This is a genomic window from Myxococcales bacterium (assembly GCA_016706225.1).
Lineage (GTDB): Bacteria > Myxococcota_A > Polyangia > Polyangiales > Polyangiaceae > JADJKB01.
Genome location: JADJKB010000022.1, coordinates 288,358 through 749,730, shown reverse-complemented (window position 1 = coordinate 749,730; position 461,373 = coordinate 288,358). Strand labels below are relative to the sequence as shown.

Sequence of the window (461,373 nt, the reverse complement as noted above, 5' to 3'; positions counted from 1 at the left end):
GACGGCGGTCACGGCGGCTGGCGCACACGTCGGCTTCTTGCACCTGGTGCGAGCCGATCTCGGCGCAACGGTCGCGACCTTTGCCCACGGTCCCGATGCGGAGATCTTGCTGGGGGAGCGCCTCGCGAACAACGACCCGGTGCTCCTGGCAGCGCAGGCCGGACACACCGTTCTCGGTGAGCCGCGCCTTGGCGAAGCGGGGCGATACATCGCCGGGCGCATGACACGCTGCCTGCCCGGTCCGCGAGGCGTGGCAATGGTGCCGGTCATGGTCGAGGGTCACATGTTCGCGATGATCGAGGTTGGCCGTGCGTCGCGCCCCTTCCGCGCTACCGAGATGGCCCGCGTCGAAGAGGTGACCGAGGCGCTCTCCCGGCGCATCGTCGCCCTCGGCCTCAACTGACGCGGCGCCCGGGAATGCTCGCGAACGCGAGCATGGTGTCGGCGAGCCCTGATTGGTAGTCGGGCCGGCCAGCGGCAGAGAAGCGACGCGTTCTTGATCTGTTGAGCTGTGGTTGGCGAGGGCAACCGGGGAGAGCGCAAAGTCGAGAGTTGGGCACGACCGAGGTGCCCCCGCCTCGCCCGGCCCTCGGCCGCTGTCGCGGTCTCGTGGCGGTCGTTCCCCCCCAAGCGTCGGTCCTCGGCCGCTGTCGCGGCCTGCGGGTCGCCGCGGGGGGGAAGGCGTCTGTGAGCGCTGGAAGGTCAGCGCCGAGGACCGCGCGGTCGGCGAAGGCAGCGGCGGAGAGAGGCGCAAGGAAGGAGGGAGAAGCCGGTCTCCCGCGGCGCAGGGATGGGGTGCGCGGGCCGCGAGGAGAGCAGCGTGCTGGCGTGAGCGCGCCGGGTGCCGTCAGCGCATGCGAGCGACCGCGCGTCGTTACCGTGTGCGTCGCGCACTGCCGGCGCATGCGCGGAACCGCCAGCGATTCACACCCAGCGCGCACCGCGCGCTCCCTTCGGGCACCGAAGCGGTTCGCACTCCGCGCGAGCGCGCGAGCTCGAGGACGCTGCCGCTGCCAAGACCACCGAGGGGCAATCCGGGCACCCCTCTTGTTCGAGGGGTGCGAGAGGCGTGGTTCCGAGCTCTGCGCCGCGCCGAAGCGCGTGCTTGAAAAGAGCATGTCGAGCGCGACGCGAGCACGATTCTTCTTGAGATCTAACCGGCCAATCTCGGATTGCCGCCGAGTTGGCCCGTGTCGGATCGGATCGCGATGATCGCGGCGGAAGAAAGTAAGAGGGCCCGGACAATCACTCCGAGCCCTCGGGTCGTCGCGGTGGGCGCGTTCGACGGCGCTACGTTCGCACGCCATCCCTTGCTGCGGCCAGCTTTCTGCTGTCGCGACGGTGGTCGTTCTCCAGCAGGTGAAGTGCTCTCGGGATGAGTGCCCCGACGTGCTCGACGTAGGGGCGTCGATGCTCAGAAATTAGACCGTCCGGCCGGGCCGGAGGAGCTCCGTTTGCGGGTGCCCACGGTCGCGAAGCGCCAACTGGATGCGGGGCGCTGAACGCGAGTGAGTTCCTGACCATCGAGCACATCGTTCCTTTCGCGAAGGGCGGACCGACCACCGTGGACAACTGCTGCCTGCTCTGCTCGGCTCACAACTCGTACCGAGCGCGACAGGTGTTCGGCGACGAGCACATCGTGAACGAGATCGCCGGGGCTCGAGCTCGCCGCGAAGCGAACCGCACGCCTGATGTGCCGTCCGCGCCGCCAGCACCGCCGGTGCCTGCGGTCGCGGCCGCGCCCGAGCCCGAAGTGTTCGAGAAGGTGCGCTCGGCGCTGGTGCTCTCGGGCTTCAAGCGGGCCCAGGCACGGCACGCTGTCGAACAGGTGCGACTGCGCGGGGTCGAGCCTCGGGCCGAACCCCTGCTTCGCGCCGCGATCGCCGTGCTCACACCCTGAGACGGTCCGGGCACACCCCCACAAAGGGTGTGCCGGCAGGTGCTCGTGGTCTCGGCAGTGGCAGCGTCGTGGGCACGAACGCGAGCGAGGAGAGAGGAGCGCATCATGAGTCGAAGGGGACGCACCAGGCAGAGGCTCATCGGCTTGCGCGCGACCGGCGCGGCTGCCGGCGGGAGCAGAGCGCGCGCTTGGCCAGCGCGCTGCTCGGGCTGGTCGCGGACCACCGCCCGCGCCGTGACTCGCTGGCGCGTGCGCTCTGTGCGGCCAGCAAGCGCTTCCGCCGCCTCGGCTCGGGCCGCCGCCCCGAGCGGATGGTGGACGCTCACGCTCGGCCCGGCGAGAACCGATCAGGAGCGTGGTGTCGGCGAGAGCACTGGAACCGTCGGGTCGAGCCGCGTAGAGTCCCCGCGATGGCGAGGTTCGCGGTCAGGTTCGTCGGGGCGCTGCTCGCGGGCAGCGTCGTCGGTCTGGCGCTCGCGTCCTCGACCGGTGCGTGCAGCGCGCCCTGTGAGACCGCTGACACGAGCCCGGTTCGGTACAAACAGGGCAGTGTCAGCCCGGACGGCACGACCTACGCATCTTCGCCCTGGGAGGGGCCGTATCTGCACTTCCCCGGCGGCCGTCGTTACCAGCTGGAGCACGGACTTGGTGTCACTCCGCCCGCGGTCTTCACCTATCTCGCGTTCGATGAGCGCCCGCTGCCGAACGGCAACACCGCGGAGAGCGCGGGCAACCAGGTGGTAATCGAGCGCGTCGACGATCAGATCATCCAAGTGCGCAACGACACCTGCGCCGAGTTCTGGCTGCGCGTGGTGGCAATGGCGGGCCCGAGCGCGGGTCCTGCCGACGCCGGCGGCGACTAGCGCTGGGGCAGGTGCACCCTCGTGTCTCACTCCGCAGCGTGCTGCTCCGAGCGCGCGAACTGAAGCTCATGCAGTCTCGCGTACAGGCCGCCTTGTTCCAGCAGCTCTTCGTGGTTGCCTTGCTCCACCACGCGCCCTTTGTGAAATACGACGATGCGGTCCGCACGGCGGATCGTCGACAACCGGTGGGCGATGATGATTGCGGTGCGGTTGGCGAGCAGGGCCTCTAGAGCGCGCTGCACCCGCGCTTCCGTGTCGCTGTCGATGTTCGCCGTCGCTTCGTCCAAGATCAGGATCGGTGCGTCGCGGTACAGCGCCCGCGCGAACGCGATGAGCTGTCGCTCGCCGGCGCTGAAATTCGCGCCATGTTCGTCCACAATCGCGTCGATGCCCCCAGGCCGGCTCTCGAACACGTCCAGCGCGCCGATCCGCTCCAGCGCCTGACGCACCCGCTCGCGGTCGGGCTCTTCCCCAGCCGCGATGTTGGTGCAGACCGAACCCGGAAACAGGTACACGTCCTGCGGAACCACCGCAAAACGCCGCCGCAGCTCCTCGCGCTCGAGCCCGCGCACGTCGTCACCATCCACACGCACCACCCCGCCCTCGAGCTCGTACAAACGCAACAAGAGCTGGGTCACGGTGCTCTTGCCCGCACCCGTCGGCCCCACCAGCGCGAGCTTCTCCCCGCGACGCGCTGCAAAACTCACCTCGCTGAGCACCGGAACGCCCTTCTTGTACGCGAACGTCACGTCCTCGAAAGCGAAGGCAAAGGCCTTGTCCCCCGGCGGCGCCGCTTCGGTCGGTACGGCGTCCTGCTCGCCCACCGGTGTCCCGTCGACCAAGCCGAACACTCGCTCCGCCCCCGCCATTGCGCTCTGCAGCAGCGTGTAGCGCATCGCCAGTGCACTGATGGGCTCGAAGAACTGCACCACGTAGGCGTTGAACGCCACGATCGTGCCAAAGCTCACGCTGTGGTAGCCGAACGACACCACGATGGACGCCAGGCAGATCGCGGTCACCATTTCGATCGCCGCGTCCTGCATGGCCTCGAACTTGATGCTCGCGATGTTGGCGTCGCGGTACGAGCGATTGATCGAGTCGAACTCCTCTGCCGCCTGCTCTTCGCGGCGGTAGGCCTGTACGACTCCCATGCCCGAGACCTGCTCGTTCATGGTCGCGCTCATACGGGCGGTCTTGGCGCGGATCTCCCGGAACGCCTCCCGCATGCGGCCCCGGACGCTGATCACCAGGAGGATCACCAGCGGCGTCGTGCTGAAGGTGATCAGCGACAGTTTGAAGTCGAGGATCACCATCAAGATCACGATGCCGACCAGACGCACGAGGTCACCCGCCGCCGCCAGCGCACCCGACGAGAACAGCTCCAAGATGGCGTCGATGTCGTTGGTCACGCGGGTGACGAGTCGCCCAACCGGTTGCCGATCGAAGAAGCCGATCCGCAGCCGGTGCAGGAACACGAACACGTCGCGTCGCAGGTCGGAGGTTGCCCGGGCGCCGAGGACCTGCGTGGCGTAGACCTGAACGTACAGGAGCACCTGTTCGAGCAACACGATGCTCGCCAGCGCGAGGCCGGAGCGGAGCAGAACGCCCGAGTCGCCGACCAGCACACCCTTGTCGAAGGCGTGCAGCATGATCAGCGGTCGGAACAGCGAGGTGAGCGCCGTCACCAGCACGCTCACCAGCGACACACCCAGCAATCTGCGATGCGGCCGCAGGTAGGGCCACAACCGAGCGATCAGCCGGCGGTCGTACGCCTTGCCCATCGCGCTCTCTTCGTGGAACGCCTTGAGCAGCTCCTCGGTCCGAGCTTCGGCCCCGTCCCCGGCCTTCGCCGGAGCGTCGCTGGTGGATGCGCGCGCGCCGGTCACGGTGCCTCGGCTCCGCGACTCGAGGGCACGATGTCCTCGGCGCCGAGCCGCTCCAGCTCCCGCTCGATCCGCTGTTCTTCGGCAAAAGTCGCGTAAAGGCCGGCGTTTTCTACGAGCTCGTCATGCGTCCCGCGCTCGACGATGCAGCCTTCGTCGAGCACGACGATCTGATCACAGCGAGAGGCCGCAGCCACCCGGTGGGTGATCAAGATCAGTCCACGCTTCTCTTTCTGTCGTTCGATGGCCTCCAGGATCGCCTTCTCGGTCCGAGCGTCGACCGCGGACAGCGGATCGTCGAGCACGAGCACGCGCGGATCACTCACGAACGCCCGGGCCAGCGCGACGCGCTGTTTCTGCCCGCCCGAGAGCTGCACGCCGCGCTCGCCGACGACGGTGTCGAAGCCGTCCGGTAGCCCCAGCACCTCGTCCAGGATGTTGGCTTCACGAGCCGCCTCGCGCACGGTCAAGAGCCCGGCCTCGGTGTCCGGCTCGTCGAGTGCGTAGCCGATGTTGCGACCCACCGTGGTCGAGAACAAGAACGCCGTCTGCTGTGCGTATCCGACGGCGCTGCGCACCGTCTCGAGCGGCAGCTCACACACGTCCTTGCCGTCGAGGAAGATCGTGCCCTTCGGTGTCGGTTGCAGCCGCGGCAGGAGCACGGCGAGGGTGCTCTTGCCGCTGCCCGTCCGCCCGACGATGGCCAGGGACTTGCCCGCCGGTAGCTGAAAGCTCACGTCGCGGAGCACGCTACGTTCGCCGTGAGCGAAGCTGAGCCCGCGCACCTCGAGCTCCCCTCTGACCGCTTCCGGGGCCGCAGCCTCGCCGTCCAAGATGTCCGGGACCGCTTCGAAGATCTCCTTCAAGCGTGAGTACGAGGCGCGTCCGCGCTGGACCAAGCTCACCAGGAAGCCGAGGGCGATGAGCGGCCAGGTCAGGCGGGCCAGCGCGCGATAAAAACCCAGGAATCCGCCGGGGCTCAGCTCTCCCTTCAGCATCAGGTGTCCGCCGTACCAGAACACCACCAGCATGCCGAAGGTGGTGATGGCGCTCATGATCGGGCCCATGGCTCCGCGCAGCCGGGCCAGCGCCAGGGTCTTGTCGAAGTAGTGTCGGTTTTCTTTCTCGAAGCGCTGAAGCTCGCTCTGCTCCAGCGAAAATGATCGGACCACGCGCATGCCCGCGATGCTCGACTGCACCATGCCGCTCATCGTGCCGAGTGCGTCCTGGTAGTCTCTCTGCCGGGTGAAGATCTGCTTCGAGAAGTAGCGTGTTACCATCAGCAAGAGGGGTAGGGCCGAGAGTGATGCGAGGGTGAGCTTCCACGACATCCCGAGGGTCACCGTCAGCGCGCTCACCAGCGCGAACAGCGTGTTGATCACGTTGAGAACCCCGAAACCGAGCAGCAGTCGGACCTGAGCCAGGTCATTGGTGATGCGGCTCATGATCTCACCCGTGCTCATACGTCGGTAGAAAGCCGGACCGAGCTTCTGCAGCCGGTCGAGCATCGCGCGGCGGAGCTCGTACTCTGCGATGCGCCCGCCATTGAAGACGGCCACTCGTGACAGCACTCGGATCACGAACGAGCCGAGCGCGACGGCGATCAAGAACACGCCGAGGGTCGTGGCCGCCGAGTACTCCGTGCCCACGGCCAGGTCGATGGCTCGCATCAGCCGGGTGTCGAACCAGTACTGCGCGGTCTGATACACCGCGAGCAGCACGAGCCCCACGCCGTAGCGAGGCAGCTGGCGCACGAACTGAGCACCCAGCGTGACCGGGATCTCCGACGGGGCTGGGCTCTTCTTCTGCATGGGAACGGGCGGACGAGACAACGACGCAGCGGAGACCGATCCTTGTACCAGGGGCCGACACCGCCAGGGACGTCCGAAACTCTCGGGTTTTTCGCCGGGCGCCTCGGGTTCTGCCACGCGGCCGCCGATCCACGCGGATTCGACCTCGTCGTCCGCGCGCCCGGGCTCGTGCGAAGAACGGCTCGGCTCAGGTCTTCGTGCTGACCAAGCCCAGGGTGATGGCGGCCTTGGTCAGCGCGGCGGTGCCCTGCACGTTGAGCTTGCGCATCAGGCGTTCGCGGTGCGTCTCGACGGTCCGCACGCTGATGCCGAGCTCGTCTGCGATCTGTTTGTTGGTGAAGCCGTCGGCGATCAACGTCAGCACCTGAAGCTCGCGGCGAGACAGTGAACCGCTGCCCGAGCTGGGCGGAGGCACCGACTCGCCGGTGGCGAAGATTCGACGTGAGCCGGACTGGCCGTCGTTGCGCAAGGCTTGAAGGGCTCCCAGCACGACCTCACGTCCAGAGCCCTTGCCCAAGAAAGCGCTGACACCCGCGGCGGCGAGCTCCCCCTCGCTGGCAACGCTCTCGTTCAGTCCGAGGACAACCACAGCGACGGCTGGGAACGCACCTTTGAGCTGGCGGGCCGCTTCCAAGGGTGCCGCTGCGGGGCCGGCCAGCGCCACCAGGAACACGTCGGCCTGCAACGGACCGGCGCGTCGCGCCGCGTCCTCGACGTTGGTGGCGGAGCCGACCACTTCGACCTCCTGTGCGTCACGCAGGAAGCTCTTGAGTCCAGCCAGGACGACCGGGTGATCGTCGACCAACAGGATTCTCAGCCGGTCTTGACGTGGTTTGTGGGTCGCGGCTTGCATCGAGTGGTCAGGTCGCGCTGCGAAGCGCCGTGATCGATCAACCAAACCTTCCTCCTCCGGCGCGCCGCGGTCAAGCCACGGCGCCGCCGTGATCTGCGCAGAAAGTGGCGTCTGCGGAACGAGTGCTCCTATCCGGAGCAGCTCGACCCCGCCCGCGAACCGCCGCTGGGGCGCCGCTCAGTCCGCCGCGGACAGCCTCTCGGGTTCTTCGTGCGACTCGGCAGGCTCCGGTCGGGCCTCGGCCGGGCGAAGGCTGCGCGGTGAGAGCTCCCCGCGCAGCACCGGCAAGCAGATCTTTACCGCCAGGGTCAGGACCATCAGACCAAAGGCCCAGATCCCCGCGGCGATCTTCCACTCGGCCAGCGTGGGCATGTACTCGATGAGCTCGTGCAGGGTGCTCGGAATGAAGCCCGGAACGATCAGGCCCATGCCCTTCTCGATCCAGACGCCGGTGAACCCCGCAAGGCAGGCGAGGTTGAGCATCCACGTCGCCTGCTGGCGATTCGGGGCGAGCAGGAGCACGGCAGAGACCAGGTTGAGGGCCACGGCCGTCCAGATCCACGGCACCAAGGCGGCTTTGTCGTGAAGCCCGAAGAACAGATACCGGACGGAAGCGGCGTGGGTGCCACCGGCGTAGAGAGAGGTGAACAGCTCCGACGCGAGCATGAACAGGTTCACCAGCACGGTGATGCGCAAGATGGCGCGCAGTGTGCCGATCGGGCCTTCTCCGATCTTCAGCCCGGCCACCTTGCGCAGGATCTGAAGCAGCAGCACCACGAAGGCCGGGCCGCTGACGAAAGCCGAAGCAATGAAGCGCGGGGCGAGCAACGCCGAGTTCCACATTGGTCGGCCGCCGAGCCCGCTGTAGAGGAAGGCGGTGACGGTGTGAATCGACACCGCCCAGGCGATGCTGAGGAAGACGAACGGCAGGTACCAGCGCCTGGCCGGTCGGCGTCCCAGGAAACGCATGTAGGTCAGGTAGCCCGCGATGTGCAGGTTGATCAGCAGGTAGCCGCCGAGCACCAGCACGTCCCAGGTCAGCATGGAGATTGGCCAGTTGAAGCGGCCCAGCCCCGGCATGATGTGCCAGAAGCGATCCGGGCGTCCCATGTCGACGACCACGAACGCAAGGCACACGACGATCGAAGCAATGCTCAAGAGCTCGCCCACCAGCACGACGTCGTGCATTTCGTGGTCGTCGTACAGGTACGCCGGGATCACCATCATGACGGCGCCGGCAGCGAGCCCGACGCCGAACGTGAAGTTGGCAATGTAGAGACCCCACGACACGTGATCGGTCATGCCCGTCAGCTGCATGCCCTGCACGACCTGATGGGCCCAGGTGTTGGCACCAACGAGCGCGATGGCGGTGAGAGCGATCATCCACACGTAAAAGCGCGCCGGACCGTCCGTGCTCATCTTGAGCGCGGTCCACAAGAAGCGCGGGTAAGTGACGAGGTGTGTGTCGCGGTTCATCGTGAGCTGCGGGGGGGGCGTGGTTATTTGTCGAAGTAGTAATAAAAACGAGGTTGGGTCCCGAGCTCTTCCTTGAGCACGTAGACCCGCTTGTTCTCGAGCACCCAGCGGATTTCGCTGTCTGGATCGAGCAGGTTGCCAAAGACCCGCGCGCCGGTTGGGCAGGCCTCGAGGCAGGCAGGCAGGCGTCCTTCACGGGTGCGGTGCAAACAGAAGTGACACTTCTCGACCACGCCCTGCGGTCGGATGCGGTTCGAGAGGTAGGACTGCTCCGGATTGATCTCGTCAGCCGGAACCTCGGGTTTGGTCCAGTTGAAACGCCGCGCGTGATAGGGGCACGCGGCCTCGCAGTAACGACAGCCGATGCACCAGTTGTAATCGACGACGACGATGCCGTCCTTCTCCTTCCAGGTCGCTTGCACGGGGCAGACCTTGACGCACGGCGGATTGTCACACTGCTGGCACTGCACTGGCAGGTAGTACTTGCCCGGCGCCGGCACCGCGTGATCGTAGTCGGCCGTGCCCTTCTCCATGTCGAAGCTGCCCTGCTCCATCTCCAGCACGCGGATGTACGAGTTGTTGGTGCTCCTATCGTGGTTGTTCTCTTTGTGACACGCCTCGGCGCACTTGCGGCAGCCGATGCAGACCGAGAGGTTCAGTGCGTAGGCGAACTGCACGCCATCTTCGGGTCGTACGTCGCCGATCGAGACCTTGCGGCCGTACCGCTGTTCGGTCTCCCGCTCCAGTCGCGCCAGGACTTGCTCCAGGTCCGCACGGCTGAGCTCGCGGTAGTGTCTCTGCAAGAACTCGCTCAGGCTGGTCGTCTGCGAGAGCTTCTCGAGGGGCGACAGCGCCTGCGCGAACGCTGCGGTGCCGACGGTGGCGCCGACAACCTTGAGCGCCACGCGGCGAGTGACTGGCTCAGCCATGGGGAGCTCCCTTGGCTGCCGCGCCCGAGCGCTGGTTTTCGAGCCCGCGGTCCCGGGGCAAGAGCACGGGTTGTCCGGGCTGATACCGAGGCAGATGCGGGTCGTGGCAATCTACGCAGTTGTTGCGAGTCCGGCCGCCGCGGGTGCGATCCCAGTAGCCCTGCATGCCGCCATGGGCGCCCTTGCCGTAGTCGCGGTACTGCGGGCCGTGGCACTGCCCGCACAAGAGCATCACCTCGGTCATCGGGATCTTGCGGCCGTCCGCCAGGTGCAACGAAGTTGCGTCGCCCGCCTGATGACACTGGGCGCAGGTCAGCGTGCCGTGCTCGAAGCTCAGGCTCTGATGAAACTCCTTCAGCTCGGATGCGGACGCAGGCAGCGTGTCGTGCTTGCGCTGCGAGTGACAGCTCGCGCACGAGACACGAATGGGCCGCCCGAGTGGGTCGAGCTCGTCCGTCTCGATCGAGGTCAGCTTCTCCGGGCTGCGAATGAGCACGGGCGCCGGCGCTGCCGAAGCGCGCGGCGCGCTCGCGCCGAAGCGGGGATTGTCGGGGCGATTGCAGGCGACCGCTCCGAGCACGAGCGCGCTGATCAGGATGGCATCGAACGGAGGCTGCCCAGGCACGGCGGCGTCAAAAGAGCACTTGCCGTGCCAGCTGCTGGAACTCGCTGAAAACTAGCGGATTGGGCGCGGCCTCCACGCGGGGACTTCGATGCTTTGCGCACTCGTTGCGCAATCAATCGACCTTGCTGTCCAGTTTGCGCGGAGGCTCTTCGCACAGTCCCCGTCGGCGCTCAGCCTCGGCCCCGATTAATGGCTCAATCGCGGGAAAGCCGACGCGTGGTCCGCGCTGGCCCGTCCGTTGCTTGGCACTACAGCTTGCCATGCCGGTGAGTGCTCTGGTGCTGACCCTCGACCCCGGGGAGCGGGAGAAACGTGGGGTGAAGTACGTCCTGTCTCGCGACCCACGGGTAACGCTGGGTGACCTGGTCGATGACTGTCTTCCGGTCGTGACCACAACCGATTCCCTCGAAGAGGCCGAAGATCTCGCCGAGCAGCTGCTCGGTATTCCGGGGGTCCGTTTCCTGGACGTCGTCAGCGTCGACTTCAGCGACGTGGAGGAGATCGCCAGTGGTTCTGCGGGGCGCTCGCCGCGCCGCGCCCGGCGAGCTCATCAGCAGAACCCAGCCAAGGAAGGGCAGTGAAAGTGGAGCGCCGAGACTTCATCAAGGCCACGGCCATGGCCAGTGCAACGGTCGCTGCCAGTCGCTTGGCCAAGGGCCAGGACCCGCCGGCCGTGGACCCGAACGTGCTCGCGAAGAGCGACAAGGACGTGAAGTGGCACAAGGCGCCGTGTCGTTTCTGCGGCACGGGCTGTCACGTTCAGGTGGGCGTCAAAGCCGGCAAGGTCGTCGCCATCGCGGGCGATCAAAAGGCCGAGGTGAACCGCGGCCTCTTGTGCGTGAAGGGTTATCACGTCGGTCTCGCGCTCTACGGCAAAGACAGGCTCACGAAGCCCCTGTTGCGCAAGAACGGCAAACTCACACCCATCTCCTGGGACGAGGCGCTCGAGGTGATTGCCGCCCGCGTGCTGATGGACCCCAAGGGTTTTGCCATCTACGGCAGCGGACAGTGGACCATCCCCGAGGGGTATCTCGCGCAGAAGATCTCGAAGGGTGGCATCGCGAACAACCAGATCGATCCCAACGCTCGCTTGTGCATGGCGTCAGCAGTGACGGGATTTCTCGCTACCTACGGGGCGGACGAACCAGCGGGTGCCTACGACGATCTGGACCGTGCCAACGTCGTCATCTTCTGGGGCAACAACCCCGCCGAAATGCACCCGGTGCTGTTCTCCCGCATCCTCGAGCGGCGCACCCGCGGCGAGAAGATCACGCTGATTGACCTGAGCACGCGGCGCACCCGCACCAGTGGTCATTGCCAGCACGTCTTCACCTTCAAACCTCAGACCGATCTCGCCGTTGCCAACGGCATTGCCAACCTGCTGATCCAGCGGGGCAACTACGATCGCGAGTTCGTCGAGCGGTTCTGCAACTTCCGGGCGGACGCAACCCCCGGCACCCTCGATGGCGTTGCGATCAGCTTCGACGAGTACAAGAAACGCGTCGCGGAATACACACCGGAGAAGGTGCAAGAGATCTCGGGTGTGCCTGCCGACGGCATCCGGCTGATGGCGGATCTCTTCGGGCGGCGCGACCTGCGCATCGTGAGCCTGTGGTGCATGGGCATGAACCAGCACACGCGGGGAACCGCGATCAACTCGCTGGTGCACGCAGTGCACTTGCTCAGCGGGCACTTCGGCCGCCCCGGTGACGCGCCGACCAGCTTGACGGGGCAGCCCTCGGCCTGCGGGACCGTGCGCGAGGTCGGCACGCTGGCCCATGCCCTGCCCGGTGGACGTGTGCTCGCGAAGCCCGAGCACCGTGAGTTCACCGAGAAGACCTGGAACGTGCCGGCGGGACGCATCAAAGAAAAACCCGGCTATCACACCGTGGAAATGTGGCGGAAGTTCTCCACGCCCAAGGACAAGGGCGGAGACATTCACACCATCTGGGTGCAGGTGACGAATCCGGCGCAGTCGCTGCCGAACACACATGCCCTGGTGGACCCGAGCCGGAAGGACCCGGACAAATTCCTGATCGTGTCCGACGTGTATCCGACGGCCACCACCGAGATCGCCGATCTCGTCTTGCCAAGCGCGCTCTGGGTGGAAAAAAACGGCATGTTCGGCAACTCCGAGCGGCGTACGCAGCAGTGGTTCCGCATGGTCAAGCCGCCCGGCGAGGCCCGCGACGACGTGTGGCAGATGCTGGCGGTCATGCGGAAGCTCTGGGAGAAGAACTTCGAAGGCATGAAGGACAAAGACGGGGCCTACCTGTTCGCCATCAAGAAGAACGGCAAAGAGCTGCCGGTCTGGGAGTGGGCACACTTCTACGATGTCAACGTGGACGAGGCGCTGTTCACGGAATACCGACAGTTCTCGAAATGGAAGCATTACGATCTCGCCCCGTACTCCGAGTACGTCAAAGCGCGCGGCCTGCGCTGGCCGGTCGTGGAACAACCGGACGGAACCTGGCGCGAGACACGCTGGCGCTTCGCCGGGTTCGACGACCCTTTCGTGAAGAAAGGGCAAGAGTTCGATTTCTACTGGTCGACGACCAAGGACGGCAAAGCGCAGATCTGGGCGCGTCCTTACGAACCTCCGCCGGAGTCTCCCGACAAAGACTACCCGCTGTGGTTGTGTACTGGTCGCGTCATCGAGCACTGGCACACGGGCACCATGACGATGCGCATCCCGCAGTTGCAGGCCGCGATGCCGCAGGCCTACGTCGAGATGAATCGAGACGACGCCCGCCGCCTCGGCATCTCGAACGGTGAGATCGTCACGCTCGAGACCCGTCGCGGCGCGCTCGACTTGCCGGTGTGGATCGACGGGCGCGGGGAGCCGCCGCCGGGCTCGGTGTTCGTGCCGTTCTTCGACGAAACGCGGCTGATCAACCAGCTGACCTTGGATGCGTTCGATCCGTTCAGCAAACAACCCGACTACAAGAAGTGCGCGGCACGCGTGGTCAAGAAGCGCCCGGAGCAGAAGCCCGCATGACCGAGGCGCCGCGCTCCGAAGTGGGCGGCGATCGCAGCGCCGCGCTCACCCGCCTCTGGTACGTCGCGGCAGTAGGTGTGGTGACCACGGCGTTCGGCGGTTACCTCACGGCGACGCACCACCCACCGACGGCTGCCAAGGCCACTCCAGTACCCAGCGCCGAGCCCGCGGAGAGCATGCCGAGCTACGAGAACATGGGCGCGCGGCGCCGCGGACCGAACGCGGGCATGTACACCGGCGCGTTCGACGAGATGAACGCGGACAAGCCGGGTCTGCGCGACCCGGTCGTGCAGACGGACGCCGAGCGGCAGAGTGTGGTCACTGCGCGCGCCGGGCGCCGGGCTTATGACGGCGCTCCCCCCACGATTCCCCACGAGGTGAAACAAACAGGCTTCCCGGATTGCCTCAGCTGTCACGGCGAGGGCGCCAAGGTTGCCGGCACTGGCAAACGTGCACCCCGCATGAGCCACGAACGCATGGATAGCTGCACGCAGTGTCACGTCCCGACCAGCGCGCCGACGCCGCTACGTCCGCCCGAGAACCCGGTGGAGAACGACTTCGCGGGGCTGGCCGCCCCACAGAAGGGAACACGCGCGTGGCCCGGTGCGCCGCCGACCATTCCTCACCGCACGCTCATGCGCTCGGAGTGCTCGAGCTGTCATGGCGTCACCGGTGTGAACGGCATCCGCAGCTCGCACCCCTATCGCGTGAGCTGCACTCAGTGTCACGTCGGCAGCGCGGCGCTCGATCAACGCGCGCCGGGCGAGTCCCCGCCGCCATGGCAGGTTACTCCTCCCGCCACACCGTGACCTTGCCCCGCGCCCACGCAAGGTGAGCACGCGGGCGCCCGTCACTCGGCGATGGTCTGGTAGAAAAGATCAGCGAGGGCGGCGTGGCCCTCGTTGTTCGGGTGAATGCACGTCAGGTCGAACCAGAGCGGCTGGTTGGGCCCGCGGTAGCACGGTGAGGTCGGGTCGTTGCGCTTGTAGCCGTGCCCGCAGAAGCTCTCGAGCATGAAGATCATGTCCGACTGCGTATCGACGGCGATCTTCGCGTACTGCTCGTTGGCCCAGATCACCATGTCGGCTTGAGCTTTTTTGTCCTGCCAGGGCTGGATGCCGCCGAGCTGCACGCCGGGACACGCGGCGACGTCGCCGGTGCCGTCGGTGAACTCGTAGTTGTCGCCGAACACGACATCAACGCCGCCCGGCACATTGACCGGGTTTTTCAGCCATTCGACCGTTGACCGCAGCAGCGCGACGAAGTCCTTCGTGTCCTGCCACAGCTGGGGAAGCGTCTTCTTGGGACTGGTGCCGCCGCCGTCCTGGGTGATCGCGCTGATGTCGTTGCCGCCCACCGTCATGATCACCAGGTGATGCAGGTTGCGTTTGTCGACCGGGATACAGGTCTCGACCTGTTTGCTGTCCTTCATCAAGTCGTCGGTGCGCGCGCCCCACTTCGCACAACTCACGAAGGCGCCGGACTCGGACGGCAGGGCCACCCCGTTGATCGGATCGGCTGCGCCCCAGCCAAAACCCGGGGCCGCGATGTTGAAGTGCGTGGCGAGCTTCTGCGACAGGATCGCCCGGTAGACCGCCGCCGGGTTCAAATTGGTCGGAGGCGTCCCGACGGTGACGGAGTCACCGAGAAACACGACCCGTTGCACACCCTTGATGTCCTGATGGTTCGTGCCCTTGCAGTGCTTGCCGACCGTTGGACCAAACTGGTCGTAGTCGAGGGAGACGGTGGGCGGGTTGACGAACTGACTCTGAAAACACTTGGCCGCGGGGCCCGCGTCGCTCGTGATCACGTCGGCTGCCGCGTCCGGCACCCCACCACTGCCGCCGCCTGCGTCGACGCCCGCGCTGCCGCCACCATCCGGCGTCGTGCCCCCGCTGCCGCCGCTCGGCATGCCGGCCACGCCCGCGCTGCCGCCGCTCGCGCCACCGCCGCCGCTGCTCGCTCCGCCGGTCGTCGCGGAGCCCGCCGCGCCGCCCGTCGAGCTCTTGCTGCTCTCGCCGCTCTCGGAACCACACGCGACCAGGGCCGCGAAGCCCGCGCCCAACACCAATCCGGCTGCTCGACTCACGGGCAGGAAAGTACACGGACCGGCCGGCCGGCTCAAGCGTCATTCTCGGTCCGGACAGCGTCCACGCGAGTTCCGGACTGCGCGGCGGCTCGAGGCCAAATGCCGGGCTTTTGACCCCCATTTTGCAGGCTCTCCAGGTGGCACGTCGAGTGCTCTAGCAGTCAGAGATGAGCCCCCGACGTTTGTTTCTCGGTCTCCTGCTGCTCGCCGCTCCGGCGTGTTCGTCCGCCACGGGAGGTTCCCCGGACCCCGCCGAAGCGACGACCCGGGTCGGAGATCGAGTGAAACAGGTCAAGAGCGCCTACTGCAGCATCACGGTCAAGGGAGTCGGGGCACGCGCCACCGAGCTCGACTACCTGCCGCACGTGCTCGCGTGTGAGAACTTCAGCGCTGGGCTGGAGGCTCTCAAGGCGCTGGCCATCGCTGCGCGTTCAATCGCGTACTACAGCATGTCGAGCTCGGGTTCGATCTGCGACGGACAGACCTGCCAGGTCTACAGCTGCAAGAACAAACCAGGGCCGCTTCACTTTCAAGCCGTCAAGGAGACGGCCCAACAATACCTGAGCTACGACGGGATGGTCACCTACGCCTTCTACGTATCGGGTGACTCCGGTGTTTCTGGGCCGAGCTGCATCGACACGACGGGGTCGATGGTCAAGTACGTCACGTTCAACGACGGCAAGACGGGCAACAGCGTCAGTCAGTCCAAGCTCGGATTCATCGGCCCGCCTGGCTTCGGTCAGAATCGCGGGTGCATGAGTCAGAACGGCTCTCGCTGTCTCGAAGAGAACGGGCGCGACGCCGTCGGCATCCTGCATTTTTACTACGGTGATGACATCGAGGTCCTCGATGCGCCGGGGGCTTGTTCGGTGCCGAGCGGCGCAGCCGACGAGCCCAGCGCCCCGCCCGCGGAAGAGCCACCACCGGCGGGGACGGACGAGCCCGCCGCAGACCCACCCGCCGCAGACCCACCGCCGCCGGCCGCCGCCTCGTGTCAGGGGTTCTGCGGGTCTTCGGATCCCGCCCCGGGTTCGAGCCCGGCCTGTTACTGCGACGACCTCTGTAGCTCGCTCGGCGATTGCTGCGGCGACTTCAGCTCGAGCTGCAACTGAGCGTTCAGGCCTCGAACCGGCGCCTGAAGAGCTCGCCGCCCACGGCTGCGAACAGGCCCAGAAGCCCAAAAAACAACAAGCCGCCCGCCCAGGGTGTGGCGCGGCTCTGGCCGAGCACGAGCACACCCGCTGGCTCCGTCGGCAGGCTGGCCGTGAAGCTCTGGCAGGTCTTGCTTGGGCATTGGTAGATCTCACCAAAGAGCGTCTCGTCTGCCCCCGGTTGTCTACCCGTGGCAATCGCGAAAAACCGCCCTTGTGTGCCGGCGAGGCGTGCGACGGTGTACTTCTGCTGCGCACCGCCGCTCTTGATCGACACGATGGCGACGGCGTTGTCAGGCACGTGACTCCTCAGCTTGGGTGCACGCGAAGAGCTCTCCGGGTTTCGAATGTCGTCCAGATCCACGTTGTCTGCCAAAAGCTGGAGGACGCCGCTATGACGGCTTCGCTCGACCCACTGCTTGACCTCGGGATCGTCGAAGGTCGATGCCTTGACGTTGGGTGAGATGGCCCAGACCGTGTTGTCCAGCGTCAACGGCAAGTAGACCCGAGTCACGCCAGGCAACTCTTCGCGCTGTCCGTCGCGCCCGACGCGATACTGTTTGTACATGTACGCGCCGAGGGGTTCGGCGTTCACACTGACCAAGCGCCCGGAGAGCTCCTTCGAGCGATCGCGAAGCTCGGCCGCGCTCGCGAGCTCGATTGGACTCTCGGGATCGACGACGTTGGCGCTCGCCCACTCTGCCACCCGTCCACGAGCTCGATCCGGCGCCCGTCGTTGAGCTCTGCGAGTCCGCTGACCTCGACCTTGCTGTAACCAAACACGAGCCGTAGCCCCAAGTAGAGGAGCAATGCCGCGGCGGCGGCCGTGACCCCGAGAGCCGTGACGATGCGGGTCAGTACTGGGCCCGTCAGCCCCGACGCCAGGGGTGACCGTTGCTGCCAGTTGCGCAGCGGTGGCACCGGCGGCGGTGCGAGCGACGCGATCACGCGAGCCGCCTGGGCGGGCGCCTCTGGGGTCTCGCCGCGGCGGGCGGCGGCGGCCTCTTCCCAGGCTTCCCAGCCAAGTTGTGCGACGGGTGTCGAGTCGGGCGGGGGCTCGTCGGATTCGGAGAGGTCGCCTGCGCTTCGTGAGTCGTGCCCCGAGTGCGGGGCGGCGTGACTCGCATCCGCGTGCGGAGCCGTGTGCGGCTCTCGTCTGGAGTCGAGCTCCAGATCGAACGCCTTGATGGGGTGGTGAGCCGGCAGCGCACCGAGATCGAGATCGGGGACGTCCAGCTCCGGGCGCGGAGTCTTGGCTGGGGTGAGCTCACCGAGCTCCGGTGATGGTTCCGGTGCAGGCACTACAGGAGCCTGGTGAGCGTCCACGCCGTCGACGTCGAAGAGCCCCGCCAGCCCCGCGGCTTCGCTGGTTCGTGCCGGAGCCGCTTCGGCGCTGTGCTCGTGCTCGGCATCGAAGAACCCCACCAGCTCCGCGACTTCCCCGGTTCCCCTTGGCTCACGCCGTTCCTCCGGCGCCGGGCGCGCACGAGTTGGATCGCGAGTTCCCGCTGGCGCACCGCAGGCGGGGCAGCGGTCGAACGCCAATGCGTAAGGCCGCTTGCAGGCGCCGCAGTGCTGTCTCACGAATCCTCCACGTAGTCGAGGTTCTTGCCGTGGGTCTCTTCCAGAAAGAAGAGCGCGACGACTGCGAAGAGCAGCGTGACCACCCCGACGCTGAGCGCGCTGCCGACGACGCCGAGCGTGCCCTTCAGGTGCTTGAACGCAAATGTCACCGGCACCACCGCTCCGCGCACGAAGTTGGGCGCGGTGGTGGTCACCGTTGCGCGGATGTTGGTGCCGAACAGCTCGGACGCCATGGTGACGAACACGGCCCAGTAACCGGTGGCAAAACCCAGCGCCAAACACACGGCGTAGAACGCATCCAGGGAGCGCCTGGCGACGGTGAAATACGCGCCCACCGTCAGGAACGTGAGCCCCAGAAATAGTGCCAGGACGCGCTTTCTGCTCCTCAACACCTGAGACAGCGCGCCGCTCGCGAGGTCGCCGGCGGCCAAGCCGATGTAGGTCATCATCACGGCGCGACCGGCGGCCGGAGCTTCACTCATGCCCAGGGCCTTGCCGGTCTCCGGCGCGAACGTGATCAGAATTGCGACGACGTACCAGATGGGAACGCCGACCAGGATGATCGCCAGGTACTTCTTCGCGCGCGCCATCGACGAGAACAGCATGCTGAAGCTGCCCAGCTTTGCGCCCGCCGCTTTCACTCCCGCGAACATGCCCGACTCGTAGAGGCCGACGCGCAAGAAGAGCAGTATCAGGCCCATGCCACCGCCCACGAAGTACGCCGTGCGCCAGTTGAAGAAATCGCCGACCAGCGCCGCCACGATGGCGCCCAAGATCCCGATCGTTGCCACGATGGTCGTGCCGTAGCCGCGCGACTCCTTGTGCATGATCTCGCTGACGAGGGTGATTCTCGCGTCTAGCTCTCCGGCGAGGCCGATGTTGGCCAACAAGCGCAGCACCGCATACTGGGGCACGGTCTGCACGAAGCCGTTGGCGATGTTCGCCACCGAGTACATGACGATGGAACCGAACAGCACCGAGAGTCGGCCGCGCTTGTCGCCGAGCACTCCCCAGAGGATGCCCCCGATGAGCATGCCGCCCATCTGCATGTCGAGCAGCAACACTCCCTTGTCGAGCAAGGCCTCCTTCGGGACTCCGATGGCCGCCAGGCTCTTGACCCGGACGATGCTGAACAAGATCAGGTCGTAGATGTCGACGAAGTAGCCCAGCGCCGCCACCGCCACGGTGAGGGCCACGGGGGCCTTCGCCTCGGAGCTCTTTCCGCCCTCCATCGCACCGTGCAAGGTAGCCCAGACGGAGGGATTGGGCGGATTTCCCGGGTTAGTGCTCTCCAGTGGAGCCGGCAGATAAATCGCTCCCGCCCCATTGACGGGGCATGCGGCTCGACTAAATGAGTGAGTACTCACAAATGGCGAGGCCGGCAGTCATACAAGACTCGGCGATTCTGGACGCCGCGCGCGAGGTGTTCTTGAGCCGCGGCTTTCGAGCGACGACTGCTGAAGTGGCAGCCCGCGCCGGGATCTCCGAAGGCTCCATCTTCAAGCGCTTCCGCAGCAAGGCGGAGCTGTTTCAGGCAGCCATGGGGTCTCTCGACGAGCTGCCACCCTTCGCTGGCGAGCTCGGCGCAAGAGTCGGCGTCGGGGACATCCGTGAGCATCTGGTCGAGATCGGAGCTGCGCTGGCCGCTCATCTCCGCCGCGTGGTGCCGTTGCACCTGATGGCGTGGTCGAACCCCGAGCCGGAGGGCGGCCTGACACCCGCCTGTCTGCAGAACCAAGCCCCGATCCGGATGCTCAAGGCGTTGTCCGGATACTTCGAGGGTGAGATGCGCGCCGGCCGACTTGCGCGCCACGATCCCGAGATCGTCGCGCGCGCGTTCGTCGGCGCCGTGCACAACTTCGTCGTGTTCGATCTGTTATTTCAGGCGCAGGACTCGTTGCCCATGCCGGAGGAGACGTTCCTCCGGGGTGTAACCGAGCTGTTGTTTCGCGGCGTCGACCCGATGAACGGGAGCGGCACCTTCAGTGTGGCGGGGGGAAGATCATGAGGCAGAGGACCCGCATGCGCATTCCCATCATATTGGCCGCCACCGCGGCGATCTTCGCCACCGCGGCTTGCAAGAAGAACGCATCGACGCGAACGGAGGCAGAGCCCGCCGGCAGCGCCGCGGTCGAACAGGCAATTTCAGTGCGCTTCGCCAAGGCGGAGAGCCGCATGCTGCCGCCGTCACTCGAGATCAGCGGCACGCTCGATCCCGACGAAAAGAGCGAGGTCGCGGCGCAGTTTGGCGGCGCGGTGAAGGCCGTGAAGTTCGATGTCGGCTCGCGTGTGAAGAAGGGCGACGTGCTGGTGGTGCTGGACGCGAGCGAGGCGGCGCTGCGGCTCTCGGCTGCGAAGTCGTCGGCGGACCAGCAGCGCGCCCGCTTGGGACTGAAGTCCGGCGGAGGCTTCGATGCCGAAACGGTCCCCGATGTGCGGGCTGCCAAGGAGGCCCGAGATCTGGCAGTGCTCGAGGCGAAACGTGCGGACCAGCTGGTGAAGGAAGGCGCGGTCGCCCAGTCCGTTGCCGACCAAGCGAAGACCAACTCGGAGCGCGCGCAGGCGGCCTACGAAGCGGCGCGCAACGGCGCACAACAGGGGTTCGCCGCGCTGAGGACCGCGGAGGCGCAGGCCGGTCTGAGCGGTAAGAACCTGAAAGACACCAAGGTGCTCGCACCGTTCGACGGCGCGGTGCAGGAGCGGCGCGTGACCGCCGGCGAGTTCGCGATGGTCGGCAAGGTGGTCATGGTGGTCGTGAAGGACAACCCGCTGCGGCTCAAGATCGACGTGCCCGAGTCCGAGGTCGCGGGTCTCGTTGCGGAAGCGGCAGTCACGTTGCGCGTATCGGCCTACCCGGGGCGGGACTTCAACGCGACGGTGAAACGCATCGGCACGAGCATCAACTCGTACTCGCGGACACTGCCCATCGAAGCCGAGGTGCCCAACGACGACGGGACGCTGAAACCCGGGTTCTTCGTGCGAGCGCAGGTGGCTCTCAAGGGTGAGCCGGCCAGGGTGCTGCTCGTGCCCGAAGCGGCGGTGGGCTCCACTGGTTCGAACGCGCGGGTCTTCGTGCGCAGCGGCAGCCGTGTGCTCGAGAAGCTGGTGGCCCCCGGGCGCCACGTCGGGGATCTGGTGGAGATCCGCGGCGCGGTTCAGCCCGGCGACGAGGTCGCGGTCGACCAGGTCGACGAGCTCGCGGACTCGCGGGAGGTCGCGCCTCGCTGAGGCGCGGACTCATTCATGCAGTGGCTCGCGGCGATCTGTGTGCGCCGTCCCGTGTTTGCGACGGTGATCGTGCTGGTGCTCTCGGTCGTCGGAATTTTCAGCTATTTCGAGCTGGGCGTCGATCGCTTTCCCAAGGTCGAGTTCCCCGTCGTGGTGGCCGTGACCGTCGTCCCGGGTGCATCGCCCGAGCAGGTCGAGACGGAGGTCACCGACAAGATCGAGTCGGCGGTCAATACCATCAGCGGCATCGACGAGCTGCGCAGTGTATCCGTCGAAGGAGTGAGCCAGGTCATCGTGACCTTCGTGCTCGAGAAGGACATCAACGTTGCTGCCGCGGAGGTACGCGAAAAGGTCAGCGGCATCATGGCGGAGCTCCCCACCGGCATCGATCCCCCGGTGGTCGCCAAGATGGATCCGGACGCGACGCCGATCCTTACCCTTGCGCTGTCCGGCATCGGTAGCCCGCGCGACATCACCGAGCTCGCTGACAAGGTCGTGCGGAGAGAGCTCGAGTCACTGAACGGCGTGGGGCAGGTGACCATCGTCGGCGGACGGGCGCGTCAGGTGAACGTGTGGGTCGATCCGGCCAAGCTCGAGAAGTACGATATGTCCGGCGCGGAGCTGGAGCGGTCGCTGCGCACTCAGAACATCGAACTACCCAGCGGCCGTGTCGAAAAAGGCGAGACGCAGCTGACGCTGCGCACCTTGGGTCGTGTGCAGAGCGTCGAGCAGATGGCCGACATCGTGGTGGCCAACCGCGCGGGCCAGCCAATCCGCCTGGGTGACGTGGCGCAGGTCGAGGACGGCATGGCCGAGGCCGAGAGCGCCGGCTTTCGCGGCGGGCGCGCGACGGTGCTGCTCAACGTGCGCAAACAGAGCGGCACCAACACCGTCGCGGTCACTGACCGGGTAAAGGAAAAGATCAAAGAGCTCGGGCCGCGTTTGCCCAAGGGCACCAGCATCGAGAACGCTCGCGATCAGAGCGAGTTCATCGGCAACGCCATTGCGACCGTCAAGGAGCACTTGGTGCTGGGCGCGCTGCTCGCGTCCGTGGTCGTGTTCCTGTTCCTGCGCAATTGGCGCTCGACCATCATCGCGTCGATCGCGATCCCCATCAGCATCATCAGCACCTTCGCGCTGATGCGGTACGCCGGCTTCACGCTGAACGTCATCACCATGCTCGGCCTCACCCTCGCGGTAGGTATCGTGATCGACGACGCCATCGTCGTGCTCGAGAACATCTACCGACACATCGAGGAGAAGGGGGCGGATCCCTACGACGCTGCCATCAACGCCACCAAGGAGATTGGCCTCGCCGTCCTGGCAACGACGATCTCGCTCGTGGCGGTATTCCTGCCGGTCGCGTTCATGGCCGGTATCGTCGGCCGCTTCATGAACTCGTTCGGCCTGACCATGGCGTTCTCCATTTTGATCTCGCTTCTGGTGAGCTTCGTGCTCACCCCGATGCTGAGCGCGCGCTGGCTCAAGGCTCCGCCAAAGTCCGAAGCGGGGCACGCGGGCTCGGGCTCGAAGTCGTCACGGTTTTACGCGGCAATCGAGGCCGGCTACATGCGCATGCTGCGCTTCTCGCTGAACCGCCGCTGGGTGATCGTATTGGCTTGCGTCGCGGCGCTGTTCTCGATTCCAGTGCTCGGCAAAGCAGCGAACAAGAACTTCCTGCCCGACGAGGACGAGTCGCAGTTCCTGGCCAGCATTCGTGTGCCCGAAGGCACGAGCCTGGACGCGACCCGGATCATCGCCACGCGCCTTGCCGTCGAGATCGAGAAGCTTCCCGGCGTCAAATACGCCGTCACGACCATCGGGGACGACGCTCAGAAGACGCCGAACCTGGCGAGTGTGTACGCCAAGCTCGTTCCGCCCAAGGAGCGGAAGCTGAATCAGCAGGAGCTGATCGCAAAAGCGCGCCAGGCGCTGGCAGCCCAGCCCGGAACCGACAAGTACCGCATCGCCGTGGGGCAGGTGCCGACGTTCTCCGGAGGCATGCCGAACTACCCGGTCGTCTACCAGCTGCAGGGCCCGGAGCTCTCGAAGCTTCAGGCCTATTCGACGGCCTTGGCCGCTCGGCTCAAGAAGCAGCCTGGTGTCGTCGATCCCGATACGTCGATGATCACCGGAAAGCCCGAGCTCCGGGTGCACATTGATCGGAAGAAGGCGGCCGATCTCGGGGTCGGGGTGGCCGATGTTGCCGGGGCTCTGCGGCTCCTGGTCGGTGGTTACGAGGTCAGCACGTTCAACGACAAGGGTGAACAATACGAGGTCCACGTCCGCTCCCTCGGCGAGGCCCGTAACGACGTCTCCAGGCTGAAGCGCATCAGTGTGCCGAGCGCCAAGCTCGGAACCGTGACCCTCGACAACGTCGTGGTGTTCGACGAGGGCACGGGGCCCAGTCGCATCGACCGCTTCAACCGTAAGAAGACGGTGACGGTCATGGCCAACCTGGCGCCCGGCTTCTCCGAGGGCGCGGTGCTCGACGAGCTGGCGAGCGGCGTGGAGGAGCTGAAGATGGACCCGAGCTACAGCGGCGGCCCGAGTGGTCGGTCGAAGGAGCTGGGCCGTGCGTTCAAGAACTTCGCCCTCGCGTTCTTGCTCTCGTTCATCTTCATGTACCTGGTGCTCGCGGCTCAGTTCGAGTCCTGGCTGCACCCCATCACCATCTTGCTGTCGTTGCCGCTGACCGTGCCGTTCGCGTTGATCAGTGTGATCATCTTTGGTCAGTCGCTGAACATCTTCAGCATGCTGGGGATCTTGGTGTTGTTCGGGATCGTGAAGAAGAACTCCATCTTGCAGATCGATCACACCATCAAGCTCAGAGCCAGCGGAATGCCAAAAGTGCAGGCGATTCTGGAGGCTAATCGGGACCGCCTGCGGCCGATCTTGATGACCACCGCGGCCTTCGTCGCGGGCATGTTACCGCTCGTGGTCTCGAGTGGTGCCGGTGCGGGCACGAACCGCGCTACGGGTTTCGTGATCATCGGCGGGCAGACGCTGGCGCTGCTCTTGACCTTGCTGGCCACCCCGGTTGCCTACTCGCTGTTCGACGATCTCTCGGTGAAGCTCCAGCGTATCTTCCGGCGAAACCCCGCCCAGACCGGCGCCGTACCGAACCCCGCGGAGTGAGTCGCAGCGCAGTGCGAAACCGCTGAGCGCGCACTGGTGGCCCTGATTGGTAGTCGGGCCGGCCAGCAGCAAAGAAGCGACCCGTCTTCGATCTGTTGAGCCGTGGTTGGCGAGGGCGAGCGGGGAGAGCGCAAATTCGAGAGCTGGGCACGACCGAGGTGCCCCCGCCTCGCCCGGCCCTCGGCCGCTGTCGCGGCCTCGTGGCGGTCGTTCCCCCCCAAGCGTCGGTCCTCGGCCGCTGTCGCGGCCTGCGGGTCGCCGCGGGGGGGAAGGCGTCTGTGAGCGCTGGAAGGTCAGCGCCGAGGACCGAGCGGTCGGCGAAGGCAGCGGCGCAGAGAGGAGCGCAAGGAAGAGAGAGAGAAGCCGGTCTCCCGCGGCGCAGGGCGAGTTGATGCCCGCGTGGAGGTCGCGTCTCGTTGCCTGGGAGCAGCGGTCCCAACGCGCACCGTGTGCCCCGCTCGGGCTCGGTCGCGTTGCTTTGCTGCGCGAGCGGGCGAGCCCATGCCGCTGCCGCTGCCGAGACCACCGAGGGCAATCCGTGCACCCCTCTTTGTTCGAGGTGTGCGAGCGGCGTGGTTCCGAGCTCTGCGCTCTGTCGAAGCGCGTGCTTGAAAAGAGCATGTCGAGCGCGACACGAGCATGATTCTTCTTGATCGGTTTCCGGGCGCGCAGCGCGCGCTTACGACGAGTCACGAGAAAACCCTCGCGCGCTGCCACGAGGATGAGCGCTGTGCGCGCCTCGCGCATCGCGGTGACGTTCGAAGCGTTCCACGTCGTGAGCGTCGCGCCTGGTGGCAGCCTCGACGAGCTCGCGTCCGGCAACGTGCACCTGACCGGGCTGTTCCTTCTCTCCAGGCACCTCACGGAGGACAACGTCGAGCAGCTCCTCGCCGAGGCTCGAGGGAAGTCGAAGCGTCAGCTCGAAGAGCTCATCGCCCGCTGGTCTCCGCAGCCGGACGTGCCGACCACCTTGACCACGATGGCGCCCGAGCCCGCGCAGCCGGAGTTATCAACAGTGTCCGGGGCAGGTAACTCTGTGCCACCGCCTCGGCCCTCGATGCATCGTGCTCGTCTCGAGCCCCTCTCGCCGACGACTGTTCGGCTGGAGCTCACCGCCCGCGTCGAGCTCCGCGACAAGCTCGAGCAAGCCCGCAACCTGCTCAGCCACGAGATCCCCAGCGGCGACCTGGCGACGCTCCTCGAGCTCGGCCTCGACCTGCTGATCGCGGCCGCGATCCAACGTCGCTCGGGCGCGGGCAAGCCGCGCAAGCGCCGCGAGACGAAGCCGGGCTCGCGGCACGTGCCCGTCGACGTCCAGCGCGCCGTCCGGGAGCGGGACGCTGACCAGTGCACCTTCACCGATGCTGCCGGTCGCAGATGCTCAGAGACCCGTTTCCTGACCATCGAGCACATCGTTCCCTTCGCGAAGGGCGGACCGACCACCGTGGACAACTGCTGCCTGCTCTGCTCGGCTCACAACTCGTACCGAGCGCGGCAGGTGTTCGGCGAAGAGCACATCCAGAACGAGATCGCGGGGGCCCGCGCTCGCCGCAAGGAGAACAGCACGCCCGCGAAGCCGGCACTCGCGCCAGCGCCAGCACCTGCCGTCGCGCCCGAGCCCGAAGTGTTCGAGAAGGTGCGCTCGGCGCTGGTGCTCTCGGGGTTCAAGCGGGCCCAGGCACGGCACGCTGTCGAGCACGTGCGACTGCGCGGGATCGAGCCTCGGGTCGAACCCCTGCTTCGCGCCGCGATCGCCGTGCTCACAGCCTGAGACGGTCCGGGCACACCCCCACAAAGGGTGTGCCGGCAGGTGCTCGTGGTCTCGGCAGCGGCAGCGTCGTGGGCACGAATGCGAGCGAGAGAGAGGAGCGCATCATGACTCGAAGGGGACGCACCCGGCAGCAGCGGGGGCGGCTGTGACCTCGTGTGTGACGGAGCGTCCACCTGCGCAATCGACTGCACCGGCGCGGCGACTGTTTGCACCATCGACTGTCAGAACGGCGCGAAGGCGACTTGCACCGGCAATTGTTCAGCGCCCAGCTGCTGAGCCGCTGGCCGTCGTCGCTGGCGGTACGGTCAACCCGCGCTCGGCAGCGCGTCGTGCACCACCGGGTCGCCCAGCGTGAGCTCGATCACGCGGTTGGCCTCGACATTCTGCCAGCTCTCGATGGTTCGCGCCTGATTCGGCCAGCGCACCTCGATGGAGTCGACGCTGTTGCAGCCGCCGAGCCCGAAGAACAGCACGTTGTCTTGCTGTGAAGCGCCGTGGCCATAAGCGCCTTGCACGACCTTGGTGAGCTTCTCGCCGCCCGCCTGCACCACGACCCGCGCGCCGATGGCCATGCGGTTCGCGCTGACCCCGTCGGCGACGAGGCGCACAGCGAGCCAGCGCCCGACCGTGCTCGCGTCGTTCTCGTAAAAACGGATCTCGTTGCGTGGCCACGCCTTCGCGCACCACTCGCGCATGCGGCTCGAAGCCAGCACCACGTCGAGATCACCGTCTCGGTCGAAGTCGGCGATGATGGGGGACGCCGCGCAGGGGTGGTCGATGCCCGCGCTCTTGGCAAGCTCGTCGAAGCGACCGTCGGAGAGCTGACGGAAGAGCAGCGCGTACTGATCGTTGTAGTCGCTGCGCCCGACGAGCACGTCTTCGCGCCCATCGTTGTCGAGGTCACCCGCCGCCGCGTCGATGCCACCCTCGTCCCACGAGACCCCGACGTGCTCCCATTGCATGCCGGTGTCGGCGCGACCTGGGCGTGTGAACTTCGCCTCGCCGGTGTTGACGAGCAGTGCCGACGGATCGGCGGCCTGTCCGGCCCACCAGTGCTGGATCTCGGCGTTGTAGATGTCGAGCTTGCCGTCGCCGGTGATGTCCGAGCAGACACTGGTGAAGGTGTTGCCGCCCAGCGCTTCCGGCTGGTCGCTCGCGCCCGGCGACCACTTGGGCACGCCGGAACACTGAACCATTGGCGCTGCGGCGTTGGCACAGCCTTCCGCGCCAGAGTTCTCGGCGCAGTAACAAAGGAAGGCCTGGTCGTCCTGGTAATTTCGGTTGTCGTCGTAGGCGAAGCCAGCGTCGACCGCGGTGTCGGTGAAGACGTTGGTGCCGTCGTTCCGCAGCATCAAGTTGGGCATGCGCCCGTACGCACTCAGCAGAATCTCCGGCATGCCGTCGTCATCGACGTCACACGCCGTCACGCCGCAGCCGGCGCGTTTCAGGTACGGGTCGGTGAGCCCAGCTTCTGCGCTGATGTCCACGAAGTTGCCCAGGCCGTCGCCCTTGAACAGCTGCTGCTCACTCGTGTACCCGCTCGCCGTCAGCCAGTTCGCGAAGAAGGCGTCCAGGCGGCCATCCAGGTCGAAGTCGGTCAGGGTGGCGCTCCAGACTGGCATCGCGTCGTCGCCGCGAACTCCCGCGTCCTTCGCCAGTGACAGCTGGCCTGTGCCGTCATTGAGCAAGAGCTCGGTTCGATCCAGATCGGCGGCGGTGGGAGGGTCCGCTGGAGTGCCGGAGCCGGTCAGGCTGAGCACGTCGACGTCGCCGTCGTTGTCGACGTCCCCAAACACGGCGCCGGTCGCGACGCGCAGCTCGCCGGCCGCACCGTCGCGAGTCACTCCATAGTTGCTCTCGAGCGTGCGGTCGACGAAGCGCCGGCCCCCGCCCGCCTTCGCTTCGTTGAGCAAGACCGTGTAGTATTTCTTCCCCCCCGTCGTGCCGCGAACGTTGCCAGCGGGCACGTGACCAATCAGGTCGAGGAATCCGTCCCCGTTCAGGTCGACGCTGGTCAGGGTCCAGGCCTCCGCTTCCGGTGCGCTCAGGCCCCAATCGGCGGAGCGATCGCTGAAGTGAGCGGAGCCCGTGAGCGCGTGCACGTCGCAGACGCTGGGTTCGGGACTCGGCTCGCCGTCCTTTTTTGGCTCGCCATCAGCGGGCGCGCCCGAACAACCAAGAGCGAACAGGCCGAGGGCGATACCGGAAAACAGAGCACGTTGGTGCACGAGGACTCTCCTTCCGCTTGGGGTTACGCCCCGGCGCTGGTGGTGACCCGTGAAAGAAAATGAAAAATGGCCGGGCCCGGCTCACGTCGCGCGGTCGACGACGAATTCCGCCCTTGGATCCAGCAGATAACCGTCGTCTCGGCTGACGATCACACTCCTCAGCCCGAGCTTTCGCAGTGTCGAGAGGGCGTTGTAGACGCGCAACGAGCCGGCTTCGTGCCGCACTTTTTCGCCAGGCCAGCCGGCTTCGAGCAGCTGATCCTGGGCCAGCGCGACAGCGGGGGAGTCGACGCGCTGGCGGACCAACGCCTCGAGGATCAAGCGCAACGCCCTGCGGCGCTGAAGGCTGACGCGCTCCGCGCCTGGGATCTCGAACCAGCGCCCGCCCTCGCCGATCGAGATGACCCCCATGCGTGGTGCGAGCGACGCCGGACTGTTCGAGGTTGGCGGCACACTCCGTCGGTCGCTGCGAGCTCCGGTGAGTGCGTCGCTCACCGTGCGGCGTCGCTGCGCCAGCGCCCGCCCACACGAGACCTCCACGAGCGCGGCGACCTCGGGCTCTCGCGCGCGCTCGCCGGCGCGCTCTGCCCACGCTTCCAGCGCTTCAGCGAAGACCAGCGCGTCCGGAAATCTCTGCTCGGGTTCATACGACAGGGCTCGCTCGATGATCGAGCTGAGCTCGGCGTGCACGCTAGCCTCGACCGCGGCGGGTGCAGGGTAGTGACCGTGGCCGATTTGCGCGACGACGGTGATGTCGCTGTCCCCATCGAATAGCCGTCGGCCAGTGAGCAGCTCCCACGCCACGACACCCAGTGCAAAGACATCGACGCGGCGGTCCGCGACCTCGCCTCGCGCTTGCTCCGGTGCCATGTAACGCAGCTTGCCCTTGGCGCCTCCGGGCTCGGGGCCGCCGCCTTTCTTGCGAACCTGAGCGATGCCGAAATCGGTCAGGCGCACGGAGCCGTCCGCGCCCAAGAGAATGTTGTGCGGCGTGGCGTCGCGGTGAACGATCCCGAGGGGTGCCCCGTCGACGTCCCGTTGGGAGTGCGCAGCGTGCAGCCCCCGGAGTGCTTGGGCCACCACGTACATGCCCACCCCGGGAGAAATGGGTTGTTTTGCCTTCGATGCGGCCAGCATCACCTCCGAGAGCGACGCGCCGTCGACGTAGTCCATGATCAACAGACGCTCGCCGCGAAACTCGTACACGTCGTGCACACTCACCACGTTCGGGTGGCGCACGAGCGAGGCGATGCGCGCCTCGTCCATGAACGCCGCGGTGAGCTCGGGCAGCGCCGTCAAGTGTCGGTGCATGCGTTTGATGGCCACCAAACGATCGAATCCGCCCGCACCGCGCTGCCGCCCGACCAAGACCGTCGCCATTCCGCCTGACGCGATCTCGGTCAAGAGCTCGTAGCGTCCAAGGTCGTCTGCGTTCTGTGTTGCGGTGGGGGTGAGCTCACGGCTCGGCGGAGGTGCACCGCCGTCGAACGCCCGTGCGAGCAAACGCTGGGCGAGCCGCTCGGTTGCCGGACGCGTTGTCAGGGGGGCGCCGAGCTGGGTGGCTCGAAAGCGCGCGCGCAGCTCTGACTCGAGTTCGGCTGCACGTTCGTGATCGGTGACGCCTGCAGCTTCGACCAGTGCGAGCTGGATGCGCTCCAGCTCCACGACTCGCAACAAGCTCGCGTCACCGAGCTCTCGGGCGACCGCTTCGGCATCGTCCAGCAGCTCACGGGCCGCGTCCGGGTGACCGAGCGCCGCTTCCGTGCCGGCCAGGCAAACGACGATTCTGGCTCGAGCGACCCGGTCGCCGAGCTCGCTCGCGACTCTGAGCGCGCGTCCGTACAGCCGTTTTGCGTTCCCCAGCTGACCTCGTTCGCGTTCGAGATCCGCGAGTGTGGCCATGGCGGTCACGTGGAAATGCCGGCTACCCATCTCCCGATGTTGCTGCTGTGCCCGTGCGAGACACGCCTCGGCTTCGGCGAATCGGCCCTGTTCTTGGTGCAAGACGCCCAGCTCGGTCAAGGCCATGCCTTCGTGGCGGCGCTCGCCGAACTCGCGATAACCGTCGATCGCGGCCTCCAGATCCGCTCGGGCCGCCTCCGCCCTGCCGCGTGCCCGATTGAGCTCGCCACGCGCTGCGAGTGCCGCGGCCGCGGCATATCGGTTGCCGACCTCGCCGTCGATGACGAGCGCTTCGTCGAACGCGTGCGCCGCTTCATCCAGGCGCCCGAGGCGCACGTAGAGCGAACCAATGCCAGCCTGGAGCATGCCCTCGCTCCGCCGGTCCCCGGCATCCCGCGCCGCGTCGAGGGCCTGGCTGAAGCAGGCCAGCGCTCGTTCGTCGGCGGACGACAGCATGTGACAGAAGGCCAGGTGACCGCGCACGCGCGCCTCGGTCGACCGATCTCGGGTGTCGATTGTGAGCTGAAGCGCACGCTCGAGCGCCTCCTGGCTCTCGGTGACTTGCCCGAGATCACGCAGGGCGCGACCGCGGGCCTTCAGCCCGAGAGCGACCCAGCGTGGGTCGACCCCATCGAGCACGTGCTCGAACACCCGGTCCACCATCGCCAGACACGGCGCGGTCGGACCGCGCATGTAGAACACGTGCTCGAGCGCCAACGTGACCAGGAGCGCATCGGTGAGCCGAGCGTCGCTCGGCGTCTCGTCTGCCAGCGAACGCCGGTGCACTGCCATCAGATTGGGAAGCGCGATTGCCAGGCGCCGCAGGTTTTCCGGCCCGTCGGAGCGCTCGACGCGACTTGCCCAGCTCGTGGCGGCGTCGACGAAAAAACGCGCGTGGCGCGCCAGGGTCGCATCGGCTTTGCCCGCGGAGAGCAGCTGTTCTTCTGCGTACCGGCGCACGATGTCGAGCAGCCCGAAGCGGACTTCGCCCGGCAAATCGGCCACCGAGGAGCTCTTGAGCAACGAGCTCTTGCGCAGCGATTCCAGCACGTCGAGCAAATCGGGTGGTTGTCGGTGCGAGCTGAGATCGACGACCGCCTCGGCGGCCTCCAGGGAAAAGCCGCCGCGAAATGCCGAGAGCTGAGCGAGTGTGTCCTGTTCGTGCGGAGACAACAGGTCCCAGGACCAATCGAGAGCGGCGCGCAGTGTTCGAGCGCGACCGCTGCCGCCCCGTAGAAAGTCGAGGCTCTTCTGCAGCCGCTCCAGCAGCTGTCTTGGGCCAAGGACTCCCATGCGCGCCCCAGCCAGCTCGATGGCGAGCGGCAGACCGTCGAGCAGTGTCACGACCTCGGCGACGATCGCGCGTTCGTCGTCGACGAGGACGAAGTCGGAACGAGCGGCGCGCGCGCGATCCACGAACAGGCGCACGGCGTCGCTGTCGATGCCGCGCACGGGATCCGGGAGCTCGAGCCCGTCAATCTCGTGAACGACCTCACCGGCGATGTCGAGCTTGGTGCGCGAGGTGACCAGCACACACAACTCGGGTGCGTGTCGGAGCAAGCGTTCGAGCGGTCTTACCGCGACGGGAATGAGCTGCTCGAAGTTGTCCAGGATGAGCAGCGTCGGACCGCGGCCGGCCAGCGCAGCAGTGAGGCGCGCTTGGGCACTCTCTTCGGTGTGTTCGCTACCGAGAGGCAGGTCCACGGCCTCGGCGATGGCGTGAAAGAGGTCGTCGAGGCAGCGCGCCTCGGCCAGATCACAGAACCATACGCCTCCCGCACCCTCGGCCGTGAAGGCGTTGCCGTGACGGAGTGCGTACTCGGTCGCCAACCGCGTCTTGCCTGCCCCCGGTGGGCCGAGGAGGCTGATCAGCCGGGCGCGGCGCAGGTGATCGTGAAGGTCCGCGAAGTCGTGCTCCCGACCGATGAAGCGTGTCGGCAGCGCTGCGAGGTTGCTCTTGTGCAGCGGGCCAGACACGGATTCAGACTAAATCACTGTCGTCGGCGCCGCGGCAAGGCAGGGACTGGCGCGGGGGGAGGGGGGCCAGTCCGGGGACAATCCGCGCGCAAAACCCGGGCTGGTCGGCCTTGCGCGGACCCATTGCGGTATTCTAGACAGGAACGAGACGCACGTGGGACGATCACGACGATGGCGCGAGCTCTCGTGCGAGTTGGTGTGTGTCTGCTGCTTTGGTCCGGTGTCGGACTCTGGTCGCTCTCCGCTGCGGCGCAGGCCGGGGGGGAGATCATCGACGACGAATCGGAGTCGGAAGACGGCCAGCAAGATCGGGCAGCGGAGGAACCGGCGACCGAAGACGACGCGGGTGACGGCGACTGGAGCGAAGGCGGGAGCGCAGCCAGTGAGAGCGGCTTTCACTTTGGCCTGAGGCTTGGCTACGGCTTTGCTCTCGGCAAGGCTACCGGTGCCGCCTCGAGCAGCAACAGCTCGAGCGGCGGAACCACGACGACGTCGTTCGGTTCAGGCGCGATGTCCGACAACATAGCGGGTCAGATCCCGCTCTGGGTCGATGCCGGCTGGCAGTTCACGCCGTCCTTCATGCTCGGCGCCTACTTCTCGTACGGCTTCGTCCTTCCGTCGGGCGATCTGGCCGATGCCTGTGACTCTGCCCGCGCAAGTTGCACGCTCAATGACATTCGACTGGGTGTGCAAGCCCAGCTCTCGTTCGCGCCGGGACGACCGACGGAGCCGTGGCTGGGCGTGGGGGCGGGTTACGAGTGGTTCTCGTTGAACGTGAACGACGCGACGTTCCGCCTGCATGGTTTCGAGTTGCTGATGCTCCAGGGCGGCATCGATTTTGGGGGCGATTCCGGCGGCTCCAGCATTGGCCCATTTGCCGCCTTCACGTTCGGGCAGTTCTCCCGCGCGAAGATCAAGTTCGGCAGCATCGACGAGACCGTGGACGTCGATGAAAAGGCCACGCACAACTGGCTGTTTGTCGGGATCCGCGGCGTCGTGAAGTGACTTCGTCTGCCTACCAAGTTCCACCGAACGGGTAGTACGGCAGCGCGTACTCGAGACTGCAGCCTTCACCCGAAGGACCGATCACCCGCGCTGCGTCTTCGCGCGCACGTCCTGTCACGGCCGAGAGCACGTGCTGGCACTGGTCTCGCGAGTAGGTAGGCTTGATTCCGGCCTGCCGGCACTCGGCGAGAGTCGAGTCACAGAGCGCCGTGGTCGCGGCGTCGATCGGAGCGCGGAGCACCGCATCCCGCACACACTTCCCCATGGCCGGCGCCCGGCACTTGGGCGGCGACAAGTTCGCGACCCAGCAGGTCGCGATTTCCTCTGCGATGCGCGGTCGATATCCCGGTGAGAAACCTTCGGCGCCCGGATCGCCGAAACCAGCCAGGCCGCGACACTCTTCGATCAATCCCTCGCAGCTCGGGCTCAGGTTCGCGCACTGAGTGAGATCGGCGCGCCCCTCGCCGTTGGCCACCTCCGGTGGAGCAGGCTCGCTTGGGCCGTTCCCCACGGCGACCAGGGTCGCCGGAGGCTGAACGCTCGGCTCCGGGGGCGGCTCCGCCGTGTAGATTGGCGAGGAGGCCGGCGGGCGATCACAGGCGGCGGCGGCCAGCGTCAACGTGAGCTGAGCGAAGACTGCGAAGTCGATCTTCATGGGTTCCGAGCTTCGGCTTGATCATCGACGGCGGCGGGTCGGCGGCAAGCCCCACGCTCGACTACCCCGATGCTATCTTGGAGCCGCTTGGCAAGCTGGCGGTATTTGGGCTGCGCGGTCCTGGCGATGAGCACGGGCTGTTCGTCGGGTGACGACTCCGGCGGCGGCGGCGCGTCGAGCGGCGGAGTCGGTGGGGGAACGGGGGGTGCGGCGGGTGCGGCGGGTGTTGCGGGCGCTGCAGGCGTGGCGGGCAGCGCGGTCGGCGGCTTTGCGGGTCTCGACTTCGCTTGTGGCAGTGCCGAGCCGGTCGCGGACGAGCGCCCGTTGCCCAAAGACGTCGTGGCTGCCGAACCGACACTGGCGTTGCACGCGACATCACGGCGGTTGGAGGTCTGGACGCCGGCCGCTTCGACCCTGCCGGACGCGGACGTGCTCGCGTTCGGGAAGAGCGCGTGTGGCGCACTGCTGTTCGACCTGGGCAGCTTCGCCGTGTCGGAAGCTGCACCCGAGATGGCTCCCCGCGTGCGCGTCGTGCTGGTCGATCCTCAGACCTTCGCCGTGGCGACGGGCGCCCCGGGTGCTTACGGGGTCTCCTTCGCCCAGACGAAGAGCGCCAGCGATGCGGTCATCTTGCCGGACGACGCGTTCTCGAACGTCGTCGAGCTGGACGACACCCTCGCCCACGAGCTGTCGCACATCATTGGAGGCAGGCACGCGCCGTACGATGGCTGGATCCCTTGGTGGATGATCGAGGGCACGGCGGTGATGCACGGCTCGTACTGGGGCAAGAAGCTGCACGATCAGCCGACGAGCTTCGCGAAAGACTGGATCGACGTGGCAACCGGCGCTGATGCCACGCTCACCTTCGATCGCTATGGGCTCGAGGACAAAACGCTAGACCTCTCCGAGACGGGTCACGATCAGGCATTGAGCGGCTTTTTCATCGAGTTCTTGCGGGTCAAAGCCGCGTCGTCGGGCGGCGGGAAGGGTTTCCCGGACATCGAGGCGCGTTTGCTGGTCCTGATGAAGCGGGTCAGCGACGGCGAAGATTTCGCGGCGACGTTCGCGGATCAGCTTGGTGGGCTGGCGCTGACGACCGCGCAGGCGGACTACGTGAAGTTCCTCGACGACACCAGCGGCGACCTGACGGCGCGCTACGCAGGAACGGTGTTCGAGTAGGGGCGCATGAGACGTGGGCTGTGGTAGTTTGCGAGGACCGTGCGGCCTTTCTCCGAGATCAAGAGCTGTCTCGACGTCACCGACGACGACATCAAGACCGCGCTGGCTCCGGCCCGCACGTTGATCGAGCCCGGCCCGCGTGAGCGAAGTCTAGCGCTGGTCACACACATGGCGAAGGTCGTGACCCCCTGGAATGGGTCGCCCAAGATCCTATTGGTGCTGGCCCACATCGCGACGCGTGACTGGTTGGAAGGAGAGCTGATCGTCAAGATCATCGGAGACGACGAGGTGTGTGTGCTGGAGCTCTTCGTGGACGACGGGCTCACGCGCACGCGCCTGCTGGGCCCGCTCAAGATGGACACCGCGTTCCGTGAGTTTCGCGCCGCACTCGCGCTGCACCCCAACCTGCTCTTGCCGCTCGCCGTCGACGGTGCGGTCGAGGAACGCCGGGTCGAGCTGAGGACCACGAGCGCGCTCCGACGCAGCAGCATGCCGCCTTCATTTTCGGCGGTCTCCGCCAGCCTGCTGCCGATGGTCGGCGGTACCGCTCGCGTCTTGCCGAGCATCATCTCGCGGCCGCCGCCTTCGGATCCGACCTTGGCTTCGCTGGACGGGCTCGATGGCGTGATCCCGAAGCACGTCGAGATCGGGGAAATGGGTGAGCTGGGTGAGCTGGGTGAGCTGGGTGAGCTCCGCGTCACCGAGGACGGCGACGAGCGGCGTCCACGTCCCAAGTTCAAAGCTTTCTCCCTCCCGCCTCACATGAAAGAGGCGCTCGCTCCCAACAAGAAGAAATGAGGCGTGCGTCGGGTGGCTGGCTGGGGACTCCCCGTTCAGAACAGACCGATGCTGAAGTGGAACGCCCCGAGTGGCTCCCAGAAACGCTGCTCGGTGCGGCCCGGGTCCAGGTCGTCCAGGATCCGCTCCACGTTGAATCCGTAGTCGAAGACCAGCGGGCCGATCGGCGTGCCGATACGAAGACCGCTGCCGACGGAGTAACGCAGGCGCAGCGGGTTCACCTTCGTGGGATCGCGCCAGAGGTTGCCCGAATCGACGAACAACCCGGTCTGCACGCTGCCCGAGAGGGGAATGCGCAGCTCGAGGCGGGGATTCACGAAAGCATCACCACCGCGGATCACGACCTGGTCGAGCGTCAATCCGCTGTTGGGGTCGAGCAGCTGTTGCGCGATGTCCTCGGGGATCATCGAGTCTTGCAAGAACCCGCGCACGGAGTCCACGCCGCCCAGGAAGAACAGGCGATCGGGATACGTGCGTGAGTCACTGCGGAGCTGCTGGTTCATGCCCCAGCGCAAGCTGCCCGCGAGCGCGAAGCCCTTGTCGCTCAGCCGAACGTAACCCGCAATCCGCTGGGTCAAGCGCAGGAACTGGCTGACCTTCGGTGGGTCGAAGACGCCGTCGCCGCCCTCTTTGTCGGGAGTAGCCCGCACGTGTTCGACGCTCGAGCTGAGCAGGGTGCCCTTGGTGGCGCCGAGGGGATTGTCGCGGCGGTCCCACGAGAATCCGACGCGTTCGGCGACCGCGAGGGTGGTGCCTTCAGGCACGCGGAACAGACCGGCACTCCGCGGGTTGTTCTTCACGTAGTCTTCGAGTGCACCCTTCTGCTCGGAGCCGAAGATCGAGGCGTTGTTGAGCTCGAGGGAGCCGCCGACGAAGGCCGAGAACTGGCGCACGGGTCGATAGGTCAAGGTGACGATGCCGGCGTCCTTGGTCAGGCCGAAGTCCCGCGCGTTGTCCCGCACGTCGAGCCCTTCGACGCCCAGACGAAAGAGCGGACCGAGGCCGACGTCCGGGAACTCGATGAGTGCGCTGTTTCGCCGCTCGAGTCGCTGCCCCACGTCGAGCTCGTCGTACTTCTTGCGCACGTCCTCTTCCAGAATCAGCTCGTTCGGCAGATAACCGAGCTGCACGCGCAAGGTGAGCTGGATGGCCTCGCCACCCAGGTTTCGGTGGCCGTATTCGAAGGTGATGCGGAAGCCCTCGCCCGTGGAAAAACCCGGACGAATGTCGAGGTACTGGGGTTTGCGCTCCTGCACCGTGATCACGACTGCCTTCTCCTTGGCGGGCACGTACGGATCCTCGAGGCCGACGGTGATGGTTGAAAACACCCCAAGTGACGCCAGGCGTTCCTCGGTCTTGCGGATGTCGCTGCGCCGGTAGGGCTGCCCCACGCTGAGCGCGATGCGACTGCGGATCAGCCGCTCGTTGGTGCTGCGCGCGCCCACGATGACGATGCGCGACACCTTGACCCGCTCCCGCTCGCTGATCGTGAACACGGCGCGCGCGCGCGTCCGGTCAGGTGAGAGCTCGAGGTTGGCGTCGACCTCTGCAAACGCAAAACCCTCTTCGGCGTAGGCATCCAGCAGCCGCCGCCGCGCCTTTTCCAGCTCGACCTGCGACGCGGGTTTTCCCAGCTCGAGCTCGCTGAGCTCTGCCAGGTGTTTTTCGATCAGGACCTTGTTGCCCTGGAAACCGAGGTCGTACAGGTAGCTTCGCGGGCCGAGTTTGATCGGCACATGCAGGACCGCGTCGGCCTCACACAGCACGCCCTTTTTGGGGTCCGGCACGCAGGCAAACGCCGGGTCAGGCGCCGGCTCCTCGAGCGGCAATCCAATTTCGTCATGGGAGCAGGCAAGCTTGGGACTCTTCCGCGAGCCGAGCGGAACACATCGCCCCGGTGGTGAGTGAGGATCACATCGCCGGCGCAGGAGGTGGGCTGGCCCGACCGTCGCCGAGAGATAACCCTCGGAGCGATACAGGTCTTGCACATGTTTCATCGCCCGCTCGTAGACCTCCGGGACGAAGGTCATCCACGGGTTCGGCTCGAAAGGCACCGGGCGCGCGCCCGTCGTGCCGAGTGGGCCAAAACTCTGATCGACGACCCGCGGGTCGACGGAGGAGAAGATGCCGCTGCCGGGCAGCTCTTCACTGAGGAAGCTGTCCATTTCGCTGCCCACGTCCCGGGCCCGTCGTGACCCGGTCAGGCAGGGGTACTCGCGGCCAACGATCCGCAGCTGACTGCGTTCGCGCACTTTGAACACCAGGTCGTGGATCGGTTCATTGCTGCCGCCGCGTTCGGTGAAGCCGACGTCGACATCGAGGAAACCACGCTCGATGTAGAACTTCCTGATGCGTTCGGCCAACGACGACGGAGCTCGATCATCCGTGTCGTCGAGCTCGAGCGTGCGCTCGATCTGACTAGAGTCGAAATGCTGGATGCCCTCGAATTTCAGCCGCACGAGCGGTCCCGCTTTGACGTCGAGCACGACCTCCGTCAGTCCGCTTGCGGGCTTGAGAGAGTGGGATACGACCGCCCGATGCCAGCCGCGAATGCGCAGGTTTTTCTCCAGCTCGTGGTCGGCGGCGGCAAGCTCGTCCTCGTCCGCGCGGTCCCCAACCGACACACCGTAGGCGCTCAACAGCTCGGGCAGACCGTCCACCTTCGGGCTGGGCCAGACCATGAAACGCCGTGAGTCGATCCGCCGCGGCTCGCCGGGGACGATGTCGAGGTCGAGCACGACCCGCATCGGATCGTCGGTGTCGATGGCGTCGATGCGCACCGCGACGCGCGGGTACCCGCTGCGCACGTAGGCTATCTCGACACGCCGCGCGATGGCCGCGAGCTCCGCAGCCGTGAGCTCCGAGCCCGTTCGCACGCGGGCCGCGCGCAGAGTCTCGTCCGCGTCCAGCACGCCGCCGCTGATGCGGATGCTGGCCACCAATCGGCGCGGCACGACCTTGATGCGCAACAGCACACCGTCGCCGTCCGCTTCGGCCTCGGCGCTGACGTTGGCGAAGCGACCGGTGTCCGTCAGCTCGAGCATGGCGCGTCGCGCGAGCTCGCTCGTCAGGGTGTCGCCCGGGCTGACGAAGCGAGGTTTGGGTTGCTCCTCCCAGCGCCCTCCGACGGCCAACACCTCGATGCGCGTGATGCTGCGTCCCGCAAACCCGCCGAGCGACGGAGCGGGCGACAGATCCGGGATGGCACCAACGCTTGGTTCGTCCGACGGTCGGGCCTTCCGGTCCGGTGCTTGGGCCCGAGTGGGCGCAGCTGCACCCGTCGCGGTGGGCTCGCTCGGGCGTGGTCGTTCGTCGTCCGCGCGACCATCACGAGTTGCCGCGAGTTGCCCGAGGACCACGGCCAAAGCCGGGGCGTGGCGGAGGATCCCTCGGAACATCGCGCCACCTTCTTAACTCAGATCGCACCTCTCGCGCGCGGGCGGTGCGCCACAAATGGGCGCTTTGTCCCGTTCGTGGCTACGATCGGCGCGGTCATGGGTAGCCCGGAGAAAGCCGCTCGAAAATCCAGGACGAAGGGTCGGCTACGGCGGATCCTCATGACATTGGGGTTGCTGTTGCCCGTGTCGGTGATCGCGTTGTGGATTGCGGTCCACAAGATCCCCTGGATGGGGCCGCTCGTCGCCAACAGCCTGCGGGCGGTGCTCGGCACCGACAACGTCGCCAAGCTCGAAGACGCGGCCTACGGCGTGGAAGATCGTTTCAATCGCTGGTATCGCAAGGACGAGAAGCCCAAGGCCTACTGGGAGATCCCCCCAGCCGAACCGCAGCCGGCCACCTCCTCGAGCGGGACGGACGTAAAAAAGAAACCCGATTGGCACCTGGCAGACGTGGGTCCGGTACACGAAAAGTGGTCGGCGCCGGGCGACGGGGTCTGGGTGAAGCTCGGGGATCCGCGCCGTCCCGACGAGGCTGCCTACCTGGAGAAGACGCTGCTGCATCCGGACAAGAACCGCTCGTGGGCCGAATTGTTCGTCGTTGCGGTGGACATGAAGCGGGCGCGGCTGCAGGCCGTGGCAGGTTACCGCGAGCCCCAGAGCATCGAGAAGGAAGCGAAACATCTGGTGCGCAAGGCGCGCATCCCCGATGAAGACCACGAGCAATTGCTGGGTGCGTTCAACGGCGGGTTCATGACCGAGCACGGGTGGTTCGGCATGAAGGTGGACGGGGTCACTCTGGTCAAGCCGCGCGAGACCGCGTGCACACTTGCGGAGCTCGACGACGGGACGCTCGTGCTCGGCACCTGGAAGAAGCTCGCGAGCTCCGAGAGCAAGATGATCTGGTCGCGGCAGATGCCGGGTTGCATGTACGAGGATGACAAGGTCCACCCGGGGCTGGCAGATCCGGACACCCGACTCTGGGGCGCCACGCTGGATGGTGAGACGGTCATCCGACGCTCGGCAGTGGGGCTGAATGCGGCTCGCGACGTGCTGTATGTGGGCATCAGCAATCACACGACCGCCAAGGCCATCGCCGACGGCATGCGCCACGCCGGGGCGGCGACGGTGGGACAGCTGGACGTGAACTGGAGTTATCCGAAGTTCGTCTTGTACGAGCAGAAGGAGGCTGGTGGCCCGCGCAAAGCGGTCGCCCTGGCGCCAGGTTTCGAGTTCGACGAGGACGAGTACATCCGCAAGCGCTCGCTGAGAGACTTCTTCTACCTGGTACGTCGGGACACCGAGGTCACGGCGCAGAACTGAGGGTCGAGGTGTCATTCTTGGCAGCTCGACCGCGATTCGGCATCTGATAGCGTTCGCTCGTGCCCGAGCTGCCGGAGGTCGAAGTCACTCGCCGCGCGGTGCTGCCGCTGCTCGTCGGGCGCCGAGTGACGCGCGTCGTCACGACGGAGAAGAGCTACTTCTTTCTTACGCCGCCCGCGACGCTGCGCAAACGCCTCGTGGGCCGAAGCGTGGTGAGCCTCGACCGCCATGGGAAGTACCTGGTTGCGCGGCTCGATGACGCGTCGAGTCTGCTCCTGCACCTGGGCATGACGGGCCAGCTGTTCTCGTCAGCGGCGCTGAGCCCGCGGCTTCTGTCGGCGGAGGCCCGCGGAGCGCTGACGCGGCAGGCGCAGCGGCGCTTCGCCGCTGACGAGCACACTCACATGGTGCTCGGGTTTTCCGACAGGGGTCCGGAGGTGATGTTCCGGGACGTGAGGAAGTTCGGCAAGGTGAGGTGGCTTGCGCCGGGGAAGCTCGACCCGCGGCTCGAGAAGCTCGGTGTCGATGCGCTCGAGGTGACGGGTGAGCAGCTCTTCGACGCCTCGCGTCGTCGCAGAGTACCCATCAAGAGTCTGCTCCTCGATCAGTCCGTGCTCGCCGGAGTCGGAAACATCTATGCCGATGAGGCGCTGTTTCTCGCTGGGGTCCGCCCCACGCGTCCGGCGCGGGCGCTTCGCCGGGCCGAGAGTGACGCGCTGGCGGCCGCCGTCGTTCGTGTGCTCGAGAGCGGGATCGAGGCTGGAGGCTCCAGCATCGATGACTTCGTGAGACCTGACGGCACGGACGGAGGTTATCAGCGCGAACACCGCGCTTATGGCCGCGCCGGCCAGCCGTGCACCCGCTGTGGCACTCCCATGAAACGGAAAGTCATCGGCCAGCGCGCGAGCTGTTTTTGCCCGGGCTGTCAGCGTTGAGACACCCGCAGACCCGATGGGTGCGCGGGATCTCGAGCCCGGGGCGCCGCGATGAACGCCGGGTCGCCGCGTGCGTCGCCATGGTCTATGCTCAGCGCGTGAAGCTCACCGCGCTCTTCGTGCCGCTGCTCTTCTGTACCACCCTGGCCGCGTCGGCGTCCGCCGACATCCCTCCGGGGCCTGGACCCGGACCCGAGTGCACCGCACAGTCCGTGGCTCGTCCCGGGGATCAGTGCATCGATTGCCGCGGCTCGTACGAACAGCCGAACAAGTGTCAGGAGCTTGGCGCGCAAGGCTATCAACAGGCGTGTCGCGCGCCCGGCGCCTCGGTGTGGAACGAGGTCTGGTGCCGCGGTGGAGGTGGCCCGCAGCCCGAGCAGCGACGCGGCTGCGGTTCGTGCAATGTTGGTGAAGAGCGTACGACTTCGTTCGCGGCTCTCGGCCTGCTTGCCCTGGGCGCACTGGCCTTCGCGTCGCGACGGCGTTGAGGTTTTACGGCTCCCGCATGATGTGTGCGGCGAAACCGAGCGTGCGTGCGTTCTTGAGTGCGGACCCTGAGGAGTTGCCATCGGTTGTCGAAGCGGCGTAACGGTGTCGCATGCGAGGTATCTCGATATTTCTCATTCTTGCCGGATTTCTCCAGCTGTGGGCGGGTGTTGCCGCCGCCGTGCGCAAAGGTGAGCTCAAAACCACTCAGGGGCGTCAACTCGAAGCGGCGCTCGGCAGAAAGGGAACCGTTGCCTTCTTCTTGGTGCTCGGAGCGCTGCTCACCAGCGGCGGACTGTTCCTGCTGATTCGATCGACGCTCTGAGGGACAGCGCCGCCGCGCCGACTGCGACGTGCAAAGCGCGTCGGCGTTGCGACCGCCGGGCCCATGTGCTGAGCTGCCGCCGTGACCTCGCGGTCGTCGCTCGCTCTGGTGCTCGCCGCCGTCATCGCGTTGCCACTTGCGTGCGGCAAAGAATCGAAGACCGAGCCGGTCGCGAGCGCGAGCGCGAGCGCGTCGGAGCCGCCGGAGCCGGAAGCTCCGCCACCTGCGGCGAGCTCGTCCGCCTCCGCAGCACCGGCGCCTTCGGGCTCGGCTGCGGCAGCGGAGAAACGCAGCCCGGTCCAGCGCCGTGGCACCGCCGGGGCGCTCTTCAGTCGTGTGCGCGCCCTGGAGCTCTCGGACGAGCAAACGAGCAAACTCGACGCCATCGACGAGCGCCTGTGGGGAGCTGCCCAGGACGAGGACGACACGAAGGTCGCACTGAAGGAGTTCTTCGCGGCGCTCCTGGATGGCGTCAAGACGGGTCACATCGTCGAAGCCAAGCTCGCGCCCCACTACGCGACGCTCGAGCGTGTGGCGAAGGCGCGTCACGAGGCCGAGGCTGCCGCACTGAGCGAGCTGCACGGTCTGCTCGAAGACGACCAGCGCAAGGAGCTCGTCGAAGCGCTGCGCAAGAAGTACCCGAGCGCAGCCGAGAAGGCCGCAAAGGCAGCGAGCGCTGCCAAGTCAGCCAAGCCGGCCAAGCCGGCGACGCCTGCCGACAAGGCGCGCGTCGCCGACCGCGCCAAGCGGCGTCTCACCCGCGTTGCGACCCTGCTCGGGCTCGACGAGTTGCAGCAGAAACGGGTGGCGCCGGTGCTCGCACGCTTCGAGGTGGGCTCACGCAACAAGGCGCTGCGCGAGGCACAAGAGAAGCGCATGCGTGCGCTGCTCGCCGTGTTCGAGAAGGACGAGTTCGACGCGACCAAGCTCGACCTGGGCAAGGGACCGAAGGCGCGCATGGTCGACCGCGTGGCTTACATCACCTCGCTCCTGGCCATCCTGAAGGTCGACCAGCGCGACAAGCTAGCGCGGACGCTGCAACGCCCAGGTTCGCGGCACTGGGGCGCGGCGGTCGTCGGGGATGTCGCGCCGGTCGAAGACGAGTGAGCGCGCGCGGTCTCGGACCCCCGGCGCGGTCCGCGTGACTGCCGTGCCCACGCGGACCGCCCTCGCTCGTCAGTTACACAGGAAGAGTACTTGGTTCGTGATGTAGTCGGCGATGGCTGGCACGCGGCTCTCGTCCGGGTTCTTTCCGGGCCAGCCGACGATGCCCTGCTTCTTGCACGTCTTGCCCGGCGCCATGGCTTTGACCACGTAGTTGCCTGGGGGCAGATTGCCGATGCCCGCCCAGCCGAAGCTGGTCGTTGCGGTGCCCGCGGGGTCGGGAAACTGACTCGCGTTGACGTAGACCGGACCGACCCCCGACGCGGGAACGATACTGAACGTCGCGCCGGCCAGGCCGGAAGTCTGCGTCAACGTGCCACCATCGGGTGTACCGGCGTCAACGGTCACGGTAGTGTTGGCGAACGGGATCACGATGGCCTTGCCCGCCAATGGCCATTGGAACTGCGCTGCCGCGGCAAAAAGACCGGCGAGCACCTCCGTCGGCATCGAAGCGTTGATAAAGAAGTCCTTGGCCGGAAACGTGGCAGCGATGGCGGTGTTCGCAACGCCGGTCTTGCTGAAGAGCAACGCGGACTCGAGCAGAGACGGGACGCTCAGTTTGTACTCGCCTTTTGCATCCGTGGTCGTGCAGTTGGTGGTGTCCATCAGACACACCTTGACGTCGGCGATGACCGGGGCGGTCCCGCCGTCCAACGGCGTCTGTTGGAATTCGAACACCGTTCCGGTGACATTGACGTTGGCGCCGCCATCCGGACCGCCGCCGCCGACACCACCCGCGTCAGCGCCCGCAGCGCCCGCAGCGCCGCCCGTCGCGCCGGTGCCGCCACCTGCGCCTGCGCCACCTGCGGCGCCCGTCCCGCCCGTTCCGCCAGAGCCGGTGCCTCCGGTCGCTCCGGTACCTCCGGTCGCTCCCGTGCCGCTCCCTCCGCCCGAGCCTCCTCCGGATTCGTCGTCCCCACACGCGACCATGCCCGCCAACGCCAACGCAGCGCACGGCGCTAGCACCAAGATTCGATTCATGTTGCCCTCTTCGAGTTCTTCCCGCACGGAATTCCGAGCGTGCGCCATCAGGCGGGTTAAGGAACGAAGAGTCAAGTCAGCGAGAGCACGCGCCGAGCGTCGCGTTGATCACATTCAGCGCGAAGCTGCCGATTCACAGGCGGAATGGCCCGGAGAGAGCGGCGTGCTCTATTTCGATATTTCTGATCAGGGCGCGCAGTACGAAGGCTTGACCAGCCACCAGCCTCGGCGTGCACCCGGGTTCCACACGACCTTGGGACCACCGTAGTTGCAGACGTGGTACCCGTACCACTTGCCGCTGCAGCCGGTGTTGCTGACTGCGATCTCGTCGGTGGAACCGACCGCATGTTGTCCTGCGCAGTAACCCTGGGCGCGCAGCTCCTTGGTCACCGCCGCGAAGAAGCTCTGACAGATCTCGTCGGCGTTGGTCCCTGCAAAACCGGTGAGCGGGCAGTCGCTCTGCACACCGCAGCCGGTGAGCGTGACCATGACGCTGTTCACCGCCGCGTCCACCTTGGGATCGGTGTCTTGGTACGAGCTCGCGTTGCAGGTGAAGTCAGGATCGGGCACGCCTTGTGGGAACTCGCAGGGCCCGCCGCTGCCGCCAGTGCCGGGAGTGCATCCGGGCGCAACGCCGCCGCTGCCACCTTGTGAGGTTCCGGCAGCGCCGCCTCCCGCGCCACCCGCTCCGCCCGTCGGGCTTCCGCCGGCACCACCACCTCCCGCGCCTCCACCGCTTCCAGTGCCTCCGGTGCCGCTGCCGCCACCGGGCCAGCTTGAGCCAGAGCCCAGACTGCCGCCGACACCCGCCTCGACGCCGGCCGAACCCCTGACGCGCTCGGTCCGGCGACCGACGACGTGTCATCCCCACAGCCGGCGCTCGCGCCCAGAGCCGAGAGAACAATTGCGACGAGTTGACTGGCGCGGTGGCGCATCGAGCCTCCGATGCCGAATGTAGCACGGGCAACCGCGACCCCAACCGTCCTGACCGTGGTTGGGCTGTTCATGCGCTGACGTTGAGGAGCTCCGCGCAGTACATGGCGGCAGCGCGAATCGGGATCCACTGTCCTCGTTGTGACCTTCGGCCCGTCTTGGCTAGCGCCGAGCTCGTAGAAGCACGAGGCGGGGACGGTCGCTCTTCGCGTCGATCTCGGCGGTGCACGCAGCCAGACCGCGCGTGAGATCGCGACAGATCTGTGGGCGCGTTGCATAGGCCGAGCAAACGAACTCCCCCGAGCTCGCCTGCACCCTGAGGTCCGCGCAATGTCCCTCGGCCATGCGCATGTAGGCGCGGTTGTGCGGAATGTCGCGACAAGCTCACTGTCAGGGCCCCACCTAATCACTCGAACCGGATCCGTGCGTCGATGCCGGACCGGACGCGAGCCCCGATGCCGAGCCGGATGCGCTGGACGCGCAGCCTGAGGCCAGCAGCCCGTGTCCGCCGACCGAGCCGGCACCCGGCAAGGAGACGTGCGCGACCGAGCACAAGACCGTCAGCTGCACCTATGCGTCGTGCAACAAGCTCACCTGCGACGGCGTGTACTGGCAGAGCGACGGGTACTCGTGCCCGGACGGAGGCTGACGCGCTCGGTGTGCTGAGCCGCGACGCGGCGGCCGGGCGCCTCCGCACTCACCTCCGCTTTGCAGCGGAATCCTGCGCCTAGTCTTCTCGGATGCGGAACAGCCGGAGCTCCGAGTGCTGGGCGATGTGCTCGAAGTCGCGGTCCGCCGTGAACAGGCGGCCACGGTGCTCGATGGTCTGCGCTGCGATCAGCGCGTCGACGACCGAAACCGTGACGCCGCGCCTTCGACACGCATTCGCGACTTGCGCGGCACGGACGTGGTGGGAGCGGTCCGCCAACAAGACCGGAAGCGGCGCCAGCAGGCCGGCGAGGCGGTCGAACTGCGCGGGAGCGCGTACGCCGGACAGCACCTCTTGGACGACGATTCCGGGCACCGCGAGCAAGTCGCCGACTTCAATCAGCGCCGCCAGCGCGCCCACGCGAGGGTCGACGCGCGCACCAGCGGCGCGCCGCCGAAACGCGAGCGACAGCACCGACGTGTCGAGGACGATCACCGCTTCTTGCGATCCTTCTTGTAGTCCCACGTCGGATCGAAATCGATGGTCCCGAACGCTTCGAGCAGCGCAAGCTGCCGGTGGCGTCGGATGTACTCCCTCAGCGCGAAGTTGACCGTCTCACGCTTGGTCCGATGCCCGCCCACCTTCTTGGCGGTTTCAAGCAAGTCGTCGTCGATGGCGAGGTTGGTGGGCACGCTCGCAATCTTACACATGGCGTTGTGTGACGCAAGAAGGCGACCCCGCAGTGTTCGAAAACCCACACCGTGCCCTCGGGTACTGGCAGCTGGCGCGCGTGCACCGTGTCGGTGCGCTCGAGGCGGCCGTCAAGCGGCACCGCCAGGCGGCGCTCGATGAGCTGGCGATCCGCGACCAGCCAGTGCTGGAAGGTCCAGCCGCGCGCGGTCTGTGAGGCCAGCTCGGGCTGGATCAGGCGCGCGAAGCGCTCGCGCAGCCGCTCGACCTCGGCCCGGTGGCGGTCGTCCAGATCGTGCCACGGCATGTGCTCGAACGACTCCAGCGCCAGCTCGCCGTTTAGGCTGAGCGTGGTCCAGTCGTTGCCATCGCCGGCGTAGGCCCGCGCGCGGTCGCGAGCCTCGAGTCCCGCGGGCGGATCGGCCGCCGCGACGGCCTGTAGCCGCGCGATGGTGTGCGCCAGCAGCAAGGGGTGACCCTGCCCGGCCGGCCTCAGCACCAGCGCCACCGAGCGGGCCGGCGGCGGCACCGCGGTGGTCGCCAGCAGCACGGCGTGGTGCGCGAAGTAGGGCTGACGAGCTGTTCGATCTCGAGATCTTCGAGGCCGGGCTCGAAGTCGGGGCGCTCCGCCACGATGGCCTGGTTGATGGCCTCCAGGGCCGCGGCGTCCCCGCGGAAAGGCTCGCGGCGCAGCGCGCTCACTTCAGGAACTCCTTCGAGTCGTCACGCCCGAGCTTGGTGACCCACGCCGGCTTGTCCAGCGTAGGCTGGTAGTCCTGGTCGATGCGCCGCTCGGCGCCATCGTCACCGATCAGGCGCACCTCGTGGCCGTAGCCCCACTGCAGGCGCAGGTGCTTCTCGGCTGCGGCCTCGTCGAAGAAGACATAGACGACGTGGTCGATCGGCTTGTCGGCGCCGAACGGCTGCAGCTTGCGCGCGGCGGCGGCGTCACGCATCTCGATCGGCTCGACGCTGCGCCCCTTGATCACGAAGATGAGGGCGCGCTGCTTGTTCGAGTACAGCGCCTCGAGGTCGGTCTTGTAGACGTAGTTGGCCTGCAGGTAGCCGCCCTGCGGGTCGATGCCCATGGTGCGGTGCCCCGGCTTGGCCTGCGTGAGCGCGGCCGACTCACTTGCGGCGAGATCGTGAAACTCCACCAGTGTGAGATCGTCCGAGCCGCGCAGCACCCGCCAGGGCCCGGTGCCCAGCCAGCGCCGCGACACCAGCCGGTCGTGTCCCGCGCCCTTGAACGCGCACGCCCAGCCGTGGGGATCGTGGCCGCGCCCAAAGCTGGGGCCGTCGTAGCCATCCCAGGGATGAATCCCGAACGAGGCCACCGTGAAGGGCACCTTGCTGAGCACGGCCAGGACCTTGTCGGCGCTCAGCGCGACCCCGGGTCGCTCCCCCGTCACCAGCCCCGCGCCGTTCACCGCCAGCTTGGTGGTCCGATCCATCCAGATCGCGGAGACGTCGCGCGATGCGAGCGCGCGCTCGACCCAGTCGTCACCGGTCTCGGCCTCCTCGTGATTGAGCCACAGGTTCTCCGGCGGCTGTTCGTTGATCCAGCCCGCCGCGGTCAGCGCCCGCACGACTGAACCGGTATCGCTGGTCGTGAATCCGAAGATCAAGTTGGACTCGCCCACACGTCCTCCTTCACTCGTGTTTTCGTTGGGACGGCCGCCAGCTCGTCGAAGCCCTCGAGCGCGTGAGCCTGCATGGTGTAGTCCTCTGCGCGGGTACCTGCACCCTAGACTAGCAGAACGACTCAGCGAATCCTGGTAGGCTCCATCGGTGGTCGAGCTGACATGAGCGGCGCGCCGCGATCCCTGCCGTGCTCCCGATGTGGCGCGCCGGCGACGCTCTCGCTCGCGACGGACGGCCAACGCTGCGCGAGCTGTCAGGAGCCCCTGGTGCTGTCGGTCGAGGTCCGTGCGCACCTCGCGACGACCATCGCCCTCATCGGAGACAAGCTCGCCGCGGGTCGGCGCCTCGACGAGGCCCGGGTGAAGATGCTCGGCGACGAGCGCTTCGCGCTGGGCTTCGCCGTGTGGCTCGTGCTCCTCTCTTGCGGGGGGCTCTACACGTTCAGTGGCGTCTGGGCCGTCGTGGACAAGGGGTTCGACGCGGCGTTCCCCGGCCGTGTCGTTCCAGCACTGGGTGGCCTCTTCACCAGCAGCGGCATCGCCTTGGTCGCCGCGCTCGTGCACCGAAGCGTGCGCGGGCGACTGCAGCGGACCTTCGCGGCACTGCCGGCGGAGAGTGGGGCGCAACACGGGGCCTGCCATCTCTGCGGCGGCCCGTTGCCGGCGCGCGAGGTCGGCGGCCAGGGCTCGGTGCGCTGCGACTACTGCGGCACCGACAACCTGCTCGGGAGAGGGCGCGTGAGCGCGCTCGGCGCAGACCTGGCGAATCGGCTGGCCGCTCATGCCAGCGACATGCGGAGCGCGATTCGATGGATGCGCGTCACGACTCAGCTCGTCGGCCTCTCGGCGCTCGTCGTGCTTCCGCTCGCCTCCATCGCCGTTGCGATCGTGCTGAGCAAGCTGATCGAATGAAGGGGATTCGACGAGGTGTGCCCTGATCCGGAAGCTGAGCGACTGCTTCGACAGCGACGACATGGGCTGCACCGCCCACGGGATTGCCCGACCCGCGTGATTCGGCGCAGGTGGCGCAGTGTGTACCATCGCATGTGAGTGCGCGTTCGCAATCACCCTCGCGCTCGCACGGCGCGCCATGGCCGCGACCGCAACCAGTCACCACGCTCACCAACCCAATTTCACGCATGTGTGGTTCATACGCTTCCCGAGCCAACGAACCGGCCCTGCGCGGATGGATCAAGCTGGCTACCGTAGTGTCGAGGAGTACGGAGCTCACTTCGACTGCCGCTGATCGACCGCCGCGGTGCGACGCAAGACGCGGTGCTTCGCGAGGAAGGCGTCCAGCTCGTCTGGGTCGTCATCGACAGGCCAAAGCGCGCTAACGGTGTCGAGGTCCTGCACCGGTATCACGCCCTGCTGCGCGGCCAGGCCGGCTCATCCCACCTGCGCGGCCGCGGCCACGCTTTCCCGCACGCCCGCCGCGCCAGCATGGGCGCTCTGCAAATGAAATGGACACGTTACAGGAGACCTGTTAGCGCTCCGAGAATGAGATATCCCTATTCTGCTGTGGTTGCGGCGTTCACTCTGCTCGCGTGCGGCGGAGACGATGGAGGCGGCGGAAGCGGCGGAAGCAGTGGGAAGGGCGGCACCGCGGGCAGCGGCGCGAGCGGGGGCACCTCCGGCTCGGGCGGGGCGTCCGGGTCGAGTGGAAACGGCGGTTCTTCCGGAAGTGGCGGCGCAAGCGGTAGCGGGGGCGCTGGGGGAGGCGGCGGCGTGAGCGGAAGCACTGGTGGCGGTGGCAGCGGCGGCGCAAGCGGAAGTGCTGGTGCCGGTGGCAGCGGTGGTTCAGCCGGCAGTGGCGGCACGAGCGGCGGCGGCGGATCGGGTGGAAGCCAAGGCACGACCTGCGAGAACTTCGTCGGGAGTTGCATGCTCGTGCCGGGCCAGTGCCGCGACGTAGGGGCACGGCCACGACCTCGCTGTTTCTGCAGAATGGCTGCAAGGCCCCAAGCGTGTATTCGACGAGCCCGTGCCCGAACAAGGACAAGGTGGGGGGCTGCCAGAGCACCGGAGCGGCGGCCACCTTCTACTACCAACAGGCCACTTGCATGATCAACTGGTTCTACCCGCCGAGCACGGCGCCCATCCCTGCCTACCTATGCACAGGTGGCACCATCATCCCGCCCTGAGGGGACGAGAGTTGATCGGTGGACGGCGACTCGCTGCACTCGCCGCCGGGACGCTGGAAGTGGCGCGCGCCGCCGCGAGTCACGGTCACGCGACGACACCATCCATCCGAGGGCAAGAGCTTCGATGTCGTCTTGGGCGGGCGGAATACTCTTGTGGTCCGTCTGGACGATGAGTCGAAGATGCGCATTCCGCGTTCTTGGACGGACGCGGACGGCATTCGCGCGGGGACGGGCGCGACGGAGCGTGTTTTCACGGCCGGAGGTGTGTGTCGGGTGGGCTTGGCGAGGGTGATCGAGCTCGGCAGAGGACCCGGCGAGCCCAATCGGCGCCGGGGGTCGGGGTGCGGGAGGTGATCTCGACCCGAAGCCGTCGAGCGCGTACTCTCGGCTTGGTGGGTTTTGGCAGTTCAAATGCCCTATGCGCGCATCGAGCACGGGGTGATTGACGGCGTGAAGAGGTTGGGCTTCGGTGGCTCATGGGCGGACTGAGCACGGGGTGATTGACGGGCACGGGGTGATTGACGGCGTGAAGAGGTTGGGCTTCGGTGGCTCATGGGCGGACTGAGCGTGGAGGTGGAGGTCCTTCCAGGCCCCGACGCCGCCCCCGACGCGGTCACGAAGGTCCATGAGCTGTTGATCGAGACGATCGGGCTCTGGATGCCGTTGAATCTCGGTGAGTCGGGCGTGCGCGTCCGGAGCGAATACTACCCGTCCGCAGTCGAGTACGCGACACAGCGCGGGCTCTGGGGCCCCGCCTCCGACCGGCCAGGGGCCATCGAGTACTTCTTCACCGACTTTGCCGGGCTCGAGTCGCTGGGCGCGCGCACCATGAGCCACTGGTTCGAGATCGCCATTTCACTCTTCGTCGAGCCGATGGAGCCCCTGCTCCACGAGCTCGGCGTCTCGCTGACGGCCCGGCCGGTCGCTCTCGACCGCTTCGTGACCCGCGCCGCGGCGTCTCCCCTAGTGGAGCTGGGAGCGTTCGAGACGGAGATCTATTTGCTCGATTGGCCGAACGAGGGGCGCCCCGACGAAACCGCTGAGGTGCTCGTGTCGAGCGAAAGCGTCCCCCGCCGCTCGCTCGCGTCGCTCCCGAAACGCGAACGAGAGGCGGTGGAGCGCACGGCGCTGCTTCGGCAGTGCATGTGCCGGCCGTGCGGCGCGCTTCGCCGGTGGTTCTGGCAAGGTGTCGACCCCTGGGGTCGAGAATACGATTTTGGTTGGGACGAGGGCGTGTCGCGCTTCGAGCAAGGCGACTTCCACGGTTCGCGTGGCGCTTTTCTCGGGGGATTCTTGCGCGGCGCGCCGTTCGCTCAAGAAGGCTACGGCGTGTGGATCGCGAGCACGCTGGCCCGCGAGGGTGACCACGACCGCGCGCTGACGTGGCTACGGCAGGCGGTGCGCGACGGCTGGACCAAGCTGGAGGAGCTGCGCGAGGATCCGGATCTTGCGGGCGTTCGCGGCCCCGCGCTCGATGCGCTGATCGCGCACGGAGCGCGCCGACGCCCCAGCAAGGATGCAGGGAGCCCCAGCAACGTGCTGCCCGCATGGGAGCTGCTTGGTGAACCGGAGCTGGCCCGGCTCGCCAGGGAGCTCGACGCACGGCTCGGTCGCACGGGTGCGTACCCAGACCCGCCGCCCGACGAGCTCGCAGCGTTCCTCGTCCGCCTCGAGGAGAGGGGCGCGCGACCTCCCCCCGAGTCATTGGTCGCGCTGTGCCAGCGCGTCGCGGAACAGTCCGCGTAGGCAAAACGCCCGTCGGTCGGCGAACGCTACCCGACCGGGACCCAGCGTCCGTCGCGGAGGTCCCACACGTTGCCCTCGGGCACCGGGAGCTGACGGACGTGGACTCGATCGGCGCGCTCCAAGCGTCCGTCCGGTGGCACGCTCAAACGTCGCTCGATGAGCTGGCGGTCGGCCACCAGCCACGAGTGAAAGGTCCAACCGTTCGCCGTCCGCAGGGCGACCTCGGGCTGGATCGTTGGCGCGAAGCGCTCGCTCAGGCGTGCGACCTCGACCCTGCCGGCCTCGTCGAGCTCGTGCCACGGGATGTGGTCGAACGACGCCAGCGCCAGCTCGCCGTTCAAGCTGGGCGTGGTCCAGTCGTTGCCATGGCCGGCATAGTCTCGGGCTCGGCCGCGCTCTTCGAGGCCGCTCGGCGGTTCAGCGGCGGCAACAGCCTGCAGCCGCGCGAGGTTGTGGGAGAGCAGCAGTGGGCGTCCTTCTCCGGCCGGCCCGAGCGCCAATACGACGGAACGCGCCGGAAAGGGCACACCACAGGTCGCCACCAGCAGCGTGTGAGCGGAGAAGTAGGGCTGCACGAGCCGATCGAGCTCGATGTCGTCGAGGCCGGGCTCGAGATCGGGGCGCTCGTCGATGATGGCCTGGTCGATGGCTTGCAGAGTGGCGCCATCCAGTTGGACGGGCTCGCGCTCGAGGATGCTCACGCGCAAATCTCCCGTGCGTCGTCGCGTCCGAGCCGCTGCACCCACGTGGGTACCTCCGCCGTGCTGAGCCCGAACTTTGGCGTGACGTTGCTCACAGCCGCTCCTCTGATGCCATCGTACTCGTGGTGGTCGCGCCCAATCTAGCGTTTGCTGCCTCCCCTCGCGTCGCTTCGCTCCGCGGCTCGAGGTGCAGCGTGCCCTCGCGACCTTGGCCCGGCTCGCTCGGCGCCTCGCAAGCGGGAGCCGCGTCCTTCAGCTTGACGCCCTCGAGAGCTGGACCGACATCGGTGGTGAGCAAGGAGCGGGCTGGTCGCGATGTGGTATGGATGGCCGGGCAACGGAGGCGACGCGACATGGCGAGCGGCGTAATCATGGCGATGACGCTGAGTGGTGACTCGGTGGCCGACATCCTGCTCGGCCTCCGGGCGAGCGGCGTGTTCCCGGCAGGCAAGCCAGACACCATCGAGCAAGGCGTCAAGACCCTGACCGCGGGTGACGACTGGTTCCAGGTCGCCCAGACGCACGCCGGCACCTTCACGTTCGGGGAGGGCCACACCTTCCTGTTCGTCCGTCAGCCCGACCTGGTCAAGATCAGCCTCGAGGGGCAGCTCATCGAGCCGGTCGCGCTGCTCGGCAAGCTGGCCCAAGTGCCCTTCGACCTGGCAGCGTTTACCAGCTTCCACCACGACTGGGCTTCGGGCCGGATGGACGAGGTCTACCGCGGCCCGAGCTTCGGCAAGCTGCATTCGCCACTGGGCTGGGGCTGCGCTTTTCGTGGCCAGGGGCACCAGCGGATGCTGTCGCGCCGCTGGCTGGAGTTCGGTCCCTGGCGCATACTCCACGCCGACCCCGACACCACGCTGCTGCAGTTCTTCGACCTGACCGCCGACGCCAGCGCGGCCCTGGCCCAGGCGCGCATCGGCCACGAGCGCTTGATCGCGGGCTTTCTGCCCGAGGCCGACCCCGAGGACATCGACTTGCAGGGGCTGTACTCCAGGCATCAGCGCAAGCTCATCATCACCGTCAAGGCGCGTACCATCAGCGCCAAGGAGCTGCGCGAGGCGGCTATCGTGCGGCGCTTCCAGTCGTTCGGCGAGGACAAGCCGATCGACAACATCGTGTACGTCTTCGTCGACGAGGCCGAGGCCATGCAGCACCTGGAGGCGATGTGGTTCCACGGCTTCGAGGTGCGGCTGATCGGCGACGACGGTCAGGAGCGCCGCATCGACGAGGGCTTCGAGCCGCGCGTGCAGCGGCCGGCCTGGGTGCCCGCCTCGGGCTGACGGCGCGACACAAGGTCACGACGTGGTTCGAGGGCCGTCACCTTGGCCAGACCTTCCACTGGACACCGGGTCGGGTGCAATTCGCGGTCTCGGCCGGCGGGGCTCAAATCGAGCGAGGCGTCCCGACGCGCTTCGTTCACGCTTGGGACGAGTCGCCGTTCGTGCGCATCAACGCAAAGCGAAAGGCCCTCGTCGGGCGCGATTTCATGCGCGCGCGTGGCCTTCGCCTCCGGCTTTCGACTCCAGGGTTGGCCACGTCGATCGAATCGGGGGAGTGACGGGCCTTCGCGGCCGTCGGCCTCCCGCACGCCATCCCCGGAGCCGCGTCACTCCGCGCACCCCAACCCCAACGGCCCGGCCGTCAGCAGATACTTCGGGCTCGGGCACTCTTCCTGCCTCCCCTCGTCTCGCTTCGCTCGCCGGTCCCCTCCTTAGCCGGTGAGCGCGAGCAGCTCGCGCTCACGCGGCTGGAGGGGACGCGTCGTGCCGAATTGGCGGCGCCATCGCTTCGCTGGCGACTGCCCCTCAGATGCACTCGCACGCGCAGCCGGTGGCAGGGCAGGGGTCACTGCAGCCGTTGACGGCACAAGCGGTGTTGCCGCAGGCGGAGTACGAGCAGCTGCACAGCATGCCGAAGCTGGCGCAAAAGGCGCTGCAATCCACCGCGGTTAGGCTGGGCTCGCACATGGTGCACTTGCCCGCGGTGCATTTCCCGCACGCCTTGCAGTCGGCGCAGGCTGCACAAGACAGCTCGAGCGATTGCTCCACCGACGCGCTCCTCTGGGTCGTGTCCGTGAACTCGATCAGGACGGTCCTGGTAGTCTTGGCGCCCACGCCCAGAACGACCGGTTCGGAGTCGTTCAGCTCGAGCCAGCTCACGCTCTTTGTGAACGTCCCGCCGCTGACCTGGTTGAACGCGCCGAGGAACTTCGCCTTGTCCTTGCTGAAGAGCTTCCCTCCCACGATGTCGACCAGTCCGTCCGGGTCGTTGACATCCACGGTCAACGTCACGCTCCGGTCGTCGTAGTCGAGCCCGCCGCTGACCAGCACGCTCGCGATGACCGGGGCGCCGTCGCTGCCGCCGGCTCCCGCATTGCCGCCGGCCGACGCTCCCGCCGCCCCTGCCGCGCCGCCGCTGCTCGCTGGCTCGGATTGCGTCTCAGAGCAGGCGAGGACGAAGATTGCCGTGAGACCCCAGACCACCCTCATCTCCAGGCCAGGTTACACCCGCCGCGCGCCGCGCAGCAGCGTCAATACGTCTGCTGGGAAGGCTCACTTCAGGACCGAAGTCGCCCACCAAGCAAATGGAGGAAGGCCGTCGTAACCCCCGTACTCGAACGACCGAACGTTCTTGACCGTCCAGGACTGTCCGCCGAGCTCTGCCTTGTCAGTGAGCGACTGCGGAACGACCGTTTCGGTGCCGCCGGGCTCGGAAAAGATCAGCTCATGCAGCTTACCCGTATCGCCGGGCACGCAATCGACGGGCGCGGAGCTCACCTGGACCTTCACGACCATGTTCCCACCGCTCAGGCACACGGCTCCGGAGTCACCGCCGGTGCCGCCGGTGCCGTCATTCGGTTGTGAGTCGCTGCCGCACGACATGAGCAGAACGAGAGCTGCAAGCGCGCCGGCGGTCACTTGCAGTCGCATTGCTCATCCCACTGCGTTCTTCCGATGAGTCTCCCTCGCCGCCTTCGTCTACTCCGAGCACCCGAGCCCCAGCGGCCCCGCCGTCAGCAGATACTTCGGGCTCGGGCACGACTTCACACACACACCCAGATTGCAGCCGCCCACGCCCTTGGGCACGGAGTACGTGCAGCCGCCCGCGCCGCAGTTGTGTTGCACGCCGGTGGATGCGTCCTGGCCGAAGCCAGCCTTGGGCGCGGTCACACAGAAACCAAACAGGTTCACCTTGCCGGCGGGGCACTGGCTCTGCTGCTGGGCCACGGGGCAGGTGTTGAAGTGGCGCGGGCTGCCGTCGGGGCAGGCGGGCATGCAGATCGGAATGCCGCTGTCGGGCACCATGCCGGCGGGGCAATTGCCCGGGTTCGGCACCGGCGGCGTGGGCTCGCCGGGTTTGTTCGGTTTGTTGCCGCCGCTCGGCGTGCTGACGTCCACCAGGTACGCGTAGCGAAGGTTCGTCGCCAGCGTCTTCTCGTGGATCCAGGCGTAACCGCCGTCACCCCACTTCGTGCCCCAGCTGTTGTGGATCAGGTAGTACGTCCCGTTGGCCTGCGTCTTGTAACCGGCGAGCACCATCGCGTGGCCTGCGCCGCCCGATTTGAAGTTGCCGTCGGGCACGACCGCCGGTGAGCCCTTCACCTGCTGAAACACGTTGTCGACCCACATCGCGAACCACACGTCCTGGCCCTTCGCGATCGTCGCCTTGATCTCGTTCAAGTCACCGTCCGGCAAGCGCGTCACGTTGGTGACCTTCACCGACTCCGCAGCGTCCATCTGTCCCATCTTGGCGCTGTCGACGGGCTGATTACACGAGACGTCGAGCATCGAGCCACAATCACAACCGGGACCACTCCAGATCTTGCACGCTGCGACCTTGTCGTACGGCCACGCGCTCTCGACGCCCAGTGACTTGCCCTTGTTGCCGTCCACCGTGTCTTCCATGGTCGGATAGTGGTAGCGCGACCAGACCTGCATCACGCTGACGTTGCCGGGTGAACCGCTGCTCGTCGCCAGCGCGTGATCGATCGCGGCCGCGAATGAAAAACCGGTACACGCACCGACCGGGCCTTGATTGCGCACGGGCCCTTCGGTGCCGGCCGAACGATGGTCGACGCTGGCGGGCAAAGGATCCGCGCCTTCGTGCGCAGGGCTCAGGTTGAACGCCTGGCGCCGCACGACGTACTGACTGGCCTTGCCGATCAGCGCGTACTGCGGCGTCATGCAGTCGAGCAGGAACTGCTCGCCAGCAACGTTCGCGACACCACAGCCCTTGAGACCCTGAGCTGCGGGAGGGGGAGTCTGACCGCCAGCCGGCGGCGGGTTCGTGGGCATGCCAGGCAGCCCGGGAATGGGAGGGATCGGAATGCCACCGAGGCTGCCCCAGCCTTGGGGAGGTGGAGGCATCTGAAACGCCGAAGCCGGCAGCGGCGGTGGCAGCGCCGGCAGAGCAAAACCCCAGAACGGAACGGGTCGCGCGGCGGGCGGTGGCGGGGCAGCCGGCGGGGGTGGGTTCTGAGCCACCGCATAGCCCCCGGAGTACATGGGCGGGTTGTTGGCGCGTCGGCCGCTCGAAGTCTCGCAACCCTGAACCACGCCGAGCGCCACGACGCCCAGGGAAAACACACGCAGAGATGGGATGAGTTTACGCACTTTGGTGTTGTTTCATCATACGCCAGCTGGGAGCCCGTGCTTCCGCAGGTTGGACGTCGCGGGGGCACAAACTGAGCAGCTTCTTGCAGGGGCTTGTGCGCGAATGTGCGCAGCTTGACGCATTCTGCGGGCGGATGCTGTGCTCCGCGCGCATGACCCAGGACGAGGCCAAGCGGCTGGCTGCACAGGGTGCCCTCGCGCTCTTGCCCGAGGCGGGAACGATCGGGCTCGGCTCGGGCTCTACCGCCAAACTCTTCATCGACGGAGTCGGGGAGCTCGTGCGGGCCGGGCGGAAGCTCGTTGGGGTCGCCACCAGCGTCGCGAGTCGAATCCAGGCCGAGGCGCTCGGAATTCCGCTCCTGTCCGACGACGGACCCTGGGACATCGCCCTCACCGTCGATGGTGCCGACGAGGTGAACGCCCGGCTGGACTTGATCAAAGGGGGTGGCGGCTGTCACGCGCGAGAGAAGATCGTCAACTTCGCCTCGCGCGTGAACGTGATCATCGTCGACGAATCGAAGCTGAGCGAACGCCTCGGTGAGAAGTGGCCGGTCCCCGTCGAGGTCCTCGCATTTGGACGCGGTGCAACGTTCAACGCGCTCGGGGTTTTTGGGCGCGTGGCGCTGCGCGAGCGGGGGGGCGCACCCTGGCTGACGGACGCCGGCAACTTCATCTACGACGTTCATATCGGGCCCATCAACGACCCTGCCCAGCTCGAGCGCGAGCTTCGGGCCGTGACGGGGGTTGTCGAGACGGGGCTGTTCGTCGGCCGCGCCAATCGGGTGATCGTCGCCGGCGAGAGCGGCGTGCGTGAGCTTTTCCCCAGCCAATGAGCGGAAGCCCGAGCTCGTGTCTGCGTCGCTTGGACGCGCTCCAATCGGCGCTATGCTTGCCGCCGTGAAAACCCGACGCCCCCTCGGTGCCCTCGCAAGTCTCGCTCTTGGTGCCTCGCTCTTGACTGGCGCGGGCAGTGCGTCGGCGCAGGCCACACCCACCTGGCCGGTTCGCCCGGCGCCCGCTGACGCGCCGTCGCCGAAGGAGTTGACGGTCGCCTCGGGGTCCGCGTTGCCGGGGGCCGAAGCGAGCGGGAAAAATCAGGTCGATCCGAGCGAGACCCCCCTGGCGCGGGCGCGCCGCCAGGTCGTCGTTTTGTTGCGCGCCGGCAAGGCAATCGCGATGGGTGTCGTGCTGTCGGGGGACGGGCGCATCCTCACGGCGCTCTCACCTCTCGGTCACGGAAACGACATCGAGGCGCGCTTCGCCGAGGGCAAGCCGACCAAGGTGCGGGTCATTCACAGCGATAGGGCTTGGGATCTGGCGCTGGTTGCCCCCGCGGTTGGGCGCAACGAGCCGGGGCTGCGTGCGTCTCGCGCCACGCTCGATCCCAAAGCAGCAAAGCTGATTTCGTTCGCACCGGGAGCGAAGGACCTCGCGACCGTGAACGTGCGGCTTGGTGCCGAGCGTTCCTTCACGGGTGGCGACGCGACCGAGCTCGCACACGCTCACGCGTTGGAGTCGAAGCACAAGAGCAGCGAGCTCGGCTCCCCAGTCATCGACGAGCGCGGCGACGTGGTCGCGATCATCGCGCAAGCCTGTGCGGCCCCCGCGGACAAACCTTGCAGCTTGGCCCCGTACGCAGCCCCAGTCCCCGCCATCAAGGCGTTCTTGCGCGGAGTCCCATCCGGGAGCTCGCCGCCGCCGCCACCCTTCGGCATTCGAGGTGTGGCGTACGACGCGGGCGCGGTGAAAGGTGTGCGGGTGGTGTCGCTTGCCCGTCGGAGTGCCGCGGCGCGCGCCGGGCTGCGCAGTGGTGTCGACACGATCATTGCGGTCAATGGCCGACCGGTGACCAGCCCCGAGGGCCTGAGCGCGGCGCTCGAGGCTCGGGGCGGACGCGGCGCGGAGCTGCTCGTGTTTGGTGGAGGCCGTTATCGGCAGATCCGCCTCGGGGCCGGCCCGCCGGAGCGCCGGCAGGGGTTCCGCCGGCTCGATCCCTGGAAGCGCCCTCCTGGCGCCCAGCGTCGATCCCGCCGCCCAGGACCCCGTTGATCGAGAGCGGGACTGGCAAAACCGCGCGCTTTTCGGACGCGTTTTGCTTCTCTCACGCTTCCTGCTCGACCCCCCTAGGCTGCGCCCTGGCAGGCTGGTAAAAGGATTTTGCGGAAACCCAGAAGGCTTCCGCTGAATTACCTGTGAGTCGGCCCCTGCGCATCGAGGTTGCTGGCCAGACCGATGTCGGTCGGAAGCGCAACCATAACGAGGACAACTTCGCGATCTTCGCGGAGTACGGTCTGTATGTCGTTGCCGACGGCATGGGCGGGCACGCATCCGGTGAGGTTGCGTCGAAGATGGCCGTCGACACGCTGCAAGAGTTCTTTGCAGCGACAGCGGACGACCCCGAGCGCACCTGGCCCTACAAGATGGACCGGACCAAGGGGTACGAAGAGAACCGCTTGGTCACCGGCATCAAGCTCTGCAACCTCCGCATCTACGAGCAGGCCCAGCGCAACGCCAAACAGCGCGGCATGGGTACGACGTTGGTCGCGCTGTTCGCCGTCGAGGACGGCATCTACATCGCGCACGTCGGGGACAGCCGCATCTATCGCGTGCGCGACGAGAAGATCGAGGCGCTCACCGAGGACCACTCGCTCCTCAACGATTACAAAAAGATGAAGCGCCTCACCGAGGAAGAGATCGCGAACTTCCCGCACAAGAACGTGATCGTTCGCGCCCTCGGTATGAAAGACACCGTCAAGGTCGACACGCGCTTCGAGGCGCCCCGCGCCGGAGACACCGTGTTGCTCTGCACCGACGGGCTATCGGGCCCGGTCACCGACGAAAAGATCCAGGAGATCGTCCTGAACGCGCCGGACCTGCCGACGGCTACCAGTCGGCTGATCGAGGCTGCGAACGAGAACGGCGGTCCCGACAACGTCACCTGCATCCTCGCGCGCTGGATCGAGTGACACCGGGAGGCGCGCGCGCCTCGTTTCCGTGTCAATCGGGCTCGCTGGCGCCGAGGCCCAGGGTGATGGACAGCCCAATGGCCGTGTAAGTCTTGCCGTCCTTCTGTTCGGCCGCCTCGACGCGCGGCATGCGTCCGACCGCGCCGTACAGCGCCAGGCGCCCGCCGTGCATGATGCCGTGCAGGCGCCGGGCGAAGTCGAGGGCAATGGCGCCGGACGCAGACGAGTAGAAACCCGACGCCTTGGCGTGACTCAGCACGAACGGTGGGTCGCCGCAGTCGACACCGAAGCGCCCGTTGGCGTCGAGGCAGTAGTCGCCGTTGGCGTCGAGACCGGTCAGGCCCAGGCTGCCCGCAAAGTGAACTTCAAGGTACTTGCTGGGCGGCGACATGAGCACGTCCACACCAACCTCGGCACCAACCCGGGTTGCCTCGTACGAAGCTCCGTTGTTGGAGCCGTGACCGTAACCACCGAAGGCGAGGGCGCCGACGGAGAACACCTGTTTGTCGTCCAGCCCCGTGCGATAGCGGAGCATCGGCTCCGGGTAGCCGCCGCTGTCCTTCTTGCCGACGTAGCGCCCGCCGATCGCGAGCCCCGGCGCGCCGATCAGCTCACCCGGTTCGAACATCACCGCCGCCTGACCGATCGTGGCGCCGCGCGGATTCTCCTGCACTGACTCGGACAGGTAATAACCCGGTACCCCCGCGATCTGGGCCTCGACTCCGGTCCTCGGCGTCGGCACCACGGACTGCGCGGTGATGGCCGGCATTGGCCCCAGGGTCGTGCAGGCCGAGCCAAAGACCAACAGGAGCGGCAGTGCAATGCTTCGCTGCATGGCCGATTACGTTAGCAGCCTGCGTGCCAGGCGAAACGTCCACGAATCTTGGGGGTGTGTGTCGGTCACGCGCGTGCGCATGCCGCCTCAGGTGTGATTGGGCTGCCGCAGCGCGAAGCCGAGTTCTCACGGAAATTGGTGGGCTATCGCCAGCCCGTAGTGGTCGCGGCGGTTGTAATACTTGAAGTCTTGCCAGCTCCGTTGCCACTCGGCGCGCAACATCAGCCCATCGACGACCCGCACACTCAGGCCGACGGGGATGAAAAACGCCAGGTCGAAACCCCAGGTGCCCAACCGGGGCGCGGTGTAGAGCCAGGTCTCGTCCACTAGCCTGAGCGCCATTGGCGTCGAGAGCCCGAACCAGGCGTAACCAAGCTCCTGCTCCACACCTGCGGCGAGGCGATCGAAGCGGAGCGGCGTGAAACGGAGCGCTCCACCCGCGGCGACCGCGTCATCGTCGAACGCATAGATCCCCGTGACGTCGAAGCGGCGGCCCGCAGCTCCGCTGATCCACGCTTGACTCGCGCTGGCGGAGGGCTCCGTGACGTACGGGCGCGGGGTGACCTGTGCCATGCCGAGCCCGAGCTCGGTTCGGCGATCGGACATCAGGCCCGACGCTGGGCGGAAACTGGCAACGGGCGAACAGCCCATCGCGAGCGCAAACAAGAGCAACGAGGTCGCGCTCGCGCTGAGCTGACGCCGCGGCACGCGTTGCATTTTCGGTGATCGATACAAACGACGTGCCGGCCGAAGCGAGAGATTTGGCCCCGATTTGGCGCCAGTCCTGCGCCGGAGCGTCGAGCTTGCGCAGGCGTTGCTGGTAGCAATGTGCGCTCTGCGCTGATCTGCGTGGCACGACGGATGCAGCCAAGAGGGGTCGTGGCGTCGCCATGGCTCGCCTCCTACCCATCCTCGTCGCTGTGTCGATCTTCGGATCGACCTTCGGGCAAACGGCAACGGCGCTAGCGCAGACTCAATTGCCCGAACCTCCGGCCGTCGAGCTGATCCGTCCAGACGAAGGCTGGTGGATCGATCGCAGCGGTCGAGTCCGCCCGTTCGAGCGCACCTACTCCGACTGGTCACCCGAGCGCTACGAGGCACATCCCTGGCGCGCCGCCGCCGAGATGCTCGGCATCCTGGCCATTGGCACGGCCTGGTACTGGATCAAGGCCGAGGACAACCGCGAGGACTGGGACTTTCCGTCGCTCAACCAGCGGCTGCTCACCTTCGAGGCGCTGACGTTCGACAACAATCGCTTCATCACCAACCACGTCTTGCACCCGGCGGCGGGCAGCGCGTACTACGGCTTCTCACGAGTGAATGGCCTCGGGCCCTACGCCTCGATTGGTTACTCGATGGCGTCGAGCGCGTTCTTCGAGTGGGGTCTCGAGATCCTGGAGAAGGTCAGCATCAACGATCTGCTCTTCACGCCGCTCGGCGCCTGGGCATCGGGAGAATGGTTCTTCCAGCTGGGCGACTACCTGAACAGCGCACCTCGCAGGTCGGCTGTGGGGACTCGGGTGGCAAAGTACACGCTGGGTGCTCCGCGCTACTTGCACGATCTCTGGGACGACGTCCCGCCGCCGCCGGAGCTGCCGGCGGACAACCTGGGATTTTCCACGGCGTTCTGGCACCGGTTCGGCCTCGACTATGGACTCGCCGCCGTGGACAACAACCGGGGTTCGAGCAAGCTGGCCCACGACGTAGTGCTCTCGGGCGAGCTCATTCGCATGCCGGGTTTCCTGCGACCGGGGCACTTCGAGCGTGGCTTCGGCGAGGGAAACTTCGTGGACATGCGCACCCGCATGACCTTCGATGACACCGGCTGGGCAGACATCGACATCTGGTTCTCCGCCGACATCACCGGCTACTTCCACCAGGACTTCGAGCATGCCCCCGGTGGTGTGCGGGGACAGGCGTGGTCTGGTGCGCTCAACACGGCCGGGCGCTTCACCGACCGCTGGTTGCTTCAGCGTCGCGACGGTGTCGCGGTGGCGCACCTGCCCGGCCCCGCGATCCGCGGTTGGATCGCCGATGGCGCGCTCCTGTTTCGGGTCAGCGCCGCAGCGCACCTGGATTTCGCGGCCATCTATGCCCTGCCGTACGAACGCTGGATCGAACGCTATGGCTCGGCGGGCACCAAGTCCGTGCTGCAGAAACACTCGTACTACTACGCGCACGGCGGCTCGGCGGTTGGCTCGGCGTCGCTCGCGTACGAGGGCACCGAGCTCGGGGTGCGGGCGAGCTTCGGGCACTACGAGTCCATCGAGGGGTTCGATCGCGAGCAGACCTCGGTCCTCCGCGACGTGCACAACGCCGACGAGATCATCGAGGGTGCGCTGTGGCTCGGCCACACCACGCCGGGTGCGCCGCTTCATATCGGGATCAGCGCCGAGGAGACTTACCGCGTCAGCCGCATGCCACCCCTCGACGAGGTGCGCTGGGATCGGCGCATCGCCATCAACCTGGGCCTGGGCTTCTGATTATCAGGGGCCGGTCTGCCAGTCGTACGCCGCTTCGAGGTGGGCAACGACGGGCAGGTGATCGGAGCCGCCGGTGTAGCTCACCCAGGCATTCAGCGGTTCGAAGGCCTTGTCGAACAGCACGTGGTCCAGTGTCTCCGTGAACTGATTCGCGATGGAGTTGCCGCGCCACGTGGGCTGGCCGGGGTGGTAGAGCGGTAACACGTTTCGGTAGCCGCGATCCTCGAGGTACTCGACGGCGGAGCCGGACACGCCTTCGTTGAAATCGCCCACGACCAGAGTCGGCAGACCATTCGAGCACTGCTCGATGAACTGTTTGATCTCGAACACGTGGTCGTCGCTCGAGCTAATGTACGAGCTGACCGCGTTGCCAGCGCCGTTGAGCTTCGAGCGCAGGTGCACGTTCAAGATTTGCAGCTTGCCCGTGGGTGTCTCGACGAGCACGTGCCAGGCCGGGTGCCAACCGTTGGGTCCGGGGTGCCAACCGCTGTCGGACACGGGGAATTTGGACAAGACGGCGAGCCCCGCCGCGCCGGGGTCGGGCTGGTTGTGCTGGTAGAGCTGGTATGGATACTCGTCGCCGTAGCGCAGTCTGAGCACGGTCTCGAACTCGGGCGTCGACTCTTGCAGACAGATGATGTCCGCGTGGTTCTTGCCGATGGCGGCGACGGTGCTCGGATCGTCGTGGTCGCCTGCCTCCACGTTGTACGACTGGATCTCGTAGTGCGGAACGCCCGGTGTCGGGTCGCGGGGCTCGAGTGGACGCTCGCCGCATCCGAGCGCGCCGAGCGCCAGAAGGACAGACAGCTGGCACGGGCAAGGGCGACGCATGCGGTTCTCCGAGTGTGTCATCCGATCTGCGGCGGTCAAGCAGACGAGCCGACGCAACCGTTGCGCCGGCGTCAGCGGTCCTTGGGAAAGATGATCTGAACCGGCACGGGCGCGGGCTGATTCTCGACCTCGGCGGCTTCGCCCACCAGCGAGGTCAAGGTCGCGTACACGGCCAGCACGATCGCGAGCATGAGCACGCTCGTCCACAGATACGTGTAGGTCGGTGGGTGCCGCGCGGTGCTCCAGCCCTCGTCGTAGAACTTTCCGCCGCTGCGATCGCGGAGGCGCTTCTGCACACCGCGCAAGAACTCGCTCTCCGGCGGCGGTTCTTCCTTTGCGTCCCCGAGCGAGCCGCGCAACAGATCGCGCAGCTTCGATTCGGCCGCCTCGTCGAGCTCCGGACTCTCGTCGTCGTTTTCGGCCGCGTCCGGCGCGCTGGTGTCTTCGCCCGCCGCTTCCGCGCGCTCGTCTTCGCCCGCCGCTTCCGCGCTCGGCCGCTCGTCTTCGTCGCGGTCGCTCATCGAATCTTCTCCCCCAAGGCGCGCTCCACCTTGGTCTTCAGCATGCCACGGGCGCGATGGATGCGGCTCTTCACCGTGCCGTCCGCCAGCCCCGTGATTTCGGCGATCTCTTGGTAAGCCAGGTCCTCGACGTCAGCGAGAATCAGAACCTCGCGGAAGTCCGGATCCAGCTCCGCGATGCAGGCGTGTACGATCTTTTCGAGCTGGTAGCCCTCGACCATGTGGTCCGGTCGCGCCACGTCGCCGAAGGTCACCCCCTTGGCCTCGCTCAAAGGAGCGCGCTCCGCGACGGGCTCGAGCTCCTGCTTGGTGTCGTCGTGGCGGCGCGCCAGGTACTTGATCCGGTTTTTGCAGAGGTTCACCGCAATGCGATAGACCCACGTGCTCAGCTTGCTGTCGCCGCGAAAAGTGCCGATCGCCTTGAACACCTGCACGAAGACCTCTTGGGCCATGTCTTCGGCTTCGTCACGCCGTCCAAGCATGCGAAACACGAGTCGGAAGACTCGTTGTTCGTAGGTTGAGACCAACTCGTTGAACGCACGCTCGTCATGCCGGCGCAGGCGCTCGATGAATTTGAGCTCACTCTCGTCGACAGCGTCGGACACGTCCCACCAAAGTTCGTGATCACGGTACTCGGAAAGGCGCGGGGCGTCGTCATCCGATGCGTTCCCGAGCAGAATTGCCGGGTCGCTCGGCAGACGCATCCGCGAGGTTGCCACGCCGGAGCGACATCTGATTCCGACGCCAGTTCCGGCGAAATGCCCGGGTCATTCACCCGGGAACTTCCCGAATTGTGCGCTGTCCGAGCGTTCCGAGGCGCGGGCCCACGACGGCCGCCAGGCTGTTGGTTCCGACGCATGGATTCGAACCATGATTCAGGGATTCAAAGTCCCTTGTCCTGCCTTTGGACGACGTCGGAAGAGCTTTGCCGGCGAGTCTTAGCAAAAGCTGGCGGGCCGGGAAACCGCCGAGAGTCACTTGATGCTGGGGGGGATCGGGACCTGGCAGTTGTTGGCGGGGGTCAGCCACTTGATGGCGTTCACCCAAAAAAGCTCGATCTGGTACTCCGGGTGGCCGCTCCACTCGCTGTCGAAGGTGAGCCACTCGTCTCCCCACATCACGACCTTGCCCGCGGCAACCTCCTGCACGCGCAAGAGGTTCCAGCTCTGCTCCGTCGCGAGCACCAGCCCGGCGCCGTTGACCGGGTAGCCGTTGTCGACGCCGATCTTCGAGACCCCGTTCGTCACGGGGTGCTGCACCCAGTTGGTCACCGGGATCGTGTTCGAGCCCGACTTCTGCAGGATCTGCTCCGGGCCGTAGCTCATGCCGTAGGGGGCGAGCAGTTTGTTCACGTTCTGGATTTCACTCGGGCCGGCATAGCCGATGAGGGTCATCAGCCCGCCGCCGCTCTTGATCCAGGCTTCGAGCGCGCTGACCTCCGCGGCCGAGTAGCTGTGGTTGTTGCTCACGTTCTGACTGACGATGACCTGATACTGTTTGAGCAGTTCGGGTGTGAGCGTTTGATCCTTGAGCTGGGTCGTGCCGTAGGTGCTGCGCGCCGCGAGCCAGGCGTCGAAGACATTGGGTTGTCCGACGGTGCCTGGTTCGCCCAGGGTTGCGATGCGCAGGCAGTCGCAGATGCCATCCTTGCCCTTGTCCACGTCGTCGATGATGCCGTTGTTGTCGTTGTCGATGCCGTCGCAGATGTCTTCGTTCCCGGTTACGACGACGCCGCCATCGCCGGCGCCGCCTCCACCACTGCCGCCCAGGTTGAGCCCACCGCTACCGCCGGCACCCGAGCCGGCACCGTTGCCGCCCGCACCCGACTTGCCGCCGCCGCCGGATTTGCCACCCTCGGCGACACCCGTGCCGTCATCCGAGCTGCAGCTCGGCAAACCGAGCGTCGCAAAGGCGACCAGGAAGCCGACCCCCAGAGAAATTCGTCGCGGCATGGTCGTGCCAGCTTAACTCAGTGCTCGGCGGCCCGCTCACGCGCGGCCGAGCGGGCGCCTTTTTCAGCTGGTGGCCAGGCGTTCGTCGATCACCCGCTGCGCGACCGCGCGTGCCTGTCGCACGCAGTCCGGGATCCCCACGCCATCGTACGCGGCTCCGGCGACGTAGAGGCCCGGAAGCTTGGCGAGCTCCGCCTCGATGCGCGCCAGGCGCGCGCCGTGCCCGACGATCGGCTGGGGATTTGCGTCGATGTAACGGAAGATCCGCGTCAGGGTCGGTGTGCCGAGCCCACCCAAGAGCTGTTCGAGTCCGCGCTTCGCCGCGTCGAGCAGCTCGTCATCACTCGCCTTCGCGACGTCGACCTTGGCGCGCGCGCCACCCAGGAACGCGCGCACGAGCACGTGGTCCGCTGGTGCACGCCCATCCCACTTGCTGGAGACCCAGGTGCCCGCGATGAGCTCGGCTTCGCCCTTCGGCGCGACAAAACCCACGCCGTCGAGCGGACGCTCGAGGCCTGCGCGTGGGAGCGCGAAGAACACGGTTGCAGTCGACAGGTAAGGAATGGCGGCGAGCTCGCGCCCGACCTTCTCTTCCGGGACGAGCTTCTGGGTTGCGTGAGCCGGGCAGGCAAACACGACCGCGTCGGCGTCGAGGGTCTCCCCGCCGTCGAGGTGCACGGTCCAGCGCTCGCCCGTGCGTTCGACCGAGAGCACCGCCCGCCCGAGTCGCCGCGCATCGGCAGGAAGTTTGTCGGCGAGCGCCGTCACCAGGCTCCCCATGCCCCCCTTCAATGACATGAATGGGCTCGGGGGCGGACCTTTGGGCTTGGCTCCGCCATTGGCCTTTGCGCGCGCCAGCTGCAGCGCGAGCAGGCCGCGCGCGAGGCTGCCGTGTTTCTTCTCGACGTCGACGAGCTGCGGAAACGTGGACAGCACGGACAGCTGGCCGATGTCACCGGCGTAGATGCCGCCGAGCAGCGGAGCGGCGAGCCGACGCGCGGCCTCGCGACCGAAGCGCCGCGCGATGAAATCTTCGATGCTCTCGTCGCCTTCGTCGCTGCGGCGCGGCAGCACCAGATCTCCCAGCATGCGCAGCTTGGCCCCGAAGCTGACGAGCGGCGTGCTCAGCATGGGGCCAATCTTGGTGGGGATCGCCAGCGCCATGCCTCCGGGCATGGGCTCGAGGCGCCCGCGGTGCACCATGTAGACCTTCGAGGCCTCGGGTCGCGGCACGATCAGATCGTCCCCGAGCCCCAGCTCTCTGCACAGCTCGGCGCCCTCGCGCTTGGTGCTGAGGAACGAGTCCGGCCCGCCATCGAGCAGGAAACCGTCGCGGCTCTCGGTCTCGATGTTGCCGCCGAGACGCTCGCGGCGTTCCACCAGCGTGACGCGTACCCGTGGCTGGTGCAGTGACAGGAAATACGCGGTTGCGAGGCCGGTGATGCCGGCGCCGACGACCACGACGTGCGCCGCTTCGTTCATCTTGCGGCGAGCTGAGCCGAGCGCTCGTGCACCAGATCTGCCACGAAGCGCACGGCGTCGGGGGGTGTCTCCGGCAAGATCCCGTGCCCCAGATTGAAGATGTGCCCCGGCTTGCCGCCCGCCGCCTGGAGCACCTCCACCACACGACGCTCCAGGATCTCCCGCGGCGCCGACAGCAGCAGCGGGTCGAGGTTGCCCTGCACCGCCACGCCATCACCCAGGAGCTTGCGCGCGCCGCCGAGCGGCGTACGCCAGTCGACGCCGATCACGGTCCCGCCCGCTTCCTTCTGCAGCTCGAGCAGGCTGGCGGTGCCGGTGCCGAAGTGAATCACCGGGACGCCGGTCGTCTCCACGTCCTTCAGGATGTGAGCGACGTGGGGCGAGATGAACTCTCGATAGTCAGTGGGTGACAGGGCGCCGATCCACGAGTCGAAGAGCTGCACCGTCTGGGCGCCCGCCTCGATCTGCGCTCGCAGATAACGCCGAACCACTTCCGAGAGCTTCTTCATGAGGGTGTGCCAGAGCTCCGGCTCGGCATACATCATGTGTTTGGTCTTGGCGTAGTGAGAGCTCTTGCCACCTTCGATCAGGTAACTGGCGAGCGTGAACGGCGCGCCGGCAAAACCTATCAGCGGAGTCTTGCCGTCGAGCTCCTTGCGGATCAGGCGCAGGGCCTCGAGCACGTAGCCCAGGCCCTCCTCCGGATCGATCATGCGGAGCGCCTCCACGTCGGCGGCCGTCCGGATCGGGTGAGAGAACACTGGGCCTTCACCCGCGGCGAACTCGAAGGGCGCTCCCATTGGCTCGAGTGGCAGCAAGATGTCGGCGAACAGGATGGCCGCGTCCACGCCCATGGCGCGAACCGGCTGCAACGTCACCTCACACGCCAGCTCGGGCTGCTTGCAGATCTCGAGCAGCGTGTATTTCTCGCGAATGGCTCGGTACTCGGCCATGTAACGTCCGGCCTGGCGCATGAACCACACCGGTGTCGCGTCTACGGGCTCGCGCCGACAGGCGCGCAGGAAGCGATCCCACATCGATTTTTCGTTCCTTCGCTCAGCGCCGCTCGTTTTGTGCGGCGGCTGGGAGCACCTGCTCGTGCGGCGTCTTCTCGCCCTTCTGAGCGCGGTCCTTCATTTCGTACTTGGACGGGCACTTGGCCATGATCTGATTCGCCTCGAAGTACCCCTCGTCGTTCAGCTTGCCCTCGGCCGTGACCTCGACGTCCATGCCGGGAACGTCACGGAAGGTGTCGGGCACCACACATTGCGCGTAGCGAACGTCCAGGGTCTTCTCGTTCTTGACGATGGTGAAACGGTACTCACACGGCTCGTCGCGCTTCTTGAGTGTCCCTTTGACCAAGTTGCCGGCGACGCGCACGTTGCGACTGCCGAGCGTGGCTTTTTCCGCAACCAGCTCGTCGACACCCTTCGAGTAGATGGCCGACTGCTCGAAGCTGGTGAGCACCAGGGTCAAGATGCCGCCGCCCATTACCAACAGGGCCGTGAGCAGGCCCACGTTCTGTAGTCGCTTCTTGCGGCTTGCATCGGCGGTGGGGGCGGCCTTCGCGGCTGCCACCGGTCGCTCGGACACGGGAGAGTTCTCCTCGGAAGTCGTGACGGCGTCCGCCAACTCCTGGTCGAGCTTGCTCATTGACCGAAGCGTAGTCGTGTGCACCCTTCGGGTCCACCGACCGCGGGTTTCAGCGGGCGAAAATCGTGCGTTCCCGCCTCACGGGCCCGGGCGCCGCCGGCGCCCGACGCGGGCGCCCAGGGCCGCCGATACGGCCGCCAAGACGCCGAGCACGACCAGTGTGGTCGCCGCGACCGGCCACGGGCTCAGCGAACCGCCCGAGACGGACATGAGCCACGCCACCAGCGCGGCCAGCGTGCACCCGGACACGGCCTCGCGTGCGCCGGCGCGTCCGCCGAACCGACCGACCGTGAGGCCCACTGCGCCGCAGGCCAGCGCGAGCGACGCCAGCGCGGGCACAATCAGGGACGCAGCCAGCGCGATCCTGACCGGTCCCGGGGGCGTGGCCGCAGTGCCGGGCAACTGCGACACGTCGTCGACTCCCGCAATGCGAGCGGCAAGCGCACGGCCCAACGCCAGCGCCAGCACGACGAGCGGCACCCAGAGTGCGATCGTGAGCGCGGCCGCGATCGCCACCCACTGCACGGGCGAACGCGCCGGACCTTCGTCGGACGAGTTGTCTTGGATCACGGGCAAGCGCCGCGGCACGATGAACATGTAGTGTCGTGAGTCCGCAATTCGCAAACGAATTGCGGATGCGCTCCGCGCGGCGCTGCTATCGCAGCGCGGACACTCCCTTCTCGAAGGGGTGCCGCGCGCCCCTCGCCCCTCGGAATTCGCTTCTCGAATTCGCTGGTGGCCCGAAGTGACATTGTCCCCGATTGGCGGACCCGGCACACTCGTTTGCCGAAAGCACACAACCATCGCCCGAGGGCGCTCGAACCGGTGTAGCCTCACGGCTCGCCAATGCGCTCTGTTTTGCTTGGAATCACCGCGGTCTTGCTGACCGTTACCCGCCTCGGGTTCGGGGCGGAGTCCGAGCCAATGACCGAGCCTGCACCCGTTCAGCCTGCGCCGGGCCCTGCCGCTCCTCCTCCCTATTCTGCGTGGCAGGGCACCGAGTATGGCGGACCCGTCGCTGGACCGCCGGTGCTTGCGCCGCCGCCGTCCCCCGGATCGCCGGAGTATTCACGACGTCCGGTCGAGCTGATCCCATCGCTTGCGCTGGCGTTGCCCAACTGCCGCGCGGGCAGTGCATCGAACCAGCGCTGTGACGGCGTGACCACCGGAGCCGGCATCGGCTTCACTGGACTCTGGCGGGTGACTCCCTACTTTGCCTGGGGTGGCGGGTTGGAGCTCTCCGGTTTCCGCTACGACCCGCCGGAAGCAATCGGTCTGACCAACACCAGCGCCGCTGCGGTCTGGCTCGGCTTGATCGGCCGGGTCTACTTCAACGACGAGGGCTCTCTGGACCCCTACGTACAGCTCGGCTTGGGCGTTGGCGCGCTCGGCACGACCGGAACCGACACGAGCGGTGCGACCTGGGAGGAAACGGGTGCGGGGCCCGCCGGGCAGCTCGGCGGCGGTCTAGATTTTTTCTTGGGACGCTCGATCAAGCTCGGACCGTCCATCGCTTACACCCGGGTGTTCGTGGACAAGATCCGTCGCTGCCAGGCCTCGGGGGACGGAAACTGCGTCGACGTCTCCAAAGACGAGAACGGTCACCTCAACGGTTACTTCTCGGTCGGCGCAAAGCTGTCCATCCTCTTGGGGGGTGAGCTCTGAAGTGGAAGAGCTCGACCTGCTCCGCCTCGATCGCCAGCTGGGTCGTGCCGTCGTCGACTGGGCGCGCTGGCGGCGTCGGCTCCGGCGCGGTGCCGCGCTGGAACAGGATCCGTTCGCCACCTACGCGTTCATCTCTCGCCTGGGCTACGAGAGTGTACGCGACCTGCCCGAGCACGATCCGCTGCGTGCTCCCATGCTGCGCTGGCTCTATCGGCTGGTCGACGACCGAGCCAATCTGTCCGGGCTGGTCGCCGTTGCTAGTGCGCGGGCGGTAGACCGCCACCCGGTCGATAGCCCCGAACACGCAACCCTCACCTTGGCGGAGATCCTCCAGCGTGTGCTGCGTGATCGCGATGTCCCTCGTTCTGCCGAGTGGCTCGCACGGTATCTGGAGCTGGCCGGCGGTGTCGCCGAGCTCGAGCGTCGGATCTCGGAGCGGCGCTCACAGATTGCGGAGCAGCTGAAGCTCGAGCCGGACGAGGTCGAGCTCCCGACCGGCGGCCTCTACGAGGTGGCCGAACACTGGTTGGCGGCAACCGATGACCGTGCCTCCGAGTTCCAGACCTCGGGTCTGCACGCATACGTCGAGCTCTCGCTCGGGCTCGACGCCCCTGATGGCTGGCCGGCGCGGCTCAGCGCCGAGTCCCTGGCCGGCCTGTTTCGCGACACCCGCCTGCTCCAGGGCCTGCCGCTCGAGCCCGGGCCCCTGCCTGCCGCCCTGGCCCCGGCGAGCTTCGCCCGCGCGCTCAGCCGTCTGGGGGCGGCTTTCGCCGACGCCCTTGCGCCGCGCGACCAACCCTTCGTGGTGGCCCACGACGCCTTCGGGCTTCGGCGCCTGGCCCACGGGGCGCTGCTCGGAGGGTTGGTGATCGAGCGGGCGTTCCTGACGCGCGCGCTGGGCCTCGGCTCGGCGCGTGCCGCCGATGCCCAGCGGGTGATGGCTCGGGTGATCTTGCTCGAGACCCGCGCGCGTGCGCTGCGCTTGCTACTGCGCCGCGCGGCACAGCGTGGCGAGCGCGCGCATCGAACCGAGTTCGAGGAGTTGACGGCGCGCGTGCTCAGCTTCCCTCTCCGTTCCGACCTCGCTGGTGCGGTGTTCGTCCCGCGCCGCGACGAAGGCCAGCGCTTCGCCGCACCGTTGCTCGCTGCCTCCCACACGCGAGCCTTGATCGAGGACCACGAGCGAGACTGGTATCGAAATCCGCGCGCAGTGGAGCAGCTGCGCGCCGAGGCCTCACTGCCCCCGCTGATGCGAGCGCCACGCGCCGCTCTCGACGAAGGCAGCAACGAGCTCAGGCGAACGTTGTTCGAGCTGCTCGGTTAGCGCTCTTCAGAACCCGTCGGGCGAAGGCGTCAGCCCGGTCGCTTCCAGGTGATAGGTGAAGCCGAAGAAGATCGCGGTCGCCCCGGGGTCCGAGACAATGCGGCGCACGGCAGCCTCCGCCGAGAACGCGCGGTCGACGTAGCCGGCTCCCACGCTCACCGCGTGGCTGCGCTCGCCGTCGTCATAACGATACCCGCCGCGGATCGCGTAGTGGTCCGCCAGCAGGATCTCGAGTCCGGCCATGGTGCGCACCTTGGTCGTGTCCCAGGTCGTGAAGTCGGACACGATGTCGCCCTCGAGCGTCAGATCCTTGGTGCCAATGCCAACGCCGCCGCCCATGCTGGTCGGCTGGAAGCCGTGGCCGGGGTTGTTCAGGTTGTTACCTACCAGAGAGATGGCGAAAAAATCTGTCGGCTTCAGCGTTGCACCGGCGTCGAAGGCAAAACCGCGCACGATGTTCTCGTCCTTGGCTCCGCCGGACGCGAGGCTGTCGCCGAGCGGCCCGAGTCCGTTCTGTTTCAGCCACAAATAACGGCCGCCGATGCCCAGCGAGAACTGGTCCGAGAACGGCATGGCCAGCGCGAAACGCAGGTCGGTCGCGCGTCGGTCGATGCCGTCGGGATCTTGCAGTGTCCACGAACCACCGAAGCCGCCGGCAAGGCGCGAGCTCGATACGATGGAGTCGACCGCGCCGCCTCCGTAACTCTGGCGGTTGGCCTCGGGCCAGATCTGCGCCAGCGCACCCAGGTGATAGATCCGCGACGCTGCCATGTTGGCCGGGTTGATGAACAGTGCCGCCACGGAGTTGCTGTAGGCGCGCAGCGCGCCGCCCATCGCCGCCGTCCGTGGGGTCTCGATCTCGCCGTAGTTCCAGCCGATGGCGGGGTCCAGATTGCTCGAGTCGGCTCGGGACTCGGGCGCCGCTAGCAGGCACGCCGTGACGGCGCCGGCGCCGGCGAGGGCGCGGATCAGTGAAGCTCGGGTACCGCCCGTTCGTCGCTCGGACTTCGACACTGTGCCGACAGCTACTCTCCCGCGCCTCGCCCGGGCAAAAAAAGCGATCGTTTCGAGAACGAGTGACCCAATGGAGTCAAGATTTCTGCGCACCCCCGGGTAAGATCTCTGCACCGCAGGAGATGTGCATCATCCTCGTGTCAGTAGACGCTTGACTCTGAGAGTGACTGATTTCCAGCTGCGAGCATCCGCGCTCGCTCGGGCGGCGACGGAATGTCAGTTGTCCATGCATGGTTACGAGTGTGCGTTTTCAACCCGGCACGACAAATCGTGTGCGCGAAAAATCACGCAGCTGGGAAAGGGCGGAATTTCTCGGAGATCGTCAGCACGCAAAATCGACGATTGAACTCCGAGGACGACCGGTGCTAGCTCGACGCTCGTCTCTGACGGTGATTCCGGTCGTGTCGACCCGATCGCCAATCAGAACGAATTCGGAAGCGAGCAATCGCCCTCCGGTCGATGATGGAAGAGTCAGAGCGTGCTCTAGGGAGTGCGGGCCTCGTGAGTGATCGCGGGTCCCGGCGCTCAAACGAGCTTGGGTCCACCAACAGACCCAAACTATGAGGCGGGGTTTCAGGCTGTCCACACCCTGTGGACAACTTGGGGGGAGCTATCTCCGTGGTTTTTGAAGCAATTGTCGAGAGAGTTCAGACCTCAGTTCAACCGAAGATGCCTAGCCCGTCGATCGACTCACCGGACTGGACCCAAGCGTGGACCCACGCGCTGGAGCGCACGCGCTCGCGTTCCCCCGCGACCTTCGAACAGTGGTTTTCGAGTGTTCAGGTCGACGGCCTGCAGCAAGGGGTGCTCTGCCTCACTGCGCGCGACGAGTTCGTGCGTGACTGGGTGAAGGCGCACTTCCTGCCCGACCTGTTGGAGCAGCTCGAGCGGGCGACCGGCGGTGACATTCGGGTGGAGTGGCGGGTCTCGAACCAGCTCGAGAGCCCCGTGTGTGAGCCGAAGTCCCCAGCTCAACGCCGCCCGCTGGCAAACGTGGGCGACAGGCCAGCCAGCTCCGAACGGGTCCCGGCCTCGGCACCCAAGAGCGACCGCTCCGGCGCCGGGCGATCTGCGCTCTCCGCCAGCCTCAATCCGAAGCACACCTTCAAGAACTTCGTCGTCGGCCCGTCCAACGAGCTGGCCTATGCAGCGGCGCTGGCCTCCGGCGGCGGCGGCGGACCCCGTTACAACCCGTTGTTCATCGCCGGCGGTACGGGTCTCGGCAAGACCCACTTGATGCACGCCATCGCGCATCGGGCGCTGGAGAACAACCCGCGCGCGCGCGTCATCTACACCTCGGCGGAGCACTTCACCAACGAGTTCATTCAGTCGCTCCAGCACAAGAACATGGACGAGTTCCGGGCACGCTACCGCACGGAGTGTGATCTGCTGCTACTCGACGACATTCAGTTCCTGGCGGGACGCGAGCAGACCCAGGAAGAGTTCTTCCACACCTTCAATGCGCTGCGCGACGCTGACAAACCCATCGTGGTCACGAGCGACAAGTATCCGCAGCAGCTACAGCGCATGCCGGAACGCTTGGTGTCACGCTTCACGTCGGGGCTGGTCGCCGACATTCAGGTTCCGCAGCTCGAGACGCGCGTTGCCATCGTGCGCAAGAAGGCGGAGCTCGAGTCGATTCCACTCGATGACGACGTTGCGGTGCTGCTGGCACAGACCGTGAAGAGCAACGTGCGCGAGCTCGAAGGTGCGCTGATTCGGCTGGCGGCCAAGTCATCGCTCACTGGCCGGCCGATCGACGTGGCGTTTGCCGAGGCGGAGCTGGCTCGAGTGGCTCCCCGACGCCCCGACATGATGAGTGTCGAGGACATCCAGCGGGCGGTCTGCAGTCATTTCCGACTGTCGAACGCCGACCTGCTCAGCAAGGACCGCCACAAGAGCGTGGCCTTCGCGCGTCAGGTGGCGATGTATCTCTGCCGCCAGCGCCTCAAGTGCAGCTTCCCGGAGCTCGGCCGGGCGTTTGGCAACCGCGATCACACGACGGTGATGAGCGCGGTCCGCCGGGTCGAAGAGCTGCGAGCAAAAGATCCGCAGGTCAACGCTCACCTCGAGGCCATCGAGCAGCGCTTGGCGTCGTCCGAGGGCTGACAGGCCGCCGGCCCAAGGGCTCGGAAGAGCGGCCCCGTTCGCCGCGACGCCGCCACCGCGGGCAGAACAACCGGGTGACTCGGTCGCGTTTCGGGCAGCTGACCGAGAACCTCGGCGATGTGCAGCACGATGGCATCGATCACCTCGCCCGCGCCGGTCCCGAGCGTTCGACCGTAGGGGAAGTCGCCGCGCGAGGAAGAAGCGACACTCTCTCCCGCCATCGGGATCCCGTCACGCACGAGCTGCCAGGTGCCTTGGCCCCTTGCGCCCCAGCCTGGCCCGTCGGCGTCTGCGGCCTGGGAGTCGATGTGGAGACGCACGTGCAAGACGTAGTCACCCGGTCGAATGTCGTCCCCCTTCCGTTTCACCAAAACCCCAGGAAAGCTCGGCCACAGCGTGCGCTCGATTGAGCCCCCGATTGCTTCGCGCACTCGGGCAAAACACAGGGGCCGCTCAGTCGGTGTGCGTTCGCACTGTTTGTCGGGGGTGCCCTCCAGCTCGACCCACAGACGATTGGTGTGCTGCACCATCGGCACTGGCGGGGGGGCGAACAAGGCGGACTCTACCGGCGCGTTGTGGTGGTGAGTGCACGCGACCAGTAGCCCGACGACGGGCAGAAGAAACAAACCGCGCATGCCCGTACGATAACGAGTGGCTTGCGGGTTGGCCCAGTTCGATGCCGTCGCTAACTCGCTGGAATTACCGCGAGTTGGCCCACCCCGGGGCAGGCCGCGGTCTTGCTCGTCGGCAAAAATGCCCCAGAAATCTGACACGTCGGAGCCCGGAATCTATATTCCAACCCATGGCAACCATTCGGCACATCCATCAGTACATGACGGATCGCCGCCGAGTGCTGCTCGAAGACGGCCGTGTCGGAAAGATTGTTCGAATCGACACGGACTTCCCCCAATGCAGCACGACGGTGTCCGTTTGGACCGGTGAAGGCCCTGGTGTCGCCAAAGTAGACATCGGAGCGGTCGTCGGTCCCGCGCCGCACGCGAAGAAAATTGCGTGACGCGCGCCTCGGCGCCCCGGAATCGACACCCGTCGGTTCGGGGCGCCAGCGGCCCGGAGATCAGAGTGGCCAGTTGACCTGGGGGATGGGGTACGCGGGCTTCGCGAGCAGGTAGCCTTGTGCGAAGTCGACGCCACAGTCCCGCACCGCCTTGAGCTCGTCGAGCGTCTCGATGCCCTCGGCCACCACGGTGGCGCCGAGCTCTCGGCAGAGCCCCGTCACTGCGCGGACCAAGATCTGCTGCCGCCGGCTCTTGTCGAGCTCGATGATCAGCTCGCGATCGAGCTTGACGACGTCCGGCTCGAGATCGAGCACCCGCTTCAGATTGCTGTGGCCGGCGCCCAGATCGTCGACCACCAAATGGACCTGGGCGCGGGAGCACAGCTCCTTGAGCACGCCCTTGCAGAGATCGAAGTACTCGAAGGCAGCGGACTCGGTGATCTCCAAGAAGACCTCCGAGTCGTGATAGTTCAGCGGGTCGTCCGGGCGGACCAACCAGCGCGAGCTCAGCTCGTCCGGGTGTACGTTCACGAACAGCCGATGGCCGGCGCCGCGTGAGAACGCAACATCTCGAATCGGGCGCCCCAGTCGCCCCGTGGACTTCTCTTCCACCGCGCGGTGGAACAAGTGGGTCGGATTTCGGTACTCCGGGACCTTGCAGCGCACCAAGGCCTCTTGGGCGAAGACCTGCCCCGTCTTGATCGAGACGATCGGCTGAAAATGCACGTCCAGATCGTCAGCGGTCAAAAAGCGCGTGCTCTTGGTTGCACCGGCCACCGCTTTTGCGATCTCTGCATCGCTTGCAGTCCAGTTGAGTTGCCGACGATCGGTCATGAGCGACGCACCCCCGCAGGGAGCTTTCAGCGTAACACGAATTGGTCCGTCACTTCTCGCGGCTTCCGGACGAGAAAGTGAGCCCTCGGATCCGCACGCCCGGGGCTGCGACCGAGCCGCCGGCCGACCACCAGTTCGGAACCAAGACGCGGTCGGCGGTCATGCCATCGGCCCGTTCCAGCGCCTCGAGCAGGCTGTCGGTGAAGCGCATGCTCTCTACGGCCCCGACGATCTTGCCGTGCTCCACCAGAAACGTCCCGTCCCGGGTCAGTCCGGTCATCACGGCGCGTCGGGGTTCCAGGTAGCCGTTCACGTAGTGCAGCCGTCGCACATAAAGTCCGCGCCCGAGACCACCGATCAGCTCGTCGAGGCTGGCGGCCTCTCCGCCCTCGACGACCAACGACGATGGGGTCGGGCCTCCGGAGGCAAACCCACCCGGCGGGCAAGCGTTGCCGGTCGAACTAATGCCGGCGCGGGCGGCGGTGGCGCGATCGTGCACGACCGCTTGGGCCACGCCCCGGCGGAGCAACGGGACCTGGCGGCGAGCCACCCCTTCGCGATCGAACGGAGCAGAGAACGCGTGGGGGCCGAGCGGATCTTCGAACACGGATAACAACTCGCCGGTGATGCGCTCACCCATACGGCCGGAGAGCGGGCTCATGCCTTGTTCGAGCTCTCGCGCACCGAGGCCAATCATACCCAGCCACTCGATCAGTTCGGCGAACGCCAGGGGACCGAGCACAGCGTCGTAGGCGCCGGCGGGCAGCGAGCCGGGATTCTTCCCGCGCTCGGCGTCGGTCACGGCCCGCTCTGTCTCGGCTTCGAGCGAGAGCTGTGTCACGTCGGTGTGAGCGCACATGCCGTGCCCGGCAGCCCCGCCGCCGCCGGCGCTCTCCAGCGCCCAGACCTTGAACGACGCGAGTGTGCTCTGGTACGAACGCAGGAGCCCGTGGCTCGTGGCAACGGCTTCGATTCGCGAGGTCGTGTCGAGCACACCGGTTGCGATCAACCCTGCGCGCTCGATGCGGCGAAATACCGGCTCGAGCAGCGTGACTCGCTCGTCTGCGCTCGCCTCCGCCGTGCTCCGGGCGAAGCGCGCGACGGGCGGCGGAGCCGGCTCGTCCGCGCCGGCGAAGCCCGGGAAACTCTCGTCGCGCGGCACACTCGGGGCGGCTCGCGCCGCGTCCTTCAGAGCGTTCACGATCGCGGCTTCGTCGAGCTCTGCGACGCTGGCCTCGACCACCCGCCGATCCCGCGCCACCCGCACGACCACCGACGGCTCCTCGAGCTGCATGTGCTGTCCGAGGTCACCGACGGCGAAGCGAGCGAAGCCACGCCGGGCGAAGCTCGCGTAGGCTTCAGCCTCGGGCTCTCCGGCGCGGTCGAGCGCACGCTTCAGCAACTCGGTGAGCTCGTCGGCCTTCATGTATGCCCGATCTCGACCTGGCGGAAGCGCGCTGGCGCTGCAGCGTGCGCCACGGCCATCGTCTGCATCGGGTCGCCCTTGCCACACAGCATGAGCCCCCAGATCCGGGACTCCGCGGCGCCACAGATTGCGTCGCAGCTCTGCCAGAACTTCGGAGTGATGCCGGTGTAGCGCGAGTCCCGGAGCAAGCGCACGCGCTTGCCGCGTTTGATCTCCCAGCCCAGCTCGCACGAAAACTGAAAGTTCAACCTCAGGTCGTCGATGCTCCAGCTCTGATTGACGTCGAGCAGGATGCCATCTGCCGTGTCGGCGATGAGATCTTCCAGGCTGCCACTCCGCGGTTCCAGCGAGACGTTGACCATGCGGATCATGGGCACGCGGTTCCAGCTCTCGGCGCGCACCGTTGCGGTCGACTCACGACCGAGCGCAGCGGCGGTCTCGCGAGAAGAGAGGTAGTCGACGAAGATCCCCTCGCGGACCAGCGGTGCCTTGGTGGCCGGGGTGCCCTCGTCGTCCCAGCCAAAGGTGCCCAGCCCGCCTGGCTCGGTCGAGTCGGCGGTCAGGGTCACGATGTCCGAGCCGTAGCGCAGCTTGCCCAGGTCTTTGGGCTGGAGGAAGGAGCCGCCGGCCAGGGAAATCTCGGCGCCGAGGGCGCGATCGAGCTCCGTTGGGTGCCCACACGACTCGTGGACCTGCAACGCCATCTGATTGCTGCCGAGGATCAGGTCCCGCGTTCCCTCGGGGCAGGGGTCGGCGCTCAGCAAGTCGATGGCTTCGCTGCGCACTCGCGCGGCGGCTCCCATCAGATCAGTGAGGGCGACGATTTCATAGCCGCCTTGCAGGCCCTCGGAGCCGGGAAAGCCCGGATACGATCGACGCTGCATGCGTCCATCGCTACCCACCGCGATGGCCATCATTCCGATGCCGCCATAGACGAAGCGCTGCGCGACGTCGGTGCCCTCGCTGGTCAGGAGAAGTTTATCGACCTCCGTCCAGTGCATCCAGGCTTCGGCGCTGTGGATGGGGGAACCGCCGCGTCTCAGCTCCGCCTCGGGCCCGGTGAGATCCCCGAGTTTCTGCTCGAGGCTGATGCCAAATGGATCAATCTGCACTGGGCAGCTGTAGTTGCCCCGCTCGCCTCTGCGCTCGGGAAAGCTCACGGGTCTCGCGGCGAGCCTCGCACTGGCGCGCGCGACGGCGACCGCCTCGTCGACCATGCGTGCGAGGTCGGCGTCCGTAGCCGCCTGGGTGCAAGCGAACCCCCACGCGCCTCTTGCGATCAAGCGCGCGGAGAAACCGGCTGCGCTGTTCTTCGAAATGCCCTCGGGCGCGCCGTCGCGCACGCGCAGGCGTTCACCACGCTCACGCACCCAGCGGATCTCGACGTGGGATACGTCGGCGTGCTTCTTGGCTCGCCCGAGCGCCGTCGCGCAGAGCTCACGAGCCGGCGAATCGGCGGGCATGGACTGGCAGTCTACTCCCGGAGCCCGGACCCAGAGCCCGGAATCTGCGCCGGTTGTCCTTCACGCCCCGTGCCCACGTCGACGCTCGTGCTGGCGGCGCAATAGATTGTAAAACAGTGTCACGGGCGCTTTCGTGCGCGCCTTCACGCTGCACACTAAGAGCATGAGGATCCGTCGTGTGCTCGCCTTGGCGCTGGCGCTGCTCGCCCTCTTCGCCCTCTGTCACGCGCCCGGCAGCCGCTTCTGGCGGGCCGGGCGCCTGCTGCTCGCGCTGTCGACTCCGCCAGCTGCGGCGGCGGCGGTAATCGAGACGGAGCTGACGCTGCCGGGCCGTGATGGTCCGATCCGCGCGCGCTTGTACCAGCGGGCTGACGCGCCGCGCGCCCCGGGTTTGGTGATTGGGCATGGCGTGCACTTCAAGGGCATCAACGAGGGCAGGCTGGTGCCGTTTGCGCGGGAGCTGGCCCGGGCCGGACGCACCGTGCTCACGCCGGAGCTCCGGGATCTGACCGAGTACCGCATCACCCAGCAAGGGGAGCGGATCCTCGTCGACTCGGTGAGCTACCTCTCCGCGAAGAGTGAGTGGGTGAGCGGACCGCGGGTTGGCTTGCTCGGTTTCAGTTTCGCTGGCGGTCTGTCCCTCGTTGCCGCCGGCCGTCCAGAGCTCGAAGGCAAGCTCGACTACGTGACCAGTGTCGGTGGACATCACGACATGGCCCGCGTGCTTCGCTTTCTGATCAGCCATCAGATCGAGACACCGCACGGCGTCCGCGCGATGAAAGCTCACGACTACGGCCTGGTGGTCGTGGTCCTGGACAACATCGAGCACTTCGTGGACGAGGCCGACCAGAGCACGCTCGCTCGAGCGCTGCGGCTGTGGCTCCACGACGATCGTGCGTCAGCTAGGGCGCTCGCGTCCGAGCGTACGACGGCATCGGGGGAGCGCCTGTTCGGGCTGCTCGAGGCCGGCCGACTGGCGGAGCTCGGTCCGAAGCTATCCGAGCTGGTGTCGTCGAAGCAGAGCGCGCTCGCGGAGCTCTCCCCGGGCGGGCGCCTGAAGGACATCGGAGTCCCGGTCTATCTGCTGCACGGCTCCCACGACTCGGTCATCCCAGCGAGTGAAGTCGAGTGGGCCGACCTGGAGCTTGGGTCGGCACCGCATCAGGCGCTGATCTCGCCGCTTTTGCGGCACGTCGAGGTCGACAAGTCCGGGAGCATCGGGGAAGAGCTGGCGTTGGTCGACCTGATGGCGAAGATGCTCTAGCCAGACCCCGGCAAGAGCAGGCAATACTTTCGCCATGGACGCCGAAGAAGAGTCGCCGGTTCTGCTTCAGACCGAGCGTCTGGTGCTCACGCTTCTTCCGCCGTCGGCGGCCAAACGTGTGCTCGGTTTCCAGGCCGACAATCGCGCGCACCTGTCAGGCTGGTCTCCGCCGTTTCCTCCCGGCTACTTCAACGAAGAGTACTGGATCTGGCGGCTCGATCAGAACCGAGCCGAGTACTTGGAGGATCGGTCGTGTCGGCTGCAAATCACGAGCGCCGATCAACCCGACGGTCCCGTCATCGGGCAGATCAGCTTCACTCAGTACTCGCGCGGTCCGCACCAGAGCTGCAACCTCGGCTACAGCATCGATCATCGCCATCAGGGACGCGGGCTGATGAAAGAAGGACTCACCGCTGCCCTCGAGCTCGCGTTCGGGCGGTTGGCTTTCCACCGTGTCGCCGCCAACTACATGCCAACCAACGAGCGCTCCGGCAGGTTGCTACGTAGTCTGGGCTTCGTCGTCGAGGGGTACGCGCGCGACTACCTCTACCTGGCCGGTGCCTGGCGTGACCACGTGCTCACGTCCTTGCACAACCCCGATCCGTCGCCGCCGGGAGTGCGGGCCTTCGCGACGCCGGGCGTTCAGCGCTGAGCGCGTCGCCGCCCGAGCAGCGCGAGCGCGCCGAGCGCAAGGCCGAGCCCGAAGCCGGCGGGCACGCTGCCCCGCGGAGTGCTGCAGCCTCCGAGCGGATGGAGCTCCTCGTCGGTCGCTGGAGCGCCGCCTGTGCCGAGGGGATTACCGCCGATTCCCCCGCCGCCGAACCCGCCGACGGCGCCGCCACCGGTTCCGCCGGTTCCGCCGGTGGCGCTGGTCTTCTGCAGCACTTCGATCGCCTGGTAGAGGCCCTGTTCGTCGCCCTTGTTCACGATCATGACCCACACGTCCGTCGCATCTTTGGGGACGTCGACGCTTGCGGATTTTCTGCCGAAGTTCTCGGTCTCGAACAGCCCGTCAGCGGTCGACGACAGAACACCGGCGTCGAACGAGAAGGTGATCGGCTCCTTTGCAAAGCGCACCAGTACGGCCGGTGTGTACGGATCGGCGTCCGGTCCGAGGCTGTACTGGTTGCCGAGCTGGATGTTCACCCACTGGATCTTGAGCGTGTCGGTTCCGGGCTTCAGCGCCGTGTGGACCTGAATCAAGCCGGGCGCGTAGGCGGCGGTCTGTTCCAGCCCGACGTAGGGCTTGCCGGCCGCGAAGAAGCCGTTGGCGAGCTTCCACGAGGAGCCGGATAGCGGTTGCCCCTTGTACTCGAGCACGCGTTTGCAGACCGGAAACACACCCCGCTTCTCGAGCTCGGTCGCCAGGGCGTCCGCGGCCGGCTTACCGAGCGTCGATGCCTCGACCGAGGCACGGAAGAGCTCGCCGAGATCCGCGTAACCGAGCTCACCGGTCGGCGCGCCGAGCATCGCGGTGACCAACGCCGTGTCGAAGGTGTTGCGGTCGCCGGCGGGCAGCGCTTGACGCACGCTCCACAGCGCGCCCGAGAAGAGCGTCGAGTCGATGTGAACTTCGCCGACGATGTTCTTCGGACAGGAATCGTCGTTCTCCAGGTCGCGAATCACCTTGTCGCCGAGCTGGAACGAGGTGTTCTTGGCGGCGTACTCACCAACCTGGCCGTCGCCGGTCAGTGCGCTCGAGAAGTAGTCAGCGAGCGCTTCGTTCATGGCCCCCGCGGCGGGTGACGCACCCTGTTCGTCGAGCAACCAGAACCCGGCGAGGTTGACGGTCCGGTCGACCAGCGCATGCCCGAGCTCGTGGTAGACGACGTCCCCGTCGTAGGCGAAGTCGGCGGAGGTGCCCTGGCCGAAGTAGAGTCCGCTGTCGATGCCCTTGAACAGACCGGGGTAGGGGCTCTGGGGGGAAAAAAACGCGTTGTCGTAGGGCTCGAGCGGGGCGGTCGTATCCTTCATCAGTGAGACGTTGAAGCTGTCCCATCCCTTCGGAAAGCGCAGGTTCGCCACCGTGGTCAGCGGTTTCTTCTCGAGCTCCGGCATGCCGAGCGACTCGTAGAAGGCGTAGGCCTTGGCGGTGTGAAAGTACATGCTGAGCTCCGCGAACTCGTCCTCAGGCGCGGTGTCGCTGCTGTACGCGTAGGGGAAATCCCCGTTGGCATCGGCCTTTGCCTTGGGCACGAGCTCACACATGTGAATCCCGTATTTCCCGACCAGCGTCTGGGTGTCGATGCAGTTGACGGAACGGATGCGCGAGTCCTCGAGAGTCGTGGCGCCCGCCGAGAGTGTGCTGAGTGTCACCGCCGTTGCGGTCGGGGTCGAGACCGGGTTCTGCTCGTAGAGCGTTGCAGCGCGATCGAAGCGTGTTGCGTCGTATGCGAGGACGACGTTTCCGCTCACGGCGTCGACGACGACCACCGGTGAATACGGCGTGCCGGGTGTCAGACCGCGGTAGAGGACCCAGACCAGTCGCGCCTGGCTTCGGTCCTGGGCGAGCCATGCGAGCTTCGCGTCGTTGGCATCGAAGTTCGCGCCGCGGCTCGTGCCCCTCGCGCGCTCGGTGGCGAAGCCACGGCTGACGACCGGCGTAGATGATGACGGGAAGCTCTCGGCCAGCTTCGCGGTCGCGAACCGCGTCGGGTTGCCTTTGACGTCGAGCAACACACTGGCGCCGCGCGACAGCACCGGGATACCGGCCTGGAGTTGGCGGAAGCGCTCCAGGGTTTGCCCACCCGGACGAGAGATGCTGGCGACGTGGGTGAGAGTGACTCGAGAAGCGACTGGCGCGCGCGCCGCGAGCACTTGATGGGCGCGCTCAGCGCGGTTTGCGCTCGCGAGTTTGACGGGGATGTCGGCGAGTACGAGCGGCGTCTGCCCGAGGGCGGCGCCAGTCGTGAGCAGAGCTGCCAGAAACGGGCAAAACCGAGCCGTGAGGGGTGTGCGCACACTGCCTCCGTATGTAGTCCGCGCGTGGGGGTCGGATCCTTGGCAGGCAGCCCGGCTGGCGGCAAGCCCGGCGAGTTTTTGGGCCTCGAGTGCCCGAATGCCGGGCAGGCCTGGCAGATCCAGAGGGTTCTGCCGCGGCAATTGCGCCCTTCGAAAAAAGTTTGGAACCCCGGGGCCTCCCCGCCTGTCAATCCCAGCGAGACACGACGCGCGAACGCAGATGGGTGGCCCTCCCGCAATGATGCGGGACGAAGCCCCGCCGACCTGACGAGCCGTCGACTTCCCGAGGTGAGATATCCGTCATGGCCCAGTCCAATTCCATCAACCCGTTTCTCTCCAACCTGACCGACTTCAACGCGCGCGCTGCGTTTGGGCTCGAGAAAGCCCCGGCGTTGGTGAACGACGATGGACCGATGGGATACGCCATGGTGCAGAGCGGCCCCGCCGTGAGCGCGGGCGAGTGCGAGAACGTCGCCGCGCGCGCCGTCGAAGTGACGGTGCTCTGGGGCACCAACATCATCCACGTCGCGCACCTCGACCCGCCGCGCGCGTTTGCCGTCGGCGAACGCTCGACCAAGGACGCGCCCTGTCAGGTGACGATGCCCAGCGAGAAGCTCGGCACGGACCGACTCGAGATTGTCAGTTTGATCGGCGGTGAGCCGAGTGTGACGATCCCCGCCGGTGCCAACGCCAAGAAGACCCAGGGCACGAACGCCGAGGCGGTTGCAGCCGGCACCACGATTGCGCTGGCGCTCGGTACGCGGGTCGACCTCTCTTTCGGTGACCTGAAGGTCCAGGTCGCGGGGGTTCACCCCGGCCGGCGCACCAAGCGCGCGTACTTCGCTCAGGACGACTCGGCGGCCGCGGGATTCTTCGGTCTCTCCGCCTGCATCGCGGCGGCCTTCATCGGCGCCATGGCGTTCTTCGTTCCTGCGATGGGGCTCACCGACGACGAGACGGGCAACAACGATCGCCTGGTGTTGATTCAGCAGTACCTGGCGGCGAACGCCGAGCGCAACCGTGAGCTCGACGAGCAGACGGCCGACAACACCGACCCGCTGAAGGGCGGCGGTGAGCGGGCCGAGGCCGCCCGGGGCGACTCCGGCGCGCTGGGCAAACCCACCGCCAAGCTGGCCAACAAGCGCGCGGGGGTGGCAGGGCCCAAGGACAACATCGACCCCCACATGGCGCGTGAACGCGCGCTGAGCGAAGCCAAGACCTTCGGTTTGATCGGGCTCCTGAACTCGATCAACGGCGGCGACCCGAATGCGCCGACCTCTCCCTTCGGTCGCGACTCTTCCTCGGGCACGGACGACAAGAGCGCGCAGGGCAACATGTGGGGCGACGAGATCGGTGACTCGTGGGGCTCGAATGGGCTCGGCCTCACCGGCATCGGCGAAGGCGCCGGCGGCAAGGGTGTCGGGATCGGCATCAACGGCATCGGTACCTGTGGCGGCACCGTGTGCTCGGGTCTCGAGGGTGGCTTCGGCCAGTCGGTGGGCCGCAACGTTCCGGGTCACAAGACGCGCGTCCCGCGCATGACTCCCGACGGCAACACGGTGGTGTCCGGCCACCTGCCCGCCGAGGTCGTGCAGCGCATCGTGCGCCAGAACTACGGTCGCTTCCGCATGTGTTACGAGCAGGGACTGAACAGGAACCCGAACCTCGCAGGTCGCGTAGCCGCTCGCTTCGTCATCGGTCGGGACGGAGCCGTGAGCAACGTGCAGAACGCGGGTAGCGACATGCCCGACAGTGGGGTCGTCTCGTGTGTGGTTGGCGCCTTCTACGGTCTGTCGTTCCCGGCGCCCGAGAACGGTATCGTCACGGTGAGCTACCCGATCATGTTCACGCCTGGCTGAGCGCCTCCCCGCATCGAACCCCAGCTAACCAGGCGAGGGCCGCGTCGAAAGACGCGGCCCTTTTTCTTGTGCGCCCAGCATGGGCGCTGTCTTGCGGGTGCAAGTCCCGCCGGAAGGAGGTCATCCCGATCGAAGCGAACCGCAACTGCGGAAGGGCGACCGACCGTGGGAAGGAAGCGGGGAGCGAAACCGCAGGCCGATGTACAAGAACCGGATCCGAGGCGACGCCGAGCGGGGCGAGCGAGCAAGTGACCGCGAAGCTCCGATGACCAAGCTCAGGCGGCGTAAATCCGGCGGTCGTGCGGTGAAGGACAGCGTTCTTACCTGGGGAGATCTCGCCTCACGCTCGAAAGGGTGACGCAGCAGCGGCGCGAGAAGTCAGCCGAGGTCGTAGTAGCCGGCGGCGGCCAAGGACCGAACGAAGAGGAGGCAGAAACGACCGTGGGTCTCGAAGGCAAACGGCCTCAGATGTCCAGGCAACTGGAGCTGCCGCTGGTGGGTAGGGGTGAAGCCCCGAGAGGAAAGCGGAGCGAGGAAGCGCCGACGGCGACGTACGGAGACGAGCGCTCGGGAACGAGTGACTTGATGGAACGGGTGGTCAGCCGCCGGAACCTTCAAGCCGCGCTGAAGCGAGTGAGGAAGAACAAGGGTAGTCCCGGCATCGATGGGATGACGGTCGATGAGCTGCCCAACCATCTGCGCGCCCACTGGGCCGAGCTTCGCGAGCATTTGCTTTCGGGGACGTACCAGCCCGCGCCGGTGAGGCAGCGGCTCATCGAGAAACGAGGCGGTGGGGTGCGCGAGCTTGGCATCCCGACCGTGCTCGACCGATTCATTCAGCAAGCCCTGTTGCAGGTCTTGCGTTTACGTGCGGTCCAAGCGTGCGGGCGAGCGCGTAATGGGGCTGCTACAGCGGCTCTACGCGAAGCTCCGACTCCAAATCAACGAGTCGAAGAGCGCCGTGGCGCGGGTGTGGAACCGCAAACTGCTCGGCTACTCCCTCTGGGTGGCGCCGGGTGGCGTGGTGAAGCACCGGGTTGCGGACAAAGCCCTGACGACGATGAAGGAACGGGTACGGCTCATCACGAGACGAACTCGTGGGCGGAGCATCGAGCAGGTCGTGGCCGAGCTGCGAGGTTACCTGGTCGGGTGGAAGGGGTACTTCTGCCTTGCCAATACGCCCCGCATCTTCAACGACCTCGACGAATGGATCCGCCATCGCCTGCGAGCGATCCACCTCAAGCAATGGAAGCGAGGGCGTACCATCTACCGCGAGCTGCGTCTCCGAGGTCTCTCGGAACGCGCCGCGGCCCAGGTGGCCGCCAACGGCCGGCGCTGGTGGAGAAACTCGGCCATGGCGATCCACATCGCACTTCCCAACGAGCTTTTCGACGCGCTGGGTGTGCCCCGGCTCGCCGCGTAGCCTCAACTCTTCGAACCGCCCGGTGCGGACCCGCATGCCGGGTGGTGTGGGAGGGGTCCCCGAGGCAAACTCTCGGGGCCCCTATCCCGATGCCGAGCCCACGCTACTCGCGGGTTCCGTTGAACTGGCACTGCCCCGCGTCGTTGGTGCAAGTGCCGGTGAGCCCGTTGCCGGCGGTGGCGATCACACACGTCACACTCGAGCTGTCGAAGGTGACGTCTTTGTTCGAAGCCGTTCCGGTCGCCGTGATCACGGGCCCCAGGAACGGGTCGCAGTTGAACGTCACGTCACAGCCGGATTGCGCGATCGTGCAGGTCTTGATCAGGCAGGCGTTGATCTTCCAGACGCCCGAGTAGTCTTCACACGCCGCGGCGTCGTTCTTCGGCGCCTCCGTGGTGTTCTCCGAGCTGCAGGCGAACAAACTCGACGTCACGCCGAGCACGAGAGTGAGGCCAATGAGCGGGCGTTGAAGCATGGCGGCATCTTACACCGCGCAAACAGCGCGGTCGCGTTCGCTGTGGGAGCACGAACCTCGCCTGGCTCAGCGAACCACCCGCCCGATTGCCATCGGCGTGTGCAGCATCCAGGCGGACCTCAGGCCGACCCAGCCGTACGCAATCGGTGCATCCGTCTCCGGGTCGGCCATGACCAAGATGGTGCCGCCTCCGAAACCGGTGCGGTCACTCCCCTCTCGGGTGTCGTGGTCGTGCCGGTAGCTCGAGGCATCGGCGATCCTGACGAGGTAGGCGTGGGGCACGTCGGACACGGGCTCAGGTTTTGCGAGCAGGAACGCGACGTGTCCGGTGTTGGGCGAGCGGATCTCCTTGGGTCGCAGCCAGGCGATCACGTCGCCCGGCGCCGCGTCCGTCACGCGCCCCACGCGTGACCAACCGTAGCGCGCGCGGCCGATGCGGGTGGCGGCGATCTGCCGATAGTAGTCGCTGGCGAGGGCGCGACCGCCCTTCGACCGATAGGCCACGGCGCTCTGCGCTACGGGTGAAGCCCGCCGGAGCACCCAGGCGGCCATGCCCGAGCAGTCGAACTCGTAGCGCCCCGTGCGCTCGTCCACCCGCGTCGCATGGGTGTAGCGTGACTGCTGCAGATTTCCTTCGATGCGGCTCAGCGTCGCGAGAACGGTCTGTGGAGCGTTGGGTTCAGCCGATGCGGGCGAGACCGTCAGCGTGACGGCGGCCGCTCCGACCGAAAACAGTGGTCCCCGCATCCCGACGACTCTGGACCAGGGGCGGCGCCCCGGCAACCCGGTCACACTCCGAAGGCCTGGGAAGATTGCCAGGCTGCGTTTGGGTCAGGCAACCAAGCCGCGCCGAGGGTGCGGGGTCGGAGGTTCGATGAAAAATGGATCGAGGGTTCCAAGGGTTTACCGTGTTGGATCGTTGATGCTCGCCGTCGGGGTCCTGGGGTTCTCGATGTTTCGCGCGAGCGCGGGCTGCACCCGCTCCGACACGGCGCTCGAACCCGAGGCTCCGACACGGGCCCCGGCCACCGCCGCAGCGCCTGGCATCGCCTCCGATCCGGCGCCGGCTGCGCCGCCGATCGAGTCGGAGCGTCCGACAGCCGTGCCGCCGGTGAAACCTGGGGGCAAAGCCGTGCGCCCGCCGAGTGAGTTCTTTCCGGGCACGAAATCGGGTTCGGTGCATTTGCACGAAGAGAACGACGACCCACCACCGTCGCAGGCGGCACCGCAGAAATGATCCGCCTCTTGCTCGACACCGCCGCGAGCTTCGTGCTGCTCGCGGTCGTCTTCGGTGCGCTGGAGCGATCATTCCCCGCGCGGCCCGAGCAGCGCTTCTTGCGACCGAAGTTCGGCACCGATGTCTGGTTCTTTGCGGGGCAGTACCTGGTGTTCTCCGGGCTGATCACCGGTGGCTTGTCGCTCTTGGCTCAATCGCTCGCCGCGCGCGGCCTCTCGCTCGCAAGCTGGTCCGATCACCACCCGCTCTGGCTGCGCGTGATCATGGCGCTCATGATTGGCGACGTCGTCGTGTACTGGTTTCACCGCGCCTGCCATCACTTCGATTTTCTCTGGCGGTTCCACGCGGTCCACCACAGCGTCGAGCACCTCGACTGGCTCGCCGCGCACCGCGAGCATCCGGTCGATGGTTTGTTCACCCAGCTCTGCCTCAACCTGCCGGCGATCGTGCTCGGGCTGCCCTTCGAAGCGCTGGGTGCGCTGATCGTTCTGCGTGGGATGTGGGCGATCTTCATTCATTCCAACGTGCGTCTGCCTCTCGGGCCGCTCGCCTTCGTGCTCGGCGCTCCCGAGCTGCACCACTTTCATCACGCTCGTGTGGCTCGCACCCAGCACAACTTTGCCAACGTCGCGCCCTGGGTCGATCTCGTGTTCGGGACCTTCCGCTGGCCGGCCGCGGACGAGAGTTACGCCCTCGGTTTGGTGCAACCTGGGCCGCGCGGTTACCTGGCCAGCCTGCTCGCACCGCTCGGGCTCGCCGGCGCCCACGCTCGCGGGGTGGAACTCCTCAGCCGCCGCCGCGGCCGAAGCGCGCGCGCAGGCGCCGGTGCCGCCAGCGAAACACCGCGCTGACACTGGCGGAGACCAGCGCGGCCGGCGCGAACCGGGGCACGATGTGCAGCCGGTCGCGCACGCGTGTCCCGCCGGCGCTCGGCTCGACCCAGCGCTCGTGCTCCCAGACCCGCTGCAAGAGGGAGGTGGACCGTTCGAGGAAGTGGCCATTGCCGGCCGCCATCAGGCGTAGCTGGTGGCGATCGAACGGCACCAGCCCGAACGCCAGAAGGTACGAGGCGAACAGCGGCTGATCCAAGCGCGCTTCCTCGAGGCTGCGGGTGATGGCGTCGCGCGGGGCGGTCATGCGCACCCACGGAGCCAGCTCGCGGTTCACTCCCTCCAAAGTACGAACCGCCGCCCAGACCGCGTCGGGTGACGCGGCTAGCTCGGACTCGAAACTGAGCTCGATGGGCTTCTCACTGCTCATCGTGTCCTTCCAAGCGGAGATCGTTCATTTCAGGCACGCGCAGCAGTTCCCCGGATCCGTGCTTTTGTCGACGGCGCAGTACCCTTCGGCGTAGCCGGCGTTCTGGCACGCGGCGTCGCAGTCCGGGAAACCGCCCAGGCATTGCGAGCAATCCTTGGCGGCGGCGCACGCGCAGCAGTTGCCCGGGTCCGTGCTGTTCGGGACCGCGCAGCTCCCACCCGGGCGATCCGCGATCTTCTGGCAGGCGATGTTGCAGTCAGCGTGGCCGCCCAGGCAACCAACACAAGGCTTGCACGCAGGATCATTCGGGTTGCCATTGGGAGCGCAGCTCAGAGTGCCGGCGCTGCACGTAGTGGCCCCGCCGGCGCACGGCCCTGCAAGCCCCGTGGCACACGCCCCGCCTCCCTCCGGATTGCCCTCGTCCGTCTGACCGTCGCAGTCGTCGTCCTTGCCGTTACATAGCTCGTCTTGCGGCAACACACTGCCTTCACAGCTCGGCGACCACACGCCTGCGACGCAGATTTGTTTTCCGTTCTTGCATATGCCTTTGTTCTCCGACCCGAGCGGCCCCGCGTAACACGGCTGCGTTTGTCCGGAAGTGCACGAGCAGCCCTCGTCGGGTGAGCCGTCGCAGTCGTCGTCGAGACCGTCGCCGCAGGACTCGGTGCTCGGCAGAACACTGCCGACACAAACGCCCCAGCCGCTCTTGTCGCAGGTCTGCTCGCCGAGCTTGCACACACCAACGCCCGCGGCAGCAACCGGACCAGCGTAACAGGGCTGTTTTGCGGCCACGGGGCTGCACGGGGACCCAGCCGTCGCCCCACCCGGCCCCCACCCGCCGCCGCCGTCGATGGTGTGGACACCGCCGGTTCCACCTGCCGGCGATGCCCCGCCGCTCGCGCTCGGATCGCTTGAAGACTCACCGGAGCAACCGGTGTCGAGTGCGGCCGCGATCAAACACGCCGCCAGCGCGAAGAAGCTGCCCCGCCGAGCCATGCCTCCAGGCTACGGCGCGGGGTAGGTCCCGTCCTGTTCTTTTTTTCACGCCCCGAGCGATGACGTTGGGGCCCATGCCGCATAAGCTCGCGCCCCGTGATTGCTCCTCGCATTGGCTCTCGGTTGGCGCTCGGCTTGGCTCTTCTTTCCGTCGTCGCGGCCGGCTGCGGCGCTCACTCCGGTGCACCCGGCAAGACCTCAGCCGACAAACCAGCTCCGGCCGATGCGGGCAAACCTCCCTCCAAACGCCAGCAGCTGGTGCGTGTCCTTCGGTCTCTCGATCGCTCGAGCGCCGTGCTCGACGCGCTGCCGCCGGCGGTCCAGACCGAGCTCCAGAACTTCGTGCAGCAACTCGGTCAAGCCGAGCGTCGAGAGCTCGCAAAGCGCGAGAGTCCGCTGGTGCGCGAACGACCGCTCCTGCACCTGGCCGTCGGCGGCTCGTCCCCCGACGCGCTGTTCGAGCTCGGAACCAGCCAGCGTCTGGCTCAGGACCTGATCACCGTGCGCGCGGTGTCGGGCAACACCAGCTATGAAGATCTGCCGGGGGCCGTACGCGCCGTTGCCACGCGCGCCGCCTCGACCTGGTTGCGCGACCGCGCGGCCGAGGCAGCATCACCGACGGCGTTCACGCCCGAGCTGGCCGATCGCATCGACAGTGCAGCTCAGACCCTCGGGCGCTGGGACATCGTGCGTTTGGCGCGGGAAATTTCCGTCGAGCTGATCCCCAACGACGGCGGGCGCTGGGCGTCGCTGGCCCGCGCGACGGCGCACGAGCTCGACCTCGCGGCGACCGAGAGCGCTCTGACAGAAGCCAAGAAGTATCCACCGCAGAACCGCGTGCAAGCTGGACGCGTCGAGCGGGCGGAGCGGGCCGCGCGCGCCGCTCAGAGCATCAAGCGACTGCAGAAGTCAGCGACCGATCTGCCGAGCCAGCTCGATCTCGCTCGAGCGTTGCTCGACGTACGGCGACTCGACGACGCAAAGAAGGTCTTGCTGCCGCACAGGGCACAGGCAGCCAAACATCTCGGAGTCGCCGCGGCGCTGGCGGAGGCTGAGCTCGACAACGGACTGTGTCCGGGTCTTCCACTCGGAATGGGCAGCACGTTCTTGTGTTCCATTGCCTGGAAGCAGGACCCTCGCACCGCCAAGATGAGCAGCGAGCTGGAGAGCGCCTGGAAGAGCGGGGGCGGGCGGGATGTCCGCGGCATCGAGGGGTACCTCGCCATCGTGCAGATCGCTCCCTGGATGTACGGCACCATGGCTTCGCCGGGCACTTCACAGGAGGAGCTGGGACGGCGGTTTCTCGAGCGCCTCACCTCGATGCGCGAAGCCGCGAAGGAAGCCGCGACCTCTGCGCCGCATTTCGCGGGAGCCGTGCTGTTCGCCGACACGATCGCCATCGGCTACGACGCCGTGTCCAAGAACGAGTCGAAAGTGGCTGCCGTGGCGCGCGAGCTCCTGAGCCAGCGGGCGACGGAAGTGATCAAGGCAGCGCCACACGACCCCTTGGCCAGTGCAGCGACGCTGGCCGTGGCCGCGCTCTCGTTTCGCGATCAGGACGTGCAGCCGCTCCTGGACCTGCTGCCGCGCGATGTCGATGCCTCGAACTACTTCGCCTATCAGGTGCTGCGGCTCTGGTCCGGAACCGTGCGGCAGAATCAGGAGACCACGCGCGCTGCTGCCAACGAGCTCGCCGCGCTGTTGCCCGAGTACGGGCCCGACTCTCTGGATCGCGCTCGCCTGATCTTGATGCTGGCGGAGAGTGATGCCGCTCTGCAGCGCACACCAAAAGCTTATGCTGTGCTCGAGCAAGTAGCAAAACCCCTGACGCTCGAAGGTGTGCCGCTCGATCTTCGACTGCGAGCCGCGATCGACTACGCCGGGGCACGGGCGCTGTCGGGCAGCCCGGAAGACGGCGCCAAGCTCCTGGAGGGACTCGTGGCGACGGCACCGATCGCGCACCCGGAGGTCAAGACCTTGGGCCTGATCGCGTCGAGCTACTTGTTCGTGCTCCGCGCGCGAACCAGCAAGGCCGCCGAGCGCGCGGAGTACCGCGACAAGTTCGCGAAGCTCGCGACGGAACCGGCGTTCGCTGGGTCGTCGGGCGCGACCGAGCTGTGGCGCGAGTTATGGCAGAAGGAGCTGGACTACCTGGTCGAGCTCGATCGCTGCGGTGCACTCAAGGTGTGCACGGAGCGCGCTCGCAAGAAGCGCGTCTTGCCGGCGGGCGCGCTGGATGAAAAAGCGGGACCCGAAGTTGCGAAGCTGGTCCGGCGGGGCACGCTGCCCTCCGGAAGCTTGAACCTGACGTTTGCGTTCGGCGCCGCAGGCCTGGAGGGGATCGTGCAGGTCAGCCCGGCCCTGCTCATGCTCGAAGCGCCCGGCGAGTAGGCTTACCCCCCAGAATTGCAGTCGATGAGAATTTGCTTGCAAGAAACCACCTTGTCCTACATTGTGCGCTTATGACGCACAGTCGCCGACACCTCCGTCACCCGGTTCGGTTCCCTGTCGCCATCGAGAGCCCTGCCAAACCCGGCCGAGTTGGCGTCGTACGCAACGTGAGCCAGTGCGGTGTGCTGATGGGCACTCCCAGCCGGTACACGGTGGGTCAGCGTGTTCGGCTGCGCTTCAGGACACGCGGTGACGGTCCGCAGTTCGAGCTGCCGGCTACGGTCGTGCGCATCGATCGCGATCCGACCGGAGACTGGTTGTCCCGGCTGATCGCCGTCGAGTTCGATCGCGAGGTCAGCGAGCGCCGACTGGTCGAGTTGCGTGAGACCTATCAGCTCTTCACCGCAGCGTGACTTTGCGGCCGCAGGCGGCGTCAGTATTCGAACCCGCTGCCACCGATGAACTCCCTCAGAATGGAGGTCGGCGGGACGTGGTCCGGGTAGATCGTCACGAAGCGGTCGAGTAACCCGAGCAGCCGAAAGGCGGTCGTGTACGCCTGATCCGACTGGGGAACCTCCAGCAGGTAACGCTCGGCGAAGACCTTGAGCACGCTGAGCTCGTACACCAGAGACGAATCGAAGACCGAGTCTGCGTGGTGCTGGAAGGGGAAGATGTGTTTGCGCTCACCGGCGCGCACGCTCGGCCAGCGCATGATGTTCATGGCGGCGGTGGCGCCCCGCGAGTGACGATCGCGCACGATGCGACGCAGCAGGCGCACGTCGCTCGCGTGCACCCGCGTGAGCCGATCAAAGGGCAGCTGGACCAGCGGGCAGGCGAACACACGGTAGACGCTGCTGGCGGGAAGCCGGGACAAAAGCTGCGGATTTAGCCCGTGAATGCCCTCCAGCATCAGGATGTCGCGTTCACCCAAGGTGATCGGTGCGCCGCCCTCCGGCTGGCTGACCCCGGTCGCGAACTCGTAGTGCGCCGTGCGCACGGTGTCGCCGTTCAAGAGGCGCGCGGTGTGCTCCCCGAGCAAGTCCACGCGCAGCGCTTCGAAGGCTTCGTAGTCGTAGTCGCCCTTTTCGTCCTTCGGCGTGTCCTCGCGGTCGACGTAGTAGTCGTCGAGGGACACCCCGACCGGGTTGATCCCGTTGACCTGGAGCTGCACCTTCAGCCGCTTGATGAAGGTGGTCTTTCCGGACGAAGACGGCCCAGCAATACACACCACCTTGACGTCGCGACCCCGAGCCAGGATGTCGTCAGCGACGCGACCGATGCGTTTCTCTTGAAAGCCCTCGCTCACACGAATGAGCTGTGAGACGTCGCCGCGAATACATGCGCCGTTGAAGGCCCCAATGCTGGTGATGCCCAGCGTCTCGAGCCAGCGATCCTGATCGCGGGTCATGGTGCTGGCCTGCTGAGAGACCGCCCGGGCCTGTTCGACCAGCGACGCCGAGAAACGCAAGCGGGAGCCAGCCGAGGCCCCCGGTGGCGCGAGCTCGCCGGGCCCCGCGGGTGTGCCGTAGACCATGAGCAGCCCGCCGTCGTCGTTGAGCACACGGAAGTCCGAAGACAGCTTGCCGGTCGACGGCAGCATGGCGCCGAGCCGCACCGCGTAGGCCTTGCCCCAGCTCACCAGAGGCACTGCGGGCTCTCGCCAGGTATCCAGCAGGTTCGCCAGGTCGGTCCAGCCAACGGCCGCGAAATGCGCCTTGGCTTCGTCGACCGTCCACCACTCTTCGCGCAACGGCGCGTCCTCCGCGACCAGCTCGCGCATGTGGTCCTCGAGCTGTTGCGCCAGCTCGGGCAGGTTCGTCGTCTTCGCCCCAGAGGCGGTGACCCGCTGCGCGAACCCCACCGAGTGCCCCATGCGCAGGTCGAGATCCGGGCTGATTCGACGCGCCGCTTCGAGCAACACCAGGGCCTGGCTGCGGCGATAGATGCTCTGCCCCTCCCAGTGATCCACCGTGAGCGGCTCCAGGCTGCAGTCGGACGAGAGCGGGCTGGTCAGCGAGCTTGCCTTGCGATCCACCAGCGCCGCCACCACCAGTCGGCCGTCGATGGTCTCGGGCAACAGCTTGCCGAGTGGTGTGCCGGTCGGGGCGCGCCGGGTCTCGCCGTGGAGCTTCACTTCCACGCTGAGCCTTCGAGGCAGTGAGCGTTCGTGGAGCAGGAGCCCGACGCTGTCCGTCACTTCGAGCAGGCGTGCGGCGACACCCCCGACCAGGGCGTGAACGACCCTGAGGGCGAGCTCCGGGAATTTCGCCGTGAAGTCCCGGTAGTGGTCGTAGGTCAGCATGGCCAGCTGCAGCCGGGATGCCGCGGTGATGGTCGCGGCCCGCGGCCGATCGGCGATCAGCGCGAGCTCGCCGAAGTGCCCACCCTGCCCGGTCTCTCCGAGGTCGAGCCCACCGCGGCTGATACGAGCCGTGCCGTGCAGTACGAAGTACATGGCGCGATCCCGCTCGCCCTCGCGTACGATCAACGTGCCTGGGTCGACCCAGAGCTCCTCGAGGAATGGCGCGAAGCAGTCGCGGTCGAGCGCTGACAGCTCGGCCAAGATCGGGTTGCCGCTCGAACCGAGCTCGGAGGACGATGGGGGGACGCTGGTCTTGGGCCTGATTGACATGCGCGGTTCGCTCTTATCCGCGTGGTAGGTTCGCGCACGTGACGGCGGAGGAAAAGGGCGTTTTCATCTGGAGGCGCATTGGCCTTGGCGTGGGCCCGCTCGCGTTTTTGCTGATCGCCTTTGTGCCGTCGGGACTGCATCGGATCCCCGGACTCGGGCATCGGCCAGCCTACGCGGCGGCCGTCGCCGCGCTAATGGCTCTGTGGTGGTTCACCGAGGCCGTGCCGATCGCGGCCACCGCCTGCTTGCCGCTGCTTCTCTACCCGATCTTCGGGGTCTTCGGGCTTGGTCCGGTCGGGGACACACTCGGCGCGGCCGAACCCTTCACCGACGCCTACATCCTTCTGTTCCTCGGCGGCATGATCATCGGGGCAGCGATGGAGCAGTGGGGGCTGCATCGGCGGGTCGCGCTGCACATCATGCGCGCGATTGGCACCGAGCCGAGGCGCTTGCTGCTTGGTATGTTGGTGGCGACGGCGAGCGTGTCGCTCTGGATCTCGAACACGGCGACGGCTGTCATGATGGTGCCGATCGGCATGGCGCTCTTGCGGCAGCTCGAGCAGGCCCACGAAGGCAGGCGCCTCGGTGACTTCGGAGCCAGCTTGATGCTGTCGATTGCCTATGCTGCCAACGTTGGTGGTATCGGCACCAAGATCGGGACCGGCACCAACTCGATCTTCGCCGGGTTCCTGTCGGAGAAGCTCGGGATCGAGATCAGCTTTCTGCAATACATGTTGGTGGGGTTGCCGTTCACCGTGTTGTTCATTCCCATCATCTGGTGGGTGCTCTGGCTGAACGCTCGGGGACACGTGCCCGAAAAATCCCAGGGGCGCGAGGTGCTGGAGCGGGAAATCGCCGGGCTCGGCCCGTGGTCCAAACAGGAGAAGCTGGTAGCGACCGTGTTCGTCGCGGCGGCGCTCCTGTGGATGTTCGGAGACCCACTGCGGGGCTGGCTCTTCCCGGTTTTTTCCCGGTTTTTCCCGGGCTTCAAGCTGCTCGGCAAACACTACGAGGCCGCCGTGGCGATGACCGCCGCCCTGGTGCTGGTGGGGAGTCGCAGCGTCTCTCGAGCGGGGCTCGCTCGGGTGCCGTGGGGGACATTGTTGCTGCTCGGCGGCAGTTTTGCGATGGCCGCCGGGATCGAGGGCAGCGGCCTCTCCGACTACATCACTCTGCAGCTCGAGCCCATCGCGCGGTTGCCGCTGCTCGCGCAGCTTGGCCTGGCCAGCACCGTGACGATCGCGCTCTCGGCCGTTGCCTCGAACACCGCAACCGTAAACCTGCTCCTGAACGTGCTCCCGCGCTCGCTGCCCGTGCTCTCGGTATGTGCGCTGGCGGCCTCGTGTGATTTCGCGCTGCCCGCCGGCACACCGCCGAATGCCATCGTCTTCGGGAGTGGATACGTGCGCCTGCCCCAGATGATGCGCACGGGCCTCGTGCTCGACGTGCTCGCCGCGATTACCCTCACGGCATACGGGTATTTCTACCTGCGCTTCGTGATCTGACTCGTGTTTCTCCCGAATGGGCGAACTACGAACGCTTCAGCTGGGTGAGCCGGGCGCCTTCTTCAGCTCTTCGACCAGCGAGAGCCCCTCTTCGAGGCGCGCCTTCTGGCGCTCGAGCGCGGCGAGCTGCTCGCGGGCCTCCACCACGACCTCCGGCGGCGCGTTGTCGAGGAACTTCTTGTTCTCCAGGCGTTTGGCCAGTGACTCGATGTCCTTCACGAGCTTCTTGGTCGAGCGCGCGATGCGATCGCGCTCGTGCTCGGCGTCGACCAGACCCAGAAGCCCCACCAGCACTTCCACCTCACCCGCAACCGTGAGCACCGAGCCGCTTGGGCGCGGGGAGCCCAGCGGTTCGATCACCGGCGGCCCCTCGGTCTTGACCAGGAACGTGATCAGGCGTTGCTCCGAGGACAGCAGCTCGCCCAGGGCAGGGGCTGCACCGAGTCGCAACGGGACCGCCGCGCCGGGATGGACTTCATGCTCACTGCGCACGGCGCGCGCGGCGCCGATGGCACGCATGACGGCGGCGAACGAGCGTTCGGCCTCGGCGTCGGGGCGCCCGTCCTTCGCGCTCGGGTAAGGAGCGAGGGCAATGGATCTGGGTCGGCTTCCGGGTCGCGGCACGCGCTGCCACAGCTCTTCGGTCACGAACGGTGCGTACGGATGCAGCGCGCGCAGCACGGTCTCGATGGTGTGGGCGAGGACCTGACGGGTCTCGGTCTGTTCGTCTTCGCTGCCCGAGAGGAAGACCGGCTTGCACGCCTCGAGGAACCAAGCGCAGAGCTCGTCCCACACGAAGCGGTAGAGGGCGCTCGAACCCTCGTCGAGACGAAAGTCTACGATGCCTCTATCGCTACTCTCGACGGCCTCCGCCAGGCGCGACAAGATCCAGCGGTTCATCAACAGCTTCGGCGCGGGCACTGCTTCAGCAAGCTCGACGAGCTCGATGTTCGGCAGCGAGAAGCGCACGGCGTTGTAGAGTTTGTTGCAGAAATTCCGGTAACCCTCGATGCGCTTGGGGGAGAGGGCGATGCGTTTGGCCTGGGGTGAGTAGCTGCACAAGGTCAGGCGGAGCGCGTCGGTGCCGTACGCCGGGAAACCCTGGGTCATCTGCGCCGTGGACGGATAGGCCCTGCGGAACTTGGCCAGGGCCTCGGCCACCGGCGCTCCGGGCAGCGCCTTTTGCACCACGTTCTCGAACGCGGAGCCGTGGATCAGATCGAGTGGGTCGATGGTGTTGCCCTTGACCTTGCTCATCTTGTCGCCGGTCTCGTCGACGACGAGCCCGTGCAAGAGCACACGCCGGAAGGGCACCTCTTTCATGAAGTAGAGCCCCATCATCATCATGCGGGCCACCCAGAAGAACAGGATGTCGTAGCCCGTTTCCATGTCGCTCGATGGGTAGAAGCGGCGGACGGCGAGCGTGTCTTCGGGCCAGCCGAGGGTGGAGAAAGGCCACAGCGCGCTGGAGAACCAGGTGTCGAGCACATCGGCGTCGCGAGTTGGGTCGGCCTTGCCACACGCGGGGCACGCCGCCGGGTGTTCGTCTCGCGTCACCAGCACGTGGCCGCACTCGCAGTGGAACGCGGGGATCTGATGCCCCCACCAGAGCTGGCGCGAGATGCACCAGTCTTGGATGTTCTCGAGCCAGTGGAAGTAGGTCTTTGCCCACTCCTCCGGGATGATCTGAGTGCGCCCGTCCCTCACCGCAGCGACGGCCGGGTCCGCCAATGGCTTCGTCTTCACGAACCACTGCGTGCTGATCATCGGCTCGACCACGGTGTTGCAGCGCTGGCAGCGGGGCAGCATCAGCGCGTGGGGCTTCGTGCCGCGCTCGAGTCCCTTTTCCGCGAGGGCGGCCTTCACCGCCTTGCGCGACACCTTCACCGTCTGCCCCTGGAACGCGCCCGCTTCTGCGTTGAGCGTGCCGTCCAGGTTCAGGATGCTGATCTCCGAAAGCCCATGGCGTTTGCCGGTGGCGAAATCGTTGAAGTCGTGCGCCGGCGTGACCTTCACGGCGCCGGTGCCGAAGGCCATGTCGACCAGAATGGCGTCGGTGATGACCGGGATCTCGCGCTCCACGAACGGGTGTTTCAGCTGCTTGCCGTGCAGGTGTTTGTAGCGTGGGTCGTCCGGGTGAACCGCGACGGCGGTGTCGCCCAGCATCGTCTCGGGGCGCGTCGTGGCAACCACCAGCTCGGTCACCCCAGCGGCGGGATCCGCGTCGGCCACCGGATACGCAAACTCGTAAAGCTCGCCCGTTGCCTCCTCGTTCTCCACCTCCAGATCGCTGAGCGCGGTGCGGCAATCACTGCACCAGTTGATGAGCCGCGTGGCGCGGTAGATGAGCCCGTCCTCGTACAGCCGGACGAAGCTCTCCTTGACGGCCCGGCTCATGTCCGGGTCCATCGTGAACTTGCTGCGCTCCCAGTCCGCCGAGCAGCCCAGCGCGCGCATCTGTTCGACGATGCGACCGCCGCTCTGTTCTTTCCACTGCCACACACGCTCGACGAACTTCTCGCGACCCAGGTCGTGCCGGCTCAGGTTCTCGCGGCGCAGCTGGCGCTCCACGACCGTCTGAGTGGCGATGCCCGCGTGGTCGATGCCCGGTTGCCAGAGGGTGTTCTTGCCGAGCATGCGCTGGTGGCGGATCAGCGCATCTTCGAGCGTGCCCATCAGCGCGTGGCCCATGTGCAGCGAGCCCGTGACGTTGGGCGGAGGCAGCGCAATCACGTAGGTCGGCCGTTCGTCCTTCGGATCGACGCTCGCGCGGAAGACACCTTCTTCTTGCCAGAATGCGTACCAGCGCGGTTCCACGTCCGCAGGTTCGTAGGCCTTGGGCAGCTCGCTCATGGGGATCGGAGTATTAGCCGAGCGAGGGAGGCTGTTCCAGGTTTAGCGGGTCTCTGACTCACCTCGGTCACCCGGACCAGCGGGCTGGCCCAAGAGCGCCGACAGCGCCGCGAGCTTCGCCTGGATCAGATCTCGGGCGGTGCGGAAGCGCGTCAGCATTTCGTCCCGAGAAAGTCGGGGATCCGAGCTGGCGGGATCCTCGACGGGCCAGTGCAGGCGCTGTGCCTCGCCGAGGAACGCGGGGCACACCTCCTCGGCGCAGAGCGTGATGACCACACCGACCGTGGTCGGATCGACGCTCTCGACCGATTTCGAGGTGTGGGTTCCGAGGTCGACTCCGACCTCGTGCATGACCTCGATGGCGTAGGGGTTGACCCGGGAAGGAGCGCTGCCCGCGCTCGCTACGGCGACGGAAGAACCAAAGTGTTTGCGCGCGAGACCCTCGGCCATCTGGCTGCGAGCGGAGTTGGCGACACACAAGAACAGGACGACTTGGCCCGGCTTCATGCGGCTCCGGGAACGTTGGTGTCTCCGGTCGGCGGCGTCGCCTCGGGATAAAAGCGGCGCTGCGCCCAGAGCGCGACGTTCACGAGGCCGATCAGCGCCGGAACTTCGACCAGCGGCCCGATGACCGCGGCGAAGGCCGCGCCGCTGTGGATCCCGAAGCTGGCGATGGCGACCGCGATGGACAGCTCGAAGTTGTTCGAGGCGGCGGTGAACGACAGCGTCGCCGACTGCGGATAGTTGGCTCCCAGGCGTTTGCTCATGAAAAACGAGAGCGCGAACATCACCACGAAGTAGATGAGCAGCGGCGCCGCGATGCGCAGCACGTCGAAGGGCAGCTGCACGATGGTCTCGCCCTTCAGTGAGAACATCACGACGATGGTGAAGAGCAGGGAGACCAAGGTCAGCGGGCTGATCTTCGGCACGAAGCGTTCCTCGTACCAGTCGCGCCCCTTGGCTCCGATCAGCAGGCGACGCGTGGCGAATCCGGCGGCGAACGGCACGCCCAGGTAGATGCCGACGCTCTTTGCGATGTCTGCGATGCTGATGTTGACGACGGCGCCCTCTAGACCGAGCCAGGTCGGCAACAGCGTGGCGAAGAAGTAGGCGTAGACCGAGAAGAACAGCACCTGGAAGATCGAGTTGAAGGCGACCAGGCCCGCGCAGTATTCGGTGTCGCCCTTCGCCAGCTCGTTCCAGACGATCACCATCGCGATGCAACGTGCGAGGCCGATCAGGATCAGGCCCAGCATGTATTCGGGTTTGTCGCGCAGGAACACGACGGCGAGGCCGAACATCAGCACCGGTCCGATGAGCCAGTTCTGGATCAGCGACAACCCGAGCACGCGCTTGTTGCGGAAGACCTGCCCCAGCTCCTCGTAACGGACCTTCGCCAGGGGTGGGTACATCATCAAGATGAGGCCCGCCGCGATGGGGAGCGACGTCGTCCCCACGCTCAGCCGATCGAGGGCGGCGGTGAATCCGGGCGCGAGGAAGCCCAGGCCCACTCCCACGGCCATCGCGGCGAAGATCCAGAGGGTCAGAAAGCGGTCGAGGACCGACAGCTTCCTGGCCACGCCGGCCACGGAGTTCGTCATGGGCCCTCCCTGTACGCGAGGCCCCGGGCGGAGTCAGGGGAAAACTGCGCGCAGCGTCTGAGCGCGATGGTCACTCCGCCGTGAGTCGGCGGATCTCTTCCTTGATCAAGGTCTCGGCGAGCTGCGGGACGACCTCCCACACCACCTGCTCGACGACCTCACGCGAGAGCGCGAGCACACCGTCGACTTGATCTTTGCTGAGTCCGAGTCCGGCCAGACGCTCAGCGAACTCTCCGTTGCCGGAGGTCGCCACGGCTGCGGCGGTTGCCGCCGGCGGGGGTGCCGCGGCGGGCGCAGGTGCGGGCGCCGCGCCGGGTGCGGCCGCCTGACCGCCGATCAAAGTCTGCACGTGGGGGCGGGGCGCTCCAAGACCAATGGCGGGCGCTGCCGGTCGTGCCTGCACCATGGGCGGACGCGGCGACGGGGTCGGCGCTACCGGAACTACAGGCGCCTGCGCGGCGGGCGCAGAGCGGGCGGCCGCGGGCGGTGCGTCGGCAAGACGCCGAGCCAAAGCGCCAGCTTTGTCGACCATCTGCTGTGTGTCGAACGGCTTGTCCATGAACTCGTCGGCGCCCGCGGAGGCGCCCCGAGTCTTGTCGTAGGGCTGCTGCTTGCTCGACAGGATCAGCACGCCGACCCCAGGGGCCTCGCGCTTGATCTGCCCGCACAGCTCGTAGCCCCCGCCGGCTGTGCCGAGGTTTGCGTCAATCAGCGCGAGGGTCGGCCGCTCGGACCGGATCTTCTCCAAAGCTTGCTGCGCGTTCTCCGCGAGCAGAACCTTGAATGTGTCGCCCGAGAATGTGATCTCGAGCACCTTGCGCATTGTCTTGCTGTCGTCGACGGCCAGCACCGTGGTGGTCAAAGGCGTCCTCCCGCGGCCGAGGATTCGACCGGTATGGGATCAAACCGCACCGACCCGAAAAGTGTCAAGGATTTCGCTGCCACAGGGGCCGGCTTTCTTGCCGGACTTCGGCAACCGCCGGGGTTTTGCCGGGCTTTTTCCTTGCCGGGGATTTGACGGGCCGGCGCCAGCGAAGAAACTTCTCGGTCGGTGGCCCAGCCCCTCGCCAAACGCGCCCGCTCCATCTTGTACTCCGTGGTCACGGAGTTCATCGCCACGGGCGAACCGGTGGGCAGCCGGACGCTGGTGAAGAAGTACGGCTTCGACCTGTCGGCCGCCACCATACGCAACGTGCTCGCCGACCTCGAAGACGCCGGATATCTGTCGCAGCCTCACACTTCGGCGGGTCGGGTCCCGACCGAGAAGGCCTTTCGGCTGTTCATCGACGCACTGATGCGGGTCCGCCAGTTGTCTCCCGAAGAGGCCCACCGGATCGAGGAGCTGCTCACCGATCCCCATTCGGGCGGGGATCTGTTGCGCCAGACGGGCCGTCTCCTGTCCGACCTCACCGGGGCGGCGGCCATCTTGGTACGGCCGCGCATCGAGACGCGCACGGTGCTGAAGGTGCGTTTCATCCCGACCCGCGCCACGGAGCTCCTGACCGTGATCGTATTTTCCGACGGCACGGTGGAGAACCGGTTCATCAGCATCGAGCACCCGATCCTCGAGAGTGATCTCGAGCGCATTCACAATGCGCTCGAAGAGGGCATAGGCGGGCGGAACCTGGCCGACGTTCGCGACCACTTCGCGCGAGCCCTGGCCGACGGGCGTGACGAGCTGATGGAGCTGAGGAAGCTCGGTCTGTCGCTGGTCAATGCGGCCATCGAGGGTGCCGGTCGTGCGGTCGACATCGTGATCGAAGGGCAGGCGCGGTTGCTGCAACGTCCGGACTTCGGTAGCGCAGAAGAGCTGCGCGACCTGATGCGGGCCCTCGAGGACCGCGAGCGTCTGGTGATGTTGCTCGATCGCGCGTTGTCGGCCGAGCAGGTGCAGGTCTTCCTCGGACAGGAGACCAGCGAAGCGGTTGGGTACCCCGTGAGCTTGGTAGCCGCGCCGATTCACGAAGACGGCCGCCCCGGCGGCGCCGTGGGTGTCATCGGGCCGACGCGCATGGATTACGCAAGCGTCGTCCCGCTCGTGGCAAAGACCGCCAACGCAGTCAGCGCGGCGCTGTCACGCTCGCGCGCTCACTCTCCGCCCGCGACCGAGGCCGAGGTCGATGGCGACGAGTCGGAAGACTGATGGGGCGACTGAACCAAACTCAGCCACCCGGACTGAACGGGCGTCCCTAGAGCGCCGAACAGGTTGAACGTCGTTTGTTTTCAGCGAGCCGCTTCCGGACCCCGCTTTGGTTCGTGGTAGGCTGCACTCGATATGACCGCGCCGCCGCGCCTGCCGGGCACGCCGCAAGGGGACAGCCCCGCTGATCGGGCCCTGGCATTGTCCCTGGCTGACGAGCTCGACCCGGCATTGCGCTGGGGTGCGGCGTTGGTGAAGAGCGAACCGGCCGGTCCGCTTGGCCTGCTGGTCACCGCGCGCTTACTGGCGGCTGCGGGTCGGCGAGAGGTTGCAATCGAAGGACTCGAGGTGGCCGTTGCGCGGGCGGTCGATCACGGCAACCTGCCGCTCGCTCTCGCGGCGTGTTGCGATCTGAAGACGCTGCGACACGATCCCGGCAAACACCTGGACGCCATCGCCGCCACGTTTTGTCAGGGTTCGTCGCGGCTCTTGACCAAGGGTGCATCCCCGCCGGAGTTACCGCGGTCCGCCGAGGCGTTCCAGCCGTTGCCCGCCGCGCTATCGGGCAAAGCCCTGGTCGGAAAGGCTCAAGAATTGATCCACGCGGCGCGCCAGCTGCTCGGCACCGAGCTGGCGGCGCAGCCGATCCGCCCCAAGGTCGTCTCCCCTCCGCTCTTCGGCGCCCTCGGCAAGGCCGATCTCCGGGCGATGCTCGATGTCTTCGAGGTGAATACCGTCGGCGCGGGCGCGGTCTTGATCGAGGAAGGCACCTCCGGCGCCGAAGCGTACATCCTCGCGCGCGGCGAGCTCGAAGTGCGCCGCAGCGCCGAGCAAGGCGAGTCACTGCTCTTGGCCCGACTGGGTAATGGCACGCTGTTCGGAGAGATGGCGCTGCTCTCCCGCGCACCCCGCGCCGCGAGTGTCACTGCGGCACGGCCGAGCATCATCCTGGTGGCGCGCAAGACCGCGCTCGACGTGATTGCCGAACGGCAACCCGCCGTAGCGGCGGTGTTCGCCGACCACTGCCGGCGGCGCATGGTCGAGAACCTGGTGCGCACGAGCACGATTCTGAGTGCCGTCAAACCTCAGGAGCGCCCCGCGCTCGTCGAACGCTTCGTGACCCGCACCTACGAGGACGGCGAGGTACTCATCAACCAGGGCCACGCCTCGGAGGGCCTGCACCTGATCGCTTCCGGTGAGGTCGCCGTCATGCACCACGACGGCGACGACACCACGCTGATCGCGAAGTTGGGTGTGGGGGAGGTCGTGGGAGAGGTTGCCCTCGTGCTCCGCCGGCCCTCCACGGCCGACGTCATTGCAGGCTGCCCCACCGTCACTTTGCACCTGCCCCGGGAGCGCTTTTTGGAGCTGATCAAGGAGCACCCCGCAATCCTCGGAGAGCTCTATGAGCTTGCCATCAAGCGCGACGAAGAAACGAGTAGTATCGTGGCGCAAGAGGCCGCGGACGCCGACGACTTCGTGCTGCTCTGAGCCGCGTGGGGTGGTGGCGGCAGGCCCCGCCCGTCGCTGTTCGCTTCTTGACCCGGGCCCGGCCGTTTCGTATGCCCCCGGCCATGCTCCGTCATTCGACCCGCCTCCTCGCCGGCATCACCCTCGGCCTCGCCACCCTCGGCCTGTCTTCCGCCGCGCTCGCGGAGAGCAAGATCGCCGTCATCGACACCCAGCGTGCGATCATGGAGACGGAGGACGGTCTCCGCGCTCAGGCAACGCTGAAGAAGTTGTTCGACAAGCGTCAGCACGAGCTCGACAAGAAGCAGACCGATCTTCAGAAAGAGCGCGAGGACATCGAGAAGCAGCAGAACGTGCTCAGCAAGGCCGCTCTGCAGAAGCGCGTCGAGAAGTGGCAGCGCGAAATGATGCAGCTCCAGACCGTGTTCGTCGAATACAACAAAGAGCTGCAGAAGAAGCAGGGTGAGCTCACTCAGCCGATCTTCCAGAAGGCGATGGGCATCATTCGTCGCATGGCTTCGAACGACGGCTACGACATGGTTCTGGACAAGCAAGCCGTGCCGTACGTGCGAAGCGACCTCGATCTGACCGATCGCATCATTCAGCAGTACAACCAGGGTGGCGGCGGAGCCGCCGACAAACCCGACCCCAAGGGCGGTGCCAAGCCGCCGACGATGCCGGCGCCGGCGCCGGCAGTCGGTCCGGCCGTGCCGCCGAAGCCGTGAGCCTCGGGCTCGGGCAAGGGATCCCGCTCGCACGTGCCGAGCGCCTGAACGAGCTTCGGAACCGTTTTGGGGGTGAGCTCGACGAGCCGCACTCCACACGCAGCGTGCGGCGCATCGTCGCGCCGCCGCAGGCCACCGAGGAGACGGACCTGTCTCCGCTTTTTGCGGCGCGCTCGCTCAAAGATGCGGCCGTCGCCGCGGGTGTCGTGCTCTGCGCGCCGAGCTTGGCGGCGAAGATCCCGCACGGAAGCCGCTGGCTTCACCCACACCCCGAGTGGGTGCTTGCCCAGCTACTCGAGCTCGCCGCCGCGCGTGGGCAGACCGAGCCGGAACGCGCAGCGAGCGCCGTCGTCGAGGCCGGGGCGGAGCTCGGGCCCGGGGTGAGACTCGGGCCCGGCGCCGTGGTGATGAGTGGCGCTCGTGTCGGCGCCGGCTCGAGCATCGGTCCGAACGCGGTGATCTTCGGCAACGTCTGGCTCGGAGAGCGGGTGAGTGTGGGTGCATCCGCGGTCATCGGTCGAGCGGGCTTTGGCTGGGTCACCGGACCCGGCGGAGAGCGCCGCCGCATGCCGCAGCCCGGCGGCGTGATCGTCGAAGACGACGTCGAGATCGGCGCTCTCTCGAGCATCGACTCGGGCACGCTCATGCCGACGCGAGTTGGTGCTGGCACCAAGCTCGACGCTCAGGTGCACGTGGGACACAACGTGAGCTTGGGGCCCGGATGTATCGTCGCCGCGCAGTCCGGCTTCGCGGGCTCGGCCATTCTCGGAGCCGGCGTGCTCGTTGGTGGGCAGGTCGGTGTGAAGGATCACGTCGTAGTTGGTGATGGCGCGCGCCTCGCGGCCAAGAGCGGGGTCATCTCCGACGTTGCACCCGGCGCCACGGTCGCTGGGTTCCCGGCCGTTCCGCGCCTCCGCTGGCTGCGCGCGATGGCGAAGTTGCTCGCGCGTCCGCCCCACGCCTGAGCTGGGCGGCGGAAATCCCAAGCTCCGACTCCCGTCCGGGCGCGGTTCGCTCCACGCGGGATGACCGCTCGCCGCCGCCATGGCAGGCTCCCCGCTCCGATGACCCGCGCTACGAGCCTGGACATCCAGAAGATCCTGGAAATCCTGCCGCACCGTTACCCGTTCGTGTTGGTCGATCGTGTGACGGAGATCGAGCCAGGCAAGCACATCGCCGGTCACAAGAACGTCAGTTACAACGAGCCCTGGGTGACGGGACATTTTCCGGGTCGTCCCATCATGCCCGGCGTGCTGATCATCGAGGCGCTGGCGCAGATTGGCGGCATCTTGGCCTACGCGTCCGAGCCCTTCGATGCCACGAGCAGTCTCATGTATTTTCTCGGCATCGACAAAGCGAAGTTCCGCCACACCGTCACGCCGGGTGACCGACTCGATCTTCGGGTCGAGGTGATGCAGCACCGCACCAACGTCTGGAAGCTCCGCGGGGAGGCTACGGTCGAAGGTACACTCTGCGCTCAAGGGGAGCTCTTGGCCTCCATCGTGGATCGTTCGGGCTGACCCGTGGCGAGCGTGCACGCGTCCGCAGTGGTCGAGCCCGGCGCCGAGCTCGCCGCTGACGTCCGGGTGGGCCCGTTCTGTTACGTGGCCGCCGGCGTCCGAGTCGGCGCGGGCAGTGAGCTGCTCGCGCACGTCTCGTTGCTCGGCGAGAGGACGCGCCTCGGCCAACGAAATCGTGTGTTTCCGTATGCGGTGCTCGGCGCACCACCCCAAGATCGCTCTCACAAGGGTGAACCAACGACCCTCGAGATCGGTGACGACAACGAGATCCGCGAACAGGTCACCGTACACACCGGCACCGTGAAGGGCGGGGGAGTCACGCGCATTGGCTCACGTTGTTTGTTGATGGTGGGGGCGCACGTCGCGCACGACTGCGCCGTGGGCGACGACGTGATCCTCACCAACCTCGCCACCCTGGGCGGGCACGTCACGGTCGAACCGCACGTCGTGTGTGGCGGGCACGTCGCCGTGCAGCCCTTCGTGCGGCTCGGGCGCGGGTCGTTCCTGGCCGGCGGCGCGCGCGTCGAAGAGGACGTGCCCCCGTTCGTGATTGCCGCCGGAGATCGCGCGCGGATCCGCGCGCTGAATCAGGTCGGGCTCGAACGCATGGCGGTCCCGGCGGTCTCGAGGCGCGGCCTGGAGCAGGCCTTCCGCATGATCTGGCGGAAGGGTCAGCCCATCTCGCAAGGTGTGGCTCGAGCTCGCGTCGAGCTGGGCTCGGACGTATGGGTGCTCGAGTTGTTGTCCGCCCTCGAGCGACGTTCCGCCCGCCGCTGACCGCGTCGACTCAACCCTTCGACTCGAACAGATCGTCGAACACCCGGTCGAAGTCCTCTTCCTCGTTCACAGAGCGAGTGCCGGACGCTGGGCGCGCGCCGGGCTGCAGCGCCGCGATACGATCAGTGACGCCGCGGTAGCGTGGGTCCTTCTTGGCGACCTTCTCGAAATAATAGAGCGCGTCCTTGGCGACGCCCTTCATCTCGTGGACGTTGCCGAGGTCGTAGTGCAACGCCATCTCCTGATCCGGGGTCTTCTGCGCCGCTTCGAGGCCGCGCAGGTAGGCCTTGGCCGACAGGTCGAGCTCGCCGCGCTCCAGGCGAATCATGCCGATCATCGCGTAGCACATGCACTCGCGGCTCGGGTCACGCGCAGCCAACCCGAACTCGTTGATGGCGTCGGCGAGCAGCCCCATCTCCTTGTACGCGACGCCGAGGTCGTAGTGGGTCGCGCTGTCGTTCTCGCTGACCTGTGCGCGAATGCCCGCCTTGAACTTCTCGAAGACCTGATCGACGTCTTGATCGGAGAGGTTGCTCGGCGCGGCCGCGGGCGGGGCCGAGGGTTCGAGGCTGTCGAGGGCCTCGAGGGATGCTGCGATGTCGAAGGAGCGGTCCTCGGGCTCGGAGTGCACGACACCGGGTGCGGCGACGGACACACGAGCGACCGCGACCTGTTCGCTGCCGCCGCCGAGGAACTCCTCGATTTCGGTCATGCGCTCGACCAACAGCGGGTGGCCGGGCGCGCGTACGAGCTGGTCGGCGATGATGGTGCGGGCGTCGTCGTAGAGGCCACGGGATGCAAAGAACTCGGCCTCCTCCAGCGCCTCTTCGATGGCCTCGTGGTTGAGGGGACCGTCGCCCGCCGCCGTGGGGTAGGCGTCGTCGAACACGCCGCCGTCCGTCTCGGCCTCGGCGCCGACGTACGCGTCATCGGGCTCGGGATCGATGTACTCCGGCTCGTCGATGTAGGCGGCTTCTTCTTCTGCGCTGAGCAGGTCGTCTTCATTGCCAAGCGGAAAGCTGGGAAGCGGCGCGGTGGCATCCGGCGCGCTCTGAACCGCAAATGGATCGTCCATCGTGAACGCGTCGTTCGGGTCCGGCAGCGAGTGCGGGCTACCCATCACGCTCGACGCGCTGACCTCCTCGAGGTCGTACGACGGCAGCGGACCGCGTGACGGGTATTCTTCCCAGGCTGCTGCAGCTACCTGACCCACCTCGACGCTGGCTTGTTCCTCGGAGTAGTCGATGTTCACCGTCTCCGTCGGGCTGTCCGCGGACCATGCCTGTTGCGGGCTGCCGCCACTCTGAAGCTGCGCCAGCAGCTCGAGCGCAACGGGGTGTTGTGGCTCCGAGTCGAGGACGTCGTAGAGCAGCATCTCGGCGCGCTCGAGGTCGTTGCGCTCGAGATAGATGGCGGCCAGCGTCACGGATTCGCCGATGGCCGCGTCTCGGTCACCCGACTCGAGCAGGAGCTCGCGCAGCTTTTCCCTGACGTCGATGCTGCTCGGGTTGACCTCGATGGCAATCTGGAGCGTCTCGAGCGCCTTGCTGTAGAGGCGCAGCTTGCGGAACGCCTCGGAGTCGACGAGCGCCTTCTTGACGTGGGCCTCCGCGTCGAACTCGGCCCCGGAGTAGCGGTCGGAGATCTCGAGATCACTTTCCGCTACCATCACGTCCGGGGCGCTGCCCATGAACGGGCGGCCTGCCGGCGGGCGACTCTGTCGCTGGAGCGCGAAAGGAGCCTCGGAAGACGCGTCCTCGTCGGGCTCGATCTCCTCGATCGCCTCCTCTTCTTGGTGATCTTCGGCGATGATTTCGACATCTTCGTCGTCCACGTGGACCGACGACGGCTCGTGTCCTTCCGGCGGTATCGACGGCGCGAGGGCCAAGAGCGCCCTCACGCCTTCGTCGTCTGGCGCCACCGCTTGGAGATGTGCGACCAGTTGGTCGAACAGGTCCTGGCGATCGCTCTCGCGAGCGATACGCGCCATCTCCTTGTAGACCTCGATGGCCTTGTCCGCCTGCCCGATCAGGGTGAACGCTTGCGCCAAGAGGCCCAGCGTGTCCAAGTCCCGTGGGTCGACCTGGAACGCGATCTGCAGCTTGGCCAGGGCCTGCAGCCCGTCTTCGCGCCGCCCTTTTTGCAGGTAGAGCTGCGCGGCCATGCGCGCGTATTTCGGCTCGGCCTTGAAATGCAGAATGCGCTCGATGACCTTCAGCGCGTCTTCGCGGCGTTCGAGCTGCAGGAGCAGCTCGGCGGCGGTCCAGAAGGCCTCGATCGCCTCCTCGAGGTCCTGGACTCGACAGCAGGCCTCCGCGAGCCGCAGGTAGGGCAGCGGGTTGGTCGAATCGAGGGAGACCATCTTCTGGAACACCTCGATGGCGTCCCGGTCCAGGTTGCCGCGCTGGTATCGGGCTGCGACCTCGTCCCACGCGGCGAGCGCGTCACTGGTCAGACCAAGCTGGGTGTAGATCTCCGCCAGCTTCGGCACGATGTACGCGTAGCGATCCGTCAGCTGCGGCGAGTGTTTGCGAATGACCTCGCGGATCTGTTTGTAGACGGCGATGGCCTTGAGCGCGAAGCCCTGCTCCGCGTAGAACTGCCCCACGCGGTCGTAGGTCGCGATGGCCTGGTCGTAGGCCTGGATGCGCGTCTGGAGGTCGCCGACCTTCAGCAGCGTGCGCATGTCTTTCGGGTCGAGCTGGACGACTTTCAGGTAGTCGTCGACAGCTCGGTCGTACCGCTTCTTGTCGACCCACTTCTGGGCGCTCTGCAGTAGTTTCTCGCGATCGGACACTTGGGGCCTTCTGCCGGAGCCGGCGGCGCTCGGGCAGGGGGGATGGAGGCGCCAAATCGTACGCGATGGCCCGGGTCACCGTCAAATTGACTTGAGATTTCGGGCGGGTGGGGAGGAGTCTTGGGGGTTCTAACTGCGCTTCTCGCCAGCGGTTGCGGCTCGGGGCGAGTCGCTTCATCGTCTCGCCCGATGATCGCAGAGAGCAGCTACCGGGCCCCGTTTGCGTCCGGCGGACCCTTCGCCGTCGACGCCGAGATCTGCAGGAAGCTCCTGGGCATCGCCCTCGGGCGGGGCGGCGACTACGCCGATTTGTTCTTCGAGTACCGCGCCGGCGGCGGCCTCGTGTTCGAGGAGGGCATCACGAAGAGCGCGTCTCGAGGCGTGAGCATGGGCCTTGGCGTGCGGGTGCAGCGCGGCGATGCGACCGGTTATGCGCACACCGAGGACCTCACCTGGGAGTCCATGAAACGCGCGGCCGAGACCGCCCAGCGCATCGCCAATGAAGGGGGCAAGGCCCCCCCGGCCCGGCTCGAATCACTCTCGTTGCCCGGTCGTTACGACCTGCCCGTGGCGACCATCGACGTTGCCGGGACGGAGAAGCGGGCGATGCTCGAGCGAGCCAGCAAGGCCGGGCACGCCTTCGACCCGCGCATTCTGAAGGTCGAGGCGAGCTTCGCCGAGGAGATCCGCGAGATCCTCATCGCAACGAGCGACGGGCGCCTCGCCCACGATGTGCAACCGCTGATGCGCTTCAGCGTCCGCGCCATCGCCGAGGAGAACGGCAAGCGTGAGTCGGGCTCGAGCGGCGGCGGCGGGCGGATGACGCTCCACTACTTCGACGACAAGACGCCCGAGTGGCACGCCGAGCGAGCCGCGCGCCAAGCCCTCACCCTGCTCGGCGCGAAACAAGCGCCCGCCGGCCAGATGGAGGTAGTGCTCGCTCCCGGTGACAGCGGCATCTTGTTGCACGAGGCGGTCGGCCACGGGCTCGAGGCCGACTTCAATCGCAAGGGCACCAGCAACTACACCGGCATGGTCGGCAAGCCGGTCGCGAGTGAGCTGTGCACGGTGGTGGACGATCCGACGTTCCTCCAGAGCCGGGGTTCCATCAACGTCGACGACGAGGGCGTCGAGCCGGAGAAGAGCGTGCTGATCGAGAACGGCGTCTTGCGCGGTTACATGCAAGATCGGCTGTCCGCGCGGCATTTCAAGGTGTCTCCGCGTGGCAATGGGCGGCGCGAGAGTTTTGCTTGTGTGCCCATGCCGCGCATGACGAACACGGTGCTCTTGGCGGGTCCACACGACCCGGAGGAGATCATCAAGAGCGTCAAGCGGGGCATCTTTGCCAAGACCTTCGGTGGAGGTCAGGTCGACATTTCGAACGGTGACTTCGTGTTCTCGCTGACCGAGAGTTACCTGATCGAAGATGGCAAGCTCACGGCTCCGCTCAAGGGTGTGAACCTGATCGGCAATGGTCCCGAGACACTCCGCGACGTGAGCATGCTCGGCAACGACGTCGAGGTCTCGGACGGCATTTGGACCTGCGGCAAGGATGGCCAGAGTGTCCCGGTCGGCGTTGGTTGCCCAACCATCAAGATCCAGAAAATCACCGTAGGTGGCACCGAGATCGGTTGAACCACGCGGCGGGCGCTCTCGCACGTTCGTGGGGGTGATCGGCCACGGTCCGCTGCTAGAGCGGGAAGACGGAGCTGCGTCCACGCTGCGGCAGCTCGGGGCAGACGTGCGCACCCTGGACCTGTGGGACGATCCGTTGAACCTGGTCGAGGACGACGACGAGGCGCGCGGGGTCCGTGCGCGCGCGTTCGTGTTCGAAGCGCTGGACCGCCCGGACCTGGCGATCGCGGCGCTGCGGGCCGTGCGCAAGGAGAGTTCGTTCGACGGAGTTGGCGCGCTGATCGCGCTGACCGTGGGGCAGCTGGCACGGGTGGAGCCATCGAGCGGCTTCGACGATTTTGTGCTTCACCCCTACGTGCCGGAGGAGCTGTATGCGCGCATTCGAGCCATCGAGTGGCGGCGCAGTGAGTTCTCGACGGACGAGCATCTCAAAGTGGGCGCACTGGTGGTCGACAAGGCCGCACACGTCGTGAGTGCGCACGGTCGGATCGTGACCCTCACCGCAAAAGAGTTCTCGCTGCTCGCGTATTTGTGCGAACGCCGCGGCCGAGTTCACAGCCGAGAGCACCTTTTGGCGCGGGTTTGGGGCAATCGTTACGAAGGTGGCCCGCGCACGGTCGACATTCACGTGCGGCGCCTGCGCGCCAAGCTCGGGGATGCGCTGCCGCTCGAGACGGTGCGTGGCGCGGGTTACAAGTTGCGCGCTCCGGCGGGTCTGACCGCAAAGGCGAGCACGAGTGGTGATTCAGAGCTGCCGCCGCCGCCTTCCGAACCACCAAGCTCGGAGGTGCGACCGTGATCATCGTCAGCACCGGCTGTCCCGCCGGCATTGGTCCCGAGGTGTCGGTGGCAGCCGCGGCGAAGCTCGGCGCGCCGTGCGTGCTCGTGGGCGATTTTCGCTGCCTCGTCTTGGCTGCGGAGCGCATGCGGGTCGACCCGGCGCGTCTCGTGCCCTTCGCCCACGACGCGCGCAAGAACCAGGTGCGGGTGTTGCACGTCGGTCCGCCCCTCGCGGCGCGGGATCGGCGTCCGGGGCGACCAACATCAGCGAGCGGAGTCGCTGCGCTGGCGTACATCGACATCGCATTCGATCTGGTTCGCGCTGGCGTCGGGAGTGCCCTCGTCACTGGGCCCGTCAGCAAGCTGGCGATTGCGGGCTCAGGGGCGCCGGGTGCAAGCCGCTTTCGTGGCCACACGGAGCACCTGGCGGAGCGCGACGGGGCGAAAGCGGTCGTGATGTGTTTCGCTTCACCGAAGCTCACGACCAGCTTGGTCACGACACACCTGCCGCTCTCGCGGGTGCCGCGCGCGATCACACCTCGGGCAGTGAAAGCTGCCATCGTGGCGCTGGCCGAGCTCTTGTGGCGTCAGGGTCGACGACGCTCCACGCTGGCGGTGTGTTCGCTGAATCCCCACGCGGGAGAAGGCGAGCTGCTCGGAGCGGAAGAACGCACGGCGATCCTGCCCGGCATGCGCGCCGCCCAGCGCGCGCTCGGAACGCGGGTGGCCGTCGTGGGTCCAGTCGGTGCCGAGACGGCCTACCGTCGGGCGCTCGCACGCGAGTACGACGGGGTCGTGGCCATGTACCACGATCAGGCGACGATTCCCCTCAAGCTCGTTGCCTTCGGTGACGCCGTGAACGTGACCATGGGCCTGAGCGTCGTGCGCACGAGCGTGGATCACGGCACCGGCTACGACATTGCCTGGAAGGGAGTCGCCGATCCCGGTGGCATGCTCGCAGCGATGAAGCTGGCCGCCAAGCTCGTGGGTTAGCTGGCGGATCGCTGCATCGGTGCTCCGTTCGCGGAACTCAGCCAGCACGCGCGGGCTATCCATCCGCAGTCCGCTCGCCTAGGCTTCACGTCCGTGGGCACGCTGAAGACTTCGAGCGGGCTTGGGGCGCTCGCAGCTCGCTCTTTGGCTGAGCTTGCAGCCGACGTCTCACCCGAGGTTCGGCGTCGCACCGTGGTGTGTCTGGCAGCGCGTGCTCTGGCAGAGCAGCGTGGGCTCGAGCCAACGCTCCTTCGGAGGCTCAGGATCTTCGAGGCTGAGGTCGTGCCAGCCACGGGGCCCGGCCTCGATGCGCTGCGCCTCCACTTCGCGACGGCGGAGGTCGACGAGCTCGGGCAGCTGTACGAGCTCACGCTCGAGGTGCACGGTCGCAAGCGCAGCGGCAGTTACTACACACCGCAGACGCTCACGCGCGCGGTGACGACCGCTGCGTTCGCCGCGGCCGGGGGGCCGCGGGTCGGGCTTCGCATCTGTGACCCTGCGCTGGGCGGCGGGGCGTTCTTGCTGGAAGCCGCGCGTCAGCTCGCCGCGCCTGCGCCCGCCGACCGCGCGCTGCGGCGCTCGGTGCTCGAGCGCAGTCTGTATGGCGCGGACATCAGCCCGCTCGCAGTGGCGGTGGCGGAGGCTGTGCTGTGGCTCTGGTGCAATGACGGCACGCTCGACCCGCGGGTGCTCCGGCGACGCCTCGTGGTGCAGGACGCGCTCGAGCGCGGCTGGGAGCACGAGCTCGACGGCGACACGGCCGCGGGCTTCGATGTGGTGCTGGGCAATCCGCCGTGGGTTGCGTTCGCGGGGCGCGCGGCGCAACCGCTCGAGCGTCAGGAGCGTCGCCGATTGAGCGAGGCCTTCTCTGCATTCCGCGGTTACCCGACGTTGCACGGTCTGTTCGTGGAGCGTGCAACGGAGCTGGCGAAGACCGGCATCATCGCGTTGGTCGTTCCCAGCCCCCTCGCCGATCTCGAGGGTTACCGGCCGGTGCGTCGTGCACTCGGCGTTTCTCACGCACCGGTCGAGCCGCTGCTCGAGTTCGGACAGGATGCCTTCGAAGGGGTCACGCAGCCCTGTTTTGCGTTGATCGCGGCGCCCGGGAGCGGCGCCGAGGACGGGCGGCCCTTTCGCCTCGTCGAGCGGCAGCGCGCGGGCGCGCTCGCGGCCGAGATCGCGGTTCCGGAGGTGCTCTCGCGTATGTCGAGCCTGCCGAGTTTGCCGCGGGAGCTGTTCGGTGAGCTGGGGTTCCAGAGCGCGGGTGAGGTCGCGAGCTCGCTGTTCTTGTGGGCTGATGCTCCCGACGAGCGGCACACGGTGCCGCTGCTCGAAGGCAAACGAGTCTCCGAGTTTCACGTCGGCGCGCCACGCTTGTTCCTGTGGCCAGAGCCCAGCGTGCTCGCGCGCTCGCGTTGTCGACTGCGCCCGCCGGAGCACTTCGCGCGGGCGCGCTTCGTGGTGCGCCAAACCGCAAAGTTCCCCATCGCCGCGCTGCACACGGGCCTGCCATTTCGCAACACCCTCCTGGCGGGTTTTCAGCACGAGGACATCTCGCCGGCGTTCGCCGTCGCACTTCTCAACAGCTCGCTCTATCGCGCGCTGCACCTGGCTGCGCGCCGCGACGCACGCCAGGCGGTGTTCCCGCAGGTCAAAGTGGCGCACCTCCGGGCGTTGCCCGCACCGCCGCACCACCCGGAGAAGCGCCACGAGATCAGTCAGCTCACGCACCAGGCAACGAATTCGGGAACGAGCCAGGAGCTCCGGTCACGGCTCGACGAGCTGATCTTCGACCTGTTCTCGCTCCGAACGGAGGAGCGAGCCGCGGTGCTGTCGTTCCTCGCGGACCGAGCGCCGCGAAGTTGAGGGCGGGCGAAGCCGAAGACCCTGCGTCCGGGCCCGCCGCAAGCTCGAGCGCCTCAACCTCCTCGAGGTCGCGGAGGTCGGTTCGAATTCATTGCTTTGGTGGAGCCGTGGGGGATCGAACCCCAGACCTCCTGGATGCCATCCAGGCGCTCTCCCAGCTGAGCTACGACCCCGAAACGGGACGCGGGATATTGCATGGGATGCCGACAAAGGCGAGCGTTTTCTGCGTCGCGCGTGCTGCACGGGTGCGGCCCGGTTCGTGTGTTCCGGTCCCGGCTTCTCCAGTTTTCTACTCTTGCCCGCCGACCGGCGGGCTCAGCTGCCTCAACCGCCTTGCTTCGGTGGTTGTCCACCGGGCGCGGGCATGGGCATGGCGGGCGCTGCGGGCGCCGGTGGCGGTGCGGCCTTGGCCTTGGCCTCTTCGGCCGCGGCTCGGGCTGCGCTCTGCAACTCTTCCGAGGTCTTGCCGGGGGGCTGGGTTGCGACGAAGAAGATCGCAGCTGCCAGAAACAGCGTGCCTCCGAGCAGGGGCATCCAGCCGGGCGTGCGCGGTTCGTCCGCAGCGAGCTCGTCGGGTTCTTCCGTCAGATGCGAGACGACGACGCCCTCGGTCTCGTCGTGAGAGTGCTCGGTCATGTGCCGGTTCATAGCACACCTTTGGCTGTGGCACCGAGCGGGTGACTTTCGCCGTCGTCCGGGGCATAGACTCGACCGCGGGTGTCAGCTCTCACATTTGCCATCGTTTCCGGCGAGGTTCCGAGCGCAGAGGCCTTGGCTCGCTTCTGCGCGAAGCTCACCCAGGTCACGGGACTTGCCATCGAACCGCGGGTCTTTGGCACCTACCCCGAGATGGTCGAGGAGTCGCGCGCCCGGCACCTCGACTTGATCTGGGCCCCGCCGTTGGTGGCGATCGATCTCGAGGACAGCGGTGCCGCCACCAGCGCCGTCGTCGTCCATCGCTCGGCGCGGGCCGGCTACTACAGTGCCCTCTTCGCCAAGGCCGACAGTCCGATCCACAAACCCGAAGAGCTACGCCAGGCCAGAGTCGCATGGGTGTCGAAAGAGAGTGCTTCCGGCTACTTCGTCCCGCGCTGGCACCTGCGTTCGATGGGTGTGGCCCTGACGGAGGCCTTCGCCGAGGAGCTCTTGCTCGACACCCACGAGGCCGTGACCCGGGCGGTCCTGGAAGGTCGCGTCGACCTCGGCGCCACACACGTGGGCCTCGACCCGGTGACCGGCAAGCTGGGTTCGGCACCGTGGTTGTCCCTGGGCGGGCCTTCGGTCGCCAAGGTGCTGCTCTTGGTGGGGCCGATCCCCGGCGACGTGATTGCCGTGAGCCGCCGGGTTGACCCCGCCGTGCGCCGGCAGCTCGTAGCCGCGCTCGTGGCCATGCGTGAAGACGAGGCGAGCCGCGCGCTGTTCGAGGCGAGTCAGTTCGATCCAGTACCCGATGGTCACCTCGACCTCCTGCGTCGTTTGGCCCGGTTCAGCGAAACGAAAGCCTGAGTCGTCGGTGTCCGGAGCGCCGCTCGGTGTGTCGATTCGATGTTGCGCTTTGGGTAAAATCAGCAAAGATCCTCGTTCTTGACCCCCGCTCCTGCGGGCGCCTAGGCTGCCTTTCGCGCTTGGATTTCCGCGTCTCCGTCCTCGACGCTGCGCACCGCGATGGCCCAGCAACAACGATATAGAGTCCTCGAAAAGATCGCTTCGGGTGGCATGGCCGAAGTGTTCCGCGCGGAGAGCGCGGGTCTCGAGGGCTTCAAGAAGACGGTTGCGATCAAACGCGTCCTCCCGCACCTGTCGGAGAAGAAGCAGTTCATCGGAATGTTCCTCGACGAGGCGCGCCTGTCGGCGCACCTGTCGCACTCGAACTGCGTCCAGGTCTTCGACATTGGTGTCGGCGACAACACCTACTTCATCGTCATGGAGTACGTGGATGGCGCCGATCTCAAGGCCATCATCGATCAAGCGCGCCGCGGCGGGCGGCCGTTTCCCCTCGAGCTGGCCGCGCTGATCTGTCTGCGCATTTGCGAGGGCCTCTCGTACGCACATGAAGCCGTGGATGGTCGCGGGGTCAGCCTCGGCATCGTGCACCGCGACATGTCGCCGCCGAACGTGCTGATCACGCGCCACGGCGAGGTCAAGATTGTGGACTTTGGTCTGGCCAAGGCCAACAGCCAGCTCGAAAAGAGTGAGCCCGGGATCATCAAGGGCAAGTTCAGCTACCTCTCACCCGAGGCGGCGTTGGGTCAGCGCATCGACCACCGCACTGACATCTTCGCGGTCGGCATCATCTTGTGGGAGATGCTGGCCGGTCGGCGGCTGTTCCTGGGTGACAGCGATCTCGATACGGTCCGGCAGGTTCAGAGCGCTCGCATCCCGCCGATCCAGCAGTTTCATCCTCACGCGACGCCGGAGCTGGAGCGCGTGCTGGCCAAGGCTCTCGCTCGGGATCCGGCCCAGCGTTACAACACCGCGCGGGACCTAGGCCGCGACCTCAACAATCTGCTCTTTCACGCCGGCAATCCGGTGTCTTCCTTCGACATCGCGGAGCTGGTCGAACCCATCGTCCGCAGCCGCGAGGACGTCAAGCAGCGCGAGAGGGCGGACAAACGCTCCATCATCGGCTCGCTGATCGAAGAGGCGCTGTTCGAGTTCACCTCGTTGCAAGGTGGTGACAGTGGCGATCGCTCGAGCGCGGAGCTCGGTGCCGCGCCGCTCAATCTGGGTTCGTTCAACGAGGGACAAGACTGGGGCGAAGCGCTCGGCGCGGCGCCGCTGTCCGTCTCCGAGCCGGGGCCGTCGCCAGCGTCATTCGAGCTCGGCAACCTCGCCGCGCTCGAAGACGATACCCTCTCGGGTCGCCACCGCGGTCCGTCGACTCGCCCGCCCGCCCAGTCGGGTCGGCCGCCCGCGGTCGTCGCCAACTCGCCGCCGTCGGGTCCGCTGCCCAGCGTCGGGCCAATGTCGGTCGCACCGCCTCCGCCGAAGTCGGGTGGCAAGGGCGGATTGATCGCGTTCTTCCTGGTGCTCGTGCTGATTGGCGGAGTGCTCGGCGCTTATTTCGCCGGTGTGCTCCCGCCCAGCATCATGGGTCTGATCAAGCGCTGAGCGCGGAGCTGCCATCAGGCAGCGCGCCGACGCGACCGTGGCGCCTCTCGGCGCCACGGGATCTCATCACTCGTCGCTGCCCCCGTCGTTGTCGTTGCCGTCGCCGTCGCCGCCGTCATCGTCGTCGTCGTCGTCGTCGTCGTCGTCATCGTCGTCGGGCTCGTGAAGCTCTTCTTCGAGCTCCTCCTCGGGCGCGGCGTTGAAGGGTTCACTGCGCCCCTCTTCGCGGGCTTTCTCCCGGTCCTTCTCTCGCTGCGCGCGCTCCTGAGCGACTCGCTGCATCACCTGCGGCTTGGGGGAGACGACCGCTGCCATCGCCCGGCCTTCCATCATCGCGTGCTGCTCGAGGTTGCACAGATCCTCGACCTGCTTGAGCAAGTGCTCGAGCTGCCGCCTCGCGACCTCGGGATGGGTGATCTCACGACCGCGGAAGCGAACCGTGAACTTCACCTTGTTGCCCGCCTCCGCGAACTTGCGCGCGGCTCGCACCTTGACGGCCATGTCGTGATCGTCGGTCTTCGGGCGGAGTTTGATCTCCTTGACCTCTACGACGGTCTGCTTGCGCTTGGTCTCGCGCTGTTTCTTCTTCTCCTCGTACTTGTACTTGCCAAAATCGAGGATCTTGCAAACCGGCGGCGTGCCCTTGGGGTTGACCTCGACCAAGTCGAGGCCCGCCTCCTGCGCGCGCCGAATGGCGTCACCGGTGGCCAAGACACCCAGGTTCGAGCCGTCTTCTCCGACGACGCGCACCTCCGGTACTCGGATGCGGTGGTTGATGCGAATCTGAGGGGTCCGCGGATCACGGCTGAATCTTCGTCCGTTGGACATGTGCTGGGGGTCAATTCCTGTTCTCGCGGGCTAACCGCGCAAGGTCTACGAACTCTGAGTAAGTCGCGGGGGAGCCGCTTCGGCAAGCACACGCTCCGCGAATGCGGAGACGGACATGCTGCCGAGGTCGCCCTGTTCCCGCGAGCGGGGGGTGACGGTGCCAGCTTGGACTTCATCGTCGCCGAGCACCACCAGATAGGGATGGCGCATCATGCGCGCATTCCGGATTTTTGCGCCCAGCTTGTCGGCGCTCACGTCGACAATCACACGCAGGCCTCGGGCGGCGAGCTGCGCCTGAACCCCGAGGGCGTAGTCGGTCTGTCGCTCGCTCACCGTCAACAAGATGATCTGCTCGGGCGCGAGCCAGACCGGGAACTTTCCAGCGCAGTGCTCCAGGTAGACCCCGTAGAACCGCTCGAGTGACCCCAAGATGGCGCGATGGAGCATCACCGGTCGGTGCGCGGCGCCATCGCTGCCGATGTATTCGAGGCCGAAACGCTCGGGCATCGAATAGTCCACCTGGATGGTTCCGAGCTGCCAGCTCCGGCCAATGGCGTCGGTGACGTGGAACTCGAGCTTCGGACCGTAGAACGCACCTTCGCCGTCCAGCTTCTCGAAGGGCAGCTTGGCCTCGATCAAGACCTGCTCCAGGGCAGCCTCCGCCCGGTCCCACATGTCGTCGCTGCCCACACGTTTCTCCGGGCGCAGCGCCAGCTTGATCGAGACCTTGTCGAAGGCGAACGCGTTGTAGACCTCGAACAGCAGCCGATTGAAGCGGCTGATCTCGTCCACCATCTGCTCCGGGGTGCAGAAGATGTGCGCGTCGTCCTGGCAGAAGGTGCGAACCCGTGCGAGGCCGTGCACGACACCGCCGCGCTCGTAGCGGTGCAGCCGGCCGAAGTCCGCCACTCGCCAGGGTAGCTCGCGGTAGCTGCGCTTGCGCTGGCCGAAGATCAAGCAATGACTCGGGCAGTTCATCGGCTTCAGTCCGGTGCGGACCGCACCCTCGACCCAAGCCTGGAACCACTCGCGGTTGCCCTTGCCCTCGATCGCCGCGAGGGCCTCCGGGTTGCCCGACACGATGTCCAGGTAAGCGTCGCGCGTGACACTCATGAACATGTTGTCTTGGTAGTTGTCCCAGTGCCCGCTGGTCTCGAACAGTTTCTTGTCGAAGACCTGCGGAGTGATGACCTCGTCGTAGCCGTACTCGACGTAGAGCGCGCGCACGTACTCGATCAGGCGGTGGTAGACACTGGCGCCGCGCGGCAGGAAGAACGGCATTGCCGGCGCGTACTCGTGGAACATCGTCAGCTCTAGCTCTTTACCGAGCTTGCGATGATCGCGCGCCTTCGCCTCCTTGAGCTGCTCGAGGTAGGCGTCGAGGTCGGCCTGGGAAGGGAACGCCGTGCCGTAGATGCGCTGCAGCATCGGGTTGCGCTCGTCGCCGCGCCAGTATGCGCCCGCGACGGTCGTGAGTTTCACCGCACCGAGGTGACCGGTGTGTGGCACGTGCGGGCCGGCGCAGACGTCGACCCAGGTGCCCTCTTTTCGGCCCGGGCTGCCATGGCGGTACACGCTGATGCGCTCACCGCGAGCGGCGATCGCGTCGATGATCTCGCACTTGTACTGCTCACCCATCGACGAGAACATCGTGCGCACCTCTTCGTGCGAGAGCTCTTCGCGGAAGAAGGGCTTCTTGCCGGAGATGATCTTTCGCATCTCCTTCTCGATGCGATCGAGATCCTTGTCGGTGAACGCGCCGTCCGGTCGATCGAAGTCGTAATAGAATCCGTTGTCGATCGACGGGCCGATCGTCACCTGTGTGCCGGGAAACAGCCGCTGAACGGCGTCGGCCATCACGTGCGCCGCCGAGTGCCGGATCACCTGCAGGGCCTGAGCGCTCCCCACGCGAACTGGCTCGAGCGCCGCGCCCTCGCCGACCGGCGTATGGAGATCCATGAGCTCGCCGCCGACCAGCACGGCGACGATGTCGTCTGCGAGCTCCCCGCGGGCCTCCAAGAGCTCGCGCGGCGTGCGAAGCACGTCCGCCATTTCGCTCAAACGGTCCCGGTCATCATGAAGGAAGTCGTAGGCGCGGGCAGGATTGAACTGCCGACCCCTACCGTGTCAAGGTAGTGCTCTACCACTGAGCTACGCGCCTGGAGGATAAAACCCTGGGAAACCAGGGGGAACCCAACTACCTCCCGGTCCTGCCAGTGTCAAGGTGACGCGATGAGCCTCGCACCGGGTCCTGCACCGACGTTTAGGGCTGCCTCGACCGCCCCCTGGTGTGTGGGTCGTGTCCTTGCGGACCCCCGACAAACTGGGTATGAGCCGGCGGCTTCGGCGTTTGGAGGGCTCCCGCCACTCCGCCGGGGAGGTGCCTGCCGCGGCCGACTGCGGGGCGCCCGAGGACTCTCGCCGACCCCAACTGCCCCCCAGCTTCGCACCGCCGTTCAGGAGACATCAGGTTGACCTCTTTCTTCCAGGCCGTTCCACCCGCCCCCGGGCGCCCGGAGTCACCCGGCGCGCCGCCGGCACAGCCGGCCCAGCCGGCGCCCGCTGGTACGCAGCAGCCCCCGCCGGGCGGACCCGCGGAACCGGGTGGCCTCTCGATGTTGTTCCCGATTCTGCTGCTGGTGCCCCTGCTCTTCATCATGTTCTGGTCGTCGCGCTCGCAACAAAAGAAACAGGCGGCGGCGATTTCGGAATTGAAGAAGGGTGACCGCGTGCTTACCCAATCCGGACTCGTGGGAAAGCTCGTCGAGGTCGGAGATCGCTACGCCAAGCTCGAGGTTTCGCCCGGCGTGAAGATCGAGCTCTTGAAATCCGGTCTCCTCGGCAAAGACACCGGCGACGTGCAGCCCGCTAAGAAAGACTGAAGTAGTGCTCGCGCAAATCAACCCTTTGGTCTTCGTCTACGGCGCGTTTACGCTGCTGTGTCTGGTGCTTGGCTTCATCAAGCGCCTTCACCGGGTCTCGCTGTGGTTCGCCGCGCTGCTTGCGGCTTCCGGTGGCGGCGCGGCATACTTCAACGCCTTCTGGCCGATGATCATGTTCGGCGTCGGCGCGGTGTGGAGCGCCTTCATCGCCGTCGAGCTCATCGACACCGCCTGGCGCGTGCGCGCTGGGCTCGTTTTCAGCCTGTTTGCCACGGGTTTTTTCGTGCTGTGGCCGTCCCTCGAGAAGCTGAGCGGAGGCAAATTCCCCTGCCCCCAGTACGTCGAGGAGCACAACAAGTTCCGGCTGGTTGCGGGCCTGGATCTCCGCGGTGGGCTCCGCCTCGTCTACACCGTGGACGTCGACGAGGCCATCAAGGACAAGCGCGATCGTTACTACGAGCAGATGCGCTCCGAGCTGTCGCGGATCTACGGCCTCCACACCGGGGACGAGCTGCCCAGCGAAGAGACGCTGGTCAAGCTCCGCGAGAAGGTCGTGGTCGAGGCGCCGCGTCGCCCCGCCAACGAGATCCGGTTCGAGGTCAAGGACGACCCGGCCAAGATCGACGAACGCTTCCTGGAAAAGTTCCGCGGTGACCTCACGTTCACCCAGAGTCCCGATCAGCGCAAATGGGTGTTCCGTGTTCGCGAGGTCGCCGAGAGCGGCATTCGCGATCGCGCCGTGGCCCAGGCCAAGGACATCATCCTCAGGCGTGTCGACGACCTCGGTCTGCGTGAAGCAAGTGTCTCGACCCGCAACGAGGACATCATCGTCGAGGTGCCGGGTGAGGACGAGGCGAGCTTCGCCAACATCCGGGACATCATCAGCCAAACGGCGCGGCTCGAGTTCAAGCTGCTCGACGACGAGACGGACTACCTGGCGGAGGTCGCCAAGACGGCCACCAAGGAAAACCTGCCTGAAGGCCTGGAGTTCGCCCGGGAAACCGCGCCCATCGGCCTCGACGAGAACGGTGATCAGAAGAGCAAACAGATCACCTACGCGTACCTGAAGAAGAAGCCCGAAGAGAAGAACAAGGAGGCGCTCTCGCGCTTCAAGGAGTGGGGCGCCACCCTCACTCCACCGCCGGACCGCGAGCTGGGTTTCGAGGTCGTCTACGAGACGAACCCCGACACGCTCAAGCAGACCGAGTCTGGCTGGCGGACCTACCTGTTGAAGTCCCGCGCGGAGCTCACCGGTGCTCAGGTCTCGGAGGCGCAAGCCCAGCCGGACCAACAGGGTGGCAAGACGATGGGCGGCTGGCACGTGGCGCTCACCTTCACCGAGTCCGGCGGACGCGGGTTCGAGAAGATCACCGGCGCCAACGTGAAGAAGCGCTTTGCCATCATGCTCGATGGGCGCGTCGAGAGCACTCCGGTCATTTTGAACCGCATCGCGGGCGGCCATGCCCAGATCACCATGGGCGCTCAGGACCCGGACATTCAGCTGCGCGATGCGCGAAAGCTGGAGCTGGTGCTGCGATCCGGCGCCTTGCCCGCACCCATCTCGCCTTCGAACGAACAACGCATCGGTCCCTCGCTCGGGCGTGACGCCATCAACCTGGCCGTGCGCGGCTCCGGACTCGGTAGCGGCATCGTGCTGATCTTGATGCTGTTCTACTACAAGCGGGGCGGGCTCATCGCGGACGCCGCGGTGGTGATCAACGTCTTCCTGCAGCTGTCGACCCTGGCCATGTTCGGCGCGTCGATGACCTTGCCTGGCATCGCCGGCATCGCGCTCACGATCGGTATGGGTGTCGACGGCAACGTGCTGATCAACGAACGCATACGAGAAGAGCAGAGGGCCGGGAAGACCGCCCGGGCCGCCATCGACATTGGCTTCAATCGAGCGCTGTCGGCCATCATCGACGGTCACGTGACGACCTTGATCTCCGGTATCGTGCTGGCGCAGTACGGCTCCGGGCCAATCAAGGGGTTCGCCATCACGCTGATCGTCGGCGTCGTCATCAACATCTTCACAGCGGTCGTGGTGAACCGCATGTTCTTCGAGCTCTGGGCGCGCGGCTTCGGTCGCAAGACTCACCTCGACATCGGGTAACCCCATGAACCTAATTCCGCTCGGTCGCGTTTACGATTTCATGGGGCAGCGGCGCACCTTCATGGTGATTTCGCTGGCCGCTTTCCTTGCGGCTCTCGTCGGCATCTTCGCCCCTGGTCTCGGCCTCAAGCTCGGTACCGACTTCAAGGGTGGCACCGAGATCGAAGTGGCGTTCTCCGGCGAGGTCTCTTCGGGTGAGATCAGCGACGCGGTCGTCGCCGCGGGTTTCTCACATCCGGACGTGATCCGCGTCGCGGATACCGGCAACCCGAACCACTTCATCATTCGCGTCCAGGAGGTCTCGACCATCTCCGCCGAGAAGCAGACTGAGGTCGAGCGGGCCCTGTGTGCCGGTGAAGGCCAGCCAGCGGACGTGTGCACTCCGAACCGCACTGCGACCGAGGTGAAGTTCAGCCCGGGTGGCGACAAGATCACCGTGCGCTTCCGCGATCGCCCCGACATGGCGTTCATCAAGGAGCGCGTGGAAGCTGTGGGTGGCCTTGCCCTACGGCCGGGTGCCAACAACCCGTCGCTCCAGAGCGAACGGGACAACAAGGTCGAGATTCAGCTCATGAGCAAGGGCGACCAGCTCATGGGTGGGCTCCGCGACAAGCTCGGCCTGGACAAGGTCCCGGGCGAGCCGCTGCGGTCGGAGTGGGTCGGGCCGAAAGCCGGCGCGCAGCTCCGAGACGCCGCGCTCAAGGCCATCGCCATCTCGATCGTCTTCATCATGGCCTACATCGCGTTCCGTTTCGACCTGCGCTTCGCGCCGGGCGCGGTGTTCGCGATGCTGCACGACGCTGTGACGGTGCTCGGGTTCTTGGTCCTCGCGCGCCGCGAGGTGAACCTGACGACGGTCGCCGCCGTCCTGACCATCGTTGGTTATTCGGTGAACGACACGGTGATTGTCTACGATCGTGTGCGGGAGAATTTGACGCGTCTCAGAGGGCGGACCTTCAATAGCCTGATCAATCACAGCATCTCCGAGATGCTGAACCGCACACTTTTGGCCAGCGCGACGACCGTGACCAGCTTGGCCGGGTTGTTCTTTTTTGGCACCGGCACGCTCAAGGACTTCGCCCTCACCCTGATCGTGGGTGTGACGCTGGGCACCTATTCGTCGATCTACGTGGCGTTGCCGCTCACCGACTGGTTCGATCACACCCTTTTCGCGAAGGTCGGCAAGAAGAAGAAGATCGGCGAGGGCCGCAAGGCCGTGCCGGCAGTCTGAGTCGTGTTTCGCCCGAAGGGCGAAGGGCGCGTCAGAGCGCGACGCGGATGCGTCTCAGCTCTGCGCCCGTGCAGAAGTAGACGTGGGTGCCGGTGCTGGCGAGCCCGATTGCGTCGATGGAGTCGTTGCTCCAGAGGATGAGTGCAGCGTCCGAACGGTCGACTCGGCGGCGCATCAGCCGGCCGGTGGCGCCGGGCACCCGCAGCGTCCAGTAGGCGTAGTCGCCGACGATGGCCACATCGCCGCCACGAAATGCGGTGGTGCCGGGCGGCGCTAGATCGGCCATTTTGAGCAGCGTCCAGATCCCAGCCTGGAGCTCCAGCAGGTCTGCACCGTTCTTCCGCGCGACGACCAGGTGCACATCGCCCGAGGCGCTGCTCGCGTCGATCCCGTAGGGTTGGCTCATCCCCGACCAGATCTTCGTTTGGCTCTTGGTCGTGGTGTCGACCTCCCAGAGGTCGCCGGCTGCGTCGTCGGTCACGTAGGCCTTGCTGCCGGCCAGCGCGAGATGCCGGGGCGACGCGCTGGCAAACGTGACGACGACCTCGGGAGCGGTCCCGCCGTTGACGGCTCGGCGATGGATGGTGTGGGCCGTGGTGCCCGTCCAGTACACGTCGTTGCCACCCACGGCCACGTCCCAGGGGCCGAGACCGTTGCTTTGCAGGACCGACGTCGTGTTCGACGCCGCGTACTGCCACACCCCGTCGACTTCGTGCGTAGCGAAGAATACTGCGCCGGCGGCGTAGGCCAGATACGACGCGCCCCAGTACTTGGTGCCGACCGCCGCCGGCGTGGCGCCCACGGGCAGCGTCGGTGCGCCGCCAAGGTCCGCGAGGTAGAGCCCCGCATCGGCGTGTGTGCCGGAGCCGTAGCGGGTCATGTAGATCTCGGAACCGTTGACGGCGACTCCGTGGCACGAGGTCGACACTACTGATTCGGTACCGCAGACACCGTTCTTGCAGGTCGTCGCTCCACACGCAAAGCCACACACTCCGCAGTTGTTCGGATCCGTAGCGGTCGTCACACACTTGCCGCCGCAGTCGGTCTCGCCCGGGTCGCAGCTGACTCCTCCCCCGCTGCCTCCCGCGCCTCCGCTTGCGCCACTGCCGGCTACGCCCGCCGACCCTCCCGAGCTTCCGGCGGCCCCGCCTGTGCTCGCGCCGCTCTGCCCGCCAGAGCCCCCTTGGGCTCCTACTCCGCTCGAGCCGCCCGCGGCGGCGTCGGCCTCGCCTGCGAGCGAGTCCAGCTCGTTGGTGAGCGAGCATCCGGCGGCCAACACCAGCGCGGCGGCCCCGACGGTGAGCTGTGATGGCGGAGTCGCAGACACGATCACCGAGCATTGTCGCGCGGCTCGCGGCAAATGTCTCCCATCTTGCGGCGTGCTCTGCGCGAGAAGGTCGGGCACAATGCGCTGAAAGGTCCACGATTTGAGCCCCAGGTTTCTCGAATGGATTGGCCTGACGGTGCTCGTCGCCGCGTGTGCGACGACGCCCGCCGTCGGACGCAGCGAAGCGCCAGGCGCCGAGGGCACCGAGCGGGGGCTCGGTGATCCAGCAGCTGACGCCGAGGCTCCGCGCCGGCCAGCAACCTGGGCAGCACGGCTCGACAGGCCGGGATTGCCCAACCTGCACCGCGTCAATGACGGCTACTACCGCGGGGCGCAGCCCACGGCGGAGGGTATGGCAGAGCTTTCGAGGCTCGGCATCAAGACGGTGATCAACCTGCGCGCGGTGACCTCGGACCGATCGAAGCTCGGCACACTGCCGCTCGGCTACGAACACATCAGCTTCAAGGCCTGGCACGCCGAGGACGAGGACGTCGTGAGATTTCTGAAGCTGGCGACCGATCCCGAAAAACAACCGATCTTCGTGCATTGCCAGCACGGTGCGGATCGAACGGGGACGATGACGGCGGTCTATCGCATCGTGGTCCAGGGCTGGAGCAAAGACGAAGCCATCGCCGAGATGACGGGAGGAGGTTTCGGCTTCCACGCGATCTGGAAGAACCTGATCACTTACGTTCGGGAGCTGGACGTCGAAAAGATCCGGAGCGCAGCTGGACTGCCGCCAGCGAATCCCCGTGGGCCGGGGCGACGTCAGTAACCGAAGTCGTTGCCTTGAGGTTTCGGGGGAGGTTTGGGCGGCTTCGGCGCAACGGGTGGCGGAGGTGGGGTTGGCGGCGGGGGTGGCGCTTCGGCAACGGGTGCGGGTGTTGGTGTCGCTGCCGGGGGCGGCGCTGCCGCGACGCTGACGCTCGGTGGTGCGACGCCCTGACCGGTCTTCGGCAGCGTCGGGAGGTGTGGAAATGGTGGAGGAGTCGGCAGGGCGACGTTGGTCGGCGCTGCGGGGACGGAGGTCGTATCCGCAACGACCGTCGGCACTTCCGGCACTGGAGGAACTTCAGGATTCGCGGCTTGTGCGGCCGACTCGGCGGCTTCTGGCGCATCCACCGCAGCGGCGGCGGGTTTGTAGCCGCCGCGCGCGATCACGACTACGGCAACGACGCCGAGCAGCGCCACCAGGGCCCCACCACCGAGGACGAACGGGAGCACCGCCTTCTTCTGGGTCGGCGGCGCGAAGGACTGCGACTGCGCCCACGTGCTCGCGGCGGACGTGTCGTTGCCCGCCGTCACTCCGGCCACCGGAGAGTTTTCCTGGAGCAGCGTCGGCGCAACGATGCCGGCGAGGGCAGGATTGATGTGCGATTTGGGCGCCACGTGCACGGACTTGCCGCTCGCGATCCATTCGTTGAGTGCGCCGATGAACTCGTCAGCACTCTGGAAGCGGTGCTCGGGATCCCGTGACATCGCCTTCAAGATGATGGTGACGAAACCGTCATCCAGCTCGGGGCTCAACGTCTTCGGGTGCGGCGGCTCCCCGAGCACGATCTGGAACAAGAGCTGCTGGAACGAGTCGGACTCGAAGGGGCGCCGGCCGGTGGCGGCCTCGTACAGGATCACACCGAGGGCATACAGATCAGTCGTTGCGTTCACCGCTTGTGAACCGGCGGCCTGCTCCGGTGACATGTAATACGGCGTCCCGAGCACCGCCCCCGTGTGGGTCATTTGCATGCCCTCGGGTCCGCCCTTCTGGAACTTGGAGATGCCGAAATCGATCAGCTTGATGAAATCGCGCCGGCCCGCCTTTTCCTTCAAGATGTAGATGTTGTCGGGCTTGAGGTCACGATGAACGATGCCCGCGCGGTGGGCCGCGGCGAGACCCTCGAGCGCCTGCAGCATCAGGTCTGCCAGTGGTCGCGCCGGGATCTTCCCTTGCGCCTCGATGCGCGCCGAGAGCGGCTCCCCGTCCAGGTACTCCATCGCGATGTAGCGCGAGCCATCGGGGAGGATGCCGAGGTCCAACACCTCCAGGATGTGATCGTTGCCGATCTGACCGGCGGCTTGCGCCTCGCGCTCGAAGCGTTGAACGGCAGACCCCATTTCGGCGACCGCGGGGTGAAGCAGCTTGATCGCGACCCGGCGGCGGATGCGGACGTTCTCGGCCTCGAAGACCGCGCCCATGCCGCCCTCACCGAGCAGTCGCTCGATGCGGTACTTGCCGTCGATCACCTCTCCGAGCTCTACCGACACGACATCCCCAGTCGGCGAGAGTGTAGCGGAGCCGGACAGCAGAGTCCTCCATTCGGCGAATTTGTCGGCGGCGATCGTGCCGGCCTCCGATGTCGTCTCAGGTGGGACCGGTCCGGATGAGGCGAGACGGGGCGTCTGGACGCGGCCCAACCATTTGGTGAAATCGCGGGCAATCTCGGCGGGCCACCGTTGGTATGCGGCTTGCGAGGTTCGACCCCGGAGGGCCCTGATGTTTTCGACCCGCTCGATGACTCCCCTCGCGATTAAGGTCACCGTGGCTTGCGATTTTCCGTTTCCCACGGCGCCAGCCGGGGAGACGCTCGACCCGAACACGATTCAGATCGAGTACACGAAGGGCACCGGGGCTCGGATCTGTATCATTAGGTGAAGATGTTCGTCGAGTGTGACGCTGGGGCGTTCTACGTGGAGAACGACGATATGTACTTGTGCCCGGGCGCCTGCGCGGCGGTGCAAGCGGACTCGCAGGCGTCCATCGACATCAAGTTCGGGTGCGACGTCGGCTTCGTGAAGTGATGCTCAGAACTGCCCCGGGCACAGCAGGCGCACACCCTGGTTTTCGTCCAGCTTCCGATACTCGCCGTGGTTGCAGGGCGCCGGGATCACCCGATCTTCCATGCTCTCGTCGGGCGTGATGGCGTTCTTGGTCGGAGTTGCTCGCGTCGGTGTCGCAACCCGTGCACCAGTCTGCATTGGTGCCGTGACACGTTCGACCGTCTTGGCGGTCTCAGCCTTCAGCTCGTCCGTGGCGACCGTCGCCGCTGGAACCGGCTCGGGCTCGACGATGACTGCGACCGGTGGCAGGCCGATCGGGGCTGCGCGCGGTGCATACGGCACGTCGATGCGTTGTGTGCCACTGGTGAAGAGCATCGGGTCGTGTTGGATGCCGACGGTGATGGCGACGGCGCCCGCTCCCAGACCCAGCGACACCACGGCCGCGACTGCCTTGAGGGTTGCGATGGAGTACATGAGTACCTCCTTGCTCGGGCCCCCTCGGTTGGGGTCAGGGGGTGGTGCATTGCGCGTGCCCAAGTGCAGGGCTGCTCACTCTCTCGCCGTCGGCGGCCGAGATCGTTGAGTTTGTCTGCGCGATGGACGGGCGGCGCTTGGGCGCCCGACCGGCATTTCCTGCGAAGGCCGTAGGGGATCCGGCATTTCCGTCGCGCTTCGCGGGGTCGCCGACGAACACGAATGCGCGCCGCGGGATGTGGGCCGGGGCGGGCACTTTTCAGAGCTCGAGGGACGCGAGCAGAGCGAGGTCAGCGTCGGGCAGAGGTTCGCAGGCGGCTCGTCGGCCGAAGTGCGCGGTGTATGTGCATCGGGTGAATGCACCGAGAGTGGGCGGCATCGGAGACCGCCGAGCTGATTCACACCACCGCGCGACGTGCGAGCAGGTGCCGTCGTGCGCGTTGGAAGGAGTGCTTTCGATGATCGGGAGGGATTTGCCTCGTGCCGGGTGGGCTTTGTCATTCTTGCTGTGGGTCGGCTGCGCCGTCCCCGTGACTGACGTTGGTGGCGCAACGGGCGGCGGCGCCGGGGCTGGCGGCGTGAGTGGCGGTTCGTGTCACGCGCCGACCTGCGGTGCGTGTTCGACTTGCAAGGACATGTGTCTGTGCTCCGGGTCGTCGCTCGCGCAGTGCCAGGTGGTGTGCGGTAGCGGCTCCGGCGGAAAGGCCGGCAGCGGCGGCGCGGGCGGTGGCGCAGGCTACGGCGCGACCGGAGGCTACGGCGCAACGGGAGGCGGCGCAGGTTACGGCGCGACCGGAGGTTACGGCGCGACCGGAGGCTACGGCGCAACGGGAGGTTATGGCGCGACCGGTGGTGCCGCCGGCACGTGCTCTGTGCAACTCGGTGACCCGACTTGTGACGCGTGTCTCGCGAGCCAGTGCTGCACCGAGGCCGAAGCGTGTGCGTACAACGCGAGCTGCGGAGGGTTGATGAACTGTCTCTCGTCAGCGCCGGAGTGCCAGTCCGCCTTCAGCTTGGGTGAGCTGTTGACCTGTGCGGACACCGCCTGCCCGAGTTATGCGGGGGGAAAGCCCGCGTTCTCCGGCTACCTGAGCTGCATCTCGACGCGCTGCGCTCTCGAGTGCGGCTCGTGACGTCAGGCGTCAGGCGAGCTCGATCAACCCCGCGGCGCCCATGCCGCCACCGATGCACATGCTGACGATGCCGCGCTTTTTGCCGCGGCGCTCGAGCTCACGGATGATCGTTGCGACGAGCTTGGCGCCGGTGCACCCGAGCGGGTGACCGAGCGCGATGGCTCCGCCGCAAGGATTCAGCTTGTCGTCCGGGATGCCGAGCTCGCGCTGCACGTACACCGCCTGCGCCGCAAAGGCTTCGTTCAGCTCGATGACGTCGATGTCCTTCATCGACAGCCCGGTCTTCTTGAACAGCTTCTTCACGGCAGGCACGGGCCCGATGCCCATGATGGCCGGGTCCACACCCGCGGTGGTGAACGCGCGGAACCAGGCCTTCGGTTTCAGGCCGAGCTCGGCGGCTTTTTCCTTCGACATGATCAGCGCTGCGGCCGCTCCGTCCGACAACGGGGATGCGTTCCCGGGCGTCACACTGCCACCGAGCATGAAACTCGCCTTGAGCTGGCCGAGCGCCTCCAGCGTCACACCTTCGCGGATCAGCTCGTCGTTGCGGAAGTCCCGCTTCGTGCGCTGACCGTTCGCGAACTCGATGGCCTGCACCGTCACGATCTCGTCCTCGAACTTGCCGGCCTTGCGCGCCGCGGCGGCCTTCTCTTGGCTCTTCACCGCGAACTCGTCCTGCACGGTGCGGCTGACCTCGAACTGTTTGGCCACGTTCTCCGCCGTGATGCCCATCGGAGTGTAGGCACTCGGCATCAGCTCCATGAGCTCCGGGCTTGCGCTGATCTTGTTGCCGGTCATCGGCACGGTGCTCATGCTCTCGACGCCGCCCGCGATCACGATGTCGTGATGGCCCAAGGCCACCGCTCCCGCTGCGAGGGCGATGGCCTGTAGCCCGCTCGAACAGAAGCGGTTGATGGTCATCGCGCTCGCCTCGACCGGGAGGCCCCCCAAGATGGCGGCCAGCCGTGCCACGTTGAGCCCCTGCTCACCTTCGGGCATGGCGCAGCCGAGCACGACGTCGTCGATCTGCGCCGGTGACACGGCCGGGACTCGGGCCAGAAGCCCGCGAATCACGTCTCCCGCGAGCTCGTCGGGGCGCTTGAGGGCGAGCGAGCCCTTGTGGGCGCGACCTACGGCTGAACGGACGGCTTCGATGATGGCGATGTCGGTCATGCGGAGCTCCTATCGGCCTCGGCTTTACGCCGGCCCACCCCGGCGAGCAAGGCGGTATCATCCGCCGATGAAGTCCGACGCAGAGATTTCCGGCGAGGTCACACCGCGCCCCATCAGTGAGATCGCCGCACGGCTGGGCATCGACCCCGACCGCCTTCTGCCCTACGGGCGGGACAAGGCGAAGGTCGAGCTCTCGGTCCTGTCCGAGCCGCGCAAACGGGCGAAGCCCGCGAAGCTCGTGCTGGTGTCGGCCATCACTCCGACGCCTGCCGGCGAGGGCAAGACCACAACCACGATCGGTCTGGGACAGGCGCTGTCGAAGCTCGGTGAGTCGGTGTGCCTCGCGTTGCGCGAGCCGTCACTCGGACCCTGCATGGGCATGAAGGGTGGCGCGACGGGAGGCGGTTACAGCCAGGTGATGCCCGCGGAGTCGATCAACCTGCATTTCACCGGAGATTTTCACGCGGTGACGGCCGCGCACAACCTCTTGGCCGCGGTGCTCGACAATCACATCCACTTCTCGTCAGGTGTCGAGATCAACCCGAGACGCGTGCTCTGGCGGCGCGTCATCGACATGAACGACCGTGCGTTGCGGAGCGTGATCATCGGCCTCGGCGGCGTGATGCAAGGCGTTCCGCGGGAGACGGGCTTCGACATCACCGCCGCCTCCGAGATCATGGCCATGCTGTGTCTCGCCGAGAGTTACGAAGATCTCCGGCGCCGGCTCGATCGCACACTCGTGGCGTTCACCTTCGAGGGGCGTCCCGTCACCGCGGGGGAGCTGAAGGCGACGGGCGCCGTGCTGGCGCTCCTGAAAGAAGCGCTCCTGCCCAACCTGGTCCAGACACTGGAAGGAACTCCGTGTTTTGTCCACGGCGGGCCGTTTGCGAACATCGCTCACGGCTGCAACAGCGTGCTGGCGACGCGTATGGCGCTGCACCACGCGGATTGGGCGGTCACCGAGGCTGGTTTTGGTTTCGACCTCGGGGCGGAGAAGTTCTTCGACATCAAGTGTGTGGGCGCCGGGCTCGATCCTGCAGCGGTGGTCCTGGTGGCCACGGTGCGGGCGCTCAAGATGCACGGCGGAGTGAAGAAGGACGAGCTCGGCGCGGTGAACGCGGTGGCCGTCGAGGCCGGGCTGCCAAACCTAGCGAAACACGTCGAGAACATCCGCGGCTTCGGCAAGATCCCGATCGTCGCGCTCAACCGCTTCGGCACCGACACCGATCCGGAGATCGAGGTCGTGCGGCGTTACTGCGAGCAGACGGAGACCCCGTTTGCGCTGACGGATCACCACGCACGCGGAGGTGTTGGTGCGCTCGAGCTGGCGCGCACCTTGATTGCCCATACCCAGGGAGAGCTTCCGCCGTTCAAGCCGCTCTACGATTGGAACGCACCCGTTGCCGAGAAGATCAGGACCATCTGCCAGAAGATCTACGGAGCGACCGACGTGCAGATCCTCCCCGCAGCAGCGCGGGACATCGAGGACATCAATCGACTCGGGTACGCCGGCCTGCCCATCTGCATGGCAAAGACGCAGAACTCACTCTCCGACGATCCGAACCGCCGCGGTCGCCCGACGGACTTCGATGTGTCGGTGCGCAACATCCAGATCAACGCGGGCGCAGGCTTCCTGGTGGCGCTGACCGGGGACATCATGCGCATGCCGGGGCTGCCGAAGGTTCCGGCTTCGGAGAAGATCGACGTGGTGGACGGCCGCATCGTCGGGCTCCGGTGAGGCGCTTGGGGGGGCGCTGGCCCGACCGCGGGTTCTCTGCCAGCATGGCGTCCGTGGTCGCTGTGCGCGTGCGAAGAACCGCGTTGTTCGGGCTGCTCGTCCTCGCCTCGGGCTGTCAAGGGCAGACGGTGGGTGATGGCAACACCGACGCTGGCGGCGGCGGTACGAGCGCGGCGGGAGGCAGCGCGGGCAGCGGAAGCAGCGGCGGCTCGGGGTCGACCGGTGGAGCGGCGGGCAGCGGTGGGACTGCGGGCAGCGGTGTCGGAGGTGGCTCGGGCGGTGGCGCAGGCATCGGCGGCTCGGGCGGAGGCACCGGCGTCGGCCCCGGTCCACACGGGTCGCTGCCCACGGGTTACTGCTGCACGAGTGACTCCGAGTGTCGTTATCGCACTTGCCTCGAGTTCGGCGGAGGGAAGATGTGCAGCGACCCGTGCTCACAAGACACCACCTGCAACAGCGCGCCGAACATGCAGTGCAACAAGTCGGCGGGTCAGTGCGAGCCCGTCGGAGTGCCCCAATGCATCCCTGCCAACCAGTGGAAGCTCGGCCCGAACGAGGTCGGCGCGTGTTGTGTGGCGACCGGGGACGGCCATGCGGGTGAGGAGTGCGAAGGCAACCTGTGTTTTGCCTTTGGTCCAGTGTCGAACCCGTTCATCTGCACGCGAGCCTGCGACAAACCGGCCGACTGCCCGCCGAAGTACGAGTGCAACTCGTTCGGCAAGTTCTGCTTACCGCTCGCGACCACCTACGATTGTCAGTGAGTCATTCTCGCCACGCACCGCGCGCTGCCGACCAGAAGAGTCGCCCGCGCTCGAACTGCATGCTCTGAGGCGTGCTGGGATCTTCCGGCACCTCCTGATCGGAGATCGGCGAGCCGAGATCGCTGGTCAGGCCGCCCAGCGCTTGCCAGTGGGTGAACAGTGAGCCGAACAGGGCATACACGTCCGCGGCGCCGCGATCGAACAGCAACCCCCGGGTGCACCAGAGCAGTCGCCCGAGCGAAGCGAGCTGCACCGGCGCGATCGGCCAACCGAGCGGAGAGCGGCCCGCACCCAGCTCGACCCAGCGGCCAAGAGCGCGCTCTTCCTCGGTGATGGCAAAGGGCTTCGCGCGCGGGCTGTCTCTCGGAGGGTCCCAGGCAAACACGGCGCCTTTTTCGAAGCGCACCACACTGCCCGCCCAGCCGCCGTCCTGCATGCGCATCGACTCCGACATCGGCGCGCCGAGGCTGCCAGTTCTGCCGCCGTTCTCTCGCCAGACCTCCGCGATCGCGTTCGGCATGCGCGTGACGAAGTCCGCGTGTGTTGCAGGTGGGGTGGGCGTGGGTTCCTTCACGGGCACGCCGGTCGGTCGCCACGGCACGACGGCCGGTGGCGGCGCGAAGCCACCGACGCCAGGGGCAACCGCGACTCCGACGGGCACGGCTGCGACTGCGATGGGGGCGATGACCGCCGCGATGGGTCCGAGGTTGGTCGCGTCGCCGGCAATGGTGTTCGGGCCGGCCCCCGCCTCGTCGCGCGCGCTCGTCGCGGGACGCACGTGGGGCGGCTGGGCGCGGCCCGCTACCCGCATCCCGGCCGCCTCTTCGTCGAGACCGTCGTCCCACGGCATGCGCCGCGCCGAAGGTGGCGGCGCTCCACCGGCGCGGAGCTGCGACAGGATCTCGTCGCTCCGATCACGATCGACGTACGCGCCCCGGTCGCGACCCCGCACGACCCGCGCGATGCCTGGCGTCAGTCCCGCGATCAGTCCACCCGCGAGACCCCCGAGCAAGCGGCTGCCCGTGATGGCGCCGACCGCGACCTGGGCGCCCATGTTGGCGACCATCGCGACGCCACCCGCACTGCCGCCCCCACCGGGCGGCGCTCTCGGCGCGGTGACCACGTTCACGGCGGGCGGCTCCCGGGGGTCGAAGGCGTCGCGGGTCGTGAGCCGGATCGCCCAGCCCGTCTGGGTCCAGTCTGGATTGAGCACGTAGTCGTAGGGCATGTAGACGTAGCCGCGGTCACCCCAGTCGTCGCCCCACGAGTTCTTCACGATGAACACCCGTCGTGCGTCGTCGTAGCCGACACACAGCAGCGCGTGACGTCCGTGTTTTTTGTCGTCGGCGCCGCTGGGCAAACCGCACTCACCGCTGCGCGACGTCTTCACGAACGACTCCGTCACGCGTGTCCCGAACGCAATGGGGAACCCCGCCGCCAGACAGCCGCGCATTGCGTCGCCGTTCACGGGCACACTCCACCAGTCCAGCGCGCGGTGCTGGGTGGCCTCGCGATACACGGCCTCGGCGGGCTGCACGGCAAAGAGATCGGGTTGATAGGGCCAGCTCAGCTCGCGGCAGATCCCGAGCCGGGTGAGCACACGAATGGCACTCACGAGCGACGCTCCGGTGTCCTCCCGCACCCGGTCGTCCCACAGCCGTTGGTTGAAATAGAGAAACAGACGCGAGAGATCGACGTGCGCGCGGCGCTCGCGGAAAATCAGATACTCGAGCGCCGCGGCCACGGCGTTGGCCGTACAGCTGCCGATCGAACCCTGCTCCTCCACCGGGGTCATCCAGGGCCGAAGATCGATCGCGCGCGGCAGCTGACTCGTGGGGATCAGCTCCCGGAACGGGCGGCGTTCGATGTCGTCGTCGTTGTCGTCGTGGCACGCGCCGAGGGCGATCTGCCGGCCGAGGTACTCACCAAAACGGAGTCCGACGACCTGGCCGATGTAACCGCTGCCAAGCATCTGGCCAGAGCCTAGCAGGGGCAGGCTGGCTCGGGGAGCTTGGCTCTCGCTTCACGCCGCGCGCGCGCACTCCGGGCAGCAACAGAGAACACCCAGGTAGCGAGCGCGATGGTGGTCGAAGCGTTCGCTCCAGATGGCCTCGTAGAAAGCGGGCGACGCGGGCTCGGAGCTGCCGTGCGCGCGAGCCGCGAGCCAGTGGCGCGCGACGACCGGAGCGAGGCGCTTGGCCAGGCCCAAGTCCACGGCCTCGAGGGAGCGCGCCGCGCGTGTGTCGCCCTGGATCATGGACAACGCCCAGAGCAGCTCTCGGCGGGCGTGGGGATCATCGGCCAGGCGCTCGAACGTGAGCACGTCGAGAGCGTCGGTCGGATTCGGATCAACGGAATTGGGTACGAGCATGCGAGCCTCCGCATGGGCTCGAGCAAGCTGCGGGCCAGCGAGACGGCCCGCGAAATTCGGCGATTGTGACCCGGTCTGCGCGGCGACGGCCGCGTTCGCCGGCGGCCATCGCCACCCGACGACCTCGCGCCGCGCGCGCTCGAGCGCCTAACCGCTCTGGTCCGCCTGCCGCGCGTTGCCCGGAAGCGCCAGTGACACGTGACCGATCCCCTCACCGATCAACGGCTGCGACCAGAGCAAGTCTCCACTCGTCGTGTAGCACGTGATCTCGCCGGCCCGCGCGACGAAGATCTGTGACCCGTCGATCAGCATGATCGCTCGCGTCGGAAACTCTCCGACCAGATCGACAATCCGCAGCGGCCGGCCCGTCGCGTATTCGAGGAACGCAAGCTGCTTCGAGGCACACGCCACCACCACGCCGGCGCCCACGGCGAGCTCGACCTCCCCGCCGATGCGTCCCGGGAACTTCCAGCGGATCTGTCCGGTGGAGCGCTCGATGCCAAAAACCTTGCCGTTGAACGCGCTCACCAGGATCGAGCGGTCTTCGTCTGCGGATTGCCGATACATTGGCCCAGACTATACGCCGGTCGCGCCTCCGCGCGGACCCGTGCCTACAGCGTGTCCCAGAAATCACACGCCGCGGACTTCAGCCCGGTGCCTGCTTTGATCTCCAGGTCGAGCCCGAGGTGCGAGTCGCTGGCGGCTTCGTACTTCGGCCAGCTCACGGCGCTGCCTCCGTTTGGATCGCCGGTGCTGCCCATGCGTGTCCAGTACTCGAGCATGCTCTTCGACAGAGCCAGGCCGGGGCCCGTGGGTTTGTTCTCCAGGAACGTCGTGCCAAACACGTACGCGAGCTCCGCGCTGTGCATCGAGTGGGTCGCGCCCAGCACCGTGATGGGTTGTGAGAAGTGGTACAGGAACGTCTGGGTTCCGCTCTTCGACAGGTTGCGAGCGAGGCCCCGGGTGCTGCACACGAAACCGTCGGTGATGACCGTGGTGAGCGCTGCGGTTGGTGATGCGTAGCTCGCGGCGGGGTACTCGGCGAGCACCTTGGCCGCGTCGAACCCCAGGGTCTTGCCCAGGGACGCGAGCTGGGTCTGATACCCCGCCTCGTCGATGCCAGCGACGCCGCCGAACAGCGTGAACGCTTCCCCCTCTTCCGAGTTGGCGCCGAGCAGCACCGGAACCTTGGCGGCCTTGCCAGCGGCGAAGCTCGCGCTCGGCGACTCCGTGAAGACGAAGCCGTCCACGTTCGGCGTCCAGTTCACGCCGTTGCCGAAGAACAGAACCTTCTTGAGCGGAAGTGCCTTCAGCAGCTCTTCCTGGCTCTTGCCACGCAGGCACGCGATGTCAGTGCACGCGAGCGCCTTGGCGAGCTCGCCGCCTTGCGCCTCGGTCGTGGAGAGTGACGGCCAGATCCCCTTGATGAACGGTCCGCTCTGGATGATCGCACGCACGAACTTGCCCGCGCTGCCCGGAGCAACCAGGTGAGCGCCGACACTGAGGGCTCCGGCAGACTGACCGAAGATCGTGACCTGCTCTGGATCACCACCAAACGCCAGGATGTTCTCCTTCACCCAGCTGAGCGCGGCCTGTTGGTCTTCGAAGCCGTAGTTGCCCGAGCTTGGGTGTTTGCCGTCCTCGGCGGTGAGCTCCGGGTGAGACAGGAAGCCAAGCGGGCCGAGCCGGTAGTTGATGTTGACCTGCACCACGTCGCCCGCGGTGACGATGTTCTGGCCGTCGTAGGTGTCATTCGTGCCCGAGCCTGAGATGAAACCGCCGCCGTGGATCCAGACCATCACGGGGCGCGGTGTGGTGGGCGCAGGATCGGGTGTCCAGACGTCGAGGGTCAGGCAGTCCTCCTGTCCTTCGAGCGCGAGGCCGAGGATGTCGAACTGTGCGCACTTCGCCGCGACCTTCTTGGCGTCGCGCACTCCACTCCAGGGCTGTTTCTTCTGCGGCGGTTTCCAGCGCAGCGGACCGACCGGCGGTTCGGCGTAGGGAATGCCGCGGAACACCCGCACGCCGCCGACGCTCGTGCCGGCGAGCTGACCGCTCGGGAGAGTCACGTCGAGCCCGGACTGAATGCCGCCGCCCGCGCCCGCGGCACCGCCCGTGCCCGCGGCACCGCCGCTGCCAATGGCGCCGCCCGTGCCGCCGGTATTGGCATTGGGTGAAGGCTCGTCGTCGGAGCCGCAGGCGGTGAGGAGCAGAGAAAGGAGGAGGGCGGAAGCTCGCATCGCCGGAAGATAGCAGCGTTCGGCTCGCTTCACGGCAAGAACAAATCGCGCACGAGCGACCGCTCTTCGCTGCGCTTCTGTTCGCCGCGCGCGAGACCGAGTGCCCGACTGAAGCGCCCTTGCTACGGTCCGCCCGGTGAACGAAGCCCGGTCCAGCGATCGCAGGCGACGCCTCCTCTTCGGCGGAGTGGCGCTTTCGTTCGTCGCGGCGCTGGCGTTCTACTTCTACCCGCGCCGCGACAGCCCAGGACCGGTGCCAGCGGAGGAGTACGCCCACCAAGAAAAACCGGCTCGCCCCGTCGAGCTCTTCCGTGCGCCCGACTTTTCGTTCAGGGACCAGCACGGCCGTCCGGTGACGCAGGCCTCCCTCGCGGGTCAGCCCTTCGTGGCGAACTTCATCTTCACGACCTGCCGTACCATTTGCCCGATGCTCACCGCGAAGATGGTGCGGTTGCAGCGCGACCTGCCGCGCTTGCCGGTGCGCTTCGTGAGCTTCTCCGTCGATCCCGAGAACGATACGGTCGAGGCGCTCGCTGCGTACGCCAAGGGCTGGAGTCCGAACGAGACGCGCTGGCTCCTGCTCGAGACCAATCCAGCTGGTCTAGCCGAGCTGGCCAGGGGTTTTCACATCAGCGTGGAGCGTTCGGACGGTGGTGTGGATGCCGTCTTGCACAGCTCGGTCTTCGTGCTCGTCGATCAGCACGGCGTCGTGCGAGGCATGTTCGACTCGGAGGACTCCGGGGACTTCAAGGCGCTCGCGCGCAGCGTGCGCGCGCTCTTGGGCGGCGATCCGGCGCCACCGCCTGTCGAGGTGCGCAGCGGCGAGGTGCTGTTCCACGAGCTTTCGTGCGCCAACTGCCACTCCTACCCCGAGCTGGCGCCGCCGCTGGGCGGGCTCATCGGAAAGCAGCGAGAGCTCGAGACGCGCATGCTGCTCACCGCCGACGAGGCGTACGTCAGGGAGTCCATCGTCTCGCCTGCGGCCAAGCGTGTGCTCGGGTACCCGCTGATGATGCCCTCTTACGCCGGCAGCGTGTCGGCGGACGAGCTGGACCGCCTGGCGAAGTACATCCTGTCGCTGCCGCCGCCATTGGAGCCCGCGGATGAAGGCAAGCTCGCGATCGATCCCGTCTGTCACATGAAGGTGCGGGTGACGCCGAATTCACTGCGCATCGAGCTAGATGCCGGTGAGCCCGCGCACTTCTGTTCCGAGTGGTGCAAGAAGCGCTTCAGCGAAAATCCGAGTGCCTACCCGCGTTGACTGAGAGGCGGGGCCGTTCTTCAGCGCCCGCGTGACCTCGTCGACCCGCTCCAGACGACTGACTTCCTGGTACAGCGCCTCGGCCTCGACGAACGTACGTCGCAGGTGGGCCAGCCATTGTTTGAGGCGACCCGGTGCGTGGCGTGGCTCGACGCGATCTTGCACCGCCTGCCAGTAATCCGAGAGGAGCGGCGCGAGCTCGAGCCAGTCCGCCGTGCGCTCGGTGCTGAGCGCATGGCCGGCGGCGAACGCGCGAATTCGCCGCGCGAGGAACGGATCCGCGACCGCTCCGCGCCCCAGCATCACGTCGTCCGCTCCGCTCACCGATCTGCAGCGGGCGTGGTCGGAAACCGACCACACCTCGCCATTGGCGGCCACCGGCATGCGGACGACGTCACGGATCCGTGCGACCCACTCCCAGTGCGCCGGGGGTTTGTAACCGTCGGCTTTGGTTCGGGCATGCACGACGAGCGACGCTGCGCCGCCGGCCTCGAGCGCCGCCGCACAGTCGAGCGCTGTGTCGTGGTCAGCTACGCCGAGTCGCATCTTGGCAGTCACCGGAAGCGCTGCAGGCACCGCCCTGCGGACGGCGAGCACGATCTGGAACAGCAGCTCGGGCGTGGCCAGGAGCATTGCGCCGCCGCCGTGACGGTTCACAGTCCTGGCGGGGCAGCCGAAATTCAGATCGATGCCGGTCGGCGCGAGCTCGGCAAGGCGCGCTGCGTTCTCCGCCATGCAGCTTGGATCACTGCCGAGCAGCTGGACGATCACGGGAGTGCCGGCGCGAGTGCGACTGTGATGGGACAGCTCCGGGCAAGCGCGGAGAAAGGTCCGCGCCGGCAAGAGCGATCCCGACACCCGCACGAACTCCGTCACCGCCGCGTCGAAGCCGCCGACCCGCGTCAGCACGCTGCGCAGGTCGTAGTCGGCGAGGCCCTCCATCGGGGCGAGCAGCAGTTTTGCCATCGGTCACCTGATGCCGAGGTGCGCAAATCCCGGCATGACCAGGTTCGCGATCGCGTCTGCTACCACACTCTCGAGATCCGCTCGAGACAGGCTGCCGTGGCCTCGCGGGCGATCGGGCGGAGTCTCGGTGGCGAGCCAGGCGTCGCGGCCAGTGCGAATCAACGCGGGAATCGCGCGACCGACCTCGCGCTTCTCCTCTTCCGCCAGGGTCGCGAGGTACGCCCAGCCGAGCCGCGCATGCCCGATCTCGTCCTCGAGGATCGAGCGCAGCGACGAGCGCACGGAGGCGCTCTCGGCCTGCTCCAAACACACCCGCAAGAAGGCGGTGGCGATGCTCTCGCTGATGCACGAGCTCAGCACCACGTGGAGCGTGGTGGTCAGCTCCTGCGCGGCGACACCAAAGCTGGGTTCGTCCGGTTTGTTGGGCGACAGCGCCGGAGCCGCTTTTCCCAGATAACTCGCGGCCAGCTCGAGGCAGAGCTCGGAGTGACGCAGCTCTTCGCCGACCGCGCGCCGCGCCATCGAGACGATCTCGACCGGTGCCGCGCGCTGCTCCAGCCGGCGCGCCATGATTTCGAACTGCCCGCTCGCGTCCAGCTCGGCCCGAGCACGGGCGAGCCACCACGCACCGAGGCTGCGCCGCTCCGCGGCGTTCATTTGGTGATGATCGAGAAGCATTTGCAGCCGATGGGCGGTGAGTAGGAGTGACAGGTCCACTGCCCGGTGCCGGGGCAGTCTGCCGCGCTGGCAGGCACGCCCTTGAAGCAGTAACAGTCCGACCACGGCGGACCCCACTGGTTGCAGAAGAACTCCGCGGTGGACGCGCATGCGTCGGGGCCGGAGGGTTTGTTGGGATCGCACTTGCACGTGAGAATCGAGCTCGCCGCGAGATACGGTGAGCACAAGCAGATCCCACCCGGCGGGCAGCTGCACCACTCGCAGACGAACTGCGAGGAGTGCTCGCAGTTGCTCGGCTGAGCGATGGCCGTCGTGTCGCACTGGCAATTGACGTGTGGGAAATACGACTCGCACTTGAACTGCGCCGGCAGGTCGCAGTCGCTCGGATCCGGGCCGCCTGCGTCGAGCGCGCCTCCGACACCGCCGACGCCGCCCACACCGCTCGACCCGCCGTTGCCGGCGTCCGTGCCTGACGAGTCACTCTCTGATCTTCCGCCGCAGGCACTCGCGCCGAGGGCCGCGCCCATCACGACGATGGCGTGAAAGAGACGAGCGCTGCTCCCCGGCGTGGTCATCGACGCGGCCCTCGGCAATGCTCGCACATCTCGGGTACGAGCGCTGCCGTGTGCGCCAGGGGGGAACGCTTCGTTCGCGCCCCTGGCTCAATTCCTGAGCGGTTTGTTGTTCATCAGCATGTGCTGCATGCGGTCGAGGGTGCGCTGCTCGCCGCACAGCGACAGGAACGTCTCGCGCTCGAGATCGAGGATGCGCTGCTCCGACACCGGGCCCGCGCCCCCCGCGGCGCCGCCGCACAGGATGCGGGCGAGTTTGCGCGCGATGACGCCGTCGTACTCGGTGGCGAAACCGCCTGCCACCAGCGTGTCGACCAGCATCGAGATGGTCGCGACACCACTCTCACCCGGCAGCACGTAGCTGTGCGGGGTTGGCGGGTGGTAACCGGATTCGGCCATGCCGATGGCGCGCGCCTTGGCATCGCTGGCGACGCGCGCCTTGTCGAAGCTGATGCCGTCGCTCTTCCGGAAGTAGCCGAGCTCCTGCGCCATCAGCGCGCTGGTGGCGACGTTGGCCATGGCGATGTTCTTGAACACCTGCGCAACGAGCGTCTGCACGATCACGTCCGCGCCCTCGGGCACACCTTCGAGCGCACGCCAGAGCAGGTTCAGACAACCGCCGCCGGCCGGGACCAGTCCCACGCCGACCTCGACCAACCCCGCGTAGGTCTCCGCCGCCGCCTGGATCGAATCCGCCGCCAGACACACCTCGAGGCCGCCACCGACGGCCATGCCGTAGGGCGCTGCCACGACGGGGACCTTCGCGTATTTCATCTTCTGACACGCCTGTTGCAGCGCGTTCACCATCTTGTCGAGCTCGTCCCACTGCTTCTGCTGCGCGGCGACGACGACACCGAACAGGTTCGCCCCCACGCTGAAGTGCTCGCCCTCGTTGGCGATGATGAGGGCGCGGAAGTCTTGCTCCGCGCGCTCCGTCGCCTGGTGCAGCATCGCGATCACGTCGGGATCGAGGCTGTTGGCCTTGCTGCGATAGGTGACCGACAAGACTCCGTCGCCGACGTCCCAGGCCTCGGCGCTCGAGGTCGCGAGCACGGGTTTGTCGCCCTTGCGCAGCTGGGCAATCGGCAAGCTCTTGGGGTCGATCTGCTGGGCGACGTAGGCGCCCTTGCCAAGATCGAAGATCTGGCCGTCCTTGTAGAAGGCGGTGGCCCCGGCGGCCTTCATCTTCTTCACGTTGTCCGGGATGCTGAGGCCGTCCTTCTCCATGCGCTCGAGGGCGCGAGCAAAACCGATGGCGTCCCAGGACTCGAAGGGGCCGAGCTCCCAGCCGTAACCCCAGCGCATGGCGTCGTCGATGGCGGCGACGCTGTCGGTGATTTCACCGATCATCTTGGCCGCGTAGAGCAGCGCTCGGCCCGTCAGCTTCCAGCCGAAGGTGCCCGCGGGGCCGGTGTCCTCGAACAACTTCCGGACACGCGCCCGCGGATCCTCCTCGCTCGCGATCTCCTTGCACTTGGCGCGGATGTCCTTGTTGCCACCCCGGGGCCGATACGTCTTTTCGTACGGGTCGAAGGTCTGGATGTCCGCGCCGGCCTTCTTGTAGAAGCCCGCCTTGCTCTTGTTGCCGAGGAAGCCGGACTTGACCATCTCGCGGATGTACTCCGGCAGCTGAAACACCTCGCGCTCGGGATCGGCGGTGAGGGCCTGGTAACAGTTGTCGGCCACGTGCACGACGGTGTCGAGGCCGACCAGATCCGCGGTGCGGAAGCTGGCGCTCTTCGGGTGGGCCATCGGCTCACCGGTGATGGCGTCGAGATCTTCCGGCGCGAGTTTGTCGGCGAGCATCTCGCGGATGCCGAACAGCATGGCGTGGGTGCCGATGCGGTTACCGACGAAGTTGGGGGTGTCCTTGGCCCAGACGATGCCCTTGCCCAGCACCTCGCGGCCGAAGTGCTCCACGCGATCGCGAACGGCCGGGGTGGTCTCCGGTCCGGCGACGAGCTCGAGCAGCTTCATGTATCGCACGGGGTTGAAGAAGTGCATCACCAGGAAGCGCTGTTTGAAGCTCGCGCTGCGGCCTTCGAGCATGTCTTGAATGCGCAAGCCCGACGTGTTGGAGGCGATGACCGCGTCCGGCCCCAGGGTCTTCTCCAGGCGCTCGAACAGGGCGCGCTTCACGTCGAGCCGCTCGACGACGGCCTCGATCACGAGATCACAACCGGCGAGGGACGCAAAATCGTCTTCGAGGTTGCCGGTGCCGACGAGGGAGGCGCGGCTCTTGTGGAAGAAGGCCGCGGGTCGCGACTTGATGGCCTTGTCGAGGCCGCCTTCCGAAAAACGACTGCGCGCGCGGGGGTCCTTCTTCTCCGCATCGCTCAGGTTCGGGGGAACGATGTCGAGCAGCAGGACCTCGACGGAGGCATTGGCAAAGTGTGCAGCGATGCCGGCGCCCATCACGCCAGCTCCGATGACGCCGACGCGCCGAATGGGAGTAGTCATCCTCGTGCCTTTCGGGTGTGCAACCCACGCCCGAGGCGCGAGTCGTGCGGCGGGAACCGTGTGACACCTTGCGTGCGAGTTCAAGGGCGAGGATGTGGCTGGCCGGGCAAAAGCTGCGTGCCGGAGGGCGGGGCCGAGCGGGCGCGGAGATTTGCGGCCTACCGGAGCGCTGTCTCGGCATGGAACCGGATCTGCTACGCTCAACGCGAACCATGAGTCGTCCAGAAGGCGCTGCGTTCCAGCGCAGCTTGGCGCTGCATCGCGCGGTCGTGCAGCAGGTCGTTCGCGAACCGAAGCTCCTCGAGCGGGCCAGTCGGCGGGTCGCGGACTGGCGCGCGAGCGGCGCGGTGGCGCTGCCGTATGTGGAAGCGTGGGAGCGGATCCTGTCGCTTCCAATCGGCGCGCTCACGGCCGAGCTGCTCGAAGAGAGCGAAGCGGGGCATGATCGCCGGCAAGTCAGCCCCTTCGCGGGTGTGCTCGATCCGCGCGAGCGCTGGCAAATCCTTCGCCAGCTCGGGAGCAACCCCCACCGTGCGACGGGTTGACCTCGAGCACATCATCCGCGCTGCAGCGCAGATCGCGGACGACGACGAGATCATCGTGATCGGCAGTCAAGCTGTGCTCGGCCAGTTCCCAGAAGCGCCGGCGGAGCTCCTGGTGTCGACCGAGGCCGATGTCTATCCGAAGAACCACCCGGAGCGGTGGGAGCTGATCGACGGGTCCATCGGGGAGCTGTCTCCTTTCCACGATACCTTTGGTTATTACGCGCAGGGTGTGGAGCTCGGGACCGCCACTCTGCCCGATGGATGGGAAGCGCGGCTGGTTCCGATCTGCAACCCAAATACGCGTGGCGCGACGGGTCTCTGTCTCGAGATCCATGACCTGCTCTTGTCGAAGTACGTTGCTGGTCGGGACAAAGACGGGCGCTTCATCCGGGCTGCGATTGGCTCGGGCCTTGCGGACCGAGAAGAGCTGGAAAGGCGCCTCGTGACCTTGCCCGTCGACGAGGGGGCTCGTGAGCGGATCCGAGCCGCCGTCGGCGCGGATTTCGCCGCGGTGCAGTGACCTATCGCGGTCCGTGTTAGAAATCGGGTCCGAGGAAGCCAGGCACTCTCGACCGCGCGCCGCTGGCCCGGGAAGGTACGAACGAACATGCGACGTCAGGCGAACGTTCTCGGAGGGATGGGGCTCGTGTTTCTCTCAGCCTGCGGCGGCGCGACCCCGCCCGCGGCCGCGCCCGCAAGCGACGCACCGACCTCGCCGTCGTCGGCGCCAGCAGCCGACGCAAAGCCAAATGAACCCTCCGAGGCCGAGCCCGCCATCCCTCGCGCAAAGATCGTCGAGGTCTTGCCCGGCAAGGACAGCCCGGACGATCGGCGGGTGAAGATCATGTTCAACAACCCGACCAAGAGCTCGTGCACCTTCACGAGCTACACGCTGGTGTGGTCGAGCGGCAGGAAGACCATCGAGGAGAAACCGTTCGAGATCCCTCCGGGCGGCAGCCGCCAGCGCGCGCTCGTGATTCACCCGAATGACGGCGACATCGCGAAGCTGAAGGTCGAAGGCTCCGACGTCGAGGTCAACGCGGGCTGCGCCAAGCCCTGACCTGCCAGCTGCACGACCGCACCGCCGCGTGAAACCTGGCAGGCCTCGAGGGATCGCTCAGCTGTCGAGCGGGTGGGGTCGCGATCGCGGCGCGCGTCCGCGGGGCCCTCTCGCCTCGGGAACGCCTCGAGTCCCTGGACGCGGGCCGCCGCACGACCTTGGAGCTCGCCGGCGATGCGTACCGCGACTGACTCGGTCGCGTTGTTGCGGACGCTCCATCGTGCGGGCCAATCTGTGCCACGAGAAGGGTACATTCCTTGCTGAGCTGTCGAGCATGAGGCGCGCATTCTGGTTGATTGCGTTGTTGGTGGCCGGTTGTGGTGGGTCCAGCATAGCCGGTGAGTCGGCCACGGGTGGCGCCGCGGGTGCCGCGGGCGGAGGGGCGACGGGCACTGGCGCAACAGCAGGAGCTGCAGGCACTGGCGGGGTGGCGGGGGCTGCAGGCACTGGCGCACAAGCGGGAGCTGCGGGCATGGGCGGAGTCGCGGGAAGTGCAGGCGCTGGCGGCGCGAGCTGCGCCGAGCTCACTGCAAAGTACACCGAGCTGGTACCCCAAGCGCTGAGCTGTCCACTCGGCTCGACCGGCGAGACCTGCAACGTCTGGGTCGACACGCACGTTGACGGCTGCGGATACTTCAAATGGGGCGACGCCAGCAACGCGGTAGCTCTTGGCGAGCTGAAGAAGCTTCGGGACGACTTCAAGACGAGCTGTCCTCCAGCGACCTGTCCGTTGGGCGGCTTTCCCCCGACCCTGCCAGCCAAGTGCGTGGACGCGGGGCAGGGCGGCACGACGGGCACGTGTATGTAGTTGCCAGAGGCCGCTCACGCGCGCGTTCGGCTCCGGTCGAGGCGCGCCCGCACACGGTCGCAGACCTCCTGTGGAGTGAAGGGCTTCTGTAACAGATCGGCGTCGGCATCCAGGACACCCCGGTTCGCGAACGCATTCGCGGTGTAGCCCGACATGAACAGCACGGCCGTCTCCGGACGGGAGACCCGGAGTTCGTCCGCCAGCTCCTTCCCGCTCATCCTGGGCATCACCATGTCGGTCAGCAAGAGGTCGATCCGATCGGGGCACTCGCGCGCGATGGTCAGCGCCGAGTCCGCGTCGGTTGCAATCAGCACCACATATCCGGCCTGCGACAACGTCCGGGTCAAGACGTCGCGCACCTGGCTGTCGTCCTCTGCGACGAGGATCGTCTCGCCGCCCCCACGTGAGGCTGTCTGCGTGTCGGGCGCGCGCGCGACCGCCGCCAGACAACGTGGCAGGTAAATCTTGAAGGTCGTGCCACAGCCGACCTCGGAGTAGACCCACAGGTAGCCGCCCGCCTGACCGATGATGCCATGGCAGGTCGCAAGCCCGAGTCCGGTCCCCGACTCCTTGGTGGTGAAGAAAGGCTCGAAGATCTGCGCTCGGGTCTCCTCGTCCATGCCCTCACCGCTGTCGGTGACGGAGATCACCACGTACTCACCCACCGGGATCTCGTTGCCCTTGCCCTCGACGTAAGCGCTGTCGAGGGTCGTGTTGGTCGCCTCGAGCGTCAGCACGCCGCCCCCGGGCATGGCGTCCCGGCCGTTGACCGCCAGGTTCACCAGCACCTGCTCGAGGGCGCCCGCGTCCATGCGCACGTTCCAGAGTGCGGGGGCGAGCGCCAGATGCAGCGAGACGGTCTCCCCCAGCATACGCCGCAGCATGCGATCGACCCCCGACACCAGCGCCTTGATGTCCACCACGGTGGGTTGCATCGGGCGCCGTCGCGAGAACGCCAGGAGCTGGGCAGTCAGGTGTCGGGCACGCTCGGCGGCGCCCAACACCTCCTGCATGTCCGCCTGCGCAGTCGACCCGTCCTCCAGCTCTTCGAGCACGAACCCACCGAAGCTGAAGATCGCCGTCAGCAGGTTGTTGAAGTCATGCGCCACGCCGCCGGCGAGGCGACCAATGGCGTGCAGCTTCTGCGAGTGGCGCAGCTGCTGCTCGAGCTCGACCTGCTGCGTCAGATCTCGAAAGGCTGCGATCGCGAATTCGACGCGGCCGTCGCTGCCGTGAATCGGCGCCGCCGTCATCTCGACCGCGGTGCGTTTGTCGCCGCGGCGCAGCTCGATGTCCGCAACGCTGGAGCGCTCGCCGGCGAGCGCGCGCATGATTGGCAGCCGCGCCAGCGGATATCGCTCACCCTTGTCGCGCACGAACGCGTTGTAGGCGGACGAGAGGTTCTCGGCGCGCGCCTGCTCGCAGACCTCCGCGCCGAGCATCGCCTTGGCCCTGCGATTTGCGTAGTAACTCCGTCCGGCCGCGTCCAGCACGTGAACTCCGACCGGCAGCGACTCGAGGAACTCGAACAGTTGGCTCTCGTGGGCCCGAAGCTCTTGTCGCGCCTGTTTGAGCTCGCGCAGATCGACGATGCTGACGATGACGTACTTGTGGTCGGTATGTTTCATCGGGCTCAGCCCGATGGACACGGAGATCGGGGCCCCGTTCCGGTGGCGTCCGAACAGCTCGCTTCGGTCGTGCATCTTGCGCTTCGCCGGCTGGCTCATGAAGCCCGCGCGGGTGGCCGCGTGGCCGCCGCGCAGCTCCTCGGGCACGAGCACGTCGACCGATTGTCCGACGAGCTCGCTTGGCCCGTAACCGAACAGCTCCGCCACCGCGAGGTTGGCCTGGACGATGCGACCGGTGTCGTTCACCAGCAGCATGCCATTCGGGGCCGCATCCAGTGCGGAGCGGAACAAACGCTCGGCTCCATCGCGCTCGACGGCGTGTCGGATCGCACGCTTGAGCAGGTGCGCGCTCAGCCCCTCCTTGGCGAGCCAGTCCTGAGCGCCGCTCTGCATCGCGAGGGGCTCGAAGGCGTCGTGCTCTTGCCCGGTCAAGAACACGACCGGCAGCCCCCGCGCGCGCAGCGCGGGCAACAGCGACAGCCCGTCGCGGTCTGGCAGGCACTGATCGAGCAGCACACAGTCGAAGGCAGCGCCGTCGGCAGCCCGCAGGCCCTCCTCGGCGCAGGCGGCCTCGACGAGCGTGACCTCACTCTGGAGCCAGCCCCGCACCCGATCGCGGTCAGCGGCGTTGTCTTCGATCAGGAGTACTGCTTGACGGCGCGGCTGAGCGAGATCGGCGTCGGTCACACTGCTTCTCCCCCCGAGAGATGTACTGATTCGGTACATCTAATCACAAGTCGGCCACGCTACCGAACATTCCCTGACGTAACATCCCGTACAGCGCCCATCTTGCAGCGCGCCGCGTCATGAGACGTGCCGTTGGGGCTGGCCGCTGCCCTCGCTCGGAGACGAGCCGGCGTTGCCGCGAGGCGGAAGGTCGAAGTCGCCGACGTCGAGGTCGAGGCGAGTCGTGCGAAGCTGGAGCCGAATGCTCCGAAAATCACTGCTGGTCGCTGCACTGCTGATCACTTGCGGTTGCAGTGACTCCGAGAGCTCTCCCGGCGCTTCGGCGAAGGGGCCCACGCTCTCGCTCGAGAAGTCTCATGAAGGTGCCGGCACCGTCACGGGCGGCGCGATCGCGTGTGACACGACGTGCAAACGCGCGAGCCAATCCGTCGCAGTGGGAACCGAGCTCACCCTGACGGCCTCACCGAGCGACGACTCCGTTTTTCTGAACTGGGGTGGAGCGTGCTCGGGCTCGTCGCCCACCTGCACCGTCACCGTGAGTGCGGACATGGTCGTGAACGCCCTCTTTCAGACGAAGGCCGCCATGGCGGGGCCCACTGCAAACGGGGTGCTCGAGCCGGGTGAAGCCTGCGATGGCTCGGACCTCGGCGGCATGACGGCGTTGATGGTACCTGGCTACAAGTCGGGCAAACTCGCGTGCAAGGCGGATCGCTCCGGCTACGATCTCTCCGGCCTCACAGCTGGCAACACCATTCAGGCGGCGAGCTGCTCCAGCGCCGACGTGCAGACGGCCATCGATCAAGCCGAAGACGGCGACACGGTCCAGGTCCCGGCCGGCACTTGTTCCTGGACGACGTCGGTGACGATCGGAAACAAGGACTCGACCACCAAGCCGGCCACCGGCAAGGCGCTCACCCTCGCGGGGGCGGGCAGCGACGCCACGATCATCAAGTATCAGCTGACCGCAGGGTATGCCCTCGGGGTCGCGGTACCCGCCGGGAAAGCGGTTCGCGTGACTGGCTTCACCTTTGACGGTGCCGACAACACGACTCCGGCGACCGGTGCGGTGAGCATCGGAGGTGATGTCGGCGCCTTCGCCCGCGTCGACCACTCGAAGTTCATCAACCTCAACGCGTACGGGATGAACGTCTACGCGGTCTACGGGCTCATCGACCACGACTACTTCTCGAAGTCGCCCACCGCCGGCCCGGTCACGCTGGTCGCGCTCGTCGGGGACACCAGCGAAAGAACCGGGAGCCCCGACGATTCGTGGGCACGACCGCCGAGCATGGGCACGGCCCGAGCGATCTTCCTCGAAGACGACAGCTTCGACCTGCCCAACGTCGCCAACGGTCCGGAAGACGCCTACGAAGGCGCTCGCTTCGTGTTTCGCAAGAACCAGGTCTACGGCGAGAACCTGGGCTGGCATGGCTTCGACAGCAGCATTCGCGGCACGATGCAGTTCGAGATCTACGACAACTCGATGACGAACGCGTCACCGACCGGAGAGACCGACCCCAACTACCCACACGGCCTGTTGTGCGAGTCCCGATCGGGGACGGGCGTCGTGTACAACAACACCGTGACCAACGGCCCGGGCGCGACACCGCAGTTCGGCACCTACGACGGTTTCCTGGAGCTCAGGAACTACCGCAGCAGCGACGGGTTCTTCGGCGCCGACGCCGACACCGGCAACAGCTCGTTCTGCAACGGTCGGCCGCACAAGGATGGTCCGATTGACGGCAACTTTGCCGGCATGCAGGGCTACCCCTGCAAGGACCAAACAGGTCGAACGACGAATCAAGAGCTGTCGCCGACCTACTCCTGGGACAACAATTTTCTTGGAACGGTCGGAGGGCATCTCTTCGTTGGTGGTTACGGGACGCTGCCCGCGGGCGGTGAAGACCGGACCACACTGCACCTCGTCGAAGGGCGGGACTTCTACAACGGTCAGCCGAAACCAGGCTACGTCGCGTACGTGTACCCACACCCGCTTGCGCTGTAGCGCGCCGCTGGAACTGTGACTGACGCTCGCCTTCAGAATGTCCCAGCCAACGCCAGCCGCACGAACGGTCCGCTCAGCGACACCTCACCCAGATCGAGCGCTGCCGTCCTGGCCGGGGCGCCCGAGCCGGCGTCGGGCTCGAGCACGAGGTCGCTGGACTGCGTGAAACCGTAGCCGCCATCGGCGACCAGCCAGAACATCAGGTCGGTCTTCTTGCTGCGCATGTCCCAGAACGACCAGGCCGCGCCGGCGCTGCCGTCGATGGCAAGCACCCACGCGCGCGCGGTCAGCGTGGTTCCGGTCGAGCCTTCCTCCAGCGTCGCGACGTTGCGCTGCACCCCGGCGGTCGGCCGCACGAACGCGTAGAGCTCGGGCAAGAAGTGATACCGCGCCTCTGGACCCGCCGTCAGGCGATACGACTCGAGCGCCGTCGCCTCTCCACGCACGTCGGCGCGCTTGGCTCCAAAGTCGAAGGTCATGGCTGCCGCGAACGAGAGCGGTTTCGACAGGTACAGGCTGCGGGACACACCAACGCTGCCCAGCGTGAACACGTCGTTCGTCGCGAACGGGTCGAAGCCCTTGCTGGTGATGAACGAGTTGCGCACGCCGACCCAGGCTTGCCACGCCGGGGGACCTGCAGGCGGCATCGGCTCCTTGGGTTCGCTGTCGACGGCAGGCGTCGCGGGTGCCGCGGTGGCTCCCGGTGGAGCCGCCATCCACGGGTTGTAGGGAGCGGGGGCGGGAGCGGGAGCCGGAGCGGCCGCGGGCGCGGGCGCCGCTGCGGTAGCAGGTGCAGTCTCGGGGGCGGGAGCGGCGGCGGGCGGAGCTTCTTCCGCTGCGGCGGCAGGGGGAGCTGGGACCTGCGCGTGGGCCGAAGTCGCCAGCGCAACCACGAAGGAACAGGTCAGAGTGGTGATCGACGAGCGCATCATTTCGGCAGCCCTCCCATGAGAAGCCCCGGAAAGAATTTCGACTTGGCCGTGTCCGGGTCGAGGCCATCGAGCACCGTGGCGCCGAGGGCAACGACGCCGGCCTTTTCGTTCACGTTGAGCGCGATGGCCGCGCGCCCGCCGTCCCTGCGCGCGATGTCGTAGACAGCGCTCACGTCCCGCTCGATTTGGATCGAGGTCGGATGCAGGTTCGCGAAATCGATGCTGGCAAAATCCGGTGTGCCGGGACGCAGCGCCCAAGCTCGTTCTCCGTCCGGAGAGACACTGAGCTGGAATCCCGAAGCGTTGGTCAACATCGGGAAGCTCTGGCGTTTGTCGAGATCGAGCACATAAAACTCTGCGGCGCTCGTGCTCTGCAGCACCTTGAGGTGGGAGTACTTGTCGCCGGGCACGCTGCGGACGTTCGAGACGCTGATGCCGATGTCGTAGTCGTCGACGCTGCGGAACGGAGTGCCGCTGGTCTTGCCCAGCGACCAGAAAGCGATGCCCGTCGCCGAGTCACTCCAGAGTAGCGCGACGTCGCTCTTGGCGGGTTTGTCGGACACGTCGTCGGTCACCCGGGTGATGCGCGAGAACGGCTTGGGAAAGTCGACGGTCTCGGGAGACGTGGTCGCGGGATCGATCAGCGTCGCACCCTTGATCGAGGGAACCAGGGCCGCGAGTCGCAGACCTCCGTCCGTCTGCACGAACGCGATGCTGCTCGGCACGCCACCCACGTGCGCGACGTTGATGGTCGCCTTGAAGGGTTTGTCGCTGCCCGCCGCCGGCGCTGCGAGATCGACCAGCATGACGTTGGGATCATTGGCCAGGCGCACGGCGATGCGCGCGTCCGTCGGGTCGTCGACAGCCCCATCGTGGAACGCGACCTCGAGGGGTTTGCCGGTCGCGCCGGTGGCGGTCTTCGGCAAGATCAGCGTGACCTCGTCCCGCGCCAGATCGGCCAGATCGACCAGCGAGACGTCCTGGCCCGTCTCCACGATCAAGAACCGCCGCGGCGCGCCGTTGGGGAGCGTCAGCTCACTGGTGAAGGTCAGACGTTCGGGCCGTCCGCCGAAGCTGCGCAGGGTCTTGGAGACGGGCTCGGCCCCCGCGTCACCGAGCTTGACGAAGATCAGCTCGTTCGGGTTCACGACGATGCCGCCGGCGTCGTAGACGACGGCCCACTCCCCTTGTGGGTCGATGGCAATGCCTCGCAGTGGATCCGTCAGGGTGTAGCGCGCGTTGACCTTGGGCTCGGTTCCGGCGTCGATGACGGTGAGGGTGGGGCGTTCGTCGTCGGGGTTCAGCCGCGGCTGCACTCCCGCCGAGAGCACGAAGAACGAGGCTTGGTCCCTGGAGACCTCCGTGGCGACGATGTTCTTGCCGACGCGGAGCGGCGTAGAAGAAAGGGATCGATCCGACGATGCCGTGAACATCAGCACCCGGTCGAGCGATGCATCGACGACGGCGACCGAGCCGGTGAGCCCTGCGCTCTGGAGCGGGAGCTTGGCGCGGTCGTCCCACTCGGCGGGGCGATCGCCACAACCTGCGAGCCCGACCAGGAGCACTACGCTGAAGGTGAGTCGTTTCATCTCTGTTCCTCTCACTCGACGACCTTCGCTCCGAGCTCGAAACCGGTGAGGGTGCGGACCTCTCCGGTGCCGAAGTCGACGAAGGTGATGCGGCCCTCGGGGTGCAGCTGGGCGATGAAACCTTTGTTGGCGGCGCCGACCACACCCGTGGAGAGCGGCGGGCTCGCCAGCTTCACGTAGTCGACCTGGAGCGTCGCGAGCTTGATGCGATAGGCGCCGAACACCTTCTTCTGGTCGTCGCGGATGCTGACCAGCGCGTGTTCACTCTTCGGGCCCGGCTGAATGGCGACCGCGTTCGGTGGCGCGTCGGTGCCCAAGATCTTCGGCGACAGCTGCGCCGCGGTGGAGACCACGCTGAACGCGCCGGCCTTGGTGCTTCCGGCCAGGGTCTTCTGCAACACGATGGCGTGCAGCGCGTCCGCCGCTGGAAAGACCGCGCTGACCGGGGCTTTGAGCGCGACGGTCCGGTGGGTCAGGTAGTCCGGGCCGGGGCCGAGTTGCATGATCGACAGGTGATCGCTGTCGATGGCGTTGGTGTAGAGCAGCGCCACGCTGGCATCACTCGAGAGGGCGACGCTGCCGAAGAACTCCCCGCTGACCACCTTCGAGTCGATGAGCTTCGGGTCGGTGGCTGCACCCGGAACGGGCAGTACGAAGACCTCGGAGTTGTCGCGCACCACCGCGACGGCACGCAGGCCGTCCTCGCTGAGATCGAGATCCGTGACGTTGCCCGAGAGAGTGACGTCGTTTCGTGTGCCGCTGTCGAGGGACACAAAAGAGACGGCGCTGCTGCCATCGCGTCGCACGAGGGCCAGACTGCCGTCCGGTGTGATGGTCACGTCGCGCGAGGCGGGGTTCTCGAGCGGGTTGTCGGTGACCTGAATGAGCGCGCTGATTTTTGGCGCGGACTCGCTCAGCTCGAGCACCGACACCCCCGGCTCCGTCACCGCGAAGGCCCGCGCTTCACTCTTTGCAAAACCAATGCGCGTGGGGCGGTACCCCACGTTCAGGATGGTGGCGCTCTCCTTGCCGAGCGTCAGGTCGATGACCGTCACGTCCTGGAAGCCGTCGGTCGGATCGGGGTTTTCGAGCTGACTCGCGTCGGTCCAGGCGATGGCCCAGTGACCGCCGGGGCTGAGGGCCCAGGCGTTGGCCCCGGTGTGAGTCTTCAGGTTCTTCTGCGAGAACGTGCCGTCCTCGGCGACGCGGAACAGCGTGGCGTCGTGGCTCTTCACGTTGAGCACGATGGCGGCGTTTTCTGCCGGATTCTTCGGGTTGGGGACCGCCGCAAGGAAGGTGGGGCCGTTGCCGGCCTCGGCGATCCTCACGTCGTAGGTCTTGGCGTCGACCAGCGCGACGCGCCCGCTGTCGGGGTTCGCCGCCCACACGAACTTGCCCGTGGCGACCGGTGAGCGGAACGAGCTCTCGAGCTCCTGCTCCGGCGGAGGAGGAGTGCCGCCATCGACGGAGGTCCCGCCGCCCGTTCCGCTGTTCGCATTACCGGCGCCGCCGGCTCCCGCCGACGAGGTTCCGCCTGCGCCCCCTGCAGGTGCGCCGGCGCTGCCGCTGTCATCGCTGCCGCCGCAGTTGAGCAGGAACGCCGCGAAGGCTCCGCCAATCACGACGAACGCAGCGAGTGAGCGCGCGCTTCTCATCATTTGCTCCCGTCCACGACCTTGGCACCGAGTTCGAAGCCGGTGAGGGTGCGTGCCTTGCCATCGGCGAGGGTCACGAACGTAATGCGACCTTCCGGGTGCTCCTGGGCGATGTAGCCCGCGTTGGCTGACTTCACGATGCCGGTTGCGAGGGGCGGGCTCGCGAGCTTGAAGGGATCGACCTGGAGCTCGGGCATGCGCACGAGATAGGTGAAGAAAATCTTCTTGGTGTCGTCGCGCACGGTGACCAGCGCGCGCGAGGTCGTAGCGCTGAGCATCGCCACGCCGACGGGTGGTGCGTCGGTGCCCTGGATCTTCGGTGGCAGCTCGGCGGACACCGGAATGACGCTGAACGCACCGGCCTTGCTGCTACCCGCGGTCGGCGAGAGCAGCGCAATGGCGTGGGAGCCGTCGGTCGCAGAAAACACGGCTTTCACCGGGGCTTTCAGCGCAACGGTGCGGTGTTTCAGGTAACCAGAGCCCGCCGCGGTCGTCAGCAGCGTCAGGTGATCGTTCGGCGTTGCGTTGGTGTAGAGCAGCGCCACGCCGCCGCTCGCGCTGACTACCACGCTGCCCACCGACTCGCCCGTGATCGTCACCTGATCGAACTCGGCGGGTTTGGTGAAGATGCCGGGGATCGGCAAGAGCGCAACGTCGGAGTTCTTCGGTGGCGGTGGTGGCGCGTCGGGGATGGTGCCCGCGTCGCTGGCGGCGTCGTCGACACCCGCCTCCGCGAGGCCGGTGTCGCTTCCGTCGTCGGCTGCGGCATCGCTGGCGGCGTCGTCATCGGTCGCGTCCGCGCCAGCGTCGCCGGTCCCCGCGTCGCCCACCGCAGCGCCGCCCGGCTCCCGCACTATCGCGATGGCGCGCTTGCCATCGTCGGTGAGATCGAGATCCGTGACTGGTCCGGAGAGCAGCACGCTGACGCGCTTGCCGTCGGCGAGAGCGACGATTGACACCTCCGAGCTGCCGTCGCGCCGCACCAGTGCGTAGGCACCGTCGGGGGTGACCGAGACATCGCGTGACGCGGGGTTGTCGAGCGGGTTGTCGGTGACCGGCAGATCCTTGCTCACGTAGGGCCCGAGACCTTCGTCGAGCTCGATCACGGAGATCCCCGGTTCCGTGATCACGAACGCACGCTTTTCGTTGGCCGCAATGAACACCCGAGTCGGGCGATACCCGACGCTCAGGCGGGTGGACTTGGGCTCTTTTCCAGCCAGATCGAGCACCGTCACGTCCTGGAAACCCTGGGTTGGATCGGCGTTCGGGATCTGTACCGCATCGGTCCATGCGATGGCGTAGCGGCCCTTCGAGCTGACGGCCCAGGCGTTGGCGTCTTCGTGTACCTCGGCCGTGCTCGTCGTGACCTTCCCCTGCGCGTCGGCGACGAGCACGGTGGCGTCGTGGCTCTTCACGTTGAGCACGATGGCGCGTGCTGCATCCGGTTGGTTGGGATCGGTGAGCGCGGCCAGGTGGGTTGGGCCGTTGCCGGCTTCGACGGTCACGACCTCGAGGGTCGTGGCGTTGATCAGCGCAACCCTCCCGCTCTCGGGATTCGCAGCCCACACGTAGTTTCCCGTGGCCACCGGGGAGCGGAACGAGCTCTCGAGCTCTTGTTCCGGAGGTGGGCCGCTGCCTGCCGCGCCGCCCAGGGACCCGCCGCCGGAGCCTCCCGAACCACCGCAGGCTGCGCCGATGCACACCCCGCTGTCAGCCCCGCCTTTTCCGTCGCTGCTGCTCTCGTTCGCATCACTGGCGGCGCAGTGTGCCACTGCGGCGACGAGGGCGGGGATCGCCAGCAGCGACAGCCGCAGGATTTTCGGGCTCAAACGTCGATCTTGTGCCTGATGTGTTGTCCCGCTCACGGCGTGGAAGCCAAATGCAATCCACGAGCCACACACTCGACGATGAATTATTCACGTTGGATCTGCGTCGCCCGTGGGGGCCTTGGTTTCTGCGGCATGACAAACTTGTCGCGCGGCGATCGAGCGTCCTGGTTCGCATCGCGCCCGCGCGAATCGCCTGCGCGCCGGGGGGACTACGGCGACCTGCTCGAGGCCAGGCCGGTGGGTGTTCCCAATTGCGCGCCCCGCTTCTCAGCGCGGCCAACCCGTGCTTGGCGTCCGTGGTCGTCGCAGGGCAAATTCCGCGAGATTGCTGGGTCTGGACCGAGTCGATTCGCGGGCATCGATATTGCTGAGTCTTCGCACATGCGCTCGCTCCTGCTCACGTTCCTCGTTCTCGGTTGTGCGGCGACGGCGCGGCCCGAGCCCATGGACGAGCTCCTGCTCGCACACCCTGACGAGACCGGAGTGCTCCGCAGCGGGTTACTGGTGTCGGACCCCGAACACCCCGCGGTGGTCGAGTTCGAACAGGTGGGTGACGATCGGATTCTGGACGGCGACATCCTGCTCGGGCCGGAGCAGCTCATCCCGCTGGACGACCCGAACGCTCCGCTCGACTCGATTCAGCAACCGATAGCCGCGGTGAAGAAGGAGTACCGCTGGCCGAATGGACGGGTGCCGTACACCATCGACCCGAACCTACCCGCCAAGAACCGTGTGCGCGCCGCCATCGAACACTGGGAGGCGAAGACCAACGTCCGCTTCGTGAAACGCACCGACCAGGCTGACTACGTGTTCTTCACCAAGGGCCCCGGTTGTGCGGCCCAGCTCGGGCGAACCGGCGGTCGGCAGTGGGTGAAGCTCGCTTCGATGTGCGGGACTGGCGCAGTGGTGCACGAGATTGGTCACAGCGTTGGTCTGTGGCACGAGCAGTCTCGCGCCGACCGCAACCAGTACGTGGACATTCGCTGGAAGAACGTGCGCGACGGCATGGCGTACAACTTCCAGACCTACGTCCAGCAAGGCTTCGGCGGCGTCGATCTCGGGCCGTACAACTACGGCTCGATCATGCACTACGACTCCTACTCGTTCAGCAAGAACGGCAAAGCCACCATCGTCAAGAAAGATGGCGGGATCATCACCGCCAATCGCAGCGTGCTCAACGCGAAAGACATCGCGGGGATCGCAAAACTCTATCCGGCGAGCGGCTGAACGCCGCGCTCTAACGCTGGCGCAGCGCCCTCGGTCGACTAGGCTGAGCCTCGTGGTTCAACGTGGCGCGCCACCGGGTCTGGCGCTGGCCTTGCTCCCGCTCCTGCTTGCAGCCTGTGGCTCCCAGGAGTCTCGAGCTTCGTCCGGCAGCGGAAGCTCACCCGTCGAGGTGCAGCCCGGCTGGTACCACTCGCTCGACGAGCCCATTCGTTTGCTGATCGATGGCGGACCTCTGCCCATCCGGCAGGCCCCGCAGGGCGGCCAGTGGGCGTTCGTCAGCGCTCGCGTGCGCGGCATCAGCGGGCCCGAGATGCAGATCGGGGCGCAGTTCTTCGAAGCCGACTCCGGCGCTCTGTTGTTCGCGGAACGACGGGCGGGCAGCGTCGTTCCGAGCGCCGCCGATCCCGCGTTCGTCGAGCCTGCCATCGATTCGCGTGGGGCCATCGTCCACCTTCCGGTGTGCCCCATCGAGCAGCCACCGGGTTTCTACCAACGCGTGCTGCGAATCGAGCTCGAGGTCACCAGCGTGGGACCGGACCAGAAGTCTGGGCACGCTTCCGTGATCGTCACCCCGGATTGCGCCGACGGCACCGATGGCGAAAAGACCGTGTGTGTGTGCGAGTGTTCGCCGGACTACGATCCGGGCAAGTGTTACTGACGCCGGGGAGCGAGCTCACTTCGGGCGAAGCTGGAGGAAGGTCCCATTCGGCAACGCGAGTCGCTTTGCGGCGGGGACGTTCCAGCCTGCGCTCGCAGGCAGCTCAGCCTTCCACTGCTCGAGTGAGAGCACCTCGACCTTTTCGACGGAGACGTCGTGGATGACCAGTCCCATGGCGCCGAGCAGCTCCGCAAACCGCGTCAGCGCGTCGGACTCTTTCATGTGGCGGGCCAGCTTCTTGTAGTACGCCGCCTCGCCCTGCCCAGCGGTCGCCTTCTGCAGCTCGGGGGTCTCCGCCTGATGACGGAACCAAGCCTCGACGCTCGCCTCGTCCGCTCGAAAATCGATGCCCAGCCCCAGCTTTTCCGGAAACGGCGCGTCGCGGCGGGCTCGCTCGGAAAGCGCGACCCACGCGGACTTCAGCGCCGGCGCGAGCACGACACACGTGGGTTTGTGTTCTGCCGAGCTCGCCTCCGCGCGCCAGTCCATGCGCGCTTTTTCGATGCTCAAGCTCAACCTGCAATTGTCGACCTGCGCGCTGAGGAGTGTTCGGCCGACACCGGCGTCGGCTTGCTCGATCACCAGCTCTGCTAGTGGTGAGGTTGCCGCGTCGGCAGGGTCGCCTTTCGGCTCGCTGTTCGTGTCAGGCGCAGCCGTCGCTGGTGTCGCCGGCGTTGGGCTCTCGGGCGGTGAGGCTGACGGAGGCTGGCCACAAGCGATGCACACCACGCAGAGCAGCACCGCGTATCGGGATGAGACAGGTGGGTTCAGCACGACTCGACCCTATCAGCTCGAGCATCGCGAGTCAGCGCAGCCCGCCGATGCCCCGGACGTTCTGCTGCCTGATGCTCACTCGCAGCGAGAGTAGCCGCGCACCTGATCGACGCTTCGACCAGGTTAGTCTGGATAGCCCGAGAGTTCTACTGCCTGCGCGACCCTCAAACCCCGAGGGCGTCGAGCACCTGCTTCGCACGCTCGGCCACGATGGCTCGCGCGTCGAGGAAGCGAGGGTCATCGCGCAACGGCGCAAGCACCGGGCACAGGTCGAGCCACGCGAGGTCGATCAGACCGGCGGCCACGGCTCGGTCGAGGTGCCCACGCGCGCCGTCGATGTCGCCGAAGTGCGCCAGCATCTCCGCGGCGAGTTGGTTCATCATCGTCTCGAAGCGGGCGTTCTTGCCAGGGCTCTCCACGAAGCGCCGGAACGCCGTCAGCGCCGGCGAGTCGGCGCCACCGGCCAACAAGGTTTGGATGCTGCGCACCACCTGCCAAGCTGACTGCGGATCATATTCGTCCGGGATACGGACACTCGCCGCCGACGCGGCAATCAATGGGCTCCAGAGCGCGAGCCGAAGCCGCAGCACCGCGCGGGAGTGTGCCAGCTCCGTGGCAATTGGCGCATCGAGCTCTTCGAGCACACGCTGGTACTGACCAATGAGCGCAAGCGCGCGGACGAAGTCGTCGTTGGCACTCGGCAGACTCGGCTCCAGCGCTCGCGCTCGTTCGAGCACGCCAATGGCCCGCTCGGGTTGTCCTGCTTCCAACAACAGGCGACCGTACAGCTCCAAGGCATCCGGGCTCTCGGGTGCCAAGCGGAGCGCGCGTTCGGCGAGCTCGGCGGCGGCGCGTGGTTCAGAGTCCATGAGCAAGACCGCCGCTCTCGAGAGCAGCACCTCGGCATCGTCCGGGGCCGCTGCGAGTGCGCGCTCCGAGACGGAACGGGCCTCGCTCGCCACTTGTTCGATGCCTCCCGCACCAAAAAACCACAAGCGCGAACACGCACGGGCATAGCCCGCCAAGATGCGCGCATCGCCAGGTGCGAGCTCGTGCGCCTTCCGGAAGAGCTTCGCCGCTTCGAGCACGTAGCCTGGCCAGAGCTTCCTGAGCAGGGCACGGGCCTTGAGGTAGAGGTCGACGGCAACGGGATCGGCCGGCGCGACGCGCTGGCGACCAACGTTGTGCAGGGTCAGCGCCTCCACCACTGCGCGCGCCGTTTCGTCGCTCACCACCAACAGATCCGCCGCGGGTCGATCGAAGCGCTGAGCCCAGATCTGAAAGCCGTCCTCCACGCTGATCAATCGCGCGCTCAAGCGCACCAGGTTCGGCGTGCGGCGCAGCGAGCCCTCGACGACGACCTCGACCCCGAGCTCGCGCCCGATCTCGCGGGGGTCCCGTGACTCCGCCGCGTAACCGATCACGGCGCCGCGCGGTCTGACGCGCAGTCCTGCCGTCATGCTGAGGGTGTCGATCAGATCCTCCGTCAAGCCCTCGGCGACGTAGTCTTCGTCCTTCGGTCCGAGATTGCGGAACGGAAGGACGGCCACCGTCTTCGACTGCGCCGCCGGCGCCCGCGCGATGGGGGGCAAACTCGGGCTCGCACCCTCCATCAAGGTCGGGCTGGCCCCCGCGAGTGCGTCTCTGACCTCGTCCGCGCTGGCGTAACGCGCGGCGGGCTCGCGTGCCATGCAGCGTTCGATCACGGCGGAGAGCTGGGCAGGGACTTCCCGGTGAAGAGCCGACGCGCTGGGCGGCGGCGCATACAGACGCGCCGCCGCGACGGCCATTGGGGAGCTTCCCTGCCACGGCACCTCACCCGTGACGAGCTCGAACAGCATGGCGCCGAGTGCGTAGATATCCGCGCGTGCGTCGATCTCCGCTCGGGCCTCGACCTGCTCCGGTGCCATGTACGCGGGCGTTCCGACGACGATGCCGAGCGTGGCGCCGCCGCGAGACGCCACGGGATCCCTCGCGATTCCGAAATCGGTGATGAGCACGCGGCCCTCGCGCGAGAGCATGATGTTGTCGGGCTTCAGGTCGCGATGGATGACCCCGGCCCGGTGGGCGGCGGCGAGACCGGTGCACACCGCGCGCGCGAGCTCGAGCGTCTTGGCCACGGGCAGACGCCCGGTGCGGACCAGCAAGTCGGCCAGAGACTCGCCCTCGATGAACTCCATCGTGAGGAAGGGCACACCCTCGTGCTCCCCGATGTCGAACACGCGCGCGACGTTCTCGTGGGTCACCCTTCGCGCCAGCTTCACTTCGCGACGGAAGCGCTCGATCAAGGTGGGGCTGCCGACCAGCTCGTCGGACAACATCTTCAGCACGACGTTTTCGTCGAGCTCGGTGTCGTGCGCGCGATACACCGAACCCATGCCCCCGCGCCCGAGCAATCCGACGATTCGATAACGACCGGCGACGAGCGGTGGTGGAGGCGGCGTCGCCCCCGGGTCGGACGGCAACGCGCGCTCCGCTTGGCCGGGCATGGCCATGGCGATCGTCGCCGCGAGATCGTCCTCTTCCTTCTTCAACGCCACCGGACTCCGCTCGGCGGCTCACTCGAGGTGAGCCATCAGGATCACGAGTCTCACGCCCCAAACCCTAGCTGGCTTTCAAACCGAGGGCGAGGCTCCCGAAAGCTCGCGTTGACGCAAGCGGATCGGTGTGTTCCATAAGCCACGTCGCCCATGCAGAGCCCCGCCGTCGCTGAGAACAAGTCCATCGTCGGCCCCCTGCTGCCAGCACCTGCGTCCGCTGAAGCATTGGCCCTCGCGCGTGCGGCCGGGCTCTCGGTCACCATCGCCGACCTGATGCAGCGCCGAGGCTTGACCGATCCGGTCGAGCTAGCGCGCTTCATGGAGCCGAAGCTCTCACACCTGACACCCCCGGACGCGATGGCGGATCGCGACGCGGCAGCCGAGCGGATTGCGTTCGCGATTCGAGAGCGCGAACCCATTGCGGTCTTCGGTGACTACGACTGCGACGGCATCACCTCGGCCGCCATCTTGACCGGCATCATCCGGGCGCTCGGCGGCACCGTCGTGACCCTGCTCGCCAGCCGCTTCGACGGCGGCTACGGCGTCTCGGCCGCTGCGGTCCAGCGCATTACCGACAGCGGCGCAAGGCTCCTGGTCACCTGCGACTGTGGTTCCTCCGATCATGTGACGCTCGCCGACGTGCGAAGCCGCGGGCTCGACATCATCGTCATCGATCACCACCTGGTGCCGGACGAACCCTTGCCGGCGCTCGCGTTCCTCAATCCTCACCGGCCGGAGTGTGGCTTCCCGTACAAGGGCCTGGCGTCGTGCGGGCTCGTGCTCAGCATCGGCGCCGCCGTGCGAGCGCGCCTGGGACAAACCTTGGATCTCCGCGCTTGGCTCGATCTGGTTGCCATTGGCACCATCGCCGACGTTGCACCCCTCGACGGAGACAACCGCGCGCTCGTGCGCGCAGGTCTGCGCACACTTGCCGAGGGCAAACGACCGGGCGTGCGGGTACTCCTCGAGCTAGCCCGCTTCGATGCGACTCATGCGTTGTCGGCGGAAGACGTGGCTTTCCGCATCGCGCCGCGGATCAACGCACCCGGTCGTCTCGGCAAGCCGGACCTTGCCCTCGACCTCTTGCTGGCCACGAGTCACGAAGACGCGCGCGCGATCGGAGCCGAGATCGAACGCCTGAGCACCGAGCGGCGCAGCATCCAGGACAAGATGATCACCGAGGCGGTGCGCGAGATCGAAGAGGCCGGGTATCACGAGCGTGCCGCCATCGTCATCGGTCGAGAGGGTTGGAGCCACGGCATCGTCGGCATCGTCGCGGGTCGCATCGCATCGCGGTATGGCAAGCCGGTGATCGCCATCGGGTTCGAGGCGGGTGGGCATGGGCGTGGCTCGGTGCGCGGACCCAAAGGCTCACGGCTTCACGATGCGCTCAGCCAGGTCGGCGACGTGCTCGAGCGCTTCGGCGGTCATCAGGCCGCGGCGGGTGTCGAGGTTCGTATCGATCGCCTCGAGGCCTTGCGTGATGGTTTCGAAACGGCCTGCGCTAGCGCGCCCGCGCTGCCCGCGGAGGACCAGGCCGCCGACACCGTCTGGCTTCACTCGGGTGACCGACCCGCGCAGGTGCTCGCCGACGTTGCGCGCCTCGAGCCGTGCGGCCAGGCCAATCCAGCGCCGCGCGTCGCGGTGGAGGCGGACGTGCTCGCGGCTCGCGAGGTCAAGGGCGGGCACCTGAAGCTCGAGCTCGAGCTCGAGGGCTCACAGCGCATGGGCGGGTTCGGCGTGAGCATGGGCTCGCGGGCGGCTGCGCTCAGCGGGCGAGTCGTCGTGCTTGGCCGGCTGCGTCGTGATGCGTGGCGCGGGGGTGACGCGGTCGAGATGCGAGTTGAAGAAGTGCTCTCTGGTTGAGCTTCAGCGCGCCAGCGTGAGCCGGACGAAACGCGGCCAATACAGCTCGTTCTGCCCCTCTTGTGTGAACAGATCGCTGAACTCGAACGAGTTCGTCGCGTAGGTCACGACGAGCTCGTCGTTGTTGCCGGTGGTGAGCTCGGGGTGGGCCTTGGCGGCGTACACGAATGGCGCCGCACCTCGGGATTCGGGCGGCGTGAACACGTCTTCCGGTGGTGACCACGTACCCGTCACTCCGTGTGAGGCGCGCACGGCGATGGTCGTCGAGCCGAAGCCGCGGCTGGCCACGTGCAGGTAGGAGGCGACGCGGGGCTCGAAGTGCAGCGAACACTCGGAGCCAATGTCGTTCATGACCTCGGTGGGTGGTTCGCCACTGAGCTGTTTGGCGGTTCGCCAGCCCCGCGCGCCACCGCCCCACCACTCCGGGTCCAGCTGCCCGGCGGCCAGCTCCGCCTCAGCGAGGCGCGCGATGTAACCCGTGTGCAGCGAGCCACGCCCGCTCGCCGCTGCGTAGACGTAGCCGCCATCGCGGAGGACCGCAGTGCCGAGTGTTGCGCCCGGATCCGCCGCCAGTTTCGGCCCGTCGAACCAGGTCAGTTTCCAGGCCAACGGATCGACCTCCGGGTCGTCGATCTTCACGACGCGATAACCAGCTTCGGCAAAACCGAGCCCCTCGCTCGTCGCTCGTAGCGCCGCCAGGAACACGATCAGCGGCCCGCTCCCGAGACGTACGCCGTGCCCGGGCCAGTGCCACTCGTCACCCTGGTTGGCGAAGAACGCCCCCGGCGAGCCGTCGCTGTCGGTGGGAACGTAGTACTTCAAGCTCGCGCTCAAGGGGTCCAACCCGGTCTGGATCGCGATGCTGTTACGCACCAGCTCGGAGTCGGAGCGATCGCTGATCGCTCCCTTTGCCACGAAGCTGTCGCCGAACAACCACAGCACCCGGTCACCCCCCAGCGCGATCGAGAGCGCGCCGTCGCCGCCGAGCCAGCGGGGATCACTCCTGAACAGCGCGTCGGCTTCGGGCCAGGTCTCCGCCGCCACGATCGGCACGTAGGCGTCATCGGCGCAGCCGAGCGCGCAGCAGGCGAGGGCCAAGGACAGAAGCCGAACGTCACCCAAAGGTCGCCGTACGAACCAGAACTGAGCAGCTCGCCCGATCATTGCGGCCCAGAGCATGCCACGGCTGACGGGCCGCTGGCTCGGCGCTACGCTGTCGTCGCCGTGCAGCCCGTCATCAACGAGATCCAGCCGCTCATCTCATTTCGCGGTGTGCGCAAGGCCTTTGGCTCCAAGGTCGTCTACCGGGGTCTGGACCTGGATGTGTACCGTGGAGAGGTGATCACCATCGTCGGCGGGTCGGGCGTCGGCAAGAGTGTCATGCTCAAGATGCTGATCGGGCTCCTGGTCCCGGACCGCGGCAGCATCAGCTTCGACGGGCTCGAAATCACCAAGCTGAGTGAGGACGAGCTATCGCAGGTGCGGCAGCGCATCGCCATGCTCTTCCAGAGCGGCGCACTCTTCGACTCGATCAACGTGGGCGAGAACGTCGCCTACGGACTCGAGGAGCATTTTCGCCACAAGCTGAGCAAGTCCGAGATCAAGGATCGCGTGCAATGGGCGCTCGGCCTGGTGGGGCTGCCCGGGGTAGAAGAGATGCGCCCCGCCGATCTCTCCGGCGGCATGCGGAAACGTGTCGGCCTCGCGCGTGCCATCGCCGTTCAGCCGGAGGTCGTGCTCTACGACGAGCCGACGACCGGGCTCGACCCGATCAACACCGCGCGCGTCAACCACATGATCATGGGTCTGCAGGAGAAGCTCCATTTCACCAGCATCGTCGTGACCCACGACATGAAGAGCGCGTTCACCGTCAGTGATCGCATGGCCATGGTGCACTCGGGCGCCATCATCTGTCAGGGCCCGGTGGACGAGTTCCGCGAGTCGACCGATCCGCGAGTCCACGACTTCATCGAGGGACGCGCCCCGGTGAGGGAGTCGGTCGAGGCCCTCCTCAGCTCGGGTTGATGAGCTGGCCGGCCCGGGGTTCGGTGGTTTGTTCGCCGACCCTTTCCGAGTCCCGAACCCGGTACTAGACTTGGCTGACCGCGTGCTCGGCCCCAGGCGCCGCGCGCGCACGTGTCATGGCCCTCAAGCGCGAAATCAAGGTCGGCGTCTTCGTGCTGGTGGGCATGTTCGTCTTCGGCCTCGTCATTTTCCTGATTGGCGACGAGCGCCAGGCCTTCGAGCGCAAGGAGAGCTACAGCGCGATCTTCGAGGACGTCCAGGGGCTGAAGCGCGGCTCGACCGTGCGCATGGGTGGCTTCGACGTCGGCGCCGTCACCGACGTGCGTTACTCCGATGACCCGGACGATCTCAAGCTCTACGTCGGCTTCACCGTGGTCAAGCGCGAGGCGCGCCGCATTCGTGGCGACAGCTTCGTCACGATCGACAACAAGGGTCTGCTCGGCGACAAGATGATCACCCTCAAGGCCGGCTCGCCAGGCACCGAGCGCATCCCGCCGGGGGGCGTCGTGCCCACCAAACCGGCCAAGGATATCGGAGAGATGATGGGCCAGATCGGCAACATCAGCGCCAAGGCCGAGACCGTGATGGGTAACCTGGAGAAGACCACCGGCGCGATGAGCGAAGAGAAGTTCACCAGCGACGTGCAGGGCTCCGTTCGCTCGCTCAACAACATCTTGAAGTCGCTGGACGAGGGCAACGGGTACGCCGCCAAGCTGCTGAAAGACCCGGCCGAGGCAGAGCGCCTCTCGCGTACGCTCTCCAACATGGAGAAGGCGACCGTGGAGCTGAACCAGACCTTGCGCGGCGTGAACGCCATCGTGGGGCGCGTGCAGACCGGTCCTGGTTTTGCGCACGACGTGCTCTACGGCGACGCGCCGACCAAGACGGTCGCATCCTTCGGGAACGCGGCGGACGAGCTTGCGCTCACCCTCAAGGGCATTCGCGAGGGCAATGGCCCCGCCAAGAGCCTGATCTACGGCGACGACAAGTCCCAGGAGCTGATGGGCAACATCAACGCCATGAGCCGCGATCTGCGCCAGATCGTCGCGGGAGTCCGGGCTGGCAAGGGCACCGTTGGTGCGCTGCTCGTCGATCCCAGTGTCTACGAAGACATCAAGATGGTGCTCGGCAACGTGGACCGGAACAAGGCGGTGCGCGCGCTGGTCCGTTACAGCATCAAACAGGACGAGACGAAGCCGAAGGTCGAGGTCAAGGATCCCGGCGCGGCGGCAGCGAAACCCGCCGCCCCGAACGACGCGACCGCGGCCCAGAAAGAGTGACCCAGCGGCCGCGTCAGCGTCGCTCGAGCACAGCGCGAACCCGCTCGGCCAGCTCGCTCGAGGTGAAGGGTTTCCGGAGCAGATCCAGCTCGGGATCCGTCAGCGCCTCCGATATGCCCGTCGACTCCGGGGCGTAGCCGGTGACGAACAGCACCTTCAGGTTCGGCCGCCGGGAACGCATGCGGTCCAGGGCCTCGCGCCCGCCGAGCCGCGGCATCACGACGTCGAGCACCACCAGATCGAAGTCGTCCGGTGTGCGCTCGAAGGCGTCCACCGCCTCTTCGCCATCGCCGGTGCTGATGACCCTGTAACCGAGCCGGCTCAGACTGCGCTCGGCCGACAGACGCAAGAGCGGCTCGTCCTCCGCGACGAGCAGACGCTCCGTGCCGCGACTGGCGGCGCGGCGCGGCGGGAGCGTGACCTGGGGCGCCCGCGTGGTTGCCAACGGGAACTGGACCCGCACCGTGGTGCCCTGTCCGGAGACACTCTCGACGCCGATCGCACCCGAGTGTTGTTTGACGATGCCGTGCACGACGGCGAGCCCAAGGCCCGTGCCGTCGCGCTTGGTGGTGAAAAATGGCTCGAAAGAGCGGGCGAGGGTCGAGGCATCCATGCCGACGCCGCTGTCCATCACACACAGCTCGGCCACGTGCCCGGGGCTGGCCCAAGGGTGTTGCGCAATGTACGCGGCATCGACGACCAGCTCGCACGTGGAGATGCGAAGCTTGCCCCCGTTCGGCATGGCCTGCCGCGCGTTCGTTGCCAGGTTCAAGATGATCTGTTCGAGCTGAGTGCGGTCGGCCAGCACTGGCAGCGCTTCTGCCGGCGCCTCGACTGCGAGGGTCACGTCCTCGCCGACGATTCGGGTCAGCATGGCGCTGAACTCTCGGGTGACCACCGACAGATCGAGCTGCTCGAAGCGGAACAGCTCCTTTCGGGAGAAGACCAGCAGCTTCTTGGTCAGTTCTCCGCCGCGCGCCGAGGCCTCGAGCACGTTGGCCAGATCCTCGGCGGCCTCGGAGCCCGGGCGAAGCGACTCCCGGGCGGCCTCGGTGAAACCCGCGATGATGCCCAAGAGGTTGTTGAAATCGTGGGCCACCCCGCCGGCGAACATGCCGATGGCTTCCATCTTCTGTGCGTGGCGCAGCTGGTTTTCGAGGCGCTCGCGCTCGGTCACGTCGCGGTGTGCGGCGATGCGCACCCGCCGGCCGTCGAGCTCGATCGGATTGTCGATGACCTCCGAGCGAAAGACCTCGCCGCCGCGCTTCTTCTGACGGCACAGGCGCTGGCGCTGGCGCTCGGGTTCGCGGCTGATTGCTGCGATCAGATCCAGCAGCTCCGGGGAGTCCTCTTCCGGGTGAAGGTCGGCGTAGGACAGGGTCAAGAGCTCTTCGCGCGACCAACCGTAGAGGTTGGCGGCCGCGGAGTTGACGGCCAAGAACCTCAAGCTCGTCGGGTCGTAGACGAGCACGGCATCCGGGTGTGACTCGAACAGCACCAGGTACCGGTTTTCGGAGGCCCTGAGCGCGGCTTCGGCTCGCAGCACGTCGGTGGTCTCGGTTCGCACCAACATGAAGAGCTCGTGGCCGTCGCCCGTCTGGAGCGGCACACACTTCTCGACGAACCAGCGCTCCCGGCCATCGAGGGTGATGACCCGCAGCCGATCATTGACGCTGATGCGGCCGGTGCGCCGGGTCTGCGCAATCATTTCGCGGATCTGCTTGGCGCGCTCGGGCGACAAGAACTCCTCGAGCAGTTTGCCTTCGACCGCTTCGCCGGGAGCGTCACGCACGCTGCGGTTCATGAACAGCGCAACGCCGCGTTCATCCATCAATCCGACGAAGTCGTTACTGTGTTCGGCGAGGGCGCTCCACGCGGGGCCAAGACCCAAGGGGTCCGCCGGGCTGCTTGGGTTGCGCTGGTCCTCGCTCATGCTGCCTCGACGCAGGCCGAGCCACCAAGGTTACCCATTCCCGGGGCGCGTGTCAGTGTAGCTGTATGTACGTTCAGTGGAACGAGATACGTACTTTTTTTCGAGTACCCAATTTCAAACCGAACTAGTGCGGGGCACGAGTTTGGGGAGGGGGCGTCGGTTCGTGCCGCGTGCTGTCCCCGGACTCGCCAAACCCGGGGGACCGAAGGGATGACCAACCATGACCTCATTCGACATCGCTGCTGATTCTCGACGTGTTTATTCCCTCCTGCTCGAAGGCGGCACCGCGCTCTTGCCGACCAACATCGGCTACGGGCTGGTTGCGATGAAAGAGCGCGCGGTGGCGCGGATCTACGAGCTCAAGGGGCGCCCGGCGTCGAAACCCTGCGTCACGGTCGCGACCTGGCCCATCTTCGACGACGTGTCGTTGCCGCTCGCTCCCGAGCTTCGCGCTTGGGTCGCCGAGACACTGCTCCAGTCCCCGCTCGCGATCATCACTCGACTCAACCCCAAGTCGCGGCTCTTGCGCAGCTTCGAGCCCTACGTGCTCTCACAGTCCACGCAGGGCGACACCATCGCGACCTTTCACGGCGCCGGAGACCTGATCCGCGCGGTGGCGCTGCTCGCGCACCAGGACGGCAAGCTGGTCGTCGGGTCCAGCGCGAACACTTCGGGCACCGGCAACAACTACAACCTCGACGAGGTTCCGGAGAGCATCAAGAGCTCGGTGGACCTGGTCTTGGACTACGGTGCCGCGCGTTATGCCAACGAGGAGCGGATGGCGACGACGCTGCTCGATCTCACGCGCAATCGCTTTCAGCGCAAGGGCATCGATTTCGAGCGCATCGAGCGCTCGTGGCAGGCGTTCTGTCGCCGGTCGCCGGTGATGGCTGCCGAGAACTGAGCGGCGCAACCGGGCGTGGGGGGGGCCGGGCAGGCGACGAGGGCGCCGATCCGGGGAGTGAGCTACGCTCGACGGCCATGCTGGCGATACGCTCATTTTTGCGCCTCGCGGGGGTCGTGCTCACGCTCGCCCTGGTGGTTGGCTGTCGGCGCACGACGACGCCGCCGGCGAAGACCTGGTACGACGCCGAGCCCCTGGCGGTGGCGCTCCGCAGTGAAGAGCGAGCGGGGGCTGCGGCCAGCGCCGGAGTCAAGGCGCTCAACGACCTGCCGTTGTACGAGCTCGAGATCGCGCTCCCGGGCGATCTGGCCAAGGTCGAGGTGACCGAGACGCTGCATTACACGAACGGACTCGGCCGTGCGCTGGACGAAATTGTGCTGCGCGTGTACGCCAACGCGGTCGGTGACAAACCGCCGGTGAGTTTCCTCAGCGGCTCGTGCGCGGACGGCCCGAAGTGCACGCTGAGCGCGGAGACCCCGAGTGTCATCGTCGCCAAGCTCGAAAAACCCCTCGCGCCCGGCGAGCGCGTGAAGGTCGCGCTGAAGCTCTCGGCCGAGCTTCGGTTGATCGAGCCCGGTCGCACTTCGATGCTCGCTCAGGGGCTGGAGTCGCTGGAGCGCCTGAAGAGCGGGAAGGGAGCAGGAGACTATGGGCTGCTCGCCCGGGGTGACGAGATCGCCTCGCTCGCGAGTTTCTACGCGGTGCTGGGTCGCTTCCGCGACGGGCACTGGCAGAAGAAGGATCAATCCACGCTGGGTGATCTGGGCGCGGACGGGCTGAGCCACGTGCGCGCGAAGGTGACGGCGCCCAGTGACGTGAAGGTCGTCAGCTCGGGGGTGACAGTCGGGAGTGACGTGTCGACCGGCGCGGCGGGCGCGCCGCAGCGGCAGACGCGGGTCGTGGCGGCCTTGGTGCGAGACTTTGCCCTGATGCTCAGCGCGCGCTTCGAGTCCGCGTCTCGAAAAGTCGGCGGCGTCGAGGTGCGATCCCACTACCTGGTGGCTGACAAAGAGGCAGGCGAGAAGGTGCTGGACGCGGCGGCGGCGTCACTCGGCAGCTACGAAAAGCTGTTTGGTCGATACCCCTACGTCGATCTGGATGTCGTCGAGGCGCCGCTCGTCGGCGGGGCCGGCGGCGTCGAGTTCAGCGGCATGGTGACCGTGGCGAGCATGCTGTATCGCCCTGCCTTCTCCGAGGGTCCGATGGGAATGCTGGCGGGGCTGCTGGGGGGCGGAAACAGCGCAGGCATGAAACAGATGACGGACTCGATGCTCGAGTTCGTGACCGCGCACGAGGTCGCGCACCAGTGGTGGCCCGGGCTCGTCGGCAGCGACAGTCGAGACCACCCGTTCCTGGACGAGTCGCTGGCGCAGTGGAGTGCGGTGCTGTACGTGAAGGACCGCTACGGGGCCGAGCGCGCGAAGCAAGAGGCCGAGCGCGAGATCCTCGCCAACTATCACACCATGCGTCTGCTCGGGATCGACGACGGCGCCGTCGATCGTCCGGTCGAGGCGTTCAAGGGTGAGGTTGCTTACGCGGGCCTGGTGTACGGCAAGGGTCCATTCTTGTTCCGCGAGCTCGCCAAGCAGGTCGGCGACGAGGGATTTCGCGAAGCGATGCGGGCCTACGTCGCACGCAATCGCTTCAAGAACGCACCTCCGCGGGGGCTCTTCGACGAGCTGGCCAAGGGTGAACACGAGGCCCGGGTGCGGGAGCTGTGCAAGCGTTGGCTCGACGAGGCGCATGGCGACGAGGACCTGGGGACCGCCAACATCCGGACGTTGCTCGCCGGTTGGATCGGTGAAGAGGCTGCGAAACAGATGGGCCCCGAGGTCGATGTGGCCATGAAGTTGCTCTTGAAGCTGCTCGGGCCGGGCTCGGGTGACTCGGACTCGGGTGATCTCCTGAAAGGACTGCTCGCTCCGGGTGGTGGCGACTGAGGAATCGGACCGCGGGCGCTCGAGCTTTGGTATTGTGGCGCCCTACGCTCGCCTCAGCGGGGGAAGGACGGACGATCGATGCAACGCGGCGCACTGATGATGACCCTCGTGCTCACCCTGGCACTGCTTGCCTGCAAGAAGGGCAACGAGGGCGACACAAAACCGACGACCACCGCCACCCCTGAGGCCACGGGCGCGACCGCAGCGCCACCCGGCGCCACCGCCACGCCGGCCGTCGGCAAACCGCCCAGCTTCAAGGTCGGCGACGTGCCGGAGATCCCGAGCGAGAAGTCGAATCCCCCGCAGGGCGCCGAGTGGAATCAGGGGGTGGCCGTGAACACCCAGGGCGCGAACTCGCGCGGCAAGCGCTGCAGCATGTTCGTGCTGCGCGAGTGGCTGAACATCTACTGCACGGGCAAGGTGATCGGGTACGAGAAGAAGGAAGACTTCGGTCAAATCAACGTCGACTACTACGAGAAGATCGTGGCCGGGAAATACGCTTCCTTCGTGATTCGACTCAAGAAGGGGCACTACCCCAAGATCCGGATCTGCCGCGAGAAGGACCGCGCGTCCTTGTTCGTCAACTGGCCACCGACCAAGGACAAGCCCATGCACGTTGCCCTGGGAGCGGGGCCGGAGTGCGATGGCTCGGACTGGGGCGTGGGCTACGGCAAGAAGGGCGGCGATTCAATGAAAGCGAAGGCCGGAGCCGACGACTCCGACGACGACGCCTACATGCAACAGCTGAAGGACAACGACGAGCGCGCGGCCAAGGCTTGCTCCGCGGGTGACACCGAAGCGTGCTGGACTTATTGCGGCGCAGCGAACTGCAGCTGAGCGCCGACTCGCGGCGAGGCCTCGAACAAAAGACCGCTGGTCGAGCGGTTGGCGGCGTCAGCGGCAGGGCCGCGGCTTTACCGATCGCCTGGCGTCCCCCATACTTCGCTCGATGAGGTCGCGAGCGGGTAGTGTTCTGCAGGGGGCTTGGTTGGTTCTATTGCTGGTCGGGCTCAGCGACTGCAAGGACAACGAGATCGAGGACGCCACCGGCGGGGCGAGCTCGAGCGGTGGGTCGAGCGCGAGCGGCGGGTCGAGCGCGAGCGGCGGGACGAGTGCGAGCGGCGGAACGAGCGCGAGTGGCGGTGCGGCGGGTAGCGGAGCAATGGCGGGCAGCGGTGGCTCCGCCGGAGCGGACGCGGGCGGCGGCGCCGCGGGCGCAACGAGTGACGGCGGTTCGGATGCGGCAGTCGAAGGTGGGGATGGAGCTGGGGGTGCCAGCGTCGGTTGCAACTACCTGTCTCAGATCGGGCTGCAGGTGACCTCGGTAGCAAAGGGGGCGACGCTACCGACGCCGACGGGGGGCACGTTGACCGATGGGTTCTATGCGCTCACCGAGGTGAATCTCTACGGCGGCGCCGTGGGCACTACCTTCTGGCGTTCGCTGCGCTTCGTCGGCAATGAAATGAAGACCGTCGAACGCGACGGCGTGGCGACGTCGGACACGACCCGAACCGGCACCTACATCATATCTGGCACCAAGCTCTCCCGCACCGACAACTGCCCCGACACCACCCTGCACGACATGGGTTTCTCCGCGACTTCGACCGCGTTCACGGCGTACGAAGATCAAGGTGGCGGCAAGCTCGTCGAGCTCGTCTATCAGTTCAAGACGCCGTGAGCGCTCACGCTCACCCCGCTGACCGCGCGCCACCGAGTGTGGATCCGCGACGGTCTCCGTGGCGCCGCTCGGCATGGAGGAGCCGGTCATCGTGGTCGCGGCCATCTCCAGCACCGGACCGGTCGATGCTGGCGGCGAGGATTCGTCCGCGTGTTTCGTGGAGGCCACCAGGTCGCGCAGGACCTCCGAGCCCGGGCGCTGGCGCTTCATCGCCGCGTCGAGCGCCTCGCCCAGCTCTGCAGCGCTCTGCCAGCGCGCTGTTGGGTCGACGTCGAGCGCGCGTTCGATGGCGTCGGCCAGGCTGCCGGCGTCGGGCCGGAGCTCGATCAACTTCTGGCGCCGGCCGTCGAGGATCGCCGACACCACCGCGGGTTCACTATCACCGGTGAAAGGGCGAGTGAGACACGCAGCCTCGTAGAGCAGGACCCCGAGCGAGAACACGTCACTGCGCGCGTCGACGCCGGTGGCGGCGACTTGTTCGGGAGAGGCATACGCCAGCTTGCCGCGCATGTGCCCGGTCTTCGTATGGGTCGCGCGGGTCGCGGCTCGCGCGATGCCGAAGTCGATGAGCTTCACCACCCCTTCACGCGAGATCAGCACGTTGTGCGGTGACACGTCGCGGTGAACGATGGAGAGCAGCTTGCCGTCGTGATCGCGCAGCGTGTGGGCATAGTGGAGGGCCGAGGCCAGGGACACGCCGATCTCGACCACCGCCGAGAGCGGGAGCGGCTGGCGCGCCGCCGCGGCGTGACGCACGAGCATGGCGAGCGAGACGCCATCGACCAGCTCCATGGCGATGTACGGGCGAACGTGGGAGCCGGCGCCGCCGGTGCCGAAGCTCAAGACCTCGACGATGTTCGGGTGATGCAGCTCCGCGGCGAGGCGCGCCTCTTCCAGGAACATCGCGCACAGCTCGACGTTGTCCACCAGATCGCGCCGCACGCGTTTCACCGCCGCGACGCGTTTTTTTCCGAACAGGCCCACCGCTTCGGCGATGAACACCTCCGCCATGCCACCGGCGCCCAGAAATCGCTGGAGCGCAAAACCGGGCACACGCCCTTCCGCACCCTCGAGCGCGACGCGGAACTGGGCCAGCATGCGCGACGCGATGAATCCGCTGGCGATCACGGCTGCAGTCACGGCGCCCACCAGCGGGAGCGGTTTGCCGAGCATCGCCGCCACGTCGATGAACCCCGCCAGAAAGACCAGACCGACCGCCGGCAACGACGCGCGCGTCTGGCTCTTCGGCCAGAACGCGGCGATCGCGACCGCCTCGACCACTTGAAATGCGCCACAGGTCACCGCAAAGAGCGCGGCGGAGCGCAGTGTGAGCACGACGGACGGAACCCCAGGGCCCGCACTCACCACCGGCGAGGTCTCCAGCGCCAGCGCCAGCCCAAGCGGCACTGGCACGGACAAGAGCGCGAGCCAGGTGCGGTAGCGCGCGGCCCGCGGCGCATCCGACGGGATCACCGCCGCAGTCCCGGCCACGAACGAGACCGTGGCCAGCGCTGCGAACGCACGCATGGCCAGATCTGGCGCCAAGCCGGCCATCACCATGGCCGCCGCAATCGACGTCAGCCCCGCCAGCGCCATCGCGATGCTGGTCAGCCGCGTGCCGAGTGGCCACAGCTCACCGCGAGGCCAACCCCAGCACAGCGCGGCCACCGCGAAGTCGAAGCCCGCGACGACGAGCGCGAACGCGGTGGGGACGAGGGCCACGCCTCGCTCAGCTGCCTTTGCTCTTCTTGAACACGCCCGACAGCGTCGCCCACAAACGCCAGCGCAGCGGGATCACGTCGCCGGCCTCGGCCTGGCTGCGCTCGAAGAACTTCTCGAGCGCCTGCAGCTCTCCGCCGTCGAGCCAGATGCCACAACCCTCTGGGCAGGCATCGATGACGACCTGTGAACAATAAGCGTACTCTTTCACGTCCATCTCGGCCGCGCACTTTGGACACGCGATGGGACCGGACTCGATCTGTGCCGCCTTGTTGATGCTGCGGGAGACGGAGTCGGGCAAGTTCTCCAGCACCTTGGAGTAGTCGTTCTCCTTCGACTCCTGAATGGCCTCGAGCTCGCCTTTGTCGAGCCACATTCCGGAGCAGGCCGGACACTGATCGACCTCGATCTTCGCTTCGTAGGTCTTGGTTTCGAGCGCACTTTTGTCACGGGGACACGAGAGGGCCATCGAGCGGGAGCGTAGCAGGAAGCGCCGCCGCATCGGGCGGCCGTCTTCCGGCCCTTCGCCCGGCCTATCCCCGCGGAATGGGCGACGCTCGGCAACGAAGCGGCTGACTTTCGATCTCCGTTCTATACTGCCCGTCCGATGCGAATCCTGGAGCGGCTCGGCCGCGCGATCGTCGTCCTGGGGGTCTTTGCCCTCTCCTCCTACTTCGCGCTTCGCTTCGGGACCGGGGGTCTGTGGAAGGGGCTCGAAGCGGCGCACGCGGTCAGCGCCCCGGGCGGGAGCAAGGCGCCGTACGATCTCACCCAGCTCACCGCGGTCAACGAGACGCTGAAGACCATCCGCGACAAGTACGTCGATCCGGCGCGGGTGAAACCTCAGCAGATGTTCCTGAGCGCGCTGAACCAGGTTCAGAAAGAGGTCGCTCAGGTCATCATCTTGCACGAGGAGAAATCACCGACCGTCAAGGTGCGCGCGGACACCGAAGAGAAAGAGTTCCGCGTCGACAACATCCAGGGGCCCTGGGACGTGGCCGCCCGTCTGCGTGAGGTGTTCGCGTTCTTGCAGACGAACCTCAAGGACACCGAGGTCGACCTCCGGGACATCGAGTACGCCGCGTGCAACGGCATGCTGCGCACGCTCGATCCGCACAGCGTCTTTTTGAGCCCGGAGGCCTACCGGGAGATGAACCTCTCGACCTCTGGCCACTTCGGGGGTCTGGGCATCGTGATCTCGATCCGCGATCAGCAGCTGACGATCATGCGGCCGATGCCGGACACACCCGCCGGTCGCGCGGGCACGAAGCGCATGGATCGCATCACGAAGATCAACAACGAGTCGACGCTGAACATGCCGCTCGACGACGCGGTCAAGCGGCTGCGCGGCAAACCCGGCTCCAAGGTCACAATCTGGGTCCATCGCGACGGCACCGACGGCTGGCAGGGCTCGCGGCCGTTCGAACTGACGCGCGAAGAGATCCGCATCAAGAGCGTCGACTACCGGACCCTCGCGCCTGGCGTGGGTTACGTGCGTTTGAAGCAGTTCCAGTCGAGCTCGGCGGACGAGCTCGAGGCGGCGCTGGCCGACATTGGCAAGAACGAACCAATCAAGGGTCTGGTCCTGGATTTGCGCGGCAATCCTGGCGGTTTGCTCGATCAGGCGGCAAAGGTCGCAGACAAGTTCATCGAGAACGGAACCCTGGTGGCCACCGTCGGCGCCTCCGAGGGGCGCGAAGAGAAGAAAGCGTCACCGCGGGGCACCGAGCCGAACTATCCGGTCGTCGTCTTGCAGAGCGGCTCGAGCGCCAGCGCGAGTGAGATCGTGGCGGGTGCGCTCAAGAACACCGACCGCGCGGTCATCGTCGGACAGACGAGCTTCGGCAAGGGCACCGTGCAGCTGGTGTTCCCGCGCATCACGCCGGACGGCGCGGCGCTCAAGCTCACCATTGCGCAGTACCTGACGCCGGGTGACGTCTCGATTCAGGGCGTTGGTGTGGCGCCGGACATCCAGCTCGACCCGATGACGGCGGACACGCTGGAGATGGATCTCTACAGCGAAGAGAGCCCGGTGAAGGAGCGTGATCTCTCGCGCAGCCTCGGCGGCGCCAGCAAACGCTCCAGCGACCGGCCGAGCTACAAGCTTCGCTACAACCTGCCCGAGGAACAGCGCGCCAAGATGCGAGACCTCGGCGGGGATCTCGAGGACGAGTTCCAGCTGGATTTCCCCATCGCCTTCGGCCGCGACCTGGTGAGCAAGCTGACCCAGGGCAAACGACCGGATCAGATCCGCGCGGCCAAGACCGTGGTCGAGAAATCTCAGGAAGGGCAGATCCAGGCCATCACTGCGGATCTCTCGAAGCTCGGCATCGACTGGAGCGCACCGCCCAAGGACACGAAGGGTCCGGGCGCCGACGACTACGAGGTCAAGCTCGAGACCGATCGCAAGGGTGATCTGGTCAGCGCCGGGGAGCCGATGAACCTGAAGGTCACGGTCAAGAACAACGGCAAGGACCCGATCTATCAGCTGCGCGCTCAGACCAAGAGCGACGGCGGTTATTACGACGAGCGGGAGCTGGTCTTCGGCAAGGTCGAACCCGGCAAGACCCGCATTGCGACGGTGCCTTTTGGCTGGTGTGATCTGGACGGCAAGAAACCGGGCAGCACCAAGCCGCTGCCGACCGACACCAAGCGGGTGTGCAAGATCCCGCTCGACGCCATCACCCGGCAGGACGTGGTGAAGCTGAAGTTCTTCGCCGAGGGCGGCACCGCCCCCAAGGACCAGGAGCTGCGCCCCACCGTGCAGAGCCTGCCGCGTCCGGCCTTCGCCTTCTCTTACCAGATCGTCGATCACCGTCCGGGCAACGGCGACGGCCAGGTGCAGCGGGGTGAGGGGCTGACGCTCCACCTGACGGTCAAGAACGTCGGCATGGGCAAGTCCTTCGAGACCCAAGCCAATCTGCGTAACCTGACCGGGGACGGGCTCTACCTGCGTGCGGGGCGCTTCGAGCTGCCCAGCATGAACCCCGGGGACGTGCGCGACGTTGCCTTCACCTTCGACGTGCTCGACGGGCTCACCGACAACTTCGCCAAGGTCGAGATGAGCATCGCCGATCGTGATCTTCGCGTGGTGACCAGCGAGAAGATCATCATCCCGGTGACCCGCAGCGGGGTGTTCGTGAATCAGGCCTCGGGCAAGGTGTCGTTCGAGCAGTCGGCTCAGGTGCGCGGTCAGCCGCAGACCGGCGCGGCGGTGGTCGGCGAGGTGCAGAAGGGCTCGCTGGTCGATCGCCTCGGCACGTTCAGCGGCTTCACCAAGATCCGCATCGACGGCGATCGTTTCGGTTTCGTCGAGTCCGCGGCGGTCAAAGATGGCGGCGCTGGCGGAAAGATCAGCTTCAAACCGCTGCTCACGCACTCGCCGCCGCTGATCGAGCTCAAGCCGTCGTCACTTTCCACGCGCGGCGACAAGGTCAAGATAGAAGGTACGGCGACCGACGGTGACCGAGTGCTGGACGTGTACGCCTTCATCGGCTCGCACAAGGTCTTCTACCAGTCGAACCGCAAGGGCACGGACAAACTGAAGCTGGGGTTTTCGTTCGAAGCCAGCCTGAATCCCGGGATCAACGTGGTGACGGTGGTGGCGCGCGAGAACGAGGACACGGCCTCGCGCTACACCATCGTGGTGCGCCGCGATGGCCCGAACGGCGCAGCGCTCACCACACCGAAGTCCGATGACTTCGGGGCCGACTGGGAATTCGTCGGCGACGACTGACGGTCGGTGCGGTCTCAGCGACAGGTCGTCGCGCTCGGCGGCCTGCACTTGCCGGTGACGTCGAGCCGCCCGCCACAAAAACCCGGGCCACCAAATCTTTCGCCGCCCTCGAACGTTTCACCGGGCAGCCCCGCGCATCCCACGCGGGCACGGAGGGTCCGATGAACGCTCGAGGCCGTAGCCTGGTCTACGCGATCGCGGCGGTGTTTGCCGCCGGGCTGATCGCATTTGCAGCACACGCCGTGAAGACCCGCCGCTCGGGGGCGACGGGGGACGGTTCACTCGGAATGACCTCGGCCCGCGCCGCGGGCATGCGCATTGGTGAGCCCATTGCGCTCGACGACCTCAGCATCTTCCCGATCTTCTCGGCGGACCAACAGGACCCGGGCTCCATGACGACGTTGCCCCTGGCCCTGGCCGCGGGAGTCGCCGAGGTCCGTGAGGTGGGAGGTCAGGCCGCGGACCAAGCCCCAAACTCCAATCGCGAAGGCGAAGGCCAAGCGGAGCTTCCGCTCGGGCCGGGACCGACCGTCAACACACTCGTCATCGCAAACAACGGCGACACGCCGATCTACGTGCTCGCCGGTACGGTGGTGAAGGGTGGCAACCAAGACCGACAGATCGCTCAGGACTTCGTGGTCGGGGCCAGGGCCACGGTGCCGGTCGAGGCCTTCTGTGTCGAGCACGGACGCTGGACCGGAGAGCGCGACGGCGTGGGAACACGCGGCAAGTTCGAGTCCGAGGGTGCGCTCGCCAACGCCAAGGTGCGGGCCGCTGGGCAGTACGAGTCGAACCAGAGCGAGGTGTGGTCCGAGGTCGCAAAGGTTAACGCCGCCCACGGCAAACACGCCGCTTCGGGCACACTGATGGCCACCCTCGACGACGCGCAGCTGTCCCGCGAGCGCGCGGAGCTCGGCAAACGCATCGAGGGTGCGCTCGCCTCGGCGCGCCCGTCCGACGAGCTGATCGGCATGGCCTACGCGGTTGGGGGACGAGTGAAGGGTGTGCGCTGGTTCGCCAGCCATCAACTCTTCGAGCTGTTCCGCGCGACGCTGGTTGGTACCGCCGCGGTCGACGCACTCACCGAGCGGGGTGGGGCAGCGCCGAAGCCGGCGCCAGCGATGGTCGCCGGAGACGTCGGGCGGTTCATGCGCGACATCGACGGAGCCAAGCCGGAACAAAAGGCCACGCGGGCCGGCAACGTGAACAGTTACAAGAAGGCCAAGGCTGGCTACGGATCGTCGACGTTGTACAAACCCAGTCCGGCGGCCACGCAGATCCCGCTCAGCCGGGATTACGTGGGGAAGTGAACGTCCGCCCCGCCGCGCAAGCGAGCGCGCTTGCGACGCTGGTACGCGAAGGCCTGCTGCAGGCCGACGAGCGCCGCGCACACGAGGGTGCTCTCGACGAGGTGCGCCGATAGAAAGTCGAGCACCGGCCGCGTCCAGTTGGAGATGGCTGCGCCGAACTTGACGGTCAGCGTCATCCACGCGGTCTGCCCGAGCAGTCCGGCGATCATGACCCCGACGAAAGGTGTGCGTGAGGCGCCGGCCAGGAGCGCGATGCCGGGGAGCGGAACGATTGCCAGCAGCAACAAACCAAAGCGCGCGAACAAACGCTCCACGAAGCGGATGAATCGCCCCATGATTGGCACTCGCTCTTCGGCCCAACGCACCGCGGCCTCGCCGTACAGCAGACCGAGCCCGAAGCCACCGATCAGGCCGAGCGCGCGGCGCAACGTGCCCACGACCACCAGCGGGAGCGCTGGCACCTTGCTCGCGGCCAGCACCACGTGACGCCCTTCCGGCGAGATGGCGACCAGGAACAGAGGATGCTCCACCACCAGGTACGGTGACAGCGCCGTGCCGAGGGTGTTCGCGAGCACGAGCACGGCAACCAGCCCAAACAGCGCGTGGCGAGCCCGTGGCGGTACACCGGCGAGCGGGGCCAGGGCCGAAGGGGGTGTGGATGCGGGCACGGGTCGTGTCTCGTAACGCGGGGCCACGTCGAGTCAAGCCGGACGAGCGCGCCGCGCCGTCGTCAACGCCAGGTGTGAAGGAACAGCCGGCCCCGAACACCCTGCGCGGAGAGCGGGCGCTGCGACCAGATGGGCGCGTAGTAGAAGCTCACCTGACCGACGACGAGCACGGCGCAGAGCCCGAGGGTGTGGCGCCGGTGATAGACGCGGGCGACCAGCGTTGCCGCGAGCGCGATCCCGAACGCGTAGGCCGGCAGGTAATGGTAGATGTACGAGTCGCGTTTGCTGACAATCCAGGGCAGGACGGGCCCGCACCACGCCAAGAGCAGCACGAGCCAGCGGCCGCTCGGGCTGTCGAACCAGCCCGGGAACGCCACCAGCGCGGGCTTCACGCCCTGCGCGCGCGCGCTGCGCCACGCGGCGCGGACGATGAACACGACGCTCACCACCAGCGCCGCGTCGACCATCCACCAGAGCAGTGGGTTGCCCAGTGAGTGCATGAGCTGCAGTCGGCCGTCGCTCATGGTCTCGCTTCGAATGGGCAGGGGACGCGTGGGCAGAAACCACTCGTACCAGTGGGACAGGAGCGGATGTTTCCAGTCGGTGAGACCGGCGTGATGGACGTAGAGACGTTTGGTCTCCGAGATCACCGACGCCATTCCGGCTGGCTGTTTCGCCATTCGAAGGCCGAGCATGTACCAGCCGACGTAGGCTGCCGGCGCCAGAACCAGCGACAGCGAAGACCAGAGCCACGCGCGCTTGGAGAGCGCCGCCCACACCACGATGGGCACGAGCACGACGGCGCTGAACTTCACCGAGCAGGCCGAGCCGAGCAAGAGCGCCGCGACCCCGACTCCGATGGGCGAGCGAAAACACGCCGCCGCGATCACGGTTGCCAGGGCCAGGCACGTGAGCATGCCGTCGAGCAGGGCCGTGCGGCTGTACGTGAGCAAAAAACCGTCCAGGGCGGCGAACGCAGCACCGATCCAGAACGCCTCTCTCCGTCGCGCCGCCCAGCCAGCGAGCACACCGATCAGGAGCACGCTCGTACAACCGAGCAACAACGGCGCGAGCCGCCACGCCACGGCGGTGTCACCGAGGTAGTGCATCGGCAGCGCCATCAGGAGTTTTCCGAGCGGCGGGTGGTCGTTCAGATCGGGGCGCCCTTCCAGGTAGTTGCGGGCGTTGTTCACGAAGTGGTGCTCGTCCCAGGTGAGCACCGCGGGCACCCCGAGCCGCTGGGCGCGCAGCCAGTAACCCAGGGCGATCATGCCGACGCAGGCCGTCACGAGGGGTAACGCCGGGGCCGAGAGGGCGCGGGCGAGAGCCTGTCGCTTCGTGTTCGACTGAGCGAGGTTAGTCATGGCCACGGACTCGGTCAGCTCAGCGAACGACGTCGCAGGCGAGCGGCGCGACGACCCAGGCGTCGCCCGGCGGCGTGAACGGATCGCGCTCCACGTAGCGCGTGCGCACGCCGTGGACCTCGCCCATGACCCGCACGCGACAGCGAGCCGTGAAGCGCGCCTGTGTGTGGCGGGAGCCGTAGGCGGACGCGTCTCGGGCGACCCTCTCTGCGATCCGCGACTGCTCGAACAAACCGGGCACGAGGAGCGCGCGGCGATCCGGCGTCAAGCAAGGCACGAGCGGCGGCCCCAGGCCGCGAGCCCTGGGACGGCCGCTGCCGTCGAACGCGCAGCCATGACCCCACGCGGTTGCATCCAAGCCGCAGGCCAGGTCGCGTGCGTCGTCGGCGACCAGCGTGACGTCGACCGTCGTGATGTCCCCCGGTGAGAAATCGGGGCGGCTCTCGGCGCGCAAGAGCAACGGGGACAGCGCTGCCCACAGGGCCACGATCGCCCATCGGACACCAACTCTGCCTCGGGCAACCCTCATGTTCGCGCTCGCCGCCGTTCGGCGCGGGGCGAACCTAGCCGGCGCGTTCGAGACCGTCAACGTGACGAAACGGCAGCGAGTCGCCGGCGAGCGCGAGCGCGCCGACGGAGCTCACTCGATGATCGGAAACGGGAACACGTCCCAGTGTCCGCGGTCGTCTCGGAAGTACGCCTCGAAGCCGCGGTACACGAAGCTCGAGCCTTCGCAGAGCAGAAGTCCGTTGACCTCGTTCGAGGTGTTGCTCGGTCCCGGTCCGAGCGGCTCGAAGTAGGCACCCTTGGTGTAACTGCCGAGGTCGTTAGGTGCCTCGTACACGATGCGGATCTGCTGCGGAGGGCAGGGGCTGTCGTGATCGTCCATCACGACCCAATCTCCGCGCACTGCGGCGGCCAGCACCGTCACGGCGAGTTGTTCGACGCGGCTCGAGCTTCGCTGTGCGCTCGCGGGTGTTGCCCGGGGCGCTGGTGGCGCGGGCTCGGCGGCGACCACCGCGGAGACGGCGCGGGTCTCCGGCGGCGCGGTCCGCGGACGCGAGCTTCGGGGGCGGCGAGGGCGAGCCTGCGCTGGTGCAGAAGTCTCGGTCACGCTCGCCGGTTTGTCAGCGGGCTCTGGCGCTGACTCCCGATGACGAAGCTGCAACGCAATGAGGACCGCGATGCTGGCGAGCAGCGCAATCCCGATGACGAGGCGCTGGCGGCTCACGCAACACCTCGGCGTCGGCGACGCACAGCAACGAGGCCGAGCGACAACAGCGCGAAGCTGAAGCCGACGCTCGAGCTGGAGCGGGTGCCGCTGCTCCGGCAGGCACAACCCGCCTCATCAGCCTGCATCACCTTGGTCTGCTGGCCTGCATTCGCCTTCGACCCGCCGCTGCCGCCCGTCACGGCGGAGGGACCGCCCGCGCCGCCGCCCGCGCCGCCGCTGCCGGTGCTGCCGGTGGTCTTCGGCAAAGCGTCGTCCATCAGGTAAATTTCGGGGCCGGAGCCGCGCACGAGCACGGGTTGGGCCCGCAGCTTTGGGCCAATCGGCAGAGCGTTCAGATCCTTCACGGCCCACTCGACCACGGTCGCTGCGTCGAAACCCCAGGCTGCGAACGCTTCGGCGTCGGGCACGTGGCGCCGAAGCTCGCCGTCGATGAGCCAGATCTCGGGGCTGCCGTCGCTTGCCTTCACCAGGAGCGGGTTGGCCGGCAACGCGCTGTCCTCGGTGACGGCGTTCAGCGCGGGATCTGCCACCGGCATCACGTCCCAGAACTCCGAGAAACCCCAGTCGTCGAAGCTGGTCATGTCGAGCACGCGTCGGCGGACGCCGCTCGGGATGACGGGCTTGCAGTCGAGTGTGCCCGGGCTCTTGGCGAGCTCGCTGTTTGCGCCGCCCGCCGAATCGATGCCGTACGCGTGCACGGCGTGCGGTTTGCCGTCGTGCAGGCTGAGCGGCGAGCCAACCTCGAAGCCATGCGTGCACGAACCGAGGGGTGTACAGAGATCCGCGCGGTCGATGTCCGCATCGATGGGCACAGCCTTGGCCTTTGCGTCACCTGCCGGCCCACCGAAGTACAGATGCACGGCGATGCTTTTCTTCGGCGCGTCGGGATCCTGCGACCAGCCCCAGACCCGCTCGCAGCTCGCGCCGTCGAGGTAACCCGTGGGTTTGACGTTCGTCGGTTCCGGCGGCAACGCGGCCGTCCACCAGGTCGTCTGTTTCTTCGCGCCCGGCCAGGCAAAACTGAGGTGTACGTGATCGGTGTGGGGATTCGAGCCGGTGTAGCCCTTCCAGCCTGCCGTCTTGCACGACGAGTTCGGGGAGCGGTAGGCGCCCCAGATCTTGCTGTTCCAGATGAAGTACATCATGCCCAGGCGGCGGGCGTTCGCGCACGAGTTGCCGTGCTGGTCGGTGTCGAGCATCCACTCGATGACGGTGTCGGCGATGTCGCGCTGGGCGGTGTTCGAGTAGTTCACCTTCCAGTCCCATGCGCGCCCCTCTTTGTGCTCGCTGGTACTCCCGATGTTGCACGCGCGAGTGATGCCGTAGTCGCCGGTGCTCGGGTAGGTCTTCAAGATGAAGTCACGGAAGCTGACGGTCCCGGGCTTTGCCGTCGGGTCGCAGGTGTCCTGCGCGTCGTAACTCGCGAAGCCATCGATGGCCTTGGCGAAGCTCGGCGTGGGCGGCTTGGGTGCGGCGCTCGCGGTCGCCGAGACGAGTGTGATGCCGAGGCTGAGGAGTGCGGGGGGCAGTACGGAGCGCATGGGTCTAGCTCGGAGCTGCAAGGCGTGCACCAGGCGAAATCCCCGCGATCTGCGCGGATCGGGCGGGCCGGGTGCAAACCCGGGGTTGGCATGCGGAAAGTGCGGGTTGGCGAGCCCCGCAGCGGCGCTGCGGACGATCAGTCGCGGGCCCGAGGCTCGTGATGTAGACACTCGCCCAAGTGGCGGAGCTCGGCACGCGCAGAAACCAGGAGCGATTACTGGCGCTCGTGTGTGTGTCCGCCGTCGCGCTCGGTGTCTGGCTGCGCGTTCAGAACATCGCGGAACCGGCAGGCCTGGCCTGGGATGAGCACCACTTCGTCAAGACGGCGCAGAACTACCTGCACGGTCAGCCGGACTGGAACGACCACCCGCCGCTCGGGAAACTGCTGATCGCTCAGGCCATCCATTGGTTTGGCGACACGTCGCTGGCGTGGCGCGCGTCGGCGCTGCTCGCCGGGCTGCTCAACATCGGGCTCGTGGGTGTGCTCGCAGCGCGAGTGTTTCGCAGCCGGAGTGCCGGCCTGCTCGGCGCGGCCTTCATCGCTGGCGACGGTTTTTTCATCGCGTACTCGCGCACCGCTCTGCTCGACGGCGTGCTGACGACGTTCGTGCTCGCCACGGCGTGTGTGATCGTGCGTGCGCGCAGCGCCTGGCAGGTGGCGCTGGCGTCGCTGCTCCTGGGCCTCGGTTGCAACGTGAAGTTCAGCGCCATCGTGATGTTGGTTCCGATCGTCGGAGTAGCGCTGTTCGGGCGCGCGCCCTTGTGGTCGCTCGTGTTCCTGCTGCTCGCCCCGCTCGACTATTTCTTGCTCTATCGACACGGGCTTGCGCTGCAGCACAAACCGCACACAGTCGCGGATGTCATCGATGCAACGCGCGTGTTGTACGAACACCACGCCAAGCTCACCGACATGACGCACATCTACGTGTCGCGGTGGTACACCTGGCTCCTGCCGCACAAACCCATACCGATGCGCTTCACGGAGGTCGACGGGGTCGTGCGCTCGATGTCCTCGATGGGCAACCCGCTGCTCTGGTGGGCCGCGAGTCTTTCGGTGCTGACGACCGCCTCCGCGTTCGTGAGCACTTCGGCCACGCTCGTCTGGGCCAAGCTCCGCGCACGTGCGACCCCGCTCCACGCCATTGGTGCGATCGATCGGGACGAGCTGTGGGTACTATTTTTGTGGGCGCTGCCGGTCTTGCCCTGGGTCGTCTCGCGGCGCGACTCGTACATCTACCACTACCTTCCCGCCTACGGTTTTGCCGTCGCGCTGGTGGCCGGCAAGCTCGGGCGGCTGATCGACGCTCGCCGGCGGCACGGTTGGTTCGGGGTCGGAGCGCTCGTGCTCACGGCGTGGTGGGTGGCCCCGGTGTCCGCCGAGCTGCCCGTGAGCCGACTGGGTTACGAGCTTCGTCTTTGGTTTCCGGGCTGGCGCAAGGCGCGCCCGCGCCCACCGCTGCCGAGCTCGACCGCCGTGCCGCGGCGGCTCACATCGCCGCCGACACGCTGAGCGATGCTCTCTTTTCCAGGTCCGAGGTGGCGCGTATGCTCCCGCCGTGATCCGCTTTCACGTCAACATCGACCACGTCGCGACGCTACGCAACGCTCGCGGCACGCAGTATCCCGACCCGGTCTTTGCCGCGCAGCTGGCCGAGCAGTCGGGCGCCGACGGGATCACGCTGCACCTGCGTGAGGACCGGCGTCACATTCGCGACGAAGACGCGAGACGCGTGCGGGCCGCGGTGAGCACACTGATGAACCTCGAGATGGCCGCGACCGAGGAGATGCTCGGCATCGCAGCCGAGCTGCGCCCGGACGTTATCACCCTGGTGCCCGAGCGACGCGAGGAGCGCACGACCGAGGGTGGGCTGGACGTGATCGGCGCGCGCGAGACCATCGTGAAGGTGGCCGCCATGTGCCGCGAGAAGGCCATCAAGCTCAGCCTGTTCATCGCCCCCGATTTCGATCAGATAGCCGCCAGTCGTGCCGTCGGTGCCGAACAGATCGAGCTCCACACCGGTGAGTACTGCCACCTCACCGGTCGCGCGCAGGTAGAAGAGTTGCAGCGCCTGAGTAGAGCTGCACTCCGCGCCTCGGAGCTCGGGCTGGAGGTGGCGGCAGGGCACGGGCTCACTCGCCACAACGTGATGGACGTTGCCGCCATCGAGTCGGTCGTCGAGCTGAACATCGGCCACGCGGTGATCGCCGATGCCGTGTTCGTGGGTCTGCCGGCTGCGATCCGCGACTTCCGCGAGGCCATCCAGCGTGGAGTCGCGGAGCGGCGCACATGATCGTGGGACTGGGCATCGACGTCTGTAGCGTGCCGCGCATCGAGAGTGCCCTCGAGCGTTTTGGTGAGAGGTTCTGGGAGCGCGTGCTGACGTCGCGCGAGCGCTCCGATCTCGCGGGCAGGCGCGCCGACCGAGCCGCCGCGCTCGCCGGGCGTTTTGCCGCCAAAGAAGCCTTCTCGAAGGCACTTGGAGCACCCAGAGACGTGTGGTGGCAGGACGTGGAGATCCGCAAAGGTGAGAGCGGCGCGCCGGAGATCGTCGCGCAGGGTCCGGCGCTGCCGCATCTGGCTCGGCTCGGGGTCGCGCGCATGCTGGTGTCGATCACCCACGATGCGGGGGTGGCGGCTGCGGTCGTCGTCCTCGAAGGAGCAAGACCATGATCCCGGTGCTGTCCCGTGAGCAGATGCGCGAGCTCGATCGCCACGCCATCGAGGCGTGCCGGGTGCCGAGCCTGATCTTGATGGAGAACGCCGGGCGCAACGCCGCGGGCATCGTCGCGCGGGTCATCGGTGACGCCCAGCCGTCGATCGTGATCGTCGCCGGCACCGGCAACAACGGTGGGGACGGCTTCGTCGTTGCGCGCCGTTTGTTGTCGGCAGGTCACGCCCCCGAGGTGTACCTGGTGGGCGAACCCGAGCGCCTCGGCGCCGACGCCCGCGCCAATCATGATGCGTGGCGTGGGCTCGGCGGCCGCGTCACCTCCGTCGCGGACGACGCCGGAGTGCTGGGACTCAAGGCCACGCTGGTGTCCCTCGAGCCGAACGACGTGATCATCGACGCGCTGCTCGGTACTGGGCTCGATCGAGTGGTCGAGGGGCGACTGGCCGAGATCATCTCCGCGATCAACGACTCGGATGCGGCCGTGCTGTCCCTCGACCTACCGTCGGGACTGGACGCAAACACTGGCTCCGCGCTCGGCACGGCGGTGCGGGCGCTCGCCACCATCAGCTTTGGCCACCTCAAGCTAGGGCTGCTCACACCCAGCGGCGCTGAGCACGCAGGCGACGTGCACGTCGTGGACATCGGTGTGCCGGGAGATCTCTTCCGTGAGGTCGGCTGCTCCGCATTCCTGTTCGAAGACGACGACGCTTCCGAGCTGCTCTTGCCCCGCGGCGTGGCCACACACAAGGGTGAAGCGGGGCACGTCGTGGCGGTGGCCGGCTCCGCCGGCAAGACCGGAGCGGCGCGGCTCACGCTGCGCGGTGCGCTGCGCGCGGGTGCCGGGCTCGCGACCGCTGCCTGTTTCGCCGACGCAGCGGATGCCCTCGACCAGCGTGTGCTCGAAGAGATGACGGCGCGCATCGACGAAACGAACATCGAGGCTTCGCTCGACGTTCTGCTCGAACGCGCTGACGTGGTGGTGGTTGGTCCGGGGCTCGGGCTCGACGCGCGGGCTCGCCGTGTGGCAGAGCACGTGGTGCTCGGCTGGGACGGGCCGAAGATCGTCGATGCCGATGCGCTCAGTCTGTTCGCGGGGCGCGCAGCCGAGCTGGCCAAGGCAAGAGGGCAGCTCGTGCTCACTCCACACCCGGGAGAGATGGCACGCCTGATCGGCACGAGCGTCGCCGAGGTCGAGGCAGACCGACATCGTGCCCTCGCCCGGGTCGTCGAGCTCACGCGGGCGGTGGTGTTGCTCAAGGGCGCGCGTACGCTGATCGGCGCGCCCGGTGAGCTGCCGCTGGTGATCTCCGCCGGTTCGCCGGTCCTCGCCACTGCGGGTTCGGGCGATGTGCTCTCGGGCATCATCGCGGCCTTCGCCAAGGGAGCCTCGTTGCGCATCGCAGCGGTGCTCGGTGCCCACGTTCACGCGCGTGCAGGTGAGGCCTGGGCAGAGCGGACCGGGTCCGACCGCGGCCTTTTGGCTCACGAAATCGCAGACGGTGTTCCGGGGGTCCTTGCCCGCTTGGCAGGCGGAGCCTCCGCGATGCCAGATTGACACGCCCCCTGCGTCCCCCGAGACGCGCGAGGGGCGGCGTATTTCAGCCATTTCGGCGGTCCGTGCCCTGGCACGTGGTTTGCGATGGTGCTCCGTCGAAGGACGAACCCATCGATGTCGAATCAGACCCACAGCGTTTCCTTGGCCGTAGAGACCCGACCTTTCAACGACGAGATCGCGGAGCTTCTGCCGGCGCTTCGGGCGCGTGCGCTGAAACTCTGTCTGAACGCCGACGACGCGCGGGACCTGGTTCAGGACACCGTCGAGCGCGCGCTGCGCTTCGAGTCGAGCTACGAGCGGGGCACCAACCTGCGGGCGTGGCTCCAGCAAGTGCTGTTCAGTGTGTTCGTCACGCGCTGTCGCAAGCTACGCCGCGAACGTCGCGCGCTCGAGAGCTTGACCAGTGATCCTTGCGCCTGGACCCGGCCGGAAGCGGGGCCCGCCATGCACCAACTCTCGCCGCGGGTGGAGCGTGCGGTCGCCGCGTTGCCGTGGCAGTTCGCTCAGGTGGTGCGACTGGTGGATCTCGACGAACGTTCGTACAAGGACGCGGCGGCGCAGCTCGGGGTCCCCGTGGGCACGGTGATGAGTCGCCTGTTCCGCGGCCGCCGGCTCCTGGCAGAACAGCTGCGCGAGGCCCCGATGGCTGAAGTTCTGGCCGCAGCGGCGTGACGGGAACCCCAACTGGGCTCGGTGCACTCGCCCGAGTTCGGCTAACATGGACGTATGCCCGTTCGCTTGCGCGCCGCGCTGGTCCTGTCTCTGGTCGTTGTGTTCTTACCCGCAGCCTGCGGCTCGGACAGCGAAGGCGGCACGTCTTCCAACGGCACCGGTGGTGTGATCGCCGGCGGCAGCGGTGGAGCGAGCGGCGGTAGCGGGGGCAACAACACCGGCGGCAACAACGTCGGTGGCGCCGCGGGTCAGAGCGACGCGGGCGGGGATGGCGCGTGCTCCACACCCTGCACGGCTCCGGGCAGCCTGTGTTCGAACGGCGTGTGTGTCAGCGACTGTCGCCAACCGGGGTCGGTAGCGTGTGGCAGTGGAACGGTCTGTGATGTCGGTAGCGAGCACCCCGGGCAATGCAGCACTCCGGGCACCGGTTGTGTGATCAGCTCGTTGCCCGAGGTCTGCCCGGGTGGTGATGGTGGAAGCACGACCTGTGGTCCGGGTACCCGCTGTGATGGTGCTGGCGAGTGTTACGCCGCGCTGCCTTGCAAGGGTGTGACCTGTGCCGGTGGGAGCTGCTGGGGCACCGACTGCTCGTGCACCAGGCCCGCACCCAGCTGTGCTCCCGCTCCTCTCGGCAAGCTCGGCGACGCGGGCACGCTGAACGATCCGAAGTTCATCAAGTGCGGTTCACTCACCAGCTGCGACGGTGGCATCTTCGATCTGGACTTCGATCAGAAGTGCGGAGCCTGGGGGGTCACGATGATCTCGGGCACGGACTACCTGCGCAACATCGATCCCAGCGGCAAGGTCACGGAGTACGCCGGTGTGACTAACCTCAACATGGGTGAGGTGGCGGCGATTCAGGGTGACAACGGTGTGTTCGGCGGCGGCCTCACCGATGTGGCGCTGACCTACATCTGTTGCGCGACCTGCGGCTGCATCCTGTCCGGGACCGGCGGTAATCCCCAGGGTGTCGCGGCCCTCGAGCCGTCGAGCGGGACGTTGCCGATGAAGATCCCGACCACGAAGTTCAGCACCGGAGTCGGCCCGTTTGGTAATCCGAGCGTCGACACCGGACCCTACGGTCTCAGCTGGGGGCTCGACCGGGTGCTCTACGTCGGCAATGTGCAGGTGAACGGCGACTATCAGGCGCTGGATCTCGGAACCCAGACGTCGACCGTCGTGGCGACGTTCGCGAAACGCGTGCTCGCCAGCACTGCGTTCGACAAAGCCCGTATGCTGGTCGGGCTCGAGGGCGGGGAGGTCCAGCTGGTGCCCGCCCTCGGTGCCAAAGGCTCACCGAAGACGCTGCTCACCTTGCCCAAACACATGTCCAGCTTGGTCCGCGACGCCTGGAGCGGTCGTGTCTACGCCGAGCTCTCGGACAAGAGCATCGTGTCGTTCGCGGAGGACGGCAGCGATCTGAAGACCTTTCAGACCGCGCCCGCCCTCGGGCGCATCACCATCGCGCCCGACGGTTATTTGTATCACCTGACGTCGGGTTGGCCGACGACACCCGAGGTCACGCGCTGGCAGCTGCCGGCGACCTTGTGAGTCACTCGGCGAGGGCCGCCAGGGTCACCTCGACGACGCCATTCTTTGCCGGCAGATCGAAGTAGGCCCAGGCGTCGTAGTTGGAGTTGAAGCTCATCGCGTCTGCTTCGGAGCCGAACACCGGCACGCGGATCGCGTATTTGCCCGGCGGCGCGCTGAGTTTGTCGTAACAACTACACCCGCTCTCGTTCTGGTCGAAAGTGAAGCTGAAGCCGCTCCACTCGGTCTCGACGGGATTGGCCGACGTGACCTCGCGCGCCTGCATCATGCACGCGCCGCAGGCGATGCAGCCGTTTGTCGGCTCCTGGCAGTCAGCCATGCAGTCTGCGTTGTGAGCGACCTCGGTCTGATAACCGTCCGCGCACGACAAGAGGTCCCAGTTCAGCTGGCAGTCCTCCCGGATCCACAGCGATGGCCCGATGGGATTCACGAACCGGATCTTCAGCGGGTAGGGGCCGGACTCGGTGACCGGCACCGAACACTCGGCGGGCATGCCGCCAATTCCGCCCGAACCGCCAGCGCCGTTGCCACCCGAACCGCTGGTTGCGCCGCTACCGCCGGTCGCACCGCTGCCACCGGTTGCACCGTTGCCGCCCGTCGCGCCGTTACCCGCGCTGCCGCCGGAGGCATTGTTGTCGTTGGTCTTTCCACCACAGGCGGCCACGAGGAGCAGGGAGAGACACGAGGCGGTGAGGAGCTTGCTGATCATGCCTGGGCCATCAGCAACCTCTGTGCCGCCGAGGATCTGCTCAAATTAGCGGGAAAACGCCTGGCTTGGGTGGCACACTGGCACACAGTGGACCCTGCCAGCGCTCACGCCCCGCCAGACCCGACGAGCTCGACGCCTCCGGAGTGGAGCCTGCGCTCGACCCCCTCGTCCGTCCGCACGATCAGCGAACCGTCGTCCGCGATGCCGGCGCACTCGCCCTCGACCTGATCGACTCGAACACGGCGGCCGAACAGCGCGTCGTGGGAGCGCAGCTCGGCGAGGACCGGGCGAAGGCCGTCCTGCTGGTGTACGGCGATGCGGCGTTCGAGCGCCGCGAGCAGCTCGACCAGGACCTCCTCCCGAGTTGCGCGCGTGTCACCCAACAGGGACAGAGAGGTTGCGATCGTCGCGATGTCCTCCGGCGGCTCCCGCATTCCCACGTTCATGCCCACGCCCACCACGATCGCCGAGACGCGGCCGGCGTCGAGCTGACTCTCGAGCAAGATCCCCGCGAGCTTCTTGCCTCGAGCGAGCACGTCGTTGGGCCATTTGACCTGGACTGCTGCCGTGACTCGCGCCGCTGCCACCTCCCGCACTGCCAAACCGACGGCAAGGGTCAGGGTTCCGCTTCGTTGCAGGGAGAGCTCCGGGCGGAGCACGAGGGAGAACAACAGGTTTTCTCCGGGCGGTGAGGCCCAGCGTGCGCCGCGCCGCCCGCGTCCCGCCGTCTGGGCGTCAGCGACGAACAGGGCCCCGTGATTCGCGCCGTTACGCGCGGCTTCCATCGCGTCGTCGTTCGTGGAGCCGGTCTCCGCGACGGCGGAGAGGGGCTCGCCCAAGCGCACACCGCGCGCGCTCTTCAGCTGGGAAAATTTCGCGCGATCGAAGCTCGTCATGGATCGGTCCGACAGCGGACGAAGCCGACGCGGTCCGAGCGCTGCTAGCGCAGGATACGCGCGATGCCGGAGATCATCTGCTCGATCTCGCGCGCGGCGGTCCGCGCCCGGTAACCGGCCGCCCCCACGATGAACCGCTCGCCGTCGACGTCGAAGGCGCGGGCGGTGACGTTCTTGGAGGCACCCCAGATCTCCCCGGAGGACTCCGGATCCAGGTTCAGCACGGCCAGCTGCGCGGCGATCTCTTCACTCTCTTCGCGGTCGCCCGGCGTACAGGCAACGACCAGGCCCTCGTGGCTCGCCAGCATGCAGTAGTCGAGGCCCGCCCGCTCGGTGGCCGCCTCCAGCTGAAAACCCAAAGCTTCGTCGCGGCGCTCCGAACGGCGCACCCTTCGCTCGATCATCATGCGAGATTTCTCCACCCAGAAGCGTACCGGGGGCCGGACGCCGACGCCGAGTTTGTTGCGAAACGAAACGACCGGGGTGGGGTCACCCCGACGCCGCGTCGAGCCGCTCGAGGTCGAGGGCTATGTCGGCGCTGGGAGCGGAGTGAGTGAGGGCGCCGGAGCTGATCACGTCGACGCCAGCTGCCGCGAGCTCGGCGATGCGCTCGAGGGTGATGCCCCCGGAGACCTCGACCAGCGCCTTGCCCTTGGCCTTGTCGACGCCTGCGCGCACGTCTTCGGGGCGGAAGTTGTCGAGCATCACGATGTCGGCGCCGGCTCCGAGTGCCTCGTCCAGTTCGGCGAGGGACGCCACCTCGACCTCGATCTTCGAGGTGTGGGGCGCGCGCGCGCGGGCGCGTTCGATCGCGACGCGGATGCCGCCCGCGGCTTGGATGTGGTTGTCCTTGATCATGACCGCCGACCCCAGCGTGTCGCGGTGGTTGTGGGCGCCGCCGGTTCGCACCGCGTAGCGCTCCAGGGCGCGCAGGCCCGGCGTCGTCTTGCGGGTGTCGGTGACGCGGGTCTTCGAGCCGGCCGGCAGAGCCTTCACGTAACGCCGAGCGAGAGTCGCGATGCCACTCATGCGCTGTGCGAAGTTCAGCGCGGTGCGTTCCGCCATCAGCAGCGAGCGCGCCGCGCCTTCGGCGACCCAGAGCACGTCGCCGGGTTTGGCGTCCGCGCCTTCCGGCAACAACTCTTCGACCCGCACACCCGGGTCCACTCGGTAAAACACCCGCGCGAAGACCTCACTGCCACACACGACGAGCTCACTCCGGGCAACCGCCCGGGCGATGGCCCGCGCTTCCGCCGGGACGGTGGCTTCGGTGGTGAGATCGCCGCCCTCCAGATCTTCCGAGAGCGCCTGGTCTACGATACGGTTCAGCAGGCTCGCAACGAACACGGCGCTCAGCCTATCAGCTGCGCGCGGGGTCACCAACGGCTTCGCCCCGGCGGTCCGCAGCGCTCGGGCGGACGGAGGAAGAGGCGCTCTCGAGCAGCGCTCGCACACACGGGATGATCACCTCACGCACGGCACTCCGCGCGGTTTCGTCGAGCTCGTTGCGCGTCAAGCGACCGGCGGCGCGAAATTCGGCCTGCGAGGTGTCGAGCTCGCGCGCGTCTTCGTTCGACGCGGGCACACCCAGGGTCGATAGCTCTTGCTCGAGCGCACGGCGCACGCTTTCGCCGCCCTGCCGGAGCCCGAAGGCGAGGAATCGATACGCGAGCGCTGCGTGCCGTTCTTCATCGGCGGCGATGCGGTCGAGCGCCGCGCACACCGCCGGATCTTCCGCCTGATCTCGCGCGCGGCGGGCGGCCAGCGCAGCGATGGTCTCGCCGACCGCGCCCTCGCGGAACGCCGCGATCACCGCCGACTCGAGCGTGACCTCCGGGTGCGGTGTGCCGAGGTCCAGCGTCGCGGGTCCGAGCTCTCGGCCGCCGAAGCGCGTGCTCAAGCCAAAACACAACCGTGCGTGTTCAATCTCGTCGCCCAGCGCGCGCTGGGCGTCCGCGAGCAATTCGGCCGGCGCACCCAGCGCAAGCAGCTCCAAGGTGAAACGCGCGAAGCTGGCGATGCTGGCGTGCTCCATGCGTGCGTCGAGCAACCAGGCGTCGGCGATCGAGCGGCTCGGGCCGGGTGCAGGCTCGAAACGAGTGAGCCAGTCGTTGCGCTCCATCACCCCGGCGATGCGCGGCGCGCCGTCGACGGTGAAGGGGCGCCCGCAGCACGCTCCCTCGCAGAAGGCGTAACAACACTGGCCGGCGTCTTCCCAACCGGCTTGCGCGGCGTTGCAGCACGAGTTGGAGATCAGCCCGAAGGGTGGACAATTTCCGACGATGTCCCCGCCCTGCGGCGGGTTGTTGGCGACGTTCCAGGCGGCCTCGGGCGAAAAACACTGTTCGACCTTGGTCCCAAAATCACACGTCAGCGTGGGTTTGCCGGCGCTGCCGCCGGAGCTCTGCCCGCCGGTTGCGGTGCTGCCGCCGGTGCCCGAGCCCCCGCTGCTCGAGCCACCGTCGTCACCCGTCTTGCCACCGCACGCCGTCGGTGCTGCCACCAGGCCCCCGGCGAGGGCGGTCAAGATCAAGGAGCGAAGGCGGGCGGCGCGCTGCATGCGAACAGTCTAGCCGTAGCTCTGCGAGCGCGCTCCCCGAACTTGGGTGTCGCGCCGGGCGGCAGCCCAATCTGGGAAAATTTTGCAGTGGGACGCCGTGTCCGCGACGCTTCAACGTCGTTCGAGCGGTGTTATCAATCACTGAGCTGCCGCGCGCTCGAGGGAAGCCTCATGCCGATCGACTCGTACCGTTTCCTGGACTTTGCGACCCGCCAGATCATCAAGGCGTGGGTCGAGCGCGAGTCACATACGCCACGCTCGATTCCGTGGACACCGATGTCGAAGCCGCTGCCCGAGTGTTCCGTCGCTCTGGTCACGACGGCGGGCGTCGCGCTCCGCGACGACGAACCGTTCGACGAGGACGGTGAACGGAAAAATCCCTGGTGGGGCGACCCCACCCACCGCCTCATTCCGCAGGGCACTAGTGAGCAAGACGTGGGGCTGCACCACCTGCACATCGACCGGCGGTTCGGCGCGGAAGACCTCGACGTGGTGTTGCCGATGCGTCGGCTCGCGGAGCTCGCGCGTGAGGGTGTGATCGGCTCGGCCGCGGACACGCACTACTCCATCATGGGTTATCAGTTGCGACCCGAGGTACTGGAGAGCGAGACGGCCCCGGCCATTGCCAGAGAGATGCAGGCGCGAGGCGTCGACGTGGCAGCGCTGGTGCCTGCCTGACCGTTCTGCTGCCGGTCCGTGGGACTGGTCCAGCGCGTCATCGAGGCGGCGGGTATTCCGTCCGTATCCCTCTCGATGATCCCGGACTTCACTCGCGCATGCGGTGTTCCCCGCCTGGCCGGAATTGCCTACCCGATGTCGCGCCCGATGGGGCGTCCGGGCGACGTACGCGGGCAGCGCGACGTGCTGCGGGCGTTGCTCGAGCTGCTGCCCGACGCGCGGCTTCCCGATACCTACGTCGAGCTGCCCTTCGTCTGGCCCGAGAGCCCCGCGCAAGCTCGCAAGGGGGCTGACGTTCGCCCGCCGATTGCGGGGCTGCTTGCGCGGAAACCGTGGCTGCTCCCCAGGCTCTACGCCGGAGAAATCCCCGACGAGACCTGAGTCCTAGTGTCGTGAGTCCGCAATTCGCAACCGAATTGCGGACCGCGCTCCGCGCGGCGCTGCTATCGCAGCGCGGACACTATCTTCTTCGAAAGGGCGCCGCGCGCCCCTCTCGCGCTTCGCGCGATTCACCCCGCGGAATTCGCTCCGCGAATTCGCTAGTGTGCCGAGGTCACATCTTGCCCGATTTGCGGACTCGGCACACTAGTCGAGCACCTCCGCGGTCTCGACGAGCTCGCGAAATCGCTTGGCAAAGCGCGCCGCGGGAGCCCCGTCGACGATGTCGTGGTCGATGCTCGCGGTGAGCGCCAGGCAGTCGCGTGGTTCCACACGATCGCCGACGACGCCGGGTTTTCGCGTGATGCCGCCGATGGTGAGGCAGAGTGTGTGCAGCGGCACGATCCCGAGGGCCCACCCCGCACCCATGCCGAACATGCCGACGGACGTGACGAGGGTCGTGCCGGCCAGGCGTTTGAGTCGCTGTGGATCCTTGCGGAGCGCCCGGAAGAACAGGCGTCGCAGCGAGCCCGGTGTGAAACGCGAGAGCTTGATCAGCAGACCGGAGCGCTGTTTGCTCGAGGCCGGCTGGGCCTGAATGTGTCGGATCTCGTCGTGGATCTCCCGAGGCGTTCTGCGGTTCGCGGCCCGGATCACGTGTGGAACCGCAACCCCGTCGACCTCTGACTCGATCAGCGTGACAACGTCCACCTCGTCGAACAACACGAGCCGCTCACGCCAGTCCAGGTAGGCGTGCAGACGTTTGTCGCCTTCGATGGCGCGCGCGAGACTCGCGACGATGAAGGCCGTGAACGAGAGCTTCTCGCCCTCGCTCGCCTCGCGAGCGCGGAGGCGTTCGAGCGCGTGTGTCACGTCGAAGTCGAGCAGTGCGTGCACCATGTGGCGGCGCACGCCGACCTCGAGTGCGTCGACGATGTCGTGCCGCTCCCGAGGGAACGGCCTGAGCTCGAATGAAGCTGGGTTCACCCGTCGAGCATGCCACCTGCGCGCCCGGTGTCAGGGCACCGCGGACAGCGTGAGCGCGCAATCCTTGCCGCCGAGTTTCATCCCGAAAGGCTAGAGCCTCGCCGCCGGAAGTGTGCTCGGGATCTCACTCGCTGAAAGTCAGCGAGCCGCGCAGCGCATCGACGATGTAGACGCGATCGGAACCCAGGGCGACGAACGTCCAGGTGACGACGGCGGAGTCCGAATCTCCTTTCAGGAGCACCGAGGGTCTCGGCGTCCGAAGCACCCTTGGACTGCACCAGGCGCCAGGCCTGGCGCGCGGTGCACGAAATGGGACCGAGGAGCGTCGAAGCAATCGCCCGCCACGGGCTGCCCGGGCGAGGCGCGGCCTTCGCCCCGATTCGTGTCATGCTGAGCGAAATGCTGCGCTGGTCATTCATTCTGTCGTCGGTTCTCGCCGTGACTGCTTGTGGTGGTGACGATGCCGCCGAGCCGGGGAGCGGAGGTTCAGCGGGCAACAGCGGCACGGGCGCCGGCGCCGGTGTTGGTGGCGCCGGCGGTTCGACCCAGAGTGGCGGTGCGGGCGGCGTGACCCAGAGCGGTGGCAGTGCGGGCGTAGCCGGAGTCGATGCAGGGGTTGGTGGCACAGGCGGCGTTCCGCCGGACGCGGCGGCCGATGTCGTGGCGGCACCGGTCACGCTGCTCGAGCAGTCCGGCGTCGTCTTCACACCGGCCAGCGGCGACACACTGAAGAAGTTGGACGTCGGTGCGAAGGGCACGAGCTACGGCTGGGTCCGCGTGCAGTTCGACGTGAAGGTCGGCGACTGGCAACCCGAGCTGCCGGACGAAGGCACGCCGGATCGAACCGAGCACATCCTGTTCGGATTGTTCCGGGCCAATCAGACGAAATCGGACCAGCGCTATCTGATGGGTTCGGCAGCGGTCACGTTCGCGACCAAGGCGCCCCACTTTCGCATGTTCGGGCGCAACTCCATTGGCCCGGGTTACACGACGTACACGTCCTGGTCCACGACCTACGCCTGGAAAAAAGACGGGCTCTACCACCTCGACTGTCTGCTCGACGGTGTCCTCGACGTGCAGCGCTGCGAGCTCTCGCTGGGTGGCGCGGTGGTCAAACAACTGCAAGGCACGGTCCCGTACCTCGACCCGGCGGCCCACCTGTCCTCCGGGTTCTACATCGAGCTCGGCACGGGCAACCCCGGTGACATCGAGGCGTCACCCATCGGATGGACCTTCTCGAACCTGCTGGTGACGGCGGGCGTCGCGCCTTGAGGTCAGCGACCCCGCTGTCGAGCCTCTGCACCGGGCCGCACTGCTCGGGCTGATCGCGGCCCGACTGTTCCGATCGTCACTTCGCCGGGCACATGCAGTACGGATCCTTCTCGGCTTCGGCCGAGCAGATCCAGTCCCACTTGCCAGTGGTCGAGCAGCAGTAGGGGTCGCGCTCACAGACGGCCTTGGCGCAAGTGCTGCAGCTCGCGGTCAGAGCCGCCCCGTCCGCACATTCGTCGTGGGCGCACTGTCCCTTGCCATCCGCGCATACCCCGCGGCAGATGCCGACCGTCTTCTGGGCTTCGGCCACACACCCTGCCGTCCAGCCCGTGGCCGGGTCACAACAGTCCGGACGTAGTGAGCAGATGGCCGACGAACACGTGCTGCACTCCTGGGTCAGCGCGCCGCCCAGCGCACACTCACTGTGGTTGCAGCTGCCCTTGGGCTGACACGCGGCGGTGCGCTCCTTGAATTGCTTGTTCACGTGAGCGAGGCAGACCTTGCAGAAGTCGACTGACGCTTCCTTCATGAAACAGGTGAACTGAGGCCGGTAGACGTTCTCGGGGCAGTACATCGCCCCCTTGTAGGCACCCACTGTGCTGGGATCTTCGCCCGTCGTCGGCAGCTGGACCCCCTTGGTCATCAGGGCCTCCCAGGGATACGGGCTGCCGAGCGCCACGTTGGGTCCAATGGGCTCGTAGGCGTCCGGGTTGCAAGTGCCGTAGTCGTATTCGTCTTCGAGATCCCAGAGTGCGTGTCCGATCTCGTGCCCGGCAATGCGGCCCACCGACTCGTTCGCCGCGAAGATCCCGAGTCGCATTTGCGCCATCGCAGTTCCGGCCCACTCACTCGTGTTGGCGATCATCAACACCACGTCGGCCTTGGTCTCGGTCCGCGCCGCCTCGAGCTTCGCCATCGTCTCTGGAGGCACGTCCTGCCGCATCCAGATCGATCGGTGCATGTCCGGATCATTCGGGTCGTAGGCGTGTTCGACGCGGAAGGCCGTGTCCTTCACCGTCTGCGTCGCCGCATCCGAGAGCCCCGACTCGTTGGAGGTGAAGAACTTGCGGTAGACCGAGATGAACTTCCAGTTCTCTTTGAAACCGGGGAGGTTCTCGAGCACGCCGAGCATCGATTTGGCGTCGCCTTCGAACTTGGTCTCCTCGGTCTTGGTGTAGGCCTCGGCCACGACCAGGAACGTGTACGCGGTGCACGCCTCGCCCGGCACGACCACCTGGACGTTCGGACCGGCGTCGGCGCCACCGCTTCCCCCGACAGGCGCGCCGCCGGCGCCTCGTTGCGCCGCACCGCCGGCTGAGGTGCCGCCTGTCCCAACCCCGGCTGCACCCGCAGTGGCGCCGACCCCTGCGTCGTCGCCGGCGCTGCCGCCGCCACCGTTCTGGGCGGGGTTGAAGAACTGTTGAATGAAGATGCTGAAGGGGTTCGTCGGTGGTGGCCCCGGCGGCGGGTTCCCGGGGCCGATCGGCACGATCAACGTGAACCAGCCGCCGGTGTTGGGCAGCTCGACGTCGAACAGACCGGCGCCGTCGAGGAACGACTTGGGCTTCGCCTGGTTGTCCGGGCCGAACTCACTCTTCACGAGCGAGGGGTGGGTGAGCTTGCCGGACGCGAGCACTTCGCCCTTCTCGCCCTCGAGCTGCCAATCGAGCTGGGGTGGCAGGGCCTGCTTGACCGGCAGCGTGGTCGGTGAGACTTCGCGCAAGCCGATCAGCGTGAGCTTGCCTTGGGCGAGCATCAGGCTGGCCACGACGCGCGCCGGCGCCTGCGGCAAGGAGGTTGAACCCCCGCTGCCGCCCGCCCCCGCGCCACCGGCCCCACCGGTATTCTCGTGCGCAGACGAGCCGTCGTTGCCGCAGGCCAGTGGGAATGTCGCGGTGAGCGCGAGCAGGGTAACGAACGACGCGAGGCGAGGCGTGAACAGCATGGCGTGGGAAATTCCGCTTGCAAGCGTACCATGGGGGCGAGTGGCTGGGTCGTCGCGGGGGGCAATTGCGGCTGCCCGTGCGTACGAAGGCTCGATGCGAATCCATCTTGGCCTTTTGGTCGGTGCGCTGGCCCTGGCCTGCGGCAGCAGCGACGACGGTAACTCTGGAACCGGTGGCGCGGCGGGGACCGGCGGCGCGAGCTCGGGTGGCGCGAGCTCGGGCGGCGCGAGCTCGGGCGGCGCGAGCTCCGGCGGCGGGTCGGTGGCGGTTGCCGGCAGCGGCGGCTCCGCGGGCGCTGCGTTCGTGTGTTTGGCGAAGACGGATCCGTTCCCGACCGTCGACTGCGCGAAGACGTGTCAACACTTCACGGACTGGGGCGCAGGGGGAGCCTGTGCAACCCCGTACGCGGGCGATCCGCAGTGCCCGCTCGCCTGCGACACGATCATCCACTCGAACCCCTACGTGAACGCACTCTTCGGCTGCGCTGCGCAAGAAGCGGAGTGCAGCGCATACTTGAAGTGTTTCCACGGCTACTGCGGGTAGGCTGCTCGGGCGAGTCCCATGAAGAACCGGAATCCGAAAGTCGATGCGTTCGTCCAGCGTGCCAAGAAGTGGTCGAGCGAAACCCAGAAGCTTCGCTCGATCCTGCTCGACTGCGGGTTGGGCGAGGAGCTGAAGTGGGGCAAACCTTGTTACACGTTCGAAGAGAGCAATCTGGCCATCATCCAGGGGTTCAAGGACCACTGCTCGCTCATGTTCTTCAAGGGCTCCCTGCTCGAAGACAAACACGGCGTGCTCGTCCCGCCCGGGCCGAATTCACAAGCCGCGATGCGCATCGACTTCACCGGCGTGGAGCAGATCCAGAAGAGCAAGAAGATCATCGAGGCCTACGTCAAACAGGCGATCGCGATCGAGAAGGCGGGGCTCCAGGTCGATTTCAAGCAGAAGCGCGCGCTGGAGCTCCCCGAGGAGCTCGCGGCGCTGCTGAAGCAGAACCGCCCGCTGGCCACGGCGTTCCGCGCTCTGACGCCGGGGCGGCAGCGGGCATACGTCCTGTATTTCTCGGGGGCGAAACAAGCGAAGACGCGCACGGCGCGGATCGAAAAGCATGTGAAGAGGATCCTCGCGGGCAAGGGAATGGATGATCGGTGAGTGAGCACCTGAGCGCGGCCTCAAGCTCCGATCAGAACGTCGTTTTCGTGACATCCAAGCGGCTAATGCTCCAGATCCGGCCCGCGCGCAGGGCAAGGTGAGCGCGAACTTGCTCAGCGCCGCCGCAAGTTCGCGCTCGCTGAGGTCGGGGGCGCTGCGGCCGCGTCACGTCAGCAGTCGTGCGACTCCTCTACGGAGAGCGGCACCCCCAGCCGCTCGGCGAGCTTCGCGGCGAGAATACGAGAGCCCCGCACTCCAACCGGAAGTGCCGCTGCCCGAAGCGCGCGACCAACTCGTGGCGCGCGCTCCGAAACGGGAAGTGCGCCTCGTCCAGGACGCCCCACAGCGGCTGTTCTGCCCGCGTCATCGTGGCCCAGGCTAGCGCGCCTGCCCACCGAGCGCGGACCAGTTTTCGTACACTACGGCCGGGGGCTACTCGACCGGCGAGAACACTGGAGCCGTCCGGCGCGGGCCGCGTTGAGGCGGGCTGCCGCGCCCAGACGGGCCGAGCGCCCAGCTCGCTACCAGACCGCCTGCTCGCGCCGGGAAGTACTTGTCATGACAAGGACTCCCCGAGCAAGGGTACCCCACTCCCAGACGTTGACGCGCGACGCGTTCGGATCCCGCCGGACGCGCGGATCGCCTCGGCGAAGCCCTCGAGGGCGCCGTCGGTGTCGAGCCGCTGTAGCCTCGCGAGCGCGAGCGCGAGTCAATTCGTTTCGCGGAGCTCCGGTACGGATTCCGCGTTGGCGTCGTGTTGCAGTACTGAGTGGACGTCCCCGCATCGGGCAGCGGGCTGGCGCCGTCGATGTCGCCGCCCTCCTCGGTCGCCGGGGCCAGAGCGACCCCCTCGCAACGTATGACCGCGCGCGTCGCTTCAGTCGGGCGCTGCGCCGACCGCGATCACGCCGTGCGCCGTGCCGCCGATGGCGATGATGCCCTGCGCCGTTCCGCCGAAAGACAGAAAGGCGAATTCGCCTGAGCCGGAGACCCAACGCACTTCGGCATCGTAGCTTGGTTTACGGAAGGCTCCGCACAGGCTGTCCCCCGTCGCACTTTCGCCGGCGCAAGTGATATCCCACGTGGTGCGTCGTGACGGAAGCGGTTCCGGGCGCCTCCACGGCTGTTGCCCAACCTGGCACCGTCAAAGCGCCCGCGGTCACCGCGTTATTCTAGCCCGCAGTTCGCCTTGTCCGTGGTGCCCGACTCGACGCCCTTCGTCTTGCTGATCTTGAGCTGGTAGCACCCTTTCCCGTCCTTGCTGACGCCGTACCAGATGCTCGTGTCGCCCTCCGTCTTCTGCGGGGCGCCAAGTTTGCCGGTCACGGCCGTCATGCTCTTGTCGAGCTTGTCGGGGTCAGCCAGGTTGGCGGCTTCGTCGATCTGCGCTTGGGTCAGCGACGTCTTCGCGCCCCCGCGGGTGGTCGTCGCTGTTGCGCTGCCCGAAGGAGCCGTTCCCTCGGTGCCCTTGTTGCACGCAACGATACCGACCAAGAGACCGAGACTGAGAATGAGGGTTGTTCGCATACGAGTGATCAGCCTTCCCCACGCGGTCGCATGACCGCGATGAGCACCGCATTCTACAGCTGTGGGGGGAGAAGACCGCACAAAACGCTGGTCACGCTGCGCCAGTGCGACGACGAACCCACGCCCCCGGTTCGCTTGGGCGAAGACCGCATAAAACGGCGGTCGCGCTGCGCCTGCACCCGAGGAACCCGGCGGCTCGGCGGCGAGCCTGCTGTGGGCACCGAGGTGCAGTTGCGCCCTGCGAAACACGTTTGGACGAGGTTGCCCTGCAGCTCTCCAAGCCCGCCACGGGACTTGGCGCGGCGTGAGCGCAGGCGTTCGCGGCGAGCCCCTGCCCATCCGGATTGACGTGCAAGGTCTCGCCGACGGTGGCCGGCCATTCGCCCTGCCAGGCTTGATCGGACCCTGCCGAGCTGCCCACCACGTGTTCCTGGGCGAACTCGACCTCTGCTGGCGCCGCGCGACCGTTCGCGATCGCGCCGCGCGGGCTCGGGGGCTGTGGTATCTTCGCAGGGTGGTAGGGACCGTCCTTCCCGAGCACGTTCGGCACCTTTTCTGGGAGGTGGCGCCCGGTGACGTCGACCTCATCCGACACAGGGATTACGTGCTCGAACGAGTCATGAGCCGCGGCGGCTGGCAAGCGATGCGGTGGCTGCGCTCTACCTACGCTCGCGACGACATCGCTGACTTCCTGCGCAGAAAGGCAGAACACCTGACGGCGCGGGACCGCGCGTATTGGTCGCTCGTGGCGGGCGTCACCCAGGCGCAAGCCCCCGGGGGCGGGCGCCCGACGTGGGCGGGATGAGAGCCTGGGCGACGCCCGAGCAGATCGCGGCCCTCGCAGCGCTCGTCCCGGCCCTTCCCGCCGACACCTATCTGGCCGGAGGCGTCGCCATTGCCGCGACGCTGCACCATCGGATTTCGCGCGATCTCGACTTCTTCGTGCCAGCAGAGTTCGACCCCGAGCAGATGGCCGAGCGGCTGGTCAACCAAGTAGAGGGCCTCACGGTGACGAGCACGGCGCCGGGGACGCTGTACGTGGAAGTCCACGGCGTGCCAGCTAGCGTCATCATGTATCGCTACCCTTTGTTGTCCGCACCAGAGCCGAACACCGAGCTCTCGGTGCGCGTGGCGTCGCTCGAGGACCTGGCATGCATGAAATTGTCGGCCGTTGCCTCACGAGGAATGGCCCGAGACTTCTGGGATCTACACGCGCTGCTGGCGCACGGCGTCGCTGCAGGTTCCCTCGACGGAGCACTGCGGCTCTACCAGCGCAAGTTCACTGCGGATGACATCGGACACGTGGTGCGAAGCCTGGTCTACTTCGGTGACGCGGACATAGCTCCTCTTCCCCTGGGACTTCCGCCTGCCGACTGGCAGCGCATCAAGCGTGATTTCGAACGGTGGGTCAGCAAGCTCGAGTAGCTCGGACGCATTTGGCGATTCGGGCAGCGAACGAGCCGACCACGTAAGCAGTAACCGCTGAACGGCGGCCCGTCACCGCCCGGGTAGCGGCCGAGGGCGAAGAAGGTCTGCACCTCGAGCGCCGAGCTGAAGACCACATCGCCGCTGCGGCGCCGAACATTCTAGAGCCAGCGTGGTGCAGTTGCACACCGCGAAACCATTCGCTTTTCACCTTCTTCCCGCGCGCCCATACTTCCGCGCCCGTACTGTCTCAAGCCGCACTCCGATGGTAGTAGCGGAGCGTTCCGCCGAGCCGCTCCCGACATCGAATCGTTCCCGCGCCGTTCGAGTTTGCGGGCGGCGCTTCGATCAGCGCGTTGCCGAGGCCCTGGTGATTTCTCTCTAGATGGTAGTGCTCTACGTACTCGGAGACGGTCTGTCGCAGGTGTTGCTCGCCAAGCGGGATGACGCGCCGCAGGCACTCGTGCCTGATTGATCGAACGAACCGCTCCGCGTACGCGTTCAAGTTCGGGCTCCTGGCCGGCAGCTTCACGGTCTTCACGCCGGCAGCTGCAAGGATCTCCTCGACCAAGTACTCGATGACCTGTTGCTGGCCGCGCTGGATCCAGCCGGCAACGCTGAGGACCCAAAGATGCATCACGAGAGCTCTCATCCAGCGAATCTAGATGGGCCGAGCGGCTGCTGCAGAGAGAGCCTCATTGCCCCAAAATCGGCGGCGATTTCGTGGGCTGGGTTTTCGAACACTACCACCGCGTGACCCAGGTCACGGAGAAAGATGTTCGCCGGCTTCACATCTCGATGGACGAGGTTCTCCCCGTGGAGAACCCGAAGCCCAGTAGCGACATCCCGTGCGAGCCTGAGCGATCTCAAAGCATCGCCCATCGTCATCACGAGGTGCTGCTGGAGTGACCCGAGTGGCATGAACTCGGTGACGATCCACGGCTCCGGGGCGTCGGCATCGCCGTCAAGCACGCGGACTACAGCGACAGGCAAGCGATGTCAGCTTCAAGGTGACACTCCGGGACTGTTGTCGTTCAAGTCCGTCCACGGTCGTCACGTCTACGGAGGGTGGTTCGACAGCAAGTCCGTCAAGACATGGCTCGTCGACGTCGATCTCGATCACCCGTCCCTGCAGTGGAGCTGCGTCATGACGCCTGGTTGGGGTCAGTGACGGAAAGCGCGCTTTCTCGGGCCGGGTGACTGAGACGCCGGTCGAGTGCCGCATCAATGCCCCAACCCATAACTCCGCGCCAGATACGCCGCGAACAAGTTACACAACGCGTGAAACACAATCCCCGCGCCAACCCCCTTGGTGCGCGCGCGCAACCAACCAAACACCAACGCCGGGAAGAACACCGCCAACCGGTTCGGGTGCACCTCCGTCGCGAAGTGACCCAGCGCGAACAGCGCGCTCGAGACCAAGAGCCCGAGGCCGATGTCCGCACCGAGCACGCGGAAGCGTGGCTTCCAGACGTCGTCGAGGGCCGTCTGCAGTGGTGCTGCCTCCCCTCGTCGCCGCTTCGCGGCGCCGGTCCCCTCCTTACCCGGCGCGCGCGAGCGGTGGCGTCTCGCCAAGACCACTCACGTCCGTTCCGATGCTCGCGCGCGCGCGGGTGGAGGGGACGCGTCGCTCCACGCTGGGTGCGCTCTCGCCATCTGAGCGCACGGCTCGTTCCGGGCTTGTGGGCGTTCGCTTCGATGACGGCGTCGTGAGCTTCCGAGCCGCGGGCAGCGCGGGGGCGAAGCAGAGGGCGGCGGTGTGCTCCCTCAGCCTTCGCTGGGCACGGCCAGCTTGCGCATACGCTCCGCGAGAGCGTCTCGGTAAGCGCGGAGGTCGTCGCTGCTCAGCGGGCTGAGCATGGTAGGAAGCGGGCTCACCGGGAACTGCCTGAGGAGCCAGGCGAGGATGCCAGGGTCGATGCCCGCGTCCTTCTTCAGCGCAAGGTGCAGGTCGTTCTCGGGGGGGAACCCCGCGCGCTCGAGGAAGCATAGGTCGACCAGGTCGCGGGGCTCTGCCCGTGAGAGGATGCATGTGAGCTTCGAGGCACGGAGGTCCGCGAGGGACTCGACGACGATGGACTCGATCGCGGGCGGTGGCGGCTCGAGGTCAGCCTGCGGCTCGTGCACCAAGTCGACCACCAAGACTCGCGTCGCGAGCGTCAGCTCTGCGCGGAGGAACGCGCCTCCGTCGCGCTGCACGCTCAAGCTGGCCCCGCATTGCTCGGCGACCGTGCCGAGCTCACGCGCCAGCTCACGGTGCTCCCGGGCGTCGTGGCAGAAGAGATCGATGTCCCGCGAGACACGGTGGCTCAGGAACGCCCCTGCGAGCGCCGCGCCACCGCCGAGGTGGCACGGCACGCGGCGCTGACAGGCTCGAACGAACTCGAGGCTCGCGTCGTCGAGGACCCTGCGGTCGAACTGCTTATTCACCGCGCGCTCCCGCCGGCGGCCAGCGGGGCTCTTCCAGCCCGAGCAGCCATGCCCACATGGCTCGGCTCCGGCCAAGGTGTCGGACCAGGTGGGGCCAGAGGGCGCGGATCTCGCTCGGTGTGACGAACAGCCAAGCGTCCCGGGTATTGGCTTCGCGCAGGAGCGCGCCCAGCCAATACGCGCGGGTCTCAGGCTCGGGATCCTGCAGGTGGGCACTGAAGGCGGCCACCGAGCACTCCGTCCACCACACGAAGTACGGCTTGGCTCCGGGGTCGAGGAGCGCAGGCGAAGTGGGGGGCAGCCGGGTCGGGTCCACGCGAGACACAGCGTACCCGGTCTCACTCCTCGGTGCGAGAGCCCGCGCTTGACGCGCCTGGTCGTCCCGCGCTCGTGGTCAGCGTGTCCGTGTCGTCCTCGCCGCGCGCGAGGCGCGTGAGCCAGGCGTAGGCGATCATGGCGGCGTTGTCAGTGCAGGCGCGGAACGGCGGCACCACGACGGAACTACACATTACTTCGGTGTTAGCTTCATCACGACGCCTGGGGTGCTGTCCCCGCCCACCCAATAAAGGCTCGTGGCGTCCACGGCGACACCAATGGGAAAATTCTGTCCCGAGGCGAGCGTCACCGGCGTCCCGCCACCCAGGTCGACCTTCATCACGCTCCCGGGCCACGTGTAAGTGGTCCAGTAGACGCTGGTGGCGTCGACGACGATGTACCAAGGAGTGGTCTGGCCGGAGGCGAGCGTCACCGGGGCGCCGCTCCCGAGTGTCGTTTTCATCACGGTGCCCGTACTGTCCGAAAACTCGTCCGCCACAAAATCAAGCCGCACTCCGATGGTAGTAGCGGAGCGTTCCGCCGAGCCGCTCCCGACATCGAATCGTTCCCGCGCCGTTCGAGTTTGCGGGCGGCGCTTCCGGGCAGCGCGTTGCCGAGGCCCTGGTGATTTCTCTCTAGATGGTAGTGCTCTACGTACTCGGAGACGATCTGTCGCAGGTGTTGCTCGCAAAGCGGGATGACGCGCCGCAGGCACTCGTGCCTGATTGATCGAACGAACCGCTCCGCGTACGCTTTCAAGTTCGGGCTCCTGGCCGGCAGCTTCACGGTCTTCACGCCGGCAGCTGCAAGGATCTCGGTGAACTCCTGCGTGAACAGCGGGTCCCGGTCGTGAATGAGGTAGAGCGTATCTCTCAGAAACCCGACGGCAGGGTCGGTCAGGTTCCGCGCCACCTGGGCCATCCAGGCGCCGTACGCCTCGTGAATGATCCCGGCGACGTGGACCCGGCGGGTCTCGAGATCGATGACGAACAGCACGGCGTATCGGACGAGCCCGTGCGTGGTGAGCACCTCGACCGTGAAGAAGTCCGTCGCTGCCAGCGCGCCCCAGTGGGCTTCGAGGAGGGTTTTCCAGGACGTTCGCTTGCCGCGTTCCGGAGCTGGCTCGATGCCATGGTCGGCGAGGATTTGCTTGATGGTGCTTCGCCCGAGCTCGTGTCCCAGGTTTTGCAGCGCTCCCCGAATCCGCGTGTAGCCCCAGGTCGGATTTTTCGTCGGCCATTCGGACGACCAGGCTCGCAAGCGCGGGTCGTTTCATCGGTCGACCCGGGCGACGGCGATGACTCCCGTCGTACTTCCTCGCGATCAGGTTGCGGTACCAGCGAAGAAGCGTGTCCGGGGTGACGATGCAGGCCAGTCCCAGCAGGGCTCTGCGACCCAGAATCCCCGCTCGAGCGGCCAGCCTCCGACGCTGGCCGTCCGTCAGGCGAAGGCGACGTCCTTTCAATTGCTCGCGAAGCACTCGGTTCTCCTCGACCAAGTACTCGATGACCTGTTGCTGGCCGCGCTGGATCCAGCCGGCAACGCTGAGGACCCAAAGATGCATCACGAGAGCTCTCATCCAGCGAATCTAGATGGGCCGAGCGGCTGCTGCAGAGGGAGCCTCATTGCCCCAAAATCGGCGGCGATTTCGTGGGCTGGGTTTTCGAACACTACGAGCTCGCGCTCGCCGCGCGACGACAGGTGTCAGGCAACTGCCGTAGCCTGCCGCCTCACGCGGTCCGGGTTTCCCGAGCGGTAGCGCACCCAAGCGCCGCCGGGTGATCGTCTCCAGTCGGCTCGACCGGACTCTCTGCGAAAGCGCTCCCATGCGACAGACGGCGTCGCTCCCGAGTTGCTCGACCCCGAGTTCGCGGTGATGACCCGAGTTGAACGAGTTCTACCGAGGGCGTACACTCGCTTGACGACCAGCTGGGGAGTTCTGGCAGTGCAGACCGAACTGGCGAGGGAAACCGCATCGAACTGCGTCGCGAGGTCAGCGATCTCGCCGCTCATTTCTTGCGCCAGCTCGCCGACCGTCGCGACGCCGCAAACTGACCATCGCGCCACGCCATCGAGCAGGCACTCACGCAACCAGTCCATCCACAGGTCGGCAACGGGAGGGGGGCTGAGTGACTGCGGGGCTCCATGGCGCTCGTCGAACTTTGGCGCGTCACATTTACAAGACCCTCGTTACCGAACGGAGGCCGGCCGTGCGTAAAGCGCGAGACAGAGCAACTCTGCGTGAAGTGAACGCGAAAGGAAGAAGATATTGGGTCGCGACTAGCGTGCTGGCCGCGATCGCGCTGATCGCCTCTGTCGCATGGGCCACCATCACTCACGCGGACAACGTTGTCATCGACTTGGGCTCTGGGACCGGAAACCTCCGCGTCGGGACCAGCGGAGGTGTCAGCTATGATCATACTACCGACGTCTTCACTGTCGGGCACACGACTGGCGCAAGTATCAACATCGACGATTCGATTACTTTGGACAGCGACGTGTTCATCGACGAGCGACCCACAATACGTAGTCTGTCGTCGTATTCATCGGGCATCTGGTACGCGGACTCGGATGGCACCCAGCGCCAATTCGTTGGCGTCAAGGTTCATAGCGCGTACAAGACACTACAAGAGTGGGGTATGTGGCTCGGGGGCAGCTCAGGGTCGTGGATGTACTACTTCGACGGCGACAATCACGCGTACAAGTATGGATCGTCTTCATGGAACGTCATTTCCGATGTGCGAATGAAGCAGAATGTCACGGACTTCACCGACGGGCTCGCCAAGTTGGAGCAGATACACCCCGTGTGGTTCGAGTACAACGGCGTCGGCGACTCGCCTAAGGACGGGAAGAAGCACGTCGGTTTGATTGCCCAAGAAGTGGAAACAGGGGCTCCGTACATGGTTGGAAAGGCATCCGCCCTCATCGATCCGCAGGACTCGAACTCCAATGTGAAGACCGTGGATACGGCCCCGCTCACATTCATGCTCGTGAACGCGGTGAAGGAGCTCGCTGAGCAGAACCGGCAGCTCAAGAAGGAGCTCGCCGGCATCAAATCAGCTTTGGCCGGAGTGAAGTCCCCATGACTGCGGTATCCCGATTCGCGCTGATTGCCGCGAACTTGCTGCTCGCTTGGGCAACGGGCTGCGGCGGTTCGTCAGTTACTGGCGACCGAACGGGAAATGACAGCGGGGCGAGCTCGGGAGGCTCCGGCGGTAGCACCGTCGCAGGCGGCACGGGAGGCTCCGGCGGTAGCACCGTCGCAGACGGTGGAGGAGGCTTGGACGGAAGCGCCCTGACGGGCGGGGCCGACGGAGGAACGGACGCGGATGGAGGTGGCTGCGAAGTGACCGGCTGTAGCCACGTGCCAGGAAAGCCGTTCTGCGCCGGCGCAGCCGGCTGTGTCGAATGCCTGTCGGGCAACGCGGACACTTGCCCGGCTGATCGGTATTGCCACATCTGGAGCTGCAAGCTCGGGTGTAAGACCTCGTCCGATTGTTTCGTGTCGGGTGGAACCTCCGCGATGACCTGTAACAACCACAAGTGCGTTGGCTGCAAGGACAGTGCGGACTGCAAGCCGGGCTATTATTGCTCGATAGACACGTGCTTTTCGTCGTAGCTCGCGCGACCACGCCACCGGGACGCGCAAGCGCCGACGAGGGCCGACGGGGGGCAGCCCCACCGCCGCGGGGCTTTTCGCGCAGAAACAGGGGCCTCCCGAGATGCGGGTCGAAGAGATTTTCGCGGGCTAGGCGCGCCTGTAAGTACGGGTGTATTGACAGTGTGGCGACTCCGCCGCAAGCTGAAGGCCGTGGAGACCAAGTCTAGCCAGCTCCAGATCCGCGTCTCTTCACGGCAAAAGGCCGCTTTGCGCCAAAAGGCGCGGGCGTGTGGCCTGAGCGTGTCGGAGTGGGTGCTCGCCTTGGCGTTCCCCCCCGAACGGGAAGTCTTCGAACGGCTCATGCGTGGGCTGGCCGCCGGGACGCGGCGCTCGCACGACCTGGCCGCTCTGCACGACTTCCTGGCGAAGCTCGACGCCGACGAGCTGACCCGCGTGCTGGCAGACCCGCCGCGAGTGGGGCTTTCGAACCCCTACGACGCGCTCGTGGCGGCAATGATCGAACACGCCGCGTCGTTGAAACGTGCCCGTGTACCCGAATGGGTGCTTCGAACGCCGCCCGTCTCGACGCCCTGGTTCGCGACGGAGCTCCAGAGTCTGCGCCTTCATCTGCTCGCGAGCTCGCCTCCTGCATTCCGGCGACGCAACCTGTTCGTCGACACCTCCATAGGAGGCCGCCGTTGAGCGATTGCGCGCTATCGGCCGCGCAGATCAAGGCGTTGTTCGTGGCCCTCGACGAGCAGCTCGGGGCACGCGGGGTGCGAGGCGAGATTTACGTGATCGGCGGCGCAGTGATGTGCCTGGTGTTCGGCGCGCGAGAAGCCACACGCGACGTCGACGCGCTCTTTGCTCCCACCCGGGAGGTCCGGGAGGCGGCAGCGCGGGTCGGGCTCGAGCGCGGGTTGCCTGCGGACTGGCTCAACGACGCGGCCAAAGGCTTCCTCAGCTCGAATGCGAGCTTCGCCCCGTTTCTCACGCTGCCGAACCTCAGCGTGTCCACTGCCACACCGGAGTATCTGCTCGCGATGAAGTGCCTGGCCATGCGGCTGGGCGCCGAGTTCCACGACGAGGCCGACATCCGCTACTTGCTCCGGTACTTGAATGTCGAGACCCACGCCGCCGCGGTGGCGATCCTCGAGAGCTTCTACCCCCTCGCGCAGTTCCCGCAGAAGACGCTCTACGCGCTCGAAGAATTGCTCGAGAGGTGAGGCGGGCGGACGGCGGGGTTCGCTTGACCCTGTACTGTCCGAAAACTCGTCCGCCACAAAATCAAGCCGCACTCCGATGGTAGTAGCGGAGCGTTCCGCCGAGCCGCTCCCGACATCGAATCGTTCCCGCGCCGTTCGAGTTTGCGGGCGGCGCTTCGATCAGCGCGTTGCCGAGGCCCTGGTGATTTCTCTCTAGATGGTAGTGCTCTACGTACTCGGAGACGATCTGTCGCAGGTGTTGCTCGCCAAGCGGGATGACGCGCCGCAGGCACTCGTGCCTGATTGATCGAACGAACCGCTCCGCGTACGCGTTCAAGTTCGGGCTCCTGGCCGGCAGCTTCACGGTCTTCACGCCGGCAGCTGCAAGGATCTCGGTGAACTCCTGCGTGAACAGCGGGTCCCGGTCGTGAATGAGGTAGAGCGTATCTCTCAGAAACCCGACGGCAGGGTCGGTCAGGTTCCGCGCCACCTGGGCCATCCAGGCGCCGTACGCCTCGTGAATGATCCCGGCGACGTGGACCCGGCGGGTCTCGAGATCGATGACGAACAGCACGGCGTATCGGACGAGCCCGTGCGTGGTGAGCACCTCGACCGTGAAGAAGTCCGTCGCTGCCAGCGCGCCCCAGTGGGCTTCGAGGAGGGTTTTCCAGGACGTTCGCTTGCCGCGCTCCGGAGCTGGCTCGATGCCATGGTCGGCGAGGATTTGCTTGATGGTGCTTCGCCCGAGCTCGTGTCCCAGGTTTTGCAGCGCTCCCCGAATCCGCGTGTAGCCCCAGGTCGGATTTTCGTTGGCCATTCGGACGACCAGGCTCGCAAGCGCGGGTCGTTTCATCGGTCGACCCGGGCGACGGCGATGACTCCCGTCGTACTTCCTCGCGATCAGGTTGCGGTACCAGCGAAGAAGCGTGTCCGGGGTGACGATGCAGGCCAGTCCCAGCAGGGCTCTGCGACCCAGAATCCCGCTCGAGCGGCCAGCCTCCGACGCTGGCCGTCCGTCAGGCGAAGGCGACGTCCTTTCAATTGCTCGCGAAGCACTCGGTTCTCCTCGACCAAGTACTCGATGACCTGTTGCTGGCCGCGCTGGATCCAGCCGGCAACGCTGAGGACCCAAAGATGCATCACGAGAGCTCTCATCCAGCGAATCTAGATGGGCCGAGCGGCTGCTGCAGAGGGAGCCTCATTGCCCCAAAATCGGCGGCGATTTCGTGGGCTGGGTTTTCGAACACTACGCGGTTGGGTGATGTAGCCGGAGGTGGCCGATTGTGTGGCTCAGCACGGTCCGACGTAACCTGCCGGTGTCGATCGTGTCGTGGGCTGTGCGATACTCGCGCTGCTGGGAGGGTCACGAAATGCTCTCGTCGCTGGGGCCTCGCGTTTGGTTGGTGCTGGTTGCGATCACCTGGAGTCCGGCGGCATGGGCCACCTTCGGTCAGCCCTGCTCTGAAGGCGTGGCAAAGCATCCGATCTCTGGGGACGGCTGCTGCGAAATGTTGATCTTGCCGTGCAGCGCGAGGCCGGGAAACCCAGACGCATGCTGCGAGCAGGGCTACATCACCACGAACCTAGAGAACAACTGCCCCGGTCACGACTGCTCCGACTTCTTCGGCTTTGGGCCGTTCGACACGTGCGTGCCTCTGATCAGCGGGAGCGAACCAGAAGAGGCCAACGGCGTCGATGACAACTGCGACGGACTGGGCGTCGGAGATGAGTTCTGCAACGGGATCGATGATGACGGCGATGGCCTCGTCGATGAAGACCTCGGGTCATGCGTCCAACGATTCCTGTTCGTCCCGTATTGCTGGCAAGGCACCGACCCAGCGGCGCTGAACGCCGCGACGACTCGCTGGTTGGACTTCTTCGAACAGAAGAGCCTGATCACCGGGTGTGGGCGCGAGATCACTCGCGGCAGGAAGTTCTGGGCGGACAACGCGCCACTCCCCCTGATCGGCTGCCCAACCGCCACGACGTTGGACGATCTGGTGCAGGCAACCCGCGACGCTGGAGTTGACCTCCGCAACTACGATGTCGTCAATTTTGTCACGAATACACCACCACCCGACGGTTGCATTGCGGGGTTGACGTCCGGTGATGGGTTGGTGAGTCTGACGTCGGGCGGAACCGCTCCCGGCTATCCCGGTGAGTACGTCGTCTTCAGTCACGAGTTCGGTCACATTATCGGTCTGGGCGAGGAATACGAGTCGCAGGCGGGGACTCCGAATCCGGTCACGACTCAGTTGGGTTGTGATCCGGCAACCTGCTGCGTCTATCCGCATGCCTGCACTTGGCTAGACGGGCATCGCTGCCTGGGGAACCAGTCAAGCAACGCCTCGGGCTGGTCGTGGAAGTTGAACGCCGAGAACCAAGCGGTTCTCGCGAACCCACAGGGACAGCCAAGCGGTCTCGACGGCCCGTATCCAGGTTTCTTCGGCGATGGGAGCCGTTGCATCATGTCGAACGCCAGCGCTCCCGGCTGGGATCTTGCGAAAGACCCTCAGACCGGAGAAGGGAGCCACCGGGCCTGGTGCGCCCTCTGCCTCAGGAACTACACGCTGCAAGGCCCGAAGTGCGTGGACGTCTTCCAGGGTGCTAAACGCCGACTTGAGGCCAATGGTCACGTCGATGGCTCGGGCAAGGTCGCCTTGTCCTACTTCGATGTCGCCGATGGACGGATCGGGGCGGGCGAGCCATCGCAGGGCGGGGCAACAACAGTTGAGGTGCGTGACGCAGTTGGAACTCTGATTGCCACGTTTGCGCCCAAACATGCTCACGCTGAGCCTGTCGAGATCCCGCCGTCACTCGGCATTCCCTTCTGGCTTCGGGTGCCTGTCGATGCGGCCACAACCGCCCCGGTGAGATTCACGTCCTTTGTAGGTGGTGTTCAGGTCTCGCAGGTGACCGGCGGCGGTCAGCCGGCTGTACCCCAGGCCGCAAGCGTCGTAGCAGAATGCTCGTCACCACAAGGAGCTGTGGTCACGCTCGACGGCTCTGCTTCCTACGATCCGGATGGCGACACCTTGTACTTCCGATGGGAGTCCGCTGACGTAGTGCTGAGCGGGGCGGATACCGCGAATGCATCGGGGATCTTTCCGATTGGCCAACACACAGTCTTTCTCACGGTCGTCGATGGAACGAACTCAGGGGCAACAATCCCCGTGTCCGTGCTCGTGCAGGATACGACTGGTCCCAGCATCGCAGACATCACGCTCAGCCCCCAATGCCTCTGGCCCCCAAACCACAAGTACGTCCCGTTCAGGCTCGGAAGCAATGTATCGGTTGTTCTCGTAGATACCTGCGACCCCACACCCAGCGTCGTCGTGGCGTCTGTGCAAAGCAGTGAGACTTCGGGCAGCACCGGCGGCGGCGCAACGAACGCGGACTACACGTTCGGGCCGGATGCCTTCTGCCTCAGGGCCGAGCGAGCCGGGCAAGGGGCTCGCAACTACACCGTTGAGTTCGAGGCAACCGATGCAACAGGAAACAAGACATCGGCCAGCGTCACCGCTGTCGTTCCAGCATCACTGACCGGAACGGGCTGCTCGGCGCTGTCGGCAACCACCTTCGTGTCGGACGACGACCCCGCATGCAATCTGCCAAACCCATAGCATCGCGTGCCCGTCGCCAACTGCGCATGGGTGCGGGCCTGGGAGTCGCCACCGCGACGTTGTGGGCCGCTCATGCCTGCAAGTCTGAGGAGCCGAAGAGCGACCCGAACGGCCTTGGTGATGCCTCGGCAATAGAGGTTGATGCTCCAGCTTGCAAGCCGGCCCAGTTGTACGCCGATGACGACCACGATGGAGTCGGGACGGGAGCTGCCATTGAGGTCCAGGTATGCGTCGATGGGGGACCGCCGGGTTTCGCCAGCATCAACGGGGACTGCGACGACAGCGATCCCCAGGCGTTTCAATTGGGCTACCCGGATGAGGACCAGGATGGCTACGGCTCGGCCAAGGGTATGGTTTGTGTCGGGAAATCCCTTCCGGTGAAGTTCGTGACGTTCCCCGGCGACTGTGATGATGCCGACCCGGTCGTGTTTCCTGGAGCGCCGGAGCAGTGGTTCGACACCCTCGATTCAGACTGCGATGGGAAGGACGACCCTGAGGACTGCACGCAGCAACCCGAACCGTGCGGCTGCAAGGAAGCGCTCGGTGCGCCTCCAAGCATCGCCGTAGACCCAAGTTGCCAAGGGAAGTCGGATCTCTTCATCGCCAAGACCATTCGTTGCCAACGCTGCGGCGTCCCTGAGCTGATCTACGTCGTCATCGGCAATCGCGGTACCGAGAGCAGTCCCGTGGGTGCAACAGTTGCCCTGTCCGTCGGGGGAACTAAGATGATCCCGGTGGCCATCAATCCGCCACTGCCCTCCGGTGGTGCGTCGCTCCCTTTGATGCTGGAGTCGAAAGCCGGCAAGGCTTTGATCGTCATCGACGTACCGGTTGCGATGGACTGCGAGCCGTCCAACAACTCGGAGAACCTGACCGTCGCGAAGGTGGACTGCCGATAACCTGTCCGCTTGAAACCCGGCGGTTCATAATCCTTCAATGCCCCCCCAGCGTGACGAACAGCACGGCGTTAGCCGTTTAGCACCTCACCCCTAATTGCCCCCCGCCCCCCCCGCCCCCCCGGGGGCTCGGGGGTTTTCCCGGGGCCCCCCCGCCCCGCCCCCGGCGCGCCCCCGTGCCTGGTCGGCGGTTTTGTGTTTCGCTCTGTCCCTTTGTCCCCAGCCCCGGGTCGGATTTTCGTTGGCCATTCGGACGACCAGGCTCGCAAGCGCGGGTCGTTTCATCGGTCGATCCGGGCGACGGCGATGACTCCCGTCGTACTTCCTCGCGATCAGGTTGCGGTACCAGCGAAGAAGCGTGTCCGGGGTGACGATGCAGGCCAGTCCCAGCAGGGCTCTGCGACCCAGAATCCCTGCTCGAGCGGCCAGCCTCCGACGCTGGCCGTCCGTCAGGCGAAGGCGACGTCCTTTCAATTGCTCGCGAAGCACTCGGTTCTCCTCGACCAAGTACTCGATGACCTGTTGCTGGCCGCGCTGGATCCAGCCGGCAACGCTGAGGACCCAAAGATGCATCACGAGAGCTCTCATCCAGCGAATCTAGATGGGCCGAGCGGCTGCTGCAGAGGGAGCCTCATTGCCCCAAAATCGGCGGCGATTTCGTGGGCTGGGTTTTCGAACACTACGGGGACGGCACCGTCGCCATCGATCTCGATCCACTGTCGCTGCTGTGTCGCCTGGCCGCAGCGGTGCCGCCGCCGAAGTTCCACACTTGCGGTACGCGGGGGTTCTTGCGGCTGCTCACAAGTTGCGGCCGCTCGTCGTTCCGCCCGCGCCCGACGACGACGCCACGGCGGGCGCGCACGCCCATGACAAGCCGCAGCCGAAGCGTCCGGCCACGCATCGCTCTCGCTATTGGCCGTGGGCTCGGCTCCTGAGGAGGACGTTCCAGATCGATGTCGAAGAATGCTCCAGGTGCGGCGCGCCCATGAAGCTCCGCGCGCTCGTCATCTCGGCGGTCGGCATCGAGCGGATCTTGCGGCACATCGGCGAGCCCACTGAGCCGCCGCCGTTGTCGCCGGCCAGAGGGCCTCCGTTCTTCAAGAGCCGAGTGCTCCGTCGCGGGCCCGGTGAGCTTCGGGGCGCGGTGCGCGGACAAGTGGAGATGTTCGACACGTAGACGGCGAGGTGGGCGAGGTGCCCCGCGGCGCGAACGTGTGTCTGCTACCCTGCGTGGCAGGGTCCAATGGCCACTCTGCCCACCCCACCGCTCGACTCACGGCGCGCTCCGCTTCTCGCAAGCCCCAACTCCGGCGCAAGACGACCGCCACGGACCCGCGCCGGGGCGCTCGAATCCTGCAGAAGGCATCGCCGACCCCAATTGTTCGAGCTACGCGCTCAGCTTGAGCTGCGGGTTGACCGCGAATTGCGAGGCAGTTCGGCGACCTCCTGAGTCGGCGTGACCCGCATCAATTCAGCGGCTTTGCGAGCACGTCGAGCTTCGCGAGGTCGAGGCGCACGACGCGCTTCGCAATCGAAGGATCGGCGTTGGTGGCCTCGTTCTCGGTGACATACAGGTGGTTTTCGCTGAGCGTCCAGCCGTCTGGGTGGAGAGCGTAGCCAGGGCGGGCATCCACACGCCAGAGCTTCTGGGTCGAAAGTTGCATTACGAATACGGAAACGTTCGAGGTGACGCCAGCGCTCGGGTGTTCTCCAAGCTGCACTGCGGCGTGGTCGCCCCACGCGCGGATGAAGCTACCAGTACGCCCGAAGGGATAGCCTGGGAACAACGGGCCTTCGGCCGGCTTCACCCCGGCTTCAGCATAGACGCGCGGCGCGGTCCAGAACCAGCTCTTCGGAGCGCCGGTGATGCTGTCGCATCCGCCGTTGCCGGCCATGGCGTGCCCGACGATGGTGGTGTCGGTCATCGCGATGTTGCACGTCTCGAAGGGCAAAGGATCGATCAGCGTGCGCACGCCCTTGCCGTCGGGCGCCCAGCCGCGCAGGCGCTCCGTGGTGCTGGTCGGGAAGTCGGTCCAGGCTCCAAGGTCGCCTTGGCCGGAACCGAAGCGTGACGCCGAGGGTGCTTCGAGCGTCGTCGAGTCATTCTTCGACACGTCCAGCAGCGCCCAGACGCCGCCTTTGCCCGTATCGAAGACCGCGCCACCCAAAGCGTCGATGTCCCACTCGACCAACCCAGCCGGCAGTTCGCTCTTCAGTCGCGCAGGCAGCGCCCAGACCCAGGCCCCACCGGAGACCGGTGCGGTGACCGGCACCGATCGGGCGGGACTTCCCCCGACGAAGACGTTCGCTCGCGCGCTCTCTCTGCCGTTCCCGAACACACACGAGGCCTTCTTGACGTCGCTCAAACGCTGCTGGACGGCGGCCCTCGAAAGCCCATCGCCCAGCCCAAGCATGCGTCGGACCGCGTACACACCGGTGCCGTTGACGACGTGCTCGATGGTCAGCAGCGCCAGTGTCAGGCCGCTTGCGCGATGCGTGCTGGCGACCCCGTACCAGGCCCCGGTGCCGTAACCTTGGATCAAGTCCGCCACCGCGCAGCCGTCGCCGCAGCCTTCCCAAACCAGCGGCGGAAACGCGAGCTTGTCACCCGCGGCTTCGAAAACCCTGCAGTAAGGATGCGTGAATTCCGTCCCAGGCACGGCCTTCCAGATCTCCGGATCCGCGAGCCATGCGTGCTCCGGCGGCAGCGCGGGATCGCCGCCCGCGCCCGCTGCCCCGCCGCCGTCGAGAGCACCACCGGCGCCGCCACTCCCTCCCTTGTAGCCTCCCGAGCCTCCCCAGATCAGGACGTCCGCCGCGTCGCCGCCGCCGCTGCCCGTCCCGCCGCTGCTCGGAGCAGGACCGCCGTCCCCGCAAGCGCCGAACGCGCCAGCGAGCATCAGCCCCGCGGCGGAGAGCAGCGCGAGACCGCGAGCCGTCGTCACAGGGAGCACGGCGAGTGACCGTTGAATTGGGCCGAGGCCAGCGCTTGGTAGACGATCTTGCCCTTCCACTCGACGGCCAAGATCGGACCATCGTCACCCAAAACGGGCTGGCCTAGAACCCGTCCCGGGGCTGCGTGCACTCCTTGGAACGCGAGACCGTTCGCCTTCGGCTGCAACCGCCACGCAGTGTACGCCTTGGGAAGACGCGCGACGAGCACGAGCGACCCGTCTGCTTGCGCGACGAGCCAGAGTCGGTCATGCATCCCCGAGTACGGCCAGCTCGCCAGCTCCGCCGACGACCCGTCCCGCACGTCGTAGCGGACCATCCGAGCGCGCGGCGTTTTGGCCGCTTCGGTGTCCACATCAAGAACGTAGAGCAGGCTCGCCGCCTGGTCGTAGGCCGCCGCGAGCATCTGCTGCGCCGGCTGGTGGGCGGCGTGAGGCGCGACGATTTGCCACGACCGCGCGCCGACGACGTAACGCCAGATAGTACCGGTCGGATCACCGTCCGCGGCGCGCCCCCCAATCATGTACACGGCATCTTCCAGCCCCGAGTAGAGCGCGAGGTGCCCGGAACGCGCGCGCGGCGCGAAAGCCTCCGACGCCGCGACCGCCAGCGGCGCTGGCCCGACCCTCGACCCGCCGGTGAGCCCGCTCGTGGTGGTGAGGACGGGAGAAATCTCGGCCGTTGGTGAGTAGTCGATGGGGAAGCCCACGGCCTGCACCCCACGGCGCGCCGTTGCCGCACGGATGCGCCCCGGTGGCTCGACTGGCGACAGCCACCACTGACCGGCGTCTCCAATCAGCGCTGCAACGCCGGCGGACACGTCCGACGACAAATCAAACGCGGTCGTCGGGCTGACGACCAATCCGGCCGGCGACGCGGGGCTCGCACCGAGGACGCCAGGTGCGATGATGCCATCGGTGAACTCGAACAGCGCCGGGTCGTCAAGATACAGCTTCGGATTGAGCCAGTGCAGGCAGTCGGCCTTCCCGCAGTTGGGAATGAGTATCGGGATGTGCGGCTTGATGGTGACGGCAGGAGTCTTGACGAGCTGGAACACGTCGCGCAGGTCGGCGCTCGCGTCTCGCGCGCTGGCCACGGCCCCGAGCGTCGTCGTCAAGAACGCGCCGTGCGTGCGGCACGAGAGGGGATCGAGCGTGCAGGGCGATGCGTCCCCGAGCACCTTGCCAGTACTCAGGTCGGACCGCCACTGCCAGACCACGTCGAGCAGTGGCGCAGCGCCGACCGTAAACGGCAGAGCTAGCGGCGTCTCGGCCGCAGGCAGCGGGAACCCCGTCGTGCTGGTGATGGTCGGCGTGCGCCATGCTGCGCTCGGCACCTCTGGGGTCGCCCAGGGGCAGATGCCGTTCTCAGCCACGCATTCGTCGAGGTCCAGTTCAACGCCCGCCCCGGTGATGCACGTGCACTGCCGGTAGAGCACCCGCTCGTTGACGGGAGACGGGCTCGATCCGTTCTCGTTCCTTCCGAGCCAGCGTTCGCCGTGGATGGTCACCACGTTGTCCGGGCCCACGCCGTCGGTGGTATCGAGCGCGACGCTCATCAGCTCGGGCTTCTGGGGCGGAAGGCGTACGACAGGCGTCGCGTCGCAATCGTCGGCCCGCGAGACCAGCGACGGCACGCCGCCCTTCTCGCGCTTCTCCGAAAAATCGTTCGAGTTGACGCTCGAAGTGTTCTTGAAGTCGCAGCTGTCGCAGGCGTTGGCGATCTCGTCACCGTCGTCGTCGGCTGGCTCGCTGCAGCGAGCCGGGACCGACGCGCCGTCTCCTAGGATGCAGTAGCCGGCGTTCACAACGGAGCAGTGGGCGTCCGATGTACAGGTCGGGTTCTGGCTCGGAATCGGGCAGAAATCGCAAGCGTCACCCACGCCGTCGTGGTCAGCGTCGCCGACCGACGGCCCTTGGCTCGGACAGAGATCGCAAGTGTCGCCCTGCCCGTCGCCGTCGCTGTCCTTCTGCACGGGGTTGTTGCAGTGAGCGTTCGGCGTTCCCGCAGGCAGCGCCGCGCACACCGCTGCGGAACAGTTGTCGCAAACGTCGCCAACACCGTCGTGGTCCTCGTCCGTCTGGTCCGCATTTGCTACGAATGGGCAGTTGTCGAACAGCGTCGGAAGCCCGTCCTCGTCCGCATCACCAACCGCGTCGAGCACGAACTGGTGGTTACTGGGCTTCGTGCCAACGTCGCCAGCCGCAGCCCACTTCTGCCCTCCTGGCGGTTGGGTGTGACCCTCGGTCACACCCACCAGGAGCCAGTCACCTGCGGAGTCGAGTACGTACAAGGCACCGCCTGAGTCGCCGAGTCGGACCTCGGCGAGGTCGTCGCCGAGCGGCGAGACCCAGAGCGGAATCCCGCCCCAGCCCGGTGCAAGGTGCACATTGACTGGGCCGTATCGGCGCGTGCCTTCGGTCCCGGGTCCAGTCACCTGGCCCCAGCCGACGACCCTGCCAGTCGATGTGAGCTTGCCCGTGTCGACCGCTACCTTCAGCGGACCGAGGTAGACTTTCGGGATGTGCTCCACGACCGAGACGGGCACGTTCTGCACCAGCGTGACGATGGCCAGGTCGATGGAGTTAGGCGAGTCATCGCTACACGACCACCCCGGGTGCAGCTCGACGCCCGCCAGCGCGGTGACGAAGCCGCCACCTTGCCCTGGCGGAAAGTAGAACTCGGTGAACGGATCTACGTTGACCCCGCAAACGCAGTGGGCTGCGGTCAGGACCTTGTTGCGTGCCACCAGCGTGCCGGAGCAGAAGGCGGTGAAGCCTTGGGACCGGAACGCACCGACGGCGCTACGCTCGGTGTTCGTCGAGCTCATATCGGTTGTGGTAGCCCCCGCGAGCGCCTGCTGGGCACCCGTCACGACCGCGGCGCGCTCCGGCGGGCGCGCATCGGTGCACCCGAGCACCGCAGCCAGAATCAGAAACGTGGCGATGCGTGGTGCGTGCTGCGTCTGCACCGATACCTCCGCGAGCTGAAACCGGAGTCTACTCGCCCCCAACATCGCGGACAAGCGCCGCCCCAGACCACGAGTCAGCCTCAGCGGCTAGTCTAGCTCGAGCAAAGCGATCGCGCGGCAACTTTGAGACTTAGCGGAGCGGATGGGCCCGAGGAATTCTACAGATCGGCTTCAGTGGTGATCGCTTGGGAATGGCCGTCGCCATCTTGTGCTCTTTCTTGCAGAAGTGACGGAAGTCGAAGGCGCGCCAGGTGCCGTGCTCGCGCGCGGCGGTGCGGTGTCGGCGGCTAGGAGCAGATGCGCGACAAGCGCGGACCGCAGCGCCTATCACGCCTCCGGCGCTGTCTCTGGCCGCCAAACCACAAGCTCGTCGCGTACTCGATCGGACAAGAGCTTCAGGTTTCTGTGATCGACGATTGCGACCCCACCCCCACCGTCTGCGTGACGGGAGTCACGAGTGACGAAGGCACCCCGGGCAGCGCCTCGTTTGGCGCAAACGGGGCCTCCGCTCTGAGCGGGATGGTCCCGCGGACGGGCGCACCTACACCATTCACCTCGAAGTCGAGGACGACGCTGGCAATCGCGCGACGGCGTCTGCATCTGTCGTTGTCCCGAAGTCAGGAACCGTCGGGTGCGACGTTGCCGCCAGTTCCTTGCTCGAGGACGGCATCCGCGCTGCGTGTTCTAGCTATCCCCGCACCAGCGCCGACCCCGCGTACTGTCCGAAAACTCGTCCGCCACAAAATCAAGCCGCACTCCGATGGTAGTAGCGGAGCGTTCCGCCGAGCCGCTCCCGACATCGAATCGTTCCCGCGCCGTTCGAGTTTGCGGGCGGCGCTTCGATCAGCGCGTTGCCGAGGCCCTGGTGATTTCTCTCTAGATGGTAGTGCTCTACGTACTCGGAGACGATCTGTCGCAGGTGTTGCTCGCCAAGCGGGATGACGCGCCGCAGGCACTCGTGCCTGATTGATCGAACGAACCGCCTCCGCGTACGCGTTCAAGTTCGGGCTCCTGGCCGGCAGCTTCACGGTCTTCACGCCGGCAGCTGCAAGGATCTCGGTGAACTCCTGCGTGAACAGCGGGTCCCGGTCGTGAATGAGGTAGAGCGTATCTCTCAGAAACCCGACGGCAGGGTCGGTCAGGTTCCGCGCCACCTGGGCCATCCAGGCGCCGTACGCCTCGTGAATGATCCCGGCGACGTGGACCCGGCGGGTCTCGAGATCGATGACGAACAGCACGGCGTATCGGACGAGCCCGTGCGTGGTGAGCACCTCGACCGTGAAGAAGTCCGTCGCTGCCAGCGCCCCAGTGGGCTTCGAGGAGGGTTTTCCAGGACGTTCGCTTGCCGCGTTCCAGAGCTGGCTCGATGCCATGGTCGGCGAGGATTTGCTTGATGGTGCTTCGCCCGAGCTCGTGTCCCAGGTTTTGCAGCGCTCCCCGAATCCGCGTGTAGCCCCAGGTCGGATTTTCGTTGGCCATTCGGACGACCAGGCTCGCAAGCGCGGGTCGTTTCATCGGTCGACCCGGGCGACGGCGATGACTCCCGTCGTACTTCCTCGCGATCAGGTTGCGGTACCAGCGAAGAAGCGTGTCCGGGGTGACGATGCAGGCCAGTCCCAGCAGGGCTCTGCGACCCAGAATCCCCGCTCGAGCGGCCAGCCTCCGACGCTGGCCGTCCGTCAGGCGAAGGCGACGTCCTTTCAATTGCTCGCGAAGCACTCGGTTCTCCTCGACCAAGTACTCGATGACCTGTTGCTGGCCGCGCTGGATCCAGCCGGCAACGCTGAGGACCCAAAGATGCATCACGAGAGCTCTCATCCAGCGAATCTAGATGGGCCGAGCGGCTGCTGCAGAGGGAGCCTCATTGCCCCAAAATCGGCGGCGATTTCGTGGGCTGGGTTTTCGAACACTACGGGATGGCGTTTTGCTCGCCAGCGCAGCGAGCGGCCCGCGCTTCTTGCAGCTGGCCACGAGCTCGGAGTACCCGCAGTCACGACACACAAGGTGCAGGTAGCCATGCTCCAGCTGCCCGCAGCGGGGGCGCCGCACGACGGGTGCGGCGCTCATGGCACAGGATAGCGCACCAGATACGCCGAGGGGCCGGCGTTTGGCTTGGCGGCGTCGAGGTAGACATGCTCGCGAGAAATGCCAAGGTGGGTCTTGTAGACACGCTCAGCCGGCAGTTTGAGCCCCCGCGTTTGCTTGCTCATGACGTTCCAAGCCGTGAAGCCGTATTCGCCATTGGCCTCGATCGAAGTCAGCGCCGCCAGGACGCCGTGGCCTCCCGCGAGCTCGGGTGTCGAGGTGAACCCCAGCTTCGCGACCAGCTCGGGCTTCAGCTGCGCGGGGTCGGCACTGAATGGGCTGGCCCATACCTCGACCGTGTCGTACTTGTTGATGTCCTTTCGGTTTATCCCGCGCATCACGCCGACGTGCGTATCTGCGAAGGCTGCGAAGCCGAGGTCGTCAGCGGGCACCGGAGGTGTCAGGTAGGCAGCAGGAGGGAGTTTCCCGTCGGACCACGAAACGCGGCGCTGGGCGTCCCCGCCATCGAGAAGCACGAACTCGTCGAACAAGAAGATCGAGCCCGCGGAGGTGGGGCCTGAGAGCAGCGCCGTCTGACCGCTCCCTTCCTTGGCGAAGATCGTGAAGTCCGAGCCATCCACTGCAGACACCGTGCTGAATCGCGATGCGGGCGCCCACCACCAGAGCCAGCGCTTTTCGGCGAGGGGGTATCGCTGGGGGCTTCCAGGCGGCGGACTCACGAGAGTGAAAACGGACTCAGATGCAGCACCCGACTCGCCCAGGATGCCCCCGTAAGAGCTCAGTCCAAGTTGCGTCACCACCACCGCGAAGCGATTGCCCCACAGCGAGGCGGCTGCAAAGACGCATTTTTCGGGTCCCTCCGCACCTCTCAGTGCGGTGAGCACGGATCCCTTCGAGTCGGAGACCACCGTGACGATCTTGGAAAATGTGAAGGCGAGCGCGATCCGAGTGATCATGCCATCGTCGTGGACGTTGGCAGAGAAACCCGGGTCGGCACCGACGAGCTTTGGATTGAACGTCGCTTCTTCGCAGTTGGCCGCCCATGCACACGGCTTCCAAACGAATGCCTTCACCTCATCAGCATTCTTGAGCTGCTCAATCGTGCATCCCGCAGCCATCTGTCCGGTTGGCTCCCATTTTGGATCCGCGCCCCAATCGATGCCGCCATCGCCCGCCGAGCCTCCGCTCGCGCCGCTGCCCCCGCCGCCCGCAGCTGCACCGCCCCCACCCCACGATGGACCGCCGGTGCCGGCAGTGCCGCCCCCTGCGTCGGCGCCCCCAGAGCTCGTCTCGCCGCTCGTCTCGCTCCCGCACGCGACCCAGGTCGCGCCGGCGAGCAAGACGGCGCTCGCGCCGAGGCCGAAGAGTCTGGGCTTCATCGGTTTGGCCCTCAGAGGCAGTCCGCCACTGTGGGTTTCGCCTTGGTGGGCGCTTCCAGTACCAGCTTGGTGGGCTTGGACACCGTCTGTCCAGGCCCGGCCCCGGCCGGTGCGTAGTACACGTCCTCCGCCGCGATGAACGAGTTCTGGACCTTGCCCCCGGACCGGGCCAACGGAAGGGTCAGCCCGCGCTGGGTGAGCGTGGATTCGAGCGCGAGCTGCCCGGCGTGGAACACACCGCCCACCGTGAACAAATGGTGGTTGCCGGGGCGGAGCACCACCGACGCGACGCGGTTGAGCTTGGTGGACGTGCCGCTCAGGAGAAGCTCTCCATCCGGGGCGTTCGAGAGCTCGACCCACGCGACTTGCCCTGCGCGGGGATAGAGCCCGACCACCTCGACCTGGAGATTGTCGAGACTGAGACGAAGGACACGCGCCACGCCGGGACCGATGTCCGCGTCGATCAGCCAGAGGCTGCGCGTTTCCGGCTGGTACGTCGCGGCGAGCACCAAGCGGGGAGTCGGCCCGCTGATCCCCAGCCGCATCCACTGCCGACTCTCGATGCCATAGCGCCAGACGTCGCCGGGCTCAGAGCCGTCTCCCAGCAGTTTGCCGCCGAGAACGAACACCGCGTTCTCGATTCCGCTCAGGACCGCGGCGAAGTCGCTCCGCGCCGCCGGGCCAGCGGAGGGTGGCTCGACGGCGGCACTGACCAACGTGTCGTCCGTCGATCGCGCGGCCAGCTGCACGCGACCGCCCGCGTGTACCAGTGCGGAGCTCACGCGAGTGGCGTCCTGTGCTAGCGCGACCAGACCCACTTGCCCACTCTTCATCCAGGTCCCGCGCTCGGCGGCCTGCAGCCAGCGCACGCTCGGCTCGAGCAATGCCCCGATCGCCGCACTCGAGAACGATGCAGTGATGTCGGTGCTCTGGGTCGCAGACCGCGCCACCACGACGCTGTTGGTGGGATCGATCAGCAGGTTGTGGATGTCCATCGACATGGCGCACTGCGGACAGGGATCCACCTGGCAAAAGAAACATGCGGTGAGCGCGGTGCCGTTGGTGATGTAGTACTGGAGTTGCTCGCCGTAGTAGTTCGAGTCGTAGTGATTCGAATGGCTGCGGAAGGCCAGTGGCGACGCGGACATCTGCGGCACGTCTCGCACGGCGGTCCAGAGCACGCCGAGCTTGCCCTTGTTCAGTCCGAAGCCTGGGGCGGGGTCTTGGCCTAGGTCCCAGGCCACCGGCGTGGGCGCGGCGCCGTAGGCGGCGAGCTGGTCGCTGCCTTTTTGGGCGAGCTCGGCTCGCGGCTCCGCGGTTGGGAGGCCCGGGAATTCCGCGCCCGGGGTGAATGGGTAGCCCGGCGGTGGCAACTTGGGGAGCGAGCTCAGGTTGACGGGGGCGGGAACCATTCGCGGGACGGACCATTGCGAGCCGGGCAGCGTGTAGTGGAGCGCGTCGAGCGGGCACTGCGTGCCGATCGTGCGACAGTCCTCGACAGTACCGATGAGCTTCCCCGGCACCGTGCACGGACAGAACCTCGCCCCCACGGTCGCGTCCGGCGTGCCGGTGTACTTGTGATCGAAGAACGCCTGGCCCGGCACAGTCTGCGCGGTGACGCTCTTCGGGAGAACCTGCGGATGGAGCGAGACGTTGAGCCAGACATTCTCATCGGTGTTGAGCATGGGACCGGTTTGGGTGCGCGTGCAGGGGTTCCGGTCGCAGGCGTCGCCGACGTATGGATAGGGCATCATCCCTAGCGCGATCTCGATGTCGAGGTTGCAGTTGGGCTGGTTGTTGATGCCGCCAGCGCCTGAGCTCGGGTTCTTCACGGAGGGGCAGTTGTCGCAGGCGTCGCCGACGCCGTCCTGATCGTCGTCCCTGAACTTGTTGCAGTAGCGGTTTCCGGGCTGGAGGCCGCCGTCCGCGGTGGGGATCAGCTTCGCCGGGCTGCACTGAGCCCCGGCCAGCCCCGACTTCGCAACGCAGTTCGCGTCGGAGGTGCACTGCATTGCAAAGCTCTCGTTCTTGTCCGCTTTGTGGTCCTCGTTGGGGTACGGCGTCCAGTCAAACTTCACCCCTGGGCAGTTGTCGCAGACGTTGCCGGAACCGTCGTTGTCGTCGTCGGCCTGGTTTGGGTTGCTCTGCGTGCGACAGTTGTCGCAAGCGTCGGAAACGCCATCGCCGTCGTAGTCGGCGCCCCGCGCACACCGACCGAAGAAGCCCGCGCATGGGTTGGGCGTCGTCAGGCCGTTCACGACCGGTGTACCGATCTTAAAGCAGAGCTCCGAGTACTGGTTGCCGCAGTCTGCGTTGCTGTTGCAACAAGCAAAATCCGAGATGCCGCGCACGTCGCTGTACGCGCAGCTGTCGCAGGCATCGCCTACGCCGTCCAGGTCGGAGTCTGCCTGCTTCCAGGTGAGCGGGTCGCGCGCGTTCGTCGCGTCGGGGCAGTTGTCACACGCGTCCGGCACATTGTCGCCGTCTTTGTCGTTGCCGGGTGTGACGGTGAACGTCCCGTCGAAACGGTAGTTGGGATCAGGAAAGTTCGGACACGGGTCGCAAGCGTCAGGGATGAAGTCACGGTCGCTGTCGGCGTCCGCGGCTGGCGCCGTGGACGCGCCGCAGGTAGCGAAGAGGTTGTCGTGCGCATCGAAGAGCGGCGGGGAGACGCCGAGCAGCCAGTTCGCAGCTTCCTGGCGGTCCACCCGCGCGTGGAGATTGTTCTCCGTGATTTCGGCGAACCAACCGTCGAAGACGCAGATGTCCGTGCCGGGAACGCAATCGTAGTGAGGTTCCACGGAGAAGAACGGGCCGCCGTCCGCGGAGTTGATGCCGCAGACAATGTTGCCCTGGAGCAGCGGTCCTCCGGAATCGCCCTTTTGGAGGAATTTCGCCGATTGTTCCAGCGGCCCGAGCAAGTCCTCGATGACGGGGAAGTAGTCGAGAAACAGGTCGGCATAACTGAACTGCCCGCGGTACACGTCGCCCGCGGTCGAGACGCCCGCACGCGTGACCTGGTGTGTTGCTTGCTCGCGACTCCCGGACGAGTAGCCGAGGTAGCGCCCCGCAAACGTGGTGGAGCATCCGGTTGGCTGGTAGGTCGGCCCGAAGGGCAGCCCGGCGGGAATGACGGCGCCTTGGGGAATGCGTTGGTCGACCGGGATTATCGCCAAGTCATTCTGCGAAGCACCGGGGAACACCATCGGGCTTTCGGTGGTCATCCAACTCAACTGTTTGCCGGAGATGGGCGTGTAGCGCGCGACATCACCAAAAGTGGGAGTGCCCCCGTCAGTGACGGCGACGTGTTCTCGATCCGAATGGCGCTTCCCGGGAGGTAGGTGGAGAACTGCCCCGCTTTGGGGAACTTCGAGGTGCCATTGAAGCAGTGAGCCGCGAGCAGCACGTGCCCCGGAGAGACGATGACGCCCGAACACCGCGTCGTGCCTCCGAGCGAATTGGCGAAGCTCACGTAGACGACGGCCGGGTCGTTCGGTGCCGGAGAGCCGTTGGTGATCGCGGCGGCCCGTGAGGGTATCCCGACCAGTGCGAGCGCCACCAACGTGCATATCGTGTTGCGTGTTGCGTGCTGCGTTTGCATTGCAGTCTCCCTGGGCTGGCACTGCCGAGATAAGCCGCACCTGCTAGCGGAGCCGCCCATCGCCCCCGCTGCATGCAGAAGTACACCTGATCGCGCGAGTCCGGGATGAGAACGATGAGGTCGGCCGAAGAAAGGTGCGAGGTGCGCGCACAACTCTGACTTGGGCATGACGTGCCGCATCGCGCAGGCGGCCAGCGACAAAGCCCGTCGCAGTGCGAGTGACGTAGGGTGAGACAGCGTCGCAAGATCGTCTCGCACGGGCGCCCGCGCTTGCCGGCGCCTCCTGGTGAACGTCGCAGCGCCGCGGCGAGGCTTCGAGCTCCTGAGAAAACGAACCAGGTCCGCCTCGGTCGAGTCGAATTCCTCGTCCTGAAAGGGAGGAAAAGGATCCACGCTGCTCTACCAGACAGTGGCGGAGCACTGGCCGGCGTTCCTCGAGCGCGCGGACGAGCACGGCGGCCTGCCGCGCTTCGTGGTGAAAGAGTTCGAGGCCTACCTGCGCTGCGGGCAGCTGGAGCACGGCTGCCTGCACCTTGTGTGTCGTGACTGCGGGTACTCCGAGCTCGTCGCGCTCAGTTGCAAGAAGCGCGGGTTCTGTCCATCCTGTTTGGGCCGCCGGATGGCCGACACCGCGGTGCACTTGGAGCAGGCGGTGCTGCCGCGCGTGCCCATCCGTCATTGGATCTGCTCTTTGCCCTGGGGTCTACGCTCGCTGCTCGGGTACGACCGCAAGCTCTGCTCCGAGGTGGTGAGCGCGTTCATGGCGGAGGTGGACCGCTCGCTGCGCTGGCGCGCGAAGCGCGAGCTCGGCATTTCGAGTGTCGCAAGCTGCCACACCGGATCCGTGGTCGCTGTGCAGAGGACGGACAGCGCGCTCCCGGCTCAACGTGCACTTCCACGCACTCGTGCTCGATGGCGTGTACGTGCACGCGGACGGCGACCCGCGCGCGCCGCTCGAGTTCCGGGAGCTCGACGCGCCCACGCACGCGGACGTGGCGCAGGTCGCAGCGCGCACTGCGGCCCGCATCGAGAGCATCCTCAAAGCGCACGGGCGGAGCCTCGACCCCGAGCTCGGTGAGCAGGAGCTGCCGGAGCTCTGCTTTGACGAGCCGGGGCTGGCTGCGTGTTACGCGGCGGCAGCTCAGGGCATTGGCGTGAGCGGTGAGCGCGCAGGCAAGCCGCTCTTGCGGTTGGTCGTGCCGGCGGAGTTGCCCGAGCGCCCGCGTGCCGCGGACGCGACGGATGCGCCCATCGCCGAGGTGCGCGGCATCAACTTGCATGCGGCGCAGGTCATCGACGGCCGAGATCGGCGACGAGTGGAGCGGCTCGCTAAATACATCACGCGCCCTCCGATCGCGCAGGACCGCCTCGAGCGCCGGCAGGACGGCAGGCTCGAGCTCATCTTCAAGAAGGTGTGGCGGGACGGCACCCGCGCGCTGGTGCTCGAGCCCCACGACCTGATTGCGCGGTTGGTGGCGGCCGTGCCGCCTCCACGCTTTCACATGCTCCGGTATTTCGGGGTGCTCTCGAGCCACTCATCGCGCCGGGCCCTCGTCGTGCCCAAGCCGCCCGTGGATGCGGCCTGTCACAAGCCACCTCCGGCTCGAGGCGATCAGCTCGAGCTGCTCGGCGAGAAGGACGATGCGCCGGTCGGGCGGAAGCGGTGGGCGTGGTTGCTGGCGCACGTGTTCGCGGCCGATGTCGAGACGTGCCCGCGTTGCTCCGGCCCGATGAGGTGGGCGGAGGTCGCCACGAGTCGCGCGGCCATCACGCGGCTGATTGCGGAGCACGAGGACGGTCAAGCCTCGAGAGCGCCGCCCGCGGCGAGAGTCCCCGTACTGTCCGAAAACTCGTCCGCCACAAAATCAAGCCGCACTCCGATGGTAGTAGCGGAGCGTTCCGCCGAGCCGCTCCCGACATCGAATCGTTCCCGCGCCGTTCGAGTTTGCGGGCGGCGCTTCGATCAGCGCGTTGCCGAGGCCCTGGTGATTTCTCTCTAAATGACCGATCGCAATTCGCGTAGCGATTTGCGATCGGCTGCGTCAGGCCGCCCGCCGCAGCGCGAGGCCGCGAGTGTGGCGACGGTTGAAGTCATTGAGGAAGCGTCGGACATGGCGCATCAACTCGGGAAGTGTGACGCAGCGATGGTTCCTGGTGACATTGGCGTGGAGGTCGAGCCAAACGCGCTCGATGCGGTTGGCGTCCGGGCAGTAGGGAGGCAGGAAGTGTAGCTGGATCTTGTCGGCGAAGTGAGCGAGGACCTCGCGTGTGACCTTGCTGCTGTGGATGACGTAGTTGTCGACGATGAGGTGGATGGTGCGGGCTTGCGGGTTCTGCTCCACCAAGCGCCAGAGGAGCTTGCAGAAAAGCCAGCTCGCCTTGCTCTCGGCGTCGACCCAGACGAGCTGGCCGGTTCGGGCGTCGAGAGCGCCGGCGATGTAGGCCCTTATGGTTCTTGCCCGGCGTGACCACCCGGCGTTGGACCCCGGGGAGCATCCAGTCGCGGCCGATTTTCGGGTTGAGGTGGATGTCGACCTCATCGCAGTAGAAGACGGGCTGCCGGGCAGATGCGGTCTCCGCCAGGCGCCGAAGCGCGCGAAGGCGGTGCTCGCGCTTGGCCTTGCGCCAGGGGCAGAGCACGATGGGCTTTGGGGCGCCGAGTCGCGCCCCGATCGCGCGCAGTGCGCGGCCCATGGTGCAAACGGCAATGCGGCCGAAGCCGCGCCGCTCCAACTCGAGACAGAGCAGCTCGCGGGTCCAGCTGGGACGTTCCCAGCCGAAGTCGAGGGGAACGCGCTCGAGCACCCGCCAGAGCTCGTCGCGGAAGTCAGCATCGACCTTGGGCGCCCCGTTTCCTTTGCGCTGGTCGTAGAGGCCGAAGATGCCCTGCTCGGAGAATCGATTCGCGGCCTTGACGACGGTCGAAACGGCAAGGTCGAGCGCACGAGCAACCGCGACGGTGCGCTGACCGCAGAGCAGCTTGCAAACGGCCTGAAATCGCAGGGCTGTGGCGGGGTCGCCACTGCTGCGCCCGATGTGTAGCAATCGTCGTCGTTCGTGTCGCGGCAAACGCGGTAAGATGCCCACGGGAACCTCCGATGTTGGTTGTCTTGCAACTCCGTCATCGTCGATGGTTCCCAACTTTTCAATCCATCCCACGACGTTTTCCCCCCCTGAGGCCGCGCAGCGGCCGATTTGGGGGGGAAGCCCGCGCGCAGGCGCAGCCGAGCACGGGCGTGGGGGGGCAACTTCAACTCCTAACAGCCGTCCGCGATCGACAATCGCGACCGGTCATTTAGATGGTAGTGCTCTACGTACTCGGAGACGATCTGTCGCAGGTGTTGCTCGCCAAGCGGGATGACGCGCCGCAGGCACTCGTGCCTGATTGATCGAACGAACCGCTCCGCGTACGCGTTCAAGTTCGGGCTCCTGGCCGGCAGCTTCACGGTCTTCACGCCGGCAGCTGCAAGGATCTCGGTGAACTCCTGCGTGAACAGCGGGTCCCGGTCGTGAATGAGGTAGAGCGTATCTCTCAGAAACCCGACGGCAGGGTCGGTCAGGTTCCGCGCCACCTGGGCCATCCAGGCGCCGTACGCCTCGTGAATGATCCCGGCGACGTGGACCCGGCGGGTCTCGAGATCGATGACGAACAGCACGGCGTATCGGACGAGCCCGTGCGTGGTGAGCACCTCGACCGTGAAGAAGTCCGTCGCTGCCAGCGCGCCCCAGTGGGCTTCGAGGAGGGTTTTCCAGGACGTTCGCTTGCCGCGCTCCGGAGCTGGCTCGATGCCATGGTCGGCGAGGATTTGCTTGATGGTGCTTCGCCCGAGCTCGTGTCCCAGGTTTTGCAGCGCTCCCCGAATCCGCGTGTAGCCCCAGGTCGGATTTTCGTTGGCCATTCGGACGACCAGGCTCGCAAGCGCGGGTCGTTTCATCGGTCGACCCGGGCGACGGCGATGACTCCCGTCGTACTTCCTCGCGATCAGGTTGCGGTACCAGCGAAGAAGCGTGTCCGGGGTGACGATGCAGGCCAGTCCCAGCAGGGCTCTGCGACCCAGAATCCCCGCTCGAGCGGCCAGCCTCCGACGCTGGCCGTCCGTCAGGCGAAGGCGACGTCCTTTCAATTGCTCGCGAAGCACTCGGTTCTCCTCGACCAAGTACTCGATGACCTGTTGCTGGCCGCGCTGGATCCAGCCGGCAACGCTGAGGACCCAAAGATGCATCACGAGAGCTCTCATCCAGCGAATCTAGATGGGCCGAGCGGCTGCTGCAGAGGGAGCCTCATTGCCCCAAAATCGGCGGCGATTTCGTGGGCTGGGTTTTCGAACACTACGGGCTCCAAGACCATGCGCACGGCCTGCTGCACGATCTTGTCCTCGAGCGCCGGCACACCAATCCGCCGCTGCCGCCCGTCGGGCTTCGGGATGAACACCCTTCGCCGCTCACTTAGTTCGCGGACTGGTTACCGCGCTTTCGCTAGGTCCCGTCGGGTAGCCCGGGCGGTTCGGCCACGTAGACACATCCGGGTGTGGCCTTCACCAGCCTGACGTGGACCGCGTGTGAGGCTTGGTGATAGGCGAGCCAGGTTTCGCCGTTCCAGTCGACCGCGGACATCTGGCGAATGTCGATGTTGCCCCATTCTGTCCCGTCGAGCAGTGCCCATGGTTTGCGCAGTTTGCCGCTTTCTAGATCCTGACGATGGACGTTCGTCCCCGAAGCCGAGAGCAACACCAGGGAATCAGGTCGTGGGAGCAGGGCCATTCCGAGGATCCCTCCGCCGAGGAAAGGTTCCAACAGGACCGGCGGGCCCTGCGGGGCGCCGTCCACGCCCGTGCGCTGAACCGGGATGGCCAGCTCAGCACCTCCCGCTTTGGCCGCAAGCCACGCGCCCGTCGCGTCCGCCGCAACCGCGACGGGAACTGTGCCAGCCACGATCACGTCCTTGATGTCCACCACCTTTGCCCCCCCCCCAGTTCCCGGTAGCCGGTCGCCATCGCGGAGGTGTCCACTCAGCAACACCGAATACGAACCATCGAGGACGTAACTTCGGCCGCTCTCCGAACTGGTCGCCGTCTTGTGCCCGAGCGGACCGTAGCCCACGTTGATGGTCTCGCCGTACCGCGTGAAGGGGAGGAGCAGCTCGCCTTGAGCACTGACCCTCGCCACGAACAAGCTGAACTGCGGAGGGATACCGTAGGCGTGCATCGCGAACGCTTCGCCGTCCCACGCAGCGTGCGTCTGGAGGCCCACGTCGTCGCCGGTGTTGGCCACCGGAAGCGCGACCCGCGCGAAGGGCTCGGCCTCGCCCGGTCGGAGCAACGCCGCTTCCGGGTGCCAGACTCCGGCCTCTCGCCACTCGTATCCGATGACGACTGTACCGTCGGGACCGGCGGCGACCGAGTTGATTTCTCCCTCGGGAAAGAGCGCTCCTTCCGGAAGTAGCGAGTACACACGGTGCGAAACTGCGTGATCTGGAGCGACCGTCGTTAGTACCAGGTGTTCCACCGCGTCCGAGGTGTACTGGCCGGTCTTTTCTGACTGAAATCGATAGGCAACCCACGCGACGTGCAAGCCTTCCGAGCTTGCGAAGATCGCACCAGGAAGCGCGTCAGAGACCCAGTGCCAGCGACCGGGCTCACCCAACACCGCCGGCGTCAAGACGAGGTCGAAACAACTCGGGGGAGAGCCGCCGGTTCCGGCGCCACCATCGCCATCCGCAGATTCACCGCAGCTCAGAGTGGCAAGCGCAGCGGCGAGCCCCAGCCGAGCCCACCCATTCACAGTGGCAGCCCTCGCTCCTTGCCAAAGACGGCGAGGTCGAGCTCCAGAGACAGGGCTTCCTGGAGCCGCTGGTTCGCCAGGTGGAGGGTGTGCGGCTCGAGCAGGGCGATGCAAGTCATCTTCAGCCCCTTCACCTTCAGCAGCGTCGTCAGCACGTGCACCTCGTCCAGATTCGGGCCCTTCGAGAGGGACACCCGCTTGACGGAAGCCAGCGCCGCATCGTCGAGCGTGAGGAGCGAGGCGACGATCTCCGCTCTTGCCGCGGACAAGCTCCCAGCGTCCAGCGCATCCTCGGCGCGTTCTTCAGCAGCGATGGCTTGATCGACGCGGGTATCGAGCAACCGGCGGAAGCCGACGCGCGCGACCTTGCTGACGTTCCCGGCCAGGTCTCGCGCTTGCACGTAGACCTCGCCTGCCGAGACGTCCGGCAGGCGAATGTCCAGGCGGGTGGCGACCGGCTGCCAGGCCACGGTCTCGATGGAGATACCGGCAAACGAGTGGCGAAGCTCGACCACGCCGGACACCACGGTTCCGAGCTCGACGGTCGGTTGCACGTGCGTGGTCAGGCTGGGGTCCTCGACCTCGAGCTCCAGGCTCACGTCGCGAGTGCGCGACAATACCTGACCGGTCTTGATGCGCACGATCGGCGGGACCGGATCGATGTTGGGCGTTGCACACTCGACTGCCGACCAGCCACTGAGCACGGGTCCGCGCTCGGCACGCATGCGATAACAGCCGCGCTGTCCGTTCGGCGCGGGCACGACCACGAACGGTGACTCGCCACTTCGAGCGCCCGCGACCGTCAGGAACGGCCCCTCTTCGTCGGGGGCCCGCTCGACGGTCAGAACGGTCCCCGTCGAGCCCATGCCCGCGGGAAGGAACACCACACCGTTCCCGGCCTGGGGGTCCAGCACCGGCGAGTCGATCGCGTCGTCGGTTGGATCCCGCGGGTCCCGCCCTGCAGCGACCTCGGAGCCATCCGCTTCACCGCCTCCATCGCTATCGCTGATGTGGGGGTTCGTGCCGGCCCGGAACTCCCCGTCCGCGGTCAAACCGTCCCGATCCGCGTCCGAATCCGCCTCCATCGGTGGCCCGTACCGAAGCTGCCAGCGATCGGGGAGGTCGTCGCCGTCGAGATCCGGTAACGGCGCCAGCACGAACCCTTGCTGTCGCTCTCGAATGACCCGCGTGTCGCCCGGGTCGAGGGCGCACGTCGCGAAGGTTCGAACCGCGTACATTCCTGGGAGGCTCGTGTGGTGGAACGGGGCTCCGAAGATCCCGTCTCCGGCCCGGCCATCCTCGTGCTGGCCGTCGTCCTGGAGGTGCAGGGCGACCCGGGTCACCTCATCGGGCAGCGTGACCTCCGCATCGACGACGCAGCGGGTGAGCGGCGTCTGATCCACGACCACCGCGCGGAGCGCAACGTCGGAGCCTACCCAAGCGGTGAGCTCCCCCGTGCCGACTGTCTGGCCGAGAGGCAGAACGTCTCCGACGTCCACGGTCGCAAACATCTGCGCGTCGGAGTCGAGACTGGCTTCGACCAGGACGTTCGGTTGCAACGTCTCTGCCCCCGGGCGAGTGAAGACCGACCAGGGCCCCGCCTCCGGATCCGGGACGCGGTAGGTCGCAGTGGACTCAGCGGCGTTCACCAGCAGCGGAAGGTATTCGATGCCGGATGGCGCGACGAGCTTGCCCAGGGCAACTTCGGGTTCGGTGGCCACCACGGTGACCCGCAGCTCGTGCGCACCGGCATCGACGGAAAAGGTCACCGGAGACGCGCCGCCAATTGCACGTCGCGAGACGACACGCTCGAAACGAGAGCTCGTCCCGTACGCCGAGAGCATCGCATCCGAGACGTCGAGGGTCGCCAGGGCGAGCGATTTTGGTGGGTTCGGTGCGTACACCAAAGTACCGCCGGTGAGGCGCGCCAGGTGATCGAGCTCGGAGAGGTCGGCATCCTGTCCGAAGGCGATACTCGAGACCACCGGCAGCCTGAGCGTCGGCACACCGCCTCGCGGGATTCTTCCAAGGGGCAGGTTCGGCCACGGGCCGTCGAGATCACCCTTGGGAGGATCGCTCTCAAAGTAGTAGTCAGAGGGGGTGGCGTTAGCCGAGTTCTTGCCGTCCGACAGCACGACGATGAGATGGCGGTCTGCGGTCAGCGTCGCGGGCGGATCGTAGCGGACCGCCAACAGCGACTGCGCTTCGAGCAAGCCGTCGCCGATGCTGGTCGCGCCGAAAGCGGTGACCTTGCCGATTTCCGAATTGATCGCCGCAACGTCGCCTGCGCCGACGAACTGCATGCCGGTCGAACCGATCGGAAGCGTGGTGGCGTCATCAGCGTAGGTGACCACTCCCGCGGAGGTGGTCGGGAAGCCGGCCGCGGGCGCGAAGGAGTCGACCAGAGCCTCAGCGGCAACCTTGGCCGCGGCCAGTCGATCTCCCAACATACTGCCGCTCCGGTCGAGCGCCAGCACGACGGCCTCCGAGCCGAGCCCGGTCTTTATGGCTGCCGGCGCCGACGCCGTGATGCCGTTGATTGAGACCTGGAGGTCGAGGTCAGTCGCGACTGCAGGGTAGAACGAGGCGGGCAGTGCGGTGACCATCAACAGGTTGCCGCCGGTCAGGGGGTAGGGATAGAAGTCCACCCACGGCTCCAGCTTGCAGCCCGTGGTTCCCGCAGCCGCACAGTTGGGCACGGTTACTTCTAGCTGTTCAGGCCCAACGTTCTGTAGCGGGATGGGGTGGTTCAGTGAGTCGCGGTAGCTGAGCTTCACCAGGAACTTCTTGCGCGCAAACTTGTTGCCTGCGTACGCCGGCGTCGCCTGAATCGGATCGACGATGTCGAGATGCTCCGCGACCGCCCCGAACGACCATGTGAAGTTCGACGGACCCGCACCGCCGCTGACTACCACTACGACTTCCTCCGTGCTCGCCCCGATCATCACGGGCACGCCAAAGAAGAGGGAGCCGGTGGTCAACTGCACACCCGGGCACTCGCCATCCGACCCAATCTGGCAGACCGGTTTGGGGACGAGCTGGGTCGATGACTGGCGATCGACCCGAAACACCCGGATGCGAGGTCCGTTGGACTTCGGCAGCACTTCGGCGCTGAAGTACAGCTTCTTGCCGATCCAACCCGGCGCCGGTCGCGCCGACAGGAACGCGGCACCGCGCGCGCCGACGCCCGCCGGCTGCACGCTCGAGATGCCGCTGCCCGCTGCTAGCACCTTCTTCGTCGGCCCGGGCGCCCAAGTGTCGGCAATTCGGTACGCTCTCGGCAGGCCGTCGCACGGGTCGTTGAGCGAAACATCGCACGTGTTGTTGGTGAGCTGCGGCCCGATCGTGAAGGGCTTGCCGTCCGAGAGCGGGATGGCGCTGTGGTAGCCGTAGCCGTGCGTCCACTCGAAGCGCCAGCGCGGGTCGGTGTCCGTATACTCTTTGAGTGCCAAGGCTGTGTGGAAGTCGAACGTGGCGTCGCTCAGGCTCCGGCCCAGACGGCTGGCGAGGACCTTGTTGATCGCCGTCGCCGTCGACAGCTTGGCGGAGGTCGGCTCGGCGAAGCCTAGGAGCATCTGGCCGACCAGATCCATGCCTTCGTCCGATGGGCGCTGGTCGAGGGTCAACGCTTTGCGTTCGATTCCGGACGGGAGACCCGCGGGATGGGGAGGCTGTCCGAGCGGATAGGAGAACTGCTCCTGGAGATACCTCCAGAACAGCGCCGACTGATACTTGCGCTTCAGCACGTCCAGCGCGGGCAACGTGAACAACTCATCGCTCGTGTAAGGCCCGCGATATTTCGGAAAGGCAGGATCCTTCGTCTCCACCTTTCCAGCCGAAACGCAGGTGCGGCGCACGTCCGTCACGGGGTAGCCGCTCGCTCCGGGGAAGCCAGCGAGGCAGAGGTTGTGCTCGACCGATGCCGTCAACCCCTCGCTGATGAATCCGTTGATGTGCACATTGCTGGCTGGAACCTCTCGCCCCCACGCCAGCTGCAGCGCGTGGAAGTACTCATGGGTGATGATGTCCAGGGCGTCGATCGCCGGTCCTGCGAGGGCCTGGTGCGGTAGCAGCCCGGGCTGGATGTTGCGGATCGCATCGACGTTCATGTGCAGCGCTCCCCAATCGGACTGCCCGGCCGAAGGATGCGGCCCGAGCAGCAACCGCATGGGCAAGGCGGCACCGGTGGCGTTGCGGCCGTTGAACCATGCCACCTTGGCGTCTGCCGCAGATGGGTTGGCTAGGTTCGGCGGCGCCAACCCGCTCTGGACGCGATCCCGCTGTGCGACGTCGATCGTACCGAACGCTTGCCGGACGTAGTCAGCGATTTGCGGCGACACACATGCATTGCGCTGCGGAACGTGCCCGAGTAGCCCTTGGGCCCAGTCGAGCTTCGACCCGTCCGTGCATGCGTGGAACAAGGACAGGGTTGTCGGATTCACACCGACCACGAGGAACTTACCACCCGGCGGGTCGGCGGCAAGCTCTCTCCAGCTTGCGCAGATCCCGTGCGCGCCGATGTCGCCAAGAATGGTGCTGCCGCCGTTCACTCTCACCATCAAGTGAGTCTCCGCTTCGCCTGGGCTGGCCCAGTCGATGGGGATCAAGCGAGCGGGCTGGCGGTCCGTGAGTGTGAAGCCTTGCGCGACGGAGTTCGGATCGATGCTGGTCGCCGGCACGTTCTTGTCGTAAACGAGCCAAGGCACAACGCCCGGACAGTCGACTTCGTTGGTCGACTTGACGCGGCAGAGCTCGATTCGATCGGTAGCGGCGATCGCCGCGGTCTTGTTCGCACCGACGCCGACGTAGTATCCGAGGAAGACCCTGAGCCTGCGGACGCTGGGGCTGTTCGCTGTGCCAGTGCCCTTGTAACCCTGGAGCAACTGGGGGCACGCGCTCGGGATCTGGTTGTCGCAGCCGTGCCCGAGGTCAGGCGCGCAGTAGCTCAGGGCGACGTTGATCTGTCCGACTGCACGAGACGGCGAAACGACCACCATCACGAAGAGGACGGCGATGAGGACGCATCGGCCCTTCCGCGGCTCTGCGGCTCTGCGGCTCTGCGGCTCCATGCATGGCTCCCTCCAAAGGAAGCGCAAACGCGCCCCCATCGTTGTCGATTCTCCACAAAGTTTGGCGTTGGTCAATGTGGGTATTCCGCGCATCGATGCCTCGGTTGGGTTCATTGCGGGGTAGCGCCATTGGGTTCATGCGCGAGATCGCTCCCCGGGCGTTCCGGGGTGCCCAAGCGTTCCGGCAGAAGCTCCGCGACCCCGCGGCGGCGCCGATCTGCGCGAACGCCTGCTGACCGCGCGGCCTGACACTCGCATCGCGGGGGTCGTGCGGTCTCACCCCTGCACCCACCCCGCCCCCGCCAGCTCTCCCGCCAACGCCACCAATATCACCCGCGGATCACTCGTGCGCAGCGTGGGCAGCGCGGCCAGCGGCGTCTTCTTGTCGACCATGCCGCGCAGCGCTTCGAGCGCGCGGCGCGTCTGGCCTTCGCGCGCGGTGTACTCGTTGCGATACGCGCCGAGCGCGCCGGCCAGGTCGGGCTCGCTCGAGATCCGTGCTCCGTCGCGCTCAACGCAGCTGCACGCGATTGCAGCGACGCCGCACATGACGAACAACGGGATTCGGCGTCGACCCAACCCCAGCTTTGCTTCACGCAGCTTCTGAGCCATCGAGGCCAGGGTATACACTGGCGCTCGATGAACAACTCGCACGGCGCGTGGGGTGAACCGCCGCATGGTAGCGGATGAACGAAGTAGCCAGGACAGGCCAAAGCACGACGGTGAGCGTGGCTCGCCGCATCGGCATGACCGCAAGGCGCTCGCGGCGATCTTCCGAACTTGACCGAACAGCCGCGCAAGATGTGCCAGCGCGTCCGTCGCTGTCGTGGGCGCTGGCCGCCCGCGATTCGACAGGGCGTTCACCAGCGCGCCGGGCAGTTCGACGTCGTCGAGCTCTCCATGTTCGTTTCCACCCTCATCGCCCCATCCCGTAACTCCGCGCCAAATACGCCGCTCGTGCTGCCTCCCCTCGTCTCGCTTCGCTCGCCGGTCCCCTCCTTACCCGGCGCGCGCGAGCGGTGATGTCTTGCCGAGACCACCAGCGTCTTGCCGATGCTCGCGCGCGCGCGGGTGGAGGGGACGGGTCGATCCGCGCTTGGTGCATGCTCGCCACCTGCGGAGGGGATGCATCGCTCCGCGCTCGTGGGCGCTCGCTTCGATGACGGCGTCCATGCGCTGATCCAGCCGCGAGCGAGCTTGAGACCGCCGCCGGTGGCGTGAGGCCTGCCATCTGCTCCCAGAGTGACGATGCGTGATGTCGGTGGAACGCGCACCGTCATCGGCGGTGAGCGTGACCGGTCGAACACCTTGACGCTGCCGTGCGGGACACCGTAGATTCGATCCACATTCGGGGAGGTCGGTTCATGCACGGCGCAGCACGCACGCAGCACGCACGCAGCACGCAGCACGCAGCACGCAGCACGCAGCACGCAGCACGCAGCACGCAGCACGCAGCACGCAGCACGCAGTACGCAGCACGCAGCACGCAGCACGCAGCACGCAGCACGCAGCGGCGCTGGTGCTCCTGTCCGTCGTCACCGCGTGCGGTGGCAACAGCGACCAGGGGTTGTCCAATCTCCAGCTCTGGTCGGACGACCAGCTGCGTTGGGGTCGCCTGAGCACAACGGGGCGAACTTTCGTCTACGACAAGGATGCTCTGACGGCCGTAGCCGATACCCAATTGGAGGCGCTCACTGCGCGCTACGGTGCAGACACCAGAAACACCGAGGTCGTCTACTTTGTGGACGACCCGCACGACTTGCACTTGCCACTCGGGAAGTCGGATCTGGGCAATACGACCGCGTATGACCAGGCCCGCCACCGTGCTCCTGGCCTCGGCGTGCCGCATCCGTCACCGTTCAGCCAGACCCCGCCCGCTGCTTCAGATCTGGCCAGCTTCAATCTGGATCCGTACTGGTTCGACGGAGCTGGCGAGGCATTGCGTGGGGCACGGGTCATGGACCACGGGTTCTGCTCGGCTGACATCGCTTACGGGGGCAACTCTCGTCGCGATGGCGCTGCAGATGGCGGGCTGCTGTGGGAGATCGGCAACCGCCTCTTCGACGAGCTCTCGTTGGGTTCCGCGCTTTGGGATTTCATAAGCTCCGGGTGGAACTCCGCGACCTACGTGCACGGCTACATGCACGTGCCCGCGTATGTCGCTGGCGGACCCTTGGGAGTTTTCGATCAACGCGGAGGATTCTTCGTCGACCTCTCGTTTGACCTCGATCCTTCCTTTGGAGCCGATATCGCAATCAAGACCCGCTACCGATACGCCTTCACACTCGATTCGAACAGCCAGTTGAAGATCGCGAAAGGAGTGAAGGAGAACACCTTGGCCGACTGTCAGGGTATCTGCAGCGTGCCTACCCCCGACGTCGAGGACCACATCGACGAGTCATTCGGGACAGACGTTCCGGACGAGCTAAACGCCATTCTGAGAAGCTGCCAACGCGTGCCAATCCCTCAGTCGAGCGGTGTGGATTACTTCGATTGCGAGAGCGTGTCCGATTGCGCAGTCGCCAAGTTCGCAGTTACCGCGCTCGCTTCGCAGGGCGGGCAAGTGTTGGGGCTCAGCTCCGCAGAGCGCGTGGACGTGGCAAACACACTAAACTCCGACGCGAACTGGGTCTGCGCAAAGCCACCCAACGACGCATGCCCCACCTCGATTTCTGGGATTGCGGCAGACCAGAAGATCTGTCAGGTGGCGCTCAAAACCAAGCGCTTGAATTTCTATCCTGACGCGGTCGAGCTCGTTTGGTTCGATGCGGGCGATCGCCCAACCGCGAGCCCGACCTACGGGGTGTACCTGGCCGCTGTGCAGGTCGAAGACACGTCGGTTCCTGCCAGCTTGTGCTCGGTCCAGACGCGGCCGCGCGTGGCCTTCACAAAGCGCTACTACGGAGTCTGCAACCTGTGAGGTGGGAGAACACGCTTGCCCTGCTGCTCTCGGCGATCCTGGCTCAAGGCTGCTCCGGAGAGACATCGACGACCCAGCCGGACGGGCCTCAAGGGGACGCCTCGGTGGACCACGATGGGGATGCCCCGCCTCCAATCGACGCGGCGCCCGATGCCGCGACCCAATGTTCAAGCCCTGAGGGCATTCGTGTTTGTCGCGGACCAGCGAACTGCCCGGAAGGAGGGGCGGAGTGCAAGACGTGCACGCAACAGGCCGCCGCCGCGGCCGGCGCCTGCCTTGAATCGTGGCCTTTCGTGCCAAAACCATGCTGGCTGCCCGCGGACGGAGACGCCTGCGCCTCGATCTTTGGGGCGCCCGACGATCTCTGGGCTGTGCCGTTTTCGGTCGCTGAACTGTACGCTCGCAACGGGGCCGGTGCGGACTCGGTCCGCTATGCGGACTTCGGGTTGTTCACAGGCGAGCCCCTGCCCGCGCCCAGCACTTGCCCGTCGGCGGTCAACGTCCCCGCATGTGGCGGAGCGTGCGGTGGCTGTCCGACGGGCCGAAAATGCACCGGACGCTCTCCGCTTCATCCGTTCGGCCTGTGCGTGCCGGATTCCCCCACGGGTTTTTCGTGCACGGGCTCGAGCGTCATCAGCAAGCCTGAGTCTTGTCCCAAGGGGTCGGGGTGCTTCACGTTCCAAGTCGAGGCAAAAGCACAGCCCCTGGCAGATCGGTATTCGTTCTGCCTGCCGATTCTGGAGTGCGTCGCGGCGGCGGCGAGCTTGCCGGGCGGTGGGGAATGCCTTCCGCCAGGTTGAGGAGCGATGGAGCTTTTGCGGGTCGTCTCGGTCGGTTGCGCGGCTGCCGCACTTGGCTGCGGTGGCGATGTGCACGTGGACGCGGGCTCGGGCGGGAGCCCCGCCGCTGGCGGCGCCGCATCGACGCATCCGGCTTGCGAGAGCATGGACGGCATTCGCCTCTGTGGCGGTAAACTAAATTGCAAATGGCTGACTGCGCCCGAATGTCCAGGCAACTGCATTGAAGTGCTCGACCGCGATGACGTGGCCCCGAGTGGTTCTGGTGTGTGTTTTAGCGACGCCGCTGCCAAGGGTGCCACGCAGTGCTTTGAGTGCCAGGATGGGGAGGCTTGTGTGCAGCGAACGTCCAATCAGTTGGTCTGCGTGGAAGCAGCGGTGTGTTCGGCTCTCTGGGACCTGGGCGCGCGGGGCGTCTGCCGCTATGCCGACAAGGAGAGCTATGACGGATCGCCGCTCCCGATCGCGAATCAAACCTGTCCCGGTGGCGGAATGCCAAGTGGCGGGTACCAGTTCATCTGCGGCGGAAGTTGCGCACCCTGTGGAGCCACCTACCGGTGCTCTGGGCGGTCCCCATTGCACCCGTTCGGGCTTTGCGTGCCTCAGCCGGGAAGTTATGGAAAGAGCTGCCGCGTGGTTCCGGGCAAGGGAATGGATCTCCCGTGCAGCTGGACGGAGAGTTGCCTGGTGTACGACGTGCCGAAGCAGGACGCGCACGCGGCGCAGAACTACGGCATCTGCCTCGGCTTCGATTACTGCCAGTTCGCGAAGCAGTACTTGCCGGGTGGAGTTCGCTGCTATGACGAAAAGGGCAACATCGAGTAACGTCGGTCCTGATCACGTTTTCGTGCGGGGGAGCGGCGGCGGCTGCGCACACCTGGGCGATCGCGACGACGCTCGGCCTCGCGATCGTGGCGGGCGGTGCCGATGAACCGGTCACGCTGCAATCGATGTCCTTGCTGGTGCCGTTTGGTCCGAAGCTGCTCGCCCTCGACACCAATCCGACTGCCGTTGCGCTATGCAAGAAGGCCGACGCTTTGCTACCGCCTCCGCTCGTCGACGGGCTGGCACGCGTGACCGCGGTCGCCCACGTGAATGAGCGCCTGCTGGTGGCGACGGGGCCCGTTCTCTACGATCTGACCGTGACGGATCCGAGCTTGCCGAAGTTGGGCAGCGGTAAGACGCTCGTGCATCCGCTCACTGCGCTCCGGGCCGATGCGGTCGGCATGCGAGCGTACGGCGTCAGCCTCAGTGGCCAACAGCAACCGATCATCGACCTTCGCGACCAGCATCCGAGTGTCGTTGGCTCTCATAACCTAGAGAGCTGGGTAAAACGCCGGGATTCTCGGGTCCTCTCCGCTCGGGTGGTCGGCGAAAAAGCGGACCTGGCAAGGGTCGTCCCTTGACGGCTGGGTGGATGCGAACAGTTGCGCACACACGATGGCTCGGCGGTGTGCTGGTGGTCGTGTCTCCGTTCGTCTTGGTGTGGGGCTGTCCCGGGGGTGGTGATGCCACGGCTGGTGGCGGCGGTTCTGCCGCGGGTACGGGAACCGGGGGTGCAAATCAAGACGGTAGCGGCGGCGAGCCCTGGGACCCGGTGTGGCACGAGAACAAGCCGAAGGACTGGCCGGTGGTTGGGCCGGAGCAGAACCCAGATTGTGGGCCTGGGTGCCGGGTGGCGCTGAACCTGCCAATGACGAACCCCGCAGCCTACGGGCATGCGTTCACCACCGGACGCGTGCTCGCGATTGCCGCTTCTGGGCTCGCGCACGTGGCGGTGGGGGCGACTCCGACGACCGTCCTCCCTCATCCAGCCGATGCGCCGCGGATTGAACCCTCGATCTGGTCAGACCATGTGCTGAGTGCGCGATCGTTCGGAATTGGGAACGGTGAAGTTCAGCTGACCAGCCTCGTAACCGGCGAGACCAAGGTCGTCTTCCGCTACGAGCCCCCGGACTCCGGCGCCAGCGCGAGTGAGCTCACCGCGCTCAACAGCAAGTACGCCTTCTTCATCTACAATGGATTTCGCGCGCGCAACCTGCAGACGGGGGAGCTGAAGTATCTCGGCCCCGGTGCGTGTTACTCCCTATGCGCGACAGAAACGGCATTCATCTGCGAGTCCGGCAAGATCTACCTCGTCGATCCGGAGACGGGGAGCCAACAGAAGATTGACGACGGAACCGAGCTGCAGTTCGACGGGAGCTGCTCGGCGGACCGCAAGCAGTACACGTGGATCGACTACCGGGACCCGCCCGGACCGGGGTCGAGTGCGTTCATCACGCGTAGTGGTGGCGAGCTCTACTGGCACGACTTCACGTCCAAGGCCACGAAGCGCGGGACCTTCGATTCACCCGGAAAGCCACGCGCCAAGGTGTTTCCCGCCATCGGCGACGGCCTCGCCGTTTGGAGCGAGCCGCCCATGTCCGCGGCGGACCCGAATCCGTCGGACTACGGCGACTACTACGGCATCAGCACGGCCCTCGCGACCTTGGACCTCGCGACAGGCAAGCGATGTCAGCTTCAAGGTGACACTCCGGGACTGTTGTCGTTCAAGTCCGTCCACGGTCGTCACGTCTACGGAGGGTGGTTCGACAGCAAGTCCGTCAAGACATGGCTCGTCGACGTCGATCTCGATCACCCGTCCCTGCAGTGGAGCTGCGTCATGACGCCTGGTTGGGGTCAGTGACGGAAAGTGCGCTTTCTCGGGCCGGGTGACTGAGACGCCGGTCGAGTGCCGCATCAATGCCCCATCCCGTAACTCCGCGCCAAATACGCCGCGAACAAATTACACAGCGCATGGAACACGATCCCCGCGCCCACACCCTTCGTGCGCGCCCTCAGCCACCCGAACACCAACGCCGGGAAGAACACCGCGAGCCGGTTCGGATGGACCTCCGTCGCGAAGTGACCCAGCGCGAACAGCGCGCTCGAGACCAGGATGCCCCAGCCGAGCTCCGCGCCCAGGATCTTCACGCGTGGCTTCCACACGTCGTCGAGGGCGGTCTGCAGGTAACCTCGATAGAAGGACTCTTCGGGCAGCGCGATCACCAGCAGCTGACCGAGCACGTCGTCGCCGAACGATGGCAGCGCTCCGGGCACGAAGGCGTGACGGGGTTTCCACCACCATGGTGCTGCCTCCCCTCGCGTCGCTTCGCTCCGCGGTCCCCTCCTTACCCGGCACGCGCGAGCGGTGGCGCCTGGCCAAGACCACCAGCGTCTTGCCGGTGCTCGCGCGCGCGCGGGTGGAGGGGACGCGTCGTTGCGCGACCGCTGCGCCTTGGCGACCGGGGTGAGGCGCAGCCTCCGCTCACTTCATCGTGACTGCTGCCATCGACTTCGAGGTCGGGGTGTTCTTCGATGGGGACTGTCGCGCGGCAAAGTGAGCGCTGGGTGTTTCTCGTGCTATCTTTTGACGGTGACCGACATCGAGCAGCTCTACGAAGCCATCCGACAACTGACGCCCACCGACCGGTTGCGACTGGTGGAGCGGGTGGTGCACGACGTGGCGGAGGCCAGCGCCGCACGGTGTGAGCCCGCGTCGATTATCGGGATGATGGCGGACGAGCCGGGGGTGATGGACGAGGTTGCTCGGCTAGTCCTGGCGATCCGGCAAAACAGCCGGATGCGGCTGGCCGATGGCTAAGGTGTTGCTCGACACGGACATCCTCTCCGAGATCATCAAGCAGAGGGATCCGGCCGTGGTGGCGCAGGCCACAGAGTACCTCGCCGAGGAGCGTCGCTTCACGATCTCGGTGTTGTCGGTGATGGAAATCGTCTACGGCTTTCACCGGCTCGCCAGGGAGGACCGCATCGATCAGTTCCTGACCCTGATTTCGGTTCATCAGGTGCTGCCGTTCGAGATCGCGGCGGCCACGCTCGCCGGGCGCATTTACGCCGACCTGGAACGCCGCGGCACTCCGATTGGCCTCGCCGATGTGATGATCGGTGCTGTCGGGTTGCATCATGGCCTACCGGTCGTCACCGGCAACACCTCCCACTTCACCGCCATCAGGGAGGCTGGGTACCCACTCGAGATCCGAAATTGGAGAGCCGCACCTCCAGGGAGTTGACCGCTCAGCGCCAGGGTGTGAGGCGACGGCAGCGCCGCGGATTCCCAGCTCTCCCCACCCTCACCGCCCCATCCCATAACTCCTCGCCAAATACGCCGCGAACAAGTTACACAACGCGTGAAACACAATCCCCGCGCCCACTCCCTTCGTGCGCGCGCGCAGCCAACCGAACACCAACGCCGGGAAGAACACCGCGAGCCGGTTCGGATGGACCTCCGTCGCGAAGTCAGTGTTGCCTCCCCTCGTCGCCGCTCCGCGGCGCCGGTCCCCTCCTTACCCGGTGCGCGCGAGCGGTGATGTCTTGCCAAGACCCCGCACGTCTTGCCGATGCTCGCGCGCACGCGGGTGGAGGGGACGCGTCGCTCCACGCTTGGTGCGCTCGCTCAGGGCATGGCTCGCGCCGCGTTTGTGGCCGCTCGCTTCGATGACGGCGTCGTGAGCTTTCAAGCCGTGTGTCAGCCAGCCTCCATGTGAGTGTCGGCAGCTGTGCGCCGTTTCGTACCTTTCGTGCGCTCGCGAAATCCGGCACACTTTCTTCAGGTCGTGTACGCAGGGGAGACTGAGACATGGTTGGAACGTCCAGCGCCGTTCGAGTTCTGGGATTGGCTTGCTCCAGCGTTGCGATCCTCGCGCTGGCATGCAGTTCGCAGGGGGGGGGCCGACCTTGAGAGGAGGTCGAGCCCCATCGAGGGGCCCAGCGAGGGGATAGCTCCGATCGATTCGGAGGACGCGTTCACCGGAGTAGTTCGCGTGGACTACGTCGGGAGCTGGGGGAACAAGCCGTGCACCGGCACGCTGGTGTCGTGCCGAGAAGTGCTGACCGCCCAGCACTGTCTCGAGCCAGCAACTCAGGAAGTCGCCGTTCGTCTGCTGCGTTACTCGCCGGCGAAGCAATGGAAATCCATTTCGGTGCCGTTTCAGCTCGGCACTACGGTCATCGTCAGGCAACCCGGCGTGTACGGCGACCTGGCGAAGGGGCAGAACGACATGCTGCTGGTGAGGCTCCCCGGACCGGTACCGAAAGGGTTCAGTCCGATCCCTCGGCACCCAGGGCACAGCACGAAGTTCTTCGAGGACAAGACGACCATCGTTGGTTATGGGCTCACTGGCGCTTGCACGCCCAACAACGCCGACGAGCGCCGCTTTGGCAACCAGCTGAGCGCAAACACCCTGTTCAACGGCTTCACCATCGACTGGACACTCGGCGGCGAGGAATCGTCCGCCGACGCTGGCGACTCCGGGGGTCCGCTGCTGGTGGGGCCGGTCGGTGCTCCCCGTATTGTAGGGGTCTTCTCTGACTTCCTCGCGGACCCATTCGCTCTGAGCTGCAATCCAGTCACCAACCAATGGGCGAGCGTCGTTGCGCAGAAGGCCTGGCTCGACAGCGTACTCGCCCCACCAGGGTTAGACTCAGACGGCGACGGAGTTCCCGACGAGTGCGACGAGTGCGCGCTCGGCAGCGACTACGACCGCTGCGGTCCCAACTCGGCCGCACCGGGCGTGCCAAGGGCCTGCGCGCCCCCGTGCGGGTGCGAGCCCGACACGGACCACGACGGCATCTGCGACAAGGAAGACGCTTGCCCGAACACGCCGTCGACTCTTGCGGTCAACGCGAACGCGCTCTCCGAGAGCTTTCACACGCCGACCGAGCGCTGGCCCGACCTCTGTGATCCAGTGCCCGTTCCTGCTGCGAAACCCGTCCCCAAGGACATTCCGCTCCCCTCCGTCGGCAGCCCACCGTGTGCCGACCCAGTTTGCTACGTGAAGAAAGGCACGGACAGTTCGTCGCTGCGAGTGACCCCCGTGCGTTCGAACCGCGCGCCGGTTCTGGTGGGCTCTCCGTCGCACTGGAATTTCTTTGGGGTCGCGACGAACTTCAGGTTCTGCCAGAGGCCGCTCGTTCCCGGTCAGGACCCGAATTGCGATGACCAGCCCGCGGTCTTGGACGCCCGCCTCACCGACGCCGCGACGGCCGCTCAGGAGCAGCGCGCCCAGCCCTACCACCGCATCCGCATCGACCGGGGTCTCACGCAGCTTCCGCGAGGGGCCAGCAGCCCCTTTAACTACCTCAACGCCCACTCGTTCGATACGAAGCAGCAGTACGACGTGAAGTGGGCCTATCTGGAGGACTTCGCCTTCTGGCAAACCAAGGCAGGGACGCTCGCCGAAATCATCGCCTTGCCGAGCCCTGGCTTTCCCGACGGCAGCGTGGCGAGTGGTCTCGACGGCAAGATGTGGCTCAACGCCGCGACGCCAGTCGGGGACACCTTCAATGTTGGAACGGGCTTCCACGGCGAGCAGCTCGCGAACGCACACTTCGATCTCGCGCCGGAAAAGTTCCAGCTCGTGGGCACGGCGGGTCCGCTCATCTGGCCGACCTTCGAGGGCGACAACCCGATCCTCTGGCCCCTGGCGGCGGATCCGATCAAGCGGAACTGGCAGCCGTTTCCCGACGAGCCAGCCGGGCAAGCGCGAGTTGCCTTCTGGAGCTCGGTCGCACACGGACCCTTCGTGCTCACCACGGGAGGGGACGCTGTCGACGCTTCAGACCGGGTGAGCCCTGCGCTCGCGGCGTCGGTTGGTGCAGGCTCGCGGGTATTGAATGCGGTCGAGCCCTATGGCGCGTGGTGGTCCGCAAACGAGCGGGTTGCCGTGCTGTTCGCTCGCGACGCTACGAGCGTGGTTGACAGCGTGGCGGTCGGAGATGATGGGCAGCTCGTCGGAGGCGCCGACGACCGTCAGGTCGGGTGCACGGCCGGGCAAGTGCTCATGCGCTGTGCGAGCGGACTCAAGTGTTCGATCCCATGCAATGAGGTCGTCGGGGACGACGGCGGCAACCCAGGTCCCGGCGACCCTTCGTGCACCCTGGCCGCGGCGCCCGGCAGCGACGGTGTCACCGACGAATCGGTGGTCACCTGCCAGGCGGAGTCCGGGGCGCTCTGCGCGGCGGGCAGCATGGCGTGCAGCTCGGGCTGCTTCGTGCCCTGCGACGGGATCGTAGGTTGTGTTCCGGATGGTCGCTTCGGGGACGAACAGCCTGATCTGTGCGGCGACAGAGCTGCGGGGGCTACGCTCGCCGTGGCGCAGAATCCGGGGGTACCCGCGCTCCCGGAGCCACGCACCGAATTCGTCGGCGTCTACTCCCGCTCTCTCGACAGGTTGTTCGTGCTCGGCGGGCGCAGCATCGCTGGAGATCGGCTCCACGACATCTGGACGGGTCGTCCGATGGGCCACTTCGTCCGGCTCCCGTTGACTCAAAGTCTCGGCGATGTGCTGGCCGGCACCTACGAGTTCGTTGAAAGAGTGCTGTACGTGCTCGACGAGGTCGCACCACCGCAGTCTAAGTCCAAGCAGGGTGGAAAGCCGCCTCCACATTTCTTGCGCCTGCTCCGCGTGGACCCCTTCGATGCAAGTGTGACGGTGCTCACGACCTGGCCTTCGGTCGGCGCTTTTGATCGCTTCTTCCTCGTCGCGGACAGTGATCGTCAACTGCTGATCGCTGCAACCAGCACTCTGGCCCACAAGTACGCTATCGTGCGTTTCGCAGTATCGCCCTTGCAGGTCACCGGTGCGAGGCTTGGCTCGGGCCAGTTGGCTGCACGCCCCGTGGTGGACCCAGTCGGTTACCTGCTGGTAACGCGTGACAAGAAAAACCAACGCCTGACGACAGAGCGGTTCACTCTCGCGAATGCCGCGGGCCCGCAGGCCAACCCAAGCATCAGCCAAGTCCTCCAATGAGCCGCAAGATCTGGCTTGGAGTGCTGGCGATCGCGCTCGGCGCGGGGTGCTCGGGTGCGTGCACTTCGGACGGGGACGGCGCGAAACCAAAGCCGGGCGATGCAGGCAACGACACGGGTGTCGGCGGGAGCAGTGGAGCTGGGTCGGACGCGGGCGTGGGCGGAACGCTCGCCGACTCCGGCGATGCGGACGCGCCGTGCACCCCTCCGCCCAAGCCCGATTTCGTCCCCGAAGGCTGGGATGCTTATACGGACTTCTCTTGCGCGCAGCCGTTCTACGTGCCGTCGAGTGAGAAGTACTTGCCCGAGCCCATCCTCTGGGAACCGTGCCCTTCGCCGTCGCTGCTGAGCAAAGGCTGCCAGTGGATGAAGGTGACGTGGGCAGGGACCACATCTCTTCTATGGAACAAGCTCAGCCCCACCGCTGATGGTCACGCGCTGCTTCTGTTCAGCCGGATTTTCGAGACACCTGGCGATGGCTCCACCATGACGATTGTCGCTGATGCCGAAGGCCCAAGTCGATTCGCGATTGTTGCTCCGCGCCTCGCCACCGAGGGGTACGCCGTGCTCGCGGAAGACTTGAACGAAGGGCAGTTCATCTTGCAGGCACGGGGTGCAGACGGGACAACGGCCAATGCCTTCGACTCGCCGCGCAAGGCAGCACTCATCGGCAAACTCGGCGAGCTCCGACCCACGCTGTTTCATTTCGAGGTCACGCCGTCGGTCTACTCGTGGCGCGTGAGCGGCAAGCTCGCCGTTCGGGGCGAAGCGCCCGCACTGAGCTTGACGGCGTTCCCGCTCGATGGCGCGCCGGCGTTCGAGCTGGCGTCGCCTTCCACCGACCCGGACGGGCTTCCCCCGCATCTGCCCGCGGTGCTCGGGGACAATGTGCTGTTCGATGTGGGCACCCTCTTGTCCCAAGGCATCATGGTCCACGACCCGGTGCTGAAAACGCACGCCCTGGTCCGTTGGTATGGGGACACCTCGAAAGGCGCCTACAACGTCGGCACCGACGGCAAGGACCTGGTGTGGACCTACGGCGAGGTTCATCCGCCGACGGAGGCAGCTACGAGAAGCGCAGTGTCTGGACCTCCCCGTTCACCACAGATCCGGCGAAGCTCGTCCCCCAAGCGCTTGCGTTCGGATCCGGAGACCGCCTTCGACGTCAACTTCGTCGTCGGGTGCGGCTACGCGGCGCACAAGCTCCAGCCGCCGGACGGGATGCTGGTCGTGCGGTTGTCGGATGGCGTTTCGTGGATCCTACCGAACAATCTGACCGCAGCAGACAAGACGGGCTGGCATTGGCAGAAGGGCATCGGCATCACCTGTGACGAGGTCTTCGCCACCGTTGCTGTGATCAGCTCGCCGACGGCGAAGCTCGTCTACACGGTCGCGCGAGTTCGGCTCGACGCGCTGGGTCCGGGCGTCCCACCAGATTGAGCCCTTCCGAGTGCGGCGATGGGTGAGCGTGAACTGCGGACGGACCCCTCATCGAGCGGGCCTCGCCCCCCGTCGTGCTTCCGCCAGCGCAAGTGACGAGCGCCGGCGCGCAGCGCCGCAGCCCACGCCCTCAATGCCCCAACCCATAACTCCGCGCCAAGAACGCCGCGAACAAGTTACACAACGCGTGAAACACAATCCCCGCGCCAACCCCCTTGGTGCGCGCGCGCAACCAACCAAACACCAACGCCGGGAAGAACACCGCCAGCCGATTCGGGTGCACCTCCGTCGCGAAGTGCCCGAGAGCGAAGAGCGCGCTCGAGACCAAGAGCCCGAGGCCGATGTCCGCGCCGAGCACGCGGAAGCGCGGCTTCCAGACGTCGTCGAGGGCGGTCTGCAGGTAACCTCGATAGAAGGCCTCTTCGGGCAGTGCGATCACCAGCAGCTGACCGAGCACGTCGTCGCCGAACGATGGCAGCGCTCCGGGCACGAAGGCGTGACGGGGTTTCCACCACCAGAGGTAGCCGAACCAGAACGCTGGAAAGATGAGCAACGCGAGCCCGAGGGCCCAGGCCGTCGCGCGTAGGCCGGCCAGCAACATCCGTCGGGCGGACAGCGGTTCGGGGTCGAGCAGTCCCCCAAGCGAGAGCCCGTAGTGATCCGGGGTCAGCGCGTGGTCGCGGCGGAGCGCGACGGCGTAGGTGGCCACCAGAAAGCCGAGACCCACCGCGGTCGCCGCATAGGCGTCGGGCATTCCGTAGGAAAGGCCGGTGACCGCCGCGGTCGTGGCTAGCGCTACCGCCAGCGGTTTTGCCCATCCGGGCAGCGATCGCCGGGGCGGAGGGGGTTCAGGCGGGCTTTGCACCGGGGCCTTTCGCGCGGCCGGAGTGGCTCGATATTCCGGGCTTCTGTGCTTCAGGTCGCCTCGGTCCTGAGATAAGGTCGCGGCCGCTCGATGTGCGGGCTCGGGCGCCGACGTCCTCGTCGACGGGGCCGCACAACGTCGGAGGAACCATGCTCGAACCGATCCCGTCGTCCCCGCCCGCCGCTCCGCGGCCCGTCCCACCGCTCCTCGGTGAGCTTCCGAACGAGCGGGTCGATCTCGCCAAGTGGCCGCCGGACGATGACGGGAACGCGCCCGCCGGCGGTGGCGGACAGCTGCCCGGCGCCGGCTCTCCGGGATCATTCGACACCGGGGATGGCGACTTCAAGAAAGGGCGCTTCAACCCCTTCGTCATCCTCATCGGGCTCGTGGCCGTCATCGGGCTCGGGTTGTTCCTGTTCATCGGCCTCAAGAAGGACGCCGAGAAGCTCACTGTAGAGCAGGTTGAAGACCGGAAGAAAGCGACCTTCATTCTGCCCAAGGACGAGCAGATGCCGAAGTGGCGCGAGTGGGCCGCCTCCGAAGCGAGCGACGAGCTGGTTCAGGAGTCGCTCAAACAGCTGGCGTTCGCCAAGGATCCCGCCGGTGTCGATCTTGCGATCAAGGCCCTCGCGCGGCCCAGTGAGCCGATCCAGGCAATGGCCGCGACCTGCCTCACGGAGTACGGCTTGCCTGCCGCCGAGTCCGCGAAGGGTCCGCTGATGCAAGCCCTGACGAAGGCCGGTCCGGGCGCCAAGCCGCAGATCGCCTGGGCGCTCGTGGTGCTCGGCGAGGCCGCGTCGTTCGACAAGATCATGGAGCTCTACCGTGCCGGGTACCTATCGAAGGTGCAGCGACTCGGTGGAGGTGTGGCCTTCGATCCCGAGCAGATCGTCAAGCTGATCGACACCGACAAACTCGCGACCTACGCCGGCGACGAGAGCCCCGCCGTGCGCCAGCTCGTAGCAACCGTGCTCTCACGCAACGCCGCGCCCAAATACACGGACGTGTTGATCAAGCTGGTGCAGGACAGCGACGCGGAGATCGCGCGGCAGGCGGCGCCCGGACTCGGGAAGATCGGCGACAAGCGCGCCCGCGAGCCCCTGATCTCGGCCCTCAAGAAGACCGACAAAGAGAGCCGCAAGAAGTACCTGAACGCCCTCAAGGACGGCATCGGCGCCGAGGGTCTGATTCTGGCGCTCGACAGCAACGACAGCGACATCGAAAAGAGCTGGTACCAGACCAAGGTGGTCATCGACCTCGTGCGCGAGCTCGCTGACCCGCGCTGCGGCGATCCCATCCTCAAGTACCTCGAGACCAAACCCAACATCCACTGGCAGACCGAGGCCGCCACGGCCATGGCTGAGGTGGGCGACGTGCGGGGCGTGCCGACCCTGGCCCGGCGCCTGCGTATGGACCCGCTCAAGATCTACGGCGATCAGTACGATCACGAGCAGCTCTTGAAGCGCGACGATCAAGAGCGTGTGGTCGCGGCGCGCATGATCGCGGACCTCGCAGTGCTCTACCCCGACCAGCGGGAGTTCATCCGCAAAGAGAGCGAAGACGCGGTCATCTTCTGGATCCACGAGATGCCGTCGCCGCACGCCAACGGCCTGCGCGCGCTCGCTGCCATGGAGTCCACGAAGGACATCAACGCCCTGCGCAAGTGGGCGGACCCGAACAAACCCCTGCCGAAGGAGGGCCAGCAGCCGCCGTTCCCGGAAGAGTGGGTCGTGGCCCAGAGCGCCATGCGTTACGTCGGCTGGCTCAAGGACGAACAGAGCTGGAGTGTGCTGGAGAAGTCGCTGACGCGGCGTGACCCGGAGCTCGACGTGACCATGGACGGTCTGATGGCCGGCGGCCTCGCCATCCTGGGCATGACCCTGCGCGCGATCGGCGTCGGGGCCGCGGATGGCATGGCGCAGTGGCAGGACCCGAAGGCGTTCAAGCCGCTGATGAAGTACATCGAGGAACCGAAAGAGAACGAGCAGAGCCGCAAGTCCGCTTGTGCGGCGCTGCCGTGGGTCGCGAGCAAAGAGGACATGCTCGAGGTCGCGAAGAAGGTTCAGGAGTACAAAAAGACTGACAAAGACGACTCGCTGCGGCGTGAGTGCCTGCTCGAGGCGTTCATCCGCCGTCCCGTCCCGGGCATCGCCGGAGCGCTGCTCCCGATGCTCACGCCCGACGCGGCGCTCGAGACGCGGCATCAGGTTGGTGCGGCCATCGGCAAGACCGGCTTCGACAAGGAAGTCGAGGCCAAGCTGTTCGAGATGCTGAAGTCCGAGTCACTGGTGACGGACGCCGCCAATGCGTTGATCTTGGGTGGAACGCCCGACGTCGCGAAGCGGGCTGTCGCGATGCTGGCCGACAAACCCAAGGCCACGGTCGAGGAGCTGCAGAACCTCTGGTACGACGCCTTCGGGTACTGGTCTCACGAAGACCTGACGAGTGGCCGCATCTTCCGCTGGGTCGACAACGCCATCGCGATTCAGCAGACGGAGCTGAAGGGCGTTCCACAGGACTGGGCGCCGTTCTTGCTCATGAAGCAGTTCGACAATCTCCAGTACGACAACGGTCCGCACTCGTTCACCCGCGTGGTGCTGCGGGTTCGCCTGATGCAGATGGCGAAGGACGCGAGCAAGAAAGAGATGATGGAAGGCGCGATCCGCACGCTGAAGTTCATGAAGGAACAGGGTGTGCTCCTGGCGCTGCGCGACGAGAAGGGCCCGACCGGCGAGCTGGCATCGGCGGCCTACTTCGAGCTGATGAACCCGAAGGTCATCACCGACGTGAAGGTTCCCGAGGACGGCAAGGGCGGGGGCAAAGGCAAGAACCAGTGAGGCCAATGCCTCCGGCTCGGGCAGCCTCGCTCATCGCGTGTCTGCTCGTGTTCGCGACGAGCTGTGGAACGAAACACGCGGCGGTCCCGAAGGCGAACGCGGGGCCGCGGTTGATCCAGCTCACGGCGACGCCCGGCGTGGTGGTGCGGCAGGCCTGCACACCCAGCGGTACCGAGCAGTGTTTCAACGCCCGCGACGACAACTGCAACGGGATCATCGACGAGGGCTGTGGTGTGGCGACGGGGCTCGTGCAGTTCGCCATCGCCTGGAATCAGCCGAACGCCGACGTCGATCTCGAGGTGACCGACCCCAACGGGGAGCTGGCCGAGGTCGGGCGCACCGCCAAGAGCGGCCTGGTGAAGGATCGCGACTGTCCAGGCAAGAGCAACGCCTGCCGTGGCCAGAACATGGAGAACGTGTATCTCGAAGAGGGGGACCCACCTCGCGGCAAGTACCGCGTGCGTGTGCGGCTCGAGAAGCTCGGCGGTGAGAATCCTCCGATCACCGTCATGCTCGGGGCGCGCGTCGGCCCCAAAACCTACTCGCTCGAGCTCGAGCTGACGAAGCCCGAGGACGAGCGGGTGGTGGTCATCGAGCTGTGACGGCGAAGCGCGCACTCGGTGGACGAGGTGAGAATTTCCGCTGGCTGTAGTAGAAGCCGAAGCTCACCGCCGTCGTGCTTCCGATGGCCTCAATCTCCTGGAGAAATGATGACTCAGTCTCGCTTTGCCCTCGTCGTAGCCGGTGCCGTGGTGCTGGCCGCCTGCGCCAGCAAACCACCCGCGGATGTCCCGGAGACTCCCGCACCGAGCGCAAAGTCCGACGCGGTCGAGAAACCGGACGAGAGTCCTGCCGCATCTTCCGCGCCGGTCGCGGAGGCGCCGCCGAAAGAGCTCAAGGGCTGCGACAAGACCCTGCACGACTTCGACGAGCTGCTCACCGCCGCGACGTTCGCCTGCAAGAAGGACGCAGATTGCGGTTGTTTTCCGGGTCAGCTCTCCAAGGCCCCGGGCAATGATTGCGGCGGCGTCGTCGAGAAGGCCACGTCGAAGAAGCTCGATGTGTTGGTCAAGGACGCAAAGAAGAACGGCTGCGGCACCATGGCGCAGTGTGAGCCCTGGACCTGCGAGCCGATCTGCGACGAGGGCCGCTGCCAGCGTGGACCTCGGCAGAAGAAGAAGTGAGTTTTGGCGCGGTGCGTCCGTGCTTTCACCTAACGCGGACCGCGTAGAACGCGCGAAAGCCTGCAGAAGCGGCCGAACCGGCCGTAGTTTTGTGGCCTGGTCGCGGGTCCTCCGTGGCCTCGCGGCTCGCCGCGGCTCGTGCGAGCCGGGTGAAAAATCTTATGCCTGGTGGCCCGAGAGGGTACGCTCCGCTGATTGGCGCGCCATCGCCTGGGAAAAGTGACGGGTGCGGTCGACGTACCGCGCGGACCGGACGTGATTCATCGCATCCGTGTTGCGGCCGAATGGCTGGAAGAGGGCGCGCTGATCGAGTTCGAGCTGCCCCGCAACATGAAGTGCGCGGCGTGTGAGGGCGGCGGCTGCGACGCGTGTGAGCGCTCGGGCGCGATCTCCGTGCGCGGGCGCAAGGAGCTCGTGGAGATCGTTCGAGTCACGCTGCCCAAACAGGGCGAGGGCAACCTGGAATCCACCGCGTCGGGTCGAAGTATCGTGCTTCGAATCCCTGAACGAGGCGGGTTCTCCGACAGTCCGGAGCTACCCCGGGGGTTGCTGCTGCTCAGTGTGCTGCCCGCTGACGAACCCGATCCGGGGGTCGCGCGCGTCGTTGTCACCGTGCCACCGCCGGTCCTCACCGAGGCCGAGGCGCTCGCGACTGCCGACGCCGATGCCGGCGCGCTCGGTGCGCCCGAAGGCCAGCCCGGGCGCCCAAGTCGGGCGGTCGTCGTCGCGGTCGTGCTGGTGATCCTCTGGGTTCTGCTCCTGATTTGGCTGCGACTCAGCGGTCGCGGCTGAACCCACGCAGCGATTGCGGATTCGCTCCGGTTGACGCAGAGCGCCATGGCGCCCTAAGACCACAACAACTCGAGCGCACGCGGAGAACTGCCCATGAATCCCGTAGCGATGGCCGTTGTGATCCTGAGCCTGACCGGCGCGTTCCTTTGGAGTGCGAGCCAGCGTTTTGGACTGCTCAAAGTCGGGGGGCCGACCCACGAGAGCCGCTTCGGATCCGTGGGCGAACGCCTCGGTCGTGTTTGGACCTTCGCGCTCTTCCAGAAGAAGATGCGCTACTACTTCGCGGCTGGACTCGCCCACAACCTGATCTTCGTCGGGTTCGCGGTGCTGCTCCTGCGCACGCTGATCTTGTGGGGGCGTGGCTTCGACCCGAGCTTCAATTTCTGGGTGTTTGGGCCCGAGGGTCTCCCGGGTCAGGTGTACGCGTTCCTGAAGGACGTGCTCTCTACCCTCGTCATTCTGGGGGCCTGCGTCTTCATTTATTACCGCACGCTCAACAAACAGAAGCGCATGACGCTGTCCGTCGAGGGGCTCGTCATTCTCGGCATCATCATCACGATGATGCTCGCGGATCAGATGTACGACGGCGCGGCGCTCGTCCTGAATCACAAACTCGGCGCCGAGTGCGGGACACGAGCCAGCGACTGGTGTGGGGCTGCCGCCACCGTGATCAAGCCCTTGGGGCCGGCGCACGGCGCGCTCGGCTGGGCGCCGTTCCCCGACCCCGCCGGTTCTCTGTGGGCGGTTGCGCTCTCCGGTGTGAGTGTGCCGGCGCTGGTGGTGCTGGCTCACACAGGGTTCTGGATCCACTCGTCGCTGGTGCTGATCTTCCTGAACATTCTGCCGTACTCGAAGCACTTCCACATCATCACGGCGGTCCCCAACGTTGCGCTCAGTGATCTGAGCCCGCCCGGGCGGCTGCGCCCGCTGGCCAAGGACACCGAAGAGCTGATGGCCAAGGTCGAGAAGGCCATGGAGCAGGAAGACATGCTGGCGGCGCCCCTGGGCTACGCGCGCATCGACCACTTCACCTGGAAGGACGTGCTCGACTTCTACACCTGCACCGAGTGCGGGCGTTGTTCCGACAACTGCCCGGCCGCAACCACCGGCAAGATGCTGAGCCCGAAGGTCTTCACCACCGATCTTCGCGACCACATGTACGCGCGGCAGGAAGAGTTCCTGGAGCTGGGAGAGATCCCGCGCGTCGACCTCAGCCTGAAACCGGCGGAGGAGTCCAAGCCCGAGGCTGAGGCGGAGGACAAGCCGACCGCCGAGGCGGACGCGGACAAGACGAAGGACGCCGCCGCCGATGGGGCGAGCTCGGACGCAGACGGTGCAGACAAGAAGCCGGAGTACAAACCGGTTGATCTCGTGCCGAACGTCGTGCACGAGGATGTGCTCTGGGCCTGCACGACCTGTCGAGCCTGCGAAGAGCAGTGCCCGGTGATGATCACCTACGTCGACAAGATCGTGCAGATGCGGCGCAACCTGGTGATGATCCGGGGCGAGCATTTCCCGCAGGAGCTCAACAAGCCATTTCAGGGCATGGAGACCAACGGCAACCCCTGGAACCTGTCGCGCGTGGACCGGGCCAGCTGGACCGAGGGGCTCGACGTGCCGAAGATGGCGGACAACCCCAAGGCGGAGGTGCTGTACTGGGTCGGCTGCGCCGCCAGCTACGACGACCGCGCCAAGAAGATCGCGCGCGCCACGGCGAGCTTGCTCAAACAGGCCGGCGTCGACTTCGCGATCTTGGCCGAAGAAGAGACTTGCACCGGGGACTCGGCGCGTCGGGCGGGGAACGAGCTGCTCTTCATGATGCTGGCCGAAGCCAACATCGCCACCATCAACGGCTACCAGGAGCAGGGCGGGGTGAAGAAGATCATCACCACCTGCCCACACTGCTTCAACACGCTGGGCAACGAATACCCGGATTTTGGCGGCAAGTGGCAGGTCGTTCACCACGCCGACTACCTGCTCGAGCTGGTGGCGCAGGGCAAGTTGAAGCCGAAGCACGGCGTCAAGGGTCGCGTCGTCTACCACGACTCCTGTTATCTCGGCCGCTACAACGAGATCTACGAGTCGCCGCGGGAAATCCTGAAGCGCATCCCGGGCGTCGAGCTGGTCGAGGCGGAGCACTTCACGCGCAACAAGGGGCTCTGCTGCGGCGCCGGCGGCGCGCAGATGTGGATGGAAGAGCAGAACAAAGATCGCGTGAACGTGAAGCGCACACTCCAGCTCCTGGAGACCGGCGCGACGACCATCGCAACGGCGTGTCCGTTCTGCATGACGATGCTCACCGATGGCCTCAAGGATCAGGAGAAGGAAGGCGAGATCCAGAACCTGGACATCGTCGAGCTGTTGGCCATTGCTTGCGCTGACGAGAGCGCTGACAAACCGGCAAAGACTGCCGCGGCGGAGACTGCCCCCGCGGCAGAAGAAGTCGCCAGCGAGGCTGGATAGTCCGGCGCGCGGCCACGTGGTCCTCCGACGCTCGAGCAGTTATACTCCCCGCGATGTCCGCATCCCGTTTCGGCCCTGGCTTCGAAGATCTCTCCGGGCAAGGTCTGCCCGAAGAGGCGCCGCTGCCGAAACAGTTCGTGTGTGACGCGTGCGGCGAGCGCTTCGACGGCCTGCCGGGCGGGGCGGGGTTGTTCCTCTGGACTCGCGGCGACGAGGTTCGTTACGAGGAGCCTCCGCTGTGTGAAGCTTGTGCCTCCGAGATCACGGTCGGCGCGCTGCTTCGCTTCGATTTCGACGAAGAAGAAGAGGGCTGAGAGCCGCGCTCACTGCAAGATCGCGTCGGCGCGGTCCACTCCCTTGACCGGTGGCCGCCGTTCCAGCAGCTCGAGGGCGGTGGCGCGCAGCACCAGCGACGACTCGGTTGCCTTCACGACCTCTCGCAGCTCCGTGCGCTTGCAGACGGGCAGCAGCGGAATCGCGATCTCCGGAGGTGTCCCCGGATTTAGCACGACGGTCAGCCTCACCCGACTCCGACTGAGCCAGCGCAGCGACTGGGAGATCTCCCGCAGCACCTCGAGGCGGGCCGGGCGTCGCGCCGCAAGGCGCACCACGTCGTCCTCGGTGAGCTTGGGGTTCTGGAGCAGCAGCCGAATGACGAAGGGGTGCGGATCCGACAGCAGCTTGTCGAACGAACGTCGATTGGGCCGACGCGCGAGCGAACGACGCTCGCCGAGGGTCAGCTCCCGCCCGGCTCCGTAATCGGGGACCGGTAGGTCACGCGCCGGCCGATCGACCATGACCGGTGGCGGTGCGCGCCTCAGCAAACGCGCCAGTCCCAGCAGGTGACGCGCGCGGGCTTCCTCGCGCAGCTCGTCCACCAGCTCACACGGGCCCGTGCGAACGAAGAAGATGGCCACGGCCAGGAGCGCCTCACGCGCGTCGGGATCCGAGCGTTCGCTCTGATCACAAAGTTCGTCGAGCAGGCGAGCGCTGTCGCGAACGGGCATCTGTTCGAGCTGCTCGGAGAGCCAACCCACGCGGAGTCCGGTGTCGGCGAGGCCGAGCAACAGCCGCTTCAGCCTCTGAACGTCGCTCACGGCGTCAAATGGTACCACCCCGCGGTGACGGCGCTAAGCTCCGAGCCCGTGGCTGTCACCGAGCTGTTGAACACCCTGGCCGGTGCTTGGCGCACCCGGGTCGGTACGGCCTCGCGCCAGGCGCTCCTGGGAGCCATGGTGCTCGCGGTCACGGGGGGTGCCCATCTGGCGCGGCAAGGGACGCCGGCCGCGCGGGCCGGCACCGCCGGGATGATCCTCGTGGTCTTCGTCGCGATGATCGTGCGCGCGGTGCGCGAGCGGCGGACGTACCGCGATCTGCGGCGGACCATCACCGAGGTCGTGCTGCCGGCCGACCGTGACCTCGGGCTGCGCACGCTGCGCGCCGTCTCGCTGCTCGAGCGCACGGCCAAAGACGACAGCGCCGGTTCAGCGGAGCTTGCGCACCTGCACTTTCAGCGACTCGTGGCGCGTGCCTCCGTCGAAAAGGTCGAGGCGACGGCCACCCGACGCGCACGCATCTGGCAGCTGGGTCTGCTGGTCGGGTTGTTGGCCGCGACCGGCTCCTTTGCGTTCGGGCCCATGCGTGTGGTCGAGGGCCTCGACGTGCTCTTCGCGCAGAAGGGGCGGGCGCCGCTGCCCTTGGCCTGGCTCGACTACATGCGGGTGACCGCCGAACCACCGGCGTATCTGAAGCTACCGGAGCGGTCGGTGCTCCCCAGTCTCGGCTCTCGCCATCCCGAAGGCACGCTGCTCACCGTGCGCGGCGTGCCGCGGCGCGATGGTCGGCGTCTGGTGCTCACCGATGGCGAGTCCGAGGTGCCGTTCGTGAGTGATGGCACCGGCGGCGTCGTGGCCCGCTGGACGGTGCTGCAGACCAGCGAGCTGGCGGTCGCCGCGCGCTTTGGCTCGGTGCTGATCACCGAGCTCGATCCGATCCCGCTCGCAGCAGTGACGGATGCGGTGCCCGAGGTGACTCTCGAGGGTGCGCCGAAGTCTCTCGAGCTCAAGACCCTCGAGAGTCTCCCGCTGCACTACGAGGCCAGCGATGACCACGGGCTTCGGCAGATCGATCTGGTGCTTCGGGCGGGGGATCGCGAGGACCGGCGGGTGCTCGCCCGGCTCGACGGCGAGAGCATCTTCGAACGAGGAGCTCACGTGCTCTCTCCGCGTGATGGGTTTCTGAAGCGTATGTACCTGCCGATTCAGGTCGGCATCGAGGTCCGGGACAACGACCCGATTCGCGGCCCGAAATGGGGCAAGAGCGCGACCATCACCTTGATCCCGCCAATTGTCGGTGAGCCCGAGGCACTGCGTCATGCCGGGCTCGACAAGGCGCGGGGTGAGCTGATCGATTTTCTCGCGTGGCAGCTGGAGAAGGTGAGCGCGAAGGAGGGTGAGCCGGTGTCGCGTGACGAGAAGGACCGCGCGCGGCGCGCGGCCGACGCGACCCGAACGGCGCTCGACAAGACCTATGGCGGGTTGCTCGTTCCGGCGGGCTTGCGCGCCTTCGTTGCGGGGCAGATCCGCCAGCTGGAGCGTGCGCCACGCCCCGGTGAGTCTCGGATCCGACGTACCGAAGACGTGACGCTTGCGCTCGACTCGGTGCTCCGCGCGCTGTCCACGCGGGACGCACAAGGCGTCTCCAAGCGGCTCGCGGACGTGGTCGAGGAGATCGCCGACGGGGCGAAACAAGCGCGTGAGACCGAGAAGAAGACCATCGGGCTCGCGCGCCTCGACACGGCACTCGAGGCGGCCAACGCCGGAGCGGGACGGCTCTCGGAGCTCGGGCTCCTGGGGCGCGACCTGGGGGGTGTGGCTCGCGCAGATCTGGGACGCGTGAAGCGCGCGCGGCAGACCGAAGACCTGACCCACGTCGAGCTCGCGGCGCGTCACCTGGCCGCCCGCCTGCGGCGCCCGAACCCCTCGTTCGGCAGCGCCCAACGCGGCGGGGTCGAGTCGGGCTCGCCGGGACAGCGCGGGGCATCGAGCGGTGAGCCGTCGGACGCCAACGACCGCTTCGACGAGCTGGCCGCAGAGCTCGAGCGCCTGGCCGTCGACCACGGCAACGAGATCGGCAACGTGGAGCGCGGCCTCGCCGAGGCGGAGCAGAGTGTCGATCTGGAGAACCTGCGAGGTGAGGCCAAACAGCGCGCGGAGGCGCTGCGCCGGGCGTTGGCCGAGCTGCCGCAGTTCAGTCACACCCCCGGTTCGGCGCGATCGTCGGCGTCCCTTGGCCGCGAACACGGCGGGGCGATGGCGGAATCGCTGGAGCGCCTCAGCCTGGGTGACGCGGTTCAGAGCGGAAAGGACGCCCTCAACGCCCTGGACACCGCCGAGAAGAAGGCCGGAGCTTCGGCCAACGATTTCTTGGATCGTGAGGAGCTGAGCGCGGCAAAACGTGAGCTGCGCCAGCATCTGTCCTGGGCCGAGCAGCGTCTGAGTGAGCTCAAACAGAACGCGCAGGGCAGGGCACGAGCGGGCATGAGCTCGTCGGGGGAACGCGAACAGGAGATGTCCCGTCGAGCGGGGAACCTCGCATCGCGCGGGAAGCAAGGTGACACCGCGCTGCCCGAGGACGCGCTGGAGAACCTCGAGAAGGCGGAGGGCCTGATGCGCGAGGCGGCCCGCTCGCTGATCGACGGCAAGGGAGATCGAGGCCTCGAGCTGCAGCGCCAGGCGCAACGACTGCTCGAACAGGCAAACACCGGTCAGACCGGCGACGAAGAAGAGCCCGCACCGCGAGAGTCCAAACCTCGCGACTCGCACGGCGATCGCGGCAAGGAAATTCGTACGGGTGGAGAGGTGCCGCGCGATCAAGACAAGCGCCGTGCCGAGGAGTTCAGGCGGCGCGTGGTGGAGGGGCTCGGCAAGAGCAAGGACGAGCGCCTGGCGCCCGCGGTGAAACGTTACGCGGAGGGTCTGCTGCGATGAGAGCGTGGATTGGCCTGCTGCTGCTCGCGCTGACTCTCTTGCTCTCGCCGGAGCTCCACGCTCAAGCGCCGAGCCGCGCTCAAGCCATTGCCGACGCGATCACCGAGCTGGACGTGGACAAGGCCCGCACCCTGCTCGAGAAGCTCGAGTCGGCCTCCCCGACCATCGCCTTCGAGCGCGCCCGCCTCGCCATCTACGTTGGAGATTGTGATACGGCCGCGGCGATCCTGGCCTCCGCGGAGCTGTCTTCCACGCCAGAAGGTGCAACGTTGGCGGATCTGGCCAGGAAATGCGCGGGGGGCACCGCCGGCGCACTGGTGGAAGAAGATCACGACGCTGGCATCTGGATCCGCCTGCAAGACGAGGCCGATCGCCCGCTGGTGCCGCTGATCGTCGAGGTCGCGGCCCGCGCGCGCAAACAGATCGAGGCGGATCTGGGCACGGTCATGCCGCGTCCGCTGCGGATCGATCTGGTGCGAGATCTCTTCACACTCTCGGCGCTCACGGGGCTTCCTCTCACCGCTGCCGAGACGACCGGTACCGTCGCGGTGGCGCGCTGGGGTCGCGTCACCATCATCTCTCCTCGCGCTACCTTCCTGGGTTACCCGTGGGAAGACACCATGGCGCACGAGATTGCGCACCTGGCGCTCACACGAGCGACCCGCGACCGTGCGCCGCTGTGGTTGCAGGAGGGCATCGCCAAGCGCGAAGAGACCCGCTGGCGTTCGCCGCGCCCGTTCGATCAGACTCCCTCGGCGGACTCCGTTGCGCGCGCGGCGCTGAAGAGCGGCCGCTCGGTCGGCGTGGACAAGCTGGGGCCTTCGATCGCGATGCTCCCGAGCCCGGACGCGGCGGCCACCGCCTTCTCGGAAGTGACCAGCTTCGTTGCTTACTGGGTTCGAGAGAACCAGGTGTCGGGCCTTCAGATGTTGATGGCAGATCTGAAGGGCACGGGCAGTCAGGACCCGAGCGAAGCGCTGCGCAGCGTCAGCGGTTACGACCTGCAAGCTTGGATCACGAAGTGGCAGCTGTGGTTGCTCAGCCAACCCGAGGTCGCACCGGAGGCAGAGCCGCATCCCGCAAAGACGGCGGCGCGGGCGGACGATCCGGTGAGGCGAACCCGCCTCGGGGATCTGCTGTTTGCGCGCGGCCACGCGGCGCAAGCGGCGACACAATACGAGCCTGCCGTGAAGGCCGCGCCTCGCGAGCCCGCGCTCCGGTTTCGCTGGGCCCGAGCGCTGGCGAGCGCCGGCCGTGACGCCGACGCTCGCGCATCCCTGGGCAAGCTCGAGGACGTTCGGGCCATTCACGGAGGCTGGCAGGCGCTCACCGGGCGGTTCCTGGCCGAATCCGGCCAGGGCTCGGCCGCCGAGCTCGCCTTTCGCCTGGGCGTCGCCGTGGACCCTCTCAGCGAGGATGTGGCGTGTGAGGGGCACGGGGCCCCGCACCGTCGTGATGCGCCAAAAGCCCCTCTTCCTGGCGATGCGCGGCGTCGGGCGCTGTGTGAGGCAGCTCGGGCATTGCCACGAGATTGACCCTAGGGCGCGGGCCGCCTAGCATCGGCCGTCCATCTGTGCGAAATCAGATGGCTCTTCCGCCAACCCGGTCTACCGCGTGCTCGATTGAGGACCACCGGTGAGTGCAGCTACCTACGCCGCAGCGCAGCTCCTGAAAGTGCTTCCGCGAGTGCGGATCAGCCGGGCTGTAGGCAGATTGTGCGAAAAGCCACTCGCGCCCCCGATGTCCCGCGCCATCGAGCGGGTCTATTCGAGCGTGTATCGAGTGAACATGGGTGAGGCTGCGCCGAAGGCGGGGGCCTACCGGAACTTCGACGAGTTCTTCACCCGCAACCTCAAGCCCGGGGCGCGCCGCATCAGCGACGACGTCGTCGTGAGCCCTGCGGATGGTGTCATCGAGGCTACCGGCCCCATCGACAGCGGATGTCGAGTCTTCGTCAAGGGTAGGCCTTACGACGTGGCCGAGCTGGTCGGTGATTCGAAGGACGCCACGCGCTTCGCTGGCGGCGGTTTTGCGGTCGTCTACCTGTCACCTCGGGACTACCACCGGGTTCACTCACCGGTCGAGGGTGAGCTGCGGCTGGTGCGCGGGATCCCCGGCGATCTTTATCCCGTGAACAAGATCGGAGAGCGCCACTTTCCGCGATTGTTCGTGCGCAACAATCGCGTTGCGATCGCCATCGACACCGCCGGACTGGGCCGCGTCTACGTCATCATGGTTGGTGCGGTGATCGTCGGTAGGATCAGCGTCCAGGCCCTCGATGCACCAGCCGTCCCCGCCGGTGATCACTTGCTCGACCCGCCAAGCTCGGTGAAACGCGGGGACGAGCTCGGCACATTCCACTTGGGCTCCACCGCAGTGCTGCTGGTAGAGCCTGGCATCACCTTGGCCCGTTCCGTCGGACCCATCCGGTACGGAGAATCCTTGCTGAAACCGGCATGAGCGACGAGCTGGACGACGAAGCGCCGCCGGACATTCCGGACATCTCCTCGGATCCCGAGGTGGCGCCGATCCCTGCTCTGCCGTCGGAGTTGCCTCCGCCGCCGCTCTCCGCGCGGGAAGTTCCGCGCGCCCAGGCGGACTCCGAGCTCGATGTGGACATCGACGTCGAGCTGCCGGGCGGAGCTCCCGAGAGTGAGCCGGCGCCGAGCGTCGAGCTGATTGAACCCGAGCCGGAGAGACCGGCACCTCCACCGCGCAAGCGCATGGCAACGAACCCGGCGACGCCGGTCGCCCGCGCCAGCATGCCCGCGCCCGCCGAAGAGAGCGGAGACGGCGAACCGTCAGCGGAGGCCCTGCGCGCACCGCGGGCGCCGTCCATTCCGGATCTGGGGCTCGACGAAAAGACGACGCGTATCGAGCGCTCCGAGTCGCCGAGTGAGCACGAAGACACCCTGCGTCGGTTGCCCGCGCCTGGCGAGTTTGCGGAAGAGGATCTCGAAGAAGCCACGACGCGCATGCCCGAGACCGCGCCGCTGCGTACACCGTCCGCGCCGCCGCGCCCCGTATCCCAGCCGCCGCGACCGGTGAGCCAGCCGCCGCGACCCATCTCACAACCTCCGCGTCCGGTCTCACAACCTCCGCGCGCCGAACCGCCGACTGCAACCGCGACTGCGCGCCGCAACGAGTCCGAGCCGCCCACACAACCTTGGAATGCACCCCCGGATCTGTCGGGTGACGGCGAGAGTGCAGCGACCTCTTATCCGCCCCCACCGCTCGTGGTCGACGCTCCGGATGAACCGATCGAGTCCCCGCCGACCTCGCTGAAACCAATGCGCATGATCAGCGTCAAACACGCTGAACGCGCTAGAGTGCCCGCTCTGCCCGCGGATCCCGCGTCGGTCGCGCCCGCGGACGCTCCGGCGCCGGCGCCGGCGCCCGCTCCGGCCGCAGCGCCGAGCGCTGCAGTCGCGCCCCAGACTCCACCAAGCGCTGCCGCCGCGCCGCCGACTCCACCAAGTGCGGCCGCCGTGCCGCCGCCGCCGCCGAGTGCGAGCACGGAAGCGTCACCGGTGACTCCCGTCGAGGTGGTGCCAACGGTCGAACCGCCCACGACGCGGCCCCGTCGGGACTCCGTTCCGGTCCAGCGTGTGGACGTCTCGACTGCCGACGAGCTCTCCGACGACGACATTGCCCCGGATTCCGACGGAGAAGAGGACGGTGACATTTCGTTCCCCGCCGACGAGCGCTCCGACGCCGCCGCGGCCGAGCAGCTGGCGGACGTCGAGATCCCGGTAGAGCGCGAGAGCGAGCCCGAGATCGCGGTGGTCATCGAGGAGGAGAAACCGCCGCCACCGCCGCCGCGCCGTGATCCGCCGAAGCCGCCCTCCGTTGCCGAAGCCAAGGAAGCGCAGCGCAGCAAGCAGCGCAAGGCCTGGTGGGAGGAGCTGTTCGGCGAGGACTTCGCGCGAGCCAACGCCAAGCTCAAGACTCCGCAGATCGTCCGCGAGGCAGACTTCATCGAAGAGTCGCTGGGTGTCGCCAAGGGTGGCGTACTGCTCGACCTTGCGTGCGGCGGGGGTCAGCACGCGGTCGAGCTCGCGCAGCGAGGATATGGCGTGGTCGGTTACGATCTGTCGCTCTACCAGCTCGCCGTCGCAGCGGACTGTGCGCAGGAGGTCGGCCAGAAGCTGAACCTGCTTCAGGGCGACATGCGCGAGATGGCGTTCGAAGAGATGTTCGACGGCATCTACTGCTGGAACACGAGCTTCGGATATTTCGAGGAAGAGAAGAACGCCGCGGTGGCGTCCCGCATCTTCCGTGCCCTCAGGCCGGGGGGAATGTTCCTGCTCGACGTCGCCAATCGCGACTTCGTCGTCGCCAACCAACCGGCGCAGACCTGGTTCGAAGGCGAAGCGTGCGTTTGCATGGACGATATGGCGGTGGACTTCATCACCAGTCGTCTGAAGGTGAAACGCTCCCTGATCTTGGACGACGGTCGCACCGCAGAGTGTGGTTACAGCATTCGGCTATACTCGCTGCACGAGCTCGGCAAGATCCTGCACGACGCCGGCTTCCGGGTGACCGAAGCCAGTGGGCATCCATCCACGCCGGGGGTGTTCTTCGGCGCAAGCTCCCCGAGGATCCTGATCCTCGCACAGCGCCCGTGAGCTTTTTGCGGGAGTGAGACCCGGTCTCACTCACACGTGACGCTGACGCCGACGCTCTTTTCGGCGCAGCTGCAGGCGCTGCCCAGCACCTGTTTCACGCACGCACACGTCGCGCTGGCAGCGCACTCCGGCAGCCACGCACAAGCCGGGCCGCCGCCCGCTTTTTCGTCGCAGTAAAAACCCTTGGGGCACAGCCCTTTTCCGCACTCGAAGCAGCTGCCGTCCTGACACGGAGAGCTGGCTGCCTCGGTCTCGCTGCCGGACTGCTCGCCGCCCTCGCCGGTTTCGCCGCTGGATTTCTGGCCGTTCTTCTGGCCGGCGCTCTTCGCCGGGCTCGCTGTGCCACCACCGCAGCCCGACCCGCAGATGGAGGCCGACAAGCCGGCGAGGACGCTGATGAAGAAGGCGTGTTTGGCGCGCAGCGACACGGAGCGAAAGGTATACGCCCTGGCGCACGCGGGTTACAAGCTCGGTGTGAGCGTCATCCGTGCCCTCGAGAGCGCGCTGCCGGGCGTCACCGTCAGCGAGACGAGCCCCGATCGTCTGGCCTATGCCCGCGACCTCTGGCCCCGCCGGTTGCTCGACGTTCGCGCAGGGCGCCCGGATCTGCACCAGCCTCGGGCGGTGGTCTGGCCGCGGAACACCGACGAGGTGATCACCCTCACGCGCATCGCGCGCGAAGAAGGCCACTGTCTCGTGCCCTTCGGCGCCGGCAGCGGTGTGTGCGGCGGCGTGGATCCGAATGAGCGCACCATCGTCGTCGATCTGAAGAAGATCCGGGACTACTCCATCGATTCGACCGCACCGCTGCTCGATGTCGGAGCGGGCGCCATGGGCATCACGCTGGAAGAGGACATCCAGCGCGCCGGCTTCACCATCGGGCATTTCCCGTCGAGCATTCTGTGCTCGACCGTCGGCGGTTGGGTCGCGGCGCGCGGCGCCGGTCAGTGCTCGGGGCTCTACGGCAAGATCGAGGACATGGTCGTGTCGCTCGACTGTGTGCTCGGCACCGGTGAGGCCGTCACGCTGCGCCGGCGCTTCGACGGCCCGAGCCTCGTCCCGGCCATCATCGGCAGCGAAGGCACCATGGCCATCATCACGCGGGCGAAACTCCGACTGCATCCTGCGCCGATTGCCCGGGCGTACGCCGCGTTTTCCTTCGCCGACACCGAGTCCGGGTGGGAGGCACTCCGGGTCATGTACCAGGCGGGGCTGCGCCCGGCGGTCTCGCGCCTCTACGACCCCATCGACTCGGCCATCATGAAGTCCGGCTCGGTGCGCTCGGGTCGCCGCCGCCGAGGGCCGGGGACCACCAGCACTCGGGTTGCGAAGCTTGCGCGTACGATCCTGAAGGTACCGCGCGCCCTCAACGCGGTGATCCAGGCTGCCGAAGGCAACTTGCTCGGCGGCGCGACCATGGTCCTGGTGTTCGAGGGGCTCTCGGATCCCGCTCACGCCGATTGTGAACGCGCAGCTCGCATCGCGCGGGAGCTCGGTGCACGGGCGCTGGGGGAGGGCCCGGCGCGCAAGTGGTTCGCGCATCGTTACAGCGTCAGCTACCGCCAGGCGCCGGTGTTTCGCCTGGGTGCGTTCAGCGACACGATGGAGGTCGCCGCGCCGTGGTCCAAGCTCGCTGCGTTGTACGACGGCGTGCGCGAAGCACTGGGTGAACACGTGCTCGTCATGGCGCATCTCTCCCACGCCTATCCTGACGGCTGCAGCATCTACTTCACGTTCTCCGGCTCCGCCGACAGCGACGAGGCGGCGATCGAAAAGTACGACGCCGCCTGGCGCTCGGCGCTTGGCGCCGCCATCGCGGCGGGAGGCACTCTCAGCCACCATCACGGCGTGGGGCGCAGCAAGGCGCCGCGTCTGGGTGAAGAGCTGGGATACGGGGTCGAGGTGGTGCGTCGCATGATGCAAGCGCTGGATCCCCACGGCATCTTGAACCCCGGCAACCTCACGCCGCGAGCCGACGTGCCGATCCACGAGGTCGCTGCGGCCGAGCCCTTCCTGCCCGGGCACATCGATCAGGCGTCGCTGCTCGCAACCTTCGACGGGCAGACGTCGCTCGCCGAAGCCGAACGACAGCTGACCCAGCGCGGGCTCACACTCGGCCTCGAGAGCGAGCCCGGACAGCTGAAGATTGCAGCGTTCGTCGCCGCCGGCATGCCGGGTCTGCGTGATCGCTGGAGCGATCCGGTTGCCCAGCCCCTCGCGGGTTTCTCGGCCGAGCTCGGCAACGGCCGCCGGTTGGTGGTGCGTCCGGCGCCGCGTCGTGCGGTTGGCCCCGACCTTGCCGCCCTGTTCACCGGCGCGGGTGAGGCCGTTGGCCGCATCGAACATGCAACGCTGAGCGTGCACCGACAGGGCTCTGCGCCTGCGCGTGAGCTCACGTTCATCGGCGACCGAAACCCGAGCGCAGATCCGGCCGAACGAGCCGCGTGGCAGCGGGTCATCACCCGCGTGAATCAGCCCTGAGCGGACAGCAGCTCGAAACCACCAAGTCGGCTCAACGCCTGCTCGACCAGGACCCGATCGCCGTCCTCGAGCGGCGACGAGTCGGCGCGGTGAAGCGCATACCGCAGGGTCGCCGCCTCGAGCGCGGTCAGCGCCGCGGTTCGATCGTACGACAGGCCATCGACGCGGAAGCGGAGCAACACCTGCCCGTCATCGAGCACTGCCTCGCCGATGAGCTCACTCTTCTGGCGACCGCGGCCCAAGAGCTGACGGACGAGGCCCCGCACGCGCGCCGCCTTCCGCCGCACCTTGCGCGCGCCCGGCTCCTCGAACAGCCGGAAGAAACGGTTGCGGCTGAAGCTCGGCGGCACGAGGACCAAGGCGCAGAACAGCCCGTCGTCGTCGATCGGACGCCGACTTGGGCGATCGGGCTCCTGCTGCGCCTGGCTCACTGCCCCATGTTCGCCGCGAACGCGCCGCAGGTCGAGCATCAAGGTTGGTGCGCGTCGCCGCAGCGTGGTTCACGCTCATCGGCGCTAACACTTGACTTCGCCGACGGCGACTCAGCGAAGCCCTTGCCGCTCGAGCTCTGCTGCCTGGTGAAATGAAACCAGCGCGTCGATCAGCTCCGACAGGTCCCCTTCCATCACCCGATCGAGCTGGTACAACGTGAGCCCAATGCGGTGATCGGTGAGGCGATTCTGCGGAAAGTTGTAGGTGCGGATCTTCTCCGACCGGTCGCCGCTCTTGACCATGCCGCGCCGCTCGTCGCGCTGGGCCTCGGACTGCTTCTGCTGTTCGATGTCGAGCAGACGACTGCGCAGGATCTTGAGCGCTTTGCTCTTGTTCTTCAGCTGGCTGCGCTCGTCCTGGCATTTGACGATCATGCCGGTGGGCAAATGGGTGATCTGCACCGCGCTGTTCGTGGTGTTCACCCCTTGCCCGCCGGGGCCTCCGGAGGCCGCGATGTCGAAGCGCAGATCCTTGTCGTCGATGTTCACGTCGACGTCCTCCGCTTCGGGCAAGACCGCGACGGTGGCCGTCGAGGTGTGGATGCGACCCTGCGCCTCGGTCACCGGGACACGTTGAACCCTGTGTACTCCGCCCTCGAATTTGAGGCTCGAGTACACGCGGTTGCCCGTGACCAGCGCGATGGCTTCCTTGATGCCGCCTGCAGCGGCCTCGCTGGTCGACATCAGCTCGACCTTCCAGCCCTTCTGCTCGGCAAAGCGTGTGTACATGCGCAGCAGATCGCCGGCGAAGAGGGCCGCTTCTTCGCCGCCCGTTCCGCCGCGGATCTCGAGGATCGTGTTCTTGTCGTCGTTTGGATCCTGGGGCAAGAGCAGGAGCTGGAGCTGCTTCTCCAGCTCGACCAAGCGCGCTTCGAGCCTCGGCAGCTCGTCCTGCGCGAGCGCGCCGAGCTCCGGGTCATCGAGCATCTCGCGGTCTTCCTCTACCCGACGAGTCAGGTCGCGCCACTCGTCGAACGCCACGACCACGGCCTGGATCTGAGAGCGCTCACGGCCAAGGGACAGCAGTCGGGACGGATCGGCGATGGTCGCCGGTTCACACAGCAGCTGTTCGAGCTCCTCGCTCCGCCGCCGGACCGCCTCGAGCTTCTCGACCGGGAGCACGTCAGGCTGCCGGGCGCGCTTCGTTCAGCGCTTCGAAACCATCGAAGGTCGAGTCACCCTGCGCGGTCGCTCTGCCCTGCTCCCGCACGAGTGCGCTGCGGAGCGCGGCCAACGCCACCTCGAGCTGTGAGTCATCCGGTTCGATGGTGGTGATCTTCTGCACCAGGAAGCCGGGGTAGAGCAAGAGCGCCAACGGCCCTTTGCCCCAGCGCGCGAGGGCTCGCTGGATCTCGAAGGTGATGGCGGCGATGAAGGGCAAGAACGGCAGCTTCATCAAGAAGAAGAGCAGGTTGTCGCCAAGCTTGCCGAGGCCGAGCTGCGGCAAGAGCGGCCCGATGGCGGTGAACACCAGGATCGAGACCATCGCGACCATGACCAGGAATGTCGTTCCGCAGCGCGGGTGCAGCGTGGTCTTGCTGCGTGCGTTGGCGACGACGAGCTCCTGACCCGCCTCGTAGGCGTGGATCGCCTTGTGTTCAGCGCCGTGATACTGAAACACCCGGTAGATCTCGGGCATGCGCCGGATTGCCAGCATGTAGCCGACGACGATCAAGAGCTTGGCCGCGCCGGTGATGACCTGGAAGCGCGGATCGCGCACGTCGAGGCCGAGCTTGAACACACGGCTGGTTCCCTCGGCGAAGGCCTGCGGCAACGCCACGAACAAGCCGATCGCAAACAGGACGGTGAGCAGCGTGAACAGCGATTTGCCGGCGCCACCGTCCTTGCCCGAAGTGGGCGGGGGCGACTCTGGATCCGCGGTGACCAGCGCGATGATCGAGAGGGAGAGCGCCGCGAGCGTGCTCGGCCCACCACTCTTGGGTCTGGCGCCGCCGGCCTTTTCTTCGGCCTCCAGATCTTGCTCGTAGACCTCCGCACTGAACCTGAGGCAGCGACTGCCGAGCTTCAGGGCCTCGACCAGCGTCGTGATCCCTCGCACCAGCGGCCAGGCCTTGGCTCCCACGCGCGGATCGACCATCTCCTCTTCGCGCACCATCAGCGCGCCACCACGTCGACGTACGACCGCCGCGTACGAGTGCGGCGAGCGCATCATCACGCCTTCGATCAAGGCTTGCCCTCCAATGTAGGGGCGCGCGACTCCGTCGGTGGAGACGACCGGGGGCTGGTTCATGGTAGCCCGCTGAATATAGCGTCAGCTCTGGGAACTGCTGCCCCCGAGCTCAAATCTTTTTTCCGGTGAGAACCGCTCACGCCGTCTTCTGGGCGTAACGCTTCCGGAAACGATCGACGCGGCCCTGGGTGTCCATGAGGCGCTGTTTGCCCGTGTAGAACGGGTGACAGGCCGCGCAGACATCGACGGGCATTTCCTTCGCCGTCGAGCGGGTCTGGAAAGTGTTCCCGCAGGCGCAGGCCACGGTGATGACGTTGTACTGGGGGTGGATGCCGTCTTTCATGGCGGGGGCGCGGACCCTAGCGCCCCGGGTCCCGGTGTTCAAGCAATCAGAACTGGAACCGGCTTTCTGGGGTCCCAGCCGCCCTCCGGCGGGCTCCGCTCGCCCGAGTCGAAACAAAATCCTACAGTTACGTCAGGTTAGGTTCTCTGCCTGCAAATTTGACGTTACGTGAGATCTGTCCCATATCCAACGGGCCATGGCCGAAATATCCCGTCGAGAAGCGCTTTCGCGTCTCGGCGTGGCCAGCGGGCTGATCGGCGGCTCGGCCCTCGTGGCCAAACTCGCCTACGACCGCGGCGGATTGGACCTCTCCCGGTCCGAGAGTGAGCGGCAGGTCCGTGACTTCGGCGTGAAGGCCGTGGGGGACGCGGCCGTGATGGCCATCGCCAAGAGCTCCCGGGACGCGGCCGAGCTGACGCGCAAGGCGGTCGAGGGTCTCGGCGGCATGAAGCGCTTCATCTCCCGGGGTGACGTCGTTGCCATCAAACCCAACATCGGCTGGGACCGAATGCCGGTCCACGCCGCGAACACCAACCCCGTGGTCGTCGCCGAGCTGGTCAAGATGGCGTTCGATGCCGGCGCTGCGCGGGTGGTGGTCACGGACGCCTCGTGCAACGAGCCGAACCGCTGCTTCACCCGCTCGGGGATCTGGCGCGCGACCCACGCGGTCGGTGCGACCGTCATCCTGCCCGCCGCCCACCGCTTCCGCGAGATACGCATGAAGGGCGACGTGCTCGACCTCTGGCCGGTGTACACACCGCTGGTCAACGCCGACAAGATCATCAACGTGCCGGTGGCCAAGCACCACAACCTGTCGAAGTACACCGGGGCTATGAAGAACTGGTACGGCCTGCTCGGTGGGCGCCGTAACCGACTGCACCAGAACATCGACGTTTCGATCGCAGATCTTGCGACGTTCATGCGCCCGACACTCACGGTGCTCGATGCAACGCGAGTGCTGCTCCGGAACGGGCCGCAGGGTGGCAACATCGACGACGCAAAGGACATGCATCAGGTCATCGCCAGTCTCGATCCGGTGGCGGTCGATGCGTACGGCGCGACGCTGATCGGCGAGAAACCTGCCAACGTGAAGTACCTCGCCATGGGTGAGGAGCGCGGGCTCGGAAAGGTCGCCTGGGAGCAAGTGCCGCGCGTGGAGGTCTGAGTGTCCGAGCACACCCACGCTGCGCCCCACGATCTACCCAGCCCCATCCCGTGGCTCGGCGCTGCGGGGCGGGTCGCTCCGCTCGACGCGGAGCCGGTGCGCGCGCCGCCCGCCGTTCAACCGCCGGCGGCTGCTGCGAAGAAGGGCTGCGGCTCCGGCGGGTGCGGTTGCAAGTCGGGTGGGGTTTCGGCTGGCGCGGTCGACGCGAGCGCGGCGGGCACCTCCGCGAGCGGGGCTGCCTCGCCGAAGGCCGGCGGTGGGGGCGAGAGCGCTGGTTCAGCATCGACTCCCACGCGCGTTCCACCGCCCTCGGGCTTCAATAGGTGGGTCAAGAGACGCTTTGGCCCGCGCAAGCTGCCCGGCTCGGGGATCCCCGCGCGAAAGATCATTCGGTTCCTGGCTGGCGCGCGGGTCGTGGCGCAGGCGGTGTTCCTCGGGATCTTCTTGTGGTTCCTGTTTGCGACCGCGTTCCGCGGCACGTTCGCCGCCGCATCCGACAAAGCGATCCGCTTGCCGCTGCCGGTCGAGGCGTTTCTGCTGGCCGATCCCTTCGTCGCGGCGATGACGCTGCTCTCGACCCACACGGTCTACCGCGGGCTGGCGTGGTCCCTCGTGATCTTGACGCTGACGCTGCTCTTCGGGCGCGTGTTCTGCGGCTGGATCTGTCCGTTCGGAACGCTGCACCAGTTCTTCGGTTGGATCTTCCCGAGTCGTTATCTGAAGGGGAACAAACGGGTCGAGTCGAACAAGACCAAGGGCTGGCAATCCGGCAAGTACTACCTGATGTACGGCTTCCTGGGTGCGGCCGCCGCGGGTAGCGCGGTTGGCGGGCTGTTCGATCCGATCTGCGTGGCCGTGCGCGCCATCGGCCTCGGTGTCGTGCCCGCGCTGCAGTACCTGGGCATTCGCGGCGCGACCGTGGCGGCGTCGACCAACCTGCGCTCGGTGCAGAACGCGAGTGATGGCGCGCAGGACTTCCTTGCGCAGACCATCTGGACCGCGAACCAGGGTTATTTCCACCAGACCTGGTTCATCATTTTCGCGCTGGTCGCCATCTTGTTCATGAACCGCATCATTCCGCGGTTCTGGTGCCGGGCGCTGTGTCCGCTCGGTTCGTTCCTGGGCGTGCTGTCGCGCTTCTCCATCTTCGGAATGGAGAAGGATCATTCGAAGTGCACCGACTGCAACCTGTGCCTGGTGCACTGCCAGGGTGCGGACAGCCCGCAGGGCGGGGTGAAACACCGGCAAGACGAGTGTTTCGTGTGTTTCAACTGTGAGACTGCCTGTCCCGAGGACGTGATCAAGTTCAAGTTCTTGCCCAACCGCAAGAGCGAGATCCTGAAGCCCGATCTGCAGCGCCGCACGATGCTGGCCACGACCGCGGCGGGCGCTGCGGCGATCCCGGCGATGCGCGTCGCAAACTGGCCGGACCGAGCGTACAGCGAGAAGGTGATCCGCCCGCCGGGCTCGGTGGAAGAGCGCGAGTTTCTCGAGCGCTGCATCCGCTGTGCGGAGTGCATGAAGGTCTGTCCCAACAACGCGCTGCACCCGGCGTTCTTCGAGGCGGGGCTCGAGGGGTTGTGGACGCCGATCCTGATCGCGCGCATTGGCTACTGTGAGTTCAGCTGTGTGCTCTGTGGCCAGGTCTGCCCGACCGGAGCGATCCAGAAGATCGACGAGAAACAGAAGATGGGCATCGGCCAGAAGCCGGTGAGCATCGGCACGGCGATGTACGACCAGGGCCGTTGTCTGCCCTGGTCGATGGCCACGCCGTGCATCGTGTGTGAGGAGTTCTGTCCGACCTCGCCCAAGGCCATCTGGGCCGAAGACGTCGAGGTACCGAAGCGCGAGAGCCACTACGAGGCGGGTGGCGAGGCGGCGAAGATGACCACCATCAAGGTGCAACGTCCCCACGTCGATCCGTCGCTCTGCATCGGCTGCGGCGCGTGCGAGAAGGTCTGCCCGATCGTCGACAAACCCGCCGTCTACGTGACCAACGCCGGCGAGACCCGCAGCAGGACGAACGTGATCCTGCTGGAGAACACCAGCTACTCGTCGTAGCGAGCTCCGCGCCCGGGCGAGCCTCGGCGAGGGCACGGGGTGGTGCTATCTTTGGCCGTATGGACGCTCTGAAGGCGCAAGTGAAGAACGGGCAGATCGTGCTCGACGAGCCGAGGGATTTTGTCGAGGGAGCGGAGCTGCTCGTTTTTCCGGTGACAGATCGGATGACTGCCGAGGAACGAGCCGAGCTCGAGCGCGCCGTCGAAGAAGGCGCCGAGGATTTCGAGCGCGGTGACTTCGAAGATGCACGCGAGTTTGCGCTGCGCCTTGCGGCCAGGCCGTGAACGTTTTCATCTCAAAGCGAGCCGGGCGGGCTGCCACGCGCATCGACGCACGCTGGCGCAAGTACGCTGACTTCCCCAACACCTTCGCGCTGGAGCTGCTCGAGGCGATCGATTTCCTCGGCTCTGTCGACACTCCTGGTACGCCATTGCCAACGGAGAAGCGCCCAGGCTTGAAACGGTTGCTGATGCCGAAGTCGCGGTGCCACATGTATTTCGAAATCGATGAGCGCAAGCAGATGATCCGCGTGCTCCACGTTTGGACGGCCGACGCGAGACCGCACCGAAGCTCTGATGGCTTGCCTTTTTGGCCGCCGAAAACCCGCCTCCCCGCGCGCGTGCGCGTCGGCGCTCGCGTCTCGGCGAGCGCGAAGCTAGGCTGAAACTCGCGTCTGGGATTTTCGTCGCTGCACGAGGATCTCGCCTCTGGTCTCTGACTTTCTAAGCTGCGAACGCGCCGGGAAAACCGAGCTGCGCGGTCGGCGCTCGCGACGGAGTCGAGCTTCACAGGGAAGGAAGAGGACGTCGAGGTCGGGCTCCAGTACTTCGGGAAGAGGTACTACGCGCCGGTCTTGAATCGGTGGATGAGTGCGGATCCGTTGGCGGTGCACGTGCCGGACGACGAGGCGGACCTGAACCTGTACGCGTACGTGAGCGGGGCGCCTGAAAGACATGACCCCCGGTCTTGGGTCCCGTGCGAGCCATGCCAGAAGCGATTCCGTCCCCCTATCGCCGATTGGATAGACCGCGTCGCGGCGGCGTGGAGGTCGCCGTCGCCGCTCAGAGTGCCGAAGGTTGTGGCCGCCGTGAACTGGGGCTTGCCAACAGCGCTGGCATCAGACGCGGTTGTCGCCGGGATTGGTGGCGTCACCACGGGCTCGCACGTCGCGTTTCGTGCGGCGAAGCCTGCAGAGCAGGGCGTCGCGTCCCTGGTACGCCGTCTCAGCCCGAAAGACCTCGGAAAGTATGCATCCACGGTAGTCGAGAGCGTCCAGAAGCGCGTGATGTGGGTCGTGGGCGAACACGGAGGAATGTCCCAGTTTGGCCGCCGGAAGGGGCTCGCCGAGTCGCATCATGGCGTGCTCAGCAAGTGGATGGAGACCCACTACGGATCGGCCTACAGCGCGGACAAGGCGCCGGGGGTGCTGATGTCGAAAGCGGATCACGCCAAGACCGTGGGTGCCACGAACACCTGGATGAGCGAGATGCGAGAGAAGATGGGTGGTGAGTTCAAGTGGGAAAAGGTCAGCGCTGAGGAGGCGCGCGGTCTTGCAAACCGCCTCTTCGACGCTGCAGGCACGCCAGCTTCGGTGCGTGAAGAGTACATGAAGCAATTCGATGCATTCCGCCAGACTCTGGATGCTGCAAAGAAGGCCGCCGCGCAAAGTGGGAAGAAATAGCGAGGTGATACTGTGACGAAGGAGTTTGTGGCCGTGCTCAATGCCGTCCACGAGAAGGTGATCAACGCGCCCGAGGAAGAGTGGGAAGCGAGGTACAACGCGCTCTCGCAAGTGGAACGTGACCTGTACGATGTGAACTTCTTTCACTTCGAGTACATCGGAGGCGGGCTCGGTGCCTACTTCACCAACTACGCGAGCGCACACTGGGAAGAGACTCTTCGGGCGCTGGAACGAATCGGGGCGCTAGAGGCGTACGAAATGCTCAACAAAGCCTGCGCACTATTCCCGGGCGGGAAGCCCAGCGCGAACCTGGAAGAGTTCGAAGACCAGGCGAACGATCCCGGGTTACAGGGACTGCTTAGAGCGCTTGGGGGATTTGATGATGTCCAATTGATGGAACGACTCGAGCTTTACTGGCGCGCGCAAGGTGAGCCGCGGACCGAGTAATGGCGCGTTGGCCCGCGGCGGGCGGTCCATCGATGTGCCGCGCCGCTCCGCGTGGAAGTCGAGCCGCGCCTCGCCGAGCTCCCGCCGTCGAGGCCCAACGCACCATTACACGGCCGCAGTGACGAGCAGCGCGACCACGCCGCGCCGTGCAGAGGGCGGCGCGGCGGGCCACGCCCGCCTCGGCGGCCGAGACGCCCGCCGAGACGATTTTCACTGCTGCTCCATGCTCGCCACGAAGACTTCGATCGCTTCGTGTCCGAGCTCGCCGAGTGCGTAGAGGCGGGCCTTGTCTTCGCCCTTGTTGGTGCAGGCGACGAGATTGCTGCTGATGAGGAGAAGGGGGATCAGACTCGAGAAACCCGGAGTGCCCAGCCCGTCGTCGGAGGGTGAGTTGATTGCGATCAGCTGGCCTCGTTGCATTCGGAGATTGAGCATCGTGCCGAGGGAATGCCCGTCAGCGTGTACCTGTGTGACTCGAGCGGAGACTCGCTGAACGACGAGGAGCGCGCAGCGCTGCACGCCGCGCTTGATCGCAGCATCGCCCAGGCCGACGCGGGACAGCTGATCGACGCGGACGAGGTCTTGGCCGCTCGTGTCTGGTCTCTGACTTTCCAAGCTGCGAACGCGCCGGGAAAACCGAGCAGCGCGTGCCGCGCTCGCGACGGAGTCGAACTTCACTCGGAAGGAAGCGCTTCGCGCGCTTCGAATTCCCCGATCACCAGAGAAATACCACGACGACGCAGACGATGACCGCCAGCGTGGCGAGCAGTCCCATGATGATTCGTTCGCGACTGAAGGGTGGGTACTTGTTGTACGCATGCTGGGGCGGACAGATCTCGGCATCACCTCGAGGGTCGAGATGGCGCGGCACGTCGGAGTTTGCCAGAGCCTGACGGTCTTGTTCGTCCACGTGGCGAGACTCCCATCAGGCGGGGGTGAGGTAAAGCCTCGTGGCCCGTCGCAACGGACAGTGGCGGCTCGCATTGCAAGAGATGACCTGCCCAAACGCCCGGACTTCGTGCGCTCGTTCACGGCCGCGCGCTGCGCGCGTACTCTGGACCACCGGCGCCGCACTGAGACGGCGGCCGCGAGCCTGGCAGGGAACGATGACGAAGCTCTCCGGACGGTGTTTGTGCGGTGCGGTCGCGTTCGAAGCGCTGCGCGACGGTGACGAGGGTGACGCCTGCCACTGTGGGCAGTGCCGGCGGTGGAGCGGCCACTACTGGGCGTCCGTGAACGTCGAGTTCGCGTCGCTCGTGCTGACGAAGGGCGAGGACCAGCTCCGCTGGTACGAGTCGTCGAAGCTCGTGCGGCGCGGGTTCTGCGTGAGCTGCGGCTCGGCGCTGTTCTGGCACGCGGATCGCCACGAGAAACACGCGCACCGAATCGCAATCGCGATGGGCTCCCTCGATGCCCCGAGCGAGCTTCGGCTCGCTCACCACATCTTCGTGGCTGACAAGGGCGACTACTACGAGCTCGCTGACGGACTGCCGCAGAAGCAGCGATACTGAGTCGGAGCCCTGGAGCGTGTGACTCCAGCGCAAGTCAGGCCCGACTTGCGATCGGTCAAGTCCAGACCAAACCGTTACACGGCGTGACCGAAGCCTGGCAGACCCCCGCGTAGCGTTCGAGCATGGAACAGGGCTCCACGACCAAACTCCTGCTCACCAGCGTGATCCGTCCCTTCGGGGGGCCCGGCGAAGGGGACAGCGTCGGCGCCGAGCTCTTTCACGCTCAGGTCACCCGGGCGCAGGGGCCCTTCAGCCTGCGTCAGGTGATCCGGGTATGGGCCATCGATTACCTGGCGGAGAACGTCACGACACCGACCGTGACGTTGCACTACCCATCCAGGCGCGAGCTAGTGCGCGAGCTCGCACGAGGCGGCTACACCCACGTGGGGATCAACTTCGTCGTCGCCACCTTCCACAAGGTGCGCGAGATGATCCCGCTGATTCGCAAGCACGCGCCGGGCGCCAAGATCATCCTGGGCGGTTATGGCACGGTGCTCCCGGACGCGGTCCTCTCGCCCTGGGCCGACGCCATCTGTCGCGAGGAGGGCGTACGCTTCTTGCGGCGCACGTTTGGCGAACCCATCGACGCGCCGATTCGCCATCCCCATGCTCCGATCCCCAGCGTTCAGGTGCTGGGGTTTCAGCTCCCGAGTGTCGTCGGCCACGTGACGGCCGGCCTCGGCTGCTCGAACGGCTGCGACTTCTGCTGCACCTCCCACTTCTTCAAGCAGAAGTACGTGCCCTTCAGCGACACCGGGCGCGATCTCTACGAGGCGCTGCTCCGCACCAAACGTCGAGCGGAGGCCGAGGGGCAGTCGATGAACAGCTTCATCGTGATCGACGAAGATTTCTTCTTGCACCGGCGCCGCGCGCTGGAGTTTCTGGACTGCGCCCGCGAAGGCGGTGAGGCGTTCAGCATCATGGGCTTCGGGAGCGTGCGAGGCCTCTCGCAGTTCGAGCCCCGCGAGATCGCAGAGATGGGCTTCGATCTCGTGTGGAACGCCTTCGAGGGCGCCGACGCGGGCTACCGCAAGCAACAAGGCAAGGGTTTTCCGGACCTGTACGCAGGTCTGAAGAGCGTCGGGTGCGCGACGCTGACCAGCATGATCATCGGCTTCCCGTACCAGACGCCGGAGAAGATCTGGGCGGAGTTCGAGCAGCTGATGGAGCTCGAGCCGGCGCTCACGCAGTGCCTGATCTACTTTGCGTTCCCGGGCACGCCGTTTCACGAGCAGGTGGTCCGCGAGGGGCGTTATCTGCCCAAGTTCAAGCGGGCGCCCGACCTGCGGCGCTGGGACGGCTTTGCGATGCACTTCGAACATCCGAGCTTCGAACGTCCCGAGCAAGTCGAGCACCTTCAGCGCGACATCTACCAGCAGGACTTCCAACGGCTCGGGCCAAGTCCGCTGCGGCTCGGACGGGTCTGGCTGACCGGCTGCGAGAGCCTGCGAAACGACTCGAGCCCGCTGCTCAGGCAGCGCGCCGAGCGCCTGGCGCGGGACGCGCGCGGCATGCTGCCGGTGACCGCCGCGGCGATGGCGTTCGGGCCGAACGCGAAGGTGCGGGAGAGCGCGCGCAGACTGCGCGAGGACATCGTTCGCCTGACCGGCGAGCTGAGCCTGAGCGAACGGGCGATGTGCGCCGGTGCGCCGGCAATGTACGCGGCGTCCCGCGCAGCTCGCTCGCTCGGGCTGGGTCAACAACCCGGCATGATGCGCAGTGAACATCGCCTGGGCGGTCGCGACGGTGTGCATTCGGCCGAGGTGTTCCGGCTGCAGGGTGGCCTCTCGGCGGGGTTTGCACGCGTGCTGCTCGAGGACCTGGCCGAGAATGCCCGACGCGCGGCCAAGCACTTTCGCAAACACCATGGGCGCTCGGATTTCGCCGCGGTCACCGCGACACCGCAGGCGATGCCACGGTCCATCCGCCTGCCTCCGACGACGGAGAGCGGAGTTGAGTGCGCGGCTGCGCGTGCTGTCTGATGCCCGAACCGAAGGCGAGCGCGGAAAACACGCTCAGCGAACCGAAGCGCGCGTCGCCAAAGTTCCGCGGCGCCTCCGGACGAGCAAGCCGACGGCGCACGCGCCGGCGAAAGCCAACGCACCGCCGCTCCGGGGTGCCGGCTCGTTGCTCGCGGCGCAGCCTTCTTCCGCCGATGGAGGCTCACGAACCAGGTGCTCGGGCACCTCCACGCTCTTTAATGACTCGGCGAAAGAGCCCGGGCTCGGGCAGAGCTCCTCGTCGAAGACCAGACCATCCAGCGCGTCGTGCACGATTACCTGGGCACAACCCGCGGACGAAGTGAGCTTCGGGACATCGAGCTTGGCGTCGTAGGTCACCGCGAGCGAGGAGGCCATGCCTTCGCCGACGCTGGCGGTTCCGAACGAGAGGTCGCCAAACTTGGAGTCCTTGATCTTCATCTCGACGAAGAGCAGCGTGGGTTCGTTGGTCGTCACGGTGAGGTCGAAGTAGCCCTCGGCCGGCTCGCCCTCGTAGGCGACGGGCACACAGCCCCAGACGTCATGCGGGGCGACGCTCAGATCGAGGCGCACGACCAGGTCCCGTTTCACGCGGCGAGGTGCGCGCTCCGTGGCCTTGAAGCGCCGCTCGTGGGCTGGCACGAGCTCGCCTGGGAGCGTGGTCGACAGCGTGTAGCGGGCTCCGGGGTCGAGAGGCTCTTCCGGCCGGAATAGCGAAAACGACCAGCTACAGAGCGCGAACTGCTGCAGCTCGCGCACGCCGACGAGCGGCAGCTCGACGCCGAGCTCATCCGTCAGCCGGGTCGTCGAACCCTCGTCATTGACGATCAGCCAAGGTCCATTGGCCGGCGACAGCCCGCTCGACGAGGCCAGAAGCACACGGTTGCCAGGTGTCTGGCACGAGCACGCCTGCGCGCTCTCCACTCGGAAGAGTCCGCACGCCGCGACGACGGAGAGAACGCAGACGAAGCGCATGACCCGCTCAGCTTCCCACGAATACTGGCCGCCGGCCGTGGCGAATCGCCGTCACGTCAGAACGAGTCGACCTCGAAGCAGTCCAGGCCCATGCTGAGAGGTTCGTCGAGCTCGTTCGTTTCATCCTCGAAGGGGATGAGTGCCCAGTCACTGCCCAGCGTGTCGTGGGCTTCGCCTCTCGGCGAGCCGTGATGCTCAATCTCGAACGCGTGGGCGGGAGCTCCAGGTCGCACGGTCATGCTGCACCTCTCGGGGCTCAGGCATCGCCCGAGTCCGAAGCCCGGGCCAACAAAATTACGTGGCACTGCCCTGAACACCCGAGCCGCTCCGCCCGCCGGTTGTGCCACAAATAACTGACCGGGGTTCTTGGCACACGTCCTCGGGATCATCCGATAATCCCGTCCGAGGGAGCGATGACCGCTTGATTCTAGCTCTGGCCTGGCTCTTGCTGAAGAACACCGATGCCATGGCAAAGGTGACCTCTTGGGTTTCGCGCGCCGCGCTGGCGGTGGCGCTGGTTTGGGGACTCTCCGGCTGTAGCCGCTCGGACGTGGACGGCAGCGGGACGGGCGGTACCGGCGGAACGGGGCCGTCGTGCGGCAACGGGGTCTGCGACCCGGCGGAGAGCTCGGCCACCTGCCCCGCGGACTGCGGCGGGTATTGCGGCGACGGGATCTGCGGCGCCAGCGAGAGTCCCGCGTCGTGCCCGAACGATTGCACCGCGGGCTGTGGCAACGGCGTGTGTGAGCCCGGAGAGAACGGCGTCTGCCTGAAGGACTGCCCAACGCTGTGCGGTAACGGACAATGTGAGGCGGGCGAGACCGTCGAGAGCTGCCCGAACGACTGCGCCAACTACTGCGGCGATGGCGTGTGTGATCCGATGGAAGGCCCCGAGAACTGCCCGCAGGACTGCGGCGGGTACTGCGGCGATGGCATCTGCGTCTACCCGGACAACCCGAACAACTGCCCGCAAGACTGCGGCGGCGGCTACTGCGGAGACAGCTGGTGCGGTCCGGGCGAAGACGGCTACTCCTGCCCGCAAGACTGTGGCGGTTCGTACTGCGGCAACGGGCTGTGTGAGTACGGCGAGGATGCCTACAGCTGTCCCAACGACTGCGGCTTCTGCGGCAACGGCCAGTGTGAGCCCTGGGAGGACTCCTACAACTGCCCGACGGACTGCGGGACCACCGGTTGGTGCGGCGATGGGAAGTGTGTTCCGCCCGAGAACCAGTACAACTGCCCCTACGATTGCGGCGCGACGGGCTACTGCGGCGACGGGAAATGCGTTCCGCCCGAGAACCAGTACAGCTGCCCGAACGACTGTGGAGCGCCGACCTACTGCGGCGACGGGAAATGCGTTCCGCCCGAGAACCAGTACAGCTGCCCGAACGACTGTGGAGCGCCGACCTACTGCGGCGACGGGAAATGCGTTCCGCCCGAGAACCAGTACAGTTGCCCGAGCGACTGTGGAGCGCCGACCTACTGCGGCAACGGCACGTGTGAGCCGGGCGAAAACGAAAAGACCTGCCCGAGTGACTGCAAGCCGGTCGTGTACTGCGGCAACGGGACCTGCGAGGGCAGCGAGAATCAGTGGACCTGTCCCAAGGACTGCCCCGGCAAATGCGGCGACGGGATCTGCGGGCTCGGCGAGAGTCCCAAGAGCTGCCCCATCGATTGCCCGCAGCAGTGTGGTGATGGGAGCTGTGGTCCGGGTGAGACGCAGAAGACCTGCCCCGTGGATTGCCCTGGCTACTGCGGCGACGGTTTGTGCGGCCTGGGTGAGGACCAGTACACCTGCCCGAACGACTGCGGGTCCGCCGGTTACTGCGGAAACTACATCTGTGAAAAAGGTGAGACCGAGTACACTTGCCCCAGCGACTGCGGTTATCCGAGCTACTGCGGCGACGGTTGGTGTGGGCCTGGAGAGAACCAGTACACGTGCCCCTACGACTGCGGCTACGGAGGTTACTGCGGCAACTACGTGTGTGAGCCGGGGGAGACGCAGTACAACTGCCCGAGCGACTGCGGCTACGGAGGCTACTGCGGCGACGGCATGTGCGGGCCTGGCGAGAACCAGTACAGCTGCCCCTACGACTGCGGGTACGGCGGCTACTGCGGTGACGGTTGGTGCGGACCGAACGAGAACTCGTACAACTGCTCGTATGACTGCGGTTACCCGAGCTACTGCGGTGACGGTTGGTGCGGACCAAACGAGAACCCGTACAACTGCTCGTACGACTGCGGTTACGGCGGCTACTGCGGCGACGGCAAGTGTGGGCCCGGCGAGAACCAGTACAGCTGCCCGTACGACTGCGGCTACGGTGGCTACTGCGGCGACGGCATGTGTGGGCCGGGCGAGAGCCCCTACACCTGCCCCTACGACTGCGGTGTGAGTGGGGTCTGCGGCAACGGCAAGTGCGAAGGCAACGAGTGGCAGACCTGCCCGTGGGACTGCGGGTCGGGAGGATCGGGCGGCGGCGGTCCTCCTCCCCCGCAGCCGAATTGAGCGCGCCCGGCGCGCCCACGGCGAGCTCTGACAGACCGAGGCTGCACTGATTGCTGAGGCTCGGTTCGGGTGGTAGACGCGAAGCTCGCGTCGGGGTCCGTCATGCGTCGGCTCGTGCTCTGCCTGTTGCTCGTCGCGTGTTCCTCCGAGAGCACCGACCAGGACGCCGCTGCGCCGCTCGTTTCCGGCCTGCACCTGGGCGGGGTCTCACTCAATCAATCCGTACAGATCCCCCTGATGGTTGCGGGCGAGGCTGTCGCCAGCGCCATCCCGATCGTCGGCGGACGGCGTGCGCTGCTGCGGTTGGCGGTCGAGCCGGAGGCGAGCTGGGAGCCTCGCGAGGTGGTGGCGCGGCTCGAGCTCGGCGACGGCCCGGCCATCGAAACGCGCTTGTTCCTCCAGGGGCCTTCGACCGACGCGGACCTCTCGAGCAGCCTCAACTTCGAGCTCGACGGGTCGCAGCTCGAGGCGGATACGACCTTCGCCGTTTCCCTGCGGGAGAGTGACGGCAAGTCCCGCGGGGCGCCCTCGGCTGGTGCGCGTTATCCGAGTGCCGGGCAGGCTGCGCTCGACATCAAGAGCTCCAGTTCCGCGCTGCATGTGGTGCTCATGCCCATCCGTTACTCCGCGGACGGCTCCAATCGCTTGCCGGAGCTGAGCGCCGACCAGGTGGCCAGCTATCAGCGGCGGCTCCAGGCCCTCTATCCCGCCTCCAGCGTCGACATCAGACTGCGCGAACCCGTCACACACGGCAGCGCGGTGACCGCAGACGGCAACGGATGGGGAGAGGCCTTGCAGTTGGTCCTGTCCCGCCGCAACCAAGACCTGAACGAGGGAACCGCCCTCGCCAACGAGTATTATTTCGGACTGGTGAACCCGGCCGACGACTTTGCCGCCTACTGCGCGGCCGGCGCTGCGGTTTGTGTGCGCGGGCTGTCCTCGCCTCCGCCATCGGCTGGCGACGACTTCGCCCGCGGGGCTGTCGGCCTCGGCTTCCCAGGTGATGCGTCGGTCGAGACCTGCGCCCACGAGCTCGGCCACACCCACGGGTTGCTTCACGCGCCCTGTGCGCCGCTCGGATTCATCGACAACGTGGATCCGAATTTCCCACACGCCGACGGTCGCATTGGCGCATGGGGTTACGATTTCGAGAGCCAGACCTTGGTTGATCCCGGCGGCACGGTGCGCGATTTCATGGGTTACTGCGAGCCGACCTGGGTCAGTGATTACACGTATCGGTTGCTCTTCACCCGCATGGCTCAGGTCAATCAGAGTGCGACCGCGGGGGGGGGTGGCGGCGGCGAGAAGCGCTTCATGGTCGCTGTCGATGCGGCCGGCAGCCTGAAGCTCGGCCCCAAGGTTCTTGTCAGGACCCCGTTTCCAGCGGAGGGCCGCAGCGTCGAGGTGCTCGGCGACGGCTCGGTGGTGCGCCGGCGTGTTGCGGCTCGTTTCCTCCCGTTCAGCCACCTGCCGGGAGGTTTCCTGCTGATTTCGGAGCCCGAGCCTGGCGATCGGGCGGTCCGTTTCGGGGGAGCTTCGTTCTCTTGGGGTATCGAGGGAAAGCCCTTGCCTTTGCACTAGTCTCGTAACGATTATTGGTTGAAATGAGCAACGTGGTGGAGACCCGCGCGGCAGCCTCGCGTGTGGCCAAATGGCTCGTCGACAAGGGTCGACCCGACGAGGCCGTCTCGTTGCTCGCGGCCTGGGCCGCCGCCGGTCCCAACGACAGCGAGGGGCAACAGCTGCTGGCCGAGGCGCTGCGCGTGGACCCGAGCGCACGGGTGGCGCAGCAAGCCTTCGAGCGGATGGAAGGGGTCCCGGGCGACCACTCCGATCTGGACGCTGCCATTGCGCACTACGAACCCGAGCAGGTCGCGAAGCTGGACGCCGAGGCACGACGCCCGAGCTTTCGTCGCGCTCAGATGGGGTTCAACAACAACATCAAGTTTCAAGAGCAGCAGTTTCACGTTCAGACCGAGGACTCCGGCCTGGATGCTCCACACATCATCACGCACTTGTTCGCCGACGGCGGACGCGTCATCAAGAGCCACAAGCGCGACTACACTGAGCACGTCGCTCGGGCTGACGTCGCGGATTTCGTCAAGCAGTTGATGAAAGGGCAGCACCTGGAGATGGTGCTGATGCTGCGTGAGGGGCGCTTCGCCGCGATCCTCGCCGGCCACGAGATCGGCGGCATGACGCTGCTCGCCGAGCCGCCGAACGTCGAGAACGTCAAGAAGCTGGCGAGCAAGAAGGAGGCTCGGGCGGAGGCAGGGCAGGTCGCGGTGCGGGAGGCGAAGTCCGCTGCGACAGCTTCTGCCGCACCGATCGAGCCGCCGCCCCCGACCCAGCCGTCCGCGCGTCCTTCGGCGCCGCGTCCGACGGCGCCACCCGCTTCGCGGCAATATTTCCGCCTGCACGTGCTGCGCAGCCTGTGGGGAGGTCCGGAGCGCTTCGAGCCGTTCGGCAGCGAGGCACTGATCGGTCGCGACGGCGAGATCGCCCTTGCCGGCGAGGTGTTCTGCCACCCGCGGGAGGCAATGCTCATCTTCAAGGAGCAGCGCCTGTGGCTTCAGGATCTGGGGCGGGGCAACGGAGTCTTCCTGCGCATCCGCACGCCCATCGAGCTCGAGTTCGGGGACGAGTTCGTGGTGGGTGACCAGCTACTGCGGATCGAGAAGAACCCGGTCGCAGACGACGGACCGGACCCTGCTCCCACCTACTTCTACTCCTCGCCGAAGTGGCCCTCGTCCTTCCGGGTCCTGCAGATCTTCAACGGCGGCGTCGTGGGTGCGTGCATCGTGTCGCGGGGCAACACCCTCCAGATCGGTTCGGCGATCGGGGATCTCGTCTTCCCCGACGACCCGTTGGTTGGGCCGCAGCACTGTCTGATCGAAGAACAGGCCGGCAGCGTGTATCTCACCGATCTCAGCTCGCGGACCGGCGTGTTCGTGCGCATCCGCGGACAGCAAGAGATCGAGCACGGTGACGAGCTACTCGTCGGGCGCACTCGTTTGGTCGTCGACCTCGGGCCTTCCCGCGGCGGTTGAGCACGGAGCTACCCGAAAAAAAAAGGGACGACCGAGGCCGTCCCTTTCAAACGCAAATTGAGGTGATGCAGCTAGGCTGCGCTCACCCCACGCGGCTCACTTCTCCGCTGCGTCGTCCTTCTTCTCCTCGCCGCCAGCCGGGGCTTCGGGAGTCTCGGGGGCCTCGGGGGTCTCCGGGGCCTTGGCTTCGGGAGTCGCCGGGGCGTCGGGGGCCTTGGCTTCCGGCATCTCGCCGCCGCCGCAGGCGACGGAGAGAGAAGCGATAGCGGCGATCGAGGCGAGAACGAGTGCATTGCGAATCTTCATTTTGGGGTCCTCCTACACGGTCCGAGAGCGCCGTGTTTGGCGCCGACCGATGAGACAGATGCACGAAGTTGGTGGGACGGCTCAAGCAAAAAGCGCCCGCCGCACTGAACGCACGCACCAGATTGTCGTGATCTTCCAGGGTTACCGGCCCTGGCGCCTGCACTTTCCAGGGGTGAGCTTCCATCTTTGAGCCGAAAAACCCTTCCGCTGCGTCATGATCCGTACGGAGATCCTTGGACGATGGCGCACAGCCCGCAACAGAACGCGCGCCTCCGCCTGGTCGGAGGGACCGAGGTCGGCGGGAAAAAACCGCGCCGCGAATCCGAGCCGACTAGTCAGCTCGATGACGCATCGTTGGTGGCCCTGGCGCGCGACGGTCACGTGAGCGCGTTCGAGGCGCTCTACCGCCGACACGCGACGTTCGCGCTGAACGTGGCGGTGCGCATCCAGGGAAACGCGGGCGACGTGGAAGACGTGGTGCATGACGCCTTCATCCGCGCGCACCTGCGCCTGAGCGAGCTACGGGAGCCCGCACTCTTTCGTTCGTGGCTTGGTTCGATCGTCGTCCGGTTCGTTCGAACGCGCATGCGCCGCCGCCGCCTCCTCACCTCGCTCGGGCTCGTGTCCGTCGAGCCGGTGGATCTCGACTCGGTGGCGGCTCCCGACGCAAGCCCCGAGGTGCGCGCTCAGCTCGCGCAGATCTACGCCCTCTTGCGCACCGTCCCGGCGGACGAGCGCATCGCTTGGACCCTGCGTTACATCGAACACCATCGCTTGGAGGTCGTCGCCGACCTCTGCGGGTGTTCGCTCGCTACAGTGAAACGGCGCATCTCGCGTACTCAGGCTTTCCTGACCGAACACTTTGTCCCTCCGTACGCGGAGGAATCGACATGACGACCAACAACAAGAATCTCCCCGAAGTCCCCGCCTCCGCGCTGCGTGATCACGGCACGGATGATCGTCTCGACCGTGTGTGGCAGCGCATCGAGGGTGACCTGGGTGCTTCGCGACCGCGTCCGCGGCAGGTCTGGCTCTGGGCTCCGGCCGCCGTCGTGATCATCTTCGGCTCCGGTGTGATGGTCGGTGCGCGGTGGTTCCGACCCCAACCCGTGGCCATGCCGCTGTCGGCGGAGCCGGCCTCGGTCGGTGACGAGAGCTATCGACCCGGTCAAGCGCCCCCCTCCGTCGAGCTGGAGAAGATCGACGAGCCGCAGCAAAAAGAGAAGAAGTCGGCGTCGCCGCCCGGTCTCTTGCTCGGCGCCGAGCAATCGACCCCGGTGTCCGGCGACGTTCCGCCGCCGACCTTGGTCTTGCCGCCGATCATGGCCGCGCCGGAGTGGCAGGTCCTCGCCGACCGCGATGACTACGCTGCGGCCTGGCAGTCAGTCGAGCGTCAGGGTGGTTTTGATGCGGTCTTGGGCAAGGCTTCGAGCGCGGCGCAGCTGATGAGCCTGGTGGACATCGCACGGGCGAATGGGCAGCGCGGGGCGGCAATCAAGGCACTCCGGTCCGTCGTCGAGCGGCATTCCGGGGATCCTCGCGCCGCACTTGCCGCGTACACCCTGGGCGACATGCTGGAAAAGACGGGCGATCGTGCCGGGGCCGCCAAGGCGTACGCCGCGTATCGAACCTTGTCTCCCAAGGGCGATTTCGCAGAAGATGCCCTGGCGCGACAGGTCGACGCGGCCATCGCTCAGGGCGAAGTCGAGTTGGCCAAGCAGCTCGCTGACCAATATGCGAAGGATTTTCCCACCGGCCGCCGCCTCGGCGAGATCCGCGCGCGCGTCAGCAAGCTCGCCGGTGAGGATGCAGGCACACTCGCCGCGGACGCCGCGGTCGGTGAAGACGACACACCCTTCGACGAAGTCGACGACGACTCGGCCTCCAAGTCGAAGAAGCCAGCTCCCAAGCCGAGCAAGTAGCCTCGCGCTCGCGGTCTTCTTGCTGGTCCTCGCCGGGCCGGCGTTCGCGCAGGTCAGACCGCGCGTCATCGTCGAGATCAGCGCCAAGGCGGAGCGGTATCTCGACTCGCGCTTGACGCGGCGGCTGGTTGAGATCGAGCTGTCCGATGCCGAGGTTCCCCCGCGCTTGGGCGACGAGAACGACAAGCGGCCCACGGTGTACTTTCGCGTGCTGGCGACGTCGTCAGACTCGCTGCGCATCGAGCTCTGGGACAAGGGCGGATTTTATGGGGCGCGCCGCCTCAACTCGCGGGACGTGAAGGAGCTCTTGGCCCGCCGCCTGGCGCTGGCGGCGGCGGCCCTGGTTCGCGACCTGAAACAACGGCGTCTGAGCGAGGCGCGGGCGTTCGAGGCCGAGCAGGCGGCGCGCGAGCTGGAGCGCGAGCGCATTGCCGAGCTCCTGCGCTGGCCTGCTGTCCTGGTCGAGCCGCGTGCGCAGGTGGCATGGGTTGGCGGCGGCGACCTCTGGCTCGCGGGTCCCGGTCTCTCGCTCGAGGCGCGCACTCGCAGCGGCAGCCGGCTCGGTGTGGGGGCCAGCTGGCTGTTCGGTGGCGCGCCGTCGCTGGCAGGGGCTCCGAGCGTGCGCTGGCTCGAGTTCGGGATCTCGCCCGAGCATGCGTTTGGTTTGGGGCGAGGTTTGGACCTCTCACTCGGGATGACGGCTGCAGCCGCCGCAGTACATTTCACCCGCGTCGCGGCGGTCGACGGTGAGAGTGGCCAGCTCGACACTTGGTCGGCACGGGCCGCCGTCCGCGCGCGGTTCGAGCCCCACATTGCTTCACACGCTCGCCTCAGCTTGGGCCCCGAGCTTGGTGCGGTCCTGCGGCGAGTGCAGGTCGACGACTCGGACGGCGAACGCCAGCGCCTCGGCGGGCTGTGGCTGGGTGTGAGCGTCGGGCTGACGCTCGATGCCTTCGGTCGCCTCTGAGCTCAGGCCGGCGGCTTGAAGACACTCTCGCAGCCGAACTTCACTTCGATCTTGGCGGCGGTATCCGACTGCACCGCGCTGCAGGTCTGGGGGCAGAGGAAGATCTTCTTGGGGCTGGTGTTGTTGTCGAAATACCAACCGCCCTGGTTTGCGCCCGAGGAGCAGCCCGCCAGGTCGTTGACTCGGAAGATGGAGTTGGCCGGTGGCTGCCCGCCCGGCAGATAGTCCACGTTGACCTTGTTCGGATCGAGCGTCTGACCTGGGTCGGGGTCGGGCACCGCATACTCACACGCCACCTTGGAGTTGACGACGACCGCGGCGGTGATCGCGTTGAACACCGGGGTCCAGTCGCCGAGGCAGATTTCGCCCTGCGCGCCGCCGGTCTGTTTGATCAGCGCGTCGTAGACGGCGCCGAACGCGGCGCCCGTGCCGAACACACCGACGCAGCCGACGAACGGGATGGCACCGAAGGCATAGACCGAGTGGAAGATCCACTTCGAGAACATGCCGGTCGGTTGCAGCCCGGCGAGTGCGGTCGTGAACGCGCCCGCGGAGTTCATCGGTTTGTCCGTGGCGTTGTCGTCGGTGACGACGACGAAGTGTTTGGTGGCCTCCGGCCGCAAGAAGTCGGAGTACTTCGAGTACTGGTTGATGATCTGGTTGAGGGCGTCGTTGCTGTCGACCTTCTGGTCGACGAGACGGAAGCGAGGCCCGTTCCCGCAACTGCCGCCGGACAGTGGCGTCGGGACGCAGATCGCGTTGCCGCCGGTCGTCGCCGCAATCATGATCACGTGGTAGTCGATGTTGGTGTTGCCGATGGCCTTCGCAAAATCGTTGATCTTGCCCTGAACGTAGGCTGTCTCCTGGTTCATGCTGCCGGACTGATCGACCGCCCAGATGATGTCCGCGGGCAGCACGGTGGGATCGGCGGCCTTGGCTCCAGTGGTTGCGCAGGCGTCGCCAGTGAAACCGCCAGCGCCGCCGTCACCTCCGAGCCCGGAGTCGATGTTGAGTCCGCCGCCAGTGCCGGAGGTTCCTCCACCCGCGGTCGTACCGCCGCCGCTGCTGCTGCCCGCCGCACCCGATTGGCCACCGCCCCCGCCGGGATTCGAGTCGCCCCCGTCACTGCTCGCGCTGCAGGCAGCCGCAACGCCAGCAGCCACCACCCCACACGCCAGGCCCTTCAGGTTCGCCATTTGCTCGTCTCCCCGCGGTCCGGCCGCGCGGCCGAACTGTCGGGCACATCGACCACTGCCGTCAAGGGTGCGGGCTGCCGGCAGGAATTGCACGCGATATCCGCGTGCCCAGGCGGAGCGCCTTGCCTCGCCCCGCGACGACCCACGTTCCCGGCGGCGGTCAGGCCACGACGGAGCGCAGGCGCTCGAGCGCGTCGTCGAGCTCCGCCGGCGGCACTGCGGTGAAACACAGGCGCGCCCAGGTCTCGTAATCGCGTCCCGACGCGCCGCCCGGAGTCAGCATGACCCCGGCTTCCAGACAACGACGCAGGAAGCCGTGGATGTCTTCGCCTTGCCGGAAGTGCGGCGCGGCGTCGAAGAACACGAACGTGCCTCCCTCGGGCTCCGGCAGTCCGAGCGCGCTCGCTGCTCGTCGGCCAGCCGTGGCATAGCAAAGTCGAGTCTGCTCGACCCAGGCGTCACCCTCGGTGAGGGCACACGCGCCGGCGAACTGCAGAGGGCGCGGAGCACAATAGGTCAAGAACGTCTGCACACCACGCAGCGCCGGCATGATGCTCGGGGGTCCGTGCGTGTAACCGACCCGCGCGCCAGCGAGCGCGTGGCTCTTCGACAGCGTGTGGCAGGCGATGCTGCGCTCCCGGAGATCTCCGCGCGCCCAGATGGCAGGCGGGCGCTCCGCTCCATACCAGAGCTCTTCGTAGGCTTCGTCCGAGAACAACCAGAGTCCGTGGCGGTTCACCACGCGTGCGATTGCAGCTGCCGCGTTGGATGAGAGCACTCGCCCCGTGGGGTTGTTTGGCGTGTTGACGTAGATCGCGACGGTGCGTGGAGTCACGAGCGCCTCGATGGCAGCCTCGGCATCGAAATCGGAGTCATCCAGGTGCGTGTAGAACGGCAGCTCGACGGCCTTGGCTGAGCGCGACTCGATGATGCCGCGAATGAGTGGCCAGTACGGCGAGAGCAGGATGACCTCGTCACCGGGGTCGAGCGTGGTGTTCGCGACCACCGTGAAACCGCCGGTAGCACCCGACATGACCTGGACGTTCTGCCGCTCCAGCGCGACGCCGTGCACGCGCTTCACGCGTTCGAGGATGGCGTCGAGCAGCGCAGGCTCGCCTTGCACGGCTGCGTAGTTGTGCAGGCGGGGGTGGTCGGCGGCTCGCTGCGCCTCGGCCCGCGCAGCCGGCAGCGGTTCGAGATAGGTGTCGCCGACGTTCAAGAAGTGCACGGGAGGGGGGCGACGCTTGGCCTCGTCGAGCAGCGCGCCGTAGACGCGGTCGGACAGGGACCGCGTGGCGGCGGAGCCTTCGGGAAATCGCGGCATGCAGCCAGCGTTACCTCAAGTGGCCGGGCTCCGGGCGCGAGATTTCCCGCGGGCTAGCCGGTACCGGCGGCCAAGATGCGCTCGCGCTGGCCGCGGGACAGGTTCTGGAACTGCCCGTCGATGCGGAAAGGCCGCTCGGGCTCGGTGTCGGTGCGGCGACAGCTGCGGACCTTGACCCGATAGGTGGTGGCGTCGAAGCAGCCTTCGAGGGGAGTGCCCGGCGGGGCCGAGCGGCTCGAGAGTAGCGTCACCACGTCTCCGTCAGTCTCTACCACTCGCCCGCTGCCGCCCGCTGTCCACTCGAGCACGATCACCGTCGGCCTCGGCGCATCGCGACGGCGGCCTCCCGCGTTGCATCCTTTTCGCGGAGGCTCTGTCGCTTGTCGTGTTTCTTCTTGCCGCGCGCCAGCGCGACCTCGATTTTGGCGTGGTTGTTCTTGAAGTAACACTTGGTGACGATCAGCGTCATGCCATCACGCTCGCTCGCGCTCCGCAGCCGTTCGATTTGTTCGCGGTGCAAGAGCAGCTTGCGGCTGCGCTTCTCTTCGTGACCGAAGGCCGCGTGCGCCAAGATGGGCACCCTCATGCCCTTGACCCAGGCGTCGCGCTGCTGCACGTCCACCCAGGCATCGACCAGGTCACAACCCTGCATGCGCAGGGAGCGGACCTCGCTGCCGATCAGCACGATGCCCGCCTCCATGGTGTCGGCGATCTCGTAGTCGAAGGACGCGCGGCGGTTCTTGCTGACCAAGCGGTCGCCGCCGAGATCCTTTTTGTCCGAGCCGCCCTTGGCCATGGGCAGGGGAAGTTGGCTGCTCGGACCCCAAAGCGCAAGTGGGGATCATCCTAGAACACCGATCAGCTTGCGCTGCTCGTGTTCTAGGACACTTACGTTGGGGCTGCGCCCCAAACCCCCGGCCTTCGGCCGTGCGCGCTCCGCGCGCGAGCGCCGAACACATTGCAAGTCGCTGAAAACAAACGACGTTCAACCTGTTCGGCGCTCGAGACCCGCCTTCGGGCGTGTGCGCGGCGCTGACGGGTGGCTCTCCCGCCTACGAACAATCCGTGCAGCAGTCGCCGTAGAAGAAACACTGCGCGTCGCAGTAACACTGGCCGCCGCCGCTACCGCCCGCGCCGCCCGCGCCGCTACCGCCTGCGCCGCTGCCACCCGCGCCGCTGCCACCACTGCCGCCGCAGTCGGTGCAGCAGTCGCCGAAGTAACCGCACTGCGCGTCGCAGTAACATTGGCCGCCGCCCGCGCTGCCGCCGCTGCCCGCGCTGCCTGCGCTGCCCGCGCTGCCGCCGCTGTTGCCGCCCGCGCCGCCGCTGCCGGCACCCGCGCTGCCCGCGCTGCCCGCGCCGCCGCCGCTGCCGCTGCTCCCGCCGCTCCCTCCGGCGCAGCTCGAGCAGCAGTCCCCGTAGGACGAACACTGCGCGTCGCAGTAACACTGCGCGCTGTCCGTCTTGCCGGCCGGACCCGAACCGAGCTTCGTCGCGCGGATGGCATGATAACCGCCGGCCTGAAGCGAATCGGTCGTGCGTGCACGGAACTGCATGTCGTCCGCGGTGCTCGCCTGTTCGAGCACACAGGCTTCGGTCCTCGCCGCGTCGTTCCAGCCGACGAACATCATGATGTGGCCGGAGCCGCCGCTGCGGTAGACCATCGCGTCGGCGGGCGTGAGCTCGTCAAAGGAGCCGAGGCTCGACCAATTGCCGGTGTCCTCGACGAAGTTGGCGGTGGTGTACGAGTTGCCGAGCTCCCAGCACATGGACACGAAGCCGGAGCAGTCCGTTCGATACCCGTCGTACTGTTTGCTCTGGCTGTACGGGATCTGCGCGTCGTACCAGGCAAAACCACGCTCGATCGCCGTTCGGCGCCCGCCCTGCACACTCGCGAGGATGTCGCTGCGCGCCAGGGTGCAACCAACCTTGAGCTCTTGGCCCGAGTTGTCGCCCACGTCGCCGATGACGGGGGGAGCCTCGGACTCGACCGCGCAGGCGGTCGCGACGACGGACAGGGCACAAACCAGAGCAGCCTTGGAGATGCGCATGAGCTTCCTTCAGCAATCCGCGTGCCCGCGCGCCTCAAGGAAAATGCCCGAGAAAAACCTGATATTTGTGGCCGGCATCCGGACGCTCGCGTGGATTTTCCGGACGCGGGTGCGCCCAACCCTCGTAGCCGCCATCCGTGGCACCATCAGGCGGTGACCGATGGGAGGAGGGAGCCAGGCGCCGGACCTTCCGCGCGAGGTCGCCGGAGCCGCGGTGCACTCTTGTCGGGCGCGCTCATCGCCTGGGTAGCCGCCGTCGGTTCGGGATCGTGTACGAGCACCGACGTCGTGGCGCGCGGCAGCGAGAGCGGTGACGCCGGTGGAAACCCCGGGGGTGGCGGCACCGGCGGGTCAATCGTGATCGATGGCGGCGGTGGAGTCGGGCCCGGCTGCAAACCTTGCTCGGATGATTTCACTCGCGTGCTGAACTGCGACGGGAGTGTGAAGGAGGTCTGCTCTGGCTCGTTGTTGTGCGGCGCCGGTACCTGCATGGCGCCCTGTGACGCGGCCACCGTCAATCGCTCCACGGTGGGCTGCGACTACTACGCCGTCACTCTTGCTGCCTACGGTTCGGGCTTCGGTGGGTGTTTCGTGGTGTTCATCGCCAACACGTTCAAGGAGCCGGTCCACGTGCAGACCACCTGGGGCACGACGCCGATTCCGATGGCCGTGCACGCAAAGATCCCCAAGGGCTCGGGCCTTGGCATCAGCTACGCCCCCTACGATCCGGCTGTGGGCATTCCGCCCGGCGAGGTTGCGATCCTGTTCCTGGCCAACGACCCCGTACCGCACGGCAACTGGCTGCCGGCCGCGAAGTGTCCGGTGCCCGCCGCCATTGGCCTGGACGCACACGTGCACTTTGGCCTGAACATCAGCTCCGGACGCGGCAAGGCATTTCACGTCACGACCGATCGCCCCGTCGTCGCCTACCAGATGCTGCCGTATCAAGCCGCGTACGCCGCGGGCACCGGCGCGACGCTGCTCTTGCCCACGAGCGCGTGGGACACGAACTACATCGCGGTCGAGGCCCTGGGCGCCGCCGATTTCCAGGGCACTCCCATCCCACCGACGATGGCGATCGTGGCCACCACCAACGGTACGACGGTCAAGATGCTGCCGAAGTTCGCGATCAAGGACGGCATCGACGTGCCCGGTGTCGCCGCCAACACCGTCGCCAGCTACAAACTCGACGCGGGCGACACCATCGAGCTGATCCAGAGCGAGGACTTCACGGGCAGCCCCATCGAGGCTGACAAACCCATCGGACTCTTTGCCGGTCACATGGGTCTCCGCATCCCCAACTTCGTCGACTGGAGCGATCACGCGGAGCAACAGATCCCGCCGGTTCGCGCTCTCGGCAGCGAGTATGCAGTGGTCAGCTACCGCGATCGCGTGCCGGGCTACGCCGAGAACCGCAAACATCGGCTGGTCGGCGCGGTGGACGGCACCCAACTTTCGTTCGACCCACCGATCGCCAACGCGCCCACCGTGCTCAGCCTCGGCAGCGCCGTCGAGCTGGAGTCGGATCAACCCTTCGTGGTCAAGAGTCAGGACGCCGAGCACCCCTTCATGGTCTTCACCTACATGAGTGGCTCGGGTCACATCGCCAATCAAGGCGGGCCTGCCGGTTACGGTGATCCAGAGTTTCTGCGCGTCGTTCCCGGGCTGCAGTACCTGTCGCGCTACGTCTTCTTCACGGATCCGACCTATCCCGAGACGAATCTGGTCGTGGTGCGCCGCAAGGGAAAGACCGGGTTCGCGGCGGTCGAGCTCGACTGCGCGGGGGTGCTGAGCGGCTGGCAGGCGCTCGGCGCGGGGCAGACCTACGAGTACACACGCGTCGATCTCTCTCGCCACAACTTCGAAGCCCAAGGCAAGTGCAACAACGGGCGCCACGAGATGACCTCCAACGAGAGCTTCGGGCTGTCGGTCTGGGGTTGGGGCTCCCCCGAGACACGACCGGGCAAGAGCGACGCGTGCAACACCAGCGAGCCGGACAACTCTTGCGACGTCAGCTACGCCTATCCCGCTGGTGAGAACATCGTGCCGATCAACAGCGTGTACGTGCCACCGATCCCGAAGTGAGGCCGACCTGCCAGGTCTTTTCTGTCCGTACTTCGGCGCCGGACTCCGACCATTCGAGCAAGGGTCTCCAGTTCGAGCGTGAGCGGCTGGCGCTCCGCGGAGCATCGCTCTAGAGATCCGCCCCGCCATGCTCCCCACCGAGCTCCGGGGTGCCCGCACCCACAACCTGGCCGGTCTCGATCTGCGGCTCGAGCCCGGGCAGGTGATCGTCGTCAGCGGTGTGTCCGGGGCCGGCAAGAGCAGCCTGGCGATGGACACGCTGTACGCCGAAGGGCAGCGGCGTTTCGTCGAGAGCTTCAGCCCTTACGCGCGCCAGTTTCTCGAGCGCCTGGAGCGCCCGCCCATCACTTCACTCGATCCGGTGCCTGCGGGCATCGCCGTGGACCGGCGCGCGCCGGTCAAGAGCTCCCGCTCCACGGTCGCGACCATGGCCGACATCGAGCCCTATCTGGCCGCGCTGTTCGTGCGCGAGGCGGTGCCCATCTGTCCGGAGCATCGGGTCCCGGCGCGTTCCCTCCGTGCGGAGGTCGTGGCGCGAGAGGTGCTGAGCGAGCTCGCCGGTCAGCGGGCCTTGGTCAGTTATCCGCTGCGCGCACACGGTGGCGTCGAGGGTTACCTGGAGCTGCGGGAACAGCTTGCGAAAGATGGCTACCGGCGGCTGAGCATCGCGGGCGAAATAGAGGACATCGATCGAGTGAAACCCTCCACGGTGCTGGCAGCGGGCGGGCTGCTGGATGTCATCGTCGATCGAGTGCAGCTCTCACCGCGGGACGAAAAACGCGTCGCCAGCGCCGTCGAAGAGGCGTGGCGGCGCGGGGCCGGCGTTGCTCGGTTGCAGGTGGGTCAGGCGATCCGTGTGCTCCGGCGCGGGCTCGCCTGTCCCGAGTGCGCGCGGGCCCTGGAGCCGCCTCGCGCCGGGCTCTTCTCGTATGAATCGCCGGTCGGTGCTTGCCCCGAGTGTCGCGGTTTTGGTCGGACCATCGGCATCGATCTCGAGAAGGTGATCCCAGATCCGCGGCGCACTCTCAAACAGCGTGCGGTGCGCCCCTGGGCGGGCAAGTCCACCACCTGGGAGCGCTCGGAGCTGGGCAAGCTGTGCCGCCGTCACGGCATCCCGATGGATGTCCCGTGGAGTGAGCTGAAAAAATCACAGCAGGCGCTGATCATCTCGGGAGACGGCAGCTGGAACGACGGCTTCTTCCCCGGCGTGCTCGGCTGGTTCCGTTGGCTCGAGACCCGCACCTACAAGATGCACGTCCGCGTGCTCCTGGCGAGATACCGCGCGTACGACGTGTGCACGCGCTGTCAGGGGCGTCGTCTGAGCGACGCCGCGCTCGCGTACCATGTCGCTGGTCGTGACATCGCCGAGCTCCACTCGCTCGAGATCGGTGAGGCGTGCCGGGTGCTGGGGCAGGTCGAGACCCGAACCGGGCAGGGCGAGCTCGCCCGACGCGAGCTGGTGAGCCGGCTCGGATACCTCGAGCGGGTGGGCCTCGGGTATCTGACGCTCGACCGCCAGGCGCGCACCCTCTCCGGCGGCGAGGCCCAGCGTGTCACGTTGACCGCGGCGCTCGGCACGTCGCTGCACAACGCGCTGTTCGTGCTCGACGAACCCACGGTGGGGCTGCACCCGAGCGACGTCGGGAGCTTGACCGCGATATTTCGCGAGCTCGCTCAGCGCCACAACACGGTGCTGGTCGTGGAGCACGATCCCTCGGTCATCCTCGCCGCCGATCGTGTGATCGAGCTGGGTCCGGGCGCGGGAGCCGCCGGAGGTCAGATCGTCTTCGACGGCACGCCGGCGGAAGCGTTGGCGCTTGGTGGCGCTACCGCCCGCGCCATTGCCTTGCCGACCGAAAAGTCCCGGCGCGTCCGCAAACCCACGGGATTTCTACGCGTGCGGGGTGCCCGCGCGAACAACCTTCGGGGCATCGACGTCGAGCTCCCGCTGGGAGTGCTCGGTGCGGTGACGGGGGTCAGCGGTTCGGGCAAGAGCACGTTGGCCGTGGACGTGGTGTATCGGGCGCTGGCGCGGCGTCTGGGTGCCCTCGACGTCGAAGCGCCCGGTGACCACGACGGTATCGACGGCGCTGAGGTCATCAAGCGCATCGCGCTCGTCGATCAGGCCCCGCTCGGGCGCACGTCGCGAGGCAACGCGGCGACGTACACCAAGGCGTGGGACAGCGTGCGCGCCCTGTTTGCGGCCCAGCCCGACGCCCACGCGCGGCGGCTCACCGCGGCTCATTTTTCGTTCAACGTGCAGGGTGGACGCTGCGACACCTGCGCCGGTGAAGGTTTCGAGACGGTCGAGATGCAGTTCCTCGCCGACGTGCGCCTGGTCTGCCCGGTGTGTCGAGGTAGGCGTTTCAAGGACGAAGTGCTGCGGGTGCGGCACCGCGAACGCACCATCTCCGAGGTGCTCGAGCTCACGGTGGACGAGGCGCTCGATCACTTCACCGAGGTCGCGATCAAACGTGCGCTCGGCCCGGTCAAGAAGCTGGGGCTCGGTTATCTGCGTCTGGGTCAACCGCTCTCGACGCTGTCCGGCGGTGAGGCGCAGCGTCTCAAGCTCGCGCGGTCCCTTGCGGATGAGCATGCCGGAGCACTCTTGATCTTGGACGAGCCGAGCGCAGGCCTGCACGCCGACGAGGTGCGCGCGGTGCTCTCCGCCCTCGACGTGATCGTCGACGCCGGCGGCAGCGTGCTGTGTGTGGAGCACGACCTCGATCTGATCGAGCGAGCCGACTACGTGGTCGATCTCGGGCCAGGCGCCGGAAAAAATGGCGGTTTGGTCGTGGGAACCGGCACGCCGAACGAGCTGCGCTCCCACGACACCCCAACTGGGCATGCCATGGCAGCGCACGGCCGCGCTCCGGCCCGGGTCGCGGGCGCACCCGCAGTCGAGGCCGAGCGTGCGCTCGTCGTCGAGTGCGCTCGCGAGCACAACCTGCGCGAGGTCTCGGTGAAGATCCCGCACGGCGAACTCACCGTGGTCACCGGCCCGAGCGGCTCGGGCAAGAGCACACTCGCCTTCGACGTGATCTTTGCGGAAGGGCAGCGACGTTTCCTCGAGACGCTGACGCCCTACGCTCGGCAGTTCTTGCCGACCATGCCCCGCCCCGACGTCGATCGGGTGAGCGGTGTGCCGCCCTCCATCGCGCTCGAACAGCGTACGCAGCGGGCTGGCGGGCTCTCGACCGTGGCGACGGTGACCGAGGTCGCCCATTACCTGCGGCTGCTCTACGCAAAGCTGGGCACGCCGCACTGCCCAGACCATGACGAGCCGATCGCGCTGGCAAGGCCCGATGCGGTCTTCGGGCTGGCGTGCCGGGAGAAGTCGGGCTTCGAGCTCCTGGCGCCGGTAGTCCGAGCGCGAAAGGGTCTCTACCTCGACGTGTTCACCGCAGCAGCGCGGGCGGGCATCGAGCACGCATATTGTGATGGGGAGCGGGTCTCGACGGACGAACCCCCGCGGTTGACGAAGACTCGCGAGCACACCATCGACCTGGTGATGGCCCGGGTTCCGCGCCCGCGAGACCTGTCGCGCGAGCAGTTCGATCGCGCCCTCGCCTGGGGTAACGGCGCGGTGAAGCTGCGCTGGGGCGCTGCAAGGGAGAAGTTGCTGTCGACCCAGAGTGCCTGTCCTCGCTGTGGTTTCTCCGTGCCGGAGCTCGACCCGCGCTGGTTCTCTTTCAACACCGCGCAGGGGCGCTGCGCCAGCTGCGAGGGTGCGGGTTTCGTCGAGGAAAAGACCAGCAAACGCAGACGGAAGAAACCCCTGCCGCCGCCCACGTTCGTGCCGTGTCCAGAGTGTCACGGAGCGCGGCTGTCGCCGCTCCCGCGTGCCGTGCGCGTCGAAGGCGCAAGATACCACGAGGTGGTGGGCTTGCCGGTCGTGCGGTCCCTCGCGCTCGTGAAGGGTTGGCGCTTCAGCGGTGACGCCCGCAAGGTTGCTGGACCCGTCGTCACCGAGCTGGTGCGGCGGCTCGAGTTCTTGATGGAGGTCGGGCTCGACTACCTGTCGCTCGATCGCCGCGCGTCGACGCTCTCTGGAGGCGAGATGCAGCGGCTGCGACTGGCGGCGCAGCTGGGAACTGGGCTCACGGGAGCGCTCTACGTGCTCGACGAGCCTACGATTGGTCTTCACCCTCGCGACACCCTGCGGCTGCTGGGCAACCTGAAGAAGCTGGTGAGCATCGGGTCCACGGTGCTGGTGGTCGAGCACGACGCCGATACGATTCGCGCAGCGGACTACCTGGTAGATCTCGGTCCCGGCGGCGGCGCGCGGGGTGGGCGGATCATGGCCGCCGGCGTTCCGTCCGAGGTGCTCTGCAACGAACAATCACCAACCGCGCGAGTGTTCGCGGCGCCGATGGAGATACGTCCCGCCATCGGCATCGGCTCGGAGGTGCCACGTCTGAAGCTCTCCGGCGCGCGGGAGCACAACCTAAAGGACGTGGAGCTGTCGTTGCCTCACGCTCGGCTCACGGTGGTCTGTGGGGTGAGCGGCTCGGGCAAGAGTACGCTGGTACAGAAGGTGCTCTTGCCCGCGTTGCGCGCGAAGCTCGAGCTGGCGACCGAAACGGTCGGCGCCCACCGCTCACTCTCGGGCGTGGGTGCTATCGCGCGCGCGGTGGCGGTCGATCAGGCACCCATCGGGCGCACGCCGCGCTCCGTGCCGGCGACCTTTCTCGGCATCTGGGACGAGATCCGCCGCATCTTCGCCGGCACGCCAGACGCGCAAGTTGCGGGATTTTCCGCGTCGCGTTTCTCCTTCAACACGCCGAACGGCGGACGCTGCCCCACCTGCGCCGGTCAGGGTGTCATCACCCACGAGATGAGCTTCTTGCCCGATGTCGTGGCGCCCTGCCCGGACTGCGGCGGCAAGCGCTTCGAGCCACTGACCCTGGACGTGAAGTACTCGCGCATGAGCATCGGTGACGTGCTCGACCTCACGGCGGAAGAAGCCGCGCTCTTCTTCGTGAATCACCCGAACATCGCCGGACCGCTGCGCACCCTCGTCGATCTGGGCGCGGGATACATTCACCTCGGCCAGGGTTCGCACACGCTGTCGGGCGGCGAAGCGCAGCGCTTGAAGCTCTCCGCGGAGCTCACCGCTACCGTCCGACACTTGCCAACGCTGTACGTGCTCGATGAACCGACGACGGGTCTGCACCTGGCGGATGTGTCGAAACTGGTTCGGGTGCTCAGCCGTCTGGTGGAACGTGGCGACACACTGGTCGTCATCGAGCACCACCCAGTCGTCATCGCCGGCGCTGATTGGGTCGTCGAGCTCGGGCCCGATGGTGGCGACCGCGGGGGCAAGATCGTCGCTGAGGGGCCACCCGCCAAGATTGCGCGCAGGAAGACGGCCACCGGCGCGGTGCTTCGAGACCTGTTTGACCAGGAGCGGCCCAGCGGGGCGCGATCCCGGCGCGACTCGTTGATCACTCGGTCGATGAACCCGCTATGATCGGGACCATGGTGCGCCGGGGTTCAGTGGGCTTGGTTCTTGGGTTGTCGCTCGCGTCTCCAGTCCTTGCGCAGTCGGGAAAAGACGCGAAGAAGGCGGGCGCGACGGACAGCGACGCTACGGCGGCGAAGCCCGCCGCAAAAAAGCCCGACGACGACGTGGTGATCGACAACCGCGACATGGCCTCGAAGCGTCTGGAAGAAGAGAAGCAGAAGGAGAAAGAGAACCCGGATTTCGAGAGTGATACGCCGTTCGCCAACACCGTGCCCGATCCCGTCGCGCTACGGGAGCAGCGCTGGAAGCCGGGCTTCGGAGGCGGCTTCCGTCTGGGCTTCGCCTTTCCGATGGGCGACTACTCCGGATCCGCGAAGTTGTCGGATGTCGTCGACGGGCTGATCTTTCTCGGCGGTGAGGCGGGTTACTGGCCGCTCCCCGAGCTGTTTCTGGGCTTGGCTCTGAGTGGCGGCTACGTGCTGCCGGACTGCGGCGGCAACGCCAGTTGTTCTGGCTGGGAGCTCGCGGGGCCCGGAGGTGCTGGTTCGTTTCATGCCCTTTCAACGGGTCAGCCCCTTCCTCGGCGTCGGCGCCGGATACGAGTGGATGACGCTGAGCGCGTCGACGGACACAGCAACGGCGCGGCGGACCGCGCACGGGCTCGAGCTCTTCAACATCCAGGCCGGGATCGACGTGAAGCGCAGCGGCGACTTCTACGGCATGTTCATCGCCTACTCCCTGGGAAAGTTCACCAAGGAGAGCTTCTCGCTCGAGAGCGATGCGTCGGCACTCAACTTCGACCGCTCGGGCGACATCGACAACCCGGCGACCCACAGCTGGCTCAGCATTGGCGCGCGCGGCACGCTGGAATGAGCGCTACTTCTTGCCGGGCAGCTTGAGGCGTCCACCGCCACCGCCTGGAGTAGCGGGCGGTGGTGGAAGACTGGGCTGCGTCGGCTGAGTCGGCGGCGGCGGCGTCGTGGGTTGTGTAGGAGCCGTCGGCGGCGGCGGGAGGGTGCCCGGCGGCGGCGCGGTGCTCTTCGGCGGCGGTTTGTTGCTCGCCGTCTTGGGTTTCACGGGTTGAGGTGGCGCCGCGGGAGGATCAGCAGCGACCGGCTCGGGAGTGGGCTCGGCGGCTCCGCCGCCCTGAGGCGAGATGACGGTCGGCCCACCTCCACTGGTCGGCACCGTGAGCGACTGCGTGGGTTCGTCATCCTTCCCGCGCATGACGATCACGAGCGCGATGAGCCCACCGATGACGGCAAGCACTCCGATCAGCCCGCCCACGATCAGCCCGCTGCTCGAACCCCCTCGCGCTGCCGGCGGCGGCGCGTAGTACGGCGCCGCTGCTCGCACGGGAGGCGGGCCCGGTGACACCGCTGGCGCATAGGGTGTCGGCTGCATCATCGGCGGTGCTGCAGGCATGGGAGCCGCGTCGAAGATCGGCGGCTCGCCAGGTTGGGTCTTGCCGGCCTTGCCCCAGGGCGCCTCGGCGCCCGCAGGAGCTGCGGGTACGGGTTCGTCCACTACCGTGGCAGCGACCTTCTTCGGCGCGTCCGCCTTGACTGCCTCCACCTCTGGCGCCGTGACGGCCGCAGCGGCGCTGCCTTCCTTGGACGCGTCATCGCTCGACGTTCCAGCGGCGCTGAGCTCGGTCGGCGGCTCGTCGGCGGTGCTGGCTGCCGGCGACGGTTCGTTGCTGGCGCTCACCGCGGTCGGCGGCTCGTCCGTCGGCGTCGACATTTCGAGAGTGGGCTTGGGCGCCGTCGGTTCGTCGCTCATCGGAGGCTCCGCGCTCTCTAGGTAGCGAATTCCCGAAGGACGTGCAAACCGCGAGCGCTCGTCGAGGCCGAAAACAACAGGTGGGCCTGCCGGTTTCCTGACAATGACGGGTCCTTCGAACCGGGCTAACCTCGCGGCCCTCGTGCGCCAGGTCGTCGTCGATGCTCGAAGCATCTCCGGGAAAAAGAGCGGCATCGGCAATACCCTCGAGGCGTTGCTCCGCCACATGATCCCAATGGCGGAGGGTTATCGCTTCCTCCTGCTTCGCCACCCGGACAAAAAAACACCCATCGTCGAGCACGAGCGGGTGCGAGAGCTCACCTTCCCTGGCGAAACCAAGAGCCCAGTCACGGTGTTCGGCCTCGGCTTCGCACACCGCTTCGGGCAGTTCGACCTCTTCCACTCGCCGGCGGACCTGGTGCCCCTGGCCTTGGCTTGCCCGTGGGTCGTCACCATTCACGACTTGATGTGGGTCGAGGCCCCTGCGCTCGCCTCTGCATTCGTCCCGGTGCGCCTGGCAAACGGGGTCTGGTATCGGGCGAACTTCGCGCGCTCGATCCGCGGCGCCCGCCGCATCATCGCCATCTCGCAGGCCACCGCTGACGCCATCGCACGCCTGTATCCGGAACATCGCGACAAAGTCAGCGTGATTCACCACGGCTTCGATCCCGAGCGCCACCGGAGTGAACGAGGAGGAGCTCGCAGTCTGCTCGATCCATGGGTCCCCCCGGGTGCCGCGTTCTCGCTGATCGTCGGACAGGGCTCGCCCTACAAGAATCACCCGGCCATGGTGCGTGCCTTCGTCGAAGCCATGGGGTCACGCACGGACCACAAACTCGTCCTCGTGCGGCGCTTCAGTCGAGTCGATGGCGAGATGGAACGTCTGCTTGCCCGTCCCGAGGTCGCGCGGCTCGTGGTCACCATCCCTCACGTCTCGGACGAGCTCCTGTTCACTCTGTACACTCACGCGCGCATGTTGCTGTTCGCCTCGCGCTACGAAGGATTCGGCCTGCCGGCGCTCGAGGCGATGGGTTTTGGCCTGCCCGTGCTGGCTTCGACGGCTGCGGCGGTGCTCGAGGTGACGGGTGATGCTGCGCTGCACGCCGATCCCAGCGACCACTCGGATCTGGTGCGGAAGATCCACGCTCTGGATCGAGACGACGCGCTCCGGACGCGCCTGGTCCGAGCGGGTGCCCAGAGAACTCGGGATTTCTCGTGGGATCGAGCTGCCCGCGCAACGCTCGAAGTCTACCGCTCGGCGATCGAGGACCGCACATGAGTGAGTTCGTGGCTGGCGCGACGGGATACACAGGGCGGGAGCTGGTGCGCATCCTCGCCGAGAGCGGACGGCATCCGATCGCCCACGTTCGCCCGGACTCGTCGCGTCTGGACGAGTGGAGGGCGCGCTTCGAGGCACTGGGTGCCGAGGTCGACACCACGGTCTGGGAGCCGGAGCGCATGGCAGAGACGCTGCAACGGCTGAGCCCGAGTGTCGTCTACGCGCTGCTCGGCACGACTCGAGCGCGCGGACGTGCGTCGGCTGGCAAGGACGACTACGAGAGCGTCGACTACGCACTCACGGCGTTGTTGCTCACCGCAGCCAAACACGCTGACCCCCAGCCGCGTTTTGTCTATCTCTCGAGCGTGGGTGCCGCGCCGGCCACGAAGAATCCCTATCTCGCGGTTCGTGCCCGCATCGAGCGTGAGCTCCGAGAGAGTGGCCTCCCGTTCACCCTGGTGCGCCCGTCGTTCATCACGGGTGCCGATCGCGACGACGGACGTCTGGGAGAACGAATCGGGGCGAGTGTCGTGGATGTTGGGCTGTCCGTCGCGAGCCTGTTTGGCGCGCGCCGCGCCGCTCAGCGCTACCGCTCGACCACGAACACGACCCTCGCGGCTGCGCTGGCGCGGGTCGGAACGGAGCCGCACTTCCTGAATCGCGTCGCCGAGGGTGACGACCTCAGGTGAGGCAGAGAGAGCGCGCGGGTCAGTCGACTTGGCGTTCGGGCGCTGCTTCGCCGGACAACGCCAGCTCGTAGACGAGCTGTTTTCCGGCGACCCCCTTCAGCTCGTGCTCGCCGAGCGACCGCACCTCTCGCCCCACGAGGCGCGCCATGGCGCCGCTCAGAAGTCGCGCCGTTCCGAGCTTGCCCGAGAGCGACTCGATGCGGGCCGCGAGGTTGATCGCAGGGCCGATGCAGGTGAAATCGAGGCGGTTCGCGCCGCCGATGTTGCCGTACGCGACGTCGCCGACGTGCAACGCCAGGCCAAACCGGAGCGCAGGGTCCCCGCGCGCGAGCCGGGCTTGGTTCAACTTCGCGAGTGCATCGAACGCCTCGTTCGACGCCTCCAGGGCTTTGCCCGCCGCGACGTTCGGCGCCTCGTCCCCCACCGGAAATATGGCCAGCATGCCGTCGCCCATGAATTTGAGCACCTCCCCGCCGTGGCGCTCGATGGCCGGCACCTGGCAGTCGAAGAACTCGTTCAGCGTGCGAATGAGCCGCGCGGGCTCCATGCTGTCCGACATGCTGGTGAAGCCTCGCAGATCGGAGAACCAGATCACGCAGCGGATGCTGTCGGTGTCACCCCGCTGGATGTGCCCGCGCAAGATGCGCTCGCCGGCGTTGCGCCCGACGTAGGTGTTGAGCAAGTTCACCGCGGTCCGGCTCAGCGCGAGGATCTCTGCAACGCGGGCGAGTGGGCGAGCAATCTCGGTCAGCGCTGCCACGTCCTCGTCAGCGAAGCCTGCAGGGTTGGCCGAAGCGAAGGTGACGGCGTGAACGGTCCCGTTCATGAATTTTAGCGGGATGCCCAGGTAGTCGGTCATGCCCTCGGCGGCGAGGGCCTTCAAGACGGGGGCACGTTGGTCAGTGCCGGTGTTCAGTCGTTCGCGGAACAGCTCGCCGGTCCCACAAACTCGAGCGACGGGGCTTGCGGCATACTCGCCGCTCGTGAGGATCGCGTGGGGCGCTTCGCCCACCTCGATTGGGGTCCCGGGTCGCCAGCGAAAGCTCCGGCCCATGATGTGCGGGTGGAGCGTGCGCACGAAGGCGACCGCGCGGTCGATGGGGATGCCGGCAGCTGCCACTCCGGGCCAGAGGCGACCGAGCAGGTCGACCGGGTTGGTGGCGCCAGGGGCGCCGTCCACCAACCAGTCGAACCACTCGCGGATGTCGCGGCCCATGCGCGGGATTGTAGTCGAAACAGGGCGCGCCGGCTTGGCGCATGACAGACACAAGCGGCTGAGCACCGTTCACCGCGCGAGCCCCGGGCGACGAGCACTTCAGCTGCCAAGCTGAATGGCCGACAGTACCGCGACCTGGATCTGTAGCCGCCGGTCGGGTTGGATCGGCTTGCCGTCGAGCTCGAAGATCACGAAGCGGTCGAGCACCCGGGAGCCCTCGGTCTTCACGGCCGACTCGACGATCTGCACCTTCTGCTCGAACAACGCTTGCGACAGCGCCAGGAGCAGGCCCGAGCGGTCGTCGGTCTCGACCTCGAGGGTCGCCAGATCTCCCTCGGAATTTTCCACGAAGCGGACCGTGGTCTCGCTGGCCTTGGCGGCGGGTTTGCCCGCGCGTCGCGAGGCGACCTCGCGATCGACTCTGCCCTCGAGCAGATCCGTCAGGACCTGGAGGACCTGCGGGATCGCGTCCGGCGTGATTCGTTCGGAGCGTTTACTGGGATCCGAATAACGCACCCAGAAGAGATCGATGGCTTCCTGGCGACCGCCAGAGGTCTTGCGCGTGTGGGCTGCCGCACCGCTGACGTCCAGGTTCGTCAACACGAACGCGGCGCTCAGCGTCGCGAGCAGGCCCGGTCGGTCATCGGCGACGACACACAACACTCCGGGAGCGCCGTGGGTGTGCTCGAGCAACTCGACGTTGGCCGCTCTGTCGCCGCGCCGCAACGCCACCCCCGCGTGTTCGGCAATCGCGACCTCGCCGTACGCCGTGCGATATGCGCGCGGCATGCTCGCAGCAAACTCGCGGACGTAGTCGGGCGACGGCGCCTTCTTCGACACCTGTTCGGCGCTCACTGACTGCTCGCGGGCGGCGGCCAAACGGGGATAGGAATGGTCGGAAACGGGGGCAGCGGTGGCATGTTGCTCGGCACCGGGAACGGCCACGGCATCTGCCCGCCCGCGTCCTGCCCGCCGGCAGCGTCGGCGCCCGCGTCCTTGGGTTTTGGTTTCACGGGCCCGCCGGTGGCCGTTGGTTTGGGTCCGGGGCCAGGGTCGACCGGCGGCGGATTTTGCGGAACGTCGGGCGGCTTGTCGTTGAAGGTGCCCTGGCCTGTGACGGTGGTCGGGGGCGCCTGGGTCCCGAAGCCGAGCGGCTGATCTTTGGGCGAGTCGTCCTTGTTCTGACGCACCCAGATGATGCCGCCCACGATGGCACCGATCACCAACAAGCCGCCGAGCAGCGCGAGGATCACACCGCTGCCGCCACCGCTGCTCTTTCTGGCTACCGGTGGCGGAAAATGCTGCGGTGGATACGGCCCAGGCTGCGGTGCAGCACGGCCATAAGGGGCCGGGTTCGGTTGAGCAGTGACCGCCTGCGCGGCCGCGTTCTGTGCGGCGATGTTCGCGATCAGATCTTTGCTCGCCTCTTGTGTGCTGCCGTGCGGCGGCATGTTCTGAGCGGGCATGTCACCCACGGTGGGCGGGCTACCACCGGCTGCGGGCTCGTCGTCGGGTGGCAGCGTCGGGGCAACTCCTGGTTTCGCGGGCTCCGGCGCCGGTTCGTCTGCGGTGATGGGCGGCTTGGCCGGCTCCGCAACCTTGCTCGTGTCCGCATCCGGTGGCGGAGGCAGGCCCGATACTCCAGCCGGGACTGGTGTGGCCGCGAGTTTGCCCGCGTGAGACAGCTGACCCGCGAACGCAGCCAGGGCGCTGCGCATGTCGACGGCGCTCTGGAAGCGTCGCCCTTTGTCCGGATCGATGCCCCGGTGGACGGCCTGAACCAGCTCGGCTGGCAAACTCTTGTCGAGCTCGTCGAGGCGCTTGACCTTGCCCGCCATCACGTTGCCGACGATGGCGGCCGCGTCCTCGCCGATCGCTGGCCGTTCCCCCGCGAGCATCTCGAACAACAGCACGCCAATCGAGTACAGATCCGCGCGGTGATCGACGCGGTCGGCAGAGTACAGTTGCTCCGGCGACATGTACTCGGGGGTGCCCATCAAGGCGCCGGGGCGTGTCAGTCCCTTGTTGTAGTCGTTGGTCTGCCGCAGCTTCGCGATACCGAAGTCGAGCAGCTTGCACACCGGACCGCCGGTGCTCGGCGTGATGAACACGTTGTCCGGTTTCAGGTCTCGGTGCACGACACCGAGCGCGTGCGCGGCCTCGAGCCCTGACAGGATCTGCAGCGCAAAATCGATGGCTTGATCCTTCGGAAGCTTGCGCTGACGATCGAGCAGCTGCTGCAGCGACTCACCGCTCAGGAGCTCCATCACCAGGTACGGAGTTCCGTCGGCGGTCTGCTCGACGTCCGTGACCTTGGTCACGTGCGGGCTCTGAATGCTGGCCGAGACGCGCGCCTCTTGCAGGAAGCGCGTGGCCAGTCCCTGCCGGCGCGCGAGCTCGGTGTGCAGGAACTTGAGGGCGACACTCGTGCCGAGCACCTCGTGGCGCGCCTCGTACACCGCGCCCATGCCGCCGTCGCCGATCATGCGGATGATGCGGAACTTGCCGCCGATGACGTCGCCGGGATTGGGTCTCATGGTCGAGGGGCAGCCGGAACAGCTGCGCGTTCGGGCGGGCCATCGTAGCAGGCCCTTCCCTCGGCGAGGCAAGCGCGGACGAGGGGCGTTTTTCTCGCGCTTTCAGTCGTCGAGCTCGACGCCGTCGACCATGCGCAGCTCGCGCGGGACGTAGCGGTCGTATTCCCGAAGGAACGTCAGCGTCCGCGGCACGACGCGATCGACGAACAAAACACCGTCGAGGTGATCGGTCTCGTGCTGGACCACCGCGGCGGGTACACCCTCCCAGGTGAATTCCTGCGGACGACCCATGCGATCGAGCCCGCTCACGCGCACCCTTCGCGGACGCCGAACCTGCCCACGCACGCCGTTGACCGAGAGGCAGCCCTCGTACATCACGATGGCGTCGGCATCTGCCAGCGGCTCTGTCGCCACGAGGGGTTCGACCAATGGATTAACCAGTATCGTGAAGGGGATGCCTGGAAAGTCGGGGTAGCGGGGGTTCTGGGTGACCTCGATCACCGAGATGCGCAGTGATTCGTGCACTTGAGGAGCAGCTATTCCCGCGCCATCGGCGTCGCGCATGGTCTCGATCATGTCGTCGATCAACATCTGCACGCGCTGCGATGCGAGCTCGGCTGGTGGAACCTCTTTTGCCCGCCGGCGCAAGACTGGATCGCCCATCTGAGCGATCTTGCGAATTGCCATGGCGCCATGTTAGCAGCGCGGGCGCGATGGTGGTGTCCCGTTCCACGATTCTAGGCGTCGGAAGCCATGTCCCGAGCAAGGTCGTGACCAACGACGACCTCGCCAAGCTCATGAACACGAGCGACGAGTGGATCTTCCAGCGTTCAGGCATCAAGGAGCGGCGGTACATCGAGGAGGACGGCATCGGCGCGGCGGATCTGGCGGTGCCCGCCACCGAGCGTGCGCTCGAACACGCTGGCGTGAAGAAGGAAGAGATCGACGCCATCATCTTCGCGACGCTGTCCCCCGACTACACCTTCCCGGGGTCGGGCTGTCTCTTGGGACACAAACTCGGGCTGCCCGGGGTGCCGGCGCTCGACATCCGCAATCAGTGCAGCGGTTTCATTTACGGGCTCAGCGTCGCGGACGCCTGGATCCGCGCTGGCATGTACGAGAAGGTGCTGCTGGTCGGGTCCGAGGTGCACTCGACGGGGCTCGACTTCAGCGATCGCGGCCGCGACGTCGCCGTGTTGTTCGGAGATGGTGCCGGAGCCGCGGTGGTCGGGCGAGCCCGGGACGAAAACAGTGGTCTCTTGTCAATCGCTCTCCACGCCGACGGCTCGGCCGCGACGGATCTCTGGCTGGAGGCGCCCGCGTCGAAATACATCCCGCGCATCACCAAAGAGATGATCGACGAGGGACGCCACTTCCCGAAGATGAAGGGCAAGCAGGTGTTCCGCTGGGCCACGGACAAGATGCCGGCGGTCGCCCACGAAGTCCTGGGCAAGGCAGGGCTCGGCATCAAAGACGTGGACCTGTTCGTCCCACATCAGGCGAACATGCGCATCAATCAGCTCGTGGGTTGGCGCCTCGAAATTGACGAAGACAAGGTCGTCCACAACATCGAGAAGTACGGCAACACCACGGCGGCCACGATCCCCATGGCGCTGGACGTTGCGCTCAAGGATGGCCGCATCGTGGAGAACACGACCGTGCTCCTGGCGGCCTTTGGCGCAGGTTTCACCTGGGCCGGCGCCGTGCTGCGGTTCTAGACGCCGTTCGGCTGATCACCAGCGCCTCCTAGGCTGGCAATGCGCTCGTCCGGCCCCGCCGCGTTTCACTTCGCGATGCTGCGGGAGAGCTCGGCTTGGCCCTTGCCGGTCACGTCGAGCATGCCTTTTTTGTGCTGGAGCTTGCCGCTCGCCTTTGCCGTGCCCTTGAGCGAAAGCTCGCTGACCCAGCCGCTCTGCAGGTCCACCTTGGCTGGGCCGTTCAGTGTCAGATCGAATCGGGTCTGTGCGCTCACCAGCGTCACCATTGCGGTCACCTCCAAGGACAGGCTGCTCCCGCTCTTGCCTTGCGACGTGACACTCACCTTGGCGCCGGCGTAATCGACGCCAGCGAGCACACCCAACAGGGCGCGCGCTTCTTCCGAGCCGCCGTCGAGCTTCTTGCCCGCCGCCGGCCCGGCTTCACCGAGCCACTTGGAGAGCGGGCTCGGCCCGCCGACCCAGGCGTACTCGCTCATCAGCGCGTCGCGCTCGGCACCGCTGACCTCTTTGCCGTCAGCGCGTTGAATGTCAGCGTCGCCCGCCTTGGCGTCGATGACGTAGCTGTGGCCGGCGGTCGCAGCGGTGAGCTCGACGCCGAGCAGCGGCTTGGACTCACGCTTCCCGAACGTGACCCTCAGCTTGTTCACCGCCACACCTTCGCTCGCCAGCACCTCCAGCGAGCGTTCTTCTTCGAGCGACCAGCTGCCGGCCTGCATGCCGCCTGCCGTGTCGCCCTTCTTCAACGTCAGATCGAAGGTGAGCGATGCGGAGCGCTTCTCGAGCGCTTTGGTCCCGGCCGCGGGCGCCTTGCCCGGGCTCGCTGCCGGGGCCGCCGCTTCGTCCTCTTCGACCGAAGTCGGGTCCTTGGCCCCGGGGTTTTCTCCGCTACCGCTGCCGCCCGCGCCGCCCCCGCCGCAGGCTTGAGTCAGGGCGAGCCCGAGGGAAACAACGAGCAAACAGCATGGCCGGATCCGCATGGTGCCGCAGCATATACGGGTTCATCGCGGGCGAGCAGCCGGGAAGTCTTTGGCTCGGAACCTTCGCGCGTTGCTGGGGGAGTACCGGGGGTATCCGGGCTTCGCCCGTTGTTTCAGCTGTCGTGTTTGGGCTCGATCGGTGCATCGGGCGCGTCTTCCGCGCGCTTCTGCTCCTCGAGGTCTGCGAAACGTTTGGCCAGCGTGCCGAGCGCACCGGCAGTCACGTCGAGGGTTCGGGCGCTGGTCTCAACGGACGCGCGCGCGATGCCCAATCCATATCGTGCCCACGCGGCGCCGACGCGCAGGAAGGCGCCTGCAATCTGCTCGGCGTCCGAGCTGGTTTCGTTGCGGGTGTCGTTCGTGTTGGTTTGAGTGTTCATGACTATCTCCCATTCATGCGCCACGTTGGCGATCGCGCGCACACGTCCCGACTCGGCGAGCAGCATGTTCGCCAAGGCAATCGGTGTCGCAGAAGTTTGTTGGCTGGGCTCAGCGCCCGGGCATACAAGTCGTGCAAACGAAGCGCGGGGCTCCTGGGATTGACCCGACTGCGAGCCCCGCATCATCACCTTCATCGAGGGCGGCCCCGCACTTCACGCACTCGCTCGTCTTGGCTACGACGACGGGCTGGTACGCGACCACGTCGGCGAGATCGACCTTCTTCTCGACCTTGGATCGAAGGCGCCCGCGCTCGTCATGCACGGTCTTTGCTGCGCGGCTCAGGCGGTCCTCGACGCGCTCCGAGGCTCGGTCGGCGATGTTGACCGCGTCCTCGAGGATGGTTCGCACCAGGTTCGAGACGGGGACTCGGAGCGCGCGGGCGGCGGCCTTGAGCTCGCCCTCGAGCACTGCGGGGATGCGCGTGTGAAGTACACGCTCTTTCTTGGGCTCCCCGTCAGCCTCGGCGCTGTCGGATTCGGTGGCTTCAGCCTCGGGGGGCGGGGGTTCGGAGGGTTTCTGTGTCACGGCGTGATACGATGTATCACCGTGTATCACGCTGGTCAAGGGGGTCAGGTGATTTTTGCTATATCAGCGACGTGCGCTGGCTGGTGGTCTCGATGTTCCTCGCGGGTGCCTGCTCGGCGGGCGCCGGGGGCAGTCGGGCTCCAGGTGAAATCGTGATCCCGACGGAGCCGGCGCCCGAGCGCTCGGACGCTGCGCCGCCCCCTCGCGGGGAGCCGATGGCGGTGGTGGACCGGGACGACCCATATCTCTACTTCGTTGGCAGCTGGGACGGGTTGGTCAACGGCAAGCTCCCGACGCGCCTCACGGTGACGCGGGAGGGGCGGTTTCAGATCTTCCTGCCGCCTCAGTCCCATCGCCCGACCTGCGAGCTCGCGGGGCAGCTGAGGGTGTCCGAGCGCGTGATCTATTTCGACATCGCTCACAGCACGTGTGAGGCCGAGAACGTCGGGTCCACGCTCGTGCGCGAGGTCGTCGAAAAGACGGAGACGGAGCTGGTGGTGCGCAGCGCGGACACGAGGATGTCCGTGCGCTACACGCGTCACGTCGAGCCGTGAGCCTTCAGCCGGCGCTGAACTCGATCTCGCGGAAGAACTTCCGCATCTGCCGGAAGTAGTCGCCGCGGTCCAGGTGAATCAAGTGACTGCCCGGAAACCAGTGGAGCCGGCAGCGTTGCCAGTGGTCCCAGAGCAGTCGCGAGTGCGTGGGCGGTGCCAGGCGATCACCCACTCCGCCGATGATCATCAGCCGCTCCCGCGCGATGCGGGGTGGGTAGCTGAGTGGACAGCTGACCGAGAGCAGCTCGCGAGCGTCGCGCACGTCCTTGCCCGTTGCGCGCAGCGCGAGGCCGAGCAGGCTCGCGATTGGCTCCCACTCGAGCACGAGGTCGGCGATGCTCGTGACCGGCACGTTGGGGATCGCAAAGGCGAGCCGCGGTTCCACCGTCGCCAGCAGCGCTGCGGTGAACCCCCCCAGGCTCACGCCGGTCACACCCAAGCGTGGGACTCCGAGGTCCTCGAGGTGATCGATGAAGATGCGCAGGTCGAAGATGGCCTGCCCCATCGCTTCGTTGATGCGGTTGACGCCACCAGCGAAGAAGCCGTGGCCCGAGAAGGGCGACAGCAGGGTCTGGCGCTTGCCATGAAACGGCAGCGTGACCAGCAGCACGTCGTAGCCCTCGCGGTACAGCCAAGGGATGGCAAAAAACCACTCGTTCAGGTGGTAGAGGTCGGCGGAGAAGCCGTGCACCGCGATCACCGTGGGACGGGCGGTGTCGCCGTGTCGCCAGTGCCGGGCGTGGGCGAAGCGGTTTCGCCGGTGACGTAGGTAGCTCTGGCGCTCGTGCGGGTTCACCGGAATGAACGGGCTCTCGAAGCGCAGGTCTTCGCAGACGCCGTCGCCGGGGCGAAAGAGTGGGAGGCGCGCGCGGCGCCGCGACACCTTCACGTCACGGGGTGGGCGAAGAAAGAAGCGATCCGGATCGCGGCTCTCGGCGAGGGTGCTGTAGAGCTTGCGGTCGGCGAGGGCGCGTCCGAGGGCGAACGGGTGGTAACCCACCGGCACGGCCAGCGCAGTGACGAGCGACGCGCCGAGTGTGCGAAGGACGACATCGCTGGCCGCGGTCGCGGAGACTTTGAATCGGTCTCTCGTCCCGAGCTCGAAGCGTTCGCGCGATGTGCTGAAGTCCTGGGGCAGACTCTGCCACCACGGTCGAGCGTCGTCCGCCGGTGTGAAGCCCCCGTCCTCGTGCGCGATGCGCGAAACGGTCGTCATTTATTCTCGGAAGGAGTCGGGACCCCCGAGTCTACCCCGGCTCGGGGGTTGGGCCCAATCGCGCGTGGATGGCAGCGCCGTGCGAGCGCGCGAGAGGCGCGCGCTGACTCAAGTCGGCGAGCTTCTTGCCATTGCGGTGGCTGCGGGTCGGGCTTCTTCGAACGGTGAGGGCAGCGAGGTCGGCTTGGCGGAACGAATCAGACCGAGCGCCAGGGCGACCGACGCGAACAGGAACATCATCCGGAACTCCGGCGTCCAGCTCTCGGTCCAGGTGTCGAAGCTGGCGCTGGCGCGGGCCGGCCACGAGCGGAGGCGCTCCAGCCACTCGAGATCGCGGGCGTCCAGTCGGATGTGTGACGTATCCACCGGGGGCGCGTGGGGAACCCCGCGCCGTTCCGGCTCTCGACCTTCATGCAAGTCCGCGCGCAGACGGTCGTAGGCTGAGCGCAGTGAGGGCTCCATGAGCACCCCGGCCGCCACGTTGATCTCCGCCATCCGACGCTGAGCTCTGCTCATGTCGTTCGGGTTCAAGTCCGGGTGGCTGATCGTCGCGAGCCGCCGGTGGGCCCGGCGTATCTGTTCAGGCGTGGCCTGACGGGGGATCTTCAACACGGCATACAAGTCGACGTTTATCAGCGCCCGATCGAACCGCATACGCACCTCCCGACAGGTTCCGAGCAGACAGTCGTCTCCGGAAGAAGTTCCGGCAGCCTCGAAAATTCTCCCACGTCCCCCCAATTGCCCACCTGCTCCCCGGGGTCCCCATACTGTGGGTGGTCCGCTTCCCTCTCATGACCTCGCCCGGCGTAAACCGCGGCCGAATCCAATCGCACAGGCTCCGGCTCCCACCGGCCTGGAGACGGAAAAACATGAACACCACCGAGCTCAGCGCCGCCAACTTCGAGGCCACCGTAGAGAAGCCCGGCATCGTTTTCATCGACTGGTGGGCCTCATGGTGCGGCCCGTGCCGCGCCTTCGCACCAATCTACGACCGACTCGCAGCCAAACACCCGGACATCGTCTGGGGCAAGATCGACACCGACGCCGAGCAGCAGCTGGCCGGCGGCTTCAACGTCCGCTCGATCCCCACGCTGATGGTCTTCAAGGACGGGATCCTGATCTTCGAGCAACCTGGCATGATGAGCGCGATGGCCCTCGACGGCCTGGTAACGAAAGTGCGCGCGCTGGACATGGCGGAAGTGAAGCGGCGGATCTCCGAGCACCACGCGGTCCAGGGCTCGAACGAACAGCCACACTGAGCTTGCGCTCGCCTGGCGATCTCAGCACCATGCGCCGGCGATGAGACCGTTCGCCGTCTGCCTTGCACTCAGCCTCGTTGCTTGTGACAAACCCGCCGCGCCCGGCTCGACCGTCGCAGACACCGCCGCGCCGGGGAACGCGCCCCCCGCACTCTCGGCAGCGCCGAGCGCTGGCGCACCCGTGCCGACCTCGGTCACGCACGGCGCCGCCAAGGAGATCGGGGTGACCTGGGACGACCCCAAACTCTGGAAGAAGCTCCCGCCGACGTCGCCAATGCGGAACGCGACCTACGAAGTCCCGGCAGCCGATGGCGACAAAGAGGCCGCCGACGTTGGTGTCTTCTATTTCGGTCCCGACAAACCTGGAGTGGTCGAGCGCAACGTGGAGCGTTGGGTCCAGCAGTTCGAGGGCATCGACGACACCAAGGTGAAGAAGAGTGAGCGCAAGGCCAACGGGCTGGCGCAGCGCATCGTGGAGATCGAGCAGGGCACCTACAAGAGCGGCATGCCGGGTGGTCCGACCACGCCGAAGCCCGACTTTGCGATGATCGGCGCCATTGTCGAGGCGCCAAGCGGCAGTCACTTCTTCAAGCTCGTCGGGCCGAAGGCCACGGTTGCGCGAGCCAAGAAGCCCTTCTTCGAGCTGCTCGACTCGGTGAAACCCAAGGGCGCACCCTGAAGTCGTGACCACCGTGTCGGCTTCGCACGCACTTCGCGAGCTCGAGCGCATCGCTCGCAATTTCGGGCCAGGCCTCGCGACCCAGAAGCGCGAGCTCGTCGCGACGCTTGGGCAGAGCTCGCTTCGTCAGGCCACCGAGCTCTTGCGGTTGCACGAGGTCTTGTGTTTCGCCCGCGCGTATCCGGACGACGCCGAGCTTCGGGCCAGTGTGGTGCGCGCGCTCGAAGACTTCGCCGCGCGCAAGGATACGACCAAACACAGAAGGGCCCTCACCGACACAGGTGTGGTTGGTACCTCGCTGAGCTTTCCGTTCCATTGGATCACCGCGTGCTGGCTCGTCGAACATTGGCCGGCGGAGCTCCACGTGGATTGGCCCGAGGTTGGCACCCGGGAGCGGGAGCGTCTCGAGGCGCTGCTGCCGCTGCTCGTGCCGGAGGCGGAAGCGTTGGATCCGGAGCTAGGGCTGTCGCTGACCCAGTGGCTCGCGGCACTGCCCGGCGAAGGCGAGACCGACGCGACCTTCTTGGTGCGCCGTTTTGCGCGGCTGTCGATGTCAGCGCGGGCGCGCGAGAGTCTGTACAACGAGCTGGCCCTGCCGCTCAGGCTCGAGCTCGTGCGCGGTGCGCCGACCCGCACGCTGGCCGTGCTGTCGGACGCTCCAGTCACATTTCAGACCCAGCCGTTGGCCCAGAAGCGACCCGCGCTCTCGACCGGTCTAAGGCGGCGTCTGCGCAGCGTCAGACGCCTGGAGCCCCGGGACGGGCGGAGGGCCATCGAGCTTGCGCGGACCTCTCTCATCACGCGCGGACGTGATCTCGACGGGATCATGTACGCGAGCCCCGACGACGTGCGGCTGATCGACACCGGCGATGGTTTCGTCATGACCTGCATGGGCCTCCTGCCGAGACATCGCGCGCTGGTCGAGACGCTCTACGTGTTTCTGCTGATCAAGAACGGCGTTCCGGTCGGCTACTTTCAGGCCGCGCTTTTGTTCGGCTCGGCGGAGGTGAACTACCACGTGTTCCCGACGTTCCGGGGCGCGGAGACGGCGGAGCACTACGTGCGCGCTCTCGGTGTCGTTGGGCGCCTGTTCGGCGCGCAGTCCTTCTCGATTCATCCGTACCAGCTGGGTCACGAGAACCCCGACGCACTCGCGGCCGGCGCCTTCTGGTTTTATCAGAAGCTCGGGTTCCAACCCGACGACGCCGGCGCCAGCAAGTTGCTCCGCTCGGAGCTCCGGAAGATCGCAAAGAACCCGAAACATCGTTCGTCGAGGTCGGTGCTCCGGCGCTTGGCCTCCGGGTACCTCTTCCATCATCTGGCTGAGCCTCGCAACGACGTTGCCGGAAAGTTACCGCTCGCCCGATTTTCACTCGTTGTCAGTCGTCATCTGGGGCAGCGATTCGGTTCGGACCGTGAGCGCGGCCTGCGGGTGTGTGCGGAGGAGTTTGGCGAGCTCACCGGTGTCGTGCTCGGTCAGCTCACTCCGGACGAACGCGTGGCCTGGGAGCGTTGGGCGCCTCTCGCGCTCGCCTTGCCCGGGGTCACTTCGTGGTCCAAGGCCGAGCTGCGGGCTCTGGGTGCCGTCGTCCGCGCGAAAGGAGCCACCAATGAGCAGGACTTCGCGCGGCGCCTCGATCGGCACCGGCGCTTGAGAGCGGCCCTCGTTGCCGTCGCTGGCCGGGCTCCCGAGGTGTAGAATGGCGGCGATGCGATCGTGTTGGCTCGGCCTCGTCGTGGTCATGGGCTGCGCCACGGGTGAAGAGGTCACGGATCCGAACGCGGCGGGCGGGACCAGCAACGGCGGCACTGCCCAAGGCGGTGGCGGCGGCGGGCTCGCCGGCATGGCCGGTGGTTTCCCGACGGGTGGCGGGGGCGCAGGCGGCTCGGGCGGGACCGCGGTCGGAGGGGGTGGCAGCCCCGGCGGCAGCGGCGGAACGAGCGCCTCGGGCGGCGGAGGCTCGGGAGGTGGAGGCTCGGGAGGTGGCAGCGGTTGTTCGATTCAAGGTTGCTCCGACGGCAACACGAGCGGTGTTGGCTGCGCGGCGGCTCGCACCATCGGGCGTACGACCGCGAGCGGCGTTCAGGGCTACGTGAAGACGGACACGACCTGCAATCTCGCCGACGCCAGCACCGGCTACGGCACTGGATGCGCAGATCTGGGCGGCGATCACACTTACCGCATTTACCTGCGCGCCGGCGAGAGCATCTCGGTCGCGCTCACTCAGGGAAGCAAGTGCTCGACGGCGACGTCGTTCAATCGCACGTTCAAGATCTTGTCCGGAGCGAATTGCTCCGACACGACGTGCAGCGTGAAGACCTTCTGCTCTCCGGCTGCCGCGGGCACTTACAACAAGAGCCTCAACGTCACCCAGGACGGCTGGTACCATCTGGTCGTGGACGGCCTGACGAGCGGGGACGCGGGCAGCTACACCCTCACCGTCAAGCTCAACTGCAAGACCGCGGGCTGTGAGTGCTGATGGCGCAAGCAAAGCTCTGGTCCATCCTCGGCAATTCACAGCGACTCGACGGCGGCGCCATGTTCGGCAATGCGCCCCGCGCCGTCTGGGCACGCTGGTTTCCTCCGGACGAGCAGAACCGCATTTCACTCGCTTGCCGCGCGCTCCTGGCGCGCGAAGCGTCGGGCCGGAACGTGCTGTTCGAGGCGGGTATCGGCGCTTTCTTTTCACCCAAGCTCCGCGAACGCTTCGGCGTCGACGACGGCGAGCACAAGCTACTCGCGAGTCTGCAGGCGGCCGGGGTTTCGCACACGGACATCGACGTGGTCGTGCTCTCGCACCTGCACTTCGATCACGCGGGCGGGTTGCTGGCGGCGTTTTGCGAGGGCCAGCCGCCACAGTTGCTGTTCCCGAATGCCAGGTTCCTGGTCGGGAGCGCGGCATGGGAGCGAGCAAAACGACCCCACGTACGGGATCGCGCGTCGTTCATCAGCGAGCTGCCTGCATTGCTAGAAGCCAGCGGGCGCCTCGAAATTGTGAACGCTGAGCGCTCGGAATTGCTCGGTGACCGCTACCGCTTTCATTTCTCCGACGGCCATACGACGGGGCTCATGCTGACCGAGCTCACGACGCCCGGCGGCCCGCTCCTGTTCGCCGGTGACCTCGTGCCGGGAACGGCGTGGGTCCATCTCCCGATCACCATGGGGTACGACCGTTTCCCGGAGCTCCTGATCGACGAGAAGGAGCGCCTCTTGACGGACCTTGCTGCGCGCGGCGGAAGGCTGTTCTTCACCCACGACCCGAAAGTGGCCAGCGCCGTCGTCGTGCGGGACTCGAACGGGCGCTTCTGTGCGGAGGCGGAGCAGGTGGCTTTGTCCGGCGACAGCTGATTCGTCTGCGTGCGGCAGCGGCGAAGTGCGCTAACCTCGCTCGCGTTGACGCCAATCGAGTGGGTACTTGCGGGCTGGTCCGGACTCGGGAGCCTGATGTATTCGGCGGTGACGCTGAGCGCGATGCGTGGGCTCGTGTCGCTGGAACAGCTGGGTGAGGCCCGCGCCCCGGAGCCCGAGAGCTGGCCGAAGCTCAGCGTGCTGGTGCCGGCGTGCAATGAAGCCGGCACGCTAGGGCAAGCGCTCGAGACCTTGCTCGCTCAGGACTACCCAGCGCTGGAAATCGTGCTGGTGAACGACCGGTCGACGGACTCGACCGGGCAAGTCGTGGACGAGCTGGCGGGTCGCGATCCACGCATCACGGCGGTGCACGTCAGCGAACTGCCGCCGAAATGGCTGGGAAAGGTTCACGCGCTCAGCCGTGGCTACGAGCGTTCGCGCGGTGAGCTCGTGTTGTTCACGGACGCGGACGTGCACTACCAGAAGCCCGACGTGCTCCGGCGGGCCGTCGCCCTGGCCGTCGCGCGGCGACTCGACCACGTGTGTTGTCTGCCGGATCTCAGGTCCGGATCGTTTTGGCAGGCGGCGGCGGTAGATGCGTTCGGCATCGGCTTCTTCGCCAACCTGCGGGTCCACGAGCTGGTGGATCCCGAGTCCGAGCGTTACGTCGGTGTCGGCGCGTTCAACCTGGTGCGGCGCGCGGCGCTGGAGCGGAGTGAGGGCCTCGAGTGGCTGCGCATGGAGGTTGGGGACGACGTGGGTCTCGGCTTCTTGCTCCGCCGCGCCAAGGGCCGTGCCGGTCTGTGGCTGGCGGCCAGCGAGATCGGCGTGCTCTGGTACCCGTCGCTGCGCGAGATGAGTCGGGGTCTCGAGAAGAACCTGTTCGCCATCATGGGCCACTACAGCGTGCTCCGAGTGTTCATGCGAGTGGCGATTGCGTTCGGCATGGTTGGCGGCATGGTGGCCGCGCTGTTCTCACCGCATCTCCCCGTGGCTGCCCTGGGCGGGTTTGCTTGGTGCATGGTGGTGGCAACTGCCGTGGTCTTGCACCGGCGATTGGGGCAACGCGTTGGTCCGGCGCTGCTCGCTCCGCTGGGCGTGCTGATGGTGTGTGTGATGGCGCTGAACTCGACCTGGCGATGCCGTGCGGCGCGCGGCATCACCTGGCGTGGTACGCACTACCCTCTCGACGAGCTCCGCGGCCTGCAGCGCGTGAAACTCTGAGCAGCGTGTGCCCGCCCCGGCAAAAGTTACCGGGAAAAACCGGCGGCGGCGGCCGCGTTTTTGTTCGAGATGACGCGCGCCGATTGACGCCGGACGGGCCAGGGGTAATGCGCTCGGGTGATGCCCAACGCCTACATTTCCGGTACCGGCTTCTATGTTCCGCCGAAGATCGTGACCAACGATGCTCTGGCGAAAGAGTACGGAATCGACACCACCCACGAGTGGATCGTGCAGCGCACGGGGATCGAGGAGCGGCGCTTCGCAGAGCCTGGCGTGGGCACCAGCGACCTGGCCGTGCCAGCGGCAAAACAAGCCATCGAGCGCGCGGGGCTCGAGCCTCGGGACCTCGACATGATCGTGTTTGCGACGCTGTCACCGGATCATGCTTTTCCGGGCTCCGGCGTGTATCTGCAGAAGAAGCTCGGCTTGTGTGATGGCGATGGCGCCAAATTCGTTCCGGCCCTGGACGTCAGGAACCAGTGCTCCGGCTTCGTCTATTCCCTCACCGTCGCCTCGTCGATGGTGCGCGCGGGCACGGCCAAACACGTCTTGGTCGTAGGCGCCGAGACCCACTCGGCGGCGCTCGACTTGTCAGTGCGAGGTCGAACGGTGGCGTCGCTGTTCGGAGACGGCGCAGGTGCGGTGGTCGTGAGCGCGACGGACGAGGACCGCGGAATTCGCGGCACCTACCTCGGTGCGGACGGACGTTTTGCCGACGTGCTGTCGCAGAAGGTCTGGGACATCAAGAAGCGACCGTTCATCGATGTGGACGCCAATGGGGTCGGGCAGGTCCCAGCTGAACACATGTGGGCGCAGATGGACGGCAAGCAGGTCTTTCGTAACGCGGTAGAACGCATGATTGGTGTGCTGATGCAGGCGTGCGCAGACCAAGGTCTGACCCGCGACGACATCGACCTGTTCTTCTTCCACCAGGCCAACCTGCGCATCAATCAGTACATCGCGCAGCAGATCGGGATCACCGAGGACAAACTCGTCTCCAACATTCAGCGCTACGGAAACACCACAGCTGCGACGATCCCCATCCTGCTCGCGGAGGCCGAACAAAGCGGCCGGCTGAAGCGCGGCATGAAGATCGCCATGGTCGCCTTCGGCTCGGGCTTCACGTGGGGCGCGGTGATCGCCGACTGGTGAGCGCTGCTCTGGCGATTCCTCCTTGAAAAGCCGCCGGAAATCTTGCCCGCCGCTCGTGCCTGCGCGAGCAGCCCTGATTGCGCTGCCGCGGGGGAGGGCGCAGCTCGAGTCCGGCCGAGGTGCCCCCGCCTCGCCCGGCCCTCGGCCGCTGTCGCGGACGGAACGCAAGGAAGCAGAGACAAGCCGGTTCCCCGCGGCGCACGGATGGGCTGTGCGGGTCGCGAGGAGAGCGGGGTGCTGGCGTGAGCGCGTCCGATGCGGCGAGCGACCGCGCGTCGTACCGTGTGCGTCGCGCACTGCCGTCGCATGCGTGGAACCGCCAGCGATTCGCACTCCGCGCGAGCGCGCGAGCCCATGACGCTGCCGCTGCCAAGACCACCGAGGGCAATCCGTGCACCCCTCTTTGTTCGAGGGGTGCGAGAGGCGTGGTTGCGAGCTCTGCGCCGCGCCGAAGCGCGTGCGTGAAAAGAGCGGGGTGCGCGACGATTCGATTCACATTTTTCTTGAGAGCACGCAGCGCGCGCGAGCGACGAGTCACGAGGAAACCCTCACGCGCTGCCACGAGGATGAAGGCTGTGCGCGCTTCGCGCGTTGCGGTGACGTTCGAAGCGTTCCACGTCGTGAGCGTCGCGCCTGATGGCAGCGGCGAGGTCGGAAAATCGCATGGTATGCGAGAAAGCATGCCTCTCCTCTCTTCCGTCTCCGACATCGAGCTCCGCGAACGCCTCTCGGCTGCCGTCAGCAGCGAGCGCGCCGCATCGACGGACGTCGTCTTCGTTTTCCATTCTCACGCCACGCGACCGGCAGCGATTCCGCGACTGCGGCAGGCCCGAAGCGAGTTCATCCGGCTCGGCCGGACTGTCTATTTGGTCGCGTGCTCTTCGCTCACCACTCGCTGCGTGGAGCGCCTGGGGTACTCCGAGGACGGAGCCAACAAGCGCGTGCGCGTTGCCCGCCTGGCACAGCGCTTTCCTCAGATCCTCGACGAGCTCGCGTCCGGCAACGTGCACCTGACCGGGCTGTTTCTCCTCTCCAGGCACCTCACGGAGGATAACGTCGAGCAGCTCCTCGCCGAGGGTCGAGGGAAGTCGAAGCGTCAGCTCGAAGAGCTCATCGCCCGCTGGTCTCCGCAGCCGGACGTGCCGACCACCTTGACCACGATGGCGCCCGAGCCCGCGCAGACGGAGTTATCAACAGTGTCCGGGGCAGGTAACTCCGTGCCACCGCCTCGGCCCTCGATGCCTCGTGCTCGTCTCGAGCCCCTGTCGCCGACAACCGTTCGGCTGGAGCTCACCGCCCGCGTCGAGCTCCGCGACAAGCTCGAGCAAGCCCGCAACCTGCTCAGCCACGAGATCCCCAGCGGCGACCTGGCGACGCTCCTCGAGCTCGGCCTGGACCTGCTGATCGCGGCCGCGATCCAGCGTCGCTCGGGCGCGGGCAAGCCGCGCAAGCGTCGCGAGACGAAGCCGGGCTCACGACACGTGCCCGTCGATGTCCAGCGCGCCGTCCGGGAGCGGGACGCTGACCAGTGCACCTTCCGCGATGCTGAGGGGCGTCGCTGTTCAGAAATTAGACCGTCCGGCCGGGCCGGAGGAGCTCCGTTTGCGGGTGCCCACGGTCGCGAAGCGCCAACTGGATGCGGGGCGCTGAACGCGAGTGAGTTCTTGACCATCGAGCACATCGTTCCCTTCGCGAAGGGCGGACCGACCACCGTGGACAATTGCTGCCTGCTCTGCTCGGCTCACAACTCGTACCGAGCGCGACAGGTGTTCGGCGAAGAGCACATCCAGAACGAGATCGCCGGGGCTCGCTCTCGCCGCGAAGCGATCCGCACGCCAGCGCCTGCGGTCGCGGCCGCGCCCGAGCCCGAAGTGTTCGAGAAGGTGCGCTCGGCGCTGGTGCTCTCGGGGTTCAAGCGGGCCCAGGCACGGCAAGCCGTCGAGCAGGTGCGACTGCGCGGGGTCGAGCCTCGGCCCGAGCCGCTGCTTCGCGCCGCGATCGCCGTGCTCACACCCTGAGACAGTCCGGGCACACCCCCACAAAGGGTGTGCCGGCAGGTGCTCGTGGTCTCGTCAGCGGCAGCGTCGTGGGCACGAATGCGCGCGAGGAGAGAGGAGCGCATCATGACTCGAAGGGGACGCATCAGGTAGAGGCTGGTCGGCATGCTGCAGTAGCGCATCGGCGAGGCGAGGCGCGTGCGCCCTGTGCGGCTGGCAGGTCCTTCCCCCGCCTCGGCTCGGACCGCCACTACGAGCTGACGGTGGACGATCCCCCGCGGCCTGGGAAGAACCGATCGAGACTGCTTGCGCGAGGCCCGCGCGAGCGAAGTCCGCATTTAGCTGCTACTCTACCCGCCCGCTCGAGGAGGTCGTTCATGTCCGTGCGCTCGCTGGCAATACCCTGGGTCGTTGGAATCTTCGCGGTCACTGCGTGCGGCGACGCCAATGACTCGGGCCTCAAGGGCGGCGGTGGTTCCAGTTACGGAACGGGCGGCGCGGGCGCGGCGGGCTCGGGAGGTAGTTCATCCGGCGGGTCGCCGGGTGGTGGCGGCGTCTCGAGTGGCGGCGAGCCGAGCGGTGGGACCTCGAGTGGCGGCACGGCGACCGGTGGCTCACCGGGCGGTGGCGGAGCACCGAGTGGTGGCGTCGGCGGCGGACCGAGTGGCGGAGGCGGCGGACCAAGCGGTGGCGGCGGTCCGAGCGGAGGCGGCGGACCGAGCGGTGGCGGCGGGCCGAGCGGTGGCGGAGGCCCAAGCGGAGGTGGCGGCGCTCCGGGTGGTGGAGGTGCGCCTGCGCTTTGCGCCGGGCACTGCGGCTCCACGAACCCGCAACCTGGGCCGAGCGGCGCGTGTTACTGCGACCCGCAGTGCCTCGTCTCGAAGGATTGTTGTCCAGGGTACGCGGCGGACTGCGACAAGAACAAGGTCTCGTGTGGCAACAACAGTTGCAATCTCCCGAATCAGTTCTGCTGCAACAAGTATCAGACGGGGCAGGGTTGGAGCGCCGGTTGTTCGAACGCCGGTCAGCCCTGCTCACCCTCGGCGGCGTATTGCAACGGTCCGGAAGACTGCGAAGGCGGCAAGGTTTGTTGCGGCAAGGTCGCCAGCAACTACTTCACGACGCTGACCTGCACCCTCGCCACGGACTGCGAGTACAACAACGGCTACCGCGTGATTTGTGGCACGGACGGCGTGTGCCCGACCGGTTATGTCTGCAAACCCTCGTCGTCGCCCCCGGGTTACCAGTACTGCGGCGTGCCGAATTGAGCTGAAGCGGGGCTCCGTCGCCGCGCGATCGATGGTCGCGTCGTCAGAACTTGGGTTTCGAAGCACCTGTCAGAGTGCGTTCAACAGCGCGAGCAGCGCTCGCTGCTCCTCGGAGTCGGTCACTTCGACGAGCGCGCGGTTCACCTCGGCCAGCGCGTGCGCCGCCAGAATCGAGGCGACACCGGCGTCGTCTTCGATCGTCTTGGCGATGGCGAGGGACACCGGATGCTCCGCGTTCATCAGCAGGCGTTTGCGGATCTTGTCGTAGCGTAGCGCGCGCTGGGAGCGCCCGAGCACGACGCACTCGACGGGGGAGCCCGTGAGCCGAAAGTCTACCAGCAGCTTCATGAGCGCCTGATGTTCGCGTGCGGTTGCCTGAGGCAACTCTTGCTCTCGAAAGGCGTCCGAGAGTTGCGCGGTCAAGCGGTCCCACCAGGACGGTTCGAGCGTCGACTGTCTGAGCGCCTCGTCGGAAGGGAGCGGGAGCGAGCTCTCAGCCATCGACTCGATGCTCGGGCTCGCCGGCGCGCGCAGCTCCGAGACCGCCCCCAGCCGGCGCAGTGTGTCGGCGGGCCCGCGCTTCTCGATCACACGCACGAGCGCGGACCCCTCCGCCAAGAAGAAGGGGGGGGCGCCGCTCGGAAAGGCCCCGTCTGCGTAGCCACGCCCGTCACTGACCCAGAGCACACCGCGTCGCGCAAGCTCGGCCATGACCTCCGGCAGGGTGAGCTCAGAGCCGTCGGCCGCCCGCAGCTGCGGCACCTGAGTGGTGAGTCCGAGCATGGCCAAATTGATCGAGTATTCCTCCAAGACGGGCGCGCTTTCGCCGCGCGAGCGGGCCTCCGCCAGGAGCTCCGCTGCGAGCTGTTCACCGAAGCGGTTCAGGGCTTCCCAGGTCTCGGTCAGTGAACCCAGCGTGCCGAGCGTCGAGGCGAGATCGAGCGAAATTCCGAGCGAGGCATCCGCGGACTCTCTGTCCACCCGGACCAGAAGGTTGCCCTCGATGGGCAGCGCGGTGCCGATGCCCGAGCGCTCGAGCGCCGCCTCGAACGCGCGCACCATTGGCGTCGCCTGCCCGCCGATGTGCGCTCGGACCCGCGGCGTCACCGGAAAATTTCTGTCGAGCCAGACACAGCCCGTGACGCGGAAACAACCGACCGGCGTGTCATCCAAGAAGCGTGATGAAAGCGCGGTCGCAGGCGGAGCGAAGGCACGTTCGAGTGCTGCCCGCGCCACACTCCGCGCGCTCGCGGAGAGTTTGTTCAACACCCCCCGATTCTCCGGGGCCTCGAAGTGTCGATCCGGTTGCACGCTGTCGTCGTTGAGCACACACACCAGCGGCCAACCATCGCCGTCATCGAATGCACACAGCGGCCGGCGATCGACGTACAGTGCGCCACCTCTCTGCTCGAGGTGCGCGGGGGAGAGCACTCCGACCTCTCCGGTGATGCCGCCGAGAGCGAAGATCTCGGTCAAGAGACAGGCGGCGCGCTGTTGCACCGACAGCGTCAGGGATGCCAGCTGGGGTGCATTCCGGCGCTGCTCGGCCGCGAGTGCGCGTTCGATCTCGGAGTCGACTCGAGTCAGCGTCAGCCCCTCGCGCAGCCCGACGACCTCCACCTCCGACAGGCGAAGTGTGGGGGATTTTGCCCGCGGAAATGGTGGCGCGAGGGTGGTGAAGCGCCACTTCTCTCCAGCGACGAGGGCCCCCAAGCTGTGCCAGAACCCGCCCGTATCCTCGAATACTGGTGCCGTCGCCAGCTCGGCCTGAGCGCGAGCGCTCGGCTCACGGCACAGCACCGCCCGCGCGCTCGCTCTGACGAACGCGGGCAAGTGATTCAGCGAGCTGATGGCTCGCGTGAGCACCCGCCCCGCGGCCTCCTCGATCTCGTGGGTGAGGCGCGTCTGGATCGGTCGCAGCTCCAACGCCTCGACACGCACGACCGCGCTGAACGGACAAGCCGAGCTCAGCTCGAACGATTCGGCTCGCCCGTCGAGCAGCACGGCGGTGATCGTGGAGCTCGGTCCGGCGCGCAGCTCCAGCTCGCCGTCCCCCGCAGTCACTCCGAGCTCCCAGAGCGAGGCACGCAGGCTCGGGTGCGGCGGAAGTCCACCAAGTTGGGGCGCCGCGGCTCGCACACCTCCGCGTTGTCGCTGCAGCGCCGACACACCCGCGCTGACGTCCTTCAGCACTCGACCGGAGCGGGACAGGAGCGCCGAGAGCTGTGAGCCGATATCTCCGGGAGGCAGGAACAGGATCGGTTGATCGAGCTCTGAGGCGCCGCCTTTCTTCTCATACCAGCCCGTGTGGCGCTCCGAGCCGAACCACAGCGCGGGAGGGGCTCCGGTGAGCAGCGAGAGCGGCGCTTCGTCGCCTTGGACCGTGGGAAAGTGCACATGGCTCGCCTCGAGCAGGGCTCGGACCTCGGTCCCCTCGCCGAGATCCGTGAGCGCGAGACAGAGCGCGAGCGCGCGGCTGTCCGACAGCAACAGTCCTTCTGTCGCAAGTGAGCGCAGCAGCTCGAGAGAGGCGAGCCTGAGCCGGGCCCCGAAGCGGGACAGCCCGTCCGGGGTCGGCGCCGCGAACCCGGCGAAGTCTGCCGCCCTCGTCGAGTTGACATTGGCGATGATGGGAAGGCCAACCTGGCTCGGACCAAGCCCTGCGACGGAGCGCCCGGCAAAGCGCAGGTCCACCCAGGGCACCTCGAGAAGTAGGTCGGGGCGCGGCAAGGCGATCACAACCTCCAGCTCGGCCAGCGGATCGTCGGACGGTCTCGCGGCCGCGTGCAGTGGCGTGTCGCTCGCTGCGATGCGCGCTCCGAGCTCTCGAAGTGGCAGTGCCACTTGGCTCAGTAGTTGCCGCTTCTGATACTCGGCCGCCGCGCGGGCGCGTCGCGCGTCGAGCTCGAGCTCGCCGTTCGTGAGTCGTGAAAAGCGCCGTGCCAGTAGCTCACGCTCACGCTCACTCCGCACGAGCACGGGTCGCCAATCCAGAGTTGGCATTCCGGGCGAAGCACCCAGCACGGGCAGCGTCTCTCCGTGGTGTTTCGCGGCTCCGGCGATCGACTCGGTGATGGGTGTGCCCTGTTCGTTGAACGAATGGAGCAGCGGCAACGCTTCGATGCGCGCGACGAGCTCAGCCTGGAGCGATTTGGCCGAAGGTTTGCGCTTTCCCTTGGCGCTGCGCGCGCCGAGGGACACCGCGCTCGACAGCAGACAAACCCCAATCGCAGGATCGTCGGTGGATGGTCTTGTGGTGACGCCCAGCTGCCCGCACGCGGTGGCATCCCCTTCCAGGGCGCTGACCAGTAACTCCGTGAAGCGCTGGGCGTGTGCCGCGCGATTGCGTCGAGTCCTGAAGTGCACGCCATCCCAGTCTGGCGTGGGTACCGTCGCGATGTGATCGGTCGCGACGATGACGCAAGAGCTAGATTTGGGGAGTCGTTCCACGGACAAGAGCACACCACGATGGCTCTCGATGCTCGCGTCGAGCAGGCTCGGCGCAACACAAACCACTGCGCCGTCGTGCTCCTCCCACAGCTCGACCGACCTTGGAGCAAGTCCCTGACGTACACGTTCGTCGGCGACGGCCTGGCTCAGTGCCGCCCTTCGTCCCGCGAGCGTGTCACCGTTCGCTCCGCTCGCGGACACCCCTCGCTCGTAAGGAACGCGCGCGACCTTCGTGGTCATCAGCGCGAAGATCGCCTCGGCGTCCCGCGGTCCCGCCACAACCACCGGACGCCCATCGGGCGCCGCTCGGGTGACCTCGTTCTGCCAGCTGCCGACCAGGCACAGTGAGCGCCGTTCTTCGGCAAAGCTCATCAAGATCTGCAGGCTGACCTGTTTGCCGGCCGTGGTCGGGAAGATGTTGGCGCCGTAGAGCCCGGGATACACGCTGCGAAACCGCGTCGGATCCGCTGCCGGCATCCCCAGCTCTCGGGAGACCACGCTGAAGGCCGCGACCGCGTCCCGCAACACCCCCTCGAGGGCAGCGCGCTCTGACCCCGACAATTCGCTCAGGCGCGCCGCGGCGCTGTCGGCAATGCCCATCGCAACGTTGCTCACCGCGACGAGCGCCTGGTTCAAGCGAGCGTCGCGCTCGACGCCGTCGTAGTCGAAGCGCGGTCTCAATCCCTGGGGCCACGCGATCGCGGCGTCGAGAGCCAGCGGGCAAAAGCCCGGCTCGATGGGCACCGCCTCGAGCATGCGCTCCTCGATGAAGACCCTCAGCAGCGAGGCGCGGGGGTTTCCAGCCTGGTGCGGCGCCAGGAGTGCCACCTCGCCCGAGAGCCCGGCGTAGGTACCCGAGGTCAGCTCGAAGCGTCGGCGAGCCAGCTCCGCCGTCGACTTCGGCACGGCGGGCGGTCCAGGAGCATGCGCCAAGAAACGCTCTCGGCGTGCCGCGCCCTGACGCGCGCGCTTGATCAGATAGGACGCATCTTCGAGCCTCAGACCTTCGAGCGCGCGCTCGGCGAAGCGTCCTCTCAACCACACGACGTCAGCGAGCCAGGGGGCCAGCTCTCGAGGGAGCGGGTCGTCGTCCTTCCAGACGTACACGACACCCGCGCTGAGCAGACGCCCGAGGGTGATGCGTTGGTCGGCTGCAGACTCGAACAGCGGCGCCTGAAAGAGGGCGCGTGCCTCCGGGTCGATCTCGTGTCCGGCTCGTTGGGCCATCGCACACAGAAAGACCAGGACACCCAGGCTCTCTTGCCACGCGCTGACGTCAGCGGTGACGACCTCCACATCGGTTGGGAGCGGTGTATCGGCTTGCCTCGCGATCAAGGCCCGGAGTGCCTTTCTGAACGCCGTCTCGGCCGCCGGCAAGAGCTCGCGGGCGAGTGGAGAGTCCTCACGCAGCGCCGAACGCGAGGCGTTGGTCGGGAGCTGATCCGCGTCGATGATCACTCGAACGGGTGCGCACACACCATCGACGGAATCGAGCCCCGGCAGCGGTTGCCAGGCCTGGGACAGGAGGCGCACCCCGCGCTCCATGATGTCGACGCGGCAGGCTCCACCCGCGGACAACACCTCGACCGCCGCACGTTTGGCGCCGGGGAGGGTCAGCGCCGCGCGCAGCAGTACTGGGGGCTCCGGCTCGCGTTGCACGGGCGAACCGTCGTGTGTGATCACGAGCTGCGCTTCACGAGTGTGGCTCATGAGCAGCGCGATCTCGCGCGGTGCTCCGCCGGCTACCGCGCGACGCAACACCTCGAGGCCGAGCTTCTTCCGCACGTGAACCTGCGTGCCGCGCGCAAAGGCACCGGCCGGGCGTGCACATCGCGCGGCGACTGGCTCCGGTGAGGACCTGTCGTCGTCAGCAAACACGTCTGGGGTGAAACGCGCGCTCTCTGCCGCCGGTTCGTCGGTCGTGGTGACCATGACCCAGTCCGCGCCCAGCCCCAGCGCGGCGTTCACGCCGAGCGCCAACGAGCGCAGCGCCTTGGCGTTTTCGTCCTCGGTCTCGGTCAGCGCAAAATCCAGCAGGCGGGGCAGGCGATCCGGGGCGACCGGGCGGCCGTCGAACGAAAACACCACGTCGTCGGAGTCCCAATGCACGTTCAGCGTCGTGGCTCCGAAGCCAATGGCGGCGCGGGCAAGCTCCAGCGAATACCCGTGCAGGTCCACGAGCAGGTGCTCCCGCAACTTTGCCCGCGCCCGCCGTGCATCGACGCGGATTTCCCCCCGGGCGAGCACCCGCCGTTCGCTCAAGTGGCTCCCTCCAGGTGATCCCGGAGCAAGGCATCGTTGACCTTTGCCGTCAGCGGTCCGAAGCGTTCGAGCATGATCATTCGGGCGAGCAGCTGTGCCGCCGTACGTGCATGGCGTCGTGCCAGAGCGCAGGCACGCAGCACCGACTGCTGGCGTAGGTCGAGCAAGAGCGTTGCCCCTCTGCCCCAGCGGGCGGCGGCGGAGAGCGCGGTGTCGAGCGGGACGACGCCGTCCATCGGTGCCCTGGCAACGACGAGCTTGACGGAGAACGCCCCCGTGACTTCGGCGACCGCGACGCGTTCGACGTCGACACCCGCCAGCCGGATGCAGCGCGCGACCTGCTCCATCAGCGCCGTTTCGTGGCTCGTGGGCGCCTTGCGTTCGCGGATCAGCAGGTGGCGTTCATACACGGGCTCGGGGCCGCGGGCGCCCAGGAGTGCGAGTCGCTGGACGACCTCTGCGTGTGGACACAAGACCACCGGGCGACCCACCCGAGCGAACGCGGCGCTGATGGGCTCCTTCTCGGCGACGGTCAGCACCGACGTGCGCCACGGGGTGAGCTTGGTGATGCCGTCCAGCGTCATGGCGCTCTGCCCATCGATGGGCGACGCCAGGGGGAACCAGGTGTGGCTCGCACGCAGGCGAGTGGGCTCAGCGGCGCTGGCGCCGAGCAGCGCCACGTAGTGGCTCGCATCCCCGTCTTCCGCCACCCGCGTCGCTTCGGCTTTCAGCGCCTCGGAGACGGCTCTGGGCAGCGCGCGACGTGCAAGCTCTGCAGCTCGTTGCACGAGCTCGTCGAGGGCCTGCTCGCGCCGCACGTTGTCGCGAGACAAGGTGTGTTTGAGCTTCGGGCTCGAGATCTTGACGCGCAGCCCGGTGAGGGGCGCGAACTCGTCCGCGCTGCTCTCGAAGAGCGTGAGCCCCCGGTTGTAGAAACCGACGAAGGGTGTCGCGTTCTCGTAGTCGAGCTGGGTGTCCGACAGCGGAAGGTGTTCCATGCCCGCGCCGGGACCGAGCACGATGCTGTCTTCTCCCTCGAGGTCGCTGACACTGACCGAGGTGTGGACTTGGAGCGGAATGTCGAGCTGCTTGCGCGATGAAGCTTGCGGGTTGGCGTAGTCAGTGACGGTCAGCCAAATGGGGACCCGCGCGTGCCGACACCAGCGCAAGAGGCTGCCCCTCACGCGGGCGACGTGTTGGTCGAACGCGCTCGAGTCCATCGTGTGGGTCAGCGTGACGCTCGTCCCCGAGAGCGGTCGCACGGGGATCTCCTCCAGCACGTAGGAGTGGTCGCGCAAGATCGTGACACGCCACGCGCCGCTCTCCGATTGCGCGGACTTGTCGACGGCGCTTCGCCAGGTGTCGACGATCACGGCCTCGGGATTGACGGCCAGCACCGACACGAAGCCGACGCCGTACTTTCCGATCTTCGTCGAGTCCCCTTCCTTCGACGACGAGAACAGCGTGAGCAGCGCGTTTTCGATGATCTTGGGGGTCATGCCGGAGCCGCTGTCGGTGACCCGCGTTCGGGTGTCGCCGTCCGCGCCCCGCATCACGTCCACCTCGATGCGGGTGGTGCCAGCGTCCATGCTGTTTTGCACGAGCTCGCGCAGGAACGCGTAGGGGTCCGCGAACTGGCGGACCATCTCCGATACCAGCCCAGGCTTGTCTGCTTCGGGCGCACTGCTTCGGCCCTGGCGCTCGCGGTACGGGCTCACAGCTGCACGGTTAGAGCGGTTTGCCCGGCGATGGAACCGGGACCGCATGGGGGTACCCCCCCTTGCTTTCGGGTTCTGCTGTAAGCTCCGCGCCGCGCCGGGCGTTGGGTCCAGGCTGCGCCAGGTTTGGCTCGAATCCTTTTTCGATCTCGTGCGTCTCTGGGGGACGCATTTCGAGGACACCATCCATGAATCACGGAACATCTGCGCCGTCGTGGCGCGCCGCCGTTCTCCTCTCCGCGTTGGCGCTCTCGGCCTGCGGGGGCAAGGGCCCCGAGCACGCCAAGAGTGCCGACTCGGGCCCGGCCAAGGAGAGCAAGTCGACCGCCAAGGAGCGCGAGAAGGTCGCGATCACGGTCTACAACCAGAACTTCGGTCTGGTGCGCGAGATCCGCACACTCAACCTGGGCGAAGGCAAGATCTCGCTCGAGTACCGCGACGTGTCGGCCAACATTCAGCCGGAGACGGTGCACATCAAGTCACTCGACGGTGAGGACGCGCTGGCCGTGCTCGAGCAGAACTATCGCTACGATCTCTTGAGCCCGCAGAAGCTGCTCGAGAAATACGTGGACAAGAAGATCAAGGTCTATCGCTACAACGAGAAGCTCGGCCGAGAGGAGATGAAAGAGGCCAAGGTGCTGGCGGTCGAGAACGGCACGGTGCTCGAGATCGACGGAGAGGTGACGTACGGCGTTCCGGGGCGGTTTGCCTTTCCCGAGGTCCCGCCGAATCTGATCGCCAAACCTTCGCTGGTCTGGCTGCTCGGCAGCAAGAAGGCCAAACAGCGCGTCGAGGTCAGCTACCTGAGCCAGAACCTGAACTGGGTCGCGGACTACGTGATGGTCGTGGGCGACGACGACAAGGTAGGCGACCTCAACGGCTGGGTCACGCTCACCAACAACAGCGGTACGGACTACGAGAACGCCGAGCTGAAGCTGGTGGCCGGCGACGTGCAGCGCTTGCAACCGCCGGCCAGCCCTTCGCCCAGCTACTACGCGCGGGCCGAGGCCAGCGCTTCGCGGCAGCAATTCAAGGAGGAAGGCTTCTTCGAGTATCACCTCTACACCCTCGAGCGAGCCACCTCGTTGCTCGACAAAGAGCAGAAGCAAGTGACCTTGCTCGAAGCCCACGACATTGGCATCGAGAAGAAGCTGATCTTCTGGGGCGCCGAGTACTACTACCGCGGCAACTACGGGCAGGTCGTCTCGAACCAGAAGATCGGGGTCTACCTGGACATCAAGAACAGCCAGAAGAACCGCCTCGGCATGCCACTGCCCAAGGGCACCGTGCGGGTCTACAAAGCCGACAAGAGCGGCGCCAAGCAGTTCATCGGTGAAGATCGCATCGACCACACCCCGCGGGACGAGCAGATCCGCATCAAGATGGGCGAGGCCTTCGACGTGGTCGGAGATCGAAAACAGATGGAGTGGAGCGCCATCTCGAGCTGCACGTCGGACAGCAGCTGGGAGATCGAGCTGCGCAACCACAAGGACACCGCCGAGAAGGTCGAGGTCTTCGAGCCCATCGGCGGGGACTGGGAGATCCTGCAGTCGAGCCATCCTCACAAGAAGAAGGACGCCCACACCTTCACCTTCGACGTGAGTGTGCCGGCCCGCGGCAAGACCACGGTCACCTACAAGGTTCGGGTGAAGTGGTGTTGAGCTCGCGGCGAGTGCGAGGTCGGTTCTTGGGCCCGGCCCTTGGCGCAGTGGCCCTGGCCGCGCTCTCGGGCGTGGCTCTGGCCGAGACCAAAAAGACCTCCGGCGCCGAGCAGCGCAGGGAGGTCAGCATCACCGTCTACAACCAGAACTTCGGCCTGGTCCGCGAGATCCGCGACATCGACGTCGGCACCGGCACCGTGGCGCTGGAGTTCCGAGACGTGGCGGCGAACATTCAGCCCGAGACCGTCTCCATCAAATCGCTCTCGGCGGCGGGCTCCCTCAACGTGCTCGAACAGAACTACCGCTACGATCTCTTGACCCCACAGAAGCTGCTGGAGAAACACGTCGGCAAGAAGGTGCGGGTCTGGCGCTGGAACGAGAAACTCGGCAAGGACGAGCCGTTCGACGCGGAGGTCTTGAGCGTCGCCGACGGGCAGACGGTGATGAAGATCAACGGTGAGGTGACCTTCAACTTCCCCGGGCGCATCTCGTTCCCGAGTGTGCCCGAGAACCTGATGGCCAAACCCACGCTGGTCTGGAAGCTCGAGAGCAAGGCAGCGAAACAGCAGGTCGAAGCGACGTATCTCACGCACAACCTCAACTGGCGCAGCGATTACGTGTTCGTGATCAACGACGCCGACACAGCCGGGGATCTGACCGGGTGGGTCACGCTGGTGAACCAGTCGGGCGCCGCGTACAAGAACGCAAAGCTCAAGCTGGTCGCGGGGGACGTGCAACGGGTGAGCGGGCGCGACTCCTACAACATGGACGAGGTCGCGCTGGGTAGCGTGATGGAGAAGAAGGCGGACCGCTTCCAGGAAGAGGGGTTCTTCGAATACCACCTCTACACGCTGTCTCAGCCCACGGACATCCTCGAGAACGAACAGAAACAGGTGACGCTGCTCGAGGCGAAGAACGCCAAGGTGCAGAAGAAGCTCATCTACTTCGGACAGCAGTACTGGTACCGCGGGCGCTACGGTGAGGTGCAGAAGAACCAGAAGGTGGGGGTCTACCTCGACGTGCAGAACAGCAAGGAAAACGGCCTCGGGATGCCGCTGCCCAAGGGCACGGTGCGGGTCTACAAGGCGGACAAGAGCGGCGCCAAGCAGTTCATCGGCGAGGACCGCATCGACCACACCCCGCGGGACGAGAAGGTGCGCATCAAGATGGGTGAGGCCTTCGACGTGGTCGGCGACCGCAAACAGATGGAGTGGCGGACGCTCGGGAGTTGCACGTCGGAGAGCACCTGGGAAATAGAGCTTCGCAACCACAAGGACAAGGCCACCCGGGTCGAGGTCTACGAGCCCATCGGGGGGGACTGGACGATCCTCGAGAGCACGCACAAACACGACAAGAAGGACGCCTTCACCTTCACCTTCGACGTCAACGTGCCGGGTAACGGCAAGACCAAGATCAAGTACCGGGTACGGGTGAAGTGGTGCTGAGGGAGGCGGGCATGAGGACGTCGATGAGAACCTGGCAGCTCTTGGTCGGCAGCGCCGTGGTCGCCACACTCGCGCCGGCTGCCCTGGCCGAGACCAAGAAGATCTCCACCGCCGAGCAGCGCAAAGAGGTCGGCATCACCGTCTACAACCAGAACTTCGGGCTGGTCCGCGAGGTGAGGGACGTGGACGTGGGTAGCGGCACGGTACAGCTAGAGTTCCGCGATGTCGCTGCGCGCATCCAGCCGGAGACGGTGTCGATCAAGAGCCTGTCCAACGCCGGCTCCCTCAACGTGCTCGAGCAGAACTACCGCTTCGACCTGCTCACGCCGCAGAAGCTGCTGGAGAAACACGTCGGCAAGAAGGTGCGTGTCTGGCGCTGGAACGAAAAACTCGGCAGAGACGAGGTCTCCGACGCCGAGATCCTGAGTGTGGCGGGCGGTCAGACCGTGATGAAGATCAACGGCGAGGTCACCTTCGACTTCCCCGGGCGCATCTCGTTTCCGAGTGTGCCCGACAACCTGATGAGCAAACCAACGCTGGTCTGGAAGATCGACAGCAAGGGCGCCAAACAGAAGCTGGAGGCCACCTACCTGACCCAGGGCCTCGGCTGGCGCAGCGACTACGTGTTCGTGATCAACGACACGGACACGGCGGGTGACCTGACCGGTTGGGTCACACTCACCAACCAATCGGGCGCCGCCTACAAGAATGCCAAGCTGAAGCTCGTGGCCGGCGACGTGCAACGGGTGAGCGGTGGGGAAGACTACGACGACGATAGGCGTGCCCCGGCTGGCAAAGCAGCCGAGTCACAGCAGCGCTTCCAGGAAGAAGGTTTCTTCGAGTACCACCTGTACACCCTCGCGCAGCCGACCGACGTGCTGGAGAACGAGCAGAAACAGGTGACGTTGCTCGAGGCGAAGAACGCCAAGGTTCAGAAGAAGCTCATCTACTACGGACAGCAGTACTGGTACCGAGGTCAGTACGGCGAGGTGCAGAAGAACCAGAAGGTGGGCGTGTACCTCGACGTGAAGAACACCAAGGAAAACGGCCTTGGCATGCCGCTGCCCAAGGGCACGGTGCGGGTCTACAAGGCGGACAAGAGTGGCGCCAAGCAGTTCATCGGAGAGGATCGCATCGACCACACCCCTCGGGACGAGAAGGTACGCATCAAGATGGGTGAGGCCTTCGACGTGGTCGGCGACCGCAAACAGATGTCGTGGAAGACGCTCGGCACTTGCACGTCGGAGAGCACCTGGGAGATCGAGCTTCGCAATCACAAAGACGCATCGACGCGGGTCGAGGTCTACGAGCCCATTGGCGGTGACTGGACGATCCTCGAGAGCACGCACAAACACGACAAGAAGGACGCCTTCACCTTCACCTTCGACGTCGAGGTTCCGGCCAACGGCAAGACGAAGATCAAGTACCGGGTGCGAGTGAAGTGGTGCTGAGTCGAGCGTCGCGGGTGCGGGCCAAGGTTTGGTGTTGGTTCGCGGCGGTGTGTTTCGTTGCCTGTTCGGCGGTGCCGCCGCCCGCGCCAAGCTCTACGCCTCCCGCGCCGACCCAGGCGGCGCCGGCCGATGCTCCGCCACCTAGCGGGGAGCCCTCCGCGGACGCTCCGCTCTCGTGCTCGACTCGTCTGCCCCCGGCGCCTTCGGACCTCGGTGGTGCTCCGAACACGCCGCACGACCGCCCACCGGTCGTCGTCGGGCAGATGACCGAGGGCGCCGCGCAGGCAAAGCGCCTGTTCGATCAGGAGCGCTGGCCCGATGCCGTGGCGGCGCTCGAACGCGTGATCTCCGGAGAGACGGGGGACGACGCCGGCAACAAGGAGCTGGCTGAATACCTGCGTGGCGTTGCGCTGAGCAAAGCGGGGCGAACGGCAGACGCGGCGCGCGCCTTCCTGGCCATCGCGCCGAGAGTCTCACACCTGAAACACTTCGAGACGCTGCTCTGGCTCGTGAAGCTCGCCGACGAACAGCCGACAGTGGTCCGCGCGCTCGTGTTCTACGCGGCAGCGGACGCGGAGCGTTTTGCCAGTCCGCAGCAACACGAGGTGCACGCCGGCGCGCTCTTCTTGCTGGGCCGGGAGAGGTTCGAGCGGGGCGCGTTCGCGGAGGCGGCCGAGCTGTTTGCCAAGGTGGATTCGACGAGCCACTGGGGACCGCTGGCTGTGAGCTGCAGAGAGCGTGCAAAGGCGGCGCACTGACCGGAGCCGGTCTCGTGAAGAGCATGCGGCAGCTGCCTCACGCTTTCAGTGAGCCGCGCTCGGCGGCAGGCGCGCTCTGCTTTGGCGTGGTTGTCGGCGGCACGCTCCTTGTTGCGTGCGCTCGACCGATTGCCGGAGGAAATCACCCGGTTCAGGCGGCCACCGTGCCTCCGCTTCCCAGCGCCGAGGGCGCAGAGCCCAGCGCCGAAGCGAGTCTGCCGGCTGCGAACCGCGAGCACTCGCAGCTCGAAGCGGTTTGTCTTGCCGAGCCCTGGCAGCCCGCGAACCCCAAACACGCACCCAAGCCGCTATCGGCCCAGACACGCGAACGACTGCGTGTGCTCGAGGCCGAGTGCCGCGACCCCAACCCCGGGCTGCCGCCGGGGCGGTTCGGCTCACCCGCGCCAATCCCCGCGGGCGAGTGCCACTACGGCATTGCGCGGACCTACTTCGAAGAAGCGCACTACCCCGAAGCGGCGCGCTGGTTTCGCCGAGTGGCCACCGAGCAGTCGACCGAGGACATCGGGGTTTACGCAGCGCAGCTCTACCTGGAGTCGCTGAACGTGCTCTGGTCCCAGAGCTCACCCAAGCGAGACGAGTGCCATCGGCTCATGCTCGAGGCCGCCGCCGAGTTCGCCTGTCGCTACTGCCCAGAGCCGATCAACCAAGAACAGTGTTCGGTCTTTCGCAGGGTGGCAGCGTCCGAGTCTGCACGCATCGAGAGCTGTCGTCCTTGAGTCGTCGGCACGACTTGCGCCGAGCCGCTCAACCCGAGGCCGTACTGGCGCGGCCCGGGCCCGGGGTTTGGGGGCCCCCGGCCGTGGCTGCCCCCTGCGCGCCGCCCGCCCTGGCGTTCCGCGGCGCTTCCGCTCGCGAGTCCTCCGGCACAAGACAGACAGTGCTTCAGCAAGACAAAAATCGAGCAGGACGACCGTGTGACCGCTCCCGGTGATGCGTCCCACGAGCTGGGTCGCAGCCACATGCAGCGCGTCGTTCCGGTCGAGGAGCCCCACCAGAACGTTGGCGTCGAGCACAACGTCAGCCATCGTAGAGTGCGTCGCAGTCTTCGAGCGCGTTTCCGCCGATGGCGACCAAGCCCGTCAGTCGCCGCAAGTCTTCGAGCGAGACCCCTTGGAAACGCCGGCCGCGAACGGCATGCTCAGCGGCTTCAACGACTCGGTGCCGATCTTCGCCGCTCAAGTTGGCGAGCTGCTCCACCAGAGGCTTGAGCGCCTCGGGAACGACCACTGGCTCGGGAGTGGGCTTGGGCTGGGCCATCTGGAAGGCATGATACCACCGGTTGTGGCGGACGCATCATCCAGCGCCAACGTCAGCTGACCGGAGGTGAAGAGCGTCCAGACTTCACTGCGCATCCCTCGACCTTTCACGGACCCGACAGATGCGGGCCTTGTCCAGCACGACCAGCCCAGATGGCTCAGCGATCTTGAGCAAACCCCAGACGAGCACGACGCCACTCCGAGCATCCACGCCGCAGCAGACCATCGAATCGTCCCCGCTGCAGTGGAACGCTTCTGGAAACTTGGATTCCGCCAGGCGCAGCGCTTTGCCTGACGCGATTGGGTCTGTGTCGGGGGGTACCAGGAAGAGGTCGGCGCGTGTCGTGTTGCAGCACGACCCCTGGGAGCACACCAGGAGCGTCGACCGCGGAGGGGACTGAAGTACGCCCCTAACCATCACCGCACCGCGCGAGTCGCTGGCGGCCATCGCCAGCGCGCGTTCGACCGAAACGGGCTCGGGATTGCCAGTGCACACCGGAATGACGGCCGAGCGAAACGGACACCCGGTTTCCGAGAGGCAGCGGTCCTGTCGCGGGAACGCGCGCGCCGTCGAGTCGGCCGCAGACAGCCACGCTCCGGTCGGCGGCGCGGGCTCGGGCGGTGCGGCGGCGTCAGCGAGGGCACTACTGGTCGGGGTTTGCGCGGTGGAGGTGGTGGGCACGAGAGGCCGCGCTGAGGGTTCAGAGCTTCCAGCGCATGCTACGACAGCGGAAAAACAGAGCGCGGCGATGCCCGATGCTGTCCGTGTCTGCCCCATCTGCGCCTCACGCCAGAGTACGCCACCCCGAGGTCGAGTCCGCAACATGGCAGCTGGCGAGACGGTTGAGCCATTTGTCTATGCGGGGGATGTGGTCGTGACGTGCTACGCGGGTTTACGCAGCGCAGCTCTACCTGGAGTCGCTGAACGTGCTCTGGTCCCAGAGCTCACCCAAGCGAGACGAGTGCCATCGGCTCATGCTCGAGGCCGCCGCCGAGTTCGCCTGTCGCTACTGCCCAGAGCCGATCAACCAAGAACAGTGTTCGGTCTTTCGCAGGGTGGCAGCGTCCGAGTCTGCACGCATCGAGAGCTGTCGTCCTTGAGTCGTCGGCACGACTTGCGCCGAGCCGCTCAACCCGAGGCCGCGTCACTGGCGTCGGATGTGCCCGCATCGCCGGCTTCGGCATCGTCCGCGCCATCTGCGCCGTCCGCGCCGTCCACGCCTGCGTCGTCGCCGCAGATGGGCGGCAGCGGCACACACAGACATTTCGGCGAACACACGATGTCGCCGGGTTTCACCGCGTCGTTGGGGCAAGCGAAGCACGCGAACGGATTGCCGCAGAAGCCGATCATGAAGATGCCGCTCTGGTTGTCGATTTCTTTTTGAGTGACGCACGGTCCGAACCCGCTGGCGCTGCCGCTGTCGGCGTCGGTCGCAGCGTCGGCGACGCTGCCTCCGAGCCCACCCGAGCCCCCGAGCCCGCCACTGCCGGCGGAGCCGCCGAACGCACTGGAGCCACCGCCACCGCTCGTGGTCCCGCCGCCGGAGATCACGCCGCCAGAACCGCCCTTCGACCCACCGAAGCCGCCGCTGCCGCCCTTGCTGCCCCCGGCGCCGCCAACGCTCGCGTCCGACTCGGGTCCGAGATCATCGGTGGAGGTCGCGCAACCGACCATGCAGGTGGCAACGAACAGCAGCAGCCTGACCCCGATCTGCATGACAACGATCTACCACGCCCCCGAGCGCGCTGCCCAGTCGCTGCGCCTGCGTCGTTGCGCAGCCCTCCAGCCCAGTCGGACCTCCCGTGCTACGCTGCGCTCGCCATGCGGTCCTCGAGCGTCGGGTGGGTCTTTGCGAGTGTGTGTGTGCTGCTCGCATGTGGCGAGGACGCGTCGTCCGGGGGACCGGGCGCGAGCGGCGGCAGCGCCGGGGTCGGAACGGGGGGAGCCTCGACGGGTGGCGTGCCGTCTGGCGGAGCCGGTGGTCAGAGCGGAACAGGGGCAGCCGCCGGTGCCGCTGGTGTTGGCGCGAGCGGTGGAGCGGGTGGTTCGGGCGGCGTTTGTGTCGACACTTGCCCCGCCCCGAACGGCGGCGTGACCTGGAACTGCAAGCAGCGCTTCCTGTACGGCATCAACTACGCCTGGAAGGATTTTGCTGGAGATTTCGGCGGGATCTCCGCCTGGAACATCAAGGGGGTCGCGGGTCAGGCAGGCGCACATCAGACCGCGCTCAGCGACATGCGCGCCCACGGCGTCAGCGTGGTGCGCTGGTGGATGTTTCCGGATTTTCGCGGCGACGGCGTGCTCTTCGACGGCAGTGAGACTCCCACGGGGCTTGGCGGGACGACGCTCGCGGACATTGCCAAGGCCCTCGAGCTCGCAGAGCAGGCCGATGTGTACCTGATGCTGACGGTGTTCTCGTTCGACAACTTCAAGCCGAGCGAGAGCGTCTCGGGGATCTGGACGCCGGGCATCACCCCGATCGTGAAGAACGCCAGCAAACGCCAGGCGCTGCTCGACAAGGTCGTGAGGCCGGTGGCAAAGGCGGTCGCGGCCAGCCCCTATGCCAAGCGCGTGATCGCCTGGGACGTGATCAACGAGCCGGAGTGGGCAATGACCGGCAGCGATCCCTACGGAGACCCGGCCTTCGAGGCGGACTCGACCCTGGCGCCGGTGTCCTTCACCGAGATGCAGATCTTCATCTCGGAGACCGTTGCCGTCTTGCGCAGCGAGAGCCAAGCGATGGTCACCGTGGGTGGCGCCGCAGCGAAGTGGGCGAAGGCCTGGAGCAAGGTCGGCCTCGATTTTTATCAACTGCACATCTACGACTGGGTCGATAAATACTGGCCGCACACCAACCTGGCGTCGAGCTATGGGCTCGACAAACCCATCGTCATGGGAGAGCTCCCACCCGGACCGCTGAACGGCGTGCCCTACGCGAGTGTAGTGAAGAGCTTCTGGGACAACGGCTACGCCGGTGCGATGCCGTGGATGTATGACGGCGCTTCTGCCGCGGAGCTGTCGGCGGTGAAGGCCTTCGCCGACACTCACACCTGCGAGACCGACTACACCCAGTCAGCGGGCGCATACGTCGTCACTTCGCCTGGCTCCGTGGTCTTGCCACGCGCCAAGAGCCTGCGGCGCTGCGCCGTCGTCGCCGGACGCGGGCAGTGTGTGAGCATCGAGTGACGGGGCGGAGGAACGCCAAGATTGCCGCCGTGCTCGCGGTGGTCGCGCTGCTCGTCGTGGCTCAGCGCCTCGGGATCTTGGCGCAGTTTCACGACCCGGCGCAGGTCAAACAATCGCTCGTGGCCCTCGGTGGCTGGGGCTACGTCGTGTTCATCGTCTCTTACGCGCTGCTGCAGCCGTTCGGCATTCCGGGGACGGTGTTCGTCGTCGCGGCCGCGCTGATCTGGCCCTGGCCCGTGGCCTTCGCGCTGTCCATGGTGGGGACGATGGCCGCGAGTGTGGTGGGTTTCTCGTTCGCGCGCTTCGTGGCGCGCGACTGGATCGAAGAGCGGATCCCGGCGCGCTTCCGGAGGTATGACGAAGCCCTCTCGCGGCGCGCCCTTCCCACGGTCGTGGTCTTGCGCTTCGTGTTCTGGATGCCGCCGCTGTTGCATGCCTTCTTCGGCGTCTCGAAGGTGCGATTCTCGACCCACTTCTGGGGCTCTCTGCTGGGTTACGTCGTGCCTCTCTTGGCCATGAGTTATTTTGGTGAGAAGTTGTTCGGCCGGCTGGCGAACGTCGCCGGAAGCACCTGGGCCGGCGTCGCGGCGCTCGCCGTGATGCTCGGGGTCTTCATATGGCTGCTTCGACGGCGCCGGACGTCGCGGACTCGTGAGGTCGAAGCGCCCGCAGTGAACCCGGAGAGCTAGCGGCGTCCGCAGTATCAGCGCGCTCGTCGCGTCACCACTCGCGACTCCCGGTCCTCTGGTACCCTGCGCCCCGATGTTGGAGGCGGGACAAGCGTTCGGTCATTATGTGGTCGAGGCTCTCATCGGGGAGGGTGGCATGGGCCTTGTGTACCGCGCCCATGACACGCGCCTCGATCGCCGAGTTGCGCTCAAGGTCGTGGCCCTCGACCGCGCCGACGAGGCCGACCGAAGCGTGCTGCGCGCACGATTGCTGCGTGAGGCCCGCGCCGCCGCCAAGCTCGACCACCCCAACGCCGTGACCATCCACGACGTGGGTGAGCTGGAGGGGACGCCCTTCATCGTGATGGAGCTGATCTCGGGCCGCGCGCTGCGGGCGGTCGTGGGCGATGTTGCGGTGCCGCTGTCGCAGCGCTTGCGCTGGCTGCGCGACACTGCCCTCGCTCTCGGGCGCGCGCACGAGCTCGGCATCGTGCACCGGGACGTGAAACCCGAAAACGTGATGCTCACGGAAGACGAGCGCATCAAGGTGCTCGACTTCGGCATTGCGCGCCAGCTGGCGGGCGCTGCAGATCCGCATGGCCTGACCCAGAGCCCGGGGCTCGGGACCCTGACGGTCGAGGGTGCCGTCATCGGCACGGTCCGCTACATGTCCCCGGAGCAGATCCGTGGCAGCGCGCTGGATGGACGTTCGGACCAGTTCTCGTGGGGTGTGATGGCCTACGAGCTCTTGACGGGGCGCCTGCCGTTCGAAGGCGCCGACGCCGTCGGATACGGCGCGTCGGTGTTGGCCGACGCACCACCACCCATGACGGACACTCCCGGCGCCCTGTCCGACGTCGTGCTGCGCGCGCTGCAGAAGAAGCCGGACGACCGCTTCCCCAGCATGCAAAAGCTCGTGTCGGCTCTCGACGGCGAGGCGGGCTCGATTCCGCCGCCCGAGCCGAAGGCCAAGCGAGCGCCCGCGCCTGGCGGTCCCAGCGAAAATCTGTCGCAGTACTCCACGGCTCAGGTCAGTCAGATCCTCAAACGCGCCGTCGATCTTCAAGAGCAGCGCACTCCCGGGCTCGGCTTCGAGACGCTCGTCGAAGTGGCGCGCGAGGTTGGCGTGGATCGCGCCGCGCTCGATGCCGCCGCTCGAGAGCTGCACGGATACGTGCCTCCGCGCCGTGCCAGGACTCGCCAGGTTCGGCGCTTCAATCGTCACCTGGCGACCTGGGGCATCTTTGCGGTGTTCTTCTTCGTTCTGAACCTGCTGACCAGCTCGCATCTGTGGTTTCTGTATCCCGTCATGGGCTGGGGGCTCGGCGTGGCTCTGCACGCGCTCCGAGTGTACATGCCGGAAGGCGACGACGACGAGGCACGCGTGGACCCCGAAGTGGCGAGGGGCGCCCGGGTGTTGATGAACGAGACTGCGCGTCGAGTGCGGGTGGAGCGGGTCGAGCGGGTGAGGGTGAGCGACGACGAGCAGTCTCGAGAGGCGGAAGAGGAAGACTCGGCCGAGCAAGCACAGAGGACGGTGAAGCGCGCGCGCCGCACGCGCTGAGCGCGGCCGGGTGACGCAGCGCCCGCAAGGCGTTTCCGGCGCAAGAGAGCCGCACGGGGCCTTTGCCTACCGCGCTACGAAGTCGAACACCTCGGTCAACACCCGCAACGCGTCCGGACCGAGCTCCCCGTGACTCGCGCCGGGTAGCTCCCAGAAGCGCGCGGGCACACCCGCCTTGGCGAAGTACTCGGTGGAGAGCCGGTAGTTCCGGCGGTACTCGCGCTCACCGCGAAGCACGGCCAGGCGCTCGAGGTGGCGCACCTTGTCGAACGCGGGAACCTGAGGGCCGCTCATGAGCACCGCGCGCGGGTAGTGGGAAGGGTAGAGCCACGCGAGCGATTGGGCGCGCGCCGCCCCCTCCGAATACCCAACGAGGGTGACCGTGTTCCGATCCAGGCTGCGATTCAGGGCCTTCGCGATCGAGGTGATCGCGCGCTGGATGCGATAGTCGATGAAGCGAATGTCGTTTCCCCAGCGGAAACGCCCGGGCTGTCCCTCACACTGCAGATCGCCGTGGGGTGCGATCACCGTCCCGTGCCGCTGGGCGGCGCTCACCCATTCCTTGATGCCGTTGGCGTCGCTGCAGAACCCGTGCAGGTAGATGAAGACGCGGCTCGACTCGCCCTCGGCGGGCGCCACTCGGGAGGGCTCTTCACCCGAGACCGGCACGAGCCGCACTTCAGGCGTGGGTTCGGTTGCCGGTGACGGCTCGGCTGAGGGCGCGGGCTCGGGCGGCGGCGTTCGTGTCACACCCGGGGCGTTCTCCACCGCGGATGCGGGGGATGCCGGGCGCTCGGGCTCCGCACCGCCCGCGGGGGTGGCCTGGCGCGCGACCATGAACGTCGCGACCAGCCCGATCACCACGAGCGGGACGAGGGCACGGCGCATGTTCCCAATTCTGACACGCCGCCCGAAACCACGCCGCTTTTCCTGCGAAATCGTCAGCCTGATGCAAACGAGATCACGAACGATAGCGTGGAGGAACCCGCGTCGCCTGCGGCAAATTGGAGGCTCTGGCTGCGGACGACGACGCACCGCACCACGTCGGAGCTCTCGAAGGTCGAGCGCTTGGTCTTCGCGTCGCTGACGCGACCATCGCTGCCCAGCGCAAGCTCGAGCTCGATGCGCCCGGTTCGTCTTGGGTCGCGAGCCAGGCTGCGCTCGTAACAACCTTGCAGCTGGAGGCGCGCTGCTTCGAGCGTTTGTTTGGCGGAGGCGGGAGACAGACCCCCGCGAACGCTCAGCGCGCCGACGCGCGAAGTCACTCCGGCCCGCGGGGTCAGCTCGTCCCGCAGATCGAGGTCGAGACCACGACCTGGCTCACTGGCGAGCTCGGGAAGATCCTTGGCAGCGAGCAGCCCGGTCATGATTGCGAGCACCGCCGTCTCGCGCTCCTTGGCGGGGCTGCTCGCGGGAGCCGGACCCAGCACGAACGGGCGCCGCGGTGAGTTGGGTGTGGAAACCGCGCCCGGAGCGCTGGCAGTGCTCGACGCGCCGGATTTGTCGCGGTCTCGCACGCAGGCCGTCAGCGGCGCGGGCGCTCAGTCATGAACCACCACCCGATTGCGGCCAAGGTGTTTGGCCTCGTACATCGCGATGTCGGCCTCCGCGAGCAGCGCATCGGCATCCGGATACCCTCGCTCGGGACCGGCGAACGTCAGCCCCACGCTCACTGTGAGGCGTGCGTCGCCTGCGAGCGGCAGATCGAGCCCCGCGATGTGGGTGCGCAGACGCTCCGCCAGGATGCGGGCATTCTCCCGCGTGACACGCCGAGTGAGGATCACGAACTCGTCGCCGCCCAGGCGTGCCAGGAGATCTGCGGGGCGGAGGACGCGCTGCATGGCAGCGGCGACGACCCGGAGCACCGCGTCCCCGACGTGATGGCCGTGGTTGTCGTTGATCAGCTTGAAGTGATCCAGGTCGATCAACAGGAGCGCCAGCGTGTCAGAGTGCCGCTCGGCGAAGGAAATCTCGCTGGTCATGCGCTCGATCAGGTAACGCCGGTTGTGTACCGCAGTCAGCGCGTCCTTGACGGTCGACTCGAACAAACGCCGGGCTGACTCTTCCTCGAGTTCGTCGGCCAAGCTCAGCTTGAGCACTGTGTAACCGCCCAAGCGAACGCGAGCTCCGTCTTCGATGCGAGTCGGGCTGCTGATGCGCTCATCGTTCACGAACGTCCCGTTGGTGCTCTGCAGATCTTCGACGAAGATGTGCTCGTCGCTCCGAAACACCCGTGCATGCAGCCACGACAACGCCGGGTCGTTCAGCACGAAGCTGGCTTGTTCACCCCGGCCGATGACGATGTCGTCCTCGTCGACGCGTGCGACCCGCCCCAGCGGATCTCCGCGCAGTACGGTCAAAAGGTGGCGGTCGCCGAGAGCCGCGGTGGGTGTGGTGTTCGGGCGCCCGGCGAGCCCAAAGTCGGTCGCCGCGCGCAGTTTGGTCGTACTCGTTCGACGCGGCCGGCGGGGTGGCCTGTCCATGGAACCTCCGTGCTCTCGCGCACCAATCATGACATCTGGAAACGCGGCAAGGCGCGTGCCTCGGGCGCTCCCGAGCTGAAGTGGTCGAATCTGTTGCGGTGAGGCCGAGTTTTGATGGAGCTGAGCCCGCAGGCTTTGCCGCAGCGCGCTCAAAGCGCGCTTTTTTGACGGTGAATTACCGCTGATTTCGGCTGCTGACCCACCTTGACGGGACGGGGCTCGATGCGCAGTCGCGGTGATCGAAAGCGCGAGCCCGAGGTCGCCGCGAGCTCACCAGCGTCGGTCCGGCGGGGCGTTCTTCAGCACCGCGTTGCCGTGCACCTCTTCGTTCGGAATGCTCCGGGAGAGTTGGTCGTACAGCTTGCGCATGCGACGAAAGTCGTCGGGGCGGGTCTCGGTCAGGTTCTTGCGTTCTTTCGGGTCGCGAACCACGTCGTACATCAGCCAGCGTTCATCGTCGCCGCGCGAGATCAGCTTCAAGTCTCCGTCGACGATCGCGCGCCGGCGATCTTGGAGATTGTCGCGCGGCAGGTCGATCACGATGGGACGAGCTTCGCCCAGTGTGCCGAAGAGCTCGGGTCTCAGGCTCTTGCCGCGGAGTGGCGGCTCGATGGCCACCCCCATCAACTCCAAGATGGTCGGGGCAAGGTCCAGGTGGCTGCGCGGAACGTCCAGCCGATGCGGAGTCGTTCCGGGCACCAAAAACATCAGCGGTACGTGGACCAGCGCCTCCCACAGCTCGTACCCATGTCGGATCTGTCCGTGCTCGCCGAAACACTCTCCGTGGTCCGCGCTGATGATGATGGCCGTCTGTGCGCCCCACGCCTGTTTCTGGATCCAGCTCACCAGCTCGCCGACCGATCGATCCGTCGACCAGACCTCCTGATCGTACATGTCTCGGGGTTCTTCCCCGAACACGGGAGCGTCGTCGTGCTCGATGTAGTCGTGGTGCGGATCCATGTAGTGGAAGTAGGCGAACAGTCGCCGCGCGCCGCTGGGGTCGGCGTTTTTCGCCAGGACCCGCTTGGCGGCGGCCGTCAGTCGCTCACTCGTCGGTTTGGGCTCCGGCGAGTTGTAGATGGTGCCCGGCAGCACGCTGTAGTCACTGAAACCCTGCTTCATCCCGTTGCCGAAGAAGTAGGCATGGGCGTGGGCCGCGACCGCGCGATGCCCCGCCGCTTGCAGTCGCTCACCCAGGAACAGGTTGTCGGAGTACCACTGCGTGAAGAAGTACCCGTTGCGCGGCATTTCACTGGCATACTTCCCGACCAGCAGCGGCGCCACGGAGCGCGCGGTGACGCTCGAGAGTGAATAGGCGCGGGTGTAACTCACGCTGCGCTTCTCGATTTCGGTCAGACGTGGGGCGATCTTCCGCCGATAACCGGCCCACGGCATGTCGGCTCTCAGGCTGTCGATCAAGATGAGCACCACGTTGAGCGCCGGCGAGGTTGCCGCATCCGGCCGCTCTTCAGCGGCGTCTGGGCCAGCATCCGGCATCGCGGGCGGGGCGCTGTTCTCGGGCGCAGCACGCGCAGGCGCGTTGCTCAGAGAGGCCTCCGGCGTCGTTTGCGGGCGGTCGTTGCTGGCCTCGGCGCCCCCGCGGCAGCCGATCAAGAGTGGCGCGAGCAGGTAGAATAGACGGCGCCGCACGATTCAGTCAGCGGATCAAACCCACGTTCCGGCGAGATTGCAAACGAGTCCGCGCGGCCCCTGTTCGTCGCCTGCGCTCGTGTGCACGCTCAGCCCAGGGCAGCCCCGTGCCGGGCTATCGCCTCCTGAACGAACTCCGGGTCGACGCCGAGCCACACCGCGCACGCGCCGAGCACCTCGACCTCCGCATCTGCGAGGTCCTCGTCGGCGAGCGCGATCGCGACCAGGTCTTCCATGATCTGTCGGCGTCGGCTGACTGGCAGCTTCAGGCAGAGTTTCTCGGCTGCGACGAGCATTCGCCGCTCGAACTCCTGGTCGTCGAGGTCCTCGATCAGCGCACCGTCCGAGAGGCGACCTTCGGGGCCGACGAGCTCGATGACCAGGTCGTGCTCCGCGTCCACGACGGTGCCGTCGGCCGCCGCAACGGCGACGCCGGCCAATGCCAGAAAATCCCCGAGCTCCCGGCTCGCGTCGTCCTGGTCGTCGACCTGAGTGTCAGCTGCCAGCTGCATGATGTCGCGGATCTCGCGCTCGACCGCCGCTCGGTCGAGGTCGCCGCCGCTGCGCCCAAGCGAGTCGTGAAACTGCCGCGCGCGCGCGAAGACATCCAGCGCCTTCAGGCGCAGCGGGCTGTACGGATGGGTACTGAACCAGTCCGCATCGGTCCCGCCGAGCCCCGTATGCTGCACGCTCGGCCCCGTGATCGGTTCGGGGCGAGGGCTGCTCGCGGCGCTCGGCTCCGAGAGCCCGCCGGTCAGCTTGAAGAAAGTGTGAACGGCCACGTCCGCGTCCTGGCAGGCCAGCAGTCCCACGCGGTCGGCGCTCAGCTCCGCGTAGCGCCGCCAGGCATGGTAGCGGGAGCGCAGGCTCGCTGACAGCAGCTCGCTCATGTGCGGCGCGTCCAGGCTGAGCGAAAAATGATCGAACAGGGCATGACCGAACTCGTGGCCCAGCACGAACGTGAGCTCGGTCGTGTCCAGGCGTTCGAGAGCGACGCGCGAAATTCCGAGCAAGACTCGGCCGTCATCGGCGGGAGTGATGAGCGAGAGCATGGGCTCCGCAATGCGGTGAACCGCCAGCGTGGCCTCGATGCCAAGGCGAGTCCGCACGTGTTCGACCGCCTGAAACAGCTCCGGCGCCACGTCGGCCGTCAGGGGCAGCGAAGCAAGAATGCATGCCCGACGCGCGATGGAGCTGTCACGGCAGGCCCGTCGGATGGCCTCCTGAAATTCTTCGTCGGCGGCGAGTGCGAGCCACCCTGCGCGGTCGTCATCCAGCATCAGCGCGTCCAGGTCGACGCGTGAGATCAGACGTTTTCCACACTCGTCGCTGCGCATACGACTCACCGCGGGGGAGAGCCCGGGGAGTTAGCACGACTGACGCGCATGGCCCAGGCTCGAGCTCACCATTCGAGCAGCTGGTAATGCTCCGGCGGTGTGCGGTTCATGTGGCCGTCGATGAACAGCAGGCTCGCCTGGTCTGCGGTCGCGAGTGTTTCCGGCAGGCCGGCGCGGTAACGAACCTCTCGACCGTCCGTGACCAAGTGGCGCGGCTCACCCGGGGCGGCTGCGGGACCGAGCGCCCACGGACCCAGTAACTCTCGGCACTTCTGATCCGCGATGTGCCCGATGACCTGCGTCAGCCCGAGCGGCAGTCGGCGCGGATCGAAGCGCCGCCCGAGCAGGGTAGCGAAGTCGCGGCTGCCGTTCCGAGGCAGGTCCGGGTTTCCCGGTCGGTGATAGAGCACACCTCCGCCTTCCCCGCCGCTGTAGCTGCCGGGTCGGTGGAGGTGCTCGATGCTGAGCGCCGCGCCGGCGGCGCCGCGGACCGCGCGGGAGAGGCAGTCGTTCAGGCGTGCAGCGACGATGCGGGCATCCGTCTGTTCGGCGGCCGACAGGCCTACCGCATCGAGGTGCGCGCGGGTCACGCCGGCGTGGCAGAAGAGCAGGCAATTGTCCGGCGCATATGCGAGCCGGAGGCGTCCCGATTCGAGCAGTGTCGCGACCAGCTCCCTCTGTGCGACGCTGAACGCCGACAGATCACGCGCGGCAAGCTCTGCCGTGGCCAGCCACGGATTGTCCTCGCACAGGGCACGCTCGAGCTCGGGATCGGGGGAGCCGTCGCGGTACGCCGCGAGCGCTTGAGTGTGTACGAGCTGGAACGTCGTGTCGTCCAGATCGAACAGCTCACCAACGCGTGCGAGGTCGTGGTTGCCCGCGATCAGCGTCACCTGATCTTCGGGGTGCGCAGCCAGCCACGCCAGAAGTGCCAGTCCGTCCGCCTGCGCCGCGGGTCGTTCAGAGGGGGTGCCCCAGTCGAAGTGGTCACCGATCGAAACCAGCGCCACGTCGGGCGCGAGCGAGCCGTCCTCGGCGAGCAGCCCGTTCTTGTCCAAGATGCGGAGAAAAGTTTCGAGGGGCGCCTGGGGATCCCCGACGGCGTAGCGTCGCGTGCGCTCACGTCCGTCGGTCGGGGCGCGGTGCCATGGCCCGGCGCCCGCCGCGCGGGCTGCGTGCAGCGCCCTTTCGACTCGCATTCCCGGAGCGTGCCCGGAATTGCCTGGCCGCGGCAGGTCTGTTGATGCCGCGGCGGTCGGCTCCGCAATTGATGCATAGAAGAGCAAGCTGAGTCAGGCCATTGTCCCACCTACACTGGTAAATCGCGGCAAAGTTTTGCGGCACGAACGCTGCTTCTCAGTCCCCGCTTGGGCACCCGCCTGGCGGGTCGACTCCGGAGGAAGCTCATGCGTGCTGGCTCGATCCTGTTCATGGGTGCGGCGGTGTTGGGGCTCGCTGCGTGCGGCGGCGGTGACAACGGCGAGCTGTTCAGCTCCGGTGGCACCGGGTCGGGAACGGGCGGCGCGAACACTGGTGGTTCGGGCACTGGTGGCGGCGGCACGTCAGCCGGAGGCACCTCGGGCGATGGCGGCGCGGGCAACATGGCCGGCGTGAGCGGCGGCGGCGGCGCCAGTGGTGCGGGCGGCGTCGCCGGCGGTGGCGCGGGCGGCGGCACGGGTGGCGTTGCAACGGGCGGCACCGGCAACGGCGGCAGCGGTGGCACGACCAGTGGCGGTGGCACGACAAGTGGGGGTGGCACGACGAGCGGCGGCGGCACGACGAGTGGCGGTGGCACGACGAGCGGTGGCGGCACGACGAGTGGCGGCGGCACGACGAGTGGCGGCGGCACGACGAGCGGCGGCGGTACGACCAGCGGTGGCGGCACGACGAGCGGCGGCGGCACGACGAGCGGTGGCAGTGGCGGAAGTGGTGGCGGCTGCACTCAGATCAAGTGGTGCAAGGACAATGACGGCGACGGCTTCGGTACGCCGTACGGGATGGTCACCTCGTGCAACAAACCCTCACCCGGCAACTGGATCGACGAGTCGTCGAAGGCGAATGCCTGCGCCGACTGCCACGACGGCAACAACAAGGTGTTTCCAGGCAGCACCAACTGCAGCGCCTCGGCGTACTCTACGAACCAAGGTCCAAGCTTCGATTACAACTGCGACACGCAGGAGAATTTTTGCTCGGACTATCCGAAAGCGGGCATCTGTGGCCCCGACCCGAACAATCCCGGGAAGTGTCTCGGCTCAGGCTACCTCCCGGTCAATGGCAGCAACGCCAAGAACAAGTACTGCGGCAGCAGTCAGATGCAGGACTGCGCCCCGTTCGGGACGGGCCTCGACGCGGGTACGCTAGGCTGCGCGCCGAGTGTGCACTCGGCGAACCCGATCACCTGCAAGTAACCACGCTGTCGAACCGAGCCTGCCCATCAGCGACGAGCGCGCGCTGACGATCGGGAAAATTTTCCTGGTCGGTTGGGACGCCTGAGCGGAGCAGGCAGCGCACATTTCTGTCTCGCGCCGTGAACAACTCAACGAGCCAGCTGTCGGAGTCGGCTGTGCACCGAGCTTTTCTTGCGCTGACGCTGCTGATTCCCGCTTGCGGGGGCCTGCCGCGCGGCGAGGCCCGCGGGCCCGCGCCTGCGATTCAGGCCCCCACCCCCACACCCGAAGCGCGACCCTCGGCAGAAGAGGACCTCGTTCCCGCTCCCGCTGCTCAGGCCGATGCGGCTCCCGCAGCTCCCGCGGCCCAAGCCCCACTCGACTTGCCGCGTGACCCCGTCGTGCGTCAGGCCAGCCAGGACTTCGACAGCGTCGATTCTGCCCTCGTGCTGCGGCGACTCGAAGCCGCGATCACGCAGATCGATCGAGACGCGACCCTCGAAGATCGCATGCTGGCCCATGCGCTGTTGGGGCGACTGCGCGATCGCGCAGGCAACACCAAGCAGGCGTCGGCCGAGTTCCAGAAGGTGACCGCATTGTGGTCGGACCCCCAGGCCGCAACGCGCGAGATCGGTGGTGACGCGCCGGACGAGCTGCCGGCCATGCGCCGACTGGGACGCGCGCTGACGGCGCTGGGCGAGGCGCTGTTCTTCGAAGCCGAACAGAAGGCCAAGCTCGCCGCAGCGCTGATACCACCGCGCTACCGCGGCGCCGGCACCAAGGATGCGAGCTTGCGCCACGTCACGGGCGACGTGAAAAAGTACGTGCTCACCCGGCGGGCGCGGGTCCAGGAGGCGGAGACCGCGTACCGGCGAATTCTGGAGATCAAACCCCTGCCGCCCCCGCACTGGGTGGTGCTCTCGGCCGAGCGGGTTGGTGCTCTGCACGAAGCGACCGCCAGGTCGTTGCTCTCTCTTCCGAAACCCAGCGCCCTCGGCAGCCGTGAGCTCGAGCTCCGTTACCGCGCCGCGCTGTTCGACCTGGTGGCCCCCGACATGAGGCGCGCGACCGACGCCTACCGCACCTGTGTGGACTACGCGGTCAAGTTCCGCGCCGGACCTGCGCTCGAGAGTCAGTGCAAACAACGCCTGTCCGCCGCGGCTACGGCGATGACACCGTGACCGCCTCGGGCTCGATCGCGCGCCGAACTTTTCGTGGCGGAAGCTCGCAGGCGTCGGTGCAGCGTCCGGTCCAGCGCAGACGGTTCGCCGCGAACTTCTCGTAGGCCCAGCCGAGCAAGTGCGAGATGCCCGGCATGCGCGACAGCCAGACGAGGGGGCCGAACCCCACCGCGCCGTACAGCCGCCGAAAGACCTCCACACCGTCGATGAAGCTGCCATCGGGCAGCCGTGCGTGGATCCGCCGCATCAGGCTCTCGTAGTCCATGCCCAGCGCCTCGGGCTCGAACTCGGGGCGGGCGATGTCCGTGAAGCGAATGCGCTGACGTCTGCGGTCGAGTCGCATGAGCATCCGGATCTCCCGCATGCAGAGCGGACACTCTCCGTCGTAGAAGACCTCGAGCTGGTGGTTCGATCGGGCGGTCACCGCTGTTGTTATTTCGCTCGGGCAGCGCAAACGTCAAGGCGGGTCACAGCGATTCGAGAAAAGCCACCAGGTCACTCAGCTCTTCCTCGCTCAATTGACTCGTGGCGCCGTGGGTGTCGCGCATGCCATGGCTCTCGTTGTGCCCGACCTGCCCGGGACCGAGCGCTGCATGGCCGGGCGTGGCGAGGGCTTCGCGCAGGCTTCGCGCTCGCCCATCGTGATAGAAGCGCGCGGCGCGATCCCAGATGCCCCTGAGCTGAGGCACGCCGAAATGTGGGCCGGCGGCGCTCTGCACGGCGAGCGGGAAGCTCTGCACGAACCCCTGGTTCATGCCGTTGGCGGGTTTTCCCGTGAGCGGGTTCGTTGCCGGGGTGATGAGCGGAGGGAAGCGGAGCGGCAGCTCCGAGGGGTTGAAGCTGTCGGAGAGAGTGGTGAGAGGCAACGGGTGGCACGAGTTGCAGCCCGTCTGCGTCGACGTGTAGAGGTCACGTCCCCGGCGCGCTGCCGGCAGATCGAGCGCGCGATTTGGATTCGGCAAGAGGCGCGGGCGTTGCAGCAAGAACAGCCCAATGGCCTGGGTCACGCCGGCAAAATCGAGGGCAATGCCCTCGCGCACCAGCGAACCGTCCGCGCCCGGGTACTCCGAATACAAACCGTCCCCGAAGCTCCTCTCGCGGGAGAGCAGCTCCAGCGCGGCGGCCTTGAAGTGTGCGTTTCGCAAGCCGTGCGGGCTACCGTAGGTTCGCGCCGCACACTCCGGCGGAGGATCGTCCTTGCAGTCGAGCACGTGGTTGCAACCCGAGAGCTTCGGGTCCGCCTGGCACGCCGACACACTCGGATACTTGCTCCAGATCAGCGGGTCGGACTCCTCGCAGCAGAAGTTCTCCTTGCGCGCGAACTCGTTGATCACGGGGAAGAAGTTGGTCTGGTCCATCGCCGTCTCGAAGAACCAGGGACGGGTATCGAATGCGCCGCGATAGGCCATGATCATGCGGGTGCCGAAGATGCGATCGGCCTGCAGGGGCATGGCCACCGCCTTCGCGATGTTGTCACCCTCGCGGTGGCAGTGCGCGCAGGTCTGGTCACCGTCGACCGTGAACGCGGCCGTCACGAAGTTGATCGCCTCGCCAATTTCCGCGTCCGTTGCCGGAAACTCGCCGTCCCGCACGTCGCCGACGAGAACCCGGCGCTCGTGGCCCGGCCCTGCCTCGAGGTCGAGCACGGTCACGTATTCGCCCAAGCGCTCCGCCACGTACGCGCGCTTTCCGTCGGGACTTTGTGCGATGCCGTACGGGTTCATGCCGGTGCGGAACAGGCCCCCGGATTTCTGCGCCGTGCTGAGCTGTCCGCTCGGCGCAATCTCGAAGGTCTGAACTTCGTTCGAGCCGCTGCACGCGACGAGCAGTCGATTCTCACGCACCGCCATCTGCTCCGGCAGCGCGCAGGCCACGAGCCAGGTCGCCTCGGGCGGCAGAAAATCGATGCGCGACGCGGGCCAATCATCCGGGGCGGGGATGGCGGCGCCCTTCTCCGGGTGAGCGCGATCGACGTCGCGGTAGTCGCGGCAACACATGCTGTCGCTGGTGTAGTTGAAGAGCCAGTTGCCCTCGTAGTCGAGGACGGCCAGCTCGTTCTGCAGATCCTGAAACGCCACGTTAGCGGTGCCGTCGCCGGGACTGCCGTCCCCGTCCGTGTCAAAACCCTGGTCGGGCAGGTGCTGGGTGCCACGACCGGAATGAGTGATGAAGAGACGTCCGTCGACGGCGGCGATGTCGCCAGGCGGTGAGCCGAGCTCGAGGCGGCGCAGCTCCAGGTTGCTCGCCGTGTCGATGATGCTCAACTGCAGCGAGGTCACACTCGTCACGAACAGCCGCGTTCCATCCGGCGAGACTGCGAGATCGCGGGGATTGTTCGGGACCGGGATGCCAGCGGGTGCCTCCGGTCGCGCGCTCGAATAGTTGTCGCCGCGGACCCGGAACTCGGAGCCGACCTCCAGGTCCCAGAAGAGCACGCTATCCTTCCAGCGATTGGTGAAATAGGCGCGTTTGCCGTCGGGGGTAAAGGCGACGTCCGTCGTGTACCAGGGGATCTCGACCTCTTTTTCCACCTCGTCCCGGGTCACGTCGATGACCGAAGCAAAGTTCGAGAATCGATTGGTCACGACCACGAACTTGCCGTCTGGGTGGGCGGCGATGCCGGTGGGTCCAGAGCCGACCGGGATCTTGTGCAGCAAACTCTCGGTCTCGGTGTCCACCACGGCCACGGAGGTGCCCGGCTCGTCCTCGACGCCCTGCAGGGTCACGTACAGCTTGCGGCCGTCGGGGGTGAGCGCGAGCTCGAGCGGATGCTCACGCCGCGGCTGAGGCGCCCACAGTGGATCCGACGGCCCGAACGGATTTGCATACGGCTCGAGGGAGCGCCGGGTCGGCATGCGCTCCTCACCGTCGGAGCAGCCCAGTGCCGCCACACACAAGAGCAGCGCGCCGCGCCTCATGGACCGCCGTCGGCCGCGCCGCAGCTCAGGCCGCCGTCCTCCTGTTGAATGCACTGGTCGTCGTCGCGCAAGGTCACGACGGTCTTCGTCGAACCGATACACCCGCCGGCCTTCGCGGTCAGGGTTATCTCCGTGCTCTTGCCGATGATGTCCACGACTGGCAGATCGTTGAAGAACACCAGGACCTCGTCGGAGCGCAGCTTGCCGCCTTCGTCGTGCAGCTTCACGGGCGTGTCGCTGAGGGTGTAGGGCTCCTGGCCCTCCACGATGATGCGCGCCGAGTGCTGCGCGCTCGTGGCCGACACGTCCCCGAGCTCGAGCACCGACTGGATGTACCGAAAGCCCTGAAAGCCGAGGGTGAGCTCGGCGTCGTCGCCGTCCTGGAAGAGCACAAAACCACCGCTGGCATCCCGATACCCAAAACCGAGCGTGAGAGTGCAGCTCGGTCCGGAGTCGGGTTTGTCGGCCTTTGTGTCGTCGGAAGCGCAGCCGCCGCAGCCAAGGGTGAGTGAGAGGAGAGCGCCGAGCCCGGTCGAGAGGTGTCGTTTCATGTCAGTACTCCGCTGTGGCGCCGATCTGGAAGATGAAGGCCCGCCGCCTGTGCAACGGCTCGAAGGTCTCGAAGTGCTGGTCGTACACGTCGGCGTGGGCCGCCAGTCGCAGCTCGTCAGTGAAAAGGACGGGACCTAGTCCCAGCTCCCCGCGCAAGCCCGCGAGCAGCGACCAGTTCTTCGACAACATTTTGTCGCGGCTGCGAAGCGTGGGGATGGTGCCGGGTGCCGAGCTGTAGTGCTCCCGGTAGAAGCTCGCTTCGCCTTGGGTGTAAGCGCGAAGGTCGAGCCCCACGATCACCTTGCTCTGGTCCGTGGCGTGCTGCGCCCCGAGGTCGCCGGTATGACTCTGCACACCCCAGCTGTCGCGGTAGAAGCGATAACCCCCCGAGACGAACCAGTGCCGGCTGAGCGCGCGGCGTACGCCCATACCGAGCGCGTGGCGCACGCGCCACTTCGGATGTTGCTCCGGGACGCTCACCTCCGTGCCGCTCGCCCAACTGATGGGCACGAAGCGGTAGGTGGAGGCCTGGAAGCCGCTCTGAGCCTGAAGCTCGTAGGCCAGGCTCACGACGCTGAAACGGTCGAGCACCCAGGACAGCGTCGGCCCGATGGAGACGAGCTCCAGATCGCGCCAGGTCGAGCGCGGCTCGCCCGCTCGCCCGACTCGGTCGAAGCTCGCGCGGACGTCGATGCGCTGCTCGAGCCTGCGCTCGAACCACTCGTAGGCGGTTCCAAGCAGCAGACCCTGGGAGCTGTAGTCCGGCTCGAAGCTGGGGATGTACTTGGCTCGAAAGCTGATCTCTCGCTCCGGTTTCCACAGCACGCCGGCGCTGAAGCCGTGTCGCACTTCGTGGTAACCCCGCGGTGACGCGGCCGTGAGCACGTCGACGCTCGCGGCGCTGATGATGTCGGCCTCGTAGCTGCCCTCGACGCTGACGCGGTCGTCGAGCTCTTGCCGAAGCGATGCTTGCGGCGACACCACCGTCAGCTCGTTGTCGTCCGCGTAGCTCGAGAGTGAGACAGCGGCGCGGTTGTCGGCGCGCGCGGGGGTACACACAGCCGTGAGCAGCAGCCACGCCCCGAGCGCCTGACGTGCGCTCACTTGCAGCCGCATCCGCCACCAACCTCTCCGCTCGCACCCGAGGACCCCTCGCGCGCGCCGAGCATGTGGGTGCGCGCCTTGGCCTCTTCGGGTCTGGAGTCCGGCGCCATGCAGCGGTGGGCCAACGTGCCGCGTTGCCAGGCATGGACCGGCGAACATCCGGCGCCGAGCGCGGCGAAGAGCGCGAGCGGGAGCACGAACAGGCTGCGCCTCACGGGTCACCGCCGTGTGTGACCCAGTCTTCGAGCTTCTGATACCGATCGTCGGAGCGGCCGTCGAACACCGCGCCTCCGCCGTGGTGCGCGGCGGCGTGTTCGGCCAGTGGCTTTCGTAGCAGCAGGCTCTGCGCAGTCTCGCCGCCTTCGGAAGCGAACACACAACTCACGACGTAGTTGTGCTCGAGCTCCGCCTCGGTCAACGGCTCGAGCAGGTGGGTGCGGTTCGGATCGATGCGGCGAGCGAGCGGGGCGTAGAGCGAAAATGGGCGATCCGGACGTGCATGGCAGCTTGGGTTGCTGCAGGTCTCGGCGAACAGCGGCTGGATCTTCGCCGTGTATTCGCCACGATCCAGCCAACGCACGCGTTCGGAGCCGTTCTCGATCGGCTCGCCGCACGCCGTCAGTGCGACGAACGCGCAGAGCACGAACGACCCGCGGAGCGCGCGGCTCATGGAGCAGCTCCTCGGTACGGGGCGCCGAGGTCCACCCAACGCACGAAGCTGAGGCGCTCCGCGTCGTCGAGGGGTGGTTCTCCCGGACACGCTTGCCCGTCGAGGGAACGTGGAGCACCCAGCTCACGCCCGAAGAGGCGCTCGATCAGGTAACTCTGGTGGGCGCTCGGAGTCTTGGCATCGACGTAAGCGTATCCACTGGCCGAGCCGGGGCCGACGCTGAGCAGCGCCAGGTACGCGGTGTCGAACGGCGGCGCGGGTGCGACCGTGAGATCGAGCCCAGCCTTTGGTGTTGCCTCGCCGTGACACTTCAAACACGAGCGCACGAGCAGCGGCGCAATGTCCTTGCTGAAGTCGATGCTGACGGTTTCGACGCCGACGGGTACGGGCGGCTTCGGGCGCCGAGGATCGCCGGTCTCGTGGGTCGCGAGCGTGACCGACGCCGCCGTGACGATGTCTGGTGCCGGTCCTCCCGCGTCCTCGGGCTTACCCGTGAGAGAGCCATGACAGCCCGAGCACAGGGCGGGGTAGAGCAGCGGCGACACACCTCCCGGAAACTTCTCTCCGGGTGCGACGTGGTTGAAGCGGTTGTGCTGTGCCCCGACTGCCATGTGGTCGGCGTTCAAGAACTGAACTCGGAAGGGGCGATCCGCGGGCACCGACAGGTACACCGAGCCGCCCTCGAGGGGCACCTCGCCCCAGATGCGAGCGCGCCCGTGGACACCTGCTCCGGTCGGCGACTTCAGCTGTTCCAGCGGAGTGACCGGCACACTCTCGATCAAACGCAGCGCAACCAGGTCATCACGCAGCGGCTTGTCTCCGCGCTGCGCGATGTTCGACATGATCGCCTCCAGCGTCTGCACGTAGCGGAAAGCGACCGTGCCGGTGGTCGTTGCACCGGAGGTGTCCCAGCCAGGTTTGTGGCTCGGGTCGTCCTCGAGCGGGCGCACCACGATCGGCTCGGCGTCGTATTCCGCCACCCCAGTCTCGTCGATGAGCACACCCTCGCTCGCAATCGTCGGTCCCCCAAGCTCTCGGCTCTCGCCGAGCGTCACCAGCGCCAGGCCAAAGTCGGGCGTCGTGTTCGCATCCTCGAGCTCGATGGCCGCCTTCACCCGGGACACGAGCAACCTGCCGTCCGGCAGGGGCACTGCATGCCGGTATGCACCACCCTTCGAGCTTCCGCTCGCACTCACGTCGTTGGCGGAGAGCTGGCTGAAGGCGTGGCGGAATCCGCCGATGGACGCCTGGTCAGCCACGGCTTCGGGCATGTCCGGGCCAAACTGCCGATCGAACACCACCAGCTGACCCGCGCGCCAGACGTTGTCCTTTCCCGTGAGCACACTCGAGAAGCGCCCATCAGGCAGCGCACGCGCTGCATACGTGACGAGCGGGCTCCGGGTGATGCCGTGATGGATGTGGATCTCGGGATCACCGTGGTACGCGCGGTTGTGATCGAGCGGCATGCGCAAGACGGGCGCCTCGAAGCGCCCGGAGAGGGTGCGCCGCATGCTGAAGGCCAAGGTTCCATACGACTTGCCGACGCCGAAAAAGCTGGGGGTCGACTCGGGGAACGGATCGTGGGTGATCTGACGGAGCTCGCCGGTCTCCGGATCGACGGACCAGATGTCGGTGTCGAGCTGATCTTGCCCGTCCGCCTGCTGCCCCGCGCGGGTCGACGCAAAATAGATGCGGCCGTCGGGGCCGTAGGTCGGCTGTGCGTTGGCGGCAGTTCCCCCGCCAGGTAACGCTGCCGCGTCGTGCGTCAGCTGTCTCGCGTTCTGACCGTCGAGCTCGATCTCCCAGATGTTGAGCGCCTCCGACGACTGCCGGCGCATGGCAAACACCACACGTTTTCCGTCGTGCCGCACGCTCGGATCGCGCACGTCGGCCGGCGCTGCGTGTGCGCTCGCGGTCAGGTTTCTCAGCTTTCCGCCCGGGCTCGGCGGTTCGAGCACCCAGAGATCGGAGCCCAGGACCTGGCTCGTGAACGCGAACGGTTTGTCCGGCGCCACGGGCCCGCGCACGAAGACGACGCCCTGAACCTGCGGCAGCTCTGGGCCGAGCGTCCGACTCCGCTCCGCATCGGCCCACGCCGTGATGGCCTTCACTGCCGGATCGTCTGCGCCGTCGCCAAAGAAGATGTCGTTCCCGCCACGATGGCTGATGCCGCCCTTCTCGATGGGCACGACCTTTCTCACCAGGCGCGACAGCAGCGGATCGCCGCCCAGGAACAGGTGCATGCGAGCGGCGTGATGGTTCTTCCGCACCGCGGCCGCGCTGAACACGGGGCCGTTGCTGAGCACCACCGGCGGCTCGAAGTTGGTGAAGGGTGCCACGACGCCGTGGCAGCCCTCGTTCATGCACTGACGGCTCTCCAGGCTCGGCAGCACGGTGTCACCGAAGAGGCGTTCCTCGTCGCTCAGCTCGTCGGCCTCCGCACCCTCGCCACCGTCGGACTCCTCGCGGATCCACTCGAGCATCGTGCGGTAGTCCGCGTGACGTCGGCTCGCGAACTGAACTCCACCGAGGTGTGGCACTCCGCCTGCGGCAACCGCGACGGGGTTGCGCAACAACGTCGAGAGCTCTGCGACCTCACGCGTGTTGATGCGCCGCTTGGCTGCCTCGTAGGCCTGTGAAGGATCGGCGATGGTGCCGCGCTCGGTCAGCCTCACGTGGAAGAACGACCAATCGATGACCTCGCCTCGGGCCTCGGCGTCGTGGGTGACGCCGTGACAGACCGAGCCGAGGCAGGTCTTCTCCAAGATCGGCGCGACGTCGTGGTCGAACCGCTCGCGGGCGGACGGGGACCCACACGCCGTCGCGGACAGCGCCAGGGCGGGCCAGAGCCAGGTGAGCGCGGTTGCCTTGGACATGCGTGATCGCGAGGTTTCCGGTCAGCTTGGACCGTCGCGAACCTGCTTCCCGGAACCCTAGCGCTCCGCTTCGGGACAGGGGCTGATGGACGTCAAGTCGAACGCCCTGCTTCTCGCGCGGCACTTCGTGCGCCATCCTGGGTCGCATGCCCCAGGTTCAACGAGGCGCGTCACGCGCCGCAGCTCTCCTCCTGTCGTTTGCCTCGCTCGCCTGCGGGCAGAGTGATCCGGCGGTTGCGAGCGGTGGCGCGGGTGGTGCGGGGGGCGCCGGTGGTTTCGGGGGTGGCGGTTTCGGCGGCGCTTCCGGCAGCGGTGGCGGGAGCTGCTCGACCGCTCCCGCCGTCGTCAGCTTCATCACCGACGACGGCGTGAAGCTCGAGGCGGACGACTACCCCACGGCCGAGTCCGGTGGCCCGAGCGTGGTGCTCCTGCACATGATCCCGCCCTCCAACGACCGGTCGAACTACCCCAAGGCCTTCATCGACGCGCTGCTCGCGAAAAAGATTCGCGTGCTCAACGTGGACCGTCGGGGTGCCGGCGCCTCCGAGGGAGTCGCCACCGAGGCGTACCAGGGCGACAAGGGCAAACTCGACGCGAAGGCCGCCATGCAACACTTGCTCGGAGGGGTGTGTCCCGTCGATCCGTTTCGCATCGGCTTGGTCGGGGCATCAAACGGCACGACGACAGTGCTCGACTACACGCTGTTCGCAGGAGCGGGCATCGAACCCTTCCCGAGCGCACTCGTGTTCTTGACCGGCGGAACGTACACGGAGAACCAGGCATCCATCAGCGCTCAACACGAGTTGCTCGATCCGCTGCCCATCGATTTCGTGTTCTCCACGACCGAGAGTGCCTGGAGCCTGGGTTACAAAACAGGGGCTCCGAGCGCGTGGCGCTTCTCGGAGTGGGACCCCGGCGATCACGGCACCCTGATGTTCGAGGCACGCCCCGAGAGCATCGATGCCGTGGTCGGCTTCCTGAACGAGGTGTTGTGAGGCTGGCGCCTCACTCGCAGAGCGCGAACAAGAACGAGCTGGTGTCCGCGTACGCCTTGCCCTTGGCTCCGCTCGCTGATGCCCAGCCGTATTTGTAGGCGCTGCAGGTCTTGCCCGGGGCGGTGACCTCCATGCTGACGGCGCCCGGAGTCACGCCGCCCCACACCGCTCCGCCGCCCTTCGTGGTCGCCGTGAGGGTCTGATCCGGCACGTTCTTCTCGGTCGTGTACACGGGCCCGACGCCGGAAGCGGGAGTGATCGTCACTGTGGCTCCCTCGAGGCCCAGGGTCTTGCCGGCCGCCGCAGGGTCGGGCATCAGCACCGAGACTGCGAGGCTGGCCTTGGTCACGTCGTAGGTGCCCGCGCCGGCCGCTGCGTAGAGAAGTCCCGCGGTTGCATCGGTGACCATGGACCCGTTGTAGTCAGCGACCGGATCGGCCCCGATGGTCATGAAGGTCGCCGAGTCGACGAAGCCATCTTTTGTCGCGCGTAGCTCGAGCTCTGCGCCCACCGGCAGCCCGGCGAGCGTGTACTTGCCGTCGCTGGCGCTGGTAGCGCAGGTGATCTCCTTGTGCCCGTCCACACACAACATGACCCCCTCGAGCGGTGTCGAGCCGCTGATCGCGAGCTCGAACATCACTCCCGAGTACTCGACGGTGGCCCCGCCACCACCCCCGCCCGTGCCGCCGCCGCCGCCTTCGTCGTCGGAACCACAGCCGCTCGTCGTCGCGGCCAAGACAGAGAGCAGAGCAACACGGACCAGCGCGCAGTCGAGTGATCGAAGCAACATTTTTGTCCCCTTTGCGCGGGACCCTATCACTCAGGGTCGAGCCGCGCGCAACTCGGGGGTGAAACCCGACCAAAACCGCTCGACCTACTCCAGGCCGAAGCGGGGTGGGCGCATGCCTCGGCCTGCTTGCGTCTGCAGATGATCGGCCAGGGTCTCGAACGCAATTTCGTCCGCAGTGCGCGCCGGGATGTCCAAGAGCTCGGCGCAGCGCTTCAGGAACGCACGCTCCGCCGGCGACAGGCGGCCATCTGCGGCGGTCACATGGGCGATGCCGCGCAACAGATCGTAGCGCTCGGTCCCTGCGTTCTCGCGCAGCCAGGCGGCGCTCTTGGCCAGCATTTCTTCGGCCTCGGTCCGGCTCTTGATGCGCGCGACCTCGGCCTCTGGATCCGCCGACACCGGCAGCAGCAGCTGTACGAGCGTGTTCCAGCCGGCGTCGTCGATCTCCAGGTCGCCGTCGGCGTACGCCGCCAAGAGCCCGGCCGCCAAGATGAACTCCCGGGCGTTGATGTCGAGCGGTTCGCTCGGTGCGTAGTCCATCAGCCGCGCGATGCTCGCGACCTCCTCGTCGACCTCGGCCAGGCTGCGTTTGCCGTCGCGGGTTTCCCCAAAGAGCTGCAAAGCACGCACGCGGATCGGCGTGGCCGGATGACTGAACTGAGCAAACAGCTCGCGCCGATTGGATTTCTGCAACGACTCGAGCTGCTCCAAGATCGCGGCGATGTCGAAGCGCAGGTGCTCCGGCCCGAGGCCGCTCTGCAACTTGAAGAACGCGCTGACCGCTACCTCGAGGTTGCCGTCGACCACCGTGAACCCGGCCCGGTCGGCGCTGATCTCTGCCAGGCGGTCCCAGCTCTCGAGCCGCCGCATGAGCAGCGGGGGTGCCTTCAGCTCGCCGTCGCTGCCGCGTCCGAACGCTGCCTGCGCCAGGCGCGCCCGATAGTGACGGTACGCGAGGTGGCCGAGCTCGTGACCCAGCACGAACGAGAGCTCCTGGTCCGTCATGCGCTCCACCAACGCGCTGGTCAGCGTGAGCACGTGCGGCTCGTCGTCGGACACCCGATGCATGGCTGCCGCGTTCACCTCGGCGTCCTGCCCCACGAAGAACTCGAGCGGCTCGTCGAACCCGAGCCGCGCCTGCGCGGCCTCCAGCAGATCGACCAGGCGTGGCGCGATCATGCGCGTGAGCCGCAGCTCGGAGGCGAGCACCGCTTCGTACATGGACCGGATGCCCCCCGAGCCCACGAAGTGATCGATGAGCACGTCGAGCCCGAAGCGCTCGAAGAGCGACTCGATGAGCTCTCGCTCCGGGCCAAAACGAATGGGGTCGAGCACGGCGCTCACCCGACATGCGTATCACGCCTGGCGCCCCGCCGATTCGCTTCTCGGAGTCGCTCGAGCGCTGCGCTTGGGAACGGGTCGTGGTCCGGTTTTCGCGCTTGGCCCGCGGCCAAAGCGACTACTGTGAGCCGAGCATGGCGCGCGGTCGGCTGGTTGGGTTCTGCCTTGCCCTGACCGCCTGTGGTCCGCCGATGCGCCCGGCTCGCACCCACCACGACCAGGCGCCGAGCGAGCGCGAAGAGAGCGCGAGCCAGAGCGTGGAGGACGCGGACTGCGGCTCCGCGATGAGCCTCGTGTTCCCCGGGGTGGCGCAGCTTTGTCAAGGGCGTACCGCCGAGGGGGCAACCCTGGTCACGCTCGGCGCGGCCGAGCTCGGCACCGGTGTCGCTGTGGGGCTCAGTCGCAAGCGAGGGTTCGACGGGTTCTCTCACCCAGCGGCGGCGGTTCCGCTGGTGGCGTTCCAGAACGTGTATGCCTACGCCTACGCGGATGCGCTGTTCCAGGAGCAGCTCGCTCGACGTTTGTTGTACGTGCCAGAGGACACGCCGGGCGAGCTCTTGCTGGCGCCGTTCAACAAGAACGTCGTCGGGCACATCGACGTCTGGCTGGGCACGCTGGTGACGCTCGCCCTCGGCGTCACGTTCTCTGCCATCGTGGACGAACAGCTCACGACCGATCACCTCGGGGAGGACACCAACCTGTTCGGACGCAGGTTCCCTCCCCAGACCGGCTACCCGCTCGTCGGGGGCATCGGCGCAGGACTGTTCAGTCACGTGGCGATCGGTGAGGAGTCACTCTTCCGCGGGGTCTTGTTGTCGCAGATGGCCCGTGAGAGCGGACCGACAGCCGGGCTGGTCGGCTCGAGTGTCGTGTTCGGCGCGGCGCACGCGCCGAACGCGCTGGCGCTCCCGCACGAACAACAGTTGCCGTACCTGCTGTTCGGTGTGCCGTTCATCGGCGTACTCGGCAGCTATCTCGGCGTGAGCTACCAGGCACACGACTACAGTCTGGCCGCGCCGGTTGCGATCCACTTCTGGTACGATTTTCTGCTGAGCGCGACGTTCTTTGCGCTCGATCCGCAGCACTCCCCACTGGCGGCGAGCGTTGCCGTGCCGTTCTGAGCGGGGTTTCAGTGTGGGTCGAGATCCTCGAGCCCGTACAGGTTGGCGGTCGTACCGAGGGGTGCGCTCTGCCAGCTGGCCCCTTGATCTTCGCTGCGCAGGAGCAGCCCGGACGCTCCCGCCAAGAACTCCCGCACACCATCGTGCGTCAGTAGCGCCGCGTTCAGCCTGAGCGCGCTGCCGGTGTTCGCGACACTCCAGTGTCCGCTCGCATCGCGTCGCAGCGCGGTTCCCGCGTCGCCGGCGGCGATGGCCTTCGACCCATCGGGCGCGACGGCCACGGCGTGCAGTGGGGCTGCTGCCGTGGCCTCGACATGGAAGGTCTGACCGAGATCGGTGCTGCCCCAGATCTGGCCCTTCGAGTCGACGCTGAGAATGAGTTCGCCTCCCGGTGCCACGGCCACCGCGCGCAGATCGCCGGCTCCGGCCAGAGTCTGCCGGCTGAAGTGCGCGCCCAGATCGGTCGACCGCAGCACGGTTCCGGCATCACCAACGATCACGAACAGATCGGCGTTCAGTGCGCTCGATGCACCCCGCAGCGAGCTCGTCACTCCGCTGTCCACGAGCTTCCAGTCTTCGCCTCCGTTGATCGAGACTGCGAGCACCCCAGCGTCGCCCGCAGTGACACCGGTCAATGTGCTGGTCGCAAAATGCAAATGGTCATGAGCAAAGTGAACACTGCGCAGCGTGAGCGTCGTCCCGCTGGCTTGTGTCTGCCAGGTTTGCCCGCCGTCGCGCGTACGACCGATGAATCCGCTCTCGCCGACGGCCCAGCCGTCGAGGTTGCCGACGCAGGTGACGCCGAAGAGATCGTACGCGTTCAGCACGCGCGTGCTCCAGCTCACACCATCGAAGGTCTGCGCGAACGTGCCGTCTTCACCGACTGCGGCTTGCCATCCGCTCGGTGTCCCGGAGTCATTCGAGCTCTTCTTCTTGTCGTCGTCGTTGCCGCAGCCCGCAACCAGGCCGAGCGCCAGAGAAACCGCCATCGCCGACTTGATCGTCGTCATGTCTCGCAGGGTACGCGGCTCGGGTTCGGGTGGCATCTGGGGGGCGCGCCTGCGCTCGCTGAACGAGCGACTCGGTGAAAGCTTCAATAAATTCAACTGTATGGGGACGGTGTGCGAATTTGTGGGCCGATGTATGTTTTTGTGCGTGCGCGCCGCGTCGATCGGAGCTACACCCTGCTCCGCCATGGCAAACCGCACCTCGTTCCTTGGGCTCGCGGCCAAGCTCGCCGCAGTTTCGTTCCTCTCGACCGCAGCCTGCGCTGCGCCGACCGAGTTCCACGACGATGCCGCCGGCATTGGCGCAGAGCCTGCGCCGCCCGTGCAGGACAACGTGTCGGGGAGCAACGTGGCGACCGGGCTCGCTCCCGGAAGCGCGGGCGCAACGGGTAGCGGTGGCGGTGGAGGTCAAGCTGGGGCCGCTGGCGCTGCGGGCGCCGCAGGTGAAGCCGGCGCTGGCGGAAGCGGTGGCGAGCCGACCAAGACGGCCGGTCTCGAGGGCTCGTGGAGCTTCGAAGATATCGGCGCGACGACCGTCAAGGACGAGTCGGGTAACTCCCACCACGGTTCGCTGCTCGGCAGCGGCGTCAGCCAGGTCAAGGGCGGCAAGATTGGCTCAGCGGCGAGCTTCTCCGGAGGCGACGGGCGCATCACCATTCCGAGCTCGAGCTCGCTGGACTTCGTCAAGGCGGCGACCATCGAGTTCTGGGTCAAGCTGAGCAGCCTGACCGCGGGCACCATCGTGTCGCGCACCACCGCGGGTGGCGACGGCGTCCGCATCCGCACCAGCCAGGGCAACGTTCAGGTGTCGTTCGTGCGAGCCAGCATGGGCTCGGCCATCGTAACCAGTGACCAAGGCGTGCTGAACTCGGGATGGAATCACGTTGCCGCGGTCAACGACGGCGCTTCACTGCGGCTGTACATCAACGGCAAGCTGCACCGCACGGAGACGGGCGGACAGCTCGGATACGTGGTGGGCGACCTGGTCGTTGGCAAGAACGGCTCGGGCGATGTGGCGTTGAACGGCTACGTGGACGAGCTCAACTGGTGGTCGGTTGCGCGCTCCGTCGAAGAAGTGTGCAGCGACGCGGGTGGCAACTGGGTCGGTGGCGAATGTTCGCTGTGATCGGCATCCCGCGTCCGCGTCCCTGGCGAAGCGAATAGCTCTTTCTGGGTCGGCGTGGGCGCTCGCGCAGGCCGGCGCCGAGTGCCCATTTTCCGTGGCAGGGTTGCAGCGTGAGTGACGAAAGCCCGCGTCTCGCCCTCGAGCCGATTGGCATCGTGCGTTCACCGTTCACCGAGCCGTCGAGCGCGCCGCGTCAGCCCGCTGCTGCTCGCGGGGTCGAAGCCCGCATCGAGCTCACGCCCGGCCGCGGCTTCGAGTTCGCGCTCTCGGACATCGAGACCTGGCGTTATCTCTGGGTCCTGTTCTGGTTCGACCGGGCGGAGGGTTGGCGAGCCAAGGTTCGTCCGCCGCGGAGCCGCCAGCGTCGCGGAGTGTTCGCGACACGCTCACCCCACCGGCCGAACCCCATTGGCCTCTCGGTGGTCGAGCTCGTGCGGGTCGACGGACTCACGCTGCACGTGCGTGACGTCGACATGCTGGATGGCACACCCGTGCTCGATCTGAAACCCTACGTCGCCTACACGGATGCGGTGGCGGACGCGGGCGCCGGCTGGCTGAAGGCGGAGGCCCAGCAAGATCCCGGACCGCGCTGGGAGGTCAGCTTCGCGCCGCGGGCGGCCGAGCAAGCCACCTTTCTCGCGTCTCGGTACGACCTGGACCTGACCGCGCCCGTGACTGCTGCGCTTGCGCTGGGCCCGGCGCCGCACCCCTATCGGCGGATCAAACGCGCCGGGGATGCTTTCTCGTTGGCTGTGAAGGACTGGCGTGCCCGCTTCACGGTGGAGGGCTCGAACGTCACTGTCCTCGGGTTTGCGACGGGTTATCGCGCGCGCGAGCTGAGCGCCTCGACCGACCTCGCGCTCGAGCCCCACCGGAGCTTCGTTGAGGTATTTGGCTATCCGGGCGACCTCGCATAGCCGCGAGCTACCGCATGAATTACACTCCCCCCTTCGACCCAGTTCTTTTCGCCGGAGTCCAGGCATGAGCCGAGCGGCATTCTTTCTTCACACCAGCGCGGTCATCAGCTTGGCATGGCTCAGCGGCTGCGCGGTCTCCGACGACAGTCTGTTCAACGCTGACGCCGGGGCGGACGCGACGCCGGCGGGTGGCTCGTCGTTCGGCGGCAGCTCTCCGGGCGGAACGAGCAGCGGAGGCCTGGGGGCCACGGGCGGGACGGCAACCGGTGGCTCTGCGTCAGTCGGCGGCACGAGCTCCGGGGGTGGTGGAGCCGGCGGCTCGAGCACTGGCGGAACCGGCGGCTCGAACAGCGGTGGTGCTGGCGGAACCACGACTGGCGGAACCGGCGGCGTCGCTTCCACCGATTGCTGCGTCGAGCACTCCACCAAGGGCTGCAGCAACACCGCGGTGCAAAACTGCGTGTGCGCCAAGGACTCGGTCTGCTGCACCTTCCAGTGGGACAAGGGTTGTGTCAGCGAGGTCAAGACCCTCAACTGCGGCAGCTGTGGCAGCGGCGGCTCCGGGGGTTCTGGCGGCAGCGGCGGCTTCGGCGGGTCCGGTGGGACCAGCGGCTTCGGTGGTTCCGGTGGCACGGGTGCCGTGAGCGGAAGCGACTGCTGCGTCGTTCACTCCACCCCGAGCTGTTCCATTCCGTCGGTAGCGAGCTGCGTCTGCGCGGCGGACTCGTACTGCTGCACGTACGACTGGGACAGCCTGTGTGTCAGCGAGGTCTCCTCGGAAGGCTGCGGCACCTGCTGAGCCGTGAGCCCGGTCGCAGACTCGACTGACAAAGTGTCTCGACGCCCAAGGAGCCGTGGCTGGCCCGCGTCACATTGACGCGAGCCCCCAGCGCCCATCCCACTTTTCCGCGGCATTCCTCCGCGGCATGGGGCTTGCTGAGAGCAAAGCCCAATATGCCTGGATTTGGTCGCCCAACCCGTCGCCCTTTCACCTGGCTCGAGCTGATGCTCGCCGGAGCCATCACGCTGGTCGTGGTGACCGGGGCGGCGTTCCTGTTCGGCCCACGCTCCCACGTGGACGAGTCGGATCTGGCAGTTCGAGACGCTCAACACATCCGCGAAGCCGCCCTCGAGTGGCGGGAGCAAAATCCCAAGGGTTGCCCCACGCTGACCCAGCTCAAACATGAACATCAGCTCGCCTCCGAAGCGCGCACCGACGATCCCTGGGGAGGTCGTTATCGCATCGACTGCTCTCGCGACGGTCTGGTCATCGTCTCGCCGGGGCGTGACGGCACGCCCGGAACCGGTGACGACGTGCTGGTGCCGAGGACCTGAAGCTCAGGCCGCGCGATCCTCCGGGAGCTCGCGGAGTGGCGCTCGCCCCGGCGGCGCCGTGAGCATCGCCTGGGACAGGTAGGGGATCGCCAGCGGGACCAGATCGATGGAAGGGTCGAGCTGTTTGCCCAGCCCCTCCGCCACCAAGAGTGCGATGTTGACCACCGTGAACGACGGATCGATCTGCACCCGGTGCCGCCGCAAGATGTTCATCATGCCGCTCACCGCGCGGCTGATCTCCACTTCACCGAGCTTCTTCTCGCTCAAGGTCGCGATGTTGGCGACGACGTCCCGCTCGAAGCTGGCGTAGTCGCCGCTGCCGACGGTCGGTGCGTTGACGTAGAACAGGCGCGCACACTCGGCGCCGTTCTGCTGCGACAGCGCCAGGAAGGTCTCGACCCAGGGCCGCAGCAGATCTGCCGGGATCTCGCTGACCAGACCCAGATCGATCAAAACGACACCGTCGTCGGGGGTCAAGATGATGTTGCCCGGGTGCAGGTCCGCGTGCACGAAGCCGTCGTTGAAGATCATCTTGAGCACCGCTTCGCCACCGAGGCGCGCGAGCTTCGTGCGATCTCCGCCCACCTTCTCTGGCTCGGTGGCCTTCACTCCCTCGATGAACTCCATGCAGAGCACCCGCCGCGTGCACAGCTCGGCGTACAGAGTCGGCACACCAACGTTGGGAACGTCCGCGAAGTTCTTGGCGAAGCGGCGGTTGTTGGCGGCCTCCTGGCGGAAGTCCAGCTGGGCGTGCAGTGCCTGACCAAACCGCTCCACCGAGCCGGGTAGCGACAGCATGCGCAGGGACTCGATGCGATTGAACAGCCTGGCCCAGAACCCGAGGATGCTCAGGTCGCGTTCGATCTGGGCCTGAGCGTCGGGCCGTTGGACCTTGAGCGCGACGGACTGGCCACTCCGCAGGCGAGCCCGGTGAACCTGCGCAACGCTGGCGGCCGCAACCGGCTCGCGGTCGATGGTCTCGATCAGCTTCGCCTGGGCTTCGTCGAGCTCCTGCTCGAGCACGCGCTGGACGGCCGAGAACGGGGCCGGAGCCACGCTGTCTTGCAGCTTCGCCAGGGGCTCGATGATGCCAGGTCCGAGCAGATCCGGGCGGGTGCTCAGGATTTGTCCGAATTTGATGAACGTGGCGCCGAGACGTTGCAGGAGGTGCGCGACGGCTTCCCCCCGTAGTCGCTCCACGCGCACAGCGTCGAGGCGCCCGCTGATGACGCGGCGTCCGGCGTAACCGACGAGCGCGAGCGCGCAGACCCAGAGAATGTGGAGAAAGCGCAGCCACAGTGAGAAGAGTCGAGCCACTTTACGGGGTGGACTCGACGGCGTTGTCGCGATCCCGATCCGTCGACCGCGCGGCCCGCCGTCCACACTCGCGCACGCCGGCGACGATGATGCCGACGATCACGATGATCACGTACCACTCCCAGCGGCGTCGCTCGACGGGCTTCACCAGCGGTCGGGACGGGATGCCGGATAACTCGGGGCCCGGGCCGATCGCCGCCTGAATCACGTTCCGGCGTTGCTCCCCGCGCACCGGCGGAGTGCCCTGAAACGTCAGCCAGAACGGGGTAGCGCTCGCCTGGGAGTCGCGCGACGCGCCGTAGAGCTGCATCGCGGTCGGTAGATCGGTGCGCAGCCATCCTGGCACCTGAAACGTCGTCATCTTCGTGGCGCAGGCCGCGCACTCGAGCACGTCGTCGGTGCCGGGCTCCACCAGCATGATTTCAGCGCGGCACTTGGCGCAGCTGGGCGCAGCCATCGTGTAGCGTGCAACCAGCTTGCCCTCGGGGGTGGCCTGCTCCGCGACGCGGGTGTCGTGGTCCGTCGGCGGCAGATCGAAGCTCTTCTCGTCGATCTCCGCGAACAGATGCGCCCAGCTCGCGCTGGTGAGCTCGACCGGCTCACCGCAGGCGCTGCAGGCCGAGCGGAGCACGGGCGCACCCAGACCAACCGGCCGTTGACAGGCCGCGCACAGAGCTTCGATCTCCAGGCGCACGGGGCGCTCGATGGCGGCGCGGGGAGCGTTCGACATCGGCCGGGGACTATAGACCCCCCCGCGAGCCGGACGGCGGGCTTTCTGTTCGAATCGGCCGGAACGGGGAAATCTGCGGCTGAGCGCCGGGGCCCGAGTGCCGTAAGATTACCCTGCCGTGCGCCGTCGTCGTCCCCCGCTGTTCATTGCCCCAGACGGTCCGCTCTATTTTCCCAATCCCGCACTGGCCGACGATGACGGTCTGGTGGCGGTGGGAGGTGACCTCTCGGTCGAGCGGCTGCTGCTCGCGTACGACAGCGGCATCTTTCCCTGGTACGACGAGGGGCTGCCGCCGCTCTGGTGGGCGCCCAACCCGCGTGCGGTGTTCGACGTGGAGCGGCTGCACGTCTCGCGCAGCATGCGCCGAGCTCTTCGGACTCTTCCCTACCAGCTGACCTGGAATCGCGCCTTCGAAGAGGTGATGCGCGGGTGCGCCGAGCGGGAAGAAGGCACGTGGATCTTGCCCGAGATGATCGCCGCGTACAGCGAGCTTCACCGGCTCGGGCACGCACACAGCATCGAGGTCTGGCAGGGCCCGGAGCTGGTCGGTGGCCTGTACGGTGTGCAACGCGGAGCGCTGTTCGCCGCCGAGAGTATGTTTCACCGCGCCACGAATGCATCGAAGGTCGCGCTGATTGCCTGCGTCCGGGGGGTGTGCTCCCGCGGGGTCCGGGTGTTCGACACGCAGCTACTCACCCCCCACCTCGAGTCCTTGGGAGCGACGGCCATCCCACGGCCCGAGTACCTGGAGCGGATCGCCCGGGCCCGGCACCTTCCGGTGGACCTCGTCGGCCTCGATCCAGCGGTATTTCTGCTGAAAACCCAATCTTGATAATTCCGAGTAAAATGGTGCTAGATTAGCCGCGTGCTGGCCGAAAGCCCGGGCGTCAGGCGCCCCTCCGGCGTGCTCCCGAGCGAGCGCCTGACTCACCTCGAACGGCTCGAGGCGGAGAGCATCCACATCATCCGGGAGGTCGCTGCCGAGTTCGACAGCCCGGTGATGCTCTACAGCATCGGCAAGGACTCGGCCGTCATGCTGCATCTGGCACGCAAGGCGTTTCATCCGGGGCCGTTGCCCTTCCCGCTGCTGCACATCGACACGACCTGGAAGTTCCGGGACATGATCACGTTCCGGGACCAGTTCTGCTCGAGCCTCGGGCTCGATCTGCGTGTGCACACCAACGCACAGGGCCTAGCCGAGGGCATCAACCCGTTCGATCACGGCAGTCAGAAGTACACGACCGTGATGAAGACCCAGGCGCTCCTGCAGGCGCTGACGGCGGGCGGGTATGACGCGGCGTTCGGAGGGGCTCGCCGAGACGAGGAGCGCTCCCGCGCAAAAGAGCGCATCTATTCCTTCCGCGATCGTTACGGGCAGTGGGATCCGAAGAATCAGCGACCGGAGCTCTGGAACCTCTACAACGCCAAGCTCACCAAAGGGGAGAGCATCCGTGCCTTCCCGCTCTCGAACTGGACGGAGCTCGACGTCTGGCTCTACATCCACCTCGAAGACATCCCAATCGTGCCGCTCTACTTCGCCGCGGAGCGTCCTGTCGTGGAGCGCGACGGCGCGTTGATCATGGTCGACGACGAGCGCATGCGACTGCGTCCCGGTGAGGTGCCCCGTACGGAGCGGGTGCGCTTCCGCACGCTGGGCTGTTACCCGCTGTCCGGGGCAATTCGCTCCAGCGCGACGACCTTGCCCGAGATCATCCGCGAAATGCTGCTGACCAAACACTCCGAGCGGCAGGGTCGCTTGATCGATTTCGACGAAGAAGGGTCGATGGAGACCAAGAAGCGCGAAGGGTACTTCTGAGCGTCTCGAGAGCCCGGGTGCCGAGCGGCCATGGATGACCACGACCTGATCGAACAGAACATCGACGAGTACCTGCGCCGACATCAGCAGAAGGAACTGCTGCGCTTCGTCGCGGTCGGCTCGGTGGATGATGGCAAGTCCACGCTGATCGGCCGCCTGCTCCACGACACACACGGTGTCTACGAGGACCAGCTGAGCGCGGTCAAACGCGCTTCGAAGCAGGGCAGCGGAGAGATTGACTATTCACTGTTCACGGACGGGCTGAAGGCCGAGCGCGAACAGGGCATCACCATCGACGTTGCCTACCGATACTTCTCGACGCACACCCGCAAGTTCATCATCGCCGACACGCCGGGTCACGTTCAGTACACCCGCAACATGGCGACCGGTGCGTCCACGGCCGACCTGGCCATCATCTTGATCGACGCGCGACTTGGCGTGCTTCAGCAGTCTCGCCGTCACGCCTTCATCGCGTCGCTGCTCGGCATCCCGCGGCTCACCGTGTGTGTCAACAAGATGGACCTCGTTGCTTTCGACGAGGCCACCTACGAGAGGATCCGGCGGGAGCTCACCGAGTTCACGAGCCGTCTCGGTTTTGACGGGGTGGATTTCATCCCGGTGAGCGCGCTCGCTGGCGACAACGTCGTTGCTCCGAGCGAGCGTGCACCGTGGTACTCGGGCCCGACGCTGCTCCAGCACCTCGAGACCGTGGAGATCTCCGGGCGAGAGCGCAGTCAGGCGTTCCGCTTTCCGGTCCAGAGTGTGCTGCGTCCCAACCTCGATTACCGGGGATTTGCCGGTCAGATCAGCGCCGGCTCGGTCCGGGTGGGCGACGAGATCATGGTGCTGCCGTCGCGGAAGACCTCGCGCATCCGTGCCATCGATACGTTCGACGGCGAGCTTCAGCAAGCCGCAGCGCCGATGAGTGTGGCGCTGCGCTTGAGCGACGAGGTCGATGTCAGCCGTGGCGACATGCTGGTGCATCCAGCGGCTGTGCCGCGTGTAGCACGTCGGTTTCATGCGACCCTCGTGTGGATGAGTGAACGGGCGCTCGACCCGCAGCGCAGTTACCTGCTCAAGCACACGACGCAGTACGTCAGAGCGGAAATCGAGAGGGTCGCCCACACGATCGATCTCGAGACCTTGGAGCCGGTCCCGGCGACACACCTGGAGCTGAACGATATCGGCAAGGCGACGCTCGTCTGCCACCGCCCTCTCTTCGTGGACGCCTACACCGACAGCCGAGCGTCGGGTGCGTTCGTGCTGATCGACTCCATCACCAACAACACCGTCGCCGCCGGCATGATCTCGCGCGGGGAGCTGCCAGACACGGGGTCTGTGCCGGCTCCAGCGCTCGGGCGACTGCGCTCCAGTGTCAGCCAGGCTGAACGCCGGGAAAAATTGGGCCAATCCGGCTGTACGGTCTGGCTGACCGGGCTCCCGGCCTCGGGCAAGAGCAGCATCGCTTACGCGCTGGAGCGTCTGCTGTTCGATCACGGCAAGCTCGGTAGCGTGATCGATCCCAACGACGACGTCACGGGTGAGCTCGGCCCGCGGGGCGCCAGCCCGCCGCATGCGCCGCTGGTGGCCCGCCGCCTGACCGATGCCGGTCTAATTGCGATCTTTGCGTTCGATTCTCCGCTCGCGTCGGACCGGGCGCACACCCGCGCGGTGGTGGGTGAGGGCCGCTTCTTCGAGGTTTACGTGGCCACGCCCCTCGACGTGTGTCGCACGCGGGACACCCACGGCGTCTACGATCGCGCCCACGGCACGCCGCTGTTCGAGCCGCCCGGGCAGGCAGACGTCGTCGTCTCGGCGGAGCACGACGACGCTGACAGCATCGCGAGGGCAATCGTCGCGGCGCTGCAGGCTCGCGGCTTGATCTGACCCACGCTAGCCGAGGCCGTCGAACTCAGGCGGGGCGGCGCGCCGACGCTGGGGGCCCGGGACAGGACCGGACCCCTCGCGGCAGCGCCCTCCTTGCGACTTCACCGTCAGCGCGGGTCGCGGCGGTCGTACTCCTTCTGCAAGATCTTCCCGGCGACATCGCGGCCACCCAGGCCAAAGGCCAAAGCGAGTGCCAGACAGACCGAGCCGAGCAAGAGCGCGAACGCGATGGCGATCAGCTGACGGCCGACGCCGACCTGCTGCAGCGCCATCATGGCGCTGAACGCCACGATCGAGATGTGGGCGACGGGGCCGAGGGAGCGCACGAGGCGATCCGAGGAGCTCTTGGTCAACTCCCCGATGCGCACGCGTGACCAGCCGCCGGCCCAGAGCCCCGCGCCCAAGAGGACGGCGGCGACCAGCACATTCGGCAGGAACGCGATCAGTCGATCCAGAAGCCCGGCGAGCCCCGAGAGCTCCATGGTGCCGAGCACCTGTCGAGTGAAGAGCAGCACGACGATCGCACCGACCACGACTCCGGCGATGTCGGCCGGGGTGTGGATCCCTTCGCCGCCGTGTGCGCCGAGCAGATCGTCGGCGCCCTCGTCGTCCGCTCGTTCGTCGCCCTTCATGCGCTGTTCGACCAGCTGCTTCGACTCCTCTTCCTGGTGTTTCGCCGCGTCCGACAGGTGTTTGAACAGGCCGATGTGCACCATCAACGAGTTGAAACCCATGGCGGCCAGCAGTCGGGCAGCGACGTTCCCGGTCACACGAGCGACCACCACCCCAATGCTCATGAGCACCGCGCCAACCAGCAGTTTCGGCATGTAGACGTAGACCCGGTCCAGCATCGAGCCGAGCGGCACGCTGATCTCCTTGATGTCCAGACGCCCGACCGCGCTGATGGCAAAATGCAGGAGCACGAAGGCCATGGCGATTGCGCCCAAGATCCCGCTGAGGCTCTGATCTCGCATCACCCGACCGAAGCCGAGGCGCTCCATGCCCTTGTCGACGCCGATGCGTCCGAGCACTCCGGTCACGAGCGCCCGCACCATGCGCGAGAGCACGTAGCCGACCGCGAGCAGCACGGCGGCCGCCGCCACCTTGGGCAGGTAGGTCGCGACCGTTGCGAAGGCTGCCGATAGCGGTGCGGCCAGCGCGCCAACCTTCAGGGCCTCGAGCACGGGGATGGCGGTCACTACCAGCACGAACCAGTAGGCTGCGCCGCCAATGGTGTGAGTGAGCGGGTTGATCGTGTGGACCTTCTGCCGCTTCTTCTTCTTCTTCTTGCCTTCGGTCGGCTCGTCGTCTTCCGCGGCCTCTTGGACCGGCGCCGCCTCGGTCTCGTCGCCCGAGAGCTTCTGCATGCGCGCCTCGAAACCAACGCGCTCGAGTAGCCCCACGATGAGCTTGCGCGCCCCGGTCGCGACCATGAAGCCGACCAGGCCGATCACGACTGCCTTCATCAGGTTGGGTATCGCGCCGGCGACGTCATTCAGGACCGTGAGCAGTGGTGCCGTGACGGCCGTGATGCCGAGGTAGCTGAAGAACGCCACCAGGACGAAGGCCAGCAGCAAATAATAGATGACGGCCGCGACGGCTCGCTCGACGCGCGCACCGCGTTCTCCGCCGGTCTCGAAGCCGATCAGCGTCGCGACCTTGTCGTCGACCGTGGTGCGCTTGAGCCCCGCATAGATCGCCTTGTGGATCATGTACGCGACGAGCCAACCACCGATCAGCATCGACAGCGCGATGGCCAACCTGGGAATTTGGGGGAGTGTGCTCTGCATCAGATCTTGCAGCCACGGGGTCGAGATGACTTGAGGCATTTTCGCTTTCTCCTGTCGTGAGGACGGGGCGCGCGCCCGAGCACGCAAAAAGCGGAAAGCCCCCGTCGAATCGCGGCAGCCTCTCCGATGCCGAGCACGACCACAAGGCTCTCTTGGCCTCGAGCGGGCGTGCTGGGGGGAAAGCTCAGAACTTTCGCACGGCGCCGATGTAGCCCGGCGAAATGGTGAGCGCGGTTGCTGGGGAGCGCTCGTCACCACTGAGCAGAAGGTAGGCTCCACCTGCCAGGCACAACCCGCCGACGATGAAGCTCGCGCCGGAGACCGTGCCGAAGGTGCGGCCCCGGTCGACGGCGTCGATGCCCGTCTGGTTGCAGCGTTTGCTGGCGTCGCAGTTGTCATCGACGCGTCGTTTCTCGCCGAGCACCATCATGCCCGTGATGGTGCCGACCGCGAGCCCGGCGGCGCCCACGCCGCCGAGTGCCCAGCCCCAGGTTCGTTTGCTGCTCGGTTTGTCCGACGCATCCCCGGTCGCGCTGGGAGCCCTTGCACCGGCGTTCACGACGACGCGGGCCGTCTGGCGCTCTTTGGCTTCGACACGCGTTTCTGAACGCGAATATCCCGGCGCTTCGACCACCACGGTGTGAGGGCCCGGGTCCACGGGTAACGCGGTGCCCTGGGCGGCGGGGCCGAGCTCGATGCCGTCACGTAAGACGCGCGCGCCCTTGGGCGCGCCTCCGGCCAACACGACGTTGAGCTTTGGCAGGCGCGGCTCGAGGGCGGCTGCGCGTTGTTTTGCAATGGCGTACCGCTCGTCAGTCGTTGGGACTCGCTGGGTCACCTCGCGGAACAACGTCCACGCCGTTGCGACGTGCCCGAGGTGTTCCTCGCAGTCGGCCAGGTTCAGGACCGTGCCGGGCGCGGGATCGAGTCGATTGCTCTCGCGAAATTTTGGACACGCGCTCGCGTAGTCTCCGGCTGTGGTCGCCTCACGCCCTGCTTTGAACAGCGCCTCGGCTGCAGTTGGGTCGCGCGTCTGGGCGCCCAGCCCTGGAGCTGCGAGCGCTAGCGCGATGAAGACGGCGAGGCCCCTCATTAGCGTCCGCACACTATAGACGACGTTCGAACGGGTTGGTCTGCGGCGTTTTGGGTGGGACGAGCGTTGCCTTGTTCTCGGGCGTCGCCGGTTTGGCTGCGCTCGTGGCCGGCGCTGGGGGCCTGGGCAACGCGGGTTTGCGCGGCGGCGCCTTGGCGTGCGCAGTCTGAGGGGCCGGCAATGGTGGCGCGGGTGGTGCCGCCACGACCTCGGGTTCAACGACTCTTGTTGTTGCCGCCGACGGTGGTGGCGTGGGGAAGACCTGGGTCTTGGGGGGCGCCGCCAGCTTCACCTCCGGACCCTCGCCGGTCACCGGCGCCGGCTGTCTGAGCCAGAACAGGCCGCCCAGGCCGAACGCGAGCAGTGCGACGACGGCCGCGAGCAGAGGCCAGCGTCGTGCGCCTGGTTGCTCTGCCGAGGAGGCCGAGACGCCGGCCGTGACGGGTCGAGCGGTGTTGTAGCTCGGTACTTCCTGGCGGCCGGTGATGATGCTCTCGAGCCCGGGCGGCGCCACGAGGGTCTGCGCGTCGTTCAACCCGGGCGACGACGGTGTCGGCAGTGACAGCGGGGAGTCGTGGTCGCTCAGGCCTAACGCCGAGAGCAACGCGAGCTGCATGGACTTCGCATCGGGAAACCGCTCGGCCTTGTCGAACGCCAGCGCACGGTCGACCAGCGCGGCAGTGGCGACGGGCATTTGCGGCATCACGTCGACGAGCGCGGGCGCCTTGCACGTTGCGCTCTTGATCAGCTGCTCTTGCACCGTCTCCGCTTCGTGCACGTAGCGGCCGGTCAGCAGCGTGAAAATGGTGGCGCCGACCGCCCAGATGTCGGTGCAAGCATCGACCTCTTCCCAGCGGCCGCGCGCCTGCTCGGGTGCCATGAATGCGGGCGTTCCGAGCAGCGACCCCGCGCGGGTCGAGCTGCCATCTGGAGTCAGCTCTCGCAGGCGCGCGATCCCGAAATCCAAGATCTTCAGCTCGCCCGCCCGGGTGAGGAACAGGTTCTCGGGTTTCAGATCTCGGTGGACGACACCGCGTTCGTGGGCGGCTCCGAGCACTGACAACACCTGATTCGCGATCGCCAGCACCTCTTGGGGGTCCAGCTGGCCTTTGCGGGTCGAGCGCGCATCGAGGGTCTCGCCGTCGAGCAGCTCCATCACCAGGAAAGGCGCGCCGTCTTCGGTCAGGTCGTCGTCGAGGACCTTCACGGTGCCGGGGTGGTCGACGGCGTTCGCGACGTAACCTTCGCGCAGAAACCGGGCCGTGACCTCGGCGTCAATCGCCAGCTCCGGGTGCAGAACCTTGATCGCGACGCGGGACTTGTTGCGGTGGGTCGCTGCGTACACCGTTGCCATGCCGCCCACACCAACGATGCGTTCGAGCCGCCATTTGCCTCGAACCACCGTGCCCAGGCGGGCCTCGGCTCGGTCAGTGACGTGCTCAGCGACTGGCATGCTCTCCATCAGACGTCCGAACAACGCGCTTGGTTCGAACGTGCTTACGGCCGGTCTTACGCCGTGTGGTTCCGCAGTGTTCCGTGTGACCCTTCAAGTTGGTAGTTCTATCAGGGTCTCGTGCCTACAGTCCGCCACATGCCGCATGTGCCGAAGCTGCCTACGCCAGCGTAGGCGGCCCGACATGAACCCACCAAAAAGCTGTGAGGCAGGGAGGACGCTTCGCTCGGGTTCGGTATGATGCCTCGTCGCTCGGGCGAGCCTTGCCCGCGACCGGAGGACTTTTTCATGAGCGAGATCAAACGACGAAGTTTGTTGGTGGCGCTGGCCGGTGTAGGCGTGGCGGGTGCGTTCTACGCCGGGGTTGCGTACGCCGCTGACCCGCGCCTCGACGACGCCGATGCTCTGGTTGAAAAGGCGATTCTGGTCCTTGAAGCGGCGGAAAACCCGGGCCCGAAGATCCCGTTCGGCGGTCATCGGAACAAGGCGGTCCACGACCTAAAACAAGCCCGCGCGCAGATCGCCAAGGCGAAGGCGTACGCCGACAACCCGAAGAATCAGCCGAAGAAGCCCAAGTCTGAGTGAGGTCGTTTCACGTGCGGGGCTTCGGCGCGCGTTCGCGGCTGAGCGTGGCAGTTGCCGCGTTCGCAGCGAGCGCGTGCGCAGTCTCGTTCGACGGCTACGAGCTCGCTCGGGGTGATGCGGCAGCCGGCACTGGCGGACTTGGCGGGGCTGGAGGCGCTGCTGGGGGCGGAGGCGGTCAGGCCGGCGTCGGCGGCTCAGTTGGTGGCGCATCGGGCGGTGCGGCGGGAGCCGGAGGCGCGCCGACTGGAGGAAGCGGCGGTGCAACGGGCGGCAGCGGTGGCGCAACCGGCGGCACGGGCGGCGCAACCGGAGGCAGCGGCGGCGCAACCGGAGGCACGGGCGGCGCAACCGGAGGCACGGGCGGCGCAACCGGAGGCACGGGCGGCGCAACCGGCGGCAGTGGCGGTGCAACCGGCGGCAGTGGCGGCGTAACCGGAGGCACGGGCGGCGCAACCGGCGGCAGTGGCGGTGCAACCGGCGGCACGGGCGGCGCTCCGACCTGCCCGAGCACACCGGGAACGGCAACGATGGTGCTCGTGCCCGGTCCCACCAAGACCCTGTGCATCGACAACACAGAGATCACCCAAGCGCAGTACAGCGCGTTCCTCGGTTCGAGTCCGCCTACCACGGGTCAGCCCCAGGGCTGCGGGACGAACTCGAGCTTCACGCCAACCTGCAACTACACCCCGGGCAGCACGCCGGACAAACCGGTAGTCTGCGTGGACTGGTGTGATGCCTTCGCGTACTGCAAGGCGGCCGGCAAGCGCCTGTGCGGAGCCATTGGTGGCGGCTCCGTTCCGCCCGGCTCGGAGGCGGATCCGAACAAGAGCCAGTGGCACTTCGCGTGCAGCATGAACGGCCAACGGTCGTACCCCTACGGTTCGCTTTACTCCAAATTCGCTTGTGTTGGCCTGGACAACACCAACTACTACCTGCCGCAGAACGTCGGAACTCAACCGGTGTGTCAGGGAGGCTATTCACTGATCTACGACATGAGCGGAAACGTCTCCGAGTGGGAAGACTCGTGCTCCACGGGTGGGGCCTGCGCGGCGCGCGGCGGTCACTATCTCAGCTCGCAGTCAGCGATCGCCTGCGCTGCCATCGCCACATTTGGCCGCACGACGACCGACAAATCGCGTGGTTTTCGCTGCTGCGCAGACTGACACCTGGTCGCGCCGGCCCCGACTTCTTCGCAAGCACTCTTCAGCGTTCAGGGGCGTTCACTCGTCGTCCTGCGCCAACGCAAACGCGTGCCGCACGTCCTTGCCCCGCACCATGAACACCACCATCTCCGCGATGTTCGTGGCGTGATCGGCGATGCGCTCGAGGTACTTCGCGATGGACTGCAGACGTGTCGCTCGGAAGACACTGTCCGGGTCCTTCATCATCAACTGCAAGAGCTCCGGGAAGAGCTGCGCGTAATAGGCGTCCACCGTTCCGTCCCGCTCGATGACCTCGAGGGCTTGTTCGGTATTGCCGGAGACGAAGGCGTCGAGGGCGTCGTGGAGCATGGCGAGGGCGGCGTCGGCGATTCGCGTCACGCTGGGCGACGCGGGCAGTGGAGGCTCGGTGCTGAGCTCGATCACACGCTCACACACGTTGACGCCGAGGTCGCCCATGCGCTCGAGGTCCGTCACCAGCTTCATGGTCGTCGTGATGAAGCGAAGATCTCCCGCGACCGGCTGGCGCCGGGCCAGGATCTTCAAGCACAGCTGATCGATGTCGAGCTCGAGCTGGTCGATCTGGCGATCGATGCGGATGGTGCTCCGAGCCTCTTCTCCGTCCCGCTCGGCGAACGCGCGCATCGCTCGTGACAGGAGCTCTTCCGTGCGTGCTCCCATCAGCAGCAGCAGCTCCTTCAGCTTCTCGAGCTCGCCCTCGTACTCCCTGTCCGTATGCCCCTGGAGAGTCGTCATCCAAACCGCCCCGTGATGTAGTCCTCGGTCCGTTTCTCGCCGGGACGTGTGAAGATCACGTCCGTGCGGTCGTATTCTACCAGTTCCCCGAGGTAGAAAAACGCGGTGAAATCGGCGACGCGCGCGGCTTGCTGCATGTTGTGGGTGACGATCACGATCGTGTAGCGTTCACGTAGCTCGTGGATCAACTCCTCGACACGGGCGGTCGCGATGGGGTCGAGGGCCGAACACGGTTCGTCCATCAACAGCACCTCCGGCTCCAGCGCCAGCGAGCGGGCAATGCACAGGCGCTGCTGCTGACCGCCGCTCAGGCTGGTGCCCGAGCGATTGAGCGCGTCCTTCACCTCGTCCCACAGCGCGACCTGTTTGAGCACCCGCTCGACCATCTCTTCGGGGTGTTTGGGGCGGATCCCGTTCAACACCAGGCCGGCGAGAACGTTCTCCCGAATCGTCATCGTCGGAAATGGGTTCGCTTTCTGGAACACCATGCCGACGCGGCGGCGCACGCGCACTGGGTCGACGTCCGGGGCGTAGATGTCCTGGTCGTCGAGCAGCACCTTGCCGCTGACGCGGGCGCCGTTCACCACCTCGTGCATGCGGTTCAAGCAGCGAATGAAGGTGGATTTTCCACAGCCCGACGGTCCAATGATGGCGGTCACCGATCTTTCCCGCACGGGCAGCGTCACGCCCCGCAGCACTTCGGCCGTGCCGAAATACGCCTTGAGAAGCTCCGCGCGTAGCTTGGGAACTTCTGCAGCGTTCTGGCGGGCCGCGTCGGTGGCGTCAGCCGCCGATTCGCCGGACGTCGCCCGGGAGCCGCTCACGAGAGGGTGTGATGCTTCGACCATGTGCATCATCGGTACTTCACTCGATTCTTCACTAGCAGGCGGGCGGATACGTTCAAGACCAGCACCATGCCGACCAACACCAAGGCAGCCGCCCAGGCTTTCTGGTGCCAGTCTTCGTAGGGAGAGACGGCGTACGTGTAGATCTGCACCGGCAACGACGCCGTGGGTTGATCCAGGCCTGCCGGCCAGAAGGCGTTGCCGAAAGCCGTGAACAACAGCGGTGCGGTCTCGCCGGCGACCCGGGCGACCGCCAGCATCACTCCGGTGGCGATGCCCGGTGCCGCGGTGCGAAGCACGACGCGGAGCGTCGCCCGCCAGCGGGGAACGCCGAGACCGAGTGCCGCCTCGCGCAGCGACTCCGGAACGAGCCGCAGGAGCTCCTCGGTGGTGCGAGTGATGGTCGGCAGCATGAGCACCGCGAGCGCGACCCCGCCGGCGTAGGCGGAGAAGCTCTTCGTGCGCAGCACGATCAGGGTGTACACGAAGATGCCGACGGTGATGCTCGGCACCCCGGACATCACGTCGGCGGAGAAACGCACGAGCTTGGCCAGGCGGTGATTGCCGAACTCCGCCAGGTACACACCCGCGAGCACACCTGGCGGAATGCCGAACAAACAGGCGAGCCCGACCAGCTCCAGAGTGCCGAGCAGCGCGTTGGCGATGCCGCCACCCGTCTCGCCGACCGGCTTGGGCAGCTCCGTGAAGAAGGCCCAGCTGAGGCCGCCCACTCCGCGGGCCGTCAGGTAGTAGAGCACCAGGCCGAGGGGGATCAGCGCGATCAGCGTCGCGACCCAGCACGCGCCCCGGACCGCGCGGTCCACGAGCTTCCGTCGGGTGTAACCATCACTGCTCGAGCTCGCATTCATGCCCGCGCACCCTCCGGCGGACGGCCCACGCGCCAGACCAAGAGGCGCGCGATGATGTTCAAGATCAAGGTCACCGCGAACAGCAGGAGCCCGATCTCTGCCAGCGCGCCCAGATGCAAGTCTCCCGTTGCTTCGGTGAACTCGTTGGCGATGACGCTGGACATGGTGTAGCCCGGCGCGAACAGCGAGACGCTGATGTCGGCGCGGTTGCCGATCACCATGGTGATCGCCATCGTCTCACCGAGCGCGCGGCCGAGACCCAGGATGATGGCGCCGATGATGCCCGAGCGTGCGTACGGCAAGATGGCAAAGCGCAGCGCTTCCCAGCGGGTGGAGCCGAGCGCGAGCGCCCCTTCTCGCAGGGTGTCCGGGACGGCGCGCAGCACCTCCCGCGAGACGCTGGAGATCGTCGGCGTGATCATGATCGCCAAGATGATGCCCCCGGCGAGCATGCCGAAGCCCTGATGTGGCCCCTGGAACAGCGGCAAGAATCCCAAGGTCTTCCCGAGCAATGGCTCCAGGTGGTTCCTGAGGAATGGCGCCAGCGCGAAGATCCCCCAGAGCCCGTAGATCACGCTCGGGACTGCTGCGAGCAGCTCGACCAGAAAACTCACCGGAGCCTTGAGCCAGGGTGGAGCCAGCTCCGTGAGAAACACGGCGACCGCCAGGGATATCGGCACGGAGATCGCGAGTGCCAGCAACGACGAGACCAGCGTTCCGTAGATGAACGGCAGCGCACCGAACGACTCCCGCACAGGGTCCCAGTCGCGTCCAACGATGAAACGCGGACCGAAGTGATCAATGGCGGGCCCCGCCGCGATCCACATCTGCAACGCCATCGCGCCGAGCGCGAGCACCAGGCCGATGGCGAAGAGGCCGGAGACACTGCGGAACAGGAAGTCCCCCAGGTTCACGTCGCGGCCGAGCCGCGCCATGAAGCGCGGTCGCCGGCGGACCAGGGAGCCTCTCGGGTCCGCGGCCAACTCAGACTCCGGACAGCAGTTTTTCGTTGCCCGAACGCAGCGACTTCAAGCGGTCTTCCGTCTTCTTGATCAGGCTCTCGGGCAGTGGCGCGTAGTCGAGGTCAGCCGAGAATTTCTGCCCGTCGTGCAAGGCCCACCAGACGAACTTGGCGAGCGCGCGGCCCTTGCTGGAGTCCTTCGCATCCTCGTAGACCAACAGGTACGTGAAGCTCGAGATGGGGTACGCGGCCTCGTTGTCCGGGTCCGCCAGCGACGCCGTCAAGGTGTCGTCGACGGTCACGCCGGACGCGGCGGCGGTCATGCTCGCGGCGTTCGGTTCCACGAACTTTCCAGCTTTGTTCTTCACCAGTGCGATCGGCAGCTTGTTCTGGTGTGCGTAGGCCAGCTCGACGTAGCCGAGCGTGTAGGGCGTCGTCTTGACCTGACCGGTCACCCCTTCATTGCCCTTGGCGCCGAGCCCGACCGGCCATTTGACGCTCTTGCCCGCGCCGACTTTGTCCTTGAAGTCGGCTGACACCTTCGCCAGGTAGTCGGTGAACACGGCGGTCGTGCCGCTACCATCGGAGCGGTAGACGACAGCGATGTCCTTGTCCGGGAGCTTCAGGTCGGGGTTGGCTTCCGTCAGCTTCGGGTCGTTCCATTTCTTGATCGTGCCCAAGAACACCCCGGCGACCACTTCGGAAGTGAGCTTGAGAGGCGTCGACGCTTCGGGGACGTTGTACGTGAGGATGACCGACCCCAACGTCGTCGGGATGTGGTGAACCTTGCCGGGGAGCTTCGCTATTTCGTCGGCCGTCATTGGCGCATCGCTCGCGCCGAAGTCGACCGTGCCGGCGGTGACCTGCCGAATGCCGCCGCCCGATCCGATCGACTGGTAGTTGACCCGGATGTCGGGGTTCAGCTTGTTGTATTCGCTGATCCACTTGCTGTAGAGCGGGTACGGAAACGTCGCGCCCGCGCCGTTGAGGGTGACCGGGCCGCTTGCTCGTGTCCCGCTGGCCGCGCCGCCGGGGGTGCCCGAGGCGTCCGTCTTCGAGCAACCGAGGGCTGCGACGACCGGGACCAGAGCCAGCAGGCTCGTGAAGGTTCTGCGTGTGATCATGCGGCAAATCTCCTAGCAGTGGCCCGCGCTCCCGGCGCGGCGCACCCGCAACAACGAGGTGACGATTGTGTGACGGTGAACTGAAGCGAGGGCAGCTCAGAACGAGACTTGAGCCGCAAAGATCAGCTCATGCCGCGACTTGGCGAGATCGAAGTCGTACACGGTGTAGCTCGCTTGCAGCTTCGCTTCGTTCTTCTGGATGTAGTAGTTGAGCCCGCCCTCGTAGACCCAAGCCTGGTCTTGCTTCGCAGTCGAGTCGGCCTTGGTGTTCGGATCCACGAAACCAATGCGGGCGACCGGCTGCAGCCGATCGAAGAACGTGTACCCCGCCGCGGCATAGAAGCCGTGGCCTTGGATGCGATCGGCTCCGGTCACGGGCACATCCCAGGCCCGGATGTACTCTGCCTGGAAGAGCACATTGGCCATCTCGATGCGGAAGTCACCCTCGACTCGGTCCTTGGTCGCCGTGCGGTCGCGCTCGGTGATGCCCATGTAGCCCACGGCACCCACCATGATTTCCGGGATCGGATAGGCTTCGACGCGCAGTCCGACGTCCTTCTGGTTGTTGGAGTCGGCGTGGTTCTGCCCCTCTCCGTTCAAGACGCTCAGCGAGTAGTAGAGTTTGTCGTCGAACAGCTTCTTCTCCACCCGGAGCCCGATGTCGCGCCTGTCGCCCCAGCGCCGCGAGACCAGGGAACGCTCGGGAAACAGCAGCTTGGATGCGCTGTTGTAGCCTTCCCAGCTCACGGGCATCTTGAACTGGCCCATGGAGAGATCGGCGTAGTCGCTCATGAAGGTGATGAAGAAGTCCTGCATCACCGAGGTAGCGCTCGAGCCCCCCGGCTGCTGGTTGACCGTCACACTCGTCGAAGCGTCCGCGGTCGGCACGCTGGCCTTCTCTTGGTCGAGCACGCGGGACGGATCGAACATCAGCGTGTAGCTGATTTGCTTCGGGATGATCTCGCCCTTGAGTTTGATCTCCGCGCGCCGCAGACGAAAGGTCGATGGCGCCTTCACGCCCTCCTGGCGCGCGATGTAGAGCCAACCTTGGAGCAGCGCGCTCGGCTGAAAGAAGCCTTCTTTTGCAACCAGGAGCTGCTTGGGTGGGGCGGCGCTGTCTTTCGCCGGTAGGGGCTCGGGGGTCATCGTGGGTGCGGCCGGTGCGGCAGGTGCCACCTCGGGCCCAACCTCCACGGGTGCAGGTACGGGTTCCGGTGCCGGAGGCGGCTCCGGCGCTGGAGGCGGCTCCGGTGCGACTCCGGGGTCGGGTGGGGGAGCGGGGTCGGTTCCCTGCGCGAAGGCAGCCTTGCTGACGAGGAGGAGCAGAGCGGCAGTGGTGGACAAGAGTGAGCGTTGGATCATTTGGGCCTCGGTTCAAGGCGCTTATGTACCCTGCTCGTGACACCTGTGTGACGAGACGGTGAGGTTCCCGAGGCGAAGCTCGGCGAAGGAGGACTACTATGCGGGGGAGCTTGTCGAGACGCCTCGCCATCGTCGCCATTTCCCTGGTCACCGCCGGATGCGGCTGCGCGGCTTCTGGCGAGCGTCGCACCGAGGAGCGTAGTGTTCCGAGTGCGGACGCTCACGAGGCGTGGGGCGCGACCTTCGTGCTGCCGAACGGCTTCAGCGGCGGCGAGAACGATGCCGGGGGCATCGAGCTAACCGACGGCGACGTAGCCGTGATGATCGGACGCAGCGAGCTTGGCGAGGGTGAGACGCTCGAAGCCTTCGCGGCCTCCCGAAGACAGGCCCTGTCCGAGACCGGAGCGGGGAAGGGCGTGGAGCAGAGTGAGCAGCGCATCGCGGGAGAGCGGGCATGGCTCGTGCGCGCTCGGGGCGACGACGGCGTGAGGCTTCGGCTCTTGACCACGCGGCTCGGACCTCGATCGGGGATCTCGTTTCTGCTCATCGGTGATGCCGCGCACGAGGCCCGGTTGGAAGCGGCCTTTGCCAAGCTCATCGGCTCCCTCGAACTGCCGCCAGCGCCGCCAAAATGACCCAGGGTTCGCGCTGGCGCTCCGCGCTTGCTAAGGTGCCGACCCGGTGACGGAAACCAAGGACTCGAAGGTCCTCGACACCGCGACGATCGACGACGGTTGGGGCGCAGACTCCGAGCCGCCCGACGTCGCGGTGCCGGCGCCAGGACCCGCCGCGAAGGCAGAACCAGCAGTTGCGCAGGCCGCGAGCTCGCTCCCGCGTTCGACGCCGATGGTTTCTTCGAAACCCCAGCCCCGTTTGCTGAGCCCGGTGCGCCAGCCGCCTCCGGTGCCTCCGCCGGCGAGGACGGGGGAGGCCGAAGCGCCGCCCCCGGAAGACGACGACATCGAGTTCGAAGCGGACGTGGTTGCGCGGGACTCGATGCCCACGTTCCAGCACCCGAATCCCCTCGAGTTCGATCGCGACGTGGACTCCGAGGGCCAGCTGCGGCCTCTGGTTCCTCGACCGCCGCGCCTGCCCAAGATCCCAAAACGCTAGCTCTGCCTCGAGCCGGAGTCTTCGTTGGTGGCGTTGGGCGCCGAGCGCTCCGGGAGCTCGGGCATCTGGGTCTTCAGGCTGAAAAAGAACTCCGTCCCGGAGCCCGCCTTGCTCTCGACCCCGACGCTACCGCCCATCGCTTCGACCAGGTTCTTCACGATCGACAGCCCGAGCCCCGTTCCGCCGAGCTCGCGCGACCGGCCAGCATCGACCCGGTAGAAGCGCTCGAACAACCGCGGCAGGTGTCGCTCCTCGATGCCGGGCCCGTCGTCGGCAACGGTGATCCGCACCGAGTCCGCTCCCTTCTTCGCGTGGACCCTGACAGTCGAACCGTTGGGGCAATACTTCACGGCGTTGTCGATCAAGTTGACCACGACGTGGTCGAGGGCTTTGGGGTCTGCGAAGGCCGGGGGCAGGTCCGAATCGGAAGCGTAGCCCAGCGTGATGCCCTTCTTGGTCGCGCGCTCGCGGAACATCGCGAGCGCATGGTCAATGAAATCGTTCAGGTCGATGGCTTCGAATGCGAGCTGATACTTCTGTGAATCGATCCGCGAAAGGTCGAGTAGATCTTCCACGAGTCCGTGCAAGCGCGCCGCGTTGCGGTCGATGATTTCCAGGAACTGTCGCGCCGCGCCGGGGTCACGATCGAGGGCAGAATCAAGGGTCTCCGCAGCAGAGCGGATGGCTGTGACGGGGGTGCGCAGCTCGTGCGAGACGTTGGCGACGAAATCACGCCGCAGGCTCTCCAGCCGCCGGGTATCGGTCAGGTCCACGAACACCGCCAGCGTGCCGCCCTGCCCGCCAGCGAGCGGCACCGCGCGAACGAGCAAGCGCCGCGGCCGAAGGCCAGCAACCTCGATCTCCCGCTGTCTTGCCTCGTCGTGCTCGGTCGTCTCGTCGAGTAGCGACTTGAGCTCGGCATGGCGAATGACCTCGAGCGGGGTCTTCCCCTGTGCGTCGGGTGGCAAGAGCAGCATCTCGCGCAGGGCGGGGTTCACCAGTGCGACCCGCCCGTTGCGGTCGACGAGCAGCACCCCCTCCTGCATGCCGGTCAAGATCCCGCTCACGCGATCACGCTCGGCGCGCAGCTCAGACAAGGTCGAGCTCAAACCCTCCGCCAGTTGGTCGAGGGCCCGTCCCAGCTCCCCGAGCTCGTCTTGCCCCTCACTGCGCGTGCGCGTCGCGAGATCGCCGGCCGCCATGCGCCGCGCGGCGTCGGTCAAGCTCCTCGCCTCCCGCCACGCGAGCGGCGCGGCCGCGCTCGACAACACGACGGCTACCCCGATGGCGAGCAGCGCAGCGATCAGTGCCAGCCGCCGCAGATCCGCGACAGCGGCGTCGACTCGAGACAGCGAGAGCGCAACCCGCGCGACGCCGGCCAGCTTGCCGTCGCGATGAAACGGCGCCGCGACGTAGAGCATGCGCTGCCGAATCGTCGCGCTGTACCTCTCCGAGACACCCTCACCCCCGGCCAGCGCCGTGAGCACCTCGGGTCGGTCGCGGTGGTTCTCCATGGATGGCAAGTCCGACAACGCGACCTCCGAGTCACCGAATACGGTGCCGTCAGCCCGGATGAACGTGACCCGCGCTTCCGCGCGTTTCCCCAGATCCAGCGCGAGCTGCTGCCAGCGCGCGGGACCGTCGAGCGTCACGTCACCGGCCTCCCGAGCGACCAATCGCGCGCGCACCCGGAGGTCGGAGCGGACGTCCTCGACCAAGGAGCGCTCGAGTGCGCCACGTAGATAGGTGTAGGCCGCGACCGCGGACGTGACGATCAGCCCGAGCGAGAGCAAGAATAGCTTGGCACGCAGGCCTAGCTTCAAGCGCTCGCCTCTGTGGGCGAGTCTTTGAATCGGTAGCCCACACCCCGCACGGTCTCGACGTAGTCGCGAGCGCCTTCGAGCTTCTCGCGCAAGCGCTTCACGTGGGTGTCCACCGTTCGTGTGGTGATGTCTGCCTGGATGCCCCAGACATCGTCGAGCAGTGCCGCGCGGGTCTGCACGCGGTTCTTGCGATCGAACAGCGTGACTAACAGACGAAACTCGAGCGCGGTGAGCTCGATCTCACGCGCTTCGACCCACACCCGGTGTGCCTCGCGATCGATCTTCAGGCACCCGAACTCGACCACCGCGCCTGCCTCCGCGCCTGCTGGATTCGAGCGGCGCAACACCGCCTGAATGCGCAGCATGAGCTCACGGACACTGAATGGTTTGACGATGTAGTCTTCCGCGCCGAGCTCGAAACCCACGACCCGATCGATCTCCTCGCCGCGCGCGGTGAGCATCACGACGGGGATCCGCCGAGTCGCCGCGCTCTCTTTCAGAGTGCGACACACGTCCGTGCCCGACATGTCGGGCAGCATCAGATCGAGCAAGACGAGATCGGGTTGTTCCTCGCGCGCGAGCCGGAGGCCGTCGAGGCCTCGCTCGGCCGAGAGCGCTTCGTGCCCGGCCTGCTGCAGGTTGTACCTGAGCACCTGCTGCAGATCGCGCTCGTCTTCGATGATGAGCACTTTGGCCATGGCGGTTCTGGAAGTAGCGTGAAATTGTGACGAACGGGTGACGGTTCTCTCGACTGGTCCAGCAAAACCCGCGTCGAGCCTGCTGCCAACCCGGGCCGCGTCGCGCGAATCCCCGGTTTCGGCCACCTGCCGGCTCGGCGGGCAGCGGCTCGGAACGCGGGTTTTTTCGGGCCTTGTCGCGTTCGGTTGACATCGGCGGTTGTCCGCCCGAATTTCCCGCCGACCATCTTGGAGGTATTCGTGATTCCGAAGCGCCTTATCGTTTGTTGTCTGGTTCTGCTCGCCGTCATGGGCTGTGGTCACTCGGAGGACGAGTGGCAAGCGCAGCTCGCCAAGTACGGGCAGCTCGACAAGAATTTCCAGGGCGAGAAAGCCGAGCACGCAAAGGCTCGCGCCGAGCTCGATCTGGCACAGAAGCGGGCTGCCGAGTTGGCCTCTCAGCTGAAGAAGATGGGCGTCGACATCGATCAGCTCAACATGGCGCTCGAGAAGACGGGCACCGAGAAGGCGCAGCTCGCCGCCAACCTCGAGGAGCTGAAGAAGGCCCTCGCCGAATACAAGGCGCGCGCGGACCAGCTGGAGCGAATCAAACAACGCTTCGAGCTCTTGCGCGACAAACTCAAGAAGCTGACGACCTTGGGTCTCAAGGTCGAGGTTCGCCGCAACCGCATGGTCATTCGCCTGCCCGGCGACGTGCTATTTGCCTCGGGCAAAGACGACCTGAAGGACGAAGGCGAGAAGGTCCTGCAAGCGGTGGCCGATGTCATTCGCAGCGACGAACAGCTCAAGAAGCGCTTCTTCCAGGTGGCTGGCCACACCGACAACAAACCCCTCAAGGGCGGTCAGTTCGGAGACAACTGGGGACTGAGTGTCATGCGCGCCCGTCGGGTCCTGCTCTTCCTCGTGGCGTCGACGGACGCCAAGGGCGGCGGCGGCGGCCTCGACGCAAATCGTCTACACGCCGCCGGCTACGGGGAGACTGACCCGGTCGCCGACAACACCAACGATCCAGGTCGGCTCGCGAACCGCCGGGTCGAGCTGGTGATCATGCCGGACATCGAGGAGATGCTCGACCTCAAGACCCTGATTTGACCGCAATATTGCTGTCTGCGCTCCAGGGGCACCCAAGCCCCAGGGGTCGCCTGAAACTCTCGGCGGCCCCCGGGCGTAGACAGCTCTGTGGTCGCTTTCGCCTGAGATGTCCCTGCAGGGTAGCGCCGTCAGTTACGCCGTTGCCCTGTTCGGAACGGGCTCGTCCGTGAGTGAAGCCCCCCGCTCCGCTCCGTCGCTCGAGGCGCTGATGGAGCGGTACGTGGACGGCGACAGTGCGGCCTTCGAGCCCCTCTACCAGCTCGCCGCCCCAAAACTCTTCGGTTATCTGTTTCGCCTGACGCGCAACCGGGAGCGAGCGGAGGACCTGTTGCAAGTTACCTTTGCCAAGGTGCATCGGGCGCGCAGCAGTTATCTGCGGGGCGCGCCGCTGCTACCCTGGTTGATCGCCATCGCTCGCCGCTCCTTCCTGGACGAGCGCCGGTCGGCGCAAGTGCGGCCGGAGGACTTGAGCCGCGACGGCTCTTTGCCCGAGCCGCGCGGCGACGATGACGCGCTCGGAGACGACGTGGCCGAGGCGCTCGAGCGTGCGCTCGACTCGTTGCCGGAGGCCTATCGAGAGGCCATCGTCATGACGAAGATCACTGGCCTGTCGCTGACCGAGGCGGCAGAGATCCTGGGCGCGACGCCCACCGCGCTCAAACTGAGAGTGCACCGAGGTTATGTCCAACTTCGTGAGCGACTCGATCAATTCAAACGCCGATGACCCCCACGACCGACGACCTACCCGAACTGCAGTGGCGCGACCCGCCGCCGCCAAGCGCCAGCGTATCGACGGCGATCAAACAGGCGTGCGCTCGTGACCTCGACAAAGGCAAAGGGCCCTCCGCCTCGCGCCGCGCTGCACTGTCCGTGCTGGTATCGGGGGCGGTGGTCGCGACCATGCTGGCAATGGGGCTGGCCCAGAAACCTCTGGACGCGACGCTGAAGGTCGCGCTGTTTGCGGCGTTGGGTTGGGGCGTCGTTCACTCGTTGGTGCTCACCCTCGGCCTCGCGCGGCCCCCGGGTAGACGCGGCTCGTGGGTCGTGCGCTGGGCTCTGGCCCTCGGGTTGCCCGTCCTCTTCTTTGCATACCTCACGCTGTCCGCGCAGACGGAGCTCCCGTTCGCACGCTTCGTCGAAGAGGACTCTCACGCCCCCATCTGCGGTCTGTTCACGCTGTTGTTCGGTGCGGTCGCGGCGGGCGGCACTCTCTTCGCGTGGCGTCGCACCGACCCGCTGACGCCAGGCTTGTCCGGTGCACTGGCGGGTCTATGCGGCGGGCTCGCCGCGGCCACGGGCATTGGCCTCGGCTGCGCCAGTCACGAGGCGTGGCATCTGTGGTTGGCGCACGGCACGGTGCTCTTGGTGTTCGTCGCGGTCGGGTGGTTCGTCGGTCGCAAGTGGCTCGCGCCTTGACCGCCAAGCCCGCCGCCAGCAAAGGTTCCGGTTCATTGCGCTTGCTGCTCATGCTGGTGCTCTTGGGCCTGGCGGTGATGTGGTACGGGCGCCGCGCGTCGGGTCCCGAGACCGGGATTGTCGCGCAAGATTTCTCGCTGCCCGTGGTGTCCGGCGGTGACGGGCAGGTAGTGCTCTCGTCGCTTCGCGGGAGCCCGGTGCTCATCGAGGTAGTCGCCACCTGGTGCGGGGTTTGTCGACGTTCTGCCCCGACGTTGGCCGCCGCTTCGCGTCTCACTCGCAAGCGTGCCGTGCGGTTCGTCGCCGTCAGTGTAGACGACCAAGAATCCGACGCGCGGTTGCTCGCGCGCGACTGGAACATCCCGTACGAGGTCGTGCACGACGACGGTCATTTCGCCAAGAGCTATGGGATCACGCTACTGCCGACCTTCGTGGTGATCGACGCAGACGGACGAATTGCCCACGTTTCGAGCGGCGCTCCGGGGCCCGACGACGTCGAAGAATGGCTGGCTGAGGTCGGCGCCGAGAGGCTCTGAGTCAGGCTCTGCGTCCGGTCAGTGACCGGCGCTCGGCTCCGGCGCTGCCGAGCCGGACGGTGCGGGCGCGGGTGCGGGGGTCGGGGTCGGCTGGTCGGCGCCACGGCCGCTCACTTTCCACTGGGCCGCGTCTTGTTCGAGCGTGTAGATCACGGTCTGGTTGCCGGCGGCTCCGCCGAGCGAGACCACTCGGACCTTCGCGCTCCCCGGGCCGCGCGACAAAAGCGCCGCGGTCGCCAGCGCTTTGTCCTCGACGGATTTCTTCTTGGCGTCGCAGCCCGCAGAGTCCTTTTCGCACTCGCTCTGAGCTTTTTGCAGCTCGTCGGCGATCGGACCCTTGGCGAGCTCCAGTGCTCCCTTGAAGTCGTACGAATTCCAGCGCTGTTGCAGCTCCAGCGCTGCATCCTTCGGGTCACGCGAGAGCTCTGCGGTGGAGACATCGCGGGGCTTGCGGGTCTGGGCCGGGTGGGCGTTGCAGGCAAAACGCGCGGAGCCCCACATGAGCAACGTCGCGCCCGCCATCACGCCGAGCATGATCATGGTCTGCCGGCTCGGGGCCGCGATGTCCTTCTCGGGCGGCAGCACGGGTTTGCTGGGCGGAGGTCGCTTGCGCTTGCGGTCTGCTGCGCGCGACTCGGCCTTGGCGGGTTTGGCGGGTTTGGCGGACTTCTTCTTCGCCGGCGGCGGAGCTTCTTCGTCCTCGTCGTCGCCGTCCTCGTCGTCGCCGTCGTCGTCCTCGGTCTCGTCGTCCTCGGTCTCGTCAGCCTCGGTCTCGTCGTCCTCGGTCTCGTCAGCCTCGGTCTCGTCAGCCTCGGTCTCGTCAGCCTCGGTCTCGTCAGCCTCGGTCTCGTCAGCCTCGTCGGCCTCGGTGTCCGGGGGCTTGCCGTCCTTCTCGTCCGCCATGGGGCACGAAGCATCTACGGACCCGAGGCCTCGCGCAACCGGATTCCATGCTTCGAATCAAGGGAATTTCGGCTGACATATCCATGCCTTGTGCCTCGGCATCACAGAAATTCGGAAACCGCCAGCCTGTTGTCGCCGATAGCGGCGAGAAATGCCCACTCCGCGCCTCCTCCTCGTCGTCTCGCTCGGGTTGATGCTGATCGGTTGCAAAGGCGCCGCGCCGCTGCCACCCAAAGCGCTCGAGCTCAACCGGGCGGGTGTCGAGGCGCTCGAGACCGGAGATCTGGAGACAGCCGACGCCCGTTTTGCCTTGGCCCTCGAGTACAACCCCCGCTTCGTCGAAGCACTGGTGAACATGGGTTTGGTCGAGCTGCAGCGCGGCAACTTCCGTCGCGCACGTCAGCTCCTGGGTCGAGCGCGCCGCATGAACCCCGACGTTGCCCAGCCGCACCATGGCCTTGGCGTGCTGGCCGAGCGTGAGCAGCGCCCCGACCTTGCCGCCAAACACTACGACGAAGCTCTGCGAGTCGACCCCGGATTTGCGCCTGCGCGGGCCAACCTCGCGCGGCTGTTCTTCGAGGCCGGCAACTACGAGCACGCCCGCGTACAGTTCAAGCGGCTGACGGAGGTTGCTCCGGAAGAGCCCAGTGGCTACGTGGGGCTCGCAGAGACCCTGCTCCACCTGGGTCGCCAGGCCGAAGCTGAAGCAGCGGTCGAGGTCGGGGTCAAACGCTTTCCGGACTCGGCCGCCCTATCGATCCTCGCCGCGCGCGGTATGTTGCGGCGCGGTCAGATCGACGCGGCTGTCGAGCTGCTCACTCCCATCGCGCGCTCGCGAGACGATCTCGCCGTGTCTGCGCTCGGGTGGCTCGCGACTGCGGAGCTGGCCAGGGGCCGAATACGCCACGCCATCGGGGCCGCGAAGCGGGCGCTCGCGCTCGATCCGCGCGATTCGGTTTCCGTCTATGTGATGGCTGCCGCGCTGAGGAAGCTCGACGACCCGAGCGCGGGGGCCTGGGCCAAACGCGCAGAACAGCTGGCCCCTGGCAGCGTCGCGAAAGTGGACGACCAACAGCCGTGAGTCGGGCGGTCCCCGCGAGTACTCCGCCGAGGTCCGCCCGCGGCCAATTGGTCTATGCTTCGCCGGCTTGTCGACGACCGAACCCCAAGCGAGCCCTCAGACTCACGTGCCCTTGGGCAGGTCGAGATCGATGTGGGCGCTCGCGCGGTTCACCGATGAGACGCTGCGGGCGCGCACCGGCGCGCAACTCGGCAAACTCGCCTCGCTGTTGATCACGGTCGGTTTTGCCATTGCCCTGCCGTTTGCTGCGCGCGGTTCGGCAGGTGATGCGAGTGACATCGTGGTCATCGCGGCGCTCCGCTGGCTGACCTGGGTCGCGGCTTCTGCGATCGCGCTTTCGGCCGTCGGAGCTCGCGATGATTCCGCCCCGGCCCGCGAGCTCGCGCTCGCCCGTGGCCATTCGAGCGTGGCCTTTGCGCTCGCCGAGTCGATCGCGGCCGGGCGTCGAGTGCTCTGGGTCGTCGGCACTCCGGCGTGTCTCTTGGGGCTTCTGGCAGTTGGGTGCTCGCGCAGCCTGGCGTTGGTCGGCGTGCGTTTGTTGTTGTTGCTCGGTGCGCTTGCCTATGTCGTCGCGCTGGCCCTGCTCGTAGCGGTGTTGGCTCGCGTCTCTCGCGATGTTGCACCGACCCGGCCGCGCACGGCGCTGCTTCTGCTGGTGGTGTTGCCGCACCTGGTGCATGGGATTTTCCCGCGCGTCCCGAGTGTCCCCGCGTTCTCGAGCTTCCTGTTGCATCACCTGTCCGGGCTGGGGGCCATCATCCAATGACACTGCTCGCGCTCGACGGTGTGTTCTCCGGTCCGCTGCAGGGAGCCAGTCTCGGCGTCGAATCGGGGCTGACCGTGGTGCTCGCCACGCCCGAAGACGGGGGCGCCGAGCTGCCACCGCTCTTTGCCGGGCTCGTCGTGCCTCGCCGCGGACGCGTGCGAGTCGCCGAGGTCGACCCCGCAGGTTCTCCAGAGACGCGCGCACGACTCGGAGTGGTATTGGCCGACGAGCCCAGCCCGCCTGCCCGCACGCTGCTCGACGTGGTCCGGCAGGCGCTTGGTTTGCGCAAGAGTGCGGAAGATCCCGCGGCGCTCCTGGCCCGGCATGGTCTGAGCGCGTTCGCTTCGACTGCGCCAGCGAAAGTTGGTCCGTCGGTTCGGCGTCAGCTCGCCTGGGCGCTGGCGCTGGCGGTGGAAAGGCCGCTCGGACTCATCGTGTACGAGCCGCTCGCGCTGGGTGATGGCGCGTCTCGCGAGCGACTCTGCGGAGAGCTCACGGCACGCGCCGAATCCGGCGTCCCGGTGCTGGTGATCACGGCCAGCCCTCGTGATGCATCCGCCCTCGGTGGGAGTGTGGTGTTGCTCGACCGCGGGCGCTTCGTGCGGCGTCCCGGTGTGCCGCTGGCCACCGAGCTGGCTCCAGGCGCCGTCGCGGCGTTCAGACTCCGCACTCCGAACGCTCGAGCGCTGGCCAGCGCGCTCGTCACTGATGGCGCGGTCTCTGGCATCGATTGGGACGATCGCGCCGGCAGTGACGAGCTGCGTGTCCGCGGTGAGAACGCGGATCGACTCGCGCTGGCCGTGCTCACTCACACAAAGACGGTTGGGGCCCGCCTCACCGCCATTCAACCCGAGCTACCCGCTCTCGAGGTGGTCCGGGCAGCGACTCGAGGGCTCTGGCAGGCGGCGTACGAGGGGGCGCATCGCAGCGCGACAGCCCACGCAATCGAGCGTGCAGCGGCACCGACGGGGCAACAATCGGTGTCGCCGGCGGCCACGCCATCGGCTCCACCACCACCGCCGGCATCTACGCCACCATCGCCTTCGACTGCATCACCGGAGACGAAGGCCAACTCCACTCCGCCAGAAGGAGACCCGCCCGCTTGAGCGCGTTGCTTGCCGGTGCGCGTCTGGTGCGGCTCAGGCTCTGGGGCTTGGCCAGCTTTGCGGGTGTTTGCGCCGCCCTCGTCTGCGTAGCGTTGGGGGCTTTGTACGAGCGTCGCACGGGCTCGCTCGTGGCGACGGATCGGGCATTGACCGGCGTTGCTCTCGGGCTCGTCTTGCCGTTGCTCGCCCATGGCGCGGTGTCGCGTGCGCTGGGAGGCGCCGCTTTCCAAGCCGCGCTGACCGATCTGGCTCGTCACGGGGCAAATCGGCGGACTTCGGCCGCTGGAGTGATGTCGGCACTGGCCTTTGCCTTGGGCTTGGCCGGCGCGCTCATTGCAGCTCTCGCGGTGTTCGTCACGCGTGCACCGGCGGATCCTCAGCTCGTGCGAGATCTGGCGACCAGCAGCTGGATCGGCGCGCTCGCGGGCGCTGCCTACGCCACATGGTTCTGCCTTGGCGCGACCTTCGGCAAGCGCGGAGGCGGACGCGGTGCGTTCCTGGTGCTCGATTGGATCGTCGGGGCGGGAGCCGGAGCCGGCGCGCTCTTCTGGCCCCGGGGACACGTGCGGAACTTGCTCGGTGCCGAGCCCGTGCTCGGCATGCCCGAGTGGTCCGCGACCCTCGCACTCTCGAGCCTTGCCGTGATCTACTCGCTGCTCACGCTCTGGCGCCTGCGGCGCTGACTCACTCGCCGCAACCAGGCGGTAGGTCGAGCAAGCCGTCGGGTGCACGGAAGTCGGTGCCTTCGGAGCAGACGTCCTCCGGCGCACTCGCGTAGTGCTTCAGGTAGAACTCGCGGAAGGCGGTCGGGTCGAAACACTCGGCGCGCAGGTTGAACCCCCAAGCACTCGCTCCCCAGCGCACGTCCAGAAGTGGATCGGGTACCAAGAGAACGCGGCGCCCCTCCGGGCAGCTCGGATCGACGGGCAGTTCGTTCAGGAACTGCTTGGCGCGAGCCACGTCATCCGCGCATCCATCTGGGCAGTTGTAGCTGATCACGACTGCCCCGTGCTCGAGGTTGTGGACCCAGAACCCGCGCGGCAACGGCGCGTCGTAGATGCCGTGCGCGGCCCAGGTTCCGTAGTGGTTCCCCGAAGAGGGCGGATTGGAGGCGTAGCTGACCGGCGAACAATTGGGCAGGTGAGCGGCGCCCTCGATCGCGCGCGCTCGAGTCTCGGCGCGGCACTCCGAGTCCGACGGGACCGACAAGTCCGTGACGCCGCCACAGTCGAACAGCAGCGCGAACAGGAGCGGTGTTGGAAACCGGCGACGCAGACTCAAGGCGCGCAAGTCTGCCCTGACCCGTGTGGGTTTGGTACGAGTTCCCTCGTGGAATGTTGTCGGTCGGGCATCGCGGCGGTTGCGAAGCGAAAGCCGGCGCAAGAAGCGGGCCGGGCGAAGCGCGTGACCCCGCAAATTTCACGACAAATGCTCGTGGAGCGGGGCTTTTGCCGTGTCCTCCGCGGCGCCGCCGCCGAGCAGCTCCAGCTCCACCGCCGAGAGCTGGTCCGATCGCGCGCGGCGCGCTAGGCTCCCGCCGCCGTGAGGGGCATCATCCTTCAATCCGAGAGCTTCGAGGCGCTCGCGTTGCAGATGGAGGTCGGTGGAGACGAGCAAGAGCTCGAGCTGCCGTGCTCCGACGGGCTCAAAGACGGAGAGTGGGTGCTCACCACTTTCTGTGTGGGGGCCGAGTCCACTGCAGTCGCGGCCTGCGTCGTCGATCGTGGCGATGGCCTACGAATGGCCTTCACCGATCGAGACTGGTCACGCCTGTGGCAATTCGCCAATTCGATGGAGCCGCCGACGATCCCGCCGCCGAGCATGCCGTTGCCGGTGTTCGAGATCAAAGCGCCCGCGGACGCCAGCGTACTGATCGTGGACGACGACAGCGATCTGCAGAACGTGGTCTGCGCGATGCTGCGCTCGGCCGGGTTTCAAGCGGTGGCGGTGTCGAGCGCCGAGGAGGCATTCGACAGCCTGCGCGAGTCGCGCCCGGATCTGATGGTCCTCGATTGGAACCTCCCGGGTATGAGCGGCGTCGAGTTCTGTCGGCGCTTGCGCAAAGAGGCTCGCCTCAGCCGACTGCCGGTGTTGTTCCTGACCGCGCACTCTTCCACTGGCGACATCGTCGAGGCGTTTGCGGCCGGCGCGGACGACTTCGTGAGCAAACCCTTCCGCGCGCCCGAGCTCGCAGCCCGAGTCCTCGGCTTGATCCGACGCGCCCAGATGCCGCCGCCCTCGACGCGCGGCGGCGCGAGCCAGAGTTTTCCCGGGTCCTGAGCCGCGCCGTTACTGCTGCTCGCGGAACGCCTCGGCCGGCCGCAGGCGCGCCGCGTACATCGCGGGCCAGACGGTCGCCGCGAGGCAAACAATCACTGCGAACACCCCGACCATGGTGAACTCGAGGGGCTTCACCTGTACGGGCAAGCGCGAGATGAAATACACCTTCGCGTCCAACGGGAAGCCGTAGATCAGGAGCCCCTTGCAGAATAGGAGTCCCAGCCCGAGCCCAATCGACGCACCGATCAGGCCGATGATCGCGCCTTGATACAAGAACGCGCGCAGCAGATCACGGTCACTCGCGCCCATCGCCTTCATCACGGCGATCTCCTTCTTCTTGTCGAGCACCACCATGATCAGCGTCGCGACGACGGTGAACGCGGCGACGACGATGATGAGCGCCAAGACCAGGCTCATCAAGATCTGCTGAATCCGGAGCGCCGTGAACAGGCCGTGGTTCAGCTCCTCCCAATCCATGGTGTGGTAAATGCCATCCGCGAGGCGTTCGTCGAGCAGGCGGGCGACGTCGCGGGCTTGTTCGATGTCCGCCACCTTCATTTCGATGCCGGTAACGCTGTCCCCCGAGTCACCGAAGACCTGCGCCTCGTACAGATCCGTGTAAACGAGCTTCGAGTCGTACTGATCGAAGCCCGCGTCGAACACCGCGATCACCCGGAATTGTTTGGCCACCGGCGCCAGCACTGCACCGTGGGAATAGGCATAACCGACGGTGGGCGAGGTGACTTGAACGCACGAACCGAGCTGGAGCTTCAGGTTCTCCTTCAGTGTCTTGCCGACGATGATCCCGGGGAGGCGCTTGACGGACTCCGGGTCGCGGCACGGATCGGGGTCGACATCCGCCGGAAGGAAGTCGTCGTCGGGCAGCTCACTGACGAAACCGCCGTCCGGCTCGATGGCTCCGATCGGGGCGCCTCCGTCCGGTGAGAGGTCGACCTCGTCCTCGTCCGTCTCACCGTCGAGCTCGTCGCCGGTCTTCGCAGCGACTCCGGCGTCGGGCCGCACGCCTCGAGGCGCGACGGAGGCATCGGCGCCTGCGTCCGCCGCCGGCGAATCGTCCGGCAGCGCGACCTCTTTTTCCATCTCTAGCAAGAGCGGGTTCTTGCCGCCGTCGACTCCGCTCTTTTTGGGCAGAGGAGTCGGGTCGTCGAACAAACTCTTTCTGCGCCGATCGGGTGGCTTGGCACTCGTCAGGCGCAGGCCTTCGACCGAGCCCTCGACGATGTGACGCGGAAGATCGAGCACCGTTGGCATCCGAACGGGATCGACGCCCTTGAGCAGCACACCGGTCGCGGTCTTCTCGCCGTGAGTGACCATCATGGGGTTGATGACGAAGGGCGCGATGCCCGTGATGCCCGGCACGTCCTCGACCTTCTTGATCACCTCGCGGTATTCACGAAAATCGCTCGAGTACTTCAGGATCAAGACGTGGGCGTTGACACCCAGGACCTTCTCGCGAAATTCCGCTCGGAACCCGCCGGTGACGCTCATCACCGTGGCCAACGCCGCTACTCCGAGGGCGACACCCAGCACGGCGAACACGGTGCCCACGGACACGAACGCCCGCTTCTTCGAGCGCATGTAGCGGACAGCGAGCTCGAGCGGGAATCCCATACTGGCGGCTGATGTAGCAGACGGTGCGCGGTGTAAGACAGCTCAAACTACGCGCGCATTCCCCGGTGCTTTTGCCACTCTGCTCCGGGCCGCATCGGAAATGACCTCCAGCCGAGCCATGCGGGGGGCGGTCATTGCCCGGATGAACCCCTGACCAGTGAGGCCAAAGCACCGGCCTGCCCTCATCAACCCGCGAAAAGTGGAGTAAGATTGGGCTCTAGCGTAACTTTCTGGAACTAGCCCCACGATGACCGAGGGCCGCGACAAAAGAGTGCCGAACGCCGTGGTGGAAGCCGCGACGGCACCGCCCAATTCACCGACTGGGGATCTCCCTCAACCGGCGCCGCTGAAGCTCGTGACGATGGTGACCTCGTCGATGGTCGACATCGAGTTCGAGACCAGCCAGGTCACCCGTGTTCCCTCCGAGAAAGAGCGCTCGGATCCGTACATCGGCTCGACGATCGATGGTCGCTACCGAGTCGAGCGCATCCTCGGCGAAGGCGGCATGGGGGTCGTCTATCGCTGCATTCACACCATCATCGGCAAGAAGGTCGCGATGAAGGTGCTGCGTGCCGATCTCGCGCGCGACAAGGAGGTGACCGAGCGCTTCCTGAACGAGGCGCGTTCGGCTTCCGCGATCGGCAACGAGCACATCATCGACATCAGTGATTTCGGTCTGCTCCCGGACGGTTCCACCTATTTCGTGATGGAGTTCCTCGAGGGGGACGCGCTCACCAAGATCGTCGAGGGCGGCACTCCGGTGCCCGTGCCGCGGCTGATTCACATCGCCAAACAGCTGGCGGAGGGTCTGGCCGCCGCCCACAGGGCTGGGATCGTGCATCGCGATCTCAAGCCGGACAACATTCACCTCATCGATCGCGGTGGCGAGAAGGACTTCGTCAAGATCCTCGATTTTGGCATCGCCAAGGTGTCGTCCAGCACGGAGGGGCGGCTCACTCGCGCGGGTGCAGTGTTCGGGACACCGCACTACATGGCGCCGGAGCAGGCGGCCGGTGCGCCCGTCGACCACCGCGGAGACATCTATTCGTACGGCGTGATCTTGTACGAGCTCGCGAGCGGCAAGGTGCCGTTCGACGCCGACAACTTCATGGGGATCTTGACCCAGCACATGTACAAGGCGCCGGTGCCGATCCGGGCCTTGGTGCCGGAGCCCCAGGCGGTACCGCCGGGTCTCGAGGCCATTGTGCTCAAGTGCCTGTCGAAGCGGCCCGAGCAGCGCTACCAATCGATGGAGGAGCTGCTCGCCGACCTCGACAAACACCGCACGGGTGACATCCCCGCGGCGGTGCCGGAAATGATGAACCGCTCGGGTGGGTTCAACGTTCCGGCTGACTACTTCAAGACCGGCGCCCAGGCGGGCATGCCGGCAATGATGCCGGCGTCGCCCCTCGAGCTCGGCGTGGTTCGCTCGAGGTGGCCGCTGTTCGCGGGCGTGGCCGGAGTGCTCACGGCCGTCGGGATCGTGATCGGGATCTTCGCGTTCGGCTCGAACAGCACGGCCCAGTCGGGTACTACCGCCTCGGTCGAACCCGCGCCACCGCCGCCGCCGTCCGCGATCCCCACGCCGCCGGCGAAGCCAACGAAGAAACAGGTCGTGCTGGCCATCGAACCCATCGATGCCGAGGTCTTCTTGGGCAAAGAAAGCCTGGGTGAGAGCCCGGTCGTCATGTCGCTCGACCCCGACGAAAAGCGCGAGGTCACGATCAAACGGGACGGCTTCCGACCAAGGACCATCAGCGTGGACACCAGTGAGCCCAAGCTGTCGGTCAAGCTCGTGCGAATTCCCGGGGCTCGTTACATCCCCCCGGTAAAGAAGAAGCCGGAAGAGAAGAAGCCGGTCACAAAGCCGGGTGGCAAGACGGGCGGCGGAGATCCTGCAATCGTCGACCCGTGGAAGTAATGCCGAGAACCGTGCTCGCGTCGTCCCGCCAATCCGGGAGCGCCGAGTGACCGAGGAGCTCGACCGAGTCCTCAGAGCTTCGATTCCCGCTGCCGTGCGCGGGCTCTGCCAGCGCCTGCGCGACGCGAAGCACCGGTCGTGGGTCGTTGGTGGCTGTGTTCGTGATCAAGTGCTTGCGTCGAAGCGTGGCGGGGTCGATGACGGACTTCGCAACGATTGGGACGTTGCCACGGACGCACGGCCCGAGCAGGTGATGCAGCTGTTTCGCCGCGTGATCCCCACGGGTATCAAACACGGCACCGTCACCGTCTTGATCGACGATGTCGGTTACGAGGTCACCACACTGCGCGGGGAGACGACTTACTCCGATGGGCGCCGTCCGGACTCGGTGTTCTTCGTCGACGACATCGTGGCGGACCTGGCGCGCCGTGACTTCACCATCAATGCCATGGCCTACGATCCGCTCGAAGAGGCGTTGATCGACCCATTCGACGGCATGGCGGATCTGGCCCGGGGTGTGCTGCGGGCGGTGGGCGACCCCGCGGCGCGCTTCGCGGAAGATGGGCTCAGGGTGCTTCGCGCTGCGCGTTTCGTCGCCACGCTCGAGGTCGAGATCGAACCCGGGACGGCGCGCGCCATCGAGCCGTCGTTGGCGAGTTACGCCAAGGTGAGCCCAGAGCGCATCCGCGACGAGTGGTTGAAGGCCATGAAGGCCCGCCGTCCCAGCCGTGCGTTCGAGGTGATGAGAGAGCACGGCATGCTGGGGATCTCGGCGCCCGAGCTGCTCGAGTCCGTCGGGTGCGAGCAGAACCGCTACCATGAGTTCGACGTCTGGGGTCATGCCATGGCCTGCCTCGATGCGTGCCCGCCGAGCCCGGTGCTCCGGGTCGCTGGCCTCTTGCACGACGTCGGTAAACCGCGCTCGCGCGCCTTCAGCGACAAGACCAACGACTACACGTTCTACGAGCACGAGCGCATCGGGGCAGAGATGGCCGAGCCGATGCTGTCGCGTCTGCGTTTTTCGAACGACGAACGCGCGCGCATCGTAGACCTCGTGCGCCACCACCTGATCTGTTACGACGAGTCCTGGTCGGACGCGGCGGTTCGCCGCTGGATCAAGCGTGTGGGCATCGATCTGCTCGCGGACCTCTACGAGCTCAACCGCGCGGACGTGCTCGGGAAGGGCCGCGACGCGAGCGGCGACCTGGACCGGCTCGCGGGGCTGAAGGAGCGGGTGGCTGCCATCATGGCTGCGGGGACCGCCATCTCGACGCGGGATCTGGCCGTCACGGGGCACGACTTGATGAACGAGGTCGGGGTTGCGCCCGGGCCCTTGCTCGGAAAGATCCTGGCCACGCTGCTCGACGAGGTGATCGAGGCGCCCGAGCTCAATTCGAGGGAGCCGCTGCTCGAGCGGGCGCGCCAGCTCGTCGATGGGGAGGAGTTGCGATGACCCGACGTGAGAGCATGTTTCGCCGAGGCAGGCTGCTTCTTCCCCTCGTGTTTGCCGTCGCGGGCTGTGGCAGCGACGACGACGCCGTCGCGGGCAAACCGCTGGCCATCCCCGAGGGCTGTAACCCCATCGCCGCCGACTGGGATTGCATGCTGCCGTTTCCGTCCGATCACTATCGGAGCGCGGACGAGTCACTCCCCGGACAGCACCGGCTGGTGCTCTCGGACGCGGTGAAACCGAAGAGCATCGACGGAGTGAAGGTCGACCTGACGACGCTGCACCCGGCCGATGGTTTCTCCCCCGGTTCCCAGATCTTGTTGTACCTGCCGGGCGGAGTGGACTCCTCGGGGCTCGTGTTCCACGACGGCGACATCGACAAGTCGCTCGCCGCCGGAAACTCCACGCTGCTCATCGACGCCGAGTCGGGCGCCGCGGTCCCCCACTTCGCGGAGACCGACCCGCGGGCGGACGACGACTCCGATCGCGGGCTCGTGATTCGCCCGCTCGTTCGCCTCGCCGATCAGCACCGTTACGTCGTCGCCGTGCAGAAGCTCGACGACGCCAGCGGTGCGCCGCACTCGCCGCCCGAGGCGTTTCGCCGCATTCGAGACAAAAAGACCGCGGGTGACCCGCTGCTCGGCCCGCTCGGCAAGCGTTACGAAAAGCAGATCTTTCCGGTGCTCGCCCAGGCCGGGGTGAACCGAGGTGATTTGCTCCTGGCCTGGGACTTCACGACGCGGACCGAGGAGAACGCCATCGGTGACATGCTGGCGGTGCGTGAGCACATGCTGGGGGTGCTGAAGCAGCCGCTCACGTTTCAGGTAACCAGCCAGAAGGACGCGGTCAGCGAGCACATCTGGCGCCAGATCGAGGGGAGCGTGAAGGTGCCCCTCTTTCTGGAGAAGGACGCGCCGTATGCGCGGCTGTTCCGCGATGGCGCGGGCAAGGTCGTGCCGAACGGCGAGGTCGACGTGCCCTTCAGTGTGATCATTCCGCCCAGCGTCGGGAATCGCCCGGCGGGCTCAGCACCCGCCCGGCTGCTGCAATACGGGCACGGATTCTTCGGTACCCGCGCCGAAGCGGAGGGACATCCGGCGGAGCTCGCGGATGAAAAGGGCTTTGTCGTGCTCGCGGCCAACTGGGTGGGCATGAGCGATGAAGATCGCATCAAGGTCACCGATGCCCTGATCGGCGACACCAGCAACATCATGCTGTTCACCGACCGCCTGCACCAGGCGATGGCGAACTTCATCGCGGTCGGAGCGCTTGCGCAGGGTGAGCTGGCGAAACGACCGGAGCTCATGACCCCCGCCGGGCCGGCGTACGACCCGAGCACCCTCTATTTCCACGGCAACAGCCTGGGTCACATCCTAGGCTCGAGCTACGTGGCGCTCTCGCCGAGCATCGAGCGCGCCGCGCTCGGGGTCGGGGGCGCCGATTTCTCGTTCATGATGTTCCGCGCCCAGCCCTTCGCGCTGTTCTTGCTGCTGATGGGCAACGTGCTCCCGAGCAAGCTGGATCAGCTGCGGCTGAGCTTCATGACGCAGCTCTCCTTCGACCGCATCGACCCGATCATGTACGCGCCGCGCTTGCTCTCGAACACGTTTGCGGGCTCCCCTGCCGCACGCCGGGTGCTCCTGCACTCGGGCATCGGAGATCCTGCGGTTCCTCCGCTGTCCGCGGAGCTACAGGCTCGCAGCCTCGGTGTCCCACAGGTGTCGCCGGCGCCGCGCCCGATCTGGGGCATCACGCCGGTCGCAGGGTTGATCGACGGCTCGGCCTTCGCCGAGTTCGACTTCAAGATCCAGCCACAGCCCGGCTACGAGGCGATCCCTCCGGTGGCGCAGAACGAGGTGCACGAAGGGGTTCGCCGACTCGCCTCCGCGCGTGAGCAGATCAGCCGCTTCCTGAAGCCAGGCGGCAAGGTCGAGCCGACCTGCGATGGCGTGTGTGATCCGGAGTGAGCGTCGTGCTCGCCGCCGCTACGGCCCCGCACGGCGGCGCTTTCGGCCGCGTGAAAGGCCTCGGCCGCTGGTAGTTCGAATCCCTCGAAGCGACGAGTTTCGTTGCCGTCAAGGTCAACGTCGGTGAAGCTCCGCGCTCGCTTGCGCACTCCTTACGCTCTCCCCCCGCGCGCTGGTGGTTCCTCGTCTCCGCAAAGAGGTTGTCATGGCAAGTACTGCCCGGACGAGGCACCCGTGTCCCGGCCATCCACCTCACCTTCGGCGCCGAACGCAGGCCTGGCAACGAGCCAGCGAAACCGATTGCTCGATACGCGCCCCTCGGCCGGAGGCCGAGCCCTGGGATCACGTGAGCAGTCTTGCCATGATCAGATCGCGATCCGCCACTGAGACCGGAGTGCGAGAACCGGCCGGGACCGGCGGCGGCTGTTTCGACAGTGCGGAAGCGTCGCGTGGCGTTCGCTGTCGTCAACGGAGTGAGAACTAGGGACACCCCCTAGCTGCTGGTTGCCGGCTTCGGCGCGCCGAAGATGCTGGCCGCGCGCTTCTTTTCCTTCTCGCGGCTGGCGCGTTTGTCGCTCCAGGTCGGGATCACCAGACGGTCGCGCGGGGGCAGCGGCTCACCAGCGATGGCCGCCGAGATTTCCTGCGAGTCGAGCGTCTCACGCTCCAGCAGCGCCTCCGCCAGGCGGTCGAGTTTGTCTCGGTTGTCCGTGAGCACCTTGAGCGCCAGCTTGTGCTGTGCGTCGATGATCCGGCGTAGCTCGTGGTCGATGGCCTTGGCGGTGTCCTCGGAGTAGTCCTCGCGCCGCGTCGTCATCTCGCGGCCCAAGAACACACTCTCCTCGTTCTCGCCGTAGGTGACCGGGCCGAGCGCATCGGTCATGCCGAGCTCACACACCATGGCTCGGGCCAGGCGGGTCGCCCTCCGGATGTCGTCCTGGGCCCCGGTGGTGATCTCGTTGAACACGATCTCTTCGGCGGAGCGCCCGCCGAGCGCCATTGCGATGCGAGCCAACGTTTGTTTGCTCGTCATCAAGTGGCGGTCCTCGGTCGGCAGAAACTGGGTGACACCCAGGGCCGCGCCGCGGGGAATGATGCTGACTTTGTGGACCGAGTCGTTGCCCTCGACCAGCTTGCCGACGAGGGTGTGTCCGGCCTCGTGCCAGGCCGCGGTCCGGCGCTCCTGTTCACTCATCACCATGCTGCGCCGCTCGCTGCCCATGAGGACCTTGTCCTTGGCGAGCTCGAAGTCCTGCATCGCAACGGCCTCTTTGTCCTGGCGAGCTGCGAGCAGGGCAGCCTCGTTGACCAGGTTCTCGAGATCGGCGCCGACGAATCCGGGGGTGCCGGCGGCAAGGATTCCGAGCTGCACGTCCGTCGACAGCGGCACCTTCTTGGTGTGCACGGCGAGAATGCCCTCGCGCCCGCGGACGTCGGGACGAGGCACGATGATGCGGCGGTCGAAGCGGCCGGGCCGCAAAATTGCTGGGTCGAGCACGTCGGGCCGGTTGGTCGCGGCGATGATGATCACGCCTTCATTCGACTCGAAGCCGTCCATCTCGACGAGCAGCTGATTCAGGGTCTGCTCGCGCTCGTCGTGACCGCCGCCGAGCCCCGCGCCGCGATGACGGCCGACGGCGTCGATCTCGTCGATGAAGATGATGCAGGGAGCGTGTTTTTTGCCCTGCTCGAACAGGTCGCGGACACGGCTGGCGCCGACACCCACGAACATCTCGACGAAGTCGGAGCCCGAGATGCTGAAGAAGGGCACCCCGGCCTCGCCGGCGATGGCGCGGGCGAGCAACGTCTTGCCCGTGCCGGGCGGTCCCATCATCAAGACGCCTTTGGGGATGCGCCCGCCGAGCTTCTGGAATTTTTTGGGATCCTTCAGGAACGCGATGATCTCTTCGACCTCGTCCTTGGCCTCGTCGATGCCCGCGACGTCCGCGAACGTGACCTTGTTCTGTGATTCGTTCAACAGGCGCGCGCGGCTCTTGCCAAAGCTCATGGCTTTGCCGCCGCCCGCCTGGAGCTGGCGCATGAACAGGTAGAACAGCACCAGCAAGAACAGCATCGGCAGCAGGATCGTCAGCGTCGTCGTCAGGAACGGATTCGACTCGTCCTTCTGGTACGTGATGCGCACGTCCTGCTTCAGGAGCTCGGCCGCGATTTCGTCGCCGGACGGGCCGACGCTGATGCCCCGCTCGACGGGTCCCTTCGAGGTGGGGTTCTTGATCTGGAAGACGTACTCGCGATCCTTGATCTCGACGGCCTCGACGTGGCGCTGATCTTTGGGTGCCTTCACGAGCGCGATGAACTCGCTGAACGGCATGGGCTGCTTCTGCGGCCCCTCGGGGCTCAGGAACTGCCAGATGGCCAGAAACGCGACGATGAGGACGACCCAGAGCAGAAGGGTCTTGTGGGGCTGTTTCACTTAGCGACCTCGAAACGCGAGAGCGACGAATGGGAGACCGGAGCGGTCCGCGGGTGTGGCGGGCCCCCGAGAGGGCCGAGAGTTACAAGCATACGATTGCCAGAAGGGTCCGTCGATTTGGACGTGAGAAGAACCGATCGGTATCAGCCGTTCGGCCCGGTGAGATGTGAATTAATCACTTTTCCTTCGGATGGCAGCCCCTCTTCGGGTCGCCGGGACGACATGGGGGAGCCCGCTCGCGGGATCGAGGCGGATGGCCCGCCCACCGGGCAGCCAGATCTCCGCCTGGATATCGCGGTTTTTCAGCAGCTGGCGCAACGACTGGGACTGCGCGCGCCCGAGCCGGACGGGGGCGCCGTCGGGAGCGGTCAGAAAGGGCGGCTCGGGGTCGCCCAGCTGGTCCGCGAGAGCGTTCAAGTGGTCGACCACTCGAGGCGAGAGCGACTCGAGGAGTGGCAACAGCTCCCGCCGGACGCGGGTCCGAAGAAAGCGGGGGTTTTCGTTGCTCGGATCGGTGGCAACCGCGAGGCGGTGGCGTGCGACGTGGGCCTGCACATCCGTGCGGCGCGCACGGACCAATGGGCGGAGCAGGTCGCCGTCTCTCAGCGGAAGCACCGAGAGCCCCCGCGGTCCGGCACCGCGCAGGAGTCGCAAGAGCACCGTCTCGGCCCGGTCGTCGGCGTGGTGTCCCGTCGCGATCAGACTGGCGCCGACCTGCCCCGCCGCCGCACGCAGCGCCGCGTAGCGCAGTGTGCGCGCGCGAGCCATCAGATTGCCTCCTTTTTCGACTCGCACCTGGGTCCGGTCGAACGGCACCGAGCTCTGACGAGCGAGGGCCTCGGCCAGGTCGAGCTCGGCTCGTGCCTCCGGGCGGGTGCCGTGGTCCACGCCGTGCGCGAAGAGCTCGAGCTGCATGCGTTCTCTCAGCCGACAGAGGACGTGCAACATGGCCTGAGAATCCGGCCCGCCGGAGACGGCGACCAGGATACGGGACTGCGGTGATAGCTCGCCCTCTGCCGCGAGCGCGCGCTCCACGATTTTCGCCAGCGTCGGCGGATGCGACCGCCGAGCGCGGGTCATGCGAGCTCGAACTCCTTGCAGAACTCGAGCGTCGAGACCTGCGCCAGCTGCACGGCGTGATGTGGACCGGTCGGATAACCGTTGGCGCAAGCGTGTCGATCGGCGACGAAGTGGGCGCAGTCCTCGCACGAGAACTTGAGCGAGTGGAGCGCTGCCTCCCTTCGGAGCTGCTCGTCCACGCGGGTGATCACGCCAGTTAGTCCGCGCAGCGGAGCAACGCCCAGCCGCCGGTGGAGTCGCCGGAGGCCAGCGCCGACCTCGACACCCACGTCACGGCGACACGGTCGCGCGCAGCCGCGATGGCGATGTGGGAGCCATCGAAGGTGGTGAGGTTGTTGGGGCCGAGTGAGACCGGGAAGTCTGCCGACACGGCGGGTTTTGCGGAGATGCTGCCGTTGGCGCCGCTCAGCGAGTGCACGGTGATGCCGCCGGAGCGGCCTTGAGCTATCAGCAGGTGGTCGCGTAAGACCGTCATTGCGCCACCGAGCACCGAGCCTTCGCCGACGACGAACGAGGCCTTCGGGTTGACCGTGTTGTTGATGAACTCCGCCGGCTGAATGGTCATGCCGGCGCCGGCGGGCACGCCCGCGGCGACCCGGGTGTTCCAGGCAGTGATCGCCGCCCACTGGGCCTGCGGCATTTGAAACGTGCCCTTCTCGTCCAGTGTGTCACTGGTGCGGGGGCCGACACTCACGACGGTCTTGCTCAGGCTCGGCACGGGCGCCAGGAACGCCCGCACCTGGGGGCTGGTTGCTACCTGGGCAAAGGCGATGTCCTCGTCACCAAAGGGCCGTGCGATCGGCACGACGGTCTTGAAGCCGGGTCCCGCCAGCACGACCCGCTCCACCACCGACGCGGTAGCACCGGTGGTCTTCACCCGATAGATGAGCTCCCACTCGCCGTCCGCCGCCGCCGGCGCAATCGGGCTTCCCTGAGCCATCTTCAGCTCCTCGAATGCGCCGTTGCGTGGCCCCGACGCCTGTTCCACGGCGCCCTTCGAGGTGAACGGGATGAACACGGCGCCCGCGCCCTTGCCGCAGTCCGGCAGGCTGGTGGTCATCATGCCAAAGCCATTGGAGAACGCGATGCCAACGCCGTCGGTTGGGTTCTTGTTCGCGCAGCCACCGAGGTCGAAGACCTGTGGTGCCGCGAGCTCACCGTTGTCCTTGAGGAACGAGAGCACGCCGCGCAGGCTGCCGCCGTCTTGATCGCGGTACCCGATCACGAAGCCGTCATCGGTGGCGGTGATCGCGGGGCCAGACAGCGTTGCGGTCGCCGAGATCGGCGGCGGTAGCTTGCCGACCTTGTCGATGACCAGGCTGCAGCCGCCCGGATCCGGCACCGCGGGTTGTTTGCAGGCGCCCGACTGGCAAGTCGTCGGCGGGAAACACCCTCCGCCCTTGAGCAGCTGGCAGCTGCACTTTGCTTCCGCCCCGTCTTCCTGGGTCGACCAATCACAAGCGGCGATCTTCACGCCGCTGATCGTCTCCAGGTCGGCGACGGTGCATCCGTACCCGATCACGGTGCAGTCCTTGTCGCGGAGCATCACCGCGAAACCGAACTTCGATTGAGGCAGATCACCGACCTCGGGCAGACCCTTGTCGGCCGCGACGGTCCAGGTGTCTTTCGCCTCGCGGGTGTCTCCGGCTGCGAGAATGTCGTCTGCTGGACAGTCGTTGGGGAAGACGGCGAACTGCACGAAATCGGCGGCTTCGCGGAACGAAGTGCCGCTCCCCGCACAGGCATCGAGCAGCTCGATGGTCACGCTGCGCTGTTTCGCACACGACGACGACAGTGCCAGGCCAAGAACAAGTGTGAGGGCGACGGAGCCCGCTTTCCTCATGATTCAGTCCATCTGTACGCGGCGGGCTGTCGTCTGCCCAGAAACGATCGTCACACCGAGTGACTTCTTCACCGAGCCACGGCGCAAACCGACGCCATGGTTGCCGGCCGGCAGTGTGGCCCGGACGACGGGCGAGGGGCCCAAATTCCTGCCTCCGGCCGTGACCGAGTCACAGCCGGGCACACACATGACGGTCAAGAATCCGGGCTCGCCCTTGCCGGTTGCTGGAGGGGTCGGAGTGACGGCCACCTTCGGTGTGGGGGTCTTGGGGGTCGGAGTAGGAGTCGGGGTCGTTCCGACTGGAGTCTTGGGTTTCGCGGTCGCGCCTTCCTTGGGCAGGCTCTCGGGGTTCAGCGTCTCGGTGGTCCCCGTCGGGGCCGCGGTGGGGATCTGCACCACGGCCACGGTCGGGGTCGGCACGGCGGTCGGCGTCGGCGACAGCGTGGGTGTTGGCAGCGGCATCGCCGTGATGCCCGGTTGCACCGTTCGCTCCTTGGGTGAGTCCGTGATTCGGATGACGACCAGCGCCGTGAGTGTCAGCGCGATGAGCGTGGTCGCCGCGGCGATGACGGCAATCAGAACACTCGAGCGCTGCTGCTGCGCCTCGGTCTGTAGCGGAGGACCCTGGGTCTGTTGCGCGTAGACCGGGTAGTTCAGCTGCTGCCCGGGCATCAGCATTGCCGGCGCGGAGTGTTCGGAATGCAGCAACGTCGGAGCCACGACGATGGCGTCATCCGGGCTTGGGGCGGGCTGCCGGCTCTTTGCCGGTTCGTGCACGGTGCTGATGGTGTGGGACTCTTCTTCGATGTCCATCACCGTCGTCACGAGGTCTTCGTCCTCGCCGCCGTAGTCGTGCATGATCCCGGAGCTGGCGCCGCCGGGTGATTCGGAGGTGAAGCTGGGCAGGGCGGACGTGACGGGCGGAGCGGGCGGGCCGAGCCCGAGCATCGTCGGCTTCGGGGGAGCTCCGGCCGCAGGCGGCGGCGCGGCCCTGGGCGAAGAGCCCATCGGGCTGACCACCCGGGTCTTCGCCAGCTCGTCGTCCTCTTCCGGTTCGAGCAAATCTTCAGTGCCGGTTTGACTCGTGGTCTCGAATTTCGGCAGCGGTCGAGGCGCTGCGGGAGCACCCGGTAGCGGGCGTGGTGCCGGTGGTAGCGGTGCTGGGCGTGGTAACGGCGCAGGGACGGCCCGGGCGTGCGAAGCCGCGGGCGTCGGACCGCCGGCGCGAATTGGCGCTCCGGCCGCCGGGCGCGGTCCACGCGGCACCTCCTGTACGTCGGACGCGAAGGTCAATATTGAGCCGTCGGGGGCGACGCCCGGCGCTCGCCCAGCTTCCAGCGCCTCGAGAGAGACGGTCTGGGTCACTTCTGCCGCCCACTGCAGGTGAGCCTCACGCCGCTGGAAGCGGTCGGAGAGAACGTGCTTCACGTACGCTCCGATCTCTTCCGGACCCACGAACGAGCCCGCGCGCATGACGTACTGCTGGAGCGCACGCGACATGTCGCGCGCCGACGCAAAACGCCTGTTCGCGTCCTTCGCCAGCGCGCGCATCACGATCGATTCGAGCTCGACCGGGTAGTTGTCGATGATGCTGGAGGGCGGGGGCACCACACAGGCCTGGACTCGTTCCAGCGTCTCGAGGTCGCTGTCCATGCGGAACAGCCGCCGGCCGGTGGTGAGCTCCCAGAGCACGACACCCAGTGCAAAGATGTCGATCCGACGGTCGATGACGACGCCCTAGACCTGCTCAAAACTCATGTACGCGAGCTTGCCCTTCAACGTTCCGACACATATAATCGAGAGCCGACCCATGACCTTGGCGATGCCGAAGTCCACGACCTTGACGGCGCCGTCGTAGGTCAGGAACAAGTTGTGAGGCGTGACGTCTCGGTGGACGAGGTTGAGGAGCTTGCCGTCCTTGTCTCGAAGCTCGTGCGCCGCGTGAAGCCCCTCGGCGGCGTCCGCCGTGATCTTCGCGGCGAGCTGCGGGCCCATCGTCGGCGCGCCACCCTCCTCGACCGCCCGCATGATCTCCCGCATCGGCTCGCCGTGCAGGTACTCCATGGCGATCCAGTAGGTGTCGCCTTGTTTGCCGAGGTCGAACACCTGGGCGACGTTGGGATGCGAGATGCGCGCCGCGATCCGCGCCTCGTCCAGGAACATGCGAATGAACTGTTCGTCCTCGGCCAGGTGACGATGGATGCGTTTGATCGCGACCCACTTCTGGAAGCCGCCAGGCCCATCGGCTCGCGCCAAATGCACGCTCGCCATGCCGCCGACACCAATTTCGTCGACGACGCGATAACGACCCAGGAAGTAGGTGCCGCCGGACGGAACACTCGGCTCGCTGCCCTCGGCCATGCGCCGGTCGCGGTCGCTGGAGGAGCCCCCGAGCTTCGGGCGTCCATGACCACCGGGGAGCACGTCGTTCGCCATGCTCATTTCTTCCACGAGGGAGCGCCGACGCTCACCTCGTCTGGTTTGCGCGTGACGGCGTAGGCGACGATACCGCCCACGATCAGCGCTCCGCCGATGATCCACGGGAGGGGGCCCGAGAAGAAGCTGTCCTTGTCCTTCTCGGGGGGCTTGGTCGGTTCCTCGATGGGCTCGTCATCCATACCACTCTCACTGACGCGCAGACCCTCGACTCGGATCTTTCCTTCAGTGACAGTCCAGGCGTTGTTCTGCGCGTCGACCGCTGACGCCTTGATCTTCAGTCGCGCGCCCGACATCGCGACGCGTTTGGGGAAATCGAAGGTCAGGGACGGCTCAGCGCTCTTCTTGCGCTTCCACTTCTTGCCGCTGACCGGGTCTTCGATGGCAACCACCACCTCCGAGACCAGGACCGCGAAGCCCGGCGGGATCTCGGTCTCGAGCGTGAAGCCCTGTTTGGCGGGCACGGTGTCTGGAGCTTTGAGTGTGATCCGCAGCTTCTCGCCGCCCTGCTGCTCGGACTCTTTGCGCGCCTGCTGGAACAGCTTCTTCGCCTTGGGCCCGCTCTCGGGCGGCAGCTCGAAATTGGGATCGATGGCGGCGGCTACGCGGAACGCGCTGAGCGCGCCGTTCGTGTCGTTGAGCGCGGCCTTGACCACCCCCACGCGCGAGTGCGCGATGACGACATCGCCCGGGTCCAGCCCGCCCGCGGCCAGCGCTTGTTCATAGAGCTCCCGCGCTTTTTCGAGCTCACCTTGGTGCCACGCCGCATCGGCCTGGCCGAACGACTTCGGCCCGGCCCAGACTGGTGCCGTCAAAAGCATGGTCAGTAGCCATGCGCCCGTGGCGATGCGCACCGCCAGGAGATGGGCCCGCGCTCGGAAAACCATCAGAAATCCTCAGGAAGCGTACCGGGCCTGGTGGGCCGGATCAACCCAACCCGTCCGGTCTCCAAACTCTAGCACGCGCCCATTCGTCGAGCGCTCGACCGGCGCAAGGTGTGGCAATGTGTGTGTGCTCGCGCGTCACGGAAACGGCTGAGCCGGCTGCCCGCGCTGGAAGTAGAAGCGGAACCAGCCGGTGACCAGGCTCGTGCGCTCCGGATCGACGTCGCCGTTGGGCAGCGTGTGCCGGGGATCGGCAAAGCTGGCCGAAAACCGCGCTTCCGTAAGTCGGTCGTCGGCGCTCGACTCGTTCGGGTCGCCACTGAACAAAGAGTCAAACTCTATGGTTCCGCCCACCGAGTACAGCGTTCCGTTCTGCTCGTGGCAGGTGTCGTGAAGGTAGAGCGAGAGATTGACCAGCGGAGGATTGGGGTTGAGCTCGACCGGGATCCCTGGGGGGGTCACGCCGGGGGGCATGCCGACCGGAAGCGGCTCGCCGAGGGACTCGTCGCGGATCTTGTCGATGTCTCGCACCAGCACGATCAGACCATCGGAGACCTCCTCCAGGTTGTCGCCGCGCTGAATGCGATTGGTGGTCGTGTTGCGATACGGGTTGGCGCCAAAAAAAGTCGGCCCGAGGTCGAAGGGTCCGTTCCAGCAGTCTTCCACGTAGAGCTTGTCACTCTTCACCTCGCCCTCACCTTCGACAGGTGAGCAGGCGAAGACCGCGAGCGACAACAACCAGAGGGCGGCGCGCTTCATGCGCTGCCCCGCTTCCGCCGAGGTCGAATCCGCCCGCCGCCGAGCACGCGTTCACCGGCGTAGAAGACCGCGAACTGCCCGGGCACGACCGCGCGCACTGGCGCATCGAACACGACTTCGGCGCGGTCTGGACCGCTCTGGGTGATGCTGGCGGGGTGGGCGTCGCCGCGGTAGCGCACGGCCACGCCGGCCGAGAGCGGCAGCTCCACGGCGTGCGCCAGGCTGAGCTCGTCGAGCTCTGCGTGATCGCTGAAGAGCTGGTCGGTCGTACCTAGCTGGACGGTGGCCGACTCGGCGTCGATGTCGACCACAAAAGCCCGCTCCCCCAGCGCGACACCGAGGTTCTTGCGTTGCCCGAGCGTGAACCGGTGGATGCCCTCGTGCTGCGCGACGACCCGGCCCGAGCCATCCAGGATGGGGCCCGGGCGAACCCGGTCGTTGGCGCGCGCGCTCACGAGCTCATCGTAGCGACCCGTGGGCACGAAGCACAGCTCCTGGCTCTCCCCCTTGCCTGCGCCGGGCAGACCGAGCCGCAAGGCTTCGCTGCGCACCTCGGATTTCTCGCAATCTCCCAGCGGGAAATCCAGGCGCTCGAGCTCAGCCTTGCCGAGCATGTGGAGAAAGTAGCTCTGGTCCTTCGAAGCGTCGACCGCACGGTGGAGCTGTGGCGTGCCAGCTTCGCGTCGGATGCGCGCGTAGTGCCCCGTGGCCACTCGTGCGGCGCCGAGCTCGTCCGCCAGGTGGAACAGCTCCTTCATCTTCACGCTGCGGTTGCAGCGCACACAGGGGCTGGGCGTTTCGCCAGCCAGATAGCTCTCGACGAAGGGAGCGACGATCTCGCGCTCGAACTCCTGGCGCCGATCGAAGGCGTAGTGGGCGATGCCGAGCACATCGGCGACGCGACGCGCGTCGTGAACGTCTTCGGGCGCGCAACAGCGACCGCGCACCGTGCCGTCGTCCGGGTAGTCCCAGAGGTGCAGGGTCACGCCGACGACCTCGTGGCCCGCGGCGACCAGGCGCGCCGCCGCGACGGAGGAGTCGACACCTCCGCTCATGGCGACCAGAACTCGAGTGGACACGGGCGCTCATTATGACTCGAAGGCGCCGGGGGTCGCGAATCTCCGCAACTCGGCCCGGGCTTTGTCCGAGGGAAGCCGCATGATCGAGAAGCTTCGGGGAAAGGCCGGCCGCGAGAGCCTGGATGCTCCAACGCCGACCGGGCGAGCCCCGCGCCACGCTGAGACCGCGAGCTTGTCGGGGCGCTCGTTCTCGGAGGTGCTCGACAAGCTGGGAGGGCAAATCGATCGCGGTGAGGCCCTCGTCAAGCGGGCCATCTCCGGCGGGCACTCCGGCATGGACGCCGGAAACTTGATCGCACTTCAGGCCGGCATCTATCGCTACACCGAGGCTGTCGATCTGGCTGCCAAGCTCGTCGATCGCGCGGGGTCAGCGGTCAAGACCACGCTCCAGGGCTCCGGCGGTTGAGCTAGAGCGCCGAACAGGTTGTTTTTTTGGTTTTTTTTTTTGCCGGGCGGGCGGGGGGGCCCCCGCCCCCCCCCGGCCCCCCCGGCCCGGGGCCGGGGGGGGGGGCGCCCCCCCCCAAAAGTCCCCGAACACGAGCAGCGCAAGCTGATCATTGTTCTACTCGTTGGCCCCCCGCAGGCGCTTGGTCAGACGACCAATGGCCCGGGTGTGAAGGCGGCTCGCCCAGCTCTTGCTCAGCCCGAGGTCCGCGGCCACGTGATCGAACCGCTCGCCCTCCAGGTAGTGGCGCCTGACGAGCTCGGCCTCCTGGTCCGGCAGCCCCGCGATCGCGTCACGCACCAGCGCGATCAGCTGAGCGTGTCCTAGCGTGTCTTCGGGGCTCGCACCTTGAGCCACGCCAACCCGCTCCCCGTCCTCGCCGTGGGCGGTGTTGGCCACCAACCCCATGGCGATGGCCGTGGCCATGCCGGCAAGGTGCTCCGAGAGGGCGACGTCGGCATCCGAGCGTGTGGCACCCGGGGCCGCCGGCGCTGACAGGTCTTCCACGGCGCCTTCACTCTGCCGAGCCGCCGCAGCCAAACCTTGCAGTCTTGCGTGAACGCGCCGCGGCAGGCGCGCCATGCTGCGAACCCCGTCGATGATCGCTCCCTTGACGCGGAAGTTGGCGTAGGCGCGGAAGGGCACCCCGCGCTCGGGATCGAAACGCCGCGCAGCGTCCAGCAGACCCTCGCGCCCGTAGCTCACGAGCTCTTGCAGCTCGGCATGCGGGCCGACGTTGCGCGCTACCTGGCGCGCCAGAATCTCGACCAGCTCGAGCTCCCCATGGAAGCGAGCCAGGACCTCCGGCGAATCGTCCGATTTCGACACCCGCGGGGGAGCCTATCAAGAAACCCAGGCCTGCCGAAAGCACAGGGGAAAGCGCCTTGCGGCTCGGTGCCCGCGGCCGCGTCCTGTGCCATAGTCCGAGCGTGCTGGGCTGGGTTCGATTCGCGCTCGCGTACGCCTTTCTCGGGGCGCTCTCCGCCGTCGTGGCGGTGGTGTGGCGTTCGGGCTCGCCCATGACCCACCCGGCGCCGCTGCTCTCTCTCGCAGAGCCCGCGCGCCACACCTACAGCGCCATGATGGGGCTGACCATGGGTGCGCTGCTGGTGATGGGCACTCGCATCAGCGTGGGACGTTTCGTCTGGGCTCGCCGGTTGCATCAGGAGCTACGGCCGGTAGCTCGGGTAATGAGCACGACGGGCATCGTCGTGCTCGCGTTGATGAGCGCCGTCGGCGAGGAGTTCTTGTTCCGCGGTTTGCTTCAGCCGTGGATTGGCCTCTTGCTCCAGGCGTTGCTGTTCGGATTTCTGCATCAGGTGCGCGGCCCAAGTCGCTTCGTCTGGATGCTTTGGGCGACGGCGGTGGGAGTGCTCTTCGGTCTGATGTTTCAGATCACCGGCTCGTTGATCGGACCCATCGTGGCGCACGCGTTGGTGAACGGGTTGAACCTCGCTTACTTGAAGAGCCACGATCCGATGCCGACGCGCCGCGCTCTGGGCGGCCTCTTCGGCTGAGCCCCGTCGATCATGCGCGTCGAGTGCCCCCACGCACCGCGCTGCTCGGGATGTCCGCTGATCGGACTCGAGTACGCCGAGCAACTCACCGAGAAAGCGCAGATCGTCGCGCGGGCATTTGCGGTCTACCCCGCGCTGGACGGCCTCACGCCGCAGGCGCCGATCGGTGCGGAGCCCACGCTCGGCTACCGCGTGCGTGCGAAGTTGGTGGTCGGCGCGCGTGGCGTCATCGGGTTGTACACGGAGCAAGCTCACGCGGTGCTCGACCTGCCCGAGTGTCGTGTGCTGTCGGCGCCGGTCGCGCGCGTCGTGGGTGTGCTGCGCGCGCTCGCCTCGAAGCCTCCCTCCGCGGCCGGTCCGGTGCTCACACCCGCAGCGGACGGCGGCGCGCTCGTTGCCATCGACGTGCGCGAGGCCCAGGTCCAGGGCAAGACCCAGGTGCTCGTCAGTCTGGTGCAGAGCGGCCCGGCAAGGGCCTCGGAGCTTCAGTTCCAGGCCGCAGCGCGGGCCATCACCGAGCTTGCGCCGGAGGTGGTCGGCGTGGCGGTGAGCGAGCGCGCTCACAAAGCGCGCGTGCTCGGGGGAGCCCCGCGAGTGCTGTTCGGCCCGGCCGAAGTGCCGGACCAGATCGGGCAGATCACACACCGCGCGGCCCATGGCGCCTTCGTGCAAGCGCACCGCGGGCAGGCTGCACGCTTGCACCAAGCGATCGAGGGAGCGCTCACGGGTGTGCTCGGTACCCTCGCCGGGCGGAGTGTGCTCGAGCTGTACGCCGGCTCCGGAGCCATCGCGCTCTCGTTGAAAGCACGAGGCGCGGAGGTCGTGCTGGTCGAGTCGTTCGCCGCCGCCGCAGCGTCGGCACGGCGGCTCGGGCTCACGGTGATCAGCGCCGACGCCGCGACCTTCGACCCGACTCGAGCCTTCGATGCCGTGGTCGTGAATCCACCTCGAAGGGGCCTCGCTCCGCGGGTTCGTGCGACGGTCGCCAAGGCAGAGCCCGAGGTCGTCGTGTACGTGTCGTGTGCTCCCGACACACTGGCGCGGGATCTGTCGGCCTTCAGCCTCCACGGTTACGCGCCGACGCACGTTCAACCCTTCGACATGATCCCACTCTCGGAGCAGGTCGAGACCCTGGTCCTCTTGGAGCGAGCGCCCGTCCCGCTGCCGACCGTGCTGTTCGAGAATGAAGAGCTCATCGTCGTCGACAAGGCGGCGCACGAGCCCACGACGCCGCAGGGCGAGCACGCGTCGAGCTTGCTCGCGCGGGTGCGTCGCTTGCCGGGCGGAGAGCACGCGGTGCCGTTGCACCGGCTCGATCTCGAGACCAGTGGAGTGGTGGTCTTCGCCCGAAGCAGCGAGCTCGTGGCGCGCTGGCAGCCCGCGTTCACCGGCAGCACGACCCAGAAGCGCTACCTGGCGCTGGTGCGTGGCGTGACGCGGGAGAAGGGCGCAGTGAATCGGCCGCTTGCCGAGGGCGGTCGAGAGCGTCCGGCGCACACCCGCTATCGGAGACTGACGGTCGCCGGTGGCCACAGCCTGGTTCTCGTCGAGCCGCGTGAGGGGAAGAAACACCAGATCCGTCGCCACATGGCGGGTCTCGGTCACGCCGTGGTCGGCGACCACCGCCACGGACACGGGCCGACCAACCGCCACTTCGAGGAGAAGCACGGACTCGATCGGCACCTCTTGCACCTCGAACGCCTGGAGCTGGGGACGCCCGCGGGTGACCAAGTCCTCGTGATTTCGAGCCCACTTCCTCCCGACTTCATTTCAGTCTTGCAACGGCTGGGCATCAAACCTGGCGTCAGCTCGTAGCGGCGTCACAAGCAGAACACGGGCATGGCGGGATTCTGGTAACCTAATTTTCGCTCCAATCGATGGCTCAACTCGACCTCGGACCGCTCGACGAACGACCGCGTGTGCTCGTCGTCGACGACGAAAAGTTCATCCGCGACATCCTCGCCGACTTCCTCGGCATGGAGGGGTACGTGGTGCGCACGGCCGAGGACGGTTCGGCTGCGGTGCAGGAGCTGTCGCGCGCCAACTACGACATCGTCATCAGTGACCTGAAGATGCCGCGCATGGGCGGGCTCGAGTTGCTCAAGGAGCTGTCGACGGCGCATCCGGACACCATTGCCGTGATCATGACCGGCTTCGGGACGGTCGAGACCGCCATCGACGCGATGAAGCGTGGTGCGTACGACTACATCCTCAAGCCGTTCAAGGTCGAAGAGATCATCCACATCGTGCAGCGCGGTCTCGAGAAGCGACGGCTGGCCGCCGAGAACCTGCGGCTGCGCGAGGCCCTCAGCCTGTACAAGGTGAGCGAGGCCATCGCCGCCAGCCTCTCCCTGGACGAGGTCATCTCCACCGTCACCGACAACAGCTTGCACGAGGTCCGTGCCGACGTGGTGTCGACCTGGCTCGACGACGGCGAGGGCAGCTTCTTCGAGCGCAGCAACACCCGCTCGGAGCTGATGCCCAAGGACGAGTCCATCGGGCACTTCAAGCCGGCCGCAGTGGTCGAACGCCTGGGTCAGGGTGGGCCCGTCGTCGAGCACGACGCGCGGGCGGCCGAGTTGTTCGCGGAGCTACCGAGCCGGCCCGTGTCGAGCGTGGCCGTGGTGCCGATGAAGATGCGCGAGCGCCTGATCGGCTGGATCGGCGTGGTGTCTCTGACCTCCAGCCGTCGCTTCGACGAGGGGCAACGCAAGCTGCTCAGCATGCTCGCGTCGCGGGCCGCGGCAGCCATCGAAAACGCGCGTCTTTACGAAGATCTGCAGTCGACGTTCAAGCAGACCATCAAGAGCTTGGCGCGCACCATCGACAAGATGGACCGTTACACCGCCGGGCACTCGGAGCGTGTGGCCCTCTACTCGGTGGCGCTGGCCCGCTGGCTCGGCCTGGGCGAGGACCAGGTGGAAATCGTGCGCCACTCCGCGCTGATGCACGACATCGGCAAGGTCGGCTGCGTGATGAACCTGAACAAACCGGGCAAGCTCACCCAGGACGAGTACGAGATCTTCAAGAAACACCCGGTCTACGGCCGGGAGATCCTCGACCCGATCAAGTTCCTGCAGCCGGTCATCCCGGGCGTGTACCTGCATCACGAGCGCTGGGATGGTCGGGGTTACCCCTTGGGGCTCGCGGCCAACGACATTCCGCTGATCGCGCGCATCATCTCGGTCGCGGACACGTACGACGCCATGACCAGTGATCGCGCCTATCGGCGAGCGTTGCCTCACGAGGTCACCGTGAACGAGATCACGCGTTGTTCGGGCTCGCAGTTCGACCCGGACGCGGTCGGCACCTTCACCGAAAAGATCGAAGACCTGCGCGAGGCAATGCGCGAAGCCGGCGAGCTGATTCCTGAATGACCGTACGCCGGCGCCTGAGCGGTCAGTGGCTCGGTCGTCGCCCGTACGAGGTCGTGCACGAACATCAGAAGCGCCTGCACGTCGCGCGTCAGGCCGGGGAGATCCCGGACACGGTGCTGGTGCTCGAGCACGAACCCGTGATCACGCTCGGGCGCGGTGCACACTCCGAGAACATCCTGGTTCCGACCGAGTTACTGAAGGCGGCCGGTGTGGATCTCGTCGAGACCGGTCGGGGTGGCGACGTGACCCTGCACGCACCGGGGCAGCTGGTCTGTTACCCGATCTTGAGCCTGGCGCCGGAGCGGCAGGACGTGCGCCGTTACGTCGGTGATCTCGCCGAGACGATGCGCCGCCTCGTCGCGCGCCACGGCATTTCTAGCGGTCCTGTCACCGGGCTGATCGGTTTGTGGGTCGATGCCAAGGCACCGGGCGAGTTTCCGGGCGGGGAGCAGGCGCGCCAGCTGGCGAAGCTGGGTGCGATTGGCGTGCGCATCTCACGCTGGGTGACGCTGCACGGCTTTGCTCTGAACTACACCACCGATCTCGAGCTCTACGGGATGATCGTTCCCTGCGGCATCAGCACTCACGGCGTGACCAGCGTAGAGCAACTGACCGGTAAACGAGTCGAGGTGCGGGACGAAGCGCAAGCGGCCGTCGAGCTCTTGGCGGAGGTGCTGGGCGCCGAGGTCGAGAGTTTCGAGGATCGGTCGGCGGCGGACCTGGCTTGACGCGTTCACGGCCCGTCAATCGGATCGACGCAGTCGAAGCGCGCCAGGTAGGCCGCGGCATGGCCGCCAGCCTTCTGCTCTTGAGCCGTGAAGCTCACGAGCAGCGCTCGAGGCTCGGTCAGCGTGGTCACGGAGTAGGCCGTGCCGGTGGTCAGCTCCGTCGTCGGGAGCTCGAGCTCCTGGAGCTGTTGCCCGCTCTTCGAGAACTGAACGAAGCGCAGGTGCGAGTGACCGCTCTGGTGCGGTTGCAGGGTCTTGTCGACGCGTTCACCCCACACCAAGACGACACCTTGATCCGAGGCCAGCAGCTCCGCCCCCGCCTCGGGTTGAGCCTCGGTCTGCCAGAGGTTCGCGGTGAGCTGCCCGTTCGCGGTCACCCCCACGAGCCGGAGGGTGCTCGGCGGCACCTGACCCGGAGTCGTTTCGATGTCCTGCTCGCGCCACGAGACCCAGCTCGCGCCTGCGAACGAACGTATGAGCGGTGTGCGCGCGCGTCGGCCGGGCACGGGTGGCACGCTGCCCGTCTCCACCAGCTTCGCCTGGGGTCCCGCGCCGGGCTCGAGGCGAGCGAGTGTCAGACGATTTGCACACTCGGGGCTCTCGGCGGGACACGGTCGAGCGTTGTTTGCGATCAAGTAGGTCTCACCGCTGAAGCTCAGCGTCGCACCAATGCCGGGGTAGGCACCGGGCGCGGCGACATCGACCGGACCCGCGACGATCTTACCCAGCTCGTCGATTACTGCCGCGCGCGCTGTGGTGACGAAGCTGCCTGCATCGCCGCTGGCCTGCGAGCGCCACGTCACGCCATAACCCAGGCCAGACCACTGGTTGCCGGGGCCGAGCGCTGGCCCGGCGGCGATCGAGTAGGCGTAGCCCGCGAGCTGTTCGATGAAGACCTCGTCGAAGGGTTTCCACGCTGCAGTGTCGAAGCGGCGAAACTTCACCCCCGGGATCACGTTGGGGTTGGCTTCGTCGGCGTGAAAATAGAGCAGCGCAAGACCGGACCCGCCGCTGACCGCCGGGATCATCTGACCGGGTGCGTGGGCGTCGATCCCGTAGAGCAACATCGGATGCGTCACGCTCACTCCGTCGGGCCACTCGGGAGTGACGCTGATTTCGGCGACCCGCAGCTCCGGGTGCCAGAAGTGTTCGTGGATCAGACCGACCGCGACTCGCGCCGGTTCGCCTGCGCTGCCGGGTGAAACGCGCGCCAGCGTCGGAGTGTAAACCCCTTCCGGATAGGTGAAGAGCAGGATGGGCTCGCCATGCTGTGCATAGACACAGTCCGGCAGCGGTGGTTCGGCGTCGGGGCCCGCGTCTGCAACGCCACCGCCAACGCCGCCGGCTCCGGAGCTGCCGGCGCTCGCGCCGCTTCCGCCGAATCCCGAAGTCGTGCCACCCGATGCGGGGCCGGGACTCTCGTTCGACAAGAGACCGCTCTTCGACCCGCAAGCCTGGCCGAGCCCACCGGCGAGCAAGAGTCCAAACAGCGCTTTGGGTGCGGCGTGCCGTTTCACGGGCGCGAGCGGCTGCACTCAACGTGCCAGCTCACCTCGGGCCGAGTTCGACGGGATTCTCGGGCGTAGACGCCCGCGGCCTCGGCGGCGAACCGACTCCCACGCCGCACCTTGTGCCACGCACGAACGTGGCACAGCGGCGGGGACGACGCGCGCTACTTCGTGAGTAGCTGCAGAGCGAAGCCCCAGTCGTCCGTGCCCGACGCATCCGCGACGCTCAGCGCCTTGATGTAAGTGAGATGCGACAGTCCAATCTTGTCCGCCTGCTCGCTGAGCGTGCGCGCGTGAAAGGCGTGGTGAAACAGCGAATTGGTGTCGAGCGGCGGCGCTGCTGGGGTCAGCGGATTGTTCACGTAGAAAGGCGGATCGTCGGCGCTCATCAGGGCGAGCATGTCGACCCGGGCGCGATACTCCGTGATGGCGGGTGTCTTCATCGCGTCGACGGAGTCCACGCCGTAGAAGGACATCAGGCGCTGCCCCATGCCGGCCTGCACTGCCAGATCCAGGAGCGGCAGACCGTATTCCTTGAACACCACGCTCTCCCATTTGAGGACGTCATAGGTGGCCTGGGTCGAGTTTGCGGCCACGCCGAGCACGCGGGTCGACTGCTGCGCCACCGGATCGCTGTTGCCTGGCTCTGCCATGTCGTCGGAGAAGGCGATCCACAGGCTGGTGCCGGCGCCGGCAGAGCCTCCCTCGAGCACGATCTTGGCGGGTGCGATGTTGAACGCCGCCGCGTGGTGGCGAATGAACTGCAGCGCCCGGCGGCAGTCGGTCATCGGTTTGATCACACCGACCGTGTCGACCTCGTCGAGCAGTCGGTACTCGAGGCTCGCATAGGCGACACCCTTGCTCAGCAGAGCTGCGATCTCGGCGGCGCTTCCGGAGTAGCTGCTCTTGGTGCCTCCGACGAAACCTCCGCCGTGAATGTGGATCATGAGCGGAGTCGGGCCGCTGCTCTTGGGTACGAAGATGTCGAAGCGTGTCGCAGGATCGCTGCCGTACGGCACGTCCGCGTAGAAGACGGTCCCGGGATCGACGTTGATGGGAGGTGTCGAGGCCTTGGGCAGCTCGAGCTCCGTCGAGTAGACGCCCATCCACGGCGCGCCGGCGCCTCCACCCGCACCACCGGAGGCGCCCGCGACCCCTCCGCCGCCCGCGACACCCCCACTGCCGCCGCTGGCGCTCGAGCCGCCGCTGCCGCCGCCGCTCGGTGAGCCGCCGGAGTCATCCGTTCCGCCGCACGCCGCGAGGGTCAGGGCAAACAAGATCCCGAAGAGAGACGAGCTACGCAGCATGGGTACCCTTCAGTTCCGGAGAAAACGCGCTGAAACAAGCGTAGCAGACTCTGCGCCACCGCAGGTGGACAGGTAGCTACTCAGCGCTGCGTTCAGCGACGACCAGATAGTTGGGCGAGAGCTTGCCATCTGGATGCGGCAGGACCCGCGACGTGAACCCCAGGGAGCTCAACGCCTCGCAGAGCTCATCGGTTCCGATGAGCTCGAGCGTCGTCCCGCGGTTCATGCTCGTGCCGATCGCGCGCCGCTCCGCCCAGATGGCGAGCTTGCTCCGAAGTCCGCGGGTCGGGTCGAGCTCGCGTACCAGAAGTCGCCCGCCAGGACGCACGGCGCTGGTCGCGCGCTGGAGCAGCCCGAGCTGCGCATCGCGCTCCAGATAGTGGAGGACGTCGATCAAGAGGACGGTGTCCGCTGCTGGCAGCTCCGCCGTGTTCACATCCTCCGTCCGCACTCGCCCGCACTCGCCCGCTGCGTCCGCAGCCACACGAACCTTGCGTTCGTCCCAGTCGAGCCCGGTGAATCCACTCGCCTTGCCGCTCTCCACCAGGAACAGCGGGAGCTGGGCGCGGCCCGTGGCGACATCGAGCAACTCGCCGAACGGCGGCTCCAGCGCCGCCAGCTGACGAAACATCGGATCGCTGTGCAGCTTCGCTGCCACGTAGAAGCGGTCGCGCCGGGGCGCCCGCGCGTATCGTGCCAGCGTTTTGTCGACGGCGTCGTCGATGCTGGGCCCAGGCAGAGCTGCGTCACGCCGCACGATCAGCGAGGTGAGACCTGCACCGATGGCCGCGAGCAGTCCGCCCATGGCGACCGAGCCGACGGCCGCTTGGGCGACGAACCCCCCGACGCCAGTGGCACGCGCTTGCTCCACGCTGAACGGGATGAAGTGACCCTCGAGGAGCAGTGCACCGAGCTGGATCTCGCCGGCGATGAGGAACGGCGCGAACAGCGGATTCGAGATGTTTGCCGCGAGGTACGCGATCATCAGGTCGAGCGAGAGGGGCACGGCAACCGCGACACACAGCGGGAAATGCAGGCCGAACAGCGGCAGGGCGCCGATGAACAGTCCCGCCGCGACGGACCCCGCGGCGCGCGCGCGCGTCAAGCGCCCTCCCCGCAGCCGTCGCCAGAGGCGGGCCCACTTCATGTGTCAGACGTCTCCGAGTCGCCCGCGCGGCGCGCGTCGGTTCAGCCGTCCTTCGACGGTGGAGCCTCGCTCTTCTTGGGATTCTTCGCGATGCGCAGGTACGTCTGCGCGCTCTTGTTCTCTGGGTCTTGTGCGACCACCGTCTCGAACTCCGCGACGGCCTTCTCACTCTCACCACCCGACAGCAAGAGCACACCGTAGAGCAGACGTGCTTGTGTGTACTTCGGGTTGGTCGCGAGGGCGGCCTCGAACTTCTCGCGAGCCCGCGCCTGATCACCGCTGTCGCGATACAGAACCCCGAGCCGCGTGAGCAGATCGGCGAAGGTCGGGCAGAGCACGGTGGCTTTTTCGAGCTCGCGGATGGCGTCGACCGGCATGCCGACGTCGTGATACGCCTGTGAGAGCTCGGCGTGCATGTTGGCGATCTTGCCTTTGGCGAACGGATCGAGCTCTCGCCCCTTCTCCTGACCACGGCTGCGCATTTCGGCGTACAGCTTCCGCGCTTCGTCGTACTTCCCGAGGTCGTTGTAGGTGACCATCAGGTTGAGCTGCGCTTCGGTGTAGTTCGGGTTGATCTGCACCGCGCGTTCGAAGTGGCGCTCGGCCTCGGCGAAGTCTCCACGGCTGTGCGTGATCACGCCCAGCATGTGGTGCACGTCCGCGAACTGGTCGGCCTTGTCGGCCACCTGACGGAGCAAGTACTCGGCACGGTCGTACTCGCGGTTTTGGTAGTGCTCGCGGCCGAGCAGCAATAGCTGCTTCAGGTGGTCATCCATCGCGGTGAACAGTCTCCTCAAAAAAGCGTGCCGAGGGAAAACACGACTTTAGCCTCTCCTCCTCTAGCACTGCTCCTCCCCGGCTTGCTCCGACAACGCGCCGCTGCTACGCCCCGGCCGTGTCGGCTTCAGGGACACGCCATGTCGGCCGGGTCACCGACCCACTAGCGCGGGACGATGGCGAGACGGAGCCCGAGCTCGAGCTCGAGGCAGAGGTTTCGTCAGGCGAACGTGCGCCCGAAGCCCCGCCCAGCAACGAGCCCGCAACTGAAGCCGTTGAAATAGAAGAGAAATCGGCGTCGCCCCGCGGGGAGCCGGATGAGCCCGCCATCGAGCTTCGGGACCCGGACGAGAGCGTGGATGGCGTTCATCCGGTGCGTGCCCGACTGCTCGCACGCGCAGCGGGTAGTCGTGCCCGGCCGCCCCGGGTGTTGTCGGACCCCGGCCCGACCAGCGGCCGACTCGACGACGTCGGGCAGGCCCGCTTGGACGGGGGGGCGGAGCTCGACGCGCTCGGAGTGCTCGGGGGGCCACCCTCGGCGCCCGTTCCCGGAGGCGCCTTGCCCCCGCGCGCGCGCGCGCCGCTCTCGCCCAACATGATCGCGGTGTTCGGAACGCTGCTCGGGCTCGCCATGGTTGCGTCGATCATCGCGCTGGTGATGCGGGTTGATACGAACGGGCTCGCGCCGGCGCCCTCGACCACGACGACCGGCGGCTCGACGGAGGCCGCGTTGGCGCCGGAAGCGCCCGCCAAGCGCGAGCGCGTCAAGCTTCCGGGTCCCTGGCGCATCGTGGACGCAAAGGGTGAGTCTGGAAATCGCGTCGCAGAGGGCAAGGTTGGCGCAAGTGCGTTCCTCACGGCCGTGCAAGAGGCCGGCGTCGAGAAGAAGGAGGCCTATCGGGTCTTCAACGCGCTCAAGGATCTGCGAAACCTGGACAAGTGTGATCGCAACGACACGTTCCTGGCGTTGATCGATCGGGCCAGCTCGCGGGTGAAGGCGTTCGAGTACGTCGTTACCAAGGAAGAGGTCTATCAGCTCCGCGAGGGGCAGAACGGTGAGCTCACCGCCAAGCGCCTCGACTTCAAGGTGGAGCGCGCGCAGGTGAAGGGCTCCTTCGTCGTCGACGGAGACATCGACACCTGTGCCGAGCGGGGAGGTTTGGAGCGCGGAATGGCCGGCGCGCTCACCAAGGCGCTCGACGGGCACATGAGCCTGGACGAGCTGAAGCGCGGCGACGTCGTGCGGGTGGTTGCGCAAGAGGTCACGGTGCTCGGCGAGTTCTCTCGCTACGCCGGGATCGAGGCCCTGGAAATCCGCCGGGGCGACGACAAGGAGCACCCCTTCCGCCTGTACTTCCACCGCGGGACGGCTGAGCGGGGTTATTACGACGAGAAGGGCCGGTCCCCGTACGAGGGGGGCTGGCGCAAACCCGTGAAGGATGCGCCCATCACCTCGCGCTTCAACCCGAAGCGAATGCATCCGGTGTTGAAGAAGATCATGCCCCACACTGGGACTGACTTCGGAGCACCCACGGGCGCGGAGGTCGGTGCGTCGTCGTATGGAACCATCAGCTTCATCGGTCCGGCTGGGCCGAGCGGCAACCTGGTGAAGGTCGAACACCCGGGGGGTATCGAGACGGGCTACGCGCACCTCTCGCGCTTTGCTGCGGGCCTCAAGGTCGGCGACAAGGTCAAGCGACTGCAGCTCGTCGGCTACGTCGGGTCGACGGGGCGCTCGACGGGGCCGCACCTGCATTTCACCGCCAAGAAGAACGGTGAGTTCATCGATGCCGAGACGCTGAACCTCGACGGCATGCGGGTGATCGGCAAAGACGAGCGCGATGTCTTTGCGAAGGTGAGAAAAGACTACGACGAAATGCTGGACGCCATCCCGTTGCCGGCGCCGCTAGCGGAGAAGGCAACTGCGGCGGCGAGTGCGGCCGAAGGCAGCGCGGAGCCGAGCCCGCCGGACGAAGAGTTTGCCACCGGTGGTCCAGGTCCGGGCGCAAGCGCAGCGCCCACCGAGACGACGCCGACGAAGTCTCCGGAGCCTGCGGCGCAAAAGGGCGGCAATCCGGTGTTCTTGACCGACAAAGATCTGCAGAAGGCGCAAGGCGCGACCGACGAGGGCGAAGTCGACGAGTGACGGCGTGCGCCATCGCGTACGGCCCGCTTCGAAGATCGTTTGCGCGCTTGCCTGCATTCGAAGGCGCAGCAGCGGCAGCGCTCACCTCCAGCGACCCGCAGTCCCACACCTACCGCTTCGACGCCGCGAAGCTCTCGACCGCAGGCCTCACGCTCGCACCCGGCAAAGTGATGCTGCTCGCGGGCACCGCCCTCAGGAAGGTGCGTTCGGTGCGGCAGGAGGGCGGCGCGCTCGTGGTCGAGACCGACTACGCCGCCCTCACCGACGCCATCGAAGAGGGCCATTTCGGCTTCGACGCCAAGCTCGCCTTCGACACGGCCCACGCCGTCTCGGTGGTGGACCAATACGGTGGCGAACACGCACTGGTCTCCGCGCGCTCGGCGCTCGGCTCACCCGGCGTGATCCCCGAAGGCGCGATCCCCTGGAGCTTCCAGCAGGGCCCGATGACCTACGAGTTCGAGGTGACGCGCCCCGCCGGCGAAGTGTACGAAAACTGGTCCGCCGCGAACACGCGCTACCTCATTCACGACCGAGACCCGCTGTTCACGCAGGACTTCACCGAGATTCGTGCAGTTGCCGGCGTGAAGACGGTGAAGCGCGTCTCCACCCACCGAGCGCCGGTTGTTGCCAGGAACGACGACGCTGTATACCGCTCGCGCACACGCGGCGCCTGACGACCAGGGTGGCGCTTCCATCCGACACGCGGATATAGTTTTCCCATGCGGTGTGTATTGCTGAAGTTGCTTGGAATCCTGTTTGCTGCTTCTTCGGTGGACTGTAACCCGATCAGAATGCGGGCAGACTTCCAGCCGATGGGTCTCGCGCAACCTGCGGGAGCCCGTCCAAACGCGGCGACGCCCGACCGGGTCCTCATCTTCCACGATGCGGCGCCACCAGGGTTCACGCTCCGCGAAAACGAGCTCAAAGTTGAACCCGGCTTCGCTCACAGGATTCTCGGCACGGTGGAAGTCTCACGAGAGCGCGGCGTTTGCCAGCAGCCCGAACGAAAGCAGTGGGTCGCCGAGACAATCCGGCTGATGGCGCAACAGGAAGCTTTCGCAGCTGGTGCGAATGCCCTCATCTACTACGTCTCGGATGTGCCGCCCCGCGCAACGCCGGAGCAGTTCACCGACATTTGTATCGCGAAGCACTCGTCAGCCGCCCGTCGTTGGTTCGCGCATGGCTGGGCTGTTATCCTAGTGGAGTCGCCCCCCGCGAACGCTCCCCACCCTCCCAGCGTCGTGCCCCAGGGCACTCCATCAACCCCACCGGCTCCGCCTGGGTCAGCCTCGCCTCCGGATGGACCTTCCACGCCGTGAGGGCTGCGCTTCCGCGCACCGCATGACTGGGCCTTGCGCCCGCCGAACGGTGCCGAATACCGTGGATGTCATGACGATGGATGGCGTGTCGTCGTGAAGCTAGAGCCCACGCCGTGATCTCGGCCGCGCGCTCTGCGCTTCGCCATGGGCGTCCCTCCTCTCGGGTTGCCCAACCTCGCGTGGAGGTGGGACCGGATCATCGGGACGCTGGTCAGGCTGGTGTGAGGGACGAAGTGGGCGAGCGCGGGCGTCTGTGCCGGGGAAGGTCGGGAGTGTGAGCGAGCGCAGTTTGATGGGCCGTGGTACCTTGGCATGGTGCGACGCGGGGTCGGCCTGATTGCGTGTGTGCTCCTGCTCGGGTGCTCTTCGTCGTCTGCCAGTGAGCCGGCAAGCGGTGGCAACTCGTCGACCGGCGCGTCCGGTGGCGTCGGCGCTGCTGCCGGCAGTGGCGGTGCAGCGGGCGCAGGAGGCACAGCGGCAGGTGGCGGCGGCGGAGTTGCCGGGAGCTCATGCTCCTGCACTGCGGCGAACTGTACGTGTGTGCCGGCGGCGGACAGCGCCTGGATACCGGTGATCGTTGCGCCCGGGCTCGACGCGACGTGCCCACCCGAGTTCCCCGTGGCGAAGCAGGGAGGTACGAACGTGGTCGGAACTTGCGGCTGCTCGTGCGGTACGCCTCAAGGTCTCAAGTGCGACGTTCAGGTGCGCCAGTGGCCGGCGTCAGCTACCGACTGCAGCGGTGCCGACAGCAAGGCCTCACTGTACTTGCCCGGCTCCTGCTACAACGCGCCCCTCGCTGGGGCATACTCATGGATCGAGGCAGTACCGAACAACGTCAAGGCCTCGTGCACGGCATACGCCACCAAGATCGAGGCGAAGTTCGAGGACAGCGTGACGATCTGCCAAGCTACGCTGACGCCGCCGCCCTGCGCGGGAGGCCATTGTGTTGCCGACGCTCCTGGATTCAAGCATTGCATGATGACAACCCAGGCGGACGTGACCGCGCTGTGTCCCGCCGGGTACGCCGAGTTCAAGGAGTACTATCTCACCTTCGACAACCAGGCTGCGTGCTCGAAGAGCGGCTGCTACTGCTCTCCACCAAGCGGCGGAACGTGCAGCACGTTCCCGAGCAAGTGCTCTGCCGGGTCGTGCGGAGCGTGTACCCTGATTCCGGAGAAGGCCTGCGTGAAGAACTCCGAGTCGTCGCTCTTGGTGCCATCGAACGCGCTGGTCACGTCGCCGGGGAACTGCGCGCCCATGGGCAACGGAAGCATGACCGGCAGCCTCACGCCCAAAGACAAGCGCATTGTGTGTTGTACCGGTTGACGCTTGCTCGCCCCGCCCTGCGAAGGGAAGAATCGCTCACCTTCCTCGGATATTCGCCCACCTTGGAGTGCCAACGGCCACTCACACCCCAGCCGGCGGTCACGTTGCGTCGAAGCACACCTCGACGCCGTACTGTCCGAAAGCTGGTCCGTGCAAGATCAAGCCGCATCCCGGTAGTAGTAGCGGAGGATTCCGCCGAGCCGGTCCCGACATCGAATCGCCCGCGCGCCGTTCGAGTTTGCGGACGGCCGTTCGATCAGCGCGTTGCCGAGGCCCTGATGATTTCTCTCGAGATGATAGTGCTCGACATACTCGGTGACGATCTGTCGAGCTTCCAGCGGCGTCACGAAGTCGTCTGACGGCACCGGCCTGCAAGCAAGAGCCACGTCCGACGCCCGACGCGCGCGAAAAGAGAGCACCACGTAACGAAAACGAGCGAGCATGGCCGCGGTGCACCGACCTTCCTTCACCGCCGTCTTGGCCTGGAGCTGCCTGGGATGTGGCTCGGCGCCAAAATACGCGGACTACGTCGGGAACCCTGGCGAGATGAACGACGCCTGTCGGCGGGCGGCGAGCGTCTGCCCGAGGGACGACGACTGGGTGGCTTGCCAGAGCGATCAGGACGAGTGCCACCGGCTCGGGCTCTGGTTCGCGGACGGCATCAAGGTGCGCCGCGACCCAGAGCGCGCGCGGTCGATCTTTCGAAGCATGTGCGACCGCTTCGAGATGGGCTCGTGCCAGGACCTGTGCCGCAAAGGGGACAGCCAGCGTTGTGTGGACCTGGCACTGCTTGGCATTGCGGGTGCGGGTGGACGTGTGTTCCCTCCGCACTATGACGAGCGAGACCGCGCGACCTTCTACCGCGCCTGTCGCGCCGGCGATGACGTCGCATGTCTGATGCTCGAGCTTCGCTACGTGACGGGCAGCCAGCGAGTCGTGCAGAGGATGAACAACTGCTACGACGATCACGCACGCTGCTTTGCGTTGGCTTGCGAGGAGGACGATCCCCTCGGCTGCGCGTTGCTCTGCCACGTCGGCGAGGACCGAGCCTGTTCGGAGCTGGCAGCGCTCGCGGCGTCGGGCACGGGTTTCGTGAAGCCGAGACCCGCTGTGGCTGCCCGCCTGCTCCGCTCTCGATGCAAGAGCGCGAGTGACCCGTCCGCCTGCGCCACGCGGCTGCCCGCGTTGCGGAGCGGCGGCGCGAGCGCGGAGCCCGAGGAACCGAATGAGCCCTACGCATTCGAGCTAACCGAGCGGCCGGCTGGGGAAATTCCCCGTCCCCCACCACCGCCTGAGCGTCCCGTTGGGGAAGGACTGTTCAGCGGCTGGAAAGGCACCGGCAACATCGAGGGGGGCTCGTTCGGGTTCACGCCGGTCGTGACCCGCAGCGTCGGAAGCGCTCACGCATCGACCCATGTCTCGGGCTTGGCCGGGTTCTTCGCGGAGATCTACCTGCGAAGCTGGTACCCGGGACACGACAAGTCCTTGCGGTTCAGTCTGGCAGGCGCGCTCGGTGGCGGCAGCGCGGGACTCGATGGGCAGGTCTCCCACGACGCAATGGCCGGGTTTCGTTTGCCGTTCTCGCAGCGAAGCTCGAATCCTCATCGCCAGAGCATGCTCTACCAGGCGATGTCCCAGCAGGATCGGGACTCACTCGACAACGCAATCTTCACTGCGTCACCGCATGCTCTCTTCGTGCGCGGCGGGTACTCTCTCCGATACTCGGCGGTGGGTCCGATTCTGAGCTCCGCCGTCGAGCTGCCGCGGCTCGAAGCGGGGTATCAGCTGGAAGGGTCAGACGACTCACCGCGCGCGCTCGAGCTCCGAGCGAACGCTGCGCTGCTCCTGGTTGGACGTTTCAACGTCGGTGACGACTCGCGCCCGCTCGGTGGCGCCCTCGGCTGGGGCGGAGCCCTGGTGCTGCACGCGCGGCGTACCCACGCGGAGCTGGGCGCCCAGAGGATCCAGTCGATGCTGGCCGGCGAGCGTCCCCCGGTGCATCGAGTCCAGGTGCGCTCCTGTCTGCGCTTGGTGGAGCGCGAGTACGGCGACACCAGGTACCTCGTGTGTCTGGAGGAGACGCTGGAGCACGGCCGAGTGATCGACTCCGAGGTGACGGCGTGGCAAGCGGGCCTGTTCTTCGGCTTCGATGGCCTGGACTGAATCGGGGCGGACCGCGGAGACCAGGCTCGGGAAGGGCGCGACGACGAGCCGAGCAAGAGTGCGACGACGAGCCGAGCAAGAGTGCGACCTGATGCCGGTGTACTCAAGGGTGAATCACACACCCGCCCGCGACCTCGCCCGACCACTTGGCGCGCATGGCGTCGGTGATCGCGGTCAGTGGGAAGCGATGCGAGACGTGGGGGCGGAGCTTGCCGGCCTCCGCCCAATCCAGGATCTGCTTCAGACGCGGCGGGCGGAGCGAGGGATCCTTGACGCTGGAGATCACGGTGGGGCAACCGAGCACGTCGAGCCCCTTCATCATGATCAGGTTCGTCGGGAGCGTGTTGGCGTTGGGTGCGCCGCGGCCCCCCTTGCCCCTCGCAACGAACGGAGTGGCCGCCCACCCGACGACGAGAAAACGCCCGCCGAAGGCCATGCACCGCAGGCTCTCGCCGGAGATCTCACCTCCGACTCCGTCGTAGACCACGTCGACGCCACGACCCGACGTCAGCGCCTTGACCTCGTCCTTGAACGAACGGAGCCCACCGTCTTCCGACTTCGTCATGATGACGTGGTCGGCGCCATGGCTCGCGACCACCTCGAGCTTGGTCGGCGAGCGGCCGGTTGCGATCACCGTCGCACCGACGAGCTTCGCGACCTGAACGGCAGCCAGCCCCGTCGCGCCCGAGGCGCCGTGCACCAGCAACGTCTCACCCGCCTGCAGGCGCCCGCGGGTGATCAGGCAGTGGTACGCGGTCTCGTAGTTGCCGAGCAGATTGCATGCCCCGTCGAAATCGAGCGCGCCGGGGATCGGGTGCAGGGCCTGGCCCGGGGCAACGGCCCACGACGCCCAGCCACCCCAGCGTTGGTGCTCGCCGAGGGATCGAGGGCCCGTCAGGAAACCGTCGGCGAGCACCCGATCACCCACGCCGATGTGAGCGCCCACGTCGTCTCCCTTCCACACCACGACGCCGGCGTACTCGAGGCCCGGCGTGTACGGCGGGCTGGGCAGGTGTTGATACTGGCCGCTGGTCATCAAGAGATCGACCCAACCAACGGACGCGCTCTTGACCGAGACCAACACGTCGCTGGCTGCCAGCGTCGCGCTGTCGGGCGCGGGCTGCGGCTCGACGTGGACGTGTTCGTTGATGGCTTCGACCGGGGTCTCCCCCAGCTCCGAGACCACGACGCGGTGTCCAGTGGGCAAGGCGCTCACGCACGGCCCCGGGTTGTCAGCGAGTCACTCGGCGATGACATACTCCGGACATACCTCGAAGCTCGCCCGGCAGGGAAACGTCAAGCCCGTCAGCGCCTTCTCGATGCACGCGGCCAGCGCCGCGTAGGTCGGGCTGGCGTCGACCTTCAAGACCTTGCCGTTCGAATCGAGCACAATCTTCACCTGTTCGCCGAAGGGCCCTGGACCACACGCGGCCTTGGCGATGGCGTCGGCCATCTTCTGTCCATCCGAGGACGAGACGTAGACGTTCGTCGAGAACGGGCCGTCCCCCTTGATGCAAGCTGGGATCTGTCCGGCGAGCAGCCCGAGCACAGCTTGTTCGGCCTGTTTGGCCAGCGCGGCCTCCGCCGCCGGGTCGCAGAAACGGATGCTCGGGTAGCCGCCCGCGTACAGTTGATAGTGAGCGCCCGGCGCCGATGAAAAGCTCAGCTCCCCGCTGAAGCAACTCTGCTTCGCGCCGAGGAAGTCGACCACCTCCTGCTTCGCTGCGTCGACGTCCGCCGCAGTGCAGGCGTTGGTTCCGCCGACTCCGCCCGAGCCGCCGCTGACACTGCCTCCGCTGCCGCCGCTAGCACCCCCGCTGCCGCCAACGTCGGCGCCGGCATCCTTCGATGGTGCGTTGCTCGTGGTCTCTCCGCCACAAGCGGCGAGCACGAAGCCGATGGCCGAGGCCGCAGCGGAGCGCATCGGAGCGAACATGCGGGTTCGTGAGGGTGCCGCGCGGAGCAGTAGGGTGTCGACCTCGTCGAGCTCCTGCTCGAGTGCGTGGACCTCGGGCCGGAGCGCGCGAATCAGCGCACCGCACTCGACGAAACCTCCCCCCGCGATGGCCAGCGCCAGCGCCTGGCGGTGGGCCGACACATACACACGGTTGACGCCGAGCCGCGCGCGCTGGAGCCGCTCCGGCAAGGCCTCCGACACGCGCTCGGGCACCAGCCGTCGTGCCAGCGCGAAGGCCAAGAATGCGTCATGCGTGCGGTACGCAAGGCTGTAGTTCCAGAAGGCCTCACCTCGCAGGCGCGTGAAGATCTCCGCGAAGCGCTCGATGGCCGGATCGTCGAACGTGTAGCCGTACCGTAGAGGGTTACCGAGCAAGCGCCCCTCGTCGGCCATGGAGCGCATCAAGCGGGTGCCGTGATAGACCATCATGCGGGTCGCCTCGAACACGCCGCTGTCGATGCGCTCGAGCAGGTCGAGCCCTGCGCCGATGCTGGCCACGGTCGAGTAGGGGTGGACGAGCATCAGGTTGCTGACGGTCACGACGCCTGCCCGAGCGAAGTCATCGAGCAAGGAGAGCTCTGCTGGCCCCGGCGCGCGCCGCCCGAACCTGTGGCCTTCCTCTTCGGTGGCGAGCTCGAGGCCAACGAAGGCCCGGACCAGGCCAAATTCGGCAAATTTCCGGGCGATGGCCGGCGTGAGTCGGTCTGCACGCAGCATCGCACCAACGCCGAACGCACCGACGTTGCGTCGAGCGAGCGCGGCGCGCCACAGCTCGAGGTACTCGAGCGCCTCGGGCTCCTCGTAGGGCAAGATGTGCTCGTCGACGAAGTAGAAGTAGCGCACGCCGCGCTCGTGCCACAGCGCGGCCATCTCGTCGGACACGTCTTCGAGCTCGCGCCGTCGCACGCCGCCGACCCCCGCGCTGGTGAGGACCCGGGAGGCGACGCCTGCGCGAATTCCCTCCTGGCGCTCGAGCGTGTGGAGCGCGGCGGGTCCGCAGTACTGACAGCGCCCGCGGCAGCCGCGCGAGGCCGCCAGGTGGGCCGCCGGGAAACCGAGCACGTCGGGCAGCTCGTCGCGTACGGGGAAGAGCTGCATGGGTGTCGTATCGAGCACGGCGCTGGGCGGACCGTCCCCGGAGCGCGTGGTGACCCCGGCGAGGTCGTGCACCGGGCGCCCGCTGGTGACTCGCTCGACGATCTCCACGATGGGCGTCTCCCCGGCGAAGCGCACGACGCTGTCGAGCCAGTCGTTGCGTGAGAGAAGCCACTCACGCGCCAGCGTCGCGAACTGCCCGCCGCTGGTGATGTGCCCGGCGTAGCCGGCGCGTCGCACGGCTTCGCCCAACGCGAGTGGCAGCATCGACGAACCGCCGTCTGCGAGCGAGAGCCCCACGACGTCCGGCGCCGTCGTGACGATGGTGTGAGCCGCGCGGGCGAGGTCCGTCGCGTCGTTCAGGTAACAGGTAGTGACCTGTACGTCCTTTCGCTGAAGTGCCGCGCGCAGGTAAGCCAGCCCCAGGTTTTCGTTGTGCGGCAGACGGCGGCCGACCAGGAGGACGCGGGCATTCGAGAGCGACATCGTGCACCTCGCTTTTCTGCCGCCAGCGTCGCGCGCTGGCTGGGGCATACAAGTGACGGGTGTCAGGCTGGCGGGGGGCGCCAATGTGCGCTTCCATGCTCGAGCCATGATGTCCCCTCGATCTGCCGCGGGTTCTGCCACGCGTTTCCTGGTCGCTTCTGCCAGCGCTTGCGCCGTCGTTCTTGGAGCCGGCGCGGCGCTGGCCGCCAACACCTCGACACTCGGCAGCGTGGAGGTCTACCCGAACTTGACGACCTTCGGTGTCTACGCGGACGTCGCCGGTGACGACAACACCAACGCAAAACTCTGGGTCGAGTACCGGGAGACGGGGGCGGCTAACTTCACCAAGGGTCACGCGCTGATGAAGATCGCCGCGGGGCGCTACGCCGGCGCGGTGTTCTTTCTCGCGCCGGGCAAGGGCTACGACGTACGGGTCGTCTTGGACGACGCCGACAACGCCGCCAAAGCGAACAAGGATCAGACCGCGTCCACGCGCGCGAACGAACCGGCGGCGGCGAGCGGTGCGACGCTCTGGGTCGATGCTGCCGCGGGCAGCGACACGAACCCCGGCACGACCAGCTCACCCTTGAAGACCATTCAAGCGGGTGTGAACAAGGCCGTTGCTGGTGACAGCGTGCGGGTGAAACCCGGGGTCTATCGCGAGACGGTGACACCGCCCAAGGGCGGCAGCGCCGGCAAGCCGCTCTGGATCATCGCGGACGGGCCCGGTGTGATCCTCGACGGCTCGGACGCGACACTGGAGAAACCGACCTGGACGAACGAGAGCGGCGATCTGTACTCGACGCCGTTTGCCGGGCCGAGTCAGTACATTGCCGCGGACGACGTGCGTTTGTACGACTACCCGAGCTTGGCAGAGTTGCAGAGCGCTGCCGCCGGCTTGCCCGGAGGGTTCTTCATCGGCAGCGGCAAACTCTACCTGCGCCTGCCCGATGGCGGAGACCCGTCCACGAAGACGTTGCACGTCGCCGTGCGAGACACTGGCTTTCTGCTCGACACCATCGGCTACGTCGTCGTCGAGGGTTTCGAGCTGCGTTACTTGGGCAAGACCCAGGGTGGCGTCGCGGTCGACGTGCGGGACACCCACCACGCATGGGTGCGCAAGAACCAGGCGCATCACATGAACACCGGCTTCCGCGTACGGCGCTCGCTGGCGAGCGAGAACGTCATCGAGAACAACACCTTTCGCGACACCAGCGTCTGGACCTGGCCGTGGGCCGCGAGCAAGGCCCACACCCCGGAGGCCAGCGCGATCACGATCCAGAACGGCCGTGGCAACGTGGTGCGGGGAAACCAGCTCGAAGGGTCGTTCAACGGCATCGACGCCGGGGAGTTCGGGACCACCGACGAGAACATCGCCAAGGACACCGACGTCTACGGCAACAGCATGAAGCAGCACGCGGACGACGGACTCGAGCCGGAGGGAGCGTGTGTGAACGTGCGATTCTGGCACAACGTCGTGCAAGGCTCGCTGAACGCCATCAGCGTGGCGCCGATCGAGGTCGGCCCGACCTGGTTCGTGCGCAACCTGGTCACGGACTACAGAGCCCACGTGCTCAAGCTCAACAACGGCAGCAAAGGCTGGATCTTGGTCTACCACACCACGGGCGTGCCGATGGCCGGCGTGGTGGACGCGCAGGCGGCGGCGCCGACGCTGGCGTTCGGTCCCTTCGTGTCGCGTAACAACATCTACGAAGGGCACCGCTACGTGATCGAGAGCGGGCTCTCGAGCGTCAACGCCGGCGTCGACCTCGACTTCGACGCGCTCTACACCGACGACCCCGCGCGCTTCGTGAAGTGGATGAACGTGAAGTACGACACGATCGCGACCCTCAAGGCCTCGAACACCATCGAGATCAACGGTTTCCAGGTGAAACCGAGCTACGAGAACCCGGGCGCAGCCGACTACGATCTGACGGCGGGACACGCGCTGCTCGACAAAGGCACGAGCATCGACGGCATCAACACTGGCTTTGTCGTTGGAGCGGGGCCCGACGTGGGTGCCTTCGAGCGCGGGGGCGTGTCACCCCTCGACGATGCAACGCCGAGCGGTGGGGGTGGCGGCGTCGCGGGAGGCGGCGGTTCGTCGGGCAGCGCGGGCGCCGGCGCGAGCGCCGGCGCCGGAGGCGCAGGGGTCGGCGGCGCCGGAACGGGTGGCGCGGGCAATGCGGCGGGAACCGGAGGCTCGGCCACCGGCGGAGGCGCGGGTAAGAGCGACGGCGGCGATGACGGTGGTTGTGGATGCCGCAGCGCGGGGCGAAGGACGGGCTCCGAGCTTGGCTGGCTGGGGCTTGGGATGTTCTTCTGGGCGCGACGCTCGCGTCGACGCGGCTACGACGCTCCGCGCGGAAACCCTTCGAACAGGTAGCCGCGATCGATGCCGTCCTCGAGCTGGCGGATCGCTGCGTTCGCCGGGTTCGGTTCGTCGTCGAACCACTCCGGCGAGAGGTGACACCACATCATGATGAACGCCCGCAGGGTCACGCCGTGGCAGATCACGATCAGGTCGTGGATGTCGTGGTCCTCGGCGTCCCGGTGGAACGTGCCGAACGCCTGGTGAACACGCTGCGCGACGTCGAAGCGGCTCTCCCCCAGCGGCATGCGCGCCCAGAATTTCCCCTCGAAGCGACAACAGCGGTCGTAGTGCGCAAACTCGTTCGGGAAGCGCACCGGCAGCTCTTCGTCCGGTACACCGTCGAACACACCAAACTGCTGCTCACACATCAGCACGTGCTCGCGACGATCGCGGATCCAGCGCCCGGCGACCTCCGCAATTCCATCCGCGGTCTCCCGGGTGCGCAGGTACGGGCTGACCCACAACCGAACGTGTGGGCAAGAGCCCGGGGTGCCGTAGAGCTCCGCGTAATAGCGGTCGATTCGCCGGCCCGCCTCGCGCACCTGCTGCCGGCCCGCCTCGCTGAGCGGGATGGCGTGATCCGCAACCCGGGCGTGAACGGTGGGGTCGACGTTGCCGAACGACTCGCCGTGACGAACCAGCAGGATGCGCATCGTACGGCCTCCCCCGACCTCAGTAAATGAAAGCGTCGTTGCCGTCCGTGACGGTCACCATCACCACGGTGTCGGCGCGGGTTGCGGGCGCGATCAGCGGGTAGGCTTGTTTCAGGGCGTCCTTGTGCTGCGCGTCGTAGGCAAGCACGTGCAAGATCTGTTTCTTCCAGGCGTCGCTGGTTGCGACGTTCTTGCTGCTCAGCACGATGTCGCCGAGCTTCTTCTCGAGCAACCCCTGCGCCACGCTCACCGTGTACGGAGTGCCCGGCGGGTAAATGAACGCCCGCGTGACGCTGACGCCGACCTTGTAACCCTCGATCTCGACGAGCAGGTCGGTCTTCTTGCCGCCCGCGTCGGTGTAGACGATCTCGGCCTCGGTCTTGAGCAGCTTCGCCAGCTCACAGCGATACAGCACCTCGTAGCTGAAGACCTCGGACAAGAGCGAGCTGCCTCCGAGGTTGCCGTCGTCGTAGGCCTTCTTGCCACCGAGCGAGAGCAGGTTGTAGTCGAACACCGAGCTGCCAAAGTCGATCGAGTTGTCGTACGAGTAGGGGCTCGACGAGAGGATCTCCGTCTGGCTCAGCGGGCCGCAGTCGCCGAGCAGCGTGCCTTGCCCCGGCAACGGTACAGAGCCCGCGTCGGCTCCGCCTGCGCCGCCCACCGCGCTGCCCCCGCCACCCGCGCTGCCGCCGCTCGCCCCGCCGCCTCCGCTGCTGGCGCTACCCCCGCTGCTCGCGCCGCCCGCGCCCGCGCCTCCACCCGAGCCGCCGAACGCTCCTGCTCCCGCTCCGCCACCCGTCGCCCCGCCGCCGTTGCCAATGACCCCGGCGCCGCCACTCCCGCGAGCGCCCGAGTCATCACCACACGAGAGCGTCGCCGCCGCACAAAGCGCGAGCACGATCAGTCGATTGAGCACGCTGGCCCGCGGCATGGACACCAATCATCTGCGATGGCGCACAGGTGCGCAACCGCTCTCCGGGCGGGCCCTCGCTTGCTCGCGCCGCCGCGGCCCGGTACCTTTGAAGCATGCGACGAGAGTGGTTGGCGGTCTTGCTCTTGTCCTTGTCTGCCACGGGCTCCCTCCCGGGTTGCGGCGATGGCGCCACCGAGCCGAGCAACGGCGCGGCCGATGAAGGCTCCGTGTGTCCGCCCGAAGATCCCGACTGTGATCGGCTCGACGAACCGTGTGTGCCGGATGAAGCCACGCCCCCCGCGGGAGAATCGACCGCTCCCGGTTCGAACCCGATGGGACTCGGCTCTCCCCTCAGCAGCAGCGGCAAACACCTCATCTGGCCCAAGGGACGCGTGCCCTACAAGATCGCGTCGACCCTGGACGCCACCACCAAGACCCGAGTGCTCTCGGCCATGAGTGAGTGGCAGTCCAAGACCAAACAGGTCGTGCGCTTCGAGAAGGCGACGAGCGCCGACGCCGCGTACGTGCTGGTCACCACCGGGAGTCCTCGGGTGGAGTTCGTCGGGTACAAGTCGAACACCGTCTCGAAGCTGTACCTGCGCGACAACGAGTACCTGACGGTGACGCGGCACGAGCTCGGCCACGTACTCGGGTTGGAGCACGAAATGCGGCGAAAAGACCGAGCCGCGTCGATTCAGGTCCTCTCGGCCAACATCGTCAACACCGCCAACTGCAAGTACCAGTTCTCGCTCTGCTCGAACTGCCCGACGCTCGGCAAGTACAACATCAAATCGGTGATGCACTACCGCACGTATCGCGATCTCGCGAGCTGCCGGGTGAACAACAAGGCGGTGCTGCTCACCAAGGCCGGGGGCACCATCAATCACGAGTGGGTGCTGACGGCCGGTGATCTCAGCGCCATCTGGGAGCTGTACGGTCAGCCCACGACGGGCACGGGTGGGACCGGCGGCGTGGATGCCGGCATCGACGCCAGCGCCGACGCCGATTCCGGTGCAGATGCGGCCGATGCTGCGGGCGCCGCCGGCGCCGCAGGGAGTGCCGGCAGCGCGGGCGCTGCTGGCAGCGATGGCATCGAGGGCGACAACCCCTGGACCGACTCGGGCATCGAGTCCGGCGTCGGCGGCAGCGGCGCGACCGGCGGTTCGAGCGGAAACAACACGACCGTGATGAAGGACGGCAGTGAGAGCGGCTGTGGCTGTCGCCTCGGGCCCGAGCCTGCGCGACCGTGGGTCTTGGCCGCGGTCTTTGGCTTGTTTTTCCTCTCGGCGCGACGGCGTGGCGCACGCGGAGGCACCCCGCTTTCACGCTAGCATCCGGGCCATGGCCGAACGCTGTTATCTCGGGGTGGACGTCGGCACGGGCAGTGTGCGCGCCGCGCTGTTCTCTGGCTCGGGCCAAAGGCTCGGCGTCGGAGTCGAACCCATCACCAGCTTTCGCCCGCAGGAAGACTTCGTCGAGCAGTCCTCCGAGGACATCTGGCGCGCGGTGCGCATCGCAGTGCGCGCTGCCATCGAAGAGGCGGGAGTCGAGGCGAGCAACGTGCGCGGCATCGGCTTCGATGCGACCTGTTCGCTGGTGGCGGTGGACGCCTTGGGTCAACCCGTCAGCATCAGCCCGACCAATGACGATCAGCAGAACGTCATCGTCTGGATGGACCACCGCGCCACGGAGCAAGCCGCCCGCATCAATGCCGTGGGCCACGAGGTCCTCCGCTACGTCGGCGGTGTGATCTCGCCCGAGATGCAGACCCCCAAGTTGCGCTGGCTTGCGGAGCATCACCCGGAGGCGTGGCGGCGAGCGCAGCTGTTCTTCGATCTGCCGGACTACCTGGTGTGGCGCGCAACAGGTGAGGACGTGCGCTCACTGTGCACGACGGTGTGCAAGTGGACCTACCTGGGACACGAGGGGGGTGGTGGGTTTCGCGAGGATTACTTCCGGCAGATTGGCCTTGGGCAGCTGGTGGATGAAGGGTTCGCGCGAATCGGCCGGCGGGTGCGGCCCATGGGGGAGCGCGCGGGTGGGCTCACCGCCACCGCCGCGGAAGAGCTCGGGCTCGCGGCGGGCACTGCGGTCGGGGTGTCGATCATCGATGCCCACGCCGGCGGGCTCGGTCTCTTGGGTGCGCCCGTCGACGGGTGTGCGCCGGATGCCGCGGCGCTGGAACATCGCCTCGCGTTGATCGGCGGCACCTCGAGCTGTCACATGGCGGTCAGTCGCGAGCCCAAGTTCGTACCCGGGATCTGGGGACCCTATTTCTCCGCGATGATCCCCGGGCTCTGGCTCACCGAAGGCGGGCAGAGTGCGACTGGAGCGTTGATCGATCACGTGGTCGGCAACCACGCGCGGAGCGCCGAGCTTGGCGTCGAAGCCACACGGCGTGGCACGACCGTGTACGCGTTGCTGAACGAGCGGCTGGATGCGCTCGGCGAGCGCGCGGCGTTTCCGGCGGAGCTGACCCGCGAGCTACACGTTCTGCCAGACCATCATGGCAACCGCTCACCCCGCGCGGATGCGTCGTTGCGCGGCATGATCAGCGGGCTCAAGCTCAGCGACAGCGTCGACTCTCTTGCGCTGCTCTACCTCGCGACCATCCAGGCAATTGCCCACGGCACGCGGCACATCCTCGATACGATGAACGCACAGGGTTACGCCATCGACGCCATCTTCGCGTGCGGCGGCGACACCAAGAATCCCGTGTTCGTGCGCGAGCACGCCGACGTCACGGGTTGTCGTCTGATCTTGCCCAAAGAACCCGAGGCGGTGCTGCTCGGGTCGGCAATCCTCGGGGCGGTGGCGTCCGGTGACCAGACGAGTGTGCTCGACGCCATGAGCGCCATGAACGCCTCCGAGCGCGTCGTCGAGCCGGCGGGGGATCGTGTTCAGGCGTATCACCAGCAGAAACACGAGGTCTTTCAGCGCATGTACTCCGACCAGCTGGACTACCGGTCGCTGATGAGCTGAGGGGGCGTGCGCTCAGCGGTGCAGCGAGGCCGTCGAGACCGCCATGCCGACACCGACCATCACGCCGACGAACCCCTCGTTCGACTGGTGAGTCCAGCGCAGGTCGTAGCGGGCGAAGGTAGAGATCACGACTGGCCCCATGAACATGCCCAGCTCGGCACGCGGTCCGAGGGCGCCGAAGCTGAAGTCGTCATCGACACTGCCGAGCTCGATCAGGGTCGCTCCGAAGCGAGCGTAAGGTGTGTTCCACGATGACGGCAGCAGATACAGATGCGGGCCCAGGCTGAACTGCTTCACGTTGCTGGTGAGCTCGACTCGGGCATCTGCTCCCGGACCGATGTGCTCCGCGTCGGTGTCGTTGCCGAAGCGTGACCCTCCCGCGACCTGCGCAACTCCGCCGTAGCGCCCGGACTCGAAGCGTGTTGATGACAGAGCGCCGGCTTGAATGTCACCCATTGCGGAGAAACAACCCGCGGAACACGGGAGACACAGCACGACGATGAGCCGAAGTACGAGGCTCGAGCGCTCCGAATGCGTCTTCGGGCGGCGGACGGCCGATGCTTTCATCGCCCGGCGCAGTCCTCCAGGTCGGGGACGAGCGAGCGGCAGTGCATCACCGCGGGATCCGGCTCGGCGCCGCGTGCGGCGACTCCCGTGCAGAACATGTCGCAGACTTCGCGCGAGCATCCGGAGGGCACGCTGTGGCCGCAGCGCTCGTATTCGACGAGATCCCAGAGGCCGTCGCCATCGAGGTCGACCTGCACGGTGGGTTGCCAGGTGACGCCTGGTTCCCGTTTGCGGTCGACGCGACCGAGGCGGGCCTTGGGCAGCGGTCCCCTCACAGGACCGACCGCGATGGCTCCGGTCCCCGAAGGACCGGGACCGGTCACGAGCTCCGCTTCGATCAACGGTCCAGGGCAGTGATCACAGTCGATGCTGGCCTGACGTCGAGTGCGCACCAGGCCGCGGTAGCCGCTCTCGTCCAGCACCGCGAACACCTCCCCGGTCTTGTGCATGTCGCGCTGAAATTGGAGCAGAAGGATGCCGGGGCGTTTACCCGGATCGGCCTCGACGGCGACGATGCGTTGTTCGGCATCCTGCGCTTCCTGTTGATGCGAGAGCGACGCGGGCGAACAAGCGGGCGCGAGCCCGAGCGACAGCAGGCCAACCGCGCTGATGGCCACCGCCGTGGCTGCGCAGCTCATGTCGTCCGCCGTTCGCGTAGTCGGTCGAGTCCCATGGCGACGAGGATGATCCCACCAGTCAGGATCTCTTGCACCCAATTCGGCAGACCCACGTGGGTCGAGCCGGTCTTGATCTCGGTCAACAAAAGAGCGCCCAGAAGCGCGCCGGCGACCGAGCCGCGGCCTCCGGAGAGGGAGCCGCCGCCAATGACGACCGCAGCGATCACCTCCAGCTCGAGGCCGATGGAGTCGGTGGGATCTCCGACGGTGAGCGTCGAGAACTCCATCACACCCGCCAGCCCCGCCAGTGCGCCCGCGAGCACATAGACCAGCAAGGTGACTTTTTTCACCGGCACGCCGCACAAACGCGCGGCCTCGACGTTGGAGCCGACCGCGACGATGTGCCGTCCGGGTCGCGTGAACGCGAGGAAGGCGGCGAACAAGAGCGCGAGCCCCAGCACCCACCACACCCCAGTTGGCAAGAGCAAGCCGCCGTGTTTGCCGCCGGGCATGGCCATCAGGGTCTCGAGCCCCTTGGGATCGGCGTCGACCTTCTGTTCGTGAGCCAGGCCCTTCGCGATCCCGCGCAGCGCGCTCATGCTGCCGAGAGTGACGATGAAGGGCAGGAGCCCGAGACCCGAGACCAACAGGCCGTTGACCGCGCCGACACACGCGCCGAGCGCCACGCCGGACGCTGCCGCCGAGAGCGGACCGCTGCCGCCGTCGAGCGCACGGGCCACCACGACGGTGGTGAGCGCGACGGTAGACCCCACGGACAGATCGATGCCTCCCTGGATCATCACCAGCGTCATGCCGATGGCGGCGATCGCCACGACCACCGTCTGCCGTGCCATCGTGAGCAGGTTGATCCTGCTCGAGAAGGTCTCCGGTGCGAGCACCGCGAACAACACGTACACGGCGATGACGGCGAGCAGCGGTCCGACCCATGGCGCGCGGAGAATGCGCTTCACGCTGCCCCCGCTGCTTCCCGCATCAAGTGCTGCTCATTGAGCTCGCTCACTCTGCACGGCTGGCCCGAGCCTGCCGCGATGGAGCACGGCGATGCGGTCACAGATCGAGAGTAGCTCGGGAAAATGGCTCGAGACGACCAGGATGGCTTTGCCGCGCTCGGCCAGCTCGTCGATGATTTGGTACACGTCACTGCGGCTCTTGACGTCGATGCCGCGGGTCGGCTCGTCGAGCAAGAGCACGTCGACGTCGTGATGCAGCAAACGTCCGAGCGCCACCTTCTGTTGATTGCCGCCGGACAGCTCACGCACGAGTTGATCGGGCCCCGAGGTGCGGATGCCGAGCCGCTCGATCAGAGATTGAGCTGCGAGCCGGCGGCGCGAGGGCAAGACCAACCCGGCGGGCCCGAGCCCGCTCGACCTCGAAAGGGTCAGGTTCTCCGCGACGGAGAGGGGCCCGGCCAGCCCTTCGCGTTTGCGATCTTCGCTCAGCAGGCCGACCCCCTGCGCGAGCCGGCGCGCGGGCGAGGCCGGTCCCACGTACGCGCCCACCGACACCTGCCCGCTCTTCACGCGGTCGAGGCCGAAGACCGCGCGCAACAACTCCGTGCGCCCCGAGCCGACCAACCCGGCGATCCCCAGCACCTCCCCGGCTCGGAGCTCGAAGCTGGCGGAAACCGGCAAGCGCACTCCCGCTAGCTCCTGCGCGCTCAGCACGACCCGTCCAGGTTTGCGAGGCTCACGGGCGGGGCGTTCGTCGACGCTGTGCCCGGTCATCAGCTCGACCAGGTGGCTTGCCGACGTGTCGACCATATCGCCGCCGCCCACGCTGCGTCCGTCACGCAGCACGCTGAAGCGATGGGCGAGCCGGCGCACTTCGTCGAGAAAGTGCGAGATGTAGAGCACCGCGATGCCGGTCTTTGCCAGACGCCGCACGACCTCGAACAACCGCTCGACATCCGGCGCCGACAGGCTGGCGGTCGGTTCATCCAGGATCAGCAAGCGGCAATCACTTGCTGCCAGTGCGCGTGCCACGGTGACGAGCTGCACGTCCGAAGGGCCGAGGTTTCGCAGCGCGGCCTCTGGCTCGAGGTCCGCGCCGATCAGCTCGAGGGCACGCCGCGCGAGCGCGCGCTGCCCGGCGCGGTCGACGATGCCGAAACGCAGGGGCTCGTGGCCGAGCAGCACGTTTTCGGCGACCGACAGCTCCCGGCATACCGCCGGCTCCTGGTGCACGATGGCGACCCCCGCGCGCCGAGCCTCTCGGGGTGAGCGTGGAGAGAAGACCTGACCGTCGAGCTTCACCTCGCCGCCGTCGCTGACGAACACTCCCGACACGATCTTGGTCAACGTGCTCTTGCCGGCGCCGTTCTCACCCAAGAGGGCGTGGATCTCGCCTGGGTTGAGCTCGAGGTCCACGCCGTCGAGGGCGCGCGTCGCCCCGAACGACTTCACGAGCCCGCGCGCCGAGAGCCGCGCGCCGCTCACTCGTTCAACCACTCTCCGAGCTCCGGCTTCAGCAGTCGCAACATGTCCGGCTCGTTCATGTTGACCTTGGTGATGAGCTTGCTGCCGGTGTCGATGCGGCGTTCGACCTTCTCGCCCTTGATGTGGCTGACCATGGTCTTGACCGCGAGGTACCCCATGTTGAAGGGATCCTGGAGCACCAGCCCCTCGATGGCGCCGCCCGCGACGCCCGCCACGAGTTTGTCCGAGGCGTCGAAGCCGACGAAGCGGAGCTTCCCGCTCAGATCGGCCTTCTCGATGGCGCGCAGCATGCCGAAGGTCGTGGACTCGTTGGGTGTGAACACCCCTGCAATCTTGCCGGCGGCGGCGCCCTGGGCGAGCAGCAAGCTCTCGCTGGCCTTGTGGGCGCTCTCGGTGGTCGCGCCGCCGTACTGGTTGTCCGACGCGATGGTCACGCCGGCCGCCTTCAGCGCCTCGATGCAGCCCTCTTCCCGGTGGTTCGTGCTGGCGGAGCCCTCCTGGTACCGGAGCACGATGGCCGCGCCCTTGTCCTTGATCTGTTTGGCCAGGTGCTCACAGCCGAGCTTGCCTGCAGCGCGGTTGTCGGTGGCGACGAAGCTCACGTGATCTTTGGACGCGAGATCCGAATCGAAGATGACGACGGGGATCTTGGCCTCGGTCGCCGACTTCACGCTCGAGACGAGGGCCTTGTCGTTGAGCGGTGCGAGTACGATGCCCGACACCGCCTGGGCGGTGAAGCTCTGGACCAGATCGATCTGTTGTTTGAGGTCGTCTTCCTTGAGCGGTCCCTTCCAGACGATCTCGACACCGAGCTCGCGCGATGCTTTCACGGCTCCTGCGTGCACGCTCTTCCAGAACTCGTGGGT

Annotated in this window: 388 protein-coding genes, 3 tRNA genes and 8 pseudogenes (2 of these 399 cut by a window edge); 199 read left to right on the top strand and 200 right to left on the bottom strand. The window is 66.8% G+C overall.

Annotated features, from left to right (window positions below; translation table 11 throughout):
- From IPI67_34330 to IPI67_34320, 3 genes are all read left to right on the top strand, one after another.
- Positions 1-403: the end of a DUF4339 domain-containing protein gene (locus tag IPI67_34330; GenBank protein MBK7585254.1), read on the top strand. It extends 506 nt beyond the left edge of the window; 403 of the gene's 909 nt are visible here — the last part of the coding sequence; its start codon lies off the left edge, out of view; it ends in the stop codon at positions 401-403.
- Between the two features lie 1,017 nt (positions 404-1,420).
- Positions 1,421-1,900: an HNH endonuclease gene (locus IPI67_34325; protein MBK7585253.1), complete on the top strand. Its 480-nt coding sequence runs from the start codon at positions 1,421-1,423 to the stop codon at positions 1,898-1,900.
- A 410-nt stretch (positions 1,901-2,310) separates the two neighbouring features.
- Positions 2,311-2,763, top strand: coding sequence for a hypothetical protein (locus IPI67_34320; protein MBK7585252.1), 453 nt, complete (start codon positions 2,311-2,313; stop codon positions 2,761-2,763).
- A gap of 26 nt (positions 2,764-2,789) precedes the next feature.
- Here IPI67_34320 and IPI67_34315 read toward each other — a convergent pair whose 3' ends face one another.
- The 6 genes from IPI67_34315 to IPI67_34290 all read right to left on the bottom strand — a co-directional run bounded on the left by IPI67_34315 (position 2,790) and on the right by IPI67_34290 (position 10,340).
- The gene (locus tag IPI67_34315) at positions 2,790-4,574 is read right to left on the bottom strand and encodes an ABC transporter ATP-binding protein (GenBank protein ID MBK7585251.1); all 1,785 of its coding nucleotides are present in this window, start codon (positions 4,572-4,574) and stop codon (positions 2,790-2,792) included.
- A 71-nt stretch (positions 4,575-4,645) separates the two neighbouring features.
- On the bottom strand, positions 4,646-6,457 hold the full coding sequence (locus IPI67_34310; protein ID MBK7585250.1) for an ABC transporter ATP-binding protein: 1,812 nt from the start codon (positions 6,455-6,457) through the stop codon (positions 4,646-4,648).
- 187 nt (positions 6,458-6,644) lie between these two features.
- A complete protein-coding gene (locus tag IPI67_34305; protein ID MBK7585249.1) occupies positions 6,645-7,310 on the bottom strand; it encodes a response regulator transcription factor in 666 nt (221 codons plus the stop codon).
- Between the two features lie 177 nt (positions 7,311-7,487).
- Positions 7,488-8,786, bottom strand: a complete 1,299-nt coding sequence (gene nrfD, locus IPI67_34300) for a polysulfide reductase NrfD (GenBank protein ID MBK7585248.1) — start codon at positions 8,784-8,786, stop codon at positions 7,488-7,490.
- A gap of 23 nt (positions 8,787-8,809) precedes the next feature.
- On the bottom strand, positions 8,810-9,715 hold the full coding sequence (locus tag IPI67_34295; GenBank protein MBK7585247.1) for a 4Fe-4S dicluster domain-containing protein: 906 nt from the start codon (positions 9,713-9,715) through the stop codon (positions 8,810-8,812).
- Positions 9,708-10,340: a hypothetical protein gene (locus IPI67_34290; protein ID MBK7585246.1), complete on the bottom strand. Its 633-nt coding sequence runs from the start codon at positions 10,338-10,340 to the stop codon at positions 9,708-9,710. Before IPI67_34290 ends, IPI67_34295 begins: the two co-directional genes overlap by 8 nt.
- A 260-nt stretch (positions 10,341-10,600) precedes the next feature.
- On the opposite strand from IPI67_34290, the gene IPI67_34285 reads away from it, so the two are divergent.
- Genes IPI67_34285 through IPI67_34275 form a run of 3 tightly spaced genes read left to right on the top strand, consistent with a single transcriptional unit; the run spans position 10,601 to position 14,147 of the window.
- A complete protein-coding gene (locus IPI67_34285) occupies positions 10,601-10,921 on the top strand; it encodes a hypothetical protein (GenBank protein MBK7585245.1) in 321 nt (106 codons plus the stop codon).
- Between the two features lie 35 nt (positions 10,922-10,956).
- Complete coding sequence (locus IPI67_34280) at positions 10,957-13,338, top strand: molybdopterin-dependent oxidoreductase (protein ID MBK7585244.1); 2,382 nt, start codon at positions 10,957-10,959, stop codon at positions 13,336-13,338.
- Positions 13,335-14,147, top strand: a complete 813-nt coding sequence (locus tag IPI67_34275) for a nitrate reductase cytochrome c-type subunit (GenBank protein ID MBK7585243.1) — start codon at positions 13,335-13,337, stop codon at positions 14,145-14,147. The genes IPI67_34280 and IPI67_34275 overlap by 4 nt, the downstream gene beginning before the upstream one ends.
- Before the next feature lie 41 nt (positions 14,148-14,188).
- On the opposite strand, the gene IPI67_34270 is transcribed toward IPI67_34275, so the two are convergent.
- On the bottom strand, positions 14,189-15,427 hold the full coding sequence (locus IPI67_34270; GenBank protein ID MBK7585242.1) for an SGNH/GDSL hydrolase family protein: 1,239 nt from the start codon (positions 15,425-15,427) through the stop codon (positions 14,189-14,191).
- A 167-nt stretch (positions 15,428-15,594) separates the two neighbouring features.
- Here IPI67_34270 and IPI67_34265 point away from each other — a divergent pair, with 167 nt between their 5' ends.
- On the top strand, positions 15,595-16,539 hold the full coding sequence (locus IPI67_34265) for a hypothetical protein (protein MBK7585241.1): 945 nt from the start codon (positions 15,595-15,597) through the stop codon (positions 16,537-16,539).
- A gap of 4 nt (positions 16,540-16,543) precedes the next feature.
- Here IPI67_34265 and IPI67_34260 read toward each other — a convergent pair whose 3' ends face one another.
- Genes IPI67_34260 through IPI67_34250 form a run of 3 tightly spaced genes read right to left on the bottom strand, consistent with a single transcriptional unit; the run spans position 16,544 to position 19,394 of the window.
- Positions 16,544-17,173 carry a hypothetical protein gene (locus IPI67_34260; protein MBK7585240.1) on the bottom strand — a complete coding sequence of 210 codons (630 nt, stop codon included), beginning with the start codon at positions 17,171-17,173 and terminating at the stop codon, positions 16,544-16,546.
- A complete protein-coding gene (locus IPI67_34255) occupies positions 17,170-18,162 on the bottom strand; it encodes a hypothetical protein (protein ID MBK7585239.1) in 993 nt (330 codons plus the stop codon). Before IPI67_34255 ends, IPI67_34260 begins: the two co-directional genes overlap by 4 nt.
- A complete protein-coding gene (locus tag IPI67_34250; GenBank protein ID MBK7585238.1) occupies positions 18,159-19,394 on the bottom strand; it encodes an MFS transporter in 1,236 nt (411 codons plus the stop codon). Before IPI67_34250 ends, IPI67_34255 begins: the two co-directional genes overlap by 4 nt.
- A 137-nt stretch (positions 19,395-19,531) precedes the next feature.
- On the opposite strand from IPI67_34250, the gene IPI67_34245 reads away from it, so the two are divergent.
- The 4 genes from IPI67_34245 (at position 19,532) to IPI67_34230 (ending at position 26,299) form a co-directional block, all read left to right on the top strand.
- Positions 19,532-20,170 carry a TetR/AcrR family transcriptional regulator gene (locus IPI67_34245; GenBank protein MBK7585237.1) on the top strand — a complete coding sequence of 213 codons (639 nt, stop codon included), beginning with the start codon at positions 19,532-19,534 and terminating at the stop codon, positions 20,168-20,170.
- A gap of 167 nt (positions 20,171-20,337) precedes the next feature.
- Positions 20,338-21,390: an efflux RND transporter periplasmic adaptor subunit gene (locus IPI67_34240; protein MBK7585236.1), complete on the top strand. Its 1,053-nt coding sequence runs from the start codon at positions 20,338-20,340 to the stop codon at positions 21,388-21,390.
- A 15-nt stretch (positions 21,391-21,405) separates the two neighbouring features.
- Positions 21,406-24,528, top strand: a complete 3,123-nt coding sequence (locus tag IPI67_34235; protein MBK7585235.1) for an efflux RND transporter permease subunit — start codon at positions 21,406-21,408, stop codon at positions 24,526-24,528.
- A 730-nt stretch (positions 24,529-25,258) separates the two neighbouring features.
- Positions 25,259-26,299, top strand: coding sequence for an HNH endonuclease (locus tag IPI67_34230; GenBank protein MBK7585234.1), 1,041 nt, complete (start codon positions 25,259-25,261; stop codon positions 26,297-26,299).
- A gap of 305 nt (positions 26,300-26,604) precedes the next feature.
- Here the strand turns inward: IPI67_34230 and IPI67_34225 are convergent, their stop codons facing one another.
- Together IPI67_34225 and IPI67_34220 are read right to left on the bottom strand one after the other, a co-directional pair.
- Positions 26,605-28,527 (bottom strand): CRTAC1 family protein, encoded by a 1,923-nt coding sequence (locus tag IPI67_34225; protein MBK7585233.1) that lies wholly within the window; start codon positions 28,525-28,527, stop codon positions 26,605-26,607.
- An 81-nt stretch (positions 28,528-28,608) separates the two neighbouring features.
- Complete coding sequence (locus IPI67_34220; GenBank protein ID MBK7585232.1) at positions 28,609-32,406, bottom strand: protein kinase; 3,798 nt, start codon at positions 32,404-32,406, stop codon at positions 28,609-28,611.
- A 171-nt stretch (positions 32,407-32,577) separates the two neighbouring features.
- On the opposite strand from IPI67_34220, the gene IPI67_34215 reads away from it, so the two are divergent.
- On the top strand, positions 32,578-33,411 hold the full coding sequence (locus IPI67_34215; GenBank protein MBK7585231.1) for a hypothetical protein: 834 nt from the start codon (positions 32,578-32,580) through the stop codon (positions 33,409-33,411).
- A gap of 10 nt (positions 33,412-33,421) precedes the next feature.
- On the opposite strand, the gene IPI67_34210 is transcribed toward IPI67_34215, so the two are convergent.
- Positions 33,422-34,066: a hypothetical protein gene (locus IPI67_34210; protein MBK7585230.1), complete on the bottom strand. Its 645-nt coding sequence runs from the start codon at positions 34,064-34,066 to the stop codon at positions 33,422-33,424.
- Between the two features lie 87 nt (positions 34,067-34,153).
- Here IPI67_34210 and IPI67_34205 point away from each other — a divergent pair, with 87 nt between their 5' ends.
- Together IPI67_34205 and IPI67_34200 are read left to right on the top strand one after the other, a co-directional pair.
- Positions 34,154-35,245, top strand: a complete 1,092-nt coding sequence (locus IPI67_34205) for a hypothetical protein (protein MBK7585229.1) — start codon at positions 34,154-34,156, stop codon at positions 35,243-35,245.
- A 39-nt stretch (positions 35,246-35,284) separates the two neighbouring features.
- A complete protein-coding gene (locus IPI67_34200) occupies positions 35,285-36,043 on the top strand; it encodes a hypothetical protein (protein ID MBK7585228.1) in 759 nt (252 codons plus the stop codon).
- A gap of 35 nt (positions 36,044-36,078) precedes the next feature.
- Here IPI67_34200 and IPI67_34195 read toward each other — a convergent pair whose 3' ends face one another.
- Positions 36,079-39,441, bottom strand: coding sequence for a BamA/TamA family outer membrane protein (locus IPI67_34195; protein MBK7585227.1), 3,363 nt, complete (start codon positions 39,439-39,441; stop codon positions 36,079-36,081).
- A 159-nt stretch (positions 39,442-39,600) separates the two neighbouring features.
- Between IPI67_34195 and IPI67_34190 the strand changes: the two genes are divergently transcribed.
- The 5 genes from IPI67_34190 (at position 39,601) to IPI67_34170 (ending at position 43,614) form a co-directional block, all read left to right on the top strand.
- Positions 39,601-40,761: a hypothetical protein gene (locus IPI67_34190; protein ID MBK7585226.1), complete on the top strand. Its 1,161-nt coding sequence runs from the start codon at positions 39,601-39,603 to the stop codon at positions 40,759-40,761.
- Between the two features lie 59 nt (positions 40,762-40,820).
- Positions 40,821-41,696, top strand: coding sequence for a bifunctional DNA-formamidopyrimidine glycosylase/DNA-(apurinic or apyrimidinic site) lyase (gene mutM, locus IPI67_34185; protein ID MBK7585225.1), 876 nt, complete (start codon positions 40,821-40,823; stop codon positions 41,694-41,696).
- Between the two features lie 98 nt (positions 41,697-41,794).
- Positions 41,795-42,184, top strand: a complete 390-nt coding sequence (locus tag IPI67_34180) for a hypothetical protein (protein MBK7585224.1) — start codon at positions 41,795-41,797, stop codon at positions 42,182-42,184.
- A 110-nt stretch (positions 42,185-42,294) separates the two neighbouring features.
- Positions 42,295-42,507 carry a hypothetical protein gene (locus tag IPI67_34175; protein ID MBK7585223.1) on the top strand — a complete coding sequence of 71 codons (213 nt, stop codon included), beginning with the start codon at positions 42,295-42,297 and terminating at the stop codon, positions 42,505-42,507.
- An 81-nt stretch (positions 42,508-42,588) separates the two neighbouring features.
- Positions 42,589-43,614, top strand: coding sequence for a hypothetical protein (locus IPI67_34170; protein MBK7585222.1), 1,026 nt, complete (start codon positions 42,589-42,591; stop codon positions 43,612-43,614).
- Positions 43,615-43,683: 69 nt separating this feature from the next.
- Here IPI67_34170 and IPI67_34165 read toward each other — a convergent pair whose 3' ends face one another.
- From IPI67_34165 to IPI67_34150, 4 genes are all read right to left on the bottom strand, one after another.
- Positions 43,684-44,652, bottom strand: a complete 969-nt coding sequence (locus tag IPI67_34165; protein MBK7585221.1) for a hypothetical protein — start codon at positions 44,650-44,652, stop codon at positions 43,684-43,686.
- 186 nt (positions 44,653-44,838) lie between these two features.
- Positions 44,839-45,222, bottom strand: coding sequence for a hypothetical protein (locus IPI67_34160; GenBank protein ID MBK7585220.1), 384 nt, complete (start codon positions 45,220-45,222; stop codon positions 44,839-44,841).
- A 1,090-nt stretch (positions 45,223-46,312) separates the two neighbouring features.
- Entirely contained in the window at positions 46,313-46,729 is a 417-nt protein-coding gene (locus tag IPI67_34155) for a PIN domain-containing protein (protein ID MBK7585219.1), read from the bottom strand.
- Positions 46,726-46,926, bottom strand: a complete 201-nt coding sequence (locus IPI67_34150; GenBank protein ID MBK7585218.1) for a type II toxin-antitoxin system VapB family antitoxin — start codon at positions 46,924-46,926, stop codon at positions 46,726-46,728. Before IPI67_34150 ends, IPI67_34155 begins: the two co-directional genes overlap by 4 nt.
- A 50-nt stretch (positions 46,927-46,976) precedes the next feature.
- Between IPI67_34150 and IPI67_34145 the strand changes: the two genes are divergently transcribed.
- On the top strand, positions 46,977-47,141 hold the full coding sequence (locus IPI67_34145) for a hypothetical protein (protein ID MBK7585217.1): 165 nt from the start codon (positions 46,977-46,979) through the stop codon (positions 47,139-47,141).
- Between the two features lie 275 nt (positions 47,142-47,416).
- Here IPI67_34145 and IPI67_34140 read toward each other — a convergent pair whose 3' ends face one another.
- Both IPI67_34140 and IPI67_34135 read right to left on the bottom strand, forming a co-directional pair.
- Entirely contained in the window at positions 47,417-47,626 is a 210-nt protein-coding gene (locus IPI67_34140; GenBank protein MBK7585216.1) for a hypothetical protein, read from the bottom strand.
- Positions 47,623-48,513 (bottom strand): hypothetical protein, encoded by an 891-nt coding sequence (locus tag IPI67_34135; GenBank protein MBK7585215.1) that lies wholly within the window; start codon positions 48,511-48,513, stop codon positions 47,623-47,625. The genes IPI67_34140 and IPI67_34135 overlap by 4 nt, the downstream gene beginning before the upstream one ends.
- Before the next feature lie 216 nt (positions 48,514-48,729).
- On the opposite strand from IPI67_34135, the gene IPI67_34130 reads away from it, so the two are divergent.
- From IPI67_34130 to IPI67_34120, 3 genes are all read left to right on the top strand, one after another.
- Positions 48,730-49,479 carry a hypothetical protein gene (locus tag IPI67_34130; GenBank protein MBK7585214.1) on the top strand — a complete coding sequence of 250 codons (750 nt, stop codon included), beginning with the start codon at positions 48,730-48,732 and terminating at the stop codon, positions 49,477-49,479.
- A 989-nt stretch (positions 49,480-50,468) separates the two neighbouring features.
- Complete coding sequence (locus tag IPI67_34125; protein ID MBK7585213.1) at positions 50,469-50,711, top strand: hypothetical protein; 243 nt, start codon at positions 50,469-50,471, stop codon at positions 50,709-50,711.
- A gap of 552 nt (positions 50,712-51,263) precedes the next feature.
- On the top strand, positions 51,264-52,457 hold the full coding sequence (locus tag IPI67_34120) for a hypothetical protein (protein MBK7585212.1): 1,194 nt from the start codon (positions 51,264-51,266) through the stop codon (positions 52,455-52,457).
- A gap of 26 nt (positions 52,458-52,483) precedes the next feature.
- Here IPI67_34120 and IPI67_34115 read toward each other — a convergent pair whose 3' ends face one another.
- Entirely contained in the window at positions 52,484-53,158 is a 675-nt protein-coding gene (locus IPI67_34115) for a hypothetical protein (protein MBK7585211.1), read from the bottom strand.
- A gap of 353 nt (positions 53,159-53,511) precedes the next feature.
- Here IPI67_34115 and IPI67_34110 point away from each other — a divergent pair, with 353 nt between their 5' ends.
- Positions 53,512-54,441, top strand: a complete 930-nt coding sequence (locus IPI67_34110) for a hypothetical protein (protein ID MBK7585210.1) — start codon at positions 53,512-53,514, stop codon at positions 54,439-54,441.
- A 525-nt stretch (positions 54,442-54,966) separates the two neighbouring features.
- Here the strand turns inward: IPI67_34110 and IPI67_34105 are convergent.
- The 3 genes from IPI67_34105 to IPI67_34095 all read right to left on the bottom strand — a co-directional run bounded on the left by IPI67_34105 (position 54,967) and on the right by IPI67_34095 (position 57,774).
- Positions 54,967-55,650 (bottom strand): hypothetical protein, encoded by a 684-nt coding sequence (locus IPI67_34105; protein ID MBK7585209.1) that lies wholly within the window; start codon positions 55,648-55,650, stop codon positions 54,967-54,969.
- 63 nt (positions 55,651-55,713) lie between these two features.
- Positions 55,714-56,091 carry a hypothetical protein gene (locus IPI67_34100; protein ID MBK7585208.1) on the bottom strand — a complete coding sequence of 126 codons (378 nt, stop codon included), beginning with the start codon at positions 56,089-56,091 and terminating at the stop codon, positions 55,714-55,716.
- A 48-nt stretch (positions 56,092-56,139) separates the two neighbouring features.
- Positions 56,140-57,774: a hypothetical protein gene (locus IPI67_34095; GenBank protein ID MBK7585207.1), complete on the bottom strand. Its 1,635-nt coding sequence runs from the start codon at positions 57,772-57,774 to the stop codon at positions 56,140-56,142.
- 152 nt (positions 57,775-57,926) lie between these two features.
- Here IPI67_34095 and rpiA point away from each other — a divergent pair, with 152 nt between their 5' ends.
- The 3 genes from rpiA (at position 57,927) to IPI67_34080 (ending at position 60,740) form a co-directional block, all read left to right on the top strand.
- The gene (gene rpiA / locus IPI67_34090; protein MBK7585206.1) at positions 57,927-58,607 is read left to right on the top strand and encodes a ribose-5-phosphate isomerase RpiA; all 681 of its coding nucleotides are present in this window, start codon (positions 57,927-57,929) and stop codon (positions 58,605-58,607) included.
- Between the two features lie 64 nt (positions 58,608-58,671).
- Complete coding sequence (locus IPI67_34085; protein MBK7585205.1) at positions 58,672-59,823, top strand: serine protease; 1,152 nt, start codon at positions 58,672-58,674, stop codon at positions 59,821-59,823.
- Positions 59,824-59,978: 155 nt separating this feature from the next.
- A complete protein-coding gene (locus IPI67_34080; GenBank protein MBK7585204.1) occupies positions 59,979-60,740 on the top strand; it encodes a Stp1/IreP family PP2C-type Ser/Thr phosphatase in 762 nt (253 codons plus the stop codon).
- A 31-nt stretch (positions 60,741-60,771) separates the two neighbouring features.
- On the opposite strand, the gene IPI67_34075 is transcribed toward IPI67_34080, so the two are convergent.
- Positions 60,772-61,575: a hypothetical protein gene (locus tag IPI67_34075; protein MBK7585203.1), complete on the bottom strand. Its 804-nt coding sequence runs from the start codon at positions 61,573-61,575 to the stop codon at positions 60,772-60,774.
- A gap of 126 nt (positions 61,576-61,701) precedes the next feature.
- Positions 61,702-62,292, bottom strand: a complete 591-nt coding sequence (locus IPI67_34070) for a hypothetical protein (protein MBK7585202.1) — start codon at positions 62,290-62,292, stop codon at positions 61,702-61,704.
- A gap of 173 nt (positions 62,293-62,465) precedes the next feature.
- On the opposite strand from IPI67_34070, the gene IPI67_34065 reads away from it, so the two are divergent.
- Entirely contained in the window at positions 62,466-64,058 is a 1,593-nt protein-coding gene (locus IPI67_34065) for a DUF3943 domain-containing protein (GenBank protein MBK7585201.1), read from the top strand.
- A gap of 3 nt (positions 64,059-64,061) precedes the next feature.
- Here the strand turns inward: IPI67_34065 and IPI67_34060 are convergent, their stop codons facing one another.
- The 9 genes from IPI67_34060 to IPI67_34020 all read right to left on the bottom strand — a co-directional run bounded on the left by IPI67_34060 (position 64,062) and on the right by IPI67_34020 (position 71,121).
- Complete coding sequence (locus IPI67_34060) at positions 64,062-64,889, bottom strand: endonuclease/exonuclease/phosphatase family protein (protein MBK7585200.1); 828 nt, start codon at positions 64,887-64,889, stop codon at positions 64,062-64,064.
- Positions 64,890-64,960: 71 nt separating this feature from the next.
- On the bottom strand, positions 64,961-65,410 hold the full coding sequence (locus IPI67_34055) for a hypothetical protein (GenBank protein MBK7585199.1): 450 nt from the start codon (positions 65,408-65,410) through the stop codon (positions 64,961-64,963).
- A complete protein-coding gene (locus IPI67_34050) occupies positions 65,407-66,114 on the bottom strand; it encodes a sigma-70 family RNA polymerase sigma factor (GenBank protein MBK7585198.1) in 708 nt (235 codons plus the stop codon). The genes IPI67_34055 and IPI67_34050 overlap by 4 nt, the downstream gene beginning before the upstream one ends.
- Positions 66,115-66,255: 141 nt before the next feature.
- Positions 66,256-66,329 (bottom strand) — tRNA-Gln (locus IPI67_34045).
- A 55-nt stretch (positions 66,330-66,384) separates the two neighbouring features.
- The gene (locus tag IPI67_34040; protein ID MBK7585197.1) at positions 66,385-67,362 is read right to left on the bottom strand and encodes a hypothetical protein; all 978 of its coding nucleotides are present in this window, start codon (positions 67,360-67,362) and stop codon (positions 66,385-66,387) included.
- Positions 67,363-67,425: 63 nt separating this feature from the next.
- Positions 67,426-68,844: a protoporphyrinogen oxidase gene (gene hemG, locus IPI67_34035; GenBank protein MBK7585196.1), complete on the bottom strand. Its 1,419-nt coding sequence runs from the start codon at positions 68,842-68,844 to the stop codon at positions 67,426-67,428.
- Positions 68,841-69,881 carry a uroporphyrinogen decarboxylase gene (gene hemE, locus IPI67_34030; GenBank protein MBK7585195.1) on the bottom strand — a complete coding sequence of 347 codons (1,041 nt, stop codon included), beginning with the start codon at positions 69,879-69,881 and terminating at the stop codon, positions 68,841-68,843. The genes hemG and hemE overlap by 4 nt, the downstream gene beginning before the upstream one ends.
- 19 nt (positions 69,882-69,900) lie before the next feature.
- A complete protein-coding gene (locus IPI67_34025; GenBank protein MBK7585194.1) occupies positions 69,901-70,497 on the bottom strand; it encodes a cytochrome c maturation protein CcmE in 597 nt (198 codons plus the stop codon).
- Between the two features lie 78 nt (positions 70,498-70,575).
- Positions 70,576-71,121: a hypothetical protein gene (locus IPI67_34020; protein ID MBK7585193.1), complete on the bottom strand. Its 546-nt coding sequence runs from the start codon at positions 71,119-71,121 to the stop codon at positions 70,576-70,578.
- Positions 71,122-71,343: 222 nt separating this feature from the next.
- Here IPI67_34020 and IPI67_34015 point away from each other — a divergent pair, with 222 nt between their 5' ends.
- A complete protein-coding gene (locus IPI67_34015; protein MBK7585192.1) occupies positions 71,344-72,162 on the top strand; it encodes a hypothetical protein in 819 nt (272 codons plus the stop codon).
- Positions 72,152-73,486: a hypothetical protein gene (locus IPI67_34010; protein MBK7585191.1), complete on the top strand. Its 1,335-nt coding sequence runs from the start codon at positions 72,152-72,154 to the stop codon at positions 73,484-73,486. Before IPI67_34015 ends, IPI67_34010 begins: the two co-directional genes overlap by 11 nt.
- A 6-nt stretch (positions 73,487-73,492) precedes the next feature.
- On the opposite strand, the gene IPI67_34005 is transcribed toward IPI67_34010, so the two are convergent.
- Complete coding sequence (locus tag IPI67_34005) at positions 73,493-74,500, bottom strand: hypothetical protein (GenBank protein MBK7585190.1); 1,008 nt, start codon at positions 74,498-74,500, stop codon at positions 73,493-73,495.
- Positions 74,501-75,169: 669 nt separating this feature from the next.
- On the opposite strand from IPI67_34005, the gene dnaA reads away from it, so the two are divergent.
- Positions 75,170-76,609, top strand: coding sequence for a chromosomal replication initiator protein DnaA (gene dnaA / locus IPI67_34000; GenBank protein ID MBK7585189.1), 1,440 nt, complete (start codon positions 75,170-75,172; stop codon positions 76,607-76,609).
- On the opposite strand, the gene IPI67_33995 is transcribed toward dnaA, so the two are convergent.
- Positions 76,564-77,244, bottom strand: a complete 681-nt coding sequence (locus IPI67_33995) for a hypothetical protein (protein MBK7585188.1) — start codon at positions 77,242-77,244, stop codon at positions 76,564-76,566. The two genes, dnaA and IPI67_33995, sit on opposite strands and share 46 nt — an antisense overlap.
- Before the next feature lie 167 nt (positions 77,245-77,411).
- Between IPI67_33995 and IPI67_33990 the strand changes: the two genes are divergently transcribed.
- Positions 77,412-77,624 carry a hypothetical protein gene (locus IPI67_33990; protein MBK7585187.1) on the top strand — a complete coding sequence of 71 codons (213 nt, stop codon included), beginning with the start codon at positions 77,412-77,414 and terminating at the stop codon, positions 77,622-77,624.
- Positions 77,625-77,684: 60 nt separating this feature from the next.
- Here IPI67_33990 and IPI67_33985 read toward each other — a convergent pair whose 3' ends face one another.
- From IPI67_33985 to IPI67_33975, 3 genes are read right to left on the bottom strand one after another with little or no spacing between them, the layout of a single operon-like run.
- Positions 77,685-78,458, bottom strand: a complete 774-nt coding sequence (locus IPI67_33985; protein ID MBK7585186.1) for an EAL domain-containing protein — start codon at positions 78,456-78,458, stop codon at positions 77,685-77,687.
- Positions 78,459-78,507: 49 nt separating this feature from the next.
- Positions 78,508-79,884, bottom strand: coding sequence for a TldD/PmbA family protein (locus tag IPI67_33980; protein ID MBK7585185.1), 1,377 nt, complete (start codon positions 79,882-79,884; stop codon positions 78,508-78,510).
- The gene (locus IPI67_33975) at positions 79,881-81,347 is read right to left on the bottom strand and encodes a TldD/PmbA family protein (GenBank protein ID MBK7585184.1); all 1,467 of its coding nucleotides are present in this window, start codon (positions 81,345-81,347) and stop codon (positions 79,881-79,883) included. Before IPI67_33975 ends, IPI67_33980 begins: the two co-directional genes overlap by 4 nt.
- A 163-nt stretch (positions 81,348-81,510) precedes the next feature.
- On the opposite strand from IPI67_33975, the gene IPI67_33970 reads away from it, so the two are divergent.
- Positions 81,511-82,611, top strand: coding sequence for a hypothetical protein (locus IPI67_33970; GenBank protein MBK7585183.1), 1,101 nt, complete (start codon positions 81,511-81,513; stop codon positions 82,609-82,611).
- 34 nt (positions 82,612-82,645) lie between these two features.
- Complete coding sequence (locus IPI67_33965; protein ID MBK7585182.1) at positions 82,646-83,263, top strand: GNAT family N-acetyltransferase; 618 nt, start codon at positions 82,646-82,648, stop codon at positions 83,261-83,263.
- Here the strand turns inward: IPI67_33965 and IPI67_33960 are convergent.
- Positions 83,254-85,572: a hypothetical protein gene (locus tag IPI67_33960; protein ID MBK7585181.1), complete on the bottom strand. Its 2,319-nt coding sequence runs from the start codon at positions 85,570-85,572 to the stop codon at positions 83,254-83,256. The two genes, IPI67_33965 and IPI67_33960, sit on opposite strands and share 10 nt — an antisense overlap.
- Positions 85,573-85,874: 302 nt before the next feature.
- Here IPI67_33960 and IPI67_33955 point away from each other — a divergent pair, with 302 nt between their 5' ends.
- Together IPI67_33955 and IPI67_33950 are read left to right on the top strand one after the other, a co-directional pair.
- The gene (locus tag IPI67_33955) at positions 85,875-87,431 is read left to right on the top strand and encodes an AgmX/PglI C-terminal domain-containing protein (protein MBK7585180.1); all 1,557 of its coding nucleotides are present in this window, start codon (positions 85,875-85,877) and stop codon (positions 87,429-87,431) included.
- Positions 87,432-87,899: 468 nt separating this feature from the next.
- A pseudogene (locus IPI67_33950) lies at positions 87,900-88,854 on the top strand (hypothetical protein).
- A 103-nt stretch (positions 88,855-88,957) separates the two neighbouring features.
- Here the strand turns inward: IPI67_33950 and IPI67_33945 are convergent.
- Positions 88,958-89,329 (bottom strand): hypothetical protein, encoded by a 372-nt coding sequence (locus tag IPI67_33945; protein ID MBK7585179.1) that lies wholly within the window; start codon positions 89,327-89,329, stop codon positions 88,958-88,960.
- 66 nt (positions 89,330-89,395) lie between these two features.
- The gene (locus IPI67_33940; protein MBK7585178.1) at positions 89,396-90,076 is read right to left on the bottom strand and encodes a hypothetical protein; all 681 of its coding nucleotides are present in this window, start codon (positions 90,074-90,076) and stop codon (positions 89,396-89,398) included.
- Positions 90,077-90,251: 175 nt separating this feature from the next.
- Here IPI67_33940 and IPI67_33935 point away from each other — a divergent pair, with 175 nt between their 5' ends.
- Positions 90,252-90,566, top strand: a complete 315-nt coding sequence (locus IPI67_33935) for a hypothetical protein (GenBank protein MBK7585177.1) — start codon at positions 90,252-90,254, stop codon at positions 90,564-90,566.
- Positions 90,563-91,417, top strand: a complete 855-nt coding sequence (locus IPI67_33930) for a sterol desaturase family protein (GenBank protein MBK7585176.1) — start codon at positions 90,563-90,565, stop codon at positions 91,415-91,417. The genes IPI67_33935 and IPI67_33930 overlap by 4 nt, the downstream gene beginning before the upstream one ends.
- On the opposite strand, the gene IPI67_33925 is transcribed toward IPI67_33930, so the two are convergent.
- Positions 91,353-91,826, bottom strand: coding sequence for a hypothetical protein (locus tag IPI67_33925; GenBank protein ID MBK7585175.1), 474 nt, complete (start codon positions 91,824-91,826; stop codon positions 91,353-91,355). The genes IPI67_33930 and IPI67_33925 overlap by 65 nt on opposite strands.
- 24 nt (positions 91,827-91,850) lie before the next feature.
- Positions 91,851-92,822, bottom strand: a complete 972-nt coding sequence (locus IPI67_33920; GenBank protein ID MBK7585174.1) for a hypothetical protein — start codon at positions 92,820-92,822, stop codon at positions 91,851-91,853.
- Positions 92,823-92,918: 96 nt separating this feature from the next.
- Between IPI67_33920 and IPI67_33915 the strand changes: the two genes are divergently transcribed.
- Both IPI67_33915 and IPI67_33910 read left to right on the top strand, forming a co-directional pair.
- A complete protein-coding gene (locus IPI67_33915) occupies positions 92,919-95,213 on the top strand; it encodes a hypothetical protein (GenBank protein ID MBK7585173.1) in 2,295 nt (764 codons plus the stop codon).
- 71 nt (positions 95,214-95,284) lie between these two features.
- Positions 95,285-95,626: a PilZ domain-containing protein gene (locus tag IPI67_33910; GenBank protein MBK7585172.1), complete on the top strand. Its 342-nt coding sequence runs from the start codon at positions 95,285-95,287 to the stop codon at positions 95,624-95,626.
- A gap of 20 nt (positions 95,627-95,646) precedes the next feature.
- Here IPI67_33910 and IPI67_33905 read toward each other — a convergent pair whose 3' ends face one another.
- Complete coding sequence (locus IPI67_33905) at positions 95,647-97,845, bottom strand: cyclic nucleotide-binding domain-containing protein (protein MBK7585171.1); 2,199 nt, start codon at positions 97,843-97,845, stop codon at positions 95,647-95,649.
- 38 nt (positions 97,846-97,883) lie between these two features.
- On the opposite strand from IPI67_33905, the gene IPI67_33900 reads away from it, so the two are divergent.
- Complete coding sequence (locus tag IPI67_33900) at positions 97,884-99,350, top strand: SLC13/DASS family transporter (protein ID MBK7585170.1); 1,467 nt, start codon at positions 97,884-97,886, stop codon at positions 99,348-99,350.
- Between the two features lie 36 nt (positions 99,351-99,386).
- Here the strand turns inward: IPI67_33900 and IPI67_33895 are convergent, their stop codons facing one another.
- From IPI67_33895 to IPI67_33880, 4 genes are all read right to left on the bottom strand, one after another.
- Positions 99,387-102,203 (bottom strand): valine--tRNA ligase, encoded by a 2,817-nt coding sequence (locus tag IPI67_33895; protein ID MBK7585169.1) that lies wholly within the window; start codon positions 102,201-102,203, stop codon positions 99,387-99,389.
- A gap of 42 nt (positions 102,204-102,245) precedes the next feature.
- Entirely contained in the window at positions 102,246-102,710 is a 465-nt protein-coding gene (locus IPI67_33890; GenBank protein ID MBK7585168.1) for an arsenate reductase ArsC, read from the bottom strand.
- Positions 102,707-103,804, bottom strand: a complete 1,098-nt coding sequence (gene arsB, locus IPI67_33885; protein ID MBK7585167.1) for an ACR3 family arsenite efflux transporter — start codon at positions 103,802-103,804, stop codon at positions 102,707-102,709. Before arsB ends, IPI67_33890 begins: the two co-directional genes overlap by 4 nt.
- 70 nt (positions 103,805-103,874) lie before the next feature.
- Positions 103,875-104,666 carry a response regulator gene (locus tag IPI67_33880; GenBank protein ID MBK7585166.1) on the bottom strand — a complete coding sequence of 264 codons (792 nt, stop codon included), beginning with the start codon at positions 104,664-104,666 and terminating at the stop codon, positions 103,875-103,877.
- A gap of 189 nt (positions 104,667-104,855) precedes the next feature.
- On the opposite strand from IPI67_33880, the gene hrcA reads away from it, so the two are divergent.
- The 6 genes from hrcA (at position 104,856) to lpxA (ending at position 110,436) form a co-directional block, all read left to right on the top strand.
- A complete protein-coding gene (gene hrcA / locus IPI67_33875; protein ID MBK7585165.1) occupies positions 104,856-105,947 on the top strand; it encodes a heat-inducible transcription repressor HrcA in 1,092 nt (363 codons plus the stop codon).
- Between the two features lie 132 nt (positions 105,948-106,079).
- Positions 106,080-107,435, top strand: coding sequence for a cyclic nucleotide-binding domain-containing protein (locus IPI67_33870; protein MBK7585164.1), 1,356 nt, complete (start codon positions 106,080-106,082; stop codon positions 107,433-107,435).
- 71 nt (positions 107,436-107,506) lie between these two features.
- Complete coding sequence (locus tag IPI67_33865) at positions 107,507-108,139, top strand: OmpH family outer membrane protein (GenBank protein ID MBK7585163.1); 633 nt, start codon at positions 107,507-107,509, stop codon at positions 108,137-108,139.
- On the top strand, positions 108,136-109,104 hold the full coding sequence (locus IPI67_33860) for a UDP-3-O-(3-hydroxymyristoyl)glucosamine N-acyltransferase (protein MBK7585162.1): 969 nt from the start codon (positions 108,136-108,138) through the stop codon (positions 109,102-109,104). The genes IPI67_33865 and IPI67_33860 overlap by 4 nt, the downstream gene beginning before the upstream one ends.
- 99 nt (positions 109,105-109,203) lie before the next feature.
- Entirely contained in the window at positions 109,204-109,659 is a 456-nt protein-coding gene (fabZ, locus tag IPI67_33855; GenBank protein ID MBK7585161.1) for a 3-hydroxyacyl-ACP dehydratase FabZ, read from the top strand.
- Between the two features lie 3 nt (positions 109,660-109,662).
- Entirely contained in the window at positions 109,663-110,436 is a 774-nt protein-coding gene (gene lpxA / locus IPI67_33850; protein ID MBK7585160.1) for an acyl-ACP--UDP-N-acetylglucosamine O-acyltransferase, read from the top strand.
- 10 nt (positions 110,437-110,446) lie between these two features.
- Here lpxA and IPI67_33845 read toward each other — a convergent pair whose 3' ends face one another.
- A complete protein-coding gene (locus IPI67_33845; protein MBK7585159.1) occupies positions 110,447-113,233 on the bottom strand; it encodes a tetratricopeptide repeat protein in 2,787 nt (928 codons plus the stop codon).
- A gap of 189 nt (positions 113,234-113,422) precedes the next feature.
- Here IPI67_33845 and tldD point away from each other — a divergent pair, with 189 nt between their 5' ends.
- The 4 genes from tldD to IPI67_33825 all read left to right on the top strand — a co-directional run bounded on the left by tldD (position 113,423) and on the right by IPI67_33825 (position 118,507).
- Positions 113,423-114,868 carry a metalloprotease TldD gene (gene tldD, locus IPI67_33840; protein ID MBK7585158.1) on the top strand — a complete coding sequence of 482 codons (1,446 nt, stop codon included), beginning with the start codon at positions 113,423-113,425 and terminating at the stop codon, positions 114,866-114,868.
- Between the two features lie 85 nt (positions 114,869-114,953).
- On the top strand, positions 114,954-115,667 hold the full coding sequence (locus tag IPI67_33835; protein ID MBK7585157.1) for a response regulator transcription factor: 714 nt from the start codon (positions 114,954-114,956) through the stop codon (positions 115,665-115,667).
- 2 nt (positions 115,668-115,669) lie between these two features.
- The gene (pdxA, locus tag IPI67_33830) at positions 115,670-116,641 is read left to right on the top strand and encodes a 4-hydroxythreonine-4-phosphate dehydrogenase PdxA (protein MBK7585156.1); all 972 of its coding nucleotides are present in this window, start codon (positions 115,670-115,672) and stop codon (positions 116,639-116,641) included.
- A gap of 93 nt (positions 116,642-116,734) precedes the next feature.
- Positions 116,735-118,507, top strand: a complete 1,773-nt coding sequence (locus IPI67_33825) for an N-6 DNA methylase (GenBank protein MBK7585155.1) — start codon at positions 116,735-116,737, stop codon at positions 118,505-118,507.
- 97 nt (positions 118,508-118,604) lie between these two features.
- Here the strand turns inward: IPI67_33825 and IPI67_33820 are convergent.
- Together IPI67_33820 and IPI67_33815 are read right to left on the bottom strand one after the other, a co-directional pair.
- A tRNA-Ala gene (locus tag IPI67_33820) sits at positions 118,605-118,680 on the bottom strand.
- A 151-nt stretch (positions 118,681-118,831) separates the two neighbouring features.
- Positions 118,832-119,143: a hypothetical protein gene (locus tag IPI67_33815; GenBank protein ID MBK7585154.1), complete on the bottom strand. Its 312-nt coding sequence runs from the start codon at positions 119,141-119,143 to the stop codon at positions 118,832-118,834.
- Between the two features lie 81 nt (positions 119,144-119,224).
- Between IPI67_33815 and IPI67_33810 the strand changes: the two genes are divergently transcribed.
- Both IPI67_33810 and IPI67_33805 read left to right on the top strand, forming a co-directional pair.
- Positions 119,225-120,013 (top strand): phosphate/phosphite/phosphonate ABC transporter substrate-binding protein, encoded by a 789-nt coding sequence (locus tag IPI67_33810; protein MBK7585153.1) that lies wholly within the window; start codon positions 119,225-119,227, stop codon positions 120,011-120,013.
- 210 nt (positions 120,014-120,223) lie between these two features.
- On the top strand, positions 120,224-121,618 hold the full coding sequence (locus tag IPI67_33805; protein ID MBK7585152.1) for a serine/threonine protein kinase: 1,395 nt from the start codon (positions 120,224-120,226) through the stop codon (positions 121,616-121,618).
- A 66-nt stretch (positions 121,619-121,684) separates the two neighbouring features.
- Here the strand turns inward: IPI67_33805 and IPI67_33800 are convergent, their stop codons facing one another.
- From IPI67_33800 to IPI67_33790, 3 genes are all read right to left on the bottom strand, one after another.
- Positions 121,685-122,446 (bottom strand): translation initiation factor IF-3, encoded by a 762-nt coding sequence (locus IPI67_33800; protein ID MBK7585151.1) that lies wholly within the window; start codon positions 122,444-122,446, stop codon positions 121,685-121,687.
- 45 nt (positions 122,447-122,491) lie between these two features.
- Positions 122,492-124,498 (bottom strand): threonine--tRNA ligase, encoded by a 2,007-nt coding sequence (thrS, locus tag IPI67_33795; GenBank protein MBK7585150.1) that lies wholly within the window; start codon positions 124,496-124,498, stop codon positions 122,492-122,494.
- Between the two features lie 37 nt (positions 124,499-124,535).
- Positions 124,536-124,607 (bottom strand) — tRNA-Val (locus IPI67_33790).
- A 454-nt stretch (positions 124,608-125,061) separates the two neighbouring features.
- Here IPI67_33790 and yajC point away from each other — a divergent pair.
- From yajC to secF, 3 genes are read left to right on the top strand one after another with little or no spacing between them, the layout of a single operon-like run.
- On the top strand, positions 125,062-125,328 hold the full coding sequence (gene yajC / locus IPI67_33785) for a preprotein translocase subunit YajC (protein MBK7585149.1): 267 nt from the start codon (positions 125,062-125,064) through the stop codon (positions 125,326-125,328).
- 4 nt (positions 125,329-125,332) lie between these two features.
- Positions 125,333-127,441 carry a protein translocase subunit SecD gene (gene secD, locus IPI67_33780; GenBank protein MBK7585148.1) on the top strand — a complete coding sequence of 703 codons (2,109 nt, stop codon included), beginning with the start codon at positions 125,333-125,335 and terminating at the stop codon, positions 127,439-127,441.
- A 4-nt stretch (positions 127,442-127,445) separates the two neighbouring features.
- The gene (gene secF, locus IPI67_33775; protein ID MBK7585147.1) at positions 127,446-128,672 is read left to right on the top strand and encodes a protein translocase subunit SecF; all 1,227 of its coding nucleotides are present in this window, start codon (positions 127,446-127,448) and stop codon (positions 128,670-128,672) included.
- Positions 128,673-128,703: 31 nt separating this feature from the next.
- On the opposite strand, the gene IPI67_33770 is transcribed toward secF, so the two are convergent.
- Complete coding sequence (locus IPI67_33770) at positions 128,704-129,999, bottom strand: hypothetical protein (GenBank protein ID MBK7585146.1); 1,296 nt, start codon at positions 129,997-129,999, stop codon at positions 128,704-128,706.
- 100 nt (positions 130,000-130,099) lie between these two features.
- On the opposite strand from IPI67_33770, the gene IPI67_33765 reads away from it, so the two are divergent.
- The gene (locus IPI67_33765) at positions 130,100-130,774 is read left to right on the top strand and encodes a dual specificity protein phosphatase family protein (GenBank protein MBK7585145.1); all 675 of its coding nucleotides are present in this window, start codon (positions 130,100-130,102) and stop codon (positions 130,772-130,774) included.
- Here the strand turns inward: IPI67_33765 and IPI67_33760 are convergent.
- Complete coding sequence (locus IPI67_33760; protein MBK7585144.1) at positions 130,768-132,261, bottom strand: serine/threonine protein kinase; 1,494 nt, start codon at positions 132,259-132,261, stop codon at positions 130,768-130,770. The two genes, IPI67_33765 and IPI67_33760, sit on opposite strands and share 7 nt — an antisense overlap.
- A 384-nt stretch (positions 132,262-132,645) precedes the next feature.
- On the opposite strand from IPI67_33760, the gene IPI67_33755 reads away from it, so the two are divergent.
- Positions 132,646-132,795, top strand: a complete 150-nt coding sequence (locus IPI67_33755) for a hypothetical protein (GenBank protein ID MBK7585143.1) — start codon at positions 132,646-132,648, stop codon at positions 132,793-132,795.
- Between the two features lie 3 nt (positions 132,796-132,798).
- Here the strand turns inward: IPI67_33755 and IPI67_33750 are convergent, their stop codons facing one another.
- Positions 132,799-133,248: a hypothetical protein gene (locus tag IPI67_33750; protein MBK7585142.1), complete on the bottom strand. Its 450-nt coding sequence runs from the start codon at positions 133,246-133,248 to the stop codon at positions 132,799-132,801.
- A gap of 530 nt (positions 133,249-133,778) precedes the next feature.
- Here IPI67_33750 and IPI67_33745 point away from each other — a divergent pair.
- Positions 133,779-134,381, top strand: coding sequence for a hypothetical protein (locus IPI67_33745; GenBank protein MBK7585141.1), 603 nt, complete (start codon positions 133,779-133,781; stop codon positions 134,379-134,381).
- A 9-nt stretch (positions 134,382-134,390) separates the two neighbouring features.
- Here IPI67_33745 and IPI67_33740 read toward each other — a convergent pair whose 3' ends face one another.
- Positions 134,391-135,554 carry a thiolase family protein gene (locus IPI67_33740; GenBank protein MBK7585140.1) on the bottom strand — a complete coding sequence of 388 codons (1,164 nt, stop codon included), beginning with the start codon at positions 135,552-135,554 and terminating at the stop codon, positions 134,391-134,393.
- Positions 135,555-135,621: 67 nt separating this feature from the next.
- Between IPI67_33740 and IPI67_33735 the strand changes: the two genes are divergently transcribed.
- Both IPI67_33735 and IPI67_33730 read left to right on the top strand, forming a co-directional pair.
- Complete coding sequence (locus IPI67_33735; GenBank protein MBK7585139.1) at positions 135,622-137,292, top strand: formate--tetrahydrofolate ligase; 1,671 nt, start codon at positions 135,622-135,624, stop codon at positions 137,290-137,292.
- Positions 137,293-137,336: 44 nt separating this feature from the next.
- Positions 137,337-138,053 (top strand): hypothetical protein, encoded by a 717-nt coding sequence (locus IPI67_33730; protein MBK7585138.1) that lies wholly within the window; start codon positions 137,337-137,339, stop codon positions 138,051-138,053.
- A 1-nt stretch (position 138,054) separates the two neighbouring features.
- Here the strand turns inward: IPI67_33730 and IPI67_33725 are convergent, their stop codons facing one another.
- The 4 genes from IPI67_33725 to IPI67_33710 all read right to left on the bottom strand — a co-directional run bounded on the left by IPI67_33725 (position 138,055) and on the right by IPI67_33710 (position 142,664).
- Positions 138,055-140,025 carry a hypothetical protein gene (locus IPI67_33725; GenBank protein MBK7585137.1) on the bottom strand — a complete coding sequence of 657 codons (1,971 nt, stop codon included), beginning with the start codon at positions 140,023-140,025 and terminating at the stop codon, positions 138,055-138,057.
- Positions 140,026-140,076: 51 nt separating this feature from the next.
- Positions 140,077-140,424, bottom strand: a complete 348-nt coding sequence (locus IPI67_33720; protein ID MBK7585136.1) for a hypothetical protein — start codon at positions 140,422-140,424, stop codon at positions 140,077-140,079.
- A 147-nt stretch (positions 140,425-140,571) separates the two neighbouring features.
- On the bottom strand, positions 140,572-140,991 hold the full coding sequence (locus IPI67_33715; GenBank protein ID MBK7585135.1) for a PQQ-binding-like beta-propeller repeat protein: 420 nt from the start codon (positions 140,989-140,991) through the stop codon (positions 140,572-140,574).
- A 44-nt stretch (positions 140,992-141,035) separates the two neighbouring features.
- Positions 141,036-142,664, bottom strand: a complete 1,629-nt coding sequence (locus tag IPI67_33710) for a carboxylesterase family protein (protein MBK7585134.1) — start codon at positions 142,662-142,664, stop codon at positions 141,036-141,038.
- 136 nt (positions 142,665-142,800) lie between these two features.
- On the opposite strand from IPI67_33710, the gene IPI67_33705 reads away from it, so the two are divergent.
- Positions 142,801-143,925, top strand: a complete 1,125-nt coding sequence (locus IPI67_33705; GenBank protein ID MBK7585133.1) for an SCO family protein — start codon at positions 142,801-142,803, stop codon at positions 143,923-143,925.
- On the opposite strand, the gene IPI67_33700 is transcribed toward IPI67_33705, so the two are convergent.
- The 4 genes from IPI67_33700 to IPI67_33685 form a co-directional block, all read right to left on the bottom strand.
- The gene (locus IPI67_33700; protein ID MBK7585132.1) at positions 143,842-144,891 is read right to left on the bottom strand and encodes a tRNA-dihydrouridine synthase; all 1,050 of its coding nucleotides are present in this window, start codon (positions 144,889-144,891) and stop codon (positions 143,842-143,844) included. The genes IPI67_33705 and IPI67_33700 overlap by 84 nt on opposite strands.
- A gap of 3 nt (positions 144,892-144,894) precedes the next feature.
- Positions 144,895-145,548, bottom strand: coding sequence for a ferritin-like domain-containing protein (locus IPI67_33695; GenBank protein MBK7585131.1), 654 nt, complete (start codon positions 145,546-145,548; stop codon positions 144,895-144,897).
- Positions 145,545-146,144: a hypothetical protein gene (locus IPI67_33690; protein ID MBK7585130.1), complete on the bottom strand. Its 600-nt coding sequence runs from the start codon at positions 146,142-146,144 to the stop codon at positions 145,545-145,547. Before IPI67_33690 ends, IPI67_33695 begins: the two co-directional genes overlap by 4 nt.
- 87 nt (positions 146,145-146,231) lie before the next feature.
- On the bottom strand, positions 146,232-148,601 hold the full coding sequence (locus IPI67_33685; protein ID MBK7585129.1) for a 3-hydroxyacyl-CoA dehydrogenase/enoyl-CoA hydratase family protein: 2,370 nt from the start codon (positions 148,599-148,601) through the stop codon (positions 146,232-146,234).
- A 212-nt stretch (positions 148,602-148,813) separates the two neighbouring features.
- Between IPI67_33685 and IPI67_33680 the strand changes: the two genes are divergently transcribed.
- From IPI67_33680 to IPI67_33665, 4 genes are all read left to right on the top strand, one after another.
- Positions 148,814-149,146: a hypothetical protein gene (locus IPI67_33680; GenBank protein MBK7585128.1), complete on the top strand. Its 333-nt coding sequence runs from the start codon at positions 148,814-148,816 to the stop codon at positions 149,144-149,146.
- On the top strand, positions 149,133-149,666 hold the full coding sequence (locus IPI67_33675; GenBank protein MBK7585127.1) for a hypothetical protein: 534 nt from the start codon (positions 149,133-149,135) through the stop codon (positions 149,664-149,666). The genes IPI67_33680 and IPI67_33675 overlap by 14 nt, the downstream gene beginning before the upstream one ends.
- 87 nt (positions 149,667-149,753) lie before the next feature.
- A complete protein-coding gene (locus IPI67_33670) occupies positions 149,754-150,206 on the top strand; it encodes a hypothetical protein (GenBank protein ID MBK7585126.1) in 453 nt (150 codons plus the stop codon).
- Between the two features lie 274 nt (positions 150,207-150,480).
- Complete coding sequence (locus tag IPI67_33665; GenBank protein ID MBK7585125.1) at positions 150,481-151,014, top strand: hypothetical protein; 534 nt, start codon at positions 150,481-150,483, stop codon at positions 151,012-151,014.
- Between the two features lie 14 nt (positions 151,015-151,028).
- Here the strand turns inward: IPI67_33665 and IPI67_33660 are convergent, their stop codons facing one another.
- The gene (locus IPI67_33660) at positions 151,029-153,329 is read right to left on the bottom strand and encodes a response regulator (protein MBK7585124.1); all 2,301 of its coding nucleotides are present in this window, start codon (positions 153,327-153,329) and stop codon (positions 151,029-151,031) included.
- 241 nt (positions 153,330-153,570) lie between these two features.
- Here IPI67_33660 and IPI67_33655 point away from each other — a divergent pair, with 241 nt between their 5' ends.
- Entirely contained in the window at positions 153,571-155,334 is a 1,764-nt protein-coding gene (locus IPI67_33655; GenBank protein ID MBK7585123.1) for a hypothetical protein, read from the top strand.
- Positions 155,335-155,366: 32 nt separating this feature from the next.
- On the opposite strand, the gene IPI67_33650 is transcribed toward IPI67_33655, so the two are convergent.
- Genes IPI67_33650 through IPI67_33635 form a run of 4 tightly spaced genes read right to left on the bottom strand, consistent with a single transcriptional unit; the run spans position 155,367 to position 161,339 of the window.
- Positions 155,367-156,266, bottom strand: a complete 900-nt coding sequence (locus tag IPI67_33650) for a hypothetical protein (GenBank protein ID MBK7585122.1) — start codon at positions 156,264-156,266, stop codon at positions 155,367-155,369.
- Positions 156,263-157,855, bottom strand: a complete 1,593-nt coding sequence (locus tag IPI67_33645) for a hypothetical protein (protein MBK7585121.1) — start codon at positions 157,853-157,855, stop codon at positions 156,263-156,265. Before IPI67_33645 ends, IPI67_33650 begins: the two co-directional genes overlap by 4 nt.
- Before the next feature lie 11 nt (positions 157,856-157,866).
- Positions 157,867-159,510: a hypothetical protein gene (locus IPI67_33640; GenBank protein MBK7585120.1), complete on the bottom strand. Its 1,644-nt coding sequence runs from the start codon at positions 159,508-159,510 to the stop codon at positions 157,867-157,869.
- Positions 159,510-161,339: a hypothetical protein gene (locus IPI67_33635; protein ID MBK7585119.1), complete on the bottom strand. Its 1,830-nt coding sequence runs from the start codon at positions 161,337-161,339 to the stop codon at positions 159,510-159,512. Before IPI67_33635 ends, IPI67_33640 begins: the two co-directional genes overlap by 1 nt.
- A 381-nt stretch (positions 161,340-161,720) precedes the next feature.
- Between IPI67_33635 and IPI67_33630 the strand changes: the two genes are divergently transcribed.
- Both IPI67_33630 and IPI67_33625 read left to right on the top strand, forming a co-directional pair.
- A complete protein-coding gene (locus IPI67_33630) occupies positions 161,721-162,566 on the top strand; it encodes a M12 family metallopeptidase (protein ID MBK7585118.1) in 846 nt (281 codons plus the stop codon).
- A 52-nt stretch (positions 162,567-162,618) separates the two neighbouring features.
- Positions 162,619-163,224, top strand: a complete 606-nt coding sequence (locus IPI67_33625) for a hypothetical protein (protein ID MBK7585117.1) — start codon at positions 162,619-162,621, stop codon at positions 163,222-163,224.
- A gap of 15 nt (positions 163,225-163,239) precedes the next feature.
- Here the strand turns inward: IPI67_33625 and IPI67_33620 are convergent, their stop codons facing one another.
- Together IPI67_33620 and IPI67_33615 are read right to left on the bottom strand one after the other, a co-directional pair.
- Positions 163,240-163,998: a hypothetical protein gene (locus IPI67_33620; protein MBK7585116.1), complete on the bottom strand. Its 759-nt coding sequence runs from the start codon at positions 163,996-163,998 to the stop codon at positions 163,240-163,242.
- Between the two features lie 164 nt (positions 163,999-164,162).
- Positions 164,163-166,538: a protein kinase gene (locus IPI67_33615; GenBank protein MBK7585115.1), complete on the bottom strand. Its 2,376-nt coding sequence runs from the start codon at positions 166,536-166,538 to the stop codon at positions 164,163-164,165.
- Between the two features lie 150 nt (positions 166,539-166,688).
- Here IPI67_33615 and recJ point away from each other — a divergent pair, with 150 nt between their 5' ends.
- A complete protein-coding gene (recJ, locus tag IPI67_33610) occupies positions 166,689-168,404 on the top strand; it encodes a single-stranded-DNA-specific exonuclease RecJ (protein MBK7585114.1) in 1,716 nt (571 codons plus the stop codon).
- A gap of 3 nt (positions 168,405-168,407) precedes the next feature.
- Here recJ and IPI67_33605 read toward each other — a convergent pair whose 3' ends face one another.
- Positions 168,408-169,568: a DUF4185 domain-containing protein gene (locus tag IPI67_33605; protein MBK7585113.1), complete on the bottom strand. Its 1,161-nt coding sequence runs from the start codon at positions 169,566-169,568 to the stop codon at positions 168,408-168,410.
- Positions 169,569-169,649: 81 nt separating this feature from the next.
- Between IPI67_33605 and IPI67_33600 the strand changes: the two genes are divergently transcribed.
- Both IPI67_33600 and IPI67_33595 read left to right on the top strand, forming a co-directional pair.
- A complete protein-coding gene (locus tag IPI67_33600) occupies positions 169,650-170,429 on the top strand; it encodes an ABC transporter ATP-binding protein (protein MBK7585112.1) in 780 nt (259 codons plus the stop codon).
- Positions 170,430-170,545: 116 nt separating this feature from the next.
- Positions 170,546-171,709, top strand: a complete 1,164-nt coding sequence (locus IPI67_33595; protein ID MBK7585111.1) for an MCE family protein — start codon at positions 170,546-170,548, stop codon at positions 171,707-171,709.
- Between the two features lie 13 nt (positions 171,710-171,722).
- Here the strand turns inward: IPI67_33595 and IPI67_33590 are convergent, their stop codons facing one another.
- Positions 171,723-173,642, bottom strand: coding sequence for a PAS domain S-box protein (locus IPI67_33590; protein MBK7585110.1), 1,920 nt, complete (start codon positions 173,640-173,642; stop codon positions 171,723-171,725).
- Between the two features lie 220 nt (positions 173,643-173,862).
- On the opposite strand from IPI67_33590, the gene IPI67_33585 reads away from it, so the two are divergent.
- The 3 genes from IPI67_33585 to IPI67_33575 all read left to right on the top strand — a co-directional run bounded on the left by IPI67_33585 (position 173,863) and on the right by IPI67_33575 (position 177,323).
- On the top strand, positions 173,863-174,546 hold the full coding sequence (locus tag IPI67_33585; GenBank protein ID MBK7585109.1) for a Sua5/YciO/YrdC/YwlC family protein: 684 nt from the start codon (positions 173,863-173,865) through the stop codon (positions 174,544-174,546).
- A gap of 77 nt (positions 174,547-174,623) precedes the next feature.
- The gene (locus tag IPI67_33580; GenBank protein MBK7585108.1) at positions 174,624-176,486 is read left to right on the top strand and encodes a M1 family metallopeptidase; all 1,863 of its coding nucleotides are present in this window, start codon (positions 174,624-174,626) and stop codon (positions 176,484-176,486) included.
- 78 nt (positions 176,487-176,564) lie between these two features.
- On the top strand, positions 176,565-177,323 hold the full coding sequence (locus IPI67_33575; GenBank protein ID MBK7585107.1) for a hypothetical protein: 759 nt from the start codon (positions 176,565-176,567) through the stop codon (positions 177,321-177,323).
- A gap of 505 nt (positions 177,324-177,828) precedes the next feature.
- Here the strand turns inward: IPI67_33575 and IPI67_33570 are convergent.
- Positions 177,829-179,886: a protein kinase gene (locus IPI67_33570; protein ID MBK7585106.1), complete on the bottom strand. Its 2,058-nt coding sequence runs from the start codon at positions 179,884-179,886 to the stop codon at positions 177,829-177,831.
- 7 nt (positions 179,887-179,893) lie between these two features.
- Positions 179,894-180,352, bottom strand: coding sequence for a zf-TFIIB domain-containing protein (locus IPI67_33565; protein ID MBK7585105.1), 459 nt, complete (start codon positions 180,350-180,352; stop codon positions 179,894-179,896).
- 138 nt (positions 180,353-180,490) lie between these two features.
- On the opposite strand from IPI67_33565, the gene IPI67_33560 reads away from it, so the two are divergent.
- Together IPI67_33560 and IPI67_33555 are read left to right on the top strand one after the other, a co-directional pair.
- Positions 180,491-183,619 (top strand): PDZ domain-containing protein, encoded by a 3,129-nt coding sequence (locus IPI67_33560; protein ID MBK7585104.1) that lies wholly within the window; start codon positions 180,491-180,493, stop codon positions 183,617-183,619.
- A 161-nt stretch (positions 183,620-183,780) separates the two neighbouring features.
- Positions 183,781-184,929, top strand: coding sequence for a hypothetical protein (locus tag IPI67_33555; GenBank protein MBK7585103.1), 1,149 nt, complete (start codon positions 183,781-183,783; stop codon positions 184,927-184,929).
- On the opposite strand, the gene IPI67_33550 is transcribed toward IPI67_33555, so the two are convergent.
- From IPI67_33550 to IPI67_33530, 5 genes are all read right to left on the bottom strand, one after another.
- Entirely contained in the window at positions 184,914-185,597 is a 684-nt protein-coding gene (locus IPI67_33550) for a hypothetical protein (protein MBK7585102.1), read from the bottom strand. The genes IPI67_33555 and IPI67_33550 overlap by 16 nt on opposite strands.
- A gap of 62 nt (positions 185,598-185,659) precedes the next feature.
- On the bottom strand, positions 185,660-186,961 hold the full coding sequence (locus IPI67_33545) for a phospholipid carrier-dependent glycosyltransferase (GenBank protein MBK7585101.1): 1,302 nt from the start codon (positions 186,959-186,961) through the stop codon (positions 185,660-185,662).
- A gap of 19 nt (positions 186,962-186,980) precedes the next feature.
- Entirely contained in the window at positions 186,981-187,448 is a 468-nt protein-coding gene (locus tag IPI67_33540) for a hypothetical protein (GenBank protein ID MBK7585100.1), read from the bottom strand.
- A 153-nt stretch (positions 187,449-187,601) separates the two neighbouring features.
- Positions 187,602-188,192, bottom strand: coding sequence for a hypothetical protein (locus tag IPI67_33535; protein MBK7585099.1), 591 nt, complete (start codon positions 188,190-188,192; stop codon positions 187,602-187,604).
- Positions 188,189-189,736: a hypothetical protein gene (locus IPI67_33530; protein ID MBK7585098.1), complete on the bottom strand. Its 1,548-nt coding sequence runs from the start codon at positions 189,734-189,736 to the stop codon at positions 188,189-188,191. Before IPI67_33530 ends, IPI67_33535 begins: the two co-directional genes overlap by 4 nt.
- A gap of 179 nt (positions 189,737-189,915) precedes the next feature.
- Between IPI67_33530 and IPI67_33525 the strand changes: the two genes are divergently transcribed.
- From IPI67_33525 to IPI67_33500, 6 genes are all read left to right on the top strand, one after another.
- Complete coding sequence (locus IPI67_33525; GenBank protein ID MBK7585097.1) at positions 189,916-191,247, top strand: phospholipid carrier-dependent glycosyltransferase; 1,332 nt, start codon at positions 189,916-189,918, stop codon at positions 191,245-191,247.
- Positions 191,248-191,293: 46 nt separating this feature from the next.
- Positions 191,294-192,028: a pyridoxine 5'-phosphate synthase gene (locus IPI67_33520; GenBank protein ID MBK7585096.1), complete on the top strand. Its 735-nt coding sequence runs from the start codon at positions 191,294-191,296 to the stop codon at positions 192,026-192,028.
- Positions 192,025-192,408 carry a holo-ACP synthase gene (locus IPI67_33515; protein ID MBK7585095.1) on the top strand — a complete coding sequence of 128 codons (384 nt, stop codon included), beginning with the start codon at positions 192,025-192,027 and terminating at the stop codon, positions 192,406-192,408. Before IPI67_33520 ends, IPI67_33515 begins: the two co-directional genes overlap by 4 nt.
- Positions 192,405-193,964, top strand: a complete 1,560-nt coding sequence (locus tag IPI67_33510; GenBank protein MBK7585094.1) for an NAD(P)H-hydrate dehydratase — start codon at positions 192,405-192,407, stop codon at positions 193,962-193,964. The genes IPI67_33515 and IPI67_33510 overlap by 4 nt, the downstream gene beginning before the upstream one ends.
- Positions 193,965-194,048: 84 nt before the next feature.
- Positions 194,049-194,636 carry an RNA polymerase sigma factor gene (locus IPI67_33505; GenBank protein ID MBK7585093.1) on the top strand — a complete coding sequence of 196 codons (588 nt, stop codon included), beginning with the start codon at positions 194,049-194,051 and terminating at the stop codon, positions 194,634-194,636.
- 54 nt (positions 194,637-194,690) lie between these two features.
- Complete coding sequence (locus IPI67_33500) at positions 194,691-196,187, top strand: hypothetical protein (protein MBK7585092.1); 1,497 nt, start codon at positions 194,691-194,693, stop codon at positions 196,185-196,187.
- Between the two features lies 1 nt (position 196,188).
- On the opposite strand, the gene IPI67_33495 is transcribed toward IPI67_33500, so the two are convergent.
- From IPI67_33495 to IPI67_33475, 5 genes are all read right to left on the bottom strand, one after another.
- Entirely contained in the window at positions 196,189-196,896 is a 708-nt protein-coding gene (locus IPI67_33495; GenBank protein MBK7585091.1) for a hypothetical protein, read from the bottom strand.
- 104 nt (positions 196,897-197,000) lie between these two features.
- Positions 197,001-197,792, bottom strand: a complete 792-nt coding sequence (locus tag IPI67_33490) for a biotin--[acetyl-CoA-carboxylase] ligase (protein MBK7585090.1) — start codon at positions 197,790-197,792, stop codon at positions 197,001-197,003.
- Positions 197,793-197,836: 44 nt separating this feature from the next.
- Positions 197,837-198,199, bottom strand: coding sequence for a hypothetical protein (locus IPI67_33485; GenBank protein ID MBK7585089.1), 363 nt, complete (start codon positions 198,197-198,199; stop codon positions 197,837-197,839).
- An 82-nt stretch (positions 198,200-198,281) separates the two neighbouring features.
- Positions 198,282-199,139, bottom strand: coding sequence for a carboxylating nicotinate-nucleotide diphosphorylase (nadC, locus tag IPI67_33480; protein MBK7585088.1), 858 nt, complete (start codon positions 199,137-199,139; stop codon positions 198,282-198,284).
- 13 nt (positions 199,140-199,152) lie between these two features.
- The gene (locus IPI67_33475; protein ID MBK7585087.1) at positions 199,153-200,352 is read right to left on the bottom strand and encodes a ferritin-like domain-containing protein; all 1,200 of its coding nucleotides are present in this window, start codon (positions 200,350-200,352) and stop codon (positions 199,153-199,155) included.
- Positions 200,353-200,523: 171 nt separating this feature from the next.
- Here IPI67_33475 and IPI67_33470 point away from each other — a divergent pair, with 171 nt between their 5' ends.
- Together IPI67_33470 and IPI67_33465 are read left to right on the top strand one after the other, a co-directional pair.
- Positions 200,524-201,030: a hypothetical protein gene (locus tag IPI67_33470; protein ID MBK7585086.1), complete on the top strand. Its 507-nt coding sequence runs from the start codon at positions 200,524-200,526 to the stop codon at positions 201,028-201,030.
- Between the two features lie 18 nt (positions 201,031-201,048).
- Positions 201,049-201,411: a hypothetical protein gene (locus tag IPI67_33465; GenBank protein ID MBK7585085.1), complete on the top strand. Its 363-nt coding sequence runs from the start codon at positions 201,049-201,051 to the stop codon at positions 201,409-201,411.
- A 204-nt stretch (positions 201,412-201,615) separates the two neighbouring features.
- Here IPI67_33465 and IPI67_33460 read toward each other — a convergent pair whose 3' ends face one another.
- Positions 201,616-202,308, bottom strand: a complete 693-nt coding sequence (locus IPI67_33460; protein ID MBK7585084.1) for a 2-oxo acid dehydrogenase subunit E2 — start codon at positions 202,306-202,308, stop codon at positions 201,616-201,618.
- Between the two features lie 486 nt (positions 202,309-202,794).
- Here IPI67_33460 and IPI67_33455 point away from each other — a divergent pair, with 486 nt between their 5' ends.
- On the top strand, positions 202,795-203,667 hold the full coding sequence (locus IPI67_33455; protein MBK7585083.1) for a hypothetical protein: 873 nt from the start codon (positions 202,795-202,797) through the stop codon (positions 203,665-203,667).
- A 76-nt stretch (positions 203,668-203,743) separates the two neighbouring features.
- Here the strand turns inward: IPI67_33455 and IPI67_33450 are convergent, their stop codons facing one another.
- On the bottom strand, positions 203,744-205,612 hold the full coding sequence (locus IPI67_33450; protein MBK7585082.1) for a hypothetical protein: 1,869 nt from the start codon (positions 205,610-205,612) through the stop codon (positions 203,744-203,746).
- Between the two features lie 94 nt (positions 205,613-205,706).
- Here IPI67_33450 and IPI67_33445 point away from each other — a divergent pair, with 94 nt between their 5' ends.
- Positions 205,707-206,156, top strand: coding sequence for a hypothetical protein (locus IPI67_33445; protein ID MBK7585081.1), 450 nt, complete (start codon positions 205,707-205,709; stop codon positions 206,154-206,156).
- 18 nt (positions 206,157-206,174) lie between these two features.
- Complete coding sequence (locus IPI67_33440; protein ID MBK7585080.1) at positions 206,175-206,765, top strand: YdeI/OmpD-associated family protein; 591 nt, start codon at positions 206,175-206,177, stop codon at positions 206,763-206,765.
- A 1,167-nt stretch (positions 206,766-207,932) separates the two neighbouring features.
- Here the strand turns inward: IPI67_33440 and IPI67_33435 are convergent.
- The gene (locus tag IPI67_33435; GenBank protein ID MBK7585079.1) at positions 207,933-208,292 is read right to left on the bottom strand and encodes a hypothetical protein; all 360 of its coding nucleotides are present in this window, start codon (positions 208,290-208,292) and stop codon (positions 207,933-207,935) included.
- 514 nt (positions 208,293-208,806) lie between these two features.
- On the opposite strand from IPI67_33435, the gene IPI67_33430 reads away from it, so the two are divergent.
- Positions 208,807-209,097, top strand: a complete 291-nt coding sequence (locus IPI67_33430; protein ID MBK7585078.1) for a hypothetical protein — start codon at positions 208,807-208,809, stop codon at positions 209,095-209,097.
- Complete coding sequence (locus tag IPI67_33425; protein ID MBK7585077.1) at positions 209,094-209,717, top strand: nucleotidyl transferase AbiEii/AbiGii toxin family protein; 624 nt, start codon at positions 209,094-209,096, stop codon at positions 209,715-209,717. Before IPI67_33430 ends, IPI67_33425 begins: the two co-directional genes overlap by 4 nt.
- A gap of 250 nt (positions 209,718-209,967) precedes the next feature.
- On the opposite strand, the gene IPI67_33420 is transcribed toward IPI67_33425, so the two are convergent.
- Together IPI67_33420 and IPI67_33415 are read right to left on the bottom strand one after the other, a co-directional pair.
- Complete coding sequence (locus tag IPI67_33420; protein ID MBK7585076.1) at positions 209,968-210,354, bottom strand: transposase; 387 nt, start codon at positions 210,352-210,354, stop codon at positions 209,968-209,970.
- Positions 210,355-210,365: 11 nt separating this feature from the next.
- Complete coding sequence (locus tag IPI67_33415) at positions 210,366-210,710, bottom strand: protein kinase family protein (protein MBK7585075.1); 345 nt, start codon at positions 210,708-210,710, stop codon at positions 210,366-210,368.
- A 34-nt stretch (positions 210,711-210,744) separates the two neighbouring features.
- Between IPI67_33415 and IPI67_33410 the strand changes: the two genes are divergently transcribed.
- Positions 210,745-210,888, top strand: coding sequence for a hypothetical protein (locus IPI67_33410; protein ID MBK7585074.1), 144 nt, complete (start codon positions 210,745-210,747; stop codon positions 210,886-210,888).
- Positions 210,889-210,941: 53 nt separating this feature from the next.
- Here IPI67_33410 and IPI67_33405 read toward each other — a convergent pair whose 3' ends face one another.
- From IPI67_33405 to IPI67_33380, 6 genes and pseudogenes are all read right to left on the bottom strand, one after another.
- Positions 210,942-211,292: a CPBP family intramembrane metalloprotease gene (locus tag IPI67_33405; GenBank protein ID MBK7585073.1), complete on the bottom strand. Its 351-nt coding sequence runs from the start codon at positions 211,290-211,292 to the stop codon at positions 210,942-210,944.
- 192 nt (positions 211,293-211,484) lie between these two features.
- Complete coding sequence (locus IPI67_33400) at positions 211,485-212,147, bottom strand: nucleotidyl transferase AbiEii/AbiGii toxin family protein (GenBank protein ID MBK7585072.1); 663 nt, start codon at positions 212,145-212,147, stop codon at positions 211,485-211,487.
- Entirely contained in the window at positions 212,140-212,463 is a 324-nt protein-coding gene (locus IPI67_33395) for a hypothetical protein (GenBank protein ID MBK7585071.1), read from the bottom strand. The genes IPI67_33400 and IPI67_33395 overlap by 8 nt, the downstream gene beginning before the upstream one ends.
- Before the next feature lie 22 nt (positions 212,464-212,485).
- Positions 212,486-212,656 (bottom strand): hypothetical protein, encoded by a 171-nt coding sequence (locus IPI67_33390; GenBank protein MBK7585070.1) that lies wholly within the window; start codon positions 212,654-212,656, stop codon positions 212,486-212,488.
- Positions 212,656-212,925: a hypothetical protein gene (locus tag IPI67_33385; protein MBK7585069.1), complete on the bottom strand. Its 270-nt coding sequence runs from the start codon at positions 212,923-212,925 to the stop codon at positions 212,656-212,658. The genes IPI67_33390 and IPI67_33385 overlap by 1 nt, the downstream gene beginning before the upstream one ends.
- Positions 212,926-212,965: 40 nt before the next feature.
- Positions 212,966-214,026, bottom strand: a pseudogene (locus IPI67_33380) (DDE-type integrase/transposase/recombinase).
- Positions 214,027-214,708: 682 nt separating this feature from the next.
- Between IPI67_33380 and IPI67_33375 the strand changes: the two are divergent.
- The 4 genes from IPI67_33375 (at position 214,709) to IPI67_33360 (ending at position 217,289) form a co-directional block, all read left to right on the top strand.
- Positions 214,709-215,548, top strand: coding sequence for a tail fiber domain-containing protein (locus IPI67_33375; GenBank protein MBK7585068.1), 840 nt, complete (start codon positions 214,709-214,711; stop codon positions 215,546-215,548).
- On the top strand, positions 215,545-216,081 hold the full coding sequence (locus IPI67_33370; GenBank protein ID MBK7585067.1) for a hypothetical protein: 537 nt from the start codon (positions 215,545-215,547) through the stop codon (positions 216,079-216,081). Before IPI67_33375 ends, IPI67_33370 begins: the two co-directional genes overlap by 4 nt.
- Positions 216,082-216,243: 162 nt before the next feature.
- On the top strand, positions 216,244-216,765 hold the full coding sequence (locus tag IPI67_33365; GenBank protein MBK7585066.1) for a hypothetical protein: 522 nt from the start codon (positions 216,244-216,246) through the stop codon (positions 216,763-216,765).
- A complete protein-coding gene (locus IPI67_33360; protein MBK7585065.1) occupies positions 216,762-217,289 on the top strand; it encodes a hypothetical protein in 528 nt (175 codons plus the stop codon). The genes IPI67_33365 and IPI67_33360 overlap by 4 nt, the downstream gene beginning before the upstream one ends.
- Before the next feature lie 61 nt (positions 217,290-217,350).
- Here the strand turns inward: IPI67_33360 and IPI67_33355 are convergent.
- Positions 217,351-218,408: pseudogene (locus tag IPI67_33355) on the bottom strand (transposase).
- Between the two features lie 230 nt (positions 218,409-218,638).
- Between IPI67_33355 and IPI67_33350 the strand changes: the two are divergent.
- The 3 genes from IPI67_33350 (at position 218,639) to IPI67_33340 (ending at position 222,964) form a co-directional block, all read left to right on the top strand.
- Positions 218,639-220,891 (top strand): hypothetical protein, encoded by a 2,253-nt coding sequence (locus IPI67_33350; protein MBK7585064.1) that lies wholly within the window; start codon positions 218,639-218,641, stop codon positions 220,889-220,891.
- Between the two features lie 26 nt (positions 220,892-220,917).
- On the top strand, positions 220,918-221,790 hold the full coding sequence (locus IPI67_33345; GenBank protein MBK7585063.1) for a putative metal-binding motif-containing protein: 873 nt from the start codon (positions 220,918-220,920) through the stop codon (positions 221,788-221,790).
- Positions 221,791-222,772: 982 nt separating this feature from the next.
- Positions 222,773-222,964: a hypothetical protein gene (locus IPI67_33340; protein MBK7585062.1), complete on the top strand. Its 192-nt coding sequence runs from the start codon at positions 222,773-222,775 to the stop codon at positions 222,962-222,964.
- Between the two features lie 289 nt (positions 222,965-223,253).
- Here the strand turns inward: IPI67_33340 and IPI67_33335 are convergent, their stop codons facing one another.
- The 5 genes from IPI67_33335 to IPI67_33315 all read right to left on the bottom strand — a co-directional run bounded on the left by IPI67_33335 (position 223,254) and on the right by IPI67_33315 (position 234,736).
- A complete protein-coding gene (locus tag IPI67_33335; GenBank protein ID MBK7585061.1) occupies positions 223,254-224,741 on the bottom strand; it encodes a hypothetical protein in 1,488 nt (495 codons plus the stop codon).
- Positions 224,729-227,710, bottom strand: a complete 2,982-nt coding sequence (locus tag IPI67_33330; protein MBK7585060.1) for a trypsin-like serine protease — start codon at positions 227,708-227,710, stop codon at positions 224,729-224,731. Before IPI67_33330 ends, IPI67_33335 begins: the two co-directional genes overlap by 13 nt.
- Before the next feature lie 2,063 nt (positions 227,711-229,773).
- Entirely contained in the window at positions 229,774-231,135 is a 1,362-nt protein-coding gene (locus IPI67_33325) for a hypothetical protein (GenBank protein MBK7585059.1), read from the bottom strand.
- A gap of 11 nt (positions 231,136-231,146) precedes the next feature.
- Positions 231,147-234,359, bottom strand: coding sequence for a thrombospondin type 3 repeat-containing protein (locus IPI67_33320; protein ID MBK7585058.1), 3,213 nt, complete (start codon positions 234,357-234,359; stop codon positions 231,147-231,149).
- 5 nt (positions 234,360-234,364) lie between these two features.
- Positions 234,365-234,736, bottom strand: coding sequence for a trypsin-like serine protease (locus IPI67_33315; GenBank protein ID MBK7585057.1), 372 nt, complete (start codon positions 234,734-234,736; stop codon positions 234,365-234,367).
- 887 nt (positions 234,737-235,623) lie between these two features.
- On the opposite strand from IPI67_33315, the gene IPI67_33310 reads away from it, so the two are divergent.
- Positions 235,624-236,736, top strand: coding sequence for a transposase (locus IPI67_33310; GenBank protein MBK7585056.1), 1,113 nt, complete (start codon positions 235,624-235,626; stop codon positions 236,734-236,736).
- 42 nt (positions 236,737-236,778) lie between these two features.
- Here the strand turns inward: IPI67_33310 and IPI67_33305 are convergent.
- From IPI67_33305 to IPI67_33280, 6 genes and pseudogenes are all read right to left on the bottom strand, one after another.
- Positions 236,779-237,715 (bottom strand): annotated as a pseudogene (locus IPI67_33305) (IS630 family transposase).
- 278 nt (positions 237,716-237,993) lie between these two features.
- Positions 237,994-238,959 carry a transposase gene (locus IPI67_33300; GenBank protein ID MBK7585055.1) on the bottom strand — a complete coding sequence of 322 codons (966 nt, stop codon included), beginning with the start codon at positions 238,957-238,959 and terminating at the stop codon, positions 237,994-237,996.
- Between the two features lie 253 nt (positions 238,960-239,212).
- Positions 239,213-240,517, bottom strand: a complete 1,305-nt coding sequence (locus IPI67_33295; GenBank protein ID MBK7585054.1) for a hypothetical protein — start codon at positions 240,515-240,517, stop codon at positions 239,213-239,215.
- Positions 240,514-245,514, bottom strand: coding sequence for a VWA domain-containing protein (locus IPI67_33290; GenBank protein ID MBK7585053.1), 5,001 nt, complete (start codon positions 245,512-245,514; stop codon positions 240,514-240,516). The genes IPI67_33295 and IPI67_33290 overlap by 4 nt, the downstream gene beginning before the upstream one ends.
- A gap of 348 nt (positions 245,515-245,862) precedes the next feature.
- Positions 245,863-246,198 (bottom strand): hypothetical protein, encoded by a 336-nt coding sequence (locus IPI67_33285; GenBank protein MBK7585052.1) that lies wholly within the window; start codon positions 246,196-246,198, stop codon positions 245,863-245,865.
- A 248-nt stretch (positions 246,199-246,446) separates the two neighbouring features.
- Positions 246,447-246,932 (bottom strand): hypothetical protein, encoded by a 486-nt coding sequence (locus tag IPI67_33280; GenBank protein ID MBK7585051.1) that lies wholly within the window; start codon positions 246,930-246,932, stop codon positions 246,447-246,449.
- Positions 246,933-247,105: 173 nt separating this feature from the next.
- Between IPI67_33280 and IPI67_33275 the strand changes: the two genes are divergently transcribed.
- The 4 genes from IPI67_33275 to IPI67_33260 all read left to right on the top strand — a co-directional run bounded on the left by IPI67_33275 (position 247,106) and on the right by IPI67_33260 (position 251,989).
- A complete protein-coding gene (locus IPI67_33275) occupies positions 247,106-248,506 on the top strand; it encodes a hypothetical protein (GenBank protein MBK7585050.1) in 1,401 nt (466 codons plus the stop codon).
- 1,430 nt (positions 248,507-249,936) lie between these two features.
- On the top strand, positions 249,937-250,128 hold the full coding sequence (locus tag IPI67_33270; GenBank protein MBK7585049.1) for a hypothetical protein: 192 nt from the start codon (positions 249,937-249,939) through the stop codon (positions 250,126-250,128).
- Positions 250,129-250,253: 125 nt separating this feature from the next.
- Entirely contained in the window at positions 250,254-250,709 is a 456-nt protein-coding gene (locus tag IPI67_33265; GenBank protein ID MBK7585048.1) for a hypothetical protein, read from the top strand.
- Positions 250,710-250,720: 11 nt separating this feature from the next.
- Positions 250,721-251,989, top strand: coding sequence for a hypothetical protein (locus IPI67_33260; GenBank protein MBK7585047.1), 1,269 nt, complete (start codon positions 250,721-250,723; stop codon positions 251,987-251,989).
- Between the two features lie 53 nt (positions 251,990-252,042).
- Here the strand turns inward: IPI67_33260 and IPI67_33255 are convergent, their stop codons facing one another.
- Positions 252,043-252,402 carry a CPBP family intramembrane metalloprotease gene (locus IPI67_33255; GenBank protein ID MBK7585046.1) on the bottom strand — a complete coding sequence of 120 codons (360 nt, stop codon included), beginning with the start codon at positions 252,400-252,402 and terminating at the stop codon, positions 252,043-252,045.
- Positions 252,403-252,718: 316 nt separating this feature from the next.
- Here IPI67_33255 and IPI67_33250 point away from each other — a divergent pair, with 316 nt between their 5' ends.
- The 4 genes from IPI67_33250 to IPI67_33235 all read left to right on the top strand — a co-directional run bounded on the left by IPI67_33250 (position 252,719) and on the right by IPI67_33235 (position 258,550).
- On the top strand, positions 252,719-252,946 hold the full coding sequence (locus tag IPI67_33250) for a hypothetical protein (protein MBK7585045.1): 228 nt from the start codon (positions 252,719-252,721) through the stop codon (positions 252,944-252,946).
- Positions 252,939-253,373, top strand: coding sequence for a PIN domain-containing protein (locus IPI67_33245; protein ID MBK7585044.1), 435 nt, complete (start codon positions 252,939-252,941; stop codon positions 253,371-253,373). Before IPI67_33250 ends, IPI67_33245 begins: the two co-directional genes overlap by 8 nt.
- A 750-nt stretch (positions 253,374-254,123) precedes the next feature.
- The gene (locus IPI67_33240; protein MBK7585043.1) at positions 254,124-257,111 is read left to right on the top strand and encodes a trypsin-like serine protease; all 2,988 of its coding nucleotides are present in this window, start codon (positions 254,124-254,126) and stop codon (positions 257,109-257,111) included.
- Complete coding sequence (locus tag IPI67_33235) at positions 257,108-258,550, top strand: hypothetical protein (protein MBK7585042.1); 1,443 nt, start codon at positions 257,108-257,110, stop codon at positions 258,548-258,550. Before IPI67_33240 ends, IPI67_33235 begins: the two co-directional genes overlap by 4 nt.
- Positions 258,551-258,680: 130 nt before the next feature.
- Here IPI67_33235 and IPI67_33230 read toward each other — a convergent pair whose 3' ends face one another.
- Positions 258,681-259,304: a CPBP family intramembrane metalloprotease gene (locus IPI67_33230; protein ID MBK7585041.1), complete on the bottom strand. Its 624-nt coding sequence runs from the start codon at positions 259,302-259,304 to the stop codon at positions 258,681-258,683.
- 260 nt (positions 259,305-259,564) lie between these two features.
- Between IPI67_33230 and IPI67_33225 the strand changes: the two genes are divergently transcribed.
- The 6 genes from IPI67_33225 (at position 259,565) to IPI67_33200 (ending at position 267,005) form a co-directional block, all read left to right on the top strand.
- Positions 259,565-262,252 carry a HEAT repeat domain-containing protein gene (locus IPI67_33225; protein MBK7585040.1) on the top strand — a complete coding sequence of 896 codons (2,688 nt, stop codon included), beginning with the start codon at positions 259,565-259,567 and terminating at the stop codon, positions 262,250-262,252.
- Positions 262,253-262,257: 5 nt separating this feature from the next.
- The gene (locus tag IPI67_33220) at positions 262,258-262,854 is read left to right on the top strand and encodes a hypothetical protein (GenBank protein ID MBK7585039.1); all 597 of its coding nucleotides are present in this window, start codon (positions 262,258-262,260) and stop codon (positions 262,852-262,854) included.
- Positions 262,855-262,962: 108 nt separating this feature from the next.
- The gene (locus tag IPI67_33215; protein ID MBK7585038.1) at positions 262,963-263,436 is read left to right on the top strand and encodes a hypothetical protein; all 474 of its coding nucleotides are present in this window, start codon (positions 262,963-262,965) and stop codon (positions 263,434-263,436) included.
- Between the two features lie 195 nt (positions 263,437-263,631).
- The gene (locus IPI67_33210; GenBank protein MBK7585037.1) at positions 263,632-264,228 is read left to right on the top strand and encodes a hypothetical protein; all 597 of its coding nucleotides are present in this window, start codon (positions 263,632-263,634) and stop codon (positions 264,226-264,228) included.
- A gap of 93 nt (positions 264,229-264,321) precedes the next feature.
- On the top strand, positions 264,322-266,691 hold the full coding sequence (locus IPI67_33205; GenBank protein ID MBK7585036.1) for a (Fe-S)-binding protein: 2,370 nt from the start codon (positions 264,322-264,324) through the stop codon (positions 266,689-266,691).
- Between the two features lie 53 nt (positions 266,692-266,744).
- Positions 266,745-267,005 (top strand): hypothetical protein, encoded by a 261-nt coding sequence (locus tag IPI67_33200; protein MBK7585035.1) that lies wholly within the window; start codon positions 266,745-266,747, stop codon positions 267,003-267,005.
- Positions 267,006-267,014: 9 nt separating this feature from the next.
- On the opposite strand, the gene IPI67_33195 is transcribed toward IPI67_33200, so the two are convergent.
- Entirely contained in the window at positions 267,015-267,788 is a 774-nt protein-coding gene (locus tag IPI67_33195) for a hypothetical protein (GenBank protein MBK7585034.1), read from the bottom strand.
- Positions 267,789-267,836: 48 nt separating this feature from the next.
- On the opposite strand from IPI67_33195, the gene IPI67_33190 reads away from it, so the two are divergent.
- The 4 genes from IPI67_33190 (at position 267,837) to IPI67_33175 (ending at position 275,308) form a co-directional block, all read left to right on the top strand.
- Positions 267,837-270,680: a DUF4175 domain-containing protein gene (locus IPI67_33190; protein ID MBK7585033.1), complete on the top strand. Its 2,844-nt coding sequence runs from the start codon at positions 267,837-267,839 to the stop codon at positions 270,678-270,680.
- Positions 270,677-272,215, top strand: coding sequence for a hypothetical protein (locus tag IPI67_33185; GenBank protein ID MBK7585032.1), 1,539 nt, complete (start codon positions 270,677-270,679; stop codon positions 272,213-272,215). Before IPI67_33190 ends, IPI67_33185 begins: the two co-directional genes overlap by 4 nt.
- Before the next feature lie 100 nt (positions 272,216-272,315).
- Positions 272,316-273,140, top strand: coding sequence for a phosphatidylserine decarboxylase (gene psd / locus IPI67_33180; protein ID MBK7585031.1), 825 nt, complete (start codon positions 272,316-272,318; stop codon positions 273,138-273,140).
- A gap of 1,028 nt (positions 273,141-274,168) precedes the next feature.
- The gene (locus tag IPI67_33175; protein ID MBK7585030.1) at positions 274,169-275,308 is read left to right on the top strand and encodes a class I SAM-dependent methyltransferase; all 1,140 of its coding nucleotides are present in this window, start codon (positions 274,169-274,171) and stop codon (positions 275,306-275,308) included.
- 26 nt (positions 275,309-275,334) lie between these two features.
- On the opposite strand, the gene IPI67_33170 is transcribed toward IPI67_33175, so the two are convergent.
- On the bottom strand, positions 275,335-275,736 hold the full coding sequence (locus tag IPI67_33170; protein MBK7585029.1) for a hypothetical protein: 402 nt from the start codon (positions 275,734-275,736) through the stop codon (positions 275,335-275,337).
- Between the two features lie 46 nt (positions 275,737-275,782).
- Here IPI67_33170 and IPI67_33165 point away from each other — a divergent pair, with 46 nt between their 5' ends.
- A complete protein-coding gene (locus tag IPI67_33165) occupies positions 275,783-277,789 on the top strand; it encodes an FAD-binding oxidoreductase (GenBank protein ID MBK7585028.1) in 2,007 nt (668 codons plus the stop codon).
- Here IPI67_33165 and IPI67_33160 read toward each other — a convergent pair.
- The 4 genes from IPI67_33160 to rpmE form a co-directional block, all read right to left on the bottom strand.
- On the bottom strand, positions 277,780-278,220 hold the full coding sequence (locus IPI67_33160) for a hypothetical protein (GenBank protein MBK7585027.1): 441 nt from the start codon (positions 278,218-278,220) through the stop codon (positions 277,780-277,782). The genes IPI67_33165 and IPI67_33160 overlap by 10 nt on opposite strands.
- 111 nt (positions 278,221-278,331) lie before the next feature.
- Positions 278,332-279,402 (bottom strand): peptide chain release factor 1, encoded by a 1,071-nt coding sequence (prfA, locus tag IPI67_33155; GenBank protein ID MBK7585026.1) that lies wholly within the window; start codon positions 279,400-279,402, stop codon positions 278,332-278,334.
- 1 nt (position 279,403) lies between these two features.
- Entirely contained in the window at positions 279,404-280,453 is a 1,050-nt protein-coding gene (locus IPI67_33150) for a DUF1385 domain-containing protein (protein ID MBK7585025.1), read from the bottom strand.
- Positions 280,454-280,607: 154 nt separating this feature from the next.
- Positions 280,608-280,814, bottom strand: coding sequence for a 50S ribosomal protein L31 (gene rpmE / locus IPI67_33145; GenBank protein MBK7585024.1), 207 nt, complete (start codon positions 280,812-280,814; stop codon positions 280,608-280,610).
- 196 nt (positions 280,815-281,010) lie between these two features.
- Here rpmE and IPI67_33140 point away from each other — a divergent pair, with 196 nt between their 5' ends.
- From IPI67_33140 to IPI67_33115, 6 genes and pseudogenes are all read left to right on the top strand, one after another.
- Entirely contained in the window at positions 281,011-281,979 is a 969-nt protein-coding gene (locus tag IPI67_33140; protein MBK7585023.1) for a DUF362 domain-containing protein, read from the top strand.
- 96 nt (positions 281,980-282,075) lie between these two features.
- Positions 282,076-284,040, top strand: a complete 1,965-nt coding sequence (locus IPI67_33135) for a 4Fe-4S binding protein (GenBank protein ID MBK7585022.1) — start codon at positions 282,076-282,078, stop codon at positions 284,038-284,040.
- 59 nt (positions 284,041-284,099) lie between these two features.
- The gene (locus IPI67_33130; GenBank protein ID MBK7585021.1) at positions 284,100-284,324 is read left to right on the top strand and encodes a hypothetical protein; all 225 of its coding nucleotides are present in this window, start codon (positions 284,100-284,102) and stop codon (positions 284,322-284,324) included.
- Between the two features lie 443 nt (positions 284,325-284,767).
- A pseudogene (locus tag IPI67_33125) lies at positions 284,768-284,986 on the top strand (hypothetical protein).
- A 141-nt stretch (positions 284,987-285,127) separates the two neighbouring features.
- Entirely contained in the window at positions 285,128-285,721 is a 594-nt protein-coding gene (locus IPI67_33120) for a hypothetical protein (GenBank protein MBK7585020.1), read from the top strand.
- A 12-nt stretch (positions 285,722-285,733) separates the two neighbouring features.
- On the top strand, positions 285,734-286,168 hold the full coding sequence (locus tag IPI67_33115; GenBank protein MBK7585019.1) for a DUF4375 domain-containing protein: 435 nt from the start codon (positions 285,734-285,736) through the stop codon (positions 286,166-286,168).
- Between the two features lie 210 nt (positions 286,169-286,378).
- On the opposite strand, the gene IPI67_33110 is transcribed toward IPI67_33115, so the two are convergent.
- Both IPI67_33110 and IPI67_33105 read right to left on the bottom strand, forming a co-directional pair.
- Positions 286,379-286,588: a hypothetical protein gene (locus tag IPI67_33110; protein ID MBK7585018.1), complete on the bottom strand. Its 210-nt coding sequence runs from the start codon at positions 286,586-286,588 to the stop codon at positions 286,379-286,381.
- A 295-nt stretch (positions 286,589-286,883) separates the two neighbouring features.
- Complete coding sequence (locus IPI67_33105; GenBank protein ID MBK7585017.1) at positions 286,884-287,078, bottom strand: hypothetical protein; 195 nt, start codon at positions 287,076-287,078, stop codon at positions 286,884-286,886.
- 196 nt (positions 287,079-287,274) lie between these two features.
- Between IPI67_33105 and IPI67_33100 the strand changes: the two genes are divergently transcribed.
- Complete coding sequence (locus tag IPI67_33100) at positions 287,275-287,679, top strand: GFA family protein (GenBank protein MBK7585016.1); 405 nt, start codon at positions 287,275-287,277, stop codon at positions 287,677-287,679.
- 122 nt (positions 287,680-287,801) lie between these two features.
- A complete protein-coding gene (locus IPI67_33095; protein ID MBK7585015.1) occupies positions 287,802-289,661 on the top strand; it encodes a hypothetical protein in 1,860 nt (619 codons plus the stop codon).
- A 33-nt stretch (positions 289,662-289,694) separates the two neighbouring features.
- On the opposite strand, the gene IPI67_33090 is transcribed toward IPI67_33095, so the two are convergent.
- Positions 289,695-290,633 (bottom strand): hypothetical protein, encoded by a 939-nt coding sequence (locus IPI67_33090; protein MBK7585014.1) that lies wholly within the window; start codon positions 290,631-290,633, stop codon positions 289,695-289,697.
- A gap of 56 nt (positions 290,634-290,689) precedes the next feature.
- Positions 290,690-290,872 carry a hypothetical protein gene (locus IPI67_33085; GenBank protein ID MBK7585013.1) on the bottom strand — a complete coding sequence of 61 codons (183 nt, stop codon included), beginning with the start codon at positions 290,870-290,872 and terminating at the stop codon, positions 290,690-290,692.
- A gap of 182 nt (positions 290,873-291,054) precedes the next feature.
- Between IPI67_33085 and IPI67_33080 the strand changes: the two genes are divergently transcribed.
- From IPI67_33080 to IPI67_33070, 3 genes are all read left to right on the top strand, one after another.
- Entirely contained in the window at positions 291,055-293,139 is a 2,085-nt protein-coding gene (locus tag IPI67_33080; GenBank protein ID MBK7585012.1) for a hypothetical protein, read from the top strand.
- A gap of 69 nt (positions 293,140-293,208) precedes the next feature.
- Positions 293,209-294,720 carry a hypothetical protein gene (locus IPI67_33075; GenBank protein MBK7585011.1) on the top strand — a complete coding sequence of 504 codons (1,512 nt, stop codon included), beginning with the start codon at positions 293,209-293,211 and terminating at the stop codon, positions 294,718-294,720.
- 23 nt (positions 294,721-294,743) lie between these two features.
- A complete protein-coding gene (locus IPI67_33070; protein ID MBK7585010.1) occupies positions 294,744-296,189 on the top strand; it encodes an FHA domain-containing protein in 1,446 nt (481 codons plus the stop codon).
- 96 nt (positions 296,190-296,285) lie between these two features.
- Here IPI67_33070 and IPI67_33065 read toward each other — a convergent pair whose 3' ends face one another.
- On the bottom strand, positions 296,286-296,495 hold the full coding sequence (locus IPI67_33065; GenBank protein MBK7585009.1) for a hypothetical protein: 210 nt from the start codon (positions 296,493-296,495) through the stop codon (positions 296,286-296,288).
- Positions 296,496-296,735: 240 nt separating this feature from the next.
- Between IPI67_33065 and IPI67_33060 the strand changes: the two genes are divergently transcribed.
- The 3 genes from IPI67_33060 to IPI67_33050 are packed head-to-tail and all read left to right on the top strand — an operon-like array spanning position 296,736 to position 299,384.
- Positions 296,736-297,389 carry a sigma-70 family RNA polymerase sigma factor gene (locus tag IPI67_33060; protein MBK7585008.1) on the top strand — a complete coding sequence of 218 codons (654 nt, stop codon included), beginning with the start codon at positions 296,736-296,738 and terminating at the stop codon, positions 297,387-297,389.
- Positions 297,386-298,417 (top strand): tetratricopeptide repeat protein, encoded by a 1,032-nt coding sequence (locus IPI67_33055; GenBank protein MBK7585007.1) that lies wholly within the window; start codon positions 297,386-297,388, stop codon positions 298,415-298,417. Before IPI67_33060 ends, IPI67_33055 begins: the two co-directional genes overlap by 4 nt.
- Before the next feature lie 19 nt (positions 298,418-298,436).
- Positions 298,437-299,384, top strand: coding sequence for a hypothetical protein (locus tag IPI67_33050; GenBank protein ID MBK7585006.1), 948 nt, complete (start codon positions 298,437-298,439; stop codon positions 299,382-299,384).
- A 2-nt stretch (positions 299,385-299,386) separates the two neighbouring features.
- On the opposite strand, the gene IPI67_33045 is transcribed toward IPI67_33050, so the two are convergent.
- From IPI67_33045 to IPI67_33025, 5 genes are all read right to left on the bottom strand, one after another.
- Positions 299,387-300,580, bottom strand: coding sequence for a VWA domain-containing protein (locus tag IPI67_33045; GenBank protein ID MBK7585005.1), 1,194 nt, complete (start codon positions 300,578-300,580; stop codon positions 299,387-299,389).
- Positions 300,581-300,740: 160 nt separating this feature from the next.
- Entirely contained in the window at positions 300,741-301,904 is a 1,164-nt protein-coding gene (locus IPI67_33040; protein ID MBK7585004.1) for a pyridoxal phosphate-dependent aminotransferase, read from the bottom strand.
- Positions 301,905-301,957: 53 nt separating this feature from the next.
- Complete coding sequence (locus IPI67_33035; protein ID MBK7585003.1) at positions 301,958-302,218, bottom strand: hypothetical protein; 261 nt, start codon at positions 302,216-302,218, stop codon at positions 301,958-301,960.
- Positions 302,215-302,700 carry an SsrA-binding protein SmpB gene (gene smpB / locus IPI67_33030; GenBank protein MBK7585002.1) on the bottom strand — a complete coding sequence of 162 codons (486 nt, stop codon included), beginning with the start codon at positions 302,698-302,700 and terminating at the stop codon, positions 302,215-302,217. The genes IPI67_33035 and smpB overlap by 4 nt, the downstream gene beginning before the upstream one ends.
- Before the next feature lie 256 nt (positions 302,701-302,956).
- Positions 302,957-303,955, bottom strand: coding sequence for a hypothetical protein (locus IPI67_33025; GenBank protein MBK7585001.1), 999 nt, complete (start codon positions 303,953-303,955; stop codon positions 302,957-302,959).
- A 222-nt stretch (positions 303,956-304,177) separates the two neighbouring features.
- On the opposite strand from IPI67_33025, the gene IPI67_33020 reads away from it, so the two are divergent.
- From IPI67_33020 to IPI67_33010, 3 genes are all read left to right on the top strand, one after another.
- The gene (locus IPI67_33020) at positions 304,178-306,040 is read left to right on the top strand and encodes an IgGFc-binding protein (protein ID MBK7585000.1); all 1,863 of its coding nucleotides are present in this window, start codon (positions 304,178-304,180) and stop codon (positions 306,038-306,040) included.
- 127 nt (positions 306,041-306,167) lie between these two features.
- Entirely contained in the window at positions 306,168-311,513 is a 5,346-nt protein-coding gene (gene uvrA, locus IPI67_33015; protein ID MBK7584999.1) for an excinuclease ABC subunit UvrA, read from the top strand.
- A 546-nt stretch (positions 311,514-312,059) separates the two neighbouring features.
- The gene (locus IPI67_33010; GenBank protein ID MBK7584998.1) at positions 312,060-312,380 is read left to right on the top strand and encodes a hypothetical protein; all 321 of its coding nucleotides are present in this window, start codon (positions 312,060-312,062) and stop codon (positions 312,378-312,380) included.
- A gap of 3 nt (positions 312,381-312,383) precedes the next feature.
- Here the strand turns inward: IPI67_33010 and IPI67_33005 are convergent, their stop codons facing one another.
- On the bottom strand, positions 312,384-313,289 hold the full coding sequence (locus tag IPI67_33005; protein MBK7584997.1) for a hypothetical protein: 906 nt from the start codon (positions 313,287-313,289) through the stop codon (positions 312,384-312,386).
- 142 nt (positions 313,290-313,431) lie between these two features.
- Here IPI67_33005 and IPI67_33000 point away from each other — a divergent pair, with 142 nt between their 5' ends.
- Complete coding sequence (locus IPI67_33000) at positions 313,432-314,568, top strand: glycosyltransferase family 4 protein (GenBank protein MBK7584996.1); 1,137 nt, start codon at positions 313,432-313,434, stop codon at positions 314,566-314,568.
- Complete coding sequence (locus IPI67_32995; protein MBK7584995.1) at positions 314,565-315,257, top strand: NAD(P)H-binding protein; 693 nt, start codon at positions 314,565-314,567, stop codon at positions 315,255-315,257. Before IPI67_33000 ends, IPI67_32995 begins: the two co-directional genes overlap by 4 nt.
- Positions 315,258-315,276: 19 nt before the next feature.
- On the opposite strand, the gene IPI67_32990 is transcribed toward IPI67_32995, so the two are convergent.
- From IPI67_32990 to def, 4 genes are all read right to left on the bottom strand, one after another.
- A complete protein-coding gene (locus tag IPI67_32990; protein ID MBK7584994.1) occupies positions 315,277-316,473 on the bottom strand; it encodes an adenylate/guanylate cyclase domain-containing protein in 1,197 nt (398 codons plus the stop codon).
- Positions 316,474-316,572: 99 nt separating this feature from the next.
- The gene (locus IPI67_32985) at positions 316,573-317,328 is read right to left on the bottom strand and encodes a hypothetical protein (GenBank protein ID MBK7584993.1); all 756 of its coding nucleotides are present in this window, start codon (positions 317,326-317,328) and stop codon (positions 316,573-316,575) included.
- Positions 317,325-319,010 (bottom strand): protein kinase, encoded by a 1,686-nt coding sequence (locus IPI67_32980; protein ID MBK7584992.1) that lies wholly within the window; start codon positions 319,008-319,010, stop codon positions 317,325-317,327. The genes IPI67_32985 and IPI67_32980 overlap by 4 nt, the downstream gene beginning before the upstream one ends.
- 102 nt (positions 319,011-319,112) lie before the next feature.
- Positions 319,113-319,697, bottom strand: coding sequence for a peptide deformylase (gene def / locus IPI67_32975; GenBank protein MBK7584991.1), 585 nt, complete (start codon positions 319,695-319,697; stop codon positions 319,113-319,115).
- A gap of 32 nt (positions 319,698-319,729) precedes the next feature.
- Here def and IPI67_32970 point away from each other — a divergent pair, with 32 nt between their 5' ends.
- The gene (locus tag IPI67_32970; GenBank protein MBK7584990.1) at positions 319,730-320,728 is read left to right on the top strand and encodes a ketoacyl-ACP synthase III; all 999 of its coding nucleotides are present in this window, start codon (positions 319,730-319,732) and stop codon (positions 320,726-320,728) included.
- A gap of 65 nt (positions 320,729-320,793) precedes the next feature.
- On the opposite strand, the gene IPI67_32965 is transcribed toward IPI67_32970, so the two are convergent.
- The 3 genes from IPI67_32965 to IPI67_32955 all read right to left on the bottom strand — a co-directional run bounded on the left by IPI67_32965 (position 320,794) and on the right by IPI67_32955 (position 322,671).
- Entirely contained in the window at positions 320,794-321,705 is a 912-nt protein-coding gene (locus IPI67_32965) for a hypothetical protein (GenBank protein ID MBK7584989.1), read from the bottom strand.
- A gap of 113 nt (positions 321,706-321,818) precedes the next feature.
- Positions 321,819-322,151 carry a hypothetical protein gene (locus tag IPI67_32960; protein ID MBK7584988.1) on the bottom strand — a complete coding sequence of 111 codons (333 nt, stop codon included), beginning with the start codon at positions 322,149-322,151 and terminating at the stop codon, positions 321,819-321,821.
- A 43-nt stretch (positions 322,152-322,194) separates the two neighbouring features.
- Positions 322,195-322,671 carry a hypothetical protein gene (locus IPI67_32955; GenBank protein MBK7584987.1) on the bottom strand — a complete coding sequence of 159 codons (477 nt, stop codon included), beginning with the start codon at positions 322,669-322,671 and terminating at the stop codon, positions 322,195-322,197.
- Positions 322,672-322,742: 71 nt separating this feature from the next.
- Here IPI67_32955 and IPI67_32950 point away from each other — a divergent pair, with 71 nt between their 5' ends.
- Positions 322,743-323,225, top strand: a complete 483-nt coding sequence (locus tag IPI67_32950) for a hypothetical protein (GenBank protein MBK7584986.1) — start codon at positions 322,743-322,745, stop codon at positions 323,223-323,225.
- A gap of 4 nt (positions 323,226-323,229) precedes the next feature.
- On the opposite strand, the gene IPI67_32945 is transcribed toward IPI67_32950, so the two are convergent.
- Together IPI67_32945 and IPI67_32940 are read right to left on the bottom strand one after the other, a co-directional pair.
- Positions 323,230-324,441, bottom strand: a complete 1,212-nt coding sequence (locus IPI67_32945; GenBank protein MBK7584985.1) for an alpha/beta hydrolase family protein — start codon at positions 324,439-324,441, stop codon at positions 323,230-323,232.
- A 108-nt stretch (positions 324,442-324,549) separates the two neighbouring features.
- Positions 324,550-325,095, bottom strand: a complete 546-nt coding sequence (locus tag IPI67_32940; protein MBK7584984.1) for a J domain-containing protein — start codon at positions 325,093-325,095, stop codon at positions 324,550-324,552.
- Positions 325,096-325,310: 215 nt separating this feature from the next.
- On the opposite strand from IPI67_32940, the gene IPI67_32935 reads away from it, so the two are divergent.
- The 9 genes from IPI67_32935 to IPI67_32895 all read left to right on the top strand — a co-directional run bounded on the left by IPI67_32935 (position 325,311) and on the right by IPI67_32895 (position 335,369).
- Positions 325,311-325,700, top strand: coding sequence for a thioredoxin family protein (locus tag IPI67_32935; protein MBK7584983.1), 390 nt, complete (start codon positions 325,311-325,313; stop codon positions 325,698-325,700).
- A 40-nt stretch (positions 325,701-325,740) separates the two neighbouring features.
- The gene (locus tag IPI67_32930) at positions 325,741-326,379 is read left to right on the top strand and encodes a hypothetical protein (GenBank protein ID MBK7584982.1); all 639 of its coding nucleotides are present in this window, start codon (positions 325,741-325,743) and stop codon (positions 326,377-326,379) included.
- A gap of 13 nt (positions 326,380-326,392) precedes the next feature.
- The gene (locus IPI67_32925; protein MBK7584981.1) at positions 326,393-328,078 is read left to right on the top strand and encodes a hypothetical protein; all 1,686 of its coding nucleotides are present in this window, start codon (positions 326,393-326,395) and stop codon (positions 328,076-328,078) included.
- A gap of 10 nt (positions 328,079-328,088) precedes the next feature.
- Positions 328,089-328,859, top strand: a complete 771-nt coding sequence (locus IPI67_32920) for a hypothetical protein (protein ID MBK7584980.1) — start codon at positions 328,089-328,091, stop codon at positions 328,857-328,859.
- Entirely contained in the window at positions 328,859-329,728 is an 870-nt protein-coding gene (locus IPI67_32915) for an MBL fold metallo-hydrolase (protein ID MBK7584979.1), read from the top strand. Before IPI67_32920 ends, IPI67_32915 begins: the two co-directional genes overlap by 1 nt.
- Before the next feature lie 45 nt (positions 329,729-329,773).
- The gene (locus IPI67_32910) at positions 329,774-330,952 is read left to right on the top strand and encodes a glycosyltransferase (GenBank protein MBK7584978.1); all 1,179 of its coding nucleotides are present in this window, start codon (positions 329,774-329,776) and stop codon (positions 330,950-330,952) included.
- A gap of 120 nt (positions 330,953-331,072) precedes the next feature.
- A complete protein-coding gene (locus tag IPI67_32905) occupies positions 331,073-332,104 on the top strand; it encodes a ketoacyl-ACP synthase III (GenBank protein ID MBK7584977.1) in 1,032 nt (343 codons plus the stop codon).
- 680 nt (positions 332,105-332,784) lie between these two features.
- Positions 332,785-334,122: an HNH endonuclease gene (locus IPI67_32900; GenBank protein MBK7584976.1), complete on the top strand. Its 1,338-nt coding sequence runs from the start codon at positions 332,785-332,787 to the stop codon at positions 334,120-334,122.
- A 356-nt stretch (positions 334,123-334,478) separates the two neighbouring features.
- The gene (locus IPI67_32895) at positions 334,479-335,369 is read left to right on the top strand and encodes a hypothetical protein (protein ID MBK7584975.1); all 891 of its coding nucleotides are present in this window, start codon (positions 334,479-334,481) and stop codon (positions 335,367-335,369) included.
- Positions 335,370-335,438: 69 nt separating this feature from the next.
- Here IPI67_32895 and IPI67_32890 read toward each other — a convergent pair whose 3' ends face one another.
- Both IPI67_32890 and IPI67_32885 read right to left on the bottom strand, forming a co-directional pair.
- On the bottom strand, positions 335,439-341,081 hold the full coding sequence (locus IPI67_32890; GenBank protein MBK7584974.1) for a hypothetical protein: 5,643 nt from the start codon (positions 341,079-341,081) through the stop codon (positions 335,439-335,441).
- The gene (locus IPI67_32885; GenBank protein MBK7584973.1) at positions 341,078-342,727 is read right to left on the bottom strand and encodes an ATP-binding protein; all 1,650 of its coding nucleotides are present in this window, start codon (positions 342,725-342,727) and stop codon (positions 341,078-341,080) included. Before IPI67_32885 ends, IPI67_32890 begins: the two co-directional genes overlap by 4 nt.
- Positions 342,728-342,987: 260 nt before the next feature.
- On the opposite strand from IPI67_32885, the gene IPI67_32880 reads away from it, so the two are divergent.
- The 5 genes from IPI67_32880 to IPI67_32860 are packed head-to-tail and all read left to right on the top strand — an operon-like array spanning position 342,988 to position 348,851.
- Positions 342,988-344,460, top strand: a complete 1,473-nt coding sequence (locus IPI67_32880; GenBank protein ID MBK7584972.1) for a DUF4139 domain-containing protein — start codon at positions 342,988-342,990, stop codon at positions 344,458-344,460.
- Positions 344,461-344,486: 26 nt separating this feature from the next.
- Entirely contained in the window at positions 344,487-345,905 is a 1,419-nt protein-coding gene (locus IPI67_32875; protein ID MBK7584971.1) for a DUF4139 domain-containing protein, read from the top strand.
- Between the two features lie 11 nt (positions 345,906-345,916).
- A complete protein-coding gene (locus tag IPI67_32870) occupies positions 345,917-347,356 on the top strand; it encodes a DUF4139 domain-containing protein (protein MBK7584970.1) in 1,440 nt (479 codons plus the stop codon).
- The gene (locus IPI67_32865; GenBank protein MBK7584969.1) at positions 347,350-348,114 is read left to right on the top strand and encodes a hypothetical protein; all 765 of its coding nucleotides are present in this window, start codon (positions 347,350-347,352) and stop codon (positions 348,112-348,114) included. Before IPI67_32870 ends, IPI67_32865 begins: the two co-directional genes overlap by 7 nt.
- A 14-nt stretch (positions 348,115-348,128) precedes the next feature.
- On the top strand, positions 348,129-348,851 hold the full coding sequence (locus IPI67_32860) for a hypothetical protein (GenBank protein ID MBK7584968.1): 723 nt from the start codon (positions 348,129-348,131) through the stop codon (positions 348,849-348,851).
- Positions 348,852-349,152: 301 nt separating this feature from the next.
- Here IPI67_32860 and IPI67_32855 read toward each other — a convergent pair whose 3' ends face one another.
- Positions 349,153-349,392, bottom strand: coding sequence for a hypothetical protein (locus IPI67_32855; GenBank protein MBK7584967.1), 240 nt, complete (start codon positions 349,390-349,392; stop codon positions 349,153-349,155).
- Positions 349,393-349,476: 84 nt separating this feature from the next.
- A complete protein-coding gene (locus IPI67_32850) occupies positions 349,477-350,073 on the bottom strand; it encodes a hypothetical protein (GenBank protein MBK7584966.1) in 597 nt (198 codons plus the stop codon).
- A gap of 245 nt (positions 350,074-350,318) precedes the next feature.
- Here IPI67_32850 and IPI67_32845 point away from each other — a divergent pair, with 245 nt between their 5' ends.
- Positions 350,319-350,492, top strand: a complete 174-nt coding sequence (locus tag IPI67_32845; protein MBK7584965.1) for a hypothetical protein — start codon at positions 350,319-350,321, stop codon at positions 350,490-350,492.
- Between the two features lie 28 nt (positions 350,493-350,520).
- On the opposite strand, the gene IPI67_32840 is transcribed toward IPI67_32845, so the two are convergent.
- Entirely contained in the window at positions 350,521-351,108 is a 588-nt protein-coding gene (locus tag IPI67_32840) for a hypothetical protein (protein MBK7584964.1), read from the bottom strand.
- A gap of 105 nt (positions 351,109-351,213) precedes the next feature.
- On the opposite strand from IPI67_32840, the gene IPI67_32835 reads away from it, so the two are divergent.
- From IPI67_32835 to IPI67_32825, 3 genes are all read left to right on the top strand, one after another.
- Positions 351,214-352,578: a hypothetical protein gene (locus tag IPI67_32835; GenBank protein ID MBK7584963.1), complete on the top strand. Its 1,365-nt coding sequence runs from the start codon at positions 351,214-351,216 to the stop codon at positions 352,576-352,578.
- A 29-nt stretch (positions 352,579-352,607) separates the two neighbouring features.
- Positions 352,608-353,267: a TVP38/TMEM64 family protein gene (locus tag IPI67_32830; GenBank protein ID MBK7584962.1), complete on the top strand. Its 660-nt coding sequence runs from the start codon at positions 352,608-352,610 to the stop codon at positions 353,265-353,267.
- A 73-nt stretch (positions 353,268-353,340) separates the two neighbouring features.
- Positions 353,341-354,810, top strand: a complete 1,470-nt coding sequence (locus IPI67_32825; GenBank protein ID MBK7584961.1) for a protein kinase — start codon at positions 353,341-353,343, stop codon at positions 354,808-354,810.
- A 66-nt stretch (positions 354,811-354,876) separates the two neighbouring features.
- On the opposite strand, the gene IPI67_32820 is transcribed toward IPI67_32825, so the two are convergent.
- From IPI67_32820 to IPI67_32795, 6 genes are all read right to left on the bottom strand, one after another.
- Positions 354,877-355,698, bottom strand: coding sequence for a hypothetical protein (locus tag IPI67_32820; protein MBK7584960.1), 822 nt, complete (start codon positions 355,696-355,698; stop codon positions 354,877-354,879).
- A gap of 53 nt (positions 355,699-355,751) precedes the next feature.
- Entirely contained in the window at positions 355,752-356,327 is a 576-nt protein-coding gene (locus IPI67_32815; GenBank protein MBK7584959.1) for an AgmX/PglI C-terminal domain-containing protein, read from the bottom strand.
- A 24-nt stretch (positions 356,328-356,351) separates the two neighbouring features.
- Complete coding sequence (locus IPI67_32810) at positions 356,352-357,293, bottom strand: GGDEF domain-containing protein (protein MBK7584958.1); 942 nt, start codon at positions 357,291-357,293, stop codon at positions 356,352-356,354.
- Between the two features lie 270 nt (positions 357,294-357,563).
- Positions 357,564-358,943 carry a sulfatase-like hydrolase/transferase gene (locus IPI67_32805; protein ID MBK7584957.1) on the bottom strand — a complete coding sequence of 460 codons (1,380 nt, stop codon included), beginning with the start codon at positions 358,941-358,943 and terminating at the stop codon, positions 357,564-357,566.
- An 89-nt stretch (positions 358,944-359,032) separates the two neighbouring features.
- Positions 359,033-360,289, bottom strand: coding sequence for a M48 family metallopeptidase (locus IPI67_32800; GenBank protein MBK7584956.1), 1,257 nt, complete (start codon positions 360,287-360,289; stop codon positions 359,033-359,035).
- Positions 360,290-360,345: 56 nt separating this feature from the next.
- Positions 360,346-361,479 carry a metallophosphoesterase gene (locus tag IPI67_32795; GenBank protein MBK7584955.1) on the bottom strand — a complete coding sequence of 378 codons (1,134 nt, stop codon included), beginning with the start codon at positions 361,477-361,479 and terminating at the stop codon, positions 360,346-360,348.
- 207 nt (positions 361,480-361,686) lie between these two features.
- Between IPI67_32795 and IPI67_32790 the strand changes: the two genes are divergently transcribed.
- Together IPI67_32790 and IPI67_32785 are read left to right on the top strand one after the other, a co-directional pair.
- Positions 361,687-362,688: a hypothetical protein gene (locus IPI67_32790; protein ID MBK7584954.1), complete on the top strand. Its 1,002-nt coding sequence runs from the start codon at positions 361,687-361,689 to the stop codon at positions 362,686-362,688.
- A 380-nt stretch (positions 362,689-363,068) separates the two neighbouring features.
- Positions 363,069-363,848 (top strand): hypothetical protein, encoded by a 780-nt coding sequence (locus tag IPI67_32785; protein ID MBK7584953.1) that lies wholly within the window; start codon positions 363,069-363,071, stop codon positions 363,846-363,848.
- Here IPI67_32785 and IPI67_32780 read toward each other — a convergent pair.
- The 7 genes from IPI67_32780 to IPI67_32750 all read right to left on the bottom strand — a co-directional run bounded on the left by IPI67_32780 (position 363,829) and on the right by IPI67_32750 (position 371,968).
- Positions 363,829-364,212, bottom strand: coding sequence for a DUF393 domain-containing protein (locus IPI67_32780; protein ID MBK7584952.1), 384 nt, complete (start codon positions 364,210-364,212; stop codon positions 363,829-363,831). The two genes, IPI67_32785 and IPI67_32780, sit on opposite strands and share 20 nt — an antisense overlap.
- A gap of 103 nt (positions 364,213-364,315) precedes the next feature.
- On the bottom strand, positions 364,316-366,766 hold the full coding sequence (locus IPI67_32775; protein ID MBK7584951.1) for a hypothetical protein: 2,451 nt from the start codon (positions 366,764-366,766) through the stop codon (positions 364,316-364,318).
- Positions 366,763-367,317, bottom strand: coding sequence for a hypothetical protein (locus IPI67_32770; GenBank protein MBK7584950.1), 555 nt, complete (start codon positions 367,315-367,317; stop codon positions 366,763-366,765). The genes IPI67_32775 and IPI67_32770 overlap by 4 nt, the downstream gene beginning before the upstream one ends.
- A gap of 1 nt (position 367,318) precedes the next feature.
- Positions 367,319-368,434: a DUF3570 domain-containing protein gene (locus IPI67_32765; GenBank protein ID MBK7584949.1), complete on the bottom strand. Its 1,116-nt coding sequence runs from the start codon at positions 368,432-368,434 to the stop codon at positions 367,319-367,321.
- Positions 368,419-368,637, bottom strand: a complete 219-nt coding sequence (locus IPI67_32760) for a DUF4266 domain-containing protein (protein MBK7584948.1) — start codon at positions 368,635-368,637, stop codon at positions 368,419-368,421. Before IPI67_32760 ends, IPI67_32765 begins: the two co-directional genes overlap by 16 nt.
- Positions 368,634-369,092: a hypothetical protein gene (locus IPI67_32755; GenBank protein MBK7584947.1), complete on the bottom strand. Its 459-nt coding sequence runs from the start codon at positions 369,090-369,092 to the stop codon at positions 368,634-368,636. The genes IPI67_32760 and IPI67_32755 overlap by 4 nt, the downstream gene beginning before the upstream one ends.
- Positions 369,089-371,968, bottom strand: coding sequence for a PD40 domain-containing protein (locus IPI67_32750; protein ID MBK7584946.1), 2,880 nt, complete (start codon positions 371,966-371,968; stop codon positions 369,089-369,091). The genes IPI67_32755 and IPI67_32750 overlap by 4 nt, the downstream gene beginning before the upstream one ends.
- Before the next feature lie 146 nt (positions 371,969-372,114).
- On the opposite strand from IPI67_32750, the gene IPI67_32745 reads away from it, so the two are divergent.
- Positions 372,115-372,963: an alpha/beta hydrolase gene (locus IPI67_32745; GenBank protein ID MBK7584945.1), complete on the top strand. Its 849-nt coding sequence runs from the start codon at positions 372,115-372,117 to the stop codon at positions 372,961-372,963.
- Between the two features lie 10 nt (positions 372,964-372,973).
- On the opposite strand, the gene IPI67_32740 is transcribed toward IPI67_32745, so the two are convergent.
- A complete protein-coding gene (locus tag IPI67_32740) occupies positions 372,974-373,753 on the bottom strand; it encodes a hypothetical protein (protein MBK7584944.1) in 780 nt (259 codons plus the stop codon).
- 84 nt (positions 373,754-373,837) lie between these two features.
- The gene (locus IPI67_32735) at positions 373,838-375,097 is read right to left on the bottom strand and encodes a M48 family metalloprotease (protein ID MBK7584943.1); all 1,260 of its coding nucleotides are present in this window, start codon (positions 375,095-375,097) and stop codon (positions 373,838-373,840) included.
- Positions 375,098-375,228: 131 nt separating this feature from the next.
- Here IPI67_32735 and IPI67_32730 point away from each other — a divergent pair, with 131 nt between their 5' ends.
- Positions 375,229-376,215, top strand: a complete 987-nt coding sequence (locus tag IPI67_32730; GenBank protein MBK7584942.1) for a CPBP family intramembrane metalloprotease — start codon at positions 375,229-375,231, stop codon at positions 376,213-376,215.
- Positions 376,216-376,223: 8 nt separating this feature from the next.
- Here IPI67_32730 and IPI67_32725 read toward each other — a convergent pair whose 3' ends face one another.
- Positions 376,224-377,225 (bottom strand): hypothetical protein, encoded by a 1,002-nt coding sequence (locus IPI67_32725; GenBank protein MBK7584941.1) that lies wholly within the window; start codon positions 377,223-377,225, stop codon positions 376,224-376,226.
- A 184-nt stretch (positions 377,226-377,409) separates the two neighbouring features.
- Between IPI67_32725 and IPI67_32720 the strand changes: the two genes are divergently transcribed.
- The 4 genes from IPI67_32720 (at position 377,410) to IPI67_32705 (ending at position 380,600) form a co-directional block, all read left to right on the top strand.
- Positions 377,410-378,348: a LamG domain-containing protein gene (locus tag IPI67_32720; GenBank protein MBK7584940.1), complete on the top strand. Its 939-nt coding sequence runs from the start codon at positions 377,410-377,412 to the stop codon at positions 378,346-378,348.
- A gap of 110 nt (positions 378,349-378,458) precedes the next feature.
- Entirely contained in the window at positions 378,459-379,265 is an 807-nt protein-coding gene (gene tsaA / locus IPI67_32715; GenBank protein MBK7584939.1) for a tRNA (N6-threonylcarbamoyladenosine(37)-N6)-methyltransferase TrmO, read from the top strand.
- Between the two features lie 64 nt (positions 379,266-379,329).
- On the top strand, positions 379,330-380,064 hold the full coding sequence (locus tag IPI67_32710) for a hypothetical protein (protein ID MBK7584938.1): 735 nt from the start codon (positions 379,330-379,332) through the stop codon (positions 380,062-380,064).
- Positions 380,065-380,270: 206 nt separating this feature from the next.
- A complete protein-coding gene (locus IPI67_32705) occupies positions 380,271-380,600 on the top strand; it encodes a hypothetical protein (protein MBK7584937.1) in 330 nt (109 codons plus the stop codon).
- A 3-nt stretch (positions 380,601-380,603) separates the two neighbouring features.
- On the opposite strand, the gene IPI67_32700 is transcribed toward IPI67_32705, so the two are convergent.
- Together IPI67_32700 and IPI67_32695 are read right to left on the bottom strand one after the other, a co-directional pair.
- Complete coding sequence (locus IPI67_32700; protein ID MBK7584936.1) at positions 380,604-381,917, bottom strand: AarF/ABC1/UbiB kinase family protein; 1,314 nt, start codon at positions 381,915-381,917, stop codon at positions 380,604-380,606.
- A 1-nt stretch (position 381,918) separates the two neighbouring features.
- Positions 381,919-382,647 (bottom strand): hypothetical protein, encoded by a 729-nt coding sequence (locus IPI67_32695; GenBank protein ID MBK7584935.1) that lies wholly within the window; start codon positions 382,645-382,647, stop codon positions 381,919-381,921.
- A gap of 139 nt (positions 382,648-382,786) precedes the next feature.
- Between IPI67_32695 and IPI67_32690 the strand changes: the two genes are divergently transcribed.
- The 3 genes from IPI67_32690 (at position 382,787) to cysN (ending at position 386,350) form a co-directional block, all read left to right on the top strand.
- Entirely contained in the window at positions 382,787-383,479 is a 693-nt protein-coding gene (locus IPI67_32690) for a leucyl/phenylalanyl-tRNA--protein transferase (GenBank protein ID MBK7584934.1), read from the top strand.
- 72 nt (positions 383,480-383,551) lie between these two features.
- Complete coding sequence (cysD, locus tag IPI67_32685) at positions 383,552-384,463, top strand: sulfate adenylyltransferase subunit CysD (protein MBK7584933.1); 912 nt, start codon at positions 383,552-383,554, stop codon at positions 384,461-384,463.
- Positions 384,464-384,493: 30 nt separating this feature from the next.
- Positions 384,494-386,350: a sulfate adenylyltransferase subunit CysN gene (gene cysN / locus IPI67_32680; protein ID MBK7584932.1), complete on the top strand. Its 1,857-nt coding sequence runs from the start codon at positions 384,494-384,496 to the stop codon at positions 386,348-386,350.
- 107 nt (positions 386,351-386,457) lie between these two features.
- On the opposite strand, the gene IPI67_32675 is transcribed toward cysN, so the two are convergent.
- The 3 genes and pseudogenes from IPI67_32675 to IPI67_32665 form a co-directional block, all read right to left on the bottom strand.
- Positions 386,458-388,179 carry a mechanosensitive ion channel gene (locus IPI67_32675; protein ID MBK7584931.1) on the bottom strand — a complete coding sequence of 574 codons (1,722 nt, stop codon included), beginning with the start codon at positions 388,177-388,179 and terminating at the stop codon, positions 386,458-386,460.
- A 145-nt stretch (positions 388,180-388,324) separates the two neighbouring features.
- Positions 388,325-389,233 (bottom strand): PEGA domain-containing protein, encoded by a 909-nt coding sequence (locus IPI67_32670; protein ID MBK7584930.1) that lies wholly within the window; start codon positions 389,231-389,233, stop codon positions 388,325-388,327.
- A gap of 601 nt (positions 389,234-389,834) precedes the next feature.
- Positions 389,835-390,686: pseudogene (locus IPI67_32665) on the bottom strand (serine/threonine protein kinase).
- A gap of 288 nt (positions 390,687-390,974) precedes the next feature.
- On the opposite strand from IPI67_32665, the gene IPI67_32660 reads away from it, so the two are divergent.
- Together IPI67_32660 and IPI67_32655 are read left to right on the top strand one after the other, a co-directional pair.
- Positions 390,975-391,271: a hypothetical protein gene (locus IPI67_32660; protein MBK7584929.1), complete on the top strand. Its 297-nt coding sequence runs from the start codon at positions 390,975-390,977 to the stop codon at positions 391,269-391,271.
- Positions 391,272-391,315: 44 nt separating this feature from the next.
- Complete coding sequence (locus IPI67_32655; GenBank protein MBK7584928.1) at positions 391,316-392,434, top strand: SUMF1/EgtB/PvdO family nonheme iron enzyme; 1,119 nt, start codon at positions 391,316-391,318, stop codon at positions 392,432-392,434.
- A 57-nt stretch (positions 392,435-392,491) separates the two neighbouring features.
- Here IPI67_32655 and phoU read toward each other — a convergent pair whose 3' ends face one another.
- From phoU to IPI67_32625, 6 genes are all read right to left on the bottom strand, one after another.
- Positions 392,492-393,187 (bottom strand): phosphate signaling complex protein PhoU, encoded by a 696-nt coding sequence (gene phoU, locus IPI67_32650; GenBank protein MBK7584927.1) that lies wholly within the window; start codon positions 393,185-393,187, stop codon positions 392,492-392,494.
- Positions 393,184-394,035, bottom strand: coding sequence for a phosphate ABC transporter ATP-binding protein (pstB, locus tag IPI67_32645; GenBank protein ID MBK7584926.1), 852 nt, complete (start codon positions 394,033-394,035; stop codon positions 393,184-393,186). The genes phoU and pstB overlap by 4 nt, the downstream gene beginning before the upstream one ends.
- Positions 394,036-394,040: 5 nt before the next feature.
- Positions 394,041-394,901: a phosphate ABC transporter permease PstA gene (gene pstA / locus IPI67_32640; protein ID MBK7584925.1), complete on the bottom strand. Its 861-nt coding sequence runs from the start codon at positions 394,899-394,901 to the stop codon at positions 394,041-394,043.
- Positions 394,898-395,836 (bottom strand): phosphate ABC transporter permease subunit PstC, encoded by a 939-nt coding sequence (gene pstC / locus IPI67_32635; GenBank protein MBK7584924.1) that lies wholly within the window; start codon positions 395,834-395,836, stop codon positions 394,898-394,900. Before pstC ends, pstA begins: the two co-directional genes overlap by 4 nt.
- 49 nt (positions 395,837-395,885) lie before the next feature.
- Positions 395,886-396,986 (bottom strand): phosphate ABC transporter substrate-binding protein PstS, encoded by a 1,101-nt coding sequence (gene pstS, locus IPI67_32630; protein MBK7584923.1) that lies wholly within the window; start codon positions 396,984-396,986, stop codon positions 395,886-395,888.
- A 96-nt stretch (positions 396,987-397,082) separates the two neighbouring features.
- The gene (locus IPI67_32625; GenBank protein MBK7584922.1) at positions 397,083-398,348 is read right to left on the bottom strand and encodes a hypothetical protein; all 1,266 of its coding nucleotides are present in this window, start codon (positions 398,346-398,348) and stop codon (positions 397,083-397,085) included.
- A 110-nt stretch (positions 398,349-398,458) separates the two neighbouring features.
- Between IPI67_32625 and IPI67_32620 the strand changes: the two genes are divergently transcribed.
- Together IPI67_32620 and IPI67_32615 are read left to right on the top strand one after the other, a co-directional pair.
- Positions 398,459-398,983, top strand: coding sequence for a hypothetical protein (locus IPI67_32620; protein MBK7584921.1), 525 nt, complete (start codon positions 398,459-398,461; stop codon positions 398,981-398,983).
- A gap of 46 nt (positions 398,984-399,029) precedes the next feature.
- Positions 399,030-399,461, top strand: coding sequence for a hypothetical protein (locus IPI67_32615; GenBank protein ID MBK7584920.1), 432 nt, complete (start codon positions 399,030-399,032; stop codon positions 399,459-399,461).
- Here IPI67_32615 and IPI67_32610 read toward each other — a convergent pair.
- Positions 399,458-401,284 (bottom strand): HAMP domain-containing protein, encoded by a 1,827-nt coding sequence (locus IPI67_32610; GenBank protein MBK7584919.1) that lies wholly within the window; start codon positions 401,282-401,284, stop codon positions 399,458-399,460. The genes IPI67_32615 and IPI67_32610 overlap by 4 nt on opposite strands.
- Positions 401,281-401,982 carry a response regulator gene (locus IPI67_32605; GenBank protein ID MBK7584918.1) on the bottom strand — a complete coding sequence of 234 codons (702 nt, stop codon included), beginning with the start codon at positions 401,980-401,982 and terminating at the stop codon, positions 401,281-401,283. The genes IPI67_32610 and IPI67_32605 overlap by 4 nt, the downstream gene beginning before the upstream one ends.
- A 288-nt stretch (positions 401,983-402,270) precedes the next feature.
- Here IPI67_32605 and IPI67_32600 point away from each other — a divergent pair, with 288 nt between their 5' ends.
- The 9 genes and pseudogenes from IPI67_32600 to IPI67_32560 all read left to right on the top strand — a co-directional run bounded on the left by IPI67_32600 (position 402,271) and on the right by IPI67_32560 (position 409,565).
- Positions 402,271-403,074, top strand: coding sequence for an OmpA family protein (locus IPI67_32600; GenBank protein MBK7584917.1), 804 nt, complete (start codon positions 402,271-402,273; stop codon positions 403,072-403,074).
- A 106-nt stretch (positions 403,075-403,180) separates the two neighbouring features.
- Complete coding sequence (locus tag IPI67_32595; GenBank protein ID MBK7584916.1) at positions 403,181-403,798, top strand: RNA polymerase sigma factor; 618 nt, start codon at positions 403,181-403,183, stop codon at positions 403,796-403,798.
- The gene (locus IPI67_32590; protein ID MBK7584915.1) at positions 403,795-404,490 is read left to right on the top strand and encodes a DUF1109 family protein; all 696 of its coding nucleotides are present in this window, start codon (positions 403,795-403,797) and stop codon (positions 404,488-404,490) included. Before IPI67_32595 ends, IPI67_32590 begins: the two co-directional genes overlap by 4 nt.
- A complete protein-coding gene (locus IPI67_32585) occupies positions 404,475-405,026 on the top strand; it encodes a TlpA family protein disulfide reductase (GenBank protein MBK7584914.1) in 552 nt (183 codons plus the stop codon). The genes IPI67_32590 and IPI67_32585 overlap by 16 nt, the downstream gene beginning before the upstream one ends.
- 21 nt (positions 405,027-405,047) lie before the next feature.
- Positions 405,048-405,884 (top strand): annotated as a pseudogene (locus IPI67_32580) (hypothetical protein).
- A gap of 196 nt (positions 405,885-406,080) precedes the next feature.
- Positions 406,081-407,010 carry a tetratricopeptide repeat protein gene (locus tag IPI67_32575; GenBank protein ID MBK7584913.1) on the top strand — a complete coding sequence of 310 codons (930 nt, stop codon included), beginning with the start codon at positions 406,081-406,083 and terminating at the stop codon, positions 407,008-407,010.
- 67 nt (positions 407,011-407,077) lie between these two features.
- Complete coding sequence (locus tag IPI67_32570) at positions 407,078-407,776, top strand: hypothetical protein (protein ID MBK7584912.1); 699 nt, start codon at positions 407,078-407,080, stop codon at positions 407,774-407,776.
- A complete protein-coding gene (locus IPI67_32565; GenBank protein MBK7584911.1) occupies positions 407,773-408,882 on the top strand; it encodes a hypothetical protein in 1,110 nt (369 codons plus the stop codon). The genes IPI67_32570 and IPI67_32565 overlap by 4 nt, the downstream gene beginning before the upstream one ends.
- Positions 408,879-409,565 carry a hypothetical protein gene (locus IPI67_32560; protein MBK7584910.1) on the top strand — a complete coding sequence of 229 codons (687 nt, stop codon included), beginning with the start codon at positions 408,879-408,881 and terminating at the stop codon, positions 409,563-409,565. Before IPI67_32565 ends, IPI67_32560 begins: the two co-directional genes overlap by 4 nt.
- Before the next feature lies 1 nt (position 409,566).
- Here the strand turns inward: IPI67_32560 and IPI67_32555 are convergent, their stop codons facing one another.
- Entirely contained in the window at positions 409,567-410,163 is a 597-nt protein-coding gene (locus tag IPI67_32555) for a DUF3105 domain-containing protein (GenBank protein ID MBK7584909.1), read from the bottom strand.
- A gap of 261 nt (positions 410,164-410,424) precedes the next feature.
- On the opposite strand from IPI67_32555, the gene IPI67_32550 reads away from it, so the two are divergent.
- Positions 410,425-411,162, top strand: a complete 738-nt coding sequence (locus IPI67_32550; GenBank protein ID MBK7584908.1) for a response regulator — start codon at positions 410,425-410,427, stop codon at positions 411,160-411,162.
- A gap of 9 nt (positions 411,163-411,171) precedes the next feature.
- On the opposite strand, the gene IPI67_32545 is transcribed toward IPI67_32550, so the two are convergent.
- The gene (locus IPI67_32545) at positions 411,172-412,794 is read right to left on the bottom strand and encodes an ABC transporter permease (protein ID MBK7584907.1); all 1,623 of its coding nucleotides are present in this window, start codon (positions 412,792-412,794) and stop codon (positions 411,172-411,174) included.
- A gap of 247 nt (positions 412,795-413,041) precedes the next feature.
- On the opposite strand from IPI67_32545, the gene IPI67_32540 reads away from it, so the two are divergent.
- The 3 genes from IPI67_32540 to IPI67_32530 are packed head-to-tail and all read left to right on the top strand — an operon-like array spanning position 413,042 to position 418,132.
- Complete coding sequence (locus tag IPI67_32540) at positions 413,042-414,715, top strand: serine/threonine protein kinase (protein MBK7584906.1); 1,674 nt, start codon at positions 413,042-413,044, stop codon at positions 414,713-414,715.
- A gap of 46 nt (positions 414,716-414,761) precedes the next feature.
- On the top strand, positions 414,762-416,168 hold the full coding sequence (locus tag IPI67_32535) for an HD domain-containing protein (protein ID MBK7584905.1): 1,407 nt from the start codon (positions 414,762-414,764) through the stop codon (positions 416,166-416,168).
- Complete coding sequence (locus IPI67_32530; protein ID MBK7584904.1) at positions 416,165-418,132, top strand: hypothetical protein; 1,968 nt, start codon at positions 416,165-416,167, stop codon at positions 418,130-418,132. The genes IPI67_32535 and IPI67_32530 overlap by 4 nt, the downstream gene beginning before the upstream one ends.
- 493 nt (positions 418,133-418,625) lie before the next feature.
- On the opposite strand, the gene ftsH is transcribed toward IPI67_32530, so the two are convergent.
- The 5 genes from ftsH to IPI67_32505 form a co-directional block, all read right to left on the bottom strand.
- Positions 418,626-420,566: an ATP-dependent zinc metalloprotease FtsH gene (ftsH, locus tag IPI67_32525; protein MBK7584903.1), complete on the bottom strand. Its 1,941-nt coding sequence runs from the start codon at positions 420,564-420,566 to the stop codon at positions 418,626-418,628.
- Positions 420,567-420,737: 171 nt separating this feature from the next.
- Positions 420,738-421,646, bottom strand: a complete 909-nt coding sequence (gene tilS, locus IPI67_32520; GenBank protein ID MBK7584902.1) for a tRNA lysidine(34) synthetase TilS — start codon at positions 421,644-421,646, stop codon at positions 420,738-420,740.
- Complete coding sequence (locus tag IPI67_32515; GenBank protein ID MBK7584901.1) at positions 421,643-421,837, bottom strand: hypothetical protein; 195 nt, start codon at positions 421,835-421,837, stop codon at positions 421,643-421,645. Before IPI67_32515 ends, tilS begins: the two co-directional genes overlap by 4 nt.
- 5 nt (positions 421,838-421,842) lie before the next feature.
- Positions 421,843-423,489 carry a hypothetical protein gene (locus tag IPI67_32510; protein ID MBK7584900.1) on the bottom strand — a complete coding sequence of 549 codons (1,647 nt, stop codon included), beginning with the start codon at positions 423,487-423,489 and terminating at the stop codon, positions 421,843-421,845.
- A gap of 68 nt (positions 423,490-423,557) precedes the next feature.
- The gene (locus IPI67_32505) at positions 423,558-423,662 is read right to left on the bottom strand and encodes a hypothetical protein (GenBank protein MBK7584899.1); all 105 of its coding nucleotides are present in this window, start codon (positions 423,660-423,662) and stop codon (positions 423,558-423,560) included.
- Between the two features lie 65 nt (positions 423,663-423,727).
- Here IPI67_32505 and IPI67_32500 point away from each other — a divergent pair, with 65 nt between their 5' ends.
- Positions 423,728-424,132: a hypothetical protein gene (locus IPI67_32500; GenBank protein MBK7584898.1), complete on the top strand. Its 405-nt coding sequence runs from the start codon at positions 423,728-423,730 to the stop codon at positions 424,130-424,132.
- 213 nt (positions 424,133-424,345) lie between these two features.
- Positions 424,346-424,570, top strand: coding sequence for a hypothetical protein (locus tag IPI67_32495; GenBank protein ID MBK7584897.1), 225 nt, complete (start codon positions 424,346-424,348; stop codon positions 424,568-424,570).
- Positions 424,571-425,226: 656 nt separating this feature from the next.
- On the opposite strand, the gene IPI67_32490 is transcribed toward IPI67_32495, so the two are convergent.
- From IPI67_32490 to mnmA, 4 genes are all read right to left on the bottom strand, one after another.
- The gene (locus IPI67_32490; protein ID MBK7584896.1) at positions 425,227-425,931 is read right to left on the bottom strand and encodes a serine/threonine protein kinase; all 705 of its coding nucleotides are present in this window, start codon (positions 425,929-425,931) and stop codon (positions 425,227-425,229) included.
- Positions 425,928-426,812 (bottom strand): tetratricopeptide repeat protein, encoded by an 885-nt coding sequence (locus IPI67_32485; protein ID MBK7584895.1) that lies wholly within the window; start codon positions 426,810-426,812, stop codon positions 425,928-425,930. The genes IPI67_32490 and IPI67_32485 overlap by 4 nt, the downstream gene beginning before the upstream one ends.
- 135 nt (positions 426,813-426,947) lie before the next feature.
- On the bottom strand, positions 426,948-427,568 hold the full coding sequence (locus IPI67_32480; protein MBK7584894.1) for a hypothetical protein: 621 nt from the start codon (positions 427,566-427,568) through the stop codon (positions 426,948-426,950).
- Complete coding sequence (gene mnmA, locus IPI67_32475) at positions 427,565-428,623, bottom strand: tRNA 2-thiouridine(34) synthase MnmA (GenBank protein MBK7584893.1); 1,059 nt, start codon at positions 428,621-428,623, stop codon at positions 427,565-427,567. The genes IPI67_32480 and mnmA overlap by 4 nt, the downstream gene beginning before the upstream one ends.
- Positions 428,624-428,726: 103 nt before the next feature.
- Here mnmA and IPI67_32470 point away from each other — a divergent pair, with 103 nt between their 5' ends.
- Complete coding sequence (locus IPI67_32470; protein ID MBK7584892.1) at positions 428,727-429,053, top strand: hypothetical protein; 327 nt, start codon at positions 428,727-428,729, stop codon at positions 429,051-429,053.
- Positions 429,054-429,209: 156 nt separating this feature from the next.
- Here IPI67_32470 and IPI67_32465 read toward each other — a convergent pair whose 3' ends face one another.
- Entirely contained in the window at positions 429,210-429,920 is a 711-nt protein-coding gene (locus IPI67_32465; GenBank protein MBK7584891.1) for a sigma-70 family RNA polymerase sigma factor, read from the bottom strand.
- A gap of 101 nt (positions 429,921-430,021) precedes the next feature.
- Here IPI67_32465 and IPI67_32460 point away from each other — a divergent pair, with 101 nt between their 5' ends.
- The 4 genes from IPI67_32460 to lipB all read left to right on the top strand — a co-directional run bounded on the left by IPI67_32460 (position 430,022) and on the right by lipB (position 434,714).
- Positions 430,022-430,609 carry a CPBP family intramembrane metalloprotease gene (locus IPI67_32460; GenBank protein ID MBK7584890.1) on the top strand — a complete coding sequence of 196 codons (588 nt, stop codon included), beginning with the start codon at positions 430,022-430,024 and terminating at the stop codon, positions 430,607-430,609.
- Positions 430,610-430,621: 12 nt separating this feature from the next.
- Complete coding sequence (locus IPI67_32455; protein MBK7584889.1) at positions 430,622-432,424, top strand: RNA methyltransferase; 1,803 nt, start codon at positions 430,622-430,624, stop codon at positions 432,422-432,424.
- 62 nt (positions 432,425-432,486) lie between these two features.
- Entirely contained in the window at positions 432,487-433,986 is a 1,500-nt protein-coding gene (locus IPI67_32450; GenBank protein ID MBK7584888.1) for a response regulator, read from the top strand.
- Positions 433,983-434,714 (top strand): lipoyl(octanoyl) transferase LipB, encoded by a 732-nt coding sequence (lipB, locus tag IPI67_32445; protein ID MBK7584887.1) that lies wholly within the window; start codon positions 433,983-433,985, stop codon positions 434,712-434,714. The genes IPI67_32450 and lipB overlap by 4 nt, the downstream gene beginning before the upstream one ends.
- Before the next feature lie 5 nt (positions 434,715-434,719).
- Here the strand turns inward: lipB and IPI67_32440 are convergent, their stop codons facing one another.
- From IPI67_32440 to IPI67_32425, 4 genes are all read right to left on the bottom strand, one after another.
- The gene (locus tag IPI67_32440; GenBank protein MBK7584886.1) at positions 434,720-436,231 is read right to left on the bottom strand and encodes a hypothetical protein; all 1,512 of its coding nucleotides are present in this window, start codon (positions 436,229-436,231) and stop codon (positions 434,720-434,722) included.
- A 155-nt stretch (positions 436,232-436,386) separates the two neighbouring features.
- Positions 436,387-437,529, bottom strand: coding sequence for an alpha/beta hydrolase (locus IPI67_32435; protein ID MBK7584885.1), 1,143 nt, complete (start codon positions 437,527-437,529; stop codon positions 436,387-436,389).
- A gap of 76 nt (positions 437,530-437,605) precedes the next feature.
- Positions 437,606-438,676, bottom strand: a complete 1,071-nt coding sequence (locus IPI67_32430; GenBank protein ID MBK7584884.1) for a DUF2062 domain-containing protein — start codon at positions 438,674-438,676, stop codon at positions 437,606-437,608.
- A gap of 41 nt (positions 438,677-438,717) precedes the next feature.
- Entirely contained in the window at positions 438,718-439,452 is a 735-nt protein-coding gene (locus tag IPI67_32425; protein MBK7584883.1) for a tetratricopeptide repeat protein, read from the bottom strand.
- Positions 439,453-440,624: 1,172 nt separating this feature from the next.
- Between IPI67_32425 and IPI67_32420 the strand changes: the two genes are divergently transcribed.
- The 3 genes from IPI67_32420 (at position 440,625) to IPI67_32410 (ending at position 444,244) form a co-directional block, all read left to right on the top strand.
- On the top strand, positions 440,625-441,599 hold the full coding sequence (locus tag IPI67_32420) for a M23 family metallopeptidase (protein MBK7584882.1): 975 nt from the start codon (positions 440,625-440,627) through the stop codon (positions 441,597-441,599).
- Positions 441,600-441,646: 47 nt separating this feature from the next.
- The gene (locus tag IPI67_32415) at positions 441,647-442,273 is read left to right on the top strand and encodes a hypothetical protein (GenBank protein MBK7584881.1); all 627 of its coding nucleotides are present in this window, start codon (positions 441,647-441,649) and stop codon (positions 442,271-442,273) included.
- A gap of 960 nt (positions 442,274-443,233) precedes the next feature.
- Positions 443,234-444,244: a hypothetical protein gene (locus IPI67_32410; protein ID MBK7584880.1), complete on the top strand. Its 1,011-nt coding sequence runs from the start codon at positions 443,234-443,236 to the stop codon at positions 444,242-444,244.
- A gap of 158 nt (positions 444,245-444,402) precedes the next feature.
- Here IPI67_32410 and IPI67_32405 read toward each other — a convergent pair whose 3' ends face one another.
- Positions 444,403-444,609: a hypothetical protein gene (locus IPI67_32405; protein ID MBK7584879.1), complete on the bottom strand. Its 207-nt coding sequence runs from the start codon at positions 444,607-444,609 to the stop codon at positions 444,403-444,405.
- An 85-nt stretch (positions 444,610-444,694) separates the two neighbouring features.
- Between IPI67_32405 and IPI67_32400 the strand changes: the two genes are divergently transcribed.
- Complete coding sequence (locus tag IPI67_32400) at positions 444,695-446,407, top strand: hypothetical protein (GenBank protein MBK7584878.1); 1,713 nt, start codon at positions 444,695-444,697, stop codon at positions 446,405-446,407.
- Between the two features lie 103 nt (positions 446,408-446,510).
- Here the strand turns inward: IPI67_32400 and IPI67_32395 are convergent, their stop codons facing one another.
- The gene (locus IPI67_32395) at positions 446,511-447,614 is read right to left on the bottom strand and encodes an NADPH:quinone oxidoreductase family protein (GenBank protein MBK7584877.1); all 1,104 of its coding nucleotides are present in this window, start codon (positions 447,612-447,614) and stop codon (positions 446,511-446,513) included.
- A gap of 33 nt (positions 447,615-447,647) precedes the next feature.
- The gene (locus IPI67_32390; GenBank protein ID MBK7584876.1) at positions 447,648-449,945 is read right to left on the bottom strand and encodes a radical SAM protein; all 2,298 of its coding nucleotides are present in this window, start codon (positions 449,943-449,945) and stop codon (positions 447,648-447,650) included.
- Between the two features lie 106 nt (positions 449,946-450,051).
- Here IPI67_32390 and IPI67_32385 point away from each other — a divergent pair, with 106 nt between their 5' ends.
- A complete protein-coding gene (locus tag IPI67_32385) occupies positions 450,052-452,331 on the top strand; it encodes a right-handed parallel beta-helix repeat-containing protein (GenBank protein MBK7584875.1) in 2,280 nt (759 codons plus the stop codon).
- Here the strand turns inward: IPI67_32385 and IPI67_32380 are convergent.
- Both IPI67_32380 and IPI67_32375 read right to left on the bottom strand, forming a co-directional pair.
- Entirely contained in the window at positions 452,295-452,972 is a 678-nt protein-coding gene (locus IPI67_32380) for a histidine phosphatase family protein (protein ID MBK7584874.1), read from the bottom strand. The genes IPI67_32385 and IPI67_32380 overlap by 37 nt on opposite strands.
- 19 nt (positions 452,973-452,991) lie before the next feature.
- The gene (locus IPI67_32375; protein MBK7584873.1) at positions 452,992-453,903 is read right to left on the bottom strand and encodes a hypothetical protein; all 912 of its coding nucleotides are present in this window, start codon (positions 453,901-453,903) and stop codon (positions 452,992-452,994) included.
- A 95-nt stretch (positions 453,904-453,998) separates the two neighbouring features.
- Here IPI67_32375 and IPI67_32370 point away from each other — a divergent pair, with 95 nt between their 5' ends.
- Positions 453,999-455,216, top strand: coding sequence for a hypothetical protein (locus IPI67_32370; protein ID MBK7584872.1), 1,218 nt, complete (start codon positions 453,999-454,001; stop codon positions 455,214-455,216).
- Between the two features lie 10 nt (positions 455,217-455,226).
- On the top strand, positions 455,227-456,867 hold the full coding sequence (locus IPI67_32365) for an FGGY-family carbohydrate kinase (GenBank protein ID MBK7584871.1): 1,641 nt from the start codon (positions 455,227-455,229) through the stop codon (positions 456,865-456,867).
- A gap of 12 nt (positions 456,868-456,879) precedes the next feature.
- Here the strand turns inward: IPI67_32365 and IPI67_32360 are convergent, their stop codons facing one another.
- The 5 genes and pseudogenes from IPI67_32360 to IPI67_32340 all read right to left on the bottom strand — a co-directional run.
- Positions 456,880-457,434: a hypothetical protein gene (locus IPI67_32360; protein MBK7584870.1), complete on the bottom strand. Its 555-nt coding sequence runs from the start codon at positions 457,432-457,434 to the stop codon at positions 456,880-456,882.
- Positions 457,431-458,072, bottom strand: coding sequence for a hypothetical protein (locus tag IPI67_32355; GenBank protein MBK7584869.1), 642 nt, complete (start codon positions 458,070-458,072; stop codon positions 457,431-457,433). Before IPI67_32355 ends, IPI67_32360 begins: the two co-directional genes overlap by 4 nt.
- Entirely contained in the window at positions 458,069-459,022 is a 954-nt protein-coding gene (locus IPI67_32350; GenBank protein MBK7584868.1) for an ABC transporter permease, read from the bottom strand. The genes IPI67_32355 and IPI67_32350 overlap by 4 nt, the downstream gene beginning before the upstream one ends.
- A pseudogene (locus tag IPI67_32345) lies at positions 459,019-460,519 on the bottom strand (sugar ABC transporter ATP-binding protein). The gene IPI67_32350 and the pseudogene IPI67_32345 overlap by 4 nt, the downstream one beginning before the upstream one ends.
- Positions 460,504-461,373, bottom strand: partial view of a substrate-binding domain-containing protein gene (locus IPI67_32340; protein MBK7584867.1) — the 3' portion only. 150 nt of this gene lie beyond the right edge of the window; the window shows 870 of its 1,020 coding nt (coding positions 151-1,020); its start codon lies off the right edge, out of view; the stop codon is at positions 460,504-460,506. Before IPI67_32340 ends, IPI67_32345 begins: the two are co-directional and overlap by 16 nt.

Excerpts from the sequence above, each read along its gene's own strand:
- IPI67_34320 (MBK7585252.1), top strand. The coding sequence starts at position 2,311 with ATGGCGAGGTTCGCGGTCAGGTTCGTCGGGGCGCTGCTCGCGGGCAGC.
- IPI67_34310 (MBK7585250.1), bottom strand. The coding sequence starts at position 6,457 with ATGCAGAAGAAGAGCCCAGCCCCGTCGGAGATCCCGGTCACGCTGGGT.
- IPI67_34305 (MBK7585249.1), bottom strand. The coding sequence starts at position 7,310 with ATGCAAGCCGCGACCCACAAACCACGTCAAGACCGGCTGAGAATCCTG.
- nrfD (MBK7585248.1), bottom strand. The coding sequence starts at position 8,786 with ATGAACCGCGACACACACCTCGTCACTTACCCGCGCTTCTTGTGGACC.
- IPI67_34295 (MBK7585247.1), bottom strand. The coding sequence starts at position 9,715 with ATGGCTGAGCCAGTCACTCGCCGCGTGGCGCTCAAGGTTGTCGGCGCC.
- IPI67_34285 (MBK7585245.1), top strand. The coding sequence starts at position 10,601 with ATGCCGGTGAGTGCTCTGGTGCTGACCCTCGACCCCGGGGAGCGGGAG.
- IPI67_34280 (MBK7585244.1), top strand. The coding sequence starts at position 10,957 with ATGGCCAGTGCAACGGTCGCTGCCAGTCGCTTGGCCAAGGGCCAGGAC.
- IPI67_34275 (MBK7585243.1), top strand. The coding sequence starts at position 13,335 with ATGACCGAGGCGCCGCGCTCCGAAGTGGGCGGCGATCGCAGCGCCGCG.
- IPI67_34265 (MBK7585241.1), top strand. The coding sequence starts at position 15,595 with ATGAGCCCCCGACGTTTGTTTCTCGGTCTCCTGCTGCTCGCCGCTCCG.
- IPI67_34250 (MBK7585238.1), bottom strand. The coding sequence starts at position 19,394 with ATGGAGGGCGGAAAGAGCTCCGAGGCGAAGGCCCCCGTGGCCCTCACC.
- IPI67_34245 (MBK7585237.1), top strand. The coding sequence starts at position 19,532 with ATGGCGAGGCCGGCAGTCATACAAGACTCGGCGATTCTGGACGCCGCG.
- IPI67_34240 (MBK7585236.1), top strand. The coding sequence starts at position 20,338 with ATGCTGCCGCCGTCACTCGAGATCAGCGGCACGCTCGATCCCGACGAA.
- IPI67_34235 (MBK7585235.1), top strand. The coding sequence starts at position 21,406 with ATGCAGTGGCTCGCGGCGATCTGTGTGCGCCGTCCCGTGTTTGCGACG.
- IPI67_34215 (MBK7585231.1), top strand. The coding sequence starts at position 32,578 with ATGGCGCGAGCTCTCGTGCGAGTTGGTGTGTGTCTGCTGCTTTGGTCC.
- IPI67_34210 (MBK7585230.1), bottom strand. The coding sequence starts at position 34,066 with ATGAAGATCGACTTCGCAGTCTTCGCTCAGCTCACGTTGACGCTGGCC.
- IPI67_34195 (MBK7585227.1), bottom strand. The coding sequence starts at position 39,441 with ATGTTCCGAGGGATCCTCCGCCACGCCCCGGCTTTGGCCGTGGTCCTC.
- IPI67_34190 (MBK7585226.1), top strand. The coding sequence starts at position 39,601 with ATGACATTGGGGTTGCTGTTGCCCGTGTCGGTGATCGCGTTGTGGATT.
- IPI67_34175 (MBK7585223.1), top strand. The coding sequence starts at position 42,295 with ATGCGAGGTATCTCGATATTTCTCATTCTTGCCGGATTTCTCCAGCTG.
- IPI67_34165 (MBK7585221.1), bottom strand. The coding sequence starts at position 44,652 with ATGAATCGAATCTTGGTGCTAGCGCCGTGCGCTGCGTTGGCGTTGGCG.
- IPI67_34130 (MBK7585214.1), top strand. The coding sequence starts at position 48,730 with ATGAGCGGCGCGCCGCGATCCCTGCCGTGCTCCCGATGTGGCGCGCCG.
- IPI67_34120 (MBK7585212.1), top strand. The coding sequence starts at position 51,264 with ATGGGCGGACTGAGCGTGGAGGTGGAGGTCCTTCCAGGCCCCGACGCC.
- IPI67_34110 (MBK7585210.1), top strand. The coding sequence starts at position 53,512 with ATGGCGAGCGGCGTAATCATGGCGATGACGCTGAGTGGTGACTCGGTG.
- IPI67_34105 (MBK7585209.1), bottom strand. The coding sequence starts at position 55,650 with ATGAGGGTGGTCTGGGGTCTCACGGCAATCTTCGTCCTCGCCTGCTCT.
- IPI67_34100 (MBK7585208.1), bottom strand. The coding sequence starts at position 56,091 with ATGCGACTGCAAGTGACCGCCGGCGCGCTTGCAGCTCTCGTTCTGCTC.
- rpiA (MBK7585206.1), top strand. The coding sequence starts at position 57,927 with ATGACCCAGGACGAGGCCAAGCGGCTGGCTGCACAGGGTGCCCTCGCG.
- IPI67_34075 (MBK7585203.1), bottom strand. The coding sequence starts at position 61,575 with ATGCAGCGAAGCATTGCACTGCCGCTCCTGTTGGTCTTTGGCTCGGCC.
- IPI67_34070 (MBK7585202.1), bottom strand. The coding sequence starts at position 62,292 with ATGCAACGCGTGCCGCGGCGTCAGCTCAGCGCGAGCGCGACCTCGTTG.
- IPI67_34065 (MBK7585201.1), top strand. The coding sequence starts at position 62,466 with ATGGCTCGCCTCCTACCCATCCTCGTCGCTGTGTCGATCTTCGGATCG.
- IPI67_34060 (MBK7585200.1), bottom strand. The coding sequence starts at position 64,889 with ATGCGTCGCCCTTGCCCGTGCCAGCTGTCTGTCCTTCTGGCGCTCGGC.
- IPI67_34055 (MBK7585199.1), bottom strand. The coding sequence starts at position 65,410 with ATGAGCGACCGCGACGAAGACGAGCGGCCGAGCGCGGAAGCGGCGGGC.
- IPI67_34050 (MBK7585198.1), bottom strand. The coding sequence starts at position 66,114 with ATGCGTCTGCCGAGCGACCCGGCAATTCTGCTCGGGAACGCATCGGAT.
- IPI67_34040 (MBK7585197.1), bottom strand. The coding sequence starts at position 67,362 with ATGCCGCGACGAATTTCTCTGGGGGTCGGCTTCCTGGTCGCCTTTGCG.
- hemG (MBK7585196.1), bottom strand. The coding sequence starts at position 68,844 with ATGAACGAAGCGGCGCACGTCGTGGTCGTCGGCGCCGGCATCACCGGC.
- hemE (MBK7585195.1), bottom strand. The coding sequence starts at position 69,881 with ATGTGGGATCGCTTCCTGCGCGCCTGTCGGCGCGAGCCCGTAGACGCG.
- IPI67_34025 (MBK7585194.1), bottom strand. The coding sequence starts at position 70,497 with ATGAGCAAGCTCGACCAGGAGTTGGCGGACGCCGTCACGACTTCCGAG.
- IPI67_34015 (MBK7585192.1), top strand. The coding sequence starts at position 71,344 with ATGCGCTCTGTTTTGCTTGGAATCACCGCGGTCTTGCTGACCGTTACC.
- dnaA (MBK7585189.1), top strand. The coding sequence starts at position 75,170 with ATGCCTAGCCCGTCGATCGACTCACCGGACTGGACCCAAGCGTGGACC.
- IPI67_33995 (MBK7585188.1), bottom strand. The coding sequence starts at position 77,244 with ATGCGCGGTTTGTTTCTTCTGCCCGTCGTCGGGCTACTGGTCGCGTGC.
- IPI67_33990 (MBK7585187.1), top strand. The coding sequence starts at position 77,412 with ATGGCAACCATTCGGCACATCCATCAGTACATGACGGATCGCCGCCGA.
- IPI67_33985 (MBK7585186.1), bottom strand. The coding sequence starts at position 78,458 with ATGACCGATCGTCGGCAACTCAACTGGACTGCAAGCGATGCAGAGATC.
- IPI67_33980 (MBK7585185.1), bottom strand. The coding sequence starts at position 79,884 with ATGAAGGCCGACGAGCTCACCGAGTTGCTGAAGCGTGCGCTCGACCGC.
- IPI67_33975 (MBK7585184.1), bottom strand. The coding sequence starts at position 81,347 with ATGCCCGCCGATTCGCCGGCTCGTGAGCTCTGCGCGACGGCGCTCGGG.
- IPI67_33970 (MBK7585183.1), top strand. The coding sequence starts at position 81,511 with ATGAGGATCCGTCGTGTGCTCGCCTTGGCGCTGGCGCTGCTCGCCCTC.
- IPI67_33965 (MBK7585182.1), top strand. The coding sequence starts at position 82,646 with ATGGACGCCGAAGAAGAGTCGCCGGTTCTGCTTCAGACCGAGCGTCTG.
- IPI67_33955 (MBK7585180.1), top strand. The coding sequence starts at position 85,875 with ATGGCCCAGTCCAATTCCATCAACCCGTTTCTCTCCAACCTGACCGAC.
- IPI67_33945 (MBK7585179.1), bottom strand. The coding sequence starts at position 89,329 with ATGCTTCAACGCCCGCTCATTGGCCTCACTCTCGTGCTCGGCGTGACG.
- IPI67_33940 (MBK7585178.1), bottom strand. The coding sequence starts at position 90,076 with ATGCGGGGACCACTGTTTTCGGTCGGAGCGGCCGCCGTCACGCTGACG.
- IPI67_33935 (MBK7585177.1), top strand. The coding sequence starts at position 90,252 with ATGCTCGCCGTCGGGGTCCTGGGGTTCTCGATGTTTCGCGCGAGCGCG.
- IPI67_33930 (MBK7585176.1), top strand. The coding sequence starts at position 90,563 with ATGATCCGCCTCTTGCTCGACACCGCCGCGAGCTTCGTGCTGCTCGCG.
- IPI67_33925 (MBK7585175.1), bottom strand. The coding sequence starts at position 91,826 with ATGAGCAGTGAGAAGCCCATCGAGCTCAGTTTCGAGTCCGAGCTAGCC.
- IPI67_33920 (MBK7585174.1), bottom strand. The coding sequence starts at position 92,822 with ATGGCTCGGCGGGGCAGCTTCTTCGCGCTGGCGGCGTGTTTGATCGCG.
- IPI67_33910 (MBK7585172.1), top strand. The coding sequence starts at position 95,285 with ATGACGCACAGTCGCCGACACCTCCGTCACCCGGTTCGGTTCCCTGTC.
- IPI67_33905 (MBK7585171.1), bottom strand. The coding sequence starts at position 97,845 with ATGTCAATCAGGCCCAAGACCAGCGTCCCCCCATCGTCCTCCGAGCTC.
- IPI67_33895 (MBK7585169.1), bottom strand. The coding sequence starts at position 102,203 with ATGAGCGAGCTGCCCAAGGCCTACGAACCTGCGGACGTGGAACCGCGC.
- IPI67_33890 (MBK7585168.1), bottom strand. The coding sequence starts at position 102,710 with ATGAAGCCGGGCCAAGTCGTCCTGTTCTTGTGTGTCGCCAACTCCGCT.
- arsB (MBK7585167.1), bottom strand. The coding sequence starts at position 103,804 with ATGACGAACTCCGTGGCCGGCGTGGCCAGGAAGCTGTCGGTCCTCGAC.
- IPI67_33870 (MBK7585164.1), top strand. The coding sequence starts at position 106,080 with ATGACCGCGCCGCCGCGCCTGCCGGGCACGCCGCAAGGGGACAGCCCC.
- IPI67_33865 (MBK7585163.1), top strand. The coding sequence starts at position 107,507 with ATGCCCCCGGCCATGCTCCGTCATTCGACCCGCCTCCTCGCCGGCATC.
- fabZ (MBK7585161.1), top strand. The coding sequence starts at position 109,204 with ATGACCCGCGCTACGAGCCTGGACATCCAGAAGATCCTGGAAATCCTG.
- tldD (MBK7585158.1), top strand. The coding sequence starts at position 113,423 with ATGATCGCAGAGAGCAGCTACCGGGCCCCGTTTGCGTCCGGCGGACCC.
- IPI67_33815 (MBK7585154.1), bottom strand. The coding sequence starts at position 119,143 with ATGACCGAGCACTCTCACGACGAGACCGAGGGCGTCGTCGTCTCGCAT.
- IPI67_33805 (MBK7585152.1), top strand. The coding sequence starts at position 120,224 with ATGGCCGAAGTGTTCCGCGCGGAGAGCGCGGGTCTCGAGGGCTTCAAG.
- IPI67_33800 (MBK7585151.1), bottom strand. The coding sequence starts at position 122,446 with ATGTCCAACGGACGAAGATTCAGCCGTGATCCGCGGACCCCTCAGATT.
- thrS (MBK7585150.1), bottom strand. The coding sequence starts at position 124,498 with ATGGCGGACGTGCTTCGCACGCCGCGCGAGCTCTTGGAGGCCCGCGGG.
- yajC (MBK7585149.1), top strand. The coding sequence starts at position 125,062 with ATGTTGTTCCCGATTCTGCTGCTGGTGCCCCTGCTCTTCATCATGTTC.
- secF (MBK7585147.1), top strand. The coding sequence starts at position 127,446 with ATGAACCTAATTCCGCTCGGTCGCGTTTACGATTTCATGGGGCAGCGG.
- IPI67_33750 (MBK7585142.1), bottom strand. The coding sequence starts at position 133,248 with ATGTACTCCATCGCAACCCTCAAGGCAGTCGCGGCCGTGGTGTCGCTG.
- IPI67_33740 (MBK7585140.1), bottom strand. The coding sequence starts at position 135,554 with ATGACCGACATCGCCATCATCGAAGCCGTCCGTTCAGCCGTAGGTCGC.
- IPI67_33735 (MBK7585139.1), top strand. The coding sequence starts at position 135,622 with ATGAAGTCCGACGCAGAGATTTCCGGCGAGGTCACACCGCGCCCCATC.
- IPI67_33730 (MBK7585138.1), top strand. The coding sequence starts at position 137,337 with ATGGCGTCCGTGGTCGCTGTGCGCGTGCGAAGAACCGCGTTGTTCGGG.
- IPI67_33725 (MBK7585137.1), bottom strand. The coding sequence starts at position 140,025 with ATGCTTGGCAGCGGTTACATCGGCCAGGTCGTCGGACTCCGTTTTGGT.
- IPI67_33720 (MBK7585136.1), bottom strand. The coding sequence starts at position 140,424 with ATGCTCGTACCCAATTCCGTTGATCCGAATCCGACCGACGCTCTCGAC.
- IPI67_33715 (MBK7585135.1), bottom strand. The coding sequence starts at position 140,991 with ATGTATCGGCAATCCGCAGACGAAGACCGCTCGATCCTGGTGAGCGCG.
- IPI67_33710 (MBK7585134.1), bottom strand. The coding sequence starts at position 142,664 with ATGCGAGCTTCCGCCCTCCTCCTTTCTCTGCTCCTCACCGCCTGCGGC.
- IPI67_33700 (MBK7585132.1), bottom strand. The coding sequence starts at position 144,891 with ATGGCAAAACTGCTGCTCGCCCCGATGGAGGGCCTCGCCGACTACGAC.
- IPI67_33695 (MBK7585131.1), bottom strand. The coding sequence starts at position 145,548 with ATGAACGCCGCGGAGCGGCGCAGCCTCGGTGCGTGGTGGCTCGCCCGT.
- IPI67_33690 (MBK7585130.1), bottom strand. The coding sequence starts at position 146,144 with ATGACCACGCCGGGGAGCAGCGCTCGTCTCTTTCACGCCATCGTCGTG.
- IPI67_33685 (MBK7585129.1), bottom strand. The coding sequence starts at position 148,601 with ATGACTACTCCCATTCGGCGCGTCGGCGTCATCGGAGCTGGCGTGATG.
- IPI67_33680 (MBK7585128.1), top strand. The coding sequence starts at position 148,814 with ATGAGTCGTCCAGAAGGCGCTGCGTTCCAGCGCAGCTTGGCGCTGCAT.
- IPI67_33670 (MBK7585126.1), top strand. The coding sequence starts at position 149,754 with ATGCGACGTCAGGCGAACGTTCTCGGAGGGATGGGGCTCGTGTTTCTC.
- IPI67_33665 (MBK7585125.1), top strand. The coding sequence starts at position 150,481 with ATGAGGCGCGCATTCTGGTTGATTGCGTTGTTGGTGGCCGGTTGTGGT.
- IPI67_33655 (MBK7585123.1), top strand. The coding sequence starts at position 153,571 with ATGCTCCGAAAATCACTGCTGGTCGCTGCACTGCTGATCACTTGCGGT.
- IPI67_33650 (MBK7585122.1), bottom strand. The coding sequence starts at position 156,266 with ATGATGCGCTCGTCGATCACCACTCTGACCTGTTCCTTCGTGGTTGCG.
- IPI67_33645 (MBK7585121.1), bottom strand. The coding sequence starts at position 157,855 with ATGAAACGACTCACCTTCAGCGTAGTGCTCCTGGTCGGGCTCGCAGGT.
- IPI67_33640 (MBK7585120.1), bottom strand. The coding sequence starts at position 159,510 with ATGAGAAGCGCGCGCTCACTCGCTGCGTTCGTCGTGATTGGCGGAGCC.
- IPI67_33630 (MBK7585118.1), top strand. The coding sequence starts at position 161,721 with ATGCGCTCGCTCCTGCTCACGTTCCTCGTTCTCGGTTGTGCGGCGACG.
- recJ (MBK7585114.1), top strand. The coding sequence starts at position 166,689 with ATGCAGAGCCCCGCCGTCGCTGAGAACAAGTCCATCGTCGGCCCCCTG.
- IPI67_33605 (MBK7585113.1), bottom strand. The coding sequence starts at position 169,568 with ATGATCGGGCGAGCTGCTCAGTTCTGGTTCGTACGGCGACCTTTGGGT.
- IPI67_33595 (MBK7585111.1), top strand. The coding sequence starts at position 170,546 with ATGGCCCTCAAGCGCGAAATCAAGGTCGGCGTCTTCGTGCTGGTGGGC.
- IPI67_33590 (MBK7585110.1), bottom strand. The coding sequence starts at position 173,642 with ATGAGCGAGGACCAGCGCAACCCAAGCAGCCCGGCGGACCCCTTGGGT.
- IPI67_33585 (MBK7585109.1), top strand. The coding sequence starts at position 173,863 with ATGACCTCATTCGACATCGCTGCTGATTCTCGACGTGTTTATTCCCTC.
- IPI67_33580 (MBK7585108.1), top strand. The coding sequence starts at position 174,624 with ATGCTGGCGATACGCTCATTTTTGCGCCTCGCGGGGGTCGTGCTCACG.
- IPI67_33575 (MBK7585107.1), top strand. The coding sequence starts at position 176,565 with ATGCAACGCGGCGCACTGATGATGACCCTCGTGCTCACCCTGGCACTG.
- IPI67_33565 (MBK7585105.1), bottom strand. The coding sequence starts at position 180,352 with ATGGCCCTCTCGTGTCCCCGTGACAAAAGTGCGCTCGAAACCAAGACC.
- IPI67_33560 (MBK7585104.1), top strand. The coding sequence starts at position 180,491 with ATGCGAATCCTGGAGCGGCTCGGCCGCGCGATCGTCGTCCTGGGGGTC.
- IPI67_33555 (MBK7585103.1), top strand. The coding sequence starts at position 183,781 with ATGAACGCTCGAGGCCGTAGCCTGGTCTACGCGATCGCGGCGGTGTTT.
- IPI67_33545 (MBK7585101.1), bottom strand. The coding sequence starts at position 186,961 with ATGACTAACCTCGCTCAGTCGAACACGAAGCGACAGGCTCTCGCCCGC.
- IPI67_33530 (MBK7585098.1), bottom strand. The coding sequence starts at position 189,736 with ATGCGCTCCGTACTGCCCCCCGCACTCCTCAGCCTCGGCATCACACTC.
- IPI67_33515 (MBK7585095.1), top strand. The coding sequence starts at position 192,025 with ATGATCGTGGGACTGGGCATCGACGTCTGTAGCGTGCCGCGCATCGAG.
- IPI67_33510 (MBK7585094.1), top strand. The coding sequence starts at position 192,405 with ATGATCCCGGTGCTGTCCCGTGAGCAGATGCGCGAGCTCGATCGCCAC.
- IPI67_33505 (MBK7585093.1), top strand. The coding sequence starts at position 194,049 with ATGGTGCTCCGTCGAAGGACGAACCCATCGATGTCGAATCAGACCCAC.
- IPI67_33500 (MBK7585092.1), top strand. The coding sequence starts at position 194,691 with ATGCCCGTTCGCTTGCGCGCCGCGCTGGTCCTGTCTCTGGTCGTTGTG.
- IPI67_33495 (MBK7585091.1), bottom strand. The coding sequence starts at position 196,896 with ATGATCAGCAAGCTCCTCACCGCCTCGTGTCTCTCCCTGCTCCTCGTG.
- IPI67_33490 (MBK7585090.1), bottom strand. The coding sequence starts at position 197,792 with ATGACGAGCTTCGATCGCGCGAAATTTTCCCAGCTGAAGAGCGCGCGC.
- IPI67_33485 (MBK7585089.1), bottom strand. The coding sequence starts at position 198,199 with ATGATGATCGAGCGAAGGGTGCGCCGTTCGGAGCGCCGCGACGAAGCT.
- IPI67_33475 (MBK7585087.1), bottom strand. The coding sequence starts at position 200,352 with ATGCAGCGCGCCGCCCGCCTTCGCTCCTTGATCTTGACCGCCCTCGCC.
- IPI67_33470 (MBK7585086.1), top strand. The coding sequence starts at position 200,524 with ATGCCGATCGACTCGTACCGTTTCCTGGACTTTGCGACCCGCCAGATC.
- IPI67_33460 (MBK7585084.1), bottom strand. The coding sequence starts at position 202,308 with ATGGTGCACGCACTGCTCGACTTCGACGTGACACACGCGCTCGAACGC.
- IPI67_33455 (MBK7585083.1), top strand. The coding sequence starts at position 202,795 with ATGCTGCGCTGGTCATTCATTCTGTCGTCGGTTCTCGCCGTGACTGCT.
- IPI67_33450 (MBK7585082.1), bottom strand. The coding sequence starts at position 205,612 with ATGCTGTTCACGCCTCGCCTCGCGTCGTTCGTTACCCTGCTCGCGCTC.
- IPI67_33445 (MBK7585081.1), top strand. The coding sequence starts at position 205,707 with ATGCGAATCCATCTTGGCCTTTTGGTCGGTGCGCTGGCCCTGGCCTGC.
- IPI67_33440 (MBK7585080.1), top strand. The coding sequence starts at position 206,175 with ATGAAGAACCGGAATCCGAAAGTCGATGCGTTCGTCCAGCGTGCCAAG.
- IPI67_33435 (MBK7585079.1), bottom strand. The coding sequence starts at position 208,292 with ATGCGAACAACCCTCATTCTCAGTCTCGGTCTCTTGGTCGGTATCGTT.
- IPI67_33425 (MBK7585077.1), top strand. The coding sequence starts at position 209,094 with ATGAGAGCCTGGGCGACGCCCGAGCAGATCGCGGCCCTCGCAGCGCTC.
- IPI67_33420 (MBK7585076.1), bottom strand. The coding sequence starts at position 210,354 with ATGCATCTTTGGGTCCTCAGCGTTGCCGGCTGGATCCAGCGCGGCCAG.
- IPI67_33390 (MBK7585070.1), bottom strand. The coding sequence starts at position 212,656 with ATGTGTAGTTCCGTCGTGGTGCCGCCGTTCCGCGCCTGCACTGACAAC.
- IPI67_33385 (MBK7585069.1), bottom strand. The coding sequence starts at position 212,925 with ATGAAAACGACACTCGGGAGCGGCGCCCCGGTGACGCTCGCCTCCGGC.
- IPI67_33370 (MBK7585067.1), top strand. The coding sequence starts at position 215,545 with ATGACTGCGGTATCCCGATTCGCGCTGATTGCCGCGAACTTGCTGCTC.
- IPI67_33350 (MBK7585064.1), top strand. The coding sequence starts at position 218,639 with ATGCTCTCGTCGCTGGGGCCTCGCGTTTGGTTGGTGCTGGTTGCGATC.
- IPI67_33345 (MBK7585063.1), top strand. The coding sequence starts at position 220,918 with ATGGGTGCGGGCCTGGGAGTCGCCACCGCGACGTTGTGGGCCGCTCAT.
- IPI67_33340 (MBK7585062.1), top strand. The coding sequence starts at position 222,773 with ATGAAGCTCCGCGCGCTCGTCATCTCGGCGGTCGGCATCGAGCGGATC.
- IPI67_33325 (MBK7585059.1), bottom strand. The coding sequence starts at position 231,135 with ATGAAGCCCAGACTCTTCGGCCTCGGCGCGAGCGCCGTCTTGCTCGCC.
- IPI67_33320 (MBK7585058.1), bottom strand. The coding sequence starts at position 234,359 with ATGACCACCGAAAGCCCGATGGTGTTCCCCGGTGCTTCGCAGAATGAC.
- IPI67_33315 (MBK7585057.1), bottom strand. The coding sequence starts at position 234,736 with ATGCAAACGCAGCACGCAACACGCAACACGATATGCACGTTGGTGGCG.
- IPI67_33300 (MBK7585055.1), bottom strand. The coding sequence starts at position 238,959 with ATGCATCTTTGGGTCCTCAGCGTTGCCGGCTGGATCCAGCGCGGCCAG.
- IPI67_33290 (MBK7585053.1), bottom strand. The coding sequence starts at position 245,514 with ATGGTGGTCGTTTCGCCGTCTCGTGCAGTCGGACAGATCAACGTCGCC.
- IPI67_33285 (MBK7585052.1), bottom strand. The coding sequence starts at position 246,198 with ATGGCTCAGAAGCTGCGTGAAGCAAAGCTGGGGTTGGGTCGACGCCGA.
- IPI67_33265 (MBK7585048.1), top strand. The coding sequence starts at position 250,254 with ATGTCCTTGCTGGTGCCGTTTGGTCCGAAGCTGCTCGCCCTCGACACC.
- IPI67_33260 (MBK7585047.1), top strand. The coding sequence starts at position 250,721 with ATGCGAACAGTTGCGCACACACGATGGCTCGGCGGTGTGCTGGTGGTC.
- IPI67_33245 (MBK7585044.1), top strand. The coding sequence starts at position 252,939 with ATGGCTAAGGTGTTGCTCGACACGGACATCCTCTCCGAGATCATCAAG.
- IPI67_33235 (MBK7585042.1), top strand. The coding sequence starts at position 257,108 with ATGAGCCGCAAGATCTGGCTTGGAGTGCTGGCGATCGCGCTCGGCGCG.
- IPI67_33230 (MBK7585041.1), bottom strand. The coding sequence starts at position 259,304 with ATGCCCGACGCCTATGCGGCGACCGCGGTGGGTCTCGGCTTTCTGGTG.
- IPI67_33225 (MBK7585040.1), top strand. The coding sequence starts at position 259,565 with ATGCTCGAACCGATCCCGTCGTCCCCGCCCGCCGCTCCGCGGCCCGTC.
- IPI67_33220 (MBK7585039.1), top strand. The coding sequence starts at position 262,258 with ATGCCTCCGGCTCGGGCAGCCTCGCTCATCGCGTGTCTGCTCGTGTTC.
- IPI67_33215 (MBK7585038.1), top strand. The coding sequence starts at position 262,963 with ATGACTCAGTCTCGCTTTGCCCTCGTCGTAGCCGGTGCCGTGGTGCTG.
- IPI67_33205 (MBK7585036.1), top strand. The coding sequence starts at position 264,322 with ATGAATCCCGTAGCGATGGCCGTTGTGATCCTGAGCCTGACCGGCGCG.
- IPI67_33200 (MBK7585035.1), top strand. The coding sequence starts at position 266,745 with ATGTCCGCATCCCGTTTCGGCCCTGGCTTCGAAGATCTCTCCGGGCAA.
- IPI67_33185 (MBK7585032.1), top strand. The coding sequence starts at position 270,677 with ATGAGAGCGTGGATTGGCCTGCTGCTGCTCGCGCTGACTCTCTTGCTC.
- IPI67_33150 (MBK7585025.1), bottom strand. The coding sequence starts at position 280,453 with ATGATGCGCTCGCCGCACTCGTACGCGGCGGTCGTACGTCGACGTGGT.
- rpmE (MBK7585024.1), bottom strand. The coding sequence starts at position 280,814 with ATGAAAGACGGCATCCACCCCCAGTACAACGTCATCACCGTGGCCTGC.
- IPI67_33140 (MBK7585023.1), top strand. The coding sequence starts at position 281,011 with ATGGCCGAAATATCCCGTCGAGAAGCGCTTTCGCGTCTCGGCGTGGCC.
- IPI67_33130 (MBK7585021.1), top strand. The coding sequence starts at position 284,100 with ATGGACGCTCTGAAGGCGCAAGTGAAGAACGGGCAGATCGTGCTCGAC.
- IPI67_33110 (MBK7585018.1), bottom strand. The coding sequence starts at position 286,588 with ATGCAACGAGGCCAGCTGATCGCAATCAACTCACCCTCCGACGACGGG.
- IPI67_33100 (MBK7585016.1), top strand. The coding sequence starts at position 287,275 with ATGACGAAGCTCTCCGGACGGTGTTTGTGCGGTGCGGTCGCGTTCGAA.
- IPI67_33095 (MBK7585015.1), top strand. The coding sequence starts at position 287,802 with ATGGAACAGGGCTCCACGACCAAACTCCTGCTCACCAGCGTGATCCGT.
- IPI67_33090 (MBK7585014.1), bottom strand. The coding sequence starts at position 290,633 with ATGCGCTTCGTCTGCGTTCTCTCCGTCGTCGCGGCGTGCGGACTCTTC.
- IPI67_33085 (MBK7585013.1), bottom strand. The coding sequence starts at position 290,872 with ATGACCGTGCGACCTGGAGCTCCCGCCCACGCGTTCGAGATTGAGCAT.
- IPI67_33070 (MBK7585010.1), top strand. The coding sequence starts at position 294,744 with ATGAGCAACGTGGTGGAGACCCGCGCGGCAGCCTCGCGTGTGGCCAAA.
- IPI67_33065 (MBK7585009.1), bottom strand. The coding sequence starts at position 296,495 with ATGAAGATTCGCAATGCACTCGTTCTCGCCTCGATCGCCGCTATCGCT.
- IPI67_33060 (MBK7585008.1), top strand. The coding sequence starts at position 296,736 with ATGGCGCACAGCCCGCAACAGAACGCGCGCCTCCGCCTGGTCGGAGGG.
- IPI67_33055 (MBK7585007.1), top strand. The coding sequence starts at position 297,386 with ATGACGACCAACAACAAGAATCTCCCCGAAGTCCCCGCCTCCGCGCTG.
- IPI67_33045 (MBK7585005.1), bottom strand. The coding sequence starts at position 300,580 with ATGGCGAACCTGAAGGGCCTGGCGTGTGGGGTGGTGGCTGCTGGCGTT.
- IPI67_33040 (MBK7585004.1), bottom strand. The coding sequence starts at position 301,904 with ATGCCGCGATTTCCCGAAGGCTCCGCCGCCACGCGGTCCCTGTCCGAC.
- smpB (MBK7585002.1), bottom strand. The coding sequence starts at position 302,700 with ATGGCCAAGGGCGGCTCGGACAAAAAGGATCTCGGCGGCGACCGCTTG.
- IPI67_33025 (MBK7585001.1), bottom strand. The coding sequence starts at position 303,955 with ATGCGCATCTCCAAGGCTGCTCTGGTTTGTGCCCTGTCCGTCGTCGCG.
- uvrA (MBK7584999.1), top strand. The coding sequence starts at position 306,168 with ATGCTCCCCACCGAGCTCCGGGGTGCCCGCACCCACAACCTGGCCGGT.
- IPI67_33010 (MBK7584998.1), top strand. The coding sequence starts at position 312,060 with ATGCCCTTTCAACGGGTCAGCCCCTTCCTCGGCGTCGGCGCCGGATAC.
- IPI67_33005 (MBK7584997.1), bottom strand. The coding sequence starts at position 313,289 with ATGAGCGACGAACCGACGGCGCCCAAGCCCACTCTCGAAATGTCGACG.
- IPI67_32995 (MBK7584995.1), top strand. The coding sequence starts at position 314,565 with ATGAGTGAGTTCGTGGCTGGCGCGACGGGATACACAGGGCGGGAGCTG.
- IPI67_32990 (MBK7584994.1), bottom strand. The coding sequence starts at position 316,473 with ATGGGCCGCGACATCCGCGAGTGGTTCGACTGGTTGGTGGACGGCGCC.
- IPI67_32980 (MBK7584992.1), bottom strand. The coding sequence starts at position 319,010 with ATGAGACCCAATCCCGGCGACGTCATCGGCGGCAAGTTCCGCATCATC.
- def (MBK7584991.1), bottom strand. The coding sequence starts at position 319,697 with ATGGCAATTCGCAAGATCGCTCAGATGGGCGATCCAGTCTTGCGCCGG.
- IPI67_32965 (MBK7584989.1), bottom strand. The coding sequence starts at position 321,705 with ATGCGGATCCGGCCATGCTGTTTGCTCGTTGTTTCCCTCGGGCTCGCC.
- IPI67_32960 (MBK7584988.1), bottom strand. The coding sequence starts at position 322,151 with ATGCTGCTCGCCGAGTCGGGACGTGTGCGCGCGATCGCCAACGTGGCG.
- IPI67_32945 (MBK7584985.1), bottom strand. The coding sequence starts at position 324,441 with ATGACGACCGTTTCGCGCATCGCGCACGAGGACGGGGGCTTCACACCG.
- IPI67_32940 (MBK7584984.1), bottom strand. The coding sequence starts at position 325,095 with ATGCGGTTCGATCGGGCGCTGATAAACGTCGACTTGTATGCCGTGTTG.
- IPI67_32935 (MBK7584983.1), top strand. The coding sequence starts at position 325,311 with ATGAACACCACCGAGCTCAGCGCCGCCAACTTCGAGGCCACCGTAGAG.
- IPI67_32930 (MBK7584982.1), top strand. The coding sequence starts at position 325,741 with ATGAGACCGTTCGCCGTCTGCCTTGCACTCAGCCTCGTTGCTTGTGAC.
- IPI67_32920 (MBK7584980.1), top strand. The coding sequence starts at position 328,089 with ATGCGATCGTGTTGGCTCGGCCTCGTCGTGGTCATGGGCTGCGCCACG.
- IPI67_32915 (MBK7584979.1), top strand. The coding sequence starts at position 328,859 with ATGGCGCAAGCAAAGCTCTGGTCCATCCTCGGCAATTCACAGCGACTC.
- IPI67_32905 (MBK7584977.1), top strand. The coding sequence starts at position 331,073 with ATGCCCAACGCCTACATTTCCGGTACCGGCTTCTATGTTCCGCCGAAG.
- IPI67_32900 (MBK7584976.1), top strand. The coding sequence starts at position 332,785 with ATGCCTCTCCTCTCTTCCGTCTCCGACATCGAGCTCCGCGAACGCCTC.
- IPI67_32895 (MBK7584975.1), top strand. The coding sequence starts at position 334,479 with ATGTCCGTGCGCTCGCTGGCAATACCCTGGGTCGTTGGAATCTTCGCG.
- IPI67_32885 (MBK7584973.1), bottom strand. The coding sequence starts at position 342,727 with ATGGTCCGCCAGTTCGCGGACCCCTACGCGTTCCTGCGCGAGCTCGTG.
- IPI67_32880 (MBK7584972.1), top strand. The coding sequence starts at position 342,988 with ATGAATCACGGAACATCTGCGCCGTCGTGGCGCGCCGCCGTTCTCCTC.
- IPI67_32870 (MBK7584970.1), top strand. The coding sequence starts at position 345,917 with ATGAGGACGTCGATGAGAACCTGGCAGCTCTTGGTCGGCAGCGCCGTG.
- IPI67_32855 (MBK7584967.1), bottom strand. The coding sequence starts at position 349,392 with ATGGCCCAGCCCAAGCCCACTCCCGAGCCAGTGGTCGTTCCCGAGGCG.
- IPI67_32840 (MBK7584964.1), bottom strand. The coding sequence starts at position 351,108 with ATGCAGATCGGGGTCAGGCTGCTGCTGTTCGTTGCCACCTGCATGGTC.
- IPI67_32835 (MBK7584963.1), top strand. The coding sequence starts at position 351,214 with ATGCGGTCCTCGAGCGTCGGGTGGGTCTTTGCGAGTGTGTGTGTGCTG.
- IPI67_32825 (MBK7584961.1), top strand. The coding sequence starts at position 353,341 with ATGTTGGAGGCGGGACAAGCGTTCGGTCATTATGTGGTCGAGGCTCTC.
- IPI67_32820 (MBK7584960.1), bottom strand. The coding sequence starts at position 355,698 with ATGCGCCGTGCCCTCGTCCCGCTCGTGGTGATCGGGCTGGTCGCGACG.
- IPI67_32810 (MBK7584958.1), bottom strand. The coding sequence starts at position 357,293 with ATGGACAGGCCACCCCGCCGGCCGCGTCGAACGAGTACGACCAAACTG.
- IPI67_32795 (MBK7584955.1), bottom strand. The coding sequence starts at position 361,479 with ATGCGAGTCGAAAGGGCGCTGCACGCAGCCCGCGCGGCGGGCGCCGGG.
- IPI67_32790 (MBK7584954.1), top strand. The coding sequence starts at position 361,687 with ATGCGTGCTGGCTCGATCCTGTTCATGGGTGCGGCGGTGTTGGGGCTC.
- IPI67_32780 (MBK7584952.1), bottom strand. The coding sequence starts at position 364,212 with ATGCGGGAGATCCGGATGCTCATGCGACTCGACCGCAGACGTCAGCGC.
- IPI67_32775 (MBK7584951.1), bottom strand. The coding sequence starts at position 366,766 with ATGAGGCGCGGCGCGCTGCTCTTGTGTGTGGCGGCACTGGGCTGCTCC.
- IPI67_32770 (MBK7584950.1), bottom strand. The coding sequence starts at position 367,317 with ATGAAACGACACCTCTCGACCGGGCTCGGCGCTCTCCTCTCACTCACC.
- IPI67_32765 (MBK7584949.1), bottom strand. The coding sequence starts at position 368,434 with ATGCGGCTGCAAGTGAGCGCACGTCAGGCGCTCGGGGCGTGGCTGCTG.
- IPI67_32755 (MBK7584947.1), bottom strand. The coding sequence starts at position 369,092 with ATGAGCCGCGCGCTCCGCGGGTCGTTCGTGCTCTGCGCGTTCGTCGCA.
- IPI67_32750 (MBK7584946.1), bottom strand. The coding sequence starts at position 371,968 with ATGTCCAAGGCAACCGCGCTCACCTGGCTCTGGCCCGCCCTGGCGCTG.
- IPI67_32745 (MBK7584945.1), top strand. The coding sequence starts at position 372,115 with ATGCCCCAGGTTCAACGAGGCGCGTCACGCGCCGCAGCTCTCCTCCTG.
- IPI67_32740 (MBK7584944.1), bottom strand. The coding sequence starts at position 373,753 with ATGTTGCTTCGATCACTCGACTGCGCGCTGGTCCGTGTTGCTCTGCTC.
- IPI67_32730 (MBK7584942.1), top strand. The coding sequence starts at position 375,229 with ATGGCGCGCGGTCGGCTGGTTGGGTTCTGCCTTGCCCTGACCGCCTGT.
- IPI67_32725 (MBK7584941.1), bottom strand. The coding sequence starts at position 377,225 with ATGACGACGATCAAGTCGGCGATGGCGGTTTCTCTGGCGCTCGGCCTG.
- IPI67_32720 (MBK7584940.1), top strand. The coding sequence starts at position 377,410 with ATGGCAAACCGCACCTCGTTCCTTGGGCTCGCGGCCAAGCTCGCCGCA.
- IPI67_32710 (MBK7584938.1), top strand. The coding sequence starts at position 379,330 with ATGAGCCGAGCGGCATTCTTTCTTCACACCAGCGCGGTCATCAGCTTG.
- IPI67_32705 (MBK7584937.1), top strand. The coding sequence starts at position 380,271 with ATGCTCGCCGGAGCCATCACGCTGGTCGTGGTGACCGGGGCGGCGTTC.
- IPI67_32695 (MBK7584935.1), bottom strand. The coding sequence starts at position 382,647 with ATGTCGAACGCTCCCCGCGCCGCCATCGAGCGCCCCGTGCGCCTGGAG.
- cysN (MBK7584932.1), top strand. The coding sequence starts at position 384,494 with ATGGATGACCACGACCTGATCGAACAGAACATCGACGAGTACCTGCGC.
- IPI67_32675 (MBK7584931.1), bottom strand. The coding sequence starts at position 388,179 with ATGCCTCAAGTCATCTCGACCCCGTGGCTGCAAGATCTGATGCAGAGC.
- IPI67_32670 (MBK7584930.1), bottom strand. The coding sequence starts at position 389,233 with ATGAGGGGCCTCGCCGTCTTCATCGCGCTAGCGCTCGCAGCTCCAGGG.
- IPI67_32660 (MBK7584929.1), top strand. The coding sequence starts at position 390,975 with ATGAGCGAGATCAAACGACGAAGTTTGTTGGTGGCGCTGGCCGGTGTA.
- phoU (MBK7584927.1), bottom strand. The coding sequence starts at position 393,187 with ATGACGACTCTCCAGGGGCATACGGACAGGGAGTACGAGGGCGAGCTC.
- pstB (MBK7584926.1), bottom strand. The coding sequence starts at position 394,035 with ATGGTCGAAGCATCACACCCTCTCGTGAGCGGCTCCCGGGCGACGTCC.
- pstA (MBK7584925.1), bottom strand. The coding sequence starts at position 394,901 with ATGAATGCGAGCTCGAGCAGTGATGGTTACACCCGACGGAAGCTCGTG.
- pstC (MBK7584924.1), bottom strand. The coding sequence starts at position 395,836 with ATGGCGCGGCTCGGCCGCGACGTGAACCTGGGGGACTTCCTGTTCCGC.
- pstS (MBK7584923.1), bottom strand. The coding sequence starts at position 396,986 with ATGATCACACGCAGAACCTTCACGAGCCTGCTGGCTCTGGTCCCGGTC.
- IPI67_32625 (MBK7584922.1), bottom strand. The coding sequence starts at position 398,348 with ATGATCCAACGCTCACTCTTGTCCACCACTGCCGCTCTGCTCCTCCTC.
- IPI67_32605 (MBK7584918.1), bottom strand. The coding sequence starts at position 401,982 with ATGGCCAAAGTGCTCATCATCGAAGACGAGCGCGATCTGCAGCAGGTG.
- IPI67_32600 (MBK7584917.1), top strand. The coding sequence starts at position 402,271 with ATGGGCTGTGGTCACTCGGAGGACGAGTGGCAAGCGCAGCTCGCCAAG.
- IPI67_32595 (MBK7584916.1), top strand. The coding sequence starts at position 403,181 with ATGTCCCTGCAGGGTAGCGCCGTCAGTTACGCCGTTGCCCTGTTCGGA.
- IPI67_32590 (MBK7584915.1), top strand. The coding sequence starts at position 403,795 with ATGACCCCCACGACCGACGACCTACCCGAACTGCAGTGGCGCGACCCG.
- IPI67_32575 (MBK7584913.1), top strand. The coding sequence starts at position 406,081 with ATGCCCACTCCGCGCCTCCTCCTCGTCGTCTCGCTCGGGTTGATGCTG.
- IPI67_32565 (MBK7584911.1), top strand. The coding sequence starts at position 407,773 with ATGACACTGCTCGCGCTCGACGGTGTGTTCTCCGGTCCGCTGCAGGGA.
- IPI67_32545 (MBK7584907.1), bottom strand. The coding sequence starts at position 412,794 with ATGGGATTCCCGCTCGAGCTCGCTGTCCGCTACATGCGCTCGAAGAAG.
- IPI67_32540 (MBK7584906.1), top strand. The coding sequence starts at position 413,042 with ATGACCGAGGGCCGCGACAAAAGAGTGCCGAACGCCGTGGTGGAAGCC.
- IPI67_32530 (MBK7584904.1), top strand. The coding sequence starts at position 416,165 with ATGACCCGACGTGAGAGCATGTTTCGCCGAGGCAGGCTGCTTCTTCCC.
- tilS (MBK7584902.1), bottom strand. The coding sequence starts at position 421,646 with ATGACCCGCGCTCGGCGGTCGCATCCGCCGACGCTGGCGAAAATCGTG.
- IPI67_32510 (MBK7584900.1), bottom strand. The coding sequence starts at position 423,489 with ATGAGGAAAGCGGGCTCCGTCGCCCTCACACTTGTTCTTGGCCTGGCA.
- IPI67_32495 (MBK7584897.1), top strand. The coding sequence starts at position 424,346 with ATGATCCCGGAGCTGGCGCCGCCGGGTGATTCGGAGGTGAAGCTGGGC.
- IPI67_32490 (MBK7584896.1), bottom strand. The coding sequence starts at position 425,931 with ATGAGCATGGCGAACGACGTGCTCCCCGGTGGTCATGGACGCCCGAAG.
- IPI67_32485 (MBK7584895.1), bottom strand. The coding sequence starts at position 426,812 with ATGGTTTTCCGAGCGCGGGCCCATCTCCTGGCGGTGCGCATCGCCACG.
- IPI67_32480 (MBK7584894.1), bottom strand. The coding sequence starts at position 427,568 with ATGAAGCGCGCCGCCCTCTGGTTGTTGTCGCTCGCGGTCTTCGCCTGC.
- mnmA (MBK7584893.1), bottom strand. The coding sequence starts at position 428,623 with ATGAGCGGAGGTGTCGACTCCTCCGTCGCGGCGGCGCGCCTGGTCGCC.
- IPI67_32470 (MBK7584892.1), top strand. The coding sequence starts at position 428,727 with ATGATCGAGAAGCTTCGGGGAAAGGCCGGCCGCGAGAGCCTGGATGCT.
- IPI67_32455 (MBK7584889.1), top strand. The coding sequence starts at position 430,622 with ATGCGCGTCGAGTGCCCCCACGCACCGCGCTGCTCGGGATGTCCGCTG.
- IPI67_32450 (MBK7584888.1), top strand. The coding sequence starts at position 432,487 with ATGGCTCAACTCGACCTCGGACCGCTCGACGAACGACCGCGTGTGCTC.
- lipB (MBK7584887.1), top strand. The coding sequence starts at position 433,983 with ATGACCGTACGCCGGCGCCTGAGCGGTCAGTGGCTCGGTCGTCGCCCG.
- IPI67_32435 (MBK7584885.1), bottom strand. The coding sequence starts at position 437,529 with ATGCTGCGTAGCTCGTCTCTCTTCGGGATCTTGTTTGCCCTGACCCTC.
- IPI67_32430 (MBK7584884.1), bottom strand. The coding sequence starts at position 438,676 with ATGAAGTGGGCCCGCCTCTGGCGACGGCTGCGGGGAGGGCGCTTGACG.
- IPI67_32425 (MBK7584883.1), bottom strand. The coding sequence starts at position 439,452 with ATGGATGACCACCTGAAGCAGCTATTGCTGCTCGGCCGCGAGCACTAC.
- IPI67_32420 (MBK7584882.1), top strand. The coding sequence starts at position 440,625 with ATGGCCGGCGCGCTCACCAAGGCGCTCGACGGGCACATGAGCCTGGAC.
- IPI67_32390 (MBK7584876.1), bottom strand. The coding sequence starts at position 449,945 with ATGTCGCTCTCGAATGCCCGCGTCCTCCTGGTCGGCCGCCGTCTGCCG.
- IPI67_32385 (MBK7584875.1), top strand. The coding sequence starts at position 450,052 with ATGATGTCCCCTCGATCTGCCGCGGGTTCTGCCACGCGTTTCCTGGTC.
- IPI67_32380 (MBK7584874.1), bottom strand. The coding sequence starts at position 452,972 with ATGCGCATCCTGCTGGTTCGTCACGGCGAGTCGTTCGGCAACGTCGAC.
- IPI67_32375 (MBK7584873.1), bottom strand. The coding sequence starts at position 453,903 with ATGCCGCGGGCCAGCGTGCTCAATCGACTGATCGTGCTCGCGCTTTGT.
- IPI67_32370 (MBK7584872.1), top strand. The coding sequence starts at position 453,999 with ATGCGACGAGAGTGGTTGGCGGTCTTGCTCTTGTCCTTGTCTGCCACG.
- IPI67_32365 (MBK7584871.1), top strand. The coding sequence starts at position 455,227 with ATGGCCGAACGCTGTTATCTCGGGGTGGACGTCGGCACGGGCAGTGTG.
- IPI67_32360 (MBK7584870.1), bottom strand. The coding sequence starts at position 457,434 with ATGAAAGCATCGGCCGTCCGCCGCCCGAAGACGCATTCGGAGCGCTCG.
- IPI67_32355 (MBK7584869.1), bottom strand. The coding sequence starts at position 458,072 with ATGAGCTGCGCAGCCACGGCGGTGGCCATCAGCGCGGTTGGCCTGCTG.